The 448,747-nt window shown below is 74.3% G+C and carries 444 protein-coding genes, 9 tRNA genes, 1 other RNA gene, 4 pseudogenes and 1 riboswitch (2 of these 459 running past the window's edge); of the genes and pseudogenes, 249 read left to right on the plus strand and 209 right to left on the minus strand.

Features of this window, described 5'->3' with window-relative positions; translation table 11 throughout:
- The 3 genes in view from ABDB74_RS01830 to ABDB74_RS01840 are tightly spaced (each overlapping or abutting the next) and all read left to right on the plus strand, a layout consistent with a single transcriptional unit that may run on beyond the window.
- Positions 1-381, plus strand: partial view of an SIS domain-containing protein gene (locus ABDB74_RS01830; protein ID WP_346621312.1) — the 3' portion only. Its footprint begins 303 nt before the window's first position; the window shows 381 of its 684 coding nt (coding positions 304-684); the start codon falls outside the window, past its left edge; it ends in the stop codon at positions 379-381.
- Positions 378-1,754: a D-glycero-beta-D-manno-heptose 1-phosphate adenylyltransferase gene (gene rfaE2, locus ABDB74_RS01835; protein ID WP_346621314.1), complete on the plus strand. Its 1,377-nt coding sequence runs from the start codon at positions 378-380 to the stop codon at positions 1,752-1,754. The genes ABDB74_RS01830 and rfaE2 overlap by 4 nt, the downstream gene beginning before the upstream one ends.
- Positions 1,751-2,710, plus strand: coding sequence for a glycosyltransferase family 9 protein (locus ABDB74_RS01840; RefSeq protein WP_346621315.1), 960 nt, complete (start codon positions 1,751-1,753; stop codon positions 2,708-2,710). Before rfaE2 ends, ABDB74_RS01840 begins: the two co-directional genes overlap by 4 nt.
- Before the next feature lie 111 nt (positions 2,711-2,821).
- Here ABDB74_RS01840 and ABDB74_RS01845 read toward each other — a convergent pair whose 3' ends face one another.
- The 7 genes from ABDB74_RS01845 to ABDB74_RS01875 form a co-directional block, all read right to left on the minus strand.
- Positions 2,822-4,459, minus strand: a complete 1,638-nt coding sequence (locus tag ABDB74_RS01845) for a VWA domain-containing protein (RefSeq protein WP_346621317.1) — start codon at positions 4,457-4,459, stop codon at positions 2,822-2,824.
- A 134-nt stretch (positions 4,460-4,593) separates the two neighbouring features.
- Positions 4,594-5,589: a UDP-glucuronic acid decarboxylase family protein gene (locus ABDB74_RS01850; protein WP_346621318.1), complete on the minus strand. Its 996-nt coding sequence runs from the start codon at positions 5,587-5,589 to the stop codon at positions 4,594-4,596.
- A gap of 275 nt (positions 5,590-5,864) precedes the next feature.
- Positions 5,865-7,196, minus strand: a complete 1,332-nt coding sequence (locus tag ABDB74_RS01855) for an ABC transporter substrate-binding protein (protein ID WP_346621320.1) — start codon at positions 7,194-7,196, stop codon at positions 5,865-5,867.
- Between the two features lie 113 nt (positions 7,197-7,309).
- Positions 7,310-8,491, minus strand: coding sequence for a branched-chain amino acid ABC transporter permease (locus ABDB74_RS01860; protein ID WP_346621321.1), 1,182 nt, complete (start codon positions 8,489-8,491; stop codon positions 7,310-7,312).
- A gap of 2 nt (positions 8,492-8,493) precedes the next feature.
- Entirely contained in the window at positions 8,494-9,378 is an 885-nt protein-coding gene (locus tag ABDB74_RS01865; RefSeq protein WP_346621323.1) for a branched-chain amino acid ABC transporter permease, read from the minus strand.
- Between the two features lie 34 nt (positions 9,379-9,412).
- On the minus strand, positions 9,413-10,177 hold the full coding sequence (locus ABDB74_RS01870; RefSeq protein WP_346621325.1) for an ABC transporter ATP-binding protein: 765 nt from the start codon (positions 10,175-10,177) through the stop codon (positions 9,413-9,415).
- Positions 10,170-11,039: an ABC transporter ATP-binding protein gene (locus ABDB74_RS01875; protein WP_346621326.1), complete on the minus strand. Its 870-nt coding sequence runs from the start codon at positions 11,037-11,039 to the stop codon at positions 10,170-10,172. The genes ABDB74_RS01870 and ABDB74_RS01875 overlap by 8 nt, the downstream gene beginning before the upstream one ends.
- Positions 11,040-11,418: 379 nt before the next feature.
- On the opposite strand from ABDB74_RS01875, the gene ABDB74_RS01880 reads away from it, so the two are divergent.
- Positions 11,419-12,639, plus strand: a complete 1,221-nt coding sequence (locus ABDB74_RS01880) for a helix-turn-helix domain-containing protein (protein WP_346621328.1) — start codon at positions 11,419-11,421, stop codon at positions 12,637-12,639.
- A gap of 17 nt (positions 12,640-12,656) precedes the next feature.
- Here ABDB74_RS01880 and ABDB74_RS01885 read toward each other — a convergent pair whose 3' ends face one another.
- Positions 12,657-12,890 (minus strand): DUF2630 family protein, encoded by a 234-nt coding sequence (locus tag ABDB74_RS01885; protein WP_346621329.1) that lies wholly within the window; start codon positions 12,888-12,890, stop codon positions 12,657-12,659.
- A 57-nt stretch (positions 12,891-12,947) separates the two neighbouring features.
- A complete protein-coding gene (locus tag ABDB74_RS01890) occupies positions 12,948-13,907 on the minus strand; it encodes a prephenate dehydrogenase/arogenate dehydrogenase family protein (RefSeq protein ID WP_346621330.1) in 960 nt (319 codons plus the stop codon).
- Between the two features lie 43 nt (positions 13,908-13,950).
- Here ABDB74_RS01890 and ABDB74_RS01895 point away from each other — a divergent pair, with 43 nt between their 5' ends.
- From ABDB74_RS01895 to ABDB74_RS01915, 5 genes are all read left to right on the plus strand, one after another.
- On the plus strand, positions 13,951-14,613 hold the full coding sequence (locus ABDB74_RS01895) for an O-methyltransferase (protein WP_346621332.1): 663 nt from the start codon (positions 13,951-13,953) through the stop codon (positions 14,611-14,613).
- On the plus strand, positions 14,610-15,125 hold the full coding sequence (locus ABDB74_RS01900) for a tRNA adenosine deaminase-associated protein (RefSeq protein WP_346621333.1): 516 nt from the start codon (positions 14,610-14,612) through the stop codon (positions 15,123-15,125). The genes ABDB74_RS01895 and ABDB74_RS01900 overlap by 4 nt, the downstream gene beginning before the upstream one ends.
- Complete coding sequence (locus tag ABDB74_RS01905) at positions 15,122-15,775, plus strand: HAD-IA family hydrolase (RefSeq protein WP_346621335.1); 654 nt, start codon at positions 15,122-15,124, stop codon at positions 15,773-15,775. The genes ABDB74_RS01900 and ABDB74_RS01905 overlap by 4 nt, the downstream gene beginning before the upstream one ends.
- 82 nt (positions 15,776-15,857) lie before the next feature.
- On the plus strand, positions 15,858-16,322 hold the full coding sequence (locus ABDB74_RS01910; RefSeq protein WP_407062149.1) for a nucleoside deaminase: 465 nt from the start codon (positions 15,858-15,860) through the stop codon (positions 16,320-16,322).
- A 10-nt stretch (positions 16,323-16,332) separates the two neighbouring features.
- A tRNA-Ser gene (locus tag ABDB74_RS01915) sits at positions 16,333-16,420 on the plus strand.
- A 79-nt stretch (positions 16,421-16,499) separates the two neighbouring features.
- Here the strand turns inward: ABDB74_RS01915 and ABDB74_RS01920 are convergent.
- Both ABDB74_RS01920 and ABDB74_RS01925 read right to left on the minus strand, forming a co-directional pair.
- A complete protein-coding gene (locus ABDB74_RS01920; protein WP_346621336.1) occupies positions 16,500-18,194 on the minus strand; it encodes a serine/threonine-protein kinase in 1,695 nt (564 codons plus the stop codon).
- A gap of 20 nt (positions 18,195-18,214) precedes the next feature.
- The gene (locus tag ABDB74_RS01925; protein WP_346621337.1) at positions 18,215-18,562 is read right to left on the minus strand and encodes a hypothetical protein; all 348 of its coding nucleotides are present in this window, start codon (positions 18,560-18,562) and stop codon (positions 18,215-18,217) included.
- Between the two features lie 165 nt (positions 18,563-18,727).
- On the opposite strand from ABDB74_RS01925, the gene ABDB74_RS01930 reads away from it, so the two are divergent.
- Positions 18,728-18,812: transfer RNA gene (locus tag ABDB74_RS01930), tRNA-Ser, on the plus strand.
- 50 nt (positions 18,813-18,862) lie between these two features.
- Here the strand turns inward: ABDB74_RS01930 and ABDB74_RS01935 are convergent.
- Entirely contained in the window at positions 18,863-19,828 is a 966-nt protein-coding gene (locus tag ABDB74_RS01935; RefSeq protein WP_346621338.1) for an EamA family transporter, read from the minus strand.
- Positions 19,829-20,031: 203 nt separating this feature from the next.
- On the opposite strand from ABDB74_RS01935, the gene ffs reads away from it, so the two are divergent.
- An RNA gene (ffs, locus tag ABDB74_RS01940) (signal recognition particle sRNA small type) lies at positions 20,032-20,127 on the plus strand.
- Between the two features lie 18 nt (positions 20,128-20,145).
- Here the strand turns inward: ffs and ABDB74_RS01945 are convergent.
- Positions 20,146-21,006: a hypothetical protein gene (locus tag ABDB74_RS01945; protein WP_346621339.1), complete on the minus strand. Its 861-nt coding sequence runs from the start codon at positions 21,004-21,006 to the stop codon at positions 20,146-20,148.
- Entirely contained in the window at positions 21,003-21,527 is a 525-nt protein-coding gene (locus ABDB74_RS01950; protein WP_346621340.1) for a SigE family RNA polymerase sigma factor, read from the minus strand. Before ABDB74_RS01950 ends, ABDB74_RS01945 begins: the two co-directional genes overlap by 4 nt.
- 153 nt (positions 21,528-21,680) lie before the next feature.
- On the opposite strand from ABDB74_RS01950, the gene ABDB74_RS01955 reads away from it, so the two are divergent.
- The 8 genes from ABDB74_RS01955 to ABDB74_RS01990 all read left to right on the plus strand — a co-directional run bounded on the left by ABDB74_RS01955 (position 21,681) and on the right by ABDB74_RS01990 (position 31,323).
- Complete coding sequence (locus ABDB74_RS01955) at positions 21,681-24,014, plus strand: DNA polymerase III subunit gamma and tau (RefSeq protein ID WP_346621341.1); 2,334 nt, start codon at positions 21,681-21,683, stop codon at positions 24,012-24,014.
- 53 nt (positions 24,015-24,067) lie between these two features.
- Positions 24,068-24,415, plus strand: a complete 348-nt coding sequence (locus ABDB74_RS01960; protein WP_346621343.1) for a YbaB/EbfC family nucleoid-associated protein — start codon at positions 24,068-24,070, stop codon at positions 24,413-24,415.
- A 43-nt stretch (positions 24,416-24,458) separates the two neighbouring features.
- The gene (recR, locus tag ABDB74_RS01965; RefSeq protein ID WP_346621344.1) at positions 24,459-25,058 is read left to right on the plus strand and encodes a recombination mediator RecR; all 600 of its coding nucleotides are present in this window, start codon (positions 24,459-24,461) and stop codon (positions 25,056-25,058) included.
- A 273-nt stretch (positions 25,059-25,331) separates the two neighbouring features.
- Entirely contained in the window at positions 25,332-27,032 is a 1,701-nt protein-coding gene (locus tag ABDB74_RS01970) for an ABC transporter substrate-binding protein (RefSeq protein WP_346621346.1), read from the plus strand.
- 121 nt (positions 27,033-27,153) lie between these two features.
- Positions 27,154-28,158 carry an ABC transporter permease gene (locus ABDB74_RS01975; RefSeq protein ID WP_346621347.1) on the plus strand — a complete coding sequence of 335 codons (1,005 nt, stop codon included), beginning with the start codon at positions 27,154-27,156 and terminating at the stop codon, positions 28,156-28,158.
- The gene (locus ABDB74_RS01980) at positions 28,155-29,096 is read left to right on the plus strand and encodes an ABC transporter permease (RefSeq protein WP_346621348.1); all 942 of its coding nucleotides are present in this window, start codon (positions 28,155-28,157) and stop codon (positions 29,094-29,096) included. Before ABDB74_RS01975 ends, ABDB74_RS01980 begins: the two co-directional genes overlap by 4 nt.
- A 5-nt stretch (positions 29,097-29,101) precedes the next feature.
- Positions 29,102-30,166, plus strand: coding sequence for an ABC transporter ATP-binding protein (locus ABDB74_RS01985; protein ID WP_346621349.1), 1,065 nt, complete (start codon positions 29,102-29,104; stop codon positions 30,164-30,166).
- The gene (locus ABDB74_RS01990) at positions 30,163-31,323 is read left to right on the plus strand and encodes an ABC transporter ATP-binding protein (protein ID WP_346621351.1); all 1,161 of its coding nucleotides are present in this window, start codon (positions 30,163-30,165) and stop codon (positions 31,321-31,323) included. The genes ABDB74_RS01985 and ABDB74_RS01990 overlap by 4 nt, the downstream gene beginning before the upstream one ends.
- Positions 31,324-31,333: 10 nt before the next feature.
- Here the strand turns inward: ABDB74_RS01990 and ABDB74_RS01995 are convergent, their stop codons facing one another.
- Positions 31,334-31,693 (minus strand): Rieske (2Fe-2S) protein, encoded by a 360-nt coding sequence (locus ABDB74_RS01995; RefSeq protein WP_346621353.1) that lies wholly within the window; start codon positions 31,691-31,693, stop codon positions 31,334-31,336.
- Between the two features lie 116 nt (positions 31,694-31,809).
- Here ABDB74_RS01995 and ABDB74_RS02000 point away from each other — a divergent pair, with 116 nt between their 5' ends.
- Together ABDB74_RS02000 and ABDB74_RS02005 are read left to right on the plus strand one after the other, a co-directional pair.
- Entirely contained in the window at positions 31,810-33,882 is a 2,073-nt protein-coding gene (locus tag ABDB74_RS02000) for a TPM domain-containing protein (protein ID WP_346621354.1), read from the plus strand.
- Between the two features lie 88 nt (positions 33,883-33,970).
- Positions 33,971-34,729, plus strand: coding sequence for a VOC family protein (locus ABDB74_RS02005; protein ID WP_346621355.1), 759 nt, complete (start codon positions 33,971-33,973; stop codon positions 34,727-34,729).
- A gap of 45 nt (positions 34,730-34,774) precedes the next feature.
- Here the strand turns inward: ABDB74_RS02005 and ABDB74_RS02010 are convergent, their stop codons facing one another.
- Entirely contained in the window at positions 34,775-35,197 is a 423-nt protein-coding gene (locus tag ABDB74_RS02010; protein ID WP_346621357.1) for a PPOX class F420-dependent oxidoreductase, read from the minus strand.
- Positions 35,194-36,162 carry a pirin family protein gene (locus tag ABDB74_RS02015; protein ID WP_346621358.1) on the minus strand — a complete coding sequence of 323 codons (969 nt, stop codon included), beginning with the start codon at positions 36,160-36,162 and terminating at the stop codon, positions 35,194-35,196. The genes ABDB74_RS02010 and ABDB74_RS02015 overlap by 4 nt, the downstream gene beginning before the upstream one ends.
- Before the next feature lie 267 nt (positions 36,163-36,429).
- Between ABDB74_RS02015 and ABDB74_RS02020 the strand changes: the two genes are divergently transcribed.
- A complete protein-coding gene (locus ABDB74_RS02020) occupies positions 36,430-38,271 on the plus strand; it encodes a PA domain-containing protein (RefSeq protein WP_346621360.1) in 1,842 nt (613 codons plus the stop codon).
- Positions 38,272-38,369: 98 nt separating this feature from the next.
- On the opposite strand, the gene ABDB74_RS02025 is transcribed toward ABDB74_RS02020, so the two are convergent.
- Complete coding sequence (locus ABDB74_RS02025) at positions 38,370-39,383, minus strand: pirin family protein (protein WP_346621361.1); 1,014 nt, start codon at positions 39,381-39,383, stop codon at positions 38,370-38,372.
- A 107-nt stretch (positions 39,384-39,490) separates the two neighbouring features.
- On the opposite strand from ABDB74_RS02025, the gene ABDB74_RS02030 reads away from it, so the two are divergent.
- From ABDB74_RS02030 to mnhG, 7 genes are all read left to right on the plus strand, one after another.
- Positions 39,491-41,311: an ABC-F family ATP-binding cassette domain-containing protein gene (locus ABDB74_RS02030; RefSeq protein WP_346621363.1), complete on the plus strand. Its 1,821-nt coding sequence runs from the start codon at positions 39,491-39,493 to the stop codon at positions 41,309-41,311.
- Positions 41,312-41,532: 221 nt separating this feature from the next.
- Positions 41,533-44,418, plus strand: a complete 2,886-nt coding sequence (locus ABDB74_RS02035; protein ID WP_346621364.1) for a Na+/H+ antiporter subunit A — start codon at positions 41,533-41,535, stop codon at positions 44,416-44,418.
- On the plus strand, positions 44,415-44,942 hold the full coding sequence (locus ABDB74_RS02040) for a Na(+)/H(+) antiporter subunit C (RefSeq protein WP_346621366.1): 528 nt from the start codon (positions 44,415-44,417) through the stop codon (positions 44,940-44,942). The genes ABDB74_RS02035 and ABDB74_RS02040 overlap by 4 nt, the downstream gene beginning before the upstream one ends.
- On the plus strand, positions 44,939-46,699 hold the full coding sequence (locus tag ABDB74_RS02045; protein WP_346621367.1) for a Na+/H+ antiporter subunit D: 1,761 nt from the start codon (positions 44,939-44,941) through the stop codon (positions 46,697-46,699). Before ABDB74_RS02040 ends, ABDB74_RS02045 begins: the two co-directional genes overlap by 4 nt.
- Positions 46,696-47,283 (plus strand): Na+/H+ antiporter subunit E, encoded by a 588-nt coding sequence (locus tag ABDB74_RS02050; RefSeq protein ID WP_346621369.1) that lies wholly within the window; start codon positions 46,696-46,698, stop codon positions 47,281-47,283. The genes ABDB74_RS02045 and ABDB74_RS02050 overlap by 4 nt, the downstream gene beginning before the upstream one ends.
- Positions 47,280-47,594, plus strand: coding sequence for a monovalent cation/H+ antiporter complex subunit F (locus tag ABDB74_RS02055; RefSeq protein WP_346621370.1), 315 nt, complete (start codon positions 47,280-47,282; stop codon positions 47,592-47,594). Before ABDB74_RS02050 ends, ABDB74_RS02055 begins: the two co-directional genes overlap by 4 nt.
- The gene (mnhG, locus tag ABDB74_RS02060) at positions 47,591-48,046 is read left to right on the plus strand and encodes a monovalent cation/H(+) antiporter subunit G (protein WP_346621371.1); all 456 of its coding nucleotides are present in this window, start codon (positions 47,591-47,593) and stop codon (positions 48,044-48,046) included. Before ABDB74_RS02055 ends, mnhG begins: the two co-directional genes overlap by 4 nt.
- 16 nt (positions 48,047-48,062) lie before the next feature.
- Here the strand turns inward: mnhG and leuA are convergent, their stop codons facing one another.
- The 3 genes from leuA to ABDB74_RS02075 form a co-directional block, all read right to left on the minus strand.
- On the minus strand, positions 48,063-49,796 hold the full coding sequence (leuA, locus tag ABDB74_RS02065; RefSeq protein WP_407062150.1) for a 2-isopropylmalate synthase: 1,734 nt from the start codon (positions 49,794-49,796) through the stop codon (positions 48,063-48,065).
- Positions 49,797-49,968: 172 nt separating this feature from the next.
- On the minus strand, positions 49,969-50,610 hold the full coding sequence (locus tag ABDB74_RS02070) for a helix-turn-helix transcriptional regulator (RefSeq protein WP_346621372.1): 642 nt from the start codon (positions 50,608-50,610) through the stop codon (positions 49,969-49,971).
- Positions 50,611-50,880: 270 nt separating this feature from the next.
- Positions 50,881-52,473, minus strand: coding sequence for a phospholipase D-like domain-containing protein (locus ABDB74_RS02075; protein WP_346621373.1), 1,593 nt, complete (start codon positions 52,471-52,473; stop codon positions 50,881-50,883).
- Between the two features lie 75 nt (positions 52,474-52,548).
- Here ABDB74_RS02075 and ABDB74_RS02080 point away from each other — a divergent pair, with 75 nt between their 5' ends.
- Complete coding sequence (locus ABDB74_RS02080; RefSeq protein ID WP_346621374.1) at positions 52,549-53,817, plus strand: aspartate kinase; 1,269 nt, start codon at positions 52,549-52,551, stop codon at positions 53,815-53,817.
- A complete protein-coding gene (locus tag ABDB74_RS02085) occupies positions 53,814-54,860 on the plus strand; it encodes an aspartate-semialdehyde dehydrogenase (RefSeq protein WP_346621376.1) in 1,047 nt (348 codons plus the stop codon). The genes ABDB74_RS02080 and ABDB74_RS02085 overlap by 4 nt, the downstream gene beginning before the upstream one ends.
- A gap of 111 nt (positions 54,861-54,971) precedes the next feature.
- Here ABDB74_RS02085 and ABDB74_RS02090 read toward each other — a convergent pair whose 3' ends face one another.
- From ABDB74_RS02090 to ABDB74_RS02100, 3 genes are all read right to left on the minus strand, one after another.
- A complete protein-coding gene (locus ABDB74_RS02090; protein ID WP_346621377.1) occupies positions 54,972-56,765 on the minus strand; it encodes a prolyl oligopeptidase family serine peptidase in 1,794 nt (597 codons plus the stop codon).
- 67 nt (positions 56,766-56,832) lie between these two features.
- Positions 56,833-56,906 (minus strand) — tRNA-Pro (locus tag ABDB74_RS02095).
- Positions 56,907-56,965: 59 nt separating this feature from the next.
- Complete coding sequence (locus tag ABDB74_RS02100; protein ID WP_346621379.1) at positions 56,966-57,877, minus strand: metallophosphoesterase; 912 nt, start codon at positions 57,875-57,877, stop codon at positions 56,966-56,968.
- Between the two features lie 131 nt (positions 57,878-58,008).
- Between ABDB74_RS02100 and ABDB74_RS02105 the strand changes: the two genes are divergently transcribed.
- Positions 58,009-58,461, plus strand: a complete 453-nt coding sequence (locus ABDB74_RS02105) for a GatB/YqeY domain-containing protein (RefSeq protein ID WP_346621380.1) — start codon at positions 58,009-58,011, stop codon at positions 58,459-58,461.
- A gap of 44 nt (positions 58,462-58,505) precedes the next feature.
- On the opposite strand, the gene ABDB74_RS02110 is transcribed toward ABDB74_RS02105, so the two are convergent.
- The 3 genes from ABDB74_RS02110 to ABDB74_RS02120 are packed head-to-tail and all read right to left on the minus strand — an operon-like array spanning position 58,506 to position 63,075.
- Positions 58,506-60,797 carry a transglycosylase domain-containing protein gene (locus ABDB74_RS02110; RefSeq protein ID WP_346621381.1) on the minus strand — a complete coding sequence of 764 codons (2,292 nt, stop codon included), beginning with the start codon at positions 60,795-60,797 and terminating at the stop codon, positions 58,506-58,508.
- A 41-nt stretch (positions 60,798-60,838) separates the two neighbouring features.
- The gene (locus ABDB74_RS02115; protein WP_346621383.1) at positions 60,839-62,062 is read right to left on the minus strand and encodes an ArsA family ATPase; all 1,224 of its coding nucleotides are present in this window, start codon (positions 62,060-62,062) and stop codon (positions 60,839-60,841) included.
- Positions 62,059-63,075 carry an ArsA-related P-loop ATPase gene (locus tag ABDB74_RS02120; protein ID WP_346621384.1) on the minus strand — a complete coding sequence of 339 codons (1,017 nt, stop codon included), beginning with the start codon at positions 63,073-63,075 and terminating at the stop codon, positions 62,059-62,061. The genes ABDB74_RS02115 and ABDB74_RS02120 overlap by 4 nt, the downstream gene beginning before the upstream one ends.
- A gap of 104 nt (positions 63,076-63,179) precedes the next feature.
- Here ABDB74_RS02120 and ABDB74_RS02125 point away from each other — a divergent pair, with 104 nt between their 5' ends.
- The 3 genes from ABDB74_RS02125 to ABDB74_RS02135 all read left to right on the plus strand — a co-directional run bounded on the left by ABDB74_RS02125 (position 63,180) and on the right by ABDB74_RS02135 (position 64,709).
- Positions 63,180-63,350 (plus strand): hypothetical protein, encoded by a 171-nt coding sequence (locus ABDB74_RS02125; RefSeq protein ID WP_346621385.1) that lies wholly within the window; start codon positions 63,180-63,182, stop codon positions 63,348-63,350.
- Entirely contained in the window at positions 63,347-63,838 is a 492-nt protein-coding gene (locus tag ABDB74_RS02130; protein WP_346621386.1) for a RidA family protein, read from the plus strand. The genes ABDB74_RS02125 and ABDB74_RS02130 overlap by 4 nt, the downstream gene beginning before the upstream one ends.
- Before the next feature lie 79 nt (positions 63,839-63,917).
- Positions 63,918-64,709, plus strand: coding sequence for an NUDIX hydrolase (locus tag ABDB74_RS02135; RefSeq protein ID WP_346621388.1), 792 nt, complete (start codon positions 63,918-63,920; stop codon positions 64,707-64,709).
- A 296-nt stretch (positions 64,710-65,005) separates the two neighbouring features.
- On the opposite strand, the gene ABDB74_RS02140 is transcribed toward ABDB74_RS02135, so the two are convergent.
- Both ABDB74_RS02140 and ABDB74_RS02145 read right to left on the minus strand, forming a co-directional pair.
- Positions 65,006-65,680, minus strand: coding sequence for a Crp/Fnr family transcriptional regulator (locus ABDB74_RS02140; protein WP_346621390.1), 675 nt, complete (start codon positions 65,678-65,680; stop codon positions 65,006-65,008).
- 151 nt (positions 65,681-65,831) lie between these two features.
- Positions 65,832-66,074, minus strand: a complete 243-nt coding sequence (locus ABDB74_RS02145) for a hypothetical protein (RefSeq protein WP_346621391.1) — start codon at positions 66,072-66,074, stop codon at positions 65,832-65,834.
- Positions 66,075-66,173: 99 nt separating this feature from the next.
- Here ABDB74_RS02145 and nth point away from each other — a divergent pair, with 99 nt between their 5' ends.
- The 5 genes from nth to ABDB74_RS02170 are packed head-to-tail and all read left to right on the plus strand — an operon-like array spanning position 66,174 to position 69,934.
- Positions 66,174-66,974, plus strand: a complete 801-nt coding sequence (nth, locus tag ABDB74_RS02150) for an endonuclease III (RefSeq protein WP_346621393.1) — start codon at positions 66,174-66,176, stop codon at positions 66,972-66,974.
- Positions 66,974-67,552, plus strand: coding sequence for a TlpA disulfide reductase family protein (locus ABDB74_RS02155; protein ID WP_346621395.1), 579 nt, complete (start codon positions 66,974-66,976; stop codon positions 67,550-67,552). The genes nth and ABDB74_RS02155 overlap by 1 nt, the downstream gene beginning before the upstream one ends.
- Positions 67,549-68,310 carry a CoA pyrophosphatase gene (locus tag ABDB74_RS02160; RefSeq protein WP_346621396.1) on the plus strand — a complete coding sequence of 254 codons (762 nt, stop codon included), beginning with the start codon at positions 67,549-67,551 and terminating at the stop codon, positions 68,308-68,310. The genes ABDB74_RS02155 and ABDB74_RS02160 overlap by 4 nt, the downstream gene beginning before the upstream one ends.
- On the plus strand, positions 68,307-68,750 hold the full coding sequence (locus ABDB74_RS02165) for a cupredoxin domain-containing protein (protein WP_346621398.1): 444 nt from the start codon (positions 68,307-68,309) through the stop codon (positions 68,748-68,750). Before ABDB74_RS02160 ends, ABDB74_RS02165 begins: the two co-directional genes overlap by 4 nt.
- Positions 68,751-68,752: 2 nt before the next feature.
- Positions 68,753-69,934 (plus strand): MarP family serine protease, encoded by a 1,182-nt coding sequence (locus ABDB74_RS02170; protein WP_346621399.1) that lies wholly within the window; start codon positions 68,753-68,755, stop codon positions 69,932-69,934.
- Positions 69,935-69,950: 16 nt separating this feature from the next.
- On the opposite strand, the gene ABDB74_RS02175 is transcribed toward ABDB74_RS02170, so the two are convergent.
- From ABDB74_RS02175 to acs, 3 genes are all read right to left on the minus strand, one after another.
- Positions 69,951-70,880, minus strand: coding sequence for an alpha/beta hydrolase (locus tag ABDB74_RS02175; RefSeq protein WP_346621401.1), 930 nt, complete (start codon positions 70,878-70,880; stop codon positions 69,951-69,953).
- A gap of 5 nt (positions 70,881-70,885) precedes the next feature.
- Positions 70,886-71,386: a phage holin family protein gene (locus ABDB74_RS02180; protein WP_346621403.1), complete on the minus strand. Its 501-nt coding sequence runs from the start codon at positions 71,384-71,386 to the stop codon at positions 70,886-70,888.
- Between the two features lie 143 nt (positions 71,387-71,529).
- Positions 71,530-73,476 carry an acetate--CoA ligase gene (acs, locus tag ABDB74_RS02185; RefSeq protein ID WP_346621404.1) on the minus strand — a complete coding sequence of 649 codons (1,947 nt, stop codon included), beginning with the start codon at positions 73,474-73,476 and terminating at the stop codon, positions 71,530-71,532.
- A 133-nt stretch (positions 73,477-73,609) separates the two neighbouring features.
- On the opposite strand from acs, the gene ABDB74_RS02190 reads away from it, so the two are divergent.
- Entirely contained in the window at positions 73,610-74,320 is a 711-nt protein-coding gene (locus ABDB74_RS02190) for a (2Fe-2S)-binding protein (RefSeq protein ID WP_346621405.1), read from the plus strand.
- Positions 74,321-74,392: 72 nt separating this feature from the next.
- The gene (ygiD, locus tag ABDB74_RS02195) at positions 74,393-75,244 is read left to right on the plus strand and encodes a 4,5-DOPA dioxygenase extradiol (RefSeq protein ID WP_346621407.1); all 852 of its coding nucleotides are present in this window, start codon (positions 74,393-74,395) and stop codon (positions 75,242-75,244) included.
- A 10-nt stretch (positions 75,245-75,254) separates the two neighbouring features.
- Here the strand turns inward: ygiD and ABDB74_RS02200 are convergent, their stop codons facing one another.
- The 6 genes from ABDB74_RS02200 to cobC form a co-directional block, all read right to left on the minus strand.
- On the minus strand, positions 75,255-75,533 hold the full coding sequence (locus ABDB74_RS02200; protein WP_346621409.1) for a helix-turn-helix transcriptional regulator: 279 nt from the start codon (positions 75,531-75,533) through the stop codon (positions 75,255-75,257).
- A 3-nt stretch (positions 75,534-75,536) separates the two neighbouring features.
- The gene (locus ABDB74_RS02205) at positions 75,537-76,076 is read right to left on the minus strand and encodes an ABC transporter permease (protein WP_346621410.1); all 540 of its coding nucleotides are present in this window, start codon (positions 76,074-76,076) and stop codon (positions 75,537-75,539) included.
- Entirely contained in the window at positions 76,073-76,390 is a 318-nt protein-coding gene (locus ABDB74_RS02210) for a hypothetical protein (protein WP_346621412.1), read from the minus strand. Before ABDB74_RS02210 ends, ABDB74_RS02205 begins: the two co-directional genes overlap by 4 nt.
- Positions 76,387-77,328, minus strand: a complete 942-nt coding sequence (locus tag ABDB74_RS02215) for an ABC transporter ATP-binding protein (RefSeq protein ID WP_346621413.1) — start codon at positions 77,326-77,328, stop codon at positions 76,387-76,389. The genes ABDB74_RS02210 and ABDB74_RS02215 overlap by 4 nt, the downstream gene beginning before the upstream one ends.
- Before the next feature lie 165 nt (positions 77,329-77,493).
- On the minus strand, positions 77,494-78,717 hold the full coding sequence (gene cobA / locus ABDB74_RS02220; protein WP_346621414.1) for a uroporphyrinogen-III C-methyltransferase: 1,224 nt from the start codon (positions 78,715-78,717) through the stop codon (positions 77,494-77,496).
- Between the two features lie 44 nt (positions 78,718-78,761).
- Positions 78,762-80,018, minus strand: coding sequence for an Rv2231c family pyridoxal phosphate-dependent protein CobC (gene cobC / locus ABDB74_RS02225; protein WP_346623838.1), 1,257 nt, complete (start codon positions 80,016-80,018; stop codon positions 78,762-78,764).
- On the opposite strand from cobC, the gene ABDB74_RS02230 reads away from it, so the two are divergent.
- The 4 genes from ABDB74_RS02230 (at position 79,942) to ABDB74_RS02245 (ending at position 82,142) form a co-directional block, all read left to right on the plus strand.
- Complete coding sequence (locus ABDB74_RS02230) at positions 79,942-80,406, plus strand: hypothetical protein (protein ID WP_346621415.1); 465 nt, start codon at positions 79,942-79,944, stop codon at positions 80,404-80,406. The two genes, cobC and ABDB74_RS02230, sit on opposite strands and share 77 nt — an antisense overlap.
- Positions 80,403-80,696, plus strand: coding sequence for a transcriptional regulator (locus ABDB74_RS02235; protein WP_346621417.1), 294 nt, complete (start codon positions 80,403-80,405; stop codon positions 80,694-80,696). Before ABDB74_RS02230 ends, ABDB74_RS02235 begins: the two co-directional genes overlap by 4 nt.
- 68 nt (positions 80,697-80,764) lie before the next feature.
- Positions 80,765-81,829, plus strand: coding sequence for an AbrB family transcriptional regulator (locus tag ABDB74_RS02240; RefSeq protein ID WP_346621418.1), 1,065 nt, complete (start codon positions 80,765-80,767; stop codon positions 81,827-81,829).
- Positions 81,830-81,845: 16 nt separating this feature from the next.
- Positions 81,846-82,142, plus strand: coding sequence for a hypothetical protein (locus tag ABDB74_RS02245; RefSeq protein WP_346621420.1), 297 nt, complete (start codon positions 81,846-81,848; stop codon positions 82,140-82,142).
- 6 nt (positions 82,143-82,148) lie between these two features.
- Here ABDB74_RS02245 and ABDB74_RS02250 read toward each other — a convergent pair whose 3' ends face one another.
- On the minus strand, positions 82,149-82,655 hold the full coding sequence (locus ABDB74_RS02250; protein WP_346621421.1) for a type II toxin-antitoxin system PemK/MazF family toxin: 507 nt from the start codon (positions 82,653-82,655) through the stop codon (positions 82,149-82,151).
- A 172-nt stretch (positions 82,656-82,827) separates the two neighbouring features.
- Between ABDB74_RS02250 and ABDB74_RS02255 the strand changes: the two genes are divergently transcribed.
- The gene (locus ABDB74_RS02255) at positions 82,828-83,025 is read left to right on the plus strand and encodes a hypothetical protein (protein WP_346621422.1); all 198 of its coding nucleotides are present in this window, start codon (positions 82,828-82,830) and stop codon (positions 83,023-83,025) included.
- 31 nt (positions 83,026-83,056) lie between these two features.
- Here the strand turns inward: ABDB74_RS02255 and ABDB74_RS02260 are convergent, their stop codons facing one another.
- Both ABDB74_RS02260 and ABDB74_RS02265 read right to left on the minus strand, forming a co-directional pair.
- Complete coding sequence (locus ABDB74_RS02260; protein WP_346621423.1) at positions 83,057-83,482, minus strand: VOC family protein; 426 nt, start codon at positions 83,480-83,482, stop codon at positions 83,057-83,059.
- A 54-nt stretch (positions 83,483-83,536) separates the two neighbouring features.
- Entirely contained in the window at positions 83,537-84,160 is a 624-nt protein-coding gene (locus ABDB74_RS02265) for an MSMEG_1061 family FMN-dependent PPOX-type flavoprotein (RefSeq protein ID WP_346621425.1), read from the minus strand.
- Between the two features lie 40 nt (positions 84,161-84,200).
- Between ABDB74_RS02265 and ABDB74_RS02270 the strand changes: the two genes are divergently transcribed.
- Positions 84,201-84,590, plus strand: a complete 390-nt coding sequence (locus ABDB74_RS02270; RefSeq protein ID WP_346621426.1) for a thioesterase family protein — start codon at positions 84,201-84,203, stop codon at positions 84,588-84,590.
- On the opposite strand, the gene ABDB74_RS02275 is transcribed toward ABDB74_RS02270, so the two are convergent.
- From ABDB74_RS02275 to ABDB74_RS02295, 5 genes are all read right to left on the minus strand, one after another.
- Positions 84,577-86,079, minus strand: coding sequence for a cobyric acid synthase (locus tag ABDB74_RS02275; RefSeq protein ID WP_346621427.1), 1,503 nt, complete (start codon positions 86,077-86,079; stop codon positions 84,577-84,579). The two genes, ABDB74_RS02270 and ABDB74_RS02275, sit on opposite strands and share 14 nt — an antisense overlap.
- On the minus strand, positions 86,076-86,741 hold the full coding sequence (locus tag ABDB74_RS02280) for a lysophospholipid acyltransferase family protein (protein ID WP_346621428.1): 666 nt from the start codon (positions 86,739-86,741) through the stop codon (positions 86,076-86,078). Before ABDB74_RS02280 ends, ABDB74_RS02275 begins: the two co-directional genes overlap by 4 nt.
- A gap of 139 nt (positions 86,742-86,880) precedes the next feature.
- A complete protein-coding gene (locus ABDB74_RS02285; RefSeq protein WP_346621429.1) occupies positions 86,881-87,603 on the minus strand; it encodes an ANTAR domain-containing protein in 723 nt (240 codons plus the stop codon).
- A gap of 171 nt (positions 87,604-87,774) precedes the next feature.
- The gene (locus tag ABDB74_RS02290) at positions 87,775-89,226 is read right to left on the minus strand and encodes a PLP-dependent aminotransferase family protein (RefSeq protein ID WP_346621430.1); all 1,452 of its coding nucleotides are present in this window, start codon (positions 89,224-89,226) and stop codon (positions 87,775-87,777) included.
- A 248-nt stretch (positions 89,227-89,474) separates the two neighbouring features.
- Positions 89,475-90,419, minus strand: coding sequence for a cobalamin biosynthesis protein (locus ABDB74_RS02295; protein ID WP_346621431.1), 945 nt, complete (start codon positions 90,417-90,419; stop codon positions 89,475-89,477).
- 66 nt (positions 90,420-90,485) lie between these two features.
- On the opposite strand from ABDB74_RS02295, the gene def reads away from it, so the two are divergent.
- From def to ABDB74_RS02320, 5 genes are all read left to right on the plus strand, one after another.
- Positions 90,486-91,043 carry a peptide deformylase gene (def, locus tag ABDB74_RS02300; RefSeq protein WP_346621432.1) on the plus strand — a complete coding sequence of 186 codons (558 nt, stop codon included), beginning with the start codon at positions 90,486-90,488 and terminating at the stop codon, positions 91,041-91,043.
- Between the two features lie 188 nt (positions 91,044-91,231).
- Positions 91,232-91,627 carry an FBP domain-containing protein gene (locus ABDB74_RS02305; protein WP_346623840.1) on the plus strand — a complete coding sequence of 132 codons (396 nt, stop codon included), beginning with the start codon at positions 91,232-91,234 and terminating at the stop codon, positions 91,625-91,627.
- A gap of 52 nt (positions 91,628-91,679) precedes the next feature.
- On the plus strand, positions 91,680-92,858 hold the full coding sequence (locus ABDB74_RS02310) for a sugar phosphate nucleotidyltransferase (protein ID WP_346621433.1): 1,179 nt from the start codon (positions 91,680-91,682) through the stop codon (positions 92,856-92,858).
- 38 nt (positions 92,859-92,896) lie between these two features.
- A complete protein-coding gene (locus ABDB74_RS02315) occupies positions 92,897-93,226 on the plus strand; it encodes a BTAD domain-containing putative transcriptional regulator (RefSeq protein WP_346621435.1) in 330 nt (109 codons plus the stop codon).
- A 101-nt stretch (positions 93,227-93,327) separates the two neighbouring features.
- Positions 93,328-94,224, plus strand: coding sequence for an FKBP-type peptidyl-prolyl cis-trans isomerase (locus tag ABDB74_RS02320; protein WP_346621437.1), 897 nt, complete (start codon positions 93,328-93,330; stop codon positions 94,222-94,224).
- 30 nt (positions 94,225-94,254) lie between these two features.
- Here the strand turns inward: ABDB74_RS02320 and ABDB74_RS02325 are convergent, their stop codons facing one another.
- Positions 94,255-94,806, minus strand: a complete 552-nt coding sequence (locus tag ABDB74_RS02325) for a histidine phosphatase family protein (protein WP_346621439.1) — start codon at positions 94,804-94,806, stop codon at positions 94,255-94,257.
- Positions 94,807-94,871: 65 nt separating this feature from the next.
- On the opposite strand from ABDB74_RS02325, the gene ABDB74_RS02330 reads away from it, so the two are divergent.
- A complete protein-coding gene (locus ABDB74_RS02330) occupies positions 94,872-95,660 on the plus strand; it encodes an oxidoreductase (RefSeq protein WP_346621441.1) in 789 nt (262 codons plus the stop codon).
- Positions 95,661-95,698: 38 nt separating this feature from the next.
- Positions 95,699-96,667, plus strand: a complete 969-nt coding sequence (locus tag ABDB74_RS02335; RefSeq protein WP_346621442.1) for an aldo/keto reductase — start codon at positions 95,699-95,701, stop codon at positions 96,665-96,667.
- 9 nt (positions 96,668-96,676) lie between these two features.
- Here ABDB74_RS02335 and ABDB74_RS02340 read toward each other — a convergent pair whose 3' ends face one another.
- On the minus strand, positions 96,677-97,525 hold the full coding sequence (locus ABDB74_RS02340; RefSeq protein ID WP_346621443.1) for an HAD family hydrolase: 849 nt from the start codon (positions 97,523-97,525) through the stop codon (positions 96,677-96,679).
- Positions 97,526-97,650: 125 nt separating this feature from the next.
- On the opposite strand from ABDB74_RS02340, the gene ssd reads away from it, so the two are divergent.
- The 7 genes and pseudogenes from ssd to ABDB74_RS20640 all read left to right on the plus strand — a co-directional run.
- The gene (ssd, locus tag ABDB74_RS02345; RefSeq protein ID WP_346621445.1) at positions 97,651-98,736 is read left to right on the plus strand and encodes a septum site-determining protein Ssd; all 1,086 of its coding nucleotides are present in this window, start codon (positions 97,651-97,653) and stop codon (positions 98,734-98,736) included.
- Positions 98,733-99,872, plus strand: coding sequence for a TadA family conjugal transfer-associated ATPase (locus ABDB74_RS02350; protein WP_346621447.1), 1,140 nt, complete (start codon positions 98,733-98,735; stop codon positions 99,870-99,872). The genes ssd and ABDB74_RS02350 overlap by 4 nt, the downstream gene beginning before the upstream one ends.
- Positions 99,869-100,639 carry a pilus assembly protein TadB gene (locus tag ABDB74_RS02355; protein ID WP_346621448.1) on the plus strand — a complete coding sequence of 257 codons (771 nt, stop codon included), beginning with the start codon at positions 99,869-99,871 and terminating at the stop codon, positions 100,637-100,639. The genes ABDB74_RS02350 and ABDB74_RS02355 overlap by 4 nt, the downstream gene beginning before the upstream one ends.
- Entirely contained in the window at positions 100,636-101,370 is a 735-nt protein-coding gene (locus ABDB74_RS02360) for a type II secretion system F family protein (protein WP_346621449.1), read from the plus strand. The genes ABDB74_RS02355 and ABDB74_RS02360 overlap by 4 nt, the downstream gene beginning before the upstream one ends.
- Before the next feature lie 115 nt (positions 101,371-101,485).
- Positions 101,486-101,764: a DUF4244 domain-containing protein gene (locus ABDB74_RS02365; RefSeq protein WP_346621450.1), complete on the plus strand. Its 279-nt coding sequence runs from the start codon at positions 101,486-101,488 to the stop codon at positions 101,762-101,764.
- A gap of 45 nt (positions 101,765-101,809) precedes the next feature.
- Positions 101,810-102,139, plus strand: a complete 330-nt coding sequence (locus ABDB74_RS02370) for a TadE family type IV pilus minor pilin (protein ID WP_346621452.1) — start codon at positions 101,810-101,812, stop codon at positions 102,137-102,139.
- A pseudogene (locus tag ABDB74_RS20640) lies at positions 102,136-102,471 on the plus strand (Rv3654c family TadE-like protein); the annotation flags it as partial. The gene ABDB74_RS02370 and the pseudogene ABDB74_RS20640, both read left to right, overlap by 4 nt.
- Positions 102,472-102,503: 32 nt before the next feature.
- Here ABDB74_RS20640 and ABDB74_RS02375 read toward each other — a convergent pair.
- Positions 102,504-105,002, minus strand: a complete 2,499-nt coding sequence (locus ABDB74_RS02375) for a DEAD/DEAH box helicase (RefSeq protein WP_346621453.1) — start codon at positions 105,000-105,002, stop codon at positions 102,504-102,506.
- 197 nt (positions 105,003-105,199) lie between these two features.
- Between ABDB74_RS02375 and ABDB74_RS02380 the strand changes: the two genes are divergently transcribed.
- From ABDB74_RS02380 to ABDB74_RS02405, 6 genes are all read left to right on the plus strand, one after another.
- Positions 105,200-107,464: a sodium-translocating pyrophosphatase gene (locus tag ABDB74_RS02380; RefSeq protein WP_346621455.1), complete on the plus strand. Its 2,265-nt coding sequence runs from the start codon at positions 105,200-105,202 to the stop codon at positions 107,462-107,464.
- Positions 107,465-107,749: 285 nt separating this feature from the next.
- Positions 107,750-110,611, plus strand: a complete 2,862-nt coding sequence (gene topA / locus ABDB74_RS02385) for a type I DNA topoisomerase (protein ID WP_346621457.1) — start codon at positions 107,750-107,752, stop codon at positions 110,609-110,611.
- Positions 110,608-111,369, plus strand: a complete 762-nt coding sequence (locus tag ABDB74_RS02390) for a methyltransferase domain-containing protein (RefSeq protein ID WP_346621458.1) — start codon at positions 110,608-110,610, stop codon at positions 111,367-111,369. Before topA ends, ABDB74_RS02390 begins: the two co-directional genes overlap by 4 nt.
- 292 nt (positions 111,370-111,661) lie before the next feature.
- The gene (tmk, locus tag ABDB74_RS02395) at positions 111,662-113,860 is read left to right on the plus strand and encodes a dTMP kinase (RefSeq protein ID WP_346621459.1); all 2,199 of its coding nucleotides are present in this window, start codon (positions 111,662-111,664) and stop codon (positions 113,858-113,860) included.
- Positions 113,857-115,044, plus strand: coding sequence for a DNA polymerase III subunit delta' (locus ABDB74_RS02400; protein WP_346621461.1), 1,188 nt, complete (start codon positions 113,857-113,859; stop codon positions 115,042-115,044). Before tmk ends, ABDB74_RS02400 begins: the two co-directional genes overlap by 4 nt.
- Before the next feature lie 59 nt (positions 115,045-115,103).
- A tRNA-Thr gene (locus tag ABDB74_RS02405) sits at positions 115,104-115,176 on the plus strand.
- 168 nt (positions 115,177-115,344) lie between these two features.
- On the opposite strand, the gene ABDB74_RS02410 is transcribed toward ABDB74_RS02405, so the two are convergent.
- Positions 115,345-115,839, minus strand: a complete 495-nt coding sequence (locus tag ABDB74_RS02410) for an inorganic diphosphatase (protein ID WP_346621463.1) — start codon at positions 115,837-115,839, stop codon at positions 115,345-115,347.
- 57 nt (positions 115,840-115,896) lie between these two features.
- Between ABDB74_RS02410 and dacB the strand changes: the two genes are divergently transcribed.
- The 10 genes from dacB to ABDB74_RS02460 all read left to right on the plus strand — a co-directional run bounded on the left by dacB (position 115,897) and on the right by ABDB74_RS02460 (position 125,258).
- Entirely contained in the window at positions 115,897-117,324 is a 1,428-nt protein-coding gene (gene dacB, locus ABDB74_RS02415; RefSeq protein ID WP_346621465.1) for a D-alanyl-D-alanine carboxypeptidase/D-alanyl-D-alanine-endopeptidase, read from the plus strand.
- Between the two features lie 39 nt (positions 117,325-117,363).
- Positions 117,364-118,452, plus strand: coding sequence for a zinc-dependent metalloprotease (locus ABDB74_RS02420; protein ID WP_346621467.1), 1,089 nt, complete (start codon positions 117,364-117,366; stop codon positions 118,450-118,452).
- A 7-nt stretch (positions 118,453-118,459) separates the two neighbouring features.
- A complete protein-coding gene (gene tilS / locus ABDB74_RS02425) occupies positions 118,460-119,491 on the plus strand; it encodes a tRNA lysidine(34) synthetase TilS (RefSeq protein ID WP_346621469.1) in 1,032 nt (343 codons plus the stop codon).
- On the plus strand, positions 119,488-120,075 hold the full coding sequence (hpt, locus tag ABDB74_RS02430) for a hypoxanthine phosphoribosyltransferase (protein ID WP_346621471.1): 588 nt from the start codon (positions 119,488-119,490) through the stop codon (positions 120,073-120,075). Before tilS ends, hpt begins: the two co-directional genes overlap by 4 nt.
- A 174-nt stretch (positions 120,076-120,249) precedes the next feature.
- The gene (gene ftsH / locus ABDB74_RS02435) at positions 120,250-122,220 is read left to right on the plus strand and encodes an ATP-dependent zinc metalloprotease FtsH (RefSeq protein ID WP_346621473.1); all 1,971 of its coding nucleotides are present in this window, start codon (positions 120,250-120,252) and stop codon (positions 122,218-122,220) included.
- 109 nt (positions 122,221-122,329) lie between these two features.
- Complete coding sequence (gene folE / locus ABDB74_RS02440) at positions 122,330-122,911, plus strand: GTP cyclohydrolase I FolE (RefSeq protein ID WP_407062161.1); 582 nt, start codon at positions 122,330-122,332, stop codon at positions 122,909-122,911.
- Positions 122,912-123,010: 99 nt separating this feature from the next.
- Positions 123,011-123,877, plus strand: a complete 867-nt coding sequence (folP, locus tag ABDB74_RS02445) for a dihydropteroate synthase (protein WP_346621474.1) — start codon at positions 123,011-123,013, stop codon at positions 123,875-123,877.
- A complete protein-coding gene (gene folB / locus ABDB74_RS02450) occupies positions 123,843-124,232 on the plus strand; it encodes a dihydroneopterin aldolase (protein WP_346621476.1) in 390 nt (129 codons plus the stop codon). The genes folP and folB overlap by 35 nt, the downstream gene beginning before the upstream one ends.
- Complete coding sequence (gene folK, locus ABDB74_RS02455) at positions 124,229-124,732, plus strand: 2-amino-4-hydroxy-6-hydroxymethyldihydropteridine diphosphokinase (RefSeq protein ID WP_346621478.1); 504 nt, start codon at positions 124,229-124,231, stop codon at positions 124,730-124,732. Before folB ends, folK begins: the two co-directional genes overlap by 4 nt.
- A 10-nt stretch (positions 124,733-124,742) precedes the next feature.
- Positions 124,743-125,258 (plus strand): DUF3180 domain-containing protein, encoded by a 516-nt coding sequence (locus ABDB74_RS02460; protein ID WP_346621480.1) that lies wholly within the window; start codon positions 124,743-124,745, stop codon positions 125,256-125,258.
- 12 nt (positions 125,259-125,270) lie between these two features.
- Here ABDB74_RS02460 and ABDB74_RS02465 read toward each other — a convergent pair whose 3' ends face one another.
- Positions 125,271-126,455 carry an ATP-binding cassette domain-containing protein gene (locus tag ABDB74_RS02465; RefSeq protein ID WP_346621481.1) on the minus strand — a complete coding sequence of 395 codons (1,185 nt, stop codon included), beginning with the start codon at positions 126,453-126,455 and terminating at the stop codon, positions 125,271-125,273.
- Between the two features lie 26 nt (positions 126,456-126,481).
- Here ABDB74_RS02465 and ABDB74_RS02470 point away from each other — a divergent pair, with 26 nt between their 5' ends.
- From ABDB74_RS02470 to ABDB74_RS02480, 3 genes are all read left to right on the plus strand, one after another.
- Positions 126,482-127,192, plus strand: coding sequence for an ABC transporter permease subunit (locus ABDB74_RS02470; protein WP_346621483.1), 711 nt, complete (start codon positions 126,482-126,484; stop codon positions 127,190-127,192).
- Positions 127,189-127,911, plus strand: coding sequence for an ABC transporter permease subunit (locus ABDB74_RS02475; protein ID WP_346621484.1), 723 nt, complete (start codon positions 127,189-127,191; stop codon positions 127,909-127,911). Before ABDB74_RS02470 ends, ABDB74_RS02475 begins: the two co-directional genes overlap by 4 nt.
- A 153-nt stretch (positions 127,912-128,064) precedes the next feature.
- A complete protein-coding gene (locus ABDB74_RS02480) occupies positions 128,065-129,066 on the plus strand; it encodes a glycine betaine ABC transporter substrate-binding protein (RefSeq protein ID WP_346621486.1) in 1,002 nt (333 codons plus the stop codon).
- A 63-nt stretch (positions 129,067-129,129) separates the two neighbouring features.
- Here the strand turns inward: ABDB74_RS02480 and ABDB74_RS02485 are convergent, their stop codons facing one another.
- Entirely contained in the window at positions 129,130-129,735 is a 606-nt protein-coding gene (locus tag ABDB74_RS02485; protein ID WP_346621487.1) for a DUF1684 domain-containing protein, read from the minus strand.
- Between the two features lie 80 nt (positions 129,736-129,815).
- On the opposite strand from ABDB74_RS02485, the gene ABDB74_RS02490 reads away from it, so the two are divergent.
- Positions 129,816-131,138, plus strand: coding sequence for a DUF6779 domain-containing protein (locus ABDB74_RS02490; protein WP_346621489.1), 1,323 nt, complete (start codon positions 129,816-129,818; stop codon positions 131,136-131,138).
- Positions 131,139-131,144: 6 nt separating this feature from the next.
- On the opposite strand, the gene ABDB74_RS02495 is transcribed toward ABDB74_RS02490, so the two are convergent.
- The gene (locus tag ABDB74_RS02495; protein ID WP_346621490.1) at positions 131,145-131,897 is read right to left on the minus strand and encodes an SDR family oxidoreductase; all 753 of its coding nucleotides are present in this window, start codon (positions 131,895-131,897) and stop codon (positions 131,145-131,147) included.
- A 290-nt stretch (positions 131,898-132,187) separates the two neighbouring features.
- Between ABDB74_RS02495 and ABDB74_RS02500 the strand changes: the two genes are divergently transcribed.
- The 7 genes from ABDB74_RS02500 (at position 132,188) to ABDB74_RS02530 (ending at position 140,112) form a co-directional block, all read left to right on the plus strand.
- A complete protein-coding gene (locus ABDB74_RS02500) occupies positions 132,188-133,147 on the plus strand; it encodes a DUF2520 domain-containing protein (RefSeq protein WP_346621492.1) in 960 nt (319 codons plus the stop codon).
- Entirely contained in the window at positions 133,144-134,001 is an 858-nt protein-coding gene (gene panC, locus ABDB74_RS02505) for a pantoate--beta-alanine ligase (protein ID WP_346621493.1), read from the plus strand. Before ABDB74_RS02500 ends, panC begins: the two co-directional genes overlap by 4 nt.
- Positions 133,998-134,423, plus strand: coding sequence for an aspartate 1-decarboxylase (gene panD / locus ABDB74_RS02510; protein WP_346621494.1), 426 nt, complete (start codon positions 133,998-134,000; stop codon positions 134,421-134,423). Before panC ends, panD begins: the two co-directional genes overlap by 4 nt.
- A 16-nt stretch (positions 134,424-134,439) precedes the next feature.
- Positions 134,440-135,246 carry a type III pantothenate kinase gene (locus tag ABDB74_RS02515; protein ID WP_346621495.1) on the plus strand — a complete coding sequence of 269 codons (807 nt, stop codon included), beginning with the start codon at positions 134,440-134,442 and terminating at the stop codon, positions 135,244-135,246.
- 11 nt (positions 135,247-135,257) lie between these two features.
- Positions 135,258-136,781 carry a bifunctional lysylphosphatidylglycerol synthetase/lysine--tRNA ligase LysX gene (gene lysX / locus ABDB74_RS02520; RefSeq protein WP_346621496.1) on the plus strand — a complete coding sequence of 508 codons (1,524 nt, stop codon included), beginning with the start codon at positions 135,258-135,260 and terminating at the stop codon, positions 136,779-136,781.
- Positions 136,782-136,928: 147 nt separating this feature from the next.
- Complete coding sequence (locus ABDB74_RS02525) at positions 136,929-137,279, plus strand: Lsr2 family protein (RefSeq protein ID WP_346621497.1); 351 nt, start codon at positions 136,929-136,931, stop codon at positions 137,277-137,279.
- A gap of 295 nt (positions 137,280-137,574) precedes the next feature.
- On the plus strand, positions 137,575-140,112 hold the full coding sequence (locus ABDB74_RS02530) for an ATP-dependent Clp protease ATP-binding subunit (protein ID WP_346621499.1): 2,538 nt from the start codon (positions 137,575-137,577) through the stop codon (positions 140,110-140,112).
- Positions 140,113-140,169: 57 nt separating this feature from the next.
- Here the strand turns inward: ABDB74_RS02530 and ABDB74_RS02535 are convergent, their stop codons facing one another.
- Positions 140,170-141,069, minus strand: a complete 900-nt coding sequence (locus ABDB74_RS02535; RefSeq protein WP_346621500.1) for an A/G-specific adenine glycosylase — start codon at positions 141,067-141,069, stop codon at positions 140,170-140,172.
- A 78-nt stretch (positions 141,070-141,147) separates the two neighbouring features.
- Here ABDB74_RS02535 and ABDB74_RS02540 point away from each other — a divergent pair, with 78 nt between their 5' ends.
- Positions 141,148-141,822 carry a MucR family transcriptional regulator gene (locus ABDB74_RS02540; RefSeq protein WP_346621501.1) on the plus strand — a complete coding sequence of 225 codons (675 nt, stop codon included), beginning with the start codon at positions 141,148-141,150 and terminating at the stop codon, positions 141,820-141,822.
- Positions 141,823-141,833: 11 nt separating this feature from the next.
- On the opposite strand, the gene disA is transcribed toward ABDB74_RS02540, so the two are convergent.
- The 4 genes from disA to ABDB74_RS02560 all read right to left on the minus strand — a co-directional run bounded on the left by disA (position 141,834) and on the right by ABDB74_RS02560 (position 146,062).
- Entirely contained in the window at positions 141,834-142,919 is a 1,086-nt protein-coding gene (disA, locus tag ABDB74_RS02545) for a DNA integrity scanning diadenylate cyclase DisA (RefSeq protein ID WP_346621503.1), read from the minus strand.
- Between the two features lie 118 nt (positions 142,920-143,037).
- Entirely contained in the window at positions 143,038-144,405 is a 1,368-nt protein-coding gene (radA, locus tag ABDB74_RS02550; protein ID WP_346621504.1) for a DNA repair protein RadA, read from the minus strand.
- Between the two features lie 90 nt (positions 144,406-144,495).
- A complete protein-coding gene (locus ABDB74_RS02555) occupies positions 144,496-145,068 on the minus strand; it encodes a copper chaperone PCu(A)C (protein ID WP_346621506.1) in 573 nt (190 codons plus the stop codon).
- A 133-nt stretch (positions 145,069-145,201) separates the two neighbouring features.
- Entirely contained in the window at positions 145,202-146,062 is an 861-nt protein-coding gene (locus ABDB74_RS02560; protein ID WP_346621508.1) for a UbiA family prenyltransferase, read from the minus strand.
- A gap of 121 nt (positions 146,063-146,183) precedes the next feature.
- Between ABDB74_RS02560 and ABDB74_RS02565 the strand changes: the two genes are divergently transcribed.
- Genes ABDB74_RS02565 through rlmB form a run of 5 tightly spaced genes read left to right on the plus strand, consistent with a single transcriptional unit; the run spans position 146,184 to position 150,261 of the window.
- Complete coding sequence (locus ABDB74_RS02565) at positions 146,184-146,666, plus strand: CarD family transcriptional regulator (RefSeq protein WP_346621510.1); 483 nt, start codon at positions 146,184-146,186, stop codon at positions 146,664-146,666.
- Between the two features lie 38 nt (positions 146,667-146,704).
- A complete protein-coding gene (gene ispD / locus ABDB74_RS02570) occupies positions 146,705-147,367 on the plus strand; it encodes a 2-C-methyl-D-erythritol 4-phosphate cytidylyltransferase (protein ID WP_346621512.1) in 663 nt (220 codons plus the stop codon).
- The gene (gene ispF / locus ABDB74_RS02575; protein ID WP_346621513.1) at positions 147,364-147,870 is read left to right on the plus strand and encodes a 2-C-methyl-D-erythritol 2,4-cyclodiphosphate synthase; all 507 of its coding nucleotides are present in this window, start codon (positions 147,364-147,366) and stop codon (positions 147,868-147,870) included. The genes ispD and ispF overlap by 4 nt, the downstream gene beginning before the upstream one ends.
- Positions 147,871-147,895: 25 nt before the next feature.
- Entirely contained in the window at positions 147,896-149,299 is a 1,404-nt protein-coding gene (gene cysS / locus ABDB74_RS02580) for a cysteine--tRNA ligase (protein ID WP_346621515.1), read from the plus strand.
- Positions 149,299-150,261: a 23S rRNA (guanosine(2251)-2'-O)-methyltransferase RlmB gene (gene rlmB / locus ABDB74_RS02585; protein ID WP_346623843.1), complete on the plus strand. Its 963-nt coding sequence runs from the start codon at positions 149,299-149,301 to the stop codon at positions 150,259-150,261. Before cysS ends, rlmB begins: the two co-directional genes overlap by 1 nt.
- Before the next feature lie 65 nt (positions 150,262-150,326).
- Here the strand turns inward: rlmB and ABDB74_RS02590 are convergent, their stop codons facing one another.
- The 3 genes from ABDB74_RS02590 to ABDB74_RS02600 form a co-directional block, all read right to left on the minus strand.
- Entirely contained in the window at positions 150,327-151,607 is a 1,281-nt protein-coding gene (locus ABDB74_RS02590; RefSeq protein ID WP_346621517.1) for a DUF445 family protein, read from the minus strand.
- Between the two features lie 45 nt (positions 151,608-151,652).
- A complete protein-coding gene (locus ABDB74_RS02595; protein WP_346621518.1) occupies positions 151,653-152,912 on the minus strand; it encodes a trypsin-like peptidase domain-containing protein in 1,260 nt (419 codons plus the stop codon).
- 106 nt (positions 152,913-153,018) lie between these two features.
- Positions 153,019-153,792, minus strand: a complete 774-nt coding sequence (locus ABDB74_RS02600) for an ABC transporter permease (protein WP_346621519.1) — start codon at positions 153,790-153,792, stop codon at positions 153,019-153,021.
- Positions 153,793-153,950: 158 nt separating this feature from the next.
- Between ABDB74_RS02600 and ABDB74_RS02605 the strand changes: the two genes are divergently transcribed.
- Positions 153,951-154,619, plus strand: coding sequence for a hypothetical protein (locus ABDB74_RS02605; protein ID WP_346621520.1), 669 nt, complete (start codon positions 153,951-153,953; stop codon positions 154,617-154,619).
- A 207-nt stretch (positions 154,620-154,826) separates the two neighbouring features.
- On the opposite strand, the gene ABDB74_RS02610 is transcribed toward ABDB74_RS02605, so the two are convergent.
- A complete protein-coding gene (locus ABDB74_RS02610) occupies positions 154,827-155,129 on the minus strand; it encodes a hypothetical protein (RefSeq protein WP_346621522.1) in 303 nt (100 codons plus the stop codon).
- Positions 155,130-155,416: 287 nt separating this feature from the next.
- Between ABDB74_RS02610 and ABDB74_RS02615 the strand changes: the two genes are divergently transcribed.
- Entirely contained in the window at positions 155,417-155,662 is a 246-nt protein-coding gene (locus tag ABDB74_RS02615; protein ID WP_346621523.1) for a hypothetical protein, read from the plus strand.
- Between the two features lie 51 nt (positions 155,663-155,713).
- Here ABDB74_RS02615 and ABDB74_RS02620 read toward each other — a convergent pair whose 3' ends face one another.
- The 7 genes from ABDB74_RS02620 to ABDB74_RS02650 all read right to left on the minus strand — a co-directional run bounded on the left by ABDB74_RS02620 (position 155,714) and on the right by ABDB74_RS02650 (position 162,414).
- Positions 155,714-156,016 (minus strand): hypothetical protein, encoded by a 303-nt coding sequence (locus ABDB74_RS02620; protein ID WP_346621524.1) that lies wholly within the window; start codon positions 156,014-156,016, stop codon positions 155,714-155,716.
- 25 nt (positions 156,017-156,041) lie between these two features.
- Positions 156,042-157,115 (minus strand): hypothetical protein, encoded by a 1,074-nt coding sequence (locus ABDB74_RS02625; protein WP_346621526.1) that lies wholly within the window; start codon positions 157,113-157,115, stop codon positions 156,042-156,044.
- 77 nt (positions 157,116-157,192) lie between these two features.
- On the minus strand, positions 157,193-158,959 hold the full coding sequence (locus tag ABDB74_RS02630; RefSeq protein WP_346621527.1) for a hypothetical protein: 1,767 nt from the start codon (positions 158,957-158,959) through the stop codon (positions 157,193-157,195).
- A gap of 147 nt (positions 158,960-159,106) precedes the next feature.
- A complete protein-coding gene (locus tag ABDB74_RS02635; RefSeq protein ID WP_346621528.1) occupies positions 159,107-159,433 on the minus strand; it encodes a hypothetical protein in 327 nt (108 codons plus the stop codon).
- 108 nt (positions 159,434-159,541) lie between these two features.
- Positions 159,542-159,910, minus strand: a complete 369-nt coding sequence (locus tag ABDB74_RS02640) for a hypothetical protein (RefSeq protein ID WP_346621530.1) — start codon at positions 159,908-159,910, stop codon at positions 159,542-159,544.
- Between the two features lie 27 nt (positions 159,911-159,937).
- Positions 159,938-161,398: a hypothetical protein gene (locus ABDB74_RS02645; protein ID WP_346621532.1), complete on the minus strand. Its 1,461-nt coding sequence runs from the start codon at positions 161,396-161,398 to the stop codon at positions 159,938-159,940.
- Positions 161,395-162,414, minus strand: a complete 1,020-nt coding sequence (locus ABDB74_RS02650) for a hypothetical protein (protein ID WP_346621533.1) — start codon at positions 162,412-162,414, stop codon at positions 161,395-161,397. The genes ABDB74_RS02645 and ABDB74_RS02650 overlap by 4 nt, the downstream gene beginning before the upstream one ends.
- A gap of 103 nt (positions 162,415-162,517) precedes the next feature.
- Between ABDB74_RS02650 and ABDB74_RS02655 the strand changes: the two genes are divergently transcribed.
- From ABDB74_RS02655 to ABDB74_RS02680, 6 genes are all read left to right on the plus strand, one after another.
- A complete protein-coding gene (locus ABDB74_RS02655) occupies positions 162,518-163,072 on the plus strand; it encodes a hypothetical protein (protein WP_346621535.1) in 555 nt (184 codons plus the stop codon).
- Between the two features lie 884 nt (positions 163,073-163,956).
- On the plus strand, positions 163,957-164,850 hold the full coding sequence (locus tag ABDB74_RS02660; protein WP_346621537.1) for a hypothetical protein: 894 nt from the start codon (positions 163,957-163,959) through the stop codon (positions 164,848-164,850).
- Positions 164,835-168,374: a DEAD/DEAH box helicase gene (locus ABDB74_RS02665; protein ID WP_346621538.1), complete on the plus strand. Its 3,540-nt coding sequence runs from the start codon at positions 164,835-164,837 to the stop codon at positions 168,372-168,374. Before ABDB74_RS02660 ends, ABDB74_RS02665 begins: the two co-directional genes overlap by 16 nt.
- Before the next feature lie 332 nt (positions 168,375-168,706).
- Entirely contained in the window at positions 168,707-169,273 is a 567-nt protein-coding gene (locus ABDB74_RS02670; RefSeq protein WP_346621539.1) for a hypothetical protein, read from the plus strand.
- The gene (locus tag ABDB74_RS02675) at positions 169,252-169,890 is read left to right on the plus strand and encodes a hypothetical protein (protein WP_346621541.1); all 639 of its coding nucleotides are present in this window, start codon (positions 169,252-169,254) and stop codon (positions 169,888-169,890) included. Before ABDB74_RS02670 ends, ABDB74_RS02675 begins: the two co-directional genes overlap by 22 nt.
- A gap of 120 nt (positions 169,891-170,010) precedes the next feature.
- Positions 170,011-170,083 (plus strand) — tRNA-Thr (locus tag ABDB74_RS02680).
- Here ABDB74_RS02680 and ABDB74_RS02685 read toward each other — a convergent pair.
- On the minus strand, positions 170,083-170,481 hold the full coding sequence (locus tag ABDB74_RS02685) for a DUF5313 family protein (RefSeq protein ID WP_346621542.1): 399 nt from the start codon (positions 170,479-170,481) through the stop codon (positions 170,083-170,085). The two genes, ABDB74_RS02680 and ABDB74_RS02685, sit on opposite strands and share 1 nt — an antisense overlap.
- 108 nt (positions 170,482-170,589) lie before the next feature.
- Between ABDB74_RS02685 and ABDB74_RS02690 the strand changes: the two genes are divergently transcribed.
- From ABDB74_RS02690 to ABDB74_RS02715, 6 genes are all read left to right on the plus strand, one after another.
- Complete coding sequence (locus ABDB74_RS02690; protein ID WP_346621543.1) at positions 170,590-171,021, plus strand: CBS domain-containing protein; 432 nt, start codon at positions 170,590-170,592, stop codon at positions 171,019-171,021.
- A 43-nt stretch (positions 171,022-171,064) separates the two neighbouring features.
- Complete coding sequence (gene rarD, locus ABDB74_RS02695; protein ID WP_346621544.1) at positions 171,065-171,982, plus strand: EamA family transporter RarD; 918 nt, start codon at positions 171,065-171,067, stop codon at positions 171,980-171,982.
- Between the two features lie 118 nt (positions 171,983-172,100).
- Positions 172,101-172,439, plus strand: coding sequence for a DUF3263 domain-containing protein (locus ABDB74_RS02700; protein ID WP_346621546.1), 339 nt, complete (start codon positions 172,101-172,103; stop codon positions 172,437-172,439).
- A gap of 179 nt (positions 172,440-172,618) precedes the next feature.
- Positions 172,619-173,803 (plus strand): LytR C-terminal domain-containing protein, encoded by a 1,185-nt coding sequence (locus ABDB74_RS02705; protein WP_346621547.1) that lies wholly within the window; start codon positions 172,619-172,621, stop codon positions 173,801-173,803.
- Between the two features lie 56 nt (positions 173,804-173,859).
- Positions 173,860-176,760, plus strand: a complete 2,901-nt coding sequence (locus ABDB74_RS02710; protein WP_346621549.1) for an alpha/beta fold hydrolase — start codon at positions 173,860-173,862, stop codon at positions 176,758-176,760.
- Positions 176,757-177,644 (plus strand): ABC transporter permease subunit, encoded by an 888-nt coding sequence (locus ABDB74_RS02715; RefSeq protein WP_346621550.1) that lies wholly within the window; start codon positions 176,757-176,759, stop codon positions 177,642-177,644. The genes ABDB74_RS02710 and ABDB74_RS02715 overlap by 4 nt, the downstream gene beginning before the upstream one ends.
- Here ABDB74_RS02715 and ABDB74_RS02720 read toward each other — a convergent pair.
- Together ABDB74_RS02720 and ABDB74_RS02725 are read right to left on the minus strand one after the other, a co-directional pair.
- Positions 177,641-178,300: a class I SAM-dependent methyltransferase gene (locus ABDB74_RS02720; RefSeq protein ID WP_346621551.1), complete on the minus strand. Its 660-nt coding sequence runs from the start codon at positions 178,298-178,300 to the stop codon at positions 177,641-177,643. The genes ABDB74_RS02715 and ABDB74_RS02720 overlap by 4 nt on opposite strands.
- A gap of 31 nt (positions 178,301-178,331) precedes the next feature.
- Entirely contained in the window at positions 178,332-179,153 is an 822-nt protein-coding gene (locus ABDB74_RS02725; RefSeq protein WP_346621552.1) for an HAD family phosphatase, read from the minus strand.
- Between the two features lie 59 nt (positions 179,154-179,212).
- Positions 179,213-179,343: riboswitch (SAM riboswitch) on the plus strand.
- 12 nt (positions 179,344-179,355) lie between these two features.
- Here ABDB74_RS02725 and thrC point away from each other — a divergent pair.
- From thrC to groL, 3 genes are all read left to right on the plus strand, one after another.
- Complete coding sequence (gene thrC / locus ABDB74_RS02730; protein ID WP_346621554.1) at positions 179,356-180,657, plus strand: threonine synthase; 1,302 nt, start codon at positions 179,356-179,358, stop codon at positions 180,655-180,657.
- Positions 180,658-180,856: 199 nt separating this feature from the next.
- A complete protein-coding gene (locus tag ABDB74_RS02735) occupies positions 180,857-181,057 on the plus strand; it encodes a cold-shock protein (protein WP_346621555.1) in 201 nt (66 codons plus the stop codon).
- Between the two features lie 251 nt (positions 181,058-181,308).
- Complete coding sequence (gene groL, locus ABDB74_RS02740; protein WP_346621557.1) at positions 181,309-182,934, plus strand: chaperonin GroEL; 1,626 nt, start codon at positions 181,309-181,311, stop codon at positions 182,932-182,934.
- Positions 182,935-183,028: 94 nt separating this feature from the next.
- Here the strand turns inward: groL and ABDB74_RS02745 are convergent, their stop codons facing one another.
- Positions 183,029-183,394 (minus strand): VOC family protein, encoded by a 366-nt coding sequence (locus ABDB74_RS02745; RefSeq protein WP_346621559.1) that lies wholly within the window; start codon positions 183,392-183,394, stop codon positions 183,029-183,031.
- Between the two features lie 25 nt (positions 183,395-183,419).
- Between ABDB74_RS02745 and ABDB74_RS02750 the strand changes: the two genes are divergently transcribed.
- Complete coding sequence (locus ABDB74_RS02750) at positions 183,420-184,220, plus strand: DUF72 domain-containing protein (protein ID WP_346621561.1); 801 nt, start codon at positions 183,420-183,422, stop codon at positions 184,218-184,220.
- Positions 184,221-184,229: 9 nt separating this feature from the next.
- Here the strand turns inward: ABDB74_RS02750 and ABDB74_RS02755 are convergent, their stop codons facing one another.
- From ABDB74_RS02755 to ABDB74_RS02765, 3 genes are all read right to left on the minus strand, one after another.
- Positions 184,230-184,898, minus strand: a complete 669-nt coding sequence (locus ABDB74_RS02755) for a hypothetical protein (protein WP_346621563.1) — start codon at positions 184,896-184,898, stop codon at positions 184,230-184,232.
- Between the two features lie 107 nt (positions 184,899-185,005).
- Complete coding sequence (locus tag ABDB74_RS02760; protein ID WP_346621564.1) at positions 185,006-185,827, minus strand: NmrA family NAD(P)-binding protein; 822 nt, start codon at positions 185,825-185,827, stop codon at positions 185,006-185,008.
- A gap of 5 nt (positions 185,828-185,832) precedes the next feature.
- Positions 185,833-186,828 carry a Gfo/Idh/MocA family oxidoreductase gene (locus ABDB74_RS02765; RefSeq protein ID WP_346621565.1) on the minus strand — a complete coding sequence of 332 codons (996 nt, stop codon included), beginning with the start codon at positions 186,826-186,828 and terminating at the stop codon, positions 185,833-185,835.
- A 369-nt stretch (positions 186,829-187,197) separates the two neighbouring features.
- Between ABDB74_RS02765 and ABDB74_RS02770 the strand changes: the two genes are divergently transcribed.
- Together ABDB74_RS02770 and ABDB74_RS02775 are read left to right on the plus strand one after the other, a co-directional pair.
- Positions 187,198-187,866, plus strand: a complete 669-nt coding sequence (locus ABDB74_RS02770) for a polysaccharide deacetylase family protein (protein ID WP_346621566.1) — start codon at positions 187,198-187,200, stop codon at positions 187,864-187,866.
- 50 nt (positions 187,867-187,916) lie between these two features.
- Positions 187,917-188,192, plus strand: coding sequence for a DUF4031 domain-containing protein (locus tag ABDB74_RS02775; RefSeq protein WP_346621568.1), 276 nt, complete (start codon positions 187,917-187,919; stop codon positions 188,190-188,192).
- On the opposite strand, the gene ABDB74_RS02780 is transcribed toward ABDB74_RS02775, so the two are convergent.
- The 3 genes from ABDB74_RS02780 to ABDB74_RS02790 all read right to left on the minus strand — a co-directional run bounded on the left by ABDB74_RS02780 (position 188,134) and on the right by ABDB74_RS02790 (position 190,596).
- Positions 188,134-188,790 (minus strand): metal-dependent phosphohydrolase, encoded by a 657-nt coding sequence (locus ABDB74_RS02780; protein ID WP_346621569.1) that lies wholly within the window; start codon positions 188,788-188,790, stop codon positions 188,134-188,136. The two genes, ABDB74_RS02775 and ABDB74_RS02780, sit on opposite strands and share 59 nt — an antisense overlap.
- Positions 188,787-190,052 carry an ArgE/DapE family deacylase gene (locus tag ABDB74_RS02785; protein WP_346621571.1) on the minus strand — a complete coding sequence of 422 codons (1,266 nt, stop codon included), beginning with the start codon at positions 190,050-190,052 and terminating at the stop codon, positions 188,787-188,789. Before ABDB74_RS02785 ends, ABDB74_RS02780 begins: the two co-directional genes overlap by 4 nt.
- Positions 190,053-190,368: 316 nt before the next feature.
- A complete protein-coding gene (locus ABDB74_RS02790; protein ID WP_346621573.1) occupies positions 190,369-190,596 on the minus strand; it encodes a DUF6458 family protein in 228 nt (75 codons plus the stop codon).
- A 233-nt stretch (positions 190,597-190,829) separates the two neighbouring features.
- Between ABDB74_RS02790 and ABDB74_RS02795 the strand changes: the two genes are divergently transcribed.
- The 3 genes from ABDB74_RS02795 (at position 190,830) to ABDB74_RS02805 (ending at position 194,340) form a co-directional block, all read left to right on the plus strand.
- Entirely contained in the window at positions 190,830-190,961 is a 132-nt protein-coding gene (locus ABDB74_RS02795; RefSeq protein ID WP_346621575.1) for a hypothetical protein, read from the plus strand.
- A 62-nt stretch (positions 190,962-191,023) separates the two neighbouring features.
- Positions 191,024-194,020 (plus strand): AAA family ATPase, encoded by a 2,997-nt coding sequence (locus ABDB74_RS02800; protein ID WP_346621576.1) that lies wholly within the window; start codon positions 191,024-191,026, stop codon positions 194,018-194,020.
- Positions 194,017-194,340, plus strand: coding sequence for a hypothetical protein (locus tag ABDB74_RS02805; RefSeq protein WP_346621578.1), 324 nt, complete (start codon positions 194,017-194,019; stop codon positions 194,338-194,340). The genes ABDB74_RS02800 and ABDB74_RS02805 overlap by 4 nt, the downstream gene beginning before the upstream one ends.
- A 10-nt stretch (positions 194,341-194,350) precedes the next feature.
- On the opposite strand, the gene ABDB74_RS02810 is transcribed toward ABDB74_RS02805, so the two are convergent.
- A complete protein-coding gene (locus tag ABDB74_RS02810; protein WP_346621579.1) occupies positions 194,351-196,123 on the minus strand; it encodes a DEAD/DEAH box helicase family protein in 1,773 nt (590 codons plus the stop codon).
- A gap of 260 nt (positions 196,124-196,383) precedes the next feature.
- Between ABDB74_RS02810 and ABDB74_RS02815 the strand changes: the two genes are divergently transcribed.
- Positions 196,384-198,447: a DUF222 domain-containing protein gene (locus ABDB74_RS02815; RefSeq protein WP_346621581.1), complete on the plus strand. Its 2,064-nt coding sequence runs from the start codon at positions 196,384-196,386 to the stop codon at positions 198,445-198,447.
- 43 nt (positions 198,448-198,490) lie between these two features.
- On the opposite strand, the gene ABDB74_RS02820 is transcribed toward ABDB74_RS02815, so the two are convergent.
- Positions 198,491-200,176, minus strand: coding sequence for a DNA repair helicase XPB (locus tag ABDB74_RS02820; protein WP_346621582.1), 1,686 nt, complete (start codon positions 200,174-200,176; stop codon positions 198,491-198,493).
- A 99-nt stretch (positions 200,177-200,275) separates the two neighbouring features.
- Between ABDB74_RS02820 and ABDB74_RS02825 the strand changes: the two genes are divergently transcribed.
- Positions 200,276-200,776 (plus strand): DUF1648 domain-containing protein, encoded by a 501-nt coding sequence (locus ABDB74_RS02825; RefSeq protein WP_346621584.1) that lies wholly within the window; start codon positions 200,276-200,278, stop codon positions 200,774-200,776.
- Positions 200,777-200,782: 6 nt separating this feature from the next.
- Here ABDB74_RS02825 and ABDB74_RS02830 read toward each other — a convergent pair whose 3' ends face one another.
- A complete protein-coding gene (locus ABDB74_RS02830) occupies positions 200,783-203,032 on the minus strand; it encodes a helicase C-terminal domain-containing protein (RefSeq protein WP_346621586.1) in 2,250 nt (749 codons plus the stop codon).
- Positions 203,033-203,084: 52 nt separating this feature from the next.
- Between ABDB74_RS02830 and ABDB74_RS02835 the strand changes: the two genes are divergently transcribed.
- From ABDB74_RS02835 to ABDB74_RS02845, 3 genes are all read left to right on the plus strand, one after another.
- Positions 203,085-203,609: a hypothetical protein gene (locus ABDB74_RS02835; protein WP_346621587.1), complete on the plus strand. Its 525-nt coding sequence runs from the start codon at positions 203,085-203,087 to the stop codon at positions 203,607-203,609.
- A 115-nt stretch (positions 203,610-203,724) separates the two neighbouring features.
- On the plus strand, positions 203,725-203,955 hold the full coding sequence (locus ABDB74_RS02840; protein ID WP_346621589.1) for a hypothetical protein: 231 nt from the start codon (positions 203,725-203,727) through the stop codon (positions 203,953-203,955).
- Positions 203,956-204,037: 82 nt separating this feature from the next.
- Positions 204,038-205,690 carry an AMP-binding protein gene (locus tag ABDB74_RS02845; protein WP_346621591.1) on the plus strand — a complete coding sequence of 551 codons (1,653 nt, stop codon included), beginning with the start codon at positions 204,038-204,040 and terminating at the stop codon, positions 205,688-205,690.
- A 2-nt stretch (positions 205,691-205,692) separates the two neighbouring features.
- On the opposite strand, the gene ABDB74_RS02850 is transcribed toward ABDB74_RS02845, so the two are convergent.
- On the minus strand, positions 205,693-206,460 hold the full coding sequence (locus ABDB74_RS02850) for an endonuclease/exonuclease/phosphatase family protein (protein WP_346621592.1): 768 nt from the start codon (positions 206,458-206,460) through the stop codon (positions 205,693-205,695).
- Positions 206,461-206,538: 78 nt separating this feature from the next.
- Between ABDB74_RS02850 and ABDB74_RS02855 the strand changes: the two genes are divergently transcribed.
- A complete protein-coding gene (locus ABDB74_RS02855) occupies positions 206,539-207,105 on the plus strand; it encodes a nucleotidyltransferase family protein (RefSeq protein ID WP_346621594.1) in 567 nt (188 codons plus the stop codon).
- Here the strand turns inward: ABDB74_RS02855 and ABDB74_RS02860 are convergent.
- Both ABDB74_RS02860 and ABDB74_RS02865 read right to left on the minus strand, forming a co-directional pair.
- The gene (locus tag ABDB74_RS02860) at positions 207,092-207,499 is read right to left on the minus strand and encodes a DUF202 domain-containing protein (protein WP_346621596.1); all 408 of its coding nucleotides are present in this window, start codon (positions 207,497-207,499) and stop codon (positions 207,092-207,094) included. The two genes, ABDB74_RS02855 and ABDB74_RS02860, sit on opposite strands and share 14 nt — an antisense overlap.
- Positions 207,415-207,771 carry a DUF202 domain-containing protein gene (locus ABDB74_RS02865; RefSeq protein ID WP_346621597.1) on the minus strand — a complete coding sequence of 119 codons (357 nt, stop codon included), beginning with the start codon at positions 207,769-207,771 and terminating at the stop codon, positions 207,415-207,417. Before ABDB74_RS02865 ends, ABDB74_RS02860 begins: the two co-directional genes overlap by 85 nt.
- A gap of 151 nt (positions 207,772-207,922) precedes the next feature.
- Between ABDB74_RS02865 and ABDB74_RS02870 the strand changes: the two are divergent.
- Positions 207,923-208,105, plus strand: a pseudogene (locus ABDB74_RS02870) (cold-shock protein); the annotation flags it as partial.
- Between the two features lie 214 nt (positions 208,106-208,319).
- Here ABDB74_RS02870 and ABDB74_RS02875 read toward each other — a convergent pair.
- Complete coding sequence (locus tag ABDB74_RS02875; protein ID WP_346621599.1) at positions 208,320-208,781, minus strand: DUF2771 family protein; 462 nt, start codon at positions 208,779-208,781, stop codon at positions 208,320-208,322.
- Positions 208,778-210,280 (minus strand): MFS transporter, encoded by a 1,503-nt coding sequence (locus ABDB74_RS02880; protein ID WP_346621601.1) that lies wholly within the window; start codon positions 210,278-210,280, stop codon positions 208,778-208,780. Before ABDB74_RS02880 ends, ABDB74_RS02875 begins: the two co-directional genes overlap by 4 nt.
- A 64-nt stretch (positions 210,281-210,344) precedes the next feature.
- Here ABDB74_RS02880 and ABDB74_RS02885 point away from each other — a divergent pair, with 64 nt between their 5' ends.
- Positions 210,345-211,151, plus strand: coding sequence for a DUF3027 domain-containing protein (locus tag ABDB74_RS02885; RefSeq protein WP_346621602.1), 807 nt, complete (start codon positions 210,345-210,347; stop codon positions 211,149-211,151).
- Between the two features lie 15 nt (positions 211,152-211,166).
- On the opposite strand, the gene ABDB74_RS02890 is transcribed toward ABDB74_RS02885, so the two are convergent.
- Positions 211,167-211,394: a DUF2530 domain-containing protein gene (locus ABDB74_RS02890; RefSeq protein ID WP_346621604.1), complete on the minus strand. Its 228-nt coding sequence runs from the start codon at positions 211,392-211,394 to the stop codon at positions 211,167-211,169.
- A gap of 143 nt (positions 211,395-211,537) precedes the next feature.
- Here ABDB74_RS02890 and ABDB74_RS02895 point away from each other — a divergent pair, with 143 nt between their 5' ends.
- Genes ABDB74_RS02895 through thpR form a run of 5 tightly spaced genes read left to right on the plus strand, consistent with a single transcriptional unit; the run spans position 211,538 to position 215,946 of the window.
- A complete protein-coding gene (locus tag ABDB74_RS02895; protein WP_346621606.1) occupies positions 211,538-213,097 on the plus strand; it encodes an NCS2 family permease in 1,560 nt (519 codons plus the stop codon).
- Between the two features lie 26 nt (positions 213,098-213,123).
- Entirely contained in the window at positions 213,124-213,558 is a 435-nt protein-coding gene (locus tag ABDB74_RS02900) for a MarR family transcriptional regulator (RefSeq protein WP_346621607.1), read from the plus strand.
- Between the two features lie 47 nt (positions 213,559-213,605).
- Positions 213,606-214,940, plus strand: coding sequence for an MFS transporter (locus ABDB74_RS02905; RefSeq protein ID WP_346621609.1), 1,335 nt, complete (start codon positions 213,606-213,608; stop codon positions 214,938-214,940).
- 59 nt (positions 214,941-214,999) lie between these two features.
- Complete coding sequence (locus ABDB74_RS02910; RefSeq protein WP_346621611.1) at positions 215,000-215,383, plus strand: hypothetical protein; 384 nt, start codon at positions 215,000-215,002, stop codon at positions 215,381-215,383.
- Between the two features lie 20 nt (positions 215,384-215,403).
- The gene (gene thpR / locus ABDB74_RS02915) at positions 215,404-215,946 is read left to right on the plus strand and encodes an RNA 2',3'-cyclic phosphodiesterase (protein WP_346623844.1); all 543 of its coding nucleotides are present in this window, start codon (positions 215,404-215,406) and stop codon (positions 215,944-215,946) included.
- 1 nt (position 215,947) lies between these two features.
- On the opposite strand, the gene ABDB74_RS02920 is transcribed toward thpR, so the two are convergent.
- The gene (locus ABDB74_RS02920) at positions 215,948-216,916 is read right to left on the minus strand and encodes an aldo/keto reductase (protein WP_346621613.1); all 969 of its coding nucleotides are present in this window, start codon (positions 216,914-216,916) and stop codon (positions 215,948-215,950) included.
- Positions 216,917-216,943: 27 nt separating this feature from the next.
- Here ABDB74_RS02920 and ABDB74_RS02925 point away from each other — a divergent pair, with 27 nt between their 5' ends.
- Positions 216,944-217,774, plus strand: a complete 831-nt coding sequence (locus ABDB74_RS02925) for a thioesterase family protein (RefSeq protein ID WP_346621614.1) — start codon at positions 216,944-216,946, stop codon at positions 217,772-217,774.
- Between the two features lie 6 nt (positions 217,775-217,780).
- Here the strand turns inward: ABDB74_RS02925 and ABDB74_RS02930 are convergent, their stop codons facing one another.
- The 5 genes from ABDB74_RS02930 to ABDB74_RS02950 all read right to left on the minus strand — a co-directional run bounded on the left by ABDB74_RS02930 (position 217,781) and on the right by ABDB74_RS02950 (position 220,901).
- Complete coding sequence (locus ABDB74_RS02930) at positions 217,781-218,416, minus strand: TetR family transcriptional regulator (RefSeq protein WP_346623846.1); 636 nt, start codon at positions 218,414-218,416, stop codon at positions 217,781-217,783.
- Positions 218,413-219,168, minus strand: coding sequence for an ABC transporter permease (locus ABDB74_RS02935; protein ID WP_346621616.1), 756 nt, complete (start codon positions 219,166-219,168; stop codon positions 218,413-218,415). The genes ABDB74_RS02930 and ABDB74_RS02935 overlap by 4 nt, the downstream gene beginning before the upstream one ends.
- The gene (locus ABDB74_RS02940) at positions 219,165-219,884 is read right to left on the minus strand and encodes an ABC transporter ATP-binding protein (RefSeq protein WP_346621618.1); all 720 of its coding nucleotides are present in this window, start codon (positions 219,882-219,884) and stop codon (positions 219,165-219,167) included. The genes ABDB74_RS02935 and ABDB74_RS02940 overlap by 4 nt, the downstream gene beginning before the upstream one ends.
- A gap of 64 nt (positions 219,885-219,948) precedes the next feature.
- On the minus strand, positions 219,949-220,509 hold the full coding sequence (locus ABDB74_RS02945) for a hypothetical protein (RefSeq protein ID WP_346621620.1): 561 nt from the start codon (positions 220,507-220,509) through the stop codon (positions 219,949-219,951).
- A gap of 212 nt (positions 220,510-220,721) precedes the next feature.
- Positions 220,722-220,901, minus strand: a complete 180-nt coding sequence (locus ABDB74_RS02950) for an FAD/NAD(P)-binding protein (RefSeq protein ID WP_346621622.1) — start codon at positions 220,899-220,901, stop codon at positions 220,722-220,724.
- Between the two features lie 62 nt (positions 220,902-220,963).
- Between ABDB74_RS02950 and ABDB74_RS02955 the strand changes: the two genes are divergently transcribed.
- Entirely contained in the window at positions 220,964-221,755 is a 792-nt protein-coding gene (locus tag ABDB74_RS02955; RefSeq protein WP_346623847.1) for an RNA methyltransferase, read from the plus strand.
- A gap of 6 nt (positions 221,756-221,761) precedes the next feature.
- On the opposite strand, the gene ABDB74_RS02960 is transcribed toward ABDB74_RS02955, so the two are convergent.
- Positions 221,762-222,235 (minus strand): general stress protein, encoded by a 474-nt coding sequence (locus ABDB74_RS02960; RefSeq protein ID WP_346621624.1) that lies wholly within the window; start codon positions 222,233-222,235, stop codon positions 221,762-221,764.
- Positions 222,236-222,305: 70 nt separating this feature from the next.
- A complete protein-coding gene (gene sepH, locus ABDB74_RS02965) occupies positions 222,306-223,220 on the minus strand; it encodes a septation protein SepH (protein WP_346621625.1) in 915 nt (304 codons plus the stop codon).
- A 247-nt stretch (positions 223,221-223,467) separates the two neighbouring features.
- Between sepH and ABDB74_RS02970 the strand changes: the two genes are divergently transcribed.
- Together ABDB74_RS02970 and ABDB74_RS02975 are read left to right on the plus strand one after the other, a co-directional pair.
- A complete protein-coding gene (locus ABDB74_RS02970) occupies positions 223,468-225,360 on the plus strand; it encodes an alpha/beta fold hydrolase (RefSeq protein ID WP_346621626.1) in 1,893 nt (630 codons plus the stop codon).
- Positions 225,357-226,826 (plus strand): circularly permuted type 2 ATP-grasp protein, encoded by a 1,470-nt coding sequence (locus tag ABDB74_RS02975; RefSeq protein WP_346621628.1) that lies wholly within the window; start codon positions 225,357-225,359, stop codon positions 226,824-226,826. The genes ABDB74_RS02970 and ABDB74_RS02975 overlap by 4 nt, the downstream gene beginning before the upstream one ends.
- 10 nt (positions 226,827-226,836) lie before the next feature.
- Here ABDB74_RS02975 and ABDB74_RS02980 read toward each other — a convergent pair whose 3' ends face one another.
- The 3 genes from ABDB74_RS02980 to ABDB74_RS02990 form a co-directional block, all read right to left on the minus strand.
- Entirely contained in the window at positions 226,837-229,539 is a 2,703-nt protein-coding gene (locus ABDB74_RS02980) for an ATP-binding protein (protein ID WP_346621630.1), read from the minus strand.
- 26 nt (positions 229,540-229,565) lie between these two features.
- Entirely contained in the window at positions 229,566-230,678 is a 1,113-nt protein-coding gene (gene serC / locus ABDB74_RS02985) for a phosphoserine transaminase (RefSeq protein ID WP_346621632.1), read from the minus strand.
- A gap of 118 nt (positions 230,679-230,796) precedes the next feature.
- Positions 230,797-231,915 carry a citrate synthase 2 gene (locus tag ABDB74_RS02990; RefSeq protein WP_346621633.1) on the minus strand — a complete coding sequence of 373 codons (1,119 nt, stop codon included), beginning with the start codon at positions 231,913-231,915 and terminating at the stop codon, positions 230,797-230,799.
- Positions 231,916-232,041: 126 nt separating this feature from the next.
- Between ABDB74_RS02990 and pdxH the strand changes: the two genes are divergently transcribed.
- Both pdxH and ABDB74_RS03000 read left to right on the plus strand, forming a co-directional pair.
- A complete protein-coding gene (gene pdxH / locus ABDB74_RS02995) occupies positions 232,042-232,689 on the plus strand; it encodes a pyridoxamine 5'-phosphate oxidase (protein WP_346621634.1) in 648 nt (215 codons plus the stop codon).
- Positions 232,690-232,705: 16 nt separating this feature from the next.
- Entirely contained in the window at positions 232,706-234,031 is a 1,326-nt protein-coding gene (locus tag ABDB74_RS03000) for an MFS transporter (RefSeq protein ID WP_346621636.1), read from the plus strand.
- A 115-nt stretch (positions 234,032-234,146) separates the two neighbouring features.
- Here the strand turns inward: ABDB74_RS03000 and ABDB74_RS03005 are convergent, their stop codons facing one another.
- On the minus strand, positions 234,147-235,007 hold the full coding sequence (locus tag ABDB74_RS03005; RefSeq protein ID WP_346621637.1) for a UdgX family uracil-DNA binding protein: 861 nt from the start codon (positions 235,005-235,007) through the stop codon (positions 234,147-234,149).
- Between ABDB74_RS03005 and ABDB74_RS03010 the strand changes: the two genes are divergently transcribed.
- The 6 genes from ABDB74_RS03010 (at position 234,922) to ABDB74_RS03035 (ending at position 242,976) form a co-directional block, all read left to right on the plus strand.
- Positions 234,922-235,842, plus strand: a complete 921-nt coding sequence (locus ABDB74_RS03010) for an ATP-binding cassette domain-containing protein (RefSeq protein ID WP_346621638.1) — start codon at positions 234,922-234,924, stop codon at positions 235,840-235,842. The genes ABDB74_RS03005 and ABDB74_RS03010 overlap by 86 nt on opposite strands.
- Positions 235,839-237,035 (plus strand): ABC transporter permease, encoded by a 1,197-nt coding sequence (locus tag ABDB74_RS03015; protein ID WP_346621640.1) that lies wholly within the window; start codon positions 235,839-235,841, stop codon positions 237,033-237,035. The genes ABDB74_RS03010 and ABDB74_RS03015 overlap by 4 nt, the downstream gene beginning before the upstream one ends.
- A 35-nt stretch (positions 237,036-237,070) precedes the next feature.
- A complete protein-coding gene (locus ABDB74_RS03020) occupies positions 237,071-238,051 on the plus strand; it encodes a TIGR03557 family F420-dependent LLM class oxidoreductase (RefSeq protein ID WP_346621642.1) in 981 nt (326 codons plus the stop codon).
- Between the two features lie 115 nt (positions 238,052-238,166).
- A complete protein-coding gene (locus ABDB74_RS03025; RefSeq protein WP_346621644.1) occupies positions 238,167-239,027 on the plus strand; it encodes a tetratricopeptide repeat protein in 861 nt (286 codons plus the stop codon).
- 51 nt (positions 239,028-239,078) lie between these two features.
- The gene (gene ppc, locus ABDB74_RS03030; protein WP_346621645.1) at positions 239,079-241,880 is read left to right on the plus strand and encodes a phosphoenolpyruvate carboxylase; all 2,802 of its coding nucleotides are present in this window, start codon (positions 239,079-239,081) and stop codon (positions 241,878-241,880) included.
- Entirely contained in the window at positions 241,873-242,976 is a 1,104-nt protein-coding gene (locus ABDB74_RS03035) for an inositol monophosphatase family protein (protein WP_346621647.1), read from the plus strand. Before ppc ends, ABDB74_RS03035 begins: the two co-directional genes overlap by 8 nt.
- 16 nt (positions 242,977-242,992) lie before the next feature.
- On the opposite strand, the gene ABDB74_RS03040 is transcribed toward ABDB74_RS03035, so the two are convergent.
- Positions 242,993-244,396, minus strand: coding sequence for an FAD-dependent oxidoreductase (locus ABDB74_RS03040; RefSeq protein WP_346621649.1), 1,404 nt, complete (start codon positions 244,394-244,396; stop codon positions 242,993-242,995).
- 83 nt (positions 244,397-244,479) lie between these two features.
- Here ABDB74_RS03040 and ABDB74_RS03045 point away from each other — a divergent pair, with 83 nt between their 5' ends.
- Positions 244,480-244,788 carry a putative quinol monooxygenase gene (locus ABDB74_RS03045; protein ID WP_346621651.1) on the plus strand — a complete coding sequence of 103 codons (309 nt, stop codon included), beginning with the start codon at positions 244,480-244,482 and terminating at the stop codon, positions 244,786-244,788.
- A 24-nt stretch (positions 244,789-244,812) separates the two neighbouring features.
- Here ABDB74_RS03045 and ABDB74_RS03050 read toward each other — a convergent pair whose 3' ends face one another.
- From ABDB74_RS03050 to ABDB74_RS03060, 3 genes are read right to left on the minus strand one after another with little or no spacing between them, the layout of a single operon-like run.
- Positions 244,813-245,757, minus strand: a complete 945-nt coding sequence (locus ABDB74_RS03050) for a hypothetical protein (protein WP_346621653.1) — start codon at positions 245,755-245,757, stop codon at positions 244,813-244,815.
- A gap of 43 nt (positions 245,758-245,800) precedes the next feature.
- A complete protein-coding gene (locus tag ABDB74_RS03055) occupies positions 245,801-246,610 on the minus strand; it encodes a DNA-formamidopyrimidine glycosylase family protein (protein WP_346621655.1) in 810 nt (269 codons plus the stop codon).
- 35 nt (positions 246,611-246,645) lie between these two features.
- Entirely contained in the window at positions 246,646-246,966 is a 321-nt protein-coding gene (locus ABDB74_RS03060; RefSeq protein WP_346621657.1) for a GNAT family N-acetyltransferase, read from the minus strand.
- Positions 246,967-247,151: 185 nt separating this feature from the next.
- Between ABDB74_RS03060 and ABDB74_RS03065 the strand changes: the two genes are divergently transcribed.
- From ABDB74_RS03065 to ABDB74_RS03095, 7 genes are all read left to right on the plus strand, one after another.
- A tRNA-Arg gene (locus ABDB74_RS03065) sits at positions 247,152-247,227 on the plus strand.
- Between the two features lie 204 nt (positions 247,228-247,431).
- Positions 247,432-248,703, plus strand: coding sequence for a DUF3152 domain-containing protein (locus ABDB74_RS03070; RefSeq protein ID WP_346621658.1), 1,272 nt, complete (start codon positions 247,432-247,434; stop codon positions 248,701-248,703).
- Positions 248,704-248,869: 166 nt separating this feature from the next.
- Complete coding sequence (locus tag ABDB74_RS03075) at positions 248,870-249,640, plus strand: hypothetical protein (protein WP_346621659.1); 771 nt, start codon at positions 248,870-248,872, stop codon at positions 249,638-249,640.
- Positions 249,641-249,713: 73 nt separating this feature from the next.
- Positions 249,714-250,160, plus strand: a complete 447-nt coding sequence (locus tag ABDB74_RS03080) for an SRPBCC family protein (protein ID WP_346621661.1) — start codon at positions 249,714-249,716, stop codon at positions 250,158-250,160.
- A 54-nt stretch (positions 250,161-250,214) separates the two neighbouring features.
- The gene (locus ABDB74_RS03085; RefSeq protein WP_346621662.1) at positions 250,215-250,583 is read left to right on the plus strand and encodes a hypothetical protein; all 369 of its coding nucleotides are present in this window, start codon (positions 250,215-250,217) and stop codon (positions 250,581-250,583) included.
- Positions 250,584-250,630: 47 nt separating this feature from the next.
- Entirely contained in the window at positions 250,631-251,488 is an 858-nt protein-coding gene (locus ABDB74_RS03090) for an NAD-dependent protein deacetylase (RefSeq protein WP_346621664.1), read from the plus strand.
- 46 nt (positions 251,489-251,534) lie between these two features.
- Positions 251,535-252,449 carry an MSMEG_6728 family protein gene (locus ABDB74_RS03095; protein WP_346621665.1) on the plus strand — a complete coding sequence of 305 codons (915 nt, stop codon included), beginning with the start codon at positions 251,535-251,537 and terminating at the stop codon, positions 252,447-252,449.
- Here the strand turns inward: ABDB74_RS03095 and ABDB74_RS03100 are convergent.
- Complete coding sequence (locus ABDB74_RS03100) at positions 252,416-252,862, minus strand: PaaI family thioesterase (protein ID WP_346621666.1); 447 nt, start codon at positions 252,860-252,862, stop codon at positions 252,416-252,418. The two genes, ABDB74_RS03095 and ABDB74_RS03100, sit on opposite strands and share 34 nt — an antisense overlap.
- Positions 252,859-253,218: a VOC family protein gene (locus ABDB74_RS03105; protein WP_346621667.1), complete on the minus strand. Its 360-nt coding sequence runs from the start codon at positions 253,216-253,218 to the stop codon at positions 252,859-252,861. Before ABDB74_RS03105 ends, ABDB74_RS03100 begins: the two co-directional genes overlap by 4 nt.
- A 138-nt stretch (positions 253,219-253,356) precedes the next feature.
- Here ABDB74_RS03105 and ABDB74_RS03110 point away from each other — a divergent pair, with 138 nt between their 5' ends.
- Complete coding sequence (locus ABDB74_RS03110; protein ID WP_346621669.1) at positions 253,357-254,055, plus strand: YbaK/EbsC family protein; 699 nt, start codon at positions 253,357-253,359, stop codon at positions 254,053-254,055.
- A gap of 7 nt (positions 254,056-254,062) precedes the next feature.
- Here ABDB74_RS03110 and mscL read toward each other — a convergent pair whose 3' ends face one another.
- From mscL to ABDB74_RS03150, 8 genes are all read right to left on the minus strand, one after another.
- Positions 254,063-254,479, minus strand: a complete 417-nt coding sequence (mscL, locus tag ABDB74_RS03115) for a large conductance mechanosensitive channel protein MscL (protein ID WP_346621670.1) — start codon at positions 254,477-254,479, stop codon at positions 254,063-254,065.
- A gap of 68 nt (positions 254,480-254,547) precedes the next feature.
- On the minus strand, positions 254,548-255,177 hold the full coding sequence (cpaB, locus tag ABDB74_RS03120; RefSeq protein ID WP_346621671.1) for a Flp pilus assembly protein CpaB: 630 nt from the start codon (positions 255,175-255,177) through the stop codon (positions 254,548-254,550).
- Between the two features lie 98 nt (positions 255,178-255,275).
- Positions 255,276-255,617, minus strand: coding sequence for an FmdB family zinc ribbon protein (locus ABDB74_RS03125; protein WP_346621673.1), 342 nt, complete (start codon positions 255,615-255,617; stop codon positions 255,276-255,278).
- A 131-nt stretch (positions 255,618-255,748) separates the two neighbouring features.
- Positions 255,749-256,468, minus strand: a complete 720-nt coding sequence (locus ABDB74_RS03130; RefSeq protein ID WP_346621674.1) for an AAA family ATPase — start codon at positions 256,466-256,468, stop codon at positions 255,749-255,751.
- A 115-nt stretch (positions 256,469-256,583) separates the two neighbouring features.
- Positions 256,584-258,113, minus strand: a complete 1,530-nt coding sequence (locus tag ABDB74_RS03135) for a carboxyl transferase domain-containing protein (protein WP_346621675.1) — start codon at positions 258,111-258,113, stop codon at positions 256,584-256,586.
- Entirely contained in the window at positions 258,110-259,324 is a 1,215-nt protein-coding gene (locus ABDB74_RS03140) for a CoA transferase (protein ID WP_346621677.1), read from the minus strand. The genes ABDB74_RS03135 and ABDB74_RS03140 overlap by 4 nt, the downstream gene beginning before the upstream one ends.
- 83 nt (positions 259,325-259,407) lie before the next feature.
- Entirely contained in the window at positions 259,408-260,745 is a 1,338-nt protein-coding gene (locus ABDB74_RS03145) for an SLC13 family permease (protein WP_346621678.1), read from the minus strand.
- Positions 260,742-261,383, minus strand: a complete 642-nt coding sequence (locus ABDB74_RS03150; RefSeq protein ID WP_346621679.1) for a 5-formyltetrahydrofolate cyclo-ligase — start codon at positions 261,381-261,383, stop codon at positions 260,742-260,744. Before ABDB74_RS03150 ends, ABDB74_RS03145 begins: the two co-directional genes overlap by 4 nt.
- Before the next feature lie 26 nt (positions 261,384-261,409).
- On the opposite strand from ABDB74_RS03150, the gene galU reads away from it, so the two are divergent.
- The 6 genes from galU to ABDB74_RS03180 all read left to right on the plus strand — a co-directional run bounded on the left by galU (position 261,410) and on the right by ABDB74_RS03180 (position 266,254).
- Positions 261,410-262,330 carry a UTP--glucose-1-phosphate uridylyltransferase GalU gene (gene galU / locus ABDB74_RS03155; protein WP_346621680.1) on the plus strand — a complete coding sequence of 307 codons (921 nt, stop codon included), beginning with the start codon at positions 261,410-261,412 and terminating at the stop codon, positions 262,328-262,330.
- 34 nt (positions 262,331-262,364) lie between these two features.
- On the plus strand, positions 262,365-263,780 hold the full coding sequence (glp, locus tag ABDB74_RS03160; RefSeq protein WP_346623848.1) for a gephyrin-like molybdotransferase Glp: 1,416 nt from the start codon (positions 262,365-262,367) through the stop codon (positions 263,778-263,780).
- Between the two features lie 12 nt (positions 263,781-263,792).
- On the plus strand, positions 263,793-264,425 hold the full coding sequence (locus tag ABDB74_RS03165) for a GNAT family protein (protein ID WP_346621682.1): 633 nt from the start codon (positions 263,793-263,795) through the stop codon (positions 264,423-264,425).
- 191 nt (positions 264,426-264,616) lie between these two features.
- A complete protein-coding gene (locus tag ABDB74_RS03170; protein ID WP_346621684.1) occupies positions 264,617-265,315 on the plus strand; it encodes a hypothetical protein in 699 nt (232 codons plus the stop codon).
- A gap of 81 nt (positions 265,316-265,396) precedes the next feature.
- A tRNA-Ala gene (locus tag ABDB74_RS03175) sits at positions 265,397-265,473 on the plus strand.
- A gap of 136 nt (positions 265,474-265,609) precedes the next feature.
- Positions 265,610-266,254, plus strand: a complete 645-nt coding sequence (locus tag ABDB74_RS03180) for a ScbR family autoregulator-binding transcription factor (protein ID WP_346621685.1) — start codon at positions 265,610-265,612, stop codon at positions 266,252-266,254.
- Positions 266,255-266,257: 3 nt separating this feature from the next.
- On the opposite strand, the gene ABDB74_RS03185 is transcribed toward ABDB74_RS03180, so the two are convergent.
- The gene (locus ABDB74_RS03185; protein WP_346621686.1) at positions 266,258-267,193 is read right to left on the minus strand and encodes a ScbA/BarX family gamma-butyrolactone biosynthesis protein; all 936 of its coding nucleotides are present in this window, start codon (positions 267,191-267,193) and stop codon (positions 266,258-266,260) included.
- Positions 267,194-267,411: 218 nt separating this feature from the next.
- Between ABDB74_RS03185 and ABDB74_RS03190 the strand changes: the two genes are divergently transcribed.
- Entirely contained in the window at positions 267,412-267,639 is a 228-nt protein-coding gene (locus ABDB74_RS03190; protein WP_346621687.1) for a DUF4396 domain-containing protein, read from the plus strand.
- A gap of 145 nt (positions 267,640-267,784) precedes the next feature.
- Here ABDB74_RS03190 and ABDB74_RS03195 read toward each other — a convergent pair whose 3' ends face one another.
- On the minus strand, positions 267,785-269,326 hold the full coding sequence (locus ABDB74_RS03195; RefSeq protein WP_346621689.1) for a phospholipid carrier-dependent glycosyltransferase: 1,542 nt from the start codon (positions 269,324-269,326) through the stop codon (positions 267,785-267,787).
- Positions 269,327-269,379: 53 nt separating this feature from the next.
- On the opposite strand from ABDB74_RS03195, the gene rsmI reads away from it, so the two are divergent.
- A complete protein-coding gene (gene rsmI / locus ABDB74_RS03200; RefSeq protein WP_346621690.1) occupies positions 269,380-270,219 on the plus strand; it encodes a 16S rRNA (cytidine(1402)-2'-O)-methyltransferase in 840 nt (279 codons plus the stop codon).
- 89 nt (positions 270,220-270,308) lie between these two features.
- Here the strand turns inward: rsmI and ABDB74_RS03205 are convergent, their stop codons facing one another.
- Both ABDB74_RS03205 and corA read right to left on the minus strand, forming a co-directional pair.
- On the minus strand, positions 270,309-271,232 hold the full coding sequence (locus ABDB74_RS03205; protein WP_346621692.1) for a DUF559 domain-containing protein: 924 nt from the start codon (positions 271,230-271,232) through the stop codon (positions 270,309-270,311).
- A gap of 182 nt (positions 271,233-271,414) precedes the next feature.
- Positions 271,415-272,524, minus strand: a complete 1,110-nt coding sequence (gene corA, locus ABDB74_RS03210; protein ID WP_346621693.1) for a magnesium/cobalt transporter CorA — start codon at positions 272,522-272,524, stop codon at positions 271,415-271,417.
- A gap of 160 nt (positions 272,525-272,684) precedes the next feature.
- Between corA and ABDB74_RS03215 the strand changes: the two genes are divergently transcribed.
- From ABDB74_RS03215 to ABDB74_RS03245, 7 genes are all read left to right on the plus strand, one after another.
- Entirely contained in the window at positions 272,685-273,365 is a 681-nt protein-coding gene (locus ABDB74_RS03215; protein ID WP_346621695.1) for a hypothetical protein, read from the plus strand.
- Positions 273,366-273,412: 47 nt separating this feature from the next.
- Entirely contained in the window at positions 273,413-275,212 is a 1,800-nt protein-coding gene (gene metG, locus ABDB74_RS03220; protein ID WP_346621696.1) for a methionine--tRNA ligase, read from the plus strand.
- On the plus strand, positions 275,209-276,084 hold the full coding sequence (locus ABDB74_RS03225; protein ID WP_346621697.1) for a TatD family hydrolase: 876 nt from the start codon (positions 275,209-275,211) through the stop codon (positions 276,082-276,084). Before metG ends, ABDB74_RS03225 begins: the two co-directional genes overlap by 4 nt.
- Before the next feature lie 169 nt (positions 276,085-276,253).
- A complete protein-coding gene (locus ABDB74_RS03230) occupies positions 276,254-277,093 on the plus strand; it encodes a hypothetical protein (protein ID WP_346621698.1) in 840 nt (279 codons plus the stop codon).
- Between the two features lie 357 nt (positions 277,094-277,450).
- Positions 277,451-278,542 carry a ubiquitin-like domain-containing protein gene (locus ABDB74_RS03235; protein ID WP_346621699.1) on the plus strand — a complete coding sequence of 364 codons (1,092 nt, stop codon included), beginning with the start codon at positions 277,451-277,453 and terminating at the stop codon, positions 278,540-278,542.
- A 148-nt stretch (positions 278,543-278,690) separates the two neighbouring features.
- The gene (gene rsmA / locus ABDB74_RS03240) at positions 278,691-279,419 is read left to right on the plus strand and encodes a 16S rRNA (adenine(1518)-N(6)/adenine(1519)-N(6))-dimethyltransferase RsmA (RefSeq protein ID WP_346621700.1); all 729 of its coding nucleotides are present in this window, start codon (positions 278,691-278,693) and stop codon (positions 279,417-279,419) included.
- Positions 279,416-280,351 carry a 4-(cytidine 5'-diphospho)-2-C-methyl-D-erythritol kinase gene (locus ABDB74_RS03245; protein ID WP_346621701.1) on the plus strand — a complete coding sequence of 312 codons (936 nt, stop codon included), beginning with the start codon at positions 279,416-279,418 and terminating at the stop codon, positions 280,349-280,351. The genes rsmA and ABDB74_RS03245 overlap by 4 nt, the downstream gene beginning before the upstream one ends.
- Positions 280,352-280,373: 22 nt before the next feature.
- Here ABDB74_RS03245 and ABDB74_RS03250 read toward each other — a convergent pair whose 3' ends face one another.
- Positions 280,374-280,988, minus strand: coding sequence for a TetR/AcrR family transcriptional regulator (locus ABDB74_RS03250; protein WP_346621702.1), 615 nt, complete (start codon positions 280,986-280,988; stop codon positions 280,374-280,376).
- Between the two features lie 50 nt (positions 280,989-281,038).
- Positions 281,039-282,031, minus strand: coding sequence for an acyl-CoA desaturase (locus ABDB74_RS03255; protein WP_346621704.1), 993 nt, complete (start codon positions 282,029-282,031; stop codon positions 281,039-281,041).
- Positions 282,032-282,236: 205 nt separating this feature from the next.
- Here ABDB74_RS03255 and ABDB74_RS03260 point away from each other — a divergent pair.
- The 10 genes from ABDB74_RS03260 (at position 282,237) to ABDB74_RS03305 (ending at position 291,496) form a co-directional block, all read left to right on the plus strand.
- Positions 282,237-282,312: transfer RNA gene (locus tag ABDB74_RS03260), tRNA-Gln, on the plus strand.
- Between the two features lie 29 nt (positions 282,313-282,341).
- On the plus strand, positions 282,342-283,853 hold the full coding sequence (gene glmU, locus ABDB74_RS03265; protein ID WP_346621705.1) for a bifunctional UDP-N-acetylglucosamine diphosphorylase/glucosamine-1-phosphate N-acetyltransferase GlmU: 1,512 nt from the start codon (positions 282,342-282,344) through the stop codon (positions 283,851-283,853).
- A 13-nt stretch (positions 283,854-283,866) separates the two neighbouring features.
- Entirely contained in the window at positions 283,867-284,847 is a 981-nt protein-coding gene (locus tag ABDB74_RS03270) for a ribose-phosphate diphosphokinase (RefSeq protein ID WP_346621707.1), read from the plus strand.
- Between the two features lie 198 nt (positions 284,848-285,045).
- A complete protein-coding gene (locus ABDB74_RS03275; protein WP_346621709.1) occupies positions 285,046-285,759 on the plus strand; it encodes a 50S ribosomal protein L25/general stress protein Ctc in 714 nt (237 codons plus the stop codon).
- 86 nt (positions 285,760-285,845) lie between these two features.
- A complete protein-coding gene (gene pth, locus ABDB74_RS03280; protein ID WP_346623849.1) occupies positions 285,846-286,415 on the plus strand; it encodes an aminoacyl-tRNA hydrolase in 570 nt (189 codons plus the stop codon).
- A 204-nt stretch (positions 286,416-286,619) separates the two neighbouring features.
- Positions 286,620-288,125 carry a sugar transferase gene (locus ABDB74_RS03285; RefSeq protein WP_346621711.1) on the plus strand — a complete coding sequence of 502 codons (1,506 nt, stop codon included), beginning with the start codon at positions 286,620-286,622 and terminating at the stop codon, positions 288,123-288,125.
- 156 nt (positions 288,126-288,281) lie between these two features.
- On the plus strand, positions 288,282-289,529 hold the full coding sequence (locus ABDB74_RS03290; protein WP_346621713.1) for a DUF1972 domain-containing protein: 1,248 nt from the start codon (positions 288,282-288,284) through the stop codon (positions 289,527-289,529).
- A gap of 54 nt (positions 289,530-289,583) precedes the next feature.
- Positions 289,584-290,258 (plus strand): hypothetical protein, encoded by a 675-nt coding sequence (locus ABDB74_RS03295; protein ID WP_346621715.1) that lies wholly within the window; start codon positions 289,584-289,586, stop codon positions 290,256-290,258.
- 50 nt (positions 290,259-290,308) lie between these two features.
- Positions 290,309-290,743, plus strand: coding sequence for an adenylyltransferase/cytidyltransferase family protein (locus tag ABDB74_RS03300; RefSeq protein WP_346621717.1), 435 nt, complete (start codon positions 290,309-290,311; stop codon positions 290,741-290,743).
- A gap of 24 nt (positions 290,744-290,767) precedes the next feature.
- Positions 290,768-291,496: an acyltransferase gene (locus ABDB74_RS03305; protein ID WP_346621719.1), complete on the plus strand. Its 729-nt coding sequence runs from the start codon at positions 290,768-290,770 to the stop codon at positions 291,494-291,496.
- A 68-nt stretch (positions 291,497-291,564) separates the two neighbouring features.
- Here ABDB74_RS03305 and ABDB74_RS03310 read toward each other — a convergent pair whose 3' ends face one another.
- Positions 291,565-292,326, minus strand: coding sequence for a CDP-alcohol phosphatidyltransferase family protein (locus ABDB74_RS03310; protein WP_346621721.1), 762 nt, complete (start codon positions 292,324-292,326; stop codon positions 291,565-291,567).
- A 368-nt stretch (positions 292,327-292,694) separates the two neighbouring features.
- Here ABDB74_RS03310 and ABDB74_RS03315 point away from each other — a divergent pair, with 368 nt between their 5' ends.
- Both ABDB74_RS03315 and ABDB74_RS03320 read left to right on the plus strand, forming a co-directional pair.
- Positions 292,695-297,206 carry a PKD domain-containing protein gene (locus ABDB74_RS03315; protein WP_346621723.1) on the plus strand — a complete coding sequence of 1,504 codons (4,512 nt, stop codon included), beginning with the start codon at positions 292,695-292,697 and terminating at the stop codon, positions 297,204-297,206.
- 95 nt (positions 297,207-297,301) lie between these two features.
- Entirely contained in the window at positions 297,302-298,558 is a 1,257-nt protein-coding gene (locus ABDB74_RS03320; RefSeq protein WP_346621725.1) for a hypothetical protein, read from the plus strand.
- On the opposite strand, the gene ABDB74_RS03325 is transcribed toward ABDB74_RS03320, so the two are convergent.
- A complete protein-coding gene (locus ABDB74_RS03325) occupies positions 298,512-299,687 on the minus strand; it encodes a glycosyltransferase family 4 protein (RefSeq protein ID WP_346621727.1) in 1,176 nt (391 codons plus the stop codon). The two genes, ABDB74_RS03320 and ABDB74_RS03325, sit on opposite strands and share 47 nt — an antisense overlap.
- 120 nt (positions 299,688-299,807) lie before the next feature.
- Between ABDB74_RS03325 and ABDB74_RS03330 the strand changes: the two genes are divergently transcribed.
- Complete coding sequence (locus tag ABDB74_RS03330; RefSeq protein ID WP_346621729.1) at positions 299,808-301,025, plus strand: hypothetical protein; 1,218 nt, start codon at positions 299,808-299,810, stop codon at positions 301,023-301,025.
- Here ABDB74_RS03330 and ABDB74_RS03335 read toward each other — a convergent pair.
- Positions 301,022-302,230: a Wzz/FepE/Etk N-terminal domain-containing protein gene (locus tag ABDB74_RS03335; RefSeq protein WP_346621731.1), complete on the minus strand. Its 1,209-nt coding sequence runs from the start codon at positions 302,228-302,230 to the stop codon at positions 301,022-301,024. The two genes, ABDB74_RS03330 and ABDB74_RS03335, sit on opposite strands and share 4 nt — an antisense overlap.
- 285 nt (positions 302,231-302,515) lie before the next feature.
- Between ABDB74_RS03335 and mfd the strand changes: the two genes are divergently transcribed.
- The 8 genes from mfd (at position 302,516) to ABDB74_RS03375 (ending at position 312,884) form a co-directional block, all read left to right on the plus strand.
- Positions 302,516-306,061: a transcription-repair coupling factor gene (gene mfd / locus ABDB74_RS03340; RefSeq protein ID WP_346621733.1), complete on the plus strand. Its 3,546-nt coding sequence runs from the start codon at positions 302,516-302,518 to the stop codon at positions 306,059-306,061.
- A gap of 145 nt (positions 306,062-306,206) precedes the next feature.
- Positions 306,207-307,205 carry a peptidylprolyl isomerase gene (locus ABDB74_RS03345; RefSeq protein WP_346621735.1) on the plus strand — a complete coding sequence of 333 codons (999 nt, stop codon included), beginning with the start codon at positions 306,207-306,209 and terminating at the stop codon, positions 307,203-307,205.
- A gap of 4 nt (positions 307,206-307,209) precedes the next feature.
- Positions 307,210-308,127 carry a MazG family protein gene (locus ABDB74_RS03350; protein ID WP_346621737.1) on the plus strand — a complete coding sequence of 306 codons (918 nt, stop codon included), beginning with the start codon at positions 307,210-307,212 and terminating at the stop codon, positions 308,125-308,127.
- A gap of 55 nt (positions 308,128-308,182) precedes the next feature.
- A complete protein-coding gene (locus ABDB74_RS03355) occupies positions 308,183-309,514 on the plus strand; it encodes a mechanosensitive ion channel family protein (RefSeq protein ID WP_346621739.1) in 1,332 nt (443 codons plus the stop codon).
- Positions 309,515-309,546: 32 nt separating this feature from the next.
- Positions 309,547-310,824 carry a phosphopyruvate hydratase gene (gene eno / locus ABDB74_RS03360; RefSeq protein ID WP_346621741.1) on the plus strand — a complete coding sequence of 426 codons (1,278 nt, stop codon included), beginning with the start codon at positions 309,547-309,549 and terminating at the stop codon, positions 310,822-310,824.
- A 10-nt stretch (positions 310,825-310,834) separates the two neighbouring features.
- The gene (locus tag ABDB74_RS03365; protein ID WP_346621743.1) at positions 310,835-311,440 is read left to right on the plus strand and encodes a septum formation initiator family protein; all 606 of its coding nucleotides are present in this window, start codon (positions 310,835-310,837) and stop codon (positions 311,438-311,440) included.
- On the plus strand, positions 311,437-311,937 hold the full coding sequence (locus ABDB74_RS03370) for a DUF501 domain-containing protein (protein ID WP_346621745.1): 501 nt from the start codon (positions 311,437-311,439) through the stop codon (positions 311,935-311,937). The genes ABDB74_RS03365 and ABDB74_RS03370 overlap by 4 nt, the downstream gene beginning before the upstream one ends.
- Positions 311,934-312,884: a Ppx/GppA phosphatase family protein gene (locus ABDB74_RS03375; RefSeq protein ID WP_346621747.1), complete on the plus strand. Its 951-nt coding sequence runs from the start codon at positions 311,934-311,936 to the stop codon at positions 312,882-312,884. Before ABDB74_RS03370 ends, ABDB74_RS03375 begins: the two co-directional genes overlap by 4 nt.
- 30 nt (positions 312,885-312,914) lie before the next feature.
- On the opposite strand, the gene ABDB74_RS03380 is transcribed toward ABDB74_RS03375, so the two are convergent.
- Entirely contained in the window at positions 312,915-313,217 is a 303-nt protein-coding gene (locus ABDB74_RS03380; RefSeq protein WP_346621749.1) for a DUF4235 domain-containing protein, read from the minus strand.
- A gap of 83 nt (positions 313,218-313,300) precedes the next feature.
- Between ABDB74_RS03380 and ABDB74_RS03385 the strand changes: the two genes are divergently transcribed.
- Both ABDB74_RS03385 and ABDB74_RS03390 read left to right on the plus strand, forming a co-directional pair.
- Positions 313,301-314,068 carry a uracil-DNA glycosylase gene (locus ABDB74_RS03385; RefSeq protein WP_346621751.1) on the plus strand — a complete coding sequence of 256 codons (768 nt, stop codon included), beginning with the start codon at positions 313,301-313,303 and terminating at the stop codon, positions 314,066-314,068.
- A 60-nt stretch (positions 314,069-314,128) separates the two neighbouring features.
- Positions 314,129-314,202 (plus strand) — tRNA-Leu (locus ABDB74_RS03390).
- A 3-nt stretch (positions 314,203-314,205) separates the two neighbouring features.
- On the opposite strand, the gene ABDB74_RS03395 is transcribed toward ABDB74_RS03390, so the two are convergent.
- Positions 314,206-315,081, minus strand: a complete 876-nt coding sequence (locus ABDB74_RS03395; protein WP_346621753.1) for a LysR family transcriptional regulator ArgP — start codon at positions 315,079-315,081, stop codon at positions 314,206-314,208.
- A gap of 71 nt (positions 315,082-315,152) precedes the next feature.
- Here ABDB74_RS03395 and ABDB74_RS03400 point away from each other — a divergent pair, with 71 nt between their 5' ends.
- On the plus strand, positions 315,153-315,770 hold the full coding sequence (locus tag ABDB74_RS03400; RefSeq protein WP_346621754.1) for a LysE family transporter: 618 nt from the start codon (positions 315,153-315,155) through the stop codon (positions 315,768-315,770).
- Positions 315,771-315,936: 166 nt separating this feature from the next.
- A complete protein-coding gene (locus tag ABDB74_RS03405) occupies positions 315,937-316,776 on the plus strand; it encodes a Bax inhibitor-1/YccA family protein (RefSeq protein WP_346621756.1) in 840 nt (279 codons plus the stop codon).
- Positions 316,777-316,872: 96 nt separating this feature from the next.
- Here ABDB74_RS03405 and ABDB74_RS03410 read toward each other — a convergent pair whose 3' ends face one another.
- Both ABDB74_RS03410 and ABDB74_RS03415 read right to left on the minus strand, forming a co-directional pair.
- Positions 316,873-318,093, minus strand: coding sequence for an acetyl-CoA C-acetyltransferase (locus tag ABDB74_RS03410; RefSeq protein WP_346621757.1), 1,221 nt, complete (start codon positions 318,091-318,093; stop codon positions 316,873-316,875).
- Positions 318,094-318,231: 138 nt separating this feature from the next.
- Positions 318,232-319,263, minus strand: a complete 1,032-nt coding sequence (locus ABDB74_RS03415) for an SGNH/GDSL hydrolase family protein (RefSeq protein WP_346621759.1) — start codon at positions 319,261-319,263, stop codon at positions 318,232-318,234.
- 95 nt (positions 319,264-319,358) lie between these two features.
- On the opposite strand from ABDB74_RS03415, the gene ABDB74_RS03420 reads away from it, so the two are divergent.
- On the plus strand, positions 319,359-320,714 hold the full coding sequence (locus ABDB74_RS03420; protein WP_346621761.1) for a DUF2252 domain-containing protein: 1,356 nt from the start codon (positions 319,359-319,361) through the stop codon (positions 320,712-320,714).
- On the opposite strand, the gene ABDB74_RS03425 is transcribed toward ABDB74_RS03420, so the two are convergent.
- The 3 genes from ABDB74_RS03425 to ABDB74_RS03435 form a co-directional block, all read right to left on the minus strand.
- Complete coding sequence (locus ABDB74_RS03425) at positions 320,668-320,904, minus strand: GNAT family N-acetyltransferase (protein WP_346621762.1); 237 nt, start codon at positions 320,902-320,904, stop codon at positions 320,668-320,670. The genes ABDB74_RS03420 and ABDB74_RS03425 overlap by 47 nt on opposite strands.
- A 231-nt stretch (positions 320,905-321,135) precedes the next feature.
- The gene (locus ABDB74_RS03430) at positions 321,136-323,121 is read right to left on the minus strand and encodes a VWA domain-containing protein (RefSeq protein WP_346621763.1); all 1,986 of its coding nucleotides are present in this window, start codon (positions 323,119-323,121) and stop codon (positions 321,136-321,138) included.
- 1 nt (position 323,122) lies between these two features.
- Positions 323,123-324,586: a sigma 54-interacting transcriptional regulator gene (locus tag ABDB74_RS03435; protein ID WP_346621765.1), complete on the minus strand. Its 1,464-nt coding sequence runs from the start codon at positions 324,584-324,586 to the stop codon at positions 323,123-323,125.
- Positions 324,587-324,656: 70 nt separating this feature from the next.
- On the opposite strand from ABDB74_RS03435, the gene ilvA reads away from it, so the two are divergent.
- The 4 genes from ilvA (at position 324,657) to ABDB74_RS03455 (ending at position 329,945) form a co-directional block, all read left to right on the plus strand.
- Positions 324,657-325,883: a threonine ammonia-lyase gene (ilvA, locus tag ABDB74_RS03440; protein WP_346621767.1), complete on the plus strand. Its 1,227-nt coding sequence runs from the start codon at positions 324,657-324,659 to the stop codon at positions 325,881-325,883.
- A gap of 145 nt (positions 325,884-326,028) precedes the next feature.
- The gene (locus tag ABDB74_RS03445) at positions 326,029-327,027 is read left to right on the plus strand and encodes an ATP-binding cassette domain-containing protein (protein WP_346621769.1); all 999 of its coding nucleotides are present in this window, start codon (positions 326,029-326,031) and stop codon (positions 327,025-327,027) included.
- Positions 327,024-327,833 (plus strand): ABC transporter permease, encoded by an 810-nt coding sequence (locus tag ABDB74_RS03450; RefSeq protein ID WP_346621770.1) that lies wholly within the window; start codon positions 327,024-327,026, stop codon positions 327,831-327,833. The genes ABDB74_RS03445 and ABDB74_RS03450 overlap by 4 nt, the downstream gene beginning before the upstream one ends.
- Positions 327,834-327,884: 51 nt before the next feature.
- Complete coding sequence (locus ABDB74_RS03455) at positions 327,885-329,945, plus strand: M3 family metallopeptidase (protein WP_346621772.1); 2,061 nt, start codon at positions 327,885-327,887, stop codon at positions 329,943-329,945.
- A 123-nt stretch (positions 329,946-330,068) separates the two neighbouring features.
- Here the strand turns inward: ABDB74_RS03455 and ABDB74_RS03460 are convergent, their stop codons facing one another.
- Positions 330,069-330,401: an RNHCP domain-containing protein gene (locus ABDB74_RS03460; RefSeq protein WP_346621774.1), complete on the minus strand. Its 333-nt coding sequence runs from the start codon at positions 330,399-330,401 to the stop codon at positions 330,069-330,071.
- Positions 330,402-330,408: 7 nt separating this feature from the next.
- A complete protein-coding gene (gene greA / locus ABDB74_RS03465; RefSeq protein ID WP_346621776.1) occupies positions 330,409-330,912 on the minus strand; it encodes a transcription elongation factor GreA in 504 nt (167 codons plus the stop codon).
- Between the two features lie 247 nt (positions 330,913-331,159).
- Between greA and mca the strand changes: the two genes are divergently transcribed.
- Genes mca through ABDB74_RS03480 form a run of 3 tightly spaced genes read left to right on the plus strand, consistent with a single transcriptional unit; the run spans position 331,160 to position 333,200 of the window.
- Positions 331,160-332,047, plus strand: a complete 888-nt coding sequence (gene mca / locus ABDB74_RS03470) for a mycothiol conjugate amidase Mca (protein ID WP_346621778.1) — start codon at positions 331,160-331,162, stop codon at positions 332,045-332,047.
- Complete coding sequence (locus tag ABDB74_RS03475; protein WP_346621780.1) at positions 332,044-332,382, plus strand: hypothetical protein; 339 nt, start codon at positions 332,044-332,046, stop codon at positions 332,380-332,382. Before mca ends, ABDB74_RS03475 begins: the two co-directional genes overlap by 4 nt.
- A gap of 2 nt (positions 332,383-332,384) precedes the next feature.
- Positions 332,385-333,200: a discoidin domain-containing protein gene (locus tag ABDB74_RS03480; RefSeq protein WP_346621782.1), complete on the plus strand. Its 816-nt coding sequence runs from the start codon at positions 332,385-332,387 to the stop codon at positions 333,198-333,200.
- A gap of 31 nt (positions 333,201-333,231) precedes the next feature.
- On the opposite strand, the gene ABDB74_RS03485 is transcribed toward ABDB74_RS03480, so the two are convergent.
- Positions 333,232-333,825 carry a hypothetical protein gene (locus ABDB74_RS03485; RefSeq protein ID WP_346621784.1) on the minus strand — a complete coding sequence of 198 codons (594 nt, stop codon included), beginning with the start codon at positions 333,823-333,825 and terminating at the stop codon, positions 333,232-333,234.
- 241 nt (positions 333,826-334,066) lie between these two features.
- Here ABDB74_RS03485 and ABDB74_RS03490 point away from each other — a divergent pair, with 241 nt between their 5' ends.
- The 5 genes from ABDB74_RS03490 to ABDB74_RS03510 all read left to right on the plus strand — a co-directional run bounded on the left by ABDB74_RS03490 (position 334,067) and on the right by ABDB74_RS03510 (position 337,891).
- Positions 334,067-334,354: a zinc ribbon domain-containing protein gene (locus tag ABDB74_RS03490; RefSeq protein WP_346621786.1), complete on the plus strand. Its 288-nt coding sequence runs from the start codon at positions 334,067-334,069 to the stop codon at positions 334,352-334,354.
- A 39-nt stretch (positions 334,355-334,393) separates the two neighbouring features.
- Entirely contained in the window at positions 334,394-335,029 is a 636-nt protein-coding gene (locus ABDB74_RS03495) for an AmiS/UreI family transporter (protein ID WP_346621787.1), read from the plus strand.
- 70 nt (positions 335,030-335,099) lie between these two features.
- A complete protein-coding gene (fmdA, locus tag ABDB74_RS03500; RefSeq protein WP_346621789.1) occupies positions 335,100-336,353 on the plus strand; it encodes a formamidase in 1,254 nt (417 codons plus the stop codon).
- Positions 336,354-336,452: 99 nt separating this feature from the next.
- Complete coding sequence (locus ABDB74_RS03505; protein WP_346621790.1) at positions 336,453-337,058, plus strand: methyltransferase domain-containing protein; 606 nt, start codon at positions 336,453-336,455, stop codon at positions 337,056-337,058.
- 38 nt (positions 337,059-337,096) lie between these two features.
- Positions 337,097-337,891: a DUF427 domain-containing protein gene (locus tag ABDB74_RS03510; protein ID WP_346621791.1), complete on the plus strand. Its 795-nt coding sequence runs from the start codon at positions 337,097-337,099 to the stop codon at positions 337,889-337,891.
- A gap of 7 nt (positions 337,892-337,898) precedes the next feature.
- Here the strand turns inward: ABDB74_RS03510 and ABDB74_RS03515 are convergent, their stop codons facing one another.
- On the minus strand, positions 337,899-338,570 hold the full coding sequence (locus tag ABDB74_RS03515; RefSeq protein ID WP_346621792.1) for a haloacid dehalogenase type II: 672 nt from the start codon (positions 338,568-338,570) through the stop codon (positions 337,899-337,901).
- 194 nt (positions 338,571-338,764) lie between these two features.
- Between ABDB74_RS03515 and ABDB74_RS03520 the strand changes: the two genes are divergently transcribed.
- From ABDB74_RS03520 to ABDB74_RS03530, 3 genes are all read left to right on the plus strand, one after another.
- Complete coding sequence (locus ABDB74_RS03520; protein WP_346621794.1) at positions 338,765-339,364, plus strand: hypothetical protein; 600 nt, start codon at positions 338,765-338,767, stop codon at positions 339,362-339,364.
- Between the two features lie 33 nt (positions 339,365-339,397).
- Entirely contained in the window at positions 339,398-340,669 is a 1,272-nt protein-coding gene (locus ABDB74_RS03525; RefSeq protein WP_346621795.1) for a geranylgeranyl reductase family protein, read from the plus strand.
- 127 nt (positions 340,670-340,796) lie between these two features.
- Positions 340,797-341,525, plus strand: a complete 729-nt coding sequence (locus ABDB74_RS03530; protein WP_346621797.1) for an SIMPL domain-containing protein — start codon at positions 340,797-340,799, stop codon at positions 341,523-341,525.
- 10 nt (positions 341,526-341,535) lie between these two features.
- Here the strand turns inward: ABDB74_RS03530 and ABDB74_RS03535 are convergent, their stop codons facing one another.
- The gene (locus ABDB74_RS03535; RefSeq protein WP_346621799.1) at positions 341,536-342,351 is read right to left on the minus strand and encodes a hemolysin III family protein; all 816 of its coding nucleotides are present in this window, start codon (positions 342,349-342,351) and stop codon (positions 341,536-341,538) included.
- Positions 342,352-342,488: 137 nt separating this feature from the next.
- Between ABDB74_RS03535 and ABDB74_RS03540 the strand changes: the two genes are divergently transcribed.
- The 5 genes from ABDB74_RS03540 to ABDB74_RS03560 all read left to right on the plus strand — a co-directional run bounded on the left by ABDB74_RS03540 (position 342,489) and on the right by ABDB74_RS03560 (position 347,601).
- Entirely contained in the window at positions 342,489-343,268 is a 780-nt protein-coding gene (locus ABDB74_RS03540) for an isoprenyl transferase (protein ID WP_346621800.1), read from the plus strand.
- A 46-nt stretch (positions 343,269-343,314) separates the two neighbouring features.
- Positions 343,315-344,532, plus strand: a complete 1,218-nt coding sequence (locus ABDB74_RS03545; protein ID WP_346621802.1) for a DUF885 domain-containing protein — start codon at positions 343,315-343,317, stop codon at positions 344,530-344,532.
- A 3-nt stretch (positions 344,533-344,535) separates the two neighbouring features.
- Positions 344,536-344,904 carry a hypothetical protein gene (locus tag ABDB74_RS03550; RefSeq protein WP_346621804.1) on the plus strand — a complete coding sequence of 123 codons (369 nt, stop codon included), beginning with the start codon at positions 344,536-344,538 and terminating at the stop codon, positions 344,902-344,904.
- A gap of 293 nt (positions 344,905-345,197) precedes the next feature.
- Positions 345,198-346,493, plus strand: a complete 1,296-nt coding sequence (locus tag ABDB74_RS03555; protein WP_346621805.1) for a PhoH family protein — start codon at positions 345,198-345,200, stop codon at positions 346,491-346,493.
- A gap of 172 nt (positions 346,494-346,665) precedes the next feature.
- Positions 346,666-347,601 (plus strand): type IV toxin-antitoxin system AbiEi family antitoxin domain-containing protein, encoded by a 936-nt coding sequence (locus ABDB74_RS03560; protein ID WP_346621807.1) that lies wholly within the window; start codon positions 346,666-346,668, stop codon positions 347,599-347,601.
- 82 nt (positions 347,602-347,683) lie between these two features.
- On the opposite strand, the gene ABDB74_RS03565 is transcribed toward ABDB74_RS03560, so the two are convergent.
- From ABDB74_RS03565 to ABDB74_RS03720, 32 genes are all read right to left on the minus strand, one after another.
- Positions 347,684-347,920: a hypothetical protein gene (locus ABDB74_RS03565; protein WP_346621809.1), complete on the minus strand. Its 237-nt coding sequence runs from the start codon at positions 347,918-347,920 to the stop codon at positions 347,684-347,686.
- On the minus strand, positions 347,917-350,877 hold the full coding sequence (locus tag ABDB74_RS03570) for a hypothetical protein (protein WP_346621811.1): 2,961 nt from the start codon (positions 350,875-350,877) through the stop codon (positions 347,917-347,919). The genes ABDB74_RS03565 and ABDB74_RS03570 overlap by 4 nt, the downstream gene beginning before the upstream one ends.
- Positions 350,858-352,903, minus strand: a complete 2,046-nt coding sequence (gene flhA / locus ABDB74_RS03575; protein ID WP_346621812.1) for a flagellar biosynthesis protein FlhA — start codon at positions 352,901-352,903, stop codon at positions 350,858-350,860. Before flhA ends, ABDB74_RS03570 begins: the two co-directional genes overlap by 20 nt.
- Before the next feature lie 184 nt (positions 352,904-353,087).
- On the minus strand, positions 353,088-354,236 hold the full coding sequence (locus tag ABDB74_RS03580; protein ID WP_346621814.1) for an EscU/YscU/HrcU family type III secretion system export apparatus switch protein: 1,149 nt from the start codon (positions 354,234-354,236) through the stop codon (positions 353,088-353,090).
- 22 nt (positions 354,237-354,258) lie between these two features.
- Complete coding sequence (fliR, locus tag ABDB74_RS03585) at positions 354,259-355,023, minus strand: flagellar biosynthetic protein FliR (RefSeq protein ID WP_346621816.1); 765 nt, start codon at positions 355,021-355,023, stop codon at positions 354,259-354,261.
- 4 nt (positions 355,024-355,027) lie between these two features.
- The gene (gene fliQ / locus ABDB74_RS03590; protein ID WP_346621818.1) at positions 355,028-355,303 is read right to left on the minus strand and encodes a flagellar biosynthesis protein FliQ; all 276 of its coding nucleotides are present in this window, start codon (positions 355,301-355,303) and stop codon (positions 355,028-355,030) included.
- Positions 355,304-355,409: 106 nt separating this feature from the next.
- The gene (fliP, locus tag ABDB74_RS03595; protein WP_346621819.1) at positions 355,410-356,252 is read right to left on the minus strand and encodes a flagellar type III secretion system pore protein FliP; all 843 of its coding nucleotides are present in this window, start codon (positions 356,250-356,252) and stop codon (positions 355,410-355,412) included.
- On the minus strand, positions 356,249-356,689 hold the full coding sequence (locus ABDB74_RS03600; RefSeq protein ID WP_346621820.1) for a flagellar biosynthetic protein FliO: 441 nt from the start codon (positions 356,687-356,689) through the stop codon (positions 356,249-356,251). Before ABDB74_RS03600 ends, fliP begins: the two co-directional genes overlap by 4 nt.
- Positions 356,686-357,426: a flagellar motor switch protein FliN gene (gene fliN, locus ABDB74_RS03605; protein WP_346621824.1), complete on the minus strand. Its 741-nt coding sequence runs from the start codon at positions 357,424-357,426 to the stop codon at positions 356,686-356,688. Before fliN ends, ABDB74_RS03600 begins: the two co-directional genes overlap by 4 nt.
- Positions 357,423-358,418, minus strand: coding sequence for a flagellar motor switch protein FliM (locus tag ABDB74_RS03610; RefSeq protein ID WP_346621826.1), 996 nt, complete (start codon positions 358,416-358,418; stop codon positions 357,423-357,425). The genes fliN and ABDB74_RS03610 overlap by 4 nt, the downstream gene beginning before the upstream one ends.
- A 540-nt stretch (positions 358,419-358,958) precedes the next feature.
- Entirely contained in the window at positions 358,959-359,432 is a 474-nt protein-coding gene (gene fliL / locus ABDB74_RS03615) for a flagellar basal body-associated FliL family protein (protein ID WP_346621828.1), read from the minus strand.
- Positions 359,429-360,334 carry a flagellar motor protein MotB gene (locus ABDB74_RS03620; protein WP_346621829.1) on the minus strand — a complete coding sequence of 302 codons (906 nt, stop codon included), beginning with the start codon at positions 360,332-360,334 and terminating at the stop codon, positions 359,429-359,431. The genes fliL and ABDB74_RS03620 overlap by 4 nt, the downstream gene beginning before the upstream one ends.
- A 58-nt stretch (positions 360,335-360,392) precedes the next feature.
- Positions 360,393-361,163 (minus strand): MotA/TolQ/ExbB proton channel family protein, encoded by a 771-nt coding sequence (locus ABDB74_RS03625; protein WP_346621831.1) that lies wholly within the window; start codon positions 361,161-361,163, stop codon positions 360,393-360,395.
- A gap of 3 nt (positions 361,164-361,166) precedes the next feature.
- On the minus strand, positions 361,167-361,448 hold the full coding sequence (locus ABDB74_RS03630; RefSeq protein WP_346621832.1) for a flagellar FlbD family protein: 282 nt from the start codon (positions 361,446-361,448) through the stop codon (positions 361,167-361,169).
- Positions 361,449-361,662: 214 nt separating this feature from the next.
- Positions 361,663-362,904 carry a flagellar hook protein FlgE gene (locus tag ABDB74_RS03635; protein ID WP_346621834.1) on the minus strand — a complete coding sequence of 414 codons (1,242 nt, stop codon included), beginning with the start codon at positions 362,902-362,904 and terminating at the stop codon, positions 361,663-361,665.
- A 51-nt stretch (positions 362,905-362,955) separates the two neighbouring features.
- The gene (locus tag ABDB74_RS03640) at positions 362,956-363,378 is read right to left on the minus strand and encodes a flagellar hook capping FlgD N-terminal domain-containing protein (RefSeq protein ID WP_346621835.1); all 423 of its coding nucleotides are present in this window, start codon (positions 363,376-363,378) and stop codon (positions 362,956-362,958) included.
- A gap of 18 nt (positions 363,379-363,396) precedes the next feature.
- The gene (locus ABDB74_RS03645) at positions 363,397-364,779 is read right to left on the minus strand and encodes a flagellar hook-length control protein FliK (protein ID WP_346621837.1); all 1,383 of its coding nucleotides are present in this window, start codon (positions 364,777-364,779) and stop codon (positions 363,397-363,399) included.
- Positions 364,776-365,726, minus strand: coding sequence for a transglycosylase SLT domain-containing protein (locus ABDB74_RS03650; RefSeq protein ID WP_346621838.1), 951 nt, complete (start codon positions 365,724-365,726; stop codon positions 364,776-364,778). Before ABDB74_RS03650 ends, ABDB74_RS03645 begins: the two co-directional genes overlap by 4 nt.
- The gene (locus ABDB74_RS03655; protein ID WP_346621839.1) at positions 365,714-366,169 is read right to left on the minus strand and encodes a flagellar FliJ family protein; all 456 of its coding nucleotides are present in this window, start codon (positions 366,167-366,169) and stop codon (positions 365,714-365,716) included. The genes ABDB74_RS03650 and ABDB74_RS03655 overlap by 13 nt, the downstream gene beginning before the upstream one ends.
- Positions 366,166-367,476 (minus strand): FliI/YscN family ATPase, encoded by a 1,311-nt coding sequence (locus tag ABDB74_RS03660; RefSeq protein ID WP_346621840.1) that lies wholly within the window; start codon positions 367,474-367,476, stop codon positions 366,166-366,168. The genes ABDB74_RS03655 and ABDB74_RS03660 overlap by 4 nt, the downstream gene beginning before the upstream one ends.
- Positions 367,473-368,327, minus strand: coding sequence for a FliH/SctL family protein (locus ABDB74_RS03665; RefSeq protein WP_346621842.1), 855 nt, complete (start codon positions 368,325-368,327; stop codon positions 367,473-367,475). Before ABDB74_RS03665 ends, ABDB74_RS03660 begins: the two co-directional genes overlap by 4 nt.
- Positions 368,320-369,384 (minus strand): flagellar motor switch protein FliG, encoded by a 1,065-nt coding sequence (fliG, locus tag ABDB74_RS03670; RefSeq protein ID WP_346621844.1) that lies wholly within the window; start codon positions 369,382-369,384, stop codon positions 368,320-368,322. The genes ABDB74_RS03665 and fliG overlap by 8 nt, the downstream gene beginning before the upstream one ends.
- Positions 369,381-370,976, minus strand: a complete 1,596-nt coding sequence (fliF, locus tag ABDB74_RS03675; RefSeq protein ID WP_346621845.1) for a flagellar basal-body MS-ring/collar protein FliF — start codon at positions 370,974-370,976, stop codon at positions 369,381-369,383. Before fliF ends, fliG begins: the two co-directional genes overlap by 4 nt.
- On the minus strand, positions 370,976-371,290 hold the full coding sequence (locus ABDB74_RS03680; protein WP_346621846.1) for a flagellar hook-basal body complex protein FliE: 315 nt from the start codon (positions 371,288-371,290) through the stop codon (positions 370,976-370,978). Before ABDB74_RS03680 ends, fliF begins: the two co-directional genes overlap by 1 nt.
- On the minus strand, positions 371,290-371,694 hold the full coding sequence (flgC, locus tag ABDB74_RS03685; protein WP_346621847.1) for a flagellar basal body rod protein FlgC: 405 nt from the start codon (positions 371,692-371,694) through the stop codon (positions 371,290-371,292). Before flgC ends, ABDB74_RS03680 begins: the two co-directional genes overlap by 1 nt.
- Positions 371,695-371,697: 3 nt before the next feature.
- Positions 371,698-372,045 (minus strand): flagellar basal body rod protein FlgB, encoded by a 348-nt coding sequence (gene flgB / locus ABDB74_RS03690; protein WP_346621849.1) that lies wholly within the window; start codon positions 372,043-372,045, stop codon positions 371,698-371,700.
- Positions 372,046-372,397: 352 nt separating this feature from the next.
- Complete coding sequence (locus ABDB74_RS03695) at positions 372,398-373,489, minus strand: glycosyltransferase (RefSeq protein WP_346621851.1); 1,092 nt, start codon at positions 373,487-373,489, stop codon at positions 372,398-372,400.
- 144 nt (positions 373,490-373,633) lie between these two features.
- Positions 373,634-374,062, minus strand: a complete 429-nt coding sequence (locus ABDB74_RS03700) for a hypothetical protein (RefSeq protein WP_346621852.1) — start codon at positions 374,060-374,062, stop codon at positions 373,634-373,636.
- Positions 374,059-374,445, minus strand: a complete 387-nt coding sequence (gene fliS / locus ABDB74_RS03705) for a flagellar export chaperone FliS (protein ID WP_346621854.1) — start codon at positions 374,443-374,445, stop codon at positions 374,059-374,061. Before fliS ends, ABDB74_RS03700 begins: the two co-directional genes overlap by 4 nt.
- 48 nt (positions 374,446-374,493) lie before the next feature.
- Positions 374,494-375,846: a flagellar filament capping protein FliD gene (fliD, locus tag ABDB74_RS03710; protein ID WP_346621855.1), complete on the minus strand. Its 1,353-nt coding sequence runs from the start codon at positions 375,844-375,846 to the stop codon at positions 374,494-374,496.
- A gap of 126 nt (positions 375,847-375,972) precedes the next feature.
- Positions 375,973-376,806, minus strand: a complete 834-nt coding sequence (locus tag ABDB74_RS03715) for a flagellin (protein ID WP_346621856.1) — start codon at positions 376,804-376,806, stop codon at positions 375,973-375,975.
- Between the two features lie 130 nt (positions 376,807-376,936).
- Positions 376,937-377,833 (minus strand): sigma-70 family RNA polymerase sigma factor, encoded by an 897-nt coding sequence (locus tag ABDB74_RS03720; RefSeq protein ID WP_346621857.1) that lies wholly within the window; start codon positions 377,831-377,833, stop codon positions 376,937-376,939.
- 238 nt (positions 377,834-378,071) lie between these two features.
- On the opposite strand from ABDB74_RS03720, the gene ABDB74_RS03725 reads away from it, so the two are divergent.
- From ABDB74_RS03725 to ABDB74_RS03765, 9 genes and pseudogenes are all read left to right on the plus strand, one after another.
- Entirely contained in the window at positions 378,072-378,584 is a 513-nt protein-coding gene (locus tag ABDB74_RS03725) for a flagellar protein FlgN (protein WP_346621858.1), read from the plus strand.
- A 1-nt stretch (position 378,585) separates the two neighbouring features.
- The gene (flgK, locus tag ABDB74_RS03730) at positions 378,586-379,986 is read left to right on the plus strand and encodes a flagellar hook-associated protein FlgK (RefSeq protein ID WP_346621859.1); all 1,401 of its coding nucleotides are present in this window, start codon (positions 378,586-378,588) and stop codon (positions 379,984-379,986) included.
- Positions 379,987-379,991: 5 nt separating this feature from the next.
- The gene (gene flgL, locus ABDB74_RS03735; RefSeq protein ID WP_346621860.1) at positions 379,992-380,882 is read left to right on the plus strand and encodes a flagellar hook-associated protein FlgL; all 891 of its coding nucleotides are present in this window, start codon (positions 379,992-379,994) and stop codon (positions 380,880-380,882) included.
- Complete coding sequence (gene fliW, locus ABDB74_RS03740) at positions 380,882-381,322, plus strand: flagellar assembly protein FliW (protein WP_346621862.1); 441 nt, start codon at positions 380,882-380,884, stop codon at positions 381,320-381,322. Before flgL ends, fliW begins: the two co-directional genes overlap by 1 nt.
- A 92-nt stretch (positions 381,323-381,414) precedes the next feature.
- Positions 381,415-381,567, plus strand: a pseudogene (gene csrA, locus ABDB74_RS03745) (carbon storage regulator CsrA); the annotation flags it as partial.
- A 362-nt stretch (positions 381,568-381,929) separates the two neighbouring features.
- A complete protein-coding gene (locus ABDB74_RS03750; protein ID WP_346621864.1) occupies positions 381,930-382,427 on the plus strand; it encodes a hypothetical protein in 498 nt (165 codons plus the stop codon).
- Between the two features lie 71 nt (positions 382,428-382,498).
- Positions 382,499-383,596 carry a flagellar biosynthesis protein FliA gene (locus ABDB74_RS03755; protein WP_346621866.1) on the plus strand — a complete coding sequence of 366 codons (1,098 nt, stop codon included), beginning with the start codon at positions 382,499-382,501 and terminating at the stop codon, positions 383,594-383,596.
- 244 nt (positions 383,597-383,840) lie between these two features.
- Positions 383,841-384,188 carry a hypothetical protein gene (locus ABDB74_RS03760; RefSeq protein WP_346621867.1) on the plus strand — a complete coding sequence of 116 codons (348 nt, stop codon included), beginning with the start codon at positions 383,841-383,843 and terminating at the stop codon, positions 384,186-384,188.
- Entirely contained in the window at positions 384,185-384,952 is a 768-nt protein-coding gene (locus ABDB74_RS03765) for a hypothetical protein (protein WP_346621868.1), read from the plus strand. Before ABDB74_RS03760 ends, ABDB74_RS03765 begins: the two co-directional genes overlap by 4 nt.
- An 18-nt stretch (positions 384,953-384,970) precedes the next feature.
- Here ABDB74_RS03765 and ABDB74_RS03770 read toward each other — a convergent pair whose 3' ends face one another.
- From ABDB74_RS03770 to ABDB74_RS03785, 4 genes are all read right to left on the minus strand, one after another.
- Positions 384,971-387,010, minus strand: a complete 2,040-nt coding sequence (locus ABDB74_RS03770) for an NlpC/P60 family protein (protein ID WP_346621870.1) — start codon at positions 387,008-387,010, stop codon at positions 384,971-384,973.
- Positions 387,011-387,246: 236 nt separating this feature from the next.
- A complete protein-coding gene (locus tag ABDB74_RS03775) occupies positions 387,247-387,438 on the minus strand; it encodes a hypothetical protein (protein WP_346621872.1) in 192 nt (63 codons plus the stop codon).
- A 108-nt stretch (positions 387,439-387,546) separates the two neighbouring features.
- Positions 387,547-388,848, minus strand: coding sequence for a citrate synthase (locus tag ABDB74_RS03780; RefSeq protein ID WP_346621873.1), 1,302 nt, complete (start codon positions 388,846-388,848; stop codon positions 387,547-387,549).
- A 138-nt stretch (positions 388,849-388,986) separates the two neighbouring features.
- Positions 388,987-390,876 (minus strand): hypothetical protein, encoded by a 1,890-nt coding sequence (locus ABDB74_RS03785; RefSeq protein ID WP_346621874.1) that lies wholly within the window; start codon positions 390,874-390,876, stop codon positions 388,987-388,989.
- 239 nt (positions 390,877-391,115) lie between these two features.
- Between ABDB74_RS03785 and ABDB74_RS03790 the strand changes: the two genes are divergently transcribed.
- From ABDB74_RS03790 to ABDB74_RS03800, 3 genes are read left to right on the plus strand one after another with little or no spacing between them, the layout of a single operon-like run.
- The gene (locus ABDB74_RS03790; RefSeq protein ID WP_346621875.1) at positions 391,116-392,258 is read left to right on the plus strand and encodes a DegT/DnrJ/EryC1/StrS aminotransferase family protein; all 1,143 of its coding nucleotides are present in this window, start codon (positions 391,116-391,118) and stop codon (positions 392,256-392,258) included.
- A 35-nt stretch (positions 392,259-392,293) separates the two neighbouring features.
- On the plus strand, positions 392,294-393,229 hold the full coding sequence (locus ABDB74_RS03795; RefSeq protein ID WP_346621876.1) for an NAD-dependent epimerase/dehydratase family protein: 936 nt from the start codon (positions 392,294-392,296) through the stop codon (positions 393,227-393,229).
- 2 nt (positions 393,230-393,231) lie between these two features.
- On the plus strand, positions 393,232-393,693 hold the full coding sequence (locus tag ABDB74_RS03800) for an acyltransferase (RefSeq protein ID WP_346621878.1): 462 nt from the start codon (positions 393,232-393,234) through the stop codon (positions 393,691-393,693).
- An 18-nt stretch (positions 393,694-393,711) separates the two neighbouring features.
- On the opposite strand, the gene ABDB74_RS03805 is transcribed toward ABDB74_RS03800, so the two are convergent.
- Together ABDB74_RS03805 and ABDB74_RS03810 are read right to left on the minus strand one after the other, a co-directional pair.
- The gene (locus ABDB74_RS03805; RefSeq protein WP_346621879.1) at positions 393,712-394,677 is read right to left on the minus strand and encodes a Gfo/Idh/MocA family oxidoreductase; all 966 of its coding nucleotides are present in this window, start codon (positions 394,675-394,677) and stop codon (positions 393,712-393,714) included.
- A gap of 3 nt (positions 394,678-394,680) precedes the next feature.
- Positions 394,681-395,772 (minus strand): DegT/DnrJ/EryC1/StrS family aminotransferase, encoded by a 1,092-nt coding sequence (locus tag ABDB74_RS03810; protein ID WP_346621880.1) that lies wholly within the window; start codon positions 395,770-395,772, stop codon positions 394,681-394,683.
- Positions 395,773-395,920: 148 nt separating this feature from the next.
- On the opposite strand from ABDB74_RS03810, the gene ABDB74_RS03815 reads away from it, so the two are divergent.
- Entirely contained in the window at positions 395,921-396,622 is a 702-nt protein-coding gene (locus ABDB74_RS03815) for a UDP-N-acetylglucosamine acyltransferase (protein ID WP_346621882.1), read from the plus strand.
- A gap of 47 nt (positions 396,623-396,669) precedes the next feature.
- Here ABDB74_RS03815 and ABDB74_RS03820 read toward each other — a convergent pair whose 3' ends face one another.
- Positions 396,670-398,100: a class II fumarate hydratase gene (locus ABDB74_RS03820; RefSeq protein WP_346621883.1), complete on the minus strand. Its 1,431-nt coding sequence runs from the start codon at positions 398,098-398,100 to the stop codon at positions 396,670-396,672.
- 172 nt (positions 398,101-398,272) lie between these two features.
- Between ABDB74_RS03820 and ABDB74_RS03825 the strand changes: the two genes are divergently transcribed.
- On the plus strand, positions 398,273-398,935 hold the full coding sequence (locus ABDB74_RS03825) for a hypothetical protein (RefSeq protein ID WP_346621884.1): 663 nt from the start codon (positions 398,273-398,275) through the stop codon (positions 398,933-398,935).
- Positions 398,936-399,058: 123 nt separating this feature from the next.
- A pseudogene (locus ABDB74_RS03830) lies at positions 399,059-399,127 on the plus strand (DUF1707 domain-containing protein); the annotation flags it as partial.
- 8 nt (positions 399,128-399,135) lie between these two features.
- Here ABDB74_RS03830 and ABDB74_RS03835 read toward each other — a convergent pair.
- Positions 399,136-399,336: a hypothetical protein gene (locus tag ABDB74_RS03835; protein ID WP_346621885.1), complete on the minus strand. Its 201-nt coding sequence runs from the start codon at positions 399,334-399,336 to the stop codon at positions 399,136-399,138.
- Between the two features lie 283 nt (positions 399,337-399,619).
- Positions 399,620-400,582 carry a class II fructose-bisphosphatase gene (glpX, locus tag ABDB74_RS03840; RefSeq protein WP_407062162.1) on the minus strand — a complete coding sequence of 321 codons (963 nt, stop codon included), beginning with the start codon at positions 400,580-400,582 and terminating at the stop codon, positions 399,620-399,622.
- Between the two features lie 207 nt (positions 400,583-400,789).
- Here glpX and ABDB74_RS03845 point away from each other — a divergent pair, with 207 nt between their 5' ends.
- Together ABDB74_RS03845 and ABDB74_RS03850 are read left to right on the plus strand one after the other, a co-directional pair.
- Positions 400,790-401,413 carry a DUF4245 domain-containing protein gene (locus tag ABDB74_RS03845; RefSeq protein WP_346623850.1) on the plus strand — a complete coding sequence of 208 codons (624 nt, stop codon included), beginning with the start codon at positions 400,790-400,792 and terminating at the stop codon, positions 401,411-401,413.
- A 238-nt stretch (positions 401,414-401,651) separates the two neighbouring features.
- Entirely contained in the window at positions 401,652-401,801 is a 150-nt protein-coding gene (locus tag ABDB74_RS03850) for a hypothetical protein (protein WP_346621889.1), read from the plus strand.
- A gap of 16 nt (positions 401,802-401,817) precedes the next feature.
- Here the strand turns inward: ABDB74_RS03850 and ABDB74_RS03855 are convergent, their stop codons facing one another.
- The 3 genes from ABDB74_RS03855 to ABDB74_RS03865 all read right to left on the minus strand — a co-directional run bounded on the left by ABDB74_RS03855 (position 401,818) and on the right by ABDB74_RS03865 (position 404,565).
- Positions 401,818-402,048, minus strand: coding sequence for an exodeoxyribonuclease VII small subunit (locus ABDB74_RS03855; protein WP_346621890.1), 231 nt, complete (start codon positions 402,046-402,048; stop codon positions 401,818-401,820).
- Positions 402,045-403,298, minus strand: coding sequence for an exodeoxyribonuclease VII large subunit (xseA, locus tag ABDB74_RS03860; protein ID WP_346621892.1), 1,254 nt, complete (start codon positions 403,296-403,298; stop codon positions 402,045-402,047). The genes ABDB74_RS03855 and xseA overlap by 4 nt, the downstream gene beginning before the upstream one ends.
- 85 nt (positions 403,299-403,383) lie before the next feature.
- Entirely contained in the window at positions 403,384-404,565 is a 1,182-nt protein-coding gene (locus ABDB74_RS03865) for a lipid droplet-associated protein (protein WP_346621893.1), read from the minus strand.
- A 145-nt stretch (positions 404,566-404,710) separates the two neighbouring features.
- Here ABDB74_RS03865 and ABDB74_RS03870 point away from each other — a divergent pair, with 145 nt between their 5' ends.
- Entirely contained in the window at positions 404,711-405,688 is a 978-nt protein-coding gene (locus ABDB74_RS03870) for a 4-hydroxy-3-methylbut-2-enyl diphosphate reductase (protein WP_346621894.1), read from the plus strand.
- A gap of 82 nt (positions 405,689-405,770) precedes the next feature.
- Here ABDB74_RS03870 and ABDB74_RS03875 read toward each other — a convergent pair whose 3' ends face one another.
- The 4 genes from ABDB74_RS03875 to ABDB74_RS03890 all read right to left on the minus strand — a co-directional run bounded on the left by ABDB74_RS03875 (position 405,771) and on the right by ABDB74_RS03890 (position 409,842).
- Positions 405,771-406,292, minus strand: a complete 522-nt coding sequence (locus tag ABDB74_RS03875) for a DUF6542 domain-containing protein (RefSeq protein WP_346621896.1) — start codon at positions 406,290-406,292, stop codon at positions 405,771-405,773.
- Between the two features lie 317 nt (positions 406,293-406,609).
- Entirely contained in the window at positions 406,610-407,698 is a 1,089-nt protein-coding gene (locus ABDB74_RS03880) for a DNA recombination protein RmuC (RefSeq protein WP_346621897.1), read from the minus strand.
- 123 nt (positions 407,699-407,821) lie between these two features.
- Complete coding sequence (locus tag ABDB74_RS03885; protein WP_346621898.1) at positions 407,822-408,352, minus strand: methylated-DNA--[protein]-cysteine S-methyltransferase; 531 nt, start codon at positions 408,350-408,352, stop codon at positions 407,822-407,824.
- Positions 408,352-409,842 (minus strand): AlkA N-terminal domain-containing protein, encoded by a 1,491-nt coding sequence (locus tag ABDB74_RS03890; protein WP_346621900.1) that lies wholly within the window; start codon positions 409,840-409,842, stop codon positions 408,352-408,354. The genes ABDB74_RS03885 and ABDB74_RS03890 overlap by 1 nt, the downstream gene beginning before the upstream one ends.
- Before the next feature lie 116 nt (positions 409,843-409,958).
- On the opposite strand from ABDB74_RS03890, the gene ABDB74_RS03895 reads away from it, so the two are divergent.
- Positions 409,959-410,132: a hypothetical protein gene (locus tag ABDB74_RS03895; protein ID WP_346621901.1), complete on the plus strand. Its 174-nt coding sequence runs from the start codon at positions 409,959-409,961 to the stop codon at positions 410,130-410,132.
- Positions 410,133-410,208: 76 nt separating this feature from the next.
- The gene (locus ABDB74_RS03900; protein ID WP_346623851.1) at positions 410,209-411,438 is read left to right on the plus strand and encodes a DUF222 domain-containing protein; all 1,230 of its coding nucleotides are present in this window, start codon (positions 410,209-410,211) and stop codon (positions 411,436-411,438) included.
- A 4-nt stretch (positions 411,439-411,442) separates the two neighbouring features.
- On the opposite strand, the gene ABDB74_RS03905 is transcribed toward ABDB74_RS03900, so the two are convergent.
- Both ABDB74_RS03905 and ABDB74_RS03910 read right to left on the minus strand, forming a co-directional pair.
- Positions 411,443-412,438, minus strand: a complete 996-nt coding sequence (locus ABDB74_RS03905) for a GAF domain-containing protein (RefSeq protein ID WP_346621902.1) — start codon at positions 412,436-412,438, stop codon at positions 411,443-411,445.
- 13 nt (positions 412,439-412,451) lie between these two features.
- Positions 412,452-412,811, minus strand: a complete 360-nt coding sequence (locus ABDB74_RS03910) for a cupin domain-containing protein (RefSeq protein WP_346621904.1) — start codon at positions 412,809-412,811, stop codon at positions 412,452-412,454.
- A 55-nt stretch (positions 412,812-412,866) separates the two neighbouring features.
- Between ABDB74_RS03910 and ychF the strand changes: the two genes are divergently transcribed.
- Together ychF and ABDB74_RS03920 are read left to right on the plus strand one after the other, a co-directional pair.
- The gene (gene ychF, locus ABDB74_RS03915; protein ID WP_346621905.1) at positions 412,867-413,940 is read left to right on the plus strand and encodes a redox-regulated ATPase YchF; all 1,074 of its coding nucleotides are present in this window, start codon (positions 412,867-412,869) and stop codon (positions 413,938-413,940) included.
- A gap of 155 nt (positions 413,941-414,095) precedes the next feature.
- The gene (locus ABDB74_RS03920; protein ID WP_346621907.1) at positions 414,096-414,293 is read left to right on the plus strand and encodes a hypothetical protein; all 198 of its coding nucleotides are present in this window, start codon (positions 414,096-414,098) and stop codon (positions 414,291-414,293) included.
- A 48-nt stretch (positions 414,294-414,341) separates the two neighbouring features.
- On the opposite strand, the gene ABDB74_RS03925 is transcribed toward ABDB74_RS03920, so the two are convergent.
- The 7 genes from ABDB74_RS03925 to ABDB74_RS03955 all read right to left on the minus strand — a co-directional run bounded on the left by ABDB74_RS03925 (position 414,342) and on the right by ABDB74_RS03955 (position 419,183).
- Positions 414,342-415,526: an FAD/NAD(P)-binding oxidoreductase gene (locus ABDB74_RS03925; RefSeq protein ID WP_346621909.1), complete on the minus strand. Its 1,185-nt coding sequence runs from the start codon at positions 415,524-415,526 to the stop codon at positions 414,342-414,344.
- A 32-nt stretch (positions 415,527-415,558) separates the two neighbouring features.
- A complete protein-coding gene (locus tag ABDB74_RS03930; RefSeq protein WP_346621911.1) occupies positions 415,559-416,428 on the minus strand; it encodes an RNA polymerase sigma-70 factor in 870 nt (289 codons plus the stop codon).
- On the minus strand, positions 416,425-417,018 hold the full coding sequence (locus ABDB74_RS03935; protein WP_346621912.1) for a carboxymuconolactone decarboxylase family protein: 594 nt from the start codon (positions 417,016-417,018) through the stop codon (positions 416,425-416,427). The genes ABDB74_RS03930 and ABDB74_RS03935 overlap by 4 nt, the downstream gene beginning before the upstream one ends.
- 147 nt (positions 417,019-417,165) lie before the next feature.
- Entirely contained in the window at positions 417,166-417,393 is a 228-nt protein-coding gene (locus ABDB74_RS03940) for a hypothetical protein (RefSeq protein WP_346621913.1), read from the minus strand.
- A gap of 371 nt (positions 417,394-417,764) precedes the next feature.
- On the minus strand, positions 417,765-418,286 hold the full coding sequence (locus tag ABDB74_RS03945) for a hypothetical protein (RefSeq protein WP_346621914.1): 522 nt from the start codon (positions 418,284-418,286) through the stop codon (positions 417,765-417,767).
- A gap of 135 nt (positions 418,287-418,421) precedes the next feature.
- Positions 418,422-418,658, minus strand: coding sequence for a hypothetical protein (locus tag ABDB74_RS03950; RefSeq protein ID WP_346621915.1), 237 nt, complete (start codon positions 418,656-418,658; stop codon positions 418,422-418,424).
- Between the two features lie 108 nt (positions 418,659-418,766).
- Positions 418,767-419,183, minus strand: coding sequence for a dihydrofolate reductase family protein (locus ABDB74_RS03955; protein ID WP_346621917.1), 417 nt, complete (start codon positions 419,181-419,183; stop codon positions 418,767-418,769).
- Positions 419,184-419,454: 271 nt separating this feature from the next.
- Here ABDB74_RS03955 and ABDB74_RS03960 point away from each other — a divergent pair, with 271 nt between their 5' ends.
- From ABDB74_RS03960 to ABDB74_RS03980, 5 genes are all read left to right on the plus strand, one after another.
- Complete coding sequence (locus ABDB74_RS03960) at positions 419,455-419,907, plus strand: nuclear transport factor 2 family protein (protein ID WP_346621918.1); 453 nt, start codon at positions 419,455-419,457, stop codon at positions 419,905-419,907.
- Positions 419,908-419,984: 77 nt separating this feature from the next.
- Positions 419,985-420,326 carry a PspC domain-containing protein gene (locus tag ABDB74_RS03965; RefSeq protein WP_346621920.1) on the plus strand — a complete coding sequence of 114 codons (342 nt, stop codon included), beginning with the start codon at positions 419,985-419,987 and terminating at the stop codon, positions 420,324-420,326.
- A gap of 132 nt (positions 420,327-420,458) precedes the next feature.
- A complete protein-coding gene (locus ABDB74_RS03970; protein WP_346621922.1) occupies positions 420,459-421,079 on the plus strand; it encodes a hypothetical protein in 621 nt (206 codons plus the stop codon).
- 75 nt (positions 421,080-421,154) lie between these two features.
- Entirely contained in the window at positions 421,155-422,144 is a 990-nt protein-coding gene (locus tag ABDB74_RS03975; RefSeq protein ID WP_346621924.1) for an LLM class flavin-dependent oxidoreductase, read from the plus strand.
- A 46-nt stretch (positions 422,145-422,190) separates the two neighbouring features.
- Positions 422,191-423,096: a DUF1028 domain-containing protein gene (locus ABDB74_RS03980; RefSeq protein WP_346621926.1), complete on the plus strand. Its 906-nt coding sequence runs from the start codon at positions 422,191-422,193 to the stop codon at positions 423,094-423,096.
- A 156-nt stretch (positions 423,097-423,252) separates the two neighbouring features.
- Here ABDB74_RS03980 and ABDB74_RS03985 read toward each other — a convergent pair whose 3' ends face one another.
- The 3 genes from ABDB74_RS03985 to ABDB74_RS03995 all read right to left on the minus strand — a co-directional run bounded on the left by ABDB74_RS03985 (position 423,253) and on the right by ABDB74_RS03995 (position 426,733).
- Complete coding sequence (locus tag ABDB74_RS03985) at positions 423,253-424,008, minus strand: succinate dehydrogenase/fumarate reductase iron-sulfur subunit (protein WP_407062163.1); 756 nt, start codon at positions 424,006-424,008, stop codon at positions 423,253-423,255.
- Between the two features lie 65 nt (positions 424,009-424,073).
- Positions 424,074-426,020, minus strand: coding sequence for a fumarate reductase/succinate dehydrogenase flavoprotein subunit (locus ABDB74_RS03990; RefSeq protein ID WP_346621929.1), 1,947 nt, complete (start codon positions 426,018-426,020; stop codon positions 424,074-424,076).
- Between the two features lie 11 nt (positions 426,021-426,031).
- On the minus strand, positions 426,032-426,733 hold the full coding sequence (locus ABDB74_RS03995) for a succinate dehydrogenase cytochrome b subunit (RefSeq protein WP_346621931.1): 702 nt from the start codon (positions 426,731-426,733) through the stop codon (positions 426,032-426,034).
- Positions 426,734-426,900: 167 nt separating this feature from the next.
- Between ABDB74_RS03995 and ABDB74_RS04000 the strand changes: the two genes are divergently transcribed.
- Positions 426,901-427,509 carry a sulfite oxidase-like oxidoreductase gene (locus ABDB74_RS04000; protein WP_346621932.1) on the plus strand — a complete coding sequence of 203 codons (609 nt, stop codon included), beginning with the start codon at positions 426,901-426,903 and terminating at the stop codon, positions 427,507-427,509.
- On the plus strand, positions 427,502-428,236 hold the full coding sequence (locus tag ABDB74_RS04005; RefSeq protein ID WP_346621933.1) for an FAD-binding oxidoreductase: 735 nt from the start codon (positions 427,502-427,504) through the stop codon (positions 428,234-428,236). Before ABDB74_RS04000 ends, ABDB74_RS04005 begins: the two co-directional genes overlap by 8 nt.
- A 41-nt stretch (positions 428,237-428,277) precedes the next feature.
- Here the strand turns inward: ABDB74_RS04005 and ABDB74_RS04010 are convergent, their stop codons facing one another.
- The 5 genes from ABDB74_RS04010 to ABDB74_RS04030 all read right to left on the minus strand — a co-directional run bounded on the left by ABDB74_RS04010 (position 428,278) and on the right by ABDB74_RS04030 (position 432,692).
- Positions 428,278-428,883, minus strand: coding sequence for a response regulator transcription factor (locus ABDB74_RS04010; RefSeq protein WP_346621934.1), 606 nt, complete (start codon positions 428,881-428,883; stop codon positions 428,278-428,280).
- Positions 428,880-430,079 (minus strand): sensor histidine kinase, encoded by a 1,200-nt coding sequence (locus ABDB74_RS04015; protein ID WP_346621936.1) that lies wholly within the window; start codon positions 430,077-430,079, stop codon positions 428,880-428,882. The genes ABDB74_RS04010 and ABDB74_RS04015 overlap by 4 nt, the downstream gene beginning before the upstream one ends.
- 37 nt (positions 430,080-430,116) lie before the next feature.
- Positions 430,117-430,956, minus strand: coding sequence for an ABC transporter permease (locus ABDB74_RS04020; RefSeq protein WP_346621937.1), 840 nt, complete (start codon positions 430,954-430,956; stop codon positions 430,117-430,119).
- A complete protein-coding gene (locus ABDB74_RS04025; RefSeq protein WP_346621938.1) occupies positions 430,956-431,942 on the minus strand; it encodes an ABC transporter ATP-binding protein in 987 nt (328 codons plus the stop codon). The genes ABDB74_RS04020 and ABDB74_RS04025 overlap by 1 nt, the downstream gene beginning before the upstream one ends.
- Positions 431,943-432,161: 219 nt before the next feature.
- Positions 432,162-432,692: a DUF6817 domain-containing protein gene (locus ABDB74_RS04030; RefSeq protein WP_346621939.1), complete on the minus strand. Its 531-nt coding sequence runs from the start codon at positions 432,690-432,692 to the stop codon at positions 432,162-432,164.
- A gap of 149 nt (positions 432,693-432,841) precedes the next feature.
- On the opposite strand from ABDB74_RS04030, the gene ABDB74_RS04035 reads away from it, so the two are divergent.
- On the plus strand, positions 432,842-433,675 hold the full coding sequence (locus ABDB74_RS04035) for a formate/nitrite transporter family protein (protein ID WP_346621940.1): 834 nt from the start codon (positions 432,842-432,844) through the stop codon (positions 433,673-433,675).
- Positions 433,676-433,680: 5 nt separating this feature from the next.
- Here ABDB74_RS04035 and ABDB74_RS04040 read toward each other — a convergent pair whose 3' ends face one another.
- From ABDB74_RS04040 to ABDB74_RS04050, 3 genes are all read right to left on the minus strand, one after another.
- Positions 433,681-434,226 (minus strand): DUF1990 domain-containing protein, encoded by a 546-nt coding sequence (locus ABDB74_RS04040; RefSeq protein ID WP_346621942.1) that lies wholly within the window; start codon positions 434,224-434,226, stop codon positions 433,681-433,683.
- A 41-nt stretch (positions 434,227-434,267) separates the two neighbouring features.
- A complete protein-coding gene (locus tag ABDB74_RS04045) occupies positions 434,268-435,356 on the minus strand; it encodes an IS110 family transposase (protein ID WP_346621943.1) in 1,089 nt (362 codons plus the stop codon).
- A 229-nt stretch (positions 435,357-435,585) separates the two neighbouring features.
- Positions 435,586-437,151: an EAL domain-containing protein gene (locus ABDB74_RS04050; RefSeq protein ID WP_346621944.1), complete on the minus strand. Its 1,566-nt coding sequence runs from the start codon at positions 437,149-437,151 to the stop codon at positions 435,586-435,588.
- Between the two features lie 150 nt (positions 437,152-437,301).
- Between ABDB74_RS04050 and ABDB74_RS04055 the strand changes: the two genes are divergently transcribed.
- The 3 genes from ABDB74_RS04055 (at position 437,302) to ABDB74_RS04065 (ending at position 440,921) form a co-directional block, all read left to right on the plus strand.
- Positions 437,302-438,159, plus strand: a complete 858-nt coding sequence (locus ABDB74_RS04055) for a HipA family kinase (protein WP_346621946.1) — start codon at positions 437,302-437,304, stop codon at positions 438,157-438,159.
- A complete protein-coding gene (locus ABDB74_RS04060; protein ID WP_346621948.1) occupies positions 438,156-438,557 on the plus strand; it encodes a DUF3037 domain-containing protein in 402 nt (133 codons plus the stop codon). Before ABDB74_RS04055 ends, ABDB74_RS04060 begins: the two co-directional genes overlap by 4 nt.
- Before the next feature lie 123 nt (positions 438,558-438,680).
- Complete coding sequence (locus ABDB74_RS04065) at positions 438,681-440,921, plus strand: PhoX family phosphatase (RefSeq protein WP_346621950.1); 2,241 nt, start codon at positions 438,681-438,683, stop codon at positions 440,919-440,921.
- 81 nt (positions 440,922-441,002) lie between these two features.
- Here the strand turns inward: ABDB74_RS04065 and ABDB74_RS04070 are convergent, their stop codons facing one another.
- The 6 genes from ABDB74_RS04070 to ABDB74_RS04095 form a co-directional block, all read right to left on the minus strand.
- Positions 441,003-441,296 carry a 4a-hydroxytetrahydrobiopterin dehydratase gene (locus ABDB74_RS04070; RefSeq protein ID WP_346621951.1) on the minus strand — a complete coding sequence of 98 codons (294 nt, stop codon included), beginning with the start codon at positions 441,294-441,296 and terminating at the stop codon, positions 441,003-441,005.
- 24 nt (positions 441,297-441,320) lie between these two features.
- Positions 441,321-442,031: a phosphoadenylyl-sulfate reductase gene (locus ABDB74_RS04075; protein ID WP_346621953.1), complete on the minus strand. Its 711-nt coding sequence runs from the start codon at positions 442,029-442,031 to the stop codon at positions 441,321-441,323.
- On the minus strand, positions 442,028-442,198 hold the full coding sequence (locus ABDB74_RS04080; protein ID WP_346621954.1) for a hypothetical protein: 171 nt from the start codon (positions 442,196-442,198) through the stop codon (positions 442,028-442,030). Before ABDB74_RS04080 ends, ABDB74_RS04075 begins: the two co-directional genes overlap by 4 nt.
- A gap of 10 nt (positions 442,199-442,208) precedes the next feature.
- Entirely contained in the window at positions 442,209-443,882 is a 1,674-nt protein-coding gene (locus tag ABDB74_RS04085) for a nitrite/sulfite reductase (RefSeq protein WP_346621956.1), read from the minus strand.
- 239 nt (positions 443,883-444,121) lie between these two features.
- Positions 444,122-444,658 carry an adenylyl-sulfate kinase gene (cysC, locus tag ABDB74_RS04090; protein WP_346621958.1) on the minus strand — a complete coding sequence of 179 codons (537 nt, stop codon included), beginning with the start codon at positions 444,656-444,658 and terminating at the stop codon, positions 444,122-444,124.
- 51 nt (positions 444,659-444,709) lie between these two features.
- Positions 444,710-445,183 carry an Rrf2 family transcriptional regulator gene (locus tag ABDB74_RS04095; RefSeq protein WP_346621960.1) on the minus strand — a complete coding sequence of 158 codons (474 nt, stop codon included), beginning with the start codon at positions 445,181-445,183 and terminating at the stop codon, positions 444,710-444,712.
- 35 nt (positions 445,184-445,218) lie between these two features.
- Between ABDB74_RS04095 and ABDB74_RS04100 the strand changes: the two genes are divergently transcribed.
- The 3 genes from ABDB74_RS04100 to ABDB74_RS04110 all read left to right on the plus strand — a co-directional run.
- Complete coding sequence (locus ABDB74_RS04100) at positions 445,219-445,974, plus strand: (deoxy)nucleoside triphosphate pyrophosphohydrolase (RefSeq protein ID WP_346621961.1); 756 nt, start codon at positions 445,219-445,221, stop codon at positions 445,972-445,974.
- Positions 445,975-446,315: 341 nt separating this feature from the next.
- Positions 446,316-447,971: an ABC transporter substrate-binding protein gene (locus ABDB74_RS04105; protein ID WP_346621963.1), complete on the plus strand. Its 1,656-nt coding sequence runs from the start codon at positions 446,316-446,318 to the stop codon at positions 447,969-447,971.
- 145 nt (positions 447,972-448,116) lie between these two features.
- Positions 448,117-448,747: the 5' portion of an ABC transporter permease gene (locus ABDB74_RS04110; protein WP_346621964.1), read on the plus strand. 293 nt of this gene lie beyond the right edge of the window; only the first 631 of its 924 coding nucleotides appear in the window; its start codon is at positions 448,117-448,119; the stop codon falls past the right edge of the window.

Below are 448,747 nucleotides of genomic sequence, written 5' to 3' on the forward strand. Positions count from 1 at the left end.
CTCACGGCGGAGACCTCGTCGCTGACCGCCATCGCCAACGACTACCCGGCCGACGAGCTGTTCGCCCGCCAGGTGGAGGCCCACGGCCGGGCCGGGGACGTGCTGATCCTGCTGTCGACGTCGGGCCGCTCGCCCAACGCCGTGGCCGCCGCCCGCCGTGCCCGCGACTGCGGCATCACGGTGCTGGCGATCACCGGCCCGGCGCCGAACCCGCTCGCCGCCGCCGCCGACGAGGCGGTCTGCATCGACTCGCCCTGGACGGCGACCGTGCAGGAGTGCCACCTGGTCGCGCTGCACCTGGTCTGCGCCGCCTTCGACGCCGCCGTGCTGAGCGAGCCCTCGCGGGTGCCGGCCGGTCCCTCGTTCGGGGCCGCCCGGTGAGCCGGCCGCTGGTCGTCGTCGGGGACGCACTGCTCGACGTCGACCTGGTGGGGACGGCGTCCCGGCTGACCCCCGACGCGCCGGTGCCCGTGGTGGAGGACATCGAGCGGCGGGAACGCCCCGGTGGTGCTGCGCTGGCCGCGGTCATCGCCGCCTCGGCCGGGCGCCGCGAGGTCGTCCTCGTGGCCCCGATCGACTCCGACGAGGGCGCCGACCGGCTGCGCGCCCTGCTGGCCGGCCGGGTCCGGCTGATCGAGATCCCGGCCACCGGCGGCACCGCGGTCAAGCAGCGGGTGCGGGTGGGCGACCACTCCGTCGCCCGGCTGGACAGCGGTGCGCCGGTGGCGGTGCTCGGCGAACTGCCGGCGGAGGCCGCCGCCGCCATCGGGAACGCGGCCGCGGTGCTGGTGGCCGACTACGGCCGCGGGACGACCGCGGACCCCGCCGTGCGCGCGGCCCTGACCGCCGCCCGGGGGCCCGTCGTCTGGGACCCGCACCCGCGCGGCGCCGACCCCGTGCCGAACGCGCGGCTGGTCACGCCCAACGGCGCCGAGGCCACCCGGGTGGCGGCCGCGGCTGGCGTGGCCGCCCAGGGCAGCGGCCTGGCCGCTGTCGGTGGCCGTGCGGAGGCGCTCATCCGGCACTGGGGGGTCGGGGCGGTGGCGGTGACGCTCGGCTCGCGCGGCGCGCTGCTGTCCTACGGCTCCGGGGCGCCCATGGTCGTCCCCGCGGTCGCGGTCACCGGTGGGGATCCCTGCGGGGCCGGCGACTCCTTCGCCGCCGCCGCGGCGCTCGCCCTGGCCGACGGTTCGGTCACCGGTGAGGCCGTGGCCGCCGCCGTCGCGTTCGCGTCGGCGTTCGTGGCCCGCGGCGGGGCGACGACCTGGGACGCCGCCGAGTCGGCCGAGCCCGACGTCGTCGCCGAGCCGGGGGTCGATGCGGTGATCGCCCGGGTCCGGGCGGCCGGCGGCACCGTCGTCGCCACCGGCGGGTGTTTCGACCTGCTGCACCCCGGGCACGTCGCCACCCTGCGCGCCGCCCGCGGGCTCGGGGACTGCCTCATCGTCTGCATCAACTCCGACGACTCCGTGCGCCGGCTCAAGGGCCCTTCGCGGCCGCTGGTGACCGCCGGGGACCGGGCGCGGGTGCTGGAGGCGTTGGAGTTCGTCGACGCGGTCGTGGTGTTCGGCGAGGACACCCCCGCGCAGGTGCTCGACCGGCTGCGCCCCGACGTCTGGGCGAAGGGCGGTGACTACGCAGGCGCCGACCTGCCCGAGGCCGAGGTGCTGCGCGGCTGGGGCGGCCAGGCCGTCGTGCTGCCCTACCTCGACGGCCACTCGACCACCGCGCTGGTCGAGCGCTCCCGGGTGTGAGCGGCCAGCCGACCGCCGTCGTCCTGCGGCCGCTGGGCCTCGGCGACCTGCTCACCGGCGTGCCGGCCCTGCGCGCGGTCCGCGCGGCCGTGCCGGGGCACCGGCTCGTCCTGGCGACGACGGAGCCGCTGCGGCCGCTCGCCGAGCTGATCGACGCGGTCGACGAGGTGCTGCCCGCCCGCGAGCTGGAGCCCCTGGACTGGCCGGGCCCGCCGCCGGAGCTCGCCGTGGACCTGCACGGGAAGGGGCCGGCCTCGCACGTGATCGTGGCCGGTCTCCGTCCGGAGCGGCTGCTCACCTTCGCCAGCCCCGGCTACCCGGGACCGACCTGGTACCCGGACGAGCACGAGGTCCGGCGCTGGTGCCGGCTGGTCTCGGAGGGGCTCGGGGTCGACGCCGACCCCGATGCACTGGACATCGCCGTGCCGCCCCTGCCGCCCCCGGTGCGTGACGCCGCCGTCGTGCACCCCGGCGCCGCGTTCCCCGGTCGGCGCTGGCCGGCCGACCGGTTCGCCGACGTCGCCCGCGACCTCGCCGACGCCGGCCACGACGTGCGGATCACCGGCGGTCCGGGCGAGGTCGAGCTGGCGCGGTCGGTGGCCGCCGCGGCCGGGTTGGAGGAGTCTGCGGTGCTGGCCGGGCGGACGACGTCGACGGAGCTCGCGGCCGTCGTCGCCGCCGCGCGGGTCGTGGTCTGCGGCGACACCGGCGTCGCGCACCTGGCGACCGCCTACCGGCGCCCGTCGGTGGTGCTCTTCGGCCCGGTGTCCCCGGCGCTGTGGGGGCCGCCGCTCCGGCCGGGGGAGCACGGACCGCTGCACCGCGTCCTCTGGCACGGCGACGGCACCGGCGACCCCTGGGGCACCGGGCTCGACCCGGCGCTGGAGAGGATCACCGTCGCCGAGGTGGTGCACGCCCTCGGAACGCTGGGGCTCCGCCGGGATCAGGTGCCCTGATCGTGGAGCGTCCTCCCTCGCGGTGTGCGGTGAGGGAGGACGCTCTGGGGCGAGGGAGGACGACGACACCGACGATGGCCGCCGTCCGGGGCCCGGAGGACGACGAAGTGCTCAGCCGCGCTGGCGGAGGGCGTCGAAGAGGACGGTCTGCAGGTCGTTCTCGTCGACGGCCGAGTACGCCTGGCCGCCGGTCGCCTCGGCGATCTGCTCCAGCGCGCTGAGGTCGGCGTCCGGGCCCAGGGCGACACCGATGACCTTGACCGGGCGGTCCGGGTCGGCCTCGGCGGCCAGGGTGATCAGCAGGTTGTCCAGCGTGACGCCGGCGGCGTCGTCCTCGTTGGTGCCGTCGGTCACCATCAGCACGCTGTTGACGGCCGTCGGGTCGTAGTCGTCCTGCGCCGCACGGACCGCGGCCAGCGTCGTGTCGTACAGCCCGGTCCCGCCCGGGGTCAGCCGGTCCGGGATGGTGTCCAGCTGGTCGTCCAGGATCTCGCGCTGCACCCGCCCGTCGACCACGTCGTCCAGTTCGCGGGTGGGCACCAGCTCCTGCCAGTCGCGGTCGCCCTCGAGCTCGTAGGCGAAGACCCACGAGCCGAGCGCGTAGTTGTCCGGGACCAGGGAGAGCGCGGCCTTGGCCGCGTCGCGGGCCAGGGTGGCGCGGGTCCCGTCGCCGACCGGGGCCTCCATGGACTTCGAGACGTCGAAGACCGACAGGATCCGGGACGGCGTGGCGAGGCTGCTCAGTCGCGCCAGCAGGCCCTGCACCTGCGCCGGGTCGAGCGGGAGCGCCTCCGGGCCGTCCTCCGCGATGCCGCTGGCGGCCGCGTCGGGGGGCGCGGCGCCCTCGGGCCCGCGGAACCCGGCGTCGCGGACGGCGGTCTGCGCGTCCTGGGACTGCAGGATGCGGGTGACGGCCTCCACGGCCCTGGCCTGGGTGTCCGACGGCGAACCGACCCGGAGGATCGGGTAGTCCAGCACCGGCGTCCCCTCGGCCGGGTAGACCGCGACCAGGTCGGGGTCGGTGATGCCCTCGTTGGCGGCGTAGACCTCCTGCTCGCTGACCGGCACCAGCGGCGCGTCGGCCCCACCCGCGCTGCTGGCGGCCAGTGCGTCGGCCGGGGAGGGGACGGCGGTGCGCGAGGCGGCGAGCACGGCCTGGACGACGGCGTTGTCCGCGTCCGCGTCACCGCCGAGGGAGGTGCGCACCGCCGAGAGGGCGGAGAGCCCCTCGGCGCTGGCGGCGAGGTCGGGCACGGCCAGCGGCCGGCCGGTTCCGAGCGCCTCGCCCCAGGTGGGTGGCGCGTCGTCCCAGCCGAGCTCCTCGACCGCCGCCCGGCTGGTGGCCAGGACCACCGGCGACAGCGCCATGGACCCGACCTCCTCGAGTTCCACGGCCGTCGCGGCGCGGGCGGCCCACAGCGACGAGTCGGGCACCCACACCTCGGGCAGCGACTCCTCGTCCAGCGCGCCGAGCTGGCCGACGGTCTGCAGTGGTTCCTGGGCGACGACGTCGGCGGTCACGCAGAGGTCCTCGGCCGGTGGGTCGATGTCGGCCAGCAGTTCCTCGGTGATCGCGCCGAGCTCGGGAGCCACGGTGACGTCGACCGTCGCCTGCGTCTCGCAGCCCCCGCTGCCGGTCAGCCACCACGCGAGGCCGCCGGCGGCCAGCACCACCACCGCCAGCGCGGCGGCCAGCAGGACGGGAAGCGCCGGACGGCGCTGGGCTGTGCGATCGGCGTGGCGGCCCATGCTCGCTCTCTGAGGTCGACTCGGGGCAGGTGCGGCTCCCCGTGCCCCGTCGCTCCAGAGTAGAGGCGCGCAGCGCGCTCCGTGATGGCCCTGTGACTGCTGGGACGGCCGGCCCGCTCAGCGGGCCCCGATCCTCAGACGGCCTCGGCCTGCTCGGCGCTCCGCCGGGCGGCGAACCAGTCGACCGTGCGTCGCAGCCCCTCCTCCGACGGCACCCGGGGGCGCCAGCCCAGCACCTGCTCGGCGCGGGTGGTGTCCGGGCGGCGCACCTTGGGGTCGTCGACGGGCAGGTCGATGTAGTCGATGGGGGACCGGGAGCCGGTGAGCTCGACGATCCACCGGGCCAGCCGCAGCATCGACAGCTCGTCGGGGTTGCCGATGTTCACCGGGCCGGCGTGGTCGGAGAAGGCCATCGCCAGGATGCCGGCGACCGTGTCGTCGACGTAGCAGATGGAGCGGGTCTGCGAGCCGTCCCCGGCGACGGTGAGGGGCCTGCCCTCCAGCGCCTGGTTGACGAACGCGGGGATCGCGCGGCCGTCGTCGGCGCGCATCCGGGGGCCGTAGGTGTTGAAGATGCGCACGATCCCCGTGTCGGTGCCCTTCGACGTCCGGTACGCGGTGGTCATCGCCTCGCTGAAGCGCTTCGCCTCGTCGTAGACCCCGCGGGGCCCCACGGGGTTGACGTTGCCCCAGTACTCCTCGGTCTGCGGGTGCTGCAGCGGGTCGCCGTAGACCTCCGAGGTGGAGGCCAGCACGTAGCGAGCCCCCTTCTCGTGGGCCAGGCCCAGCGTGTGCAGGGTGCCGATGCTGCCGACCTTGAGCGTCTCGATCGGCATCTTCAGGTAGTCGATCGGGCTGGCCGGCGAGGCGAAGTGCAGGACCAGGTCCACCGGACCCGGCACGTGCACGAAGTCGGTGACGTCGCAGCGGACCAGCCGGAACCCGGGGTGCTCCATCAGGTGCAGCACGTTCTCGGGGGAGCCGGTGAGGAAGTTGTCGAGGCAGACGACCTCGACGCCGCGCTCGAGCAGCCGCTCGCACAGGTGGGAGCCCAGGAAGCCGGCGCCGCCGGTCACCACCGCGCGCCGGATCGTGCGGACTCCGCGTGCCGGTCCCGTCAGCTGCGCCATGACTCTCCCTCGTCGTCTCGCCCCCGGCGCGCACGGCTGTGGGCGCACCACGGCCGCTCCCTACCCGGCGATCAACTGAACACACTTCGACCGCGAAGTGATTGCACCGCCCGACCGTGGGCGGCGCCGTGCCTGCCGGTCCGGTCCCGGCGGGTGCCGGGCACGCGGACGGGCCGCCGGTCTCCCGAGGGAGACCGGCGGCCCGCCGGTTGGTGCCGTCCCCCTCGGCCCGCGAAGGGGCCGGGGGAGGGGTGCCCCGTCAGGGGCGGGATCGATCAGTCGACGACCGACTCCTCGTCCGGGATGGCGTTCGCCGGCGGGGTGGCCTGCTCGCCGTCGAACTCCTCGATGGGGGCGTCACCGATGTCGGTGATCCGGACCGGCTGCACCTCCTCCGAGCCGTTGCCGACGATGCGCTCGATGGTCATGCCGCTCGTGCCCATGTGGCTGTCCTCGGAGTAGCGGAACGGTGCGAACACCGGGCCCTCCCAGTCGGCACCGGCGGTCTCGACGGCCTCGACCAGGCCCTCGCGGGTCGGGTTCTGGCCGGCCGCCTGCAGCGCCTGGGTCATGGTGTAGGCCTGCGCCATGCCGTAGACGCGGTAGTTGGTGAGCTCACCCTCGCCACCGCACTCGTCCCAGATGCGCTGGAACTCGGTGATCCACGGGTTGTCGGTCATGTCGACCGTCGGCAGGTATCCGGTGGTCAGCGCGCCGTCGAGCAGGCTGGCGTCGCTGACCGCGCCCTCGCTGAAGCGGTTGAGCAGGCCGCCGACCAGCGTCGGGTCCGACCCCACGTTGGAGTAGAACCACTGCGGGTCGTATCCGAGCTGCAGCGCGGTCAGCTGCGACAGCGCCGTGTAGCTGGGCACGTTGAAGCCGACGACGAAGTCGGCGCCGGCCGCCTGCAGCGCCGCGATCTGCGGGCCGACGTTGGTGTTGCCCGGCGTGTACCGCTCGGCCGCGACGATCTGGTCGTCGATGTACTGGCGGATGCCGGCCTCGCCGTCCTCGCCGAAGTCGTCGTCCTGGAGGAAGAGACCGACCTGCGCATCGGGGAAGTTCTCGGCGATGTACTCGCCGATGATCTTGCCCTCGCTCATGTAGTCGGTCTGCCACCCGAACGACATCGGGTAGGTCTCCGGGTCGTCACCCCACATCAGCGAGCCCGAGGAGACGAACAGGTCGGGGACGCCCTCGTCGTTGAGGAAGTCCACCACCGCGCTGTGGGTGGGCGTACCGAGGCCGCTCATCATCGCGAAGATCTCGTCCTCGAGGACGAGCTCGTTGGTGACCTGGCTGGTCTGGGTGGGGTTGTAGGCGTCGTCCCGGTAGATGAACTCGATCTCGCGGTCGTAGACGCCGCCCTCCTGGTTCAGGCACTCGAAGTAGGCCTGCACGCCGGTCGGGATCTCGCTGTAGCCGGGGGCGGCCACACCGGTCAGCGGGTAGTGGGAGCCGAGCGTGATCGAGGTCTCGGTGACGCCGGTGTCGGAGGCCTCGTTCTCGCCTCCGCCACCGCCGGCGCCGGTGCCGCCACCGCTGTCATCGCTGCCGCCACAGGCGGCGACGGTGGAGGCGACGGTGGCCGCGGCGAGCGCGGTCATGAGTCGACGGGAGGATCTGGACAACAGTTCTCCTCTGATGCGGCCCGGGCGTCGGTGCCCGGGAGTCTGGGTGGTGCGGGACGGTTCGGTGGAGCAGCCGGAAGGGGTCGTCCTCACCCCCTGCTCGCGCCGGCGGCCTGGGCCTGGGCCATCGCCCGCTTGGCCTTGCGGGTCATCCAGCGGAGGCGGATGGTGCCCACGAAGCCGGCCGGGACGAAGATCATCACCACGATGAGCACGACGCCGTAGACGAACGGCGCCAGCTGGGCGGCCTCGGTCTGGTTCAGCCCGAAGTCGCCGCCGAGGTTGGTGACGAACGGCGGCAGGAAGACCAGCAGCGCCGACCCGATCAGGGCGCCGACCAGGCTGCCCAGCCCGCCGATGACGATCGCGGTGAGCAGCGCCAGCGACAGCACGATCGTGAAGCCGCTGGGGGCGGCGAGGCGGACCACGATGGCCAGCACGCCACCGGCCAGCCCGGCCGCGGCGGCGCTGACGACGAAGGCCAGTACCCGCCAGGCGCCGAGGTTGATGCCGGCGAGCTCGGCGGCCACCTCCTGGTCGCGCACCGCCCGCCAGGTGCGACCGACCCGGCTGCGGATCAGGTTGGCCAGGAAGAAGTAGGTGATCAGCAGGCAGATCGTGCCGACGTAGGCCAGCCACTTGGTGCTCGAGGCCGAGTTGCCCGAGACCGCGTCGATGAAGCCCTCGAACCACTCCGGGGCCTGCGGGGCGCGCACGCGCATGCCCTGCTCGCCGCCGAAGATGTCGTGGAAGTAGATCGCCAGACCGGGCAGGCCGACGGCCAGCGCGAGCGTCGCACCGGCGAGGTACGGGCCGTGCAGTCGCGCGGCGGCCACCCCGACGAGCGCGCCGATGGCCGTGGCCACCACGACGGCCGCCAGCAGGATGACCGGCAGGGGCAGCGGCTCGTCGGCGTCGAGGAGCAGCGCCGTCGTGTAGGCGCCGGCCGCCATGAGCGCACCGTGCCCGAGCGAGATCTGCCCGTTCATGCCGGTGAGCACGGTGAGACCACCGGCGGCGATGGCGTAGTAGGTCAGCTGCGCCAGCTGGGAGTTCTGGAACGGGCTGGTCAGCTCCAGCACCGCCACTGCCAGCACGGCGCACGCGGCCAGCACCAGCAGGTGGCGCAGCAGCGTGGACTCGGGCAGGAAGGAGCGGCCGGTCTTCGCCGGCCCCGAGGGGGCGTCGCCCCCGGCGGTGGCCTTGACCGGGGCGTCGTCGCTGGCCTTGCCGGCGGTGCCGGTGGACGCGGGGCTCTGCAGGTCGCTCATCGTCATGCCCTCCGAGCCGTGGTGCTGCTGAACAGGCCGCCGGGCCGCACCAGCAGCACGACGATCAGGATGACCAGGGCCGCCACGCTGACCAGCGCGCTGCCGCGCTCCACGTAACCGTTCACGTAGCTCAGCGCCAGGCCGAGGATCAGCCCGCCGACGATCGCGCCGACCGGCGAGTCGAGGCCGCCGATGATCGCGGCGACGAAGCCGAACACGATCAGCGCGTCCATGTAGGCCGGCCAGACGAACGAGCCACCCGCGATGAGCAGGCCCGCCAGGGAGCCGACGACGGCCGCCAGCCCCCACCCGAGGGTGAGCATGCCGCCCACCTTGACGCCGAGGAGGCGCGCGACCTCCTGGCTGAACGCCGAGGCGCGCATGGCCAGGCCGACGCGGGTGAACCGGAACAGCGCCACGAGCAACGCCATCGTCAGCAGCACCGAGCCGATGATGTAGAGGCTGGTCGGCGTGAGCGGGATCGTGGTGCCGCCCACCTCGAAGCCGCGGACGCCGAACGGCGTGGGGAACGACTGGAACGACGAGCCGAAGATGATCGCGATGAGCGCCTGGATCGCGACGAAGAGGCCGAGGGTGACGATGACGGCGTTGAGCTCGGGGCCGCCCTCGACCGGGCGGATGATGACCCGCTCGATGAGCGCGCCCAGGAGGAAACCCGAGAGCAGGGCGACGATCAGGGCCACCCAGTAGGACTGGCCGGCCTGGATCAGGGCGAGGGCGATGAACGTGGTGGCCGCGGCCATCGAGCCCTGGGCGAAGTTGACGATGCGGGTCGATCGCCAGATGAGCACCAGGGCCAGGGCGAAGGCCGAATAGATCATGCCCTGGGTCAACCCGGTGAGGGTCACGTTGACGAAGTAGTCCACGGAGGAGGAAGCCTTCCTGGCAGTGCGGGGAGGGTCAGAAACCGAGGTAGGCGTGCCGGAGGTCCTCGTCGGCCATCAGGGTGCGGGCGGAGTCGGTGACCACCACCCGGCCGAGGTTGAGGACGACGCCGACATCGGCGACCGACAGGGCGCTGCGGGCGTTCTGCTCGACCAGCAGCACCGAGAGGTTCTCGGAGTCGACCAGCTGGCGGAGCAGGCCGAAGATCTGCGCGACGATGCGCGGGGCCAGGCCCAGGGACGGCTCGTCGAGCAGCAGGATCCGGGGCTTGGCCAGCAGTGCCCGGCCGATGACCAGCATCTGCCGCTCACCGCCGGACAGCGTGTGGGCCGCGTTGTTCTTGCGCTCGGCGATGCGGGGGAACAGGTCGTAGACGCGGTCGAACTCCTCCCGGCCGACCTTGCCGCGGAACAGCGCGCCGACCCGCAGGTTCTCCTCGACGGTCAGCTCGGAGATGACACCGCGGCCCTCGGGGACGTGCGCCATGCCCTTGCCGACCATGGCCTCGACCGGCGCCTTGGTGATGTCCTCGCCGTCGAGCACGACCCGCCCGGCGACGGGGCGGACCAGGCCGCTGATGGTGCGCAGCAGCGTCGTCTTGCCGGCGCCGTTGGCCCCCAGGACGGCGGTGATCTTGCCCGGCTCGGCCGACAGCGAGACGCCGTCGAGGGCGCGGACCGGCCCGTAGGTGGAGGTGAGGCCCTCCACCTCCAGGAGGTGGGTGGTCGTCGCGGTTCCGCCGGCGGCGGACAGCGCGGTGCTGCCGTGGGTCTCAGCCATGGGTGCGTCCTCCGTCGGCGGGGGTGAGCTCGGAGGCGTCGGTGCCGGGCTCGACGGCGTCGCCGAGGTAGGCCTCGGTGACCGCCGGGTCGGCCTGGACCTCCGCCGGGGTGCCGGCGGCGATCTGCTTGCCCGAGTCGAGCACGGTGATGTGGTCGCAGACGCGCATGACCAGGTCCATGTGGTGCTCGACGAGCAGCACGCTGACCCGGCCGGCGAGCGAGCGGATCAGCTCGCCGAGCTCGTGCATCTCGTCCTCGCCCAGACCGCTGGCGGGCTCGTCGAGCATCAGCAGGTCGGGGTCGGAGACGAGCGCCCGGGCCAGGGCGACGCGCTTCTGCACCGGGTAGGGGAGCGAGCCGGGGTAGCGGCCGGCGTACTCCACGGCGTCCAGCTCGGCGAGCGCCCGGACGGACCGCTCGCGCAGCTTCCGCTCGTCCTTGTCGGAGGTCGGCAGCGCCAGCAGCCCGGAGAAGAAGCCGGCATGCGCGTGGCGGTGCGCGCCGACCATGACGTTCTCCAGCACGGTCATGCCGGGGAACAGGCCCACGCCCTGCAGCGTGCGGGCGATGCCCAGCGAGGTGAGCTGGCTGGGCTTCAGCCGGCGCAGCTCGCGGCCGCGCCAGGCGATCCGCCCCTCCGTGGGACGGACCAGCCCGCAGGCGACGTTGAACAGCGTCGTCTTGCCGGCACCGTTGGGGCCGATGAGGCCGTGCACCTGTCCCGGCTCGACGGTGAGTGACACGTCGGTCAGGGCCAGCACGCCGCCGAAGGCGACGCTGATCCCGGTCATCTCGAGCCGGGAGGTGGGCGGTGATTCCTGCGTTGTCTGGCTGCCGCGCGGCTGCGCCAAGGGGCCCACTTCTCCTCTGCATCTACGAGGTCGCCGCCGACGGACCGGCGGTGACGTTCGGGGTCGCGAGTACGTCCCGCTGAGCGTGCCGGGCGGTGTCTCCGGTCACAATGGGCGCACCGCACAGCGATCCCGAGGTCGGGTTGTGCTGTGTGTCCCGCGTCTCGCGCAGCGGGACGAACGGTGTAGGCGGCCGCCGGGGGACGGGTGGATCCGAGGCCGGAGGGGCTCGCCGACGGCCGCCGGGTCGCGGGGGCCGGCGTCGATTAGGTCACGACTCTGTCCGGCCGAGCCTCCCGCGCTGTGTGCGCCCTCACAATGGGCTGACCGCACAGTCATGTGCTCGCCGTGTTGTGCTGTCAGCGGTGTGTCCCGAGGAGGTGATCGCGTGCTGCCCTTCCGCCCCGAGGTGGCGGCGAGGCTCGCGCAGCTGGCGCCACGGCTGCTCGACCAGCTCGACGCGATGACCGACCGCATGGTCGACGTGCTCGCCCGCACCGAGCCGGCGTACCGGGAGCTGATCGAGCAGTCGGAGCAGGACGTGCGGGCGTCGACGCGGTCCAACCTCGAGAGCGGGCTGCGGTCGCTGATCTCGTCGGCCGCCGGGACGGGCATCCTGCATCTGGCCTCCGCGCGGGCGGTGGGCCGCCGGCGCGCTGCGCAGGGCATCCCGCTGGAGGCGGTGCTGCGTGCCTACCGGCTGGGCGGCCAGGTCACGTGGGAGGCGCTGCTGGCGGTGTCCCGGGACGGCGCCGGGCAGCACGACACGCTGCTGCTGGAGGTCGCCGGGTCGGTGTGGCGCACCAACGACGTCGAGTGCGGCGCCGTCGCCGAGGGCTACCGGGAGGAGCAGCGGAGGCTCGACGGCGTCGAGGAGCAGGTGCGGCAGCAGGCGCTGGAAGGGTTGCTGGACGGCCGGGGCAGCGACCCGGCGTTCGTGCGGTCGGCCTCGGAGCTGCTGGCCATGCCGCTGGACGGCCGGCTCATGGCGGTGGTGGGACTGCCCGGGCCCGACGGCGGTCCGGCGCTCGACGGGCCCGGGGAAGCCCTCCTCAAGCGCGGGGTGCGGTCGGTCTGGGGTGTCCGTGGCGACGCCCAGGTGGGCGTGGTGGTGCTGGGCGCCATCCGGCCCGGCGACCTGCTGACGCTGCTGCGGGGCGCGGCGAGGGGTCCGGTCGGGGTGTCCGACGTCGTGGACGGCGCGTCGGCGGTCGGCGCGGCCTACCGCCTGGCCGAGACCGCCGTGCGCACGCTGCCGGCCGGGGCCAGCCGCGTGGTGAGCATCGACGACCGACTGCCCGAGGCGCTGCTGAGCAACTCACCGGAGATCAGCTCCCGGCTGGTCGGGCAGTCGCTCGGAGGCCTGCTCGAGCTGCCCGACGACGAGCGCGGGGTGCTGCTGGACACGCTGGCGGCCTTCCTCGCCACCGACGGGTCCCCGACCCGCGCCGCCGACGCGCTGTACTGCCACCGGAACACCGTGATGCACCGGCTGCGGCGGATCGAGGCGGTGACCGGCCGGAAGCTGACCGATCCCCGGTCCCGGCTGCTGTGGCAGCTCGCCCTGCTCGGCACCGAGAACGGGCAACCGGAGCGGCGCTCGGCCTAGCGGCTGCCTCCCGGGCCCTACTGGAGGTAGTTCTGGACCTGCTGCTCGGGGCGCGGCTCGGCCTCGTCGGGGTTCTCGTCGTACTGGCGCTTGGCGCGGCGCTGCCGGAGCAGGTCCCAGCACTGGTCGAGGTCGGCCTCGACCTTGCTCATGCGGGCCCGCGTCTCGTCGGTGTGCTCGCTGCTGTCGCGCAGCGAGTGCTCCTCGTCCACCAGAGCGTGGATGCGCTTCAGGATGTCGTCCTCGTCCATGCCCCGGTCCCTGCCCGGGGACGCGGGCGTGAAACCGGGGCCGGGTCCCGCGCCCGGTCAGCCCTGCTCGGGGACCCAGCCCTCCACGAACGCCGCCAGCCTGCGGTGCACGGCGCCGCCGGCGCGGCCGAGCGCCAGCAGCGCGGCCCGGTCCAGCGGCACCCGCACGGTGCGCCGGTCCCCCGACCGGGTGGTGACGGCGTGGCCCGCGGCGACCAGCTCCGGCCACGGGCGGTCCAGCTGCCCGCGCACCCGCTCCAGCGCCGCGGCGGTGGGGCCGGCGTTGCCCTCGACCATCGCCGTCACGAACCCGGGATCGCTGCCGATCACGCGGGTCCCGTCACGGAAGCTCCCGGCGCCCAGCGCCAGGGCGAGCGGCCCGGCGTCGGCGGCCGCGGCCGCGAGAGCCGCGGCCAGCAGGTGCGGCACGTGGCTGATCGCCGCGACGGCGTCGTCGTGCTCGGCAGCCGTCACCGGCACCACCTCGGCGCCCACGGCCAGCGCCACCTCGGCGACCCGCAGCCAACGCGGCAGCTCGGTACCCGGTTCCAGGCACAGCGCCCAGCGGGCGCCGGCGAACAGCCCGGGGTACGTGGCGGCGTGGCCCGATCGCTCGGTGCCGCACATCGGATGACCGCCGACGAACCGCCGTCCCAGCCTTCCGCCGAGTGCCTCGAGCACGGGCACCTTCACCGAGCCGAGGTCGGTCACCGTCGCGTCGGGGTCCACCGCGAGCCCGTCGAGCGCGGTCGTCATCGCCGGCAGCGGCACCGCCAGCACGACGACGCCGGACATCTCCCGCGTGATCCGCACCCCGCGCGCGGCGGCCGCGTCGCGGGCCGCCGGGTCGACGTCCCAGCCCGACACGGGGCGCCCGGCGGCGGCCAGCGCCGCAGCGAGCGAGCCACCGAGCTGGCCGAGCCCGACGACACCCACCGGGGGGGCGGGCATGGTCGGCACCGGGAACGACGGGGCACCGGCGGTGGGCGTGGCCCCGGGGCGTGCGGCATCGGCCATGATCAGAGGCTATGACCCCGCCGTTCGTCCGTCCCCACGTGCCATGACGCCCCGGTCGTTCCTCCTCACCCCCGAGCTCGCCGACTACGTCCGGGCCTCCTCCGACCCGGTCGACGAGGTGATGGCCGACCTGATCCGGGAGACCGCGGAGATGGCCGACCGCGGCGAGGTCTCGGGGACGATGCAGATCGCGCCCGAGCAGGGCGTGCTCATGCGGCTGCTCACCACGGCCCTGGGCGCCCGGCGGGCGATCGAGATCGGCACCTTCACCGGGTTCTCGGCGCTGTGCATCGCCCGGGGCCTGCCCGAGGACGGCTCGCTGCTGTGCCTCGACCGCAACGAGCAGTGGACCGCCGTCGCGCGGCGCTACTGGGAACGTGCCGGGGTGGCCGGGCGGATCGAGCTGCGGATCGGGGATGCCCTGCCGACGCTGCGCTCCCTGCCGGCCGAGGAGACGTTCGACCTGGCGTTCGTCGACGCGGACAAGACCGGCTACGCGGCGTATGTCGCGGAACTGCACCCGCGGATGACGCCGAACGGCGTGGTGCTCCTGGACAACACGCTGTGGTCGGGCAGCGTGCTGGACCCGGGGGACGACTCGGACCTGGCGCTGGCCGAGCTCAACGCCGCGCTGGCCACCGACCCGCGGTGGGAGACGGTGCTGCTGCCGCTCGCCGACGGCCTGACCCTGCTCCGCAAGCGATGAGCGACGCGGCGCCCGGTGGGACGGCCGATGGGCCGGCCAGCTTCGCGGTCCGGGTCTCCCGGCTCGACGGGCGGTGGCGGGTGGAGCTGCTGGCCGCCGACGCCGGTGACGAGCTGCCGGTGCTGGAACGCGCGCTCGGGGAGCCCGGGACCGGCGGCTGGCCGCCCCCGTTCGTGCTCGTCGTGGACTCGCGGCTGTACTTCGTGGCGCTGCGCCACGGCCCCGGTGGCATGGTGCGGGCGCTGATCTCCGACGCCACGATGCTGGAGTGGGTGCTGGCCGCGGAGGTGGTCGAGCGCTACGGCATCGGCGTCGACACCGACGGCGCCTTCGACGACGACGAGACCGGCTGGCCCGGCGGCGACCTCGACATCTTCGCCGACGACGGGCTGCCCGCGGAGGAGCTGCGACCGATCGTGACCGCCGATGACCTCTGGGCCGACGAGATGGTGCACCGCATCGCCGCCCGCCTCGGCTTCGCGGACGAGCTGGCCAGGGCGGTGAGGTCGTGAGCGCGGCCGTCTCCGCGGTGATCTTCGACCTCGGCGGGGTGATCACCGAGAGCCCGATGCACGCCTTCGCCGCCTACGAGAGGGAGGCCGGGCTGCCCGAGGGCCTGATCCGGCAGCTGAACTCGACCGATCCCGACACCAACGCCTGGGCCCGGTTCGAGCGCAACGAGCTCGACGTCGCCGGTTTCTCCGCCGCCTTCGAGGCCGAGGCCGCCGCGCGAGGTCACCGGATCGAGGCGGCGCGCGTCCTCGCGGCCCTGCAGGGCGAGGTGCGACCGGCGATGGTGGCCGCGGTGCGGCGGCTGCGGGAGGCCGGGCTGCCGCTGGCCCTGCTGTCCAACAACGTCGCGCCGATGCAGCGCGCCGGCCGGCTCGGTGAGCTGCTGGGCCTGTTCGACGCGATCGTGGAGTCGTCGACCGAAGGCGTGCGCAAGCCGGAGCCGGAGATCTACCGCCGCGCGCTGGACCGGCTCTCGGATGCGGTGGGCCGGCGGATCGAGGCCACCGACTGCGCCTACCTCGACGACCTCGGCATCAACCTGAAGCCCGCCCGGGCGCTGGGTTTCTCGACGATCAAGGTCGTCGATCCCGGGGCCGCGCTCGCCGAGCTGTCGGCGCTCGTCGGCTTCCCGCTGGACGACGCCGCGTGAGCCGGGCCCGGTACCAGTTCCTCGGACAGTCGGTCTCTGCCCACCATGCTGGGCAGAGGCCGACTGCCCGGGAGACCCCGTCGTGACCCTGGACCTCGACGCCGCGATGACCCGTGCGCTGGAGCTGGCGGCCGCCGCGGAGGAGTGGGGCGACACACCGATCGGCGCCGTCGTCCTCGGGCCCGACGGTGCGGTGCTCGCCGAGGCGGCCAACGAGCGGGAGAAGCGCGGGGACCCCACGGCGCACGCGGAGGTGCTGGCGCTGCGCGCCGCCGCGCAGGTGCACGGGGACGGCTGGCGGCTCTCCGGCTGCACGCTGGTGGTGACGCTGGAGCCCTGCACCATGTGCGCCGGGGCCAGCGTGCTGTCACGGGTCGACCGGGTGGTCTACGGCGCCGACGACCCCAAGGCGGGCGCCGCGGGATCGCTGTGGGACGTGGTCCGCGATCGGCGACTCAACCACCGCCCGCAGGTCATCGGCGGCGTCCGGGCCGAGGAGTCCGGCGCGCTGCTACGTGCCTTCTTCCGCCGTCGGCGCGGCCTGTAGTCTCTTCGGCGGTGGCGTGTCCGAGCGGCCGAAGGAGCACGCCTCGAAAGCGTGTGAGGTGCAAGCCTCCGTGGGTTCAAATCCCACCGCCACCGCCAGCACGAACCGCGCCCCCGCCCTCCCGGATCCGGGAGGCCGGGGGCGTCGTCGTTCGCGGGGGCCGGGGAAGGCCGCGGATCAGCCGATCGGGCGGTCGGAGTCGAGGAGCAGCTGCCCGTCCTCCCCGACGCGGAACGTGAGCCGGTGCTCCTCCCGCTCCCGCTCGCCGTCCGGGTAGCGGTACTCGAAGTCCGCGGTCGCGGTGTTCCCGCTCTCCTCCAGGTCGACGTCGCGCACCTTGACGTCGTCGAACCCCTCCCAGAAGGACACGTAGTTCTCGAAGCTGATGCTGTCGCGCAGCGTCGGGCCGGTGCGCTCCCAGGCCGCGGCGGGGTCCTCGAGCACGAGTCGGTGGTACTCCCGCACGAAGTCGCGGACGTTCCGCTCCGACAGGGGGTCGCCGTTCCGGCCGTCGTCCTCGTCGCGGTCCTCGTCCTCGTCCTCGTCGTCAACCTCGGGCGGGGGCGGCGTGGTCGGCTCGGGCTCCGGCGCCGGCGGCTCCTCCGTGACCGGGGCCGGTTCGCTGGTCTGCGGGGCCTCGGTCACCACCGAGGGGGACGCGCCGGCCGCCGTGTCCCCGGGGTCCGGGTCGCCGGACGTGCCGAGCCACACCGCGCCCCCGCCCAGCAGGAGTGCCGCCGCCACGCCGAGGCCTGCCCAGACCCCGCGCCGACGACGGCCGTCCGGCGAGGTGCGGGGACCGCCGGAGCCCGCGGGGGCGGCCCCGCTGCCGGCCGGCCACGGGTGCCGCGCGGTGGCCGGTGGCGGCACCGGCATGCGCGCGGCCGGCGGGATCGGGGTCGGCGGGGCCTCTGATGCGGCGGCCTCGGAGCCGGCGGCCCCGGCGGCGAACACGGCGGTGCCGGCCGGCCCGGACGACGGCCGCAGGTCGGTGCGGGCCAGCAGCACGGTGGTCGTGTCGCCGCCGTGCCCGGCCGCCAGCCGGGCCAGCTCGTCGCGGACCTCGGTCATCGGCGGACGCTCGGTGGGGTCGGCGGCCAGCATGCGCAGCAGCGGGGCGGTGAGGACGCCGGCGCGCTGCGGGGGAGTGATCTGTCCGGCGGCGACCCGGTGCAGCATCCCGAGCGCGTTGTCCTCCATGCCGAACGGCGGCCGTCCCTCCAGGCAGGTGTAGAGGGTGGCGCCGAGGGAGAAGACGTCGCTGGCCTCCGTCATCTCCCGGCCCTGCGCCACCTCCGGTGCCAGGAAGGCGGGAGTGCCGGTGATCTGGCCGGTCTGGGTGAGGGTGACGTCCCCGCGGGCGTGGGAGATGCCGAAGTCGGTGATCTTCACCAGCCCCGCGACCGCGCCGCCCTGGCCGATCAGGACGTTGGCCGGCTTGACGTCCCGGTGCACGATCCCCGCCGCGTGCGTGGCGGCCAGCGCGTCGGCGACCTGCGCCCCGATCTGCCCCACCTGGTCCACCCGCAGGGGGCCGTCCTCGTCGAGGACCTCCGCCAGGCTGCGCGACGGCAGGTACTCCATGACCAGCCACGGGGCCCCGCCCTCGAGCGCCACGTCGTACACGGAGATGGCGTGTGGGTGGCTCAGCCGGGCGGCGATGCGCCCTTCGCGCAGGGCGCGCCGTCGCTGCTCGTCGATCTGCCGCTCGTCGGCACCGAGTGGGGACAGGACCTGCTTGACCGCGACCTGGCGGCCCAGCAGCTCGTCCCGGGCCAGCCACACCGTGCCCATCCCGCCGCCGCCGATCCGCGAGGCGAGCCGGTAGCGCCCCGCGATGAGCCGGCCGGGCTCGGTGGACGGACGGGTCATCGATGTTGGTGGAGAACGGCTCAGACGGTGGAGGGCACGCCGTGCCGGCGCGCGTACTCCTCCTGCGCACCCACGGGCAGGGCGTCGTAGAGCTCGCCCAGCTGGTCGTGCACCTCCGGGTCGAGGTCGTCGAAGATCCGCTGCCAGGTGGGCGCCTCGTCGTAGCTGCGGGTCAGCAGCAGCTCCCAGGCCTGCGCCTGGCGGTCGCGCTTGCTGCGCTCGGCGACGAACTCCGACAGGTACCGGTCCTTGGCCGCCGTCTTCTCCTCGGCGGTCGCGCCGGCCGGCAGCTCACCGGCGTCACCACCCCTGAGCACACCGACGATCGCCTCGACGACGTCCGGCCGCACCTCGCTGTGCTCGCTCATGTCCTGCGCCTCCTCGTCCGTGACCCGCGGTCCGGGGCCCTTCCCAGCCGGCCGTCCGGCCAACCGCTCTGCGGTGCAGGATGCCGCACGGCGGCGCGGACGGCCCGTCCGGTGGTGTCCCGGCTGACCGCGCCGACCCCGCCCGGTAGGATCGTCTCCGCACGTGGAGGATTCGCCTAGTGGCCTATGGCGCTCGCTTGGAAAGCGGGTTGGGGGCAACCCCTCGGGAGTTCGAATCTCCCATCCTCCGCAGTCCCGACAGGCCCCGGTGTCCGCACCGGGGCCTGTCGCATTCCCGGGTCAGGCGCCGGCCAACGGCGCGGGGGGCGCCGCGCGCGCCTGCCGAAGCCGGCGCGCGTAGAGCCCGGCGACGGCGGCCAGCACGAGCAGCCCGCCGGCGAGGGCCGCCGGCGCCAGCCGCTCGCCCAGGAACGCCGTCGCCAGCGCGGTCGCGGTCAGCGGCTCCAGCAGGGTCACGATCGCGGCCACCGCGCCCGGGACGCTGCGGAGCCCGGTGAAGAAGAGGCCGTAGGCCAGCGCGCTGGGCACCGCGCCCAGGTAGAGCAGCACCGCCAGCGCCACCGGGTCGCCCGTCAGGCGCAGGCCGAGCGCCAGCGCCACGGGGGTGAGCAGCGCGGCGCCCCCCGCGAAGCTGGCCAGGGTCACCGGTACCCCCGCGGGCACGCCGCCGCCGGCCAGCGTGATGACGGCGTACGCGGCGGCCGCGCCGAGCGCGGTGAGCGCGCCCACCACGACCGCCGTACCGGTGTCGGCGCCGGCGGAGACCCCGACCAGCAGGACGAGGCCGGTCAGCGCGACCACCAGGGCGACGACCGTCGCCCGGTCCGGCCGGCCGTGCCCGAGCAGCGCCGCGCCGACGGCGACCAGCAGCGGCGCGGTGCCCAGGGCCACGAGGGTGGCGATGCTCACCCCTGCCGTCGCCACGGCGGCGAAGTACGACAGCTGGTAGCACGCCATCGCGGTGCCGCAGAGCACCAGCCGGACGGTCGTGCCCCGGGTCGTCGGGACGGCGGTCGCCGCCCGCCGTCCCCGGGAGAGCAGGTGGACGGCCAGCAGGACGGCGGCGCCGATGGTCAGCCGGTGCCAGGCGATGTCGAGCGCGCCGAGGTCGGTGCGCCGGTCGACGATCGCGCCGCTGATGCCGGAGGTGCCCCAGCACAACGCCGCGAGGACGACGAGGAGGAAGCCCCGGCGGGCCGGGGCGAGGGTCCCGGGCGCGGCGCCGGCGGGTGTGCGGGTGGGCATGACGCTCCAGGTGGCGGGTTCCGGTGGGGACTCGTCCCCGGAGCACGGCTGCGCGGCGGACCGCCGACGGCGGAGGCGGGACCGGTCGCGGTGCTCCGGGTCAGGAGCGCGGCGGGGGGAGGACGCAGGCGTGCCGGGGCGTCATGCCGAGGAGGGTAGTGGGGGACCCGATCGCCCGGGGAGCGGATTCCTCTACAGTGGAGCGCGACCCCTCGCGTGGCGTCATCCTGTGAACCTCCCCAGGGCCGGAAGGCAGCAAGGATAAGCAGGCTCTGGCGGGTGCGCGGGGGGTCCTCTCCGTTTCCGCGGCCCGCCGCTCACCAGAGCGTGTCGGCCAGGCGGACCGCCGCGACCACTGCCGATGCGCCGTCGATCGGCTGGTCGGCACCGGCGGTCACCCCGAAGGTCCAGGCGCCGCTGCCGCTGCTGTCCAGCGCGAACACCGTCCACCGGGTGCTCGACCGGTCAGCGCAGACCTCGACGACGAGGCCTGGTCCCGTGGCCGACTGGACGACGGTCTGCTGGCAGCTCTCCTGGGTGGGGAGGCCCGTGGTGAACTCCTCCGCCGTCCACCCGGGGGTGAAGCCGATGCCCGCCGAGAAGTGGTCCGCCAGGCCGCCGGACGAGCTCCCCGGCGCCGACCACTCGCACGCGCCCATGTCGCCCGGCAGGGTGCCGGCCCGGTGGCTGAGCGGGATGCCGCCGAGGGCCGCCTGCAGCTCGCCGGTGTCCTCCGGGCACGGGAACGTCGCCGCCGGGGCGGTCAGGGACACGACGGCGGGCCGTGGCCCGGGCTCCTCGAGCGCCCGGGCGACGGCGGCGCCGGCTGCGTCGAGGCGCTGCTGCAGTGCGCGCTGCTCCTGCTCGGCCGCCAGCTCGGCGCGGTCCGCGTCGGCATTCCCGCCGGACGGGGGCACGACGGCCGGAGCGGAGCCGCCGCCCGGCCCGGCGACGCCACCCGGCCCGGAGGAGTCCAGGGCGCCGAGGCCGAGCGGCACGCCGATGGCCACCGCGGCGGTCACGGCGGCGGCGGCGAGGACCGCGACGCGTCCCTGCCGCTGCCGGCGGTTCCGCTCCCGGGCGTTCCGCACCAGGCCCACGACGTCGATCGGCGGAGTGCTCCGGTCGGCGAGCCGGTCCAGGCGGTCGCGGAGGGCGATCGTCTCCTGCTCGTTCACTGCAGCCTCCCGGTGGTGGGGGTGAGGTCGCCGTGTCCGGGCGCGAGCAGGACGCGGAGCGCGGCCAGCCCCTTGGTGACGTGGTTGTTGACGGTGCTGACCGAGCAGCCCATGACCGGTGCCGTCCCGGCTTCGGAGAGGTCCTCGAAGTAGCGCAGGACGACGGCGGTGCGCACCCGTGGCGAGAGCTCCATCAGCGCCCGCCGCATCTCGTCGGTGTCCGCCTGGGCCGTCTGGTGGTCGTCGGTCCAGCTGTCCGGCATCCGTTCGATCACCTGCTCGGTGTTCAGCAGGCGACGACGCCAGCTCAGGTGGCTGGTGACCATGATCCGGCGGACGTAGGCCGGCGGGTGATCGCTGCGGCGGACCTTCTCCCAGGCGCCGTAGGCGTTGGCCAGTGTGGTCTGCACCAGATCCTTCCCGTGCTGACGGTCGCCGGTGATCAGGCAGGCGGTCCTGAGCAGGGCGGCACCCCGTTCGGCGACGAACGCGGTGAACTCGTCGTCCCGCTGCTCCTTCATCCGCCCTCCCGGCGCTCGATCCACTTCCTAGGACGCCGCGGGACCGCGCCCCGACCCCACACCCTCGGGTACCGGGTCGGTAACGGGAGGGAAAAGTGCAGCCCGGTCCCGTGGTGGTCCGCGACGTCGGTGGGGCCACGTAACCTCGCCGACGTGGCACTGGCGCTCTACCGGAAGTACCGACCGGCGACCTTCGCCGAGGTGGTCGGGCAGGAGCACGTCACCACGCCCCTGATGAACGCCGTCGACAGCGGGCGGATCAACCACGCGTACCTCTTCAGCGGCCCGCGCGGGTGCGGCAAGACGTCGTCGGCGCGCATCCTGGCGCGCTCGCTGAACTGCGTGCAGGGCCCGACCTCCACCCCCTGCGGGGTCTGCGAGTCCTGCGTCGCGCTGGCCCCCGACGGCCCGGGGTCGCTGGACGTCATGGAGATCGACGCGGCCAGCCACGGTGGTGTCGACGACGCCCGCGACCTGCGCGAGCGCGCGTTCTTCGCGCCGGTGAACAGCCGCTACAAGGTCTACATCGTCGACGAGGCGCACATGGTGACCACGCAGGGCTTCAACGCCCTGCTCAAGGTGGTCGAGGAGCCGCCGGACTTCCTGGTCTTCGTCTTCGCCACCACCGAGCCGGAGAAGGTCCTCCCGACCATCCGCTCGCGCACCCACCACTACCCGTTCCGGCTCGTGCCGCCCACGACGCTGCGCACGCTGCTGGAGAAGACCTGCGCCGCCGAGGGCGTGCAGGTGGAGCCCACGGTGTTCCCGCTCGTCGTCCGGGCCGGCGGCGGCTCGGTGCGCGACTCGCTGTCGATCCTCGACCAGCTGCTGGCCGGCGCCGGGCCGGAGGGCGTCACCTACCGGAGCGCCGTCGGCCTGCTCGGCGTCACCGACGACGCGCTGCTCGACGAGACCATCGACGCGCTGGCCGCCTCCGACGCGCCGGGTGTCTTCCGCGCGGTCGACCGGGTGGTCGAGGCCGGCCACGACCCGCGCCGCTTCGCCACCGACCTGCTCGACCGGCTGCGCGACCTGATCGTGCTGGACGCCGTGCCCGACGCCGGCGGCAACGGGCTGCTCGACTGCCCGCCCGACCGGCTGGACCTGATGAACCAGCAGGCGCAGGCGCTCGGCTCGGCGACCTTGTCGCGCATGGCCGACACGGTGCACGAGGGGCTCACCGAGATGCGGGGGACGACGGCTCCGCGGCTGCTGCTCGAGCTGGTCTGCGCCCGCATGCTCCTGCCGGCCACCGAGGGCTCGACCGCGGCGACCCTGCAGCGCCTGGAGCGGCTCGAGCGGCGGATGTCGATCGCCGGCGAGCACGCGGGCCGGCCGGCCGACGCCGGCCACCGCGAGGCGCCGGTCGCCGAGGCTCCGCCCCGCGAGGTCGCGGCCGCACCGGTGCCGCCGGCACCGGCGCCCGGCCCGGGGACGGAGACCGCGGCCCGGCGCGAGTTCGTCCGCAGGTCGCAGGCGCAGGCCCGCCCGGAGGCGCCCGCCCGGGCCGGCGCGCCGGCGCCCGCCGCCCCCGGGGAGCCCGCCGCCGCGCCCGCGCCCGCCCCGGTCCCGTCCACCCCGCCCGCACCCGCGGCCGCGCCGGTGGCGGCGACACCTGCCCCCGCCTCCGACGACTGGCCGGAGACGGCCCGGCCCGGGGCCGGGAACCGCGCCGCGCCGCCGGCGCCGGCCCCGGCCGGCGAGTGGCCGGAGACGGCGCGGCCGGGGAACCCGCCCGCACCCGCACCCGCACCGGCCGCGGGCCCGCCCGCGTCCGCCGGGCGGCACCCGCAGGAGACGGTGGGCGAACCGGACATCCCCCTGCCCCCCGAGCCGACCGACGACGAGGAGTGGCCGCACCCGGCGCAGCCCGCCGCCGTCCGGGCCGCGGCCACCCGGGTCGAGCAGCCACGCCCGCCGGCGTCCCCGCCCCGCGCGGCCGCGGAGTCCGCCCCGGCACCCCGCGGGGGCGAGCCCACCCCGGTCGTGTCCGCCAACCCGCCCGAGGCCGCGCCGGACGGCGAGCTGACCACCGCCGACGTCCGCCGGGTGTGGCCGGAGCTGCTGTCCGTCGTCAAGAAGCACAAGCGCACCACCGAGGCGCTGCTGAAGAACGCCCAGGTGCACGGGCTCTCCAACGGCGTGCTCACGCTGTCGACGCCGTCACCGGCACTGGCCCGGCGGCTCGGCGACGACCTCAACAAGGACGTCGTCCGCGCCGCGCTCAACGAGCTGCTGGGCGTGCGCTGGCGGGTCGACGCCGTGGTCGAGGGCGCCGGTCCGGCGGCCGGGCCGGAGGTGACCCCGGAGGTGGCGCGGGAGGCCGCGCGGGCCGCCGAGGCGGCCGAGGCGCGCGAGCTCATGGCCGAGCGGGCGGCGGAGGGGTCCACCGGCGGCGACCAGCCCCCCGAGCCCGCCGTCGACCAGGAGCAGGCGGCGCTGCAGCTGCTGCGGGCTCAGCTGGGCGCCCGGCCGGTCGACGGCTGACGTCGCGCGACGGCGTGCCGTCACCTGTCGCACCGGCGGCCTACTCTCGTGGCATGTTCCCCGGAGGCCAGCAGCCCGACCTGTCGCAGCTCATGAAGCAGGCGCAGCAGATGCAGCAGCAGCTCGCCGCCGCCCAGCAGGAGCTGGCGGCCACGGAGGTGACCGGCACCGCCGGCGGCAACCTGGTGTCGGCCACGATGACCGGCGACGGCGATCTGACCGCGCTCACGATCGCGCCGGCCGCGGTCGACCCCGACGACCTGGAGACCCTGCAGGACCTGGTGGTCGCCGCCGTCCGCGACGCCAAGCGGGCGGCCGACGAGCTGACCGCCAGCCGCATGGGCCCGCTGGCCGGGGGCCTCGGCGGTCCCGGCGGCGGCCTGGGGCTGCCCGGCCTCTGATCGGGCGCGCCCGCCCGATCCACTTCGCAACTCGAGGAGCACCGTGTACGAGGGTGCCGTCCAGGACCTGATCGACGAGCTCGGCCGCCTGCCCGGCGTCGGGCCGAAGAGCGCCCAGCGCATCGCGTTCCACCTGCTGTCGTCGGAGTCCGCCGACGTCAGCCGGCTGGTCGCCGCCCTGACCCGGGTGCAGGAGTCGGTCCGGTTCTGCGTGACCTGCTACAACGTCGCCGAGGCCGAGCAGTGCAGGATCTGCCGCGACGTGCGCCGCTCGGACGACGTGCTGTGCGTCGTGGAGGAGCCCAAGGACGTCGTGGCCATCGAGCGCACCCGTGAGTTCCGCGGCCGCTACCACGTGCTCGGCGGGGCGATCAGCCCGATCGACGGCGTGGGCCCCGACGACCTGCGGGTCAAGGAGCTGATGACCCGGCTGATGGACGGCCAGGTCACCGAGCTGATCATCGCGACCGACCCGAACCTCGAGGGGGAGGCGACGGCGGCATACCTCGCGCGGCTCGTCGGCCCGATGGGGCTCACCGTCTCGCGGCTGGCCAGTGGGCTGCCCGTGGGCGGGGACCTCGAGTACGCCGACGAGGTCACGCTGGGCCGGGCCTTCGAGGGCCGCCGCCGCATCGAGGCCTGACCGCGCCGCCGGGCGGTGATCTGGCCCGGCGCCAGCACCTGGTGCAGCGGCGGACGGGCGCCGGCGTCGGGCGTGACGGAGTACCCGCGTGCACCCCTCCGGCACTCAGCGTCGCGAAAGGTCACGAGATGATGTCGATCACCAGGTGACCGGCGCCGGTACACCGCGGTGGTCCTAGTGTCGCGGCACGCGCCGGCGGACGATCGTTCGTCCCAGGCGGCCCCGTCCGGAGCACGTCCGGCCCCCGAGGGTCGAGAAGGCAGGTCTTCCGCGATGTCACGTCGTGCCACTCGTGCGCTCGCCGCCAGTGCGGCCGCACTCACAGCAGTAACCCTGTCGGCCTGCGCCTCCAGCGACCGGGACGGCGAGGGCGGCGACCCCGCCGCCGAGGCGTCCGGTGGCACGCTGGTCTTCGGCGCCGCCGGCGACCCGGCGATGTTCGACCCGGCGTTCGCCAGCGACGGCGAGACGTTCCGCATCGCCCGCCAGATCCACGAGGGCCTGCTGACCACGTCCGCGGGCGGTACCGAACTCGAGCCGGCCCTGGCCGAGGACTGGGAGGTGACCGAGGACGGCCTCGAGTACACCTTCGACCTGCGCGAGGGCGTGACGTTCCACGACGGCACCGACTTCAACGCCGAGGCGGTCTGCTTCAACTTCGACCGCTGGCACAACTTCGAGGGCCTGGCCCAGAGCCCCAGCGCGACGTACTACTACCAGGCGGTCTTCGGCGGATTCGCCGACAGCCCCGACCCGGGCATCTACGAGGGCTGCGAGGCCGTCGACGAGAACACCGCCGTCATCACGCTCAACCGGGTGACCAGCAAGATCCCGGCCGCCCTGTCGCTGCCGGCGTTCTCCATCCAGAGCCCGACGGCCCTGCAGGAGTACGACGCCGACAACCTGGCCGGCAGCGAGGACGCGATCACCTACACCGAGTACGCCCTCGAGCACCCGACCGGCACCGGACCGTTCACGTTCGAGAACTGGGACCGTGGCAACGGCGAGGTCACCATCGTCCGCAACGAGGACTACTGGGGCGAGCCGGCCAAGCTCGACAGGATCATCTTCCGCACCATCCCCGAGGGGAACACCCGCCGGCAGGAGCTCCAGGCCGGCACGATCGACGGCTACGACTTCGTCTCGCCGGCCGACTACCAGACCCTCGAGGACGACGGCTTCCAGGTCCTGGTGCGCGATCCGTTCAACATCCTCTACCTGGGCTTCAACCACGGGAACGTGGAGGGCACCAACGCCAACCCGGCGCTGCAGGACGAGCGGGTGCGCCAGGCCGTCGCCCACGCGATCAACCGCGAGGAGATCGTGACCTCGCTGCTCCCCGAGGGCGCCGAGGTGGCGATCAACTTCATGCCTCCCACGGTCGACGGCTGGACCGAGGACGTGCGGACCTACGAGTACGACCCGGAGCGGGCCCGGCAGCTGCTGGAGGAGGCCGGCGCGGCCGGTACCACGCTGCGGTTCTACTACCCGACCGACGTCAGCCGGCCGTACCTGCCGGACCCGGCCGCGATGTTCCAGGTCATCGCCGAGGACCTGCGTGAGGTCGGCCTGACCATCGAGCCGGTCGCGCTGCAGTGGAACCCGGACTACCTGCAGGCCGTGCAGTCGGGCCAGGCCGACATCCACCTGCTCGGCTGGACCGGTGACTACAACGACGCCTACAACTTCATCGGCACGTTCTTCGCCGAGGACCAGAACAACCAGGCGTCCGCGGAGTTCGGCGCGTTCAGCGCCCCGGAGATCTTCGAGGCGCTGGCGCAGGCCGACGCCGCGCCGGACCCGGCCGACCGGATCGAGCTCTACCAGGAGGCGAACCGGCTGATCAAGGAGTTCCTGCCGGCGGTGCCGATCTCGCACTCGCCCCCGGCGCTGGTCGTGGCCGAGAACGTGCAGGGCCTGGAGCCCAGCCCGCTGACGGCGGAGGACTTCTCGACGGTGACCCTGGAGGACTGAGTCCCTTCCGTGTCGACCGCGCCGGTGGTGGCAGGCAGGATCGCCACCACCGGCGCGGTCCCCGGTACGCGGTAGGACAGCGGACCCCGGCAGGGGAGTCCGGAAAGGCTGGTCCGAGCACGTGCTCCGCTTCATCGTCCGGCGGCTGTTCCAGCTGATCCCGATCCTGCTGGGGCTCTCCGTCCTCCTCTTCGCCTGGTTGCGCGCACTGCCCGGCGGTCCCGCGCAGGCGGCCCTCGGCGAGCGGGCCACCCCGGAGGCGATCGCCCAGTACAACGAGCTGTTCGGCCTCGACGAGCCGCTCTACGTGCAGTACTTCCGCTTCCTGGGCCGCGCCCTCACGCTCGACTTCGGCAACTCCACCCAGTACGGGCGGCCGGTCACCGAGGTCTTCCTCGAGCGGTTCCCCGGCACGATCGAGCTGACCCTGCTCGCGATGGTCTTCGCGATCGGGGTGGGCATCCCCATGGGCTACGTCGCCGCCCGCCGGCACGGCAGCTTCCTCGACTCCGCCTCGGTCGTCGGGTCGCTGGTGGGCGTGGCGATCCCGGTCTTCTTCCTCGCCTACCTGCTGCGCCTGCTGTTCGCCGTCGAGCTCGGCTGGCTGCCCGGATCGGGCCGGCAGGACGTGCGGATCGACGCCACCCGCATCACCAACTTCTACGTCCTGGACGGGCTCCTCACCCGGGAGTGGGACGCGGCCTGGGACGCCCTCCTCCACCTGGTCCTGCCGGCCATCGCGCTGGGCACGATCCCGCTGGCGATCATCGTGCGGATCACGCGGGCGTCGGTGCTCGACGTCGTCAACGAGGACTACGTCCGGACGGCGAACGCCAAGGGTCTGGCGACGGCGACGGTGCGCCGCCGGCACGTCGTCCGCAACGCCCTCCTGCCGGTGTCGACGACGATCGGCCTGCAGACCGGCCTGCTGCTGTCCGGCGCGGTGCTCACCGAGACCGTCTTCGCCTTCGGCGGGGTGGGACTGACCCTCCGGGATGCGATCACCTACCGCGACTTCGCCGTCCTGCAGGGCTTCATCCTCATGCTCGCGGTGGTCTACGTGCTGGTGAACCTGCTGGTCGACATCTCCTACGGCCTGCTGGACCCGCGGGTGAGGGTCCGATGACCGCGCTGGGCGAGGTGAAGAGGCAGCGGATCGACGAGCTCGCCGCCCGCGCCGGCCAGCTCCCCGAGGGCGAGGGCGGCCTGTCGCTGACCCGCAGCGCCGTCCGGCGGCTGCGCCGGGACCCCGTGGCGATCACCGGCGCGGTCATCGTGGTCGTGTTCATCGTCGTCGCGGCGTTCGCGCCGTGGCTGGCCCCCAAGGACCCGACCGCCCAGTACCTGCTGTCGGAGATCCGGCCCGGCCAGATCCCCGGCGCGCGGGAAGGCTTCCCCCTCGGGGTCGACAACCTCGGGCGGGACCTGCTGTCCCGGCTGATCTACGGCTCGCGGCAGTCGCTGCTCATCGGCGTGGTCTCCACCGTGCTGGGGCTGGTGGTCGGCATGTCCCTGGGCGTGCTGGCCGGCGCCTTCGGCGGCTGGGTCGACACCGTGGTGATGCGGTTCGTCGACATCATCCTGTCCATCCCAGGCCTGCTGATGGCGATCACCATCTCGGTGCTGCTGGGCCAGAACCAGTACGCGCTGATGATCGCCATCGCCGTCGTCCAGGTGCCGGTGTTCGCCCGGCTGCTGCGCGGGTCGATGCTGGCCCAGCGGGGCAGCGACTACGCCGTGGCCGCCCAGGCGCTCGGCGTGAAGAAGGCGCGGATCGTCTTCGGGCACGTGCTGCCCAACTCGCTGTCGCCCGTCATCGTCCAGGCGACGCTCTCCCTGGCGACCGCCATCATCGAGGCGGCGGCCCTCTCGTACCTGGGCCTGGGGGATCCCGACATCGCGCGCCCCGAGTGGGGGGCGATGCTCGCCAACGCCCAGGACTTCCTGTCCATCCGCCCGGCCCTGGCCGTGTGGCCGGCGATGTGCATCATCGTCGTCGCGCTCGGCTTCACGCTGCTCGGCGAACGCCTGCGCGAGGCCCTCGACCCGAAGTTCCGGAGGTGAGCACGGTGACCCGGACGGGCAGTGCGTCCGCGGGCGGCCTGGCCGCCCCGGTGCTCGAGGTGGAGGACCTCGCCGTGGCGTTCGTCCGCCGCGGTGAGCAGCCGACCCGTGCCGTGGACGGCGTCAGCTTCTCCGTCGCCCCCGGCGAGACCATCGGCCTGGTGGGGGAGTCCGGCTGCGGCAAGTCGGTCACCTCGCTCGCCGTCATGGGCCTGCTGCCGCGGCGCGGCGTCCAGGTGACCGGGTCGGTGCGCCTGGACGGGCAGGAGCTGATCGGCGCCTCGGACCGGGTGCTGCGGAGCCTGCGCGGCGCGGACATGGGGATGGTCTTCCAGGACCCGCTGTCCTCGCTCAACCCGACCGTCCCGATCGGCACGCAGGTGACGGAGGTGCTGCTGGAGCACCGGGAGATGACCAAGGCGGAGGCGCGCGAGGAGGCCACCCGGCTCCTGGACCGGGTGGGGATCCCCGATCCCGCCCGCCGGCTGAAGGAGTACCCCCACCAGCTGTCCGGCGGGATGCGCCAGCGGGCGCTCATCGCCATGTCCCTGGCCTGCTCGCCGCGGCTGCTGATCGCCGACGAGCCGACGACGGCGCTGGACGTGACGATCCAGGCGCAGATCCTGGAGCTGCTCCGGGAGCTCGTCGTCGACTCCGGCACGGCGCTGGTGATGATCACCCACGACCTGGGCGTCGTCGCCGGGCTCTGCGACCGGGTGCACGTCATGTACGCGGGCAAGGTCATCGAGACCGCCGACCGGCACGACCTGTTCGCCCGCCCCCGCCAGCCCTACACCGGCGGGCTGCTGGCCTCGGTGCCCCGGCTCGACTCCGGCCGTGGCACCCCGCTCACGCCGATCCGTGGCTCCGCCCGCGACGCCATCCCGTGGGCGGAGGGCTGCGCCTTCGCGCCGCGCTGCGACAACGCCCAGGACGACTGCCTGACCGAGGTGTCGGGCAGCACCATCCCGCTGGAGTACGACGGCCCCGGCCGGGAGCTGCGCTGCCGGCACCCCCTCGAGCACTCGTCGCCGGCGACCGGCGCGACCGCCTCCGGAGCGTCCCGGTGACCGCCGTCCCGACGTCCACCGGCCCGGACGAGCTGCTGCGGGTCGAGGGCCTCAAGGTGCACTTCCCGATCAAGGCCGGGGTCTTCTTCGACCGCACCGTCGGGCACGTCCAGGCCGTCGACGGCGTCGATCTCGTCGTCCCGCGCGGGGCCACCTACGGGCTGGTCGGGGAGTCCGGCTGCGGCAAGTCCACGCTGGGCCGGGCCATCCTGCGGCTGGTCGAGCCCACGGCCGGACGGGTGCTGTTCGACGGCACCGACGTCGCCGCGCTCAAGGGCGAGCCGCTGCGGCACATGCGCCAGCGCATGCAGATGGTGTTCCAGGACCCGATGGGCAGCCTCGACCCGCGGCAGAACGTGGAGTCGCTGCTCGCGGAGCCGCTGCACGCCCACGGCCTCGCCGGCGGCAAGGCGGGCATCGCCGAGAAGATCCGGACCCTGCTCGACGCCGTCGGGCTGCCCGCCGCGGCGCTGCGCCGCTATCCGCACGAGTTCTCCGGCGGCCAGCGGCAGCGCATCGGCATCGCGCGCGCCGTCGCGCTCGAGCCGGACCTGCTGATCGCCGACGAGCCGGTGTCCGCGCTCGACGTGTCGGTGCAGGCGCAGGTGCTCAACCTGCTCGAGGAGCTCCAGCAGCGGCTGGGCCTCACCTACCTGGTCATCGCCCACGACCTGGCGGTGGTGCGGCACATCAGCGACGTCGTCGGGGTCATGTACCTCGGCTCGCTGGTGGAGCAGGCCCCGGCCGACGACCTCTACGAGCAACCGCTGCACCCCTACACGCGGGCGCTGATGAGCGCCGTCCCGGTGCCGGACCCGGTCGTGGAGGAGACGCGGGAGCGGATCCTGCTCGCCGGTGACCTCCCGTCGCCGGCCGATCCGCCCAGCGGCTGCCGGTTCCACACCCGCTGCCCGTGGCGGCAGGAGACCCGGTGCGACGACGAGGTGCCGGTGCTGCGCGAGCTGGCTCCCGGGCGGCTGGTGAGCTGCCACTGGGCCGAGGAGATCCGCGACGGTCTCCTGCGACCGCGCTCGCCGGAGGAGGCGCTGCAGGCCGGCGCCGCCACCCGGCGGGCACCGGACGGCGGTCCGGGCGACGACGACCCGACCCCGTTCCTCGGCCGGGACCGTCCGCTGCCGCGCAACACCTACGGATGACCGGCGCCGGTCACTCCAGGACGACGTCGTCGTCCCGGCGGACCGCCCGGCGGACCCGCAGCCGGGCGATGCTGCCCACCAGCCGGACCAGGCCGCTGTAGACGGGCGTGGGGCCGTGGTAGCCGAGGAACCCGCGGGGCCCGTCGACCATCTCGCCGGTGCGCACGTCGTAGCGGCTCTGGTGCCAGGGACAGACCAGGCAGCCGTCGGCGTCGAGGGTGCCCTCGGCGAGGTCGGCCAGCTGGTGGCGGCACCGCCGGGAGACGGCGAAGTACCTCTCGTCGCCGCGGTTGCCCACCGCCCAGCCGCCGGCGCGGCGGACCGTCCCCGGTGGCAGCGCGGCGGCGGGGACGGAGTCGGGCTCGGACACGGGGCCTCCTCGCGGCGAGGTAGTGGCGGGTCGCCCCTACCCGCGGCGGCCGGGCCGGACCCGTTCCGCGTCGGTAGGGTCGCTGCGGAACGAGTCCGCCCCTCCTGGAGGTGTCCGTGCGCCGGCTGTGCGTCGTCCTGGGGGTGCTCGCCGTCCTGCTGCTCGTCGGCGGCCCGGCGTACGCGGTGCCGCCGTTCCGGCTCCCGGAGCAGGTCGTCGACGAGGTCGGCGCCCTGGAGGGCAGCACGGCGCAGGTCGAGGAGACCCTCGACGAGCTGCGGGCGGACACCGGCACCGATCTGTACGTCGTCTTCGTCTCGAGCTTCGACGGCGCGGACCGCAGGGACTGGGCGCAGGCCACGGCGGAACTGAGCCAGCTCTCCGCGGAGGACGCGCTGCTCGCCGTGGCCGTGGGGGACGGGGAGTACGCGTTCGTGCCACCCGTGGACGCCCCGCTGCCCGTGCAGGAGATCGAGCAGCGCGCGGAGACCGAGGTGGCACCGCTGTTCGGCGCCGGGAACTGGGCCGGGGGCGTGGCCGCCTTCGCCGACCTGCTGCGGGAGGGGTCGGCGGCGGCCGGCGAGCCCGGGGACGCGGCCTCGGACGGCGGCTCCGGCGGGGCGGGACCGCTGCTGGTGCTCGGTGGCATCGCGGTGGTCGGCGGCGGCCTCTACCTGGCGAGCCGGTCCCGCCGGAACCACGGCGGAGCGCTGCCACCCGGCCGGCGGCGCCCCGAGCCCGACCCGTACGAGGGCGTCCCCACCGCCGAACTCCAGGGGCGCGCCAGCGAGGCCCTGCTCGAGCTCGACGAGGCCGTGAAGACCTCGCAGCTCGACCTCGACTTCGCCCGCTCGCAGTACGGCGAGGACGCCGTCGCCGGGTTCGGCGCCGCGCTCGCGCAGTCCCGGGCCGAGGTGTCCCGGGCCTTCACGCTGCGCCAGCAGCTCGACGACGACGTCCCGGAGGACGAGCCCACCACCCGCCGGATGCTCGCGGAGATCCTCGCGCTGACCCAGGCCGCCGACGCGCGGCTGGACGAGCAGAGCGAGGCCTTCCAGCGGCTGCGCGACCTCGAGCGGACGGCGCCGCAGGTGCTGGACGGGCTGGAGCCGCGGCTGGCCGGGCTGCGCGAGCGGATCCCGCAGGAGGAGCAGCGGCTGGCCGCTTACCGGGGCCGGTACGCGGCCTCGGCGTCCGCCCCCGTGGCGGACAACGTGGACCAGGCCCGGGCCCGGCTGGCCGCCGCCGAGCAGGAGGTCCGGGAGGCGCGGGACGCGCTGGCCGAGGGGCGCAGCGGCGACGCGGTCGGGGACATCCGGGCGGCCGAGGACGCGGTGGCGCAGACCGGCACGCTGCTGGACGCCGTCGGGCGGCTCGCCGCCGATCTCGACTCCGCCGCGGGCCGGGTCGCGGACGCACGGGCGGAGACCGAGAAGGACCTCGCCGAGGCCCGCGCGCTGGTCGCCGCCGGCGACCGCTCGGGCCTGGCCCCGCAGATCGCCCGGGCCGAGTCGGCGCTCGCCGCCTGCGACGCCGCGCTGCACCCGGCCGACGGCACCCCGGCCGATCCGCTGGCCGCGCTCCGGCAGCTCGAGGACGCCGACGTCGCCCTCGAGGAGGCGCTCTCCGCGGCCCGCGACGCGCACACCCAGGCCCGCCGGGCCGCGGCGGCGCTGGACCAGGCGCTGCTCAACGCGCGCTCGGCGGTGGCCGCGGCGGCGGACTTCGTCGACACCCGCCGCGGCGCAGTGGGGCCCGAGGCCCGCACCCGGCTGGCCGAGGCGCAGCGGCACCTGGAGGCCGCCGTCGACCTGGGCCGGACCGACCCGGTGAGCGCGCTGCGGGAGGCCCACCAGGCGGGGATGCTGGCCCAGCACGCCCTGGACCTCGCCCAGGACGACGTCGGCCGGTGGAACTCCGGCTACGGGCCGGGTGGGTTCGGCGGCGGCTACGGCGGCGGGTACCGGCGCGGCGGCGTGGACCTCGGCAGCCTCGTGCTGGGCGGCATCCTCCTGGGCGGCGGCGGTGGTCGCGGCCGCGTGGGCGGCTTCGGCGGCAGTTTCGGAGGTGGCGGCGGCTTCGGTGGGCGGGCCGGCGGTGGGTCGTTCGGCGGCCGCGCCGGCGGTGGGTCGTTCGGCGGGGTCGGTGGTGGCTCGTTCGGCGGCGGGGCCGGCGGCGGGCGGTTCTGAGCCCGGCCGGTCGCGGGGCGCCGCGGGCGACCCGAACTGTCGGCCCCCGGTGGGACGGTGACCTCCCCCACAACAGGAGGAGGCAACCATGCCCACGCGAGACACCCCCTGGCCCGCCGGCACGCCCTGCTGGGTCGACTACGGCGCGGCCGACCTGGCGGCGGCGCGGGAGTTCTACACCGCCCTGCTCGGCTGGGAGTACACCGGCGGCGACCCCGAGTTCGGCGGCTACCTGAACGCCGAGAAGGACGGGCGGCAGGTGGCCGGCCTGGGTCCGCAGATGGACGAGGCCGGACAGCCCGGCTGGACCACCTACTTCGCCACCGACGACGCCTACGCCACCGCGGCCCGGATCCGGGAGGCCGGGGGCACGGTCGTGGTCGAGCCGATGGAGATCGGCCCGATGGGGCGGATGGTGGTCGCGCTCGATCCGCAGGGCAACGCGTTCGGGCTGTGGCAGGCCGGCGAGCACACCGGCGTGCAGCGGTACAACGAGCCCGGCTCGCTGGTCTGGAACGAGGCGGCGGTCGACGACCCGGCGGCCGCCCGGGAGTTCTACGGCTCGGTCTTCGGCTTCCGGTTCGAGGAGATCCCCGGCGGCGAGGGGTACACGACCTTCGGCACCGGCGGTGACCCGCTGGGCGGGCTCGGCGCCCGCCAGCCCGGGCTGCCGACGGGCTGGACGACCTGCTTCGCGGTGGCCTCCACCGACGACGCGGTGGCCACCGTCGAGGCCCGCGGCGGCAAGGTCACGATGGCGCCGACGGACACCGAGTACGGCCGGTTCGCCGTGGCCGAGGACCCGTGGGGCGCCGGGTTCTCGGTGATGCAGGTGCCCACCGCCTGACGCCTCCGGCCGGCGCGAACGGGGCGCGCCGGTCCGGCGTCCGGCTCATCCGCCCAGCTGTCCGTAGGTGTGCTCCGGGCGGAAGCGGACCACCAGGCGACGGTCGGCGACCATGGCCGCCCGGTACTCGTCCCAGTTCTCGTGCTCGCCGGAGACGCCGCGGTAGTAGGCGATCAGCTCCTCGACGGCGGCGTCGTGCGGGTCCTGCGCGACCGGGGTGAGCTCGGCGGTGCCCTCGACGGCGACCCAGGTCCAGAAGTCCGTCGACGCCACGTGCAGCGTCACCCGGGGGTCGCGCTGCAGGTTGCGGGTCTTCGCGCGGTCGGCGGTCACCGAGACGCGGATCAGGCCGTCGTCCCAGGCGTATCCGACGTTGGACAGCTGCGGCCGGCCGTCCCGCTTGATCGTCGCGAGCACGCCCCAGCGCTGCCCGGCGACGAAGGCCAGCATCGTGTCGTCGGTCGTCATCCCTGCCGCCCCCTGGCCTTGAGCTGGACCGGCGGCAGCGGTGGCGCTGTCAGCCGGTTGCCGTCGAACCCCTCCACGGCGCCGAACCGGTCGGACTCGGCGTTCCACTGCTCGGCGTAGTCGGCGATCTCCTCGCCCGACCGGCCGACGAAGTTCCACCACATCACCAGCCGCTCCTCGAACGGCTCCCCGCCGAGCAGCAGCAGCCGGCTGGGCTCGGCGGCGCGCAGCCGCAGCGACCGCCGCCCGGTGCCCAGGTAGAGCATCGCGCCCCGCTCCAGCGGCGCGCCCTCCGCGGTGGCCGCGCCGGAGGAGACCAGCAGGCCGTGCTCGAAGTCCGGGTCCAGCGGCAGCTCGACGTCCGCGCCGGCGTCCAGCGCCAGGTCGGCGCCCAGCAGCGGGGTGTAGGCGGTGCCGGGGGAGACGGCGCCACCGAGGGAGCCCATCAGCACGGTCGTCGTCAGCCCGTCCGACGTCCAGCCCGGCAGCGTCGTGTGGTGCTCGAACGCCGGGACGGTCTCCCGGTGCGCGTCGGGCAGCGCCACCCACAGCTGGGCGCCGTGGAGGTAGCGCGGGTGGGGCACCGGCGACTGCTCGGAGTGCGCGATCCCGTGCCCCGCCGTCATCAGCGCCAGCTCGCCGGGGCGGAAGCGGACGTCGCTGCCGAGCGAGTCGCGGTGGTGCACCTCGCCCTCCAGCAGCCAGGACACCGTCTGCAGCCCGGTGTGCGGATGCGGCGGCACCTGCATCCCCGCCCCGGTGGCGACGTCGTCGGGGCCGTAGTGGTCGACGAAGGCCCACGCGCCCACGAGGCGCCGGCCGAGCGTCGGCAGCAGCCGGCGCACCCGGGTGCTCTCCCCGAGCATCACCGCCTTGCCGGGGAGCAGGTCCAGCGCCGGGCCCGCGGCGGTGTCCTGCAGCCCGCCGAGCTCGCGGGCGGCCGGGCGGCGGTCGAGGTTGCTCATGGCGCCTCCTGCCGCTCGGGACGGGATCCAGTGTGCACCTCCGGACCCGACGGCATCATGCCGGGCGCGCAGCGTAGGCGGCGGGGAACCGAGCGTCAGGACGTGCTGACCGGCCACGAGCGCACCGTGCTCGTCGAAATACAGAACGACAGATGGCTACTTGACGTGTGATTCACATCACGTCTTGGATGCGGATCCTCGGCCTGCCACGAGCGGCCGGGCCCCCAGCCGGGTGGCCGCCCGGCCATCGCATGATGAGGAGCTCCCTTGACCACACGGATCGCCAAGGCGGCGGTGCTCGGCGCTGCCGGGCTGCTGTTGACGGCCGCGCCCGCGCTCGCCCACAGCGAGGACGGTGCCATCGACAACGCGAAGGCCACCCACGGGCACGACCTGCACCACCAGCACGGCGGCCAGGAAGGCCACATCGACGTCGACAACCACGGTGCCGAGCTGGTCGGCAAGCTGCAGCTGAGCCGCGTCGTCGAGGGGAAGATCGCCGACGTCGCCGTCTTCGGCGACCACGCATACCTCGCCGCCTGGGGTGGCGCCACCTGCAAGGACAACGGCGTCCACGTGGTCGACATCTCCGACGTGCGGAACCCGGTAGAGGTCGCCTTCATGCCGTCCAAGGAAGGCAGCTACCCCGGTGAGGGCATGCACGTCATCGAGCTGACCACTCGTTCCTTCACCGGCAAGGTGCTGGTCTCCAACAACGAGACATGCAAGGAACCGGCCGGCTTCGGCGGCATGAACCTCTACGACGTGACGGACCCGGCCCGGCCCACGCCGCTGGCCGTGGGCGTCGGTGACTCGACCGACGGCGGCAACCAGAAGAAGTCGGCGAACCAGATCCACAGCGTCTTCGCCTGGGACGTCGGCGACAAGGCCTACGCCGTGATGGTCGACAACGAGGAGGCCGCCGACGTCGACATCATGGACATCACCGACCCGAAGAAGCCTGTGCTGATCGCCGAGCACGACCTCGCGGCGATGTTCCCGCGGATCCTCCAGCCGGGGAGACACCTCGACGAGGTCTTCCTGCACGACATGGTGGTCAAGCAGATCGGCGGTCGGCAGGTCATGCTGCTGTCCTACTGGGACGGCGGCTACGTGCAGCTCGACGTCACGGACCCGCGGAAGCCGAGCTACCTGTCCGACAGCGACTTCGCCGAGCTGGACCCCGAGGCCGCGGTGAGCGGTCTGGCGGTCCGGCCGGAGGGCAACGCCCACCAGGCCGAGTTCACGATGGACAACAGGTTCGTCCTCGCGGCGGACGAGGACTTCTCGCCCTACGCGCTCATCACCCGCAACGTGGACGACCGGTCCGACATTGCCGCGGGTCAGGGCGGCGGCACCCCGCCGTTGGAAGAGGGGCAGACCATCACCGGCGGCTCGGTGTTCGCCGGCCGTGCCTGCAACGGTGACACGACCGTGCCCCCGGCCGCCGACGGCACCCAGATCGCGGTGGTCGAGCGTGGCCTGTGCACCTTCACCGAGAAGGTGGCCAACGTCGAGGCCGCCGGCGGCTACGAGGCTGTCCTGGTGTTCAACCGCACCGCCTCCGACGGCTGCAACTCCTCGCTCGGCATGAGCGTCGAGGGCGGTATCCCGACCTTCGGTGTCGCCCCGCGTGAGCAGGGCTTCGCCATCTTCGGCGCCCAGTACGACGACGCCGCGTGCCTGGCCGGGGACGGCACCCAGCTCGCCCCCATCGATGTCGGCACGCCCGGTGACACGCTGACCTTCTCGTCGTACTTCGACGGCTGGGGCTACGTGCACCTGTTCGACGCGGCGAGCATGGCCGAGATGGACACGTACGCCGTCCCCGAGGCCCACGACCCCGAGCACGCCACGGGCTCGGGCGACCTCTCGGTGCACGAGGTGGCCGTCTCGCAGCAGGACCCGAACCTGGCGTACCTGTCCTACTACGCGGCCGGTCTGCGAATTGTCGACATCGGCAGCGGCGAGATCCAGGAGGTCGGCGCCTTCATCGACGAGGGTGGCAACAACTTCTGGGGTGTCGAGGTCTTCGAGCAGGACGACGTCGAGTACGTCGCCCTGTCCGACCGTGACTTCGGGCTCTACATCCTGAAGAAGACCCCCTGACACATGCACACCGCACGACCGTGAGGCCGGTCCCCTTCGGGGGGCCGGACTCACGGCTCGCCGGGGCCTCGACGGCCGGGTCCTCCACGCCGGGACGGTCAGGCGCCGGGCGCCTGCCCGGTCTCGCCCCGGACGTCGCCGTGCGGGACGTCCCGCTTCCCGTACGCGGCCGGGATCGACCCGAGCCGGCCGGCCTGGAAGTCGGTGAAGGCGTCCATGACCTCCTGGCGGGTGTTCATCACGAACGGCCCGTACATGGCGATCGGCTCGCGGATCGGGGCGCCGCCGAGGATGACCACGTCCAGCGCGGGGGTGCGCGACTCCTGGTGGACGGCGCCGTTGACCGTCACCGTGTCCCCGGGGCCGAGGACGGCGAGCTGCCCGGTGCGCACCGGGGCGCCGTCGATGCCGACCGAGCCGGCGCCGGAGAGCACGTAGACCAGCGCGTTGAAGTCCGGCCGCCACGGCAGGTCGAGGGTGGCGCCGGGGGAGACGGTGGCGTGCACCATCGCCATGGGCGTGTAGGTCGAGCCGGGGCCGGTCTGCCCGGCGACGTCGCCGGCGATCACGCGGAGGAAGGCGCCGGCGTCGGGGCTGGCCAGCAGCACCGACTCGTCGGCGCGCAGGTCCTGGTAGCGCGGCTCGACCCACTTCCGGGCCCGCGGCAGGTTGACCCACAGCTGCAGGCCGTGGAACAGCCCGCCGCTGACGACGAGGTGCTCCGGCGGGCGCTCGATGTGCAGGACGCCGCCGCCGGCGGTCATCCACTGGGTGTCGCCGTTGCTGATCGTGCCGCCGCCACCGTGGGAGTCGGCGTGCTCGAAGGTGCCGTCGATGATGTAGGTGACGGTCTCGAAGCCGCGGTGCGGGTGCCAGCTGGTGCCCTTGGGCTCGCCGGGGGCGTACTCCACCTCGCCCATCTGGTCCATGTGGATGAACGGGTCCAGGTCGCGCAGGTCGACGCCGGCGAAGGCCCGGCGGACCGGGAAGCCCTCGCCCTCGAAGCCCGAGGGCGCCGTCGTCACCGACCGGGTGCGGCGCCGCACCGTGCGCGGGGCCGGCAGCGGGACGCGCGGCAGGGTGGTGGTGTCCTCGACGGTCACGGCGGGCATGCCGGCCTCCTTGGTTGAGATCTCAACTACCGAGGACTGTAGCGCCGCCGGACCCCCGTGTCTTCCCGGCGGCCACGGAGAACGCGGGGCCAGGGATACTGGATGCGATGAGCGCACCCCTGAACCTGGTCAACCTCGAGCGGGTGCACAAGGCGCACGGCACGACCGTGATCCTCGACGACGTCTCCCTGGGCGTCGCCGCGGGCGAGCGGATCGGCGTGGTGGGCCGCAACGGCGGGGGCAAGAGCACGTTGCTCTCGCTGCTGACCGGCGCCGACGAGCCCGACTCCGGCCGGGTCACCCGCCGCGGCGACCTGGCGATGGGCGTGCTGGACCAGTCCGGCACCCTCCCCGCCGGGACGACGGTGCGCGACGTCGTCCTCCCGCCGTCGATGTTCGCCGCCGAGCACGAATGGGCCGGTGACCCGGCCGTCCGCTCGGTGCTGACCGGCCTGGAGCTCGACCGGCTGGGCCTCGACGCCCCCGTGGCGCCCATGTCCGGTGGCGAGCGCCGGCGGGTGGCTCTGGCGGCGCAGCTGATCCGGCCGCTGGACCTGCTGATCCTCGACGAGCCCACCAACCACCTCGACGTCGAGGGCGTCGCCTGGCTCGCCGAGTACGTCAAGCAGCGGGCCGGCGGCATGGTCGTGGTCACCCACGACCGGTGGTTCCTCGACGAGGTCTGCACGACGACCTGGGAGGTGGCCGACGGCAGCGTCCACTCCTACGAGGGCGGCTACTCGGCCTACACCCTGGCCCGGGCCGAGCGGGCGCGGATCTCGGCGGTCACCGAGGAGCGCCGGATGAACCTGGTGCGCAAGGAGCTCGCCTGGCTGCGCCGCGGCCCGCCGGCCCGCACCAGCAAGCCGAAGTTCCGCATCGAGGCCGCACAGGCGCTGATCGCCGACGAGCCCCCGGCGCGCGACTCGATGGCGCTCAAGGGCTTCGCCGCCCGACGCCTGGGCAAGACCGTCTACGACCTCGAGGACGTCGACTACGCCGTCCCGACCGACGACGGCCCGCGCACCCTCTTCGAGGACCTGACCTGGCACGTCGGCCCGGGCGACCGGATCGGCATCGTCGGCGTGAACGGCGCCGGCAAGACCTCGCTGCTGAAGCTGCTGGTGGGCGACACGACGCCGGACTCGGGGACGGTCGCCGTCGGGCAGACGGTGGCCCCGGCCTACCTGTCGCAGCACGTCACCGAGCTGCCGCCGCGCGCCCGGGTGCTGGAGGCGGTCCAGGACGTCGCCCGGCTCGCCCGCATCGGCAACCAGGAGATCTCCGCGTCGTCGCTGGCCGAGCGGTTCGGCTTCGCCGCGAACCGGCAGTGGACCCCGGTCGGCGACCTCTCCGGCGGCGAGCGGCGGCGGCTGCAGCTGCTGCGGCTCCTGATGGCCGAGCCGAACGTCCTGGTGCTGGACGAGCCGACCAACGACCTCGACATCGACACCCTGACCGCGCTGGAGGACCTGCTCGACAGCTTCCCCGGCACGGTGCTGGTGGTCAGCCACGACCGCTACTTCGTCGACCGGGTGTGCGACAAGGTGGTCGCGCTGCTCGGGAACGGGACGCTCGCCGAGCTGCCCGGTGGGGTGGACGAGTACCTGCGCCGCCGGGCGGCCGGGGGTGCGCCGCTGACGACGGCCGCGGGCACCGACGGCCGGCGTCCGGTGGGGGCGCCGGCGACGTCCGGACCCGTGGTCTCCGCCGCCGAGGCGCGGACGGCGAAGAAGGAGGCCAGCCGGCTCGAGCGGCGGATGCTCAAGCTGGACGCCGACGAGAAGAAGCTGCACGAGCAGCTCGCCGCGGCGGCCACCGACTACGCGAAGGCCGCCGAACTCGACACCCAGCTCAAGGCGGTGCAGGCCGAGAAGGACGAGGTCGAGGAGGCCTGGCTGGTCGCCTCGGAGCTCGCCGAGGGCTGACCCCGGACACCCGCAGGAGGTTTCTGCCGACAGTCCGTCTCTGCCCAGCCAGGCTGGGCAGAGACGGACTGTCCGCAGGGGAGTGCTGCCGGTCCGGTGCCTACGAGGGCGGCCTGGTCACACCGGGCGGACGCCGAGGTCCGGCCGTAATCTGAGGCCGCCGCCGGCTGTCCCTGGACGTCTGTGGTCGTCCCCGAGCCCACCGAGACTCCCGGAGACCCGTGCTCGCCGTTCTGCTGCTGCACCTGCTGGCCGCCGTGCTGGCACCGGTGCTCGTGCGGTGGTGGGGGCGGCAGGCGTTCCTCGTGCTCGCGCTCGTGCCGGCGACCGGCTTCGGCTGGGTCCTGACCCGCCTGCCCACCGTGACCGGGGGCGGCCAGGTCACCGAGACCGTGCCGTGGGTGCCGGCGCTCGACCTGGCCGTCGCCCTGCGGCTGGACGCCCTCGCGCTGCTGTTCGCGCTGCTGGTCACCGGGGTCGGCGCGCTCGTGCTGCTCTACTGCGCGCGCTACTTCGAGCCCGACGACGAGGGGTCCGGCCGCTTCGCCGGGCACCTCACCGCCTTCGCCGGCTCCATGCTCGGGCTGGTCCTCGCCGACGACCTGCTCCTGCTCTACGTGTTCTGGGAGCTCACGACCGTCTTCTCGTTCCTGCTCATCGGCGGCACGGGCACCAAGCTCGCCGCCCGGCGGGCAGCGAGCCAGGCGCTGATCCTCACCACGGCGGGCGGCCTGGCCATGCTGGTCGGGCTGATCATGATCGGCGAGACCAGCGGCAGCTACCTGCTGTCGGAGGTCGTCGCCGACCCGGGCAGCGGGCCGTTCCTGGTCGCCGGGACGATGCTCGTGCTCGCCGGGGCGGTCACGAAGTCGGCGATGATCCCGTTCCACTTCTGGCTGCCCGCCGCCATGGAGGCGCCGACCCCGGTCAGCGCCTACCTGCACGCCGCCGCGATGGTGAAGGCCGGCATCTACCTCGTCGCCCGGTTCGCCCCGGGCTTCGCCGACCTGCCGGGCTGGCGGCCGGTGGTGCTCGGGCTGGGCGTGGCCACCATGCTGGTCGGCGGCTACCGGGCGCTGCGGCAGAACGACCTGAAGCTGCTGCTCGCCTTCGGCACGGTCAGCCAGCTCGGCTTCCTCATGGTCCTGGTGGGTGCGGGGACCAGGGAGCTGGCCGCCGCCGGGCTGGCGATGACGCTGGCGCACGCGCTCTTCAAGTCCACCCTCTTCCTGACCGTCGGCGTCATCGACCACGCCACGGGCGTCCGCGACCTGCGCCGGCTCTCCGGGCTCGGCCGCCGGCTGCCGGTGCTGGCGGTCGTCGGCGGCCTGGCCGGGGCCTCCATGGCCGGGCTGCCCCCGTTGCTCGGCTTCGTCGGCAAGGAGGCGGCGTTCACCGCGCTGTGGGAGGGCGGGCTCCCCGACCGCACCGCCGCCGTGCTGGTGCTGACCGGTCTGGTCCTCGGGTCGGCGCTCACCGCCGGCTACACGGCTCGCTTCCTGTGGGGCGCGTTCGCCCGCAAGGGCGGCCTGCCGCACACCGAGCCGGCCGAGCTGGCCCACCCGCCGGGGCCGCTGTTCCTCGCCGCGCCGGCGGTGCTGGCCCTCACCGGGCTGGTCGCCGGACCGGCCAGCCCGCTGCTCGAGCCGCTCGTCGCCGGCTACGCCGACCGCATGCCGCTGATCGCCCCCGAGGCGGAGAAGCTGGCGCTCTGGCACGGCGTCCAGCCCGCGCTGGGCCTGTCGGCGCTCACCCTGCTCGGCGGCGCCGCGCTGTTCGCCGCCCGGCGCCGGGTCTTCCGCCTGCAGCGCCGGCTGGCCGTCGGGGCCTCGGCCGACGAGGGCTACTGGAACACGATGCAGGCGCTCGACCGCCTCGCCGTGCTCGTCACCGGCACCACGCAGCGCGGGTCGTTGCCGGCCTACCTCGGGACGATCCTGGTGGTCGTGCTGGCCCTGCCCGGTTCGGTGCTGCTCTTCCAGGCGCCGTGGCCGGGGGAGTGGCGGGCGTGGGACAGCCCGATCCAGGCCCTCGTCGGGGCGGTGGTCGTCATCGCCGCGGTGCTGGCCCTGCGCATCGACCAGCGGCTGTCGGCGGTGATCGTCGTGGGCGTCTCCGGCTACGGGCTCGCGGTGCTGTTCGCCCTGCAGGGCGCCCCCGACCTGGCGCTCACCCAGTTCCTGGTGGAGACGCTCACGCTGGTCGTCTTCGTGCTGGTCCTGCGCAAGCTGCCCAAGGACATCACCGAGCGGCACCGGCCCCGGGAGCGCGCCGTGCGCGGGGCCGTCGCCGTCGCCGTCGGCCTGGTGATGGCCGGTGCCGGGGCGGTCGCCCTCGGGGCCCGCAGCGCCGAGCCGATCTCCCTCGCCTACCCGGAGGCGGCCTACGTGCTCGGGGGCGGGTCGAACGTCGTCAACGTGACGCTGGTCGACATCCGGGCCTGGGACACCCTCGGGGAGGTCTCCCTGCTGGTCGTCGCGGCGACCGGCATCGCCAGCCTCGTGTTCCTGCGCCGACGCACCGGGAGCGTCGATCGGCTCGATCCCGTCCGCCTGGCCCGCCAGGAGAAGCGCTCCCGCCGGGCCCCGCGCCGGCAGTGGCTGGCGGCGTCGGCCGCGCTGGCGCCCGAGCGGCGCTCGGTCGTGCTCGAGGTGGTCACCCGGATCCTGTTCCACTCGATCGTCGTCTTCTCGGTGTTCCTGCTCTTCAGCGGGCACAACCAGCCCGGTGGCGGCTTCGCCGGCGGCCTGGTCGCGGGGCTCGCGCTCGTCCTGCGGTACCTCGCCGGCGGCCGCTACGAGCTGGGCGAGGCGGCGCCGGTGGACCCGGGGCTGCTCCTCGGCGTCGGGCTGCTGCTCGCAGGCGGCACCGGCGTCGCCGGGCTGCTGCTCGGGGCGGAGGTGCTGGAGACGGCGATCCTCGAGCGAACGCTGCCCGTGCTGGGCGACGTCAAGCTGGTGACCTCGCTCTTCTTCGACATCGGGGTCTACCTGATCGTGGTGGGGCTGGTCCTCGACATCCTCCGCAGCCTGGGCGCCGAACTGGACCGGCAGGCCGACGAGCACGACCCGATCGACTCCGTTCCCGGCGAGGTGATCCTGCGATGACGCCGACCGTCGTCCTGCCGGTGATCATCGGCGTGCTCTACGCCGCCGGGGTCTACCTGCTGCTCGACCGCAGCCTGACCCGCGTGCTGCTGGGCTTCCTGCTGCTGGGCAACGCCACCAACCTGCTGCTGCTGTCCTCCGGCGGCCCGGCCGGCCTCGCGCCGATCGTCGGGTACGCCGAGCCGGCGGAGATGAGCGATCCCCTGCCGCAGGCGCTGATCCTCACCGCCATCGTGATCACCTTCGGCATCGCCTCGTTCGTGCTGGCGATCATCTACCGGTCCTGGCGGCTGGTCCGGCAGGAGGTCGTGCAGGTGGACGAGGAGGACCGGCGGGTCGCCCGCCGGACGGGCACCGACGCCGACGAGATCGACCCCGACGACCTCGCGCCCGCGGACCGGTCGGCCGCGCACGCCGACACCGGGGTGAGCGACGAGGACGTCGTGGCGCGGCTCGAGCGGGATTACGCCGGCATCCCCTCCGACGACGTCGAGCTGCCCCCGACCCGTCGGAGGCGCCGGTGACCGGCGTCCTCGCCCCGCTCCCCGTCCTGCTGCCGCTGCTGGGCGCCGCGGCCGCGCTGCTGGTCGGTGGGCGGCACCCGCACGTGCAGCGGATGCTGAGCGTGCTCGTGCTCAGCGCGGTGCTCGCCGTCTCCGTGGCGCTCCTGGTGCTCGCGGACGCCGAGGGTGCGGTGGCGGTGTCGCTGGGCGGCTGGCCGGTGCCGCTGGGCATCGTGCTGGTCGTCGACCGGCTGTCGGCGCTGATGATCGTGGTGGCGGCGACGGTGGCGCTCGGGGTGCTGGTCTTCGCCGTGGGGCAGGGCGCGGCCGACGGCGACGAGGAGACGCCGATCTCGATCTTCCACCCGACGTTCCTCGTGCTCATCGCCGGCGTGGCCAACGCCTTCCTGGCCGGCGACCTGTTCAACCTCTACGTCGGCTTCGAGATCCTGCTGACCGCCAGCTACGTGCTGCTGACCCTCGGCGGCTCGGCCGCCCGGATCCGTGCCGGGATCACCTACATCGTGGTCAGCCTGCTCAGCTCGCTGCTGTTCCTGGCGGCGATCGCGCTGGTCTACGCCTCGACCGGAACGGTCAACATGGCCCAGCTGGCCGGCCGGCTGGCGACGCTGCCGGAGGGCACGCAGCTGCTCCTGCAGTCGATGCTGCTGATCGCCTTCGCCATCAAGGCGGCGGTCTTCCCCCTGTCGGCCTGGCTGCCCGACAGCTACCCGACGGCGCCGGCACCGGTGACGGCGGTGTTCGCCGGCCTGCTCACCAAGGTCGGCGTCTACGCGATCATCCGCACCCAGACCCTGCTGTTCCCCGGCGGCGGGCTGGACCGGGTGCTGATGTGGGCATCGCTGGCGACGATGCTGATCGGCATCCTGGGCGCGGTGGCGCAGACCGACATCCGGCGGATCCTCTCGTTCACGCTGGTCAGCCACATCGGCTACATGATCTTCGGCATCTCCCTGGCCTCGGAGGCGGGCCTGGCCGGCGCGGTCTTCTACGTCGTCCACCACATCGCCATCCAGACGACGCTGTTCCTCGTCGCCGGGCTGATCGAGCGGCAGGGCGGCTCGACGTCCGTCGACCGCCTCGGTGGGCTGGCCACCGCGTCCCCGCTGCTCGCGGTGCTCTTCTTCGTGCCGGCGATGAACCTGGCCGGCATCCCGCCGTTCTCCGGGTTCATCGGCAAGCTGGGGCTGCTCCAGGCCGGGATCGCCGACGGCCGCGGGCTGCCGGTCGTCGTGGTAGGAGCCGGGGTGGTGGCCAGCCTGCTCACCCTGCTGGCCATCTCCCGGGTCTGGACCCGTGCCTTCTGGCGGCCGCCGGCCCAGCCGCCCGCGGCCGACACCGACGCCGCGGCCGCGGCCGACGCGGGGCCGGAGCTCGCCCCCGCTCCGGTGCCCGGCCCCCTCGACGAGCACCAGCCCGTCGGCGAGAAGGAGACCGCTGCGGACGACGACGCCGCCTCCCTGCTGACCGGCACCCCCCGGCGGGTGGCGGCGCGCGCGGCGTGGGCCCGGCACACCGCGGTGGCGACCGCCGCCACCCCGGCCACCGACGGCTTCGGCGGGGACCCGGAAGGGACGGCGTCCGCACGGCCGCTGCCCCGGGTGATGCTCGCGGCGACGACGGCGATGGTGGCGGTGACCGTCGGGCTCACCGCGATCGCCGGGCCCCTCTACGGCGTCGCCGAGCGCGCGGCGGAGGACCTCCGCGAGCGGAACCCCTACGTGGACTCCGTCTTCGGCGGGGAGGACGTGCCGTGAGCGACGAGCCGTCGGGCATCGCTCACCAGTTGCGGCACCAGCTGCCGCTGCTGGTCTGGCTGGTGCTCGTCTGGAATTTCCTGTGGGGCACGTGGTCGTGGGCCAACCTGCTCGGCGGGATCGCCGTCGCCCTGCTGGTGACCGTGCTGCTGCCGCTCCCACCGGTCGTCGGCGGCACCCGGGTGCGCCCGCTGGCCTTCCTGCGCTTCCTCGGCTACTTCCTCGTCGACCTGGTCACCTCGGGGGCGGAGGTCGCGTGGCAGACCGTCCGGCCGCGCGGGATCGGCCACAGCGCCATCATCCGGGTGCAGCTGCGCACCGACTCCGACCTGCTGCTGACGATCCTGGCCGAGTCGCTCACCCTGGTGCCCGGGTCGATGGTGATCGACATGGACCGCGAACGGCGGACCCTGGCGGTGCACGTCCTGCACGTGGAGGACGAGGAGGACGTGGCACGGCAGCGGGAGTCGGTCCTGGCCCAGGAGGAGCGGGTGGTCCGGGCCTTCGGGTCCGCGACCGAGATCGCCGCGCTCGGGCTGCCGCCGGGTGAGCGGATCCAGGGCGCGGGGAGGCTGACGCCGTGACCGTCGTCTACTGGCTGGCCTACGGGATGCTGGGCGTCGGGGCGCTGCTCGCGCTGGTCCGGCTCGCCCGTGGCCCGTCGCTGCTGGACCGGGTGGTGGCCACCGACACGCTGCTGGTGATCATCGCGGCGGGGCTGGCCGTGCACGCGGCGCTGGAGCGGGACCCGACCGTCGTCCCCGTGCTGGTCGTGGTGTCGCTGCTGGCGTTCGTGGGCTCGGTGTCGGTGGCGCGCTACATCGGCGGCATGATGCTGCGCTCGCCGGAGGAGGACGAGCCGGCGGACCGGCCGGCGGGGGAGGTGACGGGGTGAACGACCTCTCCACCGCCGGTGACGTCGTCGCCGTCGCGCTGCTGCTGATCGGGTCGTTCCTGTGCCTCACCGCGGGCCTCGGGCTGCTGCGGTTCCCCGACGTCCTGACCCGGATGCACGCCGGGACCAAGCCGCAGGTCCTGGGCTTCCTGCTGGTCATGCTCGGCGGAGCCATCCGGCTGCAGGGCTGGTCGACGACCTGGATGCTGCTGCTGGTCGCGGTGTTCCAGATGCTCACCGCGCCGGTGAGCGCCCACATGATCAGCCGGGTGGCCTACCGGCGGCGGCACGTCCGGCGGGACCTGCTCCTGGTCGACGACCTGCGCAGCGGCGAGTCGCGGGACAGCGTGTACCGCGGGGACGAACCGGCCGACGCCCCGCCGGAGCAGCCGGGGCGGGCCCTGGCGGAGAGCCGCCGGGAGGACGAGGCCGACCGGGAGGCACCCGGCTGACCTCGCCCCCGGCGGCCTAGCGCTGTGCCCGGTTGACCGCGGAGACGACCGCCCGCAGCGAGGCGCTGACGATGTTGGGGTCGATGCCCACACCCCACAGGACGCGCTCGCCGACGGCGCACTCGACGTAGGCGGCGGCGCGGGCGTCACCGCCGGCCGACATCGCGTGCTCGGCGTAGTCGAGGACGCGGACGTCGACGTCGAGGGACCGGAGCGCGTCGACGAACGCCGCGATCGGCCCGTTGCCGCTGCCCTCGACCGTGACCGGAACGCCGCGGTCGGTCAACTCCACGACCATCTCGTCGAGGGAGTCGCCGCGCGCGGTGTGCCGGTGGCCGGTCAGGGCGAACCGGCCCCACGGTGCGTCGGGGTCGGGCAGGTACTCGTTGCTGAAGGCGGTCCACATCTGCACGGCGGTGACCTCCCCGCCCTCGTCGTCGGTGTGCCGCTGGACGACCGCGCTGAACTCGATCTGCAGCCGGCGCGGCAGGTCGAGGTGGTTCTCGGTCTTCATGATGTAGGCGACGCCACCCTTGCCGGACTGGCTGTTCACCCGGATGACGGCCTCGTAGCTGCGGCCGACGTCCTTGGGGTCGATCGGCAGGTACGGCACGGCCCACGCCTGCTGCTCGACGGGGACACCGGCCGCCTGCGCGTCGGCCTCGAGCGCCTTGAAGCCCTTGTTGATCGCGTCCTGGTGGGAACCCGAGAACGCGGTGTAGACGAGGTCGCCGCCGTAGGGGTGCCGCTCGTGCACGCCCAGCTGGTTGCAGTACTCGACGGTGCGGCGGATCTCGTCGATGTCGGAGAAGTCGATCTGCGGGTCGATGCCCTGGCTGAACAGGTTCAGGCCCAGGGTCACCAGGTCGACGTTGCCGGTGCGCTCGCCGTTGCCGAACAGGCAGCCCTCGATGCGGTCGGCGCCGGCTCGGTACCCCAGCTCGGCGGCGGCGACGGCGGTGCCGCGGTCGTTGTGCGGGTGGAGGGACAGGACGACGGCGTCGCGCCGGCCCAGGTTGCGGTGCATCCACTCGACCTGGTCGGCGTACACGGTCGGCTCGGCCATCTCGACGGTGGCGGGCAGGTTGAGGATCGTCGGCCGCTCCGGGGTCGGCTCCCAGACGTCGGTGACCGCGTTGCAGATCTCGACGGCGAAGTCGAGCTCGGTGCCGGTGAACGACTCGGGGGAGTACTCGAAGCGGATCTCGGTGTCGCTCATCTGCTCGGCGAGCTTGCGCACCACCTGGGCACCGTGGACGGCGATGTCGACGATCCCGGCCCGGTCGGAGCCGAACACGACCCGCCGCTGCAGGGTGCTGGTGGAGTTGTACAGGTGGACGATCGCCTGCTTGGCGCCGTGCAGGGACTCGAAGGTGCGCTCGATCAGCTCGTCACGGGCCTGGGTGAGCACCTGGATCGTGACGTCGTCGGGTACGAGGTCGTCCTCGATCAGCTGCCGGACGAAGTCGTAGTCGGTCTGGCTGGCCGCAGGGAAGCCGACCTCGATCTCCTTGTAGCCCATCCGGACCAGCAGCTCGAACATGCGCCGCTTGCGGTCGGGCGTCATCGGGTCGATCAGCGCCTGGTTGCCGTCGCGCAGGTCGACCGCGCACCAGCGCGGGGCCTGGGTCGTCACGGTGTCCGGCCAGGTGCGGTCCGGCAGCACGACCGGGGTGAAGGGCGCGTAGCGGTGGATCGGCATCCCCGAGGGCTGCTGGGGATGGCGGGCGTGCGGGTGGGTCTCGCTCATGGGGGAGGCTCCTGGTGCGGGCTGCTGTGCGCGGAGTGCGCACGGCTCCGGGGAAAGGTCAGCGGACGCCGGGAACGCCAGAACCCCGCGGCGAGGAAGCCGACCTAGGAGAGGGCCTCGCCGCGGCGGGTAAGCAGGAGGCTGCCGCGCACGCGCCCACGGTAGCAGCGCCTCAGCCCATGTCGCAGCGACACGGGCAGTCGTCGGTGTGGACCGGGCGGCCGCCCCCGTCGTCGAGCTCGTCGCACCCGGCCGGGCAGGTGCAGGTGAACGGGTCGGCCAGGTCTCGCAGCTCGCCCGCCAGGAATCGGCGTTCGAGCTCCTCCCGCCGCCGTCGCCACTGCTCCGCCCGGCGTGCCGCGGCACGCTCCTCCGGCGTGTCACCGGCCTGCGGGAGCAGGTGGTCGTCAGGCCGGACCGTGGTGCGGCAGTCGGCGTCATCCCACGGCAGCCGTCGATCGAAGGTGTACGTCGGACGGGAGAGGTGCGGCCGGTGGTCCCAGCGCCAGCTGCGCTCTTCGCTGAGAACGGTGTCCAGGTGGGCCGGGAAGCGGCGGCCGCCACGGTCCCGCACGGCATCGGGATCCATGCCGCCCACCTCGTCCCCCTGCCCGTCGAGCAGCGCGACCCGCAGCCCCCCGAGCTGGGCAGCGGCGGCGAGCACCCGGGCGTCGAGCCCCGCGGCGCCGGTCTCGGCTGCAGCGATCGCGGACTTCGACGTGCCGATCCGGGCGGCGAGCTCACGTTGCGAGAGATCGGCCGACCGGCGGATCCGCCTGAGCAGCCCGGGAAGGTCGAAGCCGGAGGCGGCCACGAGATGACTCTGCGGGCTGTGCGGTCTCGCGGCTGACCTGCACACCACTCTGTGGAAAGTCGGTCTCTGCCCACAGTGCTGGGCAGAGACCGAGCGAGGCCGTGGGGTGTTCCGGGTTCAGTCGGCTTCTGCCCACGGTGCTGGGCAGAGGCCGAGCGAGGCTGGGGGGTGTTCCGGGTTCAGTCGGCTTCTGCCCACAATGCTGGGCAGAGACCGACTGTGGCGGAGAAAATGGTGGGCGCTGGCCACGGTGCTGCCGGATGCCCGATGTCAGAACCGCTTGGCCAGGCGCATGCGCAGCGGCCGGCCGTCGGGGTCGACGACCAACCGGTAGAGCGGCGTCGCCCAGAGCTTGGTGAGCAGCGGCAGCGGATCGGCGCGGTGCGGGCGGAGGCGGCCCGGTGGCCGTGGGCCCCGCCGCCCGCCGAGGTGCCAGCCGTCGAGCGCGGCGGCGCGGGCCTCGAGCGTGGCCACGAAGTCCGCCGGGTCCAGCACGAGGTCGTCGCGGCTGCCGTCGTCCGGGAGGTCCAGGTGCTCGCGGGCGAGCCGCAGCCGCAGGTCGCGGGCGAAGGTGCGGGCGCCGTCGCCGGTACCCGCCGGGTCGTGCGGCTCACGGAGGTCCCGGGTGGTGTCGACGACCGCCGCTGACAGCTCGCTGTCGTGGGTCCACGAGCGCCGGTTGAAGTTGTCGCTGCCGACCGCGGCCCAGGTGTCGTCGATGACGCAGACCTTGGCGTGCACGTACACCGGCATGCCGGCGGGATTCTCCACGTCGAACACGTGCACCCGGCCCGGCCCGGCCTCCCTGCACCGCTGGATCGCCTGCCGGTGACCGATGTACTGCGGCACCTCCGAGAACCGGCCCTCGTGGTCCGGCGCGCGCGGGACGACCACGACCAGGTGCAGGTCGGGCGAGTCGGTGAGCGCGTCGCAGAACAGCCGGGCGACGTCGGCCGACCACAGGTACTGGTCCTCGATGTAGACCAGCCGCCGGGCCCGCTTCACGGCCTTGCGGTAGCCGCGGGCGACCGAGCGCTCGCCGTCCGGGGCGAACCGGTAGGACGCGCGGATGGTCGGATAGGTGCGGAGCGGCTGCACCAGGTGCGGGCCGCAGGGTGGTGGCGGCGGGAGCGGATCCGGCAGCTTCTCGGGCTGCAGCCGGGCGCTCTTCAGCTTGCCGCGCACCCAGGCGATCGGGTTGTGGGCCAGCGGGCTCGTGGGATCGTTCCAGCGCTCCCGGAAGACGGTCTCGATCGCCGCCACCGCGGGCCCCCGGATCTGCAGCTGGACGTCGTGCCAGGCGGGCCGGTCTCCGTACACGCTGGCCATGGGCACCGGCTGCGGATCGCCGGCGTGGTCGGAATCGTCCCGCCGGCCGTGGCACAGGTCGATGCCGCCGACGAACGCGACGTCGCGGCTGGGGTCGAGCGGGTGTCGGGCGACCACGAACTTCTGGTGGTGCGACCCCATCCAGCGCACGCGCTGGTCGAGGACCACCCGCCCGCCGGAGTTCTCGACCTCGCGGTCCATCGCGCGGTTCTGCTCCTTGCTGAACTGCATCCGGTCCATGTGCGAGCGCCACACCAGCCCGCGGACGCACACCCCGCGATCCAGTGCCCGGGCGAAGAGCTCGGCGACGGTGGGGCCACCGTCGCGGAGCCGTTCGTCGGGGTCGCCGCGCCAGTCGGTGAAGTACAGGTGGTCGCCGGCGCCCATCCCTTCCACCACGTCGACCAGGCGATCGAAGTAGGCGGAGCCGTGGACCAGCGGTTCGGCGAGGTTCCCCGCGGTCCAGGCGGACAGGTCCGACGCGGGGTTGCCGCGTTCCTCGGGAGTCAGCAGCCAGTCCGACGGATCGTCCATCCGATGATCTCAACCTGCGGGAACCGGCGGATGCAACCGCCGGTCCCGCGCGCGACGTCGGTAGCCTGTGGACCCGTGGCCCTCGTCGTCCAGAAGTACGGCGGTTCCTCCGTCGCCTCCGCAGAGCACATGAAGCGTGTCGCCGAGCGGATCGTCGCCGCGAAGAAGAACGGCGACGACGTCGTCGTGGTGGTCTCGGCGATGGGTGACACCACCGACGAGCTGCTCGATCTGGCCAGCCAGATCACCGACACCCCACCCGGCCGCGAGCTCGACATGCTGCTCACCGCCGGCGAGCGGATCTCCATGGCTCTGCTGGCCATCGCGATCTCCGAGCACGGCTACGAGGCCCGCTCGTTCACCGGTTCCCAGGCCGGCGTCATCACCACGTCCAGCCACGGCAGGGCGCGGATCATCGACGTCACGCCCGGCCGGCTGCGGGACGCGCTCAACGAGGGCTCCGTGGTCATCGTGGCCGGCTTCCAGGGCGTCAGCCAGGACACCAAGGACATCACCACGCTCGGCCGCGGCGGCTCCGACACCACCGCCGTCGCCGTCGCCGCGGCGCTGAACGCCGACGTCTGCGAGATCTACACCGACGTCGACGGCGTCTTCACCGCCGACCCGCGCATCGTCCCCAACGCCAAGCGTCTCGAGACCATCACCTACGAGGAGATGCTCGAGCTGGCCGCGTCCGGGGCGAAGGTGCTGATGCTCCGTTGCGTCGAGTACGCCCGGCGCTACGGCATCCCCGTGCACGTCCGCAGCTCCTACTCACAGCTTCCCGGCACGATCGTGGCCGGCTCGATGGAGGACCTCCCGGTGGAACAGGCGATCATCACGGGCGTCGCGCACGACCGCAGCGAGGGCAAGATCACCGTCTTCGGGGTGCCGGACCGGCCGGGCGAGGCGGCGCAGCTCTTCCGCGTGCTCGCCGACGCCGAGGTCAACATCGACATGATCGTGCAGAACGTGTCGGCCGAGGCCAGCAACGTCGCCGACATCTCCTTCACCCTCCCCAAGAGCGACGGCCCGACCGCGCTGGCCGCCCTGGAGAAGGTCAAGCACACCGTCGGCTACACCGACGTCAGCTTCGACCAGCACATCGGCAAGGTGAGCCTGGTCGGTGCCGGCATGCGCTCGCACCCGGGTGTCTCGGCCAAGTTCTTCGGCGCGCTGGCCGACGCCGGGGTCAACCTTGAGCTGATCAGCACCTCGGAGATCCGCATCTCCGTGGTCTGCCGCGACACCGACGTCGACCTCGCCGTCCGCGCGGTGCACGATGCGTTCGACCTGGGTACCGAGGACGCCCAGGCCGTGGTCTACGGAGGAACCGGACGATGAGCACCAGCCAGGGACTCCGCGTCGGGATCGTCGGCGCCACCGGCCAGGTCGGCCGGGTCGTCCGCGACCTGCTCGCCGAGCGGGAGTTCCCGCTCGCCGAGCTGCGCTTCTTCGCCTCCGCCCGGTCCGCCGGCAGCACCCTGCCGTGGGCCGGCGGGGAGATCACCGTCGAGGACGCCGCCACCGCCGACCCCGCCGGGCTGGACATCGCGATCTTCTCCGCCGGGGCCACCACCTCCCGGGCCCAGGCGCCGCGGTTCGCCGAGGCCGGCGTGACCGTCATCGACAACAGCTCGGCGTTCCGGCGCGACCCCGAGATCCCGCTCGTCGTCAGCGAGGTCAACCCGGGTGACATCGCCAAGGCGCACGGCCGGATCATCGCCAACCCGAACTGCACGACGATGGCCGCGATGCCGGTGCTCAAGCCGCTGCACGACGAGGCGCAGCTCGTGCGCATCGTCGCGAGCACCTACCAGGCGGTCTCCGGCAGCGGGGTGGCCGGCGTCGAGGAGCTCGACGGCCAGGTCAAGGCGGTCGTCGACAAGGCCGCCGAGCTCACGCACGACGGGTCGGCGGTGACCTTCCCCGAGCCGCAGAAGTACGTCCGCCCGATCGCCTACAACGTGCTGCCGATGGCGGGCTCGGTCGTCGACGACGGCTCGTTCGAGACCGACGAGGAGCAGAAGCTCCGCAACGAGAGCCGCAAGATCCTCGGCATCCCCGACCTGCGGGTGGCCGGCACCTGCGTGCGCGTCCCGGTCTTCACCGGGCACTCGCTCTCGCTCAACGTGGAGTTCGCGCGCGAGCTGACCGTCGAGCGGGCCACCGAGCTGCTGTCGGCCGCGCCCGGGGTGGAGCTCTCCGACGTCCCCAACCCGCTCCAGGCCGCCGGCCGCGACCCCAGCTACGTGGGTCGCATCCGGCAGGACCAGAGCGTGGACGGCGCCCGGGGGCTGGTGCTCTTCGTCAGCAACGACAACCTGCGCAAGGGCGCCGCCCTGAACACCGTCCAGATCGCGGAGCTCATCGCGAAGACACGGTGACCCTCCCGGTCACACCGCGGCCACGAGCCGTCCAAGCCTGAGCTGAGCCGCGGGGTGATCCCGATCGGGAGGCCTCCGGCCCCCGCGATCGGAATCACCCCTCGGGACGGGTCACGGCTTCACGTGCCGTAGCGCGAAGGCCAGGGCGACCTCGACCTGCCGGATGGTCTCCTCGATCACCAGCGAACCGTGCCCGGCGTCGAACCGGTACACCTCGTGCGGCTTGCCCAGCCGCTCCAGCTCCCCCAGGTAGTTGTCGATCTGCCGGATCGGGCAGCGCGGGTCGTTCGCGCCGGCCACCACCAGCACCGGTGCGGCGACGGCGTCGACGTAGGTGATGGGCGAGGAGCGCACGTAGACGTCGCGCACCTCGTCCGGCGACCCGCCGAACAGCGCGCGGTCGTAGGCCCGCAGGCCCTCCATCTCGTCCTCGTACGCCGCCAGGTAGTCCGCCACCGGCACCTCGGCGATGCCGGCCGCCCAGCGCTCCGGCTGGGTGCCCAGCCCCAGCAGGGTGAGGAACCCGCCCCACGAGCCGCCGGAGAGGATCGCGCGCTGCGGGTCCACGACCCCCTCGGCGACCAGCGCGTCGTAGACCGCGCCGACGTCCTCGAGCTCGGTCAGCCCGGGCCGGCCGGTGAGCGCGTCGCGCCAGGCCGAGCCGTAACCCGTGGAGCCCCGGTAGTTCACGTGCACGACGGCGTAGCCGGCGTCGACGTAGGCCGCGCGGCGGGCGCGGTAGGAGTCGTCGTCGGCGGCCTCCGGGCCACCGTGCACGAGGAACGCCGTGGCGTACGGCCCCGGCCCGGCCGGGCGGACCAGCAGCGCGTGGACGTCGCCGCCCGGGCCGGGCACCCACCGGTCCTCGACCGGGTAGGCCGCCGGGGGCTCCTCGTCGCTCACCGAGAGCACCACGGGGCCGTCGGCGCGGCGGATGACCGGGGGCTTCTCGGCGTTGGACCAGGCCAGCTCCACCGTGCCGTCGGGCCGGGCGGTGGCGCCGCGGACCACTCCCGGTGGGGTGTCGAGCTGCTCCAGCGCGCCGGTGGCGAGGTCGTAGCGGTACAGCTCGGTACGTGCGGCGTGGTCGTGGCCGACCAGCAGCGCCGACCCGTCGGGGTACCAGCCGGCGGTGACGTCCCCGGGCAGGTCCAGCAGGATCTCGGTCTCGGTGTCGGCGGCGACGTCCCAGATCAGCAGCTCGTCCCGGCCGCGTCGTTCGTGGCCCACGAGCAGGCGCCGGTCGTCGCGGTGCGGGCCGAACTCCAGGGCGTGCAGGGCCCGTCCCTCGCCGTCCCACTTCTCCGCGACGACGGCGTCGTGGTCGGTCCGCAGGACCCGCAGCGCCGGGTAGCGCGGGTCGCCGTGCTCGGAGTGCGAGACGACGAGCAGCTCGTCGTCGCGGCTGAGCGCGTCGACCGACGCCGGGTCGGGGTGCCGGTAGACGACCCGCGGCGTACCGCCCGACGGCGCCAGCCACAGCTCGCTGCCCTCGTCGGTGCTGCGCCCGATCGCGACCAGCGAGCGGCCCACCTCCAGGCCCGCCGGGTAGGCGGGGCCCACCTCGGCCACGGCGACGGCGTCCTCCCCGCCGGCGAAGGGCTGGGTCATCCACACGCCGAACTCGTCGCCGTCGTCGTCGGCGAACCACCAGATGGTCTCGCCGTCGGGGCTCAGCGTGCCGGCGAGCGTGCCGTTGGCGCGGTCGGTCACCTGCCGGTGGGTGCCGGCCTCGCGGTCCCAGGCGTACTGCTCGACGACGCCGCTGACGTCGGAGGAGTAGAGGTTGCGGTGCGGGGCCTCCTCGGCCCAGTCCGGGAGCGAGACGCGGGGGGCGCGGAAGCGGGCCTGCCAGCGGGCGGTGACCTCGGGGGGAAGGGTGGGGGTGGTCTGCTCGGCGCTCACGTGCCCATCCTCGCAGCGTCCCCGGAACGACTCAGGGGCCGCCGGTCGGCGGCCCCTGAGCAGAGGGTCGGGGTGACAGGATTTGAACCTGCGGCCTCGTCGTCCCGAACGACGCGCGCTACCAAGCTGCGCCACACCCCGAGGTGCGTCGAGAAGTCTAGCGCGAGACCCCGCGGGGTCCGGCGGCGGGGGACCGGTGCTCAGGCGGGCCGGGCGGTGAGCGTGAGCAGCGTCGCCTCGGGCGGGCAGGCGAAGCGCACCGGCGCGTACGGACTGGTGCCCAGGCCGGCCGAGACGTGCAGCCAGGTGCCCGACGGGTGCGCCGGCGTGGGCGGCGCCCAGCGGTGCAGCCAGCGCACCCGGTCGCGGTCGATCCCGCAGTTGGTGACCAGTGCACCGTAGAACGGCACCCGCAGCTGGCCGCCGTGCGTGTGCCCGCACAGCAGCAGGTCGTAGCCGTCGGCGGCGAACCGGTCCAGCACCCGCGGCTCGGGGGAGTGGGCCAGGCCGATGCGGACGTCGGCAGCCGGGTCGGCGGGGCCGGCGACCAGTTCGTACCGGTCGCGCTTCAGGTGCGAGTCGTCCACCCCGGCGAAGGTGATCCGCCGGCCGCCGACGGTCAGCTCGCCGGCGGCGTTGGTGAGGTCCAGCCAGCCCCGCCCGCGCATGCCGTCGCGCAGGTCCCGCCAGGGCAGCTCGTCGCCGTGCACCCGCTTGTGGTCAGGCCTGAAGTACTTGAGCGGGTTCTTCGGGCGGGGCGCGTAGTAGTCGTTGCTGGCCAGCACGAAGGCGCCGGGCCGGTCCAGCAGCGGGTCGAGCGCGCGCAGCGTGCCCGGCACGGCGTCGTGGCCGGCCAGGTTGTCGCCGGTGTTGATCACCAGGTCCGGCTCGAGCCCGGCCAGGCCGGCGACCCACTCCTGCTTGCTCGACTGGCCGGCGGTCATGTGCAGGTCGGACAGGTGCAGGACCGTCAGCGGGGCGGACCCGGGCGCCAGCACCGGCACGTCGAACCGCCGCAGGGTCCAGCGGGTGCGCTCGTAGAGGCTCGCGTAGGCGGTCACCGTCGCGCCCGAGGCGACGGCGGCGGTGGGGACGGCGGTGTACCAGCGCACACGGGGAGCCTACGGGCGCGGGCGGGGACGGCGTCATGTCAGGCTGGGGACGTGGCCGAGCGTGCGAGGTCACGCAGAGACAGAGCTCCGATGTCGGACACGAAGCCGACGAGCGACAGCGAGGAGGAAGAGTGTCCGACCTCAAGGAACAGCTGCGCGCCGACCTGACCACCGCCATGAAGGCCCGCGACGAGCTGCGCACAGCGACGCTGCGCATGGTGCTCGCCGCGGTCAGCGCCGAGGAGGTGTCGGGCAAGGAGGCCCGCGAGCTCACCGACGACGAGGTGCAGGCGGTGCTGCGCCGGGAGGCCAAGAAGCGGCGGGAGGCCGCCGAGGCCTTCGGCTCGGCCGGTCGGGCCGAGCAGGCCGCCCGCGAGCAGGCCGAGGGCGAGGTCCTCGCCGCCTACCTGCCGGCCCAGGTCGACGACTCCGACCTGGCGGCGCTCGTGGCCGACGCCGTCACCCGCACCGGCGCCTCGGGCATGAAGGACATGGGCAAGGTCATGGGTGCGGTGCAGGGCGCCGTCGCCGGGCGGGCCGAGGGCGCACGAGTGGCCGCGGAGGTCCGCCGCCAGCTCGGCTGAGCGCACCGGGGACGGCGGCCTCGGCCGCCGTCCCCGGTGACGCGCTAGTCGTCCTCGCCGGCCTCGGGGTCCGCGCCGGCCTCGGGGTCCGCGCCGGCCTCGGCTCCCTCGGCCACGTCGCCGTCGGCCTCGTCGTCGGCCACGGGCTCGGTCTCGTCCACGGGCTCGGTCGCGGGCTCGGTCGCGGGCGAGCTGGTGGCCGGGGCGGTGCGCTCGGAGCGGTCCGCGGCGCCCCCGCGGGTGCGGTCGGCGGTGTCCCTGCTCGAGCGCGGCGAGTTCCGCGTCCCCTGCTCGACGACCGGGTCGGCGGGCGGGAACGGGACGGCCTCCTCGGCGGTGAGGATCGGGGCCAGGGCAGCGCGCCAGGTGGTCGCGCCCTGCCCGCCGCCGTACCCGGGGACGCGCTCCTGCTCCTTCGGGTTGAAGACCATCACGCTCGCGGCGTACCGCGGGGTGTAGCCCACGAAGGCGACCGACTGGTTGTCCTGCGACGTCCCGGTCTTGCCGGCGATCTCGTGCCCGGGCACGTAGGCGCGGGCGCCGGTCTGCAGCCGGTAGCCCGGCTCGACGTCCTTGCGCAGGATCTGGTTCATCGTGGTGGCCACGCCGGGCGGGATCGCCTCGGGGGTGCAGTTGCTGCCGTCCTCGGGCACGACCGGCTCGCCGTCACGGGTCAGCGGCTCGCCGTTGCGGTCGAGCACCGCGACGACCGGGACCGGGGTGCACCGGGTGCCGTTGGCGGCCAGCGTGGCGTACGCGGTGGCCAGGTCCAGCGGGCTGGTGGCGTCGGTGCCGAAGGCGAACGAGCCACGGTTCTCGGAGACGATCTGGTCGGCCGGGGTCTGGTTGGGCCCGTCGAAGGTCATGCCCAGGGCCTGCGCCGTGCGGACCGGCGACTCGATGCTGCCCAGCTCGTCCTGGAGGTGCAGGAAGTAGGTGTTCGACGACGCGTAGAGCGCCGTCTCCAGCGTCATCGTCCGCGGGTAGTTGCTGCCGACGTTCTCCACGTCGTAGGGCTTGGGGACGCCCCGGTCGGGGTCCCAGTCCTTGTAGACCCGCGACAGGTAGGGCTCCGACGAGGTGAGGGTGTAGTCCTTGCCGTACCCCTGGGCCAGGGCGGCGGCGGCCACGAACGTCTTGTAGGTGGAGCCGGACCCGGCGCTGGCGGTCGCGTTGAGGACGACGGACTCGCAGTCGGGCTCGCTGCAGCCGAAGCGCCGGTTCGCGCTCATGGCCAGCACCTTGCCGGTACCCGGCTCGACGGCCGTGTACAGGGCGACCAGGCTGCTGCCCATCGGCTGGGTCTCGAGCACGGCCTGGTCGCCGGCGATCTGCATGTCGGGGCGCAGCGTGGTCTGGATGGTGAGCCCGCCGTTGTCCAGCTGCTCCTGGGTGAGGCCCAGCGTCCCGATCAGGTACTGGTGGGCGTAGGCGCAGAGGAAGCCGCCGATCGCCGCGTCGATGCAGCCGTTCGCCGGCGCCAGGCCGGGCGCCACCTCCACCGGCTGGGCCGACACGTCGGCCAGCTCCTGGTCGGTGATGTGGCCGTAGGCGTGCATCCGCTCGAGCACCTGGTTGCGGCGCACCTGCGCCGCCTCCGGGTAGGTGATCGGGTCGTCGTTCGTCGGGCTCTGCACCAGGCCGGCCAGCATGGCGGCCTGCGGAAGGGTGAGGTCGGCGGCGTTCACGCTGAAGTAGCGCTGGGCCGCGGCCTGGATGCCGTAGGCGCCCTGCCCGAAGTACACGATGTTCAGGTACCGGGTCAGGATGTCGTCCTTGGAGTACTCCTGCTCCATGCCCAGGGCCAGCCGCAGCTCGCGCAGCTTGCGGGAGACGCCCTCGACCCCGTCCTGCTCGGTGGCGGCCCGGCGCTCGGCCGCGGTGGTGGCCGCCTGCAGCAGCGTCTGCTTGACCAGCTGCTGGGTGATGGTCGAGCCGCCCTCGCGCACGTCACCGGCCGCCAGGTTGGTCATCAGGGCCCGGAAGGTGCCCTGCATGTCCAGGCCGTTGTGGTCGTAGAAGCGCGCGTCCTCGATGTCGACCAGCGCCTGCTTCATGACGTCGGCGATCTGGTCGCTGGCGACCGGGGTCCGGTTGTGCTCGTAGAAGTTCGTGATGAGCGATCCGTCGGCGGCCAGCACCTTGGTCATCCCGCCGAAGGTGCGGTCGGTCAGCTCGCTCGGGAGTGCTTCCAGGACGGTGGCCGAGTTCCGGGCCGCCAGCCCGGGTGCGCCCACCCAGGGCAGCATGAGTCCGGCCAGGAGCGCACCGGCGACGACGATCGTCGCGGCGAGCTTGGCGAGCAGACGGGTCCGGGTGCGCGCGTTCTCCGACATCGCGGGCCAGGGTACGTCGCGGACGCCCGTCGGGGGGCCGGTCAACCGTGGCGCGCGGGCAGCACGCGCGTCCGCGGAGTCCCCGTCGGCGTGTCGTCGTCCGCCCCGGTCAGCGCCTCGGCCATCACCCGGAGCCCATCCAGGTCGTGCACGTCTCCCGCGGCGGCCGGGACGGTGCGCACCGGCACCTCCGGGTGGGCGCTGGTGAACCGGTCGGCGAGGTGCTGCTCGCGGGCCGCCAGCTGCATCCGCCCGGCGTGCACCCGGAGCGCCGCGGCGACCAGTGCGGCGTCGGCTCCGTCGGACTCGGTCACCGCCTCGGCCGCGCCCTCGGCGCGGGTGGCCGAGAGCGTCGTCGTCGCCGGCGGGTGCGTGCGGTTGACCACCAGGCCGGCCAGCGGCATGCCCTCGGCCGAGAGCCGGTCGACGAAGTAGGAGGCCTCCCGCAGGGCGTCCGGCTCGGGGGCGGCCACCACCACGAACCAGGTCCCGGGCCGGCGGAGCAGCTCGTAGGTCGCGGTCGCCCGCTCGCGGAAGCCGCCGAACATCGTGTCCAGCGCGGCGACGAAGGCGGAGATGTCGCGCAGCAGCTGACCGCCGAGGATCTTGCTGACGATCCGGCTGAAGATCAGGAAGCCGGCGCTGGCGAACTTGAAGCCGGCCCGGCTGGGCGCCATGAGCAGCCGGATCATCGTGCCGTCGAGGAAGCGGCTCATCCGGTTCGGGGCGTCCAGGAAGTCCAGCGCCGACCGGGAGGGCGGGGTGTCGACGATGATCAGGTCCCACTGGTCGCTGGCCCGGAGCTGGCCCAGCTTCTCCATCGCCATGTACTCCTGCGTCCCGGCGAACGAGGAGGAGAGCGCCTGGTAGAAGGGGTTGTCCAGGATGGCCTGGGCCCGTTCGGGTGTGGAGTGAGCGGTGACGATGTCGTCGAACGTCCGCTTCATGTCCAGCATCATCGCGTGGAGTTCGCCCTCGACCCCGGGGACGTCGACCCGCCGCGGCTCGTTGTCGAGCTCCGCCAGGCCGAGCGACTGGGCCAGCCGTCGGGCCGGGTCGATGGTCAGGACGACGACGGTGCGCCCGGCCTCCGCGGCGGCCAGCGCGAGCGCGGCCGAGGTGGTCGTCTTGCCCACGCCGCCGGCGCCGCAGCAGACGACGATGCGGGTCTGCCGGTCGGTGATCAGCGCGTCCAGGTCCATGGCGGGGGCCTGCCGCGCCGGGCGCCCGGCGGTGCGCTGGTCGGTGGTGGCCTCGGCGGTCATCGGGCGGTACCTCCGGTCGCTGCCGCGGGGCTCGTGGCGCCCAGGTGCTCCTCCAGCCGCCCGGCGAGCTCGAACAGGCAGCCGAGATCCATCGGGCCGGGCAGCAGCGGGAGCTCCACGGTCGGGCGGCCCAGCGCCGTCACCTCGGCGCGCAACGCGTCCTGGGCGGTCCAGCGGCGGGCGTGCTCGGTCACCTCGGCGGCCAGGGCGTCGGCCAGCGCGTCGCCGCCGGGCAGGCGCGCGGCGGTCAGCGCGGGGGAGAGGTCGGCGCCGGTCAGTCCGCCGGCGGCGGCGCGGGCGAGCGCCTCGACCGGCAGCACCGGCTCCGCGGCCATGTTGACGAACACCGACCCGATCGGCAGCCCGGCCGCCTCGAGCTCGGCTATCGCGTCGGCGGTCTCCTGGACCGGCATGTCCTCCAGGAGCGTCACCGCGTGCACCACCGTCTGCGGCGAGCGCAGCACGGCCATCACGCCGTCGCTCTGGGTCTTGATCGGGCCCGACCGGGCCAGCTGCGACATCTCCCCGGTGACGCCGAGGAACCGGGTGATCCGGCCGGTGGGCGGGGCGTCGACGACCACGGCGTCGTAGACCTGCCGGCCGTCGCGGCGGCGGGTCACCGCCTCCTTGATCTTCCCGGTGAGCAGGACGTCGCGCAGGCCCGGCGCGATCGCCGTGGCGAAGTCGATGGCGCCCATCTTGCGCAGCGCCCGGCCGGCCCGGCGGAGGTTGTAGAACATGTCGAGGTACTCGAGGAGGGCCTCCTCGATGTCGATGGCCAGCGCCCTGACCTCACCGCCACCCCGCGTGACGGCGACGCGGCGTTCCTCGTAGGGCAGCGGGGGCGTGTCGAACAGCTGGGCGATGCCCTGCCGGCCCTCGGTCTCCACGAGCAGGACCGACCGCCCGTCGGCAGCCAGTGCGAGGGCCAGCGCGGCGGCGACGGTGGTCTTCCCCGTCCCGCCCTTGCCGGTGACCACGTGCAGACGCGCGGGTGACAGTTCGGGAGGCACCGCACCAGCGTAGGAGCAGGTGAGCGGGTCGGCCTGCCGCAGCGGGAACGGGGAGGGTGGCGGTGATCGTCACCACGCGCCCCGGCTGCAGTAGCGTCGCGCCCATGAGCGAAGCGGCCCGCCAGAAGTGGGAGTACGCCACCATCCCCCTCCTGGTGCACAACACCAAGGCGATCCTCGACTCCTGGGGTGTCGACGGTTGGGAGCTGGTGACCGTCCTGCCCGGCCCCGGCGGGGCCGAGCAGCTGGTGGCCTACCTCAAGCGCCCGGCATGACCTCCCCGTCGTCCCCGGCCGGCGCGCCGGCGCAGGGCTGGCACGCCCGGCTCGCCGAGCTCGGGATCCGGCTGCCGGCCGTCGCTGCGCCGGTCGCTTCCTACGTGCCGGCCGTCCGCAGCGGCTCCCTGGTGTTCACGTCGGGCCAGCTCCCGTTCGTCGAGGGCGGGCTGCGGCGCACCGGCAAGGTCGGCGGCTCGGTCGACGTCGACGCCGCCGCGGCCGACGCCAAGCTGTGCGCGCTCAACGCGCTGGCCGCGATCGACGACCTGGTGGGCCTGGACTCGGTCGCCCGCGTCGTCCGCGTCGTGGGCTACGTGGCCAGCGTCGAGGGGTTCACCGGCCAGCCGCGCGTGGTCAACGGGGCCAGCGAGCTGCTGGGCCGGATCTTCGGCGAGGCCGGTCACCACGCCCGCAGCGCCGTCGGCGTGGCTGAGCTGCCGCTCGGCGCCCCCGTGGAGGTCGAGCTCACCGTCGAGCTGCGGTGAGTTCCACGGGAACGACGGGCGAGCGGGCATCGCACGGAGCGCCGGCGACCGAGGAGCGGAACGAGCCCGGAGTCGAGCAGTGAACGCCGCTCCGAAGCAGGCGGCGACGGTCCTGCTGCTCCGGGACGGCGAGCCCGGGCTGGAGGTCTACCTGTTGCGCCGCACCCGCGGCATGCCCTTCGCCGGAGGCATGACCGCGTACCCGGGTGGCGGCGTCGACCCGCGGGACGGCGACACCGAGATCGGCTGGGCCGGGCCTGCGCCGGCCCAGTGGGCCACCGCGTTCGGCTGCGACGAGCGGACCGCCCGTGAGCTGGTCTGCGCCGCCGTGCGGGAGACCTTCGAGGAGGCCGGCGTCCTGCTGGCCGGGCTGCCCGACGGCTCCGTCGTCCCCGACGTCTCGGGCGATGACTGGGAGGAGCAGCGGCAGGGCCTGCTCAGCCGCGAGCTGTCTCTCGCCGGGCTGCTCGTCGGCCGGGGACTGGTGCTCCGGTCGGACCTCCTGCGGCCGTTCGCGCACTGGATCACCCCGCCGGTCGAGCCCCGTCGCTACGACACCAAGTTCTTCGCCGCCGCGCTGCCGGTGGGCCAGGAGGCGCGGGACGTCTCCGGGGAGGCCGATGAGGCCGCGTGGCTGACCCCGGCCACCGCGCTGGCGGAGCTGGACGGCGGCACCCGGCCGATGCTGCCGCCGACCTCCCACACGTTGACCCAGCTGGCGGAGTTCCCCGACGTCGCCACCGCGCTGGCCGGTTCGCCGCCGGAGCCGATGCACCCGATCAGCCCGCGGTTCGAGGAGACCCCCGACGGCCGCTGGGCGGTGCTGCCCGACGGCACCCGCATCCGCCTGGCGGTGCCCCTTCCTTCGTGATCCTCCGGATCACACCGCGGCCAACGGCCGTCCCGGCCCGCGCTGAGCCACGACGTCGTGCCTGCGCGGACCCCCTCCGGGGCCCACTCGGCACGAACACCGCGGCCAACGGCCGTCCCGGCCTGCGCTGAGCCACGACGCCCCCGGGCCACGATCAGGTTCCCTGATCGTGGCGGAGCGGACGTCCCGGCTGTGCGGGTCCCTCCGCGGCGCTCGGCGCGAGCAAGCAGCAGGCCTGGACCAGAGAGGCCCGGAACCATCGCGGTTCCGGGCCTCTGCAGTGCGACGTTCGCGTGTCAGCGCGCGCGGCGGCGCAGGCGCTCCTCGTCGAGGACGACGACGGACTTGCCCTGCAGCTGGATCCAGCCGCGGTGCACGAAGTCGGCCAGCGCCTTGTTCACCGTCTCGCGGGAGGCGCCGACCAGCTGGGCCAGCTCCTCCTGGGTGAGGTCGTGCTTGACGCGCAGGCCGTCGCCGTCGCGGCTGCCGAACCGGTCGGCCATCTGCAGCAGCGCCTTGGCGACGCGGCCGGGGACGTCGGTGAAGATCAGGTCGGCGACCGAGTCGTTGGTGCGGCGCAGGCGGCGGGCCAGCACGCGCAGCAGCTGCTCACCGATCTCGGGGTGGGCCTCGATCCAGGGCAGCAGCACCGACTGCGGCATGCGGGCCAGCTTGACGTCGGTGACGGCGGTGGCGGTCGCGGTGCGCGGGCCGGGGTCGAACACCGACAGCTCGCCGAACTGGTCGGACGGACCCATCACCGCGAGCACGTTCTCCCGGCCGTCGGGCGAGCGACGGGAGAGCTTGATCTTGCCGGTCATCACGATGTAGAGGCTGTCGCCGGGCTCGCCTTCGTTGAAGACCACCCGGCCCCGGGGCAGGGTGATCGTCTCGAGCCGGCTGATGACGGGGTCCACCGCGTCCTCGGAGAGCCCCTGGAAGAGCCCCGACTGAGCAAGCACCTCGTCCACTGCACGTCCTCTCACCAACTGTCCGCGGACACAGGGATGCCCGTGTCCGCAGCGAGTCTAGGCGGCTGTGCGGTCCGTCACCCGTTCGGTGGTCCGGAGCGTCCCTCGTTCGAGGGAGAGACCCGCGCCACAGCGGCCCCCGGGTGGCGGATCAGACGATCGGCGGGTTGTCCGAACGCCGGCCGCCGCTGTGGCGCCGACGGCGCCAGCGCGACAGGGCGCGCCGGATGCCGGACTTGGCGAGCGTCTCCACCTCGCCGGGCGTCGCGGTGTTGAGGAACTCGCTGACCTCGCGGGGGGACGTCGGACGGCGGAGGGGCTCCTCCACGCGTTCCATCACGAGCAGGAACGCGATCAGCAGCGGCGGGAAGAGGATCACGCTGAGGGCGACCATCCCGACCTCCTCTGCGTCGACGGCGGCACCGGGGGAGCGGCCCGTCCTCGATGATGGCACGGCGGGAGATGGTCGGCAGGGCCGCCTACCCTCGACCGCGTGTCCGCCCCCGCGTCCTCGCCGGCCTACGCGCGCCCGATCCGTGCCCGTCGCCCCACCCGTGCGGCCCTGACCGGCGCGTCGCCGTTCGACCCCGGGGAGACGCCGCTGGCGCGGACCCGCCGGGCGCGGCGGATGGCCCGCGAGCTCGCCGTCATCCACCCCGACGCGCAGTGCGAGCTGGACTTCACCAACCCCTTCGAGCTGCTGGTCGCCACCGTGCTGTCGGCGCAGACCACCGACAAGATGGTCAACAAGGTGACGCCCACGCTCTTCGCGAGGTACCCGGACGCGGTCGCCCTCGCCGGCGCGGACCGCGAGGAGCTGGAGGCCATCCTCAAGCCGACCGGCTTCTTCCGGGCGAAGGCCAACTCGGTCATGGGGCTGGGGCAGGCGCTGGTGGAGCGGTTCGACGGCGAGGTGCCGGACCGGCTGGCCGACCTCGTCACGCTCCCCGGGGTGGGGCGGAAGACGGCGAACGTCGTCCTGGGCAACGCGTTCGGCGTCCCCGGGCTGACCGTCGACACCCACGTCGGACGGCTGGTGCGCCGGTTCGGCTGGACCGAGGAGGAGGACCCGGTCAAGGTGGAGGCGGAGATCGCCGGGCTGATCCCGAAGCCGGAGTGGACCGACTTCAGCCACCGGGTGATCTTCCACGGCCGCCGCGTCTGCCACGCCAAGAAGGCCGCCTGCGGCGCCTGCGGCCTGGCCCGGTGGTGCCCCTCGTTCGGCATCGGCCCCGTGGACCCCGAGGTCGCGACGGCGCTCGTGAAGACGCCGGCCGCCTCGGACACCGAGTGATGCGCACGACCCTGCCGGCCGTCGGGCTGGCGCTCGCCGTGCTGCTCGCCGGGTGCACCGCCGACGCCGAGGCCCCGGCGGTCGCCGCCCCCTCCAGCGCGTCGCCGGCCGCGTCGCTGACCGCCTGCCCCGAGCAGCCCGACCGGGCGGCCGTGGGCGCCGAGCGGTTGCCGGCGCTGGCGTTCGAGTGCCCCGGTGGCGGCTCGCTCGACCTCGGCCGCGCCCCCGGTGTGCCCATGGTCGTGAACCTCTGGGGGAGCTGGTGTCCTCCGTGCCGCGAGGAGATGCCGGTGCTCCAGCAGTTCTCCGAGGCGGCCGGTGACCGGGTGCGCATGGTGGGGGTGATCAGCAAGGACGGCCTGCCGCAGGCCGCCTCCTTCGCCGAGGACGCCGGCGTCACGTTCCCCAGCGCGTTCGACGGACAGGGGGAGCTGATGGCCGAGCTGGGCCTGAACGCCCTGCCGTTCACCTACTTCGTCGACGCCGACGGCGCGCTGGTGCACACCGAGGCGGGCCCCGTCGGCTCGCTCGACGAGCTGGAGGGCCTCGTCGTCGAGCACCTGGGGGTGCAGCTGTGAGCGCCGCGAGCGACCTCGACGGCCTGCCGGGGTACCTCCACCGGCTGCTGGACGCCGCTGCCGACCTGCCGCTGCGGCACCGCATGCCGAAGGCCACCGCCACCGCCCGGCGGTCGGCGGTGCTGATCCTGTTCGGAGAGGGCGCCTCCGGGCCCGACGTGCTGCTCATCGAGAAGTCCGCGCACCTGCGCAGCCACGCCGGTCAGCCGGCCTTCCCGGGCGGGGGCGTCGACCCCGACGACGACTTCCCGGTCGGGACGGCCCTGCGCGAGGCGTGGGAGGAAGCGGGCATCGACCCGGAGGGCGTGCGGGTGCTCGCCACGCTGCAGGAGCTCTACCTGCCGCCGTCGGACCGCCTGGTCGTGCCGGTGGTGGGCTGGTGGGACGACCCACGCGACGTCAGCGTCGGCGATCCGCACGAGGTCGCCCGGGTGGCGCGGGTGCCCCTCGCCGAGCTGGCGGACCCCGGCAACCGGTTCCGGCTGCGGCACCCGTCCGGCTACGTCGGGCCGGCCTTCGCGGTGGCCGACATGCTGGTGTGGGGCTTCACCGCCGGCCTGCTGGAGGCGATCCTCGAGGCGGCCGGCCTGGCCCTGCCGTGGGACGAGCGCGACGTCCGCCCGATCCCCGAGTCGATGCTGCGGCCCTACACCCTCCCGGGCTCCGGGGACGATGACGAAGCAGGGGACTCCGCCGCGCCGACGGTGGCCGATCCCGCACCCGACGGCGCTCCGGCGCGTACGGTTCGGCCCCGATGAGCGGGAGGACGTGGCGCCGTCGGGCCGCCGCCGTGGGTGCCGGTGCGGTGCTGGCGGCGGGAGCGCTGACCGGATGCGGGACCGAGCAGCCCCCGGCGGCACCGGCCACCGAGGGGCTGGGTGAGGTGACCGTGGCCGCCGACGGCGTCCAGGAGGTCACCGTCGAGACCAGGGACGACTACGAGTTCTACCCCGACCGGTTCACCGTCGAGCCCGGGCGGGTGCGGCTGACCGTGGTCAACGCCGCCGACCAGATGACCCACAACCTCGAGTACACCGACGAGGAGCTCCCGGCTCCGATCGACGCGGGCGTCCCGTTCCTCGCGCCGGGCCAGGAGGAGACGATCGAGTTCGAGGCGACGGTGCCGGGGGAGTACCCCTTCGCCTGCACCTTCCACCTGCAGCTCGGGCAGGTGGGCACGATGACGGTCAGCGGCTAGCGGTGTCCCTCGTCGACGTCCTGCTGATCGTGCTCGCCCTGGTGTTCGCCCTGTCGGGCTTCCGGCAGGGGTTGCTCGTCTCGGCCACCTCGATCCTGGGTTTCCTGGCCGGTGCCGTCCTCGGGGCCCAGTTGGCGGGCCCGGTCGCCGACCGGATCGACGGCTCCAGCGTCACCCGGGTGTTCGCGGCGCTGGTCGTCGTCCTCGCCGGTGCGCTGCTGGGCCAGATCCTCGCGGGGGCGATCGGGCGGGCGGTCCGCTCCCGGGTCACCTGGGAGCCGGCGAAGATGGTCGACTCCGTCGCCGGGGCCGTGGTCTCGGCCGCCGCCGTGCTGCTGGTCGCCTGGATGGTCGCCTCGCCGCTGGCCAGCTCGCCCTTCCCGCAGGTGTCGAGCCAGGTCCGGCAGTCGGCGCTGGTGCAGGCCGTCGACCACACCGTGCCGGACGAGGTGCGCAACGTCTACGACAGCCTGCGGGAGGCCATCGACCGGCGGGGGCTCCCCGACGTCCTCGACCCGCTGACGCCCACGCAGTCGCGGGACGTCCCGGCGCCCGACCCGGAGCTGATCAAGAGCCCCGTGGTCACCTCCGTGAAGGGCTCGGTGGTGAAGATCCGCGGTGTCGCGCCGTCGTGCTCCCGGCAGATCGACGGCTCGGGCTTCGTCTACGCGACGGAGCGGGTGATGACCAACGCCCACGTGCTGGCCGGTGTCACCGACCCGGTGGTGCTCGCCGAGGGGAGGGAGTACGACGCCGTCACGGTGCTGGTCGACGAGGCGCTCGACATCGCCGTCCTCGCCGTCCCGGGTCTGCCGCAGATCCCGCTCTCCTTCGCCGCGCAGCCGGCCGAGACGGGCGACGACGCCCTCATCATGGGTTATCCCGGCGGCGGGAACTTCTACGTGGGCCCGGCCCGTGTGCGGGACCGCGGCGAGATCAGCGGCCCGGACTTCCGGAACTCGCGCACCGTCGTCCGCGACGTCTACGCACTCTTCGGTCAGGTGCGGGCCGGCAACTCCGGTGGCCCGCTGTTCGCCCCCGACGGCAGCGTGCTCGGAGTGGTGTTCGCCTCCGCGATCGACGACCCCGACACCGGCTACGCGCTCACCGGCCCGCAGGTCGCCCGGGCGGCGACGGACGGCACCCTGGCCCGGACCGAGGTCGGCACCGGCCCCTGCGAGTGAGCGGACGGGTCCTCCCTCAGCCGCGGGCCCAGTCGGCGACGGCCCGGCTCACCTCGTCGGGGGCCTCCTCCTGCGGGAAGTGACCGACGCCGGGCAGTTCCCGCCACTCGTAGGCGCCCGCCACGTACCGGCCCGACCCCTGAGCCGTCGACGGCAGCACGCAGGGATCGGCCGCACCGTGCAGCTGCAGGGTGGGCGCGGTGACCGGCGCCGCCATCCGGCGGGCGTAGCGCAGGCCGTCGGGACGCAGCTGTGAGCGGCCGGCCCAGCGGTAGTACTCCATGGCGCCGTAGGCGGCCTGCGGGATGCGCGCCGCGGCGCGGTAGCGGTCGACGGCGGTGGCGAAGTCGGCGGTGCGCGCCCACTCCGGCCCGGCCCAGCGCTGCATGAGGTCGGCGACCGGGTCGTCGTCGGCCCGCGTCAACCGGCGTTCGGGCAGCCGCGGCACCTGGAAGCCCAGGGCGTGCCGCAGCGCCCGGCGCTGCCACCGGTCGGTCATCCCCGCCCGCAGCCGTCGGGGGTGCGCCATGGAGACGACGACCAGCCGGCGGACGACCCGCGGGTGGAGCGCGGCCACCGTCCAGCCCAGCAGCCCACCCCAGTCGTGGCCGACGACGACGGCGTCGCGCTCGCCGAGGGCGGGCACCAGCGCGGCGACGTCGGCCGACAGGGTGGGCAGGTCGTAGCCGCGGGGTGGCTTGTCACTGGCCCCGTAGCCGCGCAGATCGGGGGCGACGGCGCGGAAGCCCGCGTCGGCCAGGGCGGTGAGCTGCGCGCGCCAGGTCCACCAGAACTGGGGGAAGCCGTGCAGCAGCAGGACCAGCGGCCCCTCGCCGGCCTCCGCGGCGTGCAGCCGCACGCCGTTGGCGGAGATGTCGCGGTGGGTCCAGGGCCCGGGGAGCAGGACGCTGGTGGCGTCGGGACGGCCGTCCGGAGGGACGGTCACCGGCCTCAGACCTTGTAGGACTCGTTGCGGTTGAGCGCGACCTTGCCGCCGCTGACCACCGGGACCTCGCGGTGGCGGGCGCCGGGCGCCTCACGGTGCATGACGTCGGGCAGCTCGCGCAGCGACTCCATCGTCCGCTCGGGCTTCTCGATCTTCTTCAGCATCTTCCTGCCGACCAGTGCGGCGACGCCGGCCAGCGCGATGAGCAGGACGAAGACGATCAGGTAGGAGATCCACCGCGCGAGGCCGAGCCAGGTGAGGAACTCGGCCAGCGTGATGAAGAAGAAGATGCCCGCGAAGGCGGCGAAGACGCCGGCCGCCGCGAAGGAGGCGGCGCTGACGGCGCCCTTCTTCGCCGAGGTGCCGATCTCGGCCTTGGCCAGCTCGATCTCGTTGCGGACGAGCGTCGAGACGTCGGCCATCGCGCTCTGCACGAGCGTGCCGATCGAGGGCTCGACGGCCGGGCTCGCGCCGTCGGTGCGGATCTGCGACACACTGTGGGCCACGGGGGCTCCTCCTTCGGTCCTGCCTGCGGGGCACACCGACGTGCATGACGCGCGCCCCTGGTCAGGGGAATCGTGCCCCATGATCGCCGTCAGCGCCCTCCCGGCTCCCTGGTCGGGGGCCGGGAGGGCGGGACAGGTGTGGGCTATTCGGCGGGTGTGGCGGGCAGTTTGTCCTTGATCATGTTCATGACCGAGGAGTCGGTGAGGGTGGTGACGTCGCCGAGTTCGCGGTTCTCGGCGATGTCGCGGAGCAGCCGGCGCATGATCTTGCCCGAGCGGGTCTTGGGGAGTTCCTGGACGACCATGATCTGGCGTGGTTTGGCGATGGGGCCGATGTCGCGGGCGACGTGGGTGCGCAGGGTCTGCACCAGTTCGTCGCCGGAGTCCTCGGCGTTGCCGCGGAGGATGACGAAGGCGACGATGCCCTGCCCGGTGGTGGGGTCGCTGGCGCCGACGACGGCGGCTTCGGCGACGGTGGGGTGGCCGACGAGGCTGGATTCGACTTCGGTGGTGGAGATGCGGTGGCCGGAGACGTTCATGACGTCGTCGACGCGGCCGAGCAGCCAGATGTTGCCGGCGGTGTCCTTCTTGGCGCCGTCGCCGGCGAAGTAGACGTCGGTGCCGAAGCGGGACCAGTAGGTGTCGACGTAGCGGTCGTCGTCGCCCCAGATGGTGCGCAGCATGGCCGGCCAGGGCTCGGTGAGCACGAGCAGGCCGGTGGAGTCGTCGGTGAGCTCGTTGCCCTCGTCGTCGACGACCTTGGCGGAGATGCCGGGGAAGGGGTGCTGCGCGGAGCCGGGGGTGAGGGTGGTGACGCCGGGCAGCGGGGTGAGCATGTGGGCGCCGGTCTCGGTCTGCCACCAGGTGTCCATGATCGGGCAGCGGCCGCCGCCGACGTGCTGGTGGTACCACAGCCACGCCTCGGGGTTGATCGGCTCGCCGACCGAGCCGAGCAGCCGCAGCGAGGTCAGGTCGAACCCGGCGGGGATGTCCTCGCCCCACTTCATGAACGTGCGGATCACGGTGGGGGCGGTGTAGAGGATGGTGACGCCGTATTTCTGGATGAGTTCGAACCAGCGGCCGCGGTGCGGGGTCTCCGGGGTGCCCTCGTACATGACCGAGGTGGCCCGGTTGGCCAGCGGCCCGTAGACGATGTAGCTGTGGCCGGTGACCCAGCCGACGTCGGCGGCGGTCCAGTACACGTCGGTGTCGGGCTTGAGGTCGAAGGTGGCCCAGTGGGTGTAGGCGACCTGGGTGAGGTAGCCGCCGGAGGTGTGCAGGATGCCCTTGGGCTTGGCCGTGGTGCCCGAGGTGTACATGATGTAGAGCGGGTGCTCGGCGTCGAAGAACTCGCACGCGTGCTCGGCCGGCTGCCGGCCCACGACGTCGTGCCACCACAGGTCGCGGCCCTCGGTCCACTCCACGTCCTGCTCGGTCCGCTTCACCACGACGACGTTGCGGACGCCGGGGCTGCGGCCCACCGCGTCGTCGACGGCGGGCTTGAGCGCGCTGGGCGCGCCGCGGCGGTACCCGCCGTCGGCGGTGATGACCAGGACGGCGCCGGCGTCGTCGAGCCGGCTGGCCAGGGCGTCGGCGGAGAACCCACCGAAGACCACCATGTGCACCGCGCCGATGCGGGCGCAGGCCAGCATCGAGATGATCGCCTCGGGGATCATCGGCAGGTAGATCGCCACCCGGTCACCGGCGCGCACGCCGAGCTCGGTCAGCGCGTTCGCGGCCCGGCAGACCTCGTCGGTGAGCTGGGCGTAGGTGAGCGTGCGGGTGTCGCCGGGCTCACCCTCCCAGTGGTAGGCCACCTGCTCGCCGTGCCCGGCCGCCACGTGCCGGTCCAGGCAGTTGTAGGCGACGTTGAGCTTCCCGCCGACGAACCACTTCGCGAACGGCGGGTTGCTCCAGTCCAGCACCGTGTCCCAGCGCCGGTCCCAGGTCAGCCGCTCGGCCGCGGACTCCCAGAACCCCAGCCGGTCCCGGGCCGCCTCCTCGTACACCTCCGGGCCGACGTTCGCCTGCGCGGCGAGGCTCTCCGGCGGCGCGAACGTGCGGCCGTCGTCCTGGGTCGTCTCACTCATGGGGTCCTCCCGGGTCCGGCGTCGCCTGGCTCCGCGACGGTGCGGCGTGTTCCAGGACACACCGTATGGCCCGGGTGGCCCGGCGTCTTCCCCGTGCAGCGTCGCGCGACGGCCGTTCCCGCACACTGGGTGGGTGACAGAACCGCAGGTGGCGGTGGCGGCGCGCCTCCCGGGTGCCGCCGCCCTCGGGCTCGTCCCCCCGCTCGGCGCCCCGGCGGTGCCCGCGGACCGGCTGGCGGACCCGCGGTGGCTCGGCGAGCTGCTCGCCGCCCGGGCCGCCCGCCAGCGGGCCGGGGACCTCCGCGTGCAGGCGACGGTCTGGTGGTACTCGGCGTCGGCGGTGCTCCTGGCCCCGGTCCTCGCCGGGCTCGCCGTCGGGCGGCCGCTGTCGGCGCGGCCGGCGGACACCACCGTCTGCCTCGGCCCCGGCGGCCTGCCGGTCGCCTCCGTCTCGGCGGTCGCGGGAGGGGACCCGGCCGCCGGCGTGCGGGAGTGCCTCGCGGCGGTCGTCCCCGCGGTGGCCGCGGCCGGCCGGATGCGGCCCCGGCCGCTGTGGGCCATCGCCACCGACTCGCTGGCCAACGGCCTGCTGGCCCTCGGCCGGGCGCTCGGCGACGTCGCCGCGGTCACCGCGCTGGCCGGCCCGCTCGCCACGGCGGTCGGCCCGCCGCTCCCGGTGCCGCGCTACGTCGACGTCGCCGGCGCGCGGTTCACCGCGCGGGTCTCGTGCTGCCTGATGGACCGGCTGCCGCACGGGGCGACCTGCCTGTCCTGCCCGCGCCGGCCGGCGGCCGAGCGGCAGATCCTGCTCGAGGACGCCGCGGCCCGGCAGCCGCAGCCGTGACCCGCGCGCCTCGCCCCGCGGGCGCGTCCGGGAGATGATCGGCGCAGTCGGCGACGGAGGGGGAGGTCAGCGATGCCCGTGATGCCTGCCGCGTTCATCGGTCACGGCAACCCGATGAACGCCCTGGAGAGCAACCGCTACACGGAGGCCTGGCGGGCCTTCGGCCGGGCGGTTCCCCGGCCGCGGGCGATCCTCGTCGTCTCCGCCCACTGGTACGTGCACGCCACCGCGGTCACCGCCATGGCCCGACCGCGCACCATCCACGACTTCTTCGGTTTCCCGCGCGAGCTGTTCGACGTGCGCTACGAGCCGCCGGGGCTGCCCGAGCTGCACGCGGAGGTGGCCGACATCGTCCACCCCACGTGGGTGGGCGCCGACCTCGACAGCTGGGGGATCGACCACGGCACCTGGTCGGTGCTGCGGCACGCCTTCCCGGAGGCGGACATCCCGGTGGCGCAGCTGTCGATCAACGCGCTCAAGACGGTCGACTACCACCTGCAGCTGGGGGCGGCCCTGGCTCCGCTGCGGGAGGACGGCGTGCTGGTGATCGGCAGCGGCAACGTGGTGCACAACCTCGGCGGGGTGAGCCGGGCCCTGCCCGACGCCGGGTTCGACTGGGCGCAGCGCTTCGACGAGGCGGCGAAGGAGTGCATGCTCACCGACCCGGCCGGCCTGGGCCGGCTCGACGGCCACCGCGACTACGACCTCGCCGTCCCCACCCCGGACCACTTCCTGCCGCTGCTCTACGTCGCCGGGATGGCCGGGGCGACCGACGCCCCGGTCGACGTGCTGGTCGACGGCTACGCCTACGGCTCGCTGTCGATGACCTCCTACACCGTCGGCATGGAGGCACCCGAGGCCGAGGGCTCGGGCGTCGCCGCGGCGCTCCCGGACGGTCCGCCACCGGACGGCGCCAACATCTGAGCGGGGCCGGTCAGGCCGTGCGGGGCCCCTCCTCCCGCGCCCGGTGCAGGTCGCTGATGCGCGGGAAGGGTCGGGTGGAGAAGACCGCCTCCACCGGAACGCCGAAGAACTCCGCGATCCGGAGCGCGAGGTGCAGGCTCGGGTTGTACTCGCCGCGCTCCAGGTAGCCGACGGTCTGGTAGTGGACGCCGAGCGCGTCCGCGAGCTCCCGCCGGGTCACCTGCTGCTCGGCGCGCAGCAGGGCGATCCGGTTGTGGACGGCGTCGCCGGTGGGACGTTCGGGGGCCACCGGTCAGCGCACCCACTGCAGGGTGGCCTCCCGGGCCGCCGCCACCTGCGAACCGGACTGCCGGCGGGCCATCCGGCGCAGCACCCGCGGGGTCACCAGCGCGCCGAACACCGCCCACGCGGCGAGGACGAGGACGGTCGGGCCGGTGCGCCAGGAGTCGCCCAGCTCGAGGGTCACCGCGGCGTCGGGGAGGAAGGCCGAGCGCAGCCCCAGCCCGATCCAGTAGACGGGGAAGACCTGGGCCACGGCCTGCACCCATCCCCACAGCGCCTGGATGGGGAAGAAGATCCCCGAGATCGCCGTGAGGACCATGATCGGCAGCATCCCCCACGTGCCGACCTTCTGCGTGCTCGGGACGACCGAGCCCAGGATCATCCCCAGCGGCAGCGTCGCGAGCAGACCGAGCACGACAACCCACGCCACCGTGAGCCAGCCTGCCGCGCCGCCGTGCATGAGGCCGTCGAAGAGCAGGAAGCTCGGCACCAGGATGGTCGGCAGCGAGGGGAGCAGGCCCAGGGAGTGGTAGGTGAGCTGACCGGTCACGTACCCCGGCATCCCGTGCGGGAGGGCTTGTGCCGCAGCAGCGTGCCGTCCTCCCGCTCCATCGCCAGCGCGAACGCCGGCCCGATGACGACACCGAAGGCCAGCAGCGCACCGAGGATGCTCGGCAGCGCGTAGGTGGGGTACATCAGCCCGGTGCCCTCGAGCTGGTTGTCCCGGTTGAACCAGAGGAACGTCAGGGTGCCGACGGCGGTGAACAGGTAGAAGCCCTGGTCCTGCGCGCTCCGCAGGCTGAGCACGAACTCGGTCCAGCCGCGGCGCAGCCCGAGGCCGATCGCATGCCGGGTGCGGTTCATCGGGTGACCTCCTCCAGGACGGGCGCGGCCGGGCGGCCGGCCTCGAAGCGCTGCACCATCGCCAGGTAGGTGTCCTCGAGGCTGGCCCGGCGGACCTCCAGGTCGGTCAGCTCGTCGCCGTGCTGCTCGAACAGCGAACGGACGAACGGGACGACGTCGTCGGTCGGGTGCACGAAGCGCTCGGGGCCGCAGGCCCAGTGGACCTCCGCCGTCCCGGCCACCTGGCGGGTCAGCTCCTCGGCGCTGCCGTCGGCCACGATCCTCCCGTTGGTCAGGATGAGGATCCGGTCGGCCAGCTTCTCCGCCTCGGCCAGGTCGTGGGTGGTGAACAGGATGGTGGTGCCCTCCAGGTCGGACAGGCGGTGCACCAGGTCGTGGAAGTCCCGCCGCGCCTGCGGGTCGAACCCGGCGGTGGGCTCGTCGAGGAAGAGCAGCTCGGGCCGGCCGATGATGCCCACCGCGACGTCGAGCCGGCGGCGCTGACCGCCGGAGAGCGTGCCGATCTTCCGGTCGGCGTGCTCGGCGAGGCCCACGGTGCCGAGCAACTGGTCGACGTCGTGGGGCCGCGGGCGCTCGGGCGTCGAGTACGGCGTGAAGTAGCCGCCCAGCTGGGTGAGCAGCCGGCGCGGGGTCCAGCGCGCGTGGTCCCGCCACGACTGGAGGACCACGCCCACCCGGGCACGCCACGCATCCCCGGCGCGGGCCGGGTCCTCGCCGAGCACCCGGACCTCCCCGGCCGAGGGCAGCCGGAAGCCCTCGAGGATCTCGACGGTCGTGGTCTTGCCGGCCCCGTTGGGTCCCAGGAGGCAGATGACCTCACCGGCGTGGACGTCGAGGTCGACGCCGGCCAGCACCTCGTGCTCGCCGTAGGTCATCCGCAGCCCGCGGACGCGCACCACCGGTTCGTCGAGCGCGCCGTGGTCGAGGCCTGGACTCATTCGGACACCACCCTGTGGGAGACCTGACTCATTCGGACACCACCCTGTGGGAGACCTGCCGTTCGGTCGCGCAGATAGTAGGAGTGCTACATGGGCAGCACAAGTGCTTTCACCCCGGTCGGCGCGGGGCAGCGCGGTGCGGGGCCCGCGGATCGAACGGTCCGGTCAGCGCGGGGCGGTGAGACCCACGACCTCGCCGACGACCCAGACGGCCGGGGGGCGGATGCCTTCCTCGGCGAGGGTGCGGGGGAGGTCGGCGAGGGTGGTGCGGACGGAGTGCTGGGTGGCGGTGGAGCCGTCGGCGACGACGGCGACGGGGGTGTCGGGGGCGCGGCCGTGTTCCACCAGTGCCGCGGCGATGGCGGGGGCGGTGTCGACGCCCATGAGGACGACGACGGTGCCGCGCAGCCGGCCCAGGGCGGGCCAGTCGACGAGGGACTGGGGGTGGCCGGGTGGGAGGTGGCCGGAGACGACGACGAACTCGTGGGTGAGGCCGCGGTGGGTGACGGGGATGCCGGCCAGGGCGGGGACGGCGATGGCGCTGGTGATGCCGGGGACGACCTCGACGGGGATGCCGGCGGCGGTGCAGGCCTGGAGTTCTTCGAGGCCGCGGCCGAAGACGTAGGGGTCTCCGCCCTTGAGGCGGACGACGCGGCGGCCGGCGCGGGCGTGTTCGACGAGGAGTTCGTTGATGCGTTCCTGGGCCATGGAGCGGCCGCGGGGGAGTTTGGCGGCGTCGATGATCTCGACCTCGGGGGGCAGGGAGGCGAGCAGGGCCTGGGGGGCGAGGTGGTCGGCGACGACGACGTCGGCGGTGGCCAGGGCCTGCCGGCCGCGGACGGTGATCAGGCCGGGGTCGCCGGGGCCACCGCCCACGAGGACGACGCTGCCGTGCGGGGTGGGTCGGGCGGCGCGGTCGCGGATGGTGCCGTCGGTCAGCCCCGCCACGATCGCGTTCCGCACGCCGATCGCCCGCTGCGGATCCCCGCCGCCGTGCACGCCGACGACCAGATCCCCCTGGCGGCCGATCGCGGGCGTCCACACGCTGGAGGCGGCGCGGTCGTCGGCCCGGGCGCAGAAGATGCGCGCCTGCTCGGCCTCCTCGGCCACGGCCGCGTTGACCGCGGGGTCGTCGGTCGCGGCGACGGCGTACCAGGCGCCGTCGAGGTCGCCGGGCCGGTAGGGCCTGGCGTGCCAGGTCACCCGCCCCGAGGACGCCAGCGACTCCAGCGCCGGGGTCACCTCCGGGCTGACGACGGTGATCCGGGCCCGGGCCTCCAGGAGGCCGGCGACGCGCCGGTGGGCGACCCGGCCGCCGCCCACGACCACGACCCGCCGGTCGAGCAGCCGGAGGCCGACGGGGTAGACCGTTCCCGATCCGGGCGGCACCGGGGTCGCGTGCCTCTCCCGTCCGGGCGGCTGCGGGGCGCTGGTCAGCGGATCTCCTCGGGGATGCCGGAGGTGCGCTCCGGTGCGGCGTGGGGCCGGCGTGTCCCCGACAGGATCCCAGCGAGGGCCTCGGCGAACGCGCGGGAGGTCTCCGGGTCGCGGATCGCGACCCGCAGGTGATCGGCCGACAGGCCCGGGAAGGTGTCGCCGCGGCGCACCGCCCAGCCCTCGTCGCGCAGCGCCGCGCGCACCCGTTCTCCCTCGGGGACGTGGAGCAGCAGGAACGCCGAGCGCGGGTCCCCGAGCACCTCCACCCCCGGCGGGAGGGCGGCGAGCAGGGCCGCCCGATGGCCGGTCAGCGCGACGGCGGCCGCGTGCGCCTCGGCGCGGGCGGCGGGGGTGCTGCAGGCCACCAGCGCGGCCAGGGCAGGCGTGCTGACCGGCCACGGCGGCTGCTGCTCGGCCATCGCGGCGACCAGTTCCGGCGGCCCGAGCGCGTAGCCCACCCGGAGCCCGGCCAGCCCCCACGTCTTGGTCAGGCTGCGCACGACGAGCAGCCCGGGCAGGTCGGCGCGCCCGGCCAGGGACTCCGGCTCGCCGGGGACGGTGTCGGCGAACGCCTCGTCGACCAGGACGACCCGGCCGGGGCGGGCCAGCGCCGCCACCCGGGCGGCCGGGTGCAGCACCGACGTCGGGTTGGTGGGATTGCCGAGGACGACGAGGTCGGCGTCGTCCGGGACGGCGGCCGGGTCGAACCGGTAGCCGTCCTCCGCGCGCAGGAGCAGCCGGGTGACCGGGTGCCCGGCGGCCCGCAGCGCGGCCTCCGGCTCGGTGAAGGACGGGTGGACGACGACGGCCTTCCGCGGTCGAAGCGCGCGGGCGAGCAGCACGAACGCCTCGGCGGCGCCCGCGGTGAGCAGCACCTCGGCGGGGTCGCGGCCGTGCGCGGCCGCGACCGCAGCCCGGGCCGGCGCGGCGTCGGGGTAGCCGGCGCTGTCGTCCAGCGCGTCGCGCAGCACGCCCCGGAGCCATGCCGGGGGCGTGCCGGCCCGCACGTTGACGGCGAGGTCGATCAGGCCGGGTGCCAGCTCGGCGTCCCCGTGGTGTCGCAGATCCGTCACGTCTCCTCTTCGCGGTCGTGGTCGGAGGCCATGAGACCACGGGCGTGTAACAGGCGTGTGGCGCCACTTGACGGATCGGAAAGTGACGAGCACGCTTTCCGACATGGAAAGCGACCAGGCCGACGCCCGTGACCAGCTGGCCGCGCTGCAGGCCGACCGGGTGGCCCTGGCCGCGCGCATCACCCAGCCCTGGTGGTGGGACGTCGCGCTCGGGCTGCTGTTCGCCGGGTTCATCAGCAGCTACTCGTCCCACAGCGTCTGGGTCATCGTCGCGGCACTGGTGCTCTTCCTGGCCGGCGTCCGGGGATTGATCGCCGTGTACCGGCGGATCACCGGGGTCTGGTGGGACGCCAGCAAGGTGGGCCCGGTCCAGGAGCGTGTCCAGCGGGCGTTGCGTCGGTTGTCGGCCGGCTACTTCGCCCTGCTGGCCGTCGGCGGCGCAGCGGAGTTCCTCCTCGACGTGCGGGGCGCGATGGTCCTGGTCGGCGTCCTGCTCGGTGTCGTGGTCGCGCTGAGCTCCAGGTGGGTGACCCGGATCTACGTCGCCGGGTTGCGTGCGGCACGGTGACCACCGTCGCGCCGCGCTTCGACCCGGTGATCCACGCCCCGCCCCGCCTGCAGGTGTGCGGGCTGCTCGCCGTCGTCGACACCATGGACTTCGCGACCGTCCGCGAGGAGGTCGGCGTGAGCGACTCGGTGCTGTCCAAGCACGTCCGCCAGCTCGAGGAGGCCGGCTACGTGCAGGTGCGCAAGGCCACCCGGGCCTCTCGGGTGCGCACGACCCTCGCCCTGACCGCCGAGGGCCGGCGGGCCTTCGACGCGCACGTCGCCGAGCTGCGGCGGATCACCGGCGGCTGACCCCTCGCACGTGTCCCGCGGCACACCGGCAGAGTGTGCGCCGACGGGCGCGGGAGAGCGGGGGACCGGTGCGGGGCAGGCGGGGCGCACGGCTGCTGGACGCCGCCGCCGTCGTCGTCGGCGCGGTGGTCCTGGGCCTGCTGCTCGGACTCGCCGGGCTGCCCTCGCCGGCGCTGTTCGGCGGGCTGGTCGCCGGGCTGGTCCGGGCGCTCGCCGTCCGGGTGCCGGACCGCCTGCCCGAGCACGCCGGCACCGCGGGGCAGGCGGTCATCGGCGTGGCCATGGGTGCGCTGGTCGACCTGGGCACGCTGCGGGCGGTGGCCGCCAACTGGCTGCCCGTCCTGCTGGTCACCGTCGCGACCCTGCTGCTCAGCCTCCTGGCCGGGGCGGCGCTGCGCCTGCACCGGGGCATCAGCCCGGTCACCGGGGCCTTCGCGATGATCGCCGGCGGCGCCTCCGGGATCGTCGTGATGGCCCGTGAGCTCGGCGCCGACGCGCGCATGGTCGCCGTCCTGCAGTACCTGCGGGTGCTGCTCATCGTGCTGCTGATGCCGGTCGTCGCCGCCACCGCGTTCGGAGCGACCGCGGGCGCCGGGATCGTCCCCGACGACCCCGCCGCCCCGGGCCTGCTCGCCGGTCTCGCGTTCACGGTGGCCTGCGGGGTCGCCGGCCTGGTCGTCGGGCGGCTGCTGCGGGTGCCGGTCGCCGCGCTGCTGGGCCCGCTCGTCGCCGCGGCGGTGGCCGATCTCACCGGCCTGTCCGGCGGCGCGGAGGTGCCCACCCTGCTCGAGGGCGCGGCGTTCCTCGTGATCGGCCTGCAGGTGGGGCTCAGCTTCACCCGGGACAGCCTGCGCACCATCGGCCGGGCGCTGCCGCTCGCCCTGGCGATCACGGCCGCCCTCGTCCTGGCCTGCGCCGGTCTGGGTGCGCTGCTCGCCGCCGCCACCGGGGCCAGCGCGCTCGAGGGCTACCTGGCGACGACGCCCGGCGGGCTGTACGCGGTCCTCGCCACGGCTCGGGACGTCGGCGCCGACGTCACCTTCGTCCTGGCCGTCCAGGTGCTCCGGTTGTTCGTCATGCTCTTCAGCGCGCCACTGGTCGCCCGGTGGCTGCGGCGGTCGCACCCACGCTGAACCGGCGCCTACTCTCGTGGACCGGCGTGCGAGCGGGAGGAGAACCGAACTGTCCGAGGAGACTGCGCCCGGGACGGACCCCGGCGCCCAGGACGCGGTCCTGCTGTTCGTCGGCGGCCCGCTGGACGGGCGGGTCGAGGTCCGCGAGGCCCGGCACGGCGACCCGCTGCCCACGATCACCCACGTGCACCTGCACGGCGGGCCCAAGGTCGTGCACCGGTACGACCTCCAGGTGGTGGGCGAGCAGGCGGGGGTCTACCACCTGCGGCCGCCGGCCCAGAAGCTCACCCGCGAGGACCGGCTCGCCGACTGACGGCGGTCACCAGCCCTGCACCCGGCGGGCCTGGCCCACGACGCGCTCGAACCGCGCCCGGTCCAGAGCGGCCCCCTCCCTCCGCACGGTCGCGGGGTCGAGCACGAGCAGGCGGTCCAGCCGGACCTCGCTGGGGCGCCGGCGCGGATCCCAGGCGCCGGTGCCGACGTCGGTCCACGACCGGCCGTGCCGGGCCTCGTCGGCGGCGTCCCGGTCGTGGTCCCGGCTGCTGAGCAGGAGACCGAGCAGCTCCGCGCCGCGGCGGCCGATCACGAGGACCGGGCGGTCCTTGCCCCGGCCGTCGCCCTCGTCGAAGGGCACCCAGGCCCACACGACCTCACCGGGGTCGGGCCGTTCGTCGTCGTGCGGGCGGTACTCCACGTCGACCGGGCCCGGCGTGGGCGGTGACGTCCCCGGGCGGGGCGGCCGCGCGCCACGACCCCGCGCGAGGACGCCGCGGACGTGGCCCGCCACGCGGGCCGCCGTCCGCCCGAGCCGTCGAGGAGCTGCCATGGAATGCACCGTAGGGAGGCGCGATCAGGTGGCCCCAGGACACGAAAGCATCACCGGGTGTCACATGTGACTCATCGACACCATTTGGTGACGGTGAGGGTTGATGACGTCGATAGGGGGGCACCATGGCATCGCGGGGTGCGTCGCGGCTCCCCGGGAGAAGGGGGTCTCCATGACGTCGGCCGAGCCCGTACGCCCCGCCGTCCCGCGGGCGCGCGAGGTCCAGGCGAGTGTGCTCGCGGCCTTCCAGCTGGTGGAGGACGCGCGTTATCTCGGCTCCAGCCGCAGACGCCGGCGGTTGCGCGTGCGCGCCCTCGCCGAGCGCGCGGTGGCCGACCGCAAGCTGGCCCGCGACCTGCGCGCCGGCTGAGTCTCCGCGCACGTCCCACGAGGCTCGCTCCTCAGGTGAGGCAGAACTCGTTGCCCTCCGGATCGGCCAGCGTGACCCACTCGTAGGGCCCCTGGGACGCGCGCCAGAGCTCGGTGGCCCCCAGGGCCAACAGCCGCGTGAGCTCCGCCTCCCGCGCCTCGGGGCCCACACGCACGTCGAGGTGCAGCCGGTTCTTCCCCGCCTTCGGCTCCGGCACCAGCTGGAAGAGCAGCCGCGGGCGGCCGGGATCGGGTGACCGGACGGCCGCCCCCATCCGCCACACCAGGGCGCCGCGGTGCCGGGTGGTGTCCTCCTCCGCCGCGGCCCCGGACTCGACCATCCGGCGGATGAAGGCCTCGTCCTGCGCTTCCACCTGCCACCCGAGCACCTCGGCCCACCAGTCGGCGAGCTCGTGCGGCTCGGAGCAGTCGATCGTCATCTGCACGTCGAACGCCATGGCCGCAGGTTAGGGCCGGGTGCCGACATCCCGGCCACGTCCGGAGGTGAGGATTCAGAGCTCCTCGGCCAGCCCCGCCCGGATCGTGGCGTCGTCCGGCAGGTCGTGCTCCAGCGCGCAGTGGTCCCGGATCACCCGGCCGAACGGCGTGAGCGACGTGGGGTCCACCCGCTTCGCCGGGTCCCAGAGGCCCGAGCGCATGACCGACTTCGGGCACTGGAAGTACGCCCGCCACACCTCCATGACCAGCACCGACAGCGGCGCCCGGCCGAACTCGGTGAGGTCCACGGGCAGGTCGTCCGGCGCGACCAGCGCCGCCGTGCCGTACACCCGCAGGGTCTGCTCGATGCCGGGGACCAGGAACATCAGCGCCGCGCGCGGGTTCGCGGTCACGTTCCGCAGGCTGTCGACCCGGTTGTTGCCCGGCCGGTCCGGCAGCAGGAGCCGGCGCTCGTCGAGGACGTGGACGAAGCCCGGGTCACCGCCGCGCGGGGAGACGTCCGGCCAGCCCTCGGCGTCGGCGGTGCACAGAGTCGCGAAGGGGGAGTGCGCGATGAACTCGCGGCAGTGGGCGTCCAGGTGGTCGATCACCTTGTCCAGCACCAGGCCGCCCGGCGTCCGGTAGCCGGCGAGCACCGGGTCGGCGGTGGGCAGCGGAGGCAGCGGGGCGGCGGGCACGCGACGACCGTAGACGGTCGCCGGGCTAGCGTGGCTCCTCGTGCCGCAGGTGTGGAGCTCTCCCGTCCGATACGTCGAGTGCGATCAGCAGGGCGTCGTCTTCAACGCCCACTACCTCACGTGGGCCGACGAGGCCTCGAACGGGTGGTGGGCCGCGCACGGGCTGGCGTGGGACGAGCTGGTCGTCCGAGGCATCGACCCGGTGGTCAAGGCCAGCTCGCTGGAGTGGACGTCGTCCGCCCGCTGGGGCGACACCGTCGCCGTGGACGCCGAGACCGAGAAGGTGGGCCGCACCAGCGTGTCGGTGCGCTTCACCGTGCGCGTGGGCGAGCGGGTCTGCTGCGTCGTCCGCACCACCTACGTCTCCGTCGCCGAGGGCCGCGCCACCCCCTGGCCGGACGACGTGCGGGCGCGCCTCACCGAGGGCTGAAGCCCGCCCCCGGCGGCAGCAGCGGCAGGCCGGCCGGCGGCCCGGACTCGATCAGCCGCCACAGCGCGTCGGTGTCGGCGTGCTCGGCGATCAGGTCGCCCAGCCGGTCCAGCCGGGCCTCCCGCACCGCGGCGAACTCGGTGTCCGGTGCGGGCACGAACCGGCGGCCGGTGGTGCGGGCCACCTCCGTGAGGAAGGCCCGGCGGAACCCGTCGTTCTCCAGGGCGCCGTGCCAGGTGGTGCCGAACACCGATCCGGCCCGCGCCCCGTCGAGGAAGGGCTCGGCCTCGGCGTCGACGGTCACGATCCCGTGGTGGATCTCGTAGCCGTGCACCGGCTCGCCCAGCGCCGAGCCCACCGGGCGGGCGAGGGTCTTCTCCGCGGCGAAGCGGACCTCGGCCGGCAGCAGCCCCAGCCCGGGCACGGTCCCCGCCCGCGACTCCACCTCGTCGGTGATCGTCCGGGCCAGCATCTGGTGCCCCCCGCAGATGCCGAGCACCGGCGTCCCCTCCGCGGCCCGGCGCAGCACCGCGTCGGCCAGGCCGGTGCTGCGCAGCCACGCCAGGTCCGCGACCGTCGCCCGGCTGCCCGGCAGCACCACCAGGTCGGCGTCGGCGAGCTCCTCCGGGCGGGTCGCGTACCGCACCAGCACCCCGGGCTCGGCGGCGAGCGCATCGAGGTCGGTGAAGTTCGACAGCCGGGGCAGTCGGGCGACCGAGACGCGCAGGACGTCGTCGCCGAGCGGCGCCGCCCCGGCCGTCGCGGCGGGCACGTTCAGCGAGTCCTCGACGTCCAGTTCCAGGCCGCCGAGCCAGGGCAGCACCCCGAGGGTCGGCCGGCCGGTGAGCGCGGCCAGCTGGTCGAGCCCGGGACGCAGCAGGCGGACGTCGCCGCGGAACTTGTTCACCAGGAACCCGGCGACCAGCCGCTGGTCGCCCGGCGGCATGAGCGCGACCGTGCCGTGCAGGGCGGCGAAGACCCCGCCGCGGTCGATGTCACCGACGACGAGCACCGGCAGCTCCGCGGCGGTGGCCAGCCCCATGTTCGCGATGTCGTCGGCGCGCAGGTTGATCTCCGTGGGGGAGCCCGCCCCCTCGCAGACGACGACGTCGAAGCGGGACCGCAGGTCGGCCAGCGACTCGAGGACCTGCTCCAGCAGCGCCGCCTTCATCGGCCGGTAGGACAGAGCCGTGACGTCGGCGACCGGCCGGCCCAGCACCACCACCTGGCTGGAGTTCTCGCCGCCGGGCTTGAGCAGCACCGGGTTCATCGCGGCCTCCGGCGCCACCCGCGCGGCGGCGGCCTGCATCACCTGCGCGCGCCCGATCTCGGCGCCGTCGAGGGTGACCATGGAGTTGTTGCTCATGTTCTGCGCCTTGAACGGCGCCACCGACACGCCCTGGCGCACCAGCCAGCGGCAGATGCCGGCGGTGACGACCGACTTCCCCGCGTCGGAGGTGGTCCCGGCGACCAGCAGCGCCCCGCTCATGCGGCCTCGGTCGGGAGCTCCCAGCCGACCGTCTCCTGGCCGGACAGCTCCGCGATGGCGACCATGATCCGGTCGGTCACCTCCCGGCGGGCCCGGCCGTTGCCGGCCTTGCCGCGCAACTCGGGGAAGGTCAGCGGCTCGCCGAAGGTGATCGCGATGCGGTGCGGCCGCGGCCACCGCGCGCCGATCGGCTGTGCCTTGTCGGTGCCCTGGACGGCCACGGGCACGACCGGGCAGTCGGCGGTCAGGGCCAGCCAGGCCACGCCGGTCTTCCCGCGGGCGAGCCGGCCGTCCCTGGACCGGGTGCCCTCCGGGTAGAGGCCGAAGGCGGTGCCGCCCCGCAGGATCCGCAGGGCGGTGTCCAGCGCCGCCTGCGCGGCCCGGTGCGTCTCCCGCTCGATCGGGTGAGCACCCAGCGCGGTGAACAGCGTCCGGGTGAACCAGCCGGCGAAGCCGGTGCCGGTGAAGTACTCCGCCTTGGCCAGGTAGGCCACCCGGCGCGGCGCCACGGTCGGGATCACGATGCTGTCGATGAAGGACAGGTGGTTGCTCGCCAGGATGACCGGGCCCTGCAGCGGCACGTGCTCGCGGCCGGTCACCCGCGGACGGAAGAGCACCCAGAACAGCGGCCGGACGACGAAGCGCACGAGAACGTAGAACAACGGTGCTCCTCAATCGGCTGCTCCGCGGCGGACCGTCGGACGACGGCGCCCGGAGACTCCGGGCCCGGACACCGCGGGCCCGCCACGATCCTGCCGGACGGCGCCGCGCGCCCCGGCAGCGGCTCGGCGAGCCGCTCCGCTAGTGCGCCGGCCGCGCCGGGGGGCAGGCGTCGCGGAGGATGCGGCGGACGTCGTCGGGGAGGGCGCCCCGCCCGACCGCCGACTCGGTGATCGCGAGGGCGACGTCGCGCACCTTCCGGTGGGTGTGGCTGGAGATGTGGGTCAGCAGCCCGAAGGCGACCTGCTCGCCGCAGCTCGTCAGGAGCATCAGGATGCCCTTGGCCTGCTCGATGACCGCCCGGCTGGCCATCGCCGTCCGCAGCTGGGCGGCCTCGGCCTCCAGCGCGGAGAGCCGGTCGGCCCCGGAACCTCCGGAGACGGCCGGGATCTCGACCAGCAGCCCCTCCACCGCGCCCTCGTCGGCCCGGCTGGGCTCGCCGACCAGCATGGCGGCCCGTTCCGGCCCCGGGCCGTCGACCAGCCGGACCTGCAGGGAGAACGTCCGGGCCTCGGCGCAGGCGGCGGTGAGCGCGGCGACCGTCCGCTCCCGGTCGTCCGGGTGCTGCGGGGCCACGAACGTCTCCGTGCAGGGCGTGACGCCGGCGGTCGCCCCGAGGAGCTCGGTCAGCTCCGGGGACCACCACCAGGCCCCGCTGCGCCCGTCGAAGCGGTACCGCCCCGGGCTGCGGGCGCCCCCCTGGTCGCGGGGCGCGCCCGGGACCCGGGACACCGAGCGGCGGGGACGGCCCGCGGTGGGCTGCTGGGCGGAGCGCCGGGCGAGGGGCGGGGTGGGGTGGGTCATGGCGACTCCACGTGGTTCGCCGGAGGGGGGCGAGACGTGTCGGCACAGCCGTGGGTTCGACCGCCGCCGGACCGCCGTTCCCGGCCGCCCGGTCACTGCGGACCGTAGCTCCGCCTCCGGTCGGCCGCACCCGCGATCCGGGATCGCCCGGCGCGCGCCGACGGCGGTCGGTCAGACCACCGTGGACGGCGGGAGCGGCGGCCGTCCCGCCGGCCGGCTCCGCACGGCCGCGTCGAGCCGCGCGAGCACCGCCACGGCGGCGCGCAGCTCGGCCGGTGGCCGGGAGAAGGGGAGCCGGAGGTGGTCGTCGAAGGCGTGGCCGGTCCCGAAGGCGCGGCCCTCGGCGAGCAGCAGGCCCTCCGGACCCGCGGCGGCGGCGAGCGCCGCGGAGCTCAGCCCGGCCGGCAGGCGGCACCAGAGCGACAGCCCGCCGTCCGGCGTCGGGACCGACCAGTCGGGGAGGGCCCGGGTCAGCTCCGCGACGAGCACGTCCCGCCGCTCGCGCAGCGTCGCCCGCCGCTCGGCGAGGACCTCGTCCAGCGAGCGCACCAGGAGCGCCGCGGCGAGCTGGTCGAGGATCCCCACGGTCAGCTGCCGCCGGCCGAGGGCGGCGGCGAGCTGGGCGGCGAGCGCGGCGTCGGTCCGCAGCCAGCCGATCCGCAGCCCGCCCCACACCGCCTTGGACAGGCCGCCCACCGTGATGGTCGCGGCGTCGGGGAGCCCGGCGGCGAAGGGTGGCAGCGCGTCCCCGTCGAGGTGGAGCTCGGCGGTCACCTCGTCGACGACGGCCAGCACCCCCTGCTGCCACAGGGTGGCCGCGAGCCGCCGGCGCCCGGAGGCCGAGACCCGGGCGCCGCTGGGGTTGGAGAAGTCGGGCATGAGGAAGGCCAGCCGCGGGCTGCTCTGCCGGGCGACCACGTGCGCCGCGCCGACGAGGGCGTCGGGGTCGGCGGCGTCCAGCGCGGCGGGCACGCAGCGGCCGCCGTGCGCGGCCACCATGGTCACCGCTCCCGGGTAGGTGGGGTGCTCCACGAGCACGCGGTCGCCGGGTTGCAGGAGCGTCTCGAGGACGACCGCGGTGGCGTCGCCGGTCCCCGCGGTGATCACGACCTGGTCGGGCTCGGTCGGCAGGCCGCGGGCGGTGAACCGGTCGGCCACGGCCGCCCGCAGCTCCGGCAGCCCGCTCGCCGCGTACCCGTGCCCGGTCGCGAACGCCGGCAGGGCGGTGAGCGCCTGCTCGTAGGCGGCGGCCAGCTGCGGCGCGGCCTCGGGGGCGGCGTGGGCGAGGTCCAGCACCGCCGGATCCGTGCTGGGCGGCCCCCAGGAGGAGTCCCGGGCCGGGGGGAGCCCGGTGACGGTGCCCGACCCGTGCCGGGTGCTGGCGTACCCCTGCTCCCGCAGCAGCCGGTAGGCCGATGACACGGTCACGCGGGACACGCCGACCGCGGCGGCCAGCTCGCGTTCCGCGGGCAGCCGGCTGCCCACGGGGAGGAGCCCGGTGGACACCAGCTCGCGGATCCGGCCGGCGAGGCCGATGTACCGCGGCCCGGCCAGGGAGTCGGCCGCGGCGAGCAGGGTGGCCAGCTCCTTCGGGGAAGTGGACCGGTTACCGGCGATTGGCATGGGGCCACCATGCCGTAGTGGACCGCGAACGACCAGCTCTCATGGTGCCAGTCTTCGGTCATGACTCCAGGTGGTGTGCTCGCTCTCGTCGTCCTCGCCGGGCTCGGTGCTCTCTCGGTGACCACGCTGGTCGTCACCGTCCGCGGCGGTCGCGGCGCAGCCGATCCCCCGGCCAGCCACGCCCGCGTCGACCCCGCCGGGTTCCCGGTGCCGCCCCGGCCGCGCGGCGTCGTGCACGTGCGCCGGGTTCAGCGCCGGCGTCCCGAGCGTGCGCCGGCCGCCAGGATCGCCGCGGCGGTCCAGACGGCCCGGGACAGCCGCACCGCGCGGGGGATGTCCCCGGCAGCCGGTGCGCGACCGCTGCCGAGCAGCGGGCGGTCCTCGACCCGGCTGCCGTAGACGTTGCGGCCACCCAACTGCAGCCCGAGCGCACCGGCGAGCGATGCCTCGCACCGCCCCGCGTTCGGGCTGGGGTGCGCGGCGCCGTCGCGCCACCAGGCCCGCCAGGCGCCACCCGCCGAACCGCCCGCCAGCGGCGCGCAGAGCACGGTGAGCGCGGCGGTCAGCCGCGCCGGCACCCAGTTGGCGACGTCGTCGGCGCGGGCCGACGCCCACCCGAAGCGCTCGTAGCGCTCGGAGCGGTGACCGACCATCGCGTCCAGGGTGTTGACCGCCCGGTAGCCGAGCAGGCCCGGCAGCCCGGCCAGCGCCCCCCAGAGGAGCGGGGCGACCGCCGCGTCCGAGGTGTTCTCCGCGACCGACTCCACGGTCGCGCGGGCCAGCCCCGCCCCGTCGAGCGCGCGGGGGTCGCGACCGGCCAGGCCCGGCAGGGTGGCCCGCGCGGCCGGCACGTCGTCGGCCGCCAGCGCGCGGTGCATGCGGTCCGCCGTCCGGGCCAGCGACGTCCCGCCCAGCACGGTCCACGTCGCGGCCGCCGTCCCCACGACGCGGAGCACCGGTCGCCGTCGGGTGCCGTGGTCGGCCGCCACCCCGAGGACGACCACGCCCCCGGTGAGCGCCAGCCAGTGCGCCGCGCCGGCTGCGCGCGAGTTCCGCCACAGCCGGCGTTCCACCGCGGCCGCGAGGCGGCCGAACCCGGCGACCGGGTGCCCCCTCCGGGGGTCGGCGAGGGCGAGGTCGGCCAGTGCGCCGAGGGCCAGGCCCAGAGCGGTCGGGGTGTCGGGACGGCGCACGGCGTCATGGTGCCAAGCCCCCGGTGGCCGGTCCCCGCCCGGGCGCCGTCCCTAGGATCGGTCGGCATGCGCCTGTTCGGCCGTTACGACGGCGTCGCCCGGCCGATCGTCACCTACGGCAGCAACCCCGTCCTGCACCGGCGGTGCGCCGAGGTCACCACGTTCGACGACGGCCTGCGCCGGCTGGTCCTGGACATGTTCGCGAGCATGACGGCCGCCGACGGGGTCGGGCTGGCGGCGAACCAGATCGGCGTGGACGCCCGGGTGTTCGTCATCGACTGCCCGGACGCCGACGGTGAGGACGTCGTGGGCTACGTCGTCAACCCGTCGCTGACCCTGCTCGACCCGGTCGGGGACGACCCGGCGGAAGAGGTTACCGAGGAGGGCTGCCTGTCGGTGCCCGGCCCCTACGCCGAGCTGCCGCGCGCGTTCCGGGCGCGGGTGGACGGGATCGACCTGCACGGGGACCCGGTGACGATCGAGGCGACCGGCATGGCCGCCCGGTGCCTGCAGCACGAGGTCGACCACCTGAACGGGACGGTGTACGTCGACCTGCTCCCCGAGGAGCACCGCGAGCGGCTGCTCGCGGAGGCCGCGGGCCCGGAGGGCGAGCTGCCCGCCTGAGCGGGGGCGCGGGCCGGAAAAGGTGCTGAGGTCGTCCGCGACATCGGTGATGATCTCCGCCGGCCCGTACGACCGACGAGAGGCATCCCCGGTGAGACCGCTGACCGAGACCCAGGTCCGGCGTTCGTTTCGTCAACTGCTCGCGCGGAGAGGCCGACGGCCTGACCCTGCCGAAGGACTTCGACAGCCTGGACTGGGCGGAGCAGGACGTGCTCGGCTGGCGGGACCCGACGGCGCCCCTGCGCGGATACCTGGTGGCGGAGGTCGACGGCGAGCCGGTGGGCATCGCCGTCCGGGCCGCCGACAGCAGCATGTCCAGCCGCACGGCGGCCATGTGCCTGCCGTGCGAGACGGCGCAGACCGGGAACGGCGTGTCGCTGTTCACCGCCCGGCGGACCGGGGAGGCCGGCCGGAACGGCAACACCGTGGGCACCTACATCTGCGCCGACCTGCGGTGCTCCCAACGGGTGCGGACCGAGATCCCGCCGTGGATGCAGGAGCGGGATCCGGCCGAGGTGGTCCCCGAACGGGCCGCGGAGCTGCGGGAACGGGTGCTCGGCTTCCTCGCGTCGGTGCGCCGCTAGCCCGGTGGTCCCGCGAAGGGTGCGCGGGCCCCGGCCGGGGTAGCTGAGCGGCATGGCGCTCCCGCGGATCCTCGTGCTCGTGCTCGCCGGCGGCGCCGGAGGCCGCCTGGAACTGCTCACCGAGCGGCGGGCGAAGCCGGCCGTCCCCTTCGCGGGGGTCTACCGGCTCATCGACTTCCCGCTGAGCAACTGCCAGAACTCCCAGATCGCCGACGTCTGGGTCTCCATCCAGTTCCACCCCACGTCGCTGCACGACCACCTGTCCAACGGCCGTCCCTGGGACCTGGACCGGACGGCCGGCGGGCTGCTCACCCTCCCGCCGTACAAGGGGACCGAGCGGGGTGGCTGGAACACCGGGACGGCGGACTCGCTCTGGCGCCACGCGGAGCTCATCCGCGCCTTCGACCCCGACGCGCTGGTCGTCGTCAGCGCCGACGCGGTCTACAAGCTCGACTACCGGGAGGTCGTCGAGGCGCATGTGGGTTCGGGCGCCGAGGTGACGATGGTGACCACCGAGGTCACGGCCGACGACGCCTCGCGCTACGGGATCGTCGAGACCGGCGAGGGGGACCGCATCACCGGCTACGCCTACAAGCCCGACGAGCCGGCGACGACGACGGCCACCAACGAGGTGTTCGTCTTCTCCCCGACCCCCACGCTGGACCGGCTCGAGGCGCTCAGCGACGAGGCTGGGGAGGAGGGGCTCGAGGACCTGGGCACCCGGTTGCTGCCCGCGCAGACCCGGGACGGCCTCGCCCGCGCCTATCCGCTGCAGGGCTACTGGCGCGACGTCGGCACCGTCCCGGCGTACTGGGAGGCCCACCGGGAGTTCATCTCCGCGGATCCGCCGCTGGACCTCGACGCCCCGCGGTGGCCGGTGCACACGCGGGGAGGGCGGCGCAGCGCCGCGCGGGTGCTGAGCGGGGCCGTCGTCGAGGACAGCCTGATCTCCGGCGGCACCCGGGTGGGCGGTGAGGTGCGCGGCTCCACGTTCTCCCCCGGGGTGGTGGTGGAGCGGGGGGCGACGGTCGTCGACTCGGTCCTCCTGCCCGGGGTCCGTGTGCGGTCGGGCGCGACGGTGACCCGGGCGGTGCTCGACGACGGCGTCGACGTGGGGCACGACGCCTCGGTCGGCGGGGACGGGGAGATCACCCTCGTCGGGCGTGCGGCGCGGGTCGCCGACGGCACCGAGCTGGTGGCGGGCGCCCGCTTCCCCGAGCCGGAGGGGTGAGCCGGAAGCGGCCCGGCCGCTTCCGCGTTGCCCGGGGCATGACCCAGCCCTTCGAGCTCGACCTGCACTCGGAGTTCCTCCGGGCCGACCTCTACCTGAACATGGGTCAGCCCGCCGAGGCCGCGCGCATCCTCGGGCCCCTCGTCGACGCCGAGCCGCGCAACGAGGCGGCGCAGGAGCTGCTGGCGCGGGCCTACTACGGCTCGGCGCAGCTGGGCCCGGCCGAGGAGGCGCTGCGCCGGCTCGTGGAGCTGGCGCCCAGCAACGGCTGGGCCCGGCGTGCGCTGGCCCGCACGCTGGAGCGGCAGAGCCGCCCGGCCGAGGCCGGCGTGCACCACCGGGTGGCCGACGCCCTCGGCGCGGCCTGACCCCGCTCGGGCGTTCTGGGACGATGGGCGCGGGGTGCTGCCGCTGTGCCCGTCCCGCCCCACAGTTCCCGACACGAGCGCCCGCTCGGCCAGGAGATCCCATGATCCGCCGCACCGTCCCCGGCGCGTTCCTCGCGCTGACCCTCGCCCTCACCGCCTGCGGGGGTGGCGAGGGGGAGATCTCGTCGCCTGCCGCCGCCGAGGTGGCCGAGGAGATCACCACCGACCTGTCCGAGGCCCCCGAGATCCCGGCCGCCGACGCCCCGGCGCCGGCGGAGCTGGTGATCGAGGACGTCGTGGTGGGCGACGGCGCCGAGGCCGTCGAGGGCACGTCCGTCGAGGTGAAGTACGTCGGCGGGTTCTACGAGACCGGCGAGGAGTTCGACTCGTCCTGGAGCCGCGGGGCGGACGAGACCCTGCCGGTCGTCCTCGGGGCGGGGCAGGTCATCCCCGGCTTCGAGCAGGGCATCACCGGCATGCGGGAGGGCGGCCGGCGGGTGGTCACGATCCCGAGCGAGCTCGGCTACGGCGACAGCGCCAGCGGCCCGATCCCCGCCGGCTCCACGCTGGTCTTCGTGATCGACCTCGTGGAGGTCACCACCGACCTGCCCGAGGCCCCCGGCATCCCGGCCCCCGACATCCCGGCTGCCGACGCCCCGGCGCCGGAGGAGCTGGTGGTCGAGGACGTCGTGGTGGGCGACGGCGCCGAGGCCGTCGAGGGCAGCGCGGTGGAGGTGAAGTACGTCGGCGGGTTCTACGAGACCGGCGAGGAGTTCGACTCGTCCTGGAGCCGCGGGGCGGACGAGACCCTGCCGGTCGTCCTCGGGGCGGGGCAGGTCATCCCCGGCTTCGAGCAGGGCATCACCGGCATGCGGGAAGGCGGCCGGCGGGTGGTCACGATCCCGAGCGAGCTCGGCTACGGCGACAGGGCCAACGGCCCGATCCCCGCCGGCTCCACGCTGGTCTTCGTGATCGACCTCGTCGAGGTCACCGGCTGACCTCGCACCGGCCCTCCGGCCGGGGCACGGTCACTCGCAGACCTCGAGCCGGGTGACCGTGCCGTTGTGCGGCGTGATCGCCGGCATGGCGTCGGGGCCCAGCCCCGCGGCCACCGCCTGCGCGGCGCGGATGGTGTCGCCGTGCGTGACGAGCGCGACGACGTCGGCCGGCGGCTCGACGCACAGGTGGGTGAGGAAGGCGGCGACCCGGGCGTGCAGCTCGGCCAGGCTCTCCCCGCCCTCGGCCGACCAGTGGGCGTCGGACCAGTCGACGACGTCCCACAGCTCCCGGGACGGCCGGCCCTCGAGCACGCCGTAGCCCTGCTCCCGGAGCGCCGGGGTGGTGGAGAAGGGCAGCCCGGTCGCGCGGGCGCAGTACTCGGCGGTCTGCACCGCGCGCAGCAGGTCGCTCGACAGGAGCGCGCCCGGGCGCAGGCCGGCCAGCTCCGCGGCGGCCGTCTCGGCCTGCGTACGGCCCAGCGGGGTCAGCGGCACGTGTGCGGTCTGGCCCTGCATGAGGCCGGCGGCGTTCCACTCGCTCTGCCCGTGGCGCACGAGCAGGAGGGTGACGGGGTGGGCCATGGCAAGGAGGCAGCGTAGGGCAGGGGGTCGGAGCGGGTGAGGGCCCGCCTCGTACCGTCGTGGGCGTGACCATCCCCGTCCGCCCCGGTGCCGCGCGCCCCACGGCCCGTCCGGGCACCCCCGACCCGCTGGCCCCGCTGCTCGACCTGCCCGGCGTGCGGGAGGCGTCGGGCGCCGCCCGCGCCGGGATCGACCGGCTGCTGGGCCACCGCGTCCTGCGCCGGGAGTCGGCCGGGGTGAGCACCGAGTCGGCGCTGCGCGGGGCCCGCGCGTCCGCGGCGCTGGCGGGCGTCGACGTGCCGCTGGCCGAGCTGCGGGCCGGCTCCGTCGGCGACCCGGTCGTGCAGGGCGCGCTGCGGGCGTCGGCCGCCCTGGGCTCGATGGTGGAGACCTGGCCCAAGGCGCCGGGGCAGGTGCTGGCCCGGCTGCACGTCCTGGCCGCGGCCGACCTGACCGACCGCGCCGACCTCGGCCGTCCGGCCGCGCACGCCGGGCCCCGGCTCGGCGGCCTGTTCTCGATCGTCTCCGGCACCTCCACGGTGCCGGCGGTGCTCGTCGCCGCGCTGGTGCACGGCGAGCTGGCCGCGCTCGCCCCGTTCGGCGTCGCCGACGGCGTCGTCGCCCGCGCCGCGGCCCGGCTGACCGGGATCACCCGTGGGCTGGACCCCAAGGCCGTGTCGGTGCCCGAGGTCGGGTTCGCCGAGCTGGGCCGCGAGGCCTACGGCGAGGCGCTCGCCGGCTACGCGGCCGGCACCCCCGAGGGCGTGGCCGCGTGGCTGGTGCACTGCTGCCGGGCCACCGAGCACGGCGCCCTGGAGGGCCTGGCGATCTGCGAGAGCCTGCTACGCGGCTGAGCCGAGCGGGACGGCGGCCGCGACGGAACACTGGGCGCATGCGCACCCTCGACGTCCCGGGGCTCGGCCCCGTCAGCCGCATCGGCCTGGGCACCTGGCAGTTCGGGTCCCGCGAGTGGGGCTACGGCGCCGGCTACGCCGACCAGGCGGCCGGCGCCATCGTCCGCCGGGCCCGGGAGCTCGGCATCACGCTCTTCGACACCGCGGAGATCTACGGCTTCGGGCGCAGCGAGCGGATCCTCGGCGAGGCGCTGGGGGAGGAGCGCGACCGCGTCGTCGTCGCGAGCAAGATCTTCCCGGTGGCGCCGTTCCCGCGGGTGGTGCAGCAGCGGTGGGCCGGGAGCGCCCGCCGGCTGGGGCTGGACCGCATCCCGCTCTACCAGGTGCACCAGCCCAACCCGGTGGTGCCCGACACGGTGACGATGCCGGGGATGCGCGCGCTGCTCGACGAGGACCGGATCGCTGCCGCCGGCGTCTCGAACTACTCTCTGGGCCGCTGGCGGGCCGCCGACGAGGCGCTCGGCCGCCCGGTGGTCGCCAACCAGGTGCAGTTCTCCCTGGCCTCCGCCGGGCCGCTGGCGGACCTGGTGCCGTTCGCCGAGCAGGAGGACCGGCTGGTCATCGCCTACAGCCCGCTGGCGCAGGGGCTGCTCGGGGGCCGGTACTCGGTGGACCACCGGCCCGGTGGTGTCCGGGCGGCCAACCCGCTGTTCGGCACCGAGAACCTGCGCCGGGTCGGGCCGCTGCTCGACGTCCTCCGGGAGGTGGCGGCCGCCCACGACGCCACGCCGGCCCAGGTGGCCCTGGCCTGGCTGGTCGCGCAGCCGCGGGTGGTGGTCATCCCCGGTGCGTCCAGCGTGGAGCAGCTGGAGTCCAACGCCGCCGCCGACCAGCTGCGGCTGGCCGACGACGAGGTGGCCGCCCTGACGGCGGCCGCACGGGCGTTCACGCCGGTCTCGGCGGTCCGCACGCTCGTCGACGGGGTGCGGGAGCGGTTCGGCCGCTGAGCGCCCGGGTCAGGCGCCGCGGCGGCGACGGCGGCCGGGGGCCGGGGCGGGCCCGTCGGCGGGCAGCAGCCCGGCCCGCGCCGCCCGGTGCCGGGCGTACCAGGCCAGGCCGACGACGGCGGCGCCGACACCCATGGCCGCGCCCGTGACCACCGGCGCGGGCGGCACCGAGAAGCGGGCGCGCATGCTGACCGGCCGCTCGAAGCGCCGCATCGGCCAGCCGTGCTGCAGCGCCGCCTTGCGCAGCCCGCGGTCGGGGTTCACCGCGGTGGGGTGCCCGACGGCGGCCAGCATCGGCAGGTCGGTGATCGAGTCGCTGTAGGCGTAGCAGTCGGCCAGGTCGTAACCGCCCTCGGCGGCCAGCGCGCGGATGGCCTCGGCCTTGTTCTCGCCGTAGGCGTAGAACTCGATCTCGCCGGTGTAGCGGCCCTCCTCGGTGACCATCCGGGTGGCGACGACGCGGTCGACGCCGAGCATCTCGCCGATCGGCTCCACCATCTCTGCCCCGCTGCTGGAGACGATGACGATCTCCCGGCCGGCGGCGCGGTGCTCCTCGATGAGGTCGGCGGCCTCCGCGTAGACCAGCGGGTCGACGATCTCGTGCAGCGTCTCGCGGACGATCTCGTGCACCGTGGCGGCGTCCCACCCGGTGACCATCGCGGTCAGCTGGGCGCGCAGCCGCTCCATCTGCTGGGCGTCGGCCCCGGCGAGGGAGAAGACGAACTGCGCGTAGGCCGTCTTGAGCACGGCGCGGCGGTTGATGAGCCCGCCGTGGAAGAAGGGGCGGCCGAAGGCCAGGGTGCTGGACTTGGCGATGACGGTCTTGTCCAGGTCGAAGAATGCCGCGGCGCGGGACACGGAAGTCACTGTAGGTGGATCGGCACCGTGTGACGGAGCCCGCACACCGTCCACACCCGATGGGGTCATCCACAGTTCCGCCGCCGTTCTGGCACTGTCTGCCCACCGTCCGCTGGAGTCGGCGCGTGCCCCTCCTCCCGCCGCCGTCGCGGCCGCCGCGCCCCCTGGTCGTCAGCACCGACGAGCCGCTGCTCGACGAGGTGCTCCGGCTGCTGGCCGCGGCCGGCGCCGAACCGGAGCTGGCCACCGGCGGGCCGGCGCTGCGGCGGGCGCACCGGGAGGCGCCGCTGGTCCTCCTGGGCGCCGACGCGCTGGCCGCCGGCGCGCTGCGGACGCTGCCCCGCCGCCCGGGCGTCGTCGTCGTCGCGGGAGGCGAGCTGCCGCCGGCCGAGTGGGCGGCGGCGGTGGAGGTGGGGGCCGAGCGGGTGGCCGTGCTCCCGGCCGACGAGGGGTGGCTGCTGGACCGTGCCGCCGCCGCCGTCCGCGCCCCGGTGCCCCGTGGGCCGCTGGTCGTGGTGGGCGGGGCGTGCGGCGGGGCGGGGGCCAGCACGGTGGCCGCGGCGGTCGCCCTGGCCGCGCCGGGCGGGGCGGTGCTCGTCGACGCCGACGTGTGGGGCGGCGGGCTGGACCTGCTGCTGGGCGCGGAGCTCGTCGAGGGGCTGCGCTGGCCGGGGCTCACCGGCCTGCGGGGGCGCGTGGCGGGGGAGGCGCTGCTCGCCGCGCTGCCGGAGGTGGGCCGGGTGCACCTGCTCGCCGCCGACCGGGGCAGCGCGACGCCGATCCCCGACGAGGCGCTGGTGGCGGTGGTCGACGCCGTCCGGGCCACCGGCCGCGCCGTCGTCGTCGACCTGCCCCGGCCCGGGCCGGAGGGGCCGGGCGCCGGGCCGCAGGGCGTCCTCGCCGACGCCGATCTCGCCGTCCTGGTGGTGCCGGCCCGGTTGCGGTCGGCCACGGCCGCCCGGCTGCTCGTGGGCGCCCCCGGCTCGCCGTGGTCGTCGGCGCGGCTGGTGGTGCGGGCGGTCCCCGGCGGGCTGGACGCCGACGACGTGGCGGAGGTGGTGGAGCGGCCCCTGCTCGGCGTGGTGCCGCACGACCGCGGCGCGGTGGCCCGGGCCGAGCGGGGGGAGCCGCCGGGCGCCACCGCCCGCTCGCCGCTGGGCGGGGTGGCGCGACGGGTGCTCGCGGCGCTGCCGGAAGAGGACGACCGGTGAGCGCGCCGTCGCTGCTGGACCGGGTGCGGGCCCGGCTCGCGGCCGAGGAGCAGACCCCGTCGCGTGCGGGGGTGGCCGCGCTCGTCCGCGAGGAGGCCGGTGGGTTGCTGGGCGACGGCGACGTGCTGCTCGCCGTCCGCGACGCCGTGGACGAGCTGGCCGGTGCCGGGCCGCTGGAGGCGCTGCTGCGGCTGCCCGGCGTCACCGACGTGCTGGTCAACGCGCCCGGTGAGGTCTGGCTCGACCGCGGTGCCGGGCTCGAGCCGGCCACCGGCGTGCGCTTCCCCGACGAGGACGCGGTGCGCCGGCTCGCTGTCCGGCTGGCCGCCTCCGCCGGGCGGCGGCTCGACGACGCCGCGCCGTGGGTGGACGTCGGGCTGCCCGGCGGCGTCCGGCTGCACGCCGTCCTGCCGCCGGTCTCCGGCGGCGGCACCTGCCTCTCGCTGCGGGTGCTGCGCCGCCGCGCGCAGGCGCTGTCCGACCTCGAGGCGCGCGGCACCCTGCCCGGGGAGAGCGCCGGGTTGCTGCGGGCGGTCGTCGGGCGCCGGCTCGCGTTCCTGGTCACCGGCGGGACGGGCTCGGGCAAGACCACGCTGCTGTCGGCCCTGCTGGGGGAGGTGGACCCGGCCGAGCGCCTGCTCCTGTGCGAGGACGCCGCCGAGCTCACCCCGCCGCACCCGCACGTGGTGCGCCTGCTGACCCGGCCGCCGAACGTCGAGGGAGCCGGCGCGGTGGGGCTGCGCGACCTGGTCCGGCAGGCGCTGCGCATGCGCCCCGACCGGCTGGTCGTCGGCGAGGTGCGCGGTGCGGAGGTCGTCGACCTGCTGGCCGCGCTCAACACCGGGCACGACGGCGGCTGCGGCACGGTGCACGCGAACCGCGCGACCGAGGTGCCCGCCCGGCTGGAGGCGCTCGGCGTCGCCGCGGGGCTCGGCCGCGCCGCCGTCCACAGCCAGGCCGCCGCCGCGCTCGACGTCGTCGTGCACCTGCAGCGGACACCCGCCGGACGTCGCGTCTCGGAGATCGGCGTGCTGCGCCGCGCCGGTGAGGTGGTGGTCGTCGAGCCCGCGTGGCGGGCCGACGGCCGCCCGTGCCCGGCCGGCGACGCGCTGCGCGACCGGCTGACCGGCCGATGAGCCTCGCGCTGCTGGCGGCGGCCGGTGCCGCCGTGCTGTGGCCGGACGGGCGGGCGCTGCTCCGCCGGCGGCTGCGGGTGGTGGCCGGCGTGCCGCGGCCACCGGGGCGGCCGGTTCCGCTCCCGCTCCTGGCGGCGGCCGGGCTCGGCGCCCTCGGCGCGGTGCTCAGCACGCCGCTGGTCGCGCTGCTGGCGGCGGGGGGCGGGGCGCTGTCCGCGCGGGCCTGGGCGTCCCGCCGGGTGGCGGCGTCGGAGGAGACGCGCCTGGTCGCCCTGGCCGAGGCGCTGGGGGCGCTGGCGGCCGAGCTGCGCGCCGGGCGCTCCCTGGAGGACGCGGTGCGCGGGGCCGCCGCCGCCTGCCCCGACCGCCACTGCGCCGCCGCGCTGGTCTCCGTGCTCCGCGCACCTCCCGCCGGGCCGCGGGACGCGCTGGCCGCGGAGCTCGGCCGGCTGTCGGCCGCCGTGGCCCTCAGCGCCCGCACCGGCTGCTCGCTGGCCACCGTCGTCGTCGCCGTCGAGGACGACCTCCGCGCCCGGCTGGGGCACCGCCGGGCGCTGCGGGTGGCCACCGCGGGCCCGCGGGCCAGCGCCCGGCTGCTCGCCGGCCTGCCGGTGCTGGGGCTGGCCATGGGCAGCGGGATCGGCGCCGATCCCTGGCGCGTGCTCACCACGACGGGCCCGGGACAGGTGCTGCTCGTCGTCGGCGTGCTGCTCGAGGCCGCGGGCATCGCCTGGACCGGCCGGCTGATGCACCGGATCGGCCGATGACGGCGGCGGGGTGGCTGCCGGTGGTGCTCGCGGCCGCCGCCCTGGTCGTGTGGGCGCCCGACTCGGCCGTCGTGGCAAGCCGGGTGCGCCGGCTGAGCGGTGCGGCCCGACGCTCCGGGAGCGGGATCCCGCGGGTTCCGGCGCGGTTCCGCCGGTGGCCGCTGGCCGGGGCGGCCGGGCTCGCCGCCGGCCTCCTGCTGGGCGGCCTCCCCGGGGCCTGCGCCGCGGTGGTGGTCACGGTCGCAGGCGTTCGGCTGCTGCGCCGGGCCGAACCCGATCCGGACGCCGCCGACCGGGCGGCGCTGGCGCACGACCTGCCGGCGGCCTGCGACCTGCTCGCCGTCTGCCTGACCGCGGGGCTGCCCCTCGCCGGCGCGCTCGCCGCCGTGGCCGACGCCGTCCCGGCGCCGCTGGGGTCCCGGCTGCGGACGGTGGCGAGCCTCTGCCGGCTGGGCGCCGGGCCGCGGCAGGCCTGGGCCGACGTGCCACCGGAGCTGGCTGGGCTGGCCCGGGTGCTGGTCCGCGCCGGGGAGTCGGGGGCGGCCGCCGTCCCCGCGCTGCACGCCCTGGCCGAGGAGACCCGCGCCGCGGCCCGGGCCGGCGCCGAGGCGGCGGTGCAGCGGGCGGGTGTGTGGGTGCTGGCGCCGCTGGGCGTGTGCTTCCTGCCGGCCTTCCTCTGCCTGGGTGTCGTCCCGCTGGTGCTCGGCATCGCCGGCGAGGTCTTCGGCTGAGGTCGTCCACAGCCGGCCGCCGTCTCCACAGATCGCCCGCGGCCCGCGGACCGGCTCCGCCGCGGCGCGAGGCTCGGTGCACGGCCCCGCCGGGGCCCCGTCCGAGGAGGAACCCATGACCGCACGGCTGCCCGTGGCCGCACCCGACCTGCACCCCGACCCCGTCGACCGGCCGGACCCGGACGCGGGGGGAACTCCCCGGCGAGGGAGCCCGGCCCGGCGCTGGGCGCTCCTGCGGGAGGCTCCTGAGGCCGGCATGAGCACCGCCGAGTACGCCGTCGGCACCGTGGCGGCCTGCGCCTTCGCCGCGGTGCTGTACCGGGTGGTGACCGGCGACTCGATCGTCGCGGGGCTCACCGGCCTCGTCGACGCCGCGCTCGCGACGCTGTCCTGAGCCGTGCGGCGCCGCCTCGCGCAGGGCCGGGGTCCGGAGGCGGGGATGGTCACCGCCGAGACCGCGGTCGTGCTCCCGGTGCTGCTCCTCGTGCTGGCCGCCGCCGTCGCCGCGGTGACGGTGGTGGGGGCACAGCTGCGCTGCGTCGATGCGGCGCGGGAAGGGGCGCGGGCCGCCGCCCGGGGCGAGGAGACCGCCACCGTGACCGGGTGGGCCGGTCGCGTCGCCCCCGACGGCGCCCGCACGACCGTGACCGGCGCGGCCGGGGAGGTGCGGGTCCGGGTGAGCGCCGAGGTCGCGCCGCTGGGGCCGGTGCCCTGGCGGGTGACCGTGACCGCCGAGGCCGTCGCCCAGCGGGAACCCGCCGCGGGATGAACCGGGACTCGCCCGAGCGGGGCTCGGCCACGGTCTGGGTGCTGGCCCTGTCCGCGGTCCTGGCGCTGGTGGCGACGGCGGGGGTCCTGGTGGGGGTGGCGGCGGTCGCCCGGCACCGGGCCGCCGGGGCCGCCGATCTCGCGGCGCTGGCCGGCGCGGGCCGGGCCGTCGTCGGCGACCCCACCGCCTGCGCGGCCGCGGCCGGCGTGGCCGCCGCGAACGGGGCCGAGCTCACCGCCTGCGAGGTGGGGGAGGGGGCCGTCGTGGCGGTCGCCGTCCGGGTGCACGTGCGGCTGGGCCGGCTGGGCCTGCACAGCGCGACCGGCCGCGCCCGGGCCGGGCCGGTCGCCGACGCCGGACCGGGTCAGAAGACCAGGTCGTCCTCGACGGCGCCATCCGGCTCCCGGGCCGCCGGCTCGTCGTCCACGTCGTCGTCGTCCGTGGCGGAGCCGGGTCCGCGCTCGTCGGCGGCGGCCAGCTCGTCCAGGACGACGTCGAGCACCCGCACCGCGCCGGCCTTGTCCAGCGGGTCGTTGCCGTTGCCGCACTTGGGCGACTGCACGCACGACGGGCAGCCGCTCTCGCACTCGCAGCTGGCCACCGTGGCCCGCGTCGCCTGCAGCCAGCGGCGCAGCGCCGCGTACCCGCGCTCGGCGAACCCCGCCCCGCCCGGGTGGCCGTCGTAGACGAAGATCGCCGCGGTCCCGGTGTCGGGGTGCAGCGCCGTGGACAGGCCGCCGAGGTCCCAGCGGTCGCAGGTGGCCAGCAGCGGCAGGATGCCGATCGCCGCGTGCTCGGCCGCGTGCAGCGACCCGGGCAGCGCCGCGTCGTCCACCTCGGCCCGCCCGATCGCCTGCGTGTCCAGCGTCAGCCAGACCGCCCGGGTGCGCAGCTGGCGCGGCGGGAGGTCCAGCGGGAACTCGGCCAGCACCTCGCCGGTCCCCAGCCGGCGCCGCTGGTAGGCCACCACCTGGTTGGTCACGTCCACGACGCCGGTGTGCGCGGTCACCGTGCCCAGCGGCCGGGTCTGCTCGACGGCGGCGATCGCCAGGTCGGTGACGTCCCGGGCCACGGTCGTCCAGTCGGGGCTCTCGGGGTGCACGACGGCGCAGGCGTCGCCGACGTCGAACTCGTCGACGACGAAGGTGTCCCCGCGGTGCACGTAGAGCGCGCCCTCGTGCACCGTCGCGTGCGCGGCCCCGCCGTCGACGGTGCCCAGCAGCCGCCCGGTGCCGGCCTCGATGATCGCCACCGGCTCGTCGCCGCTGCCGCGGATGTCGACGTCGGGGCGGCCGCGGCCGGCCCAGTACCAGCCGGCCGGCCGGCGGCGCAGCTGCCCGGCGGCCACGAGCTCGTCCAGCCGCGCCTCGGCCACCGGCCCGCCGAAGTCGGGCAGGTCCGCGGGCACCAGCGGGAACTCCGCGGCGGCGCAGCACAGCTGGGGACCCAGCACGTAGGGGTTGGCCGGGTCGGTGACCGTCGCCTCCACGGGCCGGCCGAACACCGCCCGCGGGTGGTGGGCCAGGTAGTGGTCCAGCGGGTCGTCGCGGGCCACGAACACCACCAGCGACTCCCGCTGCGCCCGGCCGGCCCGGCCGGCCTGCTGCCACAGCGAGGCGAGGGTGCCCGGATAGCCGGCCAGGACGACCGCGTCGAGCCCGGCGATGTCGATCCCCAGCTCCAGCGCGTTGGTGGTGGCCACGCCCAGCAGGTCACCGGCCGACAGCGCCCGCTCCAGCTCCCGCCGCTCCTCGGGCAGGTAGCCGCCGCGGTAGGAGTCGACCCGCGACACCAGATCGGCCCGGCCGCGGTCGGCGAGGATCCGGCGGGCCTGCTCGGCCACCGACTCGGCGCTGCGCCGGGAGCGGACGAACGCCAGCGTGCGGGCCCCGCGCTCGACCAGGTCGGCGAGCAGACCGGCCGCGTCGGCGGCGGCCGACCGGCGCAGCGGCGCACCGTGCTCGCCGGTGCGCTCGGTCAGCGGCGGCTCCCACAACGCGAAGGTGGCGCCCGGACGCGGCGAGCTGTCGTCGGTCACCGCCACGACGTCCTCGCCGACCAGCCGGGTCGCCGCGGCGGCGGGGTCGGCCACCGTGGCCGACGCCAGCACGAACACCGGCTCGGCGCCGTACCGGCGGCAGATGCGCCGCAGCCGGCGCAGCACGTGGCCCACGTGCGAGCCGAACACCCCGCGGTAGGCGTGGCACTCGTCGATCACCACGTAGGCCACCCGCCGCAGCGTGCTCGACCAGCGCTGGTGGGCCGGCAGGATCCCGCGGTGCAGCATGTCCGGGTTGGTGACGATCCAGCGCGAGTGCCGCCGGACCCAGTCGCGCTCCTCGGCCGGGGTGTCGCCGTCGTAGGCCGCCGGCCGCACCGACGGATCGGCCAGGGCCGCCACCGAGGCCAGCTGGTCACGGGCCAGCGCCTTGGTCGGCGCCAGGTACAGCACGCAGGCACGGGGGTCCTCGGCCAGCCGGGTCAGCGCCGGCAGCTGGTAGGCCAGCGACTTGCCCGACGCCGTGCCGGTGGCCACCACCACGTGCCGGCCCTCCCGCGCGAACTGCGCCGCCGCCACCTGGTGCTGCCACGGGGCCCGCACCCCGCGGGCCACCAGCCGCTCGCGGAGCCCGGCGTCGATCCACTCCGGCCAGTCGGCGGTGCGGCTCTCCCGCACCGGGACGTGGTGCACGTGGGTGACCGGCTGCTCCTCCTCGGCCGTCGCGGCGAGCACCGCCGCCAGCAGCTCCCCGCCGGGCGGCACCGTGGAGGCCGGCCACCCCGTCCCGGCCCGTCCCCCGTCCACGGAGCCGTCGTCCGTGCCGGGAGGGGGAGCCGACCGGACCGGGGCGAGCTCGGTCACCTCCCCACTGTCACACCTGGTGGCAAGCCGCCGCCGGGGTGACCGGAAAGCGGAGAGCGAGCTTGCCTCACCGGATGTGATTTCGCTTACACTTCGCGCGTTCTGCGGCGGGGGTCGCCCCCCGGTGGCGGAACGCCGACTCCGTTGCACCGGGGAGCACGGCGCCCCCCGGGCGGTCGCCGACGCTTGGAGAACCCATGCCCGACAGCTCGTTGTCAGGCGGTGAGACGGCGCTGGTCGCCGTCGTCCTCGTCATCTCCCTGGCCGCCCTCGCCTTCGCTGCCTTCCTGGTCCGCGCCGTCCTCGCCGCCGACCAGGGCACGGAGAAGATGCGCGAGATCGCGCAGGCGGTGCAGGAGGGCGCGGGGGCGTACCTGCGCCGGCAGTTCCGCACCCTCGCGATCTTCGCCGTCGTGGTGTTCGGGCTGCTGGTCCTGCTCCCCGTGGCCGACGGCGGGTGGGGGACCCGGCTGGGCCGGGCGGTCTTCTTCCTCGTCGGCGCGGGCTTCTCCGCGGCCGTCGGCTTCATCGGCATGACCCTGGCCACCCGCGGCAACGTGCGCATGGCGGCGGCGGCCCGCGGGGGCGGCTACCGGCCCGCCTTCCGCATCGCGTACCGCACCGGCGGGGTCTGCGGGATGATCACCGTCGGCCTCGGTCTGTTCGGCGCCGCGCTGGCGCTGCTGCTGTTCGACGAGACCGGTCCGGTGGTGCTCGAGGGTTTCGGGTTCGGCGGCGCCCTGCTCGCGATGTTCATGCGCGTCGGTGGCGGGATCTTCACCAAGGCCGCCGACGTGGGTGCCGACCTGGTCGGCAAGGTGGAGGCGGGCATCCCGGAGGACGATCCGCGCAACGCCGCCACGATCGCCGACAACGTGGGCGACAACGTCGGCGACTGCGCCGGCATGGCCGCCGACCTCTTCGAGTCCTACGCCGTCACGCTGGTCGCCGCGCTGATCCTCGGGCAGGTCTTCTTCGGCTCGGTGGGCATGGTGTTCCCGCTGGTGGTCGCCGCCATCGGGATCATCGCCTCGGTGGTGGGGGTCCTGGCCACCAACCCGGGGAAGAACGACAGCAGCGGCCTGGCGCCGATCAACCGCGGCTTCTTCGTCTCCGCCGCGGTGTCGCTGCTGCTGGTGGCGGTCGCGTCCTTCACCGTGCTGCCCGGCACGGCCGGCGCCGTCGACCTGCCCGTCAGCCTGCCGGTGCTCGGCTTCGGCGCCGTCCTGGTCGGTGTCGTCCTCGCCGCCGCCATCCAGCAGCTCACCGGCTACTTCACCGAGACCAGCCGCAAGCCGGTCCAGGACGTCGGCCGCAGCTCGCTGACGGGGCCGGCCACCGTGATCCTCTCCGGCATCTCCCTCGGCCTGGAGTCGGCCGTCTACGCCGCGCTGCTCATCGGCGGCGCGGTGTACGGCGCCTTCCTCCTCGGCGGCGGTGCCGCCCTCTACGCGGTCGCGCTGGCCGGCTGCGGGCTGCTCACCACCGCCGGCGTGATCGTCGCCATGGACACCTTCGGCCCGGTCAGCGACAACGCCCAGGGCATCGCCGAGATGTCCGGCGACATCGACGACGACGGCGCCCGGGTGCTCACCGACCTCGACGCCGTCGGCAACACCACGAAGGCCATCACCAAGGGCATCGCCATCGCGACCGCGGTCCTCGCCGCCACCGCGCTCTTCGGCTCCTACAACGCCCAGGTCGACGTCGCGCTGGAGGAGGCCGGCACGACGCTGGGCGACGCGTTCAGCCTGGTCAACCCGAACAACGTCGTGGGCGCCGTGCTCGGCGCCGCGGTCGTCTTCTTCTTCTCCGGGCTGGCGATCAGCGCGGTGTCCCGCGCCGCCGGCCGGGTGGTCTTCGAGGTGCGGGAGCAGTTCCGCACCCGGCCGGGGATCATGGACTACACCGAGCGGCCCGACTACGGCGCCGTCGTCGACATCTGCACCAAGGACTCGTTGCGCGAGCTGGCCACCCCGGGCCTGCTCGCCGTCCTGGCCCCCGTGGCGGTGGGCTTCGGCCTGGGCATCGGCCCGCTGGCGGCCTACCTGGTCGGCGCGATCGCCGCGGGAACCCTGATGGCGGTCTTCCTCGCCAACTCCGGCGGCGCCTGGGACAACGCCAAGAAGATGGTGGAGGACGGCGCCTACGGCGGGAAGGGCAGCGAGGCGCACGCGGCCACCGTCATCGGCGACACGGTGGGCGACCCGTTCAAGGACACCGCGGGCCCGGCGATCAACCCGCTGATCAAGGTGATGAACCTCGTCGCGCTGCTCATCGCCCCGGCGGTGGTCGGGCTGTCGGTGGGGGAGGACGCCAACACCCCGCTGCGGATCGGGCTCGCCCTCGCGGCGGTCGTGGTCGTCGTGGTCGCGGTCGTCGTCTCCAAGCGCCGCTCGGTCGTGGTGGAGGAGGCCAGCTCCGCGTCCACCGGCTCCGACCTCACCACCACCGCTCCCTGAGCCCGCCGGTCCGGGCCCCGGCGGGGCCGGTCGACCCCTTGGCGGGAGAGCCCCTTCCGGCCCGGGGAACAGGACCGCAGCATCCACGTTGGTGCGGGTGACGGCACGCCCACGGAGGGTCGCGCCCGGCGGCCCTGCCGCGGGGTGGCTTACCGTGGCGCGCCGAGGGGGCGTTCCGCGGTGGCGCCCGCCGGCCCCGGCGACGCCGGAGCGACGCACCACGGCCACCTGGTCGGTACCGGCACGCCGCGCACGCACCACCTCAGCACCACCGACAGGAGCACCGTGCCCACGAAGACCCCGCAGACCGGAACCGAGAGCGCCCCCGCGACCGACGGCGCGGCGAAGACGCCCGCCCGCCGGCGCTCGGCCGCGCCCGGGGGCAAGCCGCTGGTCATCGTGGAGTCCCCGACCAAGGCGAACAAGATCGCCGGTTACCTGGGCAGCGACTACGTCGTCGAGGCCAGCGTCGGGCACATCCGCGACCTGCCGCGCAACGCCGCCGACGTCCCGGCCGAGCACAAGGGGGCCGCGTGGGCCCGCCTCGGCGTCGACGTCGACAACTCCTTCGAACCGCTCTACGTGGTCAGCCCCGACCGCAAGCAGCAGGTGAGCCGGCTCAAGCAGCTGGTCAAGGACGCCAGCGAGATCTACCTCGCGACAGACGAGGACCGCGAGGGCGAGGCCATCGCCTGGCACCTCATCGACACCCTCAAGCCGCGGGTCCCGGTGCGCCGGATGGTCTTCCATGAGATCACCCCCGAGGCGATCGCCCGCGCCGTGGCCAACCCGCGCGAGCTTGACGCGGCGCTGGTCGACGCCCAGGAGACCCGCCGCATCCTCGACCGGCTGTACGGCTACGAGGTCAGCCCGGTGCTGTGGAAGAAGGTCCTGCCGAAGCTCTCGGCCGGCCGCGTCCAGTCCGTGGCCACCCGCATCGTCGTCGAGCGCGAGCGCGAGCGGATGGCCTTCCACGCCGCCGACTACTGGTCGCTGGAGGGCACCTTCGCCGTCCCCGGCCGCGCCGACGGCGCCGACGAGGGCGAGCCGACCACGGTCCGCGCCAAGCTGGTCAGCGTCGACGACAGCCGCGTCGCCACGGGCAAGGACTTCGACGCCGCCACCGGCCGCGTCACCGGCGACGTCGTGCACCTCGACGAGGCCGGCGCCCGCGGCCTGGCCGCCCGGCTCGAGGGCCGGCAGGTGAACGTCAGCCGGGTCGACGAGAAGCCCTACCGCCGTCGCCCCTACGCCCCGTTCACCACCTCCACGCTGCAGATGGAGGCGGGGCGCAAGCTCGGCTGGTCCTCGGCGCAGGTCATGCGAGTGGCCCAGCGGCTGTACGAGAACGGCCACATCACCTACATGCGGACCGACTCGACCAACCTGTCGGCCGAGGCGGTCAACGCCGCCCGCACCCAGGCCAGGGAGCTGTACGGCGACGCCTACGTGCCGCCGGAGGCGCGGGTCTACAGCAAGAAGTCGAAGGGTGCGCAGGAGGCGCACGAGGCGATCCGCCCGGCCGGTGACAGCTTCCGGACCCCGGGTCAGCTGGCGGCCGGGCTGGCGCGCGACGAGTTCCGGCTCTACGAGCTGATCTGGCAGCGCACCGTCGCCTCGCAGATGGCCGATGCCGTCGGGCAGACCGTCAGCGTCCGCCTGGCCGGCCGCAGCAGCACCGACGAGGCGGTCGAGTTCACCGCCAGCGGCCGCACGATCACCTTCCCCGGCTTCCTGCGTGCCTACGTGGAGTCCCGCGACGAGGGCGCCCAGAACGCCGGCGACGACGACCACGGCAGCGACGACGCCGAGCGCCGGCTGCCCCGGCTGGAGCGCGGCCAGCAGCTGGACACCCGGACGCTGGACGCCAAGGGGCACACCACGCAGCCGCCGTCCCGGTTCACCGAGCCGAGCCTGGTGGCACGGCTCGAGGAGCTCGGGATCGGCCGGCCCTCGACCTTCGCGTCCATCATGCAGACCATCCAGGACCGCGGGTACGTCTGGAAGAAGGGCAACGCCCTCGTCCCGTCGTTCGTCGCGTTCGCGGTGGTGAACCTGCTGGAGCAGTACTTCGCCCAGCTGGTGGACTACCAGTTCACCGCCTCCCTCGAGGAGGAGCTGGACGAGATCGCCGGCGGCACCCTGCAGCGGGTCACCTGGCTGACCGAGTTCTACTTCGGCGGCGAGGGCCGGCACGCCGGCGCGATCGCGCAGTCCGGTGGGCTCAAGCACGTCATCGGCCAGCGGCTGGAGGAGATCGACGCCCGCGGCGTCAACTCGATCCCGCTGCGCGCCACCGACCCCGAGGGCCGCCCGGTCGTCGCCCGGGTCGGCCGCTACGGCCCGTACCTGCAGGCCGGGGACGACGGCGCGCGGGTCAGCATCCCCGAGGACCTCGCGCCCGACGAGCTGACCGAGGAGAAGGTGCGCGAGCTGCTCGAGGCGCCCTCGGGCGACCGGGAGCTGGGCACCGACCCGGAGTCCGGCCACGCGGTCGTGGTGAAGGCCGGCCGGTACGGCCCCTACGTCACCACCGTCGTCCCCGAGGGCAGCAAGGACGCCCCGCGGACGGCGAGCCTGTTCTCCTCGATGTCGCCGGAGACGGTCACCATCGACGACGCCCTGAAGCTGCTGACCCTGCCGCGCACCGTCGGCGCCGCACCCGACGGCGAGGAGATCCAGGCGCTCAACGGCCGCTACGGGCCCTACCTCAAGAAGGGCACCGACTCCCGGTCGCTGGACAGCGAGGAGAAGCTGTTCACCGTCACCCTGGAGGAGGCGCTGGCGATCTTCGCCCAGCCCAAGCAGCGCGGCCGCGCGGCGGCCAAGGCGCCGCTCCGGGAGCTGGGGCCCGACCCGGTCACCGAGGGGCAGGTCACCGTGCGCGAGGGTCGGTTCGGCCCGTACGTGACCGACGGCGAGACCAACGCCAGCCTGCGCAAGGGCGACGAGGTCGAGTCGATCACCATCGAGCGGGCGGCCGAGCTGCTGGCCGACCGCCGGGCGCGCGGGCCGGCGACGAAGAAGAAGGCCGCCAAGAAGACGGCGGCCAAGAAGACGACGGCGAAGAAGACCCCCGCGAAGAAGGCGACCGCCAAGAAGACCGCGACGAAGGCGGCGGCCGACCCGGTCACCGCCACCCCGTGACCGGCCCGGACGAGGACGTGCTGCAGGCCCGGGCGCGCTCGTTCGGGTCCGTCGCGGCCGGGTACGCGGCGCTGCGGCCGAGCTACCCGGCGGACGCCGTCGGCTTCCTCCTCGGCCGCCGCCGACCGCGGGACGTGCTCGATCTCGGCGCCGGTACGGGCCTGCTCGCGGAGGTCGTGCTGGGCCTGGGCCACCGGGTCCGGGCGGTCGACCCGGCTCCGGAGATGCTGGCCGAGCTCGCCGCCCGGCTGCCGGCGGTCGCGACGGCGGTCGGGACCGCGGAGTCGATCCCGGCCGACGACGCCTCGGCCGACGCCGTCGTCGCGGGGCAGGCCGCGCACTGGTTCGACCCGCCGCCGGCCGCCCGCGAGATCCACCGGGTCCTCCGCCCCGGTGGCGTCCTCGGCCTGGTCTGGAACACCCGCGACGACCGGGTCCCCTGGATCGCCGCCCTGGAAGAGCTGATCGCCGACGAGGCGCGCGGCCACGAGGCCGACCGGGGCGTCGTCGACCGCTTCGCCGAGGAGCTCGCGGCCGACGTGCAGGTGGTCGAGTCGGCCGTCGTGCAGCGGGTGACCCCCGAGGACGTCGTCGGCGGGATCGCCACCCGCAGCTACGTCGCGGTCATGGACGACGCCGGGCGGCGCGAGTTCCTGGCGCGGATCCGCGACCTGCTGGCCGACCATCCCGGCACCCGGGGGCGGCAGGAGCTCGAGCTGCCCTACCGGACCCACGCCTACCGGCTCACCCCGCGCTGAGGCCCGCGCACCGCCTGCTCCGCCGGAACTCCTGTTCCCGTCACCGGTCGACCCTGTGGCCCCCGCGGGTGAACCACGACGGAACCAGAGGTATCCGTTTTGCCCGATCGGGCGGGAAGGGCCGGAATCGTCACGCCGGACCGGTACCGTTGCCCCGCTGGAGCCCGCCACGCCCCGCGACCTCCGACCCTGGGAGCCCACGATTCCGGCCGAGCCGACGCCCCCGGTACCCCCGTCCGACGGGGTCCCCGGTGCTGCCCCGGGTGACGGTCTGCCACCCGCCGGTACCCCGGTGCCGCCGTCTGCGGGTCCGCCGCTGACGGAGGTGGGGGAGGACGGCGCGCCCTCGGGTGCGGACTCCTCCGGCGCGGTCGGGCTGGGGGCCAAGCTCCGGGCGGTCCTGCGGGTGCCCGACTTCCGCAAACTGTGGCTGTCGACGTTGCTGTCCAGCTTCGGCGACTGGCTGGGCCTGCTCGCCATCACCGTGACCGCCACGCTGACCTTCGAGGACTACGCCGCGCAACAGTTCGCGCTGGCCGGCGTCCTGCTGTTCCGGCTGCTCCCGGCCATCGTGCTCGGTCCGGTGGCCGGGGCCTTCGCCGACCGGTTCGACCGGCGCAAGACGATGGTGGTCACCGACATCTTCCGGTTCGGGCTGTTCGCGTCGATCCCGATCGTCGACAACCTGATCTGGTTGTTCATCGCCCAGTTCGTCATCGAGGCCTTCAGCTTGTTCTGGATCCCGGCCAAGGACGCCGCCGTCCCGAACATGCTGCGCAAGGACCAACTGGAGGCGGCCAACCAGCTCTCCCTGGTCACCACCTACGGGCTGACCCCGGTGGTCGCGGCGATCGTGTTCGCGGTGCTCACCAGCGTGGGCAGCCGGGTCAGCGACGTGCTGCCGGGGGTGGACGAGGTGGATCTCGCGCTCTATCTGAATGCGCTCACGTTCCTGGTCGCCGCAGCCGTCATCTGGAACCTGCCCTCGATCAGCGGCCGCCGTGCCGCGGGGGCGGTCGTCGGCCAGCAGGAGAGCTTCCTGGGGTCGCTGATCAAGGGGTTCTCCTTCGCCGGCCACACCCGGCTGATCCGGGGCCTGGTCGTGGGAATCACCGGGGCCTTCGTCGCGGCGGGCGCGATCATCGCGACCGGCCAGGCCTACGTCAACGTGCTCGGCGGCGGGCAGGCGGCCTACGGGCTGCTGTTCGGAGCCGTCTTCGTCGGCCTCGGCCTCGGTATCGGGGTGGGCCCCAGCGTGGCCCGCGACCTGGCCCGCGAGCGCATCTTCGGGGTGGCGATCGTCGGCGCCGGGACCGTGGTGCTGTTCCTGTCCTGGTCACCGGCGCTGTGGATCTCGCTGGTGCTGGTCGTCGCCATGGGCTTCTTCGCCGGGATGGCCTTCCTGGCCGGGATCACCCTGATCGGCACCGAGGTGGCGGACGAGATCCGGGGTCGCACGTTCGCGATCGTGCAGTCCCTGGTCCGGGCGGCGCTGATCATCTCCCTCGCACTCGTGCCGATCGGGGTGGGTCTGATCGGGCGGCACGAGATCGACCTCGGCGCCGTCGCCGTGCCGATCTCCGGCGAGCGGATCATGCTGTTCGCGGCCGGGCTGCTGGCCGTCGGCGTCGGGCTGGTCGCCTACCGGCAGATGGACGACGGACGGCCGGTGCCGCTGCTCGCCGACGTCATGACGGCGCTGCGCCGCGACACCACGGCCCGGCGCCGGCTGGCCGGGGGTGGGGTCCTCATCGCCTTCGAGGGTGGGGAGGGTGCCGGCAAGTCCACCCAGGTGCGCCGGCTGCAGGAGTGGCTGACCGACGAGGGGTTGGTCGCCCGCGCCTCCTTCGAGCCCGGCGCCACCCCGCCCGGGGCCGGTATCCGCTCGATCGTGCTGGACAGGGCGCAGGTGGGCATCGCGCCGAGGACCGAGGCGCTGCTCTACGCAGCCGACCGCGCCCAGCACGTGCACGCCGTCCTGCGCCCTGCGCTGGATGCCGGCGAGGTGGTGATCACCGACCGCTTCATCGACAGCTCGCTGGCCTACCAGGGGGCCGGTCGCGCCATCCCGCTCGACGACGTGCGGATGCTGTCGCGCTGGGCTGCCCAGGGGTTGCAGCCCGACCTGACCGTGCTGCTCGACCTGCCGCCCGACGTGGGGCTGGCGCGGGCCCGGGGCCGGGCCGCCGCCGACCGGCTGGAGTCGGAGTCGCTGGACTTCCACCAGCGGGTGCGGCACACCTTCCAGGCCCTGGCCGAGGCCGACCCCGACCGGTACCTCGTGCTGGACGCACGGCGGTCGCCCGACGAGATCGCCGCCGCGATCCGCGTGCGGGTGGCCGAGCTGCTCTCCGGACTGCCGCTGCAGACCCTCGCCCAGCCGACGGAGCAGGTGCAGGTCGCGCCCGAGCTGCGGCACGACGTCGATCCGGAGTCGGTGGACCACGGCCGGCACGTGCAGACCGGCGCCACCCCCCAGCTGCACCCGTGACGGCGCCGGTGACCGCGCCCACCGAGGGCGTCTGGACGCAGGTGGTCGGCCAGCCGGCCGTGGTCGCCGAGCTGCGGGCGGCGATCGCCGACCCGACGGCGATGACCCACTCCTGGCTGTTCACCGGCCCGCCCGGCTCCGGCCGGTCGGTGGCCGCACGCGCCTTCGCCGCCGCCCTGCAGTGCCCGGCCGGCGGTGACGGCACCTGCCACGAGTGCCGGACGGTGCTGGCCGGCACGCACGCCGACGTGCACGTGGTCGTGCCCGACGGCCTCTCGATCGGCGCGGAGGAGGCCAGGGGGCTGATCCGGGTCGCCGGGCGCGCCCCGTCCGGGGGGCGCTGGCAGGTGGTCGTGGTCGAGGACGCCGACCGGATGACCGAGACGGCCGCCAACGCCGTGCTCAAGATGATCGAGGAACCCCCGCCGCGCACGGTCTTCCTGCTCTGCGCGCCCAGCCTGCACCCCGACGACGTGCCGGTCACCATCCGCTCCCGGTGCCGGGTGATCGGTCTCCGGACACCGACGGTCGACGCCATCGCCGAGGTGCTGGTCCGTCGCGACGGCATCGACCCGGCCCTGGCGGCGTGGTCGGCCGGCGCCTCCGGTGGCCACGTCGGTCGGGCCCGCCGGCTGGCCCGTGACGAGGACGCCCGGCTGGTCCGCAAGGCCGTGCTGGACGTCCCGCTGAAGCTCGTCTCGCTGGCCGCGTGCCTCGACGCCGCCGACGACCTGGTCGGCAGCGCCCAGGAGGAGACCGACGTGGCCACCGATGCGCTGGACGCCGCCGAGACCGAGGCGCTGAAGAACAGCCTCGGCGTGGGCGCCCGTGGCCCGGGGGTCGTCGCGGCGAGCCGGGGGAGCGCCGGCCAGCTCAAGGAGCTGGAGCGCCGGCAGAAGTCGCGGGCCACCCGGATCGGGCGCGACTCGCTCGACCGGGCGCTGGTCGACCTCGCCGGGCTCTACCGCGACGCGCTGGTGGTCGGCGCCGCTCCTGCGGACACCCCGCAGCTGAACCACCCCGACCGCCGGGCCGATGCCGAGGAGCTGGCCCGCCGGATCGGTGCGGAGGGGGCGGTGCACCGCATCGACGCGATCCTCGCCTGCCGGCAGGCGCTGGAGCAGAACGTCAAGCCGCGGATCGCCCTCGAGGCGCTCACCGTGGCGCTGCGCCTGCCCGCCTGACACCCCGGCGCCCCTGTGCGAGCGCGCCGCCACGGTGTCGTAGGCTGTGCGGGCAGTTCGCCGCCTTAGCTCAGTCGGTAGAGCATCTCACTCGTAATGAGAAGGTCGTCGGTTCGATTCCGACAGGCGGCTCTCCCACCACCAGCGGGTCCGTCCACCGGGACGGGCCCGCTGCGTCGTTCCCGGGTCGCGTAGCGGCGCCCCGCCGGCGTCCGCGGGAACGGCTGACGGCGGCACGCCTCGGTGAGGTGTGCCGCCGTCGGTGCGCTCGGCGCCCGGTCCCGGAGGCCGGGCGGCGGGTCAGTGGTGGGCGGAGGTGTTCTTCGCGCGCTCGATCGAGGCCAGGATCTCGGCCTCGGCCGCCTCGCGGCCGACCCACTCGGCGCCCTCGACCGACTTGCCCGGCTCCAGGTCCTTGTAGGTCTCGAAGAAGTGCTGGATCTCCAGACGGTCGAACTCCGACACGTCGTGGATCTCCTTGAGGTGCGCCACCCGCGGGTCCGTCGCCGGCACGCAGAGGACCTTGTCGTCCCCTCCGGCCTCGTCGGTCATGCGGAACATGCCGATGGCCCGGCAGGTGACCAGGCACCCGGGGAACGTCGGCTCCTCGAGGATGACCAGGGCGTCGAGCGGATCGCCGTCCTGCCCCAGGGTGTTCTCGATGTAGCCGTAGTCCGCCGGATAGCGGGTGGAGGTGAACAGCATCCGGTCCAAGCGGATGCGGCCGGTCTCATGGTCCAGCTCGTACTTGTTCCGCTGGCCCTTCGGGATTTCTACCGTCACGTCGAACTGCACGACCGTAGTGTGGCCCACGGGGGGTGGTGCGGTCGGCGCAGGCCCCCCCTACGGGGGGTGAGCACCATCTCGTCGAGCGGATCGACGGTCGTCACGGCGAACTACGGACGCTTCCGGCGCCGCATGGCGATGGCGGTCGTGGCCCTCGTCCTGGTGCTCGCCGGCGCCGGCATCGGTCTCGGCGTGCTGGCCGGCGACGACGGGGGCACCGACGGCGGCGCCGTCGCCGTCCCCGACGCCCGGCTCCCCGAGCTCGGGGACGCCGACCCCGTCCTCGCCGCGCTCGCCACGGACGCGCCGGTGCCCGACCCGGCGGTCCTCGAGGGTCTGCTTACCCCGCTGGTCACCGGTCCGCCGCTGGGTAGCGGCACCCCCGCCCAGGTGGTCGACGTCGCCACCGGCGAGGTCCTGTTCGCCCAGGCGGCCGACCAGCCGACGACGCCGGCGTCGACGGCCAAGCTGCTCACCGCCGCGGCGGCGCTGACCGCGCTCGACCGCTCGGACACGCTGGAGACCCGGGTGGTCGCCGGCGCGGCGCCGGGCGAGGTCGTGCTGGTCGGTGGCGGCGATCCGACGCTCTCACGCACCGCCCCGTCCCAGACCTACCCGGGCGCGGCCACCGTCGCCGATCTCGCCACCCAGGCCACGGCGGCGCTCCCGGCCGGCACACCGGTGACCCGCGTGGTCGTGGACAGCTCGCTGTTCAGCGGCCCGCTCACCGCCAGCGGGTGGGGGCCCGGTGACGCCCCGTCCAGCTACGCCGCCCCGGTCACCGCCACCGCCGTCGACGGGGCACGGGTCAGCCCGGGCTCGGTGGCCCGCAGCGGCCAGCCCGGGCTCGACGCGGGCGTCGCGCTCGCCGACGCGCTCGGGGCGCCGGGTGCCACGGTGACCCTCGGCCAGGCGCCCCCCGGGGCGGCGACGCTGGCCACGGTGGAGTCGGCGCCGGTGGCCCGGTTGGTGGAGCAGGCGCTGTCGATGTCGGACAACGTGCTCGCCGAGGCGCTGGCCCGGCAGGTCGCGTTGGCGCGGGGGGAGCCGGCGAGCTTCGAGGGAGCCGCCCGTGCGGTCCTCGGTGCGCTGCAGGAGGCCGGGGTCGACGTCTCCGGCGTCACCCTCGCCGACGGCAGCGGGCTCTCCCGGGAGAACAGGGTTCCGGTGGAGGTGCTCGCCGAGCTGGTCACCGGTGCCGCCGACGGCAGCCTCGGTGCCGGGTCCGGTCTGCTGGCCGGTCTGCCGGTGGCCGGCTACGACGGCACGCTGGCCGATCGCGGCGACGACGACCCGGCCACCGCACCCGGCACCGTGCGGGCCAAGACCGGGACGCTGTTGGGGGTGCACGCCCTGGCCGGCACGGTCGTCACCGCCGAGGGGCGGCTCCTGGCCTTCGCGGTGGTGGCCGACGAGGCCCCCGGCGGGGAGGCCGCGGCCGAGGCCACGCTCGACGAGTTCGCGGCCACGGTCGCCCGCTGCGGCTGCAGCTGACCCCCGGCCCGCCGGGCGTCCCCCGCGTACGGTGAGGTGATGAGCAGCGCCTCCACGATGGTCGACTGGGACCTCGCCGGTCGCACGGCCCGCCGACTGGTGAGCCCGGGTCCGCGGACGACGCGGGAAGAGGCCGCGGCCGTCGTCCGCGAACTGCACGAGGCGGCGGCCACGGCGATCGGGCACGTCGAGGCCCTGACCGGCCTGCGGCCGGCGCCGGGCGGCGTCGTCCCGCAGGTCGCGGTCGTGGACCGGCCCGGCTGGGCGGAGTCCAACGCCCGCGGCATGGCCACGCTGCTCGACCCCCTGGTCGAGAAGCTGGCCGAGCGCCAGGGCAGCCGTCCCAGCGCCCTGGCCACCGCCATCGGCTCCCGGGCCACCGGGGTGCAGGCCGGTGGCCTGCTCGCCTTCCTCTCCTCCCGGGTGCTCGGCCAGTACGAGCTCTTCGGCACCGGCGGGCGGCTGCTCCTCGTCGCGCCCAACATCGTCGCGACCGAGCGCAAGCTCGGCGTCGACCCGTCCGACTTCCGCCTCTGGGTCTGCCTGCACGAGGTCACCCACCAGCTCCAGTTCACCGGCGTCCCGTGGCTGGCCGGCTACCTCGAGACGCAGGTCGCCGAGTTCGTGGCCGCCACCGACCTGGCCCCCGACGTCCTGCGGCAGCGCCTGCAGGACGTGCTGAGCAGCGTCGTCGACGCCGTGCGCGGGGGCGAGCCCGGCAGCGAGCCCGAGGGGCTGATGGCGCTGGTGCGCGACCCGCGCCAGCGGGAGGTGCTCGACCGGGTCACCGCGGTGATGAGCCTGGTCGAGGGGCACGCCGAGTACGTGATGGACGGCGTCGGCCCCGACGTCGTCCCCACCGTGCGCACCCTCCGCAAGCGGTTCGCGCAGCGCCGCAAGGGCCGCGGCCCGGTCGACCGCGTGCTGCGCCGCCTGCTGGGCCTCGAGCAGAAGATGAAGCAGTACGCCGACGGGCGGCACTTCGTCGGCGGTGTCGTGGACCTCGCCGGGATGGAGGGATTCAACCGCGTCTGGGACGCGCCGGAGAACCTGCCGCGCATCGAGGAGCTCACGGCGCCGGAACGGTGGGTGGAGCGGGTGCTCGGCCGCCCGGCCATCCCCGCCTGACGCCCGGGTGAGCGGGCCGCCCCCCGCGGTCGCGGAGCTGCGGCGCGCCGTCCGGGCCGGCGTGCGCGCCGGCGACCGGCCGGTGCTGGCCGCCTGCAGCGGGGGAGCGGACTCCGTGGCGCTGGCCGCGGCGCTGGCCTTCGAGGCCCGCGCCGCGGGCGTGCGCGTCGGCGGGGTCACCGTCGACCACGGTCTGCAGCCTGGTTCGGCCGCGCGCGCGGAGAGCACGGCGGCGGTGCTGCGGCAGCTGGGCCTGGACCCGGTGCTCGTCCTGCCGGTGCAGGTCACCGGGAACGGCGGCCCCGAGGCCGCCGCGCGCAGCGCCCGCTACGCCGCCCTCGCCGACGCGGCCACCGCGCACGGCGCCCGGGTCGCGCTCGGGCACACGCTCGACGACCAGGCCGAGACCGTCCTGCTGGGCCTCGGCCGCGGGTCCGGCCCGCGCTCGGTCGCCGGCATGGTGGTCGAGCGGGCCGACGGCGGGGTCACCTGGTGGCGCCCGCTGCTCGGCGTGCGGCGGGTGACGACCCGCCGGGCCTGCGCCGACCAGGGGCTGCCGGTCTGGGACGACCCGTGGAACACCGATCCCGCGTACACCCGGGTGCGGCTGCGCGGCGAGGTGCTGCCGCTGCTGGAGGAGGTGCTCGGCGGCGGGGTGGCACCGGCGCTGGCCCGCACCGCGCGGCTGCTCCGCGAGGACCTCGACGCCCTCGACGCGCTGGCCGACGGCGAGCTGGCCCGGCTGGCCGCGGAGGCCGGTGACGGCACACTCCCCGCCCGCCCGCTGGAGCCGCTCCCCGCCGCGGTTCGCCGACGGGTGCTCCGGGGGTGGCTGCGCGCGGCCGGCATCCCCGACCTGCAGGCGGTGCACCTGCAGGCGGTCGAGACGCTGGTCACCGGGTGGCGCGGTCAGGGGCCGGTCGACCTACCCGGCGGCGCAGGCGTCGCCCGGGCGTCTGGCAGTCTGGTGCTGCTGCCGCCGGGCGCCCGGGGCAGTTCCCCCGGACCCGCGCACCCCGATGAGGAGCCCTTGCCGTGACGGAGCCTGCCAGCACTCCCGGGGCGCTGGGTCCCGACCACGGCTACGGGCCGGACATCGACCACGTGCTCCTCAGCGAGGCGCAGATCCAGGAGAAGATCCGGGAGCTGGCCGCGACGATCGCCGCCGACTACGCGGGCCGGGAGGTGCTGCTCGTCGGGGTGCTCAAGGGTGCGGTGCTCTTCATGAGCGACTTCGCCCGCGCGCTGCAGCTGCCCACCCAGATGGAGTTCATGGCGGTCTCCTCCTACGGGTCGTCGACCAGCTCCTCCGGCGTGGTCCGCATCCTCAAGGACCTCGACCGGGACATCACCGGCCGGCACGTCCTGGTCCTCGAGGACATCATCGACTCGGGCCTGACGCTGTCCTGGCTGCTGAAGAACCTCGGCGGCCGGTCGCCGGCGTCGCTCGAGGTCTGCGCGCTGCTGCGCAAGCCCGACGCGGTCAAGGTGGAGGTGCCGGTGAAGTACATCGGCTTCGACATCCCGAACGAGTTCGTCGTCGGATACGGCCTCGACTACGCCGAGCGCTACCGCGACCTGCCCTACATCGGCACGCTCAAGGCCGAGGTCTACTCCTCCTGAGCGACGACCGGGCGTTCCCAGGTCGCACGCAGGAGTTCGTCAGGTCCGCCGGTGTACCGTCGATCCCGACGACGCTGCACCCGGCGCCGGGGTCCTCGCCCGGATCGCAGGCGGCGTCCCCGGACGATCAGGAGGGTCGACGGGCGGCCGGTCCCCGGCGCCCGGCATCGGTGTATGGAACGTAAGAAGATCTTCCGCTCCGTCTGGTTCTGGGTCGTCCTGGTCATCCTCCTGGCGGTCACGGTCTCGTCGGTGTTCAGTGGCAACGGCGGCTACCAGCCGGTTGCGACCTCGGTCGCGCTCGAGCAGTTCGAGGACGGCAACGTCGAGGCCGTCACGATCAACGACCGCGAGCAGACCCTCGACCTCGACCTGGCCGAGCCCGTCGAGGGCAGCCAGGAGATCACCGCCTCCTACCCGATCGGCGCCGAGGACGAGGTCTTCGACCTGGCGGCCGGCGCCGAGGGCGTGGAGTTCGACACCAACGTCACCCAGGACAACCTGCTGGTCAGCCTCCTGGTGAGCTTCCTGCCCTTCCTGATCCTGCTCCTGCTGCTCTTCTGGCTGTTCAACTCCATGCAGGGCGGCGGCCGCGGCGTCATGGCCTTCGGCAAGTCCAAGGCCAAGCAGATCACCAAGGACATGCCGAAGACGACGTTCGACGACGTCGCCGGCGCCGACGAGGCGATCGAGGAACTGCACGAGATCAAGGAGTTCCTCGCCAACCCGGTGAAGTTCCAGGCCGTCGGCGCGAAGATCCCCAAGGGCGTGCTGCTGTTCGGCCCGCCCGGCACCGGAAAGACGTTGCTCGCCCGCGCCGTCGCCGGTGAGGCCGGCGTGCCGTTCTTCTCCATCTCCGGGTCGGACTTCGTCGAGATGTTCGTCGGCGTCGGCGCCAGCCGGGTCCGCGACCTCTTCACCCAGGCCAAGGAGAACTCCCCGGCGATCATCTTCATCGACGAGATCGACGCCGTCGGGCGCCAGCGCGGCGCCGGCATGGGCGGCGGGCACGACGAGCGCGAGCAGACGCTGAACCAGATGCTCGTCGAGATGGACGGCTTCGACGTCAAGGGCGGGGTCATCCTGATCGCCGCCACCAACCGGCCCGACGTCCTGGACCCCGCGCTCCTGCGCCCGGGCCGCTTCGACCGGCAGATCGCCGTCGACCGGCCCGACCTGCTGGGGCGCAAGAGGATCCTCGAGGTGCACGCCAAGGGCAAGCCGCTGGCCCCCGACGTCGACCTGGAGACCGTGGCCCGCCGCACGCCCGGCTTCACCGGCGCCGACCTGGCCAACGTGCTCAACGAGGCCGCGCTGCTCACCGCCCGCAACAACGGCTCGCTGATCACCGACGCCACCCTCGAGGAGGCCATCGACCGCGTCATCGCCGGCCCCGAGCGCAAGACGCGGGCGATGAGCGAGAAGGAGAAGAAGGTCACCGCCTACCACGAGGGCGGCCACGCCCTGGTGGCGCACGCACTGCCCAACCTGGACCCGGTGCACAAGGTGACGATCCTGCCGCGCGGCCGCTCGCTGGGGCACACGCTGGTCCTGCCGACCGAGGACAAGTACACCCAGACCCGCTCGGAGATGATCGACACGCTCGCCTACGCCCTCGGCGGGCGCGCGGCCGAGGAGCTGGTCTTCCACGAGCCGACCACCGGCGCCGGCAACGACATCGAGAAGGCCACCGCCATGGCCCGCGCGATGGTCACCCAGTACGGCATGAGCGCCAAGCTCGGTGCCGTCAAGTACGGCAGCGCGGACTCCCAGCCGTTCATGGGCCGGGACATGCAGTCCCGTCCGGACTACTCCGAGGCCGTGGCCGCCGACATCGACGCGGAGATCCGCGCCCTGATCGAGGCCGCCCACGACGAGGCCTGGGAGATCCTGGTCGAGTACCGGCACGTCCTCGACCAGCTCGTCCTCGAGCTGATCGAGAAGGAGACGCTGTCCAAGGAGGACATGGCCCGCATCTGCGCGCCGGTCGCCAAGCGACCCTCCCTCGCGCCGTACAACGGCTTCGGCAAGCGCACCCCGTCGGACCAGCCGCCGGTCCTCACCCCGGCCGAGAAGGCCGCCGGGAACGGCGCCACGCACGACACCACGCCGGTCGGCGACGTCGGGGCGCCGGTCCAGAGGTGAGCGAGCTTGCGAGCTCGCCCGTGGACGGAGCAGTGTCGCGAGCGCGAACGACGGGCGCCAGCGAGGAGGAGTCGTGAGTGAGATCCCGGCGGAGCCGGCCGACCAGCTCCTGGAGCCGGCCCGCGGGGTGGACCAGGAGCGGGCCGCGGCCGCGGTGCGCGAACTGCTGATCGCGGTCGGCGAGGACCCCGACCGCCCCGGCCTGCAGGACACCCCGGCCCGCGTCGCGCGGGCGTACGCGGAGACGTTCGCCGGACTGTGGCAGGACCCGTACGACATCCTCGCGACGACGTTCGACGAGGACCACGACGAGCTGGTGCTGGTCAAGGACATCCCGATGTACTCGACCTGCGAGCACCACCTGGTGCCCTTCCACGGGGTCGCGCACGTCGCCTACATCCCGGGCGCCGACGGACGGGTCACGGGGCTGTCGAAGCTGGCCCGGCTGGTCGAGGTGTTCGCCCGCCGTCCGCAGGTTCAGGAGCGGATGACGCGGCAGGTCGCCGACGCCCTCAATGACGCGCTCAAGCCGCGCGGCGTGCTCGTCGTCGTCCAGGCCGAGCACCTGTGCATGGCCATGCGCGGCATCCGCAAGCCGGGGTCGTCGACGGTGACGTCGGCGGTCCGGGGCATCTTCCGGGACAACGCGGCGACGCGCAGCGAGGCGATGAGCCTGGTGATGCGAAGGTGACGGCCGAGTGAGCATCGCAGGGAGCGCCGGCGACCGAGGAGCGGAGCGAGGCCGGAACCGAGCCATGGGCCTGGGCCGGTGACCGGCGCCGGATCCGCCGTGCCCCGCCCCGGGCGGTGCGTGGTCATGGGCGTCCTGAACGTCACGCCCGACTCGTTCTCCGACGGCGGCTGCTTCGCCGACCCGGCCACCGCGATCGCCCACGGCCTGGCCATGCACGCCGCCGGCGCCGACTACATCGACGTCGGGGGGGAGTCCACCCGCCCGGGCGCCGACCGGGTGGACGCCACCGAGGAGTGCCGCCGGGTGCTGCCGGTGATCCGCGAGCTGGCCTCGGCCGGGGTGCGCACCAGCGTGGACACCACGCGGGCGGAGGTCGCCGAGGCGGCGCTCGATGCCGGAGCGGTCCTGGTCAACGACGTCAGCGGCGGGCTGGCCGACGAGGGCATGGCGAAGCTGGTGGCCGACACGGGCGCTCCGTGGGTGCTCATGCACTGGCGGGGGCACAGCCGGGAGATGTACGCGGCCGCCCGCTACGGCGACGTCGTCACCGAGGTGTGCGCCGAGCTCACCGCCCGGGTGGAGGACGTCGTCGCCGCCGGCGTGCGCCCCGAGCAGCTGGTGCTCGACCCCGGCCTCGGCTTCGCCAAGCGGGCGGAGCACAACTGGGCGCTGCTGGCCGGCCTCGACCGGCTCGTGGGCCTGGGCCTGCCGGTGCTCGTGGGCGCCTCCCGCAAGACGTTCCTCGGCAAGCTGCTCGCCGGGCCCGACGGCGCGGCCCGGCCCGCGGAGCAGCGCGACGCCGCGACGCTGGCCACCACGGTGCTCGCCGCCGAGGCCGGTGCGTGGGGTGTGCGGGTCCACGACGCCGCCGCCTCCGTGGACGCCGTCCACACCCTCGAGGTGGTCCAGCGAGTGAAGGGAGCCGGCCGTGGCCAGCAGCCACCCCGACCGCCGCACGCCTGACCGGATCGCCGTCCGCGGCATCCGCGCGCACGCCCACCACGGGGTGTACGAATTCGAGCGCGAGCGCGGGCAGCTGTTCTCGGTCGATGCCGTGCTCGAGGTCGACACCGCGGCGGCCGCGGCAGCCGACGACCTGCAACTGACCGTCAACTACGCCGAGCTCGCCCAGCAGTTGCGCGCCGTGCTGGACGGGGAGCCGGTCAACCTGCTGGAGACCCTCGCCCAGCGGCTGGCCGACGTCTGCCTGGCCAACGACCTGGTGGACGCGGTGGAGATCACCGTGCACAAGCCGGAGGCCGAGCTGGGGGTCCCGTTCGACGACGTCACGGTCACCGTCCGGCGGGAGCGCGGGTGAGCCGCGCCGTCCTGTCGCTGGGGGCCAACCTCGGTGACCGCGCCGGCACGCTGCGGACGGCCCTGACCGCGCTCGCCGACGAGGGCCTCGTCGCCCGCTCCACGCTGTACGAGACGCCGCCGTGGGGGCCGGTCGAGCAGCCGCCCTACCTGAACGCGATCGCCGTCGTCCGTGGTGACCGGGACGCCCGCGGCTGGCTCGTGCGGGCGCAGGAGCTGGAGCAGGCGGCCGGGCGGACCCGCGAGGTGCGCTGGGGTGCCCGCACCCTCGACGTCGACGTGGTCACCGTGACCGGGGACGACGGCGCGCCCGTGCTCTCCGACGACCCCGAGCTCACCCTGCCGCACCCCCGCGCGCACGAGCGGGCGTTCGTGCTCGTGCCGTGGCTGACCCTCGACCCCACCGCCGTCCTGCCGGGCCGCGGGAAGGTCGCCGACCTGGTGGCGGCGCTCGACCCGGCGGAGGTCGCCGCGGTCGTGCGCTGGGACCACCTGCACTGAGGCTGCCCCGATGACCCCTGTCCGGCGCCGCGACCTCGTCGTCCTCGTCCTCGGGCTGGCCGTCGCGTCGTGGTTGCTCGTGCGCACCTGGTACGGCGATCTGCCGACCCTGCACTGGTGGCTGCCGGTGCCGCTGGCCGTGCTGGCGGTGGCCGAGGCGCTCGGCGCGCGCACCCTGCGCAGGCGGCTGTCCGCGGAGCGGGAGGCGCGCGCCGGCCGGGGCCCGACCGACAGCGGCGCCGCGGCGGTGCGCCCCGTCGAGCCAATGCTGGTGGCCCGCCTGGCGGTGCTGGCGCAGGCCAGCGCCTACGTGGGTGCGGTGTTCAGCGGGGTCTGGCTCGGCGTGCTGCTCTACGTCGTCCCGGCGATCGGCCGGCTGCGGTCGGCGGGGGACGACACCGTCACCGCGCTGATCGGCCTGGTGAGCTCGCTGGCCCTGGTCGCCGCGGCCCTGTGGCTGGAGAGCAGCTGCCGGGTCCCGCCGGGCTCCACCGACGACGAGCCCCACGGGGCCCCCAGCAGCTGACCGGCCGGCGGGTCAGACCGCGCCGGCCGTCTCCGGGACGGCGCCCTCGACCGAGCGGCGCAGTGCCGAGTGCAGCGACTCCGGCGTGAGGACGCCGAGGAAGTGGTCGCCGTCGAGCACGGCCACCCAGCCGGCCTCGTGCTGCAGCATCGTGGCGAACGCCGTCTTCAGGGAGGCCTCCCGCGGCACCCAGGCGTCCATCCGCCGGGCCGCCGAGCCGACCGTGCCCGAGCCGCCTGCCCGGTCCAGCGACAGCCAGCCGTGCAGGTTCCCCGCGTCGTCGAGGACGACGGCCCAGCGGGCGCCGGTGGCCTCCAGGACCGACCGGGCGTCGGCCAGGCCGTCGGCCCGGTGCACGACCGGCGGCCGCTCGAGGTCGGCGGTGTCGATACCGGTGACCGCGAGCCGCTTGAGCCCGCGGTCGGCGCCCACGAAGTCGGCGACGAACTCGTTGGCCGGCCGGCCGAGCAGCGTGGCGGGCGTGGCGAACTGCTCGACCCGGCCGCCCTCGCTCATCACCGCGATGCGGTCGCCGATCCGCACGGCCTCCTCGATGTCGTGGGTGACGAACACGATGGTCTTGCGCACCCGATCCTGCAGCCGGAGGAACTCCGCCTGCAGCCGCTCGCGGACCACCGGGTCGACCGCGGAGAACGGCTCGTCCATCAGCAGCACCGGGGGGTCGGCGGCCAGGGCCCGCGCGACGCCGGCCCGCTGCCGCTGCCCTCCGGAGAGGGACGCCGGGTAGCGGTCGCCGTGGACGGCGGGGTCGAGACCCACGGTCTCGAGCAGCTCGTCGACCCGCGCCCGGATCCGCTGCTTGTCCCACCCCAGCAGCCGCGGGACGGTGCCGACGTTCGCGCGCACCGTCTGGTGCGGGAAGAGCCCGACGCTCTGGATGACGTAGCCGATCCGGCGGCGCAGCTGGTCGGGGTCGGCGCGGGTGACGTCCTCGCCGGCGAGGAGGATGCGGCCGGTCGTGGGCTCGATGATCCGGTTGATCATCTTCATGGTGGTCGTCTTGCCGCAGCCCGAGGGCCCGACGAGCACGGTCAGCTCCCCGGCGGCGAAGGTCAGGTCGAGCTCCGCGACCCCCACGGTGCCGTCGGCGTAGACCTTGCTCACGCCCTCCAGCCGGATCTCCACGGCGTCGCCCGACGCGGTCGCCGGCGGGGGAGTGTGCGCAGTAGCGTCCACGGGGTGGCCCTCCTGGGAAGCGCCCGGTGCTGAGCGCCGGAGCTGCGACGTCCGCGCCCGGTCGGGTGCTGGCCGCGGACGAGGCGCCGAACCCGTGGTTCGACGCGTCCTACGTGGTCGAGAACTGGGACACCATTGTGCGGTACCTGGACGAGCACGTCAGGCTGACGATCGGTGCGGTCGTCCTCGGGGCGCTCATCGCCCTCCCGCTGGCCCTGCTCGCCCGCCGCACGCGCTGGCTGGCCGGCCCGGTGCTGGGGCTGTCCGCCGCCGTCTACACGATCCCGTCCCTGGCGATGTTCGCGTTCGTCTTCCCGTTCACCGGTCTCTCGGCGACGACGGTGCTGATCGGGCTGGTGGTGTACTCCCTGGTCATCCTGGTGCGGAACTTCCTGACCGGCCTGCAGTCGGTCCCGCCCGACGTGCGCGAGGCCGCCCGCGGCATGGGCTACGGCCCCGTCCGGCTGTTCTGGCAGATCGACCTGCCCCTCGCGCTGCCGGCGTTCATGGCCGGCCTGCGGATCGCGACGGTCTCCACGGTGGCGCTGGTGACGGTGGGCGTGCTCGTGGGCCACGGTGGGCTCGGGCAGCTGATCTTCGGCGGCTTCAACGCGAACTTCTACCGGGCCGCGATCGTCACCGGCACCGTCGGCTGCGTGCTGCTCGCCCTGGTCGCCGACGTGCTGCTCGCCGGGGTGGAGCGGCTGGTCACGCCGTGGGCGCGGGTGGGCGCGTGAACGCCTTCGGCGAGGCGCTCGTCTACCTCAACGACCCGCTCAACTGGACCCGCCGGGGCGGCATCCTCCACCTGCTCGTCGAGCACCTCACGATCTCCGCGGTGGCGGTGCTGGCGGCGCTCGTCGTGGCGGTGCCCGTGGGCATCGCGCTCGGCAGCGCCGGCCGCGGACGTGGCGTGGTCGTGGTGCTGTCCAACGTCAGCCGGGCCGTGCCCACCCTGGCGCTGCTGACCCTGTTCGCCGTGAGCCCGATCGGCTTCGGCGCCCGGGCCACCACCATCGCGCTCGCGGTCTTCGCCGTCCCGCCGATCCTCACCAACACCTACGTCGGGTTCCGGGGGGTCGACGCCGACGTCCGGGAGGCGGCCCGGGGGATGGGCCTGAGCCGGGGGCAGGTGATCCGCCGGGTCGAGTTCCCGCTGGCGCTCCCGCTGGTCATGACCGGGGTGCGGACGGCGGCGGTGCAGGTCGTCGCGACGGCGGCGCTGGCCGCGCTCGTCGCCGGCGGTGGCCTGGGCCGGATCGTCGCGCTCGGCTTCGGGCAGCAGGACTACGGCCAGATCATCGCCGGTGCACTTCTCATCGCCGCGCTGGCGCTGCTCACCGAGGTGGCCCTGGTGGTGCTCACCTGGGCCGTCAGGCCCGGGCCGCGCCGGATCCCGTTCCCGCCCCGCCGACGACGCCCGGCCGAACCCGCCGCGGCCGCGATGCGGGTCTGACCGGCGGGGCCGGATCACCGGACGGCGACGGGACGCGCAGCCGGATTGCATTGTGCGCAACCGGCGGTGTTCGATGGGCCCCGCGGGAATCCTCTCGCCAGACACGCGTGGCAGCCGGGCTGCCACGGGACACAGAAGGCGGGGCGTCGAACCATGCGTGCACGCACACGGCTCATCACTTCCCTCGCGTTCGCGGTCGCGCTGACCGCGGCCTGCGGGGAGTCCGGCTCCTCGGGCACCAGCGGGGGAGGGGGAGGGGGCGGCGGCACCGCCGCGTCGGGCGACGCCTGCGCCCCGATCCCCGGTGACCAGCTGGTGGTCCTCGAGGACGACCAGAACCTGCAGAACGCCGACAACATCATCCCCGCGGTCAACGCCGAGACCGCCCAGGCCAACCCGGCGCTGCTGCCGAACCTGAACCAGGTGTCGGCCGAGCTGACCACCGACGAGCTGATCGAGATGAACGCGGCCGTCGAGGTGCAGCGGGAGAGCGCCGAGGACGTCGCCGCCGCCTGGGTCGTGGAGAACATCGACGACGGCAGCCTCGAGCAGGGCAGCGGCGCGATCACGGTCGGCGGGGCCAACTTCCCCGAGTCGTCGATCCTGGCCAACATCTACGCGGACGTGCTGCAGAAGGCCGGGTTCGACGCGACCGTCCAGGAGGTCGGCAACCGCGAGCTGTACCTGCAGGCGCTGCAGGCGGGGGACATCGACGTCTTCCCGGAGTACCTCGCCACGGTGACCGAGACCCTGGAGGGCGACGTGGCCACGGTGGTCGCGTCCGGTGACGTCGAGGAGACGGTGGCCGCCCTGGAGCCGCTCGCCGCCGAGGCCGGGCTGGTCTTCGGCGAGCCGTCGGAGGCCGCCGACCAGAACGCCTTCGCGGTCACCCAGGCGTTCGCCGACGAGCTGGGGGTCAGCACCCTCTCCGAGCTGGCCGAGGCCTGCGACGACGGCTCGCTGATCCTCGGGGGGCCGGCCGAGTGCCCGGAGCGGCCGTACTGCCAGCCGGGCCTGGAGGAGACCTACGGCCTGGAGTTCGCCGAGTTCCGCACGCTGGACACCGGCGGCCCGCTGACCCGCGCCGCCATCGAGCGCGGCGAGATCTCGTTGGGCCTCGTCTTCAGCTCGGCCGGCTTCCTCGCCGAGGGCTGACCAGGCATAGGAGGCCATGCATACGGATTGCCCTCGAGAACCGTAGGCACAGCCTCCTATGCCCTAGTACCAGCCGCCGGGGGGCAGCAGCTCCCCGGCGGCGACGGCCGGGCCGATCCGGTTGCCCTCCGGCGCCAGCGGGCACGACCAGCGCGGGTCGTAGGCGCACGACGGGTGGTAGGCGAAGTTCAGGTCGACCACCAGCCGGTCGCCGGCGCCGCCGAGGTCGGCGCCCTTGACCGTGTCGAGCAGGTACCGCCCGCCCCCGTAGGTGGTGCCGCCGGCGCTGCCGTCCCGCAGCGGGAGGAACACCCCGCCGCCGTAGAGCGCCACCCACCACACGTCCAGCCGCCCGAGACCCGGCAGCGTCACCGCGCCGATGCGGTCGAGCGGCACGACGCCGTCGGCCGCCGTGGGCACCTCCAGGCGGAGCGGCGCAGCCGGCTCCACCACCGGCTCGAACCGCAGCGCCGGGTCGTACGGGGCCACCGGCAGGCCGGTGAACGACGCCCGCGCCGCCGCGTCGAGCGGTGACTGCGGATGGCCGGCGAACAGCTCGTCACGGCCGTCCCGCCACAGGCGCCGGCCCCGCTCCGGATCGGGGGTGTCGCGGACCGCGGCGTGCAGCGCGGCCATCCGGCGGCGCCAGTCAAGCAACGACAGGCTCATCCCCGCACTGTGGCAGGCGACCACGGTCGGCACGGGCACGAATGCTCCCCGTGAGCGCCACTCGTCGCTACGCTGGGGCCATGCCACGCCGCGAGGACGACGTCGTCGCCCGTGGCCGTCCGTCGGGTGGCTCGCGGACGCTGCTCCAGGCGGGCGGTTTCGTGCTCGCCGTGGGGGCCACGCTGGCGGTGTTCCTGACCGAGAACGCGCAGCTGCTGCGGATCGCCGTCGTCGCCGTGGCCTGGGCGTTCGTGCTCGCCACCGTCGCCCTGGGCCGGCGCGACGCCGACCGGGTGCGGGCGGCCGCCCGCGAGGCCGAGCTGCGCCGCGCGTACGAGCTGGAGCTGGAGCGGGAGGTGGCCGCGCGCCGCGAGTACGAGCTGGAGCTCGAGAACGAGCTGCGCCGCGAGACCGAGGGCTCGATGCGCGAGGAGCTCGACGCGCTGCGCGGGGACATCGCGTCGCTCACCGACCTCCGGGACGAGGTCGCGCGGGTGTCGGCCCTGCGCGGGGACATTGCCGCGCTGGGCGGGTTGCGCGACGAGGTGGCCCGGGTGGCGGCCCTGCGCGACGACGTCCTGGCGCTGACCGGCATGCGGGAGGAGCTGGGCCAGCTCGCGGCGCTGCGCGAGGACATGGGCCGGCTGCGGGCCGAGCTCGCCGAGCAGCTGTCCAGCGAGATGCTCGTCGAGCGGATCGTCATGCGGACCCAGGCCAGCCGGGTCCCCGGGGAGGCCGGTCGGCTCGACGGCCCGCCGCGCACCCTCGACGCCGGGGGCTCCTGGAGCGAGGAGTCGCCACCCCGTGAGCTGACCGGTGGCTGGCCGGCGATCCGGCTGGACGAGCCGCGCCCCACCCAGCAGTTCGAGCAGGTGCGCACCAGCACCTGGTCTGCGGCGACCCCGCCGGCTGCCGCCGCCGTCCCGGTTCCCCCTCCGCCGGCCCGTCCCGCGGCCGCGCGCCCGGTTCCACGCGCGCGCCCGGCACCGGCCGCGCCGCGCCCGCCGGTTCCCCCGGCGTTCGACCGGCACGACCGCGCCGCGGCGCACGAGGACGACCCCTACCTGGGGTCCGCGCGCTCCTGGCGCACCGCGGCCGAGCCCCCGTCCCCGGCCCCCGTCCCGGTCGACGACGGACCGCGCCGCCGGCGCACCGACGACGACGCACCGGTGCGGCCCGTGCCGGGGGAGTTCGCCGCGACCACGCAGCACCCGGCCGCCCCGCCGGCGTGGGCGGCCCCGCAGCCGGCCGAGGCGGGCAGCGGGCCCGACGCCACCGACCGGCTGGCGCGGATCCTCGCCGAGAACGGGGTCAGCCCGTCCTCGGGCGGCCGCCGCCGGCGCCGCTACCGGGAGGACGGCGAGTCAGACGACGTCCTGGCCCGGGTGCTCGGCCGCAGCTGACCCGGGTCAGCGGGGGCCGCGAGAGAGCCCGCCGCCGTCGATCACGAGGGTCTGGCCGGTGACCCAGCCGGCGCCGTCGCCCAGGAGGTAGGCCGCGGCCTCGCCGACGTCCTCGGGCGTGCCCAGGCGGGCCATCGGGTAGACCTGCGCGGCCTCGGCCTCGCGGCCCTCGTACAGGGCTCCGGCGAACCGGGTCTTCACCACCGCCGGCGCCACCGCGTTCACCCGCACCTTCGGGGCGAGTTCCACTGCCAGCTGGGTGGTCAGGTTGATCAGCGCCGCCTTGCTCACGCCGTAGGCGCCGATCTCCTGCGAGGAGCGCAGCCCGGCCACCGAGGCGACGAACAGCACCGATCCGCCGTGCTCGGACATCCAGGCCCGCCAGGCCTCCTGCACCAGGCCCAGGGCGCCGACCACGTTGGTGTCCAGGATCTTCCGGCAGGCGTCGAGCTCGAGGTCCATGAGCGGGCCGTAGGCCGGGTTGATGCCGACGTTGCCGACCAGCACGTCCAGGCTGCCGAACGTCTCGACCGCCGTGCGCGCCGCCGTCGCCCGGTGCTCGGGGTCGCCGGCGTTGCCCGCGACGGCGACGGCCACCTCGGCCCCGCCGAGCTCCTCGACCGCCTCGGCCAGCGCGTCGGGCTTGCGCGCGGTGAGCACCACCCGCGCCCCGCGCTCGACCAGGCTCCGGGCGATGCCCAGGCCGATGCCCCGGCTGCCGCCGGTGACCAGTGCGGTGCGTCCTTCGAACGTGTGCACGCTGCCTCCCTCGCCGATGTGCCGGCCGTCACGGTAGGGCGGACCGCTTCACCGCCGTCCGCCGGGGGCCACGGGCACGCGTGAGCCATGACACAGCAACCAGGCGTTGCGGGCGGGCGCACACTGGTTCCAGACTCGCCACCGGCACGTCGCCCGCGTGACACGCAGACGGTTGCAGCGGGCGCCGTCCGGCGCACGAGCAGCACGACCCCGTACGACCGCGATCTCCGACCGCGGAGATCGCGCCCGACGTCCGGTACCCGCCAGGGACTGGAACGAGAGGTGCACCGATGCCTGCTGCCCGCAGGACCGTCCGCGCGCTGCTGGGCCCCGCCCACGCGCATGCCCGCCCGGCCGACGCCCCCGCCCGCCTCCGGGTCGGGATCATCGGCGCCGGCCGTGTCGGCGCCGTCCTGGGCTCCGCCCTCGCCGCCGCCGGCCACGACGTCGCCGCCGCCTCCGGCCTCTCCGCGGCCTCCGCCGGGCGCGCCGCCCGGCTGCTCCCCGGGGTGCCGCTGCTGGCCGCCGACGAGGTCGTCGCCGCCGCCGACCTGGTGGTCCTCGCCGTTCCCGACGACACCCTCCCCGGCCTCGTCGCCGGGCTCGCCGAGACCGGCGCCTGGCGCGCCGGTCAGCTGGCCTTCCACACCTCCGGCGCCCACGGGCTGGCTGTCCTCGCCCCGGCCGAGCAGGCCGGGGTGCTCACCCTGGCGCTGCACCCGGCGATGACCTTCACCGGGGCGGTCGAGGACGCCGACCGGCTCGACGGCGCGCCGTTCGGCGTGACCAGCCGCCCGGAGCACCGCCCCGTGGCCGAGACGCTGGTCCTCGAGATGGGCGGCGAGCCGTTCTTCGTCGCGGAGGCCGACCGCGGGCTGTACCACGCGGCGCTGGTCACCGGCGCCAACCACCTGGTCACGCTGGTCGCCGAGGCCGCCGACCTGCTGCGCACCGCGGGGGTGGCCGAGCCCGCCCGGGTGCTCGCCCCGCTCCTGACCGCCGCGCTGGACAACGGGCTGCGCCGGGGCGACCGCGGGCTCACCGGCCCGGTCAGCCGGGGGGACGCAGGCACGGTCGGCCACCACCTGCAGACCCTCACCGAGCGCGCGCCCGACGCGGTCGCCGCCTACGTGGCCATGGCCCGGCGCACCGCCGAGCGCACGCTGGCCGACGGCCGGCTGAAGCCGCACGAGGCGGCCCCGGTGCTCGAGGCCCTGGCTGCAGCCCGGCACGGGACCCCCCTCCGGTGAGCCGGGTCGGAATTCTGCCCGCGGTCGCCGAGTCCGTCGCCGAGCTGCGCGGGCTGGTCGCCGCGCTGCCCGGTCCGGTCGCCCTGGTGCCCACCATGGGGGCGCTGCACGAGGGTCACCGCACCCTGGTCCGGGCCGCCCGAGCCCGCGCCGGCAGCGTGGTCGTCTCCGTGTTCGTCAACCCGACGCAGTTCGGCCCCGGCGAGGACTTCGACCGCTACCCCCGCACCTGGGACGCCGACCTCGCCGCGCTGGCCGAGGAGGGCGCCGACGTCGTCTTCCACCCGCCGGTGGAGGAGGTCTACCCGCCCGCCGCGCTGGGTGTGACCGTCGACCCCGGCCCGCTCGGCTCGGTGCTCGAGGGTGCGGTCCGCCCGGGTCACTTCGCCGGCGTGCTCACCGTCGTCGCCAAGCTGGTCGGGCTGGTCCAACCCGACCTCGCGTTCTTCGGCGAGAAGGACTACCAGCAGCTCACCCTGATCCGGGCGATGGCCCGGGAGCTGGCGCTGGGCGTCGAGGTCGTCGGCGTGCCCACCGTCCGGGAGGACGACGGCATGGCGCTGTCCAGCCGCAACCGCTACCTCGACCCGGAACAGCGCCGGACCGCATCGGCGTTGAACCGGGCACTGCGGGCGGGGGCCGCCGCCGGCCCGCGGGGTGCTGCCGCGGTGCTCGCCGCCGCCCGGTCCGTCCTGGCCGAGGCGCCGGAGCTGGTTCAGGACTACCTCGAACTCACCGATACCGACCTGGGACCGGCGCCCGCCACCGGGCCCGCCCGCCTGCTCGTCGCCGCGCGCGCCGGCACGACCCGACTCCTCGACAACACCGCCGTCCAGCTGGGAGAGCCCCGATGATGCGCACGATGCTCAAGTCCAAGATCCACCGCGCCACCGTCACCCAGGCCGACCTGCACTACGTGGGCTCGGTGACCGTCGACGAGGACCTGCTGGACGCCGCGGACCTGCTGCCCGGCGAGCAGGTCGCGATCGTCGACATCACCAACGGTGCCCGGCTGGAGACCTACGTCATCCCCGGTGAGCGGGGGACCGGCGTGATCGGCATCAACGGTGCCGCCGCCCACCTCGTCCACCCCGGGGACATGGTCATCCTGATCAGCTACGGCGTCATGGACGAGACCGAGGCGAAGAGCTACATCCCCAAGGTGGTCCACGTCGACAGCGCCAACCGGATCGTCGAGCTCGGCGGCGACCCGTCGGCCCCCGTGCCCGGTGCTCCCGACCAGCAGCGCAGCGACCTGGGCGTGCCGGTCCGGTGATCGATCGGGTGCTCCCGTGCTGCTGACCGTCGACGTCGGCAACAGCCAGACCGTCCTCGCCACCTTCGACGGGGACCGGCGGGTCGGCTCGTGGCGGGTGACCACCGCGCCCCGGGCCACCGCCGACGAGCTGCGCATGCTGTGGCGCGGCCTGCTGCGCGACACCGAGGTCACCGGCGTGGCCGCGTGCTCGACGGTGCCCGCCCTGCTGCCGGCGCTGCGCCAGCTGCTCGACTCCCTCGAGGTCCCGGTCGTGCTCATCGGTCCGGGCGTGCGCACCGGCGTCCCGCTGCACGTGGACAACCCGCGGGAGGTCGGCGCCGACCGCGTCGTCACCGCGCTGGCCGCCGCCGAGCTGTTCGGCCGGTCGCCGGACGGTGGCCGCCGTCCGGTCGTCGTCGTCGACTTCGGCACCTCGACGAACGTCGACGCCGTCGGTCCCGACGGGCAGTTCCTCGGCGGGGCGCTGGCCCCCGGCGTGGAGGTCAGCCGCGACGCGCTCGCCACCCGCGCCGCCCAGCTGCGCTCGGTCGAGCTCAGCTGCCCGCCGCAGGCGATCGGCAAGAACACCGTCGCGGCCTTGCAGTCCGGGCTGGTGCTGGGCTTCGCCGGCCTGGTCGACGGACTGGTCGCCCGCATCGCCGCGGAGATCGTCGGCCAGTTCGGCGCCCCACCGGTCGTCGTCGCCACCGGGGGTCTGGCCCCGCTCCTGGTGGACAGCTGCCGGACCATCCAGGAGCGCGAGCCCGACCTCACCGTGCACGGGCTGCGGCTGGCCTTCGAGCGGCAGCAGGCCGCCGAGCGGCGGGCGGGCGCCCCGTAGGCTCGGCCCCCGTGACAGACGTTGGACCGAACGGCCCCGGCAGCGACGACAGCGGCGGCGAGGAGCTGCCCGAGCAGATGCGGGTCCGCCGCGCCAAGCTCGACCGGCTGCGCGAGTCCGGCGTCGACCCGTACCCGGTCACCGTGCCGCGGACCACCACGCTCGCCGCCGTCCGCGCGGCCCACCCCGACCTCGAGCCGGACACCATGACCGGCGAGCCGGTCGGCGTCACCGGGCGGGTCATCTTCGTCCGCAACACCGGCAAGCTGTGCTTCGCCACGCTGCGCGAGGGGGACGCCGAGCTGCAGGTGATGCTCTCGCGCGACCGCGTCGGCGAGGAGGCCCTGGCGGCGTGGAAGTCCGACGTCGACCTCGGGGACCACGTCTTCGTGGCCGGGGAGGTCGGGACGTCGCGGCGCGGGGAGCTCTCGGTCTTCGCCGACTCCTGGCAGCTGACCGCCAAGTCGCTGCGGCCGCTGCCGGTGGCGCACAAGCCGATGAGCGAGGAGCTGCGGGTCCGCCGCCGGTACGTCGACCTCATCGTCCGCGACGAGGCGCGGCGCACCGTCCGCCAGCGGGCGACGGTGATGTCGACGCTGCGGGCCGGGCTGTCCTCGCGCGGCTACCTCGAGGTCGAGACGCCGATGCTGCAGACGGTGCACGGGGGCGCGGCCGCCCGCCCCTTCCGCACCCACATGAACGCCTTCGACCTGGACCTGTACCTGCGGATCGCGCCCGAGCTGTTCCTCAAGCGGTGCATCGTCGGCGGGCTGGACCGGGTGTTCGAGATCAACCGGAACTTCCGCAACGAGGGCGCCGACAGCTCGCACTCGCCGGAGTTCGCGATGCTCGAGGCCTACCAGGCCTACGCCGACTACCAGGTGATGGCGGCGGTCACCCGGGAGCTGATCCAGGAGTGCTCGGCGGCGCTGTTCGGCGACCACGTGGCCCGGCACCACGACGGCACCGAGGTCGACCTCTCGGGGGAGTGGCCGCAGATCCCGCTCTACGCGGCGGTGTCCGAGGCCGTGGGGGAGGAGATCACCCCGGAGACGCCGGTCGAGACGCTCCGGGCGGTCGCCGAGCGGCACGACGTCGGCGTCGACCCGGCCTGGATCCACGGCAAGCTCGTCGAGGAGATCTTCGAGGCCCTCGTCCAGCACACGCTGCAGGCGCCCACGTTCGTCGTCGACTACCCAGTGGACACCTCGCCGCTGACCCGGGCGCACCGCTCGCGGCCGGGCGTGGCCGAGAAGTGGGACCTCTACATCGGCGGGATCGAGCGGGCCACCGCCTACTCGGAGCTGGTGGACCCGGTGGTGCAGCGGGAGCGGTTCACCGCCCAGGCAGCGCTCGCCGCGGCCGGCGACCCGGAGGCCATGGCGCTGGACGAGGACTTCCTGGAGGCGCTCGAGTACGGAATGCCCCCGACCGGCGGTATGGGCATGGGCATGGACCGGCTGATGATGACGCTGACCGGCCTGGGAATCCGCGAGACGATCCTCTTCCCGCTGGTCAGGCCAATCAGTTCCTGAACCGACCGATTCAGATCCTTCACCACAATGGGCGGACGCCGACGCCTAAATGGCTAATGGCGGGACGTCTGTGCTCTAATGGTCCTCGCACCCGTCGGGTGAGTATTTTCGACCGGCTCCCGGGCCACAGCGATTAGCGAGGAACGAATGGCGCGCAAGGTCCAGGTCATCCTGAGCGACGACCTCGACGAGAATCTCCCGGCCGACGAGACCGTCAGCTTCTCCCTCGACGGCACGTCGTACGAGATCGATCTCGCGGAGAAGAACGCCGCGGAGATGCGCGACGCTCTCGCCCGGTACGTCTCGGCGGCGCGGAAGGTGGGCCGCGGCACGCGGTCCTCCGGTGGTGGCCGTTCCCGGGCGACCGGTGGGGGCGGCCGCATGGACCGCGAGCAGGCCGGCGCGATCCGCGACTGGGCGCGCAAGAACGGTCACCCGGTCAGCGACCGGGGTCGCATCCCCGCCAGTGTCGTCGAGGCCTACGAGGCCGCCCACTGACGAAGGCTCCCCCCGGAGTCCTTCGACGGCCCGGTCCCCTCCGGGGGGCCGGGCCGTCGGCGTTCCCGGGGCGGCACGCCGTCGTCCGCTCACGGCGTAACGGGGCTGGAACACCACCTTCCCGGGCGTGGTTGGAACGGACAGCCACCCACCGACCCGCCGCACGACGACGGGACGGCGTGGTCCGCGACTACAGTGGAAAGACCGGTGCCCCCAGCGCCGACGGACGTCGGGTGCTCCTTCCCAGACCAGGGGAGGACAGTGCCGGACCAGCCGGTCGAAGGAGAAGCAGCAGATGTTCGAACGGTTCACCGACCGAGCCCGCCGCGTTGTTGTCCTGGCCCAGGAAGAGGCCCGGATGCTCAACCACAACTACATCGGCACCGAGCACATCCTCCTGGGCCTGATCCACGAGGGTGAGGGTGTCGCCGCCAAGGCACTGGAGTCCCTCGGCATCTCGCTCGAGGGCGTCCGCCAGCAGGTCGAGGAGATCATCGGACAGGGCCAGCAGGCGCCGTCCGGTCACATCCCCTTCACCCCGCGGGCGAAGAAGGTGCTGGAGCTGTCGCTGCGCGAGGCGCTGCAGCTCGGCCACAACTACATCGGCACCGAGCACATCCTGCTCGGCCTGATCCGCGAGGGCGAGGGCGTCGCCGCCCAGGTCCTGGTGAAGCTGGGCGCCGACCTCAACCGCGTCCGCCAGCAGGTCATCCAGCTGCTCTCCGGCTACCAGGGCAAGGAGCCGGCCGCCGCCGGCGGCCCGGCCGAGGGCACGCCGTCGACCTCGCTGGTGCTCGACCAGTTCGGCCGCAACCTGACCCAGGCCGCGCGCGACTCCAAGCTCGACCCGGTCATCGGGCGGGCCAAGGAGATCGAGCGGGTCATGCAGGTCCTGTCGCGGCGGACGAAGAATAACCCGGTCCTCATCGGCGAGCCCGGCGTCGGCAAGACCGCCGTCGTCGAGGGGCTGGCCCAGGCGATCGTCAAGGGCGAGGTGCCCGAGACGCTCAAGGACAAGCAGCTTTACACCCTCGACCTGGGTGCGCTCGTCGCCGGTTCCCGCTACCGCGGTGACTTCGAGGAGCGGCTGAAGAAGGTCCTCAAGGAGATCCGCACCCGCGGCGACATCATCCTGTTCATCGACGAGATCCACACCCTCGTCGGGGCGGGTGCCGCCGAGGGCGCGATCGACGCCGCCAGCATCCTCAAGCCGATGCTGGCCCGTGGTGAGCTGCAGACCATCGGTGCCACCACGCTCGACGAGTACCGCAAGCACCTGGAGAAGGACGCCGCGCTCGAGCGCCGGTTCCAGCCGATCCAGGTGGGCGAGCCGACGCTGGCCCACACGATCGAGATCCTCAAGGGGCTGCGCGACCGGTACGAGGCGCACCACCGGATCAGCATCACCGACGGCGCGCTCGTGGCCGCCGCGACGCTGGCCGACCGGTACATCTCCGACCGCTTCCTGCCGGACAAGGCGATCGACCTGATCGACGAGGCCGGCGCCCGGATGCGGATCAAGCGGATGACCGCGCCGCCGGACCTGCGCGAGTTCGACGACAGGATCGCGGCCGTCCGCCGCGAGAAGGAGTCGGCGATCGACGCGCAGGACTTCGAGAAGGCCGCGTCGCTGCGCGACACCGAGAAGCAGCTGCTGGGTGAGAAGGCCGAGCGCGAGAAGCAGTGGAAGGCCGGCGACATGGACGTCGTCGCCGAGGTCGACGACGAGCAGATCGCCGAGGTGCTGGCCAACTGGACCGGCATCCCCGTCTTCAAGCTCACCGAGGAGGAGACCACCCGTCTGCTCCGCATGGAGGACGAGCTCCACAAGCGGATCATCGGCCAGGAAGAGGCCATCAAGAGCGTCAGCCAGGCGATCCGGCGCACGCGGGCGGGCCTCAAGGACCCGCGCCGTCCCGGCGGCTCGTTCATCTTCGCCGGCCCCTCGGGTGTCGGTAAGACCGAGCTGGCAAAGGCTCTGGCGCAGTTCCTGTTCGGTGAGGACGACGCGCTCATCCAGATCGACATGGGTGAGTTCCACGACAAGTTCACCGTGTCGCGTCTGGTCGGTGCCCCTCCCGGTTACGTCGGCTACGACGAGGGCGGTCAGCTGACCGAGAAGGTGCGGCGCAAGCCGTTCTCGGTGGTCCTCTTCGACGAGATCGAGAAGGCGCACGCGGACGTGTTCAACACGCTGCTGCAGGTTCTCGAGGACGGCCGGCTCACCGATGGTCAGGGCCGGATCGTGGACTTCAAGAACACGATCCTGATCCTCACGACCAACCTCGGTACGCGGGACATCTCCAAGGCCGTCGGCCTCGGCTTCCAGGCCGGGAACGACGAGCAGAGCAACTACGACCGGATGAAGCTCAAGGTCAACGAGGAGCTCAAGCAGCACTTCCGGCCGGAGTTCCTCAACCGCATCGACGACATCGTCGTGTTCCACCAGCTCACCGAGAACGAGATCATCCAGATCGTGGATCTGATGGTCGCCCGGCTCGAGACCCAGCTGGCGAACAAGGACATGTCGCTGGAGATCACGCCCGCGGCGAAGAGGCTGCTGGCGGCCCGCGGGTTCGACCCCGTCCTGGGTGCCCGGCCGCTGCGCCGGACCATCCAGCGCGAGATCGAGGACACGCTGAGCGAGAAGATCCTCTACGGCGAGCTGTCCAGCGGGCAGATCATCGTGGTGGACGTCGACGACGCGGAGGGCCCGGCGCAGAAGTTCACCTTCCGCGGCGAGGCCAAGCCGATCGACCTGCCCGACACCCCGCCGGTGGCCCTCTCGGGCGCCGAGGGTGACGAGGACGGCTCGGCGGCCGCCGGCGAGTGATCGCCTAGCAGCAACGACAGGGGCCGCTCCCACCGCGAGGTGGGGGCGGCCCCTTCGTCATGCCCTGGCCAGGCCCTGGGGGAGGGTGAACAGCCCGTCGTCGGTCTGCTCGACCAGGCCGTCGGTGAGCAAGGAGTCCAGGCATCGCGCACGCTGGACGGCGTCGTCCCACACCGGGTCGAGCGCAGCGGCGTCCACGGGGCCGTCGGCGGCCCGGAGCACGTCGAGCAGCCGGCCCCGGACCTGCCGGTCGGTGCCGGCGAACTTCTGCACCCGCCGCGGCGGTCCCTCGTGCGGCGGAGAGCCGGCCTGCCGCCAGGCGCAGTGCGGCCGTACGGGGCAGACGCCGCAGCGCGGGGTGCGTGCGACGCAGATCAGCGCCCCCAGCTCCATCACGGCCACGGAGAACCGGACCGCGCGGGCGTCGTCCTCGGGCGCCAGGGCGGCGATGTCGGTGAGGTCGGAGGCCCGGGCGTTCCCGGCTTCGGCGTGGCCGTGGACGAGCCGGGCGACGACACGGCGGACGTTGGTGTCGACGACCGGCTGGCGCATGCCGTAGCCGAAGCAGGCGACCGCCCGGGCGGTGTACGTCCCGACGCCGGGCAGCGCTTCGAGGGCGGCGACGTCGGCCGGTACCACGCCACCATGCCGTTCGGCGACCACGATCGCGGCCTCGCGCAGCCGGAGCGCGCGGCGGGGGTAGCCGAGCTTGCCCCAGGCGCGGATGACCTCGCCGGGCGGTGTCGCGGCCAGGTCGGCCGGGGTGGGCCAGCGGGACATCCACGCGCGCCACACGGGCTCCACGCGGGCCACCGGGGTCTGCTGCAGCATCACCTCGCTGACCAGCACGGCCCAGGCGTCGACGCCGGGGGAGCGCCAGGGGAGGTCACGGGCCGCGGTGGCGTACCAGTCGACGATCGCCTCACCGGGCGGCGCGGTGGGGGACGGGCCGGTCACGGGCACCCAGTGTGCCGTGCGCGGCCGCGCGGCGTGCCGAGGGGACCGGTCCCGCCCGGGCGCACTACCGTTCCCGGCGTGTTGCACCCGGTCGGTCCGCTGTCCGCAGCCGTCTACTGGCGGCGCCGGCTGACCGTGCTGGTCGTCCTCCTGCTGGTCCTGGCCGGGCTGGCCTGGGGCGCGGTGCGCCTCGTGTCGGCACAGGGGGACCAGGCGGTGGCGACGTCCGGGACCGGCACCGCCGAGCCCACGGAGCTACCGGCCCTGGAACGCGTCGTGCCGTCGGTGGCCGGCCTGCGGATGCCGGCGACCACCCCGGTGACCGCGCCGGCCCCGCCACAGGCGCCGGAGGGGCCCACTCCGGGAGGGCCGTGCACCGACGACATGATCGGGCTCGAGGTCCGCACCCCCGGTCAGGTGGCCGTGGGCAGCAAGCCGAGCTTCGAGCTGGTGGTGGTCAACACCTCGGCGGTGCCCTGTGTGCGGGCGCTGGACAAGCAGCTCCAGGAGCTGGTGATGGTCGACGCCTCCCGGGCCCGGGTGTGGGGCAGCAACGACTGCTTCCCGGAGACCAGCAGCGACGAGCGGACGCTCGCGCCCGGCGAGGCAGTGGTGCTGCCGCTGGTGTGGGGCGGACTGACCAGCGAACCCACCTGCACGGCCGAGCGGGTGCCGCCGCCACCGGGCAGCTACGTGATCCGGGGGAGGCTGGACACGAAGGTCTCCGGCGACGCCCCGCTCACGCTCGGCTGAGGGGCGGACGCTCAGCTGTAGCGGTCGAGGATCGAGGTCTCGGCGAGCCGGGACAGCCCTTCCCGGATCCCGCGGGCCCTGGCCTCGCCGACGCCCTCCACGGCCAGCAGGTCCTCGATGGTGGCCGCCAGCAGCTTCTGCAGTCCCCCGAAGTGGTCGACGAGGCGGTCGATGATGCCGGCCGGCAGCCGGGGCACCCGGGCGAGCAGGCGGTACCCCCGGGGGCTCACGGGGGAGTCCAGTGCATCGGGCGACGTCGGCAGCCCGTAGCAGCGGGCGACGGCCGACAGGTCGAGCAGCTCGGTCGCGGTCAGCGCCCGCAGGTCGGTGAGCACCTGGTCGATCGTGCGCACGCGCCGGCCGGTGGGCGGGAGGTAGTCCCGCACGAGGAGCCCGCGGTCCTCCTCCACGCCGGCCAGCATCTCGTCCAGCTGGAGGGCCAGCAGCCGCCCGTCGGTGCCCAGCTCGACGACGAAGCCCTCGATCTCGTCGGCGATGCGCCGCACCATCTCCAGCCGCTGGCTGACGCTCATGGCGTCGCGCACGGTGACGAGGTCCTCGATCTCCAGCGCGGAGAGGGTGCTGGCGACCTCGTCGAGGCGGAGCTTGTAGCGCTCGAGCGCGGCGAGCGCCTGGTTCGCGCGGGCCAGGATCGTGGTCGGGTGCTCGAGGGTGTACCGGCGGCCGGCGACGTACACGCTGATGATGTGCATCGACTGGCTCACCGAGATCACCGGGAAGCCGGTCTGCAGGGCCACCCGCTCGGCGGTGCGGTGCCGGGTGCCGGACTCCTCGGTGGGGACCGTCGGATCGGGCATGAGGTGGACGCCGGCGCGGACGATGCGGGTGCCGTCGTAGGACACGATCACGGCGCCGTCCATCTTGGCCAGCTCGCGCAGCCGGGTGGCCGAGAGCGCGACGTCCAGCGCGAACCCGCCGGTGCACAACGACTCCACGACCCGGTCGTACCCGAGGACGATCAGGGCGCCGGTACGGCCGGCGAGGATGCGCTCGAGGCCGTCGCGCAGCGCCGTCCCGGGGGCGATGCGGCCGAGGAGTTCGCGCAGGGCGATCTCGGGGTCCACAGCGGCGGGCACGAGCGCTCCTGACGGTCGAGTGGTGCGGGGGCCGAGTCTACGTGGCGCGTCGGTGACCGGGGCGCCCTCGGGGGGTGGGGCCGCCCCGAGGCCGACCCTATTCCGAGACCCTACGGGCTCAGAAGAGTCGATGGAAGGCCGCACCCAGGTCGGGCACCTCGATCAGCCGCATCCCGGGGGGCGGTGACCCGGCGTCCGGCGGTACGAGCGCGACCCGGTAACCCTGGCGCGCGGCCTCGGCCAACCGGCGGCCGGTGCCACCCACCCGGCGGATCTCACCGGAGAGCCCCACCTCGCCGAGGGCCACCATCCCGGCCGGCAGCGGGGTGTCCTTGGCCGCGGACGCGATGGCCAGGGCGAGTGCGAGGTCGGCCGCCGGCTCGGCGATCCGGACCCCGCCGACGGAGGCGGCGAACACGTCGGCGTCCGCGAGCTTGACCCGGCCACGCCGCTCCACCACCGCGTTCACCATGGCGACGCGCTGGGAGTCCAGCCCGCTCACCGCCCGCCTGGGCGAGCCGCCACCCCCGGTGCTCGCCACCAGCGCCTGCACCTCGGCCAGCAACGGCCGGCTGCCCTCCAGCGTGACGGTCACGCAGCTCCCGGGCACCGGGTCGGCCCGGCGCGACACGAACAGCGCCGAGGGGTCGGGGACACCGACGACCCCGCTGTCGCCGATCTCGAAGCAGCCGATCTCGTCGGCGGGACCGAACCGGTTCTTGGTGGCCCGGACCATCCGCAGCGTGGAGTGCCGCTCGCCGTCGAAGGAGATGACGACGTCGACGAGGTGCTCGAGGGTCCGCGGGCCGGCGATGGCGCCGTCCTTGGTGACGTGGCCGACGAGGACCGTCGTCATCCCCCGGGTCTTCGCCACACCCGTCAGCGCCGAAGCCACCGCGCGAACCTGGGTGGAGCCGCCGTCGGTGCCCTCCACGGCGGGGGACCGGACCGTCTGCACGCTGTCGAGCACCAGCAGCGAGGGGTTGACCGCCTCGACGTGGGCCAGGACCGCCGACAGCTCGGTCTCGGCGGCCAGGTACAGCCGGTCGTGCAGGGCGCCGATCCGCTCGGCCCGCAGCCGCACCTGGCCGGCGGACTCCTCGCCCGAGACGACCAGGGCCGGGCCGTTGGCCGCCGCGACCCGCTGCGCCACCTCGAGCAGGAGCGTGGACTTGCCGACACCCGGCTCGCCCGCGACGAGCAGGACGGCGCCGGGGACGAGGCCGCCGCCCAGGACCCGGTCGAACTCGGCGATCCCGGTGGGGACGGCGCGGGCGCCCGCGAGCTCGACCTGCGCGATCGGGCGGGCGGGGGCGCTGACCTGGCCGGCGGCCACCGCCCGGAGGCCGGTGGCCGGTGCGCCGGTCTCCTGCAGGGTGCCCCAGGCCTGGCACTCGGGGCAGCGGCCGACCCACTTGGGGGAGGAGTAGCCGCAGTCGGTGCAGCGGTGGGCGGGGCGGGCGGACTTCACTCCGGGGCTGGGCACGGGCCGACGCTAACCGCCGGCGCCGACAGTTCCGGGGAGCGGACGCCGGCCGGGAACGCCTCGATCGGCGGTGGCGCCGGCTGCCGGGCCCTAGTGGGCGGCCTCCTCGCCCTCGGCCTCCTCCTCGTGGTGGAAGTCGAACGGCTCCCCCCGCTGGAGGGCCTCGTCGGGCGTGCCCACGGTGGCGAGCACCGTGACCTCGCCGGCCTCCTGGAAGGTGAGGGTGAGCTCGATCCCCTCGCCGGTGCTGAGCGACCGGTCCAGGTCGGTCAGCATGATCGTCGGCCCGTCCTCGGCGCCCACGAACACCCGATCGCGGCCCGGGATCTCCAGCCCGCCGGAGCCGGCGGCCGAGCCGGAGGTGCCCTCGATCTCCGCGTCGCCGAAGCCGTCGCCCGAGATGTCGATCAGCGTGTCGTCCTCGGTCCCCGCGTTCGCGACGGCCATGAGGAGCTCGGCGTCGTCGCCGGCGTCGTACGTGCCACCCCGGGGATACGCGAGCGTGACCGCGCGGAGCGTGAGCTCGCCGACCTCGGCGGTCGCGCCCACCCTGTCGCGCACCTGGGTGGCGGTCTGCGTGACCTGCCCGGCGCTGCACGCGCTCAGGGCGATCGGGGACACGAGCAGGACGCCCATCGTGGCGGCGCGCAGAGCGCGGTTCACAGTCGTCGACCTCCAGGAGGACCGTGCCGGCCGCCGGGGATCGGTGGCGCGGGGACGTCCCGAGCGTACCGATCGCCCGCGCCGACCGTCCGGAGGGAAGGGCGCCGGCCGCGCGTCGGCGCCCAGCGCGTCGTCAGGCGACCGTCGCACCGCCGCCGAGCAGGAGGGCGACGTCGAGCACCGTCAGCAGCATCACCGCCGGGAACGCCAGCCGCCGGAAGCGGGCGGCGGTGCCGGAGAGGGCCGCGACGGCGGCGGCGGGGACCGCCAGCGCGAGGGCGGCCCACCCGGTCGCCGTCGGGTCGCCCGGCGGTGCGAGCACCAGCACCAGGGACGCCGCGGCCAGCAGCAGTGCGCTCGTGGCGGCGGAGAGCCGCGGCCCCAGGCGGTGGGGCAGGCCGCGCACCCCCGTGGCCAGGTCGTCCTCGAGGTCGGGGGCGACGTTCGCGAGGTGGGCGGCGCCGCCGAGCATCGCCCCGGCGGCCACCAGCCACCACGGGACGGCGGGGTCGCCCGGGGCGGCGGTAACCACACCGGCGGGCAGGGCGCCGAAGCCGACGACGTAGCCGGCTCCGGACCAGACCGTCCGCTTGAGACCGGCGTTGTAGGCCCAGCCGCTCGCGACCAGGAGGAGGAGCAGCAGTCCGGGGACGATCCCGAGGAGCAGCGACAGGACGACGGCCGTGGCCGCCGCGAGGAGGGCCGCGCGGCGCAGCCCGGCCGGCGTGACGGCGCCCTGGACGACGGGCTTGTCCGACCGCGCGACGGCCCGGTCGCGCTCCGCGTCCAGCCAGTCGTTGCTCCAGCCGATGGACGCCTGACCTGCGAGAACGGCGGCGCAGAGCAGCGCCGTGCGACCGGCCGGGACGTCGGCGACGAGCGCCAGGAGGGTGGCCACGGTCGTGACCGCGACCGTCGGCCCGGGATGGGTGGAGAGGGCCAGCGCGCGGGCCCCGGCGACGTACCTGGGCGCCCCCGAAGGCACATCAATCACGCCGTGTCAACCCCCTACGCCCCGCGGATCAGGCCTCTGACCTGCATATTTACTGCCCGGGACCGATCCGTTGGTCAGTGTGCCGTGCTAACCTTGGGCCAGCGAAAGGGGTCACATCCACATGGGCTTCACTGTCGGCGAGACCGTTGTCTACCCGCACCATGGCGCGGCGCTCATCGAGGCGATCGAGCAGCGCACCATCAAGGGCGTCGAGAAGTCGTACCTCGTGCTGAAGGTCGCCCAGGGCGACCTGACCGTGCGTGTGCCGGCCGACAACGCGGAGATCGTGGGCGTCCGTGACGTCGTCGGTCAGGAGGGCCTCAACCGGGTCTTCGAGGTCCTGCGGGCGCCCCACACCGAGGAGCCGACCAACTGGTCGCATCGGTACAAGGCCAACCTGGAGAAGCTCGCCTCGGGCGATGTCAACAAGGTCGCCGAGGTCGTCCGCGACCTGTGGCGTCGCGACAAGGACCGCGGGCTCTCCGCGGGCGAGAAGCGGATGCTCTCCAAGGCTCGCCAGATCCTGGTGAGCGAGCTCGCGCTCGCCGAGGGCACCAACGAGGACAAGGCCGAGATCCTGCTCGACGAGGTTCTCGCCAGCTGAGCGCTCCGCGCCCACCCAGAACGAACCGAACCGCTCCCGTGCACGCTGCCGCCATCGTCGCAGCGGCCGGGAGCGGTTCGCGTCTGGGCGCCGACCGGCCGAAGGCGCTGGTCCCGCTGGCCGGCCGGCCGCTGGTCTGCTGGGCCGTCGACGGGCTGCTCGCCGGGGGAGTGACCGACGTGGTCGTCACCGTGCCGCCGGCGGAACGGGACGCCTTCGCCGCCGCGCTCCCGGCCGGCGTCCGGCTGGTCGACGGCGGAGCGACCCGCACGGCCTCCGTCCGCGCGGGGCTGGCGGCTGCGGGCCCCGACGCCGACGCGGTGCTCGTGCACGACGCCGCCCGGCCGCTCACCCCGCCCGACGTCGTCGCCCGCGTGCTCGCCGCCCTCGCCACAGGAGCCCGCGCGGTCGTGCCGGTCCTGCCCGTCGTGGACACCACGGTGGTCGTCGACGACGACGGCGTGGTCGCCGACGCGGTGCCCCGGGCGCGGCTGCGCCGGGTGCAGACCCCGCAGGGCTTCGACCGCGCGACCCTGGTGGCCGCGTACGCCGCCCTCGACGACGCCGCGGAGCTCACCGACGACGCCGCCGTCGTCCGGGCCGCGGGCATCCCGGTCTCCACCGTGCCGGGCGACGAGCGGGCCGCCAAGGTCACCGTCCCGCACGACCTGACCCTCGCGGAGTTGCAGGTGGCCCGGTGACCGAACTGCCGCGCGTCGGCATCGGGACCGACGTCCACCCCATCGAGCCGGGCCGGCCGTGCCGGCTGGCCGGGCTGGAGTGGCCGGGGGCCGACGGCTGCGCCGGGCACTCCGACGGCGACGTCGTGGCGCACGCGGTCACCGACGCGGTCCTCTCCGCCGCCGGGCTCGGTGACATCGGTGGCCTGCTGGGCACCGACGACCCGCGCTGGGCCGGAGCCCGCGGCGCCGACGTCCTGGCGCACGTCCGCGAGGTGCTGGCCGCGGCCGGCTGGCGGGTGGGCAACGTCTCGGTCCAGCTGGTCGCCACCACCCCCAAGCTCGGGCCCCGGCGCGGCGAGGCCGAAGCGGTGCTCTCCGCGGCGCTGGGCGCCCCGGTCAGCGTGACCGCGACGACGACCGACGGCCTCGGGCTGACCGGCCGCGGCGAGGGCCGGGCCGCCGTGGCCACCGCCCTGGTCGTCCGGACGGGGGAGACGACGGTGCAGGCGGCGCGGTCCTGACCGGCGCCTCCGTAGACTCGGCGCAGTGAGCCTCCGCCTCTTCGACACCGCAGCCCGTGCGGTCCGGGACTTCGTCCCCCTGCGTCCGGGAGAGGCGTCGCTCTACGTCTGCGGGCTCACCGTCCAGGGTCCGCCCCACGTGGGCCACGTGCGCGCCGCCCTCGTCTTCGACGTGCTGCGCCGCTGGCTGACCGCGCAGGGGCTCGACGTCACCTACGTCCGCAACGTCACCGACATCGACGACAAGATCCTGGCCAAGGCCGACGCGAACGGTGTCCCGTGGTGGGCCTGGGCCTACGAGAACGAGCGCGCCTGCACCCGCGCCTACGACGTCCTCGGTGTCCTGCCGCCCACCTACGAGCCGCGGGCGACCGGGCACATCACCGACATGGTGGAGCTGATGGCCCGCCTGATCGAGCGCGGGCACGCCTACGCGGTCGACGGCGACGTCTACTTCGACGTGCGGTCCTTCCCCGAGTACGGCGCGCTGACCGGGCAGAAGCTCGGCGACCTCCAGCCCGCGGCCGACACCGAGACCGACGAGCGCAAGCGGGACCCGCGCGACTTCGCGCTGTGGAAGGCGGCCAAGCCCGGTGAGCCGGAGACCGCGTCCTGGCCGACGCCCTGGGGTCGCGGCCGGCCCGGCTGGCACCTGGAGTGCTCGGCGATGGCCGAGCGCTACCTCGGTGCGGAGTTCGACATCCACGGCGGTGGTCTGGACCTGCGCTTCCCGCACCACGAGAACGAGCAGGCGCAGTCCCGCGCCGCCGGCGACGGTTTCGCGCAGTACTGGCTGCACAACGGCTGGGTGACCCTCGGCGGCGAGAAGATGAGCAAGTCGCTGGGCAACACAGCGTTGGTCGACGAGGTGGTCCGCCGGGTCCGCCCCGTGGAGCTCCGCTACTACCTGGTGGCGCCGCACTACCGCTCGACGATCGAGTTCACCGACGCCGCGCTGGAGGAGGCCGGGCAGGCCTACCGCCGCATCGAGTCCTTCGTGAAGCGCGCGGCGGAGCGGGTGGGCGCCGACGCCGGGTCGCGGGTCCTGTGCGCCGACTTCAGCGCAGCGCTGGACGACGACCTCGGGACGCCGGCCGCCGTCGCCGCGATCCACGAGCTGGTGCGCGAGGGCAACACCGCGCTCGCCGACGGGAACGACGCCGCCGTCGCAGGCCCCCTCGGGTCGGTCCGTGCGATGCTGGCGGTGCTGGGCCTGGACCCGCTGGACCCGCAGTGGGCCACCGGCGGCAGCGACGAGCGGCTGGCCCAGGTGACCGACGGCCTGGTGTCCCTGGCCCTCGAGCAGCGCCAGGCCGCCCGCGCACGCAAGGACTTCCCGGCGGCGGACGCGATCCGCGACCAGCTCGCCACCCTCGGCGTCTCCGTCGAGGACACCCCCCAGGGACCCCGATGGGAGCTGACCCGCTGATGGCCGGCAACAGCCAGCGCCGCGGCCGCACGACCGGTGCGGGCAAGAAGACCGCGACGGCCGGGACCGGCGGCAAGAACCGCCGGTCGCTGGCCGGCCGGGGCGCCACCCCGCCCGCCGAGGCGCGGCCCGGCCATCCGGCCCAGCGCCGGGCGGCGGCCGACGCGAAGGCGCGGGCCGACCGGGCCCGCGCCCGGCAGCGCGCCGAGGAGTCGCCCGAGCTGCTGCTCGGCCGCAACCCGGTCGTCGAGGCGCTGCGCGCCCAGATCCCCGCGACGGCGCTGTACGTCGTCACCGGCGACACCACGCGGGGCGGCACCGACGAGCGGATCGCCGAGGCCCTCGCGCTGGCGGCGGACCGCGGTCTGCCGCTGCTCGAGGTCGGCAAGGGCGAGTTCGACCGGATGTCCCAGGGCGCCCTGCACCAGGGCATCGGCCTGCAGGTGCCGCCGTACGACTACGCGCATCCGGACGACCTCCTCGACGTCGCACGGAACTCGGGCCGCACGCCGCTGGTCGTGGCGATGGACGGCGTCACCGACCCGCGCAACCTCGGTGCGGTCGTCCGCTCCGCCGCCGCCTTCGACGCGCACGGGGTCGTCGTCCCGCAGCGCCGGGCCGTGGGCATGACCGCCTCGGCGTGGCGCACCAGCGCGGGCGCGGCGGCCCGGCTGCGTGTCGCCCGTGCCGTCAACCTGCCGCGAGCGCTCGCGTCCTACCAGGACGCCGGGCTGCAGACCGTGGGCCTGGCCGGTGACGGCGACGTCGACCTGCACGAGTACGACGGCTTCGCCGACCCGGTGGCGCTGGTCGTGGGCGCCGAGGGCACCGGCCTGTCGCGGCTGGTGCGGGAGAAGTGCGACGTCGTCGTGCGCATCCCCATCGACCGCGCCACCGAGTCCCTCAACGTCAGCGTCGCCGCGGGCATCGCCCTCTACGCCGCCGCGGCCGCCCGCCGGTGACGGTGTGCGCTGATGCGCGGTTCTGAGCCGCCGAACTGCGCATCAGCGCACACGGACCGGGCGCGTCAGCCGAGCAGCTGGGCGACCGTGTAGATGACCAGGCCGGCGAGGCCGCCGACGACGGTGCCGTTGACCCGGATCCACTGCAGGTCGCGGCCCACCTGCAGCTCGATCCGGCGGCTGGTCTCCTCGGTGTCCCACCGGGCGACGGTGCTGCTGACCAGCTCGGCCAGATCGCCGGAGAACCGCTCGACCAGGTAGCCGGCGACGCCGTGTGCGTGCCGCTGCACCAGCTCGCGCACGGTCGGGTCGGTGCGGAGCATCGTGGCGCCGTCGAGGATCAGCGCCGTCAGACGGGTCCGCAGCTCCGAGTCGGGATCGGCGGCGGCCACGAGCACCGCGTTCTTGGCGTTGGTCCACAGCGAGCCGGACCACGTGCGGACGGCGGGGTGCTCGAGGACCTCCCGCTTCAGCTCCTCGACGCGGGCGGCGGTGGCGGGATCGGTCCGGAGCGCGTGGACGTAGGCGCGCAGGCGGGCGTCGTAGGACCTCCGCAGCTCGTGCCGCGGATCGGCGCCCACCTCGTCGAAGAAGCCCTGCAGGCCGGCGAAGACCCGGTCGAAGACGCGGTCGTCGACCCAGTCGGGCACCCAGGCGGGGGAGGCGTCGCCCAGCTGCGCCCGGAACACCAGCCGGTTCTCGTGCAGGAAGCGGGCCATCAGGCGCAGCGCGGCCGAGAGCACCTCCTGGTGCCGGTCGCCGTCGACGACCAGCTCCAGGACGCGGGCCAGGGCCGGCGCCGCCGGGGTCTCGTGCAGCTTGCGGTCCACCAGGGCGGCGACCGCCGGCTCGAGGTCCTCGTCCCGCAGGAGCTCGGTCAGCGCGGTGACGGCGGCGGCGGCGTCGCCGGCCAGCCGCTCGGCCCGTCCCGGTGCGCTGAGCAGCCCACCCAGGCGACCGGGGACGTCGATGGTGGTGAGCTTCTCCTCGACGACGGCGCGGGTCAGGAAGTTCTCCTGCACGAAGGTGCCCAGGCTCTCGCCGATCTGGTCCTTCTTGCGCGGGATGATCGCGGTGTGCGGGATCGGCAGCCGCAGCGGGTGCCGGAAGAGGGCGGTGACGGCGAACCAGTCGGCCAGCGCGCCGACCATCGAGGCCTCCGCCGTCGCCCGGACGTAGCCCACCCACGCGCCGGCGTCCTCGCCGATGAGCACGCAGGCGAGGAAGACCGCGGCGGCCAGGACGAACAGCCCGGTCGCCAGCCGCTTCATCCGGGCCAGGTCACGGGCTCTGGCCGGGTCGTCGAGCGACCCGGCCAGCGGCGCGGTCAGTCGGGGAGAGGCCACCCGGCCCAGCCTAGGGACGGGCCCGGGCGGCCTCTCCCGTGGGCGTCAGCCCGTCTCGCCGAGGGCGACCTCGACGGTGCGGACGTCCGAACCGCGCCGGACGGTCAGCTCGACGGTCTCGCCGGGGGCCTTGCTGCGGATCGCGGCGGTCAGCTCGGTCGAGGTGGTCACCGGCCGCTTGCCGACGGCGGTGACGACGTCACCGGCGCGCAGCCCGGCGTCCTCGGCCGCGCTGCCCGGCTCGACGGTGACGACCTCCGCGCCGGTGCCGACCTCGCGGTTCTGGTCGTCGGCGGCGGTGCTCGCCCGGACCCCCAGGTAGGCGCGGGTGGCGCTGCCGGTCCGGATGATCTCCTGCGCGATCCGCTGCGCGCTGTTGCCCGGGATCGCGAAGCCGACACCGATGTTGCCGCTCTGCGCCTGACCGCCCGGCAGGCCCGACGCGACCGTGGCGATCGCGGTGTTGATCCCGATCACCTCACCGGCGCCGTCGACCAGCGCACCACCGGAGTTGCCGGGGTTGATCGCCGCGTCGGTCTGGATGGCGTCGAGGACGGTGGCGTCGTCCTGCGTCGAGCCGGTGGCCACGGCACGGCCGGTGGCGCTGATGATGCCGTCGGTCACCGTGTTCGACAGGCCCAGCGGCGCGCCGATCGCGACGGCGACGTCACCCACCTGCACCGCGTCCGAATCGGCGAAGGTGGCCGCGACGAGGTCCGTGGCGTCGTCCAGGCGCAGCACGGCGAGGTCGAACGCGGGGTCGGTGCCCACGATCTCGGCGTCGTAGAGCGTGCCGTCGGCGGTGCGCACCTGGACGGTGCCCGCGCCGCCGCCCCCGCCCGCGACGACGTGGTTGTTGGTGAGCACGTAGCCGTCCGAGGTCAGGACGACGCCGGACCCGCTGCCCGCGCTGGACCCGCTGGCGACGTAGACGGTGACGACGCTGGGGGCGGCCTTCGCCGCGGCCGCGGTGGCGGTCGTGGCGCGCTCGGGGTTCTCGATGGTGACGCTCTGCGTGGCCGCCGTCGTGCCTCCGCCGGTGGTGGGCTCGTCGACGAGCGTGGCGACGCCGGCACCGGCACCACCGCCGATCAGGGCGCCGGCGACCAGGCCGGCCAGCCCGATCCGCAGCCGACTCCCGCGCGGGGGCTCGGGTCGCTCCGGGACGCTGGTCGCCGCGGACGGCAGACCGCCGTAGCCGGGGTAGGTCGGGGTCGCCATCGGCTGCGGGGTCGTCGGCTGCTGCGGTGGCTGCCAGACGAACTGCTGGCCCGCGCCCGGGTACTGGTGCTGCTGCTCGCTCACTGGTCTCGGTCCTCTCATCGCGCAGCCATCCGGCCGCCGCGTCGGTACCCACTGTCCGCCCCGCCACTGGCGCAACGCTGGACGGACCCTGTGAGCTTCCTGGGTGCTACCGCGGCACGGGCAGCACGCGGCCGCGGGCGACCAGCTCGGTGACGGCCCAGACGGCCAGCACCTCGGCCGCGAGCAGGCCGATCAGCACGAGCAGCTGTGCGGCGCCGGCCTCCAGCGGGCTGCCGCCGCCCAGCAGGACGCCCACGAACGCGCCCGGCAGGGTGACCAGGCCCACGGTGCGGGTCTGGTCGAGCGGCGGGATCAGCGCGGTGCCGGCGACCGGCCGGGCGACCAGGAGCACGGAGTCGCGTGGCGGCAGGCCGAGGGCGAGGGCGGCCTCGACCTCGCCGTGGCGGCGGTTCAGCTCGTCCCGCAACCGCCGGCCGGCCAGGGACGTCGCCGACATGGCGCCGCCGATGACGATCCCGGCGATCGGGATGACCGCCGTCCCCCGCAGGGGGACGGTGCCGCTGGCCAGCACCAGGCCGACGACCGGGGCGGCGCCACCGACGACCGGGAGCGCTGCCGCGGCCAGCCGGGGGCCTGCTCCGGGCGAGCGCAGCGGCAGGCCGGTGATCCGGCCGGCGGCGGTGGCGGTGGCGACGGTGACCATGAGCAGCACGAATGCCGCCGACAGCCACAGCGAGTCGACGACGATCAGCAGCACGGCGGAGACGACGGCGAGCTGGACGGTGGCGCGCGCCGCGGCGACCAGCACCGCGCGGTCCTCGCCGAGACCGGAGAGCCGGCCGCTGACGGCGGCCAGCGCGGTGAGGGCGGCGAGGACGACGCCGAGCCGGACGTCGACGTCGACCACGGAGGACCCCACGTGCGTCGATCCTGCCCGGTGCCGCCGGCCACCGAGGTGGTGGGTGATCGATTCGTGGCTGCGTGTGCATTCGCGGCCGAAGCCGGGTAGTGGCGCGAGCGTGGCCGGGGGGCGTGCCCTGCGGGCCACCCCGTCCCGTCGCGCCGTGGAGGCCTGCCGTGTCCGTCCGTGGTCCCTTCCTCCGCTTCCTCACCGGACTCGCCCTGGCCTGCGCGGCCGTGGTGGCGGTCGTCGGCGGGATCGCGTTACGCGGTCCCGGGGTGGTCGCCGTCTGCGTCTCCGGAGCCCTGGCCGGGTGCGTGGCGGCCGGTGTGGCGAGCGAGTCGGCCGGCCCCGGGCGCCGCTCCGCCGTGGAGGCGGCCGTGCAGGCGGCCGCCGTGACCATCGGGGGACTGCTGGTCGTCAGCGGTACCGCGGTCATCGCCGGCGGCGGGACGGCGCTGCTGCTCGTCCTGGTGGCCGGCTCGAGCTGGGCCGCGCTGCGCTGGCTGCGCGAACGCCGGGAGGCCGCGATGGCGGCCGGGTCGGACCTCCGTGCGACGTCCCCCGCCTGGGCCCCGGGCGCACCCGTCGCCGGGCTGCCGACCGCGGCGCTGGGGGAGGAGTGGCTGCGCACCGGCGACGCCCTGCGCGGACCGCTCGTGGCGACGGCGCGGCAGCGCCTGGTGGCCCGGCGGTCGCAGGTCCTCGACGAGCTGGAGCGCCGCGACCCGGCCGGCTTCGCCCGCTGGCTCGCCGCTGACCCGCTGCACGCCGGGGATCCTGCCGGTTTCGTGCGCGGCGAGCCCCCGCGCGCCGATCCCAGCACCGAGACCGAGGCCGCCTGACGTCCCTCGGGGCCGTCACCCTGCGCTGTCCCTATCCTTGTGCCGGGCCGGGAACTCATGTCCCGCCGGCGTGGCGTATGGGAACAACTCGGTTGACCTGCGACTTCGCGGCCCTTCCTGCTCAGCGCCCTACTGCATCTCGGGTGGCCGTGAGGCGGATCCTGGAACGCCGGTCGGTGTCTCTTGGGACGCCTCCTGTGCACCAACTCACTGCGACGGAGGGGCGTAAGGCTCGTAGCGCGACACCTGCCCCCAACGCCGCCATCCCGGAAGGGGGAGGAGGCCGAGCAGGCAGCCCTCGTAGCCGGTCTCACGCACTACACGCCCGTCCTCCAACGTCACGTCGACCCGCGAGCGCGCCAACGCGGAGGTCTCCACGACCCTGCCGGCGATGGTGGCACGAACAACGGCCTCGACGAACGCGACATCTTCGGGTGTGCGCTCGAGCTCCCAGCGGCCTCCACGGTTCAGCTGTCCCGCCTGGAGGACGATCTCGTCACCGAACGCCATCCACTGAACGGGAGCAGATCGGGGGTTGGCGGGCCTCAGCTCCCAAGAGGTGCCCTGGCCATCGAGGAACTCGCCCGTCTCGACGCGCGCGGAGCTCGCCAACTCGACGCGAAGGCGATCTGCGAGCCCAGCGAGCAGCGTCCCGGTGCGATCGTCGCCCCCACCCGGTCCGTCATCTGCTGCCACACCGGCATCCTGCCTGAGCGGACCGAAGCTCTCCTGACACGCCATGTCGCGGCGGCAGCAGCCGACCGCCGTTCCTGGCCGCGGTCGGGCAACATGCCCTCGTGCGCCGCATCGAGGTCGAGGTGTTCCCGATCGAGCCCAGCCGGTGGATCGCGGTCATGGAGGCTCCAGACGGCCCGTTCTCCACGGAGGCGTCTACGCCTGGTCTCGTTGAGCACGAGACCCGTAAGGCGATCGTGGAAGTACTCGGGTGGTCACAAGTGGAGGTCGTGTACCGGGACGATCTGGGCGATCAGTGGTCGCCCAGCAGGGCCGCGGAACAGGCCGCGCGGCTGCTGAATGGGTAGAAGTTCAACGAGATCCGCCGAGTCCGGAACCGAACTGATTCGTCTGACCGACTACGGCGAAGGGCGTTCCTCACGCACTGCGAGCAGTTGCTGCGTCAGCGACGTCAACAACTCGGGACGTTGGGAGAGGCAGCTGCCGGGGCCGAATGCTCGCTCCCAGACCGCGAGGACGGAGCGCTCGGTCAGGTCCTCGCGTACAGCCAGGGACGTGAGGCTGTCGATCTCGCTCGAGTACTCGTCCTGCGGGGCACCCATGTCCAGAAGGCCCTCGGGATCCGACTGGTTCACGACCTCGCCGACAGCGGACCCGAGCTGTTCCCACCACGTCCGGAGGACGTCCTCACGGCTCGTCACCGGGCCAGCATGGCAGGAGACCCGCTCAGGCACGGGTACGCGCGCGTCCGTGATCGTTCCCCCGAGTCACCTGGCGGTGCAGGGTGAACGGGTCGATGCCGGCGATGGTGGCACCGGTGATCAGCGTGGCGAAGCTGGTGACGTGGCGTGCGGCAGCCCACAGTCGGAGTGACCCGGCGGAGAACCCGAGCTCGCGGCCGAGGTCGGCGATCGCGAACGCCTTGCGGACCTGCTGGTCGGCGCCCACGTGCGCGCTGTTGCTGTCGAGGGCCTGCTTGCCCGTGTAGAGGACCGAGGTCGCAGGGGCGACCCGCGAGGTCTTGCCGGGCTTGTCCTTCGCCTGGAGCTCGGTGTGCCAGTCGGTGAGGACCTCGGCCTCCCACGGGTCGAGGGTGACGATCCGTGCCTCGATGCGTGCCTCGTCGTCGTTGGTAGCGCTCGGGCTGCCGGCGAGGGCGAGCTGCCGGGCGTCGCCGGTCAGGTCCGCGTGCCCCCACAGCACCTGCGGCGCCTCGGTGGTGGTCGCGGACGCCGAGCAGATGGCGACGGCCGCGGCCGACAGGTGAACGGCACGGGAGGAGACGGCCAGCCGGCTGGCGAGCCGCAGGATCAGCATCTCGTCGTGGGTGGCGGTGCGGACGGAGCCGCGGTCGTCCGTGCGAACCTGACCGGGAACGGGGTCGACGCCCGCAGCGGGGCTGACGACGTCGAACAGGCCGGCGTCGTACAGCGCGAGGTAGGCGCCGTGGACGACGTTCTTCCGCAGCCGGCACACGTCTCCTGCGCTGGGACCGGGGGCGTGGATGAACTCGGCGATGAGTTCGGTGGGCACGTCGTGCCAGGCGGTGGCGCCGGCGGCGGTCGCGGTGGTGGTGAACGCGGCCAGGACGCCGAGCATGTTCGCGGTGGTGTCGAGGTCGGGGCTGACCTGCTGCCAGATGTCGGCGATGAGGGGCAGGGTGGCGGTCAGGTCGCCGGTCATCTCGGCGGCGACGTCGACGGCCTGGACGAGGTCGATCGGGATCAGCGGGGCGATGGTCGGGTCGGTGCGGCGAAGTAGGGGCGTGTAGTCGTAGCGGTCGGCGGCGGCTTGCAGCACGAGGGGCTCCGGTCGGTGGTCGCGTGGTGTGAACGCGGTGCACCGTCCGGAGCCCCTGTGGCGTTGTCAGTCGCCGGTCAGGCGGCGAGCAGCTCCTCCTTGACCGAGGTCGAGCTGCTGCTGGGGATGGCCGCCGGGAGGTCGGCCAGCTCGCGCGCGAGGTCGGCCGCCACCTGGGGGTGCCGATAGGCCAGGTGCGCCCAGGCCTCGGCGTTGTGCAGCAGGGCGGAGAACACCAGGTCGAGCAGCTGCGCCTCGCGGCCCCAGCTGGCGTGCCGGTCCTTGACGTAGAACCGCTTCTCCAGCCAGCCGAAGAAGCTCTCGATCTGGTTGCGCTTACCGAAGGTCAGGCCGTACTTCTCGATGAGCTCCTCGGGGATGACCCGCACGTTGGCGATCATCGACCGCCAGGGCACCCGTCCATCCTTGATCGGCTTGGTCCAGCGCAGCTCGAGCGTGGCGGTGAACTCGCCGCCGCGCGCGCAGCGACGGGTGAGGGTGAGCAGCAGGTAGTACCGGCCGTCGGCGTCGCGCCGCCGCTCCACGCTGGTCGGCGTGAGCATGCCGAGCTTGCGGACGCGGCTGCCGCGCGTGGCCGGGCGGTCGGTCTCGTAGACGGCGCCGTCATCGGCGACCAGGTGGTGCTCATGGGCCACGCCGTCGACCTCGTGGCAGACGGTGTCCAGCGGGGTGTCGTAGCTGAGCTTGACCTGGTCCTTCTTGACCCCGTAGCGGCGGATCGTGGTGCCGGTGAGGTGGGCGTTCGCCGGGTCGGCCTGCGCCTCGCCCTTCTCCCGGGCGCGGGCGCTCTGGGGGTTCACGACGTAGACGCCGAACTCGGCGACGAGGTCCTGATACATGCCCGGCTTGCCGACTCCGTCGATCGTCAGCACCGGGAACACGTGGCCGGCGCGGCTGTAGAGGCCGCGCAGGACGCGCATGGCGACTGGGTCCTCGCCCTCGCCCGGGTCACCGATGTCCAGGCCGAGGACGACGCGGGTGTAGGTGTCGATGCCCTTTGTGGTGGCGACGACGTTGTACAGGCCGTGCTTCGCGCCGTGCTCCTTGCCGCGGGCGTCGGTCACGTCGTGGTGCACACGGGGCCGGCCCTTCTTCGCGCGGCTGCCGGTCACCTGCAGGACCGGGTGCCCGTTCTCGTCGCGGAGGACCCCACCGTTGTGGTCGACGACCTGCTCCTGGCGCACGTCGGAGGGGGCGTTGAGGACGGTGCCGTCGATGGCGACGATGTCCCACACCGCGGGGTCGATGAGCTCGCGGGGCACGTCGCCGCCCTCGGCGGCGCGCACCGCCAGGGCCAGCGGGATGGAGATGTCGGTGAGCCGGCCGACGAGGTGCGGCAGCGGGCTGGTCTTCTTCTCGGGGAAGAAGCGCCGCTTGCGCCACTTGCGGTAGCTGTAGCTGCCACCGGGGATTTCGCCGTTGGGCAGGGCGTCGGGCAGCAGGACGCCGTGCTCGAACCAGAACTCCTTGCGGATCTCGGTCCACACCTGCGGCAGCTCCTGGTCCAGCTGCTCGTTGCTGGCCAGCTCACGCATCGCGGAGCCGTAGAACACCCAGTACAGGTCGGGCAGTGGGGTGGGGCGGCCACCACGGACCCGGGGCAGCGCGGCGGTGAACGCCGGCAGCAGCGGGCTGCGGATGATGGTGCGGAACACCACGAGGTTGGCGGTCGCACCGCCACGACCCTCCTTCTTCCGACGAGGGCCGGCCAGGGGTAGGTCGGTGAGCGCGGGCCGGTCGTCGATCAGGATTGGGGTTGCGAGGCTGTTCGCGGTGAACTGCGCCTGGTAGCCGCTGGCGGGGCGCTTGTTGGAGCGGTGCATCGGGCGGTCCTTCGGACGTCGGGTTGGGACGTCCGGGGACCGTTCGAACGGGAAACCGCATCGGCAGTCGCCCGCGATGTGGTCGTGCGACGGAACAGCGACGAGCCCCGGCGGAGGCCGGGGCTCGTCGAGTCGGGGATGGTGCGGTCAGGCAGCGTGGGGCGGTGCGACCTCGTCGCGGACAACCGTCCGGGCCGCGGTGCGGCAGATGCGGCAGACGTCGGTGCGAGGCGTTTCGGCGTCGTGCAGCCGCTCGGCGTCGCGGTTGAGCCAGTCGACGTAGTGCTCCTGCCAGGTGGCGGGGAACTCGACGCGGATCAGCTCCTCGACGAGGTTGACGGCGCGGAACAGCACGTCTGCGCCGGGGAGATCGTGGCCGAGGTGTTCGACCGCGGCGGTGGCGAGCTCCTCGCGGTGGGCGAGCAGCTGGTGGCGACGCAGCCGGTGGATGGAGTCGAGCTGCGGGTGGGTCATGTGGGCCTCCGTTGGACGGCGCAGGGGACGGCGGGTTCGCCGGGTGCGCGGAGCGGTGTCCGCTCGATCCGGCACGGGTGCGGCGCCGTTCGGCGTCGCAAGCGGAGGTCAGTCCCAGCGGTTGGTGGTGCCGGTGGTGACGAGGTCGGCGAGCCGGCGGGCGGCCCGGTCGGCCTGGTTCTGGGCCCGTGCGGCCAGCGCCCCGTGTTCAGTCGCGCAGCGCAGGGCGGCGTCGAGATCGGCGTGGAGGTCGGCGCTGCAGTCCGGGCAGGCGAAGGGGCTGGTGTCGAAGGCCAGCAGGAGCAGCAGGTAGCGGACCCGCGCCGACGCAGCCTCGGTGACCGCGGCGGGGCGGCGGGGCAGGCCGTGGATGGTGTCGGCGACGGTGGGGGAGAGCCGGTCGGCGAGCAGCTGCAGGACGGCGGCGTCGGGCAGGTCGAGGACCTGCTCGACGGTGCAGGGGGTGTGGGCGGACATGGGCACGTCCTTCCGTCGGCCGGTCGCTCAGGCGGCGCGGCGCAGGGGCACCACGTCCGCGGCTGCGGCGTGGTGGGCGGTGATGGCGTTGGTGAGCAGCCCGTAGCTGAGGAAGTCGAGGAGCTGGCGGCGGCCGCCGAGGCTCTGCGCGCGGTCGACCAGGAGCGTGCGCTTGAAGCCGCTGTTGTGGCTCTCGCTGTCGCTGCGCAGCGTGTAGACGTCGAAGTCCGGCTCGCCCTCGGCGATCAGCCGGACGGCGTCGGGGCGCCCGACGTCCCCGGGGTGCTGCGGGTGCGGACTGATCCAGGCGAGGAACTCCCCGGTCGGACAGGGGACGGCGTAGCCGGCGGTGAAGTGATAGCGGCCGTTCTTGCGCCGCGGCCGCTTCACCTGTCGCCGCACCAGGCGGGCGAGCACGATGGGGCCGCCCTCGGCGTCGAGGCCCACCTCGCTGACCGCACCGTCGACGGCGGCGAGGGTGTGCGTGCACGGCCCGCCGTCTGTGTCGTGCTGCCAGGTGCCCAGGGCGTACCAGCGTGGGTTGCCTTCAGCCGGCGTGGTGCGGCGCCGGCCGGGCGAGCGGGACGTGGCGTGCACCTTGTTGATGACCACGACGCCGCAGGTGCTCATCAGATCGTCGATGTGCTTGCCGCGCAGAGCGCCGTCGTAGACGACGGCCTGAATCCCGCCGCCGGCCACTGCGTGCAGCCGCTTGAGCAGGTCGACGGCCGTGTCGGCCTCGGCACCGGGCCGGGGGACCCGATCGACGGCCAGCACGATCCGCTGGTGCGGGCCGTCGCCGCGCACGTAGAGGCCGACGAAGTTCTGCCCGTGCACCGGCCCGGTGTGGCCGTGGTGCTCTGCGCTGTCGGGGTCGTACCGCTTGCGCGGAGCGTCGATCGGGTTGCCCGCTGCGTCGAGGTAGACCGTGCGGGTGACGCCGTCCTCGTCCTTGACGCGCTTGGCGGCGGGCGGGCGGTACATGGGTGAGACGACGGTCCCGTCGCCGTAGACGACGCGGCTGCGGTCCGGGTGGCACAGCGATCCGGGGCCGTCGGGGCGCAGCAGCCCTGCTTCCTGGGCCTGGGCGACGGCGAAGTCGGTGAACTCCTCGCACAGCTCCTCGAGGACGTCCTCGGCGGTGAACCGCCGGTTGCGGGCGTACCGGTAGGCGTCCCAGCCCGGCGCCCGCCGCGGCGGTGCGGCGATCTCCAGGTCCGGTCGCTGCCGGCGCATCTGCTGGACGGTGTCGACGATGACCGACCACGTCGCCGGCTGGGCCAGCTCGATCTCCACACGGGCACCGGAGCGGAACACCCGGGCCAGCACCCCGTAGCCCAGCAGCAGGTACGGCGGGAAGTCGGCGGGCCGGCCTACCGGCCGCCGCTCGACCAGGGCGCCGAGTTGGTACAGCGCCGGCAGCCGGAAGACCGCCCGCACCTGCTCGATCGCGGTCAGCCCGGTGCTGCGGGCCCTGCGCCGGCTCATCGGGCGCCCCGCCAGTCCAGGCCGATGTGTGCGGCGGTGATGTCCAGGCTGCGGTGCCCCAGCACGCGGGCGACCTGCTCGATCCGTGCTCCTCGGTCGTGGAGGCGTCGGCCGGCCCAGTGCCGCAGCGAGGCCGGGCGTACGTCCGGTTCGGCGCCGAGGCCGGCGGCGGCGAGCACGTGGCGCAGCGCGTTGCAGGCGGCAGCCTGCGCCTTCGATCCACCCGGCGGCGCCGATCCGGAGTAGCACAGCAGCGTGTCCGTGGTGGCGCCGTTCTCCAGCAGGGTGGCGGTCCGGCGGTGCAGCACTCGGCGTCCCCAGGCCGACAGCTCACCGCGCCGAGCGTCGAGATCGCGCGTGCCGGGCAGCAGCACGCCAGTGGGCTGGTCGGGGTCGTCGAGATCCCGGATGCGGACCATCGTGACCTCGCTGGACAGTGCGGTGGCTTCGCCCAGCGCCCACGCCACCGCCCGCATCTGCGATCGGGCCCCGGCGCCCATCTGCGCACTGGCCCGGCACAGCCCGACCTCGTCGTCGGTCAGCGGCCGGGCGATCAGCTGACCACGCGGCGGAAGGACCAGATCGAGCGTGGGATCCGACTCGTGCAGTCCCAGTGCGCGCAGTGTGCGGAACAGCGTGCGCAGTGCGGTGCGGCGTGCGTGCCGGGTCGCCAGCTCAGGTGCTGCACCGTGCCGGGTGCGAGCCGACACGAACGCTGCGGCGTGTGCCGGCGAGACCTCTGTGTAGGACGCGACGCCCTGCGCGTGCAGTCGCCGCGTGAAGGCGGCGGTGGTCTCCAGCAGCCGTGCCAGCGAGCCATCGGTGTGGGTACCGGCGTTGCGCCAGTGCGCGACCGCGCGGGCCAGTTCGTCGTCCAGCGTGCCGGCCGGATCCGGAACAGCCAGGTGCTGGCCGTTCGGGAGGCCGGTGATCCTGCGTGCCACAGATCGCCTCCGGACCGGGGCTCGAACGTCCCCGGACGGCGGGCAAGGTGCGGGCGCCTCACCTGGCTGCATTCGCCTTCGCCGTTGTCACTGGCCATTCCTGTGGCGCCACGAGGTGCCGGTGTCGGACTGAGTTCTGGCCGGTCGTGGAGCTGTTGCTCCGTAGTGTCCGGCTGTGCGATTCACGCTCACCTACGACGGGCCGCTGCCCGGCAGCAAGCGCAATCCGCGATCGCAGCAGGCGATCCGCGAAGCACTGCACCCGCAGTTGGTGGAGTTGTGGCAGCACGAGCCGCTGCGCGATCGGCACGATCTCCTGAAGCCCGCAGGGGCCACGGAGATCTCCGTGCTCGTCGAGCGAAGCGGGCAGTTCTACGCGGCCCTCGTGCACGACAACCTGCACCTGACCGCAGAGCTCGACGTGCTCCTCCTGCGCCCCGAGTCGGCGGCCGGGCCGATCGTCCGAGGTGACATCGACAATCGGCTGAAGACGTTGCTCGACGCACTCAGTGCGCCTGCCCACGTGCAGCAGGTGCCGGAGGGCGCGCGACCCACGAGTGCGGATGATCCGCTGTACACGCTGCTGCAGGACGACCGGCTGATCACCCGCGTCACCGTGGAGACCGATCGGCTGCTCGCTCCCGTGCCGGAGAACTGGAACCGAGTTCTGCTGCGCGTCACGGTGAAGGCGCGGCGTCTCATCTGGGGCAACATGGACTTGGGCTCCTAGCGCGATCGGCACTGCGTCGCGATCGGCACTGCGTCGCGATCGGCACTGCGTCGCGATCGGCACTGCGTCGCGATCGGCACTGCGTCGCGATCGGCACTGCGTCGCGATCGGCACTGCGTCGCGATCGGCACTGCGTCGCGATCGGCACTGCGTCGCGATCGGCACTGCGTCGCGATCGGCACTGCGTCGCGATCGGCACTGCGTCGCGATCGGCACTGCGTCGCGATCGCACTGCGTCGCGCACTGCGTCGCGATCGGCACTGCGTCGATCGCGTCGCGATCGGCACTGCGTCGCGATCGGCACTGCGTCGCGATCGGCACTGCGTCGCGATCGGCACTGCGTCGCGATCGCGATCGGCACTGCGTCGCGATCGGCACTGCGTCGCGATCGGCACTGCGTCGCGATCGGCACTGCGTCGCGATCGGCACTGCGTCGCGATCGGCACTGCGTCGCGTCACTGCGTCGCGATCGGCACTGCGTCGCGATCGGCACTGCGTCGCGATCGGCACTGCGTCGCGATCGGCACTGCGTCGCGATCGGCACTGCGTCGCGATCGGCACTGCGTCGCGATCGGCACTGCGTCGCGATCGGCACTGCGTCGCGATCGGCACTGCGTCGCAATCGGCACTGCGTCGCGATCGGCACTGCGTCGCGATCGGCACTGCGTCGCGATCGGCACTGCGTCGCGATCGGCACTGCGTCGCGATCGGCACTGCGTCGCGATCGGCACTGCGTCGCGATCGGCACTGCGTCGCCAGCGAGCCACAGGCCACGACACGCTTTGGTTGCTACGGAGCAACCACCGACGGCGTTCGGGCCACATAGGATCTTCAGTGCTCTTGCACCAGATGCTGAAGCGGTTATCGGACGCACGGTCAGAGGGATGTCGAACACGGGGAACACCGCACCGGTGACGGCCGCGCGCGCGGCTGAGGTGGCGGCCGAACACGGCGATGAGATCAGCCAGTTCCTCACCGTGACGACGAAGGGGAGCCCGTCAGCGGGGAAGTGCAGCTGGCGGCTCGTGACCCTCGCGAGCCTCAGCGACGAAGAGCGCGCGGCAGTCGCCTGGCTCGTGGCCGACGCGATCATGCGATCCCGCTGCGGCAAGTCCCCGGTCTACGACGAGTGGCGCGCTGCTGTCCTCAGTGGCACTCCGGCGAGCGCGGCGGTTCAACGGCGGCTCCTGGCCTTCACGCGGAGCGTCTTCGGGACCACGGAGAAGGCGGGCAGCGACGATCATGTCCAGGGCCACGTCGCCGAGTGGCTCTGGTACCTCCTCATGCGTGAGCGGTCTGACGATCCCCGCAGGATCGTTCTGTTCGAGCCGCCCAAGTTCTCCGTGACCGAGCCCGGCCCCGATGGCTTCATCGTGTACGAGACCGACGGGGCGCCGCTGGTCTTCCGCCTCTGGGAGCTGAAGAAGCACGCCGGTGCCGGAAAGGTGGACAAGACCGTCCGCGATGCCTACGGGCAACTGCGCACCGAGGGCGACCGGTACCTCGCCCAGCTGACCGGCATCCACTCCGACAAGGACGGCGCACTCGGCGAACTCATCGCACAGCTCGTCGACCTCTGGGAGGAGGCCGACAGCCGCGCCGGTGTGGGGGTGGGTGTCACCTCGGGCTCGCCAGCGCCCAAGCGCTGCTTCTCGACGATGGGCACCCAGTTGAAGAAGTTCGGCGCGCCCGGGCAGCTCGAGGGCATGCTCTTCACTGTCGAGGACTACGTCGACCTCGCCGCCAACGTGAGGAAGTTCGTGTGGAACGCGCTCTGAACCGCGAACTGCTCGATGAGGCGCTCGGCACCCACACCCCCGGGGTGCTCCCGACAGTCGAGGAGCTGACCGCCCTCATAGCGAACGTCGAGATTCAGGCGTTCCGGCGCGACTTCACCGTCACCGACGAACTGCTTCGGCCGGCCTGGTACCTCCACGGCGTCGCCTCCGCCACCCAGGCGCCGGAGCTGTACTCCCGGCCAAGACAGCGGCGGGCCTTCGCTGTGAGTGCGCACATCTTCGATCTCGCGCTCAACGATCTCACGCGGGGCCGTCACGACCGACTCACACTGACCTTCGCGGCCCAGGTGGGGTACCGACGCGCGGAGTTCGACCCGAATGCCACCGCCGTCTACCGCCGGGTGACAGACCTCCTCCGCGATGACGAGGACATCGTCGACAACATCGACATCTTGGCCCTACAGGCGGGCGTCGCCTTCCTGGGCCTGGAGCCTCGCCGCCTCAGCCGACTGCAAGCGCGTTGGCGTCGCCAGCTCGCTGCGCTCGCCGACGAGGTTGGCCTGCAGAACCTGGTCACGACGATGTTCGGTCCAGCTGAACAGATCGTGCTCGCCACGAGCGCACTGTTGGCGTACTTGCGTAGCGGCGACGCGTCTCAGTTGGAGACCGCTCGGATTGCACTGGTCTCTGTGCTGGACCTGACCGCTGGGGAGGGGGACCACGACGCACGCTGGGTCGCTGCCCACCTGCTGCAGATCGCGGACAGCATGCAGACATCGAGCATCTGGACCGTACTTCCGCCGGACACCCCCGCAGCCGTGGCGCAGTCGTTCACCGTCGGCTCTCCTGCCGTCCTGACTCTGTGGCCACCGCAGCGCGACCTCCTGGCTAGCACGGCGCAGAATCCTTTGGATCCCGCCACGCGGCGGCTGTTGTTGTCCGTCCCGACCAGCGCGGGCAAGACGCTGCTGGCTCAGATCACCATCTGCACTCATCTTGCGACGCAGCGCGGCGATGTCTGCTACGTCACTCCCCTCCGGAGCCTGGGCCGTGAGATGCGCCAGGCATTGGCCAGCCGTCTGCGGGTGCTGAACCGCGAGCTGGGACCAGATGTCCCCGACTTCACCACGGCGAGCTTCGACGACATCCTGGCCTACCTCACCGAGAGCGGGCGCGGCGATGTCGAGGTGATGACGCCCGAGCGACTCATGCAGCAACTGAGGCGCGACCCCCAAGGGGTTCTCGACCGGTTCTCCCTCTTCATCATCGACGAAGCGCATCTACTCGCTCAACCCGGTCGGGGCTTCCTCCTGGAGTCGCTGCTCGGCTTTCTCAGCGCCGGAGATGCGCGGCTGGTACTGCTGTCTGGAGTCCTGGGGAATGCGGGGTCGCTGGCCTCGTGGATCGCTCCCGATCAGCCCGAAGCGCTGTACACGTCCGACTGGCGAGGCCCCCGGCGGATGCACGCCCTGCTGTACACGCAGCCGAAGTGGGAGGAAGCGGAGCAGCGAGCTCGGAGGTCGAAGAAGCGACCTGTGCGCGTGACGGTGCCCCTGATCGGCCGGCTACGGGTCCGTCCCGCCGAGGGGCAGACGGTAGATCTGGTCTCCCGTGAGTCCCTCGGCACCCTCGCGCTCAACCGGGCAGCTGACGGTGGTGATCAGGAGCGCGACGGGGGAGCCAGCACCCCCGTCTACCGGATGGTCGCCTCCTTCGCCTCGCTGCTGCTGCATGCCGGCAGCCTGCTGATGATCGTCTCGACGCGCTCGCTGGCGAGGTCCGCCGCGGAGGCGCTCGCGGAGCGGCTGGAGGTCGCCCCGGCGACTCGGGAGCTCGCCGCCTACCTGGAGGAGAGGCTGGGGCCAGAGCATCCGCTCATCGGCTGCGTGCGACGGGGCGTCGCGTTCCATCACGCCGGTCTACCGGTCGACGTGCTGGACGCCGTCGAAGAGGCCATCCGCTCCGACCAACTGCTGGCCGTAGTCGCGACCAGCACCTTGACCGACGGGGTCAACCTCCCGGTACGGACGGTTCTCATCTCCGAGACGGAGTACGAGGGGCAGCAAGCCGGAGCCAAGTTGGACGCCCCCCGGCTGCTCAACGCCGTCGGCCGGGCAGGCCGGGCAGGACGGGAGACCGAGGGCTGGATCGTCCTCGCGCTGAACAAGTCCCCGCAGCTGGCCGACTTCGCCCGTCTGCGGCCGGAGGCAGCAGCGCTTGAGGCCAGGTCGACGTTGCTGTCCGACGACGCTCTGGACTCCCTGGCGGCGGCCGAATCTCTGATCGCCGAGACGGCCGGCGCCATCCTGAAGCTCCCCCCTGGACCAGCTGCCGACTTCGCCGTCTACGTGTGGTTCGTCCTTTCGGCGCTCGATCGGCTCGAGTCCATCGCCGCGGCGCCCGACGTAGCCGCTGCCGTGCAGCGGCTACTCGGCTATCAGCAGATGAGCCAGGACCTCCGGGACCGCTGGCTTGCCTTCGCCGCCCAGGTCCAGGAGACCTACGGCACGACGGACCCGGTCCGTCGGCAGCGGTGGGCGGCGAGTGGCACCTCGCTGTCTACTGCGGTCCGCCTCGACGAGATCGTGGCCGAACTGGTCGGTGCAGTGACGGCGGCCTACCCGGCTGCTCCCGACCCGTTCGAGGACCCGGTGGACCTGGGTCTTGAGGAGACGTTGCGCCTGCTCACCGGTGGGAACCGGCTTGAGGCGCTGCTCACTCTTCCCGAAGCCGACGGCGCCTGGCGTTTCCGGGGCCGCCGCAACGGCGGGGAGGCCGTGTCCGTGTCCATCGGGCCGGCGCTGTCGTCCTGGATGGGAGGTGCGGACATCCCGCAGCTGGCGCAGCAGATGCTGCCCACGATCTCGGACGGCCCATGGCGGCTCGAACAAACCGTCGACGCGGTCAGCACTGCGTTCGAGCACTTTCTGAGCTGGATGGTCGGTGTCGTCGTCGAGCAGGCCAACGCTCGGCTCACCGAGGTGAACGCCGGCGTTCGGCTGCGCCCGGACCTGGCCTGGCTGATCCGCTTCGGGGTGGACACCCCGCAGGCGGTGGCGCTGCTCACGTCGGGGATCCAGTCACGCCGCCTGGCCTACCGGTTGGGCCGCGTCGCCCATGACCAGGACATGGGCGATGCCGAGCTCCGGGAGTGGCTGGGCGACCTGCACATCGCAGGCTGGCGCACAGAGTTCAACGCCAGCCCGCGGGAGGTGCTCGACCTCCTGGAGTTCACCCGAGCGCGACGGCGGAGTCTGCTCCGCAGCCTGCTGGAGACTGGGTCCGGTTCGGTGGCCGTGAGGCGGGCCGGCGATGTAGACACGCGGGACCCTACGGAGGCGCGTTCCGTCATCCTGCGGACCGCGGCCCGCGCGACCGAACTGTCAGTGCTGGATGGCGAGACCGTGCTAGGCGTCGTCGCGGCGTCGGACCACTCGGAGGCGGAGGCCGTCCTGGCGAGCGGTCTCGATGTGACGACCGTGCTCGCTGGCGACACCCTGACCTTCAACGTCTTCGAGGGAGCTGGCCAACGGGTCGCCGCGGAGGCCGACCCCGTCGCCTGACTTCGTTCTGCCAAACGCTCTCTCGTGGATCTTGGGGAGCCCATTGACGTCGAGGACGCTGACGCAACTGTTCCTCCCAGGCTCGAGGAAGGCGGGCTGGACGGCAACCGCCCGCCGGGCTCCGCTCCGACGAACTGAACAGAGATGAACGCAGCAGCGCCGAGGCGACCCCGCCCCGCCGCTCGCACCGGCGCACCGAAGGAGGTGATGTGCCGCGCCGGTGGCAGAAGCAGCGTGGCGATGCCCGGGCTCTGCTCGCACCGGCCCCCGATTGGAGGTGATGTGCCGCGCCGGTGCGGTGAAGGGCCGCGTGTCAGGGATACGGTCCCGCGGTGACCGAGGGTGGGCAGCCGACGCGGTTCCGCGAGCCGGACGAGCTGTCCTGGCGAGATCCGGTGTTCGTCGTCTGCCCGCGGTGCGGGAGTCGTGCGACGGTGAGGGCGACCGGTCGTTGTGCCGCTCGGCTCCTGTGCCCCAGTTGCACGCTGGCGCGGGAGTGGTCGGGGGACCGGCAGCATGTCCTGGTCGCCGGCCGGCCGGTCGCGCTGCGGCGGGACCACGGGTACTGGCTGCACCCGGATACCGGGCAGTACCTGAAGGACGACGAGTACGAGCTCGCCGAGGGGCGGGACGGCCGCTTCGGTGTGCCGCTGTGGTTGCGCACCGAGTGCTGCGGCGGTCACCTGCTGTGGGCGAACAACGAGGCGCATCTGGACTACCTCGAGGGCTACGTCGGCGCGACCCTGCGGGAGCGGCCGGACGGGCCGTCGGGGCTGGCCTGGTACCTGCCGGCGTGGATGAAGCAGGCGAAGCACCGCGACGAGGTGCTCCACGCCCTCGGTCGACTACGGACCTCGCTCGACGAGAAGGCGGGCAAGTGGACGCCACCGAGGACCTGATGCGCCGAGCCGCAGCGGCGGCCGCGCGGGTACTCGCAGACCTGTGGCCGGACGGCCGGGTGGTCGTGCACGCCGAGGACGTCAGCGCCCTGCACTTCGTGGTCGCGGCGGAGCACGACGGCGTCGTGGTGCGCCGGACCGGTGAGGTCATGGGCAGTGCCCTGTGGGACTCCATCGACCTGGGGGCGTCAGAGCCCTTCAAGCTGCTCGACGGCGCCCGCAGGACGCCGGACGGGAACGTGTCGGTCGAGCTACCCGCACGGCGCTTCCGCGGTCGGCCGCGGCCGCGGCGCTGGACCGGGGACGAGGTTGAGAAGCTCAGCCGGCAGCTCAACGCGATCGACACGGTGGTGATCGGTACGCGGGAGACGTTCTGCCGGGTGTGCGGCTTCGACGAGGAGGACGATCGCTACTTCGTCGGCGAGCCGCAGTACCTAATCTGCTCCTGCTGCGAGAGCGAGTCGGGGCTCGACGACTGGGGACCCGAGGAGGTGGGCCTCGCCCGGCGGGCGTGGATCGAGGGCGGTCGGACCTGGCGGTACGCAGAGCATCGGCCGGCCGGCTGGGATCCTGACGCCGCCCTCGCCGCGCTGCCCGCGAGGTGGCGGGACCTCTGACCAAGATGGCGACCGTCGACCACGACGCGAGCCCGCGCCCGGGCTCGCCGTCCGGACGCCGCCGCCGAGTTGTCCCCTGCGTTGTCCCTAGACTTGTCCCGGGACTTGTTCCCATGTCCCGCCGGCGTGGCGCAACTGGTAGCGCACCCGACTTGTAATCGGGCGGTTAGGGGTTCGAGTCCCCTCGTCGGCTCAGTCGAAGCTGCCCGCGCCGTCGCGGCGGTACCGCGCGGACCGTTCCAGCCGGTCGCGCTCCGCCCGCTCGGCGCGCACCCGGGCCGCCGTCCCCGGCTCGTACCCGGCCTTGACCACCCGGTGCTCGGTGGTCTCGACCATGTAGGCCAGCGAGAACAGCAGGCCCAGCAGGAGGCCGCCGAAGGCCGCGGAGATCCGGTAGACGAGCGGGACCGGGACGACGAGCAGGCAGACGACGATGAACGGGAGCAGCTGGACCACCGCCCGGGACAGGTGCCGCCACACCCAGGTGCGCCGCGTCGTGTCGGCCAGCACCCACGGCGAGAGCTCGCGGGGGAGACGCCCGCCGAGGGCGTACCAGACCCACTGCAGCGGGTTCGGGCGCCGGGTGGACACGCCTCGACGGTATGCCGTCGCGGCGTTCGGGGACGCCCGGCCGGCTCGGCATTGTCCGTCGCGGGAATCCGGAGCAGACTGCCGCCACCGCGCCGGGAGGAGACCGCCGTGCAGATCAGCCAGGTGCTGCGCAGGAAGGGCCACGAGGTTGTCACCGTCGACGGGTCCGAGAGCGTCCGGACCGTCCTGGGACTGCTCGCCGAGCACGGGCTGGGCGCGCTCGTCGTCTCGTCCGACGGCCGGCACGTCGAGGGCATCGTCTCCGAGCGCGACGTCGCCCGCGGCCTGCACGACCGCGGCGCGGGGCTGCTGGCCGAGCCCGTCTCCAGCGTGATGACGGCCCACGTCCACACCTGCGCACCGGGAGCCGCCGTCACCGATCTGGCGCGGACGATGACCGAGCAGCGCGTCCGCCACGTCCCCGTCGTCGACGGGGGAGTCCTCGTGGGCATCGTCTCCATCGGCGACGTCGTCAAGGCGCGGCTCGACGAGTTCGAGGCCGAGCGCGCGCAGCTGGTCGACTACATCCAGACCGGCTGACCGGCGGCACGGCCGGGCGCGCGGAGCGGCGTACGGTGCCGCCGTGGACGAGCGTCGCCTGGGTGTGCTCTCCGGGCTCGCGGCCTACGCGCTCTGGGGCCTGTTCCCGCTGTACTTCCCCCTGCTCGAGCCCGCCGGGGGCCTGGAGATCGTGGCGCACCGGGTGCTGTGGTCGCTGCTGTTCATCGGGGTCCTGCTCACCGCCGTCCGCCGCTGGGGGCACGTGCGCGCCGCCGTCGGCAGCCGCCGGACGCTCCTGGTGCTCGCCGGCGCCGCCGTGCTCATCGCCGCGAACTGGCTGATCTTCGTGTACGGCGTGAACTCCGGCCAGGTCGTGGAGACCTCCCTCGGCTACTTCATCAATCCGCTGGTCAGCGTGCTCCTCGGCGTCGTCGTCTTCGCCGAGCGGCTGCGGCCGGTGCAGTGGGTGGCCGTGGGCATCGCCGCCGTCGCCGTGACCGTGCTGACGGTCGACTACGGGCGCCCGCCGTGGATCGCGCTGAGCCTCGCCCTCACGTTCGGCCTGTACGGGCTGATGAAGAAGGTGGTCGCCGTCGAGGCGGCACCGGGGCTCTTCCTCGAGACGGCGCTGGTCGCGGTGCCCGCCGTCGTCGTCCTGGCCGTGCTCCACGAGAGCGGGACCGGCACGTTCACGACGGCGGGCGCCGGCCACGCCCTCCTGCTCATGAGCGCCGGGGTGGCGACGGCGGTGCCGCTGCTGCTCTTCGCGGCCGCGGCCCGGCGCATCCCGCTGTCGACGGTGGGCCTGCTCCAGTACCTGACGCCGCTGATGCAGCTGGCGATCGGCGTCTTCGTCTACGACGAGCCGATGCCCCCGGCCCGGCTGGCCGGGTTCGTCATCGTCTGGGTCGCGCTCGCGATCTTCACGGCCGACACCCTCCGACACGCCCGGGCCGGTGCCCGGCGGGCGGCGCGGGACGCGGTGGTGGCCGGGCCCTGAGCCGGTGACGGGCACGGCGTGGCGGGTCGGGCGGAAACGTCGGTGGCCGGGGCTACGGTCGGTCCCGAGCCGCCCGGGGTCCCCGGGCACGCGCAGCGCGGCAGGAGATGAAGGACCGATGACCAGCGACCCAGCCCCCGTGGTCTCCCCGCCCCGGGCCGACGGGTCAGGGGAGGCTTCCGCGCAGGTCGGCACGGTGGGCCTGACGCGGCGCGAGCACGACATGCTCGGCTTCGAGCGCCAGTGGTGGCGACGGGCGGGCGCCAAGGAGACGGCCATCCGCGACCTCTTCGGCACGACGCCGACGCGCTACTACCAGGCGCTGAACGCCCTGGTCGACCGTCCCGAGGCGCTGGCTGCCGATCCGCTGCTGGTGCGGCGGCTGCGTCGACTGCGGACGGCGCGGCAACGAAGCCGGTCCTCGCAAATCCTGGGCAAAGCGAATCACATCGATTAGATTCGGTCACCGTGGGCAGGCACGCCGCGTCAGGCAGTGACGGACTGGAGCGGGCGCACGCGTCTGCAGCTGCTGGGCGGCGCAGGACCGACCCTCTCGACGGGTCGTGGCCCGGCGCCGCTGAACTGAGCGACCACCCGACGGCCCCGGGCCGGGACCGTGCCGGGCGGTCCCGCGACGTGCTGCTGGACGTGCCCGCGGCGGACTCCCCGCGGCAGGTGCCCCGCTCGCGGCTGCCGCTCCCGCCCGTGCCGGCCGGTTCGCGTCCCGTGGCCACCCCCGCGCCGCGCACCAGCGTCGCCCCCTTCCAGGCCGTGCCGGCACCTGAGTCGCGGATCGAGGTGGCCGCGCCGGCCCGTGCGGTGGACGTGCTCGCTCCCGTCGCCGCCGGCGCCTGGCTCGACGACGAGCCCCTCGACACCACCGGGCCGGGCCAGGGCGTGGCCGGGCGCACCGTCGCCCCCCGCGTGCCCCTCGCGCCGCGTGTCCCTCGGCAGACCACCCCGGCCGGAGCGCCGTCCTCGTCCTACGGCGACTGGACCAAGCCCTCCCGCACCGGCGACACCGGTCGCTCCCGGCTCGACCTGGACGCCCTGCCGGACGTCGTGCCCGCGGCGATCGCACCGGCCACCACCGCCATCCCCGAGCGGGGCGCCGCGGCCCGCGCAGACGACGACGTCGACGCCGAGGCGATGAGCGGCGAGGCACCCGCAGTGGTCGCCGGCCCGGGCACCGGGCCGGTCAAGGGCGGCCGTGCCGCCTACCGGGCCGAACGGCAGGCCGCCGACGCCGTCCGCCGCAAGGCCGCCAAGCGCAGCGGCGAGCCCGACGTCCTCTTCGACGACGAGCCCGAGCCCAAGCCCCGCCGCGTGCTCCACAGCCTGGTCGCCATGGCCGTCGTCGCGCTCGTGGTCCTCGGCGTCTACACCGTCACCGGTCGTGAGTCCCAGGAGGCCGCCGCGCGGACGCCGGTCGCCACGACCACGGCCCCGGCCACCCCACCGGTCGCCACCCTCCCGCCGCTGACCAGCGAGCCGGTGGTCGTGGAGCCCGCCGTCACCACCCCGGTCCGGGTGCCGGTCACCGTGCTCAACGCCACCACCGTCAACGGGCTCGCCGGGAAGATCGCCGGCGTCGTCGTCGCCGCGGGCTGGGAGTCGCCGGGCGTCGGCGCGTACCCCGGCACCGACGTCGCCACCTCGACCGTCTTCTTCACCGAGGGCGACGAGCAGCAGCGGCAGGCCGCGCTCCAGCTGATCGACCAGTTCCCCGACCTGGCCGGGCCGGCGCCGCGCTTCTTCGACGTCGCCGACGTGCCGGCCCCGGGCCTGGTCGTCGTGGCGACCGGCAACTGGCAGCCCTGACGCGGCTCGGCCGGCAGACGAGGAACACCGGCGCACCCTCGGCCGTTGGGCGCTTCGTGCGCTCCCCCCGCGGGCTCGTGCGTCGTCGACCGCGCCCCGGTGCGCGCACCACGCTCGCCGCCCTGCTCACCCTCGCCTCGTCCGCCGGGCTCCTGGTCCTCGCGCCACCGGCCGGTGCCGCCGAGATCGGCACCGAGGAGGCGCGGGTCGCATCCGGTTCCGGTGCCGACGCGGTCGAGCTCGACACCACCCTGTACCTCCCGGACACCGCCGAGCCCGCCCCGGCCGTCGTCCTGGCGCACGGCTTCGGCGGCAGCAAGCGCTCCGTCGCCGACGACGCGCTCGCCCTCGCCGAGCGCGGCTACGTCGTCCTCACCTACTCCGCCCGCGGGTTCGGCGAGAGCACCGGCCGGATCGGGCTCAACGACCCCCGCTACGAGGTCGCCGACCTCGGCACGCTGCTCGACTTCCTCGCCGAGCGCGACGACGTGCAGCTCGACGCCGAGGGCGATCCGCGGGTGGGCGTCGCCGGCGCCTCGTACGGCGGGGCGCTGTCCCTGCTGGGTGCGGCCTACGACGACCGGGTCGACGCCATCGCGCCGCAGATCACCTGGCACTCGCTGACCACCGCGCTCTTCCCCGACTTCCAGGGCGACATCGACGCCGACACCGTCGCCGCGGTCCCGCCCACCACGGACAGCGGCGTCTACAAGCAGCTGTGGTCGGGGCTGTTCTTCGGCATCGGCTCGGCGTCGGGCGGGCTGCTGGACGCGCTGGGCGGTGGGGCCGCGACCGGTGGCGGCCCCGCCGGCGGCACGCCGGTGGCCCTGCCCGAAGAGCTGCTGGAGCGCGCCGCCGAGAACCCCGAGGCCGTCGAGCAGCTGCTCACCTGCGGCCGGTTCCAGCCCGACGTCTGCGCCGCCTACCAGACCGCCGCCGCCTCGGGCACGCTCACGCCCGAGGTCGCCGCGGTGCTGGACCGCAGCAGCCCCGCCGGGGTGCTCGACCGCATCGACGTGCCCACGCTGCTGATCCAGGGCACCCAGGACTCGCTGTTCGGCCTCGGCCACGCCGACGCCAACGCGCGCGGCATCGCCGCCGACGGCACCCCGGTCAAGGTGGTCTGGTTCGTCGGCGGCCACGACGCGTCGTCGTCCGGCCGGCAGCAGGAGGAGCTGCGGGAGCAGGTGGCCGGGTGGTTCGACTGGCACCTGCGCGGCCAGGGGGAGGACCCGGGCACCGGTTTCCAGTTCCCTGCACCCACGGGGCTGGGCGCCACGCTCGGCCGGGTGCAGGGCGGCGGCCAGACCGTCGTCGCCGAGCGCTACCCCGGCCTCGACGGGGCCGAGCCGGCCGACCGGCGCGCGGTCGCGCTGGAGGGGCCGCTGCAGCCGCTGGTCACCCCGGCCGGCGGCACCCCCGCGGCGCTCACCACGGTGCCCGGGCTCGGCGCCCTCACGGCGGCCCTCGGCGGCGCGGCCGTGGAGATCCCGGGCCAGTTCGCCGCCTTCGACAGCGAGCCGCTCGAGGCCCCGGTGGAGGTGGTCGGCTCCTCCACGGTCGATTTCGCGATCGCCTCGGCCGACGGGTCGGCCACCCTGTTCGCCAAGCTCTACGACGTCGGCCCGGACGGGGCCATGGTCCTGCCCGGCGGGCTCGTGGCGCCGCTGTCGCTCACCGGTCTCTCGGCCGACCCGTCCTCGCCGACCCGCGTGAGCGTGACGCTGCCGGGCATCGTGCACCGCTTCGAGACCGGGCACACCATGCGGCTGGTGGTGTCCTCGACCGACCAGGCGTTCGCGCTGCCCGACGAGGCCGCCGTCTACTCGGTCGGCCTGGCCTCCGCGGAGACGGCCGACGGCGTCGCCGCGGGCGGGACGACGCTCGCCGTCCCGCAGGTCGACGGGCGCAGCGAGGCCGCGGCCGGATCGCTGCGCTGGTGGGCGCTGCTGGGCGCCGTCGCCGGCCTGGCGCTGCTGGGCTGGCTCGCCGCGCTGTGGTGGGGCGCCCGCCGGCGTCGGCTGGTGTCGCACGTCGAGCCCGACGGCGAGGACGTGCCGCTGCGCTTCGACGGAGTGACCAAGGCCTACAAGGACGGCTTCGTCGCCGTCCGGGATCTCTCGTTCGAGGTGCGCCGTGGCCAGGTGCTCGGCCTGCTCGGCCCGAACGGTGCGGGCAAGACGACGTCGCTGCGCATGCTCATGGGCCTCATCCGGCCGACCGAGGGGCGGATCAGCGTCTTCGGGCACGCCGCCGGGCCGGGCGCGCCGGTGCTGTCCCGCCTGGGCTCGTTCGTGGAGGGGACCGGTCTGCAGCCGCACCTGTCCGGCCGCGACAACCTGACGCTCTACTGGGCCGCCACCGGCCGGCCGGCCGAGGACGCGCACATGGAGGAGGCGATCGCGGTCGCCGGGCTCGGCGCGGCGCTGGACCGGCCGGTGCGCCGCTACAGCCAGGGCATGCGCCAGCGGGTCGCGATCGCGCAGGCCATGCTCGGGCTGCCCGACCTCCTGGTCCTCGACGAGCCGACCAACGGGCTGGACCCGCCGCAGATCCACGCCATGCGCGAGGTGCTGCGCAACTACGCCGCGACCGGCCGCACGGTGATCGTGTCCAGCCACCTGCTGAGCGAGATCGAGCAGACCTGCAGCCACGTCGTCGTCATGGCCAAGGGGCAGAAGATCGCGCAGGGCACGGTGGAGGAGATCGTCGGCGCCGGCGGCGCGGTGCTGGTCGGCCTGGCCGACGACGCCGACACCGACCGGGCGATCGCCGTCCTGTCCGCCCTGCCGGGGGTCACCGCCGGCCGGACCGACGACGGCCTGGTGGCCGAGCTCGACGGCGCCCGGCGGGCCGACGTGCTCCAGGCGCTGGTGTCGGCGGGCATCGCCGTCGACCAGTTCACGCCGCGACGACGGCTCGAGGACGCCTTCCTGGCGCTGGTGGGGGAGTCATGAGCGCGACCCGGGTGACGGACACCGAGCACGTGCAGCCGACCGGCGCGGTCGCCGGCTACCGGCCGGAGCGGACGCTGCGGCTGTCGGTGGAGCTGCGCCGGCAGTTCAAGCGGCGCCGGACCATCGGCGTCTTCGCGCTGATGGTCGCGCTGCCGCTGGTGCTCATCGCGGCGCTGCAGCTGGGCGCCAGCGAGGAGGCGGCCGAGAACACCCGGATCAACCTGGTCGACGTCGCGACGGCCAGTGGCCTGAACTTCACGCTGTTCGTGCTGTTCGCGACGACCGGCTTCTTCCTGGTCGTGGTGTACGCGCTGTTCTTCGGCGACACCGTGGCCGTCGAGGCCCAGTGGGGGTCGCTGCGGTACGCGCTGGCCACCCCGGTCCCGCGCATGCGGCTGCTCCGGCAGAAGTGGCTGGCCGCGCTGGTGCAGTCGGTGGCGGCGCTGCTGACGCTGGCGGCGGTGGCCGTGGTCGCCGGCGGGATCGCCTTCGGCTTCGGAGACATCACGACGCCGGTGGGGGTCGGGATCGACCAGGCCGACGGGATGCTGCGGCTGGCCGGGATGCTGGGCTACCTCGCCGTTCACCTGCTGGTCGTGGGCGCCCTGGCGTTCTGGTTCTCCACGATCACCGACGCGCCGCTGGCCGCCGTCGGCGGCGCGGTGTTCACGATGTTCGTCTTCGCGATCCTCGACCAGGTGGAGCAGCTCGGCTCGATCCGCGACTGGTTCCCCACGGCGGAGGAGTTCGCCTGGACCGACCTGCTGCAGACGCCGGTCGACTCCGACGACCTGTTCCGCGGCGTCATCCAGTCGCTGGTCTACATCGCGATCTTCACCGCGTTGGGCTTCCGCCACTTCGCCCGCCGCGACGTCACCAGCTAGGACGGCTTCCGAGCGATGAGCACGCCCTGCGGAACCTTCGTCGCCCGGCTGGTCGACTCGGGCGATCTCACCACTCGAGCGGTCAGTTCGAAGCCCGCGGTGTGCAGCAGCGCGATGACGGCATCGGGCTGCAGGCGGTGGAAGTCGAGTGAGATGGCCTGGCCGAAGGCCTCGTCGAGATGCAACGTGTCGTCGCCGACCTGGAAGGCGATCAGCGCGTAGCCGCCCGGCCGCAGCACCCGGTGGAACTCATCGATCACCCCCTGCCGCTGGGGGCCGGGGACGTGGATGAGCGAGTACCAGGCGACCAGACCGGCCAGACCGGCGTCCGCACGGTCCAGGGCGCTCATCTCTCCCACGTCGAAGCTGACCTCGGGATGCTCGCGGCGCGCGATGTCGACCATGGCGGGCGACAGGTCGATGCCGGACACCTGCAGCTCGAGCTGGTGCAGGTGAGCCGAGACGGCGCCGGGCCCGCTGCCGACCTCGAGGACCTGCGCATCGGGGTGGTCCCGCCTGACCAGCTCCGCGAACCCACGGAGCAGCGCCCGGTCCAGCGGAGCGTCGTCGAGCTCGGCGCGGAACAGCTCGGCGTACTTCTCCGCAATGGCGTCGTATCCGTTCCTCGTCACGAGCACGTGCGCTCCCTCGGCCACAGCAGCAGGCTAGAGCGGGGGTGTGACGGGATCAGAGCGAGGCGCGCACCGCCTGGGCCCAGCCCTCGCCCATCGCGCCGTCGGTGACGGTCACGTTGGGGACGGCGGCCATCAGGGCGGTCATGCCGTCGACCGCGGCGCCGTTCGCGGTGATCCAGAGCTTGCCGACGGCGGGTGCCATGTCCAGGTCGCTGACGCTGTCGCCGATGGCGATCGCGTCGGTGGGGGAGAGGCCGCGCCGTTCGAGGTCCCAGGCGATGGCCGCGCCCTTGGAGATGCCGCGCGGCATCAGGTGGTACACCCGCGGGGGCAGCGGGTCGTCGTCCAGCCCGAACCGGGACGTCGCCGGGATCGCGCCGTTGTCCTTGAGCGTCAGCCAGCCCGCACCCCGCTCGGCCAGCCAGGCGTCCACCGACAGCGGGTCGACCCGGCCGCGCAGCAGGGCGTCGGTGTCGTGGGTGGCGTGCCACGGGTCGTGCCACTCCAGCCGTCCGGGGTGGGCGGCGATCAGCTCCTCGACGACGCCCAGCTGCGCCATCACCGCCATCGGCGTCCGGTCGCCGTACTCCTCGGGCAGCTCGCCGCGCAGGCGGTGGGTGTTCCGCCCGGAGCCCCAGCCGATGGTGGCGCCGAGCTCCGCGATCGCGCCGTCGGCGGCGAAGATGCGCGCGGCCTCCACGACCTGCTCGTAGGTGCGGCCGCTGACCAGCACCAGCGCCGCCCCCGCCCGGTGCAGGTCGAGCAGGGCGCCGGCGGGCCCGTCGGTCAGCTCGCGGCCGGCGCTGTGCCAGAACGAGCCGCGCGGGCCGACCATGGTGCCGTCGAGGTCGGTGTAGACGATGCGGGCTGCCACACCCCACATCCTGTCCACCGGGAGACGCCGTACCGGCGGCGGGTACCATTCCGGGCGTTCACTCATCCAGAGGGGCAGAGGGACACGGCCCGATGAAGCCCCGGCAACCGCCGTCTGACGCGTACGCGCCAGCGGGAGGTGCCAATTCCGTCCCGCGCGGCTCGACGGCCCGACGCGGGGAAGATGAGGAGGTAGTCGTCGCATGACTCTGACCGCTCCCGGTTCCGCCCAGGCCGACAGCTCCGCCGGTGGCCCCACCCCGCCCTGTCCGGCCCGCGGGCTCGTCTGCCGCAACTGCGGCGCCACGTTCGGCCTGATCGCCGAGCACGCCTGCGCCGAGTGCTTCGGCCCGCTGGAGGTCGACTACGACCCCGAGATCATGCGTGCGGTGACCCGCGAGCAGATCGAGGCCGGGCCGCAGAACATCTGGCGCTACGTCGCCCTGCTGCCGGTCGGCCAGGACCCCGCCGACCGCGTCTCCCTCGACCCGGGGATGACCCCGCTGGTCCGCGCCGAGCGGCTGGCCGCCGAGCTCGGCCTCACCGGCGGGCTGTGGGTCAAGGACGACAGCGCCAACCCCACCCACTCCTTCAAGGACCGCGTGGTCAGCCTCGCCGCGACCGCCGCCAAGGGCCTGGGCTACAAGAAGATCGCCGCCGCCTCCACAGGCAACCTGGCCAACTCCGTCGCCGCCCACGCCGCGCGGGTCGGCCTGCCGTCGTTCGTCTTCATCCCGGCCGATCTCGAGCCGGGCAAGGTCGTGCAGTCGGCGGTCTACGGGCAGACGCTGGTCGCCGTCGACGGCTCCTACGACGACGTCAACCGGCTGACCAGCGAGCTCGCCGAGACCGACGAGTTCGAGGACACCGCCTTCGTCAACCAGAACGTGCGGCCGTACTACGCCGAGGGCTCCAAGACGATGGGCTACGAGATCGCCGAGCAGCTGGGCTGGCGGATCCCGGCCCAGGTCGTCATCCCGATGGCGTCGGGCTCGCTGCTGACCAAGGTCGACAAGGCCTTCCGCGAGCTGACCGCCGCGGGCATCGTCGAGGCGACCGAGTGGACGATCTTCGGCGCCCAGTCGGCCGGCTGCGACCCGATCGCCACGGCGTTCGACAACGGCTGGGACGTCGTCAAGCCGGTCAAGCCGACCGGGATCGCCAAGTCGCTGAACATCGGCAACCCCGCCGACGGCCCGTACGCCCTCGACGCCATCCGCCGGACCGGCGGGGCGGTGGGCCGCGTGGGCGACGACGAGATCGTGCAGGGCATCCGCGACCTCGCCCGGACCACGGGTGTCTTCGCCGAGACCGCCGGCGGCGTCACCGTCGCCGTCCTGCGGCAGCTGGTGGAGAACGGGCGGCTTGACCCGGCCAAGGAGACCGTCGTCCTCAACACCGGCGAGGGGCTGAAGACCCTCGACCCGCTGGAGCCGGTCGTCGGCCCGACCCACCGGGTGGAGCCGTCGCTGAAGTCGGTGCGGGCGGCCGGTCTCATCGGCTGACGGCGGGCCCGCCGACCGGGCGACCGGCACGTCGCCCGATCCGGGCAACGGTCCGGCATCGATGTGCCGCGACCAGGCATTCCCTGTTGTACGTTCTCGCGCGGTTCGAGTTCCACGTTCGTGTTCGGCGGGCGGAAGAGCGAGACCCCGCCCCCTCACAGCGACGGGGTGGCCGCACGCACGAAACGTGGGAGCACACGTGGCACAGGGCACCGTGAAGTGGTTCAACGCCGAGAAGGGCTTCGGCTTCATCGCCGTCGACGGCGGGCAGGACGTCTTCGTCCACTACTCGTCCATCCAGATGGACGGGTACAAGAGCCTCGACGAGGGTCAGCGCGTCGAGTTCGAGGTCGTCCAGGGCGCCAAGGGCCCGCAGGCCGACGCCGTCCGCAGCGCCTGATCGCAGCGCCTTCCACGGAGGCCCGGACCCTCGGGGTCCGGGCCTCCGCTCGTCCGGGGGACCCCCCGTCCTTGCACTCGCAGGGGTCGAGTGCCAGACTCCTTTCTGGCACTCGGGTCTCCCGAGTGCCAATCAGGTCGGAACGGTGAGGCACCGGTCAGTGGGCCGAAGGAGCGTCCACGGCGCTGGTGTCGTCCGTCGCGGGCACCAACCCGGCTGTGCAGCGATCCATGCTCGGAGGACATCACCACATGGCCAAGATGATCGCGTTCAACGAAGAGGCGCGCCGCGGCCTCGAGCGAGGGATGAACACCCTCGCCGACGCCGTCAAGGTGACCCTCGGCCCCCGTGGCCGGAACGTCGTTCTTGAGAAGAAGTGGGGCGCGCCCACCATCACCAACGATGGTGTGAGCATCGCCAAGGAGATCGAGCTCGAGGACCCGTGGGAGAAGATCGGGGCCGAGCTCGTCAAGGAGGTCGCCAAGAAGACCGACGACGTCGCGGGTGACGGCACCACCACCGCCACCGTGCTGGCCCAGGCGCTCGTGCGCGAGGGTCTGCGCAACGTCGCCGCCGGCGCCAACCCGATGGCCCTGAAGAAGGGCATCGAGGCTGCCGTCGCCTCGGTCAGCGACTACCTCCTCTCCACGGCGAAGGACGTCGAGACGAAGGAGCAGATCGCCGCCACCGCGTCGATCTCCGCCGCTGACCCGGCCATCGGCGAGCTCATCGCCGAGGCGATGGACAAGGTCGGCAAGGAAGGCGTCATCACCGTCGAGGAGAGCAACACCTTCGGCCTCGAGCTCGAGCTCACCGAGGGCATGCGCTTCGACAAGGGCTACATCTCGCCCTACTTCGTCACCGACGCCGAGCGCATGGAGGCCGTCCTCGACGACCCGTACGTGCTCGTCGTCAACTCGAAGATCAGCACCGTCAAGGACCTGCTCCCGCTGCTGGAGAAGGTCATGCAGTCGGGCAAGCCGCTGGCCATCATCTCCGAGGACGTCGAGGGCGAGGCCCTCGCGACCCTGGTGGTCAACAAGATCCGTGGCACCTTCAAGTCCGTCGCCGTCAAGGCCCCGGGCTTCGGTGACCGCCGCAAGGCCATGCTGGGCGACATCGCCATCCTCACCGGTGGCCAGGTCATCAGCGAGGAGGTCGGCCTCAAGCTCGACACCGCCGGCCTGGAGCTGCTCGGCCGCGCCCGCAAGGTCGTCGTCACCAAGGACGAGACGACGATCGTCGAGGGTGCCGGGGACACCGACCAGATCCAGGGTCGGGTCAACCAGATCCGCAGCGAGATCGAGCGCTCGGACTCGGACTACGACCGCGAGAAGCTGCAGGAGCGCCTGGCCAAGCTGGCCGGTGGCGTCGCCGTCATCAAGGCCGGTGCCGCGACCGAGGTCGAGCTCAAGGAGCGCAAGCACCGCATCGAGGACGCGGTGCGCAACGCCAAGGCCGCCGTCGAGGAGGGCATCGTCGCCGGTGGTGGCGTCGCCCTGGCGCAGGCCACCACCGTCGCGTTCGACAAGCTCGAGCTCGAGGGTGACGAGGCCACCGGTGCCAACATCGTGCGCGTCGCGCTCGAGGCGCCGCTGAAGCAGATCGCGATCAACGCCGGCCTCGAGGGTGGCGTCGTCGCGGAGAAGGTCCGCAACTCGGAGACCGGCTGGGGCCTCAACGCCGCCACCGGCGAGTACGTGGACCTGGTCGCCGCCGGGATCATCGACCCCGCCAAGGTGACCCGCTCGGCGCTGCAGAACGCCGCCTCCATCGCGGCGCTCTTCCTCACCACCGAGGCCGTCATCGCCGACAAGCCGGAGAAGAACGCCCCGGCCATGCCGAACAGCGACGGCATGGGCGGCATGGACTTCTGAGTCCGTCCTCCCGGTAGCACCAGCACTGCCCGGCAGGGGCGGTCCCGCATCGCGGGGCCGCCCCTGTCGGCGTTCGCGGGAACGGCCGCCGACCTCACTCCGGGGCGAAGACGCAGAACTCGTTGCCCTCGGGGTCGGCGAGCACGTCCCAGTCGATGTCCCCGCCTCGCGCCCGCACGATCCTGGCGCCGGCCGCCACGAGGGCGTCCCGGTCGCCGACGACGTCGAGGTGCATGCGGTTCTTCACCCACTTGGACTCGATCACCGGGTTGATCCAGATGTCCGGTCCCGCGCCCGCCGGGTCGATGAGCAGCGCCGGCCAGTCGCGCTCCCGCGGGGTGCCGTCGTCGAGCACGTCCTTGCGGACGTAGCCCAGCGCCGCGGCCCACCAGTCGGCCACCGCCTGGTGGTCACGGGCGTCGAGGCAGAGGTCCTTGAACCGGGCGGGTGCGTCAGCCATGAACCGGGAGGGTAGGCGGCTGACCGTGACGGTGATCATCGGGACGTCGGGGTGGCAGTACCGCGACTGGCGCGGCCGCTTCTACCCGCAGAAGCTCCCGCAGCGGCTCTGGCTCGAGCACTACGCCGCGCACTTCGCGACCGTGGAGAGCAACGCCGCCTTCTACCGGCTGCCCGAACGGGACACGTTCGTGAAGTGGCGGGAGCGCACCCCGCCGGACTTCCGGTGGGCGGTCAAGGCCAGCCGCTTCCTCACCCACATCAAGCGGCTGCGGGAGCCGGAGGAGCCGGTCGCCCGGTTGATCGGCCGCGCGGAGGGCCTCGAGCACCGGCTGGACGCGATCCTCGTGCAGCTGCCGCCGACGCTGAAGGCCGACCCGGAGCTGCTGCGCGAGTGCCTCGCCCAGTTCCCGGCCGGCACCAGGGTGGCCGTCGAACCGCGGCACGAGTCCTGGTGGACCGATGAGATCCGTGCGCTGCTGGAGCGCTACGGCGCCGCGCTGTGCTGGGCGGACCGGATGGAGCAGCCCATCGCGCCGCTGTGGCGCACCACCGACTGGGGCTACCTGCGGTTCCACACCGGGGTGGAGAACTGGCGGTACCGACCCGAGACCCTGCAGCTGTGGGCCGATCGGCTGGCCGCCACGTACGGGCCGGACGACGACGTCCTCGTCTACTTCAACAACGATCCCGGCGGAGCGGCGACGATCGACGCGGTGCACTTCGCCGACGCGGTCCGCCGGGCCGGCGGGACGCCCACCCGGGTGCCCACGGCAGACCAGGCGACCGGCCTGGCGTGGGCCCCGGTGGAGGACGTCCCGATCTGACGGCGGAGGTCAGGCCCCGGCTGCCCGCTCGGCGTCCTTCTCCGCCTGCTCAGCGGCTTCCTCAGCGGCCTCCTCGGCCGCCTCGCGAGCGGCCTCCTCGGCCTCCTCGGCTGCCTCACGGGCGGCCTCCTCGGCTGCGCGGAGCGCCTTCTCCTGCTCCTTGGCGGCTTCGCGGGCGGCCTTCTCGGCCTCGCGAGCGGCCTCGCGGTCCGCCTTCGCCTCCTCGCGGGCCGCCTTGGCGGCCTCGCGCTCGGCCTCGCGGGTGGCCTTGGCCACCGTGCCCTCTCCGCGGCTGTGGTCCGCGGCCGGCCCGCCCTCGGTGGGCTCCTCGGTCTCGACGGCCTCCGTCTCGACGGCCTCGGTCTCGACGGCCTCGGTCTCGACGGCCTCGGTCTCGACGGCCTCGGTGACCTCCTCGGTCTCGTCGGCGTCGACCGCGACGCTGTCGCCGGACGAGTTCTCCGCGACCGTGGCGACGTCGGACCCGGTCACGTCGAAGGGCGTCACCGTCTCGATGGCCGACGCGACGGCGTCCTGCACCGGGGCCGGCAGCGCGCCGGCGGCACCGGCGCCCGTCACGCCGGCGGCCGCGATACCCAGGCCGGTGGCCACCTGCGCGGCGGTGCCGGCGCCGGTGATCTTGGCGATGGCGACGGCGAGTCCTTCAAGAAGTGCCATGGATCTGTTCCCTTCGAACGTGCACCGCGGGCGCGGCGGTTCGAACGGGTATCGGCATCCGTCGGAGGCGGCTGTAGCCGTGCGAGCGGATTCCCCCGATAGAGGAACTAACCGGTGGGGAGATCGGCCAGGTGCTCGGCGTACGTGCGCGGCGGCCGCCCCAGCAGGCCGGTGAGCACCCGCGGGCTGCCGGTGAACCCGTGCGCGCGGTACCAGTCGAACATCGCGACGCGGCAGCGGCCGGCGTAGCTGCCGTCGTCCGTCGCTGCGACGTCGACGGCGGTGACCGGCCGCCCGGAGTGGCCGGAGAGCAGCGCCGCGACGTCGGGTGCGGTCAGCTCCTCGGGCCCCACGGCCTCGAAGGTCCCGCTGTCCAGCCCGTCCTCGGTGAGCAGCACGGCGGCCGCGTCCGCGACGTCCCGCAGGTCGACGAAGGACTGCGCCTGTTCCAGACCCCAGGGGCTGGGCAGCTCGCCGCTCGCCACGGCTCCGGCCAGCTGCCCGTCGAGGTTGTCGGCGTAGGCGCAGGGCTGCAGCACCCGCCACCGTGCGGCCGTCCCAGCGACCGCGCCGTCGAGGGCCTCCTCGACCCGGTCCTTGGCCGCGTGGTGCGGCATCGCCCGGGCCTGCGGACGGAGCACCGAGTGGTAGACGAGCCGGGGAACCCCGGCGCGCGCGGCGGCGGTCAGCACGGCGGGGGCGCCGGTCGCCTCCGCCGGGTCGAAGTTGGGCCAGATCAGGTAGAGCGCATCAGCGCCGGTGAACACCCCGGACAGGTCGCCGGTCAGGTTCCCGAGGACGACCTCGGCGCCGAGCCCGTCCAGCTCCGGGCGCGGCCGACGCGAGGGGACGACCGCACGGACCGACTCCCCCCGGGCCAGCAGGGCTCGGACGACGGCCGTGCCGGTGGATCCGCCGGCGGCGGTCACGACGATCACAGGACGTCGGCCGCCTCGACGTGCCGGACCCCGAGCTGGTCCGCGGCCTGGCCGAGGACGTCCTGCACGACGAGCGTGTCGGCCAGCGGCATCACGGCGCTCTCGGTCCGCCCGGCCCGCAGGCAGTCGGTGACCTCGACGAGCTCGTGGGCGTACCCGGCTCCGGTCTGCGACCGGGTCATCGTCTCCGGCTCGGCGCCGGCGCGGTGCAGCACGATCGTCTGCGGGTGGTGGAACCGGGGGACGACGTCGATCCACCCGGTCGTCCCCACGACGCGCGCCGTCCCCGGCAGGGCGTACCGCAGGGAGGTCGTCAGCGCGGCGTTGCGGCCGTCGTCCCAGCCCAGCAGGATCGCCGCCTCGGCGTCGGCCCCCGAGGGGAACAGGGAGCCGGTGGCGACCACCCGGTCCGGGGTGCCCAGCAGCATCTGGGCGAAGGACACCACGTACACACCCAGGTCGAGCAGCGCGCCGCCGCCCAGCTCCAGCGCGAACAGCCGGTCGACCGGGTCGTACTCACGGGCGACGCCGAGATCGGCCTGCACGGAGCGCACCTCGCCGATGGCGCCGTCGGCGATCAGCTCCTGGAGCGCGACGACGGCGGGCTGGAAGCGGGTCCACATCGCCTCCATCACGAAGGTGCCCGTCTCCCGTGCCAGGTCGACGACCTCCGTGGCGCCGGCCGTGGTGGCGGTGAACGCCTTCTCCACGAGCAGCGCCTTGCCCGCCCGCAGGGCGGCCAGCGCCAGGGCGTGGTGCTGCGGGTGCGGGGTCGCGACGTAGAGGACGTCGACGTCGGGATCGGCGATGATCCCGGCGTAGGAGCCGTGGGCCCGCTCCATCCCGTGCCGGCGGGCGAAGGCGTCGGCCCGCTCCTGCGACCGGGACGCGACGGCGACCGCCCGGGCGCCCGGCACGACGGCGAAGTCCTCGACCACCTTCTCCGCGATGCGGCCCGGCCCGACGATGCCCCAACGAATCTCTCCGGTCACCGGGACGACGGTAGTGCCACGCCCGGCGACGTCAGCCCTGGGCTGCAGAAACGGGCCGGTATGGTCTCGCTGCCCCGTGGGCGGTTCGAGCCGGCGACATGGGTCACGGAGACGAGAGGTCAGGTAGTGGAGCGGGAACCCGGGGCGCCGCCCGGCCGGCGGCTGAGCCGACGCGCGTTCATCGGCATCGCGGCCGGGGGTGTCCTGGCGGGGTGCGCGACCCGGTCCTCCGAGGGCCGTCCGACCGCAGGGGACCGCTCCCGGCCGCCACGCAGCGGCACGCCCGCCCCGCCGCCGAGCGCCGAGCCGACGACGCCCGCGCCTCCCCGCGAGGTCACACGGGCCGAGATCGTCGCCCGCCATGCCGGGGTGGCGCCCGTCGCGTGGGGGCTCGACGTGCCGGGTGTCGTGAACCGGTTGCCCACGCAGGACCGCGTCGTCGCCCTGACCTTCGACGCGTGCGGTGGTGGGCGGGGGAGCGGCTACGACGCCGCCCTCGTCGACACGCTCCGGGCGACGCGGACCCCGGCCACCCTCTTCCTCAACGAGCGCTGGGTGCGTGCCCATCCGGAGATCACCGCGGAGCTGGCCGGTGAGCCGCTGTTCGAGATCGCGAACCACGGCACCGCGCACCGGCCGCTGTCGGTGACCGGCAGGTCGGCGTACGGGATACCCGGGACCGCGAGCGCCGGTGAGGTCTACGACGAGGTCTCCGGCAACCGGCGGACCCTGACCGGAGCGACCGGCGTGGCCCCCAGGTTCTTCCGGTCGGGCACGGCGCACTACGACGACGTCGCCGTGCGGATCGCGGGTGATGTCGGGGAGACGGTGGTGAACTTCGACGTGAACGGGGACGCGGGGGCGACCCTCACCCCGCACGGCGTGGCCGCTGCTCTGGAGTCCGCGACGCCCGGCTCGATCGTCCTCTGCCACATGAACCAGCCCGGCTGCGGTACGGCGCAGGGCGTGGCGACCGCGCTGCCACGGCTGGCCCGGGCGGGGTTCCGGTTCGTCCGGCTGTCCGACTACCTGGCGTAGCCGCGGGGCGTCCGGTGCCTGTCGGCCGGGGGACCGGCACACTGCTGGTCGTGGCCGTCCTGATCGACACCCCCGTCTGGCCGTGGCGGGGGCGGTTGTGGTCGCACCTGGTCAGCGACGTCTCCTACGACGAGCTGCACGCCTTCGTCGCGGCCGAGCTGGGCATCCCGCGCCGGGCGTTCCAGGGCGACCACTACGACGTCCCCGAGGAGCTGTACGCGGTCGCGGTGGCGGCCGGCGCCCAGCCGGTCGAGTGCCGGGAGCTGCTCAGCCGGCTGCTGGCGGCGGGGCTCCGTCGGCGGAAGCGCGCGACCGCAGCAGGGTGAGCTCCGCGGTCAGGTTGGCGCGCGCCACCGGTTCCCACTCGGCCGCGGCGGGCAGCCGGTAGAGCCGGGGGAGGGCGAGCAGCCGTTCGAGGACGGCGATCCGCCCCGCGGTGAACTCCTCGTCGGAGAGGTGCCCGTACTCGGCCCGCACCGCCGACGCGTAGCCCGCGTAGGCCTGCGGTGGGCTGGCGAGCACCGCCAGATCGGCGTCGCAGAGGGCCGCGCCGCCGGCGTCCCCGGGCGCCGGGTCGTGGGTGGCGGTCAGCAGGACGAGCCGGACCACCTCCTCGGCCCGCTCGTCGGGCACCAGCCCGCGGAGCCCGGCACGTGCCCGGGCCGCGCTGATCTCCTCGTTGTCCGGGCGCCGGGGGTCGTAGACGACGTCGTGGTACCAGGCGGCCAGCCGGACGGCGTCGGGATCGGGCACGTCGGTGACCAGCCGGTCGAGCAGCCCGAGGACGGCGGCCAGGTGCGCGAGGTCGTGGTAGCGCCGGTGCGGTTCGCTCCACGCGGCGACGACGGCGGCCCACTCGGTCCGGGAGATGGGGGAGTCGCCGGCGAGCGCCGCCCACGCCTCGAAGCCGACCGGGCCGCTCACCGGACCCCGCAGGTGCGCAGCGCCAGCAGGGCGAAGACCCGCGCCGAGGTGACCAGCTCGGCGACCGGCACCTGCTCGAGCGGGCCGTGGGCGAGGTGCAGGTCGCCGGGGCCGTAGTGCACCGTGGGGATCCCGGCGGCGGCGTACAGCCGCAGGTCGGTGCCCGCGGCGATCGCCCGCTCCGGGGGTGGTGGCCCGCCGGCGTCCTCGACGGCCGCGCGGACGTCGCCCAGCAGCGGGTGCCCGGCCGGCAGCCGGCCGCTGGCGAAGGCCCCGCCGGTCCAGGTCAGCCGCACCGGGCGCGCGGCCAGCCACGGGTGCCCCGCGGACAGCTCGGCCAGCCGGGTCTCCAGCGCCGCCCGCGCCGTCTCGACCGGTTCGCCCACGCGCACCCCGTAGCGGCCCTCGGCCACCAGCCGGTCGGGCACGGAGCTGGCCCAGTCGCCGGCCCGGACGCGGCCGATGGAGATCCCGTAGGGGAAGGGGGCGTCACCGAAGCGCGGATCGGGGTCGCGTTGCCGCTCGGCCTCGAACGCCAGCAGGCCGGCGTGCACGTACGTGAAGAGCTCCACCACGCTCACCCCCCGGTCGCGCATGGCGGCGTGGGCGGCGTGGCCGCTCAGCTCCAGCCGGAAGGTCAGCGCCCCGGCGTGCGCCGTGACGACGGCCTGCGCGGTCGGCTCCGGGATGACGCAGCGGTCGCCGGTGTGGCCGCGACGCAGGGTGGCCCACGCGCCGAGGCCGCCGTCCTCCTCGCCGACCACGCCGTGCAGCGCGAGCGGCCGGGCCAGGCGCACCCCCGCCGTCCGCAGGGCGTGCACGGCGGCGAGGCAGGCGACCACGCCCGCCTTCATGTCGCAGGCGCCGCGGCCGTGCACGGCGCCGTCGGCGATTCGGGGGACGAACGGGTTCCCGGACCACAGCCCGGGATCCCCGGGCGGGACGACGTCGGTGTGCCCGGAGAGCACGAGGGCGGGTGTGCCCTCGCCCCCCACCGTGCCGACGACGCCCCACGCCTCGCTCCGCGCCACCTCCTGGCCGGGGGCGTCCGGGGCGCTCGCCGCCTCGGCGAGGTCGATCGGCCAGCGGTCGACGGCGCAGCCGAGCTCCTCCAGCCAGTCGCCGAGCAGGTGCTGGACCTCGCTCTCGGCGGCCGTGCCGCCGATCGACGGGACGGCGATCATCGCGCACAGCCGCTCCACGGACCAGTGCTCGTCGACGGCGGAGAGCACGCGGGCCTCGACGGCGGTGAGGTCGGCCATGGCCGGAGTCTGGCACGTGCCGCAGCGGTCGCCCCGTGGCCACGGCGTCGGACTGTGACGGGAAAAGTGCCTCGGGGACGGGTGTCGGGCCGGGGAGCGCGGGTAGCCTCGAGAGCGTCCGGGCCGGGTGCATCGTGCCCCCGGGTGCCATTTGGTTACGCCTTCACGGACTACCGCCCCGACTTCGGTCGGGGGCCTGGAGCCGTGTTGTGCATCTCGCCGCGAGGCGGCCGTCATCCGGTCCGGACCTCACTCGCAGAAGCGCTCCCGCCCAGCAGGGCGGGAGCGCTTCTGCGTCAGGTCCGGTGCGCCGTGGTCAGTAGCGCTCCTCCGTGGTGCGGTGGCGGGCCGGTGCGGCGTCGTCCCGGGTCGTGCGGCGCTCGCGGGGTCCCCAGACGGCCAGCTCCAGGACGACGCCCAGCGCACCGGCGATCATCAGGATCCAGCCGACCACCTGCAGGTCGATGCCGCTGACGTCCACGCGCAGGGCGAAGGTGAGGATCGCGCCGAGCGCGAGCAGCACGATGGCGGTTCCGAGTCGCATGGCGAACTCCCTTCCTCTCGGTCCGCGGGCAGGACCGGCGGCGGTCGCCGCGGGGCACCGGTGCCCGGGCGGCCGGTGGCGAACCGCCTCAGGACGCGTTGTCCCCCGAACGTGTGCCGTCTGAGGCCCCTCAGAGCCGGATCGGCGTCCGGACCTGCCCGGTCGCCCGATGCCCGGGCCCCCGCCTCAGCACGACCGTTGCTCTCGTCCGCACCGACGAGGGAGGAACGGCCATGACCCTGCACTACCCGAACCCCGGCCTGGAGGCCGAGCTCGACTACCGCCGGGACGTGCTCCGCGCGCTCGCCCGCGGCACCCGCACCCGGCGGGGGCCGTGGATGCGCCGTCGCCGGCGTTCGCGCTGAGCGCACCCCGGCGGAGCGGAGCCGCCACGGTCCTGTCGGCCCCCCGTGCCACGATTCCGGCCGTGTCACGCTGGGACGACGCCCCGATCGTGGGCCGCGCCGAGGAGCTGGCCCGGCTGCTGGCGCACGTCGACCGCGCGGCGGGCGGGCGGTCCTCGGCCGCACTGCTCGCCGGTGACGCCGGGGTGGGCAAGACCCGGCTGCTCGACGAGCTGGCCCGGCGGGCGGCCGCGCGCGGCGTGCGGGTGCTCACCGGGCACTGCGTCGACCTCGGCGACGTCGGCCTGCCCTACCTGCCGTTCGTCGACCTGCTGCGCCCGGTGGCCGCCGACCCCGGGCTGGTGCCGGCGGCCCGCGACGACCCGGTGCTCGCCGGGCTAGTCGCCGGCCGCCCGGGTGCGGTGCCGCCGGTGCTGCCACCCGGTGAGGGGCTGGACCTGGGGCGGCCGCTGCCGCACCGGGCGGCGCCCCAGCCGGTCGACGACGGCCGGCTGCAGCTGTTCGAGTCGGTCGCCGGCCTGCTGTGCGAGCTCGCCGTCCCCGGCCCGCTGCTGGTGGTGCTCGAGGACCTGCACTGGGCCGACCGCTCCAGCCGCGACCTGCTGCGCTACCTGCTGGCGCGGCTGGTCGACGAGCCGATCGCCGTCGTCGCCTCCTACCGCGCCGACGACCTGCACCGCCGGCACCCGCTGCGGCCGCTGCTGGCCGAGCTGGTGCGCCTGCCGGGGGTGGAGCGCATCGACCTCGTCCCCCTGCCCGACGCGGCCGTCGGGGAACTGGTCCGCGCGCTGGCGGCCGCCGAGGCCCGCGGGATCGCCGACAGCACCGTCGACGACGTCGTGGCCCGCGCCGAGGGCAACGCCTTCTACGCCGAGGAGCTGCTCGCCGCGGGGCTGCAGGGCGAGGCGCTGCCGCTGGCGCTGGCCGACGTGCTGCTGGCGCGGGTGGAGCAGCGGTCGCCGGCGGCCCAGCAGGTGCTGAGGGTCGCCGCGGTGGCCGGCCGCAGGGTGCGTCACGAGCTGCTGGCCGCGGTCGGTGAGCTGACGCCGGGCGAGCTGGACGAGGCGCTCGCCGAAGTGGTGCACCACCACCTGCTGGTCGTCTCCGACGGCGGCCGCTACCGGTTCCGGCACGCGCTGCTGCGCGAGGCGGTGCTGGCCGACCTGCTGCCCGGTGAGCGGGTGCGGCTGCACGCGACCATCGCCGGCTACCTGACGGCGGACCCCGATGCCGGCACCGCCGCCGAGCGCGCCCACCACGCGCGCGAGAGCAACGACCTGCCGGGTGCGCTGAGCGCATCCCTCGAGGCGGCGGTCCACGCCTGCACGGTGGGGGCGCCGGCCGAGCAGCTGCAGCACCTCGAGGCGGCGCTGGCCCTGTGGTCGGCGGTGCCCGACGCCGCGGACCGGGCCGGCCGCGACCAGGTGGGCCTGCTGTTCGACGCGGCGGTCGTCGCGCGCACCGTGGGGGAGATGCACCGCGCGGTGGCGCTGCTGCGCTCGGCCCTGGACGTGCTGGGCCCCGACGGCGACGCGGTGCGGCGGGCCCGGGTGCACTACACGCTGGCCCAGACCATGGTGCGGGTGGAGAACGTGGAGGGCGCGCACCGCGAGAGCGCCGCCGCGCTGGCGCTGGTGCCGGCCGACCCGCCGTCGGAGGCGCGGACGTGGGCGGCGGCCACCCACGCGCGCACCAGCTACTCGCTGAACCTGGTCGCCGAGGGCGACGCCGCGGCCGAGGAGGCGCTCGCCGCGGCCGACGTGCTCGGCCTGGACGGCGCCTGGTCCGACACCGCCGTCTCCCAGTTGCGTGCGCACCCCGCCCTCGACGAGGACACGGTGCGGCAGCGCCTGTCCGATGCTCTCGCCCGGGCGCAGCGGTCCGGGGACGTGGACGTCGAGATGCGGGTGCTGTTCAACCTCGCGACCCTGGCGTTCGAGACGGGACGCATCGCCGAGGCGCTGGACCGGACGCGGCAGGCGACCGCGCGGGCGCGTGACCTGGGCATGGAGTGGGCCTTCTACCCGGCCGAGCTGCGGCACCTGCAGGTGACCGCGCTCTACATGGCGGGGGAGTGGGACGCGAGCCTGACCGAGGCCGACGCCCTCGCGCGGATCCCGGAGATGGCCTCGCACGTGCGGGCCGCGGGCCTGCTGGTGCTGGTCGGACGGGGGGACGCCGCCGCGCGGGAGCGGCTCGACTGGGCGCGGGGGCTGGTCCCGCGGTTGCGCGAGCACGTGCTGCTGGGGCTGGTCACCGCCGCCTCCGAGGTGGACTTCGCCGGCTGGTCCGGGGATCCGGAGTCCGCCGTCGCGGTGGCGACGGAGGCGTGCCGGCGGCTGCGGGAGCAGTGGCCGGAGGACCACCTGGCCGTGCTGCGGATCGCCGCCGGTGCGCTGGGTGCGGTCGGCGACGCGGCGGCCGCGGCCCGGCTCGTGGGGAACGGAGCGGCTGCCGGCCGATGGGTCGCGGCCGGTGACGGGCTCGCCGGCGTGGCCCGGTTCGCCGTGGACGTCTACCGGCGGGAGGTGACGCCGGCGCTGCAGGTGGAGGCGGCCGCCTGGCTGGCGCGGGTGGAGGCCGAGGTCGCGCGGCTGCACGGCCGGGCCGAGCCCGAGCTGTGGCGGGCGGCCGCCGCGGCGTTCGACCCCTGGCACGTGTACGAGCTGGCCCGGTCCCGGTGGCGGCTGGCCGAGGCGCTCCTCGACGTCGACGACCGGGCGGGCGCGGCCGAACAGGCGCAGCGGGCGCACGAGGTCGCGGCCCGGCTGGGAGCACGGCCGCTCCGCGAGGCGGTGGAGGCGCTGGCCCGCCGGGGCCGGCTGGACGTCGCCGGCGTCCGGACGCCGGAGGTCTCCGCCGTCCTCACCCCGCGGGAGACCGAGGTGCTGGCGCTGCTGGCGCAGGGACGAACCAACCGGCAGATCGGTGCGGCGCTCTACATCAGCGAGAAGACCGCGAGCGTGCACGTCAGCAACATCCTGGCCAAGCTCGGCGCGAACGGCCGCACCGAGGCCGTCGCGATCGCGGCGGCCCGTGGTCTCCTGGTCGACCGGTGATGTTCCACGTCACGTCGTCGCGGAACCGGGCGTCCATCGAGAAGTACGGGCTCGACTGGCGGCGGATGGGTGCCGCACCGGGGATCGCGGGCAGCCCGGTGCCGGAGCAGGAAGGGTGCTTCCTCGCGCCCGACGAGTGGACGGCCGACTACTTCGTCGCCATGAACAACACCGGCGGTCCGGTGGACGTCTGGGCCGTCGACGAGGTGGACCCGGCCGACCTCCTGACCTCCGGCGAGGGCTACGACTACTTCCCGGGGATCATCCCGCCCACGCGGCTGCGCCTCGTGCGCGCCGACATCCCGCCGGCGGAGAACTGAACGGCGCGCCTCAGAGCATGGTGCGGAGGCGCTCCCGGCGGGCGCGGAGCACGTCGACCGACGCAGAGGCCGACGGCGGGCCGGGCACCGACTGGCGCAGCTGGGTGTGCACCACGGCCTGCGGCTGCGAGGTGCGCGCCGCGACCCGGTTGACCAGGCGGTTGATCTCCCGGCGCAGCTCCGCGGCGTCGCGCCACGAGCGGCCGGCGTCGTCCTCGTCGGGGTGGTCCTCGACGACCATGAAGTCGTCAGCGGCATCCCGGTGGCTCTGCGCGATGCGGATCCGCAGCTCGTCGTCCCGCTTGGCCAGCAGCGACGCCGTCTGCTCGGGGGTCAACAACCCGGGGATGCCGAGGAAGTCCTCCTCCTCGGGTGCGACCAGCGCCGGGCGGCCCTCACCGGTGTGCGCCGTCCCGCTGCTCAGCACGTGGGCGAAGCGGGCGTCGGCCTCGAGGGCCTCCCACTGCTTCATCTCGCCCTCCTTCGGCTCCCGCGGCGGCAGGTCGAGCGCCTCGAGCTCCTCGTCGGGCTGGGTCCGCGGCGGCGGCATGACGTGGTTGCGCTGCTCCTCCATGGAGGCGGCCAGCGACAGCAGCGGGCGGACGGCGGGGAGGAACACGGTCGCCGACTCGTGCGGCGATCGGGAGCGGACCACGCGGCCGACGGCCTGCGCGAAGAACAGCGGGGTCCGGTACGAGGTCATCCACGCGAGGACGGCGGCCCGCGGGACGTCGACGCCCTCGGAGATCATCCGGACGCAGACGGCGATGCGTGCGGAGCCGGTCGCGAAGCGCTCGATCTTCTTCGACGCCTTCGGGTCGTCGGAGAGGATCAGCTCGGCCGGCTTGCCGGTGACCCGGCGGACGATCTTCGCGTAGGCGCGGGCGTCGTCCTGGTCGCTGGCGAGGATCAGCCCGGCGGCGTCGGGCATGCCGCCCTCCTCGCGCAGGTGGGTGATCCGGTCGTCCATGGCGGCGATGACGTGCGGCACCCACTGGCCCTTGGGGTCCAGCGCCGTCCGCCAGGCCTGCATCTCCACCGACTTGGTGCCGGCCTCGCTCAGCGACGCGGCGACGACCTCGCCGGCGGAGTTCCGCCAGCGCGAGGTGCCCGTGTAGGCGGCGAAGACGACCGGGCGGACGACGTTGTCGGCGAGCGCCTCCTTGTAGCCGTAGGTGTAGTCGGCGCGGCTGACCAGGCCACCGGCCTCGCCCTCGAAGGTGTCCTCCTCGTACCGGACGAAGGGGATGCGTTCGTCGGGCTTTGTGCGGAACGGCGTCCCGGTCAGGCACAGCCGGCGCGCGGCCATGCCGTAGGCATCCTCGACCGCCTCGCCCCAGGACAGACCGTCACCGGCGTGGTGCACCTCGTCGAGGATTACCAGCGACTTGACGGCGGTGGACCGGGCCGCGTGCAGCATCGGCTTGCCCGCCACCTGCGCGTACGTGGTCACGTAGCCCTGGGTGCCGGCGCGCACCGGGCCGACGGCGTTGGTGAGGTTGGGGTCGAGGACGATGCCCATGGCGTCGGCGGCCTCGGCCCACTGCAGGCGCAGGTGGTCGGTGGGGGCGACCACGATCACGCGGGCGACCTCCCGCCGCGAGAGCAGCCGCGCGGCCAGGGTCAGGGCGAAGGTCGTCTTGCCGGCGCCCGGCGTAGCGGTGACCAGGAAGTCCTTGGGGGAGGCCTCCTCGTACTGGCCGAGGGCGGCCTGCTGCCATGCCCGGAGCGGTCGGCTGGTCGTCTGCGGGGCCCGGGCCGCCGCTGCTGCTGCAGTCGCCATGTCGGGACCCATCTTCGCTGCCGCGCAGACGACACGCCCAACCGGTCTCCTGCCGCGTGCCCCGCGCCCGCCGACGTATGGCGGACGGCGGCATCGGCCCTGACCTGCGCAGATACCGGGACGCCGTGGCGGGTGTGGCGATCGTCATGTCCGGAACGGACCGCCTCGTCACGCCCCGGCGGTCACGTCGATCCCAGGAGTCCCGCGGGCGCGGAGCGGGACGGCGATTTCTGTCGGTGGTCGAACTTACGATCGAAGACGTGATCGACGGCCGGCAGCAGACGGGTGAGCAGCCGGCCGCGCCTGCCGCCGGGTGGGCGTCGGACCCGCTCGGTGCCGTCCAGGCCGCCGATCGCGAGATCGCCCGGCAGACCGCCCTGCGCGCACGGGCGGGCGCGGAGTTCGCCGCCACCCGCCCCGCGTCGGCCGACCGGCAACCGGGTGAGCCCGGCGCGATGGGCGAGGAGCGCCGTGCGGCGCGCGCGGACGTGCTGGCAGATGTCAGCGAGTGGGCGGTCCAGGAGCTGGCCGTCGCGCTGTCCATCTCCTCCCAGGCGGCGCAGACGCTCCTGATCCGCTCGTTGACGCTCGTGCACCGGCTGCCGCGCACCCTCGCCGCGCTCGAGTCGGGTGCCCTGCACGTCGGCCACCTGTGGCCGCTGCTGGAGAAGGTGGCGCCCATCGTGAACGCGACGGTCAGGGCACGGGTGGAGGCCGACCTGCTCGCCTGGGCCGCCGGACGGGTCACCACTCCCGCCCAGCTGGGCGCGAAGGCGCGCAGGATGGTGCTGGCCCGGGACGCCAGGGACGCCGCCGGGCGGCTGACCGCCCGGCTGCGGGAACGGGGCGTGTTCGTCCGGCCGGACGCCGCCGACGGGATGGCCGTGCTCCACGCGCTGCTCACGGTGCCGGAGGCGCAGGCGCTGGTCGACGCCCTCGGCCGCTACGCCGATGCGCTGGCCGACGATCCGGACGACCGGCGGACCCGCGGCCAGAAGATGGCTGACTGCCTCCTCGACTGCGTGCTGCGGCCGGGGGAGACCGACCTCCCGCCCGTGCAGGCGCAGCTCACCGTGGTCGCCGGGGTGAGCACCCTGGCCGGCGGTGACGAGCCCGGCGAGATCGGCGGGGAGCCGGTGCCCGCGGAGATGGTGCGGGCCCTGGCCCGGGCCCTCGGCCTGCTGCCCGGCGTCGCTGCGCCGCCGGACGACCTCGACTCCATCGCCGACCCGGTCGCGGACGCGCCGCCTGCAGCGCGGCACGCGGACGCGCTGTCCTCACCGGCAGCCCCGCCGGCCACGGACCCGGTGACGGCCGAGGACCGCGCCCTGGAGGAGTGGTGGGCCGCCGTCGAGGAACGGGTCCTCGCCGAGGGATGGGGTGGCGCGGAGGCGCCGCCGCCGGAGGAGCAGCTCAGGCTCTGGAACGAGGAAGCTGCCTGGCAGGAGCGGTACTGGGACGACCTCGACCGGGACGACCACGGCTGGGACGTGGAGCCGAGCACCGGCACCGACCCCGATCGGATCCCGGACGACCGCGATGAGGGCCGCGGCGACGAGCAGCCGCATGCGGCACCGACGTCCGATCGTGCCCCGGTGGGCGGTCCGTGGGCCGTGGCCGACCGGGCGGTGGAGTCGGCCGGTGCGGTCCTGCTCGACCTCGAGCGAGCGCTCGGCGCAGCCGGTCGGGCGGTGGCTGCCGCCGAGGCGGCCGACCTCGCCGACGAGGCCGCCTGGCGGCAGGGCCCCGGGGGGAGGTTCACCGCAGCACCCGATGCGCTGACCGCGCTCGCGGCGATGGCGGACGAACAGCGCGCGACGCTGGCCGACCTGCTCGACGCCACGGCGGGCGGCACGCTGGTCGACCGGCCGCGGATCGCGGTCGTCGACGCGCTCTCCGGCGCGCTGCTGGCGCTGACCGACAGCCGGGAGCTCCGCCGGGTCGCCACCTGCGGGCGGGACGCCTGCCGTTGCCGGCCCGGCCGGTGCACCCACGACCTGAGCGGTCGCCCCGGGCTCGGGCCACCACCGCCGACCGCCGGCTACCGCCCCGGCGCGAGCCTCGACCGGTACCTCCGGGCGCGCGATCGCCGATGCCGGTTCCCCGGTTGCCGTGCGCGGGTGCCTCGCGGCGGCGAGCTCGACCACGACCGGCCCTGGCCCGACGGACCGACCAGCGCCGCGAACCTCGCCGGCTACTGCACGCCGCACCACCGGGGCAAGCACCAGGCGCCCGGGTGGCAGTACGAGCTGGCCGCCGACGGCACGCTCACCGTCACCACCCCCACCGGCCTGGTGGCCTGCACCTCACCGCCGCCCTACTGACGCGCCGACTCGACCGGTCGCGGCTCTGGTTCGGGGAGGCGCGTCAGTCGGCCGGCTCGTCCACCCAGTCGGGGCCGTTGACCTCGCCCGGGCCGGCCAGGTCGGCGGCGTCGACGATCGTGTACGCGTAGCCCTGCTCGGCGAGGAACCGCTGTCGGTGCGCGGCGTACTCGCTGTCGAGGGTGTCGCGGCTGACCACCGTGTAGAAGTGCGCCTGGCGGCCGTCGGCCTTGGGTCGCAGCACCCGGCCGAGCCGCTGCGCCTCCTCCTGCCGCGAGCCGAAGGTGCCCGACACCTGGACGGCGACGGCGGCCTCGGGCAGGTCGATGGAGAAGTTCGCGACCTTGGAGACGACCAGCGTGCGGATCTCGCCGGTGCGGAACGCCTGGAACAGCCGCTCCCGCTCCTTGTTCGTCGTCGACCCCTGGATCACCGGCGCGTCCAGGGCCGCGCCCAGCTCCTCGAGCTGGTCGAGGTAGGCGCCGATGACCAGCGAGGGCTCGTCGGGGTGCCGCTCCAGCACCCGCCGGATCACCGGCAGCTTCGATTGCGCCGTCGCCGCGATCCGGTACCGCTCCTCGGGCTCGGCGACGGCGTAGGTCATCCGCTCCTCGTCGTCGAGCGAGACCCGCACCTCGATGCACTCGGCCGGCGCGATGTAACCCTGCGCCTCGATGTCCCGCCACGGGGCGTCGTAGCGCTTGGGCCCGATGAGCGAGAAGACGTCGTCTTCCCGACCGTCCTCGCGCACCAGCGTGGCGGTCAGGCCGAGCCGGCGGCGGGACTGCAGGTCGGCGGTCAGCCGGAAGATCGGCGCCGGCAGCAGGTGCACCTCGTCGTAGACGATGAGGCCCCAGTCCTGCGCGTCGAACAGGTCCAGGTGGCGGTACTCGCCCTTCCGGCGGGTGGTGATCACCTGGTAGGTCGCGATGGTGACCGGCCGGATCTCCTTGCGCTCACCCGAGTACTCGCCGATCTCGTCCTCGGTCAGCGACGTGCGGGCGATCAGCTCCCGCTTCCACTGCCGCCCGGCGACGGTGTTGGTCACCAGGATCAGCGTGGTCGCCTTCGCCTCGGCCATCGCCGCGGCGCCGACCAGCGTCTTCCCGGCGCCACAGGGCAGGACCACGACGCCCGAACCGCCGGCCCAGAAACCTTCGACGGCCTCCTGCTGGTAGTCGCGCAGGTGCCAGCCGGCCTGGTCGAGCTCGATCGGGTGCGCCTGCCCGTCGACGTACCCGGCGAGGTCCTCGGCCGGCCACCCGACCTTGAGCAGCGCCTGCTTGAGCCGGCCGCGCTCCGAGGGGTGGACGACGATCGAGTCCTGGTCGATGCGGGCACCCAGCATGGGCGCCACCCGCTTCGAGCGGACGACCTCCTCCAGCACTGCTCGGTCCGTCGAGGTGAGGACCAGCCCGTGCACCGGGTTCTGCGCCAGGGTCAGCCGGCCGAACCGGTCCATGGTGTCGGCGACGTCGACCAGCAGCGCGTGCGGCACCGGGTAGCGCGAGTAGCGCACCAGCGCGTCGACGACCTGCTCGGCGTCGTGGCCCGCCGCCCGGGCGTTCCACAGCGCGAGCGGCGTCACCCGGTAGGTGTGCACGTGCTCGGGGGACCGCTCCAGCTCGGCGAACGGGGCGATCGCCGCGCGGCAGTCACGGGCCAGCGGGTGGTCGACCTCGAGCAGCAGGGTCTTGTCCGACTGCACGATGAGCGGACCGTCGTTCACGCAGCACTCTTTCCGTCGGGGGGTGTCCGGGCGCCGAGGCACCGGACCACCCACCGTAACGCCGTACCGCCCAGGCGCCTTCCCGCCTAGGTTGCGGTCATGGGCAGCGCACGCGGGTGGTTCGTCGCCGCAGCCGGGCTCTACGCCGCCGTCTGGGCGTGGTCGTGGACCCGCCTCCCCGAGCGGGTGCCCGTCCACTTCGGTGCCGGTGGCGATCCGGACACCTGGGCCGACCGGCCGACCGCGCTGCTGGCCACCGCGCTGCTCGGCCTCGGCGTGGTCGCGGTCTTCGCCGGTGCGGTACGGCTGGTGCGGAGCGCGCGTCCCGAGCTGATCGACGTGCCGGACGGCGAGTACTGGAAGCGGCCGGAGAACATCGGCCGGCTGCGCGGGCTGATCGCCGCGGACCTCTGGCTCTTCGGCGCCTGGACGCTGCTGCTGCTCTCCGCGATCGACTGGCTCATCGTCCGCGCCGCCACGGCCGACGATCCGTCGCTCGGTCCGTGGCCCCTGGTGCTGGTGGCCGGCTACCTCCTCGGGGTCGCCGCCCGGCTGCTCTGGATGTTCACCCGCCGGTTCGCCGTCCCGGACGCCGGCTGACGCGCGTCAGCCGGCGTCGTCGGGCTCGACGAGGGCGACCGAGGTGATCCGGTGCACGGCGAAGGTGCGGTTCTCCCCGCGCCCCTCGTCGTAGCCGGACAGGAAGCCGCCGGCCAATGACACCGGCTGCACCACCCGCTGGCTGCCGCTGCCCTGCGCGTCGACGTAGCCAAGCCACACCGGCACGCCCTCGCGGACGGCGCGGGACAGCAGCTCCAGCGTCGACGCCGTCGTCACCCCGGGCACCTGGCGCACCGCGTCCCCGCGGCGGGCGGCCAGCGCGGCGTCACCGGCGCGGATCTCCCGCACCGTCGAGTCCAGGTCGGCTCCGCTCAGCGGACGCGGCGCGGGGTGCGACTCGCCGCCGGGCCGGCGGCCGGCGGCGCGCGGCCGGGCCGGGGGCCGGGTGAGGACGGCGCCGCCCGGGTTCTCGCCGGCCGGGGCGTAGCCCGCCTCGCGCAGCACGGTGAGCACCTCGTCGGCGCCGAGGCCGCTCACCAGCACGCCGGGTGCCAGCCGGCGCAGCTCCGCGGAGGCGGTCCGCCGGTCGTTGAGCACCTGGGACAGCAGCCCGTGGTCGTCGGAGCGCACGTAGGACTCGATCGCCCCCACGCGCAGCCGGCCGTGCTGGCGGGCGACGTCGTCGACCAGGTAGTCCAGCGCCTGCGGCACCGGGGTGCGCGACGCCTTGGTGAAGAAGTCGTGCAGGTCCGACGCCGACCACCCGGCGTCCAGCGCCCGGCGCACGCTGCTCTCCGACACCCGGAACACCGTCGCCCCGCCGGAGGACTCGACGTCGGCGGCGACGGCCAGCGTGTCGGCGAGCTCGGCCACCAGCGGCCCCGGCGCGATCAGCGACAGGTCCGGCTGGGCCAGCACGTGGTCGACCGGCTCGGGCAGCAGCCCGCGCATGCCGTCGGCGGCGCCGTCCTCCCCGGCGGCGAGCAGCCCCCGGCCGGCGGTGGACAGCACGCCGGACACCAGGACGCCGAGCCGCGCGGCCTCGCCGAGCATGTCGGGCACCGGGGCCAGCCGGTCGGCGCGCCGCGGGGTGCGCCAGCGCAGCAGGGCGGTGAGGTCGTCCGGCACGAGCCCGGAGCCGGGCGGCTGCTCGGCGAGCACGGTCAGCGCCGAGCGGCGGATCGCCGGTGCCGTGTGCCGCACCAGGTCGGGGGAGAGCGGGTTGGCCGCCTTGCCCGCGAGGTCGCGCACCCCGACCAGCGAGGGCAGCCGCACGCCCGCCAGCCAGCCGGCGGCCAGCACCGCCCAGCGGTCGGCGAGGTCCTGCTCCCGCCAGACGTCGTAGCCGCGGGTGGGCAGCCACTCGTCGCGGTGCGGGCCGCCCACGTCCAGCAGCCCGGCGGCGGACGCGAGCTCCAGCAGCCAGGCGGCCTCGGGCTCGGACACGTGCAGGGCGCGGGCCAGTCGCTTCTGGTCGCGCACGCCCACCCCGCCGCTGCGCAGCAGCCCCGCCGGCTCCTCCTCGAGCAGCGCGAGCAGCTCGCCGATCCGCCCGACGCTCTCCAGCGCGGCGCCGGCGGCCTGGCGGTCCACCACCTGCGGGTCGCGGGTGACCACGGCCGGCTCGGGACGGCGCCGCGGCGGGCCGAAGGGGGAGTCACCACGCAGCAGCAGCCCGATCTCGCGCGGCAGCTCCACGTTGAGCGCGTCGATGCGGGCGAGCAGGCCGCGCTGCAGCAGCCGGCGGGCCGGGGTGGAGCCGCCGCTCGGGGTGTCGGGCAGGTGGCCGACCGGGCGGTCGCCGGCCAGCCGCTCCAGCACGCCGCGCTCTTCCGGGGACAGCTCGGCCAGCACGACGGGCAGGTCGGCCGGCAGCTGCACCCGCAGGTCGAGCGCGCGCCGGCCCAGCCCCGCCGGGTACCGGACGGCGCGGCGCACCGGCTCGGGGGCGTGCAGCACGTCGTCGCCCCACAGCAGCGCCCGGGTGGTGAGCCGCTCGACGGCGCCGTCGAGGACGTCGTCGGGCACCTCCGGCAGCGCGGCGATCAGCGCGTCGGGGGCCATGCCGTCGGTGGGCGCCAGCAGCACGACGTCGAGCACCTGCAGCGTCGCGGCGTCCAGCTCGTCGAGCGCGCGGTCGACCGACACCGGCACCGCCAGACGGCTGGCGAGCGCGACGACGTCGGACGGCGCCGGGCGGGCGACGTCGGGCCGGGCGGCCAGCAGCGCGCGCAGCTGCTCGTCGCTGCGGGTGCGGAGCCAGGCGGCGAGCGTCGCGGGGGCTTCGGTGGACATCCGGTCCACGCTACGTCGCCGTTCCCGCCGACGCTGCTGCCAGCATGGGCCCGTGCATCCCGCGAGCGAGGACCCGAGCACCCGGACCGCCCTGGCCGCCCACCAGGTGGGCGCCCTGCGCTGGCTGGGGGCCGGCGTCATCGCGATCGTGCTGGGCGTGCTGCTCGGTGTCGCCGCGGTGGCGATCGCCGAGAGCAGCGGCCGCCGCCTGCCCGTCGCCGGGATGGCCGTCGTCGTCCTGGTGCTCGGGGGAGTGGTGGCGGTCGCCGTCGGGACCGGCGCCCTGCTCCGCACCCGCCGCTGGCGCCGGGCGCTGGCCGCCACCGCCTGGCGCACCGGCACCCTGCGGATCGCCGGCCCGGCTGCGCTGGTGTTCGAGCCCTACGGCTACGACGAGCTGGTCGACGAGCCGGTCCGCCTGCGGCTGCTGAGCACCGCGATCTGGCGCACCCGCGCGGTGCAGGCCCTCGACGGTGCGACGGTCCAGGCGGCCCCGGTGGGCGAGGGTCGCTGGGTGTTCACCGCCGAGGGCGTGGGCACCGTCTACGGCGCCCGGGAGACCGGCAGGCGGCGCTGAACGCGACGCCGGCTGCCCCCTCGGGGGCGGTGACGTGCGCCCGCGGGGCCGGACGCGCCAAGATGGGGGCGACAGTGCACCGCCCGGTGCACCCGCGACCGCACACGGAGGCGTCATGGCCAAGCGCAACGAGAAGCACGCCCACCTGGTGGAGCCGACCTGGGGCGAGTCGGAGGACGGCGGCCCGCCGCTGACCGAGCTCTCCGCCTCGGTGGCGGGGTCGCTCTCGCCGTTCGGGGAGGACCACAGCTTCCCGCTGCCGGTGGAGAGCCTCCGCTACGGGCACCCGACCGACAAGCCGAACCGGGCCGGCGTCCAGACGGTCGAAGGGCGGCGTCGGCGGTGAGCGATCCCGCGAAGGCGACGCCCGAGCGAGCATCGCAGGGAGCGCCGGCGACCGAGGAGCGGAACGAGGGCGGAGCCGAGCGATGAGCACAGCGCTGCCGTCCTACAGCAGCGGGACGTCGACGGTCCCGCTGCTCGGCGACACGATCGGGGCGAACCTCGACCGGACGGCAGCGCGGGTGGGTGACCACGAAGCGCTGGTCGAGTGCGCCTCGGGCCGCCGCTGGACCTACCCGCAGCTGGTCGCCGACGTCGACGCCTGCGCCCTGGGGCTGGACTCCCTCGGGGTGCGGAAGGGCGACCGGGTCGGCATCTGGGCGCCCAACTGCGCGGAGTGGGTGTTCGTCCAGTACGCGACGGCGAAGCTCGGCGCGATCCTGGTCAACATCAACCCGGCCTACCGCACCCACGAGCTGGCCTACGTGCTGGAGCAGGCCGGCATCTCCGTGCTGGTCAGCGCGCCGGAGTTCAGGACCAGCGACTACCGGGCGATGGTCGCCGAGGTGCGTGGCGACTGCCCCGAGCTGCGCCAGGTGGTCTTCCTCGGCTCGCCCGAGTGGGCCGGGCTGATGGACGCGGGACGGGCCGCCGACCGGTCGCTGCTCGCCGAGCGGGCCACCGAGCTGTCGGCCGACGACCCGATCAACATCCAGTACACGTCGGGGACCACCGGCTTCCCGAAGGGCGCCACCCTCACCCACCACAACCTGCTCAACAACGGGTTCTTCGTGGGGGAGGGCTGCGGCTACACCGAGGCCGACCGCGTCTGCATCCCGGTGCCCTACTACCACTGCTTCGGCATGGGGATGGGCAACCTCGGCGCCACCTCGCACGGCGCCACGATGGTCATCCCGGCGCCCGGCTTCGACCCCGCGCTGACGCTGCAGGCGGTGCAGGACGAGCGGTGCACCTCGCTCTACGGCGTCCCGACGATGTTCATCGCGGAGCTCGGCCTGCCGGACTTCGCCGAGTACGACCTCTCCAGCCTGCGCACCGGGATCATGGCCGGCTCGCCGTGCCCGGTCGCCGTGATGGAGCGGGTGGTCGCCGAGATGGGCATGACCGAGGTGACCATCTGCTACGGCATGACCGAGACCTCACCGGTCTCCACGCAGACCGGCGCCGACGACGACCTGGAGCGGCGCACCGCCACCGTCGGCCGGGTGCACCCGCACCTCGAGGTGAAGGTGGTCGACCCGGCCACCGGGCTCACCGTGCCGCGCGGCACCCCGGGGGAGTTCTGCACCCGGGGCTACTCGGTGATGCTCGGGTACTGGAACGAGCCGGAGAAGACCGCCGAGGTCATCGACGCCGCCCGCTGGATGCACACCGGCGACCTCGCGGTCATGGACGACGCCGGCTACCTCAACATCGTCGGCCGGATCAAGGACATGGTCATCCGCGGCGGGGAGAACGTGTACCCGCGGGAGATCGAGGAGTTCCTCTACACCCACCCCGACGTGGTCGACGCGCAGGTCATCGGCGTCCCCGACGAGCGGTACGGGGAGGAGCTCATGGCCTGGGTCCGGCTGCGCGAGGGCGCCGAGCCGCTGACGCCCGAGGCGCTGAAGGAGTTCTGCGCCGGCAAGCTGGCCCACTACAAGGTGCCGCGGTACGTGAAGGTCGTCGACGAGTTCCCGATGACGGTCACGGGCAAGATCCGCAAGGTCGAGATGCGCCAGGTCTCGGTCGAGGAGCTCGGGCTGGAGTCGGCCGCGGCCGTGCGCAACGCCTGACGTCAGCCCGCCTCCACCGGCACCACCAGCGCCCGGTGGTCCGACAACGGCAGGCGCACGGCCTCGGCCGGGCCGCCGGCCCGGATGCCGCCGCGCACCAGGACGTGGTCGAGCTGCCGCGTCGGCCGCGGCGCCGGGAAGGTGGCGGCCTCGGCGATCGGCTGGAGGCCGCTGAGGCGGGCGGCCGCCGGCCGCTGCATGTTCAGGTCGCCCATGAGCACCAGCGGCTCCTGGGCCCCGTCCAGCGAGCGCACCAGGGCGCGCAGCTGCCGGCCGCCCCAGCCGGGGATGAACGACAGGTGGGTGTTGCACACCGTGAACTGCCCGAACGGCCCGTCCACCACGGCGACGACGGCGGCCCGCGGCTCGTCCCGGGCCAGGAAGGGGCGGCGGGAGTCCGGCGACCACAGCGGGACGCTGGCCCGCATCGGGGTCAGCCGCACCACCCGCCAGGAGACCACCGGGTAGCGGGAGAGCAGGGCGACGCCGTAGCCGGCCGAGCCCGGCTGCTCGTCCCCGGTCGCGGCCGTCCAGGTGCCGCCCGGGGTCCCGGACAGGGCCGCGACGAACCGGGAGTCGACCGCCCCCATCGCCTCGGCCGCCACGGCGGTCAGGTCGGCGCCGAGCGACCGCGGCTGGTCGCGGTCGACCTCCTGCAGGCCGAGGACGTCGGCGTCCAGGGTCTTGACGGCGGCGGCGAGCCGGTCGACGTCGACCCGGCCGTCGTCGAGCGAGCGTCCGTGCAGGAGGTTGAAGGTCGCGATGCGCACGTCGGTCCAGTGCCCGGTCCCCGCCGGATCTACCCCGCACCGTGCGTGCGCCGGTGACCGACGGGTAGCGAGCGGTGCGTGCAGACCTCCTCGCGGGACCAGGTACGCGACCTGCTGAAGCGGACCGCGGTCGCGCTCAAGGAGGGAGACGTGCCGTTCGCCCTGTGCGGGGGCTACGCCGCGTGGGCGCGCGGCGCGCCCGAGCCGGACCACGACGCCGACTTCCTCGTCCCGGCCGCCGAGGCCGGGCGGGCGGCCAAGGCGCTGGCCGACGCCGGCCTGGAGGTGGTGGATCCGGCCGAGGACTGGCTGCTCAAGATCGAGCGGGACGACGTCTTCGTCGACGTGATCTGGCGGACCTGCGGGCGCCCGGTGGAGGCCGACCTGGTCGAGCGTGCCGACACGCTGCCCGTCCTGTCGGTGCAGATGCCGGTGCTGGCGCCGACCGACATCGTGACCTCCAAGCTGATGGCCCTCGACGAGCACTACTGCGACTTCTCCCGGCTGCTGCCGGTCGCCCGGGCGCTGCGCGAGCAGGTCGACTGGGCGCAGGTGGCCCGCACGGTGGCGGAGAACGACTTCGCCGTCGTCTTCCTCGCGCTGCTGGACCGGCTCCGGATCGCCCCGGACGTCAGCCGGGGATGAGGACGGCCACGGCGGCGGCGAGCGCGGTGAGGACGACGCCGGCCGTGGCCGCGCGTACGAGCGCGGGGGAGGCCACGCTCGCACCGTCGGCCCGGTCGCGCCTGAGCCGCCGGTAGCGCAGGGGGGCCACGCAGCCGAGGAGGGCCAGGCCGATCAGGGCCGCGAGACCGGCGGCGACGACGAGCGCGGGACGGTCGGCGGCCACCGCCCGGAAGGCGATCAGCCCCGCGACGGCCAGCAGACCCAGGCCCGTGCGCTGCCAGGAGAGATCGGTGCGCTCACCCGCTACCCCGGGGGGCTCCGGCCGGGTCAGCGGAGCACCTCGAGGGCGACCAGCACACCGACGACGACCACCACTGCGGCGACCGCCGCGGTCGCGGCGGGCACCACCCATCCCTCGGGCAGGGGCTGGTCGGCGCGGATGGCGGCCTCGTTCCGCCGCCAGCGGTGGTACCCCGCGAGAGCGGCCCCCAGCCCGATGAGCACCAGCGCCAGCGCGACGGCGGCGCTGCCCCAGGACACCCCCAGGTCGGGGGCGTAGGTGGCGACGGCCACCCCGCCGGCCACCAGCGCCAGGCCGGTGCGCAGCCAGGCGAGCAGCGTGCGCTCGTTGGCGAGGGTGAACCGGTAGTCGGGGTGGTCGGGACCGTCGGCGGGCGGGGGCACCCGGTCAGGGTAGGGAGGTGCCGCCCCGGCGTCGGGAATCGGCAGGTCGGAGCAGCGGGGCGGCGGCTAACCTGGGCACCGGGTGGAGCCTGCCGCCCGTCGTCGCACCGGCCCGCGGGCCGCGCCGTACCGAGAACTGAGGGATTCCACCGTGCCCACCGGCAGAGTGAAGTGGTTCAACGCGGAGAAGGGCTTCGGGTTCCTGTCCCGCGAGGACGGGCCCGACGTCTTCGTGCACAAGGACGCGCTCCCGGCCGGCACCGACCTCAAGCCCGGCCAGCGGGTGGAGTTCGGGATCGTCGCCGGCCGCCGGGGTGACCAGGCCCTGCAGGTGCGCATCCTCGACCCGCTGCCGTCGGTGGCCGCCGGCGTCGCTGCTGCCAGCCGCAAGAAGCCCGACGAGCTGGTGCCGATCATCGAGGACCTGATCAAGCTGCTCGACGACGTGTCCGAGGGCCTGCGGCACGGCCGGTACCCCGAGCGCGGCCACGCCCGCAAGGTGGCCGCCGTGCTGCGCGCCGTCGCCGGCGACCTGGAGGGCTGACCGGTCAGCCCCCGAGGTTCCCCCCGGCGCGGATGACGCCGACCGGCCACGCCGCCGAGAACTCGCCGCAGTCGCCGCCGCTGTCCTCGACCACCACGAGGTAGAAGGCCGGGGGGACGACGTCGGAGGAGTTGATCTCCGCGAACGTCTCCGTGCCCTGCGGGACGTCGACCTCGCCGAGGAGCTCCTGCAGCGACTCGTCGAACACCTGGACCTGCCAGCCCTGCTCGGCGATGTCGTCGGGCACGGTCAGGCTGATGGCCGTGTCGGGGGGGACCTCGACGATCGGCGGGGTGACCTCGTAGCGCTGCCCCTCGCCGTCCAGGCAGTACTGGGTCGGGCGGGCGGTGATGTCCTGGCCGCCGGCCTGCACCCGCACTTCGCCGGGTACGTCGGGCTCCGAGCCGCAGGCGGTCAGGGGAGCGGTGGCGCAGAGGGCGAGCATCGCGGCGGCGGTCCTTCTCACGACCACGACGGTCCCACCGGTGCCGTCGGCGCCTCCGGGGACCCCGCCTCCGGCGCCGGCGGGCGGCTGCGGTGCAGGGTCCACATGATCAGCCCCACGGCGACGGCGAGCAGCGCCGCGGCCACGGTGAAGCCCAGCCAGCCGGTGGGGGGCAGCGCGATGCCCAACGCCCCGCCGGCCACCCAGGACAGCTGGAGCATCGTCTCGGAGCGGGCGAACGCCGAGGCGCGCAGGCGCTCGGGCACCTCCCGCTGGATGATCGCGTCCAGGGAGACCTTGCCCAGCGCGTTGGCCACGGCGGCCACGCCGGCCACCAGCACCGCCATGCCGAAGCCGTAGAAGACCGCGGCCAGCACCGTGACACCGGTCGCCGTCGCCGCGGCGTACAGGACCAGCCGGTCCGGGGCGGCGGTGTGCATCCGGGAGCCGACCGCGGTCCCGGCGAAGCTGCCCGCGCCCGCGGCCGCCGCGATCGCACCCAGCGCGAGGGTCGCCTCCCAGCCGTCCGGGAACGTCGCCTGCACGAGGAACGCGGAGAAGATCGTGAGGAAGCCGCCGAGGCCGCGCAGCGCGGCGTTGGCGCGCAGCGCCAGCACCACGTGCGGGCTGACCCGGCGGCGACGACGGCCGGGCCGCGGGAGCTCGGCCGTGGTGGTGAGCACGTCGGCGGGCTCCTCGCCCGTGGGGACGTCGACGTGCCGGGGCAGCCGGACGGCGAGCACCGCGCCGCCGACGAACACCGCGGCGGTGGCCCACAGCTCCCAGTCGAAGCCGAGGACGGTGGCGATCCCCGCGGCGATCGCGCCGGCGACGCCCGCGGTCGCGAGACCGAACACCGACAGCCGCGCGTTGGCCGACGTCAGCGACATCGCGCCGGGCAGGACCCGGGGCACGACGGCCGCGCGCAGCACGTTGTGCGCCTTGGACAGCACCAGCACGCCCAGCGCCGCCGGGTACAGCCAGAGGTCGTCGTGGTGCGCGGCCATGACCAGCGCCAGCGCCGCACGGCCGGCCAGCGAGGTGGCGATCGCCCACCGGCGGCCGCGCTGCAGCCGGTCCAGTGCCGGGCCGATCACCGGGGCCAGGACGGCGAACGGCGCCATCGTCACCAGCAGGTAGAGCGCGACGTTCCCGCGCTGGGCGTCGGTGGTGGCCGCGAAGAACAGTGTCCCGGCCAGGGAGACGGCGATCATCGCGTCGCCGGCCATGTGCAGGGCGTTGACCCACAGCAGGTGGGTCAGGCCGCTCTCGCCGGCGCCGTCGGCGCGGCTGGCGGTGCGCACCCGGCGGGCGGCGGCGGTGGTCAGCTCGCGGCTGCGGGCGACCGCGACGCGGGTCACGGTGACGCGGGGCCGGGCCGCCGGCTCCGGACCCGCCGACGGCAGCGGGCGGGTCTGCGGCCGGGGGACCTCCAGCGGGGTCGTGTCCGCCTCGGCCGGGGCGGGCGGGCCCTGGCGCGTCCACCGGCGCGTGCCGGTCGGGCGGCGGGTGGCGGACACGGGCCCATGGTGCCGCACCGATCCGGGAGTGCGGGCGGAGACGCCCGGCCGGTCGTCAGCCACAATGGGGGGCGTGTCCGAGTCCCCCGCAGCAGTCCGGCCCGCCTCCACCGCGAGCGACCCGCTGACCGCCGCGATCGAACCGGCCCGTGCGGCCGCCGTCGAGACGGCCGGCGACCCGGGTCTGGTGGGCGAGCACCTGGGCGCCGCGCACGAGTCGGCCGGCGCCGACCACGGCGAGGTGCTCACCCACACCTTCGCCAGCCGCCTGCCCGGCTACGTGGGCTGGCACTGGGCGGTCACGGTCGCGCGGGTCCCCGGCGAGGACCGGATCACCGTCGACGAGGTGGTCCTGCTCCCCGGTGAGCAGGCCCTGCTGGCCCCGGCGTGGGTGCCGTGGAACGAGCGGCTGCGTCCGGGTGACCTCTCCGTCGGCGACGTGCTGCCGGCCACCGAGGACGACCCCCGGCTCGTCCCGGCCTACACGGTCGACGACGACTCCGCCGACGATCCCGAGGGCCGGGTCGTCGCCGCCGAGGTCGGGCTGGGCCGCGAGCGGGTCATGTCGCGGGAGGGGCGCGCCGACGCGGTCGCCCGCTGGACCGCGGGGGAGTTCGGCCCGACGGCGCCGATGGCCCGGCAGGCCCCCGGCCACTGCGCCAGCTGCGGTTTCTACCTGCCGCTGGCCGGGTCGCTGCGCCAGACGCTGGGCGCCTGCGGGAACGCCTACGCGCCCGCCGACGGCCGCGTGGTCACCGCCGACTACGGCTGCGGCGCGCACAGCCAGGCCACCCTGGTGGTGGTGGAGGAGACCGAGGTCGTCACCTCCGCGCGCTACGACACGTCGGAGTACGACGTCCTCGGCGACTGACCGGGGCCCCGCGGCTCACCCCCGGTCGCGGCGGCCCGTCTGGCCCTGCCAGCGCATGACGGCCAGCCCGAGGAAACCCAGGCCGATGGCGGCGACGCACGTCCAGATCCACATCCGGTCCACCCGGTCGCCCAGCAGCAGCAGGACGACGAGGGCCACCGCCCACAGCGCCGTCCCGGCCAGCACGACCCGGGCGGTGTCGACCCGCAACGGCGGCGGGGCCTGCTTGCGTGGACCGGGCACGGGGGCACCCTAGAGTGCGGCCCGGTCACGGGTGAACACGGCCGCGCGGGGCGTGTGGCACGCTGTCGCCGCTCGATGCCGCCCGTCCGGCCGGGCGCGGGCAGGGCCGCCCGCCCTCCACAGATCCGTCACCGGGAGACCGCATGCCCGAGAAGCCCCGCCCGTCCGAGGGCGCCTCCGCCACCGCCGGCGGCGACACCCCCGCCGACGTCTCGGCCGGCACGCCTCCCACCATCCCCCGGCGGAGCGAGGGGCCGCGGGTCCACCCGCGGAACGGGCTGGACCGGTACTTCGAGATCAGCGCCCGCCGGTCGACCGTCAGCCGCGAGCTGCGCGGCGGCGTCACCACCTTCTTCGCGATGGCCTACATCGTGGTGCTCAACCCGATCATCCTGACCAGCATCGCCGGACCGGACGGCACGCCGGGCGCCGACGTCGAGGGCACGGTGCTCCCGTTCGGTTCCATCGCCGCCGTCACCGCGCTGCTCGCCGGTGTGCTGACGCTGCTCATGGGCATCGTCGGGCGATACCCGTTCGCGCTGGCCACCGGCCTGGGCATCAACGCGATCGTCGCCGTCTTCGCGGCCACGCAGCTGTCCTGGCCGGAGGTCATGGGCCTGGTCGTGCTCGAGGGCCTGCTGATCACCGTGCTGGTGCTCACCGGGTTCCGCAAGGCGGTGTTCGAGGCCATCCCGGCGCAGCTGAAGACGGCGATCGCCGTCGGCATCGGCTTCTTCCTCGCCATCATCGGCCTGGCCGACGCCGGGATCATCCGGCCGGGCAACCCGCTCATCAGCTTCGGCGTCGGTGGGCAGCTCGCCGGCTGGCCGATGCTCGTCTTCGTCGTCGGCCTGCTGTTCATGAGCCTGCTGGTGGTCCGCCGGGTCAGAGGCGCGCTGCTCATCGGCATCGTGGTGACGACGGTGCTCGCGATCGTCGTCGAGGCGATCGCGCAGGTCGGGCCACGCTTCGGCGCGGGCGGGGCGGAGAACCCGCGCGGCTGGGCGCTGCAGGTGCCCGCGCTGCCCGACGACGTCGTCGCCAACCCGGACTTCTCGCTGCTCGGCAACTTCTCGCTGTTCGGCGGGTTCGAGCGGATCGGCGTCGTCGCCGCCCTGCTCATCGTCTTCTCGATCATGATCGCGGACTTCTTCGACACCGTCGGCACGGTGACCGCCGTGGGGGCCGAGGGCGACCTGCTCGACGAGAAGCGCAACCTGCCCAGGTCGCAGCCGGTCCTGCTGGTCGACTCGCTGGCCGCCGCCGCGGGTGGCGCGGGCAGCGTCTCGTCGAACACCACGTACATCGAGAGCACCGCCGGTGTCGCCGACGGCGCCCGGACCGGGCTGGCCAGCATCGTCACCGGCCTGCTGTTCCTGGTCGCGGTGTTCTTCACCCCGCTGGTGGCCGTGGTGCCCTCGGAGGCCGCCGCGCCCGCGCTCGTCATCGTCGGCGCGCTGATGATCAGCCAGATCAGGCACCTGACCTGGGACGACATGTCGCTGGTCATCCCGGCGTTCCTGACGATCGCCCTCATGCCGTTCACGTACTCGATCACCAACGGCATCGGCGCCGGCGTGATCAGCTTCGTGCTGCTGCGCATGGCGGTCGGGCGGCGGCGGGACATCCACCCGCTCATGTGGGTGGTGGCCCTCATGTTCCTGGTGTACTTCGCGCTCGAGCCCCTGCAGCAGCTCTTCTGACCGGCTGCTGAGTTAGGCTAACGATCGTGAGCCGGACGACGCTCGACACCGCCGCGCTCGCCCACGAGCTGCGGCTGGCGGTCATGCGCTTCTCCCGGCGGCTGCGCAACCAGCGGGTGGACACCTCGGTCACGCTGACCCACCTGGCCGCGCTGTCGACGCTCAAGCGGCACGGCGCGATGAGCCCCGGCGAGCTGGCCGGCCACGAGCGCGTGCAGCCACCGTCGATGACCCGCGTGGTCGTCGCCCTGGAGGGGGCGGGCCTGGTCACCCGCACCCCGCACCCCACCGACGGGCGGCAGGTGATCATCGGGCTCACCCCGGCGGCGGAGCAGCTGCTGGACGCCGAGGCGCAGGCGCGGGAGGCATGGCTGGCCGGCCGGCTGCAGGAGCTGACCCCGCAGGAGCGTGCGGTGCTGCGCGAGGCGGCGGAGATCATGGACGACCTGGCCGGTGGGTGACCTGGACGAGCACTGACCAGCGGGCGAGCCCCGAGCAGGGGAGCGGCATGTTCCGCGCCCTCCGGGTGCGCAACTTCCGCCGCTACGCGTCGGCGAACCTGCTCAGCCTCACCGGTACCTGGATGCAGCGCATCGGCCAGGACTGGCTGGTGCTGCAGCTCTCCGACGGCAGCGGTGTCGCCCTCGGCCTGATCACCGCGCTGCAGTTCGGGCCGTCGCTGCTGCTGAGCATGTACGGCGGCGTGCTCGCCGACCGCTACCCGAAGCGCCGGCTGCTGCTGATCAGCCAGGCGCTCATGGGGCTGCTCTCCCTCGTCCTCGCGGTGCTCGTGGTCACCGGTGCGATCGAGCTGTGGCACGTGTTCGTGCTGGCCGGGGTGCTGGGCTCCATCTCCGCCGTCGACGTGCCGGTGCGGCAGGCCTTCGTCGCCGAGATGGTCGGCCCGGGGCTGATCACCAACGCCGTCAGCCTGAACTCGACGATCTTCAACGGTGCCCGGCTGGTCGGCCCGGCGCTGGCCGGGCTGCTGATCGGCGCCGCCTCGGGCAACACCGCGCCGGCCTTCTTCCTCAACGCGGCCAGCTTCGCCTTCACCATCGCCGCGCTCGCCGGCATGCGCACCGACGAGCTGCTGCCGAGCCCGCCGGTCGCCCGCGGCGCCGGCCAGCTGCGCGCCGGGCTGGCCTACACCTGGGGGCACCCCGATCTGCTGCTCGCCATGGGGCTGGCCTTCGTGCTGGGCACCTTCGGGTTCAACTACCAGGTCACGATCGCGCTGATGGCCCGGGAGACGTTCGGCCTCGGGGCCGAGGCGTTCGGCCTGCTGTCGACGTGCTTCGCCGTCGGCTCGCTGAGCGGGGCGCTGCTGTCGACCCGGCGCAGCGTCCGGCCGCGGCAGCGCTTCCTGATCGGCTCGGCGGTGCTGTTCGGGCTGTTCACCGTCGTGGCCGGGCTGATGCCCACCTACGCCACCTTCGCCCTGCTGCTGGTGCCGACCGGGGCGGCGGGGCTGATGTTCAGCGTGGCCAACAACAGCTTCGTCCAGCTCGGGGTCGATCCGCAGATGCGCGGGCGCGTCATGGCCCTGTACTTCATGTGCTTCATGGGCGGCACCCCGGTCGGTGCACCGCTGGTGGGCTGGGTCGCCGAGCGTTTCGGTGCCCCCTGGGGGCTGATCCTGGGGGGTGCGGTGTGCGTGGTCGCCGGCCTGGGTGCGGCGGCGTGGCTGGCCCACCGCCGCTCGCTGCGGGTCCAGCTGCAGCGGGCGCCGTTGCGGATCCGCCTGGCGGTGCGTCCGCCGACGCCGGCCGTGCCCGATCCGCAGGTCCGGGCAGCGGAGGAGAAGATGGCCGAGAAGGCGCCCGGCCAGCAGTCGCTCTGACCCCCGTCCGCGCGGGTACCGTCGGTGGTCACCGCTCCGCACGGGTGCAGGGGAACGCCATGGCCGCACTGCTCCAGCTCATCGCGCTGCTCGCCGCGTTCGCGGGGGTGATCGCCGGTCTCGGCCCGCTCACCCGCCGGCTGGAGGCCTGGGCGGCCCGCCGGCGTGCCGCACGCCACCCGCGCCCGGCGAACCGGCCGCTGCAGGCGGTGACCGCCGATCTGCGCCGGCTCGGCCGCCAGGTCGAGCTCGTGCCGACCGGGGTGCCCATGGCCCGGCGGCGCGCCCTGCTGGCCGCCTACGACGACGTGCTCACCGAGGCGGCGGCGATGCTCGGGGTGCCCTCGGAGCTGTCCCGGCTGCCGGAGGGCCGCCCCCGCGAGGTGGAGCGGCTGCGGCTGGTGAGCGCCCTGCGAGCGGCCGGACTGCAGGTGGCCGGCTGACCCCCGACGGCACCCGGCGGCTGTTCTTCGCCGTCGACCCGCCCGCACCCGCCCGGCGCGACCTGGAGGCGGCGCTGGCCCCGCTGCGCGACGCCCCCGGCGCCCCGCGCTGGAGCCGGCCGGAGCGGTGGCACCTGACGCTGCTCTTCCTCGGCGCGGTGCCGGACGCCCTCGTGCCGGGGCTCGTGACGGCGGCCGCGCCCGCCGTCGCCCCGACGCCGCCGATGACGCTGCGCCTGGCCGGAGGGGGCCGGTTCGGCTCGCTGCGTCGTCCGCAGGTGGCCTGGGCCGGCCTGGAGGGCGACGTCGCCGAGCTGACCGACCTCGCCGGGCGGCTGGCCGCGGTGGCGCGGACCCTGGGGCTCCCGGTGGAGGAGCGGCCGTTCCGGCCGCACCTGACGCTCGGCCGGTGGCGGCCGGGCCGGCCGGCCGACGGCACGCTGACCGACCGCCTCGCCGACCACCGCGGACCCGAGTGGACGGTGCGCGAGGTGCGGCTGTGGGAGAGCCGGCTCGGCCCCACGCCGCAGTACACGACCGTGGCGACCTGGCCGGTCGGCTGACTCACCAGGCGTACTCCACCGGAGCGGGCCGGTACCCGGGGAAGATCTCGTCGAGCCGGGTCAGCGCGGCGTCGTCCAGCCGCACCTCCAGCGCCCGCAGCGCACCCTCGAACTGGTCCATGGTGCGCGGGCCGACGATCGGCGCGGTCACCGCCGGCTGGTGCAGCAGCCAGGCCAGGCCGACGTCGGCGGGGGAGTGGCCGAGGTCGCGGCAGAGGGACTCGTACTGTTCGAGCGCCGGCCGGTGCGCCTCGATCCGCTTCTGCTGCCGCTCCTCGTTCCGCCGTCCGCCCTCGGTCTTCTCCAGGACGCCGGCGAGCAGCCCGCCGGCCAGCGGGCTCCACGGCAGGATGCCGACGCCGAGGTGCTCCGCGGCCGGCAGCACCTCCAGCTCCACGTGCCGGGTGAGCAGGTTGTAGTGCGACTGCTCGCTGACCAGGCCGGTGGAGTGCCGGCGCTCCGCCACCGCGTTGGCCCGGGTGATCTGCCAGGCGGCGTGGTTGGAGGAGCCGACGTAGAGCACCTTGCCCTGGGCGACGAGCGTGTCGCAGGCCTGCCAGATCTCCTCCCACGGGGTGCGCAGGTCGACGTGGTGGAACTGGTAGAGGTCGATCCAGTCGGTGCCCATCCGGCGCAGCGAGCCCTCGCAGGCGCGGACGATGTTGCGGGCGGAGAGGAACGTGTCGTTGGGCCAGTCGGACATCCCGCCGTAGACCTTGGTGGCCAGCACCGTCTTCTCCCGGCGGCCCTCGCCCCGGGCGAACCAGCTGCCGAGCACCTCCTCCGTCCGGCCCTTGCCGGCGTCGAAGCCGTAGACGTTCGCGGTGTCGAAGAAGTTCACGCCCTCGGCCAGCGCCCGGTCCATGACCGCGTGCGAGTCGCCCTCCTCGGTCTTCCAGCCGAAGTTCATGGTGCCGAGGCACAGCCGGGACACCGAGAGACCGCTGCGGCCGAGGTGGGTGTAGTCCATGCCGGCCACCCTGGCACCCTGTCCGACGTGCCGCAGAACGATGACCGGGCCCTCTCCGACTTCGACGCCGCCACCGCCGTGCGGCGGGCCGAGGGGGGTGCGCTGCTCGCCGACCTGCATCCCGAGTGGGAGGTCGGCGGCGGGATCCTCAACGGCGGCTACCTGCTGTCGGTGGCCGGCCGGGCGGCGGTGCTGGAGAGCCCGCACGAGCACCCGGTCGCGATGTCGGCCAGCTACCTGCGCGCCGCCGCGGCGGGCCCGGCGACCCTCACCGTGACCCCCGGTCCGGCCGGTCGCACACTGGCGCACTCGCTGGTCGTGCTGTCCGACGCGGCCGGTCCGGTCATCACGGTGCAGGCCACCACGGCGACCCTGGGCGACGGCGACGTCGAGTACTCCGTGCCCATGCCGGAGGTGCCCTCGCCCGACGAGTGCCTCGACTTCGCCGCGAACCCGGACCTGGCCACGGTGCCCATGCACCGCCCCGGGCTCACCTGCCACATCCAGAGCCGGCTCGACCCGGCCACCGCCACGTGGACGAGGGGCCGGCCCTCCGACGAGCCGGTGCTGCGGTCGTGGGTGCGGCTGGCCGACGGCCGCCCCGCCGATCCGCTGGCGCTGCTCACCTTCGCCGACGTGCTGCCGCCCACGAGCTTCGCGACCGGCCGGATGGGCTGGGCGCCGACGGTGCAGCTCCAGGTGCTCGTGCGGGCGCTGCCGGCGCCGGGCTGGTGCCTCGTGGAGGCGCGGGCCACGGAGATCGCCGACGGCTGGTCCGACGAGGACTACCGGGTCTGGGACTCCACCGGCCGGCTGGTCGCGCAGAGCCGTCAGCTGGCGCGCACGGCCCGTCGCTGAGCGTGCTCAGCCGGGGAGTTCGACCTTCCCGGTGAGGTAGTGCTGGATCGTCGGGCCGACGGTCGCGACCAGCCACTCCGATGACGCAGACGCCAGCGGCTCGATCCTCACCACGTACCGGGTGATCACCAGCCCGGCGAGCTGGGAGGCGGCCAGTGCCCCCCGGACCTCACGCTGCTCGGCCGGCATGTCCAGGCTGCCGACGACGCGGCGGAGCACCTGGGTGACCAGGAACTCGCGCAGCAGACCCGCCGACCAGTCGTTGGTGACGGCCGACCGCACCAGCGCCAGCGCCGCCGGCTGCATGGGCCCGTCCCAGACCGTCAGCAGCATCCGGACGACGTTGCCCCCGAGGTCCTCCCGTCCGCCGGCGAGCACCTCGGGCAGCAGGTCGGCCGGGTTGGCGGGGGCCTCGATCGCAGCGAGGAAGAGCTTGTCCTTGCTGCCGAAGTAGTGGTGCACCAGCGCCGGGTCGACCTCGGCGGCGGTGGCGATCTGCCGGATCGTCGCGCCGTCGAAGCCGCGTTCGGCGAACGCGTCGCGGGCGGCGGAGAGGACGGCGTCCCGGGTGCCGGGGTTCCCGGGGCGCCGTCCCGACCGGCGTGCGCGTGCGGGTTCGCTGCTGTCGGGCCGGGCGCTCAGGCTGTCCTCCTCCGCAGGGTCGCCGCCGCCAGGGCGAGGGCGAGCAGCGCGACGGCGGCCACGACACCGACGTCGGCCCCCATGGTGCCGGTCGCCCCGGACGACCGCCCGACCTCCTGCAGGGCCTCGACCGCGTAGGTGAGCGGCAGCGCGTCGCTGATCGCCTGCAGCCAGCCGGCCATCTGCTCGCGGGGTACCAGCAGGCCGCAGAGGAAGAACTGCGGCAGCACGACCACCGGCATGAACTGCACCGCCTGGAACTCGCTGCGCGCGAAGGCGCTGGCCAGCAGGCCGAGGGCGACACCGAGCACCGCGTCGACGACGGCGATCAGCACGACGAGGCCGACCGAGCCGGACACGTCGAGGTCGTAGAGCGTCGTCGCGACCGTCACGGTGACCACGGCCTGCGCGGCAGCGGCGAGACCGAAGGCCAGCCCGTAGCCGAGGAGCAGGTCCAGCCGGCGCAGCGGTGTGGTGAGCAGCCGCTCGAGCGTGCCGGAGGTGCGCTCGCGGAGCATGGCGATGCTGGTGACCAGGAACATCACGACGAACGGGAAGATCCCGAGCATCGGGAGGCCCACCCGGTCGAAGGTGCCGGGCTGGCCGGGGAGGGTGGGGACGTCCTTCCACAGCAGGTGCAGCAGCCCCAGCAGCAGGCTCGGCAGCACCAGGAGCATGGCGACGGTCCGATGGTCGTGCCGCAGCTGGCGCAGCACCCGGCCGGCGGTCGCCGCGGTCAGGCGCGGGGTCATGCCGCCACCTCCGACTGCGCCCGCACCAGGGTGAGGAAGGCCTGCTCGAGGTCGTCGGACCGGCCGTCGGCGCGCAGCTGGGCCGGGGTGGAGTCGGCCAGCAGCCTGCCCTCCCGGAGCAGGAGCAGCCGGTCGCAGCGGCCCGCCTCGTCCATGACGTGGCTGGAGACGATCAACGTGGTCCCCGCGGCAGCGAGGGAGTGGAACCTCGCCCAGAGCTCGGCGCGCAGCACCGGGTCCAGCCCGACGGTCGGCTCGTCGAGGACCAGCACCTCCGGCGTGCCGACCAGGGCGCAGGCCAGCGAGACGCGGCCGCGCTGACCGCCCGACAGGTCGCCCACCAGCTGGCCGGCCGCGCCGGTGAGGCCGACGTCCGTGAGCGCGGCGTCGGCCTCGCGCGCACCCCGGCCGTACAGCGCGGCGAAGTGCCGGGCGTTCTCCCGGACGGTGAGGTCGGCGTAGATGCTCGGCGATTGGGTGACGTAGCCGACCCGGGAGCGCAGCCCGGGGGAGCCGGCCGGCTCGCCGAGGACCGTGACGGTGCCCGAGCGGATCTGCTGCACGCCGACGAGAGCGCGCAGCAGGGTGGTCTTCCCGCTGCCGCTGGGGCCGAGCAGGCCGGTGACCTGCCCGCGCGGGACGGTGAACGAGAGGCCGGGGAGGACGCGGCGGCGCCCCCGGTCGACGGTGAGATCGGTGACGACGACGGCGTCCATGACGCACCTTCCGAGGAACTCAACGGCTGATGAACTCAACGGTAGATGAGTTCATCGGGCCGCGTCAACGGGCCAGCGCGTGGCCGAGCGCGGCGCCCGAGGACCAGGCACCCTCGACCTTCGCCGGGGCGTGCCAGCCGTCCCCGCAGAGACCTGTCCCGTCGACCAGGCCGTAGGGCTCGTCCCGCGGGGAGGCCGGCCGGGCGAACGTCCAGCGGTGGACCGCCGTCCACTCGGGATCCACGTCGATGCCGAGAGCGGACCGCACGGCCGCCACCACCGCCGGTAGGGCGGCCGCGGGGCGCTCGAGGTGCTCGGCGGCCAGCCCGGCCGTCGTGTGCGCGACCAGTACGGGGGCGGCGTCGCCGCGGCGGTCGCCGTCGTCGGCGATCCACTCCACGGCGGGGTCGTCGTGCACGAAGGCGCCGTGCAGGTCGGCCGGCCATCGCCGGCCGGCCCAGCCGAGGACCACCGCGAGGGCGGGCTGCCAGGCCTCCGCGGTGGCCAGGCGCCCCGCCGGGCCGGCCGGGTCGAGCAGCCGCGCGGCCTGGGGCCCCGGCATCGCGAGGACGGCGGCCGGCACCGCCCGCCCGTCGACGGCGGGGCCGGCCGTGACCCTCCGCACTTCGGTCCCCGGCCGGAGGTCAGGCCGGTGGCGAGGTCGATGGCGAGGCAGCGTGAGCCGCCCGGGGTCCCGTACCGCAGCGGCCCGGACTTCCGCTCCCGGACGCCCTCGGGCCCGATCACCGCGAAGGTGTCCGTCCAGGGGTGGGCCAGCCCGCGGTCCACCCAGTCGGCCACCACGGCGGCGAACGGGGAGCCGTCGCTCGCGGTGAGCTACGAGGCGCCGAGGTCCACCGGCCGGCCGTGCACGGTCCGGGAGGAGAGCCGACCTCCCGGGGCCCGCCCCCGGTCCAGCACCTGCACCTCGCGACCGGCGTCTCGCAGCGCGCGGGCGCAGGCGAGGCCGGCGATGCCGGCGCCGATGACGGTCACGGGAGCGCTGTCGGGAGCCACGCCCCGATCCTGGGGGGCGCGACCCGTCCGCGCCCGCCCGGCAGAATCGCCGCGTGCCCGAGATGATCACCGATCCCACCGATCCACGCGTGGCCGACTTCCGCGACCTCAAGGCGGGCGACCGCCCCGCCGGGCGCGAGCGCGGCACCGGGCCGGTGATCGTAGAGGGCGTTCCGGCGGTGCAGCGCCTGCTGGCCTCCCCGTACCGGGTGCGGGCGGTCCTCGGTGTGCCCGGACGTGTCTCGGCGCTCGGCCTGCCCGACGACGTGCCCGCCTACGAGGCCGACAAGTGGGTGCTCTCGGAGGTCATCGGGTTCCGGCTGACCCGTGGCGTCGTCGCCTCCGCCGATCGCCGTCCGCCGGCCGACCTGGACGACCTGCTGACGGGCCCCGATCCCTCGGCACCCCGCCGGCTGGCCGTCCTGGAGGCGCTCAACGACGCCGAGAACCTGGGCTCGATCGCGCGGTCGGCGGTCGCGCTCGGCGTGGACGGGCTGCTGCTGGACCCGCGCTGCGCCGACCCGCTGTACCGCCGCTCGGTGCGCGTCTCCATGGGCCACGTGCTCTCGCTGCCGTTCGCCGTGCTGCCCGACTGGCCGGACGGCCTGCGGCGACTCCACGAGTCGGGCTATCTCACGGTGGCCCTGACCCCGGCCGCCGATGCGGTCGACCTGGGTGACGTCGATCCGCGCGCCCACCCGCGCACCGCGGTGCTGCTCGGCGCCGAGGGGCCGGGGCTCACGCCGGAGGCGCAGCAGGCCGCGCGGGTGCGCGCCCGCATCCCCATGCGGACGGGCGTGGACTCCCTGGGCGTCGCCGCCGCCGCGGCGGTCGCCTTCGCCACCCTCCGCTGAGCCGCGTCAGCCGCGCAGGGAGAAGCGGGCCAGCATCGCGCGGGCCTCCTCGGCGTGCGCCGGGTGGCACATCACGTCGTACCGGCTGGCGACGATCTTGCTGGTGCTGGTGAAATCCCGTTTGCCGCGGGTGGCGGCGTACCCCATCCCGCCGAAGGCCGCGCCGAACGCGACACCGATCAGCAGCCCGAGGAGCACCGAGCTGATCCAGTCGCCGCCGTCCGGGGCGAAGATGCCCAGCAGCAGGCCGACGAACAGACCCCACCAGGCGCCGGCCGCGGCTCCGGCGGCGATCGCCCGCCCCGTGGTCATGCGGCCGGTGACCGTCTCGACCATCCGCAGGTCGGTGCCGATGATGGTCACGTTCTCGACGGCGAACTTCTCGTCGGAGAGATAGTCGACGGCCGCCTGGGCCTTCTCGTAGCTGTCGTAGGACCCGACCTGCACGCCGCCGAGCGGCATGGATACCGACGCTGACATCGCTTCACTCCCTGGATCGTGGACGACAGCGGTCTACCCAGGTGCTCCGGGTGGACACGTCCCAGGGTGTTCAGCGGTTCCGGCGGACCCCGAACACGATGTCCTCCCACGCCGGGATGCGGGCTCGCGGGTCCTCGTCCTCGGGGTCGTCGCCGCCGCGCCCGAGGATCACGGTGTCGTGCTCGGCCACCTCGTCCAGCAGCGCGGTCATCGCCTCGTCGTCCTCGGGGGAGCCGTCGGGCGCGTGCACGTCGCGGACGTGCTCGACCTCGTCGAGCGCGGAGACGGGGGAGACCGCCGGGGTGGGTTCGGGTTCGGGGGTGCGGACCACGGCGACCGGCCGGCTGCGGGGCACGGGCGCCAGCCCGGCCGGGACCTCGGGGACGACGCGCACCAGGCGGGTGCCCTCGGCGAAGTCGGTCGTCGCGGCGTCGGCGGGGGTGACCGTGCGGGAGGGCACGTCGTAGGTCCAGCGGGCGGTGCCCGACTTGGCCCCGGCGCGCCAGGCGCCGGTGACGACCCAGCCGCCGCCGTCGCCGCGGAAGGCGTCCCACTCCACCGCGTCGACGTCGGTGTCGATCAGCCGGAGCCGCTCGACCATGAACTGCTGGAGGGCGGCGCCGGGCGCGCCGTCGGTGAGCCGGACGCGCGCCTGCCGGGCCTGCTCGGCCACGCGCTCGCGCTCCTGCAGCACCGGGTGGGCGAAGCGCATGATCCGCTCGACCCGCGCCCCGGTGGCGGCGGCGACCTGCTCGGGGGTCTCGCCGGCCCGGATGCGGGACTGGATCACCCGCGGCGGCAGCTCGTTGCCGAGGTCGACGTCGATCTGGGTGAGCCGGCGGGCGTCCCCCCGGGCGGCCGCGCGGACGCGGTCGTCGATCGGGAGGTGGAACATCGAGCCGCCCTCGGCGGTGTCGGGGCCGTCCTCGGCGAGAATCAGGCTCTTCCCGTCGTCGGAGAGCGCCACGAGGCGCAACGTGCGCATGGGGCGACCTCCTGCAGCCGGTGCGACCGGGCCCGGACGAGAGCCCGGTCCCCGAGGCTAACCGGGTTCTCCCGATCGGGCCTGCAGGCGCTCGGCGTGGCGCGCGGGCGACGCGCCGGCCGCGCCCCTCCGTCCGGGGGTGCCGGAGCGGGCTTTCCACGCCGATGACAGTCCCGACACATGTCCGCAACGAGCGCTCGCGACAGTGGCTGCCGGGAGCGGCACCACAGCGAGCCGAGGAGGTGCGATGGCCAGTCCGGTGACCGGCGCGCTCCCGGGGTCCCTGCCGGCCCTGGAATCCCTCGCGCCGCCTGAGGCCCTGCCGGCCGCGGTCCGCGGCGTCATCGGGAGGATCGCCGGCGTCGCCGGTGCCTGGGGCCCCGCCCCGTCGCCCGACGGCAGCCGGCTCGCCTACGTCACCGACCGGTCCGGGCTGCCCCGGCTGGAGGTCGCCGCCCTCGACGGCGCGACGCCGCCGGCGGTCGTGTCCGGCCCGGGCCAGGAGGTCGTCTGCGTCGCGTGGTCACCCGACGGCGCCTGGCTGGCCTACCTCGTCAGCCCCGGCGGGTCGATCTGCGCCGAGCTGCACGTCGTCCGCCCCGACGGGACCGGTCACCGGGTGCTGGCCGGGCACGATCCGCGGGCCACGGTCTTCCCGGGCTTCTGGAGCGGTCCGGAGCACTACGCCTGCTCGATCGCGCCGGGCACCGGCCCGGACGCCGACGTCGTCCTGGTCGACGTCGGCACCGGCGAGCAGCGCACCCTCGCCTCCGGCGGCTTCCTGTCCGTCACCGCGGTCTCCGCCGACCGGCGGACCGTGCTCGCCCGCCGGGGGCCGCGCGCCTTCCGGCACGTCGTCGTCATCGACGTCGCCACCGGGATCCAGCGCCGCGTCCTGCCGCTGGACGCCCCCGGCGGCATCGCCTCCGAGGACGGCCGGTTCTCGGCCGACGGGCGGACGGTCTACCTCCGCGCCGCCCTGCCCGGCCCACCCGGCGCCGACCGCGCCGGTCTCGTCGCCGTCCCCGTGGACGCCGACGGCGTGCCCGGTCCCGGCCGCCGGATCCTGTACCGGGCCGACGCCGACCTCGACGGCTACGTGCTGCGCCGGGACGGCACCGTGCTCGCCGTGTGGAACGCCGCCGGGGTCACCCGGCTGCGCCTGCACGCCCTGTCCGACGGCGCGGTCGTGCGGGACGTCCCCCTGCCCGAGCCGGTGCTGTCGGGATGGGCCCCGCTGCCCGGCGGTGATGCGCTGGTCGGGGAGCTGACCGGCCCCCGGGCGCCCCGCGGGCTGTGGCGGGTGCCCCTGGACGGCGCCGGCGCGGCGGCGCGGCTGGCGTGCTCGCCGGCCCTCCCCGAGCCCCGCGGGCTGGTCGACCCCGTCCTGCACGAGTACGTCGCTCCCGACGGCGTCCCGCTCTCGGGCTGGCTCTACACGCCGGCGGGGACGCAGGGGCCCAACCGCACGGTGATCACCTTCCACGGGGGCCCGGAGGGGCAGGAGCGCCCCGCCTGGTCACCGGTCGCCCAGTGCCTGGTCGCCGCCGGCCTCACCGTGTTCGCGCCCAACGTCCGGGGCTCCGGCGGGTCGGGACGGGCGTTCATGACCGCCGACGACGGCCCGGCGCGCGAGGCCTCCTTCGCCGACGTCCGGACCACCGTCGACGAGCTGGTCACCGCCGGCATCGCCGCGCCCGGGCAGGTGGGGGCGCACGGGTGGTCCTACGGCGGCTACCTGACCCTCGTGGCGCTCACCCGGTGGCCGGACCTCTTCGCCGCCGGTGCGTCGCTGGCCGGCATGAGCGACCTGCGCACCTTCTTCGCCGGGACCGAGCCGTGGATGGCCACGGCCTCGGTCACCGAGTACGGCGACCCCGTCGCCGACCACGGCATGCTGGCGGCGATCTCGCCGATGACGGCGCTGGACCGGCTGACCTCCCCGGTCCTGCTGGCCCACGGCGACCGGGACACCAACGTCCCCGTCGCCGAGTCGGTGCAGGCGCACCAGGCGCTGCAGGCCCGCGGTGCACGCACCGATCTGCTGCTCCTCCCCGGTGAGGGCCACGCGATCGTCGGCCGGGAGCACCTGGTCGAACTGGGCGAGCGCCTCGTCGCCTGGTTCGATCGGTGGCTGTGAGCGGAGATCTCTTCGCCGGTTACCCCACCGACCGCACCGACGAGGCCGTCGGCCCGGACGGCCGGCTGCGCAGCGCGTGGGCCGGGCCGGCCGATGCCCTGGACCGGCTCGGCGCGGTCGGGCTGGCCGCCGCCGCGGCGGACCTGACGGCGCGTCGCCGGCAGCGCGGCGTGGTCGTGTCGACGTGGGCGGACGGCCGCCAGCAGCTGTGCCCGGTTCCGATGGACCCGGTGCCGCGGGTGCTGGACGCCGGCGCGTGGGCGGCGGTGTCGGCCGGCGTGGTGCAGCGGCACCGGGCGCTCAACGCCTTCCTCGCCGACGCCTACCGCCCGGCGGGGCGCCGGCGCGGTGACCCCGACCGGGCGGCGGAGATCGTGCGGGCCGGGGTGGTCCCCGAGTGGGCGGTGGCGCACAGCCCGGGCCGCGATCCCGCTGCGGTGGCGCGCGCCTGGGCCGGGCAGCCGCGGGCGACCGTGGCGGCGACCGACGTCGTCCGCGGCGCCGACGGCCGGTGGGTGGTCGCGCGGGACAACCTGCAGGTGCCCTCGGGCATCGGCTACGCGCTGGCCGACCGGGACGCCGCTCGGGCGGCGGTCCCCGAGCTGTTCGCCGACCGGCAGCCGGCCGATCCCCGGGCGGCGGTGCCGTTGCTGTCCCACGCCCTCGCGTCGGCCGCTCCGCCGGGATGCCCCGGGCCGCCGCGGATCGCCCTCCTGACGCAGGGGGAGGCCGACGGCGCGTGGTTCGAGCACCAGGTGCTCGCCGAGGCGCTGGGCGTCCCCCTGGTGCGGGCCGCCGACCTCTGGCCGCGCGCCGACGGCGGGCTGGAGGCGGCGGTGGACGGCGCACGGGTCCCGGTCGACGTGCTCTACCGGCGCTTCGACGACGCCTCGCTCGGCGCCTACCCCACGGCGGTCGGCGTGTCCCTCGACGTCGCCCTGACCGAGGCGGTGCGCACGGGACGGCTCGGGCTGGCCAACGTGCCCGGCAACGGGGTCGCCGACGACGCCGCCGGCTACGCCTGGGTGCCGGCGATGATCCGCTTCTACCTGGACGAGGAGCCGCTGCTCGGGCAGGCCGCCACCTGGGTGCTGGCCGATCCGGCCGCCTGGGCCGCCGTGCGCTCCCGGCTGCGCGAGCTGGAGGTGCACCCGGTCGCCGGCTACGGCGGCCGGGGGGTGGTGCACGGCCCGAGCTGCTCGGCGGCCGAGCTGGACGCCCTGCGGGCGGAGATCGCCGCGGCTCCGCACCGGTTCGTGGCCCGGGAGCCGCTGGAGTTCTCCACGGCCCCCACGCTCGTCGACGGGGTGCTGCGCCCCCGCCCGGTCGACCTCCGGGTGTTCTCCGTGGCCGGCGCGACGACGAGTGCGCTGCCGGTGGCCCTGACCCGGGTGGCTCCCGGGCCCCGGCCGGCCCGGCCCGGGGTCCCGGGCGGCGGGAGCAAGGACACCTGGCTGATGCGCTGAGCCCCCGGGGTCAGGGACCCACCGCGGACCGGATCCGCACGGTGGTGCCCTCGGGGCTCGGGACGGCGGTGACGTCGCCGAACGCGCTCATCAGCGTCGAGCCGCGCCCGCGGTCCATGCTGGGCACCCGTTCCCGCCACTGGCCGTAGTCGCGGATGCTGATCTCCACCAGGCCGCGGCCGACGGCGGCGGCGACGTCGACGAACGGCTCGGTGGGCTCCTGGGCGTGCTCGATGGCGTTGCTCGTGGCCTCGCAGGCGGCCAGCAGCAGGTCGTAGGCCTGGTCGGGGTCGACCCCGGCCTCCTCGAGCAACCCGCGCAGCCGGCGGCGCACGACCGGGATCGAGGAGAGCTCCGCCGGGAGCCGCCACCGCGCCCGGACGTCGGCGCGCGGCTGGGCGGCTCCGGCCGCACCGCGGGGCGCCGGGACGGGCTCGGGGCGGGCGACCGGGACGCCGGTCACGGGCCCGGGGGCGGGGGCGGGCAGCGGTCCGGGTGCGGGCTGCGGTGGTCCGGGTGCGGGCAGGGCGCGGCCGGCGGCTCGCTCGAGGGCGACCCGTACGCGGGCCAGCAGCTCCGCGGCACGGAACGGCTTGGCCAGGTAGTCGTCGGCCCCGGCCTCCAGCCCCTCCACCGACGCGTCCTGGCCGGCGCGCGCGGTCAGCATGATCACCGGGACGTGCCGGGTGGCGGGGTCGGCCCGCAGCGCGCGGAGCAGCTCGAACCCGTCGATGCGCGGCATCATCACGTCGGTCAGCACCAGGTCGGGCACGGAGCCGGCCACCGCGGCCAGCGCCTCCTCGCCATTGGCGGTGGTGCGCACGCTCCAGTGCGGGCCGAGCAGCCGGGCCAGGTAGTCCCGCATGTCGGCGTTGTCGTCGACGACGAGGATCGTCGCGCCGCCGGGCGGGCCGGGAACCGGTCCCGCCGGCCGCGCGGCGTCCTGCTCCCAGCTGGCCGCCTCGCCCCGGGCCGCCTCCGACGGCGCGACGGCGGGCCCGTCGGCCGCGGCGTCGGCTGCGCCGTAGGGCAGCGCGACGGTGAACGTGCTGCCCCGGCCCGGCTCGCTGGTGACCGAGACGTCGCCCCCGTGCAGTGCGGCCAGCTCCTGCACCAGCGCCAGGCCGATGCCGGTGCCCTCGCGGGTGCGCGCCGCGGCTCCGGCGACGCGGTGGAACCGCTGGAACAGGTGCGGCAGCTCCTCCGCCACGATCCCGACGCCGGTGTCGGTGACGGTCAGCAGGAACCCGTCCTCCCCGGCCCGCAGGGCGACGTCGATCCGGCCGACGAAGGTGTACTTCACCGCGTTGGCCAGCAGGTTGACCACGATCTTCTCCCACATGCGGGGATCGACGAACGCGGGCCGGCCCAGCGGCGGGCAGTCGACGGTCAGCCGCAGGCCCGCGCGCTCCGCGGCCGAGCGGAAGATGCCGGCCAGCTCCGCGGTGAACGTCGCGACGTCCGTCGGCACCCGCACGGGGGTGGCCCGGCCGGCCTCGATGCTGGCGAAGTCGAGCAGGTCGTTGACCAGCCGCTGCAGCCGCTGCCCGTTGCGCATGGCGACGCTCAGCTGCTCGCGCACGTCGCCGGGGAGCGGCTGGGCCGGGTCGTCGAGCACGTCGCCGATCGGCCCGAGGAGCAGCGTGAGGGGCGTGCGCAGCTCGTGGCTCACGTCGGAGAAGAACGTGGTCTTCGCCCGGTCCAGCTCGGCCAGGGACGCCGCCCGTTCCCGCTCGCTCTCGAAGGCGCGGATGTTGACCACGGCCGCGGCGAACTGGCCGGCCACGAGGTCGTGGAACGAGCGGTAGTCGTCGTCCAGGGCGAGGTTCGGGCTGGTGCCCAGCACCAGGTGTCCCAGGGGGACCGCGTCGCGGCCGGCCGACAGCGGGACGACGACCGCGTCGGTGACGGGGTCGCCCCACGGGCCGCCGGCGGCGCCGAGCCGGGTGAGGTCCCCGGGGAGGTCGCCGGGGTCGCCGGCCGGCAGCAGGTCCGCGTCGCAGCCGGCGGTGGCCGCCCGGTGCAGTCGCCCGTCGTCGGTGGACAGGTAGACGGCGGCGAAGGGGATGTCGAGGGCGTCGCCGACCATGGTGCGGCACATCGCCGACAGCACCCCCTCGATCGGCTCGCCGAGCTGCCCACCCACGATCGCCAGCTCCCGGAGCAGCCGCTGGCGCCGGGCGGCGACCAGCTCTCCGGTGACCTCGGTGCAGACGGCGTGGATGCCGGCGACCCGGCCGTCGTCGTCGAACGCCGGTGCGTGGGAGACGGTGAAGTAGGTCTCCTCCCGGTAGCCGGCGCGCTGGAGCGGGAGGAGCAGCCCCGGCATCCACGACGCCTCGAGCGTGGTCATGGCCCGCTCGATGGGTGGCCCGAGCACCGCCCACGTCTCGGGCTGGGTGAGCCGGATGTCCTTCCCGATCGCCGGGTGCTTGGCGCCGATCACGGGGGCGTAGGCGTCGTTGTAGAACTGCAGCAGGTCCGGCCCCCAGCAGACGATCATGGGGAAGCGCGAGACGAGCACCTGGCGGACGATCACCCGGAGGCTGATCGGCCAGGTCTCCACGGGGCCGACCGAGGTGCCCGCCCAGTCGAAGCAGGCCATGATCCGGCCGGCCTCCCCGCCCGCGGCGAAGAGGTCGCCACCGTCGGCACCCGACGACGTACCGGGGTCCACACCCACCTCCAGCCGGGACACGTGCACCTCGCCCACCCGGCTCCCGGAGCCGGGTCCCTCCCTCAGAGGCGCTCGACCACGTAGTCGATGCAGGCGGTCAGCGAGGTCACGTCGTCGGGGTCGACGGCGGGGAACATGCCGACGCGCAGCTGGTTGCGGCCGAGCTTCCGGTACGGCTCGACGTCGACCACGCCGTTGGCCCGCAGCGTCGTCGCCAGGGCGGCGGCGTCCACCGAGTCGGCGAAGTCGATCGTGCCGACCACGTAGCTGCGGTGGTCGGGGTCGGCCACGAACGGGGTCGCGTACGACGACTTCTCCGCCCAGCCGTAGAGCCGGTCCGACGACTCGCGGGTGCGGCCGACGGCGCCGGAGAGCCCGCCGAGCTCCAGCATCCAGCGGATCTGGTCGGCGAGGAGGAACAGCGTCCCGACCGCCGGGGTGTTGTACGTCTGGTTCTTCGAGGAGTTGTCGACGGCGATCGACAGGTCGAGGAAGCCGGGGATCCAGCGGCCCGACGCCTTGATCTCGGCGATCCGCTGCAGCGCGTCGGCCGACATGAGGGCCACCCACAGGCCGCCGTCGGCGGCGAAGGACTTCTGCGGCGCGAAGTAGTAGACGTCGGTCTGCGAGACGTCGACCGGCAGGCCGCCGGCGCCGCTCGTGGCGTCGATGAGCACCAGCGCGTCCTCGGTGCCCGACGGCCGGGCGATCGGCGCCATGACCCCGGTGGAGGTCTCGTTGTGCGCCCACCCGTAGGCGTCGACGCCGTCGGTGGCGGCGGGCAGGGCGAGCGACCCCGCCTCGGCCGTGACGACGAGCGGCTCGCCGAGGAACGGGGCCTCCTTCGCGCCGGAGGCGAACTTGGCGGAGAACTCCCCATAGGTGCCGAAGGCCGCGCGGTCCCGGATCAGCCCGAAGAGCGCCGCGTCCCAGAACGCCGTCGTCCCGCCGTTGCCGAGCACGACCTCGTAGCCGTCGGGCAGGTCGAACAGCTCGGTGAGCCCCTCGCGCACCTGCCGGACCAGGTTCTTCACCGGCGCCTGGCGGTGGGAGGTCCCCATGATCCCCGCCCCGTCACCGGCCAGCGCCCGCAGCGCCTCCGGGCGCACCTTGGACGGCCCGCACCCGAACCGGCCGTCGGCGGGCAGGATCGCGGCGGGGATGGTGATGGTCATCCGTGGGGGGCCTTCCGGTTCGCGGTGTCGCTGGGAGCCGGACGACGACGGCCCGGGACGCGCAGTGCGGTCCGGGCCGTCGTCGGGCCGGTCGTTCGGGTGGGGCCGGTCGTCCGGGTCAGGCCGACGCGGTCGGGGGCTTGATCATGTCGAAGCCCTCGATGTCCTCGGGCTTGCGCGAGTCGGGGCCGATGTACCGGGCCGACGGGCGCACGAGGCGGCCGGTGTTCTTCTGCTCGAGGATGTGCGCGCACCAGCCGGCGGTACGCGCGCAGGTGAACATCGAGGTGAACATGTGGCTGGGCACCTCGGCGAAGTCCAGGACGATGGCCGCCCAGAACTCGACGTTGGTCTCGACCGGCCGGTCGGGACGCCGCTCGCGCAGCTCCTTGAGTGCTGCGTTCTCCAGCGCGAGGGCGGCCTGGAAGCGGGGCGCACCCAGCTCCTGCGCCGAGCGGCGGAGCACGCGGGCACGGGGGTCCTCGGCGCGGTAGACCCGGTGGCCGAAGCCCATCAACCGCTCCTTGCGGTCGAGCAGGTCCTTGACGTACTTCTCGGCGTCGCCGGTCTTCTCCACGTCGTCGAGCATGTGCAGCACCCGGGAGGGGGCTCCGCCGTGCAGCGGGCCGGACATCGCGCCGATCGCCCCGGAGAGGGCGGCGGCGACGTCGGCGCCGGTGGAGGCGATGACGCGGGCGGTGAACGTCGAGGCGTTCATGCCGTGCTCGGCGGCCGACGTCCAGTAGGCGTCGACGGCGGCGACGTGGCGGGGGTCGGGCTCGCCGCGCCAGCGGACCATGAACCGCTCGACGATCGTGTCGGCCTCGTCGATGCGCGACTGCGGGACCGCGGGGGTGCCGATGCCGCGGGCGGACTGGGCGACGTAGGACAGCGCCATGACAGCGGCGCGGGCCAGCTGGTCGCGCGCGGTATCGGTGTCGATGTCCAGCAGCGGGCGGTAGCCCCAGAAGGGGGCGAGCATGGCCAGCGCGGCCTGCACGTCGACCCGCACGTCGCCGCTGTGCACGGGGATCGGGAACGGCTCGGCCGGTGGGAGGCCCGGGCCGAACTTGCCGTCGACCAGCAGGGCCCAGACGTTGCCGAAGGTGACCTTGCCGACCAGGTCCTCGATGTCGACACCGCGGTAACGCAGTGAACCGCCGTCCTTGTCCGGTTCGGCGATCTCCGTCTCGAAGGCGATGACGCCTTCCAGGCCGGGTACGAAGTCGTCGGCCATGTCGCATGCTCCTCTGCGCGCGGAACCACGTGCGCGCAGGGGATCGCGCACGATTGCGTGCCGACCCTAGGCCGTGCCGGCACGCCCGGTACACGGGGGGCCGGGTGGCGGTGTCAGCATGGCGACGTGCCCGACGTCTCCCGCATGCGCACGGACTACACCGCCGGCCGGCTCGGCGAGGACGACCTCGCCCCCACGTGGGCCGAGCAGTTCGACCGCTGGTTCCGCGACGCGGTCGCCGCGGAGCTGCCCGAACCCAACGCCGTCGTCGTCGCCACGGCCGACGCCGACGGCGCCCCCGACGCCCGCATCGTGCTGATGAAGGGGTACGACGCCGCCGGGTTCGTCTTCGGCACCAGCTACGCCTCGGCCAAGGGCGCGCAGCTGGCGGTGAACCCGCGGGCGGCCCTGGTCTTCCCCTGGCACCCGATGCAGCGGCAGGTCCGGGTGGCCGGGCGGGTCGAGCGGATCGGGAGCACCGCATCCGACGGGCTCTGGGACCCGCGCCCCCGGGGCGCCCAGCTCGCGGCCGTGGCCTCGGTCCAGTCGACCGTCGTCGACTCCCGGGAGGAGCTGGCCGAGCGGGTGCGTCTGCTGGACGCGCAGACCCCGGAGGGGCCGGTGCCGCGGCCGGAGGTCTGGGGCGGCTACCGGGTCGTGCCCGAGCGGGTGGAGTTCTGGCAGGGCGGCGGCGACCGATTGCACGACCGGCTGCGGTTCGTCCTGGACGAGGCGGAGGGCGGGGGCTGGCTCGTCCAGCGGCTCGCGCCGTGAACGAACCGGTGACACCGTGACCCAGCCGGTCGAGCCGGGGGAGGGTGGCGCGCCGGTCGAGGAGCCCATGCCGGAGCAGGTGCGCCGGCGCGGGTGGGCCATCGACACCACGCCGTTGCGCGACCCGGGCTACCGCCGGCTGTTCTGGGGGATCGCCACCACCACGATCGGCCAGCAGATGACGCTCGTGGCCGTTCCGTTCCAGGTCTACGCGCTGACCGGGTCCTCGTTCATGGTCGGCGTCACGTCGATGGTGGCGCTCGTCCCGCTGATCGTGTTCGGCCTGCTCGGCGGCGCGATCGCCGACGCCATGGACCGCCGGCGGCTGCTCGTGATCACCTCGGTCGGCGCGGCGGTCACCAGTGCGCTGCTCGCGGCGCAGGCGCTGCTGCCCGGTGGCGGGAACCTCGCCCTGCTGTGGGTGCTGACCGCCGCGGTCTCCGCGTTCACCGCGGTCAACTCCCCGGCGCGCTACGCCGTCATCCCCGCCCTCGTCGGCCCGGCGGGCGTGCCGGCGGCCAACGCCCTGGCCATGACCGTCCGGCAGATCGGCGTCATCGTCGGCCCGCTGGTGGCCGGCCTGCTGATCGGGCTCGGCTCCCTGTTCACCGCCTACGCCATCGACGCCGCGGGGTTCCTCGTCGCCGTCCTGCTGCTGCGGGGGCTGCCGCCGCTGCCACCGGGACGGGCGGCCGGCCCCGTCCGGCTGCGGGCGACGGTGCACGGGGTGTGGGAGGGCTTCGCGTTCCTGCGCACCCAGCCGGTGCTGCTCATGACGTTCGTCGTCGACGTCGTCGCGATGCTGTTCGCCTGGCCGCAGGCGGTGTTCCCCGAGTTGTCCGACACCCGGTTCGAGGGCTCGCCGAACGCGCTGGGCTGGCTCTTCGCCGGCATCTCGATCGGCGCGCTGGTGATGGGCCTGACGTCGGGCTGGGTGTCCCGCATCGACCGGCAGGGTGCGGTGGTGATCGTCTCCATCGCGGTCTGGGCCGTGGCGATCATCGGCTTCGGCTACGCCCCGACGCTGTGGCTCGCGGTGCTGTGCCTGGCCGTCGCGGGGGCGGGGGACATGGTCAGCGCGGTGCTGCGGTCGGCGATGCTGCAGCTGGCGGCGCCGGAGGAGATGCGCGGGCGGATGCAGGGCGTCTTCATCGTCGTGGTCACCGGCGGCCCCCGGCTGGGCGACCTGCGGGCCGGCGGGCTGGCCAGCGCCGCCGGCGTCACCTTCGCCATGGTGTCCGGCGGCGTGGTGGTGGTGCTCGCGATGGTGGCCGTCGCGGTGCTGGTGCCCTCGTTCTGGTTCTACCGCGCCTCGCGGTCCGCGGCCGACGGACGCCACTGACCCCGATCGGGGCCCGGCCGGGCTCGCCCGCCCCCGAGAGTGGCGAGGCCGGCCGGACCCGCCTTGCATATCCGGTCGCGGCCGGCCCTACTCGCCGGCGCGGGCACCGGGCTCCTCAGGGGAGCGCGCCGGCGACCACCCCCAGGTCGGCGACCAGGGCGTCGTAGGCGGCGGCCCGCGCCTCGTCGGGGGTGCGCAGGATCGCCGACGGGTGCGTGGTGGCGAGGATCCAGGTCTGGTGCGGGGCGTCCTCGTCGTCGTCCTCGGACGGTGCCGGGGCGCCCGGCACGGTCCACGGCAGCAGCCGGCCGCGCTCGCGGGTGATGCGGAACGACGGCGAGATCAGCGACTTCGCCGCCGTCGCACCGAGCGCCACGACCACCTCCGGCTGCAGCACGGCGAACTCCGCCTCCAGCCACGGCCGGCAGGCCCGAAGGTGCTCCGGCCGGGGCGTCTGGTGGATCCGCCGCTTGCCCTTGACGGTGTGGGAGAAGTGCTTGACCGAGTTGGTGACGTAGCTGTCCCGGCGGTCGATGCCGGCGTCGGCCAGGGCCCTGTCGAGCAGCCGCCCGGCCGGCCCGACGAACGGCTCGCCCCTCCGGTCCTCCTGGTCGCCGGGCTGCTCGCCGACGAACACGATCCGCGCGGTCTCCGGGCCCTCGCCGAAGACGGTCTGCGTGGTGTCCTGCCACAGCTCACAGGCCCGGCACCCGGCCGCCGCGCCGCGCAGCTGCTCCAGCCCGACGCCGACGGGCGGCTGCGCCACACCGCTGCCCTCGCTCATGGACCGATGACACCGCACGCGGCGGGCCGCCGCCACCGAGATCTGCCGCAGCCGGCGACCCAGCCGATACGGTTCGGGGCAGGAACAGGCGACGGCAGGAGGAAAGGTGCTCGAGTTCGACGGGCTCCGCAAGAGTTTCGGCGCCAACCAGGTGCTCGACGGCGTGAGCTTCACGGTCCGGCCCGGGTCCATGTTCGGCTTCTGCGGCTCCAACGGCGCCGGCAAGACGACGACGATGCGGATCGCGATGGGCCTGGTGCTGGCCGACGCCGGCGAGGTGCGCTGGCAGGGCCGGCCGCTGGACCAGCAGCTGCGCCGCCGGGTGGGCTACATGCCCGAGGAGCGCGGTCTCTACCCGAAGATGAAGGTCGGGGAGCAGGTCACCTACTTCGCCCGGCTGCACGGCCTCGACGCCGCCGCCGCCGCGCGCGCCTCCGCCGAGTGGGTGGACCGGCTGGGGCTCGGCGCGCGCCGCGGCGACCCGGTCGAGAAGCTCTCGCTGGGCAACCAGCAGCGGGTCCAGCTGGCCGCCGCGCTGGTCAGCCGCCCCGAGGTGCTCATCCTCGACGAGCCGTTCTCCGGCCTGGACCCGGTCGGCGTCGACTCGCTGGCCGAGGCGCTGCTGGACCAGGTGCGCACGGGTGTCCCGGTCGTCTTCTCCAGCCACCAGCTCGACCTCGTCGAGCGGCTCTGCGACTCCGTCGGCATCCTCGCCCGCGGGCGGATGGTCGCCGCCGGCACCGTCGACGAGCTGCGCCGCCAGGAGGCCGGCCGGCTGCTGCGGGTCGTCGTCCCCGACGCCGCCCCCGGCTGGGCCGCGGCCCTCCCCGGTGCCCGGGTGGTCTCCGAGCAGGCCGGCGACACGCTGCTGGAGCTCGCCGCCGGCGCCGACGACCAGGCGGTCCTGGCCGCGGCCCTGCGCACCGGGCGGGTCGCGCACTTCGCCTGGCGCGAGCCCAGCCTGGTCGAGCTGTTCCGCGAGGCGGTCGCCGATCCGCGCACCGAGGAGCGGGAGGTGGCGGCGTGAACGCCCCGACCGGAACGCCGGCGCGCGCGCCGGGCAGCACGGAGCTGGTCCGGCTGGTCGCCGGCCGCGAGATCTCCACCCGGCTCCGGGACAAGAACTTCATCATCGGCGTGGCGCTCACGGTCCTGCTGCTCCTCGGGATCATGGCCTTCCAGATCGCCGTCGGCACCGGCGGCGACGAGGGACGGGTCGGCGTGGTGGGGGACACCTCCCAGCTCGGCCCGGCCATCGAGGCCCAGGGCGAGGCCGTCGGCATGGACGTGACGGTCGTGCCGCTCGACGACGAGGCGGCCGCCCGTGCCGCGGTGGAGTCCGAGGACGTCGACGGCGCGTTGCTGGCAGGCGGCCCGACCCCGCAGCTCCTGGTGCCCGACCGCGACGCGACGATGGAGGCGGTCGTGAACGGCGCCGTGGGGGCGATCGCCGTCGCCGAGCAGCTGGCCGAGGCGGGCGTCGACCTCAGCTCGGTACCGGAGGTCGACGTCACCTCGCTGGCCGAGGACGACGGCGGGGAGGAGCAGGTCCTCGTCGCGATCATCGGCGTCGCCCTGCTCTACGGCCTGCTGATCATGTTCGGCCAGTTCGTCGCGCAGGGCGTGGTCGAGGAGAAGGCCAGCCGCGTGGTGGAGCTCCTGCTGGCGACCATGAAGCCCTGGCAGCTGCTGGCCGGGAAGATCCTCGGCCTGGGCGTGCTCGGGCTGGCGCAGATCGTCCTGATCGGGGTCATCAGCGTCGGCGGCGCGCTCGCCTTCGACCTGGTCACGGTGCCCGGTGACCTCATCAGCACCGTGGTGTCGGTGATCCTGTGGTTCGTGCTCGGCTACGCGTTCTACGCGTCGGTGTTCGCCGTGGCGGCGTCGCTGGTCAGCCGCCAGGAGGATCTCGGCAGCGTGCTGACGCCGATGATGCTGCTGCTCATCGCCGGGTTCTTCGTCGGCCTCCAGGCCGCGGCGGACCCGTCGGGGACGCTGGCGGTCGTCACCTCCTACGTGCCCGGCCTCTCCCCGCTGGTGATGCCGGTCCGGCAGGCGGCCGGCGAGGCGGCGCTGTGGGAGGTCGTCCTGGCCGTCGCGCTCATGCTCGTGGCGATCGCCGTCGCCGTCCGGCTGGGCGGCCGCGTCTACGCCGGGGCCCTGCTGCGCACCAGCGGGAAGACCAAGCTGCGGGACGCGCTGAAGGCCGCGCAGGGCTGAGGATTGCCCGGCCGGCCGCCGGGTAGCCGCGCGGCATGGCGATGCAGCTGGGCTACACGATGATGACCGAGCAGGCCGGCCCGAAGGAGCTGGTCGGGCACGTGGTCGGGGCCGAGGAGGTGGGCTTCGACTTCGCCGTCAGCAGCGACCACTTCTTCCCGTGGCTGGACGAGATGGGGCACTCGCCGAACGCGTGGGTGACCCTGGGCGCCGCCGCGCAGGCCACCAGCCGCATCCCGCTGATGACCTACGTGACCTGCCCGAGCTTCCGGTACCACCCGGCGGTCGTGGCGCAGCAGGCCGCGACGCTGCAGATCCTCTCCGACGGCCGGTTCACCCTGGGCCTGGGCGCCGGGGAGAACCTCAACGAGCACGTCGTCGGTGCCGGCTGGCCGCCCGCCGACGTCCGCCACGAGATGCTCGTCGAGGCCGTCCACATCATCAGCGACCTCTTCGACGGCGACGGCTACACCAACCACCGCGGCGAGCACTTCGACGTCGAGTCGGCCAAGCTCTGGGACCTCCCGGAGAAGCGGGTGCCCATCGGCGTCGCGGTCTCGGGCAAGCAGTCGTGCCGGATCGCCGGCGAGCTGGCCGACGCGATGATCGCCGTGGAGCCGGAGGCCGAGCTCGGCGAGCACTTCGACGCCGCGGGCGGGGCCGGCAAGCCGCGGATCGGCCAGATGCCGATCTGCTTCGACACCGACCGCGACGCCGCGGTGCAGCGGGCCCACTCGCTGTTCCGCTGGTTCGGCTTCGGCTGGAAGGTCAACGCCGAGCTGCCCGGCCCCACGGCGTTCGACGCGGCCGCCCAGTTCGTCCGGCCGGAGGACGTCGCGGGGTCCATCCCGTGCGGCGACGACGTCGAGGCGGTGATCGAGGGCGCCAAGGAGTACGCCGAGGCCGGGTTCACCCACCTGGCCCTCGTGCAGATCGGCGGGGACCAGCAGCAGCCGTATCTCGAGTGGACCCGGACCACCCTGATGCCGGCCTGGCGGGAGGCGTTCGGCAGCTGAACCGGGCCCCGGGCCAGCTGATCGGGTGATCGACGGGGGTCCGGCCGCTCCCTTGGGGTGAGGTCGGTGCTCGCGGGGGCGCAGAACCGGGGGCGCCCCCGCGATCATCGGCGTCATGACCGAGGACCTGGACGTGCGGCTGCGGCGGCTGCTCGCCTCCGACGACGCCGACGCGCTCATCGACCTCGGCTGCGACCTGGCCGACGCCGGCCGGCAGGAGGACGCCGAGGCGTGCTTCCGGCGCGCCTTCGACCTCGGTGACTCGGTCGCCGCGTTCAACCTCGGCAACTCCCTCGCCGCCCAGAACCGCTGGGAGGAGGCGGTGGACGCCTACGAGGTGGCGCTGCGCGGCGGCGAGGCCGACGCCTGGCGCAACCTCGGCCTGGTGCTGGAGGACCTCGGTGACCTCGCCGGCGCCATGCGCGCCTACCGGGGCGCCGCGGCCGCCGGTGACCTGGAGGGCGGGCTGCAGCTGGCCTTCCTCCTGCGCGAGCAGGGGGAGCGCGAGCAGGCCATGGCGGTGGCCGAGGAGTTCGCGGCCGCCGGTGACGAGGAGGCCGCGGCCGTCGTCGCCTGCTGGCGCTGGTGCTCCACCCTCGACCCGGCCCTGGAACCGGAGCTGCGCGCCGGCCAGCACCACTTCCCGGCCGCCCGTGCCGACCTGGCGCACCTGCTGCGCGAGACCGGCCGCTCCGCGGAGGCCCGGGCGGTGCTGGAGCGCGGCGCCAAGCTGGGGGAGCAGGTGGCCTGGCTGCCGCTGGGCAACCTCTACCGCGAGGAGCTCGGCGACGAGGAGGCCGCGGAGGAGGCCTACCGCAGCGGCATCGCCGCCGGTGACGCGTTCTGCCACCAGAACCTCGCCGTCCTGCTCGCGGACCGGGGTGACCTCGAGGGCGCCGTCGAGCAGTTCCGGCTGGGCGCCGCGGCCGGTGACCAGCTGGCCGCGCAGTGCCTGCGGGAGCTCGAGCTCGACTGATCGCGGGGGCCGCGACACGGTCCCGTCACACGCGTCCCCGATACTCAAGGTGTGTCCGAAGCCACGGTCGATGTCGCCGATCTCCGCCACCACGGGTCCAGCGGGCCCGACGACCGCGCCGACGAGGTGCCGCTGCGGGAGGACATCCGCCTGCTGGGGCGGGTCCTCGGGGAGGTGATCGGCGAGCAGGCCGGTCCCGACGTGCTGGACCTGGTCGAGTCGACCCGGGTCGAGGCCTTCCGCATCCGGCGCTCGGAGGTCGACCGGGTGGAGCTCGCCCGCCGGCTCGCCGGGCTCGACGTCCGCTCGGCCAACCACGTGATCAGGGCGTTCAGCCACTTCTCGCTGCTGGCGAACCTGGCCGAGGACATCCACCACGAGCGGCGCCGCCACCACCACCGGCGCGCGGGGTCACCGCCGCAGCAGGGCAGCCTGGCGGCCACCTTCGCCCTGCTGGACGAGGCCGATCTGCCGGCCGACACGGTGGCCGCCGAGCTGGCCGGCGCCCTGGTCTGCCCGGTCGTGACCGCGCACCCCACCGAGGTGCGTCGCAAGACGGTCTTCCAGGTGCAGCGCCAGGTCACCGAGCTGATCCGGCAGCGGGACCGCTCCGCCGACGGTGACGTCGACGCCGCGTGGACGGGGCAGCTGTGGCGCTCGGTGCTCACGCTCTGGCAGACGGCGCTGCTCAGGCTGTCCCGGCTGCGCCTGCAGGACGAGATCGACGAGGCGCTGCGGTACTACGAGCTGTCGCTGTTCGACGTCGTGCCCGCGATCAACGCCGAGCTGCGGCGGGAGGTGGAGGAGCGGTGGCCCGGCGCCGGCCTGCTGCGCCGGCCGATGCTGCTGCCCGGCTCCTGGATCGGCGGTGACCGCGACGGCAACCCGTTCGTGACCGCCGAGGCGCTGCGACGGGCGACGACGCGGCAGGCGGAGACGGCGCTGGGCCACCACCTGGCCGAGCTGGCCGAACTGCGCAGCGAGCTGTCGATGTCCGACCGGCTGGTCACCCCGACGGCGGAGCTGTACTCGCTGGCCGAGGCCTCGCGCGACGACTCCCCGTTCCGGGCCGACGAGCCCTACCGCCGGGCCCTCACCGGGATCTCCGCGCGGCTGGCGGCCACCGCGGATCGTGTGCTGGGCTCCGTCCCGGGCGGCGGTGACCCGGCCGGGCTGCCCGCCTACGAGAGCCCTGACGAGCTGCGCGCCGACCTCGACGTCGTGGACGCGTCGCTGCGCAGCCACGGCGCCGGGCCGCTGGCCGACGACCGGCTGCTGCGGCTGCGCGAGGCGGTGGAGGTCTTCGGGTTCCACCTCTGCGGGCTGGACATGCGGCAGAACTCCTCGGTGCACGAGCAGGTCGTCGGCGAGCTGCTGGCGTGGGCCGGGGTGTGCGACGACTACGCGGCCCTCGACGAGGCGGCCCGGGTGGAGCTGCTGGCCGGGGAGCTGACGCTGCGGCGGCCGCTGGTCCGGCCGGACGCGGAGCTGTCCGCGGAGGTGCGCAAGGAGCTCGACGTGCTGGTCGCCGCCGCCGAGCAGGTGGCGCTCCTGGGGCCGCGGACGATCCCGAACTACGTGATCAGCATGTGCGAGTCGGTCAGCGACGTGCTGGAGGTCGCCGTCCTGCTCAAGGAGGTCGGCCTGCTCGACCCGGCGGGCGCCGACGGCCCCACCTGCCCGGTGGGCATCTCGCCGCTGTTCGAGACGATCGACGACCTGCAGGCCGGCGGGGCGACGCTGTCGGCGATGCTGGACCAGCCGCTGTACCGCCGGCTGGTCGCCTCCCGCGGGGACGCCCAGGAGGTCATGCTGGGCTACTCCGACAGCAACAAGGACGGCGGCTACCTCGCCGCCAACTGGGCGCTGTACCGGGCCGAGCTCGACCTGGTCGAGGTGGCCCGGCGCGAGGGCATCCGGCTGCGGCTGTTCCACGGGCGCGGGGGCACGGTGGGCCGCGGCGGCGGGCCGAGCTACGAGGCGATCCGGGCCCAGCCCCCCGGCGCGGTGGCCGGCGCGCTCCGGATCACCGAGCAGGGCGAGGTGATCGCCGCCAAGTACGCCGACCCCGACCTGGCCCGCCGGAACCTGGAGGCGATGGTCGCGGCGACGCTGGAGTCGACCCTGCTCGACATCGAGGGTCTCGGGGCGGACGCCGACGACGCCTACGCGCTGCTCGACGACCTCGCCGCCCGCGCCCGGCAGGCCTACCGGGAGCTGGTGCACGAGACGCCGGGCTTCGTCGAGTGGTTCCGGGCGGCCACCCCGATCGGGGAGCTGGCCTCGCTGAACATCGGCAGCCGGCCGCCGTCGCGCAAGGCCGGCGACTCCATCGCCGACCTGCGCGCCATCCCCTGGGTGTTCAGCTGGTCGCAGACCCGGATCATGCTGCCCGGCTGGTACGGCACCGGATCGGCGCTGGAGTCGTGGGTGGGTGGCTCCGACGAGCGGCTGGAGCAGTTGCGCGACCTGCACCGGCGGTGGCCGTTCTTCCGCACCGTGCTCTCCAACATGGGCATGGTGCTGGCCAAGACCGACCTGGGCCTGGCCGCCCGCTACGCCGAGCTGGTGCCCGACGAGGAGCTGCGCGCCCGGGTGTTCGACCGGATCACCGCCGAGCACGAGCGCACCTGCCGGATGACGCTGGCGATCACCGGCGACGACGACCTGCTGGCCGACAACCCGTCGCTGGCCCGGTCGATCCGCAACCGCTTCCCGTACCTCGAGCCGCTGCACCACCTGCAGGTGGAGATGCTGCGGCGCCGCCGGGGCGGGGAGGACGACGAGCTGACCAGCCGCAACATCCAGCTGACCATCAACGGCATCGCCACCGCGCTGCGCAACAGTGGCTGAGCGCTGGTTCCTCCAGCGCCGTCCGCCGGGCAGCGGCCTCCGGGTGGCGGTCAGCGGCGCGGAGGTGCTGGCGGCCGCGCTCACCCTCGGGCTGCCGCCTGCCGCGCTCGCGCCGGCCGTGCACGACCCCCGGCTGCGGCTGCTGCACGACGACGGGCAGGCGGCGCTGGTCCGGCGGCAGTGGCACGCCGACGGGTTCGCCGAGGCGGTGGTCCTCCGGCGAACCGGGGTTCCGCTCGACCACCCGGCGGTGCGGGCCCTCGCCGCCGGATGGGGGTGCGAACGCGCCCGGCACGGCTCCACCGACCGCTGGATCGCCGTGCCGGGGCCCGGTTCCGATGCGCCGCTGGCCGACCGCTTCCGGCACCTGGCCGCCCTCGCGGCGACGCGGGTGGAGATCGCGGTGGCCCTGGCCCGCGACAGCGGTGTCGACCGCACCAAGGAGGACGGGAGCCCGTCGCTGGCCGCGGACGAGGCCGCCCACGCCGCCGCCGTCGAGGTGCTGGGCGGGCTGGGGGTGCCCGTGCTCAGCGAGGAGCGCCGCGACCGCCCGGTCGACGACGGCCGGCCGTGGATCGTGCTGGACCCGCTGGACGGCACGGGGAACTTCGCCGCCGGCCTCCCGCCGTGGGCGTTCTCCGCGGGGCTGGTGCGCGACGGCGCGCCGCTCGCCGGGCTGGTGGCCGATCTCGCGTCGGGCCGGCGGTGGACGGGGGTGCGGGGGGCCGGCGCGGAGCGGGACGGCGTGCCGGTCGCGCCCCGGCCGGGCAGCACCGTCGTCGTCCCGAGCGGGCCGGGCGGGGGCTCGGTGGCCGTGCCGCCCTCGGCGCGGCGGGTGCGGGTGACCGGCTGCACCGCCGTTGACCTGTGCCTGGTGGCCGACGGGGCCGCGTCGGCCTGGCACGACCTCGACCGCAGCGGCACGCACGTGCACGACGTGGCCGGCGGGCTGGGCGTCCTGCTCGCCGCGGGCGGCGTGGCCCTCACCCCGGACGGCGAGCCGGTGCGGCTGGAGCCCGACACCGAGGGGCTGATCCGCTTCGTGGCCGCCCCGGACGCCGGCGCGGCCCGTGCGCTGATCCGCGCGGTGACCTGACCGGCCGACCGGGGCCTCAGCGGGCGGTGGCCGCCCGGACCGCCGCCATGAGGGCCTCCCGTTCGTGCAGGGTCGTCCGGGCCCGGCCGCGGGTGGCGCCCAGCTCCTGCTCCGCGGCGTCGATCGCCCGCCAGTCCTCGAGCAGCACCGGCTCCGCGCCACGGGCCTGCAGGGTCCGGACCAGGTCGTCGCGCTCCCCGTGCACCCGCAGCGACCCGTCGGCGGCGTCGGCGAGGAGCCCGGCCACGGTCTCGCGCGCGTCGTGCTTGTTGTGCCCGACGACGCCGCTCGGCCCGCGCTTGATCCACCCGGCGGCGTACTCGCCGGTCGACGGACGGCCGTCGCGGAGCACCCGGCCGATGCCGTCGTGCGGGACGGTGCCGGAGCGCTGGTCGACCGGCAGCCCGGGCAGCGGGGTCCCGAGGTAGCCCACCGACCGCACCACGAGGTCGGCGGGGATCACCTCGAACTCACCGGTTCCGACTGCCCGCCCGTCGCCGTCGACAGCGGTCCGCTCCACCTCGACGCCGGTCACCCGGTCGGTGCCCAGGAGCCGCACCGGCCGCGCGTAGAAGCGCAGCCGCAGCCGGGTGCGGCCCGCTGCGGGCGTGTGCGCCGACCACTCGCGCAGGACGGCGAGGTTGCGGGTGGCGTTGCGGTCGGTGGCGGCGCGGGCCTCGGTGTCGGGGTCGAGTTCGAGGTCGGCCGGGTCGACCAGCACGGTGGCCGCAGCGAGCTCGCCGAGCTCCCGCAGCTCCTGGGTGGTGAACGTCGCCTGGGCCGGGCCCCGGCGGCCGAGCACGGTCACCTCCTCGACCGGTGCGGCGGCCAGGGCGTCGATGACGTGCTGGGGCATGTCGGTGGGCTCGAGCTCCGCGGCGGTGCGGGCGAGGATGCGGCCCACGTCGAGCGCGACGTTGCCGACGCCGACGACCACGGCCGACCGGACGCCGGTCAGCGCGGACTCCACCCGTGCGCGGTCGGCGTCGGGGTGCCCGGTGTACCAGGCGACGACGTCGGTGGCGGCCAGGCTGCCGGGCAGGTCCTCGCCCTCGATGCCCAGGCGCCGGTCGAGGGCGGCGCCGTAGGTGTAGACGACGGCGTCGACGTGCGCCCGGAGCTCGGCCAGCGACAGGTCGGTGCCGATCTCCACGTTGCCGACGAACCGGACCAGCGGGTCGTCGAGGCTGCGGTGCAGCGTGTCGCGGATGGCCCGCATCTTGGGGTGGTCGGGGGCGATCCCGTGCCGCACCAGGCCGAACGGCGTCGGAAGCCGGTCGAGCAGGTCGATCGCGACCGGGACGTCGGACTGCCGGGTGAGGGCGTCGGCGGCGTAGATCCCCGCCGGTCCCGCGCCGACGATCGCCACCCGCAGGGGATGGCCGGTGGACGGGGGAGCGGGGGAACCGTCGTCGACCACGACTGGCATCCTGACCCGGCCGGGCCCGCTCCACCAGAGCAACCGCCCGGGTTCTGTGACCACCGTCGCTCCAGGAGGCCCCCGTGTCCGTCGTCGTCGTCGCCACCATCACCCCGAAGGCGGAGGCGGTGGACGCCGTCCGGGAGGCCATCCTGGCCGCCGTGCCGGCGGTGCACGCCGAGCCGGGCTGCGAGCTCTACGCGCTGCACGAGGGGGACGGGGTCTTCGTGATGGTGGAGCGGTGGGAGAGCCCCGAGGCGCTGCGCGCGCACGGCAAGGCCGAGGCGCTGACCACGCTGGGCGCGGCGCTCGCCGACAAGCTGGCGGCTCCGCTGGAGGTGCGCCGGCTGACCGCCGTCCCGGCCGGCGACGCCGACAAGGGCGCGATCTAGGGGCCGCTCCCCGGCGGCCGGCCGTCAGCGGCAGGCGTGGTTGTGGTCGAGGTCGTCCTCGATGTACTGGACGAGCGTGACGCTCCCGCCGGCCACCAGCGGGTCCTCGTCGCAGGTGTCGCGGGCGTCGTCGAGGTCGTCGGCGCCGGCCAGCCAGCTGTCGACGCCGGCGAGGTTGCTACCCGCGGGCACGTCGCCGACGATCTGGCCCCACTGCCAGCTGGTCGAGTACACGCCGACCTCGGCGTCCTCGGACAGCAGGTAGGCGGTCATGCCCTCGAGCGTGGCCCGGTTGCGGTCGCGGGCGTCGTCGGAGCCGGTCTGCCAGGTGTTCATCGTCTCGACGTCGAGCCACCACGTGTAGCGGGCCGGCTGGCTGTCCAGGGGGACCGAGCGGGCGGCGGGCCGGAGGAACGACTCGACGCTGGTGCGCGCCCGCTCCCAGCCGTACTGCCAGGAGCAGGCCATCGAGTTGCTGCTGTCGCAGGTGCCGTAGGGCGTCCGGCCCCGGGACGGCCAGGTGGTGACCAGATCGCGCACCTGGCCGGGGTTGGCGGTGTTCAGGTACAGCTGGAGCGGCGGCTGGCTGCGCACCGCGCCCGACGAGCCGGCCGCCCAGACCAGCTGGTCGGCGAGGCAGGGGTTGGTGCGGGTGGCCAGCCCGCCGTTGACGCCCACGATGGCGAAGGCGGCGTCCTCGGGCAGGTCGGTTCCGCACTGCGGGTGGGAGACGTCGTAGCCGATGGGGGTACGGGACCGGGTCCGGACGGCTTCGTCCTGATCGGTGTCGGCCGGTGCGGCGTCGGCCCCCGTGGTCCCGGCCTGCTCGGGGCGCTCGGTGCGGTCCGACTGCTCGCTGCCTGCATCCGGTCGGGTGTCGGCCTCGGCGGCTCCTGCTGCCACCGGCGCACCGAGCAGCGCGACGACGGCGCTGGTCGCGACGACGACGGATCGCAGGGCGGATCTCATTCCCGTCCACGGTACTCCGCGGACGGGAGCGTCGTCCGGCTGCTCAGACGGCCTGGCAGACCGGGCACCAGTAGAGGTTGCGCCCCACCATGACCTGCGTGCGGATCTCGGTGCCGCAGCACCGGCAGGGCAGGCCGGTGCGCCGGTAGACGTAGTGGGCGTCCTCCCGTCGGACGGCGCCGCCGCGCCGGGACCGGTCCTCGGGCCGGGTGGTGACGATGCGGCCCATGCGGACGCCGGACCGCATCAGGGTCACCAGGTCGGGCCACATCCGCCCCCACAGGTCCGCGTCGATGTCGCGGCCGGGGCGGAACGGGGAGACCCGGTGCCGGAAGAGCAGCTCGGCGCGGTACACGTTGCCGACGCCGGCGAGCACCGACTGGTCCATGAGCAGCGCCCCCACGGGCGTGCGGCTGCCGCTGATCCGCCGGTGGGCGAGCGCGCCGTCGGATCGGGGGCGCAGCGGGTCGGGGCCCAGTCGGCCCAGGATCCGCTCGACGTCGGGGACCGTCAGCACCTCGCAGGCGGTGGGGCCGCGCAGATCGGTCCACACGCCCCCGCCGTCGGGGCCGTCGGCCACCCAGCGCATCCGGAGCGCGCCCTTGGCCGGCGGCGGCGCGCCCGCCCCGGTGGTGAACGTGCCGTACAGGCCCAGGTGCACGTGCACGCTGTCGGCACCGAAGCGGGCGAACAGGTGCTTGCCGTAGGAGAACACCTCGTCGAGCACCCGGCCGTCGAGGAGGGCGGCTCCGGCGTCGAAGCGGCCCTGCGGGCTGGCGACGTGCACCGGCCGTCCGGCGAACAGCAGCTGCTGCTCCCGCGCCAGGCGGTACAGGGTGTGGCCCTCGGGCATCCGCGCAGCCTAGGCGGCCGCCCCGGCCACCGGGCTCAGCGGTCGACGGTCTCCAGGCCGAAGTGCGGCCGGTCGTCGTCGGCCACGAGGTCCAGCTGATCGGGGTGCTGCTGGATGTAGTGGCGGACGAAGGAGCAGTAGGGCAGCACCGTGAGGCCTCGCTCGCGGGCGGCGTCCAGGACAGCGGCGACCAGCGTCTTGCCGATGCCCTTGCCACCCATGGAGGGGTCGACCTCGGTGTGCGGCAGCGTCATCTGACCGTTGTCGACGTGGTAGCTCGCCAGCCCGACCACGCGCTCGCCCACCAGAACCTCGAACCGCCCCCGCTCGGGGACGTCCACCACCGTGGTGTCCATCTGTCCCACCCACCTTCCGTCGTCTCCGGCGCCGTTGCCGGAGCAGGACGTACGCCTGTGAACCGTAACCCTTCGCACACGTCCGTACCGTCATCCGTCCGACGAGCCGGGAGTGGCGGGGGTTCCCGGCGGGCCACCCGCTAGCCTCTCGGGCGTCGGTCCCGGCGCCGTGCACGCCGCCGGAGGCCCCCGTAGCTCAGGGGATAGAGCATCGGTTTCCTAAACCGTGTGTCGCAGGTTCGAATCCTGCCGGGGGCACCAGCCGGATCGCTGGTCGGCTCGACGATCCGCGTGCGTGCCTGCGCCCACCCGCACGGCCATGGCGGCTCCTCGGCAGGTGCATGCCGGCCGGTCCCTGGTTATCGTGCCAGCACGGGCGGCGGTGGCCGGGACGTCCCGGCGCGCCGCTGCCGGAGGACCACAAAGACGTAGCCGCCGCGTGCCGGCTACGGGACGGGACGGTCGATGAGCTGGCACCTGCGGATGTTCCTGGCGATGTTGCTCGCGCTGACCACCGCCGGGGTGCTGCCCGCGGCGCCGGCGCAGGCCCAATCGACCATCACCTACACCGTGACGGCCCAGGGCACGGTCTACGGGGACCTGGACCACTTCGCCCGCGTCGCCTCGGAGACGCTCAACGACCCGCGGGGCTGGAGCCTCGGCGGAGCGCTCCGCTTCGACCAGGTGGCGTCCGGAGGGAACTTCAGCCTCATCCTGGCCTCGCCGGCGGTCGTCGCCAATGCAGCCCCCGGCTGCAGCAGCGAGTGGAGCTGCCGGGTCGGCCGCAACGTCTACATCAACGACCAGCGGTGGCGCGGCGGGACGGACTCCTGGCCGCACGGGCTGGACCTGTACCAGCGCTACGTGATCCTGCACGAGGTGGGTCACTGGCTGGGGCTCGGCCACCGGGACTGCCCCACTCCCGGCCGCACCGCCTGGGTCATGCAGCAGCAGTCCATCTCGCTGCAGGGCTGCCGGGCCAACGTCTGGCCGGTCATCGCCGAGCGCGAGCAGGCGGCCCGCAACCGCGGCGTGTCGGTGAACTGGTCGGCCATCGAGGCCAGGTACCGGGCCCTCGGGCAGGAGAGCGGCGTGCTGGGCCCGCCGATCACCTGGGAGAAGTACGCCGGGGCCGACGGCGGGCACTACCAGCACTTCGCCGGTGGCTACGGCGGTGGCTCGATCTACTGGTCGCCGAGCACGGGCGCGCACGAGGTGTACGGGGAGATCCGGGACCGCTGGGAGGCCCTGGGCTGGGAGCGGGGAGTGCTGGGCTACCCGATCACCGGTGAGCGCAGCACCGCGGACGGCGTGGGCCGGTACAACGCCTTCGCCGGTGGCTACGGCGGTGGCTCGATCCACTGGTCGCCGAGCACGGGCGCGCACGAGACCTACGGGGAGATCCGGGACCGCTGGGAGGCCCTGGGCTGGGAGCAGGGCGTGCTGGGCTATCCGATCACCGGTGAGCGTGGCACCGCGGACGGCGTGGGCCGGTACAACCACTTCGCCGGTGGCTACGGCGGTGGCTCGATCTACTGGTCGCCGAGCACGGGCGCGCACGAGGTCTACGGGCAGATCCGCGACCGCTGGGAGAGCTCGGGCTGGGAGCAGGGGCCCCTGGGCTACCCGGTCAGCGGGGAGTACGACGTGCCCGGCGGCCGGCGCAGCGACTTCCAGAACGGCTACATCAGGTGGGACCGCGCCACCAGCACGACGGAGCTGGTGATCACGGGCTGAGGGCGCGCCCGGAACGGGCGCACCATCGGCGCTCCCCGCGAGAGGTTCGCTCCACCGGGTCAGGTCGTCGCCACCGCCGGGGGAGAGTTCTGCGGGCGCCGGCCTTGTCCTCGGAGATCATGATGTGAAACCCTCCCGATCCGGAACGGTGCGGGGAGGGGTGGCTGTGCCAGCACGTCGCCGGCGTCGCGGCCGCACCGCGCCCGGTGCGATCCTCGCCTGTGTCGCCCTGCTGACCGGCACGACCGGATGTGGCCTCCTGGACGACCGGGCCACGACCGAGGCGGAGGAGTCCCCCGTCGAGGCGCCGCACGACGCCGGCGCCGTCCCGGTGCTCGACGCGCCGGATCCCGGTGCCCCGGTCGTCGTCGCCGAGGGCGACCTGCTCACCGCCGAGGGGCTCCCGCTCGGGCACCTGGTCGTCACCCAGGGACCGGTGCGCACCGGGCTGGTCCCGCCCGTGCCCGGGTTCTCCGACACCTGCCCGGTCGAGGGCCCCTCGCTGCAGTACGTGGCGCTGGACTTCACCTACACCTCGACCGTCGGTCGGGCCGCCCCGAGCGGCGGGCTCGCCGCTCACGTGTCGGTGAGCACCGCACCCGGGACGCCGCCCGACGTCGGCGACGTCGGGATCTTCGCCGACTCCGGTGGCGATCCCGGGCCCTACTGCGCCGGCTATCCGCCGCTGCCGACGACGGACACGTTCTGGAACCAGATGGGCGCCGCCTCCGTCACGACCTTCGTCGTCCTCGACCGTGCGGTGGGCCCCGGGTCGCCGGAGGGTCGCAGCGACGTCTTCCCCACCCTGCAGCTGAAGATCTCGGAGCTGCGCTGGTTCACCGACCCCGCGCTGGTCCGCCGGCTCTCCGCCGGCGAGATGTCGGTGGGGCTCGCCTGCGCCGACGATCCGGCCGCCATCTGCGTGCGGCTGCGCTGACCCCGCCCCGGGCAACGGCGGGGACACCCACCTGGGTCCGTCCCCCGACTGCGCTCGCGGGAGGATGGGGCCCATGAGTCAGGTCGTCACCACAGCCGAGGGAATCGTCCGGGCCCCAGCCGACCGCGTGCGCGCGGCGCTCGCCGACTACGCGGACGTGCGCCGCCGGATCCTCCCCGAGCAGTTCAGCGACTACCGGGTCGAGGCCGGGGGGCACGGCGCCGGAACGCGGGTGCACTGGCGGTTCGCCGCCACCTCCAAGCGGGTCCGGAACCAGCTCATGGCGGTCACCGAGCCCGCGGACGGCACGCTCGTGGAGAGCGACGCGAACAGTTCGATGGTCACCACCTGGACGGTGCGCCCCGCCGACGAGGGGGTCAGCAGCGTGCGGGTGCACACCACCTGGAACGGCGCCGGCGGCATCGGCGGGTTCTTCGAGCGCACCTTCGCCCCCAAGGGCCTGCGCCGGGTGCACGAGGACGTGCTCCGCCGGCTGGACGCCGAGCTCGCCGCCGGCTGACGGCGCACGGCCGCGGCCCCCACACGGCGCCGCGGGACGAACTACCGTCGGTTCATGGCTGGGTTGCTGGCGGCGGTCGTCCTCGTGGCCGTGCTCGGCCTGCTGATCGTCTGGCTGAGCTCGGAGGGGCGGCCCGCGCTCGCCGGCCGCTCGCCGGCCCTGCTCGCCCGCGACCGTGCCCGGATGGCCGACGCCGCCGCCGCGGCGCGCTGGGCGCCGGGGCACGACGAGGTGGACGGGCGGACCCGGATCCTCCTGCGCCGCACCTGCACCGGTCTCGACGGGTTGCCGATGGTCCTCGAGGAGCGGGAGTTCACCTCCTTCCCCGCCGACGACCCGGCGTGGGAGGCCCGCTTCACCGAGGAGATGGCCGGCGCCCGGTTCCGGTGCAGCTACCTCAACGCCGAGGAACACCCGGGCTGATCCGCCGGCTGACGGCGCGCGGGCCGTCCGCGGGGGACCATGGCCGGGTGACCCTCGCACCCGCCACCGCCCCGGGGGCGGCGACCGCCAGGCTCGACGCGCTGGCCGACCTGGTGGGCGACGGCGACGTCGTCGTCCTCTCCGGAGCGGGGCTGTCGACCGACTCCGGCATCCCCGACTACCGCGGCGCCACCGGCAGCCTGCGCCGGCACACGCCGATGACCTACCAGACGTTCACCCGCGACCCGCTGGGCCGGCACCGCTACTGGGCCCGCAGCTTCGTCGGCTGGCGGCAGATGCGCGCGGCACGGCCGAACGACGGGCACCGTGCGGTGGCGGGGCTCCAGGATGCGGGGCTGCTGGCCGGCATCGTCACGCAGAACGTCGACGGCCTGCACCAGGCCGGGGGCGCCCGTGACGTCGTGGAACTGCACGGCGGGCTCGACCGCACCGTGTGCCTGGGCTGCGGCGACGTCGCCGACCGGGCCGCGCTGGACGAGCGGCTGCGGGAGGCGAACCCGTACTTCGGGCCCCGGGTCGACGAGATCAACCCCGACGGCGACGCAGAGCTGCCCGACGAGGTGCTGGACGGCTTCGTGATGGTCGACTGCCTGGCCTGCGGGGCGGGTCCGCTCAAGCCGGACGTCGTCTTCTTCGGCGAGACGGTGCCCCGCGACCGGGTCGACCGGTGCTTCGGGCTGGTCGAGCACGCCGGCAGCCTGCTCGTGCTGGGCTCCTCGCTGACCGTCATGAGCGGCTACCGGTTCGTGCTGCGCGCGGCGAAGCTCGGCATCCCGGTGGGGATCGTCAACGTCGGCCCCACCCGCGGCGACGCGAAGGCCGACGTGCGGGTCGACGCGCCCCTGGGCGAGGTGCTGCCCGCGCTGGCGGCCCGGCTGGGCTGAGCGGCTCGGGCGGCGGGCCGGCCGCCGCTCGGTGAGGATGGCGGCGATGCAGACCTTCGTGCCGGTGGCCGACTTCGAGGACAGCGCCCGGCTGCTGGACTCCCCGCGCCTGGGCAAGCAGCGGGTGGAGACCCTCCAGATCCTCCGGGCGCTGGAGCTGCCCGACTACGGCTGGGCCAGCCACCCGGTGGTCGCGATGTGGCGAGGCCGCACGCCGGCGCTGGTGGCCTACGGGCTGGCCATGGTGCGGGTCTGGCGCGAGCGCGGCTTCGCGGACACCACCGAGACGCTGATCGGCGAGTTCGCGCCGGACGTCGTCGGGGTGCCGCAGGCCGAGCTGGCGGCGGCCGGCCTGCTGCCGTCGTGGGTCGGCGACGAGGCGCTGCACCTCTCGCACCGCTCCAACCTGCTGGCGAAGGACCCCGGGTTCTACCGCGGCCGGTTCACCGAGCGGTTCGGACCGGAGCCCGACGACCTGCCCTACGTCTGGCCCGGCCCCGACGAGCTGCCCCCGGCCCCCGAGCCCGAGGGGGTGCGGGTGTGGGTCGTGCGGCCGCGGGCGCACAACGAGCTGGGTGCCTGCCTGGCGGCGGGCGTGGTCGGGCTGGGCACGCAGTCGGGGATCGACGTCGACGCCGGAGGCCTGGATCCCGCCGAGCTGCGGGCGCTGTCGAAGGAGATCTCCGGCCGCCGCCCGGCGAAGGACCTGCGCCAGCTGTCGGCCTTCCTCGACGAGCTGCGGCCGGGTGATCCGGTGGGCCTGCCCATCGAGCACGGCGCCGGGCTGCTGATCGGGGAGGTGGTGGGGGACTACCTGTTCCAGGGGCGCGAGCTGCTGCCGCACCGCCGGCCGGCCCGCTGGGACCGGGTGGTGCCGCGGTCGGCCGCGCGGCCACCCGCGACCCTCCAGGACCCGCGCGCGCTGTTTCAGGTAGTGCTCGACCCGGCCGTGCTCGGCTGACCCGGCAGCGGCACGTTCTGCAGCCGCACCTGACCGCGGGCGACGAGCTTGCCGTCGTCGGCGCGGGTGAGGGTGACCTGCCAGAGCTGCAGCGTGCGCCCCTGCTGGATCGGCTCGGCGACGACGTCGACCCGGCCGGAGGTCATCGGGCGCAGGAAGTCGCTGTTGTTGTTGACCCCGACCGCGAACTGGCCCCGCTCGCGCACCGCCGCGCTCGCCCCGATGCTGGCGGCCGACTCGATGACCGAGCAGTAGACGCCGCCGTGGACGACACCCCACGGGGTGTGCTGGTCCGGGCCGAGGTCCACGTGCCCGCTCACGCGGGAGCCGCCGGCCTCGGTGACGTCGAACTTCATCGCCGCGACGAACGGGCTCGCCGAGGCCCGGTCGACGGCGGGGGGTTCGCCGCTCACGCATCCCAGACCAGGCAGAAGGGGTGCCCCACCGGGTCGGCGTAGACGCGGAAGTCCCCGCCGCCGCCCGGCAGCTTCCGTGCGCCCAGCGCGAGCACCTTCGGCTCGGCCTCCTCGACGTCGGCGACGCGGATGTCGAGGTGGAACTGCTGCGGCCGCTCCGGGTCCGGCCAGGCCGGCGGCCGCAGGTCCGGCGCCTGCTGGAAGGCGAGCCGGTACCCGGCGCCGGTGACGACGACCCAGTCGTCGCCGGGGCCGCCCCTGGTGATCTCCATGCCGAGCAGGTCGGCGTAGAAGGCGGCGAGGGCGTGGGTGTCGGGCGCGTCGATCACGACCGAGTGCAGCTGACCGATCATGGGCTCATCCTGGCGGGCAGGCGCCGGCTCCGACAGCCGGATCCCGGACGACGTCCGCGGCGAGCCTGCCACCCCCGCGCTGCGGCCGCGGCCCCCGGTGACCGAGGATCGGGGCGTGCCGTCCCGACCCGCCGCCCGATGACCGCCCCCGCGCTCGGCTCACTGCGCTGGCTGCCGGCCGCCGACCGGCCCGACCTCCTCGGCCCGCCGGTCGCCGCCGCGCTGCCCATGCTGTCCGGGCCGGCCTGGGTCGCGGAGATCTCCGACGACCTCGCCGACACCGCCGCCTTCTCGCAGGCCTACGACGTCCCGCTCGCCGCATCGGCGAACTGCGTGGTCGTCGCGGCCCGGCGGGCGGGGGAGACGACGCTCGTCGCGTGCCTGGTGCTGGCCACCACCCGCGCCGACGTCAACGGGCTGGTGCGCCGGCACCTCGGGGCGCGCAAGGCGTCGTTCGCGCCGCAGGACGTCGCCGTCGCGGAGACCGGCATGGCCTACGGCGGCATCACGCCGGTGGGGCTGCCCGCCTCCTGGCCGGTGCTGGTCGACGCCGCCGTCGCCGCGGCCGGGCCGGTGGTCATCGGCTCCGGGACCCGGGGCAGCAAGCTGGCCGTGCCCGGGGCCGTGCTGGCCGCGCTCCCCGGCGCCCAGGTGCTCGAGGGGCTGGGGCAGCCGCTGCCCGAGGCGCCGCCCGCACCGGCACCCGCGGCCGCACCGGCGCCGCGGGAGCGGGCGCCCGACGACAGCGACGTCGGGTGGGGCGAACGGCCCGCCGACGGCTCCGACGACGACCGGCGCTACCTGGAGGACCGGCCGCCGCACTGGGGCAGCGACTGAACTCGGCTCAGGCCGCCGGGGGACGGGCCGGATCGGCCGGGCCCAGGCCCTGCTGGGCGCGCAGCAGGTCACGGATCTCGACGAGCATCTCGAGCTCCGTCGGGCCCACCGGACCGGGCTCCTCGCCGCGCGCCCGGCGGTCGAACAGCCGGCGCACCGGCAGCACGACCACGAAGTAGAGGATCGCCGCGGTCAGCGCGAAGGTGATCACCTGGCTGAGGAACGCCCCCCAGGTGAACTCCTGGCCGTTCACGGTTTCGGTGCCGCCCAGCTCGCCTCCGCCCCCGATCAGGCCGATGAGCGGGGTGAGGAACGAATCGGCGAACGCGTTGACCACGTCGGTGAACGCCGCTCCGATCACCACCGCGACGGCGAGGTCGACGACGTTGCCGCGGAACAGGAAGTCCTTGAAACCCTTCAGCACCGCACCATCCAGCCACACCGCGCCGACCTCCGCGCGGACGGAGCGCAGTGCCGTTCGGCACGTCGGCGTCAGGGCGGGGGCAGGCTCACGGTGAGCGTGGCGCCGGCCGAGGCCGCCGCCAGCCGGGCGGCGGTGCCGGCGTCCACGGCCAGCAGCAGCAGGCCGGCGCCCGGGGCGTCGTCGCCGCCGTCCTGCCCCGGGGCGGCCAGGACCAGGGCGCCGGCGGCCACCCGCTCCGCGGTGCCCGTGCCGGTGCCGGTCGCCAGGACGTCGACCCGGTCACCCGCGCGCACGAGCCGGGCCACCGCCAGATCGGCCAGGCGTACCGGCGCCGCGACCTGACCGTCCGGCAGCGCGGACGTGAGCCCCGGACCGACCAGCCGTGCGTCGCTGAGCGGCTCGCCCCGCCGGACGGCGCCGGCGAGGACCCGGTGCCGGAGCAGGTGGGGCGCGTCGACCACCCCCGCCGGGACCGCGGCGCGGGGCAGCGGCACGACCACGAGGTGCTCGGCGGTCAGGGTCGTCCCCGCGGGGAGGTCCGCCGCGGCGACGACCACCGGGGAGGTGGCCGCCGGCTGCCCGTCGGCCGGGGCCGGGGCGGGCCGCAGGGCCAGCGCCACGGCGAGCGCGAGCAGGGCGGCGGCGGTGGCCCGCCGCGCGAGGAGCAGCGGCGACCGAGGGAGGCGCAGGCGGGGCATGCGCCGACCCTGCCCGGGCCGGGCAGGGTCCGGCGGGCGCCGGCGGGAGCTGTGGAGGAGGGCTCCGCCTGTGGAGGGCGGGGCTCAGCCCGGGGTCGTCAGTCGGCGGCCTTGGCGGCCTTGACCCCGCCGCCGGTGCCGGAGGAGGGCGTCGAGGCGCTGGAGGTCGAGCTCGAGGAGCTCTCCTTGGCGGGGGCCGACGACGAGTTGCTGCTGCCGTTCGACGAGCTGCCCGCGGTCTCGGACGCCGAGCTGCTCTTCCGGCTGTCGGTGCGGTAGAAGCCCGAGCCCTTGAAGACGACGCCGACCGAGCCGTAGACCTTGCGCACAGGGGCGCCGCACTCGGGGCACTCGCTCACCGGCGCGTCGCTGAAGGACTGCACGACCTCGAACTCGTGCTTGCCCTCGGCGTTGGTGCAGGCGTACTGGTACGTGGGCACGGCGTGGCTCTCCCTGGTCGAGCGGAGGTGGGGCGCCGGGCTGGCACTCGCACCCGGCGACTGCCAATGATGCGCCATGTCGCCACGGTCCGTCCACGTGCCTGCGGCCAGTGTCACCTCCACGGTGGGTGTCACTGCAGGTGGCGGAGGAAGGACCGCGGATCGTCCAGGAACTGCCGCCAGCTCGCGGTGAGCTCCAGGTCGGCCCATCGAGCCTCGCGCAGCCCCCACGCCCCCACCTCCAGCAGTCGGGCCCCGGGGAGGGCGGCGAGCACGGGCGAGTGGGTGGCGAGGACGACCTGCGCGCCGCGCGCGGTGAGGTCACCGATCAGGGCCACCAGCGACAGCGTGGCGGTGAAGGAGAGCGCCGCATCCGGCTCGTCCAGGACGTACAGCCCCGCCCCGCGGGCACGGTCGCCCAGCAGCGTCAGGAACGCCTCGCCGTGCGAGAGCTCGTGGAAGAGCGGATCGGGGCGGTGCTCGTTCCGGTTCTCCTCCAGATAGCTGTAGAGCCCGTGCAGCGTCTCGTCGCGCAGGAAGTAGGCCCACCGGTTCCCGCCCGGGCTGCGCTCGACGATCAGATCCAGCGACCCGGGCTCGCTGGCGCGGGTGACGTGGCGGGCACCTGCGGACCCACCCTCCGGGTTGAGCCCGAGCGCGGCGGCGAAGACCTCCAGCACGGTCGACTTCCCAGAGCCGTTCTCACCCACCAACACCGTCGCACCGGGGCCCAGCTCCAGTCCTTCGCGCAGGATCTGGGCGACCGCGGGCACCGTGGCCGGCCACAGGTCGGCCGGGTGCGGGGGCGCACCCGGGTCCGGCTTCAGTCGGCGCACGGGTCGGCGGTCCACACCGCGATCCTGGCCGACCGGTCCGACGGTCCTCCCTCACGGTGCGGTGTCCTCCCTCGGCGTCCACCGTGCGGGAGGACCCCCGACGATCAGGGAACCTGATCGTCGAAGCGACTCAGCGGCCGAGGTTGCGGTACCGGTGCAGCCGGGTGCGGAAGCGCTCGGTGTCGTCGCGGCCGAGCAACCCGGCCAGCTCCTCGCCCAGCACCCGGCCCAGCCGGAGGCAGAACTCGGCCGGCTCGTCGGCGGCGTCCGGCCGCTCGGGGACGACGCGATCGACGATGCCGGCCCGCCAGAGCTCGGTGGCGCGCACGCCCTGCTCCGCGGCCATCTCGTCGGCCCGGTCGACGGTCCGGTGGACGATCGCCGAGGCGCCTTCCGGCGGCAGGGGCCCGAGCCAGCCGTTGGCGGCGGCGAGCACCCGGTCGGCCGGCACCAGGGCCAGGGCGCCACCGCCGGTGCCCTGCCCGAGCAGCACCGCCAGCGTCGGGGCCTTCAGCACCACGAGGTCGTGCAGGCAGCGGGCGATCTCCCCGGCCAGCCCGCCCTCCTCGGCCTCCCGGGACAGCGCCGCCCCGGGGGTGTCGATCAGCGTCACCAGCGGCAGCCGCAGCTCCTCGGCCAGGTGCATGCCGCGGCGGGCCTCGCGCAGCGCCGCCGGGCCGAGGGGCGCCGACATCGACTGGCCGCGCCGGTCCTGCCCGAGCACGACGCACGGTGCTCCGCCGAAGCGGGCCAGCGCCAGCAGCAGCCCGGGGTCCTTCTCGCCGGCCCCGGTGCCCGACAGGCCGACGACGTCGGTCGCCGCGGTGCGCAGCAGCCGCCGCACACCGGGCCGGTCGGTGCGGCGGGACGCGGTGACGACGTCCCAGGCGGTGCGCCCGTCCTCGGGGTCGTCGGCGTCCGTGCCGTCCTCGGGGGCCGGGCGCTCCGCTCCGCGCACGTCCGTGTGCCAGGTCTGGCGGGCGGCCAGCACGCGCAGGGCGCGGTCGGCGAGATCGGCGACCTCCTCGTGCGGGACGACGGCGTCGATCAGCCCACGGTCGGCCAGGTGCTCGGCGGTCTGGACGCCCTCGGGGAACGGCTCGCCGTAGAGCGCCTCGAACACCCGCGGGCCGAGGAACCCGATCGATGCGCCCGGCTCGGCGATGGTGACGTGGCCGAGCGAGCCCCAGGAGGCGAGCACGCCGCCGAACGTGGGGTTGCGGAGGTAGACGAGGTACGGCAGCCCGGCCTCCTTGTGCCGGGCGATGGCGGCGGTGATGCCGATCATCTGCAGGAACGCGACGGTGCCTTCCTGCATGCGGGTCCCGCCGGACACCGGGGCGGCCAGCAGCGGCAGCCCCTCGTCGGTCGCCCGCTCCACCGCGGCGATCAGCCGCTCGGCGGCGGCGACGCCGATCGACCCGGCCAGGAAGCCGAACTCACCGGCGACGACGGCGACCCGCCGACCGCGCAGCCGCCCCTCGCCGGTGATGATCGCCTCGTCCTGCCGCGACTTCTCCTCGGCCGCCGCCAGCTCGCGCGCGTAGTTCTCCGACACGTCGGGGCGGACGACCGGCGAGTCCCAGGACTGCCACGAACCGGGGTCCAGGACCAGGTCGCGCAGCGACCGGGCGTCGAGGCGGGCGGGCTTGCCGGTCACGAGGACGATCCGTCGAGCCAGGCGCGGATGGCGTCGCCGTCGGCACCGAGCACCGGGGGAGCGGCGTGCTGCCGGCGGGTGGTCTCGGTCTCGCCGTCCGGACCCGGTGCGAAGAACCGCAGCGGCGGGCCGGGCAGCTGCAGGCGGCCGAGGGTGGCGTGGTCGACGTCGACCAGCAGGCCCTGGGAGAGCGTCTGGTCCCAGCCGTAGACCTCGTCGATCGTGCGCACCTTCCCCGCGGGGATGCCGGCCGCGGCCAGCCGGGCCAGCAGGTCCTCGGGGGCGATGTCGGCGAACGCGCCCTCGAGCAGCTCGATGACCTCCTGGCGGCGGTCCACCCGCTCGCCGTTGGTCGCGAATCCCGGTGCGTCGGGGTGGAGACCGAACTCGGCGCACAGCTTCCGCCACAGCGACTCCGAGCCGCAGGAGAGCTGCACGCTCCCGTCCTTGCAGTGGAACAACCCGTAGGGCGCGATCGAGGGGTGGTGGTTGCCCTGTGCGGAGCCGACCTTCCCGGCGACCGTCCACGCCGTCCCCTGGAAGGCGTGCACGCCGACGATCGCGGCCAGCAGCGAGGTGCGCACCACCTGGCCCCGCCCGGTCCGCTCGCGCTCCATGAGTGCGGCGAGGACGCCGTAGGCGCCGTACATGCCGGCCAGCAGGTCGCCGATCGGCACGCCCACCCGCTGCGGGTCCTCGGGGCCGGGCCCGGTCAGGGACATGAGACCGGCCTCGCCCTGCGCGATCTGGTCGTAGCCCGCACGCCCGCCCTCGGGACCGTCGTGGCCGAAGCCGCTGATCGCCAGGGTGACCAGCCGCGGGTTCAGCTCGGCGAGGACGTCGGTGCCGAAGCCGAGCCGCGCCAGCGTGCCGGGGCGGAAGTTCTCCAGCAGCACGTCGGCCCGCCGGAGCAGCTCGGTCAGCACCGCCTTGTCGCCGTCGTCCTTCAGGTCGAGGGTGATCGACTCCTTGTTGCGGTTCGCGGCCAGGAAGTACGTCGACTCCCGGTCCGCCCCCGTGTCTCCACCCGCCCCGCCACCCCCGGCCGGCTGCACGAACGGCGGCCCCCAGCCGCGGGTGTCGTCACCGCTGCCGGGGCTCTCCACCTTGATCACGCGGGCGCCGAGATCACCCAGCATCATCGCGGCGTGCGGCCCGGCGAGGGCGCGGGTCAGGTCGACGACGAGGACGCCGTCCAGTGGTCCGGGCATGGCAGTCTCCCTCGCTCGGTGCCGGCCGAGGTGGCGGCACCCGGAAAGTGTCTCAGCGCTGAGCTATCCGTGGCCAGTGTCGGTCACAGCCAGCCGGGAACGACGAACACCAGCCACGCGAGCAGCGGTCCGACGGCCACGACGATCGCGGCGTATCCCAGGATCTGCTTGTAGAAGCGGTCGCGGTCGACGTCCTGCGCGTTGGCCAGGACCAGCGCGCCGTTCGTGGAGAACGGGCTGACGTCGACGATGGTCGAGGCCACGGACAGGGCGACCACCACGCCCACGGCGCTGATCTGCCCGGCCTCGAGGAACGGCACCGCGAGCAGGATCGCCACGCCGATGATCGCCGTCGACGAGGCGAAGGCCGACACCACGCCGCCGATGTAGGCCAGCAGGAGGGCGATGACCAGCGGCACGCCGAGCCCGATGACCGCGTCGCCGACATAGTCGATCGTGCCGGCCTCCTGGAGGACGAACACGAACGTCAGCACACCGGCGATCAGCAGGATCGTCGACCAGCTGATCTGGGTGACCGCCCCCTTGTGCTGCTGCGCGGAGAACAGCGCGAGGACGACGGCGACGGTGATCGCGACGAACCCGATGTCGAGGTCGAAGGCCAGCGCCAGGACGGCGACCACGACGAGCCCGACGAGGGTGAGGATCTGCTCGAAGCGGACGGGTTCCGGGCGGTCGGGGTGGATGTGCTCGTCGTCGTCCCCGCCGACGGCGGGACCGGGCGCCGCGCCGTGGCCGCGGACCAGCGTGCCGTGGGCGTGCTCGGTGTGCGGGACCGGCGCCGCGGCCACCTTGCGGCCGATCAGCTTGCTGCCGCCCAGGGCGAAGAACAGGACGAGCGCGATGGCGATGTTGAAGAAGAGCGCACCGAGGAAGACCGCCAGCGGGCTGCTGGGCAGGCCCTCGCCCTCGACGATCGTGTTGACCGTGACGCCGTAGACGCTGATCGGGGAGAAGCCGCCGCCCTGGGCGCCGTGGATGACCATCATCCCCATCAGCAGCGGGCTGATCTCGTGGCGGGCGGCGAAGGTCAGCGCGATCGGCGCGATGATCGCCACCGCCGCCGGAGACAGTGCGCCGATGGCGGTGAGGACGGCCGTGACGAAGAACATGATCCAGGGGATGGCCGCCACGTGGCCGCCGACCATCCTGACCGCGCCCCTGACCAGCAGGTCGACGGTGCCGTTGTTCTGCGCGATCGCGAACAGGTAGGTGACGCCGATCAGCGTCAGCACGAGCCCGGCGGGGAAGCCGGTGATGATGTCGTCGGTCGTCAGCCCCACCGACAGGGTGCCGACGACGAAGGCGGCGACGAACGCCAGCGCCCCCATGTTGATCGGCAGGAAGGTGGCGATCGCGAAGATCACGACCAGCGCCAGGATGGTGACGATCTCAGGGGTCACGGGTGCTCCCACGGCGTCTGGGGGGACGAAGCGCGTTCACTGTCCCAGTGACCGGCGGGTAGCGCCTGCCATCCGCCGGACGGCGTGACCACCGCCGTCATGGGTACGTCGTGCGGCTCGGTGGGCAGCGAGTCGAGGAGCTCGTCGTCGAACACGACGGCGACCAGCACCGCCCCGGGCCGGGCGTGCCGGAGCGCCCGGTCGTAGTAGCCGGCGCCGCGGCCCAGCCGTGCCCCGGTGCGGGAGACGGCCGTCGCGGGGACGACGACGACGTCGGCCGCCCCGAGCGCGCCGGCTCCCAGCCGCGCCCCCACCGGTTCCAGGAGGCCGAACCGGCCGGGGGCCAGCTCGCCGGCGTGCTCGGCCCAGTCCAGCTCGCGCCCGCGGGCGGGCACGACCGGCAGCAGCAGGCGGGCGCCGTCCCGGGTGAGGGCGCCGGGAAGGAGGCCGTGCCCCGGCTCGGTCTCGTCGGGCACGAAGGCGGCGACCGTCGGGGCGCCGGCCACCCCTGCCGACAGCGCCCCGGCCACCCTGGTGGCCGCCGACGCGCGCTCAGCCGGGGAGCGGGCCGCGCGGCGTCGCAGCAGCTCCTCGCGCAGCCGGCCCTTGCCGCTCGCGGCATCGCTCGCCGTGCCCATCCGCGCAGGCTAGCTAGGCTGCCCGCATGTCGATCTCCAACGCGCGCCCGACCCGGAAGGCGGTCATCCCCGTCGCCGGCATGGGTACCCGATTCCTGCCGGCGACCAAGGCCGTCCCCAAGGAGCTGCTGCCGGTGGTGGACCGGCCGGCGCTGCAGTACATCGTCGAGGAGGCCGCCCGGGCCGGCCTGCCCGAGGTGCTCATGGTGACCGGGCGCAACAAGGCGGCGATCGAGGACTACTTCGACCGCACGCCCGAGCTCGAGGCCGCCCTGGAGAAGAAGGGCGACGCCTCGCGGCTCGCCGCCGTGCACGAGTCCACCGACGTCGCGCAGGTGCACTTCGTCCGTCAGGGTGAGGCGCAGGGCCTGGGGCACGCGGTGCTCCAGGCGGCCGCCTTCGTCGGTGACGAGCCGTTCGCGGTGCTGCTCGGCGACGACCTCATCGACGCCCGCGACCACCTGCTCGAGCAGATGCTCGCCGTCCAGGCCGAGCACGGCGGCTCGGTCGTGGCGCTGCTCGACGTCGGGCGGGAGAACATCGACAAGTACGGCGCCGTCGCCGTCGAGCCCACCGCCGACGGCACCGACGTCGTCGCGATCACCGGCCTGGTCGAGAAGCCGCCGGTCGACGAGGCCCCCAGCAGCCTGGCCATCATCGGCCGCTACGTGCTCGCGCCGGGAATCTTCGACGTGCTGCGGGAGACCGCGCCCGGTCGTGGCGGGGAGATCCAGCTGACCGACGCGCTGGCCACCCTCGTGGAGCGCGGCGAGCCCGTCCACGGCGTGGTCTTCCGTGGCCGCCGCTACGACACCGGCGACAAGCTCGACTACCTCAAGGCGGTCGTCCGGCTGGCCGTCGAGCGTGACGACCTCGGCCCGCCGCTGCGCGCCTGGCTGCGCGACTTCGTCACCGAGCTGCCCGCGGAGGGCGCGTCGCCGTCCTGACCGGCGCCCGCGGGGGCACGATCGGGCGGTGAGAATGTCCGGGCAGAACGGCAGCGACAACGGCGTGGGTGGAGCGTTCCGGGGAAACCGGGACACCGCCCAGGTCGACATGCCCATGGCGCCACCTCGTCCGACCGGGCCGGGCGGCGCCCCGGCCACGCAGGCCCCCGCGGTCACCGGCCCCGTGCCGCTGCCGGCCGACGGCCGCTCCGACGCCTCGCCGCAGGTGCGCACGGTGGAGCGGCACCTGGACGAGATCCTGTCCGCCGTTCCGCAGCCCGACCCGATCGAGCTGGCCGTGCTCGACGCGCAGGGGCTGCTCTGCGCCGAGGAGGTCGTCAGCCAGCGGGCGCTGCCCGCCTTCGACCAGGCGGGGCTCGACGGCTACGCCGCACGGGCCGACGACATCGCGTCCGCCACCGTGCAGGAGCCGGTGGAGCTGGCGGTGGTGGGGGAGAGCGTGGCCGGCGCGGGTGCACCGTCGTCGATCGGCCCCGGGCTGGCGCTCAAGCTCGCCGCCGGGGCGATGCTGCCGGCCGGCGCGGACGTCGTCGTCCCCGCCGTCTGGACCGACCAGGGGGTGGCCCGGGTCGCGGTCCAGGCCGCCCCCCCGGCCGGTGCCTACGTCCGGCTGACCGGGGACGACGTCGCCCCCGGCGACCCGGCGGTGCAGGTCGGGACCCCGATCGGCCCCGCCCAGATCAGCCTGCTCGCCGCGGTGGGCCGGGAACGGGTCCTCGTCCGCCCCCGGCCGAGGGTCGTCGTGCTGAGCGCGGGGAGCGAGCTGGTCGACGTCACCGCCACTCCGTCGCCGGGCCAGATGGTCGACGTCAACAGCTACGCGCTCGCCGCGGCCGCCCGGGACGCCGGCGCGGACGCCTACCGGTGGGGCATCCTGCCCACCGACCAGCGGCGGCTGACCGAGGTGCTGGAGAGCCAGCTGCTCCGCAGCGACCTGGTGCTCGTCTCGGGCACCTTCGCCAGCGGCGGGTTCGACCTGGTGCAGGAGGCGCTCGCCGGGCTCGGCGAGATGCGGTTCCGTCAGGTGGCGATGCATCCCGGGCCGGCGCAGGGCTTCGGCCGGCTGGGCCGGGACGGCGTGCCGGTCATCTGCGTGCCGGGGGAGCCGGTGGCGGCCCTCGTCTCGTTCGAGGTGTTCGTCCGGCCCGCGATCCGGCTGATGCTGGGCAAGCGGCAGCTGTTCCGGCGGACGGTCCAGGCCATCGCCGGGCAGCAGTTGCTCTCGCCGCTGGGCTACCGCCAGTACCTGCACGGCACCGTCATGCGCCACCCCGACGGCGGCTACGTCGTCGAGCCGGTGGGCGAGGCCACCGACGCGCTGCTCGCGCGGATGGCCCGGGCGAACTGCCTGATCGTCGTCGACGAGGACGTCACCGAGGTGGCCGCGGGCGGGCTGGTCACCGTCATGCCGCTGCTGCTCGGCGGCTGACCCGCCGGTGCCGTGACCGACCCCCTGCTGCACCCCGGCTGGCCTGCGCGACTGGCGTGGGGCCCGGTCGAGCTCCACCCGTTGCGCCGCCGCGACGCGGTGGAGTGGAGCGCGCTGCGGCTGGCCAACGAGGACTGGCTGCGTCCGTGGGAGCCGACGGCGGCCGTGCCCTGGCCGGCGCGGCACACGCCGGCGGCGTACCGGGCGATGCGGCGGATGGTGGCCCGCCGGGCGCGCACGGGGATCTCGCTGCCGTTCGCCGTCCGCGTCGAGGGCCGGCTGGCCGGTCAGGTCACCGTGGACAACATCGCGCGCGGCGCGCTGCGGGCCGGGTACCTCGGCTACTGGATCGACCGGTCGGTCGCCGGGCGCGGCGTCGCGTCGCTGGCCGTGGCGCTGGTGTGCGACCACGCGTTCGGGCCCGGTGGGCTGCACCGGCTGCAGGCCGACATCCGGCCGGAGAACCTGCCCAGTCAGCGCCTCGTGCAGCGGCTGGGGTTCCAGCAGGAGGGGTTGCTGCGCCGCTACCTCGACATCGACGGCGACTGGCGCGACCACCTGTCGTACGCGCTGCTCGCCGAGGACCTCCCCGGGGGTGTGCTGGCGCGCTGGCGGCAGATGTCGCCGGGGCGACCTGTCGACTGATCGGCTCGCCGACATAGCACGGGGGCCGGCGGCCGCGCGGGTGGCCCGGGGCGACACGCCGTCTCCCGTCACACCGGTCCCACAACACATCAGCGACACGCCGCGCGCCTCCCGCATCCGGCCGCCGCCCCTGCATAACCTCGCCGGGCGAGTGACTCATGTGACAGGTGGTGTTCGGAATGGGATCGGGCGTGCTCTTGGCCGCTCTGGTCGTGCTGTGGTTCGTCGTGCTGGTGCCCATGGTGGTGACCCGCGGCGACGCGCAGGACGGCCGGGTGGGATCAGCCGACTCGGGTCGGACGCTGCAGCGACGCCGCGCGGTGGACCCGGGGCGGTACGCGGAGACCGAGCGGGTCTCCATCGACCGCGAGGTGCTGCGCACCTCCGGTGAGCTGAAGGTGGACGTGCACGCGCTGCGCCGTCGGGTGCTGGGCGGTCTCGTGGTGCTGACGCTGGCCTCGCTCGTGGCCGCGCTGGTGCTGACGCCGTGGCTGTGGATCGCCCAGGGGCTGTTCACCGTCGCGACCGTGGGCTACGTGCTGGTGCTGCGCAAGGTCGCGCGCCGTGAGCGGCTGGCCGCCCGCCGGGCCGCCCGCGCCGCGGCGCGGGCATCGATGCGGGCCCGCCCGGTCGCCCGCCCCGCGCCGGCCGAGCGGACCGCACCGCCTGCCGTGACCCACGAGACCGTCGCGCAGGAGGCGCTGCCGAGCCTGCCGCACCCCAGCGTCCCGCTGGCCCCGGTGCACACGTTGCGTCCGGGGCGGGTCGTGGCCGCGCGGAAGCCGGCACCCGCCGGCTGGCAGAACAGCGCCGTCGTCGGACTGGACGACGACGACATCGGGTTCGCCGACATCGACGAGTACCAGCCGGCACGGGTGGCCAACGCCTGACCGGTCGGTCACGCGGCTCCTCCGGCCCCGCCCCGGTGGCGAGGTCGGAGGAGCCGGGCGGTAGTCTCTCTCGCAGCACTTGGGGCTGTGGCGCAGACCGGTAGCGCACCTCGTTCGCATCGAGGGGGTCAGGGGTTCAAATCCCCTCAGCTCCACCAGCACAGCGGTCGGCGCCGCCGGGGATCGTTCCCCGGCGGCGTTGTCGTTGGTGCGTCGATCGGGGCACTGGGGTACCTTGGCCCGCTACGCTGCCCGGGCGAAGCGGCGCACGGCGCCCCACGAGGAGGCGGATCCATGGCGAAGGCACCGGTGGACGCCCCGGCAGGGTCGCCGCGTGCGCGTGGCCGAGCCGGCGACAGCGCCGCCACCCGGCAGCTGATCATCGAGGTCGCCGCCCGCGAGTTCGGCGAGCGCGGGTACGCCGCGACATCGCTGAGCGACATCGTCGCGGGCACCGGCATGACCAAGGGCGCCCTCTACTGGCACTTCGCCTCCAAGGAGAGCGTCGCGGTCGCGGTCGTCCTCCAGATGTTCGAGACCTGGCCGGTGATGCTGCGCGAGGTGCTGGGTGCGCACGACGACGCGCTCGACGCCCTGGTGGCGATGACGTACGTGGCGGGGGAGCAGTTCGCCCGGGATCCTGTCGTGCGGGCGTCCAAGCGGCTGATGAGCGAGCTGCCGCCCGAGGCGCTGGCGAAGCTGCCGCAGCCCTACGTGGGCTGGCAGAACGCACTCACCCAGCTGATCACCGATGGGCAGCAGCGTGCCCAGATCAACCCCCAGGCCGACCCGGTGGGCACCGCGCAGGTGATCGTGGCGAGCTTCTTCGGCATGCAGCAGGTCTCGCAGGAGCTCAGTGCCCGGCGGGACCTCGTCGGCCGGCTCGACGCCTTCTGGGCGCTGGTGCTCCCGCAGTTGCGGCCCGTACCCCTGGTCTGACCGCTACGTCGCGGCGACGACGCGGCCCCGGGCGACCGGCCCGGCCGCCTGGCTGATCGTGACGTCCACCGCCGGCCGGTCCGCGGCCCCGTCCGCGGGCTCGGTCCCCACCCACGTGGCGGTGCCCAGTTCGGCGAACCGGCCGAACGCGATGTCGATGCCCGACAGCCGGGGTCCGGGGCCCACGAGGTCGGTCCGGGCGGCCGCGGCCCGCAGCGCGGCGTCGATGAGCAGCATGCCGGGGAGGTGGTCGACCTCGTGGTCGAAGAACGTCGGATCGGTGCGGTCGACCAGCAGGCGTGACCGGACCACCCCGTCGGTGCGACCCGTGACGCCGGCGTCCCGGGGGCCCGGGACGCGTCCCCCGGTGGCGGCCGGACGCGTCCGTGCGGCCGCGCGGAGCCGCTGGTAGGCCGGGAGGGGAGCGCAGGAGAAGTGCGCTTCGGCGGTGGCCCACCGGGTCGACCCGCACCAGACCTCCACGGTCAGCGCCGCCCCCGACGGGCGGCCCGCTCGGTACCGGGGCGCCGGCTCGAGGAGGGTCACGGTGCGCGTGGGCTCCGTGGCCCGGAGGTCGGCCACCGGAGCGGCCAGCCGGGTGGCGATGCGGTGGAAGATGAACTGCTCGCCCAGCGGGACGCCGAGGTGCCGGTGCGCGGTGCAGAGGCCCGCCTGGCGGATGCTCTCCACGAGCAGCAGCAGGTGCCCGGCCGTGCCGGGGCGCCGGTCGTAGAGCCGGTGGTCGCCCGGCCACCGCGCCGCCACCGCCACGAGCTGGGGGTCGACCGAGGCCAGACCGGTCACCAGCACCTCGGCGGCGGCCCGCTTGTGCACCAGCTCGCGGTCGACGGCCGACCAGTTCGCCCGGCCGGTGCGGGGCGCGTGGCCGCCCGCCGGTGCGTCGTGGTCCGGCCGGGCCGGTGGGGTGGTCCGGGTCATGGCGTCTCTCCCGTGCTCGCCTCGCGGGACCGGCGCCGCCCACCGAAGGGGGTCCGGTGTCGTGGGTGCAGTGTGAGCCAGACCACGTCGGTACGGGGCCGGCAGACGCACGGCGTCCCTGGGTGCGGAGGGTGAGCGACCCCGGTCCGCACCCGCCCGGCGCGGGCGAGGGAGACCACCACGGAGCCCCGGCCGGCCGCGTCCCGACCAGGCTGGCCGTGAGCGCCACGCTGCACTGCCTCACCGGCTGCGCCATCGGGGAGGTGTGGGGGATGGTCATCGGTACCGCGCTCGGCTGGTCCGACGGCGCCACCATCGCGCTGGCGTTCCTCTTCGGCTACTCGCTGACGATCGCGCCGGTCCTGCGCTCGGGGCTGCCGCTGCGGGCCGCGGTGCAGATCGCTCTGGCGGCCGGACCGGCGTCACCGCTGTTCGGGGTGCGCTGACCTTCGCGCTGGCGGTCGCCTTCCTGGTCACCGTGCCGGTCAACCGCGCGCTGATCGGCCGCGGCCTGGTGCACGCCCGTCGTCCACCGGTACCACTGAGCCGTCCGCCGGGGGCGGGACTTCGCGCCCGGCCCCGGCTCGACGGTCAGAACCAGGAGGCGAACCACATGCGGTCGAGCCATTCCCCGTGCGAGAGCGGCTGGCCGGTGAGCACGGGCCAGAAGAAGACGAAGGTGGCCGCCACGACCGCCACGTAGCCGCAGGCCGCCGCCAGGCCCAGCCGGCGGCGGCCGGCGGCGGCGTCCGGGGGGCCGACGACGTCCTGCAGGACCAGGGCGACGGCGAGCACGAAGAACGGCAGCGCCGGCGCCACGTAGAACATGAACATCGTCCGGTCCGCGTCCACGAACCAGGTCAGCCAGCCCGCGGCGATCCCGACTGCCACCGTCAGCGCGGCCGGATCCCGTCGCGCGCCGATCCGCCAGAGCAGCCACAGCGCCGCCGGGGCGAACGCCAGCCACAGCGTCGGCGTCCCGACCATGAGGATGTACCGGACCACCTGCTCGCCCGCGGAGTCGGTGAGGCCCTGCGGGTTCCAGAGCAGGATCGGCCGCCCGTTCACCAGCCACGACCACGGCCCGGACTCCCACGGGTGCGGGCTCGACAGCTCGCTGTGGAACCGCAGCCACTCGGCGTGCTGGTGCCACAGCGACCGCAGCGCGTCCGGGATCCACGGGAACGCGGTGTCGGGGTTCTGCTGCGCCCATGCCCTGCCCTGCGAGGTCTCCCCGAGGAACCAGCCGGTGAAGCTCGCGAGGTAGGTGAGCACGGGAACGGCGGCCAGCGCCCACAGCGCCCCCGGGAGGCCGCGGCGCACCGTCGTCCCGGTGGGCCCGGGCACGCCGGCCTCGCGCCAGGTCGCCCGGTCCCAGAACAGCGACAGGATCGCGAAGAAGGCCAGGAACCAGATCCCGCTCCACTTCACCGCGCAGGCGCAGCCGAACAGGAAGCCGGCCGCGATCCGCCATCCGCGGGGGCCCAGCCGGAACCCGTGGACGGGGACCGGGCGCGCCGTGCGCACCCGCGCCCGCACCACGTCCCGGTCCACCACCAGGCACGCGACCGCGCCCAGCACGAAGACCTGCAGGAAGACGTCGAGCAGGCCGATGCGGGAGAGCGTGAACGCGAAGCCGTCGACGAGCAGCAGGACCCCGGCGAACAGCCCGACCAGGGTCGATCCGGTCAACCGGCGGGCCAGCCGGAAGAGGACGACGACGGCGACCGAACCGGCCACCGCCGACGGGAACCGCCAGCCGAACGAGTCGTAGCCGAACAGCCCCTCGCCGGCGGCGATCAGCCACTTGCCCAGCGGCGGGTGGACGATGAACGTGTATCCGCGGTTGTACTCGTGGCCCCAGGTGAGCAGCTCCTCCGCCTGGGGCGGGTAGTACGCCTCGTCGAACAGCAGCTCCCGGGGGTAGGCGAGCCCCCACAGCCGGGTGGCGAGGGCCAGCGCTCCGAGGACGGCGGCGATGATCCACGCCGTCCGGCGGTCGTCGGGCAGCCGGACGACGTCCCGGCGGGGCCGTGGCGGGCGCCGGCGGCGCGCCCGCGGAGCCGGCCGGGAGTGCCGGTGCGCGGGGTCCCGCGGGTCCTGGTCCGCCCGCTCGGGTGCCAGCACCGCCATGCGGTCAGGGTAGGTGGCGCACCCGCCCGCGCGGTCGTGACAGGCTCGTCGGCGTGAGCGGACGGCTGGTGCTGGGTGGGGCGCCCCTGGGGCAGCCCGGGGACGTCGGGCCGCGGCTGCGCGCGGCGATGGCGTCGGCCGACGTCCTGGCGGTCGAGGACACCCGCCGCCTGCATCGCCTCGCCACCGACCTCGAGGTGACGCTGACCGGTCGCGTGGTCACCTTCCACGAGTCGGTGGAGCGCGCGCGGCTGCCTGGGCTGATGGTCGCGCTGGCCGAGGGCCGGACGGTGCTGCTGCTCACCGACGCCGGGATGCCGTCGGTCTCCGACCCCGGGTACACGCTCGTGCGGGCCGCGATCGACGCCGGCGTCGAGGTGACCTCGGTGCCGGGGCCGTCGGCGGTGACCACGGCGCTGGCGGTCTCGGGCCTGCCGGTGGACCGCTTCTGCTTCGAGGGCTTCCTGCCGCGCAAGGGCGGTGAGCGGCGGTCGCGGTTCGCCGGGCTGGCCGACGAGCGCCGCACGATGGTGTTCTTCGAGTCGCCGCACCGGCTGGCCGATGCGCTGGCCGACGCGGCGTCCGTGCTCGGGGACGACCGGCCGGCCGCGGTCTGCCGCGAGCTGACCAAGACCCACGAGGAGGTCCGCCGTGGCGGGCTCGCCGAGCTGGCCGCCTGGGCCGCCGACGGTGTGCGCGGCGAGATCACCCTCGTGGTGGCCGGCGCGCCGGAGCGGGCCGTGGAGCTGACACCGGCGGAGCTCGCGGCCGAGGTCGCCGCGGAGGAGGCGGCGGGCGCAACCCGCAAGGACGCCATCCGGGCGGTCATGGAGCGCACGGGCCTCCCGCGCCGCACCGTCTACGACGCCGTCGTCGCCGCCAAGTCCCGCTGAGCCCGCCGCCGGTGGTGAGGCATAGGAGGCTTTGCCTGCAGTTTTCGCCCCTGATCCGTATGCATAGGTTCCTATGCCTGCGCGACCCGTCAGCTCACTCGCAGCTGCTCGAGGCGGGCGCGGTAGACCTCGAGCACCTTGGCCCGCACGCCCTCGGGGTCGCGGAGCACGTCGGCGTACGTGAAGCGGAGGACGACCCAGCCGAGTGCGGCGAGCTCCCGGTCACGGGCAAGGTCCCTGCGCCGATCCGCGGGCGAGGTGTGATGGTGTGCGCCGTCCAACTCCACAGCCAGCCTCACCTCCGGCCATGCCCGGTCCAGCCTGATCCGGCGTGTGGGTAGCTGCACCTGGTACTGGCCGGTGCTCGACGGCAGCGAGTGGTGGCGGAAGACGTTGAGGACGCCGTGGGCCTCGAGCTCGCTCCGGCAGCCGTCGGCGATGAGGTCGATGGTCTGCCGCAGCCCGCGCCGGCCGGCAACGTTCGGGCGCTCGGCAAGCGCCTCGGCCAGGTGCTTCGCAGTGACCAGCCCACGATTGCTCAGGTCCAGAGCCAGTGGACGACGTTCAACAGGCGGCAGCAAGGGCCACGAGTCGATGACCGTCCGGGGTAGTGCCGTGATGAGGAGACCGCGTCGCTGCACGCACTGAGCGGACTCAGGGTCGAAGCCGAGCCGTCGGTGTACCAGCAGGTCAGGTGCTCCGGCCCTCTTGATGCTCTGGTCCACTGTCAGGTGGAGCGGCCGGTGGAGCGGGCGCAGTCCCCACACAGCCAGTGCGGTCGTGTGGCTCAGCGCCGCGACCGGCCCGGCGTGCATGAGCGCCGCCCGCAGGGTGGTCCCGTCGTCCTCGCCGCCGTCCCGCAGCCGGTAGACCCTGGGAAAGACCCGGACAAGGTGACGGCGGCCGATGTAGTTGTCGAGCACCTGGCGTGGAACGCGTTCGAGCAACTGCTGGCGCGTGGCCAACCCGCCGTGGTCGCGCACCGTGTCGCCGATGACCTGCCGCCAACCCATGAGCGAAGCTTCGCCGGTTCGATCCCTCGCTCGGTCGCGATGACGCAATCTGTGGACAACGCGGGGCTTGGCCGCCAAGGAGGGCGGGCGGCATAGGAAGCTATGCCTATGGATACGGGGGCAGAACCGTAGGCATAGCTTCCTATGCCCTCTGCTTCCTATGCCCGCCGCACCCGGCCGGGTTACAGCCAGCCGTTGCGCTTGAAGCCGCGGTAGAGCAGCACGATGGCGGTCAGGATGACGAGCAGCACCGCCGGGTAGCCGTAGTCCCACCGCAGCTCGGGCATGTAGTCGAAGTTCATCCCGTAGATGCCGGCGATCGCGGTCGGGACGGCGATGATGCCGGCGTAGGCCGAGATCTTCCGCATGTCCTCGTTGTCGGCCATCGTCGTCCGGGCCAGGGAGGCCTGGAGGATCGACGTGAGCAGTTCGTCCATCCCGCCGACCTGGTCCCGCACCCGGATGGCGTGGTCGAGCACGTCGCGGAAGTAGGACCGCATGGGGTCGGGGACGACGCCGACCGGCCGTTCGGCGAGCGTCTGCAGCGGCACCTCCAGGGGGGAGACCGCCCGCCGCAGCGACATCAGCTCCCGCTTGAGCTGGTAGAGCCGGCCGATGTCGTCGGTGCGCTCGGGGCTGAACACCGAGGCCTCCAGCTCCTCGACGTCCTCCTCGACCGCGCGGGCGACCTCCACGAACGTGTCGACGACGAGGTCGGCGACGGCGTAGAGGACCGCGGACGGGCCCAGGCACAGCAGCTCCCGCTGCTCCTCCAGCCGCTGCCGCAGGTGCGCCAGCCCCCCGTGCTCGCCGTGCCGGACGGTGATGACGTGCCGGGGGCCGAGGAAGATCATCACCTCGCCGGTGTCCACGACGTCGCTGGTCGCGGTGAGCTGCTCGTGCTCGACGTAGGTGGCCGTCTTGAGGACCATGAACAGGGCGTCGTCGTAGCGCTCCAGCTTGGGCCGCTGGTGGGCGTAGACGGCGTCCTCCACGGCGAGCGGGTGCAGGTCGTACCGCTCGGCGATCGCCCCCAGCTCGTCCTCGGTCGGGGCGTAGAGCCCCAGCCACACGAACCCGCCCCGTTCCTCGGCCACCCGCAGCGCGTCGTCGGGGGAGACCTCCTCCTGGCGACGGCCGTCGACGTAGACCGCGCAGTCGATGATCGCGTCGCTCCCGGGCCGCCGGGTGGGCGCGCGGTGCTGCCGGCCGGCCGGCTGCGGGCGCAGGGTCGGCGGTGTGCCGGGCGCCAGGTCCAGCGGCGCAACCGGCGGGGTGTCCCCGGTACTCATCGCGGCGCCTCTCCTCGGAAGTCGTCGACGGGGTCGGGCAGCAGCGTAGGCATGCGCCTTCCTCACCCCTCGGGGTAAGGCACGCCGGCACGCCCCTCCAGCCGCCGGCGGCGCAGGCCGTCCTCGACCGGGACATCATCCGCCGGTCTGGGAGAGCTCCGTGGCGATCAGCGCCCTCGGCGTCCGCGACGCCGTCGCCCCGTCGTACGTGCGCCCGGCCCGCCCCGTGGGCGGCGGGGAGATCGGGGCCGACCGGCCGGACACGCCCCGGCGGCCGCCGGCCGCCGCGGCCGCCGGTGGGCTGCTTGCCGTCCTGCAGGCCCTCGGTCTGCTGGCGATCGGCCTCACGCAGGCCGACACCCTGCTGGCGTCACCGGTGCGGCCGCCGGGATGGGTGGTCGCCGTCGGCCTCGTGGCCCTGGCAGCGTGGATCGTGCTCTCGGCCGGTGGGGGCGCCGCGCTCGTCGACGGCTCCAGCCGGCGACCGGTCGTGCTGACCTCGGCCGTCGAGCTGTTCGCCGTCTCGATGCTGGGCGTCGTCGCCCTGCTCGTGCCGTTCCCGGCGGCGTGGCTCGGCGGGGTCCCGCTGCCGCTGCTGCTGGCGGTCGCCGTCGCACTGCCGGTGACCAAGCTCCTCCTGGTCGACGCGGCATCGGCGCGCCGGTGGGTGCAGCACGGGCCGCGGGTCCGTGCGCGGCGGCCCGACCCGGTGGTCCTCCACCGCTCCCTGTGCGGCCTGACCCTCGGCGTCATCGCGCTGGGACTGGTGGGTGTCACCGTGCTGAACCCCGCCGACACCGGATCCGGCAGCCCGGCCGCGAGCGTCGTCTCCCAGCCCTGAGCGACGGCGCGGGACCTGGCCTGGACCTGCCTCCGTACTGTTGACCCGTGAGTGATCGGCACATCCTGACCGCAGTCGCCTGGCCCTACGCGAACGGGCCGCGGCACATCGGCCACGTCTCCGGCTTCGGCGTCCCCTCCGACGTCTTCAGCCGGTACCACCGCATGGCCGGGGACAAGGTCCTCATGGTCAGCGGGACCGACGAGCACGGCACCCCGATCACGGTCGCCGCCGACGCCGAGGGCATCACGCCCCGGGAGATCGCGGACCGGAACAACCGGATCATCGTGGGCGACCTGCAGTCCCTCGGGCTGAGCTACGACCTGTTCACCCGGACCACGACGGCCAACCACGCCGCCGTCAGCCAGGAGATCTTCCTCGGCCTGCTCAAGAACGGGTACGTCTTCCCGAAGACGACGCTCGGCGCGATCAGCCCGTCGACCGGCCGCACCCTGCCCGACCGCTACATCGAGGGCACCTGCCCGATCTGCGGCTACGACGGCGCCCGCGGCGACCAGTGCGACAACTGCGGCAACCAGCTCGACCCGATCGAGCTGGTCAACCCGGTCAGCAAGATCAACGGCGAGACACCGAAGTTCGTGGAGGAGGAGCACTACTTCCTCGACCTGCCGGCGTTCACCCGCGCGCTGGGCGACTGGCTGGCCACCCGCAAGAGCTGGCGGCCCAACGTCCTCAACTTCAGCGTCAACCTGCTCGAGGACCTCAAGCCGCGCAGCTACACCCGCGACATCGACTGGGGCGTGCCCGTGCCGCTGGACGGCTGGCGCGACCGTCCCGACAAGCGGATCTACGTCTGGTTCGACGCCGTCGTCGGCTACCTGTCGGCGTCGATCGAGTGGGCCCGCCGGTCCGGGGACCCCGAGGCCTGGCGGCAGTGGTGGCAGACGCCGGAGTCCGACGCCTACTACTTCATGGGCAAGGACAACATCGTCTTCCACTCCGAGATCTGGCCCGCCCAACTGCTCGGCTACAACGGCGAGGGCGACAAGGGCGGGACGCCGGGCTCGCTGGGCCGGCTGAACCTGCCGACCGAGGTGGTCTCGAGCGAGTTCCTGACGATGGAGGGGCGCAAGTTCTCCTCCTCCCGGAACGTGGTCATCTACGTGCGGGACTTCCTCGCCCGGTACGACGCCGACGCGCTGCGCTACTTCATCGCCGTCGCCGGCCCGGAGAACCAGGACACCGACTTCACCTGGGCGGAGTTCCTGCGCCGCAACAACGACGAGCTGGTCGCCGGCTGGGGCAACCTGGTCAACCGCTCGGTGTCGATGGCCGCGAAGAACGTCGGCGCCGTCCCGACGCCCGGCGAGCTGACCGACGACGACCGCGCGCTCCTGGCGACGACGTCGGGCGCCTTCGGCCCGGTCGGCGACCTGCTGTCGCGCAACCGGCAGAAGGCCGCGATCACCGAAGCCATGCGGGTCGTCGGCGAGGCGAACAAGTACCTGTCGGACCAGGCCCCGTGGAAGCTCAAGGAGGACCCGGCCCGCCGGGACACCGTCCTGCACACCGCCCTGCAGGCGATCAAGGACTGCAACGCCCTGCTGACGCCGTTCCTCCCGCACTCCTCGCAGCAGGTGCACGAACTCCTGGGTGGGACGGGCGTCTGGTCGGTCGCGCCGCAGGTCGAGGAGGTCACCGACCTCGACGAGGGATCGCCCTACCCGATCATCACCGGGTCCTACGAGCAGGGCCAGGCGGTCTGGGCCTCCACGCCGCTGCCGGCCGCGGGTACGCCACTGGCCCCGCCCAAGCCGATCTTCACCAAGCTGGACCCGTCGATCGTCGACGAGGAGATCCGTCGCCTGGAGGAGGGCGGGGAATGAGTCGCTCGGCCTCGTCCCGCGCGAACCGGCGGGGCGAGCCGCCGCCGTCGCCGGAGCCGCTGCCGGCGCCCGCGCTGGACAGCCACACCCACCTGGACATCGCCGTCGGCGGCGAGGACCGGCTGCCCGACGACGCCGAGGTGGACGCCGAGATCGCGGCGGCGGAGGCGGTCGGCGTCCCGCGGCTGGTCCAGGTGGGCGTCGACGTCCCGTCGTCTCGCTGGTCGGCGGAGCTGGCGGCCCGGCACCCGAACGTGCTCGCCGCCGTCGCCGTGCACCCGAACGAGGCCGGGGCCGGGGGAGCCGACGACGACGCCCTCGCGGAGATCGACCGGCTGGCCGCGCTCCCGCGGGTGCGGGCGGTGGGGGAGACCGGGCTGGACCGGTACCGCACCGGCCCGGAGGGCTGGGCGGCCCAGGAGGCGTCGTTCCGGGCGCACATCCGGATCGCCAAGGAGCACGGCATCGCGCTGGTCATCCACGACCGGGACGCGCACGAGGAGATCCTCCGGGTCGTCGACGACGAGGGCGCTCCCGAGCACGTGGTCATGCACTGCTTCTCCGGCGACGCCGTCTTCGCCAAGGCCTGCGCCGAGCGCGGCTACGTCCTGTCCTTCGCCGGGACCCTGACCTTCGCCAACGCCGGCTACCTGCGGGAGGCCGCGGCGCTCACGCCGGTGGACCAGTTGCTGGTGGAGACCGACTCGCCCTTCCTCACGCCGGTGCCCTTCCGGGGCCGGCCGAACGCCTCGCGCCTGGTGCCGCACACGGTCCGCGCGCTGGCGGAGGTCACCGGCAGCGACCTGGCGCAGCTCTGCGACACCCTCACCGCCACCGCCGAACGCGTCTTCGGCAGCTGGGGCACCCGCTAGGTCCGATCGCGCCGAGTGGCCCCCGGAGGGGTCCGCGCAGGCGCGATGGAGGCGCTCGTCGCCGCCGGGGGACGGCACGTGGCCGCGGTGTCGTCCGGAGGATCGCGATGTCACAGCGAATGTCACGGCATTCGGTGGCGGTGTCGTCCGGCAGGACGACAATGTTCTCGTGGGCCGTCTCATTGCCGTCGTGGTGTTCGTCGCTCTGCTGGTCCCGGGTGTGCTCCTGGCGAGGGCCTGGGGGCTGGCGTCCGGGCGCCGGTCGGTCGCGTCCGCGGGCGTGGAGCTGGCCGAGCCGACCCCCGAGGGGACGGCCACGCTGCGCCGTCAGGCCGCGCACGCCCGCCGGTGGCGCCGGTCGGGCCTGCTGCTCGGCATCGCCGGGATCGTCGCCAGCGTGATCGCGCTGGCCGAGGCGTCGGTCTTCCTCTGGGTGCCGGTGCTCGCGGTGGGCCTGCTGGCCGGTGTCCTGCTCGGCGAGGCGACGCGGCCGCGGCCGCGGTGGGCCCTGTCCGACCCGGTCCGCCGGCCGCGGCAGACCGAGCAGATCTCGCCGTGGCTGGTGTGGACCATGCGCGGCGTGGTCCTCGCCGAGCTGGTCACCGCCGGCTGGCTGTGGTCCTCCGGTGACCTGGACGGACCGGTGGCCTGGGCGGTCGTCGGCGTGCCGGGAGCGGCGTGGCTGCTGGCGGAGGCGGCGTTGCTGCGGGCGCTGGTCCGTCCCATGCCGAAGGAGGGGGCGGACGTGCCGGTCGACGAGGCGTTGCGGACGTGGACCGCGCACCTGGTCACCGCAGCGGCCAGCGTGACCGCCCTCCTCCCGTTCGGGACGCTGCTGCTGCGGATCGGGCTCGACCTGGGCGAGCGGGTCAGCGAGAGCTTCGACGTCCTGCCCGTGGCGTTCGTCGCAGGCGGGTTCTCCGCGCTCGCAGCGGGGATCGCGGTCACCGGCTTCCTGATCACCTGGCTGCGTCCCGTGCGGGCCGGCGCGCCGGCCCTCGCCGGCTGATCAGCCGGCTCGTCTCCCCGTCCGGGGGACGGCGCACACCGTGTCGTTGATCACCGGGGGGCAGCCGGCCCGGGCGTGGGCCCACCCGCCCCACCCGCCTCACCCGGCACGGCGGTGACAGTCTGTGCTGGCGCGCCCACGGGGTGAGGCCGCCGAGGTCTGCTTGACTCCTTGTCGACCGTTGTCATGCGCAGAGTGTTCGTTATCGTGTCGTGATCGATAGCCGGGGTGGAGACGACCCGGGCGGCGTTCACCGGCCCGGGGCCCGCTCCGGCCGATCGCCGCTCGCATCCGCGTCCGGGCCGCTCCGCGGTCCGGACGCTCTCCTGCCCGGGTTCTGTGACCCCTGGAAGTGTCGTGCGTCGCTCCCTGCAGCTCAGCCTCTTCACCCTCGTCCTCCTCGGACTCGTGGGTGGGACGCTGGCGTTCTTCGTCGCCCAGAAGTCCCTCACCCTCACCGTTGACGGGCAGACCCGCGACATCGGCACCTACGCCGGCACCGTGGGCGAGGTGCTGGAGGACGAGGGGCTGACCCTCGCCGCCCACGACGTCGTCCTGCCGTCGGCCGACCAGGCGGTGTCCGACGGCGACACCGTCGTCCTGAACCGGGCACGTCCCCTGGAGCTCACCGTCGACGGCGTCTCCCGGGAGGTGCACGTGACCGCCCTGTCGGTCGAGGAGGCGCTGGACCAGTTGGGCTTCCGCGCCGACGGTCTGGTGCTCTCCGCGAGCCGGAGCGACCGCCTGCCGCTGGCGGGCATGCAGCTCACCATCACCACGCCCAAGGAGATCGTGCTCGTCGCCGACGGGGACGAGCGCGTGGTCACCACCACCGCCGCCACGGCCGGCGACCTGCTGGCCGAGCAGGGCATCGCACTCGGCGCCACCGACCGGACGAGCCTGCGACTGACCCAGGGCCTGCTGAACCGGATGCGGCTGCAGGTGTACCGGGTGCAGGTCTCGGAGGTCACCGAGACCACCCCCGTCGCGCACGGGCGGGTCGAGACGAAGGACGCCGAGGCGTTCACGGGTGACGAGACCGTGACGCGGCCCGGTGTCGACGGCGAGAAGACCACGACCTACCGGGTGACCGTCGAGGACGGCCGCGAGCTCGGCCGCGAGGAGCTGTCCACCGCCGTCACCCGGGAGCCGGTCGACGAGCTGGTGACGGTCGGCACCAAGGCGCGCCCGGCCAACAGTCCGACCGCCGACGGCCTGAACTGGGCGGCACTGGCCGCGTGCGAGTCCGGCGGACGCCCGACCGCGGTCAGCGGCACCGGCAAGTACCGGGGCATGTACCAGTTCTCCCAGGCCACCTGGAACTCCGTCGGCGGCGTCGGCGACCCCGCCGCCGCCTCCGCGGACGAGCAGACCTACCGGGCGCAGCTGCTCTACCAGCGCTCCGGCGCCGGCCAGTGGCCGCACTGCGGCCCCCGCCTGCTCGGTTGATCGGACCGACCTGAGCACCTCACCGGAGCAGGCCGACGGGCTGCTGGGCCCGGCCGCCATCCGCGACCTGGCCCAGCAGCTCGAGCTGCGTCCCACGAAGACCCTCGGGCAGAACTTCCTGCACGACGCCAACACGATCCGGCGGATCGTGCGCACCGCGGAGGTGCGCGACGACGACGTCGTGCTCGAGGTGGGCCCGGGCCTCGGATCGCTCACCCTCGGGCTGCTGCCGGCCGCCGCGCGGGTCACCGCGGTGGAGATCGACCCCCGGCTGGCCCGGCTGCTGCCGGCGACCGTCGCGGCCCGCCGGCCCGACCTGGCCGACCGGCTCACCGTCGTGGAGGGCGACGCGCTCCGGATCACCGAGCTGCCCGGCCCGCCCCCGACCGCGCTGGTCGCGAACCTGCCCTACAACGTCGCGGTACCGGTGCTCCTCCACCTGCTCGAGCTGCTGCCCACCCTCGACCGGGCGCTGATCCTGGTGCAGGCGGAGGTGGCCGAGCGGCTCGCCGCCGGGCCAGGGACGGCCGCCTACGGGATCCCGTCGGTCAAGGCCGCCTGGTACGGCGAGGTGCGCCGCGCGGGCAACGTCGGCCGCCGGGTGTTCTGGCCGGAACCCAACGTCGACTCCGGTCTGGTCGCCCTGGTCCGGCGGCCGCCCCCGCCCGGTGACCGGCGGGCCACCTTCGCCGTCGTCGACGCCGCCTTCGCCATGCGGCGCAAGGGCCTGCGGGCCGCGCTGGCCCGCTGGGCCGGCAGCCCGGCCGCGGCCGAGGCCCGCCTGCGGGCGGCCGGCATCGATCCCTCGGCCCGCGGCGAGCAGCTCTCGGTCACCGACTTCGCCCGGCTGGCCGCCACCGAACCGGTGCAGCCGTGACCGGCCGCGACGCCGTCGTCGTCCGTGCGCCGGCGAAGATCAACGTGCACCTGGGCGTGGGTCCGCTGCGCGCCGACGGCTTCCACGAACTGCGCACCGTCTACCTGGCGGTGTCGCTGTTCGACTCGGTGACCGTCCGGCCGGCCGACGGGCTGTCCCTGACCGTGTCCGGTGAGGGCGCCGGTGTGGCCGACGGCCCCGGGCAGGTCCCGGGCGACCGCACCAACCTGGTCTGGCGGGCCGCGGAGCTGCTCGCCGAGCACGCCGGCGTCCGTCCCGACGCGGCGATGTCGGTCGCGAAGAGCATCCCGGTGGCCGCGGGCCTCGCCGGCGGAAGTGCGGACGCCGCCGCTGCACTGGTGGCCCTCGACGCCCTCTGGGACACCCGGGCCGGCCGCGACGAGCTGCTCCGGCTGGCCGCGCAGCTGGGCAGCGACGTCCCGTTCGGCCTCGTCGGCGGGATCGCGCTGGGCGTCGGGCGCGGGGAGGAGGTGTCCCCGGTGCTGGCCGGCGGCCGGTGGCACTGGGTCCTCGGCATCGCCGGCGACGGGCTCTCGACGCCGGCCGTCTACGGCGAGCTGGACCGGCTCCGGGCGGCCGGCCGGGCGCCGGAGGTGACCGAGCCGACGCCGGCCGACCCGGTGCTCGCGGCGCTGCGGGCGGGATCCCCCGCGGACGTCGGGGCGGCCCTCGTCAACGACCTGCAGCCGGCGGCCCTGAGCCTGCGGCCGGACCTGCGGCGTGCGCTCCGGGCCGCCGCGGACGCCGGCGCGGTCGCGGCCCTCGTCAGCGGATCGGGACCCACGGTGGCGGCGCTCGCGGCCGACGAGCAGGGGGCCGTCCGGCTCGCCGCCGAGCTGGCCGGGGCAGGGGTCTTCCGCACCGTCCGCGCGGTCACCGGTCCGGTGCCCGGCGCCCGTCTCGTCCCCTGACCCCCGCTCCGGACCCCGGAGGTCAGCTGCCCGCGGGAGATCCGTCGCCGACGGTGCCGGGTTCCGGATCGAGGTGGGCCAGGCCGTTGTAGGCCAGGTTGACCAGGTGGGCGGCCACCTCGTGCTTGCCGAGCGAACGGTTGTCCAGCCACCACTGGCCGGACAGCGCCACCATGCCGACCAGCGCCTGGCTGTAGAGCTCGGCCAGCCCCGGACGGTAGCCACGGACGGCGAACTCCCGCGCCAGGACGTGCTCGACGGTGCGCGCCACCTCACCGATCAGCGATCCGAACGTGCCGTTGCCGCTGGTCCCGGGTGCGTCGCGGACGAGCACGCGGAACCCCTCGGTGTCCTCCTCGATGTAGTCGAGGATGACCAGCGCGGCCCGCTCCAGCAGCTCCCGCGGGTGGCCCGGGGACGACAGCGCCGCCGAGAACCGGTCGAGCAGGCGGTTCATCTCCCGCTCGACGACGTCGGCGTAGAGCCCCTCCTTGCCGCCGAAGTGCCCGTAGACCACCGGCTTGCTCACCTCGGCGTGGGCCGCGATCTCCTCGACGGAGGTGGCGTCGAACCCCTTCTGCGCGAACAGCTCCCGGCCGACGTCGAGCAGTTGCCGACGACGCTCGGTGCCGGTCATGCGCACGCGGGGCCGGCCGCGCCCGGCCGGGGCGGCCGGGGCGGGAACCTTCAGCTGCCGGCCGCCGCGGGCGCGCGCCGCTTGGCCGCGAGCCGCACCGGGTCGGGCCACTTGACGTTCGACGCCCAGCCCAGCTTCTCGAAGACCCAGATCACCCGGGCGCTGATGTCGATCTGCCCGCGCAGCACACCGTGCCGGGCGCAGGTGGGGTCGGCGTGGTGCAGGTTGTGCCAGGACTCGCCGGCGCTCAGGATCGCCAGCGGCCAGAAGTTGGTCGCCCGGTCGCGGCCAGGGGAGACGAACGGCCGGTCGCCGACCACGTGGCAGACCGAGTTGATCGACCAGGTGACGTGGTGCAGCAGGCCGATGCGCACCAGGCCGGCCCAGAAGAACGCCGTCCAGGCGCCGGCCCAGGAGCCGGTGACCACGCCGCCGATGACGGCCGGGAGGAAGAGGCTGACCGCCGCCCACACCACGAACATCCGGTCGGTGGTGACCAGGGCCGAGTCCTTCATCAGGTCGGGCGCGTAGCGCTCCTGGCTCGTCTTCCGCCGCTCGAACAGCCAGCCGAGGTGGGCGTGGAACATGCCCTTGAGCAGCGCGCGGGCGTCGCTGCCGTAGCGCCACGGCGAGTGCGGGTCGCCGTCGCGGTCGGAGAAGGCGTGGTGCCGGCGGTGGTCGGCGACCCACTGCACGACCGGGCCCTGCACCGCCATGGAGCCGGCGACGGCCAGCAGCAGCCGCAGGGGCCGCCTGGCCTTGAACGAGCCGTGCGTGAAGTACCGGTGGAATCCCACCGTCACGCCGAGGAGCGTGAAGAAGTAGAAGCCGACGGCCAGCCCGACGTCGAGCCAGGACAGGCCCCAGCCCCACACGGCCGGGACGATCGCCGCGATGGCGAGGAACGGCACGACCACGAAGGCGTAGAGCGTGACGATCTCGAGCACGCTCTTGTGCCGGCCGATCGCGTTGGCGGGCAGGCCGACGTGCGGTTCTGCGGCGCGGGGTGGAGCCGTGGGCCGGGTACGGGCAGGAGCGGACAAGGGGCCTCCGGGGCGACCGAGACGGGAACGGCCGGCGCACGACGGGCCCGGCTACGTACCCGTAACCTACGCCGCCGTAGGAAAGCCGGCGACCCGAGCGGGTGGTCGCAGCGCCCGGGCACGTGCCCGCCACCGGGACGGGGCCCTAGGCTCGCGGAGGGCGTCGGTGCGCATCGACGCTCCCGGGCCGGCAGCGGCGCCGGGGTGGGGGATGGGGTAATCGGCAGCCCGCCGGCCTTTGGAGCCGGGAAGTCTCGGTTCGAGTCCGAGTCCCCCAGCCATCCGTCCGTCGTCGCCACCGAGGAGATCCGTGCCCCACGTGCAGCCGGCTGCCGTCCCTGATCCCGAGCCGACCTTGGCCGCCGTGGTGGTACTGGCCGCGGGGCAGGGCACGCGCATGCGTTCGTCCACGCCCAAGGTGCTGCACGCCCTGGGCGGTCGCAGCATGCTCGGCCACGTCCTCGCGGCCGCCGCGCCCCTGGGCGCCGGCGCGACGGTGGTGGTCGTGGGCTCCGGTCGCGACCAGGTCGAGCAGCACCTGGCGCAGATCGCGCCCACCGCACTGCCCGTCCTCCAGGAGGAGCAGCGCGGCTCCGGCCACGCCGCCGCGGTCGCGCTGGCCGCCGTGCCCGGCCTCGAGGGCGCCGTCCTCGTCGTCAACGGGGACGCCCCGCTGCTGACGACGCGGACGCTCGAAGCGCTCGTGGCGGCGCACGACGCGGCCGGCAGCGTCTTCACGGTCCTGACCGCCGAGGTCGACGACCCGACCGGACTGGGCCGGATCGTCCGGGACGGGAGCGGGGCGCCGCAGGCCATCGTCGAGGAGCGCGACGCCACACCGGAGCAGTGCTCGATCCGCGAGGTCAACGCGGGCGTCTACGTCGCCGCCGCGGGCACGCTGCGCCGCGTGCTGGCGGGGCTCGCCACCGACAACGCCCAGGGCGAGCAGTACCTGACCGACGCGCTGGCCCCGCTGGTCGCCGGTGGGGCACCCACCGCCGCCGTGCGCGCCGACGACCCGGACGACGTCCTCGGCTGCAACGACCGCCGGGAGCTCGCCGCCCGGCGCCGCACGCTCAACGACCGGGTGCTCGACGAGCTGATGCGCAGCGGCGTCACCGTCGTGGACCCCGCGACCACCTGGGTCGACGTCACCGTCTCCGTCGCGCCCGACGCCCTCCTCCGGCCCGGCACCCAGCTCGAAGGGGTGACCTCGGTCGGGGCAGGTGCGGAGGTGGGCCCGGACACGACGCTGGTCGACACCGAGGTGGGGGAGTCGGCGACTGTCGTGCGGACCCACGCCGTCGGTGCGCGGATCGGCGCGGAGGTCTCGGTCGGCCCGTTCGCCTACCTCCGGCCCGGCACCGTGCTCGGCCCCCGGGCGAAGGTCGGTACGTTCGTCGAGACGAAGAACGCGCAGGTGGGGGAGGGGTCCAAGGTTCCGCACCTGTCCTACGTCGGCGACGCCACCATCGGTCGCGGCACCAACATCGGCGCCGCGACGGTGTTCGTGAACTACGACGGCGTGGCCAAGCATCAGACGACGATCGGCGACCACGCGCGCACCGGCGCGGACAACATGTTCGTGGCGCCGGTCACGGTGGGGGACGGCGCCTACACCGCCGCCGGATCGGTCATCACCTCCGACGTCCCCCCGGGAGCGATGGCCGTCGCCCGGGCGGCCCAGCGCAATGTGGCAGGCTGGGTGCGTCGCCGACGGCCCGGGACGCCCGCTGCGCAGGCTGCGGCGGCAGCCGAGAGCCCGGCCGAGGCACCTGGGCAGGACCATTCCGGCACCTCGCGTGCGGACCACGACAGCTAGGGACAGCGAGCCGATGAGTGCGATCCGGCAGACGACGAACAAGAGCCTGATGCTCTTCTCCGGTCGGGCCTACCCGGACCTGACCGACGAGATCGCCGGCCACCTCGGTGTCACCCCCACGCCGACGGCGTCGTACGAGTTCGCCAACGGCGAGCTCTTCGTGCGGTTCGAGGAGTCGGTGCGCGGCTGCGACGCCTTCGTGGTGCAGAGCCACACCGCGCCGATCAACACCTGGCTCATGGAGCAGCTGATCATGGTCGACGCGCTCAAGCGCGCGTCGGCCAAGCGGATCACCGTGGTGGCCCCGTTCTTCCCCTATGCCCGGCAGGACAAGAAGCACCGCGGCCGCGAGCCCATCTCCGCCCGCCTGGTCGCCGACATGTTCAAGACCGCCGGTGCCGACCGGCTCATGACCGTCGACCTGCACACCGCCCAGATCCAGGGCTTCTTCGACGGCCCGGTCGACCACCTCTTCGCCCTCGACCTGCTCGTCAAGCACGTCAAGGAGCGCTGGGGCGACCGCGACATCACCGTCGTCTCGCCGGACTCGGGCCGCGTCCGGGTCTCCGAGCGCTGGAGCGACAAGCTCGGCGGCACCCCGCTGGCCTTCATCCACAAGACCCGCGACCCCATGGTCGCCAACGAGGTGGTGGCCAACCGCGTGGTCGGTGAGGTCGAGGGCCGGGTCTGCATCCTGGTCGACGACATGATCGACACCGGCGGCACGATCGTGAAGGCCGCCGAGACGCTCTTCGAGGCGGGCGCTGCCGACGTCATCGTCACCGCGACGCACGGCGTGCTGTCCGGTCCGGCTGCCGAGCGGCTGTCCAACAGCAAGGTCAGCGAGGTCATCGTCACCAACACGCTGCCGATCGAGCCGACCCGTCAGTTCGACAAGCTCACCGTCCTCTCCATCGCCCCGCTGCTGGCGCGGGCGATCCGCGAGGTCTTCGAGGACGGCTCGGTCACCAGCCTCTTCGACGGCGCCTCGTAGCACCGTCGCCCTCCGGGCGGGGACCCTGCGGGCCCCCGCTCCGCGGGACCGCTGCGCGTCTGCCGCGGCTCGTCGCGTATCCTCGGCGGAGCCCGGCGAGGGAGCCCTGCTCCGTGATCGACGTGCGTGCCTCTCGGGGTGTGCTGCGGTCGTGCGCCGGCCCGCAGACCTGATCCACCTTCTGAGGAGCACATCACCGTGGCTGACTTCCGTCTCGACGCCGAGCCCCGTACCGAGTTCGGCAAGGGCAGCGCGCGCCGCACCCGCCGCGCCGGGCGCGTCCCCGCCGTCCTCTACGGGCACGGCCAGGACGTCGTCCACCTGTCGCTGCCGGCCCGCGAGTTCGCCGCCGCCCTGCGCAACGGCGGCAGCAACGTCCTCCTGACCGTCGTGCTGGACGGCAAGGAGCAGCTGGCGCTGACCAAGGCCGTGCAGCGCGACCCGCTGACCCGCGTCCACGAGCACGTCGACCTGCTGCTCGTCCGCCGCGGCGAGAAGACCACGGTGGACGTGCCGATCATCGTCGTCGGCACGCCGGCCCCCGACTCCATCCCGAACCACCAGCTGAACACCGTCTCGATCGAGGCCGACGCCACGAAGCTGCCCGACAGCATCGAGGTCGACGTCACCGGTCGCGAGGCCGGGGAGAACATCACCGCCGGCGACCTCGTGCTGCCGCAGGGTTCGACCCTGATCACCGACCCCGAGGCCCTCGTCATCGGCTTCCTGGGCGCGCCCTCGGCCGAGGCGCTGGAGGCGGAGCTCGCCGAGGCCGAGGCCGAGGCCGGCATCGAGCGCGAGGAGTCCGACGAGGCCGCCGAGGGCGTCGGCGAGGGCGACGTCGTGCCCGAGCCGCTCGACCAGGGCAGCGGCGAGTCGATGGACGCCGCCGAGAACAGCAAGAACGACTGAGGCATCCGCTGACCGAGAGCACGGCCCGCAGGGGCGCCGGCACCGCCGGCGCCCCTGCGGCGTCCCCGGCCCCCGAGGGCCCGTTCCTGGTCGTCGGCCTCGGCAACCCCGGTCCGGGCTACGCGGGCAACCGGCACAACGTCGGCGCGATGGTCCTCGACGAGCTGGCCCGCCGGGCCGGGATCCGGCCGACGCCCGGGAAGGGTGCCCGCGCCCGCGCGGTGTCCGGCGAGGGCCGGCTGGCCGGCGTGCGCGTCGTGCTGGCCCAGCCGCTCACTTACATGAACGAGTCGGGGAGCCCCGTGCGCGGGTTGCTCGACTACCACAAGCTGCCGCCGGAGCAGCTCGTCGTCGTCCACGACGAGCTGGACCTCCCGTTCGCATGCGTGCGGCTGAAGCGGGGAGGCGGGGAGGGCGGGCACAACGGCCTGCGCTCGATCACCCGCTCGACCGGCACGAAGGACTACCTCCGGGTGCGGGTCGGCATCGGCCGGCCGCCCGGCCGGCAGGATCCGGCCGACTACGTGCTGAAGGACTTCTCGGCGACCGAGCGCAAAGAACTGGATCTGCTGCTCGTCGAGGCCGCCGACGCCGTCGAGTCCCTGCTCACCACCGGCCTCGAGGCCGCGCAGAACGTGGTCCATCCCCGCAGTTGACCCGGGGGACTCCCCGTCGAGGCGATGCGCCCAGGCCCGTTCGGGTGAAGAGCCCCCCGGGCGCGTTGACGCCGTCATGACTCTCGGTGAGTGTTGGCGGGAGCTTGCACGTCCACGTGCCGACGATTCCGCTGGTCTCGACGCGCCTCCTGCGTCGAGCGGCCGGCCGGTGGCCACGGTACGTAACTCGTTCGGGGGGACACGATGCTTCTGGATCGCCAGCAGGTGGGCGCGGAGGCGGTGATCCTGCCGGGTTCTCCCGGTGGGTGGACCTCTGGTGCGCCGGCCGGTGCGCGGCCGACGGTGCGCCGCGCGGCGCCCTCGTGGGTCCGGTCCTACACCGTCTCCCTGATCGTCGTCGAGGTGCTGCTCGCCGGTGCGGCCGGCACGGCGGTCCTCGTCGCCCGCACACCTCAACCCCGGCCCGGGTCACTGCTGTTCTGGGCCGCGCTGGTCCTCCTCGCCGCCTGGCCCGTGCTGCTCGGCACCGCGGGCGCCTACTCCGAGCGGGTGTACGGGACCGGCAGCGACGAGTACCGGCGGGTGGGGCGGGCCGGCTTCGTGCTCCTCGCGAGCGCCAGCTTCCTGTCCTTCGCGGCGGCGCTGGAGCTCAGCCGGGCCTTCGTCGTCGTCGCCATCCCCGCCCTGACCTGCGCCAGCCTGCTCGTCAGGTGCCTCGCCCGTACCCGGCTGCGACAGCTGCGGGCGCGCGGGCGGTGCACCAAGAAGGTCGTCGTCGTCGGCCGTGGCGGGGCCGTCCTGGAGCTGGCCGCCCGCCTGCAGCGGGAGCGGTACGCCGGCATGGAGGTCGTCGCCGCCGCTGTCACCCCGGGCGATCGCAGCCGGGTGACCGAGCACTCCGGGGTGCCCGTCGGCGGCCTCGACGACGTGCTCGCCCTGGCCGCGGCCCACGACGCGGACACGATCGCGGTGACGTCGGCCAGCGAGACCGCCGCGCAGTACCTGCGGGAGCTGTCCTGGCAGCTTGAGGGCACGGGCATCGAGCTGCTGGTCGCACCGGGTCTGATCGAGGTGGCCGGTCCGCGGCTGCACATCCGCCCCTTCGAGGGGCTTCCCCTGCTGTCGGTCGAGCAGCCGTGCTTCGAGGGATGGCGGCGGGTGGTCAAGGGCGGTGTCGACCGGGCCGTGGCCGGCGTCGCGCTGCTGCTGCTGGCCCCGGTGCTCCTCGCGATCGCCGCCGCCGTCCGGCTCGACAGCCCCGGTCCGGTGTTGTTCCGGCAGGAGCGCGTGGGCCTGGGCGGGAACCGGTTCACCATGCTGAAGTTCCGCAGCATGGTGGTCGACGCCGACCGGCAGCTGGAGGTGCTCCGCGCGGAGAACATCTCCGACGGCCTGCTGTTCAAGCTGCGCGCCGACCCTCGCGTCACCCGGGTGGGCCGCTTCCTCCGCCGGCTGTCGCTGGACGAGCTGCCCCAGCTGATCAACGTGCTGGGCGGGTCCATGTCCCTGGTCGGTCCGCGCCCGCCGCTGCCCGACGAGGTGGCGCGCTACGACCACTCGGTCAGCCGCCGGCTGCTGGTCAAGCCCGGGTTGACCGGCCTGTGGCAGATCTCCGGGCGCAGCGACCTGTCGTGGGAGGAGTCCGTGCGGCTCGACCTGCGCTACGTGGAGAACTGGTCGCTGGCCCTCGACGCCCTGATCCTCTGGAAGACCGGGCGGGCCGTGCTGTCCCGTTCCGGGGCCTACTGAGCCGCCTCGTCCGGGCGTCACCCGCAGGGGTCACGCTCCCTGCGGAAAGCTCCTCCGGCCGCTCTCCGTGGACGAAGCTCCTGGTGAAGCAGGAGTCGGACCGGCACCCTCCAGGTGCCGTGGTGCCGGCCACCCCAGGACTCGGACGGAGGGGCCATGCGGATCGCCATGGTCGGCACGCGGGGCGTGCCCGCTCGGTACGGCGGTTTCGAGACCGCTGTCGAGGAGGTGGGCAGCAGGCTCGCCGACCGGGGCCACCGGGTGGTCGTCTACTGCCGCACCACGCCGGGCGAGGACGCGCGGCCGGCCCGCCACCTCGGCATGGAGCTGGTGCACCTGCCCGCGGCCCGCAGGCGGTCCCTGGAGACGCTGAGCCACTCGGCGCTCTCCGTGGGCCACCTGCTGCGGCACCGCACCGACGCGGCGTTCGTCTTCAACGCGGCCAACGCGCCGCTCCTCCCGGCCCTGCGCACCGCCCGGATCCCGGTCGCCACGCACGTCGACGGGCTGGAGTGGAAGCGGGCCAAGTGGGGCCCGATCGGCCAGCGTTACTACCGCGTGGCCGAGGCGCTCGCCGTGCGCTGGTCGGACGCGCTGATCGCCGACGCGCAGGGGATCGCCGACTACTACCGGTCGGAGTTCGGGGTGCCGACCACCCTGCTCTCGTACGGCGCCCCGATCATCACGCCCGGCACCGACAGACTCGCCGAGCTCGGGCTCACCGTCGGCGGGTACCACCTGGCTGTGGCCCGCTTCGAGCCGGAGAACCACGTCGACGTCATCGTCGACGGGTACCGCCGCAGCGGCGCGACCAGGCCGCTGGTCGTGGTGGGCTCGGCGCCCTACTCCGACGCCTACACCGCCCGGGTGCACGGCCTCGCCGACGAGCGGGTGCGCTTCCTGGGCGGGGTCTGGGACCAGGAGCAGCTGGATCAGCTCTACGCCTACTGCTACACCTACCTGCACGGCCACTCGGTCGGTGGCACCAACCCGTCGCTCCTGCGGGCGATCGGTGCCGGCGTCGCCGTCCTGGCCTACGACGTCGACTTCAACCGCGAGGTGGTCGAGGACGCCGGCCGGTTCTTCCACAGCCCCGCCGACGTCGCCACGCTCGTCGAGGCTGCCGAGGCCGACCCGGCCTCGGTGCGCCGGGCCGGCGTGCGGGCCCGTGAGCTGGCGAAGGGGTACGACTGGGACGACGTCGCGGCGGGCTACGAGCAGCTCGCCCGCCGGCTGGCCGGGCGGCACGGGCCCGTCCGGCGTCCCTCGGGCCGTCGCTTCCCGGCGCCGACGTCGGTCCCCGCCGCGGTCCCGCTCCCGCGCGCGACGGGCGCCCAGCCGTCGGGCCGCAGGGCCGTGGGCCTGGAGTTCGACGTGATGCCGTTCCCCGGGGCGCAGCAGTGACCGTGAACGAGGCCCGGCGCCGAGTGCCCTGTACCGCAGCTGAGGGGAGTTGTCGTGGCTGAGCGGTCCGATACCGGGAGCGAGCCCGCCACCCGGCCCCAGGATCTCCTGCGCCGGCCGCGCGTGGTCGTCCCGGCGGTGCTCGTGGTCGTCGCCGCGGTGGTCGCCGTCCTGATCGGCGTGGGCGGGGCCGACGAGCCGGCCGGGTCATCCCCGTCCTCGGCGGCGTCCACGGCGGCCACGCCCACCGAGCTCACGCCGGCGCCGGTGGATCCGGCCGCTCCGCCGACACCGGCCGAGACACCGGTTCCCCCGGACGGCGACCAGCCGCCGCAGACCCTTCCCGAGGTGCCCCTCGACGAGCCGGTCGAGGAGGCGGGCATCACCGGGTCCCTGGTGTCGCTGGAGGAGTTCCAGGCCGACGGCAACGGCCCGGGGAACATCGACGGTCCCGCGCTGCGCGTCACGGTCCGACTGGTCAACGACACCGGCGCCGACCTGGACCTGACCGGCGTGTCGGTGGACCTCCTCCACGGCCCCGACCGCACGGCGGCCTCGCCCGTCGAGGACCGGTCGCACTCACCCCTGACCGGCGTCCTACCGCCCGGCGACGCGGCCGAGGGCGTCTACGTCTTCGGCGTCCCGGAAGAGGCGCGGGGCGATGTCCGCGTCGAGGTCGGTCCCCGGCCCGGCGCCCCGGTGATGGTGTTCATCGGGAGCGTGCGGTGAGCCCCGACGGCCCCGTCGCCATGCCTCACGAGCACGAGCGGAGAACCGGCATGGCACGCGAAGTCGGCTACACCACGGGCGTCTACGACATGTTCCACATCGGACACCTCAACATCCTGCGCCGCGCGCGGATGCTGTGCGACCACCTCGTCGTCGGGGTGACCACCGACGAGCTGTCGCTCGCGGTGAAAGGAAAGACGCCGGTCATCCCGTTCGAGGAACGGATGGAGATCGTGCGCGCCGTCCAGTACGTCGACGAGGTCGTGCCCCAGACGACGATGGACAAGCTCGCGGCATGGGAGCAGTTGCGCTTCGACGCGGTCTTCGTCGGCGACGACTGGAAGGGCACGGACAAGTGGAACGCCCTCGAGCGCGACTTCGCCCAGCGAGGTGTCCGGGTGCACTACTTCCCGTACACGACGCAGACGTCGAGCACGCTGCTGCGTGCGGCGCTCACCCGTCTCACCCGGCCGGTCGCGGGCTGACCCGTGGTCATGGGAGACCCCGCGGTGGCCTCACCCGTCACGCCCGGAGCCGAGGACCGGCTCCGTCGCTGGCTGATCCGTCGCGCCGGTGAACTGCGCGGCCGGCCTCTCGCCATCGATGAGCGCATCCCCGTCGGAACCCTGGGCTCCCTCGTCCTCGAGCGCGCCGCCATGGCCGCCCGTGGTCTCGCGCGGTTCCCCACCCGTTCGCCCCGGCCGTTCGTCGGCCGGGGCGTCCGGCTGCGCGCCAAGCACCGGCTGCTCTTCGGGCGGGGGGTGACCTTCGGCCACGGCAGCCTCGTAGACGCCACGTCGGTCCATGGGGTGACACTCGGCAACGGCGTCACCGTGGGCCGCAACACCCGGATCGAGTGCACGGGCAGCGTGGCCACCCTGGGCGCCGGTCTGGCCGTCGGTGACGGCACGGGCCTGGGCACCGACTCCCTGTACGGCTGCGCCGGGGGGATCACGATCGGCCGCGACACCATCGTCGGCAACTACGTGTCGTTCCACTCCGAGGATCACGTGTTCGCCAGCCGCGAGCTGCCCATCCGGGACCAGGGGGTGACCCACCAGGGCATCGAGGTGGGAGACGGCTGCTGGATCGGCTCGCGGGTGACCGTCCTGGACGGGGCCCGCATCGGCGACGGCTGCGTCATCGCCGCCGGCGCCGTGGTGGTGGCGGGGGACTACCCCCCGTACGGCGTGTACGGCGGGGTGCCCGCGCGGCTGCTCCGCGAGCGCTCCCGCTGACGACCCGCAACCTGGGTGACAGGCCGCTGTCACCCAGGTTGCCCGGCCCTCCGGAGGAGAGGGCCGGCTCAGGCCGTGGCGGCGCGGCGGTCGGCGTCCAGCTGGGCGAGCTGACGCCGCCAGCGGACCAGCGCCCCGGTCAGGTAGGCGATGTTGCCGAGCAGGAGGACGGCGTAGGCGGTGAGGAAGATCGGCCGCCAGCCGAAAGCCACGAAGGCCACGCACAGCAGCCCGTAGTCGGCCGGGGCGATCAGCACCGACCGGATCATCGACCGGCGTCCTCCGGCGTCGCGCACGGGACGCGGCCCGCCGCGCAGCTGCTCGATGAGCGTGTTGCCGAAGAAGAGGACCGTCACCACGACCTGGAAGGCCGCCGGCAGCGCCAGGGCGGTCTCGTCCACCCCGCCGAAGCGGTAGAGCGAGATCAGCACGGCCAGGTGGATGGAGGCGTTCTTCGCGCAGTCGATCATGTGGTCGAGCCACTCGCCGGTCAGCGTGCCGCCGCCGCGCAGCCGGGCGAGCTGCCCGTCGGAGGAGTCCAGCGCGTACCCGAGGCAGAGCAGGGCCGCCACGACCACGCCCATGACCACGCCCGGGGGCATCGTGGCGACGATGACGATGGCGGTGAACGTCAGGGCCGCACTCACGGCGGTCACCTGGTTCGGAGTCATCCCGAGCACGTGGGCCACGGCGGCGAAGCGCCGGCCCAGCGGACGGTTGACCACCCGCGAGTAGAGCGGGATGCCGTAGTTCGACTTGCCCGCCGACCGTAGTTGGGCCAGGGCCTCGGTGACAGTGGGCCGGGATCGGACGGGGTGGATCGCGGCCATCGTGCTGGGTCCTCCTGGAGCGTCGGTTCCCGGGCGCCACCGGCGAGGCCGGCCGGAGTCCCGGTCCCGGCCATCCTCGCCCCGCCGCGGACGGGCCGGGAGGGGCTCGCGGTCGGGCTGACCCCCACGGGTGAGCCCGGCAGCCGACCCGACCGGCGTCGCGCCGCGGCTGCGGCCATCTCCACTGCGGAGCGTTACGGCGTTGCGTTACCAGGAGTAGTTACAGCACCACATAAGGCTCGTGGACGTGGCAAGGTGAACTACATCGAGTGACGTTCGTGGTCTGGAGGGCCCGTGATCGTCACGCTTAGTATCCGACGGTTGCTCGAGCTGGGGGCTCGAGCCGACCGCGCGGGGGGAACATCGAGATGACGGATCGGACAGGCCTGACGACGGCGCTCGAACGGATGGTCGCGCTCGTCGTGGCCGCACTGCTCGTGACCGGAGCGATCTCCGTGACGGCCGTGGCACGGGCGGATTCCGCACCGGCCGATCCGACCGATCCGGCGACACCGCGCACGGTGACGGCGGACCCGCTGCCCACCACGCAGATCAACGGCATCGCGTGGTCGCAGGTCGTCGTCGGGAACACCGTGTACGTCGCCGGCAAGTTCTCCTCCGCGCGCCCGGCCGGTGCCGCGGCGGGCGTGGGCGAGACCCCGCGGGGCAACCTGCTGGCCTACGACATCCGCACCGGCGAACTCCTCACCTCGTTCGCCCCCCGGCTCAACGGGCAGGCGCTGGTCGTCACGGCGTCCCCGGACGGCTCCCGCATCTACGTCGGCGGTGACTTCACCGAGGCCGACGGCCAGGTCCGCCGCAAGATCGCGGCCTACAGCACCGCGACCGGCCGGCTGATCGACACCTTCAAGCCGAGCGTCTCCGGCCAGGTCCGGGCCATCGCGGCGACCGACACGACCGTCTACCTGGGAGGCGGCATCTCCGCCGTCGGCTCCACGGCGCGGCACCGGCTGGCCGCGGTCCGGGCGGACAACGGCGCCCTGCTGCCGTGGGCTCCTCGCCCGGGCACCGGTCCCACGGACGGCAACGACGACGGCAACACGGCGACGAGTGACCATGTCACGGGCTTGGTGGTCACCCTGGGCGGCAGGCAGATCGTGGCCTCCGGGCGCTTCTACACGATGAACGGCGCCCGGGCGACGGGGATCGCGGCGATGGATGCGGCCTCCGGTGCGAACCGCGCCTTCGCGGTCAACCAGTTGATCACCAATCAGGGAATCAACTCGGCGATCTACAGCCTGTCGACCGACGGGACCTACGTCTACGGCACCGGGTACGACTACTACGGCCCCGGCAACGTGGAGGGTTCGTTCAAGGCCGCCGCGGACGGCGGAGTCCTGCAGTGGATGAACGACTGCCACGGTGACACCTACTCGAGCTTCCCGATGAACGGCGCTCTCTACATCGCCGGGCACCCGCACGTGTGCAGCAACATCGGGGGGTTCCCGGAGCACGACCCGCAGATCAACCGGTTCGCGACCGCCACGAGCCTCGTCGCCACCGGCCGGGTGGGCACCGCCACCATCGCCAACGCGAACTTCACCGGGAAGCCCGCCCCGTCCCTGCTGCCCTGGTTCCCCATCATGACGCAGGGCACGGTGTCCGGGGCCTCGCAGGCGGGCTGGTCGGTGGCCGGCAACGACCGGTACGTCGTCTACGGCGGGGAGTTCCCACGGGTGAACGGCAAGGACCAGCAGGGCCTCGTCCGTTTCGCCCTCGCGGAGAACGCGCCGAGGAAGGTGGCCCCGAGCGCGGCGGGCTTCACCGCCACGGCCACCGCCGTGTCGCCGGGTGTCGTGCGCGTCGGCTGGAACGCCGTCTCCGACCAGGACAACGGCAACCTGACCTACCGGGTGTGGAAGGACGGCGCGGCCGGCACTCCCGTGCACACGCGCACGGCGGCCTCCCAGTTCTGGGACCGCCCGTCCATGGCCTTCACCGACACGGGGGTCACCCCCGGCACGCACACGTACCGGGTGAGCGCCACCGATCCGGCCGGCAACCGCATCAACACGGCCTGGGTCACCGTGACCGCCACGTCGGGCACCACCCCCGCCCGGGCCTACGTCGACATGGTGCGTGCCGATGGTGCGGAGTCGTTGTGGTCGCTTTCGGAGAACTCGGGCATGGCCCGTGACCGGGTGGGGAGCAACGACCTCACCGTCAACAGCGGCGTGACGCGCGGCCAGGGCGGTGCCCTCACCGGTGACCGGGACACCGCCTTCGCCTTCAACGGCTCGTCCACCGGTTACGCCGTGGCGAACCGCGGTGCGACGTTCGGTCCCCAGACCTTCAGCCTCGAGGCCTGGTTCCAGACGACCTCCACGCGTGGCGGGAAGATCATCGGCTACGGCAACGCCGTCACCGGGACGAGTTACCACAACGACCGGCACATCTACATGGACGCGCAGGGGCGGGTCTCCTTCGGCGTCTTCCCCGGGAGCATGCGGACGATCACCTCCACGAACCGTCTCAACGACGGCCGCTGGCACCATGTCGTGGGGACGCTCGGCCCCCAGGGCATGTCCTTCTACGTCGACGGCGCACTGGTCGGCTCCCGCGCCGACGTGTACCACGCGCAGAACGGCTACACCGGCCAGTGGCGCATCGGCGGTGACACGTCCTGGGCCGGCGCCAACTTCTTCCAGGGGCGCATCGACGAGGTCGCGGTCTACCGGACCGTCCTGCCGGCCGATCGCGTCCGTGCCCACCACACCCTGGCCACCACCGGGACGGTGACCAACTCGGCGCCGACAGCCGCCTTCACCTCCTCGGTCACGGACCTCGCCGCCGCCTTCGACGGCACCGGCTCGACCGACCGGGACGGTCAGATCCGCGCATGGGCGTGGGACTTCGGTGACGGCACCCGCGGTGACGGATCCCGCGTCGAGCACGCCTACGGCGCGGCCGGCACCTACACCGTCCGTCTCGTGGTCACCGACGACCGCGGCGCGACCGCGAGCGTCACCCGGCAGGTGACCGTGACCGCGCCGCAGCCGAACCGGGCGCCGGACGCCGCATTCGACGCGCAGGCCACCGGCCTGAGCGTGGCGCTCGACGCCTCAGGCAGCAGTGACGGCGACGGCACCGTCGTGGGCTGGGCCTGGGACCTCGGTGACGGCACGACGGCAACTGGTCGGACCATCCGTCACAGCTACGGCACCGACGGCACCTACACCGTCCGGCTCACGGTGACCGACGACGACGGCGCGACCACCACGGCCGAGCAGCCGGTCACGGTCGTCACCCCGAGCGTGCTCGCGTCGGACACCTTCGACCGGACCGTCACCGGCGGTCTCGGTACCGCGGACGTCGGTGGCCCCTGGACGGCCACCTTCGGCACCACCCGGCAGTCGGTGGCCGACGGCGTCGCCTCCCTGCAGCTGGCCGCGCCGGGCAACAACACCGGTTCTGCCCTCACCGGGGTCGCCACCACGAGCGCCGACCTCCGGACCGCCTTCTCGCTGAGCGCGGCGCCCACCGGCAGTGGTACCTACGTCTACGTCCGCGGTCGCGTCGTGGGCACGTACCAGGAGTACCGGGCGCGGCTGCGCATGCTCGCCGACGGTCGCGTCGCGGTCTCCTTCAGCCGGCAGACCGGCAGCGCCTCCGAGACGCTCATCGGCGGGGAGGTCGTGGTCCCCGGCCTGACCTACGTTCCCGGCACGGTGCTCAACGTCCGCACGCAGGTCCAGGGCGCCGGGACCACCGAGCTCGCGCTCTCCGTCTGGGCCGAGGGCACGCCCGAGCCGGCCACACCGACGGTGACGCGGACCGACTCCAGCGCCTCGCTGCAGGCGGCCGGTGGGCTGGGCCTGTCCGCCTACCTCTCGGGCAGCTCGACGGCCCCGCTGGCCGTTCGGTTCACCGGCCTGACCGCCGTGCCTGTCGGCGCGTCGGAGCCGGAGCCGGAGCCGAATGCCGCGCCGCAGGGCGCGTTCACAGCCACTGCCGACCAGCTGACCGGATCGTTCGACGCCACCGGCTCGACCGACACCGACGGCACGGTCACCGGCTGGGCGTGGGACTTCGGAGACGGCACCACCGGTACCGGGGCCACGGTGACACACGTCTACGAGACAGCCGGCACGTACACCGTGCGTCTCACCGTCACCGACGACCAGGGCGCCACCGGCACCGCGGAGCGCACGCTCACGGTCAGCGCGCCGCCCGCGGATGGCGGGGAGGAGCCGGAGGACCCGGCCGAGCCGCAGCCGTTCGCGCTGGACACCTTCGCTCGGACGGTCACCGGCGGCCTGGGCACCGCCGACGTCGGCGGCCCGTGGACGGCCACGTTCGGCGGCACCCGGCAGTCGGTGGCCGGAGGCACCGCCACGCTGGACCTCCTGGCGCCCGGCAACAACACGGGCAGCGCCCTCACCGGCGTCTCGGCGGCCGACACCGATCTGACGGCGACGTTCTCGCTGTCGGCGGCCCCCACCGGCGCGGGTACCTACGTCTACGTCCGGGCGCGCGTGGTCGGCACGTACCAGGAGTACCGGGCGCGGCTGCGGATGCTGGCCGACGGCCGGGTCGCGGTCGCCTTCACCCGCCAGGCCGGCACCGCCAGCGAATCGGTGATCGGTGGTGAGGTCGTCGTCCCCGACCTCGTCTACGTGCCCGGCACCGCGCTGTCGGTCCGCGTGCAGGCGACGGGCATGGGGACGACAGAGCTCGCCGCCACGGTGTGGTCGACGGGCAGTCCCGAGCCCGGGACACCGACGGTGACCCGGACGGACACCACGCCGTCGCTCCAGACCCCGGGCGGGGTGGGCATCTCCGCCTACCTCTCCGGCAGTGCCACCGCACCGGTCTCGGTCCGGGTCACCGCCTTCCGGGCCGGCCCCCTGCAGGGCTGATCCGCGCCGACCGGTACCGCGGTGCGGCAGCGCCACACCTCGGACCGGCCGGCGCAATGCCGGGAACACAGCGGCACGGTGGGGAGGATGGACCGGTGACGACGCTGGTGCGAGCGCTCCGAGGCCGGGTGGCCGGCGCCGTCGCGGCCCAGGCGACCCAGGCCCTGGGCGGCCTGGTGCTGCAGGTGGCGGCCGCCCGGTCTCTCGGCGCCTCGGGGCTCGCCGGATTCGCGCTGGTGTACGGCGCGATCGTCCTGGTGACGGCGGTGAGCAGCGGGCTGGTCGGGGACTCGCTGACCGTCCTCGACCGTCAGGAGCGCGGGGTCCGTGCCGCGCTGCACGTCTGGGCGGCCGCTCTCGCCGGGGCGATGGGTCTGGCCGGTGCGGCCGTGTGCGCGCTGTCCGGCCTGACCCGACCGGGCGAAGCGGTGCTGATCGGCCTGGCGGCCGCAGCCTTCATGGTCGAGGACCTGCTCCGCAGGCTGCTCATGGCCGCCGGGCGGTTCTGGGCCCTCCCGGCGGTCGACCTCGTGGCACTGGCCGGCGCGCTCGCCGTCCTCGTGCTCGCGGCGACGAGGGGCGGGCTCGTCCTCGGCGACTTCGTCCTGGCCCTGCTCGCCGGGCAGCTGCTCGCTGCCGGGGTCGCCTGGTGGCGGCTGCCCGCCCTCGAGCGTCCGGCGGGGCCCTGGCGGCGGCCGGCGTTGCGTGCCGTCTGGGCCTTCGGCGTCTACCGCGCCGCCGCGCAGGTGATCCGGCCGGCGCTGCTGACCCTGCTGCGGCTGCTCGTCATCACGGCTGCGGGGGCCGCCGCCTACGGCCCGATCGAGGCCGCACGGGTGGTCACCGCCCCGACGCTGCTGGTTGTCGGCGGGCTGGGTTCCTTCCTGCTGCCCTGGTTCGTCGCGGGGCGTGAGAGCCCGGCCGCCGGCCTGCGCAGTGCCGACCGCGCCGCCTCCGGGTTGGTGATGGTGGTGGCCTTGCTCGGTATCGCCGCGGTCGGGTTCCTGCCCTGGCTCGCGCCGCTGCTCACCGGCGGTACCTTCGCGGTGCCGGCCACCGCGGTCGCCGGGTGGTCGCTGTACGCCGTCGCCAGCGCCCTGCTGCTGCCCTATGCGGCGATGGCGGCGGCCCACCACCAGCAGCGGCGCGTCCTGGCACTGCGGTCGCTGGAGCTCCTGTCGCTGGCGGCGGTCGGGGTGCTGGTGCTCATGGTCCCCGGAGGCGCGGTATGGGCGCCGGCTGCCCTGGCGATCGGCCCGGTCCTGGCGGCGGCAGCGGTGCGGCGCAGTGTGCTGTGCCCGCTCGTCACCCGGTCGCGGCCCCGTGACCTCGCGCCCGTGCCGTCTGCCTGACCGCCTCGACGACGGCCGCCCGGTACCGCTCGGGCGTGAAGCGCTCGAGGGCGGAGGCGCGTCCCGCGGCGGCGAGGCGGGCGGCGAAGTCGTCGTCGTCGAGCAGCCGGCCGACCGCCGTGGCGAGCGCGGCCGGGTCGTCCGCCGGCACGAGCAGACCGGTCACCCCGTCGGTGACGATCTCCCGCAGTCCCTGCACACCGGAGGCGATCACCGGCCGCCCGGCGAGCTGGGCTTCGACGGCGACGTTGCCGAACGGCTCCGCCCGGGAGGGGACCAGCACGACCTCGGCGCGTGCGAGGGCCGGCCACGTGGGGGAGACGTAGCCGGAGAAGGTCACCGCGCCGGCCAGGTCGGGGCGGGCGGCCCGCTCGCGCAGCTCCGCCTCGTACCACTCGTAGCCCGGGAAGACCGTGCCGCACAGCTCCAGCTCGACGGGGCGACCGTCCGCCCGCAGCCGGGCGACGGCCTCGACCGCGACGTCGATGCCCTTGCGCGGCGAGAGCCGGCCGACCACGACCACCCGCCGTGTTCCGGCGGCGTCCCGGACCGGGGGGGCGGGTTGGGCCGACGGCCCGCTGACGCCGTTGTGCACGACCGTGGTCCGCCGGGCGATCGCAGGCAGTGCTGCCCGTACGACCTCGGCGGCGGCCCTGCTGTTGACGACGACGGTGCGGGAGGCCAGCAGCGGGGCGTTGAGCCCGGCGCTCACCAGCCGGCCGCCCTGCTCGGCCTCGTGCACGTGCGCCAGCGCAGGCCTGCGGACCAGCCCCGCCGCCACCAGCCACAGGGGCACGGTCACGGTGTTGACGTAGACGACCGTGGCGTCGACCCGGCGCAGCCACCGGCACATCCCGGGCAGCGCGCGCAGACTCGCGGCGGCCAGCCGGACCAGGCCGAGGGGCGTCAGCAGGCTCTTGCGCAGCACCGGCACCGGCCGCAGGTGCACCTCCGCGCCGGCCTCCTCGAGACGGGGGGTCAGGGGGCCGTCGCCGGGCAGCGTCACCACGACCCGCCAGCCGGCGCCGTGCAACCCACGGATGCTCTCCAGCAGCTGCAGGTCCGAGCCGTAGAGGTCCGCTGACGGATGGGCGACGGCCACCGTCATCCGGGCGGGTTCCTCGGGCACCGAACGTCCCCCTCTCGGGTCACGGCCCCGGCCGGGACCCAGTCCATCGTCGCAGATCAGCCCTAGGATTCTGCGCGGCGCGGTAGGCGTGCCCAGGGCCGCGAGCTGTGAGGAGCCACGGTGCACCAGCCCCCCGTGAGGCCACCGGCGCGCGTGTTCGTCGTGTGCCTGCTCGTGGTGGCCGGCACGGTGGTGTGGCGCCGAGGCACCATCTTCTCCGGCGGGCTGGACGCCGTCGTCGTCGGTAAGGCGGTCGTGAGCGTGATCGCACTGCTGATCGCTGCCGCAACGGTCCGGTCGGGAGGGCCTCTGCGTCGGCTCGGCACCGGCAGCCTCTGGTTCCTGGTCGCCGTCCTGCTCGCCGGCCTGCTCGGTGCCCTGGGGCACGGCACCCTGCTCGCAGGCGGGGTCGTCGCCGTCCGCGTCCTGATCCTCGTCGCCACGGTCTTCCTGCTGCTGCGGTCCACGTCCGGGGCGGACTTCTTCGCCGGCGTGGTGTGGGCCTCCGGTTCGATCGCCGCGCTCGCTGCGGTCACCGGCTTCCCGCACCTGAGCTCCGGTCGGCTCGAGGGCGGGCTCCCACCGCTGAACCCCAATGAACTCGCGGCGCTGGCCGCGGTGGTCGTGCTGTGGGTGGCCTGGCGCGCCCTGCTCGGTGCGGCCGGGCCGGCTGATCTGGTGGTGGCGGTTGCCTTCACCGGGGTCCTGTGGGCCACCGGGTCGCGGACGGCGCTGGTCGTGCTGGTCGTCGCCGTCGTCGTCATGGTGGTGCAGGTGCGCCGGTTGCCGGTCGGGCTGGTCGTCGGCGGCCTCATCACGGTGGGCCTCGGTGCCCTGGCTGCCGTCTCGACCGGGGCGGTGGGGGAGTTCGCCGAGCGCGATGGCGCCGGGGCGAGCACCCTGGCGGCCCGGTTCATCGCCTGGCGGGCGTCGCTCACCTGGGCCGAAGGGCCATGGCAGACGGCGTTCGGCGGCGGGCTGTCGGTGAAGCTCATCCCCGTGGAGGGGCAGCACTGGGACACCCAGCTCCTCGACAGCAGCTGGGTCTCGGCGCTGGTGCAGAGCGGTGTGGTGGGGCTGGCCGTCGCCTTGGCCTGGGCGCTGTGGACCTGTCGTGGCGTGCTGCACGTGCCGCCGGCGGACCGGCTGCTCCTGACGGGGCTCCTCACGTTCGTCCTCGGACGCAGCGTCCTCGAGAGCGGGCTGTTCGACGCGACTCCCATGGCGCTGACCTTCGTCGCCGTGGCCCTGCTCGCCGAGAGGGGCAGCCGGGCACGACCGGTGGTCGACGACCTGGGCGCGGCCCTGCCCGGCCGCCTACCGAGCGCCGGGCGCTAGGAGGCGGAGCCGGCCGGGGCGCGGTCGGCTCGGCGCCGTTCCTCGGTGGGCAGTGGGTCCAGAACCGGCGGCGGTACCGCCTCGCCCCGGAGCGTGGCCCGCGTCGCCGGGACCAGGACCAGCGCCAGCGGGCGCACCTGGACCACGTCGAGCATGTCCCGCATCTCGCGGAGTTCCGCTGCATCGACCCGCCCGTCCTCCAGGACGAGAACCACGGCGTCGTACTGCCCCGTCAGCCGCCGGCGGTCGCGCACCGGCAGGAGGGGGTCGCCGACGGCGAGGCGCACCCGGGCACGACGGTCACCACTGCCGACCTGGCCGGCGGCCTCGGTGTCCTGCTCGGACGTGCCGCTGACCGCCGCGGCCGTGCCGACCTCGCGCAGCTCCCCGGCGACCTCGGTCGCCAGCCGCAGGGGCGCGGTGTTGCCCGGCGCGGGGGAGATCAGCAGCACCCGGACGGGCCGGTACTCGGCGAGCGCCTCCAGTCGGCGGGCCAGGAGCGCGGCCGGTCGGCCGGTGAGCCGGCTGCGCCGCCCCCGCCCCTCCGGCGCCGCGAGGAGCGGCGGCATGCGTCCGTCGACGGTGCCCCAGGCGCGGCGGACGTCCTCGGGGGTGTGCAAGGACGTGTCCATCCGGCTGCGCACGACGGCGAGAGCAGCGCCCAGGAACGCGCCCACGACGAGGCCGAGGGCGAGCAGGAGATCCGACCGCGGCGACTCCGGGGAGGCGGGCGGGCTGGCCGGACCGGTGACGGTCAGCCGGACCGGGGACGTGCTCCCGGCCGGGGCCTCGAGCTCCTCGACGGCGGTGGTGAACCGCTCGGCGGCCGCGTTCGCGATCGCGGCGGCCTGAGCGGGGTCGCAGGAGGTGACCGAGATGTCGACGCGGGAGGTGTCAGCGGGATTGCCGGCCGACACGTCGGCCCGCAGCGCCTCCAGCGACCGGTCCAGCGCCAGCTCGTCGATGACCGGCTCGAGGACCGCTGGGCTGTCGACGACGTCGAGGTAGCTCTTGACCCGCTGGGTGACGAACTGGAAGCCCGCCGTGCTCTCGGACGTGCTCGCCACGAAGACCTGGGCCGTGGCCACGTAGGTCCGAGGCAGCACGGCGTTCAGGAACAGGGCTGCCAGCAGGCTCATCACGGTGACGCCGGCCCAGACCCGCCAGTGCCGCCGCAGCGCGGTCAGGTAGTCGTGCAGTTCCATGTCGCCTGCCCATCGGCTCGTCGCTCATCCGGCCCGGGCGGCCCGAAGGGGTGTCCGTGCTGGCCGGCATCGAGACTCGCCCGGCAGAGACTAGGTCCGGAGAAGGGGCGCCGACGCCGCCTCCTGGGGGCACATCACCCCATCGGGGCGTGCCTGTCGGTGGCCAGGTGCCCGTCCGGTCCCCCGCGGCATGCCGCCGCCGCGCGGACTAACCTGGGCCTCGGCTCCTGCCGCACCCGGCGGCTCGTCGGGAGGCCGTCCCTGATCCCCGGGAGAAGAAGAAGCGTGAGCCTGCGCGGCGTGCTCGACGTCGTCCTGACCGACCCCGGCATGGCCCGCGTGGTCGCCGCCGCGGGGCAGACGGAGTTAGCCGTCACCGCACCGCCGTCGCTGCAGCCGCTGGTCGCCGCCGGGCTGGCCGCGGCGGGCGGTGGCGAGCGCACCGGCGTGCCGGTCCTCCTGGTGACGGCCGGCGAACGGGACGCCGACGCCGCCGCCGACCTGCTGCGCTGCTTCCTGCCCGAGCGGCGGATCGAGACCTTCCCCGCCTGGGAGACCCTGCCGCACGAGCGGCTCAGCCCGCGGGCGGACACGGTCGGGCGCCGGCTGGCGGTGCTGCGCGATCTGACCCACCCCGGCGCGAACGGCACGATCGACGTCCTCGTCGCCCCGGTCCGCAGCATCCTGCAGCCGCTGGCGCCGGGTCTGGGCGACCTCGTGCCCGTGGAGCTGAAGCCGGGGGACGCCGCGGAGCTCGACGACGTCGCCCGCGCGCTCTCCGACGCCGCCTACACGCGGGTGGAGCTGGTCGAGAGGCGTGGCGAGTTCGCCGTGCGCGGCGGCCTGCTCGACGTCTTCCCGCCCACCGAGCCGCACCCCGTGCGGGTGGAGTTCTGGGGTGACGAGGTCGACGAGCTGCGCTACTTCTCCGCCGCCGACCAGCGCTCCCTCGACGAACGGCCGGACCGGCTGTGGGCGCCGCCGTGCCGTGAGCTGCTGCTCACCGACGAGGTCCGCGCCCGCGCCGCCGCCCTGGCCCAGGAGCACCCCGGCCTGCTCGAGGTCCTCGGCAAGCTCGCCGAGGGCATCGCCGTCGAGGGGATGGAGTCGCTGACCCCGGCCCTCATCGGGGACGAGGCCATGCAGCTGCTCACCGATCTGGTGCCGGCGGGCACCCACGTCCTGGTCTGCGATCCCGAGCGGGTGCGCAGCCGCGCCGCCGACCTGGTGCGCACCGCGGAGGAGTTCCTGGCCGCCTCGTGGGCGACGGCCGCCGAGGCGGGGGAGTCCCCGCTGGACCTGGGGGCGTCGTCCTTCCGCGATCTCGCCGACGTGGAGACCGCGGCCCGCACCCGCGGGCTGCCGTGGTGGACCACCGGCGCCTTCACGCTCCAGGCCGAGGACGACGAGCGGCAGATCACCCTCGACGCGACCACCGTCGACCGGTTCCACGGCGACCAGGGCGCGGCCGTCGAGCGGATGCGTGGCTGGCAGCGGCAGGGCTGGCGGGTCGTCGTCACCTTCGCCGGGCCGGGGCCCGCGCAGCGCGCGGCCGAGCAGTTCGGCCAGGCCGAGCTCGGCATCCGGCTGGTGCCGGACGTCGCCGGCGCTCCCGACGCCGGGCTGACCCACGTCACCCAGGGCAATCTCGAGTCCGGGTTCGCCTTCCCGGGCATCGGCCTGGCGCTGCTCACCGAGCACGACCTCACCGGGCAGCGCGGCACCTCGATGCGGGACGCGGTGAAGATGCCGGCCCGCCGGCGCAACGCCGTCGACCTGGTGCAGCTGCAGCCCGGCGACCTCGTCGTGCACGAGCAGCACGGCGTCGGTCGCTACATCGAGATGATCAGCCGGACCGTCAACGGCGGGCAGCGCGACTACCTGATCGTCGAGTACGCCCCCTCGCGGAGGAACCAGCCGCCGGACCGGCTGTTCGTGCCCACCGACGCCCTGGACCAGCTCACCCGCTACGTCGGCGGGGAGGCCCCGGCGCTGTCCAAGCTCGGCGGCGCGGACTGGAAGAACACCAAGGCCAAGGCGCGCAAGGCGGTCAAGCAGATCGCCGGGGAGCTCATCCGGCTCTACTCCGCGCGGATGGCGACGACGGGCCACTCCTTCGGCCCCGACACCGTCTGGCAGCGCGAGCTCGAGGACGCCTTCCCGTTCCAGGAGACGCCCGACCAGCTGGCCGCGATCGACGAGGTCAAGGCCGACATGGAGCAGTCGGTGCCGATGGACCGGATCATCTGCGGCGACGTCGGCTACGGCAAGACCGAGATCGCCGTGCGGGCGGCGTTCAAGGCGGTGCAGGACGGCAAGCAGGTCGCCGTCCTGGTGCCGACGACGCTGCTGGCCAACCAGCACTTCAAGACCTTCTCCGAGCGCTTCGCGCAGTTCCCGGTGACGGTCAAGGTGCTCTCCCGGTTCCAGTCGGACAGGGAGGCGGCCGAGATCCTCCGCCAGCTGGCGGCCGGGGAGATCGACGTGCTCGTCGGCACCCACCGGCTGCTGCAGCCCAGCACCCGGTGGAAGGACCTCGGTCTGGTCATCGTCGACGAGGAGCAGCGCTTCGGCGTCGAGCACAAGGAGTACCTGAAGACGATGCGGACGGCGGTCGACGTCCTGTCCATGTCGGCCACCCCGATCCCGCGCACGCTGGAGATGAGCCTCACCGGCATCCGCGAGATGTCGACGATCCTCACCCCGCCCGAGGAGCGGCACCCGGTGCTCACCTACGTGGGCGCCTGGAGCGACAAGCAGATGGCCGCCGCGATCCGCCGCGAGCTGCTGCGCGACGGCCAGGTCTTCGTCATCCACAACCGGGTGCAGTCGATCGACAAGGCCGCGGCGAAGATCCGCTCCCTGGTGCCCGAGGCCCGGATCGCCGTCGGGCACGGGCAGATGAAGGAGCACGAGCTCGAGCGGATCATGGTCGGCTTCTGGGAGAAGGAGTACGACGTCCTGGTCGCGACGACGATCGTCGAGTCCGGCCTGGACATCCCGAACGCCAACACCCTGATCGTCGACCGCGCCGACACCTTCGGCCTCTCGCAGCTGCACCAGATCCGCGGCCGCGTCGGCCGCGGGCGCGAGCGGGCCTACGCCTACTTCACCTACGACCCCACCCGCACGCTCACCGAGACCTCGGTCGACCGGCTCACCACGATCGCCCACAACACCGACCTCGGCGCCGGCATGGCCGTGGCGATGAAGGACCTGGAGATCCGCGGCTCCGGCAACCTGCTCGGCGGCGAGCAGTCCGGCCACATCGCCGGCGTCGGCTTCGACCTGTACGTGCGGCTGGTCGGCGAGGCCGTCGCCGACTACCGGGCCCAGGTCAGCGGCGAGGACGCCCCGGCCGAGCCGGTCGAGGTCCGGGTCGACCTGCCGGTCGACGCGCACCTGCCGCACGACTACGTGCCCGGCGAGCGGCTGCGGATGGAGGCCTACCGCAAGGTCGCCTCGATCCAGGACGACGAGCAGGCGCAGGCCGTGCTCGACGAGCTCACCGACCGCTACGGAGCTGCTCCGGCGCCGGTGCTCAACCTGCTGGCCGTGGCCCGGTTCCGGGTGGCGATGCGTGCGCTCGGCATCATCGAGGTGACGCTGCAGGGCCGCACCATCCGGGTCGGCCCGGTGGACCTGCCGGAGTCCAAGCAGATGCGGCTGGCCCGCCTGGCCGACGGCGCCTCGTACAAGGCGGCGGTCCAGACGATCTCCCTCAAGGTGCCGGTCGGCCCGGACCGGCGCACCCCGCTCCGGGACGTCGCCCTGCTCGAGAACCTGCACGCGACGCTGCGCGCGGTCCTCGACCAGCCCGTCGCCGCCTGACGGCCGCGCCGGGCATCGCGGCGAGCGCCGGCGGGCGAGGAGCGGGCCGCGGCCCGGAGGGCGGCCGTGCCGTCGCCGCCTGAGGACGGCGTCCACCGGGGCGGCATGCGGCTCAGGTCACACCGGATGTGGGAGTCTCCCGGGCGTGCTGATCCACCGCGCTGCCCGGGCGAGCGCCGCCGTCTTCCTGGTCGCCGTCGCGCTGGCCGGCTGCCGGTCGGCCCCCGACGTCGCCGCCTACGTGGGGCAGGAGCAGATCGCCGTCGGTGAGCTGCGGTCGGCCGTCGACCAGCGGCTGGCCGACCCGGAGCTCGCCGCCGCCGTGGCCGGCAGCGAGGAGGAGCTCACCCGCCGCGTGCTCGGCCTGCTGATCGAGGGCGAGATCCACGACACCGCGGCTGCCCGGTACGACGTGCAGGTCACCGAGGGCGAGGTGACCGCCCGGATCCGGGAGCTGCTGGGCGACGACCCCGAGGCGGTGTACGACCGGCTCGCGCAGCGGGGCGTGGGCCGCGCCGACGTCCGGGAGAGCGTCCGCCAGCAGCTCGTGCGCCTGGAGCTGGCCGACGCGACCGCACGCGACGAGGCCCTCGAGGAGGCCGCGCTGCGCGAGCGCTACCAGGAGGTGCGCGACCAGCTGGCCGAGGTGGAGTTCGGCTACGTCACGGTCCCGGACCAGGCGACGGCCGATGCGGTCGTCCGGGAGCTGGCCGCCGACCCGGGGAGCTACCCCGAGGTGGCCGCCCGGTTCCCCGGGCCCTACACGCTCGCCGAGCTCCAGCGGCAGCCGGTCGAGCAGCTGCCGGCGCCGCTCGCCGAGCAACTCGCTCCCCTGGAACCGGGTGGCGCCTTCTCGATGCCGGTCCCCGAGGCCGGTGGCGTCGTCGTCGGGTTCAAGGCCGGGGTCGTGTACCCCTCGTTCGAGGAGCTGCGTCCCCGGCTGGAGGCGGCGGCCGCCGATGAGGTGGAGGCCGCCGTCCGGCCGCTCCTGGAGGAGGTGCGGGCCGACCTCGGGATCACGGTCAACCCGCGGTACGCCGTCTGGGAGGACGGCCGGTTGCTGCCGCCCGGTGACGGCGGTGTCGTGCAGATCCTGGAGGAGCCGGCCGCCGCGCCGGAGCTCCGCGTCCCTTCGGCAGACTGACCGGGTGCCCGTCGCCCTCGCCGTCGCCGTCAGCCCCCGTCTCGCCGGCCTGCTGAGCCCGGCCGGCTGGCGGGCGGTCTCCTCCGGCCGGCCGCTGGCCGCCCTGCCCGGGGCCGCCGGCACCGCGGAGGCGCTGCGGGCCGAGGGGCTGGCCGTCGCCGAGGTGCCCGACGTCGCCACCGCCGGTGACCTCGCCGGGGACGTCGTGCTGCTCGTCCCCGCCGGTGAGCCGGTGCCCGGGGCCGAGGTGGTGGCCGGTGCCCCCGAGCCGCCGGGGGCCCGGCTGCTCGACGTCGTGGCGGTCATGGACCGGCTGCGCTCACCCGGCGGCTGCCCGTGGGACGCCGAGCAGACCCATGCGTCGCTGCGCGGCTACCTGCTGGAGGAGGCGCACGAGGCGTACGACGCGATCGTCGACGACGACCCGGTGGGGATGCGCGAGGAGCTGGGCGACGTCCTGCTGCAGGTGGTCTTCCACGCGCGGGTGGCCGCCGAGGCCGGGGCCGGCCGCCGCTTCGACGTCGACGACGTCGCCGGTGACCTGGTCGACAAGCTGGTCCGCCGGCACCCGCACGTGTTCGGGAACGCCGGACCTCGGGACGTGGCGCAGGTCGAGGCGGGCTGGGAGGAGATCAAGAAGGCGGAGAAGCAGCGCCGCTCGCCCACCGAGGGGGTCTCCCGCTCGCAGCCCGCGGCCTCCTGGGGCGCGGCGCTCGTCCGCCGGGCGGGCCGGGTCGGCCTGCCGACGCCCGCGCCGGCGGAGCTCTCGGCGGCGAGCCCCGAGGAGCTGGGGGAGCGGCTGCTCGCCGTCGTGGCGGCCGCCGAGTCGCGGGGCTGGGACGTCGAGGACGCGCTGCGCGAGGCCGTGCGCCGCTATGCCGGCGAGCTGGACGCCGAGGCCGCCGACCGCGCCCGGGGCTGATCCACCCCGGCCGGGGGGTGCCTGGCCGACCGGCAGGACCTAGCGTTGCCCGGTGGTGCCGACCGCACCCGTCGCCGCAGGAAGGAGCGCCGCCCTGTCCGCACCCGTCCCCGCGTCCGCCCCGGCCCGCGCCGCCGTCGAGCAGGTCGAGGGCCTCCTCCCGGAGGAGACCTGGCAGCTCCTCGCCCTGGTGGCCACCGCCGCCCTCGGCGCCTGGCTGGTCGGCGTCCTGATCGGTGTCGTGGTGCGCCGGCTGGCCCGCAGCTCCGTGGTCGCCGCCGACCTGTCGCGGCGCGGCCGGACGCCGCTGCGGACGCTGCTGGTGCTCATCGCCGTCACCGTGGTGCTCGACGCGGCGCCGGAGGTCGGTGAGTGGCGGGACCCGGTGGTACGCGTCCTCGGACTGGTCCTGATCGCGACGGTCGGCTGGTTGCTGGTGGTCGCGGTGCACGTGGCCGCGGACCTGGCGCTGGCCCGGTACGACGTCGACGTCGTCGACAACCGGCACGCCCGCCGGGTCCGCACGCAGATCTCGCTGCTGCGCCGGCTGGCGATCGTGCTGGTCGCCGTCCTGACGGCGGCCGCGATGCTCCTGACGTTCCCCACCGCCCGGGCCGCAGGCGCCGGCATCCTGGCCAGCGCAGGGGTCATCTCGATCGTCGCCGGCCTGGCCGCCCAGACGTCGCTGGCCAACGTCTTCGCCGGGCTGCAGCTGGCCTTCACCGATGCGATCCGGGTGGACGACGTCGTGGTGGTCGAGGACGCGTGGGGGCGGATCGAGGAGATCACGCTAACCTACGTCGTCGTCCACATCTGGGACGATCGCCGGCTGGTCCTGCCGTCGACCTACTTCACCACCACGCCGTTCGAGAACTGGACCCGCAAGGAGTCCGCCGTCCTGGGCTCGGTGGAGCTGGACGTCGACTGGACGGTGCCCTTCGACGAGATGCGCACGGAGCTGCACCGGTTGCTCGAGGACGAGGGGGGCCGGGGGCCGGAGCTCTGGGACGGCCGGGTGGGCGTGCTGCAGGTGACCGACGCGGTGGGCTCGGTGGTGCGGGCGAGGGTGCTGGTCAGCGCCCAGGACGCCGGGACGCTGTTCGACCTGCGCTGCCACGTGCGCGAGCAGCTCGTCGGCTGGCTGCAGCGGGAGCACCCCGCGGGGCTGCCGCGGGTACGCGTCGAAGGGGCCCCCACCGCCCCGTCGGCCGCCCGGGCGGACCGGAGACCGGCCGCGCCGTCGGTGACGGACAGCTCGTTGTTCACCGGCAGCACCGAGGCGCGGGAGCGGTCGCGGGCGTTCGCCGGGCCCAGCCCCGAGGAGATCGCCGACCGGGACGCGATGCCCGGGCCCCCGGACGAGCGCCACCCGGCGCGCGGCAGCTGAGGTCGCCTGGCGCGGCTGGTTAGGCTGCCCCTGTGCCGAGCATCGATGCCGTAGGCGCGCGGGAGATCCTGGACTCGCGCGGAAACCCCACCGTGGAGGTCGAGGTCGCCCTCGACGACGGGACGATCGCCCGGGCCGCCGTGCCCAGCGGCGCCTCCACGGGCGCCTTCGAGGCGGTCGAGCTGCGGGACGGGGGTGAGCGCTACGGCGGCAAGGGAGTGACCAAGGCCGTCGACGGCGTCCTGGACGTCATCGGCCCGGAACTGGTCGGCTACGAGGCCAGCGAGCAGCGGCTGGTCGACCAGCGCCTGCTCGACCTCGACGGCACGCCCGACAAGTCGCGCCTGGGGGCCAACGCGATCCTCGGCGTGAGCCTCGCCGTCGCCCGGGCCGCCGCCGACTCCGCCGGCCTGCCGCTGTTCCGCTACGTCGGCGGCCCGTCGGCGCACCTGCTGCCCGTACCGATGATGAACATCCTCAACGGTGGCGCCCACGCCGACAGCAACGTCGACGTCCAGGAGTTCATGATCGCACCCGTAGGCGCCGGCACCTTCGCCGAGGCGCTGGCCATGGGCACCGAGACCTACCACGCCCTCAAGGCCGTCCTGAAGGGCCGCGGGCTGGCCACCGGCCTCGGCGACGAGGGTGGCTTCGCCCCCGACCTCCCCAGCAACCGGGACGCCCTCGACCTCATCGCCGAGGCGGTGGAGAAGGCCGGCTACACCCTCGGCGACGACATCGCCTTCGCCCTCGACGTCGCCGCGACCGAGTTCCACGCCGACGGGGGCTACGACTTCGAGGGCCAGTCCCGCTCGGCGGAGTACCTGGTGGACTACTACCGGGGCCTGGTCGACGCCTACCCGATCGTCTCCATCGAGGACCCGCTCGACGAGCAGGACTGGGACGGCTGGATCGCGATGACCGCTGCGCTCGGCGACCGGGTGCAGATCGTGGGCGACGACCTGTTCGTCACCAACCCGACCCGCCTGGCCGACGGCATCAACCGCGGCGCCGCCAACGCGCTGCTGGTCAAGGTCAACCAGATCGGCACGCTGACCGAGACCCTCGACGCGGTCAACCTGGCCCACCGCAACGGCTACCGCTGCATGATGAGCCACCGCTCCGGCGAGACCGAGGACACCACGATCGCCGACCTCGCCGTCGCCACCGACTGCGGGCAGATCAAGACCGGCGCCCCGGCCCGCAGCGAGCGCGTCGCCAAGTACAACCAGCTGCTGCGCATCGAGGAGGAGCTCGACGACGCCGCCCGCTACGCCGGCGCGGCGGCGTTCCCGCGGCTGAACGGCTGAGCAGCGGCGGATGAGCAGCGTTCCGGGCCGGCGGGGCGGCGGGGACGGGCGGCGCGCCACCGGCCGGGTGCCCCGGGTGCACCACTCGCGGCCGGTCCGCACCGGCCTGCGGTCGGCGGCGTCCAGCCGTCCGGGCCGGGGGCGGCCCAACCGCCGGCCGGAACGGCGGCCCGCGGCGTCCACCGCGGCTCGGCGGCGGCCGCTGTTCACCGGCCGCGCGGTGCTGCTCGTCGGACTGGTGCTGCTGCTCGCCCTGACCCTGGCCGGCCCGCTGCGGCAGTACCTGGCCGGCCAGGCCGAGCTGGCGCGGCTGGCGGCGGAGGGCGAGGCGCTCGACCGCCGCGCCACCGACCTGGAGGCGCAGCTGGAGCGGCAGGCCGACCCGGCGTTCACCGAGCGGCAGGCGCGCGAGCGGCTGTCGTTCGTGCTGCCCGGTGACCGGCTGATCATCGTCGTCGACGGGCAGGCCGTGGAGGGCGACGCCGGCACGCTGGCCGCCGCCGCGGCCGAGCCCGAGCCGGTGCCCTGGTACGAGGGCCTGATGCGATCCGTGGCCGGCGCCGACGGTGACCGGCCGGCCGACGACGAGCGCGGTACGGGAGGTGAGGGGCAGTGAGCGAGCCGGTGAGCCCGGAGGACCGGGAGATCGTGGCGCGGCAGCTCGGGCGCCCGCCGCGGGCGCTGGTGGCCGTGGCGCACCGCTGCCCGTGCGGTCAGCCCGACGTCGTCGAGACCTCGCCCCGGCTGGAGGACGGCACGCCGTTCCCGACCCTGTACTACCTGACCTGCCCGCGGGCGACCGCCGCCGCGAGCCGGCTGGAGTCGGCCGGCCGCATGCGGGAGTGGCAGGAGGAGCTGGGCACCGATCCCGAGCTCGCCGAGGCCTACCGGGCGGCGCACGAGGCGTACCTGGCCACCCGCGACGCCCGCGACGTGCTCCCGACGCGGATGACCGCCGGTGGGATGCCCGACCGGGTCAAGTGCCTGCACGCCCTGGCCGGTCACGCGCTGGCGGCGGGCCCCGGGGTCAACCCGATCGGTGACCGGGCGGTCGAGGAGATGGGGGAGTGGTGGGCCGCGGGCCCTTGCGCCCGGCCCGAGGGCGACGCGTGACCCGGGTCGCCGCCGTGGACTGCGGCACCAACTCCATCCGGCTGCTCGTGGCCGACGTCCCGGCCGAGGGCGGGCACACCGACCTGCTGCGCCGGATGGAGGTCGTCCGCCTCGGGCAGGGCGTCGACGCGACGGGCCGGCTGGCGCCGGAGGCGATCGAGCGGACCCGCCTCGTCCTCGCCGAGTACGCGGCGGCGGCCCGCGACCTGGGCGCGACCGACGTCCGGATGGTGGCCACCAGCGCGACCCGGGACGCGGCCAACCGGGCCGACTTCGAGCAGATGGTCCGGGCCACCCTGGGGCGGGCCCCCGACGTCGTGAGCGGCCGGGAGGAGGCCGAGCTCTCCTTCCTCGGCGCTACCGGCTCGATCGCCGCCGCCGCGGCGGCCCAGGGCATCGCGCCACCCCGGCCGCCGTACCTGGTCGTGGACATCGGCGGTGGCTCCACCGAGTTCGTCCTCGGTGGCGCCGACGGCGTCGTCGCCGCCCGGTCGGTCGACATCGGCTGCGTGCGGCTCACCGAGCGGCACCTGCACGACGACCCGCCGGCCGACGAGCAGGTCGCCGCCGCCGAGCGGGACATCCGCGCCGCGCTGGTCGACGTCACCGCCGAGGTGCCGGTGGGACGGGCGGCGGCCCTCATCGGGCTGGCCGGCTCGGTGACCACCGTGGCCGCGCTCGCCCTCGACCTGCCCGCCTACGACTCCGAGGCGATCCACGGGTCCCGCATCGCGGTCGGCGAGGTGCGGCGGGTGACCGCGGAGCTCCTCGCCGCCACGCGGGAACGGCGCGCCGCCGCCCCGGTCATGCACCCCGGCCGGGTCGACGTCATCGGCGCCGGCGCGCTGATCCTCCGGACCCTCATGGACGAGTTCGGGATGGCCGAGGTCACGGTCAGCGAGCACGACATCCTCGACGGCATCGCGCTGCGGCTCGGCCGCGGCTGAGCCCTCCGGTCGCGGGCCGGCGTCCTCGGGTCAGGGCGTGCCGGCGTTGAGCCCCGGCGGCAGCTGCCCGGTGAACCTCTCGTAGGTCGCGGCGGCCCCCCGGGCCGCCGCGAGCCGGCTGCCGGCGACGACGACGCCGGAGAAGGCCGCCCAGGCCAGCGCCTCGCCCCAGCTCACGCCCGGGGCGGCGGGGTTCTTCGGCGGGGTGGTGCCGCGCGCGGCGTACCAGGCGGCGTCGGTCAGCCTGCGGGCCGCGATGCCCGCGGGCACCGCGAACCCGGCGCCCAGCAGCTTCCAGGTCAGCGGCGGCTTCTGCTTCTTCGTCCGGGCCACGGATCCGATCATGCTGCATGCGACATCGCCCGGGCAGCCCGGGCACCCGGGAGGCCCCGGCCCACGTCTGGTCAGATGGTGGCGTGGCATTCGACGCAGGGGGCTTCCCGGTCACCCGCACCCCGGCCGGGGTGGTGCGCGGTGCCCGGGCCGTCCGCGATCTCGCCGTCCTCGACGCCCGGATCTCCGGTTGCTACGCCTGCCCCCGGCTGGTGGCCTGGCGCGAGGAGGTCGCCCGGGTCAAGCGCGCGTCCTTCCGCGACGAGGACTACTGGGGCCGCCCGGTGCCGGGGCTCGGGCCGGCCGGATCCCGCATCGCCGTCGTCGGGCTGGCGCCCGCGGCGCACGGCGGGAACCGGACGGGACGCGTCTTCACCGGCGACCGCAGCGGAGACTGGATCTTCGCCGCGCTCTGGCGCGCCGGGCTGGCCAACCAGCCCACCTCCACGCACATCGGCGACGGGCTCGAGCTCACCGACGTCCGGGTCGCCGCGGCCGTGCGGTGCGCTCCGCCGGCCAACGCGCCCACGCCGGAGGAGCGGGACACCTGCTCGCCGTGGCTGGCCCGTGAACTCGAGCTGCTGCCCCGCCTCCGGGTCATCGTCGTGCTCGGCGGGTTCGGCTGGACCGCGCTGTGGCCGGTGCTGGCGGCGGCCGGGTACGCGCTGCCCCGGCCACGGCCGGCCTTCGGGCACGGGGTGGAGGTGACGCTGGACGGCCCGCGGGGGCCGTTGACCCTGCTGGGCAGCTACCACGTGAGCCAGCAGAACACCTTCACCGGCAAGCTGACCGAGCCGATGCTCGACGCCGTGCTGTCCCGCGCCACGGAGCTGGCGGCGACGGGGGGCTGACCCTCGGACCACCGCCGGGTGCGCCCGGTCCGCGCCCGGCAGCGCTAGCGTGCGCAGCGCGCCCCCGTAGCCCAATCGGCAGAGGCAGGCCCCTTAAAAGGGTCCCAGCGTCGGTTCGAACCCGACCGGGGGCACCGTCAGGCGCCGAGACGTGCGTGCGCGGCCCGGATCAGCGCGGCGGCGGCCCGGTCGAGCGGCTCGGATTCCAGCCGCCACTGCTGCCAGTACAGGGGCACGTCGACGGCGCCGGCCGGATCGAAACGTGCCACCTCGTGGTGGGCGTCGGCCAGCTGGAGCTCCGGCAGCATGCCCCAGCCGAAGCCGAGGATCACGGCGGTGACGAAGTCAGCCGACGACGGGACGTAGTGCAGGGGCGGGTCCGCCGACGGAGCCCGGCGGCGGAGGTAGGAGTGCTGCAGGTCGTCGCGGCGGTCGAACACGACCACCGGTGCCCGCTGCAGGGCCGCGGGACCGGGTCCGTCGGGGAACCAGCGGTCGGCGAACCCGGGTGCGGCGCAGGGCAGGTAGCGCATCCGCCCGAGCGGGGTCACCCGGCACCCTGCGACCGGCTCGGCGTCCGAGGTGACCGCACCCATGACGGTGCCGGCCCGCAGCAGCGCACTGGTGTGCGTCTGGTCGGTGCTGTGCAGGTCGAAACGTAGCTCGCCGGCCAGCGGGGCGAGCGCCGGCAGGACCCACGTGGCCAGCGAGTCGGCGTTGACCGCGATCGGCACCACCGGTGCGGAGCCGGGCTCGGCCGGATCGAGGTGCCGGCTGGTGTCGGCGACGAGCAGGCCGACCTGACGGGCCAGCCGCAGCACGGGTTCGCCGGCGGCGGTGACGGTGGCCGGGCGACCGCGCTGCACCAGGACGCGGCCGGTGGCCACCTCGAGGGCGCGCAGGCGCTGCGAGACCGCGGACGGGGTGACGTGCAGCCGTCGCGCGGCCGCCTCCAGGGTGCCTTCGTCGATGACCGCGACGAGGGTGCGGAGCTGGGCGAGGTCCACGTCCATGAAGGAATGCTAATGGCGCCTGAGAAACATGAGCTGGACTGTCGACCGGCGTCTGCCTAGCGTCGGGCTCTGTGACGACTGGTCTGCTGGCCGCGGTGGCCGGGCTCGGGATGGGGCTCTCGCTGATCGTGGCGATCGGCGCGCAGAACGCCTTCGTGCTCCGGCAGGGGCTGCGCGCCGAGCACGTCCCGGCGGTCGTGGCGGTGTGCGCGGTCTCCGACGCGGTCCTCATCCTCGCCGGGGTCGCCGGCAACTCCTGGCTGAGCGCCCGGCTGCCCGACGCGATCACCGTCGTGCGCCTGGGCGGTGCCGCCTTCCTGCTCGGCTACGCCGTCCTCGCGGCCCGACGGGCGCTGCGCCCGTCGTCGATCGCCATCGATGCCGGCGGCACCCGGGCCGGGCTCCTGGCCACCGTCGTCACCTGCCTCGCGCTCACCTGGCTCAACCCGCACGTGTACCTGGACACGGTGGTGCTGCTGGGATCGGTGGCCGACAGCCACGGCGTGGGCAGGTGGTGGTTCGCCGCCGGAGCCGCGGCCGGCAGCGTGCTCTGGTTCGCGGCCCTCGGCTACGGCGCCCGCCTGCTCCGGCCGCTGTTCGCCCGCCCGGCGGCGTGGCGGGTCCTCGACGGCGCCATCGCCGTCGTCATGGCGGGCCTCGGCGCCGGGCTCCTCGCCGCCGCGATCTGACCGGCGGCCCCCTGTCGGCCCCTGTGGCCGTGACCGTGGCGCGGGCCACCCTCCCGAGGGGTTCGGCTGCCTTGTGGAACGCTTCGGGCGTGTCAGGCGTTGACCTGACCGAGTGGAGTGCAGGAGTTTTGCTCCACGACCGACGAGTCACCTCGAGGAGATGACGATGGCCAGTAGGAACCCGGCGTTCAGCCGTGGCTTCGGGAACGCCGGCCCCGGCCAGCAGCAGGCCGCCTGGGGCAACACGTCCCAGTACGGTGCCCCGACGCAGTACGGCGCTCCGGCGCCGCAGCAGGACGCGTACACCGCGCCGTCCCCGTACGGGACGACCGAGGACACGCGCTACATGACGATGGACGACGTCGTCACCAAGACGGGCCTGACGTTCCTGGTCACCGTCCTCTCCGCCGCCGCGACCTGGGCCATGCCCGGTCAGGCCGCCTGGGGGCTGGCGATCCCGGCCGTCCTGGCCGCCTTCGTGCTCGGCCTGGTGATCGCCTTCAAGCAGATCGCCAACCCGGTCGCGACGCTGGCCTACGGCGCGCTCTACGGTGTCGCGCTCGGCGCGATCAGCGAGGCGTTCGCGCTCGAGTTCGGCAGCGGCATCATCATGCAGGCGCTGATCGGCACCTTCGGTGTCTTCGCCGGCATGCTGGTGGTCTACAAGACCGGCGCGATCCGCGTCACCCCCAAGCTGACCCGCTGGGTCCTGGCCGCCGGCATCGGTGTCCTGGTCCTCATCGTGGTCAACTTCGTGGTCGCCCTCATCGGTGGCGGCGACGGCCTGGGCCTGCGGTCCGGTGGCCCGCTGGCGATCGGCTTCAGCCTGCTCGTGATCGGTGTGGCGGCGTTCTTCCTGCTGCTCGACTTCGACATGGCTGACGAGGCCATCCGTCGTGGGGCGCCGGCGAAGTTCGCCTGGTACATCGCCTTCGGTCTGCTCGTGACCGTCATCTGGCTGTACATCGAGATCCTGCGCCTGCTGAGCTACCTGCAGAACGACTGACCGACCCCGCACACGACAGTGGCCCGGTCCCCGCGAGGGGGCCGGGCCACTGTCGTGTCCGGGGGCTGCCGGCGACGGCAGCCCCCGGGGCGGGGATCAGCTGAGGCGCTCGAGCACCATCGCCATGCCCATGCCGCCACCGACGCACATCGTCTCCAGGCCGAAGGTCTTGTCCTTGGTCTGCAGGCCGTTGATCAGCGTGCCGGTGATGCGCGCGCCGGTGCTGCCGAACGGGTGCCCGACGGCGATGGCGCCACCGTGCACGTTCAGCTTCTCGATGGGGATGTTCAGGTCGCGGTAGCTCGGGATGACCTGCGCGGCGAAGGCCTCGTTGATCTCCACGAGGTCGATGTCCTCGATCGTCATGCCGGCCCGCTGCAGGGCCAGACGGGAGGCGTCCACCGGGCCGTAGCCCATGATCTCCGGCGACAGGCCGGTGACCGCGGTGGAGACCACGCGGGCCAGCGGGGTCAGGCCGAGCTCGCGGGCCTTGGTGTCGCTCATGACCACGACCGCGGACGCGCCGTCGTTGAGCGGGCAGGCGTTGCCGGCGGTGACCCGGCCGTCGGGGCGGAAGACCGGCTTGAGGCCCGAGAGGCCCTCGAGGTTCGTACCGCGCCGCGGGCCGTCGTCCGTGCTGACGACGGTTCCGTCGGGCAGCGTGATCGGGACGATCTCCCGCTCCCAGAAGCCGTTGTCGATCGACTCCACGGCGAGGTTCTGGCTGCGGACGGCGAACTCGTCCATCTCCTCGCGGGTGACGCCCTTGAGCAGCGCCAGGTTCTCGGCGGTCTGCCCCATCGCGATGTAGACGTCGGGGACGTCGCCGTTCTCCCGGGGGTCGGTCCAGGAGTCGGCGCCGCTCTCGGCGGTCTTGGCCACCCGCGCCTCGGCGTCGGCGAACACCGGGTTGTGCGTGTCGGGCAGCGAGTCGCTGTTGCCCTTCACGAAGCGGGAGACGGTCTCGACGCCGGCGGAGATGAACACGTCACCCTCGCCGGCCTTGATCGCGTGCAGGGCCATGCGGGTGGTCTGCAGCGAGGACGAGCAGTAACGGGTGATCGTCGTCCCGGGCAGGTGGTCCATGCCCAGGAGGATGCTGACCACGCGGCCCATGTTGTGGCCCTGCTCGCCGCCCGGGAGGCCGCAGCCGAGCATCAGGTCGTCGATGTCGGTCGGGTCGAGGGCGGGCACCTTGTCCAGGGCCGCGCGGATGACGGTGGCGGCGAGGTCGTCGGGACGCATGTCCTTGAGCGATCCCTTGAAGGCGCGGCCGATGGGCGAGCGCGCGGTCGCGACGATGACGGCTTCGGGCATGGGTCCTCCACGGTGAGGGTGGTCCGACGCGTTTCGCCGGACGTCGGTCACTTCGGAACGTACCCCGGCCGTCCGGCGCTGGATCCTGGCACCGGCCCGGGGAAACCGCGGTGTGGCCCGGGTCACGCCGATCGCCGATCAGCCGGAGGTGGACGCCTCCGCCGCGGTCCCGGCGTCCGCGGCCTCCTCGGGCGTCGGCATCTCGGTCGGGCGGCGCCGGCGCAGCAGCGCCCACGGTCCCCAGGGGCCGGTGTCGGAGCCGGCCACCTCGGCGGGCTGCACCTCGGTGCCGGGCCGGTTGGCCGCCCGCGCGGCGGCCCGGGCGACCGGGCGGACGGTGTCGCGGCGCAGCCCGCGCAGGCCGCGGTCGGCGCGGGCCGGCCACACGCCCAGGGCGTCGGCCACCGAGGGCAGCAGCACCGCCGCCGCCGCCGCGTAACCGGCCGCGCTCGGGTGGAACTCGTCGACGCTGAACATGCTCTGGTCGGAGGCGAACGCCGGGCCGAGCAGCGAGCCGAGGGAGACGGAGCGGCCCCCGGCCTCGACCACGGCGATCGTCTGCGCGGCGGCCATCTGCCGGCTCCACCGGCGGGCCAGCGTCCGCAGCGGCTGCGCGATCGGCCGGATCGTGCCGAGGTCGGGGCAGGTGCCGACGACGACCTCGCACCCGGCCGCGGTGAGCCGGCGGACGGCGTCGGTGAGGTGGCCGACCGACACCGGGGTGGGGGTGCGGCTGGTGACGTCGTTGGCGCCGATCATGATGACCGCGACCGCGGGCCGCTCGGCCAGCGCCCGGTCGACCTGCGCATCGAGGTCGCTGGCGCGGGCTCCGGACACGGCCAGCCGGACCAGCCGGACGGGGCGCTCGGCCAGCTCGGCGAGCCCGGCGGCGACCAGCACGCCGGGGGTCTCCGCGGCGCGGTGCACCCCGAGGCCGACGGCGCTGGAGTCGCCGAGCACGGTCAGGACGATGGGCTCGCCGCCGCCGCGGCCGTAGAGGCCGTCGCCCGAGGGCGGGTCGCTCTTGTGGGTGCGCGCCTCCACCTTGCGGCGGGCGGACCGCGCCTCCTCGCGGAGGAGCGCGACCAGGGCGGCTCCGGCGATCCCGACCCCGCCACCGCCGTAGGCGGCGCCGGTGGCCAGCCAGCGGGCCGTGTCCGTGCGCGTCATGGTCCCTCCGTCCCCGGTCGGCGCCGTCATGGTTCGGGCACCACCGACGTTATCGGCCCCCTACGGTGCAACCTGTGCCCCCATCCCTCCCTGGTGTGACCTCTCCCACACAGCTCGACGAGCGCACACGGCAGATCGTCGACGTGCTCGTCGAGGCGTTCGGCGAGCTCATGGACGCCGATGCCGACGCCTTCCGCACGAAGTTCCGCAAGATGGCGGCCGATCCGTTCGCGTTCTACCGCGGCAGTGCGCCCCTGTTCTACGCCGACATGGCGACGGTCGAGGATCGCTGGTGCGACGAGCGGACGTCGCGCGTGTGGATCCAGGGTGACCTGCACGCCGAGAACTTCGGCACGTACATGGACAGCGCCGGGCGGATCGTCTTCGACGTCAACGACTTCGACGAGGCCTACCTGGGCCACGTCAGCTGGGACCTGCGCCGGTTCGTCGCGAGCTTCGCGCTGCTGGCGTGGCGCAAGGCGCTCGGTGACCAGGTCATCGCCGAGCTGCTCGGCAGCTACCTGACCTCCTACCTCGACCAGGTGGAGGCGTTCCGGCGCTCGGACGAGGACCGCTCGTTCGCGCTGCTCGCCGGGAACACCGAGGGCGCCGTCCGCGAGGTCATCTTCGAGACCACCACGCGCACCCGCCTGGGCCTCCTGGAGCGGATGACCGTGATCGAGGGCTACCACCGGCGCTTCGCCGACCGGCCGCGCAACCGCCGGCTCGGCGACGAGGAGCGGGAGCGGGTGCTCGCCGCGCTGGAGCGCTACCGCGAGACCGTGCCGAGGGGGCAGCGCCGCCGCGAGGTCACCTACGACGTGAAGGACGTGATCGGCACCGGCGGCTTCGGCATCGGCAGCGCCGGCCTGCCGGCCTACAACGTGCTCCTCGAGGGCTACGACCAGGCTCTGGAGAACGACGTCGTCCTCTCCCTCAAGCAGGGCAACGTGCCCGCCCCCAGCCGGGTGGTGACCGATCCGGAGATCCGCGCGTACTTCGAGAACGAGGGGCACCGGACCGCGCTGAGCCAGCGGGCGCTGCAGGCCAACGCGTCGCAGTTCCTGGGCTACACGGAGATCGACGGCCGCGGGTTCATCGTCGCCGAGCTGTCGCCCTACGAGCTCGACCTGGACTGGGAGGACCTCACCGAGCCCGAGGAGATCGCCCCGGTCATGGCCCAGCTCGGTCGGGCGACGGCGAAGCTGCACTGCGTCGGGGACGCCGACAGCGACCACACCCTCGTGCCCTTCCAGACCGAGGAGGCGATCGCCGCGATGGTCGGCGACCGGCGGGAGGAGTTCGTCGCCGACCTGATCGCGTTCGCGCACGACTACGCGCACCGCACCCAGGAGGACCACCGGCTGTTCGTGAACGCGTTCCGCGCCGGGGCGATCCCGGGGATCAGCTCGAGCGGCTCGCACCCGGTGCCCGGGGACCGACGCCGGTGAGCATGCCGACGTGCGGTCCGAGTCCCGGCTTGTCGAACTCCTCGCCGACGACGCGGGACCCCGTGCGCTCGTAGAACCCGACGGCGCTCGTGCGGGCGTCGCACCAGACCAGGTCGGCGAGCCGGGCGAGGCCGTGCTCGACCAGGGCCCGCCCGACGCCGGCCCCACGGACGGGGGGGTCCGTCGCCATGCCGCGCAAGCTGCCAGGCCGCCCGGCTGCCGGGGCGGTACGGGCAGCGAGCCGGGGAGAACCGGACGACGCCGATCACCGCACCGTCCTGACGGGCGGCGAGGTGGATGGTGTCGGGATGCTCGTCGCCCGCCCAGGTGATCGTCCCGCCGTCCGGCCGCAGCACGGCGGCCCGGAGCGCGTACGTGGTCTCGGGCGGCACCTGGTGGACGTCCACCCCGGCAGTGTCGGTCAGCGGGCCCGGCGCCCGCGTCTGGTGCGCAGGTAGTCCGCGACGACGTACTCGCCCAGCCGCTCGGTGTCGGGCTGGAACACCCGCCCGCCGGCGCGCTGGGTGAGGTCGTGGACGAAGTGGACCAGCCCCGGGTCGGGGTCGAGCGCGAACACGTTGACCGTGGCGCCGGAGCGGGCGACCCGCTCGACCTCGGCCACCGTGCGCGCGATCGTCTCCGGCATCGGCGGCCAGCAGAAGAACGGCGTCCCGTCGTCCTCCAGGTGCGCCGTCGGCTCGCCGTCGGTGACCACCAGCACCACGGGCTCGGCGTCCCGGTGCCGGGCGAGGAACCGCCGGGCCAGCATGAGCCCGTGCTGCAGGTTGGTGCCCTGCAGCGTGTCCACCGACAGCTCGGCGAGGGTCTCCGGCCGCAGCACCTGGGCGGTGGACGAGAAGCCGATGATCTCGATCGCGTCCTGCGGGAAGCGGGTGGTGACCAGCGAGTGCAGCGCCATCGCCGTCGACTTGGCCGCACCCCACGTGCCGCGCAGCGCCATCGAGTACGACAGGTCGACCAGCAGCGCGACGGCGGCGCCGGTGCGCCGCTCGGTCTCCACCACCTCGAAGTCCTCGACGGCGATCCGCACCCGGCGGCGGGCCGCGGAGCGGGGCTCCCCGGCGGTGCGCAGCACCGCGTTGCGCACCGTGCGGACGACGTCCAGCGGCTGCTCGTCGCCGAACCGCCACTCCCGCGAGCTGCCGGTGAGTTCGCCGGCCGCACCCGCGTCGGCCACGTCGTGCTCCCCGCGACCGGTCGCGTCGAGCTGGGCGAAGACGCGGCGCAGCGCCGTGGCGCCCAGCCGGCGGACGGCCTTGGGGGAGAGCTCCAACCGGCCGTCGGTGCGGTCTAGGTAGCCCTGCCGCTCCAGCTCGCGCTCCAGCTGCCGCAGCGCGGCGAGGTCGTCGGCCGCCGAGCGGCCCAGCGCCCGCTCGAGCAGCTCCTCGTCGACGTCGGCCAGCGACGCACCGGCGTAGCCCTGGGATAGCTGGTTGCTCAGCGCCTCCAGGTCGGCCAGGTCGGCCACGGCGCTGGTGGCGTCGCCCATGCCGAGCGCCTGCTCGCCCTCGGGCACCTGGCCGCGCCGGCCCCACGGCAGGTCGGGGCGCGCCTGGCGCAGCGCGTCGGACAGGTGCGCCATCTCGCTGGCCAGCCCCATGTCCTCCATCGTCTGGGCCATGAGGTCGGCGAGCTCGGCCCGCTGCTCGGGGGAGAGGCCGGCCATCATCCGCTCCTGCGCGGCCGCGCGGCGGGCCAGGGAGTCGATCAGCTCCTCGACCGTCTGCGGGTCGTCCGGGAAGAACTGCCCGTGCCGGTCCATGAAGTCGGCGAACTGCTGGTCGGTGTCCTCGCCGCGGTTGTGCGCGTCGACCAGCCGGGAGAGGTCGGCGACCATGTCCTTGACCGCCTGCATGTCCTGCCCGGTGGCGTTCTCCAGCGCCTGCTTCATCGACGCGAAGGAGCTGTCGAGGACCTCGCGGCGCAGCAGGTCCTGGATCTGCTCGTAGGCCTGCCGCCCCTCGGGCGACCGCCACGACCAGTCCTTGAGCGCCCGCACCGCACCGGAGGTGTCCTCGGGCAGGGCGTCGAGCTCGGCCTCGGCCAGCCGGGCGGCGTCGTCCGGGTCGGGGAACAGCGCGCGGCGCTCGGCCTCGACCGCCGTGTCCAGCAGCTGCCGGACCTCCTCGAGGGTGCCGTCCATCCGGCCGGCCGTCCGGGCCTGCCGCAGCCGGTCGCGCACCGACCGGCGCAGCTCGTCCAGGCCCCGACGCCCCTCGGCGCCGCGCCGCAGCAGCTCCCGCAGCGCCTCGCGCACGCCGCTGCCGCCGAGCACCGAGTCACCGATCTCGTCGACGGCGTTGCCCAGGTCGTACGGCGGGGCCAGCGGGTCGGGACCGCCCCGCCACTGGCCGTACCGGTAGCCGCGGGGACGGCGCGTGCTCACGTCAGGCCCCGTAGACGGTGCGTCCGCCGTCGGTGTCCTTGGCCAGCCGGCGGGTGAGGTAGAGCCCTTCGAGCGCGAACTCGACCGCGGCGGCGGCCTGCTCGGCGGACTCCTCTCCCTCCGGCACGCCCAGGCGGCCGAGCAGCTCGGCGAGCCGCGGCACCGTGCCGAGCTGCCCCAGCAGCGCCGGTGCCGGCACCAGGTCACCGGACTCGACGGTCTCCCCGCCGCTGAAGTGCTCTTGCAGCCCGGTGAGGTCCAGCCCGGCGCAGCGGGCCCGGAAGGTCTGCGCGGTGGCCTGGCGCAGCAGGTGCTCGAGGATCTCCAGCTCCCGGTCGTCGTCGGGGTCGGAGCCGGCGTCGGCGAACTCGACCTTGCCGCGGCTGGCCGGGACGATGCTGGGGAGGTCGACGACCCGGGCCACGGGCCGGGTCTCACCGGCGACGGCGGCCCGGCGGACGGCGGAGGCCGCCACGGTCTCGAGGCTCGCGATGGCGAACCGGGCGCTGACGCCGGACCGCTGGTCGACGTGGCTGGACTCGCGCACCAGGCGGGTGAACCGGGCGACGATCTCGACGAGGTGCTGCGGCACCACCGGCTGGTCCAGGTGGTTCTCCCCGAACGCCGTGGGCCAGCTGAGCGCGGCCTCCTGCTGCAGCAGCCGGATCTCGTCGGCCAGCTCGATCGGGTAGTGGGTGCGCACCTCGGCGCCGAACCGGTCCTTGAGCGGGGTGATGATCCGGCCGCGGTTGGTGTAGTCCTCGGGGTTGGCGCTGGCCACCAGCAGCAGGTCCAGCGGCAGCCGCACCCGGTAGCCGCGGATCTGGATGTCGCGCTCCTCGAGCACGTTCAGCAGCGCGACCTGGATGCGCTCGGCCAGGTCGGGCAGCTCGTTGACGCTGAAGATGCCGCGGTTGGTGCGCGGCACCAGGCCGTAGTGGACCGTCTCCGGGTCGCCCAGCGTGCGGCCCTCGGCCACCTTGATGGGGTCGACGTCGCCGATGAGGTCGCCGACGGAGGTGTCCGGCGTCGCCAGCTTCTCTCCGAAGCGCTCGCTGCGGTGCAGCCAGGCGACGGGCGTGGCGTCGCCCAGCTCGGCGATCTGCCGGTGCGCCCAGACGCTGATCGGGTGCAGCGGGTGCTCGTTGAGCTCGCTGCCGGCCAGGACCGGGGTCCACTCGTCCAGCAGGCCGACGAGGGTGCGGATCAGGCGGGTCTTGCCCTGGCCGCGTTCGCCGAGGAGGACGAGGTCGTGGCCGGCGATCAGGGCGCGCTCGACCTCGGGGAGGACGGTGTCCTCGAAGCCGACCATGCCGGGCAGGGTGGGCTCGCCGGCGGCCAGCCGGGCGAGCAGGTTGGCGCGGAGCTCGGCCTTGACGGGCCGGTACGAGGCGCCGGCGGCACGGAGCTCGCCGAGCGTCGTGGTCGAGGGGGAGGGCGTTGCCGGTGCGGGGCTGTCCGTCACCCCCGCCACGGTACGACGAGGAGGGCGCGTCCGGGTGCCCGTCGGTACGGCTGCCTGCGAGGATCGCCGCGTGATCGGATCCGGTGGGCCGCCGCTCGTCTCGGGTGCCGACGTCGAGGCCGCGGCGGAGCTGCTCGCCGGCGTCGTGCGCCGCACCCCGCTGGAGCACTCGCGCGGGCTGGCCGACCGGGTGGGCGGCCCGGTGTGGCTCAAGTGCGAGAACCTGCAGCGCACCGGGTCGTTCAAGATCCGCGGGGCCTACACGCGGATCGCCCGGCTGACCGACGCCGAGCGGGCCCGCGGCGTGGTCGCCGCGAGCGCCGGCAACCACGCCCAGGGGGTGGCGCTCGCCGCGCGGCTGCTGGGCGCCGAGGCGACGGTCTACATGCCCGAGACGGCGCCGCTGCCCAAGCTGGCGGCCACCCGTCACTACGGCGCCACCATCGAGATGCTCGGGCAGTCACTGGCCGAGCCGCTGCTGGCCGCCGCCGAGCACGCCGAGCGCACCGGGGCGGTGTTCATCCACCCGTTCGACCACCCCGACGTGATCGCCGGGCAGGGCACCGTCGGGCTGGAGGTGCTGGACCAGTGCCCCGAGGTGGCGACCGTGCTCGTCTGCGCCGGGGGCGGCGGGCTGGTCTCCGGCGTCGCCGCCGCGGTCAAGGAGCGCCGTCCCGACGTGCGGGTGGTGGCGGTGCAGGCCGAGGAGGCGGCGGCGTTCCCCGGCTCGTTGGCCGCGGGCCGTCCGGTGGCCCTCGAGTCCATGACCACGATGGCCGACGGGATCGCCGTGCCCCGTCCCACCGACCTGACCTTCGCCCACGTCCGCGGGCTGGTCGACGAGGTGCGCACGGTGAGCGAGGAGGACCTCTCCCGGGCACTGCTGTTCTGCCTGGAGCGCGCCAAGCTGGTCGTCGAGCCGGCCGGGGTGGCCGCGGTCGCCGCCGTCCTGGCCGACCCGACGGCGTTCGCCCCGCCGCTGGTGGCGGTCGTCTCCGGCGGCAACATCGACCCGGTCCTGCTGCTCAAGGTCGTCCAGCACGGCATGGCGGCGGCCGGGCGGTACCTCTCGCTGCGGCTGCAGGTGCCCGACCGCCCGGGGTCGCTGGCCGCCGTCCTCGCCGAGCTGGCCGCCGTGGGCGCCAACGTCCTCGAGGTCGAGCACGAGCGGACCGGGACCCGCCTGGGCGTCGGCGAGGTCGAGGTCTTCGTCGTCCTGGAGACCCGTGGACCGGTGCACGCCGACGAGGTCGTCTCGGCGCTCCGGCGGGCCGGGTACGCCGTCACCCGCGAGTAGGCCGCTGCGCGCCGATGAGTTCACCGCCCGGCCGTGGTCCTGATCCCTGTCCCGCGCTCGCGGGGCGGGGACGGAGGACGCACGCGTGCACGCGACGGAGAAAAGCGGTGGGGAACTGTCGGCAGGTGGGCCTAGCGTCCGCGCCATGACCGACGCGATCGTGGTCGAGGGGCTGGTCAAGCGCTTCGGCGCCACCACCGCGCTCGACGGAGTGAGCCTGACCGTGACCGAGGGGACGGTGCTCGGGCTCCTCGGCCCGAACGGCGCGGGCAAGACGACGGTGGTGCGCATCCTCAGCACCCTGATGACCGCCGACGCGGGGCGGGCGGAGGTGGTGGGCCTCGACGTGGAGCGCGACGCGGACGAGGTGCGGGCCTCGATCGGGCTGACCGGGCAGTACGCCGCCGTCGACGAGTACCTCACCGGCTTCGAGAACCTCGAGATGGTGGGCCGGCTCTACCACCTGCCGAAGGCCGAGGCCCGGTCGCGCGCCGGCGAGCTGCTCGAGCGGTTCGACCTCTCCGCGGCGGCGAACCGACCGGCCAAGACGTACTCCGGTGGCATGCGGCGCCGGCTCGACATCGCGGCATCGTTGATCAACCGCCCCCGCGTGCTGTTCCTGGACGAGCCGACGACCGGGCTGGATCCGCGGAGCCGGCTGGCGATGTGGGAGTTCATCGCCGAGCTCGCCGACGGCGGGACGACGATCCTGCTGACCACCCAGTACCTCGAGGAGGCCGACCGGCTGGCCGACCGGATGGTCGTCATCGACCGCGGCAAGGTGATCGCCCGCGGCACGGGTGACGACCTCAAGGCCCAGGTCGGTGGTCAGCGCCTGGAGTTCACCCTGGCCCGTGCGGCCGATCTGACCGAGGTGGCGAAGCGGTTGCGGCCGCTGGCGATCGAGGACCCGCACCGCGACGAGCAGAGCCGGCGGCTGAGCCTGCCGGTGCGCGGGGGCACCGAGGTGCTCGCCGAGGCGTTGCGTCTGCTGGAAGGCAGCGGGATCGAGGTGCTGGACGTCGGGCTCCGCCGTCCCGACCTTGACGACGTGTTCCTCACCCTGACCGGGCACGCGGCCGAGGACGTCGCCGTCGCCGACGAGCCGGAGGCCGAGCCCGCCGCGGTCGGGGGTGTCCGATGACCTCGCTGGCCACCACGCTCTCCGACAGCGTCGTCATCACCAAGCGCAACCTGATCAAGGTCAAGCGCGTGCCGGACCTGATCGTGTTCGCGACCCTCTCGCCGATCATGTTCGTGCTGCTGTTCCGCTACGTCTTCGGCGGTGCGATCGGGGGCCTGCCGCCGGGCGTGTCGTACGCGGAGTTCCTGCTGCCCGGGATCTTCGCGCAGACCATCGTCCTCGGGTCCACCACGACCGGCGCGAGCATCGCCGAGGATCTGCAGAAGGGCCTCGTCGACCGGTTCCGCTCGCTGCCCATGGCCCCCTCGGCCGTGCTCGTGGGCCGGACCATCGCCGATGCCGGGCTCAACGTCATCTCGATCACCGTCATGGCGCTGACCGGCCTGGCCGTGGGCTGGCGGATCAACTCCTCGGTGGCCGAGGCGATCGCCGGATTCCTGGTGCTGCTGCTGTTCGCGTACGCCATCTCCTGGCTGATGGCGCTGGTCGGGCTCCTCGTCCGGACGCCGGAGGTGGTCGCCAACGCCAGCTTCATCGTGATCTTCCCGCTCACGTTCGTGGCCAACACCTTCGTGCCGCTGGAGACCTTCCCGTCGGTCCTGCGGACGTTCGCCGAGTGGAACCCTGTGTCGGCCGTGGTGCAGGCCGCCCGCAACCTGTTCGGCAACACGTCCGACCTGGTGCCGGGGCCCGAAGCCTGGTCGCTGCAGAACCCGGTGCTCTACACGCTCATCTGGGTCGGGCTGATCCTGGCGGTGTTCGTGCCGCTGGCGGTCCGGCAGTACCAGCGCACCGCCAGCCGCTGAGTGGCTCCGGACCGTGCACCGGCTCAGCGGGTCGCGATGTAATGGACGGTGATGAGCGCCGACGGCACCGCCTCCCTGTCCGCTGACAACCCGCTCGCGGACGTCTCCGAGCTGCCGTACCGGCTGCCGCCGCTCGCCGAGATCACCCTGGAGCACTGCCGCGAGGCGCTGCTCGCCGGGATGGCCGAGGAACGCCGGGAGGTCGCGGCGATCGTCGGATCCGGCGAGGCGCCGTCGTTCGAGAACACGATCGTGGCGCTGGAGCGCTCCGGCGCGCTCCTGAACCGCGCGTGGTCGGTGTTCGGCAACCTCTCGTCGTCGGTCGCGACCCCGCGGCTGCGGGAGATCGAGCGGGAGATCGCGCCCCTGGCGGCCGCGCACGGCGACGCGCTGCGGCTCGACCCGGCGCTCTTCGCCCGGGTCGACGCGGTGCACGCGGCCCGCCACGATGCCGGCCTCGACGCCGAGTCGCTCCGGCTGGTCGAGCGGTACCACCTCGACTTCGTGCTCGCCGGAGCCCGGCTGGACGACGACGGCCGGGCGCGGCTCGGCGAGCTCAACCAGGAGCTGTCGGAGCTGTCGACGACGTTCGGGCAGAACCTGCAGCTGGCCACCGAGGCGGCCGCCGTCCGGGTCGAGGACGCCGCGCGGCTCGACGGGCTGAGCTCCGAGGAGATCGCCGCGGCCGAGCGGGCGGCCGCCGACCGCGGCGTCGCCGGGTACCTGGTCACCCTGGTCCTCCCGACCGGGCAGCCGGTGCTGGCCAAGCTGAGGGACCGGGAGCTGCGCCGCCGGGTGTTCGAGGCGTCGGTGAGCCGGGCCTCGGCCGGTGAGCACGACAACCGGCCGGTCGCGGAGCGGATCGCTCGACTCCGGGCCGAGCGGGCCCGGCTGCTCGGCTTCGACACCCACGCCGACCTGGTGCTGGCCGACTCGACCGCGGGGACCACGGCCGCCGTCGACCGGATGCTGGGCTCCATGGTCGCGGCGTCGGTGGCCAACGCCGAGGCCGAGGCCGAGGTGCTCCGCGAAGTGGCCGGACGCGACGGCGTGGAGCTCGCCGCCTGGGACTGGGCGTACTACAGCGAGCGGGTGCGGGCCGAGCGGTACGCCGTCGACACCGCGGCGCTGCGGCCGTACTTCGAGCTGGACCGGGTGCTGGTGGACGGCGTCTTCCGCGCCGCCGAGCTGCTCTACGGGCTGCGGTTCACCCCGTGCCCCGACCTGGCCGGCTACCACCCCGACGTCCGGGTGTGGGAGGTGCGCGACGCCGACGGCGCCGAGGTGGGGCTCTACCTCGGCGACTTCTTCGCCCGCGAGGGGAAGCGCGGCGGGGCGTGGATGAGCTCCTTCGTCCGCCAGTCGCGCCTGCTGGGCACCCGCCCCGTCGTCGTCGTCAACCTCAACGTGTCGCGGGCACCGGCCGGCCGGCCGACCCTGCTCACGCTGGACGAGGTGAACACGCTCTTCCACGAGTTCGGCCACGCGTTGCACGGGCTGAGCTCATCGGTCACCTATCCCCGGTTCTCCGGCACCGCGGTCCCTCGCGACTTCGTGGAGTTCCCGAGCCAGGTCAACGAGATGTGGGCCCTGTGGCCGGAGGTGCTGGCCCACTACGCCCGCCACGTGGACACCGACGAGCCGCTCCCGGCCTCGGTGGTGGCGGCGATCGACGCCGCCGCACTGTGGGGCGAGGGCTTCGGCACCCTGGAGTACCTGGCCGCGACGCTGCTCGACCAGGCCTGGCACCGCGTCACGCCCGGGACGGAGATCGGGGACCCGGTCGCCTTCGAGCAGGCCGCGCTGGAGAAGGCCGGCGTCGCGTCGGTGCTGGTGCCCCCGCGGTACCGGACCACCTACTTCCAACACGTGTTCGCCGGTGGCTACTCGGCCGGCTACTACTCCTACATCTGGTCGGAGGTGCTGGACGCCGACACCGTGGAGTGGTTCAAGGAGAACGGCGGCCTGCGCCGGGAGAACGGCGACGTCTTCCGCGAGCGGCTGCTCGCGGTCGGGGGCTCGGTGGACCCCCTCGCCGCGTTCCGCGCCGTCCGTGGCCGCGACGCCGACCCGGGCCCGCTGCTGCGCCGCCGCGGTCTCGCCCAGTCGTGACCGGAGCGGGGATCAGGTGACCTGATCATGACGCGTCCTCCCTCACGGTGGGCGGTGAGGGAGGACGCGTTGCGGTGCGGGAGGACGGCTCGTGGCCGCGGTGCGGTCCGGGGGACCGCGATGTCAGAGCCAGGGCAGCGAGAGCACCAGGTCGAGGTCGTCGGGGGCCTGGCCGTCACGCACCAGCCGGTTGGGCTGGCGGTGGCCGCACGCCGTGCAGCGGTGGACCACCTGCCAGCCCTTGCCCGACTTCTCCACCAGCCCGATCGGCTCCATCGGCCGGCGGCACTCGCTCGCGCGGTCACCCGGCAGTTCGTCGACGTGCAGCGACCACAGGCAGTACGGGCAGTGGTTGCGGTAGTGCCCGTCGGTGTTCGCCGGCACCGGTGCGGCGCAGTGCACGCACGGGAAGCCGGTGTTCTCCGCCCGCCGGGAGCGGGCGCGCGGTGCGGTCACCGGCCGGTCAGGGGACGAACGGCTCGACGGCGACGACCTCGACGGTGATGTCCCGGCCGTTGGGCGCCTGGTAGGTCACCGAGGTGCCGGGTGCGGCGCCCATGATGGCCGAGCCGAGCGCCGACTCGGGGGAGTAGACGGTGAGCTCGGTGGTGCCGGCGATCTCACGGGACCCGAGGAGGAACTTCTCGGTGTCGTCGTCGCCGGCGAACTTGATGGTGATGACCGTGCCCAGGGCGGCGTTCGTGGCCGTCTTGGGGGCGTCGCCGACGCGGGCCTTGCGCAGCAGGTCGGTGAGCTGGCGGATCCGGCCCTCCTGCTTGCCCTGCTCGTCCTTGGCGGCGTGGTAGCCGCCGTTCTCCTTGAGATCGCCCTCTTCGCGGCGGGCGTTGATCTCGGCGGCCATGGCCGGGCGGTTCGCCACCAGCTGGTCGAGCTCGGCCTTGAGCCGGTCGTGGGCTTCCTGGGTGAGCCAGATGCCCTGGTCCTGCTCATCGGTGGGGGTGGGCACGTGGGAGAACTCCTGGAACTCGGGGGTGGTCGCCCCGGTGGGGCGACCGCGGTCGATCCGGCCAAGCTAACACCGCGGATCCGGCCGACGCATGCGCCGCGGCCGGTCGCGCGTATTGCGAAACCGTACCGTACCGAGGTGTGATGGGCGCCACGTCGACCCCTTCGCGGGGCCGTGCGCAACGAGGAGTGGGCCACATCCGGCGGGCATGTGACGCAGCCGCCGCCGGGAGAGGGACACTGGGCGCGTGACACGACCCGACCAGTTGCGCCTGCTCGCGGTGCACGCCCATCCGGACGACGAGTCGAGCAAGGGCGCCGCCACGATGGCGAAGTACGTCGCCGAGGGTGTCCGCGTGATGGTGGCCACGGCCACCGGTGGTGAGCGCGGCTCGGTGCTCAACCCGGCGATGGACCGCCCCGAGGTGTGGGAGCGGCTGCCGCAGATCCGCGCCGAGGAGATGGCCAGGGCCCGCGAGATCCTCGGGGTCGAGCAGGAGTTCCTGGGGTTCGTCGACTCCGGGCTGCCCGAGGGTGACCCGTTGCCGCCCCTGCCCGAGGGGTGCTTCGCGCTCGCGCCGATCGAGGAGGCCGCCGCCCCGCTGGTAGCGCTGATCCGGCGCTTCCAGCCGCAGGTGATCACCACCTACGACGAGCGCGGGGGATACCCCCATCCCGACCACATCAAGACCCACGAGATCTCCGTGCACGCCTTCGAGGCGGCCGGCGACCCCGACCGCTACCCCGAGCTGGGTGAGCCCTGGCAGCCGAGCAAGCTCTACTACCACATGAGCTTCACACTGCCCCGGACGAAGGCGCTGCACGAGGCGATCCTCGCCACGGGCGCCGAGTCGCCCTACGCCGAGTGGCTGGAGAAGTGGGATCCCACCCACGACATCTCCCACCGGGTCACCACCCGCGTGCCCTGTGCCGAGTACTTCTCCGTGCGCGATGCAGCCCTGATCGCGCACGCCACCCAGATCGACCCGCTGGGCCGGTGGTTCGCCTGCCCCGTGGAGACCCAGCAGCAGGTGTGGCCCACGGAGGACTACGAGCTGGCGCGCTCGCTGGTCGACGCCACCCTCCCGGAGGACGACCTGTTCGCCGGCATCCGCAGTGAGGTGACCGCCCGATGAGCGCATCCGAGGCGACGGTGAGCGTGCTGGCCGCCGCTCAGCAGCAGCTGCCCGAGGACGTCGGCAAGTCCGGCCCGCTCGGTCTCCTGCTGATGGTGGTGCTGCTCATCGCCGTGGCCTTGCTCGTCCGTTCGATGAGCGGGCACCTGAAGAAGCTGCCGCGCAGCTTCGACCCGGCCGACCGGGAGCCGCAGGTCGAGGTCCCCGACGACCTCTCCGGCCTCTCCGAGGCCCGGCAGGAACCCGGTCAGGAGCTGCTCGACAGCCTCCGGCGGGCGCCGCTGGCGATCGAGCCGCCACGGCGCGACGGCGACGAGCGGGGCGCACAGGCCTGACGGTGCCCCCTCTCCTCCGACGGCTGCTGCTCGCTCCGGTCGCGGTCGTCCTCCTGGCCGGATGCGCCGCTCCCGCGGTGCCGTCGGCCGCCGGTCCGGAGGTCCGCGCGGCGGAACAGGTGTTCGTCGAGGCGCCGGTCGTGGTGCCCGATCCGTCGGGCACCACGGCGACGCTGCAGGTGTCGACCAGCATCGACATGGCCTGCGCGGTGGTGTTCGGGCGGGACGAGTCCCTCGGGGAGGGGATCGCCACGGACGCCGACATGGGCGGCGGCGCCCACGCCGATCACCGGGCGACCATGCGCGGGCTCGAGCCCGGTACGGAGTACTTCTACCGGGTGCAGGGGTCCGGCGCCGACGGCAGCCTCTACCGCAGCGAGCTGATGAGCTTCCGGACCCTGCCGGCGGAGGCCGGCGCGGGTGCCGGCGCCAACGTGGCGCCCGGGGCGGAGGTCGTCGACGTCAGCTCCGAGTTCTCCGACGCCTTCGCGGCGGCCAACGCCGTGGACGGTGACCTGGGCACCGAGTGGTCCAGCAGGGGCGACGGCGACGACGCGTCGATCACCGTGGACCTGGGGCGCGACGTGCGGGTCGGGGGCGTGGCCCTCCGGAGCCGCTCGATGAGCGACGGCTCGTCGGTCGTGGAGACGTTCACCGTCACGGTCGACGGCGGGCAGACCTACGGGCCCTTCGAGGCCGGCGCGGCCGCCGTGGTGAACGAGCTGGACGTCACCGGCCGGGTGCTGCGGATCGATGCGGTGTCGACCACCGGCGGGAACACCGGTGCCGCGGAGATCGAGGTCGTCGAGGCCGCCTGACGGCCGGGTGCGACGGTCCTCCCGCCGACCGTCACCAGCGGTGGCCGATGTCGATCACCAGACGGACGGCCTGCTCGCTCCCCGGCTCGCCCAGCAGCTCGAAGACCCGGAACGGCAGCCGGGCCCGCGTGCCGACGCCCAGGCCGGTCTGGCCCTCGAACGACCCCAGCCACGCGACCTGCTCGACCGTGTCGAAGCCGGCGACCTGCACCGCCTCCGTGCGGTCCGCCGGCAGGAAGGTGGGCCGGCCGGCATCGGCGTAGGACGGCGCGCCCACGAGCACCCGGAGGGCCGCGCCGCCGCGTAGCGGCACCGCGTGGCCGGAGCCGAGTTCGCCGACGGCGTCCACGTAGCGGACGTCGTAGGACGGCGCCCGGTCCGCCGGGCCGCGCAGGTCGACGACGATCCGGTCGAAGCAGGCGTGCCGCCCGGCCCGCACGTCGGTGACCACCAGGTCCCGGGCCGCGGTCCGTTGCGCCTCCGGCAGGGAGGCCCAGACCTGGCCGCAGAACGGTTGGTCGCCGTGGGCGGTGGGCGAGGCGGCGGCGGGGGAGAGGAGCCCGCCGAACGCGAGCACCGCCCCGGACAGCACCGCCAGGGTCCGTCGTCGCAGTCGCTCCATCATCCCTCCAGGGGACTCGCCGGCCGATTCCCGCCCGGTACCCGGGGGGCATCGCTGCTGCAGCACCCGCGGGGATCGTCACCGGACCGTCAACTCACGCTGCGTCACGCCGCGCGGAGGGCGGCCCGGCCGCTGCCCGGACGCCCCGCACACCGCCCTTGACCTGCGCTCGTGACCCCGAGCAACGTGGTGCTCGCTCGGCCGGGCCCGACGACGGGCCCGGAGCGACCGCACGGGGGTGGCCATGGCTCTCTACCTGTACCGATGCGACGAACACGGCATCAGCGAGCGTTCCCTCCCGATGGGCATGGCGGAGCGTCAGGTGGCCTGCCCGTCCTGCGGCTCGCCGGCGGCCCGGGTCTTCACGGCGCCCCGGCTGTCCCTGGGGGACCCGGCCCGGCGGGCCCTGATCGACCGCACCGAGCGCACCCGCGACGAACCGGCGGTGGTGTCCTCCCCGGGCCCCCGGCCCGCCCGGCGCGCCGCCCCGGTGGCGACCAACCCGGCGCTGCGCCGGCTGCCGCGGCCCTGAGCCCGCATCGTCGGTCCGGCCCGAGGAGGGGGCGTCGTCATGGCCAGTGTCGGCCTGCTGTACGTCGGAGCGGTGCTGATCCTCAACGGCCTGATGCTGCTCGGGCGGGTGGACGCCCGGGCCGCCGCGCCGTTGAACTTCTTCGTCGGCGCGCTGCAGGTCATCACGCCGACCTACCTGATCATCACCTCCGGTGGTGACCCCGACACGATCCTCGGGGCGTCGGGCCTCTACCTGTTCGGGTTCACCTACCTGTACGTCGGCTGGAACCTGCTGGGCGACCTCGACGGCACCGGGCTCGGCTGGTTCTCCGCCTTCGTCGCCGCGTCCGCCCTCGTCTTCGCGGGGCTGAACTTCGGTCGGCAGGACGACCCGGCGTTCGGCGTGATCTGGCTGTACTGGGCGGTGCTCTGGGGCCTGTTCTTCGTCGTGCTCGGCCTCAAGAAGGAGGAGTGGACGCGCTTCACCGGCCTGGTCGCCGTGGTCGCCGGCGTGTTCACCGCGGCCGTTCCCGCCTTCATGCTGCTGACCGGGATCTGGGACGACTACCTCACCGAGTCCGCGATCGCGCTCGCCGTCATCTGCCTCGCGTCGCTGGCGTTCTACCCGCGACTCCGGGTGGCCGAGCCGGCCGAGGCGCGGGCGCCCGCCCCCGAGCTGCGCGAGCGGAGGTGAGGCCGCCGCACGGTCCCCGGACGCTCCGTCCGGCCGCCTGAGTCCACGCCGTCCGTCCTGGAGGTACGACATGCCCGAAGTGGTCTACCCGCTCGACTCGTCCAAGAAGTTCACCGACCAGAAGTACGTCGGCCACAACCGCTGGCACCCCGACATCCCGGCGAACGTGACGGTCCGCCCCGGTGACACCTTCCGGGTGGACTGCCGGGAGTGGTTCGACGGCGCCATCCACAACGACGACTCGGCCGACGACGTCCGCGACGCGCCGCTGTCCACGGTCCACTGCCTCAGCGGCCCCTTCCACGTCGAGGGAGCGCAGCCGGGTGACCTGCTGATCGTCGACATCCTCGACCTCGGGCCGATCCCGCAGGAGGACTCCGGACCGCTCGCCGGTCAGGGGTGGGGCTACACCGGCATCTTCGCCAAGCAGAACGGCGGCGGCTTCCTCACCGACCAGTTCCCCGACGCCTACAAGACGATCTGGGACTTCTCCGGCCAGACCGCGACCTCGCGGCACGTGCCCGGGGTCTCCTTCACCGGGATCGTGCACCCCGGCCTGATGGGGACGGCGCCCTCGGCCGAGCTCCTCGCCCGGTGGAACCGCCGCGAGCAGGCGCTGATCGACACCGACCCGGACCGGGTGCCGCCGCTCGCACTGCCCCCGCTGCCCCAGGACGCCATCCTCGGCCGGCTCGAGGGCGGCGAGTACGACCGGGTGGCCGCCGAGGCCGCACGGACGGCGCCCCCCCGGGAGAACGGCGGCAACCAGGACATCAAGAACCTCACCAAGGGCAGCCGGGTGTTCTACCCCGTCTACGTCGACGGCGCGAAGCTGTCCCTCGGCGACCTGCACTTCTCGCAGGGCGACGGCGAGATCACCTTCTGCGGCGCCATCGAGATGGGCGGCTTCATCGACCTGCACGTCGACCTGATCAAGGGCGGCATGGAGACCTACGGCGTCGGCGAGAACGCCATCTTCATGCCCGGCAACGTCGACCCCCGGTACGAGCGCTGGCTGGCGTTCTCCGGCACGTCGGTGACCCTGGACGACGAGCAGCGCTACCTGGACTCGCACCTCTCCTACCAGCGCGCCTGCCTGCACGCGATCGACTACCTGACCAAGTTCGGCTACACCCCCGAACAGGGCTACATGATCCTGGGCGCGGCGCCGATCGAGGGCCGGCTGTCCGGGGTGGTCGACATCCCCAACTCCTGCTCGACGGTCTACCTCCCGACCGGGATCTTCGACTTCGACGTGACCCCGTCGGCGTCGGGCCCGACCCGGATCGACCCGGGGACGGGGGTGCCCAGGTCGAGCTTCTGACCGCCCGGGCCGAGGGGGCAGGTGCTCCGGCGCCGCACCCTCGGCCGGTGGCATAGTCGCGCCGTGGCCGGCTGCTGCGACCCCCGCGGGTGCGACGGGGTGTTCGACCCCCGCTTCGCCCGGCGGAGGGCGGCCCGCTACCGCCGGAAGGGCCTGGACCCGACCGCCCGCCGGATGGTGGACCTGCTCGCCGGGCACGGGGCGCGGGGCGCGACGGTGCTCGAGATCGGCGGCGGGGTCGGCGAGATCGGCCTCGAGCTGCTGCGGCGCGGTGCCGCGTCGGTGACGAACCTGGAGCTGTCGCCGGCCTACGAGGCCGAGGCCGCGGCGCTCGCCGAGGAGGCCGGCGTGGCCGGCCGGGTGCACCGCCGCCTGGTGGACATCGCCGTGGACCCGGCCGAGGTCGAGCCGGCCGACATCGTCGTGCTGCACCGGGTGGTGTGCTGCTACCCCGACCACGCGAGGCTGCTCGGCGCCGCCGCCGGCCACGCCCGCCGCCGGCTGGTCCTCAGCCATCCGCCGCGGAACCCGGTGTCGCGGACGGTGGTCGCGACGCAGAACCTGCTGCTCCGCGCCGCCGGCCGGGACTTCCGCACGTTCGCGCACCCGCCGGCCGCGATGCTGGCAGTGCTCGCCGACCACGGCCTGCACCTGACCGACGTCCACCGCGGCCCGGTCTGGCAGATCGCCGCCGTCGCCCGCTGAGCCGGGCGGGGTCCGGCGACCGCGCCTACGGTCGGGTCATGTCGCTGACGCTCGGCACCGGACCGCTCGCCCGACCCTCGACGGGGCAGCTGAACGCCGACCTGTGGTCGGTCGCCCCCGCGCACGCGCTCTACCTGCACCCGGTCCAGGAACGCATCCGCGGCGTGCTCGGCGGGCGCACCGTCGTGGACACCACCGGCGCGATGCTGCTGCACGAGACCGGGTTGCTGCCGCGCTGGTACCTGCCCGGGACCGACGTGGCTCCCGGCCTGCTGCAGCCGAGCCCGACCCGCACGACCTGCCCGTTCAAGGGTGAGGCCCGGTACTGGCACCTGGAGGTCGGCGGCTCCCGCGTGGAGGACGCCGCCTGGTCCTACCCCGACCCGGTGGCCGGCTGCCCGCCGCTGGCCGGGCTGGTCTCCTTCTACCTGGAGCGGCTGGACACCTGGTACGTCGAGGAGGAGGAGCTGCTGGGCCATCCGCGCGACCCGTTCCACCGGGTCGACGCCCGGCGCTCCGAACGCCACGTCGTCGTCCGCATCGGCGGCGAGGTGGTCGCCGAGACCCGCACCCCGGTGGGGGTCTTCGAGACCGGCCTGCCGGTGCGCTGGTACGTGCCGGAGGCGGACGTGCGCGACGGCGTCCTCGAGCCCAGCGACACCACCTCGGTCTGCCCGTACAAGGGCATGGCGAGCTACGAGCACGCGACCGTGGGCGGGCGGCGGTACGACGACGTGGCGTGGCGCTACCGGGAGCCGCTGCTGGAGGCGCTGCCGGCCGCCGGCCACCGGTGCTTCGACGGTGACGACGTGGAGGTGCAGGTCTCCGTCTGACGCGGGGTCAGGTGAGCTGCCCGGCGAGGTCGGTCAGGCCGGTGGCGCGCAGCGACGGCGGGGTGAACGACTCCGGGTACGGCGTCCCGGCGCGGTCGATCCACGCGGTGCCGAGGCCCGCGCGGGCGGCGCCGTCGATGTCCCAGGGGTGGACGGCCACGAGCAGCATGTCGGCCGGGTCGGTGCCGCACGTCCGCGCGGCGTACTCGTAGGCGGCGCGGGCCGGCTTCCAGATCCCGGCGTCCTCCACCGACAGCAGCGCCTCGAAGCGGTCGCGGATGCCGGCGTCGGTCAGCAGCCGATCCGCCACCTGCGCCGAACCGTTCGACAGGGTGACCAGGCGCCGGCCCGACCCGCGCAGCGCGCGGATCCCGTCGGGCACGTCGGGGTGGACGGGCAGCTGCCCGAAACCGCCCATGACATGGTCGACGGCGCCGTCGAGGTCCCGGTCGAGGTCGACCCCGCGCAGCACCGTGCGGAGCGCATCGGCGCCGAGCCCGGCGAAGGGGCGCGAGGCGCCGACGGCGGTCAGGGCGAAACCGTCGCGCAGCAGCGAGGCGAACCACAGCGTCGCCAGGTGCGCGGGCGCGCCGACGTCGGTGAACCGCCCGGCCATCGGGCTCATGTCGGAGAGGGTCTCGTTGACGTCGAAGACGATCACGGTCGGCGAGCTGGTCATCGGCATGCCTGATCTGTGAGACGGGGGGCGGCCCGTGACATGCCCGCCCCGGCCAGGCCCGACTCCTCGGTCGGGATCCGGTCGGGCGCCGCGCCGGACCGTCGTCCGCTCAGGGCGCAGCGAGCACCCTTCCGTCCGCCCCTCGATCGACTTACCATGTAACCCTGTAATCAGCTGCGTCCACGGAGGTCGCCATGCATGCCCACCGATTCGCCGATGCACCGTTCGGCCCCGGGTTCCGCCGCGGGCGGGGCCGTGGGGCCGGAGGCCGGGGTGCCGAGGCACCGCCCCCGGTCGAGCGCACCGAGGTCGCCGGCTGGTTCGCCGGCCGGCTTTCCGACGACTGGTTCACCGGGCCGGTCGAGCTGACCGTCGACCGGGACGAGATCACCGTCGTCGGCACGCTGCCCGAGCCCTCGGCCGGGGACGGTGACCCGGCCGCCGCCCGGTCCGGCCGGATCGCCCGGTTCCGGGAGGAGACGCGGGGTCAGCGGATGGCGGTCGCCGACGCCGCGCAGGAGCGCTACGGCCGGTCGGTGGCCTGGGGTGCGGTGTGCGGGGACACGCGGGAGCTGTTCACCACCCTGTCGGTGCCGGTGATGACCCGCCTGCGGCAGCCCGAGCGGCTGGTGCTCGACACCCTGGTCGACGCCGGCGTCGCCCGTTCCCGGTCGGAGGCGCTCGCCTGGGCGGTCCGCCTGGTCGGGCAGCACGCCGACGAGTGGCTCACCGAGCTGCGGGACGCCATGGCCTCGGTCGAGGAGGTCCGTGCCCGGGGGCCCCAGGTCGGCTGACCGCGGGTCCCGGCCGCCAGGGACACTGGGCCGGTGACCCTCGCCCCCGTGCCCGCCGCGACGGACGTCCTCGTGGTCGGCGCCGGGCCGGCCGGCTCCGCCGCCGCCGCGTGGGCCGCCCGTGCGGGCCACGACGTGGTGCTCGCCGACGCGGCGGTCTTCCCCCGCGACAAGACCTGTGGTGACGGGCTGACCCCGCGCGCGATCGCCGAGCTGGACCACCTGGGGCTGGGCGACTGGGCCCGGTCGAAGGCGCGCAACCGCGGGCTGCGCGCGGCCGGTTTCGGGCGGGAGTGGGAGCTGCCGTGGCCCGGGGGAGCCTTCCCCGACCACGGCAGCGCCGTGCCCCGCACCGAGCTCGACGCCCGCATCCGGCAGGTGGCGCTCGACTCCGGGACGGTGGCCGCCGACGGCGTCCGGGCCGTGGACGTGGAGCGCGACGGCGACCGGGTCACCGGAGTGGTGCTCGAGCACGCCGACGAGACGCGCTCGACGGTCGCCTGCCGGCGGCTGGTCGTCGCCGACGGCGTGCGGTCCCCGCTCGGGCGGGTGCTGGGCCGGGAGTGGCACCGCGACACCGCCTACGGCGTGGCCGCCCGCGGGTACATGACCTCCGGCCGCGGCGACGACGAGTGGATCTCCTCCCACCTGGAGCTGCGGGGTGCCGAGGGGGAGCTGCTGTCGGGCTACGGCTGGGTGTTCCCGCTGGGGGCGGAGGCCGGCGAGGTGAACATCGGGGTGGGCACCCTGGCCACCGCCCGCCGTCCGGCCGGCGTGCAACTCAAGGCGCTGCTGGAGACCTACGCCGCCGCCCGCCGCGAGGAGTGGCGGCTCGACGGCGACGTCCGCCTGCCGGCCTCGGCGCTGCTGCCCATGGGCGGGGCGGTGTCCGGCGTCGCGGGGCGCAACTGGGCGCTGGTCGGCGACGCGGCCGGCTGCGTCAACCCGCTCAACGGCGAGGGGATCGACTACGGCCTCGAGACCGGCCGCACGATCGCCGGGATGCTGGACGAGGACGACTGGTCGGCGGCCTGGCCGGCGACCCTGCGCCGGCACTACGGGGACGCGTTCTCGATCGCCCGGCGGCTGGCCGGGCTGCTCACCGTCCCGCGCTTCCTGCCCGCCGCCGGCCCGGTCGGCATGCGCTCCCGCGCGCTGATGACCGTGGCGCTGCGGGTCATGGGCAATCTCGTCACCGACGAGGACCGCGATCTGACGGCCCGGCTGTGGCGGCTCGCCGGCCGGGCGTCGGTGCGGCTCGACGAGCGCCCGCCCTTCCCGGCTGCCGATCTCCGCCGCGCCTGAGCGCACCGCCGTACCGTCGCCGAGAAGGTGGCCTGGGTCACACTTGTGGGGTTACCGTCGAACCGGGAGCTCCCCGGTTCCTGCGGTCGTCCTCCCGGGCACCGGCCGTCGACGTCAGGAGTGCCTCGTGCAGTCCCGCCGAGCCCTCGCCCTGCTCGCAGCTCCGGCGCTCCTCGCCGCCACGGCCTGCGGCGCCCCGGGAGCGGCGGCGGCCCCCACCCCGGTCGCCGGCGCACCGGCCGAGGAGGCCGGGGTGCGGGTGGCCGGCGTCGGCTCGGCTGCCGGCGTCCCTGACGTCCTGCGCGTCATGGTGGCCGTGGAGTCCACGGCGCCGACGGTGGAGCAGGCGCTGCAGGATGCCGACGCCGCGGCCCGTCGGGTGCTCGACGCGCTGGCCGACCTGGGCGTGGCCGAGCGCGACGTCCAGACGGTGGACCTGCAGCTGCACTCCCGATCCCGCCCGGACGGTGAGCAGGCGGACGGCTACGTCGCCCGGCAGACCCTCGCGGTCACGCTGCGCGACCTCGAGGAGGCCGGTGCGACGATCGGCGCGGCCGTCGAGGCCGGTGGGGAGGCCGCGCGGCTGCAGGGCCTGACGTTCGCGCTGGAGGACGACACCGCCCTGCGCGAGCAGGCCCGCGACGAGGCCTTCGCCGACGCCCGGCGCGTCGCCGAGCAGTACGCGGAGCTCGCCGGCCGGGAGCTCGGCCGCCTCGTCTCGGTGGAGGAGCAGGCCGAGGCCGCCGGGCCGGGCCCCGTGCCGCTGGCCGAGACGGCCGACGCCGGGTCGGTTCCGCTGGCCCCGGGCACCACCGAGGTCACGGTCACCGCCCACGTGCGGTGGGCGCTGGAGTGAGGCCGCGACCTCAGCCGACGAAGGGGCTGTTGTACACCGCGAAATAGACGGCGATGTAGTGGCAGATCGCCGCGACGACGGTCATCGCGTGGAAGACCTCGTGGTACCCGAACGTCCCGGGCCAGGGGTTGGGCTTCTTGATGCCGTAGGCGACGCCGCCGAAGGTGTAGAGCACGCCGCCGACGGCGAGCAGCACGAGCGAGGCGACTCCGGCGATCTGCAGGATGTCGGTGAGGATGAAGACCGCGACCCAGCCGAGGCCGATGTAGAGCGGCACGCCGAGCCAGCGCGGCGCCGTCGGCCAGGTCATCTTGAGGCCGACGCCGGCCAGGGCGCCGGCCCAGACCCCGGCCAGCACCCAGAGGCCGGTGGGCTGGTCGACGGCCAGCAGCGCGAACGGCGTGTAGGTGCCGGCGATGAACAGGAAGATCATCGAGTGGTCGAGCCGCTTCATGATCTTCCAGCCGCGGGGCGACCAGCGGCGGCGGTGGTACAGCGCGCTGATGCCGAACAGGCCGCAGATGGTCAGGCAGTAGATCACCACCGGCCAGCCGGCCCGGGCCCCCTGCGCGAAGGCCAGCGGGATGAGCACGGCGCCGGCGACGATCGCGCCGAAGAACGAGAAGAGGTGGATCCAGCCGCGCATCCGGGGCCGGGTGTCGGGGTGGTCCCAGTCGGGGTCGTCGAAGTCGGCGGCGTCCCAGGTCTGCTGGACCCGTTCGCCCTCGTCGACGACGGCGGTGATCGCCTCCCGGGCCGGAGCCTCCAGCTCCGCACCGTCGGACTCCACCCGGACTGGTCGGTCGTGGTGGGGTGAGACGCTCATGCTCCGAGGCTACGGAGCCGTAGGTTGTGCGTCATCCGGAAGACCTGTGAGCTTCCTGCCAGCTCTGCCGGCCGTGCGGGCGCGACGGGCCGCCGCGCTCCGGGCCGACCGGGGGCGCGGGGCCTAGGGTGACCGCCGTGGGCGTGCGTCGGAAGGTCCGTGAGGCGCTCATCCAGGTGTACGAGCGCCGGCTGGCCCACGCGCTCGTCGACGCGGACGTCCCCCGCCACGTCGGTGTGATCATGGACGGCAACCGCCGGTGGGCGCGCGCGATCGGCCTGGAGGACGTCGCCCACGGTCATCGGCGCGGTGCGGACAAGATCGTCGACCTGCTGGGCTGGTGCGACGACGCCGGGGTCGCGGTGGTGACGCTGTTCATGCTGTCCACCGACAACCTGCGCCGGCCCGAGTCGGAGCTCAGCGCGCTGCTGCGCATCATCGAGGACGTCGCCGTCGACCTGTCCCGCCCCGGGCGGCCCTGGAAGGTGCGGCAGATGGGCGCGCCCGAGCTCCTGCCGGCGGAGACCGTCGCGGTGCTGAAGCAGGCCGAGGAGGACACCTGCGACCGTGCCGGGGCGACGGTCAACCTCGCCGTCGGCTACGGCGGCCGCCGGGAGATCGCTGACGCGGTCCGCTCGCTGCTGACCGAGCACGCCGCCCGCGGCACCTCGCTGGAGGAACTGGTGGAGGTGCTCGACGTCGAGCACATCGCCGAGCACCTCTACACCCGGGGCCAGCCGGACCCCGACCTGGTGATCCGCACCAGCGGGGAGCAACGGATGTCGGGATTCCTGCTCTGGCAGACGGCCAACGCGGAGTTCCACTTCACCGACGTCTACTGGCCCGACTTCCGGCGGATCGACTTCCTGCGCGCCCTGCGCGACTACTCCGCGCGGCACCGGCGCTTCGGCGGGTAGCCGGGGGAGTGCTCGGGGGAGCGGGTGCGGCTGCGAAACTGCCTCCATGACCGCAGCAGGCCTCGACATCGCCCTCGAGTACGTGCGGCTCGGGCTGCGCTTCGACCGCCTGGAGCCCGGTTTCGTCGACGCCTACACCGGCGATCCGCGGGTCCGGGCGCAGGTCCTGGACGAGCCGGCCCCCACTCCGCAGCAGCTGCGGGACCGGGCCCGCCGGCTGCTGCGCGAGCTCGATGCGGCCGGCCTGCCCGAGGACCGCGCCGGTTTCCTGCGGGGCCAGCTCACCGGCCTGGAGTGCAGCGCCCGGAAGATGAGTGGGGAGCCGGTCGGCTTCGTCGACGAGGTGCGCAGCTACTTCCAGGTCGACGTCGGGCTGGGGGACGAGGCCGCCTACGCCGCCGCGCACGCCGACCTCGACGCGCTGCTGCCGGGCGACGGCACGCTGGCCGAGCGGTACGCGGCGCACCGGCGCCGGGAGGAGTGCCCGCCCGACCGGCTGGAGACCGCGGTACAGGCGCTGTCGAGCGCACTGCGCGACCGGGTCCGTGGGCAGTACGGCCTGCCGGAGTCCGAGACGGTGCGCTACGAGGTCGTCACGGACAAGCCGTGGTCGGGGTTCAACTACTACGAGGGCGACTTCCGCTCGCGGGTGGCCATCAACGCCGACCTGCCGCACCGGCTCTCCCAGCTGCCGCACCTGGTGGCGCACGAGTCCTACCCGGGTCACCACACCGAGCACTGCCGCAAGGAGCGCGGTCTCGTCGAGCGGTCGGGGCGGCTGGAGCACACGGTCTTCCTGGTCAACACCCCCGAATGCCTGATGGCGGAGGGGCTGGCCGACCTCGGCGTCCCGGCGGCGATCGGGGACGGCTGGGGCGCGTGGTCGGCGGAGATCCTCGGTGACCTGGGGCTGCGGTTCGACGGTGACCTGGCCGAGCGGATCGCGACGGCGGCCGCGCCGCTGAACCGGGTGCGCCAGGACGCCGCGGTGCTGCTGCACGACCGCGGAGCCGACGCCGACGAGGTCGGCGCCTACCTCCAGCGGTGGGCGTTGGTCAGCCCCGAGCGGGCCCGCCAGCAGATCCGCTTCCTCACCGACCCGCTGTGGCGGGCCTACATCTCGACCTACGTCGAGGGCTACGACCTGCTCTCGCGGTGGCTGACCGCCCGCCCGGCGGCCCAGCCGGTCGCCGACCGTTTCGTCCGCCTGCTCGACGAGCCGCTCACGCCGCAGCGGGTCGCCGCCGAGCTCGGGGACGGCTGAGCGGTGGGCGCCCGGACCCCGGCACGGGCCCGGTTCCTGGGGCTGTGGACCGCGGGCTGGCTGGCGCTCTTCCTGATCGTCGGCATGGTCCGGTTCGGCGATCCGTCGGTGCAGTGGCCGGTGCTGGTCGTGCCGCTCCTGTGGGCGCTGGTCGCGCTCCGGCCGCGGCGCGCGGCACGGGACTCCCGGCCCGCCCGGGCACGGCCCGAGCCGGCAGGAGGACCGGCCGACGACGAGTGGGCCGACGAGTGGGCCGAGGCCGACCGGTGGCCGGACGAGGACCCGCGGTGGCCGCCGCCGGGCGCGCGTACCGACACGGTGGAGCGCCCGGCGCTGCGCCGCCGGGACGACGGGCCGCGGGACCGGTGGTGACCACCGGCGGCGCGCGCGGGTTCCGCCGTCGGTCGAGCTGACCGGGCCGGTGGGATCGCTGGTGCGGGTGAGGCTTCCGGGTGACACGCACCCCTCGATGTGGGTTGCCCGTCACGCGGATGTCACCCCCTGCGCCTAGCGTCCGCGGTGAACGGCGAGCTGCCCTCGCCGTTCACGGGAGGCCCGGTTGGTGCGACTGCGTTCGTCGACCAGAGGGGGCCGGTGCCCGGCCCCTGTGCCGGGACCCGGCCACCTTCGAGCCGGGGCGCGCCGCGCCCCACGGGAGCCGATCCGTGACCACTCGCCGCACGTTCGTCCTCGACACCTCCGTCCTGCTCTCCGACCCCGGGGCGCTGCTGCGCTTCGGTGACGCCGACGTGGTGCTGCCGCTCGTCGTCATCGGGGAGCTGGAGGACAAGCGCAACCACCCCGAGCTCGGCTGGTTCGCCCGGCAGGCGCTGCGCATCCTCGACGACCTGCGGGTGGCCCACGGCCGCCTGGACGCCCCGGTGCCGATCGGCGGGGACGGGGGCACGCTGCACGTCGAGCTGAACCACAGCGACCCCTCGGCGCTGCCGGCCGGCTTCCGCAACGACAGCAACGACAGCCGGATCATGGTGGTGGCGCTCAACCTGCGCGCCGAGGGCAGGGACGTCTGCCTGATCACCAAGGACGTCCCGCTGCGGGTGAAGGCGGCCGCGGTCGGCCTGGACACCGACGAGTACCGGGCGCACGACGCGGTCGACGCCGGGTGGACGGGCATGGCGGAGCTGTCGCTCGACGACGCGGAGCTCGGTGAGCTCTACGACGCCGGGGAGGCCTTCCTGCCGGCCGCCGCCGAGCTGCCGACGCACACCGGGCTGGTGCTGCTCTCCTCGCGCGGTTCGGCCCTGGGCCGGGTGCTGCCCGACAAGAAGGTGCGGCTGGTGCGCGGTGACCGCGAGGCGTTCGGGCTGCACGGTCGTTCGGCCGAGCAGCGGGTGGCCCTCGACCTGCTGCTCGACCCGGAGATCGGGATCGTCTCCCTCGGTGGCCGGGCCGGCACCGGCAAGTCGGCGCTGGCCCTCTGCGCGGGGCTCGAGTCGGTGATGGAACGGCGGGCGCACAAGAAAGTGGTCATCTTCCGGCCGCTGTACGCCGTCGGCGGGCAGGAGCTCGGCTACCTGCCCGGCGGGGAGGGCGAGAAGATGTCGCCCTGGGCCCAGGCGGTCTACGACACCCTGGGCGCGCTGGTCTCGCCGGCGGTGCTCGACGAGATCGCCGACCGCGGGCTGATCGAGGTCCTGCCGCTCACCCACATCCGCGGTCGGTCGCTGCACGACTCCTTCGTGATCGTCGACGAGGCGCAGTCGCTGGAGCGGGGCGTCCTGCTCACGGTCCTGTCCCGGCTGGGCAGCAACTCGCGCGTGGTGCTCACCCACGACGTCGCGCAGCGGGACAACCTGCGGGTGGGCCGGCACGACGGCGTCACGGCGGTGATCGAGAAGCTCAAGGGGCACGTGCTGTTCGCCCACGTGACGCTGACCCGGTCCGAGCGCTCGCAGATCGCCGCGCTGGTCACCGAGATGCTCGAGGACCTCCCGCTCTGACCTGCCTGATCACCCCCGCGCTCTGGGGGTGTTCCTCGCGCTCCCGGGCTTCTGCAGGACTGCCCGAGCACGAGCAACACCCCCAGAGCGCCGTCGTCCACAAGCGGCGGCTCCGTCCACGGAATCGCTCCGGCGATCGCTCGGCGGGCTACGGTCGACGCACGGTCGACGCATGTCCGAGCTGCCTGCCGTGCCCTCCGTCGTCCTGCGCCGCGAAGCCCTCGCCGAGGGGTGGGACGACGACGAACTGGCGCGAGCCGTGCGTTCGGGGGAACTGACCCGGTTGCGGCGCGGCGCCTACGTCGACGCCGTTCTCCCCGCCGAGCCCGCCGCACGCCACGCGTTGCTGGTGGAGGCGACCCTCGCGGGGCTGCGCCGGCCCTGCGTGGTCAGCCACCAGTCGGCCGCGGTCCTGCTGGGGCTGCCGTTGTGGGATGTTCCGCTCGATCGTGTCCACGTGACCCGATCTCCCGGCGCGTGGAGCGACCGGAGCCGGGTGCTGCGCTGTCACGTCGCGCGTATCCGCGACGACGAGGTCGTCGACGTCGCCGGTGTGCCGGTCACCGGCCCGGTCCGCACGATGCTCGACCTGGCGCGTTCACTGCCGCACGAGGCCGCCGTCGTCGCGCTGGACGCCGCCCTGCACCAGGGCCGGCTGTCGCACGACACCCTGCGCGCGCGGCTGTGCGACATCGTCGGGAGCCCCGGGTCGCGGAGCGCCGCACGCGTGGTCGCCGCCGCGGACGGGCGCAGCGAGAGCGTGGGCGAGAGCCGGAGCCGGGTGATCCTCCAGCGCTGGCAGCTGGTTCCCTCGGCGCTGCAGTTCGAGGTCCGGTCCGGCAACGGCGCTCTGGTGGCTCGAACGGATTTCGCATGGGAGGACGCGCGGCTGGTGGGCGAGTTCGACGGCCGGGTGAAGTACGGCCGGCTGCTGGGCGTGGGACAGGAGCCCGGCGATGCCGTGTTCGCCGAGAAACGCCGGGAGGACGCCGTCCGCGACGAGCGGTGGGACGTGGTGCGCTGGGTGTGGGCGGAGCTCGCAGCGCCGCACCGCCTCGCCGCCAAGGTGCGGAGGGCCCACGAACGGGCGAGCCGCCGGCTGACGTGACGGCTCTGGGGGTGCTGCGCGTGCTCGGCGAGTCCTGCAGGACCCGGCGAGCACGAGGAACACCCAAGGAGGAGCCGGTCGATCAGGCGTCCGCGTCGGCCGGTGGCTCGGTCGGTGTGCGGCGCGTGGGCCTGGCCGCCGGCTTCGGCGGGGTGGTGACGGCCCGCAGCAGCGCGACGACGCCCCAGCCGGCGGCCAGGCACCACGGCAGCCGGCTCACCACCTCCTCGGTGGTGAAGTCCCCGCGCACCCCCAGGGCGAGCACGGGCACGGCCAGCAGGAACCCGACGAGGAGCACGTCCCAGCGGAACGGGCTCATGCCGACGGGCTGTCCAGGCGCTCGCAGAGCAGCGACGCCCAGCGGTGCGGGGTCGCGCGAACGCCGTCGAGGAGGGCCACGGGGACGGTCAGCCGCTGCAGCACGGCGGCCGGGTCGGCGCTGAGGTCGGTGTCCTGGACGATGAGCGCGTCGACCCGGGCCAGGCCGTCGAGCCACACCTCGAGGTCCTCCGGCTTGCGGGTCGCCTCGACGACGGCCCACACCGCGACCGGGGCCCAGATGGCCAGCATCTGGGCCATCCAGTAGGCGTCGCTGCGCAGCGGCGCGTCGACGGCGACGATGGTCACCGTGCCCGCGCTGGCCGCCTCCTGACGCCGGTCGATCGCGGCGTCGATCGTCGTCATCCGGCTGCCCTTCGGGGCCAGGCCGGCGAGGTCACCCCGGGTCGCCCACTGCACCCGGTCGGGATCCAGCCGCAGCGACGCCGACAGGGAACGCGCGGCGCGCAGCGTCTCGACGCCCGGGCCGACGACGAACAGGACGTCACCGGCGCCGCTGGGCAGCTCGGGTACCTCGGGCAGCCGGTCGGCCAGCGCGCGGGTGAGGGCCGCGTACGTCCCGTCGGCCTCGATCCGGGCGACGACGTCGTCCCCGAGCAGCTCCTGCGGCACCCCCAGTGCGGTCAGCCGGGCGACCACCTCGTCGGGCGTCCGCACGCCGACGGCAGTGGGCGCGGGCGCGGTGGCCGGCTCGTCGGCGTCGTCGAGCTCCGGGGCCTCCGGCAGGTCGTCGGAGGCCATGAGCGGCCCGACCGGCAGGCGCGTGACGGTCGCCAGCGTGCGGGTCACCGGGGGTGACGGCACCGGCGCGTCGACCGTCTCGGCCCCGTCCACCGCGTCGACGGTGTCCGCCGGAGCGGACGTGGTGGTGTCCTCCGGGGTGCGCGCCGACGGCGGGACGGCGGGCCGGGACGACGGCGGCACCGGCGGGAGGCCGCGGCCGCGGGAACCGGGCAGCGGCGGCAGCAGGGAGATCCGCGGCATGACGGTGGTCGCGTCGAGCGACATGGTCATGGGGGCGGGGTCGCTGGCGGTCCGGGCGAGCATCGGCGCCACCTCGGCGACCTCGGCGACGTCGGTCACCCCGGTCACCCCGGTCACCTCGGTCGCCTCGGTCGCCTCGGCGGCATCGGCGACGGGAGCTTCGGCCGCCTCGTCCAGCTGGAGGGGCGCGAGCAGCTCGGCGAGCTCCTCGGGTTCGGTCACCGACGCCGCGTCGAGGGCCGGCTGGGCCGGGGCGCCGACCTCGGCGACCGCGGGCTCGTCGGCGACCGCCGGTTCGGCGTCGTCGGCCGGCGCGGGCGACTCGACGGACGCCGGCACCGGGGCCTGCGCCGCGCCGGTGCCGAACAGCGTCGACGGAGCGGGGTCACCGAGGGCCACCTCGGCCCAGATCGGAGCGTCGGCGTGGGCAGCGGCGGGCTCGTCCCCGGCGAGCGGCTCGCCCCACAGCGTGACGGAGGCGGCCGGGGCGACCGGCGTCTCGCGGGGCACGGCGGGTACGGCCGGTGCGGGAGCGCCGAACAGGGAGTGGTTGGCCGGGAGCGCCGACTCGACGGTGGCGGGCCCGGGGAGCAGCGACTCGGCGGCAGCCGGTTCGGCCACGAACCACTCGGCGGCAGCCGGCTCGACGAACGGCTCGTCCACGAACAGCTCGTCCACGAACAGCTCGTCCACGGACAGCTCGGCGACGACAGGCTCGGCCATGAACAGCTCGGCGACGACCGGCTCGGCGGCGGGTTCGCTCGCCGGCGGCAGGACGGCGACGGGCTCGGGCACGAACGGCTCGGGCACCGACTCGGCGGCGATCGGCTCGGCGAGCACCTCCTGGGGCGAGTCGCCCGCGAGCATCTTGCGGAGGATCCCCGCCAGCGCGTCGTCGGAGTGTCCCTGCGCCAGGGCGGAGCGGAGCACCTCGGCGATCTCCTCCTGCCGGGTCGACGGCGACGGCTCGGGGACCTCCGGACGGTCGGCCCAGGCGGGCAGGTCGAGCGGCCCGGCCGTGGTCGTGGTGCAGGTGTCGGCCTGATCTCTCACCGGGGGGTCCTCCTGGTGCACGGCTCGTGACCGCATCGACGTGTCTGCTGAACCGAGGGCCGCGGCCAATGACGGCCGGGATGCCGGTGCGTCCCACCTGGCGGCGGGGATGTCGTGGTCCCGGTCGGCGGGCAGCCCGGCCGGCTCGTCCAGTGCCTGGGCGACGGCCTGCCGGACGTCGCGGTCGCCGGACACCATGCGGGCCAGCGCCGCGGTGAACGGGGACGGAGCGGCCGGGGCCTCGGTCGCGTCCTCGGCGTCCGGCGCCGCGGGCTCGGGCAGCGCCGTGCGCCGGGGAGCCTGCGGGACCGTCGCGCGGGTGGCCGTCGGGAAGGTGGCGCGCGGGAACGAGGCGGGGCCGTAGCCGGTGGCGGGGGCCGCCGGAGCCGGGGGAGCGGACGGGACGGGTGCCGCCGGGACCTCCGTCACCGGCGCGGCCGGCGCCGCGTCGAGCAGACCGGCCAGCTCGTCGAGCCGCGCGTCGTCCACGGCCGGCCGGGGCGCCGCCCAGCCCGTGGCGCGGGGTGCGGCGGTCCGGCCGGCGCCCGGGGAGGAGGTCGTGCCGGCGCTGGACCGGGCGGCCTCCGCGGCCCAGGCGGCGGCCCCGTTGCGGGACGGCGCGGTCGCGCGGGCGCGCGCGGGCGCGGCGGAGGCCAGCGGGGAGTCGTACGACGCCGCGGTCGTGACCGGGAGGGAACCGGTCGAGGGGGCAGGGACCCCGGGGCGCGCGAACTGGTCGGGCGCCACCTCGGCGATGTAGCGCTCGGTCGCGAAGAAGCCCAGCACGCCGCCGGACCGCACCCGGCGCACGCCGACCACGCGGGCGTGCGGTCCGAACTGCTCGCGCGCGGCGGCGATTGCGTCGTCGCGAGAGGCCGCCTCAACGGATCGCAACGGCACCGCTCACCACTCCCAGCGTCTCGATCTGGGCTGTCCGGGACACCTCCGCGTAGGAGATGACGGGAAGCCGGGGAAGGATCTGGCGCATCAGGCGCGCGAGGGCGGCGCGGACCTGCGGAGAGCAGACGAGGACGGGCGAGAGGCCCGAGCGCTCGGCGTCCTCGAGCAGGCCGCTGCAGCCGTGGACGAGGGCGTCCACCGTGCCGGCGTCGAGCGCCAGGACGGCGCCGGCCTCGGTCTGGCGGACGGCCTCCAGCAGCCGCTGCTCGAACCCGGGCTCGAGCGTGAACACGTGCAGGCGCTCGTCCGGCGTGACGTACGGCTGGCTGATCGCCGAACCGAGCGCCGTCCGGGCCGCCTCGACGAGGCCGTCGAGGTCGGTCGAGTGCTTGGCACGTACAGAGAGTGCCTCGAAGATGCGGACCAGGTCGCGGATCGACACACCCTCGCCGAGCAACGCGTGCAACACGCGTTGCACCTCTCCCAGGGTGAGCAGCGCAGGGGTCAGTTCCTCGACGACGACGGGGTGCGAGCGGCGCACCATCTCCACGAGCAGACGGACGTCCTCGCGACCGAGGAGGTCCGCGGCGTTCTGCCGGACGACCTCGGCCAGGTGCGTGGTGATGACCGACGAACGATCGACGACGGTCGCGCCGGCCATCTCGGCGGCGCGCTGCAGCTCGGCCGGCACCCACTTGGCCGCCAGGCCGAACACCGGTTCGCGGGTGGGCCTGCCCGGCAGGCCGTCCAGACCGTCGCCGATGGCCAGCACGGTGCCCGCGGGGGAGCTGCCCTTGGCCACGGGGACACCGTTGAGCCAGATCACGTACTGCGACGACGGGAGCTCGAGGTTGTCGCGGGTGCGCACCAGGGGGATCACCAGACCGGTCTCCATGGCGACCTTCCGGCGCAGTGCCTTGACCCGGTCGAGCAGGTCGCCGCCGCGGGCGGTGTCGACCAGGTCGACGAGGTCGAAGGCGACCTCGAGCTCCAGCGGGTCGACCCGCATCTTCTCGGCGATCGCCTCGGGCGAGTCGGGCGCCGGCTCGAGCTCGGCGGCGGCCGCGGCGGCCTCGGCGTCCTCGTCGACCTCCGGCTCGTCGGTCAGGCGCGCGGCCATCAGGAGGAAGGCGACGCCGATGATGAAGAACGGCAGCTTCGGCAGGCCGGGGAGGAAGCAGAGGGCCAGCGCCGCGCCGCCGGCGATCCGCACCGGCTGCTTGAAGCGCCCGAGCTGGGCCAGCAGGTCGGTGCCCATGTCGCCCTCGGTGGCCGAGCGCGTGACGATGATGCCGGTCGCGGTGGACAGCAGCAGGGCCGGGATCATGGAGACCAGGCCGTCACCCACGGTCAGCAGCGAGAACGTGGAGACGGCCTCGCCGGGCGCCATGCCGCGCTGCATGACCCCGATCGCGAACCCGCCGATGAGGTTCACCAGCGTGACGACGATGCCGGCGATCGCGTCGCCCTTGACGAACTTGCTGGCGCCGTCCATCGACCCGTAGAAGTCGGCCTCGGCGGTGACCTCGTGGCGGCGCCTGCGGGCCTGCGCCTCGTTGATCAGCCCGGCGTTCAGGTCGGCGTCGATGGCCATCTGCTTGCCGGGCATGGCGTCGAGGGTGAAGCGGGCCCCGACCTCCGCCACGCGGCCGGCACCGTTGGTGATGACCACGAACTGCACGATCGTGAGGATGAGGAAGACGACCAGGCCGACGATCAGCGAGCCGCCGATCACGAAGTGCCCGAAGGCCTCGATGACCTTGCCGGCGTAGCCGTCGGTGAGGACCAGGCGGGTGGACGAGACGTTCAGCGAGAGGCGGAACAGCGTCGCGACGAGCAGCAGCGACGGGAAGACCGCGAAGTCCAGCGGCTTCCTGATCTGCATGGCGACCAGCAGGATCAGCAGCGAGACGGTGATGTTGAGCCCGAGCAGCAGGTCCAGCAGCGCGGCCGGCAGGGGCACGACCAGCATGAGGACGATCGACACGACGCCGATCGGGACGGCGGCCTTCCCCAGGCCCTTCACTGGCCCATCCCGGGCGGGCACGACGGTCGACGGCTCACCCCCTGTTCATCGGCAGGGCGGAGGGCAGCCGGTACCGGCGCGCGCCGCCGTCCTCCCTCACCGTGCGGCGTCCTCCCTCGCCGTCCACCGTGAGGGAGGACGCGCCATGATCAGGGAACCTGATCATGGCCGGCCCCCGCGGAGATCAGGCGGCGGTGGGGGTCCGGCGTCGGCCGGCCTTGGGCAGCCCGGTGGTGTCCGGGGCCTCGAACCCGGGGCGGTGGAACCCGCCACGCACGCCGCGCGCGTCCAGGTGCATGACGAAGGCCAGCACGCGCGCGACCGCCGTGAACAGCTGCGGCGGGACCTCCTGGCCGAGTTCGCAGGAGGCGTGCAGCGCCCGGGCCAGGGGGACGTCCTGGACGAGCGGGACGCGGGCCTCCGTGGCCTTCTCCCGCAGCTTCGCCGCGACCGCCCCAGCACCCTTGGCCACCACGCGCGGCGCGCCCTTGGCGGCGTCGTACTTGAGCGCGACGGCGACGTGCGTCGGATTGACCAGCAGGACGTCGGCCTCGGCGACCTCGCTCATCATCCGGTTGCGCGACATCGCCATCTGCACCCCGCGGCGGTGCGCCTTCATGTACGGGTCGCCCTCGGCCTGCTTGTGCTCCTGCTGGATCTCGTACTTGCTCATCCTGAGCTGCTTCATCATCTTCTTGCGCACGACGACGTAGTCGGCGACGGCCAGGACCAGGCCGGTGACCGCGACGACGCGGAACATCAGGATCGCCGAGTCGGTGAACGTGGCCGCCACGGCCGAGAGCGGCAGCGCGCCCGCGGAGGACACCAGCGCCTGCGCCCGTTCACTGGTGATGATGACGACCGTCCCGAGGGCGGCGGTCTTGATCAGCGCCTTCGCCGTCTCCCAGAGGCCCTGGGTGCCGAACATCCGCTTGATGCCGGGGAACGGGTTGAGCTTCTTCAGCGTGGGCTTCATCGGCTTGCCCGTCACGTGCACGCCGCCCTGGGCCGCCGACGAGACGACCCCCACGAGCATCATCGCGATCGCGGTCGGGAGCAGCGTCGTCAGGAAGGCCATCAGCGCCTTGCCCAGCAGCGCGGTGACCGAGGAGGCCTCGGGGTGCTTCACCACCGAGCCCACGTGCACGAACAGCTGCTGCACCGCCTCGAAGGCGTTCTCCACCAGCATCGGCAGCAGCCCGCTGGCGGCCGCGACGCCCAGCCAGGTGCCCAGCTCCTGGGTCCGCGGGATCTGCCCGTCCTTGCGCGCCTTCTTCAGGCGCTGGGGAGTGGGCTGCTCGGTCTTCTCACCACCGGGACCGTCCTTGGCCATCAGGCCGCCGTCCGATCAGCCATCAGCCGCTGCGCAGGGAGATCATGGCCCGGGCGCCGTGCTCGAGCAGGCTGTCCAGGGCCGGGGGGAGCAGGGGGAAGGTGAGGCCCAGCATCGCCAGGGTCAGCATGATCTTCACCGGGAAACCGAGGGAGAAGACGTTGAGGGCGGGCGCGGCCCGGCTGAGCAGGGCCAGTGCGACGTCGGCGAGCAGCAGCACCGCGACCATGGGCCCGGCGATCTGCAGCGCGGCGAGGAACATCATGGAGAAGGCGGTGATGAGCACCACGGCCAGCTGGTCGGTGGGTACGTCACCGCCCACGGGGAGCCCCTCGTAGGAGGTCGCGAAACCCTTGACCATCAGCAGGTGCCCGCCGCTGGTGAACAGCAGCGTGGTGGCCAGCAGGTAGTGCAGCTTGCCCAGCGAGCTGTTCTGCGTCATCGACAGCGGGTCGTAGCCCGGCTGCAGCGAGAAGCCACCGGCGACGTCGAGGATGTCGCCGGCCATCTGCACCGCCGTGAACAGCACCTGCACGACGAAGCCGAGGCCGGCCCCGATGACGACCTCGGTCACGGCGGCGACCAGGAGGAACCCGGCGGTCGGCTCGGGCAGCGTGGCGGCGATCTGGGTGGACAGCAGGACCGCCAGCGCCAGGGCCAGGGCGCCCTTGACCGCCCCCGGGATGACCCGGGAGTTGAACGGCGGGGCCAGCAGGACGAAGCCGGCGGCACGCGCCGTACCGAGGAGGAGGGCGGCGAGGGTGACCGCCGGGACCGAGAGGTCCACGGCGCTACGTCCGGTCGAGCAGCGCCGGCAGCTGGTCGAACAGGGCGTGGGTGAAGCTGACCAGCTCGGAGAGCACCCAGTTCCCGGTGACCAGCAGGGCGATGGCGACGGCGATCATCTTGGGGACGAAGGAGAGCGTGGCCTCCTGGATCTGGGTCGCGGCCTGGAACAGCGAGATCAGGAAGCCCACGAGCAGCGCGGTCAGCAGGATCGGCGCGGCGACCTTCGCGGCGATCATCATCGTCTGCGCCGCGATGTCGGTGACGTCGGCGTCGCTCATCGCTCGACTCCGGACTCGTTCCGCTCCTCGGTCGCTGTCCCCCGCAAGCGGGAGGTGCCCCCAGCCTGGAGCGATGCTCGCTCGCCCGTCGTTCTCGCAGCGCTCATCAGCCGCCACCCCCGTACGAGCCGACCAGCGCGGTCGTGATCAGCGCCCAGCCGTCGACGACGACGAAGAGCAGCAGCTTGAACGGCAGCGACACGATGGTCGGCGGGACCATCATCATGCCGAGCGACATGAGCGCGGCGCTGACGAGCATGTCCAGCACCAGGAACGGGATGAAGATGACCAGCCCGATGATGAAGGCGCTCTTCAGCTCCGACAGCACGAACGCCGGGATCAGGGTGGTCATGCTGACCTGGGTGGCGTCGGCCGGGGGTTCCTCGCCGGACAGCCCGATCATGAGCTTGAGCTCGTCCTGCCGGGTGTTGTCGAGCAGGAACTCGCGCAGCGGCACGACGCCGACGTCGTAGGCCTGCGAGACCGACATCGCCCCGTCCATGTAGGGCTGGACGGCGACCTCGTTGATGTCGGAGAACACCGGCCCCATCACGAACAGCGTGAGGAACAGGGCGATGCCGGTGAGCACCTGGTTCGGCGGCGACGTCGCCATGCCGAGCGCGTTCCGGGTGAGGCCCAGGACCACGATGATCTTGGTGAAGGAGGTGGCCAGCAGCAGCACCGACGGCGCGACCGACAGCACGGTGATCGCGAGGATCAGCGTGATCGAGCTGGACGGCGAGCCGTTGCCGATGGAGATGTCGACGGCGCCGTCGACCGTGGGCGCGGTCGGGTCGGTGGGCGCGGTGGGCGCGGTGGGGGCGGCCGACGCGGGGTCGGCGAGCAGGACCGCGACCGCCGTGGCGAGCAGGCCCAGCAGCAGCACGACGGCGGCGCGGCGGCGGGTCTCCCGGTCGGGGCGCCGCAGCGGGCGCACGGGTGCGCTCATGAACGGCGGACCGTCCGCTCGCGGAGCCCGTCGACGAGCGACCCCCAGCCGTTGCGGTCCAGGACCGACCCCGCCAGCACGCCCTCGGAGGAGGCGCGGGCGGCGGGCACCGGCACGGCCGGGGCGCCGTCGGCCGGCTCCGCCGCGGCGTGCAGCCGGGCGGGGGCGCGGCGCTCACCCAGGACGGCGTCCACGGCGTCCGCGTCGACCTCGGCCAGCAGCGTGACCTGCTCCTCCGTGGCACCGATGACCAGGACGACGTCGGCGATCCGCACCACGTTGACGCTGCTGGTGCGCCCCATCCGCTGGCGGGCGACGACCTCGATCAGGCCGTTGCCCTGCCCCAGGCCCCGCTTCTTGGCCAGCCGGGCGGCGAACCAGAGGACGCCGCCGATCAGGGCGAGGGACAGGAACAGCCGGATGATCATCCACGTCATGACGCCGCCTGACCGAGTTCGGCGGCATCGGTCACGATCTCGCTGATCCGCAACCCGAAGTCCTCGTCGACGACGACCACCTCGCCGCGGGCGATCAGCGTGCCGTTGACCAGCAGGTCGGCCGGGGCGCTGGCCGCGCGGTCGAGCTCGACGACCTCGCCGGGGTGCAGCGAGAGCAGCTCCTGCACGGTCATCCGGGTGCGTCCGATCTCGACGGTGACCTCCATGGCCACGTGGCGGAGCAGTTCGAGGCTGCCGCGCTGGTTCCGGGTCGCGGGCAGGGTGACCTGCAGGGCGAGGGTGGCCTGGTGCTCGCCGTCGGCCAGGAGCGGGACGGCGACGAACATGCCCTTGTCGCGCAGCCCGTCCAGGGCGGCGACCGGCTCCTCGGTCCGCTCCGAGGCGACCCGCACCCGGCCGAGCGTGGCCGCGGCGGCCTCCAGGGCGGGGCGGAGCGCGGAGGCGACGTCCATCTGGCCGACGGGGGAGTTCTCCAGGGCGTCGACGACGTCGCCGGAGACGACGAGGACGACGTCACCGGAGACCTCGCCGGAGAGGCCCGCGGTCACCGCGACGGCGGCGGCGGGCGGAAGGGGGACGGTGTCGGGGTCGCTCACCGGGGCGCCGGCGGTCAGCGCGGAGGTGGAGGGGACCAGCGCAGCTGCGGCGCGGGCCGCCGCGGCGACGACCGCGGTGACGGTCTGGGAGTCCTGCGAGTCGGTGCGGGGCGCGGTCATGCGGAGTCCTTCGCGGCGTGCGGAGCGTGCGGGGTGGGGACGATGGAGGCGGCCAGCCGGCGTCGGTGGTTGCTGGCGATCGCGTAGGCGAACGTCGTGTCGTTGGTGGTGACCTCCAGCGGGCTGTCCCGCGGGTGACGGAGCAGCAGCACGTCGTCGACGGCGAGGGAGAGGAGGTCGGACGAGGAGACGGTGAGCGGCGCGAATCGGACGCTGACGTCGACCGGTACCAGGTTCAGCCGGGCGGCCAGCGCCTCACGAGCACGCTGGCGCTTGCGGAGGGCGGACTCCGACAACTGCGGGGACGCCGCGTTGTTGAGGGCCTGGGCGAAGGACGAGAAGGGCAGCACGACCGTCGCCTCGCCCTCGCGGCTGCCGACGGCCATGTCGTAGGTGGCCACCATGACGGTGTCCGAGCCGGCGGCGGCCTGGGCGAGCTGCGGGTTGTACTCCCGGCCGGTGAGGACCGGCTGGATGTTGGTGACCGAGGACAGCGAGGCGGCGAACTCGTCGAGCAGCCGCTCCAGCAGGTGGTTGGTGAGGGAGGTCTCCATCGCCGTCATCGGCCGGTTCGGCTGCGTCGCGGCACCGGAGCCGCCGAGCATGTGGTCGACCATCGACATCGCGATGTCCAGCGGAAAGGCCAGCAGGCCCTTGCCGGTGAGCGGCTCCATGGTGAACGTGGAGATGAAGGTGGGGTTGGGCAGCGTCCCGACGTAGTCGTCGTAGGAGAACTGCTCGATGCCGAGCAGCTCCACGCGGGCGCCGGTCCGGAGGAACGTCGTCAGGATCGTCGTCGCCTGGCGGGCGAACGCCTCCTGCGCGATCTGCATGACCCGCACGTGCTCGCGGGAGAGCTTCGTGGGGCGGCGGAAGTCGTAGGTGCGCGGCTCCCCGCGCCGGCTGCGGCTGCCCGGGGGAGCGGTGGTCACGGGGGCGGCTGCCGGGGCCGGCGCGGCGGCCGGGGCCGGTCCGGTCTCGGGGGTGGTCACGCAAGACCTCATCGGCGGACGGGTCGATCATCCTGACCGGGGGGCGCCGTCCGGCCGTGCCGGCAGGGGACGGCGTGGCACGTGGTGCCGGTGGGGCGCGTGAGGGGTGCCCTCCGTGATCGGAGGGCACCCCTGCGTGGTCGTGCTGGGCGCTACTGCGTGACGTGCTCGGTCGAGTACGTGGCATCCGGTCGGACGTGGTCGGCGGTGACGATGTGCGCTGCGTGGGAGTTTCCGGAGCTGAAATCCCCACCCACGGCACATCGTCCGCCTGGCCCATGCGCTCGTACCTCGACGGACGAGAGCGGCACCCATGATGTCGGTGTCCACGTCGAGCGCGACCCGGAGCACCACGGCCTGCGACTCATCCGGCCCCTGCCGCACCTGCAACGTGACAGGGGGCCTCGGCTCACCCGGTGGTGGGTAGGGGGCGCCGGCTCGCATCAACCGGTCGACGAGGCGCTCCATCCAGCTCCGTGGACCGTGCATGGCTGGTGAGGCGGGATGACCCGGACATGACCGGTACCATGACGTCTCGGATCATTGGGTGACGTACTCCGTGTAGTAGATGCCCATGACCATCGGGACCCCGTCGGTGGTGTAGGCCTCGATGATCTTCTGCTCCAGGGACTCCTTCAGCGCGTCCCGGGCGTTGGTGACGTCGGCGGGGTTCGCCTGCGAGAAGGTGGAGATGATCGCGTCGTAGGCCTTGGCGCCGTCGACGCCGCCACCGCCGTGGCCGCCGGCGGCGGCCTCGACCGTGTAGTCCAGGGTGATGCCGATCTTCAGGTAGCCACCGCCGGCGAGGTTCACCGCGATGGGCTCCAGCGCGGTGTAGCCGCCGTGCTCCGGTGCCGCGGCCTCCGCCTCGCCCGATCCGGCGAAGAGGAAGAAGTACGCGGCACCGGCCCCGGCGAGCAGGACGACGGCCAGCATCAGGAACAGCTTCTTCTTGCCGCCCGTGCCCTCGGTCTCCTCGCCCTCCGCGGGGGCGTTCTTGTCCTTCTTGCTCATTCGGTCACTCCCTGGTCGGCGGCGGCGAGGCCGGGCAGCAGTGCGTTGGCCTCTGCCGAGGCGGTGGACAGGACGACGATGTCGACCCGGCGGTTCACCGAGATGGCGGTGGGGTCGGACTCGGGCACCAGCGGCCGGGTCGACGAGTAGCCGTTGGCCGACATCCGGGGCTGCGGGACGCCGCGGCCGCCCAGATGGCGCACCACGGTCGTGGCGCGGTAGGCCGACAGCTCCCAGTTGGACGGCCACATCCCCCCGGGGGTGACGGCCAGGTGGTTGGCGTGTCCTTCGACGGCCATCTGGTTGGGCAGCCCGGTCAGGGTGGGGGCGATCGCGTCGAGGATCGCGGCCCCCTCCGGGCGCAGGACGGCGCGCTCGGCGTCGAACAGGACCGCGTCGGCCACGATGTGCACGACCAGCCCGCGCTCGTCGATCTCGTAGCGGGCCGCACCGGCGTGACCGGCCGCGGCCAGCGCCGCCTCGATCCTGGCGCGGGCCGCGGCCAGCTCGTCGTAGGCGGCCGCGGCCTCGGCGGCGATTCGCTCGGCGCGCTGCATCGCGGCCTCCGCGGCGGCCGCGTCGACCTCGGCCTGCTGCACCGTGGTGTCCGGCGGCATCGCCGAGGCGATGTCGATGACACCGGGCAGCCCGTCGAGCACCGCGCCCTCGGGGGTGGCGCTGGTCTGCACGCTGACGGGGGTGCCGAGGGTCTGCGCGAGCCCCTTGGCCAGGGCGGCGAACTTGGCCTGGTCGACCTGGCTCATGGCGAAGAGCACCACGAACAGCACGAACAGCAGCGTCATCATGTCCGCGTAGGACACCATCCACCGCTCGTGGTTCTCGTGCTCCTCTTCCTCGTGCTTCTTGGCCCGGCGGCGGCCGCCGTGGCCGCCGCCGCTCATCGGTCCGCCCCGCTGGCGGCCGGTGGTGCGCCACCGGCCGGTGGGCGCGCGAGACGGCTCACGCCGCCTCCTTGGCGAGCTCGCTCGGCGGGATCAGCGAGTTGAGCTTCAGGCGGACCGCCCGCGGGCTGGTGCCGGCCTGGATCTCGGCGATCCCCTCGACGAGCAGCTCCATCTGCGCGGCCTGCAGCTCGCTGACCCGGAGGATCTTCGCGCCCATCGGCAGGAACCAGAAGTTCGCGGCCATGACGCCCCACAGCGTCGCGATGAACGCGGCGGCGATCATCGGGCCGAGCGACTCGGGGTTGTTGAGGTTCCCCATGACGTTCATGAGGCCGACGATGCAGCCGACGATGCCGATGGTCGGGGCGTAGCCGCCCATCGTGTTCATGAACTTGGCGGCGACCTTGTCCTCGGTCTTCTTCGCCGAGATCTCGCTCTCCAGGACCGCGCGCAGCTCCTCGGGGTCGGTGCCGTCGATGCCCATCTGCAGGCCGCGCCGCAGGAACGGGTCCTCGATCGCCTTGACCTGCGCCTCCAGCGCCAGCAGGCCCTCCTTGCGGGCCTTCTCCGCGAGGCTCACCAGGGTCTGGATCTGGTCGGTCGGCGGCGGCACCTTGGCCGGCGTCAGGGCCATCTTGAACCAGCCCGGCATCTTCTTGAGGTCGTCCATCGTCTGGCCGGACATCGCCGCGCCGAAGGTGGCGACGACGACCAGGATGATCGCCGGGAGGAAGATCAGCGACATCGGGTCGGCGCCCTCCATGACCATGAAGACCAGGAGGGCGACGAGCGAGACGACGAATCCGATCAGGGTGGCCGGATCCACGGGTCAGCGCTCCTCTCGGGTCGGGAAGGGCACGACCGACGAGTCGCTCGGGTGGTGCTGAGGGGGTGCCGGGCGGTAGGTGCCCCGGTCCATCTCGTAGGACAGGGCGAGGATGCCGGCGCGGTACTCGCGGATCTCCTGGAGCACCTCGTCCACGCTCTCCTTCACCACGTACTTGGTGCCGTCCGCGAGGAAGGCCACCGTGTCCGGGTGGCCCTCGACCTTCTCGATGAGGTCGGGGTTCAGCGCGAACTGGTCGCCGTTCAGGCGCGTCACTCGGATCACGGGTCGGTCCTCTTGCTCGGTGGTGGCCGCAGAGCGGGCTGGAACGGCAGTCTTGTCATCGGTTCCGGCCGCCGGTTCCTTGAGCCGAACGCGCTGGCCGGGGGGCTGAGACGGACGGCCCGGTCACCCTGCGGGTGACCGGGCCGTCCGCCGGTGGCCTACCTCCAGGGGCCCGCCACCGAACTCACCGGTGACGGGGGAGGGAGAGCCGTCATCAGCGCTTGAGGTTCACCAGGTCCTGGAGGATCTCGTCGGATGCGCTGATCACCCTGCTGTTCGCCTGGAAGCCGCGCTGGGCGACGATCAGGCTGGTGAACTCCTCGGAGAGGTCGACGTTGGACATCTCCAGGGCTCCGGAGACCAGATTGCCCCGGCCGCCGGCCCCGGCGATGCCGATCATCGCCACACCGGAGTTGTCGCCGACGCGGAAGGCCGAGTTGCCGGCCTTCTCCAGCCCGCTGGGGTTGTTGAAGGCGGCCATCGCGAGCTGCCCCAGCGGCTGGCGTAGCCCGTTGGAGTAGATGCCGGTGATCGTGCCGTCGTTGGAGAGCTGGAACGACTGCAGCGAGCCCAGCGCGTAGCCGTTCTGCTCGGGGGCCGTCACCTCGCTCGAGCCGGCGAACTGGCTGATCGTCCCGAGGTCGACGGCGACCGGGCCGGGCCAGCCGGCGGCGCCGGGGGCGAAGCTGATCCCGCCGGTCGGAGCGGTCATCCTGCCCGCCGTGTCGAAGGTGACCGTGCCGTCGAACGCGGTGCCGTCGGCGTTGGTCAGCGGGAGGGCCGCGCCGCCGTTGTTCTGGACGGTCAGGCTCCAGGTGTCCGCGGCCGTCTTGCTGAACGTGTAGGTGACCGACTGGGCGACGCCCTGCGCGTCGTACATCGTGGTCGGGGTCTGCACGAACGACCCGATCGGGGCGGCGGCGTTGAGGTTGCCCTGCAACGTGCCGGTCCCGGTGGCGCGCGGGTTGACGATCTGGCCGTAGGGCACGGTGAGGTTGCCGATCGGGCCGTTCGGGTTGATGGCGCCGTTGGCGTCGGCCACCCAGCCCTGCAGGATGCTGCCGTCCGGGGTCACCAGCCGGCCGTTGGCGTCGAAGTCGAACGAGCCGGCCCGGGTGTACAGCTGTTCCCCGCCGGGCCCGGTGGTCACGAAGAAGCCGTCGCCCTCGATCATGAAATCGGTGGAGCGGCCGGTCGACTGGGCGGCCCCGTTCGTCCAGTTCGTGGTGACGGCGGCGAGCTTGACGCCGAGCCCGATCTGGGCCGGGTTCGTGCCGCCGCGGTCCTCGGCCGGGGCGCCGCCGGCGCGCACGACCTGGGACAGCGTGTCCTGGAAGACCGTGGCGCTGCTCTTGAAGCCGACGGTGTTGACGTTGGCGATGTTGTTGCCGGTGACGTCCATCTTGGTCTGGTGGGCACGCAGACCGGAGATGGCGGAGAACATGGAACGGAGCATCGGGGGTCTCCTCCGGGTGGGAGCTCGGGTAGGGGCGCGGGTGCGCGTCGGTCAGCGGGCGCCGACGTCGGTGATCCGGCCGAGCGGCACGGCGACACCACCGACGGTGGCCACGGCCTCGGCCTTGCCGGTGCCCAGGCGGACCGAGCTGACGACGCCCGTCTGCGCGGCGCCGGTCGAGTCCGTGTAGGTCACGGTCTGGCCGACCATGGCGCCGGCGCTGCTCGAGCGCTGCAGCGCCAGCATCGAGGCGTTCTGCGAGGCGATCTCCTCCAGCTTCTCCACCTGGCTGAAGGTGGCCGTCTGCGCCATGAGCTGATTGGTGTCGGCCGGGTTGCTCGGGTCCTGGTACTTCATCTGGGCCACGAGCAGCTTGAGGAAGGTGTCCTTCCCCATCTGGTCGCCGCGGTCCACGGCGGTCGAGGCGGAGTACGTGGGCCCGCCGGCGACGGTGCCACTCACTGCGTCCGGCATCGGTGGTCGGCCTCCTTCTCAGACGAGCACGTCCACGCCGGACGACGTGGATCGGTGGGTGGGCGGTGTGGGCCCCTCTTCGCTATCGGCAGGCCGACCCCCGGAGAGTGACCGTTCGCCCGCCTGGTTCTGCGGCGCACCTCGCTGGCCCCAGCCCTGCTGGGCCTGCTGCTCGGCCGCGTGCCTGGCCAGCCAGGACCCGCCTGCGTCGGCGTCCACCTCCACCCGGGACGGCCCGAGGCCGGCGGCCTCCAGGTCACGGCGCAGCTCGGGAAGGGCATCGAGGAGAGCGGCCCGGCCCAGCTCGTGGGCGCCGCGCAGGTGCACGTCGAGGCTGCCCTGCGCGACGGTGACCTGCACCTCGACCGGGCCCAGGTTGTCGGGGGTGAGGACGAGGGTCATGGTGTGCGAGCCGCTGCCGGAGCTGCTGAGCGCGGCGACCTGGCGCGCCACCTGGCCGGAGACCGGCTGCGCGGCTCCGCTGCCGGTGGCGGCGTCGGACGGGGTCACCGCGGCGGTGGCCGGGGCGGGGCTCGTGGCCGGGGCAGGGAAGGCGCCGGTACCCGCCGGGGCGACGGGCACGTCGTCGACGGCGGCCCCCGCGGCGGACCGGGGCAGCCCGGCACCGGGGTCCCCGCCGGACGAGCTGTCCGGCGCCGCGCCGCCGTCACCGGAGGCCGGGGCCGCCGGTGCGGTGGGGACGGCGGGCGCGTCCGTGCCCGCTGCGGCGCCGGCGGGAGCGAGCCCGGCGGTGCCGGTGGCCGGCACCGTGCCGGCCACCGTGGCGACGGTTGCTCCGGTGCCGGGCTGGGCTGCCGGCCCGACGGCCGCCGGGACCGGCGCGCCCGCCGCGACCGGGACCGGCGCGCCCGCCATGGCCGGGACCGGCGCGCCCGCCACGGCCGGGACCGGCGCGCCCGCCGGGGACGCCGCCGGCTGACCGGTCGCTTCGGCCGAGCCGATGAGGGGGACGCCGGTGGGCACGCCGGGAAGGAGCGTCACCCCGGTCAGCGACCGGGCGGCAGCGGCGACCGTGCCGGCGGCATCGCCGGGCGGACCGTCGGTCGCCGTGGCCTCGTCGGCCCCTGCGGTCGTCGTCGCGGCGCCTCCGAGCGCCAGGGCCCACAGCGCCGCCGCCACGCCCGCGGCGGCGGCGTCGACCGCAGCGGCGGGCGCGGTCTCCCCGGTGACCTCGCTCTCCCCGCCGGCCGCGGCGTCCCCGGAGGCCTGCTGACCGTCGCGGCCGTGGGTGGCGTCGCGGACGGGGCTCCGCCCGTCGGCGAGCGCGCCGTCCAGGGCCGAGGCGAACGGGCCCGTGCTGTCGGCGGAGCGGGCCGGCGAGGAGGTCGCGGCGGCCGCGGGCCGGGCGGCCGGGGCGGCGACGCTGAGGGGGGATGTCATCGGTAGGCCTCCGCCTTGCTCATCACGGAGCGGACGTAGTGCTGGGTCTCGGGAAAGGGCGGAACGCCCCCGTAGCGGCGCACCGTGCCGGGGCCGGCGTTGTAGGCGGCCAGGGCGAGCTCGGTGGAACCGAACTGCTCGGCGAGGGTGCTGAGGTACTTCGCGGCACCGTCGACGGCCGAGCCGGGATCGAGCGGGTTCACGCCAAGGCCGCGGGCGGTGGCGGGCATGAACTGCATGAGCCCCTGTGCGCCCGCCGGCGAGACGGCGGAGGAGTTGAAGTTCGACTCCTGCTTGGCGACGGCGGCCAGCAGCGAGGGGTCGACGCCGTGCCGGCTGCCCGCGCGGGTGAACAGGTCGGCGTAGGGCACCCCGGCGAGGGCGGTGCCCGCGGTGGCCGCCGGCGAGGCAGCGGTGGCCTCGGGGAGAACCCGCCGGATGGCGGTCGGGGTGCCGACGTCGCGGATGCCCACGGTGCCCCCGGGCTTCGGCGAGTCGATCATCTTGCCGCCGCCGATGTAGATGCCCACGTGGTCGACCCCGGGCCGGTTCGAGGAGTAGTCGAAGAAGACCAGGTCGCCCGGGCGCGCGGAATCGAGCGAGGCGACGGCCTTGCCGGTGGTCACCTGCTGGGAGGAGGTGCGCGGGAGCTCGACGCCGAGGTTGCCCAGCACCAGCTTGGTGAAGCCGGAGCAGTCCAGGCCCTTGGCGGGGTCGGTGCCACCCCACAGGTAGGGGACCCCGAGGTACTTCTGGGCCTCGGAGACGACGGCGCTCTCCGACGCGGTGCCCCCGCCGGCCGACCAGGTGCTCACCGCGGAGGTGCCGGTCAGGCCCGCGGCGCCGGCGGCCGACGCCCAGGCCGCGGACGACGCCGCGCTCGCGGTCGGCCGGAACCGGGCCTGGATCTCGCTGATCCGGGTCTGGATCGCGGTCACTCCGTCCATGCCGGCCCCCTCCCGCCGTCGGTGGTGCGTCCGGCGCGGCCGGTGACGAGGTCGTCGGCCGCGCGTTCCTCCGCCAGGTCGGCGGCGCGCTGCTGGGCCTGGCGGTGCCGCTCGGCGAGCCGCTCCAGGGCCTTGGTCCGCTGCGCCGCGGCGGTCCACTCGGCGCGGACCGCCTCGGCCTGCTCCGCGGACGCGGTCGCCATCGACCGCGCATCGGCGGCGTCGGTGGCGGCGGTCCGCAGCAGGACCATGGCGGCGACGAACGAGCCGGCGGGCAGCGAGCGCGGCAGCACCGCGCCGGTCAGCGCGGTCTCGTACTCGGTGGCCCGCCGGTCGGCGTCTTCGGCGGCGCCGGCGGCGGCCGCGGCGGCGGCCGCCGCCGTCCGCTCCTGCGTACGCCGCAGCTCGAGCACCGGCTGGAGCCGGAAGGCGGCGCGCTTCATGCGCTGCTCACGATCTGCTGCAGCCAGGACCACGCCTCGGCCGGGGGAGTCGACTCCCCGAGCGGCTGCTGCAGGAACGCGTCGATGCTCGGGGCGAGCTGGCGGGCGCGGTCGACGAGCGGATCGCTGCCGGCCTGGTACGCGCCGATCTCGATCAGCTCCCGGACGTCGCGCAGCGCACCCATGAGCCGGCGGATCTCCCGGGCGTCGGCCATCTGCGCCGGCGGGACGACCGCACCGGCGACGCGGGAGATGGACTCGAGCACGTCGATGGCCGGGAAGTGCCCGGTGGTGGCGAGCTTGCGGGTGAGCACGACGTGCCCGTCGAGGATCGAGCGGGCGGTGTCGGCGATGGGCTCGTTGTGGTCGTCGCCCTCGACGAGCACGGTGTAGAGGCCGGTGATGGATCCGGTCGCGCCCGTGCCGGCCTTCTCGAGCAGCTGCGGCATCATCGCGAAGACGCTCGGCGGGTAGCCGCGGGTGGCCGGGGGCTCCCCGGCGGAGAGCCCGACCTCGCGCTGCGCCATGGCGGTGCGGGTGATCGAGTCCATCAGGAGCAGGACGTCCCGGCCCTCGTCCCGGAACGCCTCGGCGATGCGGGTGGCGACGAAGGCGGCCTTCAGCCGCACGAGCGGCGGCTCGTCGGAGGTGGCGACGACGACGACCGTGCGGGCCATGCCCTCCGGGCCGAGGTTCTCCTCGATGAACTCGCGGACCTCGCGGCCACGCTCGCCGATGAGCCCGATGACGCGGACGTCGGCGTCGGTGCCGCGGGTGATCTGGGCGAGCAGGCTGGACTTGCCGACGCCGGAGCCGGCGAAGATCCCCAGGCGCTGCCCCTTGCCGCAGGGGACGAGGGTGTCGAGCGCCCGGACGCCGAAGGTGAGCGGCTCCTCCACGCGGGTGCGGGAGAGCGCGTGCGGTGTCTGCGTCTCCAGGTCGACCCAGGACACCCGGCTGGCCAGCGGGGGGCCGCCGTCGACCGGGCGGCCGAGCCCGTCGAGGACCCGCCCCAGCAGCGCCTCGCCCACGGGGACCTGCAGCGGGCGGCCGGTGGCCCGCACCGGGGCGCCGGCGTGGACGCCGGACAGCCCACCCAGCGGCATGCAGGTGAGCCGGTCGCGGCCGACGGCGACGACCTCGGCCAGCAGCTGCTGGCCGGCCGGGTCGACCTCGACGAGGTCGCCCACGGCAGCGGTGACGCCGTCGACGCCCAGGGTCAGGCCCATCGCGCCGGTCACGATACCGGTGACCTGGGGACGGGCGGCCAGGCGAGCGCGCTCGAGCAGTCCGGGAGGAACGGTCATGACCGGAGCACCGCCTGCACCCGCTCGAGCGCCGCGCTCAGCTGGGCGTCGATCCGGCGGGGCCCGGACTCGGCGACGGCGCCGGCCCGCTCCACGGCCGGGTCGGGTACGACGCGGACGCCGTCGGGGAGCTCGGCGAGCGCCTCGGCGGGCACCTCGGCCAGGTCGTCGGGGTGCAGCCGGACGACGACGGGCGCGTCGGCGGGGCAGAAGGCGAGTGCCCGGCGGACCGCGTCCATGACCGGGTCGGAGGCGATGGCCAGCTCGCGGCCGAGCACGTCCTCGACCAGCGTGAGCACGGTCCCGACGATCGACTCGCGGATGTCGTCGGCGACCGGGCGGACCGACTCGTCCAGCGCCCGGCTCGCCGCGCCGAGAGCGGCGGTCGCCGACACCAGGCGGCGCTCCCAGCGTGCCTGAACCTCGGCGAGCCGCTCCTGCGCGGCCCGCTCGGCCTCCGCGACGACCGACCCGGCCTCGGTCAGGCCCTCGGCGTGACCGGCGGCGAAGCCCTCGGCGTGCGCCTGGGCCCGGAGCCGGGCCAGCTCCTCGGCGTAGACGTCGCCGAGCCGGAACGACGGCCTGCTCCCGGCGACCGGCTGGTCCTCCGCGCGGCGGACGGTGGTCCGCCGCTCGACCGGTGACGGCCGCCACGGGACGGCGGGGGAGGAGGCAGCGACCGGCGCCGCGACCGGGAGCGGGGCGGCCGGTGCGGCGGCGGACCGGGCCGCCGGCACGACCGTGCCGACACCGCCGTCGGCCAGGACCTCCCGGTACGGGCGGGCCTGCGCGGCCGAGCTACCGCGCAGGACGGCACCCTCACGCGGTGGACGGTGGCCGGTGTCAGGCAACGAAGTCGTCCTCGCCGCCGCGCGAGATGGTCAGCACACCCTGCTCCTCGAGGGTGCGGATGACCGCCACGACCTTGGCCTGGGCCTCCTCGACCGTGCGGGTGCGCACCGGGCCGAGCAGCTCGATCTCCTCGGAGAGGTTCTCGGCGGCCCGCTCGGAGAGGTTCCGCTTGATCTTGTCCTGGACGTCGGGCCGCACGCCCTTGAGTGCGGTGGCGAGGTCGTTGGCCTCCACCTCGCGCAGCACCAGCTGCAGCGACCGGTCGTCGATGGTGACGATGTCCTCGAAGACGAACATCTGCGAACGGACCTGGTCGGCCAGCTCCGGGTCGGTGTTGTCCAGCCACTCCAGGATGGAGCGCTCGGTCGGCCGCGGCGAGCGGTTGATGATCTCGACGAGGGTCTCGACACCACCGACGGTGGTCATGTCCTGGTGGGCCAGGATCGAGCCCATCCGGCGGCCGAGCTCCTCCTCGACCAGACGCACCATCTCCGGCGAGGTCCGGTCCATGGTGGCGATCCGGTGCGCGACCTCCGCCTGCTGCTCGGGCACGAAACCGGAGAGCACCTCGGCCGACTGGGCCGCGGTGAGGTGGGCCAGGACGAGCGCGATGACCTGCGGGTGCTCGTCCTTGAGGAAGGTGACCAGCTGGCGGACGTCGGCGTTGCGCAGCGAGGCGAACGGCACCTCGGTGTAGACGACGTTGAGCCGGGACAGGATGTTCTCGGCCTTGTCCTGGCCCAGGCCCGCGGCCAGGATCTCGCGGGCGAACTCGACGCCGCCGCGGCCGACGAACTGCTGCGCGGTCATCAGGCCGTGGAACTCGCGCATGACGCCGTCGACGTCGTCGAGCTCCACCGAGCCCAGCTTCATCAGCTCGCGGGTGAGCGCCTCGACCTCGCGGGGGCGCAGCTGGGCCAGCAGGACGCCGGCCTCCTCCTTGCTCATCTGGGCGAGGAAGACCGCCGCCTTGCGCAGGCCCGGCAGTTCGGGCCGCGGTGGCCGCGGGGGCGCGACGACCGTGCCGGGTGCGATGGGGATGCTCGCGAGGGTCATGGCTTCGTCTCGCTCAGCCAGCCGCGCAGCATGGCCGCGACCTCGTCGGGACGCTCGCTGACCATCGTGGAGATCTCCCCTCGGACCCTGGCCCGTTCCACCGCCTCGAGCTCGAGGGCGGCGTTGTCGGGCGCGACCTCCTGGCGGGTGCTGGCCACCCGCAGCCGGTCCAGCTCGGCCAGCATGTCCGCGTCGAGCTCGAGCGGCTCGTAGTCGTCCTCGATCTCCTCCTCGCGGCGGCGCGAGCGCAGCCAGACGATGAGGACGACCAGCGCGATGCCCGCGGCGATCCCGCCGGTGCGGATCATCGACCACATCTGCTCGGCGGCCTCGGCCTCGCGGGCGGCCTCCATCGCGGCGGCGGCGTTCTCGGCGGCGGCGTCGTCGAACGGCATGGCGGCGATGGCGATGTCGTCCCCGCGCGCCGGGTCCAGGCCCACGGCGTTGGTCATGAGGTTCGTCATCTGCTGCTGGTTGAGGTTGCCGGCGACGGCGTCGTCCATGACGACGGAGACGGTCAGCCGCTTGAGGTCGCCGGGGGCGCCCTCGACCACCTCGACGGTCTTCCCGACGGCGTTGTTGGCCGTCCAGGAGTCCTTCTCGTAGTTCGATTCCCCCGCGCCGGCGTTCTCCGCCGCGTCGGGCATGTTCTCCGGGCCGAGGATGCCGCCGACCGGGGCGCCTCCGCCCTCGTACGTCTCGGTCGTGTGCTGCTCGGAGAGCGGCGGCGTGCCCTCGTCGAAGTCGTAGGTCTCCGAGGTGGTGTTGCGCTTCGCGAGGTCGACCTCCGCGCGCACCGACACGACGGAGCGGTTCGGGCCGAGGACCTGGTCCAGCATCGCCTGCGCCTTGGTGGCCAGCCGGTCCTCGTACTCCTGCTCGACCTGCGAGCGGGCGTCGCCGGCCGCGGCGCTCACGCCCTGCCCGGGGGAGGAGAGCACCCGGCCGCTGGCGTCCGCGACGGTGACCTGGTCGGGCGACATGTCACGGATGCTGGAGGAGACCAGGTTGGTCACCGCCAGGATCTGCTCACCGGACAGCGCGGTGCCGGGCGCCAGGTCGAGCAGCACCGACGCCGTCGGCTGGGCCTTCTCGCTGACGAAGACCTCGTCCTCGGGCAGGGCGACGTGCACGACGGCGGAGTTGACGCCGGCGAGCGACTCCAGGGTGTTCGCCAGCTCGCCCTCCAGCGCCCGCTGGTAGGTGACCTGCTGCTGGAACTCGCTGGTGGTGATGCCCTGCTCGTCGAGCAGCGCGTAGCCGGTGTCCTTGCCGGCGGGCAGGCCCTTGCCGCTCATGTCCAGGCGCAGGTCGTAGACCGCGTCCTTGGCCACCAGGATCGTGCCGCCGCCGTCGGACAGCTCGTAGGACACCCCGGCCGCGTCGAGCTCGTCGACGATCGCCGACGCGTCACTGGCCGCCAGGTTGGAGAACAGCGGCGCCTGGGTCGGCGTGGTGATCCAGCTGTAGAAGACGAAACCGCCGAGCGTCAGCCCGGCGAGCATCAGGCCGATGACGACCTTCTGCCCCAGGCTGATCGTGTCGAACGTGGAGCGGGCACGCTCCAGCGTCCCGGCGACGGCCGGATTCATCAGATCTGCATCCTCATGATCTCGGTGAAGGCCGCGACGGCCTGGTTCTTGATCGTCACGACCATCTCGGTCGCCACGCCGGACTCAGCGCTGGCGATCATGTAGTCGTGCACGTCCTTCAGGTCACCGGTGGCGGCCTGCACGCCCAGCTCCGCGGTCACCGACTGGGTGGCCTGGAGCTTGTCGAAGGTGGAGGCCAGGACGGCGGCGAAGCCGTCGGTCGCCTCGGTCGCGACGGTGCCGCGGAGGCTGCCGGCGACGCCGGAGGCCGCGCCGATGCCGACCGGCGGAATGCCGCTGAGCGGGAGAGTCATCAGCGCTTCCCGAGCTGCAGCGCGGCCTGGTAGGCGTTGGTCGCCCGCTCGACGACGGCGAGGTTCGCCTGGTAGCCGCGCTGCGCCATCATCATGGAGGTCATCTGGTCGCCGAGGTCGATGTCGGGGTACTTGACGTAGCCGTCGGCGTCGGCCAGCGGGTGCGTGGGCTCGTAGACCAGGCGGCCCTCGGGGTCGCCGAACTCCGCGCGGGCCACGCGCACGCCGCCCTCGCCGGTTCCGTAGTCCACGGCCTGGGCCACGACGAGCCGCGCCTGGAAGGCGTCCTCGTCGGTGCGCCGCACCGTGTTGATGTTGGCGATGTTGTCGGCGGCGGCGTCGAGCCACTTCCGGTGCGTCATCAGCCCGGACTGCGAGATGCTCAGGGCCTGAAACATGCTCATGGTCTAGGACGTCCTCAGGGCCGTGCGGATCGAGTTGTACTTACCGTCGAGCGCGGTGAGCGCCAGTTGGTAGCGCAGCCCCGTCTCGGTGGCGATGACCGTCTCCGCGTCGAGGTTGACGTTGTTGCCGTTGGTGTTGGTCGGCTCGAGCGAGCGCGCGGTGGTACCGCCGGAGATCACTGGGGTCGTTCCGCTGCGGACAGCCCCGCGCAGCGACGTCTCGAAGTCCGTCCGCCCGGCCAGGAAGCCGGGGGTGTTGACGTTCGCGATGTTGTCTGCGGTGACGCGCTGCCGCTGCGCGAGCCCGGCGAGCGCGGCCTTCAGGACCGGCGTGCCGACGTCGCCGATCATCGGGCGGCTCGCCGGCGGGTGGAGCAGGACACGATCGACCTCCGGGTATGCGGACGACACCCGCGAACGAGTGCTGGGTCGCCGATCCGTGGCGAAAGTGGTGCTCTCCGTGCACGTGCTTCATCGGCAGCCGGGCGGAACCGGCTGACCCCGTTCCGCCACACGAGGGACCACAGCGACCGGGAGGGGTGACGGTGACGGATGTGACCAGTGGGGAGCTCGTCGCGTCCCGGCCGACCGGGGCGGGGGAGTCGGCACCTGCCGTGCCGGCGGGTGGCCAAACCCACCTCGGGAGTGCACGAACGCCCCGCCGCCGGGAACCGGCGACGGGGCGTTCGATCGGATGGAGGCGTCAGCGTGCGGCTGTGGCCAGACGCCCGCCGCCGAGGGCGCGGGTGCGGTTGTCGCGGGCGGTCCGCCAGGCGGCGACCCAGCGCTCGGCGGTGTGCTCGGTCAGGTGGTGGGCCAGGACGTGCTCGCGGGCCGCAGCGGCGACCTCGCGCCGTCGGTCGGCGTCCTTCACGCCGAGCGTGAGCCACTTCGCCCAGTCCTTCGGGGACCGCGCGGGCATCCCCAGCCCGAGCCGCTCGTACTCCTCGGTCCGGGCGCGCACGCTGTAGACGCCCCGTGCGGAGTACTCCAGAGGCTTGAGCCAGCTCTTGCTCGTGTTGAACCGGTCGACCCGGAGGGGAGCGATGCCGATGTCGAACAGCTCGCCCATCCGCGCCGCGTACCCGTCCACGTCCATCACCCAGGGCACCTCCTCCGGCTCGTCCGGCAGCCCCAGGCGGTCCTTCACGTCCCACTTCTGCCCGAGGATCACCAGTCGGCTCTGCCCGCGGGTCCGGTCCAGCGCCTGCTGGAGGCCGGAGCCCATCTCCTGCAGGTCGTACGGGTGGCTCGGCACGCTGCCGGCCCAGCCGATGGTCACGGTGTCCGGGGTGCGCTCGTAGGCCGGCGGCAGCTCGGCGGTGCGGCGCGGGACGGCGTTCTCGATCACCACACCGCGGCCGTGGCGGGCGTACTCCTTCAGCAGCGCGGGCGTCGACGTGGTCACCAGATCGGCCTCGCGGGCGGCCTGGGCCGCGAACTCGCTGCTGCCGGCCCGCACCAGGGCGTCGTGCCCCATGTGGCCGTACGGGACGGCGGACAGCAGGTCGTCCATCTCCACGACGACCGCGACGCCCTGCGCCTGCAGGATCCGCTGGGTCTGCATCATCTCGGCGGTCTTCGGCAGCTGGAGGACGACGACGTCCGCGCCCTGGGCGTCGACGTCGACGACCTCCATCGGAGCGCCCTCGGTCACCGACCGCATGGTGGTGCCGATCCCGCGGGAGACGGCGACCTCGACGCCGAGCCCTGCGGCCTGGACGGCGCGGGCCGGCTCCTCGATGCGGTAGTACGTGGAGCCGGTCGCGATCGCATGGGTGAGGAAGACGCGCATGGGAGAGCCCTTCTGTGAATGCCTGCTGCCGGTGGGGCGCGGGACGCCGCCCCGGCATCGGGGCCGGTGCGCGCTCCTCTGTCATCGGCAGTCCGGCCCCGGAAGGGTTCCGTCAGGACTGCATTTCTCCGGCGGAGGTCGCGGTCAGAGCGCCTGGTCGATGAACGAGGCCGGGGGGCGCTCGTCGCCGTAGGACATGCGGGCGGCGACGTCGCGCTGCTTCTGGGAGCGGGTGATCCGCTCGACCAGGGCCTCGGCGACGGCGAGTTGGTGCTGGAGCAGCCGGGCGGCGCGCTCGCGCAGGTCCACGGGCACCGGGCCGAGACCGGTGGGGGGCACCCAGTCGGAGGCGCGCCGCCCCCAGGCGGCGATCTCCTCGGCCCTGCCCCGGGCGAGGCTCTCCTGCGCCTCGAGCACATCGCCCTCGAGCTCGGCGAGGGCGATGTGCCAGTCAGTGGGCTGACGCCGGCCGCCGGAGGTCGAACTGCCGGACGCGTTCGGCTGGGTGGCCGGCGTGTACGGACTCTGGCCGAAGCCCGCCGCGGCCGAACCGCCGACAGGGCTCACGGTCATGACGGAACGCCGGCCAAGGACGCGGCGGCCTGCCGCCATGCGTCGCGCAGCGGCTCGACGACTGCACGGCAGGAGCTGATCCGGTTGGTGTCGAACTTCAGGTTGGCCTGGACGAGCTCGCTCATCAGCCAGTTGTAGAGGGCGGCCAGGCGGGGGCCGCCCTCCCACACGTCGACCTGCAGGCTGGACAGCAGCTCCAGGATGATCGCCTGGGCGTGCTGGAGCTCCTCGTTCGCCCGGGGGCGGTTCCCCTCCGCGACCGCCACCTGCGCCCGCTCGAGATCGAGGGCGAGCCGGTCGTAGAGCATCACCAGCACCTGCTGCGGCGAGGCGGTGGCGACGGCGTCGCCGAGGTAGCGGGCGCGGAGCGAAGCAGCACTCATCGGGAAGGGCTCCTGAAGCGAAGAGTCGAGCGGGTCGGGCGGGGGACGTCAGGCCGACGGCAGCGAGCCGAGCTGACCGGCCAGCCAGTTGGACTGGTTGGTCAGGGAGCTCAGCGCGGTTTCCATGGCGGTGAACTGGCGGGTGAGGGCGACCTTGCGCGCGGCCAGCCGCAGGTCCCAGTCGGCGATCCGGTCCTGGATGTCGCGCGCGAGGCTGTCCTGGCCCGTGGCCAGGGAGCTGAGCGTGCCGGTCGTGGCGTCCGAGGCGGCCTTGCTGACGTCGCGGACCCGCGCGGCCAGGCCGGGGACGAAGTCGGGCTCCCCCTCCACCCCGGTTCCGGTCACGATGCGCTGGGCCAGCTCCGGCGTCGCCGTGAGGGCGGCGGTGAACTTCTCCTTGTCGAAGGTGATCCGGCCGTCGCGGGTGGTCTGGAACCCGACCTGGGCCGGTGAGCCGTCCGCGCCGACCGCCTCGGAGACCGCCTGCAGCAGCTGGCCGGCGATGGAGGTCACCGCGTACTCGCCGCGCAGCGCCGCCTTGCTGCCGGGGGTGTTGTCCGAGTAGGTCTTGATCGTCGACAGCGCGTTGTTCACCGCGTCGACGAGCGCGGAGACCTTGTCGGCGACGGCGGCGGGGTCCGTGGCGACGGTGACGGTGACCGGCGTGGGCTCCACCTTGGACACGGTGAGCGTCGCCCCCGGCAGGACGCCCTCGAACGTGTTGGTGGCCGAGCGGATCGTGTAGGCCGTCGTGGTGGCGGTGTCCTCGCCGACCTTCAGCTCGGCGTCCTGGCCGACGCTGGTGGCGGTGAACTCGGTGCCGGCGATGGAGAAGCCGGCGGCCGCGCCGGAGGTGCCGGCGCTGATCTGGAGGGCGAACTCGCCGGGGGCGACCTGCACCGCGGAGGCCTTCAGGCCCAGGGCGGTGTCGGCGTTGATCTTCGCCGCGACCTGCTCGAGCGACTCGGTGCCGTCGAGCGTCACCGTGCCCTTGCTGGTGGCGCCGTCCGCGCTGCGGATGTCCATGCTGCTCAGGCCGGCGGCGGTGGTCGTGCTCGACCACCGGCCGGTGCTCACGCTGGAAGCCGTGGTCGCGACCTGGGCGACGGTGAAGGTGAGCGAGCCCGGGGTGGCGTAGGAGGCGGTGGTGACGCCGACCGAGGCGGCGGTGCTGGTCGCCTTCGTGCTGGCGAACGACTCCGGCTTCGCGAGCGACTCGGCGCTGGTGGTCAGGGCCGCGAGCGCACTGTTGACGGTGCGGTAGGCGCTGGCGGCGACCTGGGTGGCGGACAGCCGCGTCTTGAGCGAGTTCTGCTGCCGCGCCTCCAGCTGCAGGAGCTGGGTGATCATCGTGCCGGTGTCGATCCCGGACACCAGGCCGGTGTTGATGCTCATCGTCATGTCACTGGCTCCTGGGTCGGTGGGGATCGGGGGCCCAAGCGAGCGAGGGGGGAGGCACGAGGGCCTCCCCCCTCACCCGGGGTGCTGCTGAGGGTCTGCGGCCTCAGCTGTTCAGCTGATCGTGGATCAGCGGAGCAGCGAGAGGACGCCCTGCGAGGCCTGGTTGGCCTGCGCGAGCATCGCGGTGCCGGCCTGGGACAGGATCTGGGCGCGGGTGAACCCGACCATCTCCTGCGCCATGTCGGCGTCACGGACCCGGCTCTCCGACGCGCTCAGGTTCTCGATCGAGACGTTGAGCGAGTTGATGGTGCTCTCGAAGCGGTTCTGCTTCGCACCGAGGCTGGCGCGGGACTCCGAGACCGTCTTGATCTGGGCGTCGAGCGTGGTCAGGTCGGCCGTGGCGCTGTAGGTGCCGGAGGCCGACATGTTCGTGGCCACGCCGGTGACCGCCGTGGCGACCGTGGTGACGTTGCTCAGCTCGACGGTCATCGTCTCGCCGCCGTTGGCACCGGTCTGGAACGACAGGCTGGATGCGCTGCCGTTCAGGAGCTTGGTGCCGTTGAAGTCGGTCCGGCCAGCGATGTCGGTCAGCGCGCCGGCGAGCTCGGTGACCTCCTTCGCGATGTAGCCGCGGGCCTTGTCGTCGACGACGCCGCTGTTACCCGCCTGGACGGTCAGGTCGCGGACGCGCTGCAGGATCGAGTGCACCTCGGTGAGGGCACCTTCCGCCGTCTGCACGACGGAGACGCCGTCCTGCGAGTTGCGGACGGCGACCTTGAGGCCACCGACCTGCGAGCGCAGGCCCTCGGAGATCGCCAGACCGGCCGCGTCGTCGGCGGCGCGGTTGATCCGGAAGCCGGAGGACAGCTTCTCGAGCGACTTGCTCATCTGGTTGTCGGTGATCGACAGGTTCCGGTGAGCGTTGAGAGCAGCGATGTTCTGGTTGATGCGCAGACCCATGATGTTCCTCCTTGGACGGGGTCGTACTGGTCTTCCCGCTGCATCCGTGCTGCGGGCCGTACATGAAAGGTCTTCGGCTGCGGAGCGGGACCCCTTGAGCCGAGCGCCGAACTTCTTTCCGAACGGGTGATCAGGCGGTCCTGGCGGCGCTGTCGGGCGCGGTCGACCAGGCGGTGCGCTGCTGTGGGACCGGCGCCCCGTTGCGGGCGGCCACCCGGGCGACATACGACAGCTGCTGGTTGCGCGCACGGACGCCACCGTCCGGTGCGACGGCCCGGCCCTCCCACACCTCGCTCATGGCCGCGTGCAGGAGGGTCAGGGCCCGCGCCCGCATCTGCGAGACCCGTGACAGGGTCACCCCCAGGTCCTCGGCGATGTCCGTCAGTGATTCATCACCGAAGAAATTGCGTTCCACGACCTCGTCGAGCCGGTCGGGCAACGCGCGGATCGCGTCGTGCAGGTAGCGGGCGCGTTCGCCCCGCAGGACCGCGCGCTCGGGGGACTCTCCGGTGTCGGGCAGGTCGAGCGTCGTCCCGTCGGGGCCGGTCTCGGCGTCGATGCTGACCATGACGGCCCGGTGGACGTCGACCTGCAGGTGGTCGAGCTCGCTGCGCGCGACGCCCAGGCTCTGCGCGAGCTCCTCGCGTGTGGGCGGCCGGCCGAGGCTGATGGTGAGCGCGTCGGTGGCGGCGTCGGTCCGACGGGCCGCGGCGCGCACCGACCGGCTGGCCCAGTCCCCGGAGCGCAGTTCGTCGAGGACCGCGCCCTGCAGGCGGGCCAGGGCGTAGGTGGCGAAGGAGGCGCCCGCGTCCGGGTCGAACCGGCGCGCCACCTCGACCAGGGCCACGTGGGCGCAGGACAGCAGGTCCTCGCGGCTGACGTGGCCGGGCAGCGAGATGCGGGAGGCGACGGCGTTGACGGCGAACGCCGCCAGGGGGAGGTGCTCGGTCACCAGCGCGTCGACCTCCTGGGGGGATCGCCCCTTGACCGGGTGCGGGACCCGGCCGTTCTGGGGGCGCTCACGCAACGGCCGGTCGTGCGCGGACCGCTCACGGAGGGGGCGCTCGGTCGTGAGGGAACGGACTCGGGTCACGTCCGTATCTCTCGGCGGCCGGTACCGGGATCGGCACCACCCGTCGGCACAAATCCTCCCGGACTTGAGTGCCAGTTCGGTGCTTCGGCTCAACCCGCTCCGAACGGGTGCCGATGCCAGCTCCGACGGCGGTCGTCCCCGGCGAGTCCGGGGCGACCGCGAGCGAGCACGAGTGAGACGACGGAAGGCGGTGGACGGAGTGGACTACCAGCACCTGTCGACGATGCTGTGGCGCGAGCAGGAGCTCCTGGACCTGCTGCTCTTCAAGGCCGAGGAGAAGCAGTACCTGATCCTCACCGGCAAGACCCGCTGGCTGGCGCGCATCGCCCACGAGATCGAGGTCGTGCTCGACCAGCTGCGCACCCTCGAGGTGGAGCGGTCGGCGGCCACCGAGGTGATCGCGGCCACGCTGGGGCTGGAGACCAACCCCTCCCTGCGGCAGGTGGCCGACGCGGCCCCCGCTCCGTGGGGCGACCTGCTCGCCAAGCACCACGAGGCGCTGCTGGTGCTGATCACCGACCTGCGCAGCCTGTCGGACGCCAACAAGGAGCTCATCGAGGGCGGCCTGGCCGCGATCGGGGACGCGCTCAGGCAGACGCACGTCCCCTCGGCCGGCACGTACGGCGCGAAGGGGCGGCACACCGACGCCACCCACCGCGCGGTCACCCTGGACGGAGCACTCTGACGTGAGCACCTTCAGCCTCCTGAACACGGCGACCACGTCGCTCTGGGCGCAGCGCCGGGCGCTCGACGTCACCGGTCAGAACATCTCGAACGTCAACACGGACGGGTACTCCCGCCAGCGGGTGGACATGCGGGCCATCGGGGGGAGCGCCGTCCCGGCGTTCTACTCCACGGGCAGCGGCATCGGTGGCGGCGTCAACGCCGACCAGGTGGCGCGGATCCGCGACGCCTTCCTCGAGGGCCGCGGGCACACCGAGCACGCCAACAGCGCGCAGCTGACCGCCGAGACCGACGCCTACCAGCTGGTCGAGCAGGCGTTCCGCGAGCCCGGGACCACCGGCCTGCAGAACCTCATGGCCGACATGTGGCGCGGCTGGCAGGACGTGGCCAACAAGCCGGAGGACCCCGCCGCGCGCGGGCAGGTGCTCAAGCGGCTCGAGACGCTCGTCGGCGGCCTGCACTTCAGCAGTGCGCAGCTGGACGGGCAGTGGCAGCAGACCCGCGAGAACCTGAGCGTCCTCGTGGACGATGTCAACGCGGCGGCCGAGACGGTGGCCCGCCTGAACACCGCGATCCTGCGCGCTTCGCAGAGCGGGCTGCCGGCCAACGACCTCACCGACCAGCGCGACCTGCTCGTCATGAAGCTCGCCGACCAGGTGGGGGTGTCGGTGCGGCCGCGGGACGGTGGCGTCGTCGACGTGCTCGTCGGCAGCGTCACGCTCGTCTCCGGCGGGACCGCGTCGAAGCTCGCGGTCCAGGGCACGATCGACCCCACCGGCGCCGCCGGTGACCCGCCGCGCGTCGTGACCGCCGACGGGGGGCTCACGGTCACCGTCGGGGGCACCGCCGGGGGACAGCTGCACACGCTGAACTCGATCCTCCCCACCTACCGGACCGAGCTGGACGCCGTCGCGTCGGCGCTCGCCACGGCGCTGAACACGGCGCACGCCGACGGCTACGACCTCGACGGCCTGCAGGGCGGCGCGCTGATCGGCTCCTCGGGCGGGCCGGTGACGGCGTCGTCCATCACCGTGTCCCTCACCGACCCGCGGAAGATCGCGGCGTCGTCCATCGGCCCCGGCACGCCGAACCTCGACCGGGGCAACGCCGACAAGCTGGCCCAGCTGGGCAACGGCGTGGCCTCGCCGGACGCGGCCTACCGCAAGATGATCGTCGAGCTGGGTGTCCAGTCGGCGGTCTCGCAGCGCAACCTCGGCATCCAGTCGGTCATCACCGGGCAGGTGGACGCCGCCCGGGAGTCCGTGGCCGGGGTCAACCTCGACGAGGAGATGACCAACATGCTGTCCTTCCAGCACGCGTACTCGGCCGCGAGCCGGCTGGTCACGGCGATCGACGAGATGCTCGACGTCCTGATCAACCGCACCGGCCGCGTGGGGCTGTGATCTGAGTGCGCATCACGCAGAAGTCGGTCGCCCTCACCAGCCTGCAGGGCCTCAACCGCAACCTCGACACCTTCGGCAAGCTGCAGCAGCAGCTCACCTCGGGCCGGCTCATCAACGCGCCGTCCGACTCGCCGACCGGTACGAACAAGGCGATGCAGCTCCGGTCGGAACAGGCGGCCGTCGAGCAGTTCGGCCGGAACATCTCCGACGCCGACAGCTGGCTGTCGATCACCGATTCCACGCTGCAGAACATGCTCGAGGTCACCCGGCGGGTCCGCGACCTCACCGTGCAGGGAGCGAGCACCGGCAGTTCGTCCGAGGCGAGCCGGCGGGCGCTGGCGACGGAGGTGGAGTCGCTGCGGGAGAGCCTGCTCGGCCTGGCGAACACCACGATCCAGGGGCGGCCCATCTTCGGCGGAGTGGCCACCGGCACCCAGGCGTACGGCGACACCGGCGCCTACCTGGGCATCGCGGGGGCCGACGGGGCCGATGTCATGCGCCGCGTCGCGTTCACCGCGGAGGTCCGCGTGGACCTGACCGGCCCGGAGGCCTTCGGGCCCCCCGGTGACGACCTGTTCGCGCTGGTCGCACGGATCGCCGACGACCTGGTCAACGACCCGGCGGCCCTCGACCAGGGCCTGGTGGATCTGGATGCGGTGATGAAGCGGATGCTCGGTGGAGTCGCGGACGTCGGCGCCCGCGCGGCGCGGATCGAGCGGGAGCAGCAGATCAACAGCGACCTCGCGCTCGCTCTGGAGACCCAGCTCGGCGGGGTCGAGAACGTGGACCTGCCGAACACGATCATGCGCTTGCAGATGCAGCAGGTCGGGTACCAGGCCGCGCTGCAGGCGACGGCGAAGGCGATCAGCCCGACGCTGATGGACTACCTGCGCTGATGGCCACCGTCACGGAGATGCCGGCCCCGGACCCGGCGACGACGGCATCGGCTGTGCCGCCGGTCGAGGTGCTGTCGTTCACCGAGCCGCTGCCGGGATTCCCGGGGCACCACGACTACGTGCTCGTGGCCGGGGACGGTGCCGGGCTGCTGTTCTGGCTCCAGGCGGTGGCGCTCGACGGGCCCCGGTTCCTCGCGGTGCCGGCGCGCGACTTCTTCCCGGACTACGCACCGGTGCTGCCGGCCGCGGTCCGCTGCGAGCTCGGTGCGGACGGCGCCGAGGTACGCGTCTACTGCCTGGTCACCGTTCCGGACGGCGACCCGGCCGAGGCGACGGCCAATCTGCGCGCGCCGGTCGTCGTCGTCCCGTCGACGCACCGCGCCCGGCAGGTCGTGCTGGCCGACGGCGCTCTTCCGCTCCGGCGGCGCCTGCGCCGATAACCTCTCGGGGGCGCGTCGGAACGCGACCCCACCGTCCGCTCCCGCGGACGCCGCCACGGACGGCCACCACACACACCCATGGAGGGGTACACGTGCTCACACTCACCCGCAGCGTCGGCGAGACCATCCGCATCGGCGACGACATCGAGGTCCACGTCGTCGAGGTGCGCGGTGGCACCGTGCGACTGGGCTTCAAGGCGCCACGCGAGGTCGCGATCCACCGCGAGGAGGTCTACCGGCAGATCGCCGAGGCCAACCTCCTCGCCGCGCAGGTCACCGCCGACACGCTCGGTGCGCTCGCCGCCTTCGCGCCCACCCCCGCCACCGGTCAGGACACTCCGCCGGCCGAGACGGTCCCGGCCGGTCCGGACGCCGTGGAGGCGGAGGCGGCGCGCCCGGCGGACTGACACAACTGCACGGGATCCGGGGGGTCGTCCTCGGCAGACCGTGCCAATGTGACGGCGCCGCGGGCCGGGCCGGGCGCGACACGGGCAACTATTGCCGAAGCTTTGCCCCTACAACTGCGGTGACACAGCGAGTTGTGTGCCGACTTCGCTGCGTACATGCGGCAGATTCGTCCCCACGCAAGTGACAGGGGGCGATCAAGATGGCACGCAACGCATTCACCGCATCGGCGACCGGGGACGAGGCCGGTGAGCCGGAGTCCGTGGTGGTCCACGTGCAGCTGCGGCCGCGCCGCGGCGCCACCCGCAAGTGCCTCGCGGCGCTGGCGGCGCTGGCCGCCGAGCACCAGGACGTGGTCGTCGCCGTCACCGGGCTGAGCAAGGACGACCGCGTCGTGCGGGTGACCGTCGGCGTGGACCTCGGTCCCCGCACGGCGATCGCCAAGTTCTCGCCGCAGGCCCAGGCCGCCTACGCGTTCGTCTCGGCGCTGTTCACGTCGCTGTACGACCACATGCCCGTCTACACGGCCGAACCGAGCGGCGCCGAGCGCGCCGCGGCCACCGCGCTGCTCGAGCACGCCGCCGCCGGCGCCGCCCGGGCCGAGGCCGCCGACCTGATCGACGTGCTGCCCGGGGCTGCGGCGGCCTCACCCGTGCCTGCCCCCCGCCTCCCCGGTCCCGGGGAGCGCATCCCGGCCTGACGGCCTCCCGCGCGGCGCTCCGGCGCCGCGAGTCCGGCACCTCTTCTTCCCCGTAGTGCCCAGGAGTACCGATGCCCGACCGCGTCCCGTTCCCGACTCCCGCCGACGACCGTGCCGGCATCCGCCGGCCCCTCGTGTTCGGGGGGATCCCGGAGGCCGAGGGGTGGGCGCTGGCGCCCATCACCCCGCGCGACCGCGTGCACTTCCGCGCGGACCGGGAGCTGCCGCTCGAGCAGTTCGGCCGCGAGCTGCCCGACGGCGTGTCCGTCAGCTACGACCAGGGTGACGGCCTCTACCGGGTCGACGGGGCGTGCGGCTCGGCCGCGGTCCTCGCCGACTGGGTGAAGGCCTGGTGCGCCGGGCAGGGCATCACGACGATCGGCCTGCGGGCCGAGACCAACGTCCGCCGCCGTGCGCCGCGCGACCTGCCGCCGGACTTCCTCAACGACCTGTGCCGCCACTACGGCCCGGTGAGCCTGAAACGCCTGCAGCGGAACATGAGCACGATCCGGCTGCACCTGCCCGACCCCGACGACCTCGGGCAGCAGGTGTTCGAGTGGGTGCTCAAGGCCGTGGCGCAGTACGACGAGACCAAGTCCGTCCCGTTCGGGGCCTTCCTGGCCACCCAGCTGTCCAAGTGGGTGCACGACCTCGGGCGCAACGCCCACGGGCGCACCGCGGCCGACACCGAGCACAAGCAGCAGAAGGCGATCGCGGCCTTCATGGCGGAGCACCAGCGCCGGCCCAGCGAGAAGGAACTGGCCGCGTTCATGGGGCAGAGCGTGGCCACGCTCCGGCGCAACTCGCAGACGGTCGCCACCCTCAACGGCCTGCGCAACCTGCAGTCGCTCGACGGCGCGCCCGACGCGACCGAGATCCTGCTGCCCGACTCCTCCGAGGCGCCCGACGAGATCATGGGGGAGGCGGAGCAGACCCTCCTCTCGCACGCTCTCACCGCGGCCTGCCAGCCCGACCCGCAGGCGCGGCCGGACCAGCGCGCCGGCCAGCCCAACGTGCTGGGCTGGGCGACCTGGTACCTGACCACCTGGGGCGGCCAGACCAAGACCCAGCTGTCCAGCGACCTGAACACCTCGGTCCGGAACATGAACGTCTACGCCGACCGGGTCGAGAAGGCCCTCAAGGACCGGCTGGCCGAGCTCGCCGACTGAGCGAGGACCCGTCTCCCTCACACCCCGGGATCCCGCACGTCCGGGGGGAGGCCCGCGGATCGCGGTGACGCGTGGTGCGCGGTGTGCCGAACGTGCCGGGGCGGGGCCGAAAAGCACAAAACCCGTCGTCAACGGGTCGATCGGGTCCCGCACCTGCCGATATCCAGGTTGTGACGCCAGGTCCGAGCTCCCGCCACCACGCCTCCCCGGCGTCGGCGGCCGGACCCTGGTACCGGGACGCGCGGTGAGCGCGCTCCCCGCAGGCGACGCCGCCTCGCCGACGCTCGTGCCGCACTGGCTGGACGCGTCCGCGCGGGCACTGCTCGCCGCGACGGTCCGCGCGGCCCTGGACGACCGGTCCGTCCACCCGGTCACCACGGTCCACCTGTGCGACGTGCTCACCGAGCTGCACGTGGCCGCCGCCCGCGAGGCGGTCTGGCCGGCGTCGACCGCCCGCGTCCGCCTGGCCACCGGGTGGGACGACGACGTGCTCCCGGTGCGGCTCAGCCCCGCCGAGCTGTCCGGGGTGCTGGCCCTCCCGGGTCTGCCCGAACCGCTGCGGCAGCTGCTGGCCACCGGGCGCCGCACGTGACCTCCAGCATCTTCGGGACGGCTCCCGGGACCCGGCTGCTGCACCGGTTCCGGGGTGCGGCGGTCGACGTGGCCGACCTGCACGAGGTCGCCGCCCAGGTGCTGCCGCAGCTGGCCACCCCGCGGCTGCGCCTGGCTCTCGTCCGCCGTCCGGGCGCGGGCACGGTGCTGCAGATGGAGGAGGACGAGCGCACCCAGGGGATCGCGCTCCACGAACTCGCCGACGACATGAGCCGGGCCGGGGTGGTGGCGAGCACCGCAGGGATCGCCGCGGCGCTGCGCACCTTCGTGGCCCGGCGTCCGGTCACCGACGCCGCCGCGGCCGGGGCGGGCGTCGCCGTCCTCGACTGGGCGGACCCCGCGCGGACGACCGTCGGCTGGACCGTCGTCGTCCTCCGCGGTCAGCACGCCCTCGTGTGGTCGCCCTCGCCCGCCGCGCGGACGGTGCAGCTGCACCGCACCCGGTCCGCGGCCACGGGGCGGGCGCACGACGTGTCGCTGGAGATGCGGGTGGAGGGGCCGCTGGCCCTGTGGTCGCACCGCAGCGTGCCCGTGCTGGCCACGGCCGGGCTGGTCGCCCCCGAGCTGATGCTGCACCGCATCGCGGGTGCGGGGCTGGCGCTGCCGGACATGCACGTCGTCGTCACCCCGCACCGGCCGGTGGCCTGCGCCGCCCCCGGGGTGGCCCGGCGGCTGGCCGGGGAGGCCAGCGAGGCCAGCGTGACCCTGCCCTGGCGCTCGATCGTCGACCTGCCCTGGCTCTGAGCCCACCGCGCGGCCGGCTCAGGAGATGTGGCCGTACTCCCAGTGCCACGGTTCGGGCTTCTCCCCGCCGGGGCCGGCCCAGGCCGGCTGGACGAATCCGAAGCGGCCGGCGTTCGCGGCCATCCACCGCCACTGCGGGGTGCCCGCGACGTTGACGCCGCCACCCAGGTCGATCGCCAGGGCCCACCCGTGGTTGGACGTCCCGGGCACGGCGGCGAGCTTCGGTTTGCGGTAGTACGCGGCCACCTGGGCGCCGAACGAACGGTAGGAGTCGGTGAGCGCCAGCGGCGTGCCGAACTCGGCGGTGAAGGCGGCGTCCAGCTGCGCGTAGGAGGCCGCGGCGTCGCAGCGCAGGGCGTGGGCACCGATCCCCAGGCGGCACAGCGACCCGGCGGGGATGTGGCCGTTGGTCCAGCCACCCCACTGCGGGCTGGCCGGCCCGGGCGGTGGCACCGGCGCGCCGCAGGGGCGGGTCGTGGCGTCAGCGGGCAGCGGGGCGTTCGGCTGCGCGGGAGCGGGCAGGGTGACCCGGACGGCCGTCGAGCCGGCGACCACCGGGCGCACCGCCACCTGGTAGCTGGCCGCGGATGCGCCGATGACGTCGCCCTCGCCGAGGTACACCCCGACGTCCTGCCCGCCGGGGGAGAAGACCAGGTCACCGACCTGCAGGTCCCGCGCCGGCACCGCGGCGCCGGCCGCCCACTGGCCCGCCGGGGTACCGGGCAGGGCGTGTCCGCCCAGCAGCCAGGTGGCAGCGGTGAAACCGCCGCAGTCGTAGGTCTCCGGACCGGTGGTGCCTGCGACGAACGGCTTGCCCAGCTGGGACAGGGCATTGCTGACCGCGGCCACCGCCTCGGCGGGGAGCACGGTCACCGGCGAGCTGCCGATCACGGCCCAGGCCACCCCGGGGATCGGCCGGCCGTCGGCGTCCAGCGCCGCGGACATGCCGGCCGGCAGGGCCGCCTGATCGGCCAGTGCAGCGGCCGGAGGCGGCACGACGCCGGCCGCCGACAGGCGGTCCAGGTAGTCCTGCCAGCGGTGCACCGCCGCGTCGTTGCGCTGCTGCTGCGCGCCCGCCGCCGGGATGGAGCCGAGCCCGGCGAGCCGGCCGGAGACCGCGGGGGAGAGGTCGCCGACCTCGGCGCGGACGTCGGCCAGCACCTCCGCCGCGCGCCGATCGGCGGCGGCTGCGGCGCCGCGGGCGGCGGCGACCCTGGCGACGGCGGCGTCCAGCTCGGCGGCGCCGCGCTCGGCCCGGACCACCGCGCTCTCCAGGCCGCGCTCGGCGCGGTCGGCCAGCGCCTGGTGGTAGAGGACCCCGGAGATGGCGCTGGCGTGGTGCACGTCGAGGGCGAGCAACGGGTAGCGGCTGGTGGCCCCGGCTCGATAGAGGCCGGCGGCGCCGGCGCCCACGACGAGCTGCTGGGCCGCCACCTGCTCGCGGACGGCCCGCTCGGCCGCCAGCGCGTTCTCCAGCTCCGTACGTCGCTGGACGGCATCCGCCTCCAGCCGTCGGTACCGGTCGGCCTGGTCCAGCAGCGAGCTGCGCGCGGTCAGCGCCAGCGTGGTCGGGTCGAGCGCCGGCCCGGCGCCCTCGGGTGCGGGGGCGCCGGGCAGGACGAGTGCGAGGAGGGCGGGCAGCAGCAGCGCGCTGGTCGCGACGACCCCGAGGCGGGTGGACCAGCGGGCGCCGTTCCGCTCCGTGCGGGGGGCCGGCCGGCGGGCCGGGGTCCGGCGCACGGCGGCCCGGCCGGAGGCCGGGCGGCCACGGCCGTCGCGGGGAGCAGCCGGCGCGGTGCCGGAGCGCCGGGCGGTGACGGCGGCCCGGGCGGCCGCCAGCTGCTCGGGGGTGACGTCGGGGCGGGCGGCCATCGCCTGGCGCAGCGCCAGCGCTTCCCGCAGCGCGGCGGCCTCCGCCGGGGTCAGGGGCGGTCGGCCGGCGGACCGCGCGCCACCGGGGGCGGGGCGCTTCGCGCGGGGACGCGTCGCGGCGGTCCGGGTGGTGGTGCGGGCAGTCGTGCGGGTGACCGTGCGCCCGGATGTGCGCGCTGCAGGCACTGCGTCCCCCGGGCGGTCTCGACGTGACGGATGGGGCTCCTGGTGCTGCTGGGATCAGGAGCTTCCGCACATCAATCGACACGCCGCGGGAGGTACTTGAAGGACGCCCCGGAACGGCTCACCCGTCCGGGGTGGGGTGAACCTCGGGGGAGCGGGCGGACGCCGCCGTCCGCCCGCGGCCGTGCGGGCCGGGGGCCGGGACGGTCGGGGGGATCAGCGCCGCTGCGGACGGCCGGTCACGGCGCCCACCAGGCGCCGTGCCGCTGCACGAGCGGGATCCGCAGCTCACCGCCGTCCTCGGTGGACACGACGAACTCGAGCTTGGTGATGCGCACCGGTGGGCCGTCGCCGTCGGGCTCCAGCAACTGGCCGGTCGCCAGGGGCATGGGCGGCAGGACGAGGACGTCCTCGTCAGGTGGCTCGGCCATGCGCGGTCCTCTCCAGTGCGTGGGCTCACCCACCGTTAGGATCTCCCGGAGGGACGCAACGGGCCGGGTGACCCCGGAGGGTCACCCGGCCCGTGGGACGGCCTGCGGTCAGCGCGCGTCGATCGGGACGAAGGTCCGTTCGGTCGCGCCGGTGTAGATCTGCCGGGGGCGGCCGATCTTCGTGGTCGGGTCGGCGATCATCTCGCGCCACTGCGCGATCCAGCCCGGCAGGCGGCCCAGCGCGAACAGCACCGTGAACATCCGCGTCGGGAAGCCCATCGCCTGGTAGATGAGGCCGGTGTAGAAGTCGACGTTCGGGTAGAGCTTGCGCTCGACGAAGAAGTCGTCGGAGAGCGCGATCTCCTCCAGCTGGCGGGCCAGGTCGAGCAGCTCGTTGTCGCCGCCGAGCTTGTCCAGCACCGAGTCCGTGGTCTTCTTCACGATCGCCGCGCGCGGGTCGTAGTTCTTGTACACCCGGTGGCCGAACCCCATCAGCTTGACGCCGGGCTCCTTGTTCTTGACCCGGGCCACGAACGACGGGATGTCCCCGCCGTCGCGCTGGATGGCCTCGAGCATCTCCAGCACCGACTGGTTCGCCCCGCCGTGCAGCGGGCCGAACAGCGCATTGATGCCGGCCGACACCGAGGCGAAGAGGTTCGCGTGCGACGAGCCGACCAGCCGCACCGTCGACGTCGAGCAGTTCTGCTCGTGGTCGGCGTGCAGGACGAACAGCATGTCGAGCGCCTTGACCAGCTCGGGGTCCTGCTCGTAGGGCTCGGCGGGGAAGCCGAAGGTCATGCGCAGGAAGTTCTCGACCAGACCGCAGGAGTTGTCCGGGTAGAGGAACGGCTGCCCGACCGACTTCTTGTACGCGTAGGCCGCGATGGTCGGCAGCTTGGCGAGCAGGCGCATCGTGGAGATCTCCACGTGCTCCTCGTCGAACGGGTCGAGCGAGTCCTGGTAGAAGGTCGACAGCGCGCTGACCGCCGACGACAGCACCGGCATGGGGTGGGCGTCGCGCGGGAAGCCGTTGAAGAACTGCTTGAGGTCCTCGTGCAGCAGCGTGTGCCGCCGCAGCGTCTGGTCGAACGCGGCCAGCTGGTCGGCGGTGGGCAGCTCGCCGTGGATCAGCAGGTAGGTGACCTCGAGGAAGCTCGAGTTCTCCGCCAGCTGGTCGATCGGGTAGCCGCGGTAGCGCAGGATGCCTGCGTCACCGTCGATGTAGGTGATCGCCGAGGTGCACGACGCCGTGTTCACGAAGCCGATGTCCAGGGCGACCTTCCCGGTCGTCGCCAGCAGCTTGCTGGTGTCGATGCCGTCGGCGCCCTCGGTCCCGCTCTTCAGCGGCAGGGGCAGTTCTCCACCGGGGTAGCGCAGGGCTACGTCTGAGGTGCTCGATGTCTCGGTCATCAGGGAGCCACGCTACTGCTTCCCACCGTGGCCGCGCGCGGGGACGCGACCAGCCGCAGCGCATCGCATCGCCCGGATCGACGGACCGATCGGGTCGCACGCCCCGGCCGTCCGGTTCGGCCGGGCGGGCCGCGGGCCTCACACGCCCGCCGGCTCCCGCTCCCCGGCGCCGGCGACCACCGCGGGGGCGTCGTCCCACATGGGCGAGGACACCAGCTTCCCCAGCCGGTCGAGGGCTTCCTCGGTGAACTGCAGTTCGCCGGCCAGGGAGACGGCCGCGTGTGGCGCCTGGTTCTCCAGCCCGATGTCGCCGCAGTCGTCGGTGGTCCGGCCGAGGCCGGCCAGCAGCCCGGTGAGCAGGGTGATGCTGGCGGTCCCGTGCACGTCGTCGTCCGGGACGAAGGGCATGCTCACCCTCAACCGCGGCCGGGCGGCGGCCAGCGCGAGCAACCGGGCGGTCCACGCCGGGTGGTCGGCCCACCGTGGTGCCACCCGGACCTGGAGGGAAGAGCCACGGCCGCGCAGCAGCGCGGCGGTGAGGTCCCCCTCCAGCGTGCCGTCGTACAGGTCGCCGAGCGGCACGACCGCGGCCCGGGGGTCGGCGCTCGCCGTGGCGGTGGCGTTGAACGTCATGAGCAGGAGGGCCCCGTACCCGTCGTCGGTCGGGGACTCGCCCAGGTCGTCGAGGTCCGCGGCCGGGGCCGAACGGGCGCGTTCGTAGAGCTCCTCCAGCTGCGTGCGCCAGCCCGGGTTGTCGTGCACGGCGCGGACCGAGGCCCCGGCCTCGGCTCCCTCACGCCGCCGCAGGTCCGCGTCGGCGGCCAGGCGGTGCACCGTCAGGGCCAGCCGGCTCACGGTCGTGGCGGCGGGGCGCCCCGCGAGCCCGGGCGACCACCGCTGGAAGATGTGGGCCGGGTCGGTCTCGGCGGTGTCGGCCAGGCCGACCACCGGCAGGCCGAGGACGGCCGCCTCGAGCGCCGTGGTGCCGGCATACGTCGGATAGGACTCGAGGTAGATGTCGGCCAGGCCGAAGTACGGGGCGGGGTCGGTCACCCGGCCCACCGAGTGGACCCGCCCCGGGTACTTCCTGGTCAGCCGGTCCCAGTGCGGGCTCGGCTGGACCCCGACCAGGACCATCGTCAGCCGGGGCGAGAAGTGCAGCACCTTGTCGACGACGTCGTGGAGCCCGCGGCCCGAGGGGGCGGAGACCTTCCAGTCGTCGCTCACGGTCAGCGCCACGACCGCGTCGGGGTGGATGCCGAGGCGTCGGCGCACGTCCTCGGCCCCGGCCGAGGGCATCTCCTCCACCGGCATCGGCAGGACGGCGATGCGCTCGCCGGGCACCCGGCGCAGGTCGACGTCCAGGAAGCGCACCGCCGGGCGGAGATCGCACAGCACGTCGGTGGCCCCGACGCCGAGCCAGTACGTCAGGTCGGCGTGGTTCTCGTAGATGACCGGTGGGCGGGGCCCCGGCAGGTTCGCGGCCGCGAGGGCGACGACGTCGTACGCGTGCACGTGCAGGACCACGACGTCGGCGCGGTCCATGTGCGCGCGCAGCTCGCGGGCCCGGTCGACGAGTGCGGGCGTCGTCGACCGCAGGTCGACCAGGGTGCCGCCCGATGCGACCGCGGCCTCCGTCAGGAGGCCGGGCACCGGGACGTCCTGGTTGGTCAGGACGACGTCGCTGGTGCGGGCGTCGCGGCTCATCCACCGCGCCGCCAGCCGGGTGTGCCCGCCGATGCCGTGCGCCTCCGACAGGACGTGCAGGACGCGACCGTTCCGGCGGTCGCCGTCGACGGTGACCGAGCCGGTGCCCCGGACGGCGGAGATGACGGTGCGCTCCAGCCGGAGATCGCTCAACAGGCCGACGGGGAGCCACAACGCGTAGTTGGCGGCCACCATGGCCGTCCTGAGCACGTTCTCCACGTCACCGCGGGCGGCGTACCGCTGCGTCATCGACACCAGGAGTTCGTAGTGCCGCCGGTTCTGGGCGAGAAGTCCCGGCTGCTCTTCCTGGGGACGGGGCACGAGCGGGCCTCCAGAGCTCGGGGCGGGGCCGTTCCCCGTCCACCGGGTGCTGAATCGGCAGTCCCCGCCCCTCTGGTGACCGCGGCCGCCGCAGCGCACCGCGCGACATCCCGCTCCCCGGACGGGAGCATGCGTCCGCGTGGTGTCGCGGGCGGCAGCCGATCGCGGTGGAGGATCCGGCGTGGCGGACCCGTGACGGCCCGGGCCCCGCCCCCGAGCCCGCATCCGACAGGAGCACCGTGACCCCGCAGCCCCCACCGGTCATCGCCCTCGGCCAGCCCACCATCGGTGAGCCCGAGCTGCGGGCGGTCGACGAGGTCTTCCGGTCCGGCTGGATCGCGGGCAACGGGCCCACCGGCGCGCGCTTCGGCGCGGAGTTCGCCCGGGTCGTCGGCACCGCCCACGCGCTCCCGGTCAGCAACTGCACGGCGGCGCTGCACCTGGCCGTCGCCGCGCTCGGCGCAGGCCCGGGGGACGAGGTGGTGGTCGCCGACTACACCTTCCCCGCGACCGGTCACGCCGTCGTGTACGCCGGCGCGACGCCGGTCTTCGCCGACGTCCGGCCGGACACCGCCACCGTCGATCCGGCGGCGGTCGAGGCCGCCGTGACCGGCCGGACGGTCGGGATCATCGCCGTCGACGCCATGGGCCAGTGCGCGGACTACGCCGAGCTGCAGGCGATCGCCGACGCGCGCGGCCTGTGGCTGGTGGAGGACGCCGCCTGCGCGTCCGGCGCCGCCTACCGGGGCCGTCCGGCAGGCGGCTTCGGCGACGCCGCCTGCTTCTCGTTCCACGGCCGCAAGGGCATCACCGCGGGTGAGGGAGGCGCGCTCACCACCGACCGCGACGACATCGCGGCCCAGGCCCGCAAGACGTCCGCCTTCGGGATCGAGAGCGCACTGACCCGGGCGGGCACGGCCGATCTGCCGATCCCCGAGTTCGACGAGATCGGCTACAACTACAAGCTCTCCGACGTCGCGGCCGCCATCATGCTCGCCCAGCTCCAGCGGCTCCCGGAGCTGGTGCAGGCCCGGCAGGCCGTGGCCGCGGCCTACGGCGAGCTGCTCGCCGACCTCGACCTGGTCACCCTGCCGGTCACCGCCCCCGATCGCACCCACTCGTGGCAGAGCTACGTGCTCACCCTGGACCCGTCGGTCGGCCGGGGGGCGGTCGCCCGCGAGCTGCGCAGCCAGGGGGTGCAGTGCAACTTCGGCACCTACGCCTCGCACCTGCAGCCCGTCTACGAGGCCGGCGCCGCCTGCCCCGTCTCCGCGGACCTGTTCCGCCGCCACCTGGCCATCCCGATGCACGCCAACCTCGGCGAGGCCGACGTCGAGCGCGTCGCCACCGCCCTCCGGGCCGCCGTCCTGGCGTCCCGCTGAGCCCGTCGTCCGATCCACAGCGAGGAGCACCGCACATGCCGTCCACCGTCCTGGTCACCGGAGGGGCCGGTTTCATCGGTTCCCACCTGATCCCGCAGCTCCTCGCGCGCGGCGACGAGGTCCGCATCCTCGACAACATGTCCCGCGGCGACCGCCGGCGGGTGGCGGAGTGGACCGCCACCGGACGGGTCGAGTTCGTCGAGCAGGACATCCGCTACGGCGGGGCGGTGCACCAGGCGATGACCGGCTGCGACCGGGTCGTCCACCTCGCCGCGGTCTCGATCAACAAGAGCGAGGCCGACCCCTTCGAGAGCGTGGACATCAACATCGTCGGCAGCAACAACGTCTTCAAGGCAGCGGCCGATCACGGTGTCCGCCGGGTGGTGTTCGCCTCCAGCGCCTCGGTCTACGGCGATCCGGAGACGCTGCCCATGGCGGAGGACGGGCCGCTGCACCCGCTGACGCCGTACTGCATCGCCAAGCACACCGGTGAGCAGCTGCTCGACTACTACGCCCGGCGCTCGGCGATGACCTGGATCGCACTGCGCTTCTTCAACGTCTACGGCCCTGGCCAGAAGCCGACCGCCTACTACACCTCGGTCATCAACCACTTCGTGCAGCGGCTGCGGGCCGGTGAGCCGCCGGTCATCGACGGTGAGGGCGCGCAGTCGATGGACTTCGTGCACGTGCACGACATCGCCCGCGCGGTCGTCATGGCGCTGGACGTGGATGCCGCACGCGCGAACGTGCCGATCAACATCGGCACCGGGATCGACACCTCCGTGGCCCAGCTCGCCCGCACCCTGGTCGCCGCGGTCGGGGTCGACGTCGAGCCGCAGTTCCGGCCGCGCGACGTCCTCGTGTCGCGGCGTGCGGCGGACATCACCCGCGCGCTGGACGTCCTCGGCTGGAAGCCGACCCTCGACCTGGTGACCGGGATGCAGGACCTCGTCGACCACGAGATCGGCTGACGGTGGACCGGCCCGCCGTCCCGCACGACGTCACCGCCCTGCCGCCCAACCCCTTCAACCCGCACGCCTGGGTGTCCGGGGACCCGGAGATCGGCGAGGGCACGTGGATCGGCGCGTTCACCGTCATCGACGGCTCCGGGGGGCTCACCATCGGCCGGGGGTGCGACATCTCGTCCGGCGCGCAGATCTACACCCACTCCTCGGTCCGGCGGTGCGTCTCCGGGCGGGCCTTCCCGGAGGTCGAGCGGGCGCCGGTGCGCATCGGGGACCGGGTGTTCGTCGGCGCGGGCGCGATCATCACCATGGGCGTGACGGTCGGCGACAACAGCGTCGTCGCCGCCGGCGCCGTCGTCACGCGGGACGTGCCGCCGTTCACCGTGGTCGCCGGCGCGCCGGCCCGCGCGACGGCGCGCGTGGTGCTGGAGGACGACGGGGTGCGTTTCAGCCCGTTGCCGGCCGGCTGACCGCGCCGGCCGGCCGGCTCAGGTCTGCGCGGCCGCTGCCGCCAGGGCCTGCGCCACCACGCGGTGCGCCGGGAGGATCCCCGCGCGTTCGGTCGCGTCGTCCGCCGAGCCCGCCACCAGATCCACGAAGTGCGACAGCTGAGCGGCGAGCGGCTCTCCCAGGGAAGCCATCATCGGGATCTCGATGACCGTCTGCTGGCGGTAGCCCAGGCCGTCGTCCGTCGCGGCCTCGCTGGCCACGTGCCGGTAGATGGTGACCGCCTGGCGGAGCAGATCCACCTCGATCGCCCGGTCGACCTCCGTGATCGTCATGCTGCGGATCTTGCGCTGGCCGATCCGCGAGGCCGACAGCGCGGCGAGCCGGCCGCCCCGGAAACCGAGCTGGACCTCGGCGACGTCCTCGGCCGCGGGGAGCGAGGCGGGGTGGAAGTGGCCGAACTGCGCCGCCACCGAGCAGGGCTCGTCCCCGAGCAGCCGGAGGGCGATGTCGACGTCGTGCACAAGCAGGTCCCAGGCCACGCCGGTCGGGATGCGCGGGGCGTACGGCGAGTGGCGCTGGGCGCTGACGTGCACGGGATCCCGGGTCAGCTGCGCCGCGGTCACCACCGCGCTGTTGAACCGCTCGAGCAGCCCGCACATGAGGGGCAGGCCGGCGGTCGCGGCGGCGGCCACCATCTCCTCGATGGCGGCCAGGCCGTCGGCCATCGGCTTCTCCACCAGGAGCGGGAACCCCGCGCCGATGACCTCCAGGGCGATCGGGTGGTGTGTGCTGGTCGGGGTCGCCACGATGACCGCGTCCACACCGGCGAGCCCGGACAGGTCCGGCGCCCAGGCGGCGCCGAACCGTTCCGCGACGGCCCGGCCGGTCTGCTCGTGCGGCTCCACGACCACCGCGAGCTCGGCCCGGGGTGAGCTCCGCACCACCCGGGCGTGCAGGGCTCCCATGGCACCTGCGCCGATCACGGCGATGGCGGGTCCGGGCACGCCTCAGCCCCCCAGCACGCGGCGGAACCGGTCGATCACGGTGTCCAGCTCGTCGTCGGTGAGGTGCTGGTGGACCGGGAGCGAGAGGCACCGGCGCGCGACGGACTCGGCGACCGGCACGTCGGCGGCCACGACCCGCGGATCGCGGCGGTAGCAGTCGTGGTCGAACACCGTCCGGGGGTAGTAGACGCCGGTGCCGACACCCGCCGTAGCCAGTTCGGCGACCACGCGGTCTCGGTCGGCCGCCGGCGGCAGCAGGACGGTGTACTGGTGCCAGACGTGCGACCGGCCCGGCAGCTCGCGGGGGAGCCGCACCCCGGCCAAATCGGCCAGGCCTGCGGTGAGCCGGGCCGCGTTGCGTCGGCGCCGGTCGGCGATCTCGGCGGCCCGGGCCACCTGCGGCAGGCCGACCGCGGCGTGGAGGTCGGTCATGCGGTAGTTGTGGCCGGCCATCTCGTACGCGTACCGCGCGCGCATGCCCTGGTTGCGCAGGACGCGCAGCCGGTCGGCGAGGACGTCGTCGGTGGTGGTGATCATCCCTCCCTCGCCGGTGGTGAGGTTCTTGGTGGCGTAGAAGGAGAAGCAGCCGATGCCGAACGCGCCGGCGCCGCGGCCCTCGTACACGGCGCCGTGGGCCTGGGCGGCGTCCTCGACCAGGTGCAGGCCGTGGTGCCGGGCGAGCCGGGTCAGCGGCCCCATCTCGGCCGTCTGGCCGTACAGGTGCACCGGCATGACCGCCGCCGTCCGGGCCCCCACCACCGCGGCCACCGCGGCGGGGTCGACGGCGAAGTCGTCCTCCCGGATGTCGGCGAACCGGGCGGTGGCGCCGGCCTCGAGGATCGCGTTGAGGGTCGCCACGAAGGTGAACGGGGAGGTGATCACCTCGGCGCCGGGCCGCAGGTCCAGCGCCTGCAGCGCGGCGACGAGGGCCGTCGTCCCGTTGTTGACGGCTATCGCGTGCGGGACGCCGACGAGCTCGGCGAAGGCACGTTCCAGCCGTTCGACCATCGGCCCCTGGGCCAGGGATCCGGACCTGAGGACCTCGAGGACGAGCGGCTCGGCGTCGCGGACGTCGACCTTGCTGATGGGGATCACAGGGGATGTTCCGACCTTGCCGGTGGGGATCACAGGGGGGCGCGGTCGCCCCCCGTACGGTAACCGGCGGTGCGTGCAGGGGCCGCCGGCCCGGCCGGTGCGCGCAGGGGCGACCTCGTGCAGGTGAGCACACCGACCGGAGGTGAGCATGGGGAACCAGGTCCACCCCACGGCGGTCATCGGCCCCGGGGTCGAGCTCGGCGCGGACACCGTGATCGGCCCGTATGCCGTGCTCACCGGCCCGTGCCGCATCGGCGACCGCACCTGGATCGGGGCGCACGCGGTGATCGGTGCCGCCCCGGAGATCCGCGGTCACGAGCCGGGCCTGCCCTGGGGCGGGCACACCGACGACCTGGGGGTCGAGATCGGCGACGACTCCACGGTGCGCGAGTTCGCCACCGTCCACCGGGGCACCCGGCGGCCGACCCGGATCGGCAACCGCTGCTTCGTGATGAACAAGGTGCACCTCGGGCACGACGCGGTCGTCGGTGACGACGTCACGCTGGCCGTCAGCACCATCCTCGGCGGGCACGTGGAGGTCGGTGACGGTGCCAACCTGGGGCTGGCCTGCGTGCTGCACCAGCGCCGGATCGTGGGTCCCGGCGCCATGGTCGGCATGTCGTCGGTGGTGACCCGGGACGTGCCCCCCTTCGCCAAGGCGTTCGGGGCGCCGGCGCGGGTGCGCGGTGTCAACGAGGTGGGCATGGTCCGGCGCGGCATCGACTCAGGCGACATCGCCGCGCTGGCCGAGTACTACGGGAGCGACCGGCCGGAGCCGGACTCGTGGACGCCCCCGGACAACCTGGCCGCGGCCTGGGAGTGGTGGACCGCCCGGACGGACGCCGGCTGAGGCGCCGCACCGGGCCGGCGGAGCGCCGGCCCGGTGCGGCCGGCGGGTCAGGGGTGGGTCATGGAGAGGACGTCGAGCGCCTCGTCCAGCTGCTGGTCGGTGAGCTTGCCCTGCTCCACGTAGCCACGCTCGACGACGACCTGGCGGATCGTCTTCTGCTCGGCCAGTGACTGCTTGGCGACCTTGGCCGCCTCCTCGTAGCCGATGTACTTGTTGAGCGGCGTGACGATCGACGGCGAGGACTCGGCGTAGGTGCGGCACTGCTCGACGTTGGCGGTGATGCCGTCGACGCAGCGGTCGGCGAGGATCCGGCTCACGTTGGCCAGCAGCCGGATCGACTCGAGCACGTTGCGGGCCATCAGCGGCAGGGTCACGTTGAGCTCGAAGACGCCGGTGGTGCCGGCGTAGGTGACCGCGGCGTCGTTGCCGATGACCTGGGCGCCGACCTGGATCACCGCCTCGGGGATCACCGGGTTCACCTTGCCCGGCATGATCGAGCTGCCCGGCTGCAGGTCGGGCAGGGCGATCTCGCCGAGACCCGTGCGGGGTCCGGAGCCCATCCAGCGCAGGTCGTTGGCGATCTTGATCAGCCCGACGGCGATCGTCTTCAGCTGGCCGGAACCCTCGACGAGCGCGTCGCGGGAGCTCTGCGCCTCGAAGTGGTCCCGGGCCTCCGACAGCGGCAGCTCCATCTGGGCGGCCAGCTTCTCGATGATCGCGGCGGCGAACCCGGGCGGGGTGTTGATGCCGGTGCCGACCGCGGTGCCGCCCAGCGGCAGCTCGCCGATCCGGGGCAGGGACGCCTCCAGCCGCTCGACCCCGTAGCGCACGGCGGCGGCGTAGCCGCCGAACTCCTGCCCGAGGGTGACCGGGGTGGCGTCCATGAGGTGGGTGCGGCCGCTCTTCACGACCTCCGCGAACTCCTCGGCCTTGCGGGTGAGCGAGGCCTCCAGGTGGCGGAGCGCCGGGATCAGCGTGACGACGATGGCCCGGGTCGCCGCGATGTGGATCGCCGACGGGAAGACGTCGTTGGACGACTGCGAGGCGTTGACGTGGTCGTTGGGGTGCACCGGCGCGCCGAGGGACTCGGCGGCCAGGGTGGCGATGACCTCGTTGGTGTTCATGTTGCTCGACGTCCCCGAGCCGGTCTGGAAGACGTCGATCGGGAAGTGCGCGTCCCAGTCGCCGCGGGTGACCGTGCCGGCGGCCGCGGTGATCGCGTCCGCGATCCCGCGGTCGAGGACGCCGAGATCGGCGTTGACGGCGGCGGCCGCGCCCTTGATGGCGGCCAGTGCGCCGATCAGCTCCCGCTCGATGGGGGTGCCGGAGATGGGGAAGTTCTCGACGGCGCGCTGCGTCTGCGCCCGCCACTTGGCCCAGGAGGGGACGCGGACCTCTCCCATGGAGTCGTGCTCGATGCGGAAGTCGGTGGTGTCCTGACCGCTGCCGTCCTGCGCTGCGCCGTTCTGCTGGGCCACGCTGTGCTCCCGGTGGTGTGGATGGTGACAGTGCTCCGGACGGGACCCTAGACACCCGTGGGGGAGCACGTCGGTTCCGCCCTCGCCGGGGGCCGCCGAGGAGGGGCGTGGGGCGCCGGCGGCGCTCCGCCGACCACGGCGCCGATCCCGGCGCGAGCCCCGAGGAGGGCACATGTCCCAGCCGCCCCTGCCGCCCGACGACGGTGTCCCGACCACGCCGGGCCACGGCGCGCCGGGGTGGCCGGCGTCCGACGGGAGCTGGCCCCCGCCCGGGCAGCAGCCCGCACCGGACTGGGCGACGACGACCTGGCAGCCGCCGGCGCCGCCCCGGACGGTCCCGCCGCCTCCGGAGAGGGCGTCCGGCCGGGGCCGGTGGGCGGTCGCCGGTGCGGCGCTGGCCGGGGTTGTCGGCGGCGCCGTCGCGGCGTCCCTGCTCGTCAGCGCGGTGTTCGTCGGCAGCGCCGAGGACATCGGCCGCGCCATGGGGGAGGAGCTGGCGCCCGGCATCGGCGACGGCATCCGCGAGGGGATGGCCGACGGCGCCCAGGAGCAGATGGACGCCGCCATGGGCCTGCTCGGAGAGGAGGGCACGGGGGGCTGGTACGGCGGCGCGCCGGGCGGCGACGTCGAGCAGTTCCCGCCGGTGGAGCCGGGGGACCTGGGCCCCGACGAGGTGCTCGACGCCTACGCGCAGGGCTGCTTCGACGGCGACCTCCAGGCGTGCGACGACCTGATGTACGGATCGCCGCCGCTGTCGGACTACGAGGAGTACGCCGGCACCTGCGGTGGCCGGGTGAAGGTCTACACCGTGCTGAGCTGCACCGAGCTGGAGTGAGCCGGCGGGTGCTCCCCGGGGTGCACCGCCGGTGCCGCCGGGGGCCGCCGTCCTCGGCTACCGTCCGGGCCCGTGAGCGATGACGTCCCGGCCGTCCGGGCCTCCGATGCCGACCGCGAGGCGATGGTGGCCCGGCTGCAGACGGCCCTCGCGGAGGGCCGCATCGACCTGGACGAGTTCGGCCAGCGGGCCGGCGCCGCCTACGCCGCGGTGACGACCACCGAGCTCGCGGAGCTGGTGGCCGACCTCCCGGCCGAGCCGCGGGCGGAGATCGTGGGCACCCGCGGGCCGGAGACGGTCAGCACCGTGTTCGGCGACATCGTGGTCGCCGGGCCGAGCGTGCCGCTGCGGGCCGGCACGGTGTTCGGCGACGTGCGGCTGGACCTGCGGGGGCTGCGCACCGGGACCGACCGGCTGGACCTCCACCTGAGCACCGTGTTCGGCACCGTCGACGTGATCGTCGCCGAAGGCGTGGACGCCCAGCTGGCGGGCCGCACCGTGTTCGGCAACCGGAAGGTGCGGCTCGCGGCGGTGCCCCGCGTCGCCGGCACCCCGCTGGTCGTCGTGCACGCGCGCTCGGTCTTCGCGACCTCACGCTGCGCAGCCTCGCACCGGGGGACTCGCCGAGCCGGTGGGGTGCGCTGCTCGAGCGGCTCGCCCGGCGGAGGCGATGACCCCGGCGGTTCAGTCCTCCCGGTCGAAGGGCACCGCAGAGTAGGCGCGCAGCTTCTCCAGCGAGTGGAGGCTGTCGATCGAGCGGATCGTCCCCGACCGCGACCGCATGACCAGCGACTGCGTGGTGCAGCCGCCGGCGTCGTAGCGCACGCCGCGCAGCAGCTCCCCGTCGGTGATGCCGGTCGCCACGAAGAAGACGTCACCGCGGACGAGGTCGTCGATGTGCAGGACCCGGTCGAGGTCGTGCCCGGCGTCGACCGCCTTCTGCCGCTCGTCGTCGTCCTTGGGCCACAGCCGGCCCTGGAGGGCGCCGCCCATGCACTTGAGCGCGCAGGCGGTGATGATCCCCTCCGGCGTGCCGCCGATCCCCAGGAGCAGGTCGACGCCGGTGCCCTCGCGGGCGGCCGCGATCGCACCGGCGACGTCGCCGTCGGTGATGAACTTGATGCGGGCGCCGGCCTCCCGGACCTCCTGCACCAGCTGCTCGTGGCGGGGCCGGTCGAGGATGCAGACGGTGACGTCGCCGACCGAGCTCTTCTTGGCCTTGGCGATGCGGCGGATGTTCTCCGCGACCGGTGCGGTGATGTCGACGACGTCGGCCGCGGCCGGGCCGGTGGCCAGCTTCTCCATGTAGAAGACCGCCGACGGGTCGTACATGGCGCCTCGCTCGGCGACGGCCATGACCGCGATCGCGTTGGGCATCCCCTTGGCCATCAGCGTGGTGCCGTCGATCGGGTCGACGGCGACGTCGCACTCCGGGCCGTTGCCGTCGCCGACCTGCTCGCCGTTGTAGAGCATGGGCGCCTCGTCCTTCTCGCCCTCACCGATCACGACGACGCCCTTCATGCTCACCGTGCCGATGAGCGCGCGCATCGCGTCGACGGCCGCGCCGTCGCCCCCGTTCTTGTCGCCGCGCCCCACCCAGCGCCCGGCGGCCATCGCGGCGGCCTCGGTGACCCGCACGAGCTCCAGGGCGAGGTTGCGGTCGGGTGCGGGGCGGCCGGCGCTGAAGCCGTTCCCGGACGTCGACGTGGGAAGGGGGCCGTCGGGGACGGGGAGCGACACGGGGACCTCCTGGAGAAGGACCCCGTCGTCCCCACCCTTCGCGAGCTCAGGGCGGGGCCCGGGTCGGGGCCATGGGCGGCGAGGCGGGGCGAGCTTGCCTGCGATCCTAGGGGCATGACCGGAAACGGCCCGACGAGCCAGCGCCCCGAGCACCCCCGCGACGCGGCCGCTGCCGACGAGCTGCCGCCGCCGTCGCCCGCCGTGGTGCGGGCCAACCGGATGAGCGCGGCCAACATGATCCGCTCGCTGCTGCCACTGGTCCTGATCTGCCTGGCGATCGTCGGCTGGCAGGCCTTCCGCGCCAACCCCGACGACCCGATCCTCGAGATCGACCCGACCAACACCCTCCAGCTGGCCGACGTGCGGGCGGACTACCCGCTGCTGGTGCCGGACCCCGGCGACGGTTTCCGGCCGACCAGCGCGCGCACCGATGCCGGCAACGCGGGTGAGGGCGATCCGGTGAGCGTGCAGCTCGGCTACGTGACGCCGTCCGAGCGGTACGCGGCGTTCGTGGTCAGCGACGACCCCGAGGCCGAGTCCGTGAGGGCGATCCTGGACGGGGCCGTGGCGGACGGCAGCGTCGAGGTCGACGGCCAGGAGTGGACCAGGTCGACCACCCAGAGCGGGGAGACGGCGCTCTCCCGGGTCGCCGACGGCCTGACGCTCGTGGTCACCGGATCGGCCGGTGAGCAGGAGCTGCGCACCCTGGCGGGGTCGGTGGAGCCCTACTCCGGGTGAGCCGCCCGTTCGGCGTCCGGGCGGACCGGACGGGGCAGGTCACGAGATGATGACCCTCGGGTGCGTCGCCGAGCCGGAGTCCGTCCGGAGCAGCACTCTGTTCCCACCGGCCACGTGCTTCCATCGCCCGCCTCCGGAGGAGATCCAGATGCCACCACGCGACGACTGTCCGCAGAGTGATCACCAGGCCCCGGCGAGCGGCGGGTCGTGCGCCTGCGGCATGGTGACCCGGATCCCCGTGGCCGAGCCGCCGCAGTCGACCGACGTGCGCGACGTGCTCGCCCGCTGCCTCGACGACGAACCGGGGGGCGTCGACCGGGTGCTCGCGGCGTTCGCCGACGCGGGGCTCGTGGTGGCGCCGGGGACGCAGCTGCGACCGCCCGCCTGAGCCGCCGGGCCCGCGGTCAGCCCTCCCGGGCGTCGTCCGCCGGTGCCGCGGCCGCCAGGCGCTCGCGGGCCCGGTCCAGCCAGTGCTGGCAGAGCCGGGCCAGCTCCTCCCCGCGCTCCCACAGGGTCAGCGACTCCTCGAGGGTGAGGCCACCGGCCTCGAGCCGGCGCACGACGTCGGCCAGTTCCTCGCGGGCCTGCTCGTAGGTGGTCGTCGGCTCGGGGGCGCGCTCGTCGGTGCTGCTCATGCGGGGTCCTCCTGGTCGGGGCCGCCGGTGTCGGGTCCGGCGCCGCGGTCGACGCGGACGGGGAGGCGGCCGCCGGCGACCCGCACCCGCAGCGGCTCGCCGTCGGCCACCGCGGCGGGGTCGCGCACCAGCGAGCCGTCGGCCCGCTGGACGACGGCGTAGCCGCGCTCGAGCGTCGCGGCGGGGGACAGGGCGGCGACCCGGGCGCGGGCGTGCTCGAGATCGCGCTCGGCCCCCTCGACGCGGTGGACCAGCGTCCGGCGCGCGCGGGTGCGCAGCCCGAGGACGTCGTCCTCCCGGCCGTGCAGCAACCGGTCGGGGGAGGCGAGCGCGGGCCGGGTGCGCACGGACTCCAGCCAGCGTTCCTGCTGCTCCAGCCGGGTGGCGACCAGGTGCCGCGCACGCGCGCGCAGGCCGTCGACCAGCCGCCGCTGCTCGCCGATCTCCGGCACGATCCGGTGCGCGGCATCGGTCGGGGTGGCGGCCCGGACGTCGGCGACGTGGTCGACCAGCGTGGTGTCGGTCTCGTGGCCGACCGCGGTGACGACCGGCGTGCGGCAGCCGGCGATCGCGCGGACCAGCCCCTCGTCGGAGAACGGCAGCAGGTCCTCCACCGAGCCGCCCCCGCGGGCGACGACGATGACCTCGACGGCGGGGTCGGCGTCCAGCCGGCGCAGGCCCTCGATCACGTTGCCCGCGGCCTGCGGCCCCTGGACGACGCAGTGGTGCGTCGCGAACCTGACCGCCGGCCAGCGGCGGCGGGCGGTGACGAGCACGTCCCGCTCGGCGGCGCTGTCCCGGCCGGTGATCAGCCCCACCACCCCGGGTGCGAAGGGCAGGGGCCGCTTGCGGGCGACGTCGAACAGCCCCTCCGCGGCCAGGAGCCGGCGGATGCGCTCGATGCGGGCCAGCAGCTCGCCCAGGCCCACCGCCCGGATCTCGGTCGCCCGCAGCGAGAAGGAGCCCCGGGCGACGTAGTAGTCGGGCCGGGCGCGCACGATCACGCGGGCGCCCTCGGTGAGCTCCAGCCCCGGGCGCTCGGCGACGTCACGGTGGCAGGTGACCGGCACCGACAGGTCGGCGGCCGGGTCACGGAGGGTGAGGAAGACGGTGGCCGCGCCACCGCGGCGGGACAGCTGGGCCACCTGTCCCTCGACCCACACCTCGCCCAGGCGGCCGATCCAGTCGGCCACCTTGCGGGCCACCGTGCGCACCGGCCACGGGGACTCGGGGGAGGACGGCGCGGTCATGCCCCGAGCGTGTCAGACGGCTCCGACACCCCCGGACGCCCCGTCCCGGCGGTCGGTGCACGTACCGCCGGGACGGGGCCCTTCGTCAGGTGCCGCGGGGGGCCAGCGGGCTGGACTCGACCGCCTGCTCCTCGAGCTTCTCCAGCCGGTTGCGCAGCATCCGCAGGTACGGGTCGCGGGCCCGCGTCGCCTGCTCGTAGGCGAGCAGGTCGGACACCGTGTTGAGCTGGTATCCGCGCAGCCGCCCGCGCAGCTGTGCGATCGAGAAGCTGTCGTAGCCCTCGACCGGTGCGGCGCCGGCGGCCTGGGCGCCCGAGAGCTCGCTGCCGCCCTGCGGGTCGTCGGTGGGCACGTCGGAGGTCTCGCCGACGGCGTCCACGGTCGCGCCCTCGGCGATCGCGGCGTCGGTCTCGTCGGTGTCGGTCGGGCCCACGTCGGTGGCCACGCCGGTCGCCGCGGCCACCGGGGTCCCGCCCTCGTCGACGGCGACCTCCGGGCCGGCGTTCGTACCCGTCGCCGCGGTCTCGGTGCTGCGCTCGCCACCGGTCGTCGCGGTGTCGTCCTGCGGTGCCTCGACGGCGGCGACGCCCTCGTCGGTCACCGTCGCCTCCACGGTGTCGATCCCGCCGTCGGCGGTGAGCACGTCGACGGTCGTGGAGACGTCGGCGGTGGGCTCGGCGGCGGTCGCGGCGTCCCCGGCCGGCGCGGCGTCGGACTCCAGGAGCGCCCGCTCGACGGCGTCGGCGTCCTCGGTGGCCACCGGGGCCGCGGGGGCGTCGGTCAGCGGGTCGGTGTCCGGTGCCTCCGGGACCATCTCGTCGATGGCCAGCTCGTCGAGCACCTCCTCGGTGCTGGGGGCGTCCTCGGTGAGCGCGTCCACCACATGCCGGGCGGTCTCCGCGGGCGCGGCCACCGCCGCGGCCGCCGCACCGGCCGAGCCCTCGGTGGCCACGTCGGTCGCGACCCCGGCGTCGAAGCCGTCGGGGACCCGGTCGAAGGCCGAGTCGCGCAGGCGGGGGCCCGGTTCTTCGTCGTCGAACGTGGCCAGCCCCGGCTCCGACTCGCCCCGCATGCCGACGAGGAGTTCGTCGCCGCGGGCGACCAGGCCGGCGTACGCCTGCTGCACCTTCATCGCGTGCTGCATCGCCATGCCGACGGCGCGCACCGGCAGACCGGGCAGCGTCTCGGGGAGCTTGCGCGTCTCGTCGAGCACGGTCGCCACCAGACCGGCGGCGGCGCGGACAACCTCGGGGATCTCACGGGCCATGGGCACAGCGTGCCCCAGAAGTACCCGTGCGACACACCCGACCAGCGATGATGCGCCCGCCGGGGGCATGCGGCTGGTCACATCCGTGTCCGGTGACACCCGCGCGGACCGGTCCCGGACGGCACACCCACCTACCATGGTGCGCATGGCTGATCAGCGCGGACGGGTCCTGCTGGCCGATCCCCGGGGCTACTGCGCCGGTGTGGACCGGGCGGTGGTCGCCGTCGAGCGGGCCCTCGAGATCCACGGGGCGCCCGTGTACGTCCGCAAGCAGATCGTCCACAACAAGCACGTGGTGGCCACGCTGGAGCGGCGCGGGGCGATCTTCGTCGACGAGACCGACGAGGTCCCCGAGGGCTCGGTGGTCGTCTTCAGCGCGCACGGGGTCTCTCCGGCGGTGCACCAGGAGGCGGCCGACCGGCAGCTGCACACGATCGACGCCACCTGCCCGCTGGTCACCAAGGTGCACCAGGAGGCCAAGCGCTTCGCCCGCGACGACTACGACATCCTGCTGATCGGTCACCGCGGCCACGAGGAGGTCGAGGGCACCTCCGGCGAGGCGCCGGCCCACATCCAGCTGGTCGACGGTCCCGACGACGTGGCGAACGTCCAGGTCCGCGACCCGGAGAAGGTCGTGTGGCTGTCCCAGACCACGCTGTCGGTCGACGAGACCCTCGCGACGGTCGACCAGCTGAAGAACCGCTTCCCCGGGCTGCAGTCGCCGCCGAGCGACGACATCTGCTACGCCACCCAGAACCGCCAGCAGGCCGTCAAGAAGATGGCGGGGGAGTGCGACCTCGTGCTGGTGGTCGGATCCACGAACTCGTCGAACTCGGTGCGCCTGGTCGAGGTGGCGCTCGAGGCGGGCGCCCGGGCGAGCCACCTGGTCGACTACGCGGCGGAGATCGATCCGGCCTGGCTGGAGGGCGTCGCCACGGTCGGGGTGACCAGCGGTGCCTCGGTCCCCGAGATCCTCGTCAGCGAGGTGCTGGACTTCCTGGCCGAGCGCGGTTATCCGGACGTCGAGACGGTGAAGGCCGCCGAGGAGCGCCTGGTGTTCGCGCTCCCGCACGAGCTGCGCAGGGCCGAGAAGGCCGCGCAGGCCCCCGGCGCGGCCGACTGACCGCCCCCCGCCCGGACGACGGAGCCCCGGACCGCATCAGCGGTCCGGGGCTCCGTCGTCGGTGGGGCGGGTGCCCGGGCGGTCAGCGGCGGGTGGCCAGCCGGACCAGCGCCAGCACCACAGCGGCGACGGTGGCCGCGGCCATGGTCGGGAAGCCGCGGACCAGCAGCGTGGCCATGGTGGCCAGGTTGAACGGCGCGGACGGCGCCAGGGCGACGTTCACCGCGGCGACCGCGAGGAACACCAGCGGCGGGGAGACGATGACCGTGAGGAGGTCCCGGCGACGGACGAGCAGGGCCGCGGCCGAGGTGCTGGCGGTCAGGACGACGAGGGTGATCAGGCCCAGGCCCGTGCCGACGAAGGAGTCGATCGCGCCGCCGGCCAGCGTCAGCAGGAAGATGCCGAGCACGGCGACGACTCCGCGCAGCTTGCTGTCGCGCGCCGCAGGGGGCGCGGCGGTCCGGCCACGCGTGCCGGCCGCGGCAGGGCGCGCGCCCGACGGCCGGTCCGGTCGCCGGGGACCGCCGGGACGGGGCTCGTCGAGCCGGTCGTAGGCGGGGTCGCGCTCGGCCACCCGCAGGCGGTCGCCGGCGCGTCCGGGCACCGGGGGACGCGACGCACGGGCCGGCCGGGCGCCACCCGCCGAGGGGTGCGGGGTGCGCACGGCGGAGGGCCGTTCGGGGCGCGCTCCGCTCTGCCATGCGCCCGCTGCGCTCGCCGAGGCCATGGCGCCCCTCCGTCCCGTTGCCTGGGCGGCCCGACTGGCCGTCCTGCGTGCCACGGTAGCGAGCGGAGCTGGGAGTACGCGGGACGTCGGTGCCGCGTCGTCGGCTTCCTGTGGTGGCTCCGCGACGTGGGGTGATGCCTGTGACACGCGGTGCGCACGGGTCGGCGCCGGACGGTGGCCGGCTCCGCGTCAGGTCATCCCGACGTGCCGTCGCGGTCGGGTTCGGCGACGGCGTCCAGCCGCCCGGACGCCGGCGGTTCGGCCGGCCGCAGCGTGCGCACGGTGGCCTCCACCGGAGCCGGCTCGGGCACCGGTGACTCGGCGACGCCCAGGTCGTCGAAGCGCCGGGCGGCGGCCAGGACCGACCGCTCGTAGGAGCCGACGGTCTCGTTGTACCGGCTGAGCGTGGTCGACAGCGCGGAGCCGAGGCGGGTCAGGTGACCCGACAGCGTGCTCAGCCGTGCGTGCAGGCGCCGGCCCACCTCGAGCACCTGGTCGGCGTCCCGGGCCAGGCGCTCCTGCCGCCAGGAGTAGGCGACCGTGCGCAGCAGCGCGAGCAGCGTGCTCGGTGTCGCCAGGACCACGTCGCGGGCGAAGCCGTACTCGAGCAGGCCCGGCTCGGCCTCCAGCGCGGTGGTGAGGAATCCGTCGGAGGGCACGAACAGCACGGTGAACGGCGCGGCGGGCCGGAAGGCGGTCGGGTACCGACGGGCGGCCAGCGCATCGATGTGGGCGCGCAGCTGCCGGGCGTGGATCGTGATCCGGTCGGCCCGCACGGCCCGGTCCTCGGCCTGGACGGCCTCGATGTACCCGGTGAACGGCACCTTGGCGTCGACGACCACCTGCCGGCCGTCGGCCAGGGTGACCACCAGGTCGGGGCGGACGCCGGCGCCCTCGTCGTTGGTGCCGGCGGGCTGCTCGACGAAGTCGCAGTGCTCGAGCAGGCCGGCCACCTCCACCACCCGCCGCAGCTGCACCTCGCCCCAGCGCCCGCGCACGTGCGGGGTGCGCAGGGCCGTGACCAGGGCCGCGGTCTCGTGCTTGAGCTGCGCGGAGGCCTGGCCGACGGTGCCCATCTGCTCCCGCAGCTCCCCGTGCGCGGTGGCACGGGCCCGCTCCATGCCGGCCAGCAGCCGGTGCAGGTGGTCCAGCGACTCGTGCACCGGTTCCAGGCCGGCGTCCTCGGGACGGCGGCGCGCGAGCAGCGTGACCACGCCGAGGGTGACGGCCGCGCCGAGCAGCGTGCCGACGAGGAGCCCGAGGAGCAGGGAAGCGGCATCCATGGCGGGGACCTTGCCGCACGGGTCCGACAGTTCCGGTCAGCCCCGCGGGTCGGGGGGCATAGGAGGCTATGCATACGGATCGAGGCCGCGAACCGTATGCATAGCCTCCTATGCCTGGGGTGGTCAGGCGGGGACGGTCGCGTGCGCCGCCTCGTGGTCGAGCAGCCAGCGCTTCACCGGTGTGCCCCAGCGGAAGCCGCCCAGGCCGCCGTCGGAGCCCAGCACCCGGTGGCAGGGCACGAAGAGCGCCGCGGCGTTGCGGGCGCAGGCGTTGGCCGCGGCCCGGACCGCGGCGGGGCGGCCGCAGCGCGCGGCGAAGGCGGCGTAGCTGTCCGGCCGCCCGGCGGGGACGGTCCGCAGCACCTCCCACGCCTCCTGGAGGAAGGGGCCCGAGCGCTGGAGGACGGCGACGTCGTCGATGGCGGTGACCTCCCCGGCGACGTAGGCGTCGACGGCGTCGAGGGCCGGCAGCCGGCCGGCCGGCTCGGAGGTGACCGGCCGCAGGGCCGGGTGCATGACGGCGAGCAGTTCGGCGACGTCGGCGGTCCAGCCACCGGCGAGCACGAGCTCCCCACCGTCGTCGTCGGCCGTGACGACCACGGTGAACGGGCCGGGCGGGGTCGCGAGGGTGGCGTGGCGGGCGGGACCGGTCATCAGGCGCTCCTCGGGAGGGCGGGCGTGGTGGGGCGGGTGAAGAGGGCGGGGACGGCGAGCGCCCAGAGGTGGAGGACGGCGTAGGAGCTCCACGGCCGCCAGCGGGCGGCGGCGTCGGTGTCGCTGCTGCCGAGGGCGGCGAGCGACCTCCGGAGGGCGAGGTCGCCGGGGAGCCACACGTCGGGGTCGGCCAGGCCGCGCAGCCCGATGAGCGCCGCCGTCCAGGGGCCGATCCCGGGGACGGCGAGCAGCGCGCGCTCGGCCTCGCTCCGCTCCGCGCCGGGCCCGAGGGTGATGGCGCCGTCGGCGAGGGCGGTGGCCAGTGCGGAGACGGTGCGGCGGCGTGCACCGGTCAGGCCGACGGTGCCGAGGTCCGCGCCCGCGAGCGCCGCCGGCCGCGGGAAGGCGTGGGTGAGGGTGCCGACCGGCTCGGCCAGGGGAGTGCCGGCCGCCGCGACCAGGCGCGCGGTCAGGGTGCGCGCCCCGGCGACCGACACCTGCTGGCCCAGCACGGCACGGACGGCGAGCTCGTCGGCGTCGGGGGAGGCGGGCACCCGCCGCCCCGGGGCCGCGGCGACGAGCGGGGCGAGCGCCGGGTCGGCGGCCAGGACGTCGTCGACGGCGGCGGGGTCGGCGTCGAGGTCGAGCATCCGGCGGCAGCGGCTGACCGCGGCGCCGAGGTCGCGCAGCTCGGTGAGCCGCAGCCGGGCGCTGACCGCTGCCCCGCCGCCGGGGGCGGGGGAGAGCCGGACCACCGCGGGGCCGTGGGGCAGGTCGAGGACCCGGGAGAACGTCGTCCCGTCCCACTCCTCCAGCCCGGGGACGGCGTGCGCGCCCAGGAAGAGCAGCACCTCGTCGGCCGCGTACGGGGCGCGGGCGGCCAGCCGGAGCGTCAGCCAGCCGGGCGGCCCGCCGTGCGCGCCCCGCCGGCCCCGGCGCAGCTCCCCGGGGGTCGCGGCGAACACCTCGCGCACGGTGTCGTTGAACTGGCGGATGCTCGCGAAGCCCGCGGCGAAGGCGACGTCGGCCATCGGCAGCTCGGTGGTCTCGACCAGCACCCGTGCGGTCTGGGCGCGCTGCGCCCGGGCCAGGGCGAGGGGGCCGACGCCCAGCTCGCCGACGACGAGCCGGTGCAGCTGGCGTTCGGAGTAGCCGAGCCGGGCGGCGAGGCCCGGGACACCGGAGCGCTCCACCTCGCCGTCGGCGATCAGCCGCATGGCCCGGGCGACGACGTCGGCGCGGACGTCCCACTCCGGTGATCCGGGCGCGGCGTCCGGCCGGCAGCGGCGGCAGGCGCGGAAGCCCGCGCCCTGGGCGGCGGCCGCGGTGGAGAAGAAGGAGACGTTGCGGGCCAGCGGGGTGCGCGCGGGGCACGACGGCCGGCAGTAGATGCCGGTCGTGCGCACCGCGGTGAAGAACCAGCCGTCGAACCGGGCGTCCCGTCCGGCCACCGCGCGGTAGCAGCGCTCGTGGTCCAGGGGCTCGCTCACGACACCGAGCATGCCAGTGCGCGAGGACGGTCTCTGACGGTTTTCGGACGCCGCCGTGAAGCGGGTCGTGTGCAGGCCGGTCCGCCGTTCTTCGCCGCGCCTGGCGTGGTGACGAGGTGGCCCGGGTCATCGACGACCGCGCCGACTGGGACGATGTCGCGAGCTGGTCACCCAATGGCTACTGCATCCTGTGCGCCGCGTGCGTCGCGCGGGCCCCTGGACGACGCCGGCGGGAGCTGACCGGCGGCTCGGCTACCGACGTGCGCACTTTGGGTGTTGGTCGGCTCTGACCTGCGGTTTCGGGTTGTCGATGCAAGCTGAGCCCGGTAGTCTTCGTACATGTGTTCGACGGCTGCGGGTGATGCGCTGGACCGGTTGACGGCCGCGCTGGACGACCTGGCGGCCGAGGACCTGGCCGGCCGGTTCGGCCCGCAGCTGCTCGACCGGCTGCGGCCGCTGCTGGTGGCGAGCAACCGGCTGGCCGCGGAGGTCACCCGCACGGTGCGGGAGTGCGAGGTCACCTCCGCCGCCGAGCACGACGGGCAGAAGGCGATGGCCTCCTGGCTGCGCGGGCACGCCCGGCTGTCCCCGGCGGCGGCCTCGCGGGTGGTGCGCTCCGGGCGGGCGCTGGCGCAGCTGCCGGCGGTGCGGGCCGCGTTCGCCGCGGGTGCGGTGACCGCCGAGCAGGTCGCGGTGATCGCCCCGGTCGCCGCACCGGGGAACGCGGCCGCCGCCCAGGCGCAGGACGTGGAGCTGGCCGGGGTCGACGCGACGCTGGCAGCGGTCGCCGCGGCCCGCCCGCTGGACGAACTGCGCCAGGTCGTGGACCACTACCTGGCCCGGCTCGACCCCGACGGGCCCGAACCCGACCCGACCGAGGGCCGGTCACTGGTGTTCGTCACCCACGCAGATGGCAGCGTCGGATTCCGCGGCGAGCTCGACGCCGTCGGCGGGGAGAAGTTCCAGGCCGCGGTCGAATCCATCGTGCAGGCATCCCGCCCCGCCGGGGACACGCGCACCCGCGCCCAGCAGTCCGCCGACGCCCTGGTCCAGCTGTGCGACAACCAGCTCGCCTCGGGCGCCCTGCCGGTTCTGCGCACCCACAAGCCGCACGTCATCGTCCGGATCGACCTCACCGACCTGGTCGACCCCGCCACCGGACCGGGCGCGGCCACCACCGGGTTCGGGGCCACCATCTCCGCCGCCCGCGCCCGCTGGCTGGCCTGCGACGGCAACGTCTCCCGCATCGTCATCGGCCCCGACGGCGAGCTCCTGGACCTGGGCCGCCGGCACCGGGTGGTCCCGCCGCCGCTGCGCCGCGCGGTGGAGTACCGCGACCGGGGATGCGTGTTCGCCGGCTGCGACGCCCCCGCCTCCTGGTGCGACGTCCACCACCTCGTGCACTGGGCCGACGGCGGAGAAACCTCGCTGGAGAACTCCGCGCTGCTGTGCGAACGCCACCACACCAAGGTCCACCACGGCTTCCGCGTCGAACGAGATACCAGCGGCCGATGGCACACCTACCGGCCCGACGGAACCGAGATCCTGATTTTCCCCCGCAGCACCGCAGAACCCGAACGCTCGCGGACGGGTTGAGCGATCACGCCCGGTCGAGTGCCGCCTGCCCGCGCACGGATCGCGGCCGCAGGAGATTGCCCGCGGGCATCAGCTCGTCGTCGGCTGCCCGGAGCGGTTCGGGCACGGCGGCCAGGGCGTCGTAGTCGTCGACCGGGTCGTGCTCGGAGAGCTCGAGCAGGACGCGGTCGAGGGGCAGCTCGGCGAGGAGCGCGGTGCATCCGGGCGTCAGCAGGGTGCCGGGGGAGACGTTCATCGCGACGTAGCCGTCGACGGCCGTCAGGTGGTCCGCGGCGCGGCGCAGGGCGAGCAGCTCCAGCTCGTCGCCGAGGCCCACGCTGTGCGCCTCGGCGAAGACGACGTCCGGGGTCTGCTCCCACTCGGCGGGGAAGCGGCTGAGCGCCTCCGAGCCGACGCGGGCGCCGGTGGCAAGGTCGACGATGGGCTGCAGGGCGACGACGGGGCCGCCGTCGGCCATGAGGGGGATGAGCCGCTGCTCGATACCGGTGCGGCGGTCGTCCTCCTTGACCTGCGGCTCGATGATCACCGAGGCGGCCGACGCGAGGACGTCCATCAGGGCCTTGTCCCGCTCGGTGAGGTCCTTGTCCGAGGTGAGGCCCGCGGCGCAGAAGGTGCCGTACAGGGTGCCGTCGGACAGGGTGACCGGCACCGACACGTAGCTGCGGATCCGCGGCATCCGCGCGGCCGGCAGCTTCATGGCCTCGGGGAAATCCTTGAGGTTCGGGATGACCGCGGGCAGTTTCTTGTCCAGGACCGCCTGGCACAGCGTCGTCGACTGCACCTGCGTGGCGCCCTCCTGGAACAGGAAGGGCACCGACGACTCGACCACCTCGAGGTGCTGGGTGGTGCCGTCGAGCCGGGAGAGGAACGCCACGGAGAGGTGCAGCGACTTCTTCGCCGTCCGCAGCAGGTCGGCGATCTGCTGCTCGGCGTCGGTGCGGTTCTTGCCCACTCCGTTCCCGTCGGCCGGTGCCGGGGGGAACTGGAGCCGGCGCCTCATCCGCTCGGGGGGCTCAGACCACCCGGCGGTCGGCGGTCAGCTCGCTCGGCGTGTCGCCGGTGTTGACCGTCGCGCTCGGCTCGACCAGGAGCACCTGGGCGCCGTCCGGTGAGTACGGCTGGTGCGGCGTGCCCTTCGGGACGACGTACAGCTGACCGGGGCCGAGGGTCACGTCGCCGTCGTCCATCCGGATGGTGAGCGAACCGGCGAGGACGACGAACACCTCGTCGGTCTCCGGGTGGCTGTGCCGGGTGAACTCCCCCCGGGTGTGGACCACGCGGACGTCGTAGTCGTTGAGGACAGCGACGGTTCGGGGTGACCACGGCTGGTCGATGGTGGCGAGGACGGCGGCGAGGTCGACGGCTGCGGGCATGGGGGCATCGTCGGGCGTCCGGGTGCCGCGCGCCAGGGCCGTACCCTGAGTTCCCGTGAGCCTCACCATCGGGATCGTCGGCCTGCCCAACGTCGGCAAGTCGACCCTCTTCAACGCCCTGACCAAGAACGACGTGCTGGCGGCGAACTACCCGTTCGCGACGATCGAGCCGAACGTCGGCGTGGTGGGCGTTCCCGACGAGCGGCTCGCGAAGCTCGCCGAGATCTTCGGCAGCCAGAAGATCATCCCGGCGACGGTGTCGTTCGTGGACATCGCCGGCATCGTCCGCGGCGCCAGCGAGGGGCAGGGCCTGGGCAACAAGTTCCTGGCCAACATCCGCGAGAGCGATGCGATCTGCCAGGTGATCCGGGTCTTCACCGACCCCGACGTCGTCCACGTCGACGGCAAGGTCAGCCCGGCCGACGACATCGAGACGATCAACACCGAGCTCCTCCTGGCCGACCTGCAGACGCTGGAGAAGGCGATCCCGCGGCTGGAGAAGGAGATGCGCAAGGACAAGGAGCGCGCGGCGCTGCACGCGGCCGCCGTCGAGGCCCAGAAGGTGCTGAACGAGGGCACGACCCTCTTCGCCGCCGGCCTCGACCCCGCGCCGCTGCGCGAGCTCGGGCTCATGACGACCAAGCCGTTCCTCTACGTCTTCAACGTCGACGCCGACGAGCTGGCCAACACCGAGATGCTCGACGAGCTGCGGGCGCTGGTGGCCCCCGCGGAGGCGATCTTCCTCGACGCGCAGACCGAGTCCGAGCTGATCGAGCTGCCGGCCGACGAGGCCGCCGAGCTGCTCGAGTCGATCGGTCAGAGCGAGCCGGGTCTCGACCAGCTGGCGAAGGTCGGCTTCCGCACCCTCGGGCTGCAGACCTACCTGACCGCCGGCCCCAAGGAGTCGCGCGCCTGGACCATCCCGGTCGGCGCCACCGCCCCGCAGGCCGCCGGCGTCATCCACACCGACTTCCAGCGCGGCTTCATCAAGGCCGAGATCGTCTCCTTCGACCAGTTGGTCGAGGCCGGCTCCATGGCCGAGGCCAAGTCCAAGGGCTGGGTGCGCATGGAGGGCAAGGAGTACGTCATGGCCGACGGCGACGTCGTGGAGTTCCGCTTCAACGTCTGAGCAGCCGCCGGGGCGGCGGGCCCGGGATGTTCGCTCCCGGTCGGGTGGAACAGGTCACTACAGGAGCTGGTTTCTGATGCCGATGTGTCCGACAGTCTGGACGTCCGGTGCTCACGCCGGGGTGGACAGCTGGAACCCATGACCGAGGAGACCTGATGGACTACCTGCGACAGCTGCAGGCGGAGCGGCCGCTGATCTTCGGGCTCCTGCTCCTGGTGGGTTTCATCGTCGCCTTCCAGCTCGCGATCTTCGTGATCCAGCTGATCGTTGGACCCTTCGGGCTCCCGGGCTGGGTGCCCCTCGTGATCCTGGTGGGCGGCCTCGTCCTCATCGCCCGCCGGCAGCAGCGGTAGCAGGGGCCCGGACCGCTCGTCTCGGGTCCGGAACGCCCGCCCGGCGGGTCAGACCCTCCCGCGGAGGATGCGGTGCCAGTAGACCTGCGGGAGCCCGTAGCGGTCGAAGAGCCACGCCCAGCGGTGGGGCTTGAACGGGTTCACGAAGGGCACCGACGGGCTCGCGGCACCGTCGCGGTCGACCTCGTTGAGCATCAGCTTCCGGCGGCTCACGGTGATCGGCATGACGGTGTAGCCGTCGTAGTGCCGCATCGGCTTCCCCTTCGCGGCGGCCGACATGTTCTTGCTCAGCACCGACACCTGCTTCCGCAGCCCCCCACCCGAGGGGCGGGTGGCGAGGTCGGCGGCGTCACCGATCGCCCAGATCGACTCGTGCCGGCGAGAGCGCAGCGTCTGCGGATCGACGTCCACCAGGCCGGGGGAGGCGTCGACGGCCAGGCCGGCGTCGGCGATCCAGACCGGTGCCCGGTAGTGCGGGACGGCGTGGGCGAAGACGACGTCCTCGAGCACGCGGCGACCGGTGCGTGACGTGACCTCGAGGGCGTGGACGTCCCAGTCCACCCGCTCGATCCGCGCCTCGCGCAGCACCTCGACGCCGTAGTCGTCGAACGCCTCCTCCAGGACGCGGTCGGCCTCCGGGAGGCTCGTCGCGGTCCCCGCCGGCAGCACCAGGCGGACGTCGAGGTCCGGCAGGACGCCGCTGCGCCGCCAGTGGTCGCACGCCATGAGCAGCGGCTTGAGCGCGGTCGGGGCGCACGACGCCGGCTCCGGCGGCACGGTGAAGACGACGGACCCCTCGCGCAGCGAGGACAGCCGCGGCCACACCTGCGGCGTGCTGCCCGGCACGTAGGTGGAGGCCGCCCACCCGTCGGCGTACGCCTGCAGCAGCCCCGGCGTCGCCTCCCAGTCCTCCACGAGACCGGGGCAGAGGACGAGGGTGGCGCAGTGCAGCGTCCGGCCGCCGCGGGTGCGCACGGTCATGGCGGCCGGGTCGACGGCCTCGACGGCGTCCCGGACCCAGGTGCACCCGTCGGGGACGACGTCGGCCATCGGGCGCTCCAGGTCGGCCATCGTCGCCTCCCCGGCACCGACGTAGTTGAGCAGCGGTTTGTACCGGTGCACCGGCTGGGGAGCCACGACGGCGACGTCCCGGACGCCGTCGCGCAGCAGTCGAGCCGCCAGGGAGATGCCGGCGTTGCCGCCCCCGACGATCAGCACCTCGTGACGTTCCATGTCCGCTCCCCACTGAAGGCCGCGGACCTCCGTCACCGCCGCAGCTCGGCCACCGTGTCGAGCCTGCCCAGTTTCTGCGGGTTCCGAACGGCGTAGAGGCGGCTGATCCGGCCGTCCTCGACGAGGAACGTGATCGCCGTGTCGGACTGGCCGCCCGGATCGATGCGCGCACCGACCGCGCCGTTGACCAGCGGCGTGACGACGTGGACGCCGGGCGCGAGCTCGGCGAAGTGGGCGAGGGCGTTGGCCACGCGCTCCCGGCCGGCGAAGGGGCGGCGGGCGGCGGGTGCGAGCCCGCCGCCGTCGGCGACCACCACGACATCCGGAGCCAGCACGTCCAGCAGCCCCTGCACGTCGCCGGCGGTGACCGCGGCGAGGAACCGGTCCACGACCCGCTGCTGCTCCGAGCGGCTCACCGTCGTCCGCGGGCGCCGCGCGGCCACGTGCTCGCGTGCCCGGTGCGCGATCTGCCGGACCGCGGCGGTCGACCTGCCCACTGCCTCGGCGATCTCGTCGTACGGCACGTCGAACACCTCGTGCAGCACGAGGACGGCGCGCTCGGTCGGACCCAGGGTCTCCAGCACGGTCAGCATCGCGATCGAGACGCTCTCCGCCAGCTCGACGTCGTCGGCGACGTCCGGACCGGTCAGCAGCGGCTCGGGCAGCCACTCGCCGACGTAGTCCTCGCGGCGGCGGGACACGGTGCGCAGCCGGTTGAGCGCCTGGCGGGTGACGGTCCGGACGAGGTAGGCCCGCGGCGCACGCACGGTCGCCCGGTCGACCTCCGCCCACCGCAGCCAGGTCTCCTGCACCACGTCGTCGGCGTCGGCGGCCGAGCCGAGCAGCTCGTAGGCGACGGTGAACAGCAGGCTGCGGTGGGCCAGGAAGGGGTCGTCGGTCATGCCCGGGCGACGCCGTCCGTCGACCGGAGCGCCAGCGGCGGCAGACCGCAGGACGCCGCGAACTCCTGCGACCGGATGCCGAGCGCGATGTTGGTCCGGGCGGTCAGGTTCATCGCGCCGACCCTGGCGGTCAGCTCCAGCAGCGCGGGCGCCCCGAGCTCGTCGAGCAGGGCGGCCGACATCTCGTCGGTCACGGTCAGCGGAGTCCGGCACATCCCCTCGGCGTACTCCATGACCCTCCGCTCCAGCGGGGTGAAGACGGTGGACTCCCGCCACCGCGGCACCTCACGCGCCTTGGCCTCGTCCAGCCCGCGGTGGTGAGTCATGAAGTAGTGGAAGTCGAGGCAGAAGCTGCACCCGACGGCGGCGGCCGCCGCCATGGTCGCGAACGACGCCAGGTTCCGATCGAGCCGGTTCCACGAGTCGGCCCTGCGACCGAACCTGATCATGTCCTTCAGCAGGGCCGGGTAGTGCCACATCACCCCGACGGCATCCGGCACCTGCCCCAGCATCCTGCGGCTCATCGTCTTGATCAGGCCCCCATGGATGCCGGTGATCTCGGCCGGGTGTACCCGTGTGCTGCTCGCCATGTCTCCTCCACGTCGTGTCGTGCTGTCGACATGGAGACACCGGCCGGGCCGCCGGTGTGACATCGGCGCGGGCGGGCGGCCGGTCCCCGGCCGGCGTGGTCACCGACCGGGGGCCCGGCCGCCGTCAGACGTGTCCGCGCCCCGAGGTCACCGGGGCAGCCGCTTGGCGAGCAGTTGCTTGCCCAGTTCCCCGCCCTTGCGGCTCTCGGCCTGCGCCCGGCGGAAGAAGTCGGCGAGTTCCTGGTCGCCGTCCCGTTCCGCGTCCTGGATGTAGGTCTCCATCCGCAGCGCATTGCTGAGCGAGGCCTCGGTGAACCAGATGAGGTTGTAGTCCTTGTCCTTGGTGCCGGTGACGTCGCCGGTCTCGGTGGTCATGATCTCTCCTGTTCGCGAGGTTGTGCGGTGTCGGTCGGCGCCGTGGCTGAGCGCCCTTCTCGGTGACCCCGCGCCGGGCACGTCGGGGCGGTCCACCGGCGCGCGGACCGTGGCGACGGTGGTCGAGGTCGGCATGCCGACGTCCCCCTCGGTGCCGCACGCCGGGCCGGATACCGGAGACCGGGTTCGAGTCGTCCGTACGTCTCGCTTCCGGCGGCCCTCGTGGAACCCGGCGTGACGTGGCCGGTGGCCGGGCGGGATCGTCGCCCGCCTGTCACCCAAGGTTCTCCGCCGAGGCGATGACGTCAAGGCCGCGGCGGAGATCCATGGACGGCACCTGCTCGGCGACGTCCGGTCGATGGCTCGGCCGGTCAGGTCGTGATCAGGCTGCGCATGCTCGCGGTGAGGCTCAGCGCCAGCCGGCGCGTCACGCGCAGGCCCTGGTCGGCGAGCGCGTAGGTCGTCTCGATGACCTCTTCCGGGCGGACCAGCGCGGCCGGGACCAGGCTGCGCACGATGGTCACGACGCCCTCCACGACCCCGGTGACGGCGTCCTCGCTGCTGTCCGCCGCCGCGGCGAGCTGCCGGCGGGCCTGCTCCTGCTCCTGGGCGCGCAGCTCCACGAGCAGGTCACGGCGGACGGCGAGGACCAGCTGTCGGGCGCGCTCGTCCTCGGAGCCGTCGTCGTCGCGCGCGGCCTGCAGCACCTGGGTGGCGAGCATCTCGCGCGCCCGGTCCTCGGCCTCCTCACGGGTGCGGGCCAGCTCCTCCAGCTCGGCGGTGGCGGAACCGGCCGGCTGCGCGTCGGTGGCGGGCGCGTCGTCGCCGTTCCGCTTGCGGGCCTTCGGCGTGGTGGTGGGCTCGGTCGGCGAGGTGGGTGACGGCGTGGTCATGGCTTCCTCCAGGGGCGGTCCGGTTCGGGCATCCCGAGGCTCCGCGCGCCAGGTGACCCGCGGGAGAGCTGCGGGCGCACGGCAGGCGAGCGGCCCACCAACAATCGGGTCGCTCGCCGGGCGCCGATCCGCGGCTCAGCCGGCGATGCGGGCGCACTCCTCGCACCGCGCGGCGTCCCGGTTCGTCGGCCAGTCCTGGGCCGCGGCCGCCCGCACCAGCTGCCCGCACAGCGACGCCTCGAGCCCGTCGACGACCGGCTTGGCGACGGCGTGCGCGACATCGCGCGCGTGGCCCGCTCCATGGTCCTCGGGCCGGATGTCGCGTCCGATCCAGCCGACCCGGATGCCGATCACGAAGGGGCTCGCCGTCATGCCGACAGACTGGGCACCGCAGGTGTCGGTCGGGTGGCCGCCGACGGAACATCTGGTACTGCGCGTCTCCGCGGCCCAGGCGCCCCACGGGGCGGGGGGCGGGAGCCGTCAGCCGTTCCCGGCCGGCCGGTAGACCAGGTGCAGCACGCCCGTGGGCAGGGCGTCGGAGGAGACCAGCTCCAGCGGGGTGCGGCCCAGCTCGTCGGTCCAGCGGCGCTCGCCGGGGACCACGATCGGGTCGACCAGCAGCACCAGCTCGTCGAGCAGCCCCGCCCCCAGCAGCGAGCGCACCGTCGTCAGGCTGCCGGACATGCCGATCGTGCCCGGGGTGCGCTCCTTCAGCGAACGCACGTCGTCCAGGCTGCGCAGCACCGTGGTGCCGGACCAGTCCGAGCTCTCCAGCGTGGACGACAGCACGTACTTCGGAATCGGGTTGATGAAGCCGGCGAACTCGTCGGTGTCGTTGCCGGGCCAGTACTGCGACCACTGGTCGTGAGCACCCGGCCCATCAGGTAGGTCTCGCACCGCTCGGTGTGCCGGTCGACGGCCTTGCCCATGGCGTCGTCGAAGTAGGGGAAGTGCCACTGATCGGGGCGCTCGGCGGAACCGTCGAGGGTGGTGAACAGGTTGGCGGCGATCTGTCCCACGGGGACTCCTCCGGTGTCGGGTGGACGTCGCGGGGTAGACCGCCGGCCGGCGGAGAAGTCATCGCACCGTCCCACTCGCCCCCGGCGCGCACTCGGGGCAGGGTGGTGCGGGGCGCCCGAGGGCCGGCCGCCCGTTCGAGGAGGTCTCCGTGCCACGCCCCCCGCTGCCCCCCTTCACGCCCGAGACCGCCCGGCAGAAGGTGCAGGCGGCCGAGGACGCGTGGAACACCCGCGACCCGCACCGCGTGGCACAGGCCTACACCGAGGACACCGTCTGGCGGAACCGGGAGGAGTTCCTCCGGGGCCGCGACGAGGTGGTCGCCTTCCTGACCCGCAAGTGGGCGCGCGAACTCGACTACGCGCTGCGCAAGGAGCTGTGGGCGTTCACCGACGACCGGATCGCCGTCCGGTTCCAGTACGAGTGGCAGGACGCCGACGGCCGGACCTGGCGCTCCTACGGCAACGAGCAGTGGGAGTTCACGGCCGAGGGCCTCATGCGCCGGCGGGAGGCCAGCATCAACGACGTGCCCATCGCGCCCGAGGAGCGCTGGATCCTCGGCCCGCGCGAGGACGGCGACACGACGCCGCTCCCGCTGCGGTGACCCTGACCGCGGAAACCAGGGATCGGTCAGGGGTTCACCGGATGGAGGACGGCGGGCCGGCCCGGCAGGGTCGTGGCATGACGAACTCGGTTCCCCTCCCTCCCCCCTCCGACCACGCGACCGGCGGGCCGCAGGTGCCGCCGGCCCGCCCGCAGCTGCGCCGCAGCAGCAGCGACCGCATGGCCGGCGGGGTCTGCGGCGGCCTGGCCGACTACAGCGGCATCGACCCGGTGCTGTGGCGGGTCGGCTTCGTCGCCCTCACCTTCGCCGGCGGCGCCGGCATCCTGGTCTACCTGCTGCTGTGGGTGCTCATGCCGGCCGGCCCCGCCCGGCCGGACGAGACGCCCAGCCCGGTCGAGCGGCTCGCTCAGCGGCTGCACGAAACGCTCAGCGGAGCCCGTGCGACGCCGCGGCAGTGAGCCGGTCGGCGCCCGGCCGAGCAGCCTGGCCGCTCACCCCGGTGCCGACACGGTGGATGGCACGGTTCCGTGTCCCGGGCGCGTCCGACAGGATGGGCGTCCTGCACCCCCGACCTGCAACGGAGAGCCCACGTGACCGTCCCTTCCGGGTACCAGCCGCCGGCCCCGATGGTGGTGCCCACGTTCTTCATCCGGCAGCGGGTCACCTTCATGGTCAACCGGTACGAGATCCGTGCGGCCAACCCCGACGGCAGCGAGGGGCAGCTGCTGGCCATGGCCGAGCAGAAGCGCATGAAGCTCCGCGAGGAGGTCGTGTTCTTCGCCGACGAGTCCAGGAGCCGGGCGGTGTTCTCCTTCAAGGCCCGCCAGCGCCTGGACGTCGGTGCCGAGCACGACGTGTTCGACGAGTACGGGCAGCCGCTCGGCTACTTCCGGAAGGCCTTCGGCGCCAGCATGCTCCGCTCGACCTGGCACCTCTCGGCGCCCGGCATCGAGGCCGTCGGCCAGGAGCGCAACCAGTTCATCGCCGTGCTGCGCCGGGTGTGGAACTTCATCCCGTTCCTCAACAACATCCCGGTGCCGTTCCTCTTCCACTTCGACTTCCTCGACACCCGCACCGGGGCGCCGGTGATGAGCAGCGAGAAGCGCATCGCGCTCCGCGACCAGTACACGGTCACGGTTCCCGACCCGCGTCTCGACTTCCGGGTGGCGGCGGCGATGGCGGTGGCCCTGGACGCGCTGCAGAGCCGCTGACCGCCTGCGTCCGGGAAGCCGGAGCGGGCCGCGGGCGTTGCGCCGGGCAACCGACGCGAAAGGCCCGCACCGCACATGAGCATCACCCTGTCCGTCCTCGACCTGGCCCCCATCCCGCGCGGGGAGACCGCGGCCGGTGCCATCGCCGCCAGCGTCGCCCTCGCCCAGCGCGCGGAGGCGCACGGCTACGAGCGGGTCTGGTACGCCGAGCACCACAACATGCCCTCGATCGCGTCCTCGGCGACCAGCGTGCTGATCTCGCACGTCGGCGCGCAGACCGACAGCATCCGGCTGGGGGCGGGCGGGGTCATGCTGCCCAACCACTCGCCGCTCACCATCGCCGAGCAGTTCGGCACCCTCGAGGCGATGTACCCCGGCCGGATCGACCTCGGCCTCGGCCGCGCCCCCGGCAGCGACCAGAACACCATGTACGCGCTGCGCCGTGACCCGCGCTCGGCCGACACGTTCCCGCAGGACGTCCTCGAGCTGCAGGCCTACCTGGCCGGGGAGACCCGCGTGCCCGGCGTCGACGCGATCCCCGGCAAGGGCTCCCGCGTCCCGCTCTACATCCTCGGCTCCTCGATGTTCGGTGCGACGCTCGCCGCCGCGCTGGGGCTGCCGTACGCCTTCGCCTCGCACTTCGCCCCGGCCATGCTCGAGTCCGCCGTCGCCGCCTACCGACGCGAGTTCAAGCCCTCGGAGCAGCTCGCGGAGCCCTACGTGATCGCCGGCGTGAACGTCGTCGCCGCCGACAGCACGGCGGCCGCCCAGGAGCAGCTGCAGGCGGTGCGGCGCAACCTCGCCATCGGCCTGTTCGGCCGCGGCCGGGCGCTCACCGACGAGCAGGCCGACCAGCTGCTCGCGCAGGGCGCCGGGCAGCACGTCGACACGATGCTCACCCACACCGCCCTCGGCACGCCGGCCGAGGTGCGCGAGCACCTCGAGGGCTTCGCGACGCTGGCGGACGCCGACGAGCTGATCGTCGCGCACCAGTCGGCGTCACTGGAGGGGCGGCTGCGGTCGGTGGAGCTGGTCGCCGAGGCCATGGCATCGGTCACGGCGTGACCGGCAGGTGTTTGGCCACCGGGGCGGCAACGGGTAGGCGGGCGGCGTGACGTACTCGATCGTGGCCCGTGACCCCGAGACCGGGGAGATGGGTGTCGCCACCCAGTCCCAGGCATTCGCCGTGGGCAACAGCGTGCCGTTCGCCCTGCCCGGGCACGGCGTGATCGCCACGCAGTCGATGGCCGAGCCGATGTACGGCGCGGTCGGGCTGGACCTGCTGCGGGGCGGGTTCACCGCCCAGGAGGTGCTGACCGCGCTCAGCAGCGTCGACCCCCAGCCCGAGCGCCGGCAGGTCGCCGTCCTCGGGCTCGCCGGCGACTTCGCCGTGTACACCGGCACCAGCTGCGTCGACGCCGCCGGTCACCTCATCGGTGACAACTGCGTCGCGCTGGCCAACATGGCCAGCTCCCCGGCGGTGTGGGAGGCGATGGTGGAGCGGTTCGATGGCTCCGCCGGCCCGCTGGCGCAGCGCCTGCTCAGCTCGCTGATGGCGGCGGAGGAGGCCGGGGGCGACTTCAGGGGGCGCCGGTCGGCCGCGATCATGGTCGTCCGCGCCACCACGACCGGCCGGCCCTGGCACGACATGGTGGTCGACCTGCGGGTCGACGACTCCCCGGACCCGCTGGGCGCCCTGGCGGAGCTCACCGTGACCCGCGCCCGGTACCAGGACGTCGTCCGCTACTTCCAGCAGGCCATCGACGGCGACCCGGTCACCGCCGACCGGGAGCTGGAGCTGCTGCGGCCCATGGACCCGGTCACCGAGCCCGACCAGCTGATGTGGCGGGCCGTCGTCGCCGCGCTGGCCGGGCGGGAGAACGCCGCCCGGGAGATGCTCGTCGAGCTCGCCGCCTCGGCGCCGCAGTTCCTCGAGGCCGCCAGTCGCTTCGGCAAGGCCGGGCTCATGCCGGCCGACGTGATCGAGCGGATCATCCCCCCGGTGCCCGCCAGCTGACCCTCGCGGCAGCCGTCCCGGACCAGCGCACGGGGTCGTCGGCCGGTCGCCGTCCGGAGGGCCAGCGCGAGGGTGCCCTCCGCGCACGAAAGCCCCCCTCCGGCGGCCGGAGGGGGGCTTTCGTGCGCGACCGCACCGCGTCGGGTGCGGCCCGGGTCAGCTCTTCGGCCGGGCACCGGCGCGCAGGGCGCCGAGCAGGTCGTGGTTGAGCCGGGAGATGGTCTCCATCGAGATGCCCTTGGGGCAGGCGGCCGAGCACTCGCCGATGTTGGTGCAGCCACCGAAGCCCTCGCGGTCCTGCTGGGCCACCATGTTGACCACCCGGTCGTTGCGCTCGGGCTGCCCCTGCGGGAGCAGACCGAGGTGGGTGACCTTCGCGGCGGTGAACAGCATCGAGGAGGCGTTCGGGCAGGCCGCCACGCAGGCGCCGCAGCCGATGCAGGTCGCGGCGTCGAACGCGGCATCCGAGTCGGCCTTCGGCACCGGGGTCGCGTGGGCCTCGGGAGCGGTCCCGGTGGGGACGCTGATGTAGCCGCCCGCCTGGATGATCCGGTCGAACGCGCGCCTGTCGACGGCGAGGTCCTTGATCACCGGGAACGCACTGGCCCGCCACGGCTCGATGTCGATCGTGTCGCCGTCGGCGAACGAGCGCATGTGCAGCTGGCAGGTGGTCGTCTGCTGCGGGCCGTGCGCCTGGCCGTTGATCATGACGCCGCACATGCCGCAGATGCCCTCGCGGCAGTCGTGGTCGAAGGCGACCGGGTCGTCACCCTGCATGATCAGCTGCTCGTTGAGCACGTCGAGCATCTCGAGGAACGACATGTCGGGGGAGATGTCGGTGATCTTGTAGGTCACCATCTTGCCCTTGACCGTCGGCCCCTGCTGGCGCCAGATGCGCAGGGTCAGGTTCATCCCGCGCTTCTCCGCCCCGGGGTTCCCGACGCTGGAGCGCATGGGGGCGTCGTGCCGTGTGGCTGTCACTTGTAGCTCCGCTGGGCGAGGTGGACGTACTCGTACTCGAGGTCTTCCCGGTGCAGCACCGGGGGCTGGCCCTCCGGCGTCCACTCCCAGGCTGCGACGTAGGCGAAGTTCTCGTCGTCGCGCAGCGCCTCGCCCTCGGGGGTCTGGCTCTCCGCGCGGAAGTGGCCGCCGCAGCTCTCGCGGCGGTGCAGGGCGTCGATGCACATGAGCTCGGCGAGCTCGATGAAGTCGGCGACCCGGCCGGCGTGCTCCAGCGTCTGGTTGAACGAGGTCCAGTCGCCGGTCACCTTCAGGTTGGTCCAGAACTCCTGGCGGATCTCCTGGATGCGGTCGATGGCCTTGCGCAGGCCCTCGTCCGTGCGCTCCATGCCGCAGAGGTCCCACATCAGCTGGCCGACCTCGCGGTGGAAGGACGCCGGGGTGCGGTTGCCGTTGATGTTGAGCAGCCGCTGCACCTGCTCCTGCACGCCGGTGAGCGCCTCGACGGCGGCCGGGTGGCTGTCGTCGACCTTCTCGAACGGGCCGTCGGCGAGGTAGCTGCTGATCGTCGACGGGAGCACGAAGTAGCCGTCGGCCAGCCCCTGCATCAGCGCCGAGGCGCCGAGCCGGTTGGCGCCGTGGTCGGAGAAGTTGGCCTCACCGATCACGAACATGCCGGGGATCGTCGACTGGAGGTCGTAGTCGACCCACAGACCGCCCATCGTGTAGTGCACGGCGGGGTAGATCCGCATCGGGACCGCGTAGGGGTCCTCGCCCGTGATCTGGGCGTACATGTCGAAGAGGTTCCCGTACTTGGCCTCGACCGCCGGGCGACCCAGCCGCTCGATCGCCTCGGCGAAGTCCAGGTAGACGCCCAGGCCGCCGGGGCCGACGCCGCGGCCCTCGTCGCACACGTTCTTGGCCTGGCGCGAGGCGATGTCGCGGGGCACCAGGTTGCCGAACGAGGGGTAGAGGCGCTCGAGGTAGTAGTCGCGGTCGGACTCGGGGATGTCCCGCGGGTCGCGGTCGTCGCCGCGCTCCTTGGGCACCCAGACGCGGCCGTCGTTGCGCAGCGACTCCGACATCAGGGTCAGCTTCGACTGGTAGTCGCCCTTGACCGGGATGCAGGTCGGGTGGATCTGCGTGTAGCAGGGGTTGGCGAAGTACGCGCCCCGCTTGTGCGCCCGCCAGATCGCCGTGGTGTTGGAGCCCTTGGCGTTCGTGGAGAGGTAGAAGACGTTGCCGTAGCCACCACTGGCGATGACGACGGCGTCGGCGAAGTGGGTGCTGATCTCGCCGCTGACCAGGTCGCGGGCGACGATGCCGCGGGCGCGGCCGTCGACCACGATCAGGTCCAGCATCTCGGTGCGCGCGTTCTGCTCGACGGTGCCGGCCGCGATCTGCCGCTCCAGCGCCTGGTAGGCGCCGTAGAGCAGCTGCTGGCCCGTCTGGCCGCGGGCGTAGAAGGTGCGCGAGACCTGGGTGCCACCGAACGAGCGGTTGTCGAGCAGGCCGCCGTACTCGCGGGCGAAGGGCACGCCCTGCGCCACGCACTGGTCGATGATGTTGACGCTGACCTCGGCGAGGCGGTGCACGTTGTTCTCACGGGAGCGGAAGTCGCCGCCCTTGACCGTGTCGTAGAACAGCCGGTGCACGCTGTCGCCGTCGTTGCGGTAGTTCTTGGCGGCGTTGATGCCGCCCTGCGCGGCGACGCTGTGCGCGCGGCGCGGGCTGTCCTGGTACCAGAACGACTTCACCTTGTAGCCGGCCTCGCCGAGCGTGGCGGCGGCCGAGCCGCCGGCCAGACCGGTGCCGACGACGATGACCGTCAGCTTGCGGCGGTTGGCCGGGTTGACCAGGCGGCCGCGGAACTTGCGCTCGCTCCAGCGCTCGCCGATCGGGACGTCCGTGGGGGCCTTGGTGTCGGCGATCGGCTCGCCGACGGTGAACAGTTCGAGAGGCATGCGGGCGCTCCTTAGTCGATGAGCCCGAAGAGGACGGAGAACGGCACCAGCAGGAAGCCGAGGGTGAGGAGGGTCGCGAACACGAGGGCGAACAGGCTGACCGTCTTCTCACGGCGCCTGTTGCTCTGGCCCAGGGTCTGCGTGGCGCTCCAGATCCCGTGCCGCAGGTGCATGCCGAGCAGGATCACCGAGATGGCGTAGAAGGCGGTGACGAAGGGGTTCTGGAAGCTGGCGACGAGGCGGTCGTAGGGCGTGCTCTCGAAGCCCTCGGGGTTCACCGCGCCGAGGGTCAGGTCGAGGACGTGGTAGATGATGAAGGCGAGGACGATCACGCCGCCCCAGCGCATGGTGCGCGAGGCGTAGCTCTGGGCCACCGCCTTCTTCGTCACGTATCCGCTCGGGCGGGCCCGCTTGGCCTGGCGCCACAGCGAGACGGCCGCCCAGATGTGGGCGACGACCGCGACCAGCAGCACGATCCGGATGGCCCACAGCGTGGTCGCGCCGGGCAGCGCCGGGTTGCCGACCGTGCGGATCCAGCCGGAGTAGGAGTTGAAGGCGTCCCGCCCGACGAACGCCTTCAGGTTCCCGATCACGTGCGCGATCAGATACAGCACCAGGATGATGCCGCTGACCGCCATCACGGCCTTCTTGAAGACTGAGTTGGTCTTCGCAACCTTCGGGGCTCTACGCTGCCCGTGCGTAACCGTCACCACAAGTCCCCACGCTAGGACTACAGCGGCGTTGCCACCAAGCCAACACGGGGTGACACGGCTCATGTAAGGGGACCCTCACCGCGTGCGGGACGGGATCGCCAGGGCATCGGCGCACGTCGGCGCGGGAACCGTGGTCGGAAGGCCTCCCGATGGGGGATCGTGTGTGGGTGCCCACCCCTACCCGTGGATTCCTCGGCCGGCGCCGTGATCGCGATCCCCGGCTCCCGCCCGGTCAGTACGACGTCGGCGCGGACTGGCCGGTGCTGACCGCCGAGGCCGCCCCGCGCATCACCCCCGAGACCTGGAGCATCACCGTCGACGGCCGGGTGGAGTCGCCGACCACCTGGAGCTGGGCGGAGGCCCACCGGCTGCCACCGTCGGAGTACCGCGGCGACATCCACTGCGTCACCACCTGGTCGAAGTTCGACACGCACTTCGCCGGGGTCTCCGTCGACACCCTGCTCGCGGCCGCCCGGCCCACCGCCGAGGCCGGCTTCGTCATGGCGACGTCGAAGACCGGCTACACCACCAACCTCCCGCTCGCCGACGTCACCGGTGGCAAGGCCTGGATCGTCTGGGAGTTCGACGGCAGGCCCCTGCCGGTCGAGCACGGCGGCCCGGTGCGCCTGCTCGTCCCGCACCTGTACTTCTGGAAGAGCGCGAAGTGGATCACCAGGCTCACGCTGCTGGCCCGTGACCAGCCGGGGTTCTGGGAGCAGAACGGCTACCACGACCGCGGCGACCCGTGGCGGCAGCAGCGGTACCAGGGTGACTGAGCCGGAGTCCGTCGTCCTGGGCGCGGGCGTCGCGGGTGCACCCAGCGGGGGCTGGCGGACGGCGACCGTGGCGGGGGTGCGCCGGCCCGTTCCCCGGTCGGTCCAGCTCCGGCTCGACGTCGCCGACCGGGTCGACCACCTGCCCGGGCAGCACTACGTCGTCCGGCTGACCGCGCCGGACGGATACACCGCGCAGCGCTCGTACTCGGTGGCCTCCGCGCCCGGCGACCCGCTGGTCGAGTTGTTCGTCGAGCGGCTGCCCGACGGGGAGGTGTCGACCCACCTGGCCGACGTCGTCGAGCCCGGCGACGTGCTCGAGGTGCGCGGCCCGATCGGCGGGTGGTTCGTCTGGGACGGGGTCAGCCCGGCGCTGCTGGTCGCCGGAGGCAGCGGCGTCGTCCCGTTCGTGTCGATGCTGCGCACGGCCCGGGCGCTCGGCCGCACCGACCTGCTGCGGATCGCCGTCTCGGTCCGGACGCTCGAGGAGCTGCCGTACGCCGGCGAGCTGGTCGACGCCGGCGCCCTCGTCGTCACCACCCGCGAGTCCCGCGGCATCCGCCCCGCCGGCCGGCTGGCGGCCGAGGACCTCGTCCCGCTGTGGGAGCCCGGGCAGACCGCCTTCGTCTGCGGATCGGCGTCCTTCGCCGACGCGGCCGGCCGGCTGCTGCTCGGGCTCGGGGTGGCGCCGCGCGACATCCGGATCGAGCAGTTCGGCCCGACCGGCTGAGGAACCGCCAGGGAACCGCTCACCGGCACCGCGCACCGGGGTCAGATCCAGCCGTGCCGGCGGGCCTCGGCCACCGCGGCGTGCCGGTTGGGGGCGCCGAGCTTCGCCGCCGCGGCGGAGAGGTGGTTGCGGACCGTGCCGGGGGAGAGGTGCGCCCGGGCGGCGATCTCCTCCACCGGCGCACCGCCGGCGGCCAGCTCGAGGATGTCGGCCTCCCGCGGGGTGAGCGGGCTGTCCCCGGCGCTGATCGCCTCGGCAGCCAACTCGGGGTCGACGTAGCGGCCACCGCCGTGCACCGTCCGGACGACGCTGGTCAGCACCGTGGAGTTCACGGTCTTGGGCAGGAAGCCGCGGACGCCCGCCGCGAGGGCCCGCTTGAGGTGGCCGGGGCGGCCGTGCCCGGTCACGATGACCAGCCCGCAGCCGGGGACGACGCCGGCGAGCTCGGCGGCCAGCGAGATGCCGTCGCGGTCGGGCAGCTGCAGGTCGAGGACGGCGACGTCGGGCGTGTGCGCCCGGGCCATGGCCAGCGCCTCCCCGGCCGAGGCCGCCTCGGCGACGACCTGCAGGTCCTCCTCGAGCGCGAGCAGCGCGGCCAGCGCCGAGCGGATCAGGTTCTCGTCGTCGGCGAGCAGCACGCGGATCATGCGGCGGCCCGCGGCAGCGTCGCGTCCAGCAGGAATCGGCCGCGCTCGGCCCGGGCGCGCAGCCGCCCGCCGAGGCCGGCCAGCCGCTCGGCCAGCCCGGTGAGGCCGGTGCCCCAGCCGGGGTCCGCCTCGCCGGCGCCGTCGTTGACCACGGAGAGCCGCACCTCCTCGGGCGTGACCGACAGGCTGATCGCGCACTCCGCGGCGTGGCTGTGCCGCAGCACGTTGGTCACCGCCTCCCGGACGACCCAGCCGAGCGCGGTGTGCACCTGCACGGGCAGCGCGGCGCCGGCGTCCTCACCGACGACGGTGCAGGCCACCCCCGCTGCCCGCAGGACCGACCGGGCGCCCGCCAGCTCGCCGGCGAGGTCCGCCGACCGGTAGCCGCGCACGACCTCCCGCACCTCGCGCAGCGACCCCTCGGCGATGCGCGCGATGTCGGCGAGCTCCTCGGCCGCCCCGGGCTGGTCGCGGCGCACCAGCTCACCGGCCAGCTGGCTCTTCACCGCGATCGTCGACAGGTCCCGTCCCATGACGTCGTGGAGATCCCGGGCGAACCGCAGCCGCTCCTCGGCGACCGCCAGCTGCAGCTGCGCCTCGCGGCTGCGGGCCATCTCCCGGACCACGTCGAGCACCCAGACCGAGAACCGGAAGGCGAGCACCACGGAGAGCACCGCGACCGTGAGGACGGCTCCCTGCGCGACCGCCCCCGGGAGCGGCGTCCCGCCGAGGTGGCCGGCGAGGCCGCTGAGCAGCCCGATGCCGGCCACGTGCGGCAGGAGCTGCCGGGTGGTCCAGACCGTCGAGCAGGCGGTCAGGACCATGCCGAGCGGCAGCGCCACCGACCACGGCACGGCAGGGGTGGCGTCGCCGCTGCCGAACGCCCAGACGCCCGCCGCCGCCATCACCCCGGCGGCGGCGAAGGCGCCCAGCACGGGACGGGACGGCAGCAGCTCGTCCCGGCGGTGCGCGGCCAGGCCGCGCCGGGTCAGCACCACTCCGCCGACCGCGGTCCCGACGGCGCCGGCGAAGAACAGGCCGACGGCGAGGTCCGGGACCGGGTGGGCGGCGGATCCCAGGACGGCGACGGCGAACAGCGGGATCGCGCCGAGGAACGAGTAGAACGACCAGCGGGTGTAGAGCTCGATGCGCTCGGGGTCGGAACGGCCGCCCCACCAGCGCGTCACGGTCGGCACGGTGCCATGCTGCCGCACGGCCGGCCGGCGGCCGCGCTCACCGCCGCGGCGCCCAGCGGAACCAGCGCCGGGCGAGCAGACCGCCGGCGACCAGCCAGCCGGCGAGCACCGCCAGCGGGAGCAGGGCGCCGGTCCACGCGCCGGCGAGGTCGACCGCCTCGCCGGTCCAGGTGCGGCCCGCCAGGCCCAGCTGGGTCAGCTCGACGACCGGCGTGAGCGGCAGGAACCGGGCCACCGTGGCGAGCGGGTCGGGCAGCGCGGTCAGCGGGAAGAACAGGCCGCAGAGCGAGGCGGAGACGACCAGCAGCGGCAGGGCGGTGATCTGCGCGCTCTCGGACGTGCGGGTGAACGCGGTGCTGGCGGCCGCGAGCAGCAGCATGAGCGCGGCACCGCCGATCAGGCCCACGAGCGGCAGGACGACGTCCACCGGCGCCGTCCACTCCCCGAGGACGGCGATGCCGACCCCGACGAGGGCCACCTGGCCGGCCGTGACCAGGAGCGTCGGCGTGGCGATCCCGAGGACCACCTCGGCGCCGGTCAGCTCCCCCGTGCGCATCCGCTGCAGGACGAGCTCCTCCCGGCGGGCGACGAACGTCGTCAGCAGGTTGTAGTACGTCAGGAAGATCAACATGATCCCGACGGCGCTGACCAGCAGCCGGGGGCCGACGGGCACCGCCCCGTCCCCGGGTCCGAGCATCGGGACGGCGGCGACCAGCAGCAGCGGCAGCAGCACCGAGTTCACCACCGCGGTGCGGTTGCGCAGGAACAGCCGGGTCTCCGCGCCGGCGAGCGCCAGGGTGCGCCGGGCGCGTCCGGGCCCGGCGGGGGACGTCGTGGCCGGGGCGGCGGTCGGGGCAGTGGTCGTGGCGCCGGGCATCAGGCACTCCTGTTCTCGGGGGCGGTGCGGTCGGGGGCGGGGGACACGCCGTCGGCGACGGCCAGGAAGGCCTGTTCGAGGGAGGCCGATCGCGCCTGGAGGCCGGTCAGGGCGACGTCCTCGGCGGCGGCCCAGGACAGCAGCGCGGTCAGCGCCGGCTGCAGGTCCCAGGTGTGCAGTTCGACGCGGGGGGACGGCGCGACCGCCCGCACCCCGGGCAGCGGCGGCAGCGGGGGAGCCGTCGGCGCGAGGACGAACCGGATCGTGGCCGGCTGGGTCGCGGCGATCTCGGCCGGGGAACCCTCGAGCTCGATCCGGCCGGCGCGGAGGATGGCGATCCGGTCGGCGAGCTCCTCGGCCTCCTCGAGGTGGTGGGTGGTGAGGACGACGGCCGTCCCGCCCCGAACCATCTCCTGCACGAGCGACCACACCGTCCGCCGGCTCTCCGGGTCCAGACCGGTGGTGGGCTCGTCCAGCACGAGGACCCGCGGCCGGCCGAGGAGCGCGAGCGCCAGATCGAGGCGGCGCCGCTCCCCGCCGGAGAGGCTGCGCACCCGGACGTCGGTCCGGCCGGCCATGTCGACCTGCGCCAGCGCCTCGCCGACCGGCCGGGGGCTGGTCAGCGTCCGGGCCCAGGTCGTCACCGTCTCGCCGACGGTGAGGTCGCCGGGCAGGCCGCTGGTCTGCAGCAGCACCCCGAGGTGCGGGCGGACGGCGGCGCGCTCCCGGTAGGGGTCCACGCCGAGGAGCCGCACGGTTCCGCCGTCGGGGCGGGCGAGCCCCTCGAGGACCTCCAGGGCGGAGGTCTTGCCCGCGCCGTTGACGCCGAGCAGCGCGAAGACCTCACCCGGCCGCACCTCGAAGGAGATCCCGCGGACGGCCTCGAAGTCGCCGTAGCGGCGGCGCAGGTCGACGACCTCCACCGCGGGTGCGTCCCGCCGCGCAGGGCCGGGTCGTGGGTGCGGGGCGCGGTCGACGGTCGTCACGCGGTACCTCCTCGGTGCGTCCCGCCGGCCGGGTCGGTCCAGTGCTCCGGGGCGCACCTCCGACGCTGCCGCCCCGGCGCCACCGGCACAGGTGCCGTGTCTCACGACCTCCCGCGCCGTCCGCACGACCGACCCATGACACGTGTCACGGGTCCGCCGAACACCGCGGAGCCGGCTGCACCGGCTGGGCCGTGGCCGTCACCCGGGGATGTGCAGGGTTCAGCCGAGGACGCGGCGCGCCTCGGCGAGCACCGCGGGGCTGAGCACCGGCGACCACCGCTCCGCCAGGTGCCGGAAGTAGCCGCCGTGGCGCTCGACGAAGCCGGGGGCGTGCGCGGCGACGTCCAGCTCGTTGACCAGGCTCAGGTCGGCGAAGTCGCGGAGCTCGTCGCCGTCCAGCCGCTCGGCCTGCCCGGTGCGCCGGTCGTGCACCAGACCGGTCGACGCCAGGTCGGCCCAGGTGCGGTCCCGGCCGCAGCGGCCGTACCGGTGCACCAGCGTCTCGGCCGGCGCGCCGATGATCCCGGCCAGCAGCGGCCGCTCGTCGTCGGCCAGCAACCGGACGGCGAGACCGTCGGTGCCGTACACGGCGTGCGCCCGGCCGGCGAGCTGCACCTCGGTCGCGGCGCCCAGCCGGGCCAGCAGACGCTGCACCCGCTCGAGGTGCGCGTACAGCGTCCCGCCGGGGTGCTCGATCTCCGCCGCGCCGCGGGCCCGCAGCAGCGCGGACAGGCGGTCGCTGACGTCCACGGCCGGGACCGTACCCACCGCGGCGTCCGCCCGGGCGATGACCGACGCCACTGGGGTGTGCGGTGTGCCACCGGCGGGCGCGGGTAGGCCGATCGCCGGACGCACCGCCGTGCCCAGGCATCCGGCGTCCCGCCATCCGAGGAGGAGACGTGGACGAGCAGGACCGGAAACGAGCCGAGCTGGGCGTGACCGACGCGCCCGCCGAGGACGAGATCGCCGAGGCGTTCGACAAGATCGTCAGCGAGGGGGCCCAGCGCCTGCACCGCCGGTGGCGCGAGGTCCTGGCCACCGGCCTGGCCGGCGGACTGGAGATCGCCGTCGGCGTGCTGGCCCTGCTGGCGGTCCTGGAGGCCACGGGCAGCGAGCTGCTCGCCGGCCTGGCCTTCAGCATCGGCTTCATCGCCCTGATGCTGGGGCGCAGCGAGCTGTTCACCGAGGGCTTCCTGGTCCCGGTCACCGCCGTCTTCGCCGCCCGCGCCAGCACCGCGCAGCTGGCGAAGCTGTGGGGCGGGACGCTGGTCGCCAACCTGGTCGGCGGCTGGCTGGTCATGTGGGTGGTCGTGCAGGGGTTCCCCGACCTGGCCGACGTCGCCGTCGAGTCCGCGACGCGCTTCGTCGAGGCGCCGCTGGACCTGCAGTCGGTCTGCCTCGCCTTCCTCGCCGGCAGCGTGATCACGCTGATGACCCGGATGCAGCACGGCGCGCACTCGGAGACCGGCAAGATCGTCGCCTCGGTCATCGGCGGCTTCCTCCTGGCCGGCCTGATCCTCTTCCACTCGATCCTCGACTCGCTGCTGATCTTCGGTGCGCTGCACGCCGGCGCCCCGTTCGGCTACGTCGACTGGCTGGCCTGGTTCTGGTACACCGTGCTGCTGAACATGGCCGGGGGGCTGCTCGTGGTCACCATGATCCGGTTGGTCCGCAGCAAGGAGCTGGTCGAGCGCGAGCGCGCGGCGGTCGCGGCGGGCCGGCAGGGCCCGTAGGGCTGCTACCCCCGGGCCGCGCGGCGGATCGCCGCGACGTACCGGGCGGTCGCCAGCCGCTGCAGCACCAGGGCCAGCGGGCCGGCCAGCCGGGCGCCGGGTGAGGCCAGGCGGAAGAAGACCCGGATCTCGTAGACCACGTCGCCGTCGGGGGTCAGCCGCACGACGAACCGCTCCTCACCGCTCTCCGGGTGCCCGGGCAGCGTGCCGTAGGCGAAACCGCGCTCGTCGCCGTCGGTGCGGGCCCACACCACCCGGCAGGGGATGTCGTAGCCCAGCCGCGGCAGCCCCGCGGTGAGGACGACGACGGTGCCCACCTCGCCGGCCGGGCCGCCGGCCCGCACCCGCAGGCCGGCACCGCGCTGGGCCCGCCAGTCGAGCACCGCGGCCGCAGCGCGCTCGAACGCCGCCGGCCCGGAGCCGACGACGGCGCGGCGCTCGGCGTGCCGGTAGCCGGTCGGCAGGACGGCGTCCCCCGTGCCGCCCACCTCGGGATAGGTCAACGGTGCCCGCACGAGGTCCGCGGGGCCGGTCCGGCGCAGGAGGGCCACGGGTGCAGTGTGCGCCGCCGCCGGGATGCTCCTATGGATCGTCAAGCCGCCGGAGCGAGGTCGTTGGTTGGGTGAGCGGGGCGTAGGACGTAGTAGAGCTCGCGGGCGATCATGCGCTTGAGGCAGCGGATGATGTCCTTCTTCGACAGGCCTTCGGTGGTGCGGCGTTCGACGTAGGCGCGGGTGCGTGGGTCCCAGCGCATCCGGCAGAGCACGATGCGGTAGAGGGCGGCGTTGGCCTGTCGGTCTCCGCCGCGGTTGAGCCGGTGGCGGTGGGTCTTGCCCGAGGAGGCCGGGATCGGGGCAACGCCGCAGAGCATGGCGAAGGCCGGCTCGGAGTGCAGCCGGTCGGCGTTCTGTCCGACGGTGACGAGCAGCTGGCTGGCGACGTCGGCGCCCACGCCGGTGCAGTCGAGCAGGTCGGGGTTGATCTGGGCAACCAGCGGGCCGATGAGGTCGTCGAGCTCGTTGATCTCCTCGCTGAGGAGCTGGTGGCGGCGGGCCAATGAACGCAGCGCGCGCTTGACGGCCTGCTCCGGCTCGCCGATGCGGTTGAGATCGGGGCGCAGCCCGGCGCAGGTGCCGATCAGCGTGACGCCCTTGAGGCCGCGCAGCTGGGCGCGCAGCGGCTCGGGAGCGGTGACGATCAGCGACTTGATCCGCCGCTGGCAGTCCGCCCGCTGGTCGATCGCGCTGCGACGGGCCACCCGCAGGTTGCGCAGCGCCTCCACCTGCCCGCTGCGGTCCTTCGGGGTGCCGGTGCGGGTGCGGGCCAGCGCGGTGCGGGCGGCGGCCTCGGCGTCGAGCGGATCGGACTTGCCGGCGAACCGGCGGGTCTTGCGGTCGGGCCGGTCGACCTCGACCATCGCCACGCCCTCGACGGCCAGGTGCCGGGCCAGCCCGGCGCCGTAGACGCCGGTCCCCTCTACGCCGACGACCAGCAGCACCCCGAACCCGCGCAGCCAGGCCAGCAGTTGCCGGTAGCCGGCCGCGGTAGCCGGGAACTGCCGGTGGCCCAGCAGCCGCCCGGCGCCGTCCACGGCGGCAGCGGTGTGGGTGTCGGAATGGGTGTCCACGCCACCGGCCACCTGGACCTGGCCCGGGACGATCTCTGGTGCGATGGTGGTCATCGCCGTCCTTCTCGCTCGCAACCGACAGGGCGGCACGCACCGCCGGGCGAACGGACAAGACAGTGATGGGTGCCTGCTGGCACAGGCTCCTATGAAGTCACACCGCCACGACCGGTGAGTGCAGGCAGCCCCGCAGCGGACCGAACCGACAGATCCCGTTGAAGACCCGAAGTCAGTCAGCCGAAGGGTCAGGAACGACCGCTGCGGGGCAGCGCCTACATCCTCACTGTCAGCCGACGCTCGACGCCGCCAGCCGCCGTTGCAGCTCCGCCACGCAGCCGGGCAGGTCCGCCGCCGCCGGCAGCGGGCGGGCCAGCCAGAATCCCTGGGCGTCGTCGCAGCCCAGCCGGGCCAGGTCGTCCCAGGTGGCGCGGGTCTCCACGCCCTCGGCGACGACGCGCAGGCCGAGGCTGTGCGCCAGGTCGATGGTCGAGCGCACGATCGTCCGGTCGCTGGCGTCGAGCTCCATCGTCTGGACGAAGGAGCGGTCGACCTTGAGCGTGCCCACCGGCAACCGGGTGAGGTAGGCCAGCGAGGCCTGCCCGGTGCCGTAGTCGTCGACGGACAGCTCGACCCCCAGCTCCCGCAGCCGGTGCAGCACCTGCAGGGCGCGCGCCGGGTCCTTCATCGCCGCGCTCTCGGTGATCTCCAGTTCCAGGCACGATGCCGGGACGCCGTGCTCGCGCAGCGACTCGGCGACGCGGTCGGCGAGGCCGATGTCGAGCAGGCTGCGGGCGGAGAGGTTGACCGCCACGGTGAGGGGGAGGCCGTCGGCGCGCCAGCGCCGGCAGTCGGCCAGCGCCTGCCCCAGCACCGCTTCGGTCAACGGCCGCACCAGGCCGGTCTGCTCGGCCAGCGGGATGAACTCCGACGGCGGCACCAGCCCCCGCTCCGGGTGCTGCCAGCGGACCAGCGCCTCCACGCCCCGCACGCGGCCGTCGGCGAGCGCCACCCGGGGCTGGTAGTGCACGACCAGCTCGCCCTCGCGGATGGCGCGGCGCAGGTCCCCGAACATGCTCAGCTGCCCGGGGGCGTCGGCGTCGAGGGAGGGCCGGTACACGGCGGTCCCGAGATGGTCGGCCTTCGCGGCGTACATGGCCACGTCCGCGTGCCGCAGCAGGTCGGCGGCGCTGCCCCCGTGGACGGCGATCCCGCAGCTGCCGTCGACCTCGAGCGTCAGCCCGTCCACCGGGAAGGGGCGCCGGATCGCCTCGAGCGCACGCTCGGCCACCTGCACGGCCTCACCCGCCCCGCAGCCCCGGAGCAGCACCACGAACTCGTCGCCGCCCAGCCGGGCCAGCACGGTCTCCTCCCGCAGCTGCGCGGCCAGCCGGTCGGCCACCGACCGGAGGAGCGCGTCGCCGACGTGGTGCCCGAGGGCGTCGTTGACCTCCTTGAACCGGTCGAGGTCCATGAGCAGCACCGCGACCGCCGGGCCGCCCGCGAGGGAGTCGGCGACGGCGGCCTCGAGGTCGTCGGCGAGCGCGGCGCGGTTGAGCAGGCCGGTGAGCGGGTCGTGCCGCCCCCGGTGGCGCAGCTCGTCCTCGATCTGGCGACGGGAGGCGACCTCCGCCTTCAGCTCGTCGGACCGGCGCTTGCCGAAGACCATCATCAGCAGGTGGGAGAAGGCCAGGACCAGCACGACGTCGTCCGCCGGCCCGCTGAGCAGCTGCGGCCAGTCCCACGCCACGCCGGCCACGGCGAAGGCCACGGTGAGGAGCAGGACCACGGCCGCCTCGCGCAGGACGCGGGTCCTGAGCGTGGCGATGCCGTCGACCCCCTGGGTCCGCACCACGTCCACCCCCTCTGCCGTCGTTCGTCCCGATCGACCACCCGGGGTGCGGGCTTGAGACATCCGGGACGCCGGTCCCCCCGTCGGGTGTCGCCCGTCGGTGGGGGACGACGGAGGCCGGGCGCCCGGGGCCCGGCTAGGGTCGGGCGCACTGTGCTGCCCGCCGTCACCGCCACCCGCTACGTCACCCCGCTGCGCGAGGGTGGCTCCCTGCCTGGGCTGATGGAGGCCGACGACCTCGGCACATACGTGGTGAAGTGGCGTGCGGCCGGCCAGGGCGTGAAGGTCCTCGTCGCCGAGGTCGTCTGCGGGGAGCTGGCCCGCGCGCTCGGGCTGCCGGTGCCGGCGCTGGTGACCGTCGACGTCGCGCCGGAGCTCGCGGTGGGCGAGCCCGACCACGAGGTCCAGGAACTGCTGCAGCGCTCCGCCGGGCGCAACCTGGGTCTGGACTACCTGCCGGGTGCGCTGGACTTCGAGGCCGGCGCCGACGGGGTCGATCCCGAGCTGGCCGGGCGGGTGCTGTGGTTCGACGCCCTCACCGGCAACGTCGACCGCTCCTGGCGCAACCCGAACATGCTCTTCTGGCACGGCCGGTTGCAGCTGATCGACCACGGCGCCGCGCTCACGTTCCACCACCACTGGCCGGGCGCCGAGGCCGCCGTGACCCGGCCCTACGACGCGTCGGCGCACGCGCTGCTCGAGTGCGCGCCCGACGTGCCGGCCGCCGACGCCGCGCTGGCGTCCCGGGTCACCCGTCCCGTGCTCGAGGGGGTGCTCGCCCAGGTGCCCGACGAGTGGCTGGAGGGCGAGGGGGCCGACGACCGTCCGCACGCCGTGCGCAACCGCTACGTGGGCCAGCTGCTGGCCCGGCTGGCGGCCCGTGACGCCTGGCTGCCCGGGCTGGTCTCGGCGGCGGCCGCCGGGGGCGCGGGCCGGCGCCGGACGCGCGTCGGGCAGAACCGGCCGGGGTGGCTGGGGCCGCCACCGCCGGAAGGGATGAGCCAGCGATGAGTGTCGGGACGAGGGACACCTTCGAGTACGCAGTCCTGCGGGTGGTGCCGCGCGTGGAGCGGGGTGAGTCGCTCAACGCAGGCGTGCTGGTCTACTGCCGGCAGCGCGACTACCTCGGCTCCCGGCTGCACCTCGACGTCGACCGGCTGCGGGCCCTGGACCCGACGGCCGATGCGGCGGCGATCGGCCGGGCGCTGCAGGCGGCCGCCGACGTCTGCGCGGCCGATCCGGGCGCCGGCGCCGCGGGGCGGGAGGCGCTCGGTTCCCGGTTCCGCTGGCTCACCGCGCCGCGCAGCACCGTCGTCCAGCCGGGGCCGGTGCACACCGGACTGACCGCCGACCCCGACGCCGAGGCCGACCGGCTGCTGGCCCTGCTGGTCCTCCCCGTCCGGCCGTAGGCCGCGTCCGCCGACGACCGGTGATCAGAGGGTCACCGGTCATTCACCGTGCGGCCACGCCCGCGTGGCGGTGGACCGCTTGGGTCGCGAGAGCCCACCTCCTCGCGACCCAAGAGGGATCAGATGACCGAGCTCCAGGAGCCGCGCCCCCGTGCGCTGCTGCCGTTCCTCAACACGCTGCGGCACGGCAGCCGCAGCCACACCACCTGCTTCTACAAGTGCGGCAACGCCTGCGACTCCGCGATCCCCAACCAGACCGACAACCCCACCTTCGCCGACGTCGTCGAGTCGGCGTTCAGCCGCCGCAGCATGCTCAAGGCGGCCGGCGCGAGCGCGCTGCTCGTCGTGGCCGGGCCGGTGGCGTCTGCGGCCGCGGCCGCGGGTGACCGGGGACGCGGCGGCGGACGGGGCGGCAAGGGCGGGCACGGCGGCGGCCTCACCTTCCAGCCGGTGGAGCAGAACCTCCTCGACGAGCTGGTCACCGCCGCGGGCTACCGGTACTCCGTGGTCATGCGCTGGGGTGACCCCGTCGAGCCCGGTGCGCCCGAGTTCGCCATCGACCGGCAGACGCCCGAGGCCCAGGCGAAGCAGTTCGGCTACAACTGCGACTACATCGGCCTGCTGCCGCTGGACGACCGCGACCGGGAAGCCCTGCTGGTGGTGAACCACGAGTACACCAACGAGCAGCTGATGTTCTCCGGCGTCGCCGGCGAGTCCGCACCGACGACGGCCGAGCAGAAGCGGATCGCGATGATGGCCCACGGCATCTCGGTGGTCGAGGTGCGGCGGCACGGCAACACCGGTGAGTGGCGCCCGGTGCGCAACGGACGTCGCAACCGCCGGATCACCGCGCAGACGCCGATGGAGCTCACCGGCCCCGCCGCCGGCTCGACCTACCTGCGCACCAGCGCCGACCCGCGCGGGCGCACCGCCCTCGGCACGCTGAACAACTGCGCCGGCGGCATGACGCCGTGGGGCACCACGCTCCACGGGGAGGAGAACTTCAACCAGTACTTCGGGACGACCGTGCCCATCACCGAGAACCCGAAGGAGCCGCGCCTGGCCCGGTACGGGATCTCCACGAAGTCGCCGGCCGGCCGACGCTGGGACGAGGTGGACCCCCGCTTCGACCTGGCCCGGGAGCCCAACGAGGTCAACCGGTTCGGCTGGGTCGTCGAGGTGGACCCCTACGACCCGACGTCCACCCCGAAGAAGCGCACCGCGCTGGGCCGGTTCAAGCACGAGGGCGCCGACGTCCGCATCGCGGAGGACGGCCGCGTCGTGGCCTACTCCGGCGACGACGAGCGGTTCGACTACATCTACAAGTTCGTTTCGCGGAAGAAGTACCGGCCCGGGAAGGACCGCGGCGCACGGGCGCACAACCTGACCCTGCTCGACGAGGGCGACCTCTACGTCGCCCGCTTCGTCGGCGACTCGCCCGCCGCGGAGATCGACGGCAGCGGCGCCCTCCCGGCCGACGGCGAGTTCGACGGCTGGGGCCAGTGGATCCCGCTGGTGGAGGACGGCCGCTCGATGGTGCCCGGGAAGGACGTCGCCTGGGTGCTGACCTTCACCCGGCTGGCCGCCGACCGCCTCGGCAAGCAGCTCGACCGCGCCGGCGACTTCCCCGACCCGGCCGCGCCCGTCGTCGTCGACCCCGCGAAGGTGCCGACCAAGATGGACCGCCCGGAGGACATCCAGGTCAACCCGGTCGACGGCCGCGTCTACGCCGCGCTCACCAACAACTCCCGTCGGACCGGCGTCGACGAGGCCAACCCGATCAGCCGGTCCTTCGCGTTCGACGCCGACAGCGGCACCTACACCGAGCGCGCCGGCAACCGCAACGGCCACGTCATCGAGTGGCAGGAGACGCGCGGAGCCGCCGGCGACCGGTTCGAGTGGCGGATCTTCATCGTGGCCGGCGACCCGAAGGACCCGGGCACGTACTTCGCCGGGTACGACAAGTCCCGGGTCAGCGCCATGTCCTGCCCGGACAACCTCGAGTTCGACCCGGCGGGCAACCTGTGGATCTCCACCGACGGCAACGTGCTGTCGCGGGTGAACCAGGCAGAGGGCACCCTCGGCGGCACCAACGACGGGCTGTTCGCCGTGCCCACGGCGGGCCCCGAGCGCGGGCACCTGAAGGCGTTCCTCACCGTGCCGCTGGGCGCGGAGTGCAGCGGACCGCTCATCACGCGGGACGCGTCGTCGGTGTTCGTCGCGGTGCAGCACCCGGGCGAGACGACGGGGGCGACGGTGGACAACCCGTCGAGCACCTGGCCCGACCGCCGTCGCGACAAGCCGTTCCCGCGGCCCAGCGTCGCGGTCGTCTACCGCACGGACGGCGGCCGCGTCGGCAGCTGACGAGGGGCCTCCCGCGTCCATGGCGCGGTGACCGGCGGATCGGCGCGATCCGCCGTCACCGCGCCATGATCCCTTCCAGGATCACCCGGGGAGCAGCGCGTCGATCCGGCGGGCGAGGTCGAGGTCGAGGCCGCTCACGCCGCCGGCGGAGTGGCTGACCAGCGTGAGGTGCAGGGTGCGCCAGCGCAGGTCGACGTCGGGGTGGTGGTCCATCGCCTCCGCGACGAAGCCGATCCGCACGATCGCGGCGACGGCGTCGCCGAAGGAGGGCAGCTCGACGGTGCGGCGGATGCCCTCGCCGTCGCCGGACCACAGCGGCAGGCCGTGCAGCGCGGCGGCGAGTTCGTCAGGGGAGAGGCGGGGTGGGCGCGGCACCGGCCCATCCTGCCTCCGTCCGGCTCAGGTGTGCAGGCCGCACTCGGTCTTGCCCGAGCCGGCCCAGCGGCCGGCGCGCGCGTCCTCGCCCGGGGCCACCGGCCGGGTGCAGGGCGCGCAGCCGATCGAGCCGTAGCCGAGCTCGAACAGCGGGTTCACCGGCACCTGGTGCTCGGCGATGTAGCCGTCGACGTCGTCCTGGGTCCAGGCGGCGATCGGGTTGACCTTCACCATGCCGCGCTTGACGTCCCAGTCGACGAGCTTCGTGCCCGTGCGGGTCGGTGACTCGTCCCGGCGCACGCCCGAGCCCCAGGCCAGGTAGCCGGCGAGCGTCTCGGCCAGCGGCTGCACCTTGCGCAGCGAGCAGCAGAGGTCGGGGTCGCGCTCGTGCAGCCTCGGCCCGTGGGCCAGATCCTGCTCGGCGACCGTCTGCGGCGGCGTCACGTTGACCAGCGTCACCGGCAGCACCCCGGTGATCCAGTCGCGCGTGCCGATCGTCTCGGCGAAGTGGTAGCCGGTGTCCAGGAAGATGACGTGCACACCGGGGATCGCGCGGCCGGCCAGGTGCGCCAGCAGCCCGTCGGCCATCGAAGAGGTGACGGCGAACCGGTCGCCGAAGTTCTCGCCGGCCCACCGCAGCACGGCGAGGGCCTGCTCGACCGGGTCGGCGATGCCCTCGAAGTGGGCGTCGGCGTCGGCGGCGAGCTCGGGCGTCGGCGAGATCGCAGTGGTCATTCCTGCACCCCCGTGGCGAGAAGTCGGACGGTGAACGCACGCAGGCAGGCGCCGCAACGCCAGCCGTCGGCCGACTCCCCGTAGGGGGTCAGCTCCTCGTCCCCGCAGTACGGGCAGTGGAACACCGGAAGCTGCCGGGTCCTTCCCCCCGTCGGCTCCTCGCTCACCGGGGCACCGTCACAGGAGCCAGTCCTCCTCGGCGCGGGCGACGTAGTGGGCGAAGGACTCGCCCGGCGTCCGGCGGTCGAGGAAGCCGCGCAGCACGCGCTCGCAGTAGTCGGCGGTCTCGGCCTTGGTCACCTTGTGGCCGCGGAACTTGCGGCCGAAGGTGGCCTCGACCCCGAGGTGCCCGCCCAGGTGCACCTGGAAGCCCTCGACCATCTCACCGCTGTCGTCGCGCACCATCGAGCCCTTGAACCCGATGTCGGCGGTCTGGAACCGGGCGCAGCTGTTCGGGCAGCCGTTGACGTTGATGCCGATCGGGACGTCGAAGTCGGGCAGCCGCCGCTCCAGCTCGGCGTAGAGCTCCTGGGCGTGCTGCTTGGTCTCCACGATCGCCAGCTTGCAGAACTCCAGGCCGGTGCAGGCCATCGTGCCGCGGCGGAACGCGCTGGGGCGCACCTGCAGGTCGTGCTCGGCCAGCGCCTCGACCAGCGGCTCGACGTTCTCGTCGGGCACGTCGAGGATGACCAGCTTCTGCTGCGTCGTCGTCCGGATGCGGCCCTGCCCGTACTCGTCGGCCAGGTCGGCGATCGTGGTGAGCAGCGAGCCGCTGATCCGGCCGGTGCGCAGCGCGAAGCCGACGGCGTTCCGGCCGTCCTTCTGCCTGCTGACGCCGACGTGGTCGCGCTGGTCGTGCTTGGCCGGGGCGGGGGCGGGGCCGTCGGGCAGCGCCTCCTTCAGGTACTCGTCCTGGAGCACCTGGCGGAACTTCTCCGGGCCCCAGTCGGCGATCAGGAACTTGATCCGGGCGCGGTTGCGCTGCCGGCGGTAGCCGTAGTCGCGGAAGACGGCGGTGCAGGCGGCCCAGACGTCGGTGACCTGGTCGGGCCGGACGAACACGCCGATCCGCTGGGCGAACATGGGGTTGGTGGAGAGGCCGCCGCCGACCCACAGGTCGTAACCGGCCTCGCCGGCCTCGTTCACGACACCGACGAAGGAGACGTCGTCGATCTCCGGCTCGGTGCAGTGGTCGACGCAGCCCGACATCGACGTCTTCCACTTGCGGGGCAGGTTGCTGAACTCGGGGCTGCCCACGTACTTCGCGACGGTCTCGGCGATGACATCGGTGGCGTCGAGCACCTCGTCCTCGAGGATGCCGGCCAGCGGGCAGCCGAGCATCACCCGGGGCACGTCGCCGCAGGCCTCCATCGTGCTCAGCCCGACCGACTCCAGCCGCCGCCAGATCTCGGGGACGTCCTCGATGCGGATCCAGTGGTACTGCACGTTCTGCCGGTCGGTGACGTCGGCGACGTCGCGGCCGAACTCGGTGCTGATCCCGCCGATGACCCGCAGGGCGTCGCTGGTCAGCTGCCCGCCGTCGATGCGGGCCCGCATCATGAAGTAGGAGTCCTCGAGCTCCTCCGGCTCCAGCACGGCGGTCTTGCCGCCGGGGATGCCCTGGGCGCGCTGGGTGTAGAGGCCCATCCAGCGCATGCGGCCGCGGAGGTCACCGGGGTCGATCCCCTCGAAGCCGGTCTTCGAGTAGATGTCGAGGATCCGCTGACGCACCTCGAGGCCGTCGGAGTCCTTCTTCATCCGCTCGTTGGGGTTGAGCGGTTCGCGGTAGCCCAGCGCCCACTGACCTTGACCGCGCTGCGGCCGGTTGCTGGTGCGGGTGGGGGTGCTCACGTGGCGTACTTCTTCCTGCGCTCGCCGCCCGCCCGGCAGCGGGCCGGGGGAGTCGGGGCGCTGCTGGATCGGGACGCAGCCGGGGAGCTGCGCGGGTGGTCCTGGGTCAGCGCGCGGCGCGACAGGCGGCGCTGGAGACCAGTGCCAGATCGATGTGCAGACGCGCGACGAGGAGCGCGCCGCGATCGGTCATGCCCTGATGGTGCCACAGCGCGCCCGGGTGCGACGGGTGTGGCGGGTCACCCGCGGTCGATCTCCGCTCGGATGAGGGATACGGACTCGGCCAGCGGCGTCACCGAGGTGTCGATGACCAGCTCGGCGCGGGTGGGTGGCTCGTACGGGTCGCTGACGCCGGTGAAGACGGGGATCTCCCCGGCGCGCGCCTTGGCGTAGAGGCCCTTGACGTCGCGGCCCTCGCAGACCTCGAGCGGGGTGGAGAGGTGCACGAGCACGAACCGGCCGTGCGCCTCGACCAGCTTCCGGGCCTCCTCGCGGGCGGCCTCGTACGGGGCGATGGCGGCCACGACGGCGGTACCGCCGTGCTTGACCACCTCGCCGGCGACCCAGCCGATCCGCCGGATGTTGAGGTCGCGGTCCTCCTTGGAGAAGGACAGCTCGCTGGACAGGTGCGTGCGGACGACGTCGCCGTCGAGGACGGTGACCGGCCGGCCGTCGGCCTCGAGACCGGCCACCAGGGCGTCGGTGATCGTGGACTTCCCGGCCCCGGACAGGCCGGTGAGGAAGACGGTGACGCCGGGTCGCTGCGCAGCGGTCATGGACGCCAGTGTCGCCGGACGGGCGGTCGCGGATGGAAGGCGGGGTCCGCCTCAGTCCTCGGGCGGCGCGCTGAACGACCGCCAGGCGTTGTCGATGGCGACCAGCTCGGCGGCGTGCGGGGGCAGCTGCCCGGCGACGACGTCGGCGACGGTGACGCCCTCGAGCACCCGCCGGTAGGCCTCGCGGGCGGCCACCCACACGCTGGCCAGCTCGGTGGCCGCCCCGGGGTAGCTGACGTCCTCCGGGCGCTGGCCGTGCACCTCGGCGAGGAACCCCTGCTCCACCCGCATGACGCGGGCGATGGAGATCTCCGACGCCGGGAGCGCCAGCCGGTAGCCGCCCTCCCGCCCTCGCTGGCTGGTGACCAGCCGGGCGTGCTGGAGATCGGCGAGGATCGCCTGGAGGAAGCGGTTGGGGATGTCCTGGGCCGCCGCGATGCGGTCGCAGGTCAGCGCGTCGGGCGCGGCCGCGGCGAGCTCGAGGACGGCTCGGACGGCGTAGTCGACCCGGGCGTTGATGCGCACGCAGCCATAGTGCCGCCATCTGCGAGAGTGCCCGGGTGTTCCGGCTGCGTTTCACCACGTTGGTGGAGGCGCCGCTGACCGTGGCGTTCGACGTCGCCCGCGCCCTGGGCCGGCCCTGGCCCGTGCCGCTGGACGAGGTCCTGTCCGTGCGGCCGGAGCGCGACGTCTACTCCGCACGGGTCGGCCGCGGACGGATCACCCACCGCCGGCAGTTCTCGGCCACCGGCGCCGGCACCCTGGTCGACGAGCAGGTCGACTGGGAGACCGGGCTGCCGGGCGTCGTGCGCGGAATCGTCGACCGGGCGGTGCTGCGCCGGCGGGTCGAGCGCGCGATGCGGTCGCACCTGGACGGCTACGCCGCCGCGGCGGCCGCCCTGGCGCGGGACGTGGTGCAGGTCGTCGGCGCCGCCATCGTCGACGGCGACCGGGTGCTGGTGGCCCAGCGGTCCGGCGGCCGGTACGACGGCTCCTGGGAGTTCCCGGGCGGGAAGGTCGAACCGGGGGAGCCGGAGCTCGCCGCGCTGGTGCGCGAGTGCGCCGAGGAGCTCGGGATCGCCGTCGCGCCGGAGGCGTTCCTGGGGGAGGTCGTCCTCGACGGCGTCGTCGCCGGAGGTGCTCCCGGCGCCTCGACGATGCGGGTCTGGTGGGCGCGGATCGGCTCCGGGTGGCCGGTCGCCCACGAGCACGCGGAGCTGCGGTGGGTCGGGGCCGACGAGCTGGACGCGCTGGACTGGATCGCCGCCGATCGTCCCCTTCTCCCCGCCGTCCGCGCCCGTCTCGGCCGTCGCTGAGGGCCGGGCGTCGGCACCTGTGACGGTGCGACGCGCGTTCGGCCGGCCGGCCGGAAGGCCTCCGGCGGCTCGGCGACCCCGACGGAAAGCAGCCCGCCCGTCGGCCTGCCGGACGTGGAAGTTACGGTCACCGGACGGATCGTGAGCCCAGGTCACAACTCGATGACGTCCGTGGACACCCCTTCGAGAGCGCGCCTAGGGTCCACCCGTCGCAGTCCGTGGCGGCACTCCCGCCCGGCAGCGTCCGGCTCGTGACCAAGCAGTCGCCCACCCGCCGCGCACGGCCCGTGGGCGGACCTGTCCGTTCCCCCCGCCAGCGCGGGTCGAGGGAGGCATTGCACGTGAAGTTGACCAAGCGCAGAGGCGCGATCGTCTCGGCCGGCATCACCGCCGCACTGGTCCTGACCGCCTGTGGCGGCGACGACAACGGTGGCGGCGAGGGCGGCACCGCCGCCGAGGGCGGCAGCTACACGCTCGCCCTCTACAGCGACCCGGAGAACCCGCTCGTCCCGGGCAACACGAGCGAGTCCGAGGGCGCTCAGGTCCTCGAGGCGCTGTGGACCGGCCTGGTCCAGTACGCCGCCGACGGTGCCGTCGAGTACACCGGTGTCGCGGAGTCGATCGAGTCCGAGGACAACCAGACGTGGACGATCACCCTCAACGAGGGCTGGACCTTCCACGACGGCACGCCGGTCACCGCGCAGTCCTTCGTCGACGCGTGGAACTACACCGCCTACAGCCCCAACGCCCAGGGCGGCTCGTACTTCTTCTCGCACGTCGAGGGTTACGCCGACCTCCAGGCCGAGACCGACGACGCCGGGAACATCGTGGCCGAGCCCGTCGCCGACGAGCTGAGCGGTCTCGAGGTCATCGACGACCTCACCTTCGAGGTGACCCTCGACGCCCCGTTCGCGCAGTACCCGGTGACCCTCGGCTACAACGCCTTCCACCCGCTGCCGGAGTCCTTCTTCGAGGACCCGGAGGCGGCCGGCAAGCTGCCGATCGGCAACGGCCCGTTCAAGGCCGACGGCGAGTTCGTGCCCGGCCAGGGCTTCACCGTCTCCAAGTACGAGGACTACGCCGGCGAGAACGAGGCGCAGGTCGACACCGTGGAGTTCGTCGTCTACGGCGACATCGACACCGCCTACCTCGACGTCCAGGGCGGGAACCTGGACATCTCCCCCGACGTGCCGCCGGACGCCATCGGGACGGCTCCGGACGAGTTCGGTGACGCCTACCTGGAGGCGCCGTCGTCGGGCTTCACCTACCTGGGCTACCCCACCTACGACGAGCGCTTCTCCGACCCCCGGGTGCGGCAGGCGCTGTCGATGGGCATCGACCGCGGGCCCATCACCGAGGCGATCTTCCAGGGCACCCGTGAGCCGGCGGACGCGTTCGTCGCGCCGGTGGTCGACGGGTACCGCGAGGGCGCCTGCGAGTACTGCGAGCTGGACGTGGACCGCGCCAACGAACTGCTCGACGAGGCCGGTTTCGACCGGAGCCAGCCGATCGAGCTGTGGTTCAACTCGGGCGCCGGTCACGACGCCTGGGTCCAGGCCGCCGGTAACCAGCTCCGCGAGAACCTGGGGATCGACTACGTCCTCCGGGGCGACCTCGACTTCCCGCAGTACCTGCCGCTGCTGGACTCGCAGGGGGTCACCGGACCGTTCCGCCTCGGCTGGGCGATGGACTACCCGAGCCCGCAGAACTACCTGGAGCCGCTCTACTCGAGCGCGGCGCTGCCGCCGGCGGGATCGAACTACACCTTCTACACGAACCCGGAGTTCGACGAGCTCATCGCGCAGGGCAACCAGGCGGCGAGCAACGAGGAGGCCATCGAGTTCTACAACCAGGCCGAGGACATCCTCCTCGAGGACATGCCGATCATCCCGATGTTCTTCGACGTGGAGCAGGCCGTGCACTCGGAGGACGTCTCGAACGTGGTGATCGACGTCTTCGGGCACATCCGCACCGCTGAGGTCACCGTCACCGGCTGACGGCTCCTCCCCGCACCACCCGTCGCCGTCGGGGGGTGCTGTCCCTCGGGACAGCCACCCCCCGACGGCGCCCCACGTGCGGGGCCTTCGACAGCAATGACCCGCGTCGCCGGACGAGAGCCCGCGCACGACTCCGAGGGGAACCATGGGCCGCTACATCGCGCGCCGCCTCTTGCTCACCATCCCCGTCATGCTGGGGGCCTCCTTCCTGATCTTCGCGATGGTGTACGCCCTGCCCGGCGACCCCATCCGCGCCCTGGGCGGGGACCGGCCGCTCGCGCCCGCGGTCGTGGCGCAGCTGCGTGAGGACTTCAACCTCAACGACCCGTTCCTCGTCCAGTACGTCAAGTACCTCGGGGACCTGGTCCAGGGCGACTTCGGCACCGACTTCCGCGGCCGGGACGTCCTCGAGACGATCACGCAGCGGCTGCCGGTGACCGCGAGGCTCGCGCTGGTCGCGGTGCTCTTCGAGATCGTCATCGGCATCGTGGCCGGCGTCCTGGCCGGCATCCGCCGGAACAGCTTCCTGGACAACGTGGTGCTGGTGTCCACGACGATCGTCGTGTCGGTGCCGATCCTGGTCCTGGCCTTCGTCGCCCAGTACACGCTCGGCCTGAGGCTGAACCTCTTCCCCATCGCGGGGATCCGGGAGGGCTGGTACAGCTACCTGCTCCCCGGGCTCGTGCTCGCCGCCGGCTCGGTCGCCTACGTGGCCCGCCTGACCCGGACGAGCATGGCCGAGAACCTGCGGGCCGACTACGTGCGCACCGCCCGGG

Origin of the sequence: Blastococcus sp. HT6-4 (genome assembly GCF_039679125.1) — a bacterium.
GTDB lineage: Bacteria > Actinomycetota > Actinomycetes > Mycobacteriales > Geodermatophilaceae > Blastococcus > Blastococcus montanus.

Excerpts from the sequence above, each read along its gene's own strand:
- ABDB74_RS02005 (WP_346621355.1), top strand. The coding sequence starts at position 33,971 with ATGCCCACGCGAGACACCCCCTGGCCCGCCGGCACGCCCTGCTGGGTC.
- ABDB74_RS03250 (WP_346621702.1), bottom strand. The coding sequence starts at position 280,988 with ATGACCGGCACCGAGCGTCGTCGGCAACTGCTCGACGTCGGCCGGGAG.
- ABDB74_RS02420 (WP_346621467.1), top strand. The coding sequence starts at position 117,364 with ATGAGCAGCGCCTCCACGATGGTCGACTGGGACCTCGCCGGTCGCACG.
- ABDB74_RS02640 (WP_346621530.1), bottom strand. The coding sequence starts at position 159,910 with ATGTCCGCCCACACCCCCTGCACCGTCGAGCAGGTCCTCGACCTGCCC.
- ABDB74_RS02250 (WP_346621421.1), bottom strand. The coding sequence starts at position 82,655 with ATGGCAGCTCCTCGACGGCTCGGGCGGACGGCGGCCCGCGTGGCGGGC.
- ABDB74_RS03270 (WP_346621707.1), top strand. The coding sequence starts at position 283,867 with ATGAGTGCGATCCGGCAGACGACGAACAAGAGCCTGATGCTCTTCTCC.
- ABDB74_RS03195 (WP_346621689.1), bottom strand. The coding sequence starts at position 269,326 with ATGGCGGTGCTGGCACCCGAGCGGGCGGACCAGGACCCGCGGGACCCC.
- ABDB74_RS03775 (WP_346621872.1), bottom strand. The coding sequence starts at position 387,438 with ATGGCCGAGCCACCTGACGAGGACGTCCTCGTCCTGCCGCCCATGCCC.
- fliF (WP_346621845.1), bottom strand. The coding sequence starts at position 370,976 with ATGAATCCGGCCGTCGCCGGGACGCTGGAGCGTGCCCGCTCCACGTTC.
- ABDB74_RS02215 (WP_346621413.1), bottom strand. The coding sequence starts at position 77,328 with ATGAGTCCAGGCCTCGACCACGGCGCGCTCGACGAACCGGTGGTGCGC.
- flgB (WP_346621849.1), bottom strand. The coding sequence starts at position 372,045 with ATGATCGGCGACGTCGGCACGCCGGTCCTGAAGGCCGCGCTCGCCGGG.
- fliQ (WP_346621818.1), bottom strand. The coding sequence starts at position 355,303 with ATGAGCGACGCCGACGTCACCGACATCGCGGCGCAGACGATGATGATC.
- ABDB74_RS02885 (WP_346621602.1), top strand. The coding sequence starts at position 210,345 with ATGGGGGGCGTGTCCGAGTCCCCCGCAGCAGTCCGGCCCGCCTCCACC.
- cpaB (WP_346621671.1), bottom strand. The coding sequence starts at position 255,177 with ATGCCCCGCCTGCGCCTCCCTCGGTCGCCGCTGCTCCTCGCGCGGCGG.
- ABDB74_RS03870 (WP_346621894.1), top strand. The coding sequence starts at position 404,711 with ATGGCTGATCAGCGCGGACGGGTCCTGCTGGCCGATCCCCGGGGCTAC.
- ABDB74_RS03565 (WP_346621809.1), bottom strand. The coding sequence starts at position 347,920 with ATGAGCCCGTTCCGCTGGGACGTGCTCCTCGTCGGGTTCCTGCTGGCC.
- ABDB74_RS03225 (WP_346621697.1), top strand. The coding sequence starts at position 275,209 with ATGAGTCGCTCGGCCTCGTCCCGCGCGAACCGGCGGGGCGAGCCGCCG.
- ABDB74_RS02990 (WP_346621633.1), bottom strand. The coding sequence starts at position 231,915 with ATGGCCGACGACTTCGTACCCGGCCTGGAAGGCGTCATCGCCTTCGAG.
- ABDB74_RS03925 (WP_346621909.1), bottom strand. The coding sequence starts at position 415,526 with ATGGAACGTCACGAGGTGCTGATCGTCGGGGGCGGCAACGCCGGCATC.
- ABDB74_RS03060 (WP_346621657.1), bottom strand. The coding sequence starts at position 246,966 with ATGGACACCACGGTGGTGGACGTCCCCGAGCGGGGGCGGTTCGAGGTT.
- ABDB74_RS03680 (WP_346621846.1), bottom strand. The coding sequence starts at position 371,290 with ATGACTCTCCCGCTCAGCGGCATTCCGCCGGTCGGCATCGGCGCGGCC.
- ABDB74_RS04020 (WP_346621937.1), bottom strand. The coding sequence starts at position 430,956 with ATGCCCGGCGCCACGACCACTGCCCCGACCGCCGCCCCGGCCACGACG.
- ABDB74_RS03560 (WP_346621807.1), top strand. The coding sequence starts at position 346,666 with ATGTCCGAGCTGCCTGCCGTGCCCTCCGTCGTCCTGCGCCGCGAAGCC.
- ABDB74_RS03185 (WP_346621686.1), bottom strand. The coding sequence starts at position 267,193 with ATGACCCGGACCACCCCACCGGCCCGGCCGGACCACGACGCACCGGCG.
- ABDB74_RS02485 (WP_346621487.1), bottom strand. The coding sequence starts at position 129,735 with ATGAGCCTGTCGTTGCTTGACTGGCGCCGCCGGATGGCCGCGCTGCAC.
- ABDB74_RS02030 (WP_346621363.1), top strand. The coding sequence starts at position 39,491 with ATGAGCGCACCCCTGAACCTGGTCAACCTCGAGCGGGTGCACAAGGCG.
- thrC (WP_346621554.1), top strand. The coding sequence starts at position 179,356 with ATGACTCTGACCGCTCCCGGTTCCGCCCAGGCCGACAGCTCCGCCGGT.
- ABDB74_RS02210 (WP_346621412.1), bottom strand. The coding sequence starts at position 76,390 with ATGAACCGCACCCGGCATGCGATCGGCCTCGGGCTGCGCCGCGGCTGG.
- ABDB74_RS02630 (WP_346621527.1), bottom strand. The coding sequence starts at position 158,959 with ATGCACCGCTCCAACAAGCGCCCCGCCAGCGGCTACCAGGCGCAGTTC.
- serC (WP_346621632.1), bottom strand. The coding sequence starts at position 230,678 with ATGACCATCACCATCCCCGCCGCGATCCTGCCCGCCGACGGCCGGTTC.
- ABDB74_RS02320 (WP_346621437.1), top strand. The coding sequence starts at position 93,328 with ATGATCCGCCGCACCGTCCCCGGCGCGTTCCTCGCGCTGACCCTCGCC.
- fliS (WP_346621854.1), bottom strand. The coding sequence starts at position 374,445 with ATGAGTGCTGCTTCGCTCCGCGCCCGCTACCTCGGCGACGCCGTCGCC.
- ABDB74_RS02110 (WP_346621381.1), bottom strand. The coding sequence starts at position 60,797 with ATGTCGGAGAACGCGCGCACCCGGACCCGTCTGCTCGCCAAGCTCGCC.
- ABDB74_RS03755 (WP_346621866.1), top strand. The coding sequence starts at position 382,499 with ATGCCCGACCGCGTCCCGTTCCCGACTCCCGCCGACGACCGTGCCGGC.
- ABDB74_RS03070 (WP_346621658.1), top strand. The coding sequence starts at position 247,432 with ATGAGCTGGCACCTGCGGATGTTCCTGGCGATGTTGCTCGCGCTGACC.
- ABDB74_RS02285 (WP_346621429.1), bottom strand. The coding sequence starts at position 87,603 with ATGACCCACCCCACCCCGCCCCTCGCCCGGCGCTCCGCCCAGCAGCCC.
- ABDB74_RS04075 (WP_346621953.1), bottom strand. The coding sequence starts at position 442,031 with ATGACCACTGCGATCTCGCCGACGCCCGAGCTCGCCGCCGACGCCGAC.
- ABDB74_RS03515 (WP_346621792.1), bottom strand. The coding sequence starts at position 338,570 with ATGACCAGCTCGCCGACCGTGATCGTCTTCGACGTCAACGAGACCCTC.
- ABDB74_RS03510 (WP_346621791.1), top strand. The coding sequence starts at position 337,097 with ATGTCGCTGACGCTCGGCACCGGACCGCTCGCCCGACCCTCGACGGGG.
- ABDB74_RS03365 (WP_346621743.1), top strand. The coding sequence starts at position 310,835 with ATGAGCAGCGTTCCGGGCCGGCGGGGCGGCGGGGACGGGCGGCGCGCC.
- ABDB74_RS03645 (WP_346621837.1), bottom strand. The coding sequence starts at position 364,779 with ATGACATCCCCCCTCAGCGTCGCCGCCCCGGCCGCCCGGCCCGCGGCC.
- ABDB74_RS02840 (WP_346621589.1), top strand. The coding sequence starts at position 203,725 with ATGGCCAAGCGCAACGAGAAGCACGCCCACCTGGTGGAGCCGACCTGG.
- ABDB74_RS02935 (WP_346621616.1), bottom strand. The coding sequence starts at position 219,168 with ATGACCCCGCGCCTGACCGCGGCGACCGCCGGCCGGGTGCTGCGCCAG.
- ABDB74_RS02145 (WP_346621391.1), bottom strand. The coding sequence starts at position 66,074 with ATGGTCGCCCTCAGCGTGATCCTCTTCCCGCCGCTGCTGATCGCGTTC.
- ABDB74_RS02015 (WP_346621358.1), bottom strand. The coding sequence starts at position 36,162 with ATGAGCAACCTCGACCGCCGCCCGGCCGCCCGCGAGCTCGGCGGGCTG.
- ABDB74_RS03445 (WP_346621769.1), top strand. The coding sequence starts at position 326,029 with ATGACCGACGCGATCGTGGTCGAGGGGCTGGTCAAGCGCTTCGGCGCC.
- ABDB74_RS03180 (WP_346621685.1), top strand. The coding sequence starts at position 265,610 with ATGGCGAAGGCACCGGTGGACGCCCCGGCAGGGTCGCCGCGTGCGCGT.
- ABDB74_RS03080 (WP_346621661.1), top strand. The coding sequence starts at position 249,714 with ATGAGTCAGGTCGTCACCACAGCCGAGGGAATCGTCCGGGCCCCAGCC.
- ABDB74_RS01895 (WP_346621332.1), top strand. The coding sequence starts at position 13,951 with ATGACGCCCCGGTCGTTCCTCCTCACCCCCGAGCTCGCCGACTACGTC.
- ABDB74_RS02165 (WP_346621398.1), top strand. The coding sequence starts at position 68,307 with ATGAGCGGGAGGACGTGGCGCCGTCGGGCCGCCGCCGTGGGTGCCGGT.
- ABDB74_RS04065 (WP_346621950.1), top strand. The coding sequence starts at position 438,681 with ATGACCGAGCTCCAGGAGCCGCGCCCCCGTGCGCTGCTGCCGTTCCTC.
- ABDB74_RS03910 (WP_346621904.1), bottom strand. The coding sequence starts at position 412,811 with ATGCCCGCAGCCGTCGACCTCGCCGCCGTCCTCGCCACCATCGACCAG.
- ABDB74_RS03965 (WP_346621920.1), top strand. The coding sequence starts at position 419,985 with ATGACGAACTCGGTTCCCCTCCCTCCCCCCTCCGACCACGCGACCGGC.
- ABDB74_RS01870 (WP_346621325.1), bottom strand. The coding sequence starts at position 10,177 with ATGGCTGAGACCCACGGCAGCACCGCGCTGTCCGCCGCCGGCGGAACC.
- ABDB74_RS03455 (WP_346621772.1), top strand. The coding sequence starts at position 327,885 with ATGAGCGCCGACGGCACCGCCTCCCTGTCCGCTGACAACCCGCTCGCG.
- fliP (WP_346621819.1), bottom strand. The coding sequence starts at position 356,252 with ATGAGCGCACCCGTGCGCCCGCTGCGGCGCCCCGACCGGGAGACCCGC.
- ABDB74_RS03025 (WP_346621644.1), top strand. The coding sequence starts at position 238,167 with ATGACCGAGGACCTGGACGTGCGGCTGCGGCGGCTGCTCGCCTCCGAC.
- ABDB74_RS03985 (WP_407062163.1), bottom strand. The coding sequence starts at position 424,008 with ATGAACCTGACCCTGCGCATCTGGCGCCAGCAGGGGCCGACGGTCAAG.
- fliL (WP_346621828.1), bottom strand. The coding sequence starts at position 359,432 with ATGAGCAAGAAGGACAAGAACGCCCCCGCGGAGGGCGAGGAGACCGAG.
- ABDB74_RS02745 (WP_346621559.1), bottom strand. The coding sequence starts at position 183,394 with ATGGCTGACGCACCCGCCCGGTTCAAGGACCTCTGCCTCGACGCCCGT.
- ABDB74_RS01950 (WP_346621340.1), bottom strand. The coding sequence starts at position 21,527 with ATGAAGGAGCAGCGGGACGACGAGTTCACCGCGTTCGTCGCCGAACGG.
- ABDB74_RS02155 (WP_346621395.1), top strand. The coding sequence starts at position 66,974 with ATGCGCACGACCCTGCCGGCCGTCGGGCTGGCGCTCGCCGTGCTGCTC.
- ABDB74_RS01920 (WP_346621336.1), bottom strand. The coding sequence starts at position 18,194 with ATGACCCGTCCGTCCACCGAGCCCGGCCGGCTCATCGCGGGGCGCTAC.
- rlmB (WP_346623843.1), top strand. The coding sequence starts at position 149,299 with ATGGCCGGCAACAGCCAGCGCCGCGGCCGCACGACCGGTGCGGGCAAG.
- glp (WP_346623848.1), top strand. The coding sequence starts at position 262,365 with ATGTCCGGGCAGAACGGCAGCGACAACGGCGTGGGTGGAGCGTTCCGG.
- ABDB74_RS02955 (WP_346623847.1), top strand. The coding sequence starts at position 220,964 with ATGATCACCGATCCCACCGATCCACGCGTGGCCGACTTCCGCGACCTC.
- ABDB74_RS03855 (WP_346621890.1), bottom strand. The coding sequence starts at position 402,048 with ATGAGCAGCACCGACGAGCGCGCCCCCGAGCCGACGACCACCTACGAG.
- ABDB74_RS02380 (WP_346621455.1), top strand. The coding sequence starts at position 105,200 with ATGCCCGACAGCTCGTTGTCAGGCGGTGAGACGGCGCTGGTCGCCGTC.
- ABDB74_RS01885 (WP_346621329.1), bottom strand. The coding sequence starts at position 12,890 with ATGGACGAGGACGACATCCTGAAGCGCATCCACGCTCTGGTGGACGAG.
- ABDB74_RS03150 (WP_346621679.1), bottom strand. The coding sequence starts at position 261,383 with ATGGGCACGGCGAGCGATGCCGCGAGCGGCAAGGGCCGGCTGCGCGAG.
- fliD (WP_346621855.1), bottom strand. The coding sequence starts at position 375,846 with ATGACGATGAGCATCAACACCGGCCTGGTGTCCGGGATCGACACCGGC.
- ABDB74_RS02530 (WP_346621499.1), top strand. The coding sequence starts at position 137,575 with ATGTTCGAACGGTTCACCGACCGAGCCCGCCGCGTTGTTGTCCTGGCC.
- ygiD (WP_346621407.1), top strand. The coding sequence starts at position 74,393 with ATGCCCGTGATGCCTGCCGCGTTCATCGGTCACGGCAACCCGATGAAC.
- ABDB74_RS02635 (WP_346621528.1), bottom strand. The coding sequence starts at position 159,433 with ATGACCCACCCGCAGCTCGACTCCATCCACCGGCTGCGTCGCCACCAG.
- ABDB74_RS03975 (WP_346621924.1), top strand. The coding sequence starts at position 421,155 with ATGAGCATCACCCTGTCCGTCCTCGACCTGGCCCCCATCCCGCGCGGG.
- ABDB74_RS02490 (WP_346621489.1), top strand. The coding sequence starts at position 129,816 with ATGCCACGCCGCGAGGACGACGTCGTCGCCCGTGGCCGTCCGTCGGGT.
- ABDB74_RS02785 (WP_346621571.1), bottom strand. The coding sequence starts at position 190,052 with ATGGCCGACCTCACCGCCGTCGAGGCCCGCGTGCTCTCCGCCGTCGAC.
- ABDB74_RS03795 (WP_346621876.1), top strand. The coding sequence starts at position 392,294 with ATGCCGTCCACCGTCCTGGTCACCGGAGGGGCCGGTTTCATCGGTTCC.
- xseA (WP_346621892.1), bottom strand. The coding sequence starts at position 403,298 with ATGACCGCGCCGTCCTCCCCCGAGTCCCCGTGGCCGGTGCGCACGGTG.
- ABDB74_RS02895 (WP_346621606.1), top strand. The coding sequence starts at position 211,538 with ATGCCCGAGAAGCCCCGCCCGTCCGAGGGCGCCTCCGCCACCGCCGGC.
- ABDB74_RS03105 (WP_346621667.1), bottom strand. The coding sequence starts at position 253,218 with ATGATCGGTCAGCTGCACTCGGTCGTGATCGACGCGCCCGACACCCAC.
- ABDB74_RS03825 (WP_346621884.1), top strand. The coding sequence starts at position 398,273 with ATGTCCCAGCCGCCCCTGCCGCCCGACGACGGTGTCCCGACCACGCCG.
- ABDB74_RS03940 (WP_346621913.1), bottom strand. The coding sequence starts at position 417,393 with ATGACCACCGAGACCGGCGACGTCACCGGCACCAAGGACAAGGACTAC.
- ABDB74_RS03715 (WP_346621856.1), bottom strand. The coding sequence starts at position 376,806 with ATGGGTCTGCGCATCAACCAGAACATCGCTGCTCTCAACGCTCACCGG.
- ABDB74_RS02370 (WP_346621452.1), top strand. The coding sequence starts at position 101,810 with ATGGTCACCGCCGAGACCGCGGTCGTGCTCCCGGTGCTGCTCCTCGTG.
- ABDB74_RS02460 (WP_346621480.1), top strand. The coding sequence starts at position 124,743 with ATGACCCCTGTCCGGCGCCGCGACCTCGTCGTCCTCGTCCTCGGGCTG.
- ABDB74_RS01970 (WP_346621346.1), top strand. The coding sequence starts at position 25,332 with ATGTCACGTCGTGCCACTCGTGCGCTCGCCGCCAGTGCGGCCGCACTC.
- ABDB74_RS02660 (WP_346621537.1), top strand. The coding sequence starts at position 163,957 with ATGTCGAACACGGGGAACACCGCACCGGTGACGGCCGCGCGCGCGGCT.
- ABDB74_RS03310 (WP_346621721.1), bottom strand. The coding sequence starts at position 292,326 with ATGGCCGCGATCCACCCCGTCCGATCCCGGCCCACTGTCACCGAGGCC.
- ABDB74_RS03600 (WP_346621820.1), bottom strand. The coding sequence starts at position 356,689 with ATGACGTGGATGATCATCCGGCTGTTCCTGTCCCTCGCCCTGATCGGC.
- def (WP_346621432.1), top strand. The coding sequence starts at position 90,486 with ATGCGCCTGTTCGGCCGTTACGACGGCGTCGCCCGGCCGATCGTCACC.
- ABDB74_RS02845 (WP_346621591.1), top strand. The coding sequence starts at position 204,038 with ATGAGCACAGCGCTGCCGTCCTACAGCAGCGGGACGTCGACGGTCCCG.
- ABDB74_RS03865 (WP_346621893.1), bottom strand. The coding sequence starts at position 404,565 with ATGGCCCGTGAGATCCCCGAGGTTGTCCGCGCCGCCGCCGGTCTGGTG.
- ABDB74_RS03580 (WP_346621814.1), bottom strand. The coding sequence starts at position 354,236 with ATGGCCAAGGACGGTCCCGGTGGTGAGAAGACCGAGCAGCCCACTCCC.
- ABDB74_RS03990 (WP_346621929.1), bottom strand. The coding sequence starts at position 426,020 with ATGCCTCTCGAACTGTTCACCGTCGGCGAGCCGATCGCCGACACCAAG.
- ABDB74_RS04045 (WP_346621943.1), bottom strand. The coding sequence starts at position 435,356 with ATGACCACCATCGCACCAGAGATCGTCCCGGGCCAGGTCCAGGTGGCC.
- ABDB74_RS02905 (WP_346621609.1), top strand. The coding sequence starts at position 213,606 with ATGTTCCGCGCCCTCCGGGTGCGCAACTTCCGCCGCTACGCGTCGGCG.
- ABDB74_RS02230 (WP_346621415.1), top strand. The coding sequence starts at position 79,942 with ATGGAAAGCGACCAGGCCGACGCCCGTGACCAGCTGGCCGCGCTGCAG.
- ABDB74_RS02125 (WP_346621385.1), top strand. The coding sequence starts at position 63,180 with ATGAGCGAAGCGGCCCGCCAGAAGTGGGAGTACGCCACCATCCCCCTC.
- ABDB74_RS03620 (WP_346621829.1), bottom strand. The coding sequence starts at position 360,334 with ATGAGCGGCGGCGGCCACGGCGGCCGCCGCCGGGCCAAGAAGCACGAG.
- ABDB74_RS02075 (WP_346621373.1), bottom strand. The coding sequence starts at position 52,473 with ATGGACGATCCGTCGGACTGGCTGCTGACTCCCGAGGAACGCGGCAAC.
- ABDB74_RS02290 (WP_346621430.1), bottom strand. The coding sequence starts at position 89,226 with ATGCCAATCGCCGGTAACCGGTCCACTTCCCCGAAGGAGCTGGCCACC.
- ABDB74_RS02825 (WP_346621584.1), top strand. The coding sequence starts at position 200,276 with ATGGGCAGCGCACGCGGGTGGTTCGTCGCCGCAGCCGGGCTCTACGCC.
- ABDB74_RS02790 (WP_346621573.1), bottom strand. The coding sequence starts at position 190,596 with ATGCGACTCGGAACCGCCATCGTGCTGCTCGCGCTCGGCGCGATCCTC.
- ABDB74_RS02715 (WP_346621550.1), top strand. The coding sequence starts at position 176,757 with ATGAGCGCGACCCGGGTGACGGACACCGAGCACGTGCAGCCGACCGGC.
- groL (WP_346621557.1), top strand. The coding sequence starts at position 181,309 with ATGGCCAAGATGATCGCGTTCAACGAAGAGGCGCGCCGCGGCCTCGAG.
- ABDB74_RS02480 (WP_346621486.1), top strand. The coding sequence starts at position 128,065 with ATGCGTGCACGCACACGGCTCATCACTTCCCTCGCGTTCGCGGTCGCG.
- ABDB74_RS03055 (WP_346621655.1), bottom strand. The coding sequence starts at position 246,610 with ATGCCCGAGGGCCACACCCTGTACCGCCTGGCGCGGGAGCAGCAGCTG.
- galU (WP_346621680.1), top strand. The coding sequence starts at position 261,410 with ATGTCGATCTCCAACGCGCGCCCGACCCGGAAGGCGGTCATCCCCGTC.
- ABDB74_RS01980 (WP_346621348.1), top strand. The coding sequence starts at position 28,155 with ATGACCGCGCTGGGCGAGGTGAAGAGGCAGCGGATCGACGAGCTCGCC.
- ABDB74_RS03405 (WP_346621756.1), top strand. The coding sequence starts at position 315,937 with ATGGCCAGTAGGAACCCGGCGTTCAGCCGTGGCTTCGGGAACGCCGGC.
- ABDB74_RS02830 (WP_346621586.1), bottom strand. The coding sequence starts at position 203,032 with ATGTCCACCGAAGCCCCCGCGACGCTCGCCGCCTGGCTCCGCACCCGC.
- ABDB74_RS02010 (WP_346621357.1), bottom strand. The coding sequence starts at position 35,197 with ATGACGACCGACGACACGATGCTGGCCTTCGTCGCCGGGCAGCGCTGG.
- ABDB74_RS03815 (WP_346621882.1), top strand. The coding sequence starts at position 395,921 with ATGGGGAACCAGGTCCACCCCACGGCGGTCATCGGCCCCGGGGTCGAG.
- ABDB74_RS03650 (WP_346621838.1), bottom strand. The coding sequence starts at position 365,726 with ATGGACGGAGTGACCGCGATCCAGACCCGGATCAGCGAGATCCAGGCC.
- ABDB74_RS02700 (WP_346621546.1), top strand. The coding sequence starts at position 172,101 with ATGACCAGCGACCCAGCCCCCGTGGTCTCCCCGCCCCGGGCCGACGGG.
- ABDB74_RS03050 (WP_346621653.1), bottom strand. The coding sequence starts at position 245,757 with ATGAGATCCGCCCTGCGATCCGTCGTCGTCGCGACCAGCGCCGTCGTC.
- ABDB74_RS02810 (WP_346621579.1), bottom strand. The coding sequence starts at position 196,123 with ATGGCGACTGCAGCAGCAGCGGCGGCCCGGGCCCCGCAGACGACCAGC.
- ABDB74_RS03845 (WP_346623850.1), top strand. The coding sequence starts at position 400,790 with ATGACCGGAAACGGCCCGACGAGCCAGCGCCCCGAGCACCCCCGCGAC.
- ABDB74_RS03205 (WP_346621692.1), bottom strand. The coding sequence starts at position 271,232 with ATGGGTTGGCGGCAGGTCATCGGCGACACGGTGCGCGACCACGGCGGG.
- fliG (WP_346621844.1), bottom strand. The coding sequence starts at position 369,384 with ATGACCCTCGCGAGCATCCCCATCGCACCCGGCACGGTCGTCGCGCCC.
- ABDB74_RS03485 (WP_346621784.1), bottom strand. The coding sequence starts at position 333,825 with ATGATGGAGCGACTGCGACGACGGACCCTGGCGGTGCTGTCCGGGGCG.
- fliW (WP_346621862.1), top strand. The coding sequence starts at position 380,882 with ATGGCCACCGTCACGGAGATGCCGGCCCCGGACCCGGCGACGACGGCA.
- ABDB74_RS02795 (WP_346621575.1), top strand. The coding sequence starts at position 190,830 with ATGACCCTGCACTACCCGAACCCCGGCCTGGAGGCCGAGCTCGACTAC.
- ABDB74_RS02910 (WP_346621611.1), top strand. The coding sequence starts at position 215,000 with ATGGCCGCACTGCTCCAGCTCATCGCGCTGCTCGCCGCGTTCGCGGGG.
- ABDB74_RS02130 (WP_346621386.1), top strand. The coding sequence starts at position 63,347 with ATGACCTCCCCGTCGTCCCCGGCCGGCGCGCCGGCGCAGGGCTGGCAC.
- ABDB74_RS03950 (WP_346621915.1), bottom strand. The coding sequence starts at position 418,658 with ATGACGGCGAGCCCCTTCGTGATCGGCATCCGGGTCGGCTGGATCGGA.
- ABDB74_RS02365 (WP_346621450.1), top strand. The coding sequence starts at position 101,486 with ATGACCGCACGGCTGCCCGTGGCCGCACCCGACCTGCACCCCGACCCC.
- ABDB74_RS02920 (WP_346621613.1), bottom strand. The coding sequence starts at position 216,916 with ATGGACTACACCCACCTCGGCCGCAGCGGTCTCTCGGTGTCCCGGCTG.
- fmdA (WP_346621789.1), top strand. The coding sequence starts at position 335,100 with ATGCCCGAAGTGGTCTACCCGCTCGACTCGTCCAAGAAGTTCACCGAC.
- ABDB74_RS03315 (WP_346621723.1), top strand. The coding sequence starts at position 292,695 with ATGACGGATCGGACAGGCCTGACGACGGCGCTCGAACGGATGGTCGCG.
- ABDB74_RS03415 (WP_346621759.1), bottom strand. The coding sequence starts at position 319,263 with ATGACGCGCACGGACACGGCCCGCTGGCTGGCCACCGGCGCCGCCTAC.
- ABDB74_RS02255 (WP_346621422.1), top strand. The coding sequence starts at position 82,828 with ATGACGTCGGCCGAGCCCGTACGCCCCGCCGTCCCGCGGGCGCGCGAG.
- ABDB74_RS04010 (WP_346621934.1), bottom strand. The coding sequence starts at position 428,883 with ATGATCCGCGTGCTGCTCGCCGACGACGAGAACCTGATCCGCTCGGCG.
- ABDB74_RS02650 (WP_346621533.1), bottom strand. The coding sequence starts at position 162,414 with ATGCAGCCAGGTGAGGCGCCCGCACCTTGCCCGCCGTCCGGGGACGTT.
- ABDB74_RS03005 (WP_346621637.1), bottom strand. The coding sequence starts at position 235,007 with ATGGACCCGGGCCGGACCGTGAAGCTCACGCCGTCGAGCACCTGGTTG.
- ABDB74_RS03780 (WP_346621873.1), bottom strand. The coding sequence starts at position 388,848 with ATGACCGAGACATCGAGCACCTCAGACGTAGCCCTGCGCTACCCCGGT.
- ABDB74_RS03535 (WP_346621799.1), bottom strand. The coding sequence starts at position 342,351 with ATGAGCGTCTCACCCCACCACGACCGACCAGTCCGGGTGGAGTCCGAC.
- panD (WP_346621494.1), top strand. The coding sequence starts at position 133,998 with ATGATGCGCACGATGCTCAAGTCCAAGATCCACCGCGCCACCGTCACC.
- ABDB74_RS02355 (WP_346621448.1), top strand. The coding sequence starts at position 99,869 with ATGAGCCTCGCGCTGCTGGCGGCGGCCGGTGCCGCCGTGCTGTGGCCG.
- ABDB74_RS03695 (WP_346621851.1), bottom strand. The coding sequence starts at position 373,489 with ATGCGCGTCTTCCTCACCCATGCGATCGCGACCGGCTCCACGTACTAC.
- ABDB74_RS03085 (WP_346621662.1), top strand. The coding sequence starts at position 250,215 with ATGGCTGGGTTGCTGGCGGCGGTCGTCCTCGTGGCCGTGCTCGGCCTG.
- ABDB74_RS01935 (WP_346621338.1), bottom strand. The coding sequence starts at position 19,828 with ATGCCCACCCGCACACCCGCCGGCGCCGCGCCCGGGACCCTCGCCCCG.
- acs (WP_346621404.1), bottom strand. The coding sequence starts at position 73,476 with ATGAGTGAGACGACCCAGGACGACGGCCGCACGTTCGCGCCGCCGGAG.
- ABDB74_RS03945 (WP_346621914.1), bottom strand. The coding sequence starts at position 418,286 with ATGACCACGCCGTCACCCACCTCGCCGACCGAGCCCACCACCACGCCG.
- fliN (WP_346621824.1), bottom strand. The coding sequence starts at position 357,426 with ATGACCGCGCCCCGCACCGACTCGCAGGACTCCCAGACCGTCACCGCG.
- ABDB74_RS02565 (WP_346621510.1), top strand. The coding sequence starts at position 146,184 with ATGGGCTTCACTGTCGGCGAGACCGTTGTCTACCCGCACCATGGCGCG.
- cobC (WP_346623838.1), bottom strand. The coding sequence starts at position 80,018 with ATGCGCGCGGCCAGGGCCACCCGGTCGGCCTGCAGCGCGGCCAGCTGG.
- ABDB74_RS03020 (WP_346621642.1), top strand. The coding sequence starts at position 237,071 with ATGGCGATGCAGCTGGGCTACACGATGATGACCGAGCAGGCCGGCCCG.
- ABDB74_RS02610 (WP_346621522.1), bottom strand. The coding sequence starts at position 155,129 with ATGGCGTTCGGTGACGAGATCGTCCTCCAGGCGGGACAGCTGAACCGT.
- ABDB74_RS03095 (WP_346621665.1), top strand. The coding sequence starts at position 251,535 with ATGCAGACCTTCGTGCCGGTGGCCGACTTCGAGGACAGCGCCCGGCTG.
- ABDB74_RS02970 (WP_346621626.1), top strand. The coding sequence starts at position 223,468 with ATGGCCAGTCCGGTGACCGGCGCGCTCCCGGGGTCCCTGCCGGCCCTG.
- ABDB74_RS02645 (WP_346621532.1), bottom strand. The coding sequence starts at position 161,398 with ATGAGCCGGCGCAGGGCCCGCAGCACCGGGCTGACCGCGATCGAGCAG.
- ABDB74_RS02360 (WP_346621449.1), top strand. The coding sequence starts at position 100,636 with ATGACGGCGGCGGGGTGGCTGCCGGTGGTGCTCGCGGCCGCCGCCCTG.
- ABDB74_RS02335 (WP_346621442.1), top strand. The coding sequence starts at position 95,699 with ATGCGCACCCTCGACGTCCCGGGGCTCGGCCCCGTCAGCCGCATCGGC.
- ABDB74_RS01845 (WP_346621317.1), bottom strand. The coding sequence starts at position 4,459 with ATGGGCCGCCACGCCGATCGCACAGCCCAGCGCCGTCCGGCGCTTCCC.
- ABDB74_RS03655 (WP_346621839.1), bottom strand. The coding sequence starts at position 366,169 with ATGAAGCGCGCCGCCTTCCGGCTCCAGCCGGTGCTCGAGCTGCGGCGT.
- ABDB74_RS03475 (WP_346621780.1), top strand. The coding sequence starts at position 332,044 with ATGAGCGCATCCGAGGCGACGGTGAGCGTGCTGGCCGCCGCTCAGCAG.
- ABDB74_RS01860 (WP_346621321.1), bottom strand. The coding sequence starts at position 8,491 with ATGAGCGACCTGCAGAGCCCCGCGTCCACCGGCACCGCCGGCAAGGCC.
- ABDB74_RS03750 (WP_346621864.1), top strand. The coding sequence starts at position 381,930 with ATGGCACGCAACGCATTCACCGCATCGGCGACCGGGGACGAGGCCGGT.
- cysC (WP_346621958.1), bottom strand. The coding sequence starts at position 444,658 with ATGACCGCTGCGCAGCGACCCGGCGTCACCGTCTTCCTCACCGGCCTG.
- ABDB74_RS03920 (WP_346621907.1), top strand. The coding sequence starts at position 414,096 with ATGGACTACCTGCGACAGCTGCAGGCGGAGCGGCCGCTGATCTTCGGG.
- ABDB74_RS01960 (WP_346621343.1), top strand. The coding sequence starts at position 24,068 with ATGTTCCCCGGAGGCCAGCAGCCCGACCTGTCGCAGCTCATGAAGCAG.
- ABDB74_RS02115 (WP_346621383.1), bottom strand. The coding sequence starts at position 62,062 with ATGACCGCCGAGGCCACCACCGACCAGCGCACCGCCGGGCGCCCGGCG.
- ABDB74_RS03885 (WP_346621898.1), bottom strand. The coding sequence starts at position 408,352 with ATGACCGGTCCCGCCCGCCACGCCACCCTCGCGACCCCGCCCGGCCCG.
- ABDB74_RS03110 (WP_346621669.1), top strand. The coding sequence starts at position 253,357 with ATGACCGCCCCCGCGCTCGGCTCACTGCGCTGGCTGCCGGCCGCCGAC.
- ABDB74_RS03495 (WP_346621787.1), top strand. The coding sequence starts at position 334,394 with ATGGCCAGTGTCGGCCTGCTGTACGTCGGAGCGGTGCTGATCCTCAAC.
- ABDB74_RS03545 (WP_346621802.1), top strand. The coding sequence starts at position 343,315 with ATGACCGCAGCAGGCCTCGACATCGCCCTCGAGTACGTGCGGCTCGGG.
- ABDB74_RS03640 (WP_346621835.1), bottom strand. The coding sequence starts at position 363,378 with ATGCCGGACGCAGTGAGTGGCACCGTCGCCGGCGGGCCCACGTACTCC.
- ABDB74_RS03335 (WP_346621731.1), bottom strand. The coding sequence starts at position 302,230 with ATGGAACTGCACGACTACCTGACCGCGCTGCGGCGGCACTGGCGGGTC.
- ABDB74_RS03930 (WP_346621911.1), bottom strand. The coding sequence starts at position 416,428 with ATGACCGACGACCCCTTCCTGGCCCACCGCAGCCTGCTGTTCACCGTC.
- ABDB74_RS02315 (WP_346621435.1), top strand. The coding sequence starts at position 92,897 with ATGACCCAGCCCTTCGAGCTCGACCTGCACTCGGAGTTCCTCCGGGCC.
- ABDB74_RS02275 (WP_346621427.1), bottom strand. The coding sequence starts at position 86,079 with ATGAGCGGGGCGCTGCTGGTCGCCGGGACCACCTCCGACGCGGGGAAG.
- ABDB74_RS01900 (WP_346621333.1), top strand. The coding sequence starts at position 14,610 with ATGAGCGACGCGGCGCCCGGTGGGACGGCCGATGGGCCGGCCAGCTTC.
- ABDB74_RS03410 (WP_346621757.1), bottom strand. The coding sequence starts at position 318,093 with ATGCCCGAAGCCGTCATCGTCGCGACCGCGCGCTCGCCCATCGGCCGC.
- ABDB74_RS03935 (WP_346621912.1), bottom strand. The coding sequence starts at position 417,018 with ATGGCGAGCAGCACACGGGTACACCCGGCCGAGATCACCGGCATCCAT.
- ABDB74_RS03425 (WP_346621762.1), bottom strand. The coding sequence starts at position 320,904 with ATGGCGACGGACCCCCCCGTCCGTGGGGCCGGCGTCGGGCGGGCCCTG.
- flgC (WP_346621847.1), bottom strand. The coding sequence starts at position 371,694 with ATGAGCATGTTTCAGGCCCTGAGCATCTCGCAGTCCGGGCTGATGACG.
- ABDB74_RS02525 (WP_346621497.1), top strand. The coding sequence starts at position 136,929 with ATGGCGCGCAAGGTCCAGGTCATCCTGAGCGACGACCTCGACGAGAAT.
- ABDB74_RS03140 (WP_346621677.1), bottom strand. The coding sequence starts at position 259,324 with ATGCCCGGACCACTGGACGGCGTCCTCGTCGTCGACCTGACCCGCGCC.
- ABDB74_RS03880 (WP_346621897.1), bottom strand. The coding sequence starts at position 407,698 with ATGGATGCCGCTTCCCTGCTCCTCGGGCTCCTCGTCGGCACGCTGCTC.
- ABDB74_RS03395 (WP_346621753.1), bottom strand. The coding sequence starts at position 315,081 with ATGGACGTGGACCTCGCCCAGCTCCGCACCCTCGTCGCGGTCATCGAC.
- ABDB74_RS02085 (WP_346621376.1), top strand. The coding sequence starts at position 53,814 with ATGAGCACCAGCCAGGGACTCCGCGTCGGGATCGTCGGCGCCACCGGC.
- ABDB74_RS02960 (WP_346621624.1), bottom strand. The coding sequence starts at position 222,235 with ATGTCAGCGTCGGTATCCATGCCGCTCGGCGGCGTGCAGGTCGGGTCC.
- ABDB74_RS02260 (WP_346621423.1), bottom strand. The coding sequence starts at position 83,482 with ATGGCGTTCGACGTGCAGATGACGATCGACTGCTCCGAGCCGCACGAG.
- ABDB74_RS04060 (WP_346621948.1), top strand. The coding sequence starts at position 438,156 with ATGAGTGTCGGGACGAGGGACACCTTCGAGTACGCAGTCCTGCGGGTG.
- ABDB74_RS01890 (WP_346621330.1), bottom strand. The coding sequence starts at position 13,907 with ATGGCCGATGCCGCACGCCCCGGGGCCACGCCCACCGCCGGTGCCCCG.
- ABDB74_RS01925 (WP_346621337.1), bottom strand. The coding sequence starts at position 18,562 with ATGAGCGAGCACAGCGAGGTGCGGCCGGACGTCGTCGAGGCGATCGTC.
- ABDB74_RS02940 (WP_346621618.1), bottom strand. The coding sequence starts at position 219,884 with ATGGACGCCGTCGTCGTCACCGATCTCACCGTCGACCGGGGGCGCCGC.
- ABDB74_RS03490 (WP_346621786.1), top strand. The coding sequence starts at position 334,067 with ATGGCTCTCTACCTGTACCGATGCGACGAACACGGCATCAGCGAGCGT.
- ABDB74_RS03700 (WP_346621852.1), bottom strand. The coding sequence starts at position 374,062 with ATGACCGTGAGCCCTGTCGGCGGTTCGGCCGCGGCGGGCTTCGGCCAG.
- ABDB74_RS03660 (WP_346621840.1), bottom strand. The coding sequence starts at position 367,476 with ATGACCGTTCCTCCCGGACTGCTCGAGCGCGCTCGCCTGGCCGCCCGT.
- ABDB74_RS02025 (WP_346621361.1), bottom strand. The coding sequence starts at position 39,383 with ATGCCCGCCGTGACCGTCGAGGACACCACCACCCTGCCGCGCGTCCCG.
- ABDB74_RS03290 (WP_346621713.1), top strand. The coding sequence starts at position 288,282 with ATGCGGATCGCCATGGTCGGCACGCGGGGCGTGCCCGCTCGGTACGGC.
- ABDB74_RS01850 (WP_346621318.1), bottom strand. The coding sequence starts at position 5,589 with ATGGCGCAGCTGACGGGACCGGCACGCGGAGTCCGCACGATCCGGCGC.
- ftsH (WP_346621473.1), top strand. The coding sequence starts at position 120,250 with ATGGAACGTAAGAAGATCTTCCGCTCCGTCTGGTTCTGGGTCGTCCTG.
- leuA (WP_407062150.1), bottom strand. The coding sequence starts at position 49,796 with ATGAGCGAGACCCACCCGCACGCCCGCCATCCCCAGCAGCCCTCGGGG.
- ABDB74_RS03450 (WP_346621770.1), top strand. The coding sequence starts at position 327,024 with ATGACCTCGCTGGCCACCACGCTCTCCGACAGCGTCGTCATCACCAAG.
- ABDB74_RS03300 (WP_346621717.1), top strand. The coding sequence starts at position 290,309 with ATGGCACGCGAAGTCGGCTACACCACGGGCGTCTACGACATGTTCCAC.
- sepH (WP_346621625.1), bottom strand. The coding sequence starts at position 223,220 with ATGCGCACGTTGCGCCTCGTGGCGCTCTCCGACGACGGGAAGAGCCTG.
- ABDB74_RS02860 (WP_346621596.1), bottom strand. The coding sequence starts at position 207,499 with ATGGGTGGTGCCCGCCGCGACCGCGGCGGTCGCCGCAGTGGTGGTCGT.
- ABDB74_RS03635 (WP_346621834.1), bottom strand. The coding sequence starts at position 362,904 with ATGCTCCGTTCCATGTTCTCCGCCATCTCCGGTCTGCGTGCCCACCAG.
- ABDB74_RS03285 (WP_346621711.1), top strand. The coding sequence starts at position 286,620 with ATGCTTCTGGATCGCCAGCAGGTGGGCGCGGAGGCGGTGATCCTGCCG.
- ABDB74_RS02040 (WP_346621366.1), top strand. The coding sequence starts at position 44,415 with ATGACGCCGACCGTCGTCCTGCCGGTGATCATCGGCGTGCTCTACGCC.
- ABDB74_RS01855 (WP_346621320.1), bottom strand. The coding sequence starts at position 7,196 with ATGACCGCGCTCGCCGCGGCCACCGTCGCCTCCACCGTCGCCGCCTGT.
- ABDB74_RS02325 (WP_346621439.1), bottom strand. The coding sequence starts at position 94,806 with ATGGCCCACCCCGTCACCCTCCTGCTCGTGCGCCACGGGCAGAGCGAG.
- corA (WP_346621693.1), bottom strand. The coding sequence starts at position 272,524 with ATGAGTACCGGGGACACCCCGCCGGTTGCGCCGCTGGACCTGGCGCCC.
- ABDB74_RS02310 (WP_346621433.1), top strand. The coding sequence starts at position 91,680 with ATGGCGCTCCCGCGGATCCTCGTGCTCGTGCTCGCCGGCGGCGCCGGA.
- ABDB74_RS03520 (WP_346621794.1), top strand. The coding sequence starts at position 338,765 with ATGCATGCCCACCGATTCGCCGATGCACCGTTCGGCCCCGGGTTCCGC.
- ABDB74_RS03905 (WP_346621902.1), bottom strand. The coding sequence starts at position 412,438 with ATGAGGCGCCGGCTCCAGTTCCCCCCGGCACCGGCCGACGGGAACGGA.
- ABDB74_RS02500 (WP_346621492.1), top strand. The coding sequence starts at position 132,188 with ATGCCTGCTGCCCGCAGGACCGTCCGCGCGCTGCTGGGCCCCGCCCAC.
- ABDB74_RS02755 (WP_346621563.1), bottom strand. The coding sequence starts at position 184,898 with ATGGCACTTCTTGAAGGACTCGCCGTCGCCATCGCCAAGATCACCGGC.